The sequence below is a fragment of the Salinisphaera aquimarina genome (assembly GCF_042643355.1).
Classification (GTDB): Bacteria; Pseudomonadota; Gammaproteobacteria; order Nevskiales; family Salinisphaeraceae; genus Salinisphaera; species Salinisphaera aquimarina.
On record NZ_JBHRSS010000006.1, the window covers coordinates 1 to 422983 of the forward strand.

General features: G+C 62.0%; 344 protein-coding genes, 11 tRNA genes, 1 other RNA gene, 5 pseudogenes and 1 riboswitch. Of the genes and pseudogenes, 159 read left to right on the forward strand and 202 right to left on the reverse strand.

Features of this window, described 5'->3' with window-relative positions:
- The 12 genes and pseudogenes from ACFOSU_RS12685 to ACFOSU_RS12740 form a co-directional block, all read right to left on the reverse strand.
- Window positions 1–100 (reverse strand): annotated as a pseudogene (locus tag ACFOSU_RS12685) (EtfB protein); the annotation flags it as partial.
- 57 nt (window positions 101–157) lie between these two features.
- The gene (locus tag ACFOSU_RS12690; RefSeq protein WP_380690183.1) at window positions 158–952 is read right to left on the reverse strand and encodes an HpcH/HpaI aldolase/citrate lyase family protein; all 795 of its coding nucleotides are present in this window, start codon (window positions 950–952) and stop codon (window positions 158–160) included.
- 7 nt (window positions 953–959) lie between these two features.
- The gene (locus ACFOSU_RS12695) at window positions 960–2168 is read right to left on the reverse strand and encodes an MFS transporter (protein ID WP_380690185.1); all 1209 of its coding nucleotides are present in this window, start codon (window positions 2166–2168) and stop codon (window positions 960–962) included.
- Window positions 2165–2938: a GntR family transcriptional regulator gene (locus tag ACFOSU_RS12700; protein ID WP_380690187.1), complete on the reverse strand. Its 774-nt coding sequence runs from the start codon at window positions 2936–2938 to the stop codon at window positions 2165–2167. Before ACFOSU_RS12700 ends, ACFOSU_RS12695 begins: the two co-directional genes overlap by 4 nt.
- On the reverse strand, window positions 2935–4125 hold the full coding sequence (locus tag ACFOSU_RS12705) for a CaiB/BaiF CoA transferase family protein (protein ID WP_380690189.1): 1191 nt from the start codon (window positions 4123–4125) through the stop codon (window positions 2935–2937). The genes ACFOSU_RS12700 and ACFOSU_RS12705 overlap by 4 nt, the downstream gene beginning before the upstream one ends.
- Entirely contained in the window at window positions 4122–5270 is a 1149-nt protein-coding gene (locus ACFOSU_RS12710; RefSeq protein ID WP_380690191.1) for an acyl-CoA dehydrogenase family protein, read from the reverse strand. The genes ACFOSU_RS12705 and ACFOSU_RS12710 overlap by 4 nt, the downstream gene beginning before the upstream one ends.
- A gap of 28 nt (window positions 5271–5298) precedes the next feature.
- Complete coding sequence (locus tag ACFOSU_RS12715; protein ID WP_380690193.1) at window positions 5299–6690, reverse strand: MmgE/PrpD family protein; 1392 nt, start codon at window positions 6688–6690, stop codon at window positions 5299–5301.
- 25 nt (window positions 6691–6715) lie between these two features.
- On the reverse strand, window positions 6716–7984 hold the full coding sequence (locus ACFOSU_RS12720) for a TRAP transporter large permease (protein ID WP_380690195.1): 1269 nt from the start codon (window positions 7982–7984) through the stop codon (window positions 6716–6718).
- A 13-nt stretch (window positions 7985–7997) separates the two neighbouring features.
- A complete protein-coding gene (locus tag ACFOSU_RS12725; protein ID WP_380690197.1) occupies window positions 7998–8576 on the reverse strand; it encodes a TRAP transporter small permease in 579 nt (192 codons plus the stop codon).
- A gap of 48 nt (window positions 8577–8624) precedes the next feature.
- Window positions 8625–9611 carry a TRAP transporter substrate-binding protein DctP gene (gene dctP / locus ACFOSU_RS12730; protein WP_380690199.1) on the reverse strand — a complete coding sequence of 329 codons (987 nt, stop codon included), beginning with the start codon at window positions 9609–9611 and terminating at the stop codon, window positions 8625–8627.
- 32 nt (window positions 9612–9643) lie between these two features.
- Window positions 9644–10132 carry a MaoC family dehydratase gene (locus tag ACFOSU_RS12735; RefSeq protein WP_380690201.1) on the reverse strand — a complete coding sequence of 163 codons (489 nt, stop codon included), beginning with the start codon at window positions 10130–10132 and terminating at the stop codon, window positions 9644–9646.
- A gap of 917 nt (window positions 10133–11049) precedes the next feature.
- Window positions 11050–11125 (reverse strand) — tRNA-Ala (locus tag ACFOSU_RS12740).
- A 91-nt stretch (window positions 11126–11216) separates the two neighbouring features.
- Between ACFOSU_RS12740 and ACFOSU_RS12745 the strand changes: the two genes are divergently transcribed.
- Window positions 11217–11909, forward strand: coding sequence for a TIGR04282 family arsenosugar biosynthesis glycosyltransferase (locus ACFOSU_RS12745; RefSeq protein WP_380690203.1), 693 nt, complete (start codon window positions 11217–11219; stop codon window positions 11907–11909).
- On the opposite strand, the gene ACFOSU_RS12750 is transcribed toward ACFOSU_RS12745, so the two are convergent.
- Entirely contained in the window at window positions 11893–13167 is a 1275-nt protein-coding gene (locus ACFOSU_RS12750; RefSeq protein ID WP_380690205.1) for a M14 family zinc carboxypeptidase, read from the reverse strand. The genes ACFOSU_RS12745 and ACFOSU_RS12750 overlap by 17 nt on opposite strands.
- Window positions 13168–13174: 7 nt before the next feature.
- Window positions 13175–13915, reverse strand: a complete 741-nt coding sequence (locus ACFOSU_RS12755) for an LOG family protein (protein ID WP_380690207.1) — start codon at window positions 13913–13915, stop codon at window positions 13175–13177.
- A gap of 219 nt (window positions 13916–14134) precedes the next feature.
- Between ACFOSU_RS12755 and clpB the strand changes: the two genes are divergently transcribed.
- Window positions 14135–16717 (forward strand): ATP-dependent chaperone ClpB, encoded by a 2583-nt coding sequence (gene clpB, locus ACFOSU_RS12760; RefSeq protein ID WP_380690643.1) that lies wholly within the window; start codon window positions 14135–14137, stop codon window positions 16715–16717.
- A gap of 129 nt (window positions 16718–16846) precedes the next feature.
- Here clpB and ACFOSU_RS12765 read toward each other — a convergent pair whose 3' ends face one another.
- From ACFOSU_RS12765 to ACFOSU_RS12775, 3 genes are all read right to left on the reverse strand, one after another.
- Window positions 16847–17917, reverse strand: coding sequence for an alpha/beta hydrolase (locus ACFOSU_RS12765; protein ID WP_380690209.1), 1071 nt, complete (start codon window positions 17915–17917; stop codon window positions 16847–16849).
- 1 nt (window position 17918) lies between these two features.
- Complete coding sequence (locus ACFOSU_RS12770) at window positions 17919–19442, reverse strand: peroxidase family protein (protein ID WP_380690211.1); 1524 nt, start codon at window positions 19440–19442, stop codon at window positions 17919–17921.
- Between the two features lie 223 nt (window positions 19443–19665).
- The gene (locus ACFOSU_RS12775) at window positions 19666–20025 is read right to left on the reverse strand and encodes a hypothetical protein (protein ID WP_380690213.1); all 360 of its coding nucleotides are present in this window, start codon (window positions 20023–20025) and stop codon (window positions 19666–19668) included.
- A gap of 256 nt (window positions 20026–20281) precedes the next feature.
- On the opposite strand from ACFOSU_RS12775, the gene ACFOSU_RS12780 reads away from it, so the two are divergent.
- The gene (locus ACFOSU_RS12780; RefSeq protein ID WP_380690215.1) at window positions 20282–20935 is read left to right on the forward strand and encodes a response regulator transcription factor; all 654 of its coding nucleotides are present in this window, start codon (window positions 20282–20284) and stop codon (window positions 20933–20935) included.
- A 110-nt stretch (window positions 20936–21045) separates the two neighbouring features.
- On the opposite strand, the gene ACFOSU_RS12785 is transcribed toward ACFOSU_RS12780, so the two are convergent.
- Together ACFOSU_RS12785 and ACFOSU_RS12790 are read right to left on the reverse strand one after the other, a co-directional pair.
- Entirely contained in the window at window positions 21046–22005 is a 960-nt protein-coding gene (locus ACFOSU_RS12785; RefSeq protein WP_380690217.1) for an aldo/keto reductase, read from the reverse strand.
- Window positions 22006–22043: 38 nt separating this feature from the next.
- Entirely contained in the window at window positions 22044–23318 is a 1275-nt protein-coding gene (locus ACFOSU_RS12790) for an NTP/NDP exchange transporter (RefSeq protein WP_380690219.1), read from the reverse strand.
- Between the two features lie 102 nt (window positions 23319–23420).
- On the opposite strand from ACFOSU_RS12790, the gene ACFOSU_RS12795 reads away from it, so the two are divergent.
- Together ACFOSU_RS12795 and ACFOSU_RS12800 are read left to right on the forward strand one after the other, a co-directional pair.
- Window positions 23421–24251, forward strand: coding sequence for an aldo/keto reductase (locus ACFOSU_RS12795; RefSeq protein WP_380690221.1), 831 nt, complete (start codon window positions 23421–23423; stop codon window positions 24249–24251).
- Between the two features lie 637 nt (window positions 24252–24888).
- Window positions 24889–25245 carry a hypothetical protein gene (locus ACFOSU_RS12800; RefSeq protein ID WP_380690223.1) on the forward strand — a complete coding sequence of 119 codons (357 nt, stop codon included), beginning with the start codon at window positions 24889–24891 and terminating at the stop codon, window positions 25243–25245.
- A gap of 74 nt (window positions 25246–25319) precedes the next feature.
- Here ACFOSU_RS12800 and ACFOSU_RS12805 read toward each other — a convergent pair whose 3' ends face one another.
- A complete protein-coding gene (locus tag ACFOSU_RS12805) occupies window positions 25320–26360 on the reverse strand; it encodes a Glu/Leu/Phe/Val dehydrogenase family protein (protein ID WP_380690225.1) in 1041 nt (346 codons plus the stop codon).
- Between the two features lie 270 nt (window positions 26361–26630).
- Between ACFOSU_RS12805 and ACFOSU_RS12810 the strand changes: the two genes are divergently transcribed.
- Genes ACFOSU_RS12810 through ACFOSU_RS12830 form a run of 5 tightly spaced genes read left to right on the forward strand, consistent with a single transcriptional unit; the run spans window position 26631 to window position 29501 of the window.
- Window positions 26631–27062 carry a Tat pathway signal sequence domain protein gene (locus ACFOSU_RS12810; RefSeq protein ID WP_380690227.1) on the forward strand — a complete coding sequence of 144 codons (432 nt, stop codon included), beginning with the start codon at window positions 26631–26633 and terminating at the stop codon, window positions 27060–27062.
- Window positions 27063–27112: 50 nt separating this feature from the next.
- Entirely contained in the window at window positions 27113–27829 is a 717-nt protein-coding gene (locus ACFOSU_RS12815) for a MotA/TolQ/ExbB proton channel family protein (protein WP_380690229.1), read from the forward strand.
- Complete coding sequence (locus ACFOSU_RS12820; protein WP_380690231.1) at window positions 27798–28229, forward strand: ExbD/TolR family protein; 432 nt, start codon at window positions 27798–27800, stop codon at window positions 28227–28229. Before ACFOSU_RS12815 ends, ACFOSU_RS12820 begins: the two co-directional genes overlap by 32 nt.
- A 7-nt stretch (window positions 28230–28236) precedes the next feature.
- Window positions 28237–28650 (forward strand): ExbD/TolR family protein, encoded by a 414-nt coding sequence (locus ACFOSU_RS12825; RefSeq protein WP_380690232.1) that lies wholly within the window; start codon window positions 28237–28239, stop codon window positions 28648–28650.
- On the forward strand, window positions 28647–29501 hold the full coding sequence (locus tag ACFOSU_RS12830; protein ID WP_380690234.1) for an energy transducer TonB: 855 nt from the start codon (window positions 28647–28649) through the stop codon (window positions 29499–29501). Before ACFOSU_RS12825 ends, ACFOSU_RS12830 begins: the two co-directional genes overlap by 4 nt.
- Before the next feature lie 67 nt (window positions 29502–29568).
- Here the strand turns inward: ACFOSU_RS12830 and ACFOSU_RS12835 are convergent, their stop codons facing one another.
- The 4 genes from ACFOSU_RS12835 to fadB all read right to left on the reverse strand — a co-directional run bounded on the left by ACFOSU_RS12835 (window position 29569) and on the right by fadB (window position 34731).
- Complete coding sequence (locus ACFOSU_RS12835) at window positions 29569–30543, reverse strand: OmpA family protein (RefSeq protein ID WP_380690236.1); 975 nt, start codon at window positions 30541–30543, stop codon at window positions 29569–29571.
- A 288-nt stretch (window positions 30544–30831) separates the two neighbouring features.
- Window positions 30832–31107 carry a hypothetical protein gene (locus tag ACFOSU_RS12840; protein WP_380690238.1) on the reverse strand — a complete coding sequence of 92 codons (276 nt, stop codon included), beginning with the start codon at window positions 31105–31107 and terminating at the stop codon, window positions 30832–30834.
- A 231-nt stretch (window positions 31108–31338) separates the two neighbouring features.
- Window positions 31339–32502, reverse strand: coding sequence for an acetyl-CoA C-acyltransferase FadA (fadA, locus tag ACFOSU_RS12845; RefSeq protein ID WP_380690240.1), 1164 nt, complete (start codon window positions 32500–32502; stop codon window positions 31339–31341).
- 81 nt (window positions 32503–32583) lie between these two features.
- Window positions 32584–34731 carry a fatty acid oxidation complex subunit alpha FadB gene (fadB, locus tag ACFOSU_RS12850; protein ID WP_380690242.1) on the reverse strand — a complete coding sequence of 716 codons (2148 nt, stop codon included), beginning with the start codon at window positions 34729–34731 and terminating at the stop codon, window positions 32584–32586.
- A gap of 257 nt (window positions 34732–34988) precedes the next feature.
- On the opposite strand from fadB, the gene phaP reads away from it, so the two are divergent.
- The 13 genes and pseudogenes from phaP (at window position 34989) to ACFOSU_RS12915 (ending at window position 45510) form a co-directional block, all read left to right on the forward strand.
- Window positions 34989–35948, forward strand: coding sequence for a TIGR01841 family phasin (gene phaP / locus ACFOSU_RS12855; RefSeq protein ID WP_380690244.1), 960 nt, complete (start codon window positions 34989–34991; stop codon window positions 35946–35948).
- 105 nt (window positions 35949–36053) lie between these two features.
- Window positions 36054–36986 carry an ArsR/SmtB family transcription factor gene (locus ACFOSU_RS12860; protein WP_380690246.1) on the forward strand — a complete coding sequence of 311 codons (933 nt, stop codon included), beginning with the start codon at window positions 36054–36056 and terminating at the stop codon, window positions 36984–36986.
- Window positions 36987–37095: 109 nt separating this feature from the next.
- Entirely contained in the window at window positions 37096–37800 is a 705-nt protein-coding gene (locus tag ACFOSU_RS12865; protein WP_380690248.1) for a TVP38/TMEM64 family protein, read from the forward strand.
- Between the two features lie 54 nt (window positions 37801–37854).
- The gene (locus ACFOSU_RS12870) at window positions 37855–38358 is read left to right on the forward strand and encodes a Na+/H+ antiporter subunit E (protein WP_380690250.1); all 504 of its coding nucleotides are present in this window, start codon (window positions 37855–37857) and stop codon (window positions 38356–38358) included.
- A 3-nt stretch (window positions 38359–38361) separates the two neighbouring features.
- On the forward strand, window positions 38362–38649 hold the full coding sequence (locus ACFOSU_RS12875) for a monovalent cation/H+ antiporter complex subunit F (protein WP_380690252.1): 288 nt from the start codon (window positions 38362–38364) through the stop codon (window positions 38647–38649).
- Between the two features lie 30 nt (window positions 38650–38679).
- Window positions 38680–39009: a monovalent cation/H(+) antiporter subunit G gene (mnhG, locus tag ACFOSU_RS12880; RefSeq protein WP_380690254.1), complete on the forward strand. Its 330-nt coding sequence runs from the start codon at window positions 38680–38682 to the stop codon at window positions 39007–39009.
- Entirely contained in the window at window positions 39006–39593 is a 588-nt protein-coding gene (locus tag ACFOSU_RS12885) for a DUF4040 domain-containing protein (protein ID WP_380690256.1), read from the forward strand. Before mnhG ends, ACFOSU_RS12885 begins: the two co-directional genes overlap by 4 nt.
- Entirely contained in the window at window positions 39593–40024 is a 432-nt protein-coding gene (locus tag ACFOSU_RS12890; protein WP_380690258.1) for a Na(+)/H(+) antiporter subunit B, read from the forward strand. The genes ACFOSU_RS12885 and ACFOSU_RS12890 overlap by 1 nt, the downstream gene beginning before the upstream one ends.
- Window positions 40021–40410, forward strand: a pseudogene (locus ACFOSU_RS12895) (cation:proton antiporter subunit C); the annotation flags it as partial. The gene ACFOSU_RS12890 and the pseudogene ACFOSU_RS12895, both read left to right, overlap by 4 nt.
- Window positions 40411–40577: 167 nt before the next feature.
- Window positions 40578–42068, forward strand: a complete 1491-nt coding sequence (locus tag ACFOSU_RS12900) for a monovalent cation/H+ antiporter subunit D family protein (protein WP_380690260.1) — start codon at window positions 40578–40580, stop codon at window positions 42066–42068.
- Window positions 42065–43525: a monovalent cation/H+ antiporter subunit D family protein gene (locus tag ACFOSU_RS12905; RefSeq protein ID WP_380690262.1), complete on the forward strand. Its 1461-nt coding sequence runs from the start codon at window positions 42065–42067 to the stop codon at window positions 43523–43525. Before ACFOSU_RS12900 ends, ACFOSU_RS12905 begins: the two co-directional genes overlap by 4 nt.
- A gap of 25 nt (window positions 43526–43550) precedes the next feature.
- Window positions 43551–43817: a hypothetical protein gene (locus ACFOSU_RS12910; RefSeq protein ID WP_380690264.1), complete on the forward strand. Its 267-nt coding sequence runs from the start codon at window positions 43551–43553 to the stop codon at window positions 43815–43817.
- A 1-nt stretch (window position 43818) separates the two neighbouring features.
- Window positions 43819–45510, forward strand: coding sequence for a Na(+)/H(+) antiporter subunit D (locus ACFOSU_RS12915; RefSeq protein WP_380690266.1), 1692 nt, complete (start codon window positions 43819–43821; stop codon window positions 45508–45510).
- Between the two features lie 87 nt (window positions 45511–45597).
- On the opposite strand, the gene dnaQ is transcribed toward ACFOSU_RS12915, so the two are convergent.
- The 3 genes from dnaQ to ACFOSU_RS12930 form a co-directional block, all read right to left on the reverse strand.
- A complete protein-coding gene (dnaQ, locus tag ACFOSU_RS12920; RefSeq protein WP_380690268.1) occupies window positions 45598–46338 on the reverse strand; it encodes a DNA polymerase III subunit epsilon in 741 nt (246 codons plus the stop codon).
- A 340-nt stretch (window positions 46339–46678) separates the two neighbouring features.
- On the reverse strand, window positions 46679–47134 hold the full coding sequence (rnhA, locus tag ACFOSU_RS12925; protein ID WP_380690269.1) for a ribonuclease HI: 456 nt from the start codon (window positions 47132–47134) through the stop codon (window positions 46679–46681).
- Complete coding sequence (locus ACFOSU_RS12930) at window positions 47131–47790, reverse strand: class I SAM-dependent methyltransferase (protein WP_380690271.1); 660 nt, start codon at window positions 47788–47790, stop codon at window positions 47131–47133. The genes rnhA and ACFOSU_RS12930 overlap by 4 nt, the downstream gene beginning before the upstream one ends.
- Before the next feature lie 125 nt (window positions 47791–47915).
- On the opposite strand from ACFOSU_RS12930, the gene gloB reads away from it, so the two are divergent.
- From gloB to ACFOSU_RS12945, 3 genes are read left to right on the forward strand one after another with little or no spacing between them, the layout of a single operon-like run.
- Entirely contained in the window at window positions 47916–48692 is a 777-nt protein-coding gene (gene gloB / locus ACFOSU_RS12935) for a hydroxyacylglutathione hydrolase (RefSeq protein ID WP_380690273.1), read from the forward strand.
- Window positions 48682–50394 (forward strand): lytic transglycosylase, encoded by a 1713-nt coding sequence (locus ACFOSU_RS12940; protein ID WP_380690275.1) that lies wholly within the window; start codon window positions 48682–48684, stop codon window positions 50392–50394. Before gloB ends, ACFOSU_RS12940 begins: the two co-directional genes overlap by 11 nt.
- A gap of 39 nt (window positions 50395–50433) precedes the next feature.
- Window positions 50434–51222, forward strand: coding sequence for an enoyl-ACP reductase FabI (locus ACFOSU_RS12945; RefSeq protein WP_380690277.1), 789 nt, complete (start codon window positions 50434–50436; stop codon window positions 51220–51222).
- A 224-nt stretch (window positions 51223–51446) separates the two neighbouring features.
- Here the strand turns inward: ACFOSU_RS12945 and ACFOSU_RS12950 are convergent, their stop codons facing one another.
- The 14 genes from ACFOSU_RS12950 to ACFOSU_RS13015 all read right to left on the reverse strand — a co-directional run bounded on the left by ACFOSU_RS12950 (window position 51447) and on the right by ACFOSU_RS13015 (window position 63498).
- The gene (locus tag ACFOSU_RS12950) at window positions 51447–53336 is read right to left on the reverse strand and encodes a SurA N-terminal domain-containing protein (protein ID WP_380690279.1); all 1890 of its coding nucleotides are present in this window, start codon (window positions 53334–53336) and stop codon (window positions 51447–51449) included.
- 243 nt (window positions 53337–53579) lie between these two features.
- A tRNA-Asp gene (locus ACFOSU_RS12955) sits at window positions 53580–53656 on the reverse strand.
- Between the two features lie 7 nt (window positions 53657–53663).
- Window positions 53664–53739, reverse strand: a tRNA-Val gene (locus ACFOSU_RS12960).
- A 43-nt stretch (window positions 53740–53782) separates the two neighbouring features.
- Window positions 53783–54055, reverse strand: coding sequence for an HU family DNA-binding protein (locus ACFOSU_RS12965; RefSeq protein ID WP_380690281.1), 273 nt, complete (start codon window positions 54053–54055; stop codon window positions 53783–53785).
- A gap of 221 nt (window positions 54056–54276) precedes the next feature.
- Window positions 54277–56664, reverse strand: coding sequence for an endopeptidase La (gene lon, locus ACFOSU_RS12970; RefSeq protein WP_380690283.1), 2388 nt, complete (start codon window positions 56662–56664; stop codon window positions 54277–54279).
- A 135-nt stretch (window positions 56665–56799) separates the two neighbouring features.
- A complete protein-coding gene (clpX, locus tag ACFOSU_RS12975) occupies window positions 56800–58077 on the reverse strand; it encodes an ATP-dependent Clp protease ATP-binding subunit ClpX (protein ID WP_380690285.1) in 1278 nt (425 codons plus the stop codon).
- Window positions 58078–58226: 149 nt separating this feature from the next.
- A complete protein-coding gene (clpP, locus tag ACFOSU_RS12980; protein WP_380690287.1) occupies window positions 58227–58880 on the reverse strand; it encodes an ATP-dependent Clp endopeptidase proteolytic subunit ClpP in 654 nt (217 codons plus the stop codon).
- A 45-nt stretch (window positions 58881–58925) separates the two neighbouring features.
- Window positions 58926–60251, reverse strand: a complete 1326-nt coding sequence (gene tig, locus ACFOSU_RS12985; protein ID WP_380690289.1) for a trigger factor — start codon at window positions 60249–60251, stop codon at window positions 58926–58928.
- Between the two features lie 136 nt (window positions 60252–60387).
- Window positions 60388–61380, reverse strand: coding sequence for an aldo/keto reductase (locus ACFOSU_RS12990; protein ID WP_380690291.1), 993 nt, complete (start codon window positions 61378–61380; stop codon window positions 60388–60390).
- Between the two features lie 123 nt (window positions 61381–61503).
- The gene (locus tag ACFOSU_RS12995; RefSeq protein WP_380690292.1) at window positions 61504–62133 is read right to left on the reverse strand and encodes a manganese efflux pump MntP; all 630 of its coding nucleotides are present in this window, start codon (window positions 62131–62133) and stop codon (window positions 61504–61506) included.
- A gap of 566 nt (window positions 62134–62699) precedes the next feature.
- A tRNA-Lys gene (locus tag ACFOSU_RS13000) sits at window positions 62700–62774 on the reverse strand.
- A gap of 100 nt (window positions 62775–62874) precedes the next feature.
- Window positions 62875–62950, reverse strand: a tRNA-His gene (locus ACFOSU_RS13005).
- A 357-nt stretch (window positions 62951–63307) separates the two neighbouring features.
- Window positions 63308–63383 (reverse strand) — tRNA-Arg (locus ACFOSU_RS13010).
- 38 nt (window positions 63384–63421) lie between these two features.
- Window positions 63422–63498, reverse strand: a tRNA-Pro gene (locus ACFOSU_RS13015).
- Window positions 63499–63914: 416 nt separating this feature from the next.
- Between ACFOSU_RS13015 and folD the strand changes: the two genes are divergently transcribed.
- On the forward strand, window positions 63915–64781 hold the full coding sequence (gene folD, locus ACFOSU_RS13020; RefSeq protein WP_380690294.1) for a bifunctional methylenetetrahydrofolate dehydrogenase/methenyltetrahydrofolate cyclohydrolase FolD: 867 nt from the start codon (window positions 63915–63917) through the stop codon (window positions 64779–64781).
- A gap of 50 nt (window positions 64782–64831) precedes the next feature.
- Here the strand turns inward: folD and cysS are convergent, their stop codons facing one another.
- Window positions 64832–66232: a cysteine--tRNA ligase gene (cysS, locus tag ACFOSU_RS13025; RefSeq protein WP_380690296.1), complete on the reverse strand. Its 1401-nt coding sequence runs from the start codon at window positions 66230–66232 to the stop codon at window positions 64832–64834.
- Between the two features lie 117 nt (window positions 66233–66349).
- On the opposite strand from cysS, the gene ACFOSU_RS13030 reads away from it, so the two are divergent.
- The gene (locus ACFOSU_RS13030; RefSeq protein WP_380690298.1) at window positions 66350–67600 is read left to right on the forward strand and encodes an ankyrin repeat domain-containing protein; all 1251 of its coding nucleotides are present in this window, start codon (window positions 66350–66352) and stop codon (window positions 67598–67600) included.
- A gap of 12 nt (window positions 67601–67612) precedes the next feature.
- Here ACFOSU_RS13030 and thiL read toward each other — a convergent pair whose 3' ends face one another.
- The 9 genes from thiL to nadA all read right to left on the reverse strand — a co-directional run bounded on the left by thiL (window position 67613) and on the right by nadA (window position 75781).
- The gene (gene thiL / locus ACFOSU_RS13035; RefSeq protein WP_380690300.1) at window positions 67613–68575 is read right to left on the reverse strand and encodes a thiamine-phosphate kinase; all 963 of its coding nucleotides are present in this window, start codon (window positions 68573–68575) and stop codon (window positions 67613–67615) included.
- A gap of 25 nt (window positions 68576–68600) precedes the next feature.
- On the reverse strand, window positions 68601–69116 hold the full coding sequence (gene nusB, locus ACFOSU_RS13040; protein WP_380690302.1) for a transcription antitermination factor NusB: 516 nt from the start codon (window positions 69114–69116) through the stop codon (window positions 68601–68603).
- Window positions 69117–69162: 46 nt separating this feature from the next.
- Window positions 69163–69633: a 6,7-dimethyl-8-ribityllumazine synthase gene (ribH, locus tag ACFOSU_RS13045; RefSeq protein WP_380690304.1), complete on the reverse strand. Its 471-nt coding sequence runs from the start codon at window positions 69631–69633 to the stop codon at window positions 69163–69165.
- Between the two features lie 79 nt (window positions 69634–69712).
- Window positions 69713–70840 (reverse strand): bifunctional 3,4-dihydroxy-2-butanone-4-phosphate synthase/GTP cyclohydrolase II, encoded by a 1128-nt coding sequence (gene ribBA, locus ACFOSU_RS13050; RefSeq protein ID WP_380690306.1) that lies wholly within the window; start codon window positions 70838–70840, stop codon window positions 69713–69715.
- A gap of 124 nt (window positions 70841–70964) precedes the next feature.
- A complete protein-coding gene (locus tag ACFOSU_RS13055; RefSeq protein ID WP_380690308.1) occupies window positions 70965–71558 on the reverse strand; it encodes a riboflavin synthase in 594 nt (197 codons plus the stop codon).
- 1 nt (window position 71559) lies between these two features.
- Window positions 71560–72693 (reverse strand): bifunctional diaminohydroxyphosphoribosylaminopyrimidine deaminase/5-amino-6-(5-phosphoribosylamino)uracil reductase RibD, encoded by a 1134-nt coding sequence (ribD, locus tag ACFOSU_RS13060; RefSeq protein ID WP_380690310.1) that lies wholly within the window; start codon window positions 72691–72693, stop codon window positions 71560–71562.
- Window positions 72693–73223, reverse strand: coding sequence for a transcriptional regulator NrdR (gene nrdR / locus ACFOSU_RS13065; protein WP_380690312.1), 531 nt, complete (start codon window positions 73221–73223; stop codon window positions 72693–72695). Before nrdR ends, ribD begins: the two co-directional genes overlap by 1 nt.
- A 24-nt stretch (window positions 73224–73247) precedes the next feature.
- Entirely contained in the window at window positions 73248–74537 is a 1290-nt protein-coding gene (gene glyA, locus ACFOSU_RS13070) for a serine hydroxymethyltransferase (protein WP_380690314.1), read from the reverse strand.
- Window positions 74538–74680: 143 nt separating this feature from the next.
- On the reverse strand, window positions 74681–75781 hold the full coding sequence (gene nadA, locus ACFOSU_RS13075; RefSeq protein ID WP_380690316.1) for a quinolinate synthase NadA: 1101 nt from the start codon (window positions 75779–75781) through the stop codon (window positions 74681–74683).
- A gap of 99 nt (window positions 75782–75880) precedes the next feature.
- Here nadA and ACFOSU_RS13080 point away from each other — a divergent pair, with 99 nt between their 5' ends.
- Both ACFOSU_RS13080 and ACFOSU_RS13085 read left to right on the forward strand, forming a co-directional pair.
- Entirely contained in the window at window positions 75881–76723 is an 843-nt protein-coding gene (locus ACFOSU_RS13080; RefSeq protein ID WP_380690318.1) for a DUF6502 family protein, read from the forward strand.
- The gene (locus ACFOSU_RS13085; protein WP_380690320.1) at window positions 76713–78170 is read left to right on the forward strand and encodes a DUF5666 domain-containing protein; all 1458 of its coding nucleotides are present in this window, start codon (window positions 76713–76715) and stop codon (window positions 78168–78170) included. Before ACFOSU_RS13080 ends, ACFOSU_RS13085 begins: the two co-directional genes overlap by 11 nt.
- A 555-nt stretch (window positions 78171–78725) precedes the next feature.
- Here ACFOSU_RS13085 and ACFOSU_RS13090 read toward each other — a convergent pair.
- The 7 genes from ACFOSU_RS13090 to ACFOSU_RS13120 all read right to left on the reverse strand — a co-directional run bounded on the left by ACFOSU_RS13090 (window position 78726) and on the right by ACFOSU_RS13120 (window position 87024).
- Entirely contained in the window at window positions 78726–81626 is a 2901-nt protein-coding gene (locus ACFOSU_RS13090; RefSeq protein ID WP_380690322.1) for a beta strand repeat-containing protein, read from the reverse strand.
- 221 nt (window positions 81627–81847) lie between these two features.
- Window positions 81848–83641 carry an aspartate--tRNA ligase gene (gene aspS / locus ACFOSU_RS13095; RefSeq protein ID WP_380690644.1) on the reverse strand — a complete coding sequence of 598 codons (1794 nt, stop codon included), beginning with the start codon at window positions 83639–83641 and terminating at the stop codon, window positions 81848–81850.
- A gap of 162 nt (window positions 83642–83803) precedes the next feature.
- A complete protein-coding gene (locus tag ACFOSU_RS13100; protein WP_380690324.1) occupies window positions 83804–84199 on the reverse strand; it encodes an FmdB family zinc ribbon protein in 396 nt (131 codons plus the stop codon).
- A 41-nt stretch (window positions 84200–84240) separates the two neighbouring features.
- The gene (locus tag ACFOSU_RS13105; RefSeq protein ID WP_380690326.1) at window positions 84241–85590 is read right to left on the reverse strand and encodes a UDP-glucose dehydrogenase family protein; all 1350 of its coding nucleotides are present in this window, start codon (window positions 85588–85590) and stop codon (window positions 84241–84243) included.
- A gap of 134 nt (window positions 85591–85724) precedes the next feature.
- Window positions 85725–85800: transfer RNA gene (locus ACFOSU_RS13110), tRNA-Glu, on the reverse strand.
- A 5-nt stretch (window positions 85801–85805) separates the two neighbouring features.
- Window positions 85806–85881, reverse strand: a tRNA-Ala gene (locus ACFOSU_RS13115).
- 60 nt (window positions 85882–85941) lie between these two features.
- Window positions 85942–87024, reverse strand: a complete 1083-nt coding sequence (locus ACFOSU_RS13120) for a DegT/DnrJ/EryC1/StrS family aminotransferase (protein WP_380690328.1) — start codon at window positions 87022–87024, stop codon at window positions 85942–85944.
- Between the two features lie 139 nt (window positions 87025–87163).
- Between ACFOSU_RS13120 and ACFOSU_RS13125 the strand changes: the two genes are divergently transcribed.
- The 4 genes from ACFOSU_RS13125 (at window position 87164) to ACFOSU_RS13140 (ending at window position 90742) form a co-directional block, all read left to right on the forward strand.
- Window positions 87164–87238 (forward strand) — tRNA-Val (locus ACFOSU_RS13125).
- A 459-nt stretch (window positions 87239–87697) separates the two neighbouring features.
- On the forward strand, window positions 87698–88597 hold the full coding sequence (locus ACFOSU_RS13130) for a sulfotransferase (RefSeq protein ID WP_380690330.1): 900 nt from the start codon (window positions 87698–87700) through the stop codon (window positions 88595–88597).
- The gene (locus ACFOSU_RS13135; RefSeq protein ID WP_380690332.1) at window positions 88587–89567 is read left to right on the forward strand and encodes a hypothetical protein; all 981 of its coding nucleotides are present in this window, start codon (window positions 88587–88589) and stop codon (window positions 89565–89567) included. The genes ACFOSU_RS13130 and ACFOSU_RS13135 overlap by 11 nt, the downstream gene beginning before the upstream one ends.
- A complete protein-coding gene (locus ACFOSU_RS13140) occupies window positions 89564–90742 on the forward strand; it encodes a hypothetical protein (RefSeq protein WP_380690333.1) in 1179 nt (392 codons plus the stop codon). The genes ACFOSU_RS13135 and ACFOSU_RS13140 overlap by 4 nt, the downstream gene beginning before the upstream one ends.
- A 5-nt stretch (window positions 90743–90747) precedes the next feature.
- Here the strand turns inward: ACFOSU_RS13140 and ACFOSU_RS13145 are convergent, their stop codons facing one another.
- From ACFOSU_RS13145 to ACFOSU_RS13180, 8 genes are all read right to left on the reverse strand, one after another.
- Window positions 90748–91956, reverse strand: a complete 1209-nt coding sequence (locus tag ACFOSU_RS13145) for a glycosyltransferase family 2 protein (protein WP_380690335.1) — start codon at window positions 91954–91956, stop codon at window positions 90748–90750.
- Between the two features lie 253 nt (window positions 91957–92209).
- Window positions 92210–93691 (reverse strand): lipopolysaccharide biosynthesis protein, encoded by a 1482-nt coding sequence (locus ACFOSU_RS13150; RefSeq protein WP_380690337.1) that lies wholly within the window; start codon window positions 93689–93691, stop codon window positions 92210–92212.
- Window positions 93692–94021: 330 nt separating this feature from the next.
- Window positions 94022–95239 carry a hypothetical protein gene (locus ACFOSU_RS13155; RefSeq protein ID WP_380690339.1) on the reverse strand — a complete coding sequence of 406 codons (1218 nt, stop codon included), beginning with the start codon at window positions 95237–95239 and terminating at the stop codon, window positions 94022–94024.
- Between the two features lie 68 nt (window positions 95240–95307).
- The gene (gene galE, locus ACFOSU_RS13160; RefSeq protein ID WP_380690341.1) at window positions 95308–96327 is read right to left on the reverse strand and encodes a UDP-glucose 4-epimerase GalE; all 1020 of its coding nucleotides are present in this window, start codon (window positions 96325–96327) and stop codon (window positions 95308–95310) included.
- A 248-nt stretch (window positions 96328–96575) separates the two neighbouring features.
- Complete coding sequence (locus ACFOSU_RS13165) at window positions 96576–97421, reverse strand: hypothetical protein (protein WP_380690343.1); 846 nt, start codon at window positions 97419–97421, stop codon at window positions 96576–96578.
- A 95-nt stretch (window positions 97422–97516) separates the two neighbouring features.
- Entirely contained in the window at window positions 97517–97717 is a 201-nt protein-coding gene (locus ACFOSU_RS13170; RefSeq protein WP_380690345.1) for a hypothetical protein, read from the reverse strand.
- Window positions 97710–98399 carry a phosphatidylserine decarboxylase gene (locus ACFOSU_RS13175; protein WP_380690347.1) on the reverse strand — a complete coding sequence of 230 codons (690 nt, stop codon included), beginning with the start codon at window positions 98397–98399 and terminating at the stop codon, window positions 97710–97712. Before ACFOSU_RS13175 ends, ACFOSU_RS13170 begins: the two co-directional genes overlap by 8 nt.
- Window positions 98396–99127: a sulfotransferase family protein gene (locus ACFOSU_RS13180; RefSeq protein ID WP_380690349.1), complete on the reverse strand. Its 732-nt coding sequence runs from the start codon at window positions 99125–99127 to the stop codon at window positions 98396–98398. The genes ACFOSU_RS13175 and ACFOSU_RS13180 overlap by 4 nt, the downstream gene beginning before the upstream one ends.
- A 709-nt stretch (window positions 99128–99836) precedes the next feature.
- Between ACFOSU_RS13180 and ACFOSU_RS13185 the strand changes: the two genes are divergently transcribed.
- From ACFOSU_RS13185 to ACFOSU_RS13195, 3 genes are read left to right on the forward strand one after another with little or no spacing between them, the layout of a single operon-like run.
- Window positions 99837–101198 carry a glycosyltransferase family 4 protein gene (locus ACFOSU_RS13185; protein WP_380690351.1) on the forward strand — a complete coding sequence of 454 codons (1362 nt, stop codon included), beginning with the start codon at window positions 99837–99839 and terminating at the stop codon, window positions 101196–101198.
- Window positions 101195–101980: a class I SAM-dependent methyltransferase gene (locus ACFOSU_RS13190; protein WP_380690353.1), complete on the forward strand. Its 786-nt coding sequence runs from the start codon at window positions 101195–101197 to the stop codon at window positions 101978–101980. The genes ACFOSU_RS13185 and ACFOSU_RS13190 overlap by 4 nt, the downstream gene beginning before the upstream one ends.
- Window positions 101981–102013: 33 nt before the next feature.
- Window positions 102014–103702, forward strand: coding sequence for a glycerol-3-phosphate dehydrogenase/oxidase (locus ACFOSU_RS13195; RefSeq protein ID WP_380690355.1), 1689 nt, complete (start codon window positions 102014–102016; stop codon window positions 103700–103702).
- 451 nt (window positions 103703–104153) lie between these two features.
- Here the strand turns inward: ACFOSU_RS13195 and ACFOSU_RS13200 are convergent, their stop codons facing one another.
- Together ACFOSU_RS13200 and ACFOSU_RS13205 are read right to left on the reverse strand one after the other, a co-directional pair.
- Window positions 104154–105158: an NAD-dependent epimerase/dehydratase family protein gene (locus tag ACFOSU_RS13200; RefSeq protein WP_380690357.1), complete on the reverse strand. Its 1005-nt coding sequence runs from the start codon at window positions 105156–105158 to the stop codon at window positions 104154–104156.
- A gap of 790 nt (window positions 105159–105948) precedes the next feature.
- Window positions 105949–107400: a DUF1593 domain-containing protein gene (locus ACFOSU_RS13205; protein WP_380690359.1), complete on the reverse strand. Its 1452-nt coding sequence runs from the start codon at window positions 107398–107400 to the stop codon at window positions 105949–105951.
- 416 nt (window positions 107401–107816) lie between these two features.
- Here ACFOSU_RS13205 and ACFOSU_RS13210 point away from each other — a divergent pair, with 416 nt between their 5' ends.
- The 6 genes from ACFOSU_RS13210 to ACFOSU_RS13235 all read left to right on the forward strand — a co-directional run bounded on the left by ACFOSU_RS13210 (window position 107817) and on the right by ACFOSU_RS13235 (window position 113767).
- Entirely contained in the window at window positions 107817–108818 is a 1002-nt protein-coding gene (locus ACFOSU_RS13210; protein WP_380690361.1) for a hypothetical protein, read from the forward strand.
- 316 nt (window positions 108819–109134) lie between these two features.
- Window positions 109135–109752: a MaoC/PaaZ C-terminal domain-containing protein gene (locus ACFOSU_RS13215; RefSeq protein WP_380690645.1), complete on the forward strand. Its 618-nt coding sequence runs from the start codon at window positions 109135–109137 to the stop codon at window positions 109750–109752.
- 142 nt (window positions 109753–109894) lie between these two features.
- Complete coding sequence (locus ACFOSU_RS13220; protein ID WP_380690363.1) at window positions 109895–110686, forward strand: SDR family NAD(P)-dependent oxidoreductase; 792 nt, start codon at window positions 109895–109897, stop codon at window positions 110684–110686.
- A gap of 462 nt (window positions 110687–111148) precedes the next feature.
- The gene (locus ACFOSU_RS13225) at window positions 111149–113005 is read left to right on the forward strand and encodes an HAD-IIIC family phosphatase (RefSeq protein ID WP_380690365.1); all 1857 of its coding nucleotides are present in this window, start codon (window positions 111149–111151) and stop codon (window positions 113003–113005) included.
- A gap of 1 nt (window position 113006) precedes the next feature.
- Entirely contained in the window at window positions 113007–113243 is a 237-nt protein-coding gene (locus ACFOSU_RS13230; RefSeq protein ID WP_380690367.1) for an acyl carrier protein, read from the forward strand.
- A complete protein-coding gene (locus ACFOSU_RS13235; protein WP_380690369.1) occupies window positions 113240–113767 on the forward strand; it encodes an acyltransferase in 528 nt (175 codons plus the stop codon). Before ACFOSU_RS13230 ends, ACFOSU_RS13235 begins: the two co-directional genes overlap by 4 nt.
- 150 nt (window positions 113768–113917) lie before the next feature.
- On the opposite strand, the pseudogene ACFOSU_RS13240 reads toward ACFOSU_RS13235, so the two are convergent.
- From ACFOSU_RS13240 to ACFOSU_RS13260, 5 genes and pseudogenes are all read right to left on the reverse strand, one after another.
- A pseudogene (locus tag ACFOSU_RS13240) lies at window positions 113918–115003 on the reverse strand (IS3 family transposase); the annotation flags it as partial.
- Window positions 115004–115086: 83 nt separating this feature from the next.
- The gene (locus ACFOSU_RS13245) at window positions 115087–116073 is read right to left on the reverse strand and encodes a lysylphosphatidylglycerol synthase transmembrane domain-containing protein (RefSeq protein ID WP_380690371.1); all 987 of its coding nucleotides are present in this window, start codon (window positions 116071–116073) and stop codon (window positions 115087–115089) included.
- A 50-nt stretch (window positions 116074–116123) separates the two neighbouring features.
- Window positions 116124–118049: an ArnT family glycosyltransferase gene (locus ACFOSU_RS13250; protein ID WP_380690373.1), complete on the reverse strand. Its 1926-nt coding sequence runs from the start codon at window positions 118047–118049 to the stop codon at window positions 116124–116126.
- 79 nt (window positions 118050–118128) lie between these two features.
- The gene (locus ACFOSU_RS13255; RefSeq protein WP_380690375.1) at window positions 118129–119172 is read right to left on the reverse strand and encodes a glycosyltransferase; all 1044 of its coding nucleotides are present in this window, start codon (window positions 119170–119172) and stop codon (window positions 118129–118131) included.
- Window positions 119173–119178: 6 nt separating this feature from the next.
- Window positions 119179–120168 carry a glycosyltransferase family 2 protein gene (locus ACFOSU_RS13260; RefSeq protein WP_380690377.1) on the reverse strand — a complete coding sequence of 330 codons (990 nt, stop codon included), beginning with the start codon at window positions 120166–120168 and terminating at the stop codon, window positions 119179–119181.
- A 799-nt stretch (window positions 120169–120967) separates the two neighbouring features.
- Between ACFOSU_RS13260 and ACFOSU_RS13265 the strand changes: the two genes are divergently transcribed.
- Window positions 120968–122440, forward strand: a complete 1473-nt coding sequence (locus tag ACFOSU_RS13265) for a DUF1593 domain-containing protein (RefSeq protein ID WP_380690379.1) — start codon at window positions 120968–120970, stop codon at window positions 122438–122440.
- A 423-nt stretch (window positions 122441–122863) separates the two neighbouring features.
- Here ACFOSU_RS13265 and ACFOSU_RS13270 read toward each other — a convergent pair whose 3' ends face one another.
- The 31 genes from ACFOSU_RS13270 to ACFOSU_RS13420 form a co-directional block, all read right to left on the reverse strand.
- A complete protein-coding gene (locus tag ACFOSU_RS13270) occupies window positions 122864–123742 on the reverse strand; it encodes a glycosyltransferase family 2 protein (protein WP_380690381.1) in 879 nt (292 codons plus the stop codon).
- 702 nt (window positions 123743–124444) lie between these two features.
- A complete protein-coding gene (locus tag ACFOSU_RS13275; RefSeq protein ID WP_380690382.1) occupies window positions 124445–125611 on the reverse strand; it encodes a glycosyltransferase in 1167 nt (388 codons plus the stop codon).
- A 118-nt stretch (window positions 125612–125729) separates the two neighbouring features.
- On the reverse strand, window positions 125730–126842 hold the full coding sequence (locus tag ACFOSU_RS13280; RefSeq protein ID WP_380690384.1) for a hypothetical protein: 1113 nt from the start codon (window positions 126840–126842) through the stop codon (window positions 125730–125732).
- Window positions 126839–127756, reverse strand: coding sequence for a glycosyltransferase family 2 protein (locus tag ACFOSU_RS13285; protein WP_380690386.1), 918 nt, complete (start codon window positions 127754–127756; stop codon window positions 126839–126841). Before ACFOSU_RS13285 ends, ACFOSU_RS13280 begins: the two co-directional genes overlap by 4 nt.
- Window positions 127757–127933: 177 nt before the next feature.
- A complete protein-coding gene (locus tag ACFOSU_RS13290) occupies window positions 127934–129406 on the reverse strand; it encodes an oligosaccharide flippase family protein (protein ID WP_380690388.1) in 1473 nt (490 codons plus the stop codon).
- A 79-nt stretch (window positions 129407–129485) separates the two neighbouring features.
- Window positions 129486–131675 carry a hypothetical protein gene (locus ACFOSU_RS13295; protein WP_380690390.1) on the reverse strand — a complete coding sequence of 730 codons (2190 nt, stop codon included), beginning with the start codon at window positions 131673–131675 and terminating at the stop codon, window positions 129486–129488.
- Window positions 131672–132955 carry a glycosyltransferase gene (locus ACFOSU_RS13300; RefSeq protein WP_380690392.1) on the reverse strand — a complete coding sequence of 428 codons (1284 nt, stop codon included), beginning with the start codon at window positions 132953–132955 and terminating at the stop codon, window positions 131672–131674. The genes ACFOSU_RS13295 and ACFOSU_RS13300 overlap by 4 nt, the downstream gene beginning before the upstream one ends.
- Before the next feature lie 2 nt (window positions 132956–132957).
- A complete protein-coding gene (locus tag ACFOSU_RS13305; RefSeq protein ID WP_380690394.1) occupies window positions 132958–134379 on the reverse strand; it encodes a putative O-glycosylation ligase, exosortase A system-associated in 1422 nt (473 codons plus the stop codon).
- A gap of 330 nt (window positions 134380–134709) precedes the next feature.
- Window positions 134710–135882: a carboxylate--amine ligase gene (locus ACFOSU_RS13310; protein WP_380690396.1), complete on the reverse strand. Its 1173-nt coding sequence runs from the start codon at window positions 135880–135882 to the stop codon at window positions 134710–134712.
- Complete coding sequence (locus tag ACFOSU_RS13315) at window positions 135879–137087, reverse strand: TIGR04063 family PEP-CTERM/XrtA system glycosyltransferase (protein ID WP_380690398.1); 1209 nt, start codon at window positions 137085–137087, stop codon at window positions 135879–135881. Before ACFOSU_RS13315 ends, ACFOSU_RS13310 begins: the two co-directional genes overlap by 4 nt.
- Before the next feature lie 3 nt (window positions 137088–137090).
- Complete coding sequence (locus ACFOSU_RS13320) at window positions 137091–138203, reverse strand: glycosyltransferase (protein ID WP_380690399.1); 1113 nt, start codon at window positions 138201–138203, stop codon at window positions 137091–137093.
- Between the two features lie 104 nt (window positions 138204–138307).
- Window positions 138308–139336 carry a sulfotransferase family protein gene (locus ACFOSU_RS13325; RefSeq protein WP_380690401.1) on the reverse strand — a complete coding sequence of 343 codons (1029 nt, stop codon included), beginning with the start codon at window positions 139334–139336 and terminating at the stop codon, window positions 138308–138310.
- On the reverse strand, window positions 139333–141270 hold the full coding sequence (locus tag ACFOSU_RS13330; protein ID WP_380690403.1) for an XrtA/PEP-CTERM system amidotransferase: 1938 nt from the start codon (window positions 141268–141270) through the stop codon (window positions 139333–139335). Before ACFOSU_RS13330 ends, ACFOSU_RS13325 begins: the two co-directional genes overlap by 4 nt.
- A gap of 12 nt (window positions 141271–141282) precedes the next feature.
- Window positions 141283–142443: a TIGR03088 family PEP-CTERM/XrtA system glycosyltransferase gene (locus ACFOSU_RS13335; RefSeq protein ID WP_380690405.1), complete on the reverse strand. Its 1161-nt coding sequence runs from the start codon at window positions 142441–142443 to the stop codon at window positions 141283–141285.
- The gene (gene xrtA / locus ACFOSU_RS13340; RefSeq protein WP_380690407.1) at window positions 142440–144011 is read right to left on the reverse strand and encodes an exosortase A; all 1572 of its coding nucleotides are present in this window, start codon (window positions 144009–144011) and stop codon (window positions 142440–142442) included. Before xrtA ends, ACFOSU_RS13335 begins: the two co-directional genes overlap by 4 nt.
- A complete protein-coding gene (locus ACFOSU_RS13345; protein WP_380690409.1) occupies window positions 144008–145255 on the reverse strand; it encodes a TIGR03087 family PEP-CTERM/XrtA system glycosyltransferase in 1248 nt (415 codons plus the stop codon). Before ACFOSU_RS13345 ends, xrtA begins: the two co-directional genes overlap by 4 nt.
- A 10-nt stretch (window positions 145256–145265) precedes the next feature.
- Window positions 145266–146294: a FemAB family XrtA/PEP-CTERM system-associated protein gene (locus ACFOSU_RS13350; RefSeq protein WP_380690411.1), complete on the reverse strand. Its 1029-nt coding sequence runs from the start codon at window positions 146292–146294 to the stop codon at window positions 145266–145268.
- A gap of 4 nt (window positions 146295–146298) precedes the next feature.
- Window positions 146299–147201, reverse strand: a complete 903-nt coding sequence (locus ACFOSU_RS13355; RefSeq protein WP_380690646.1) for an XrtA system polysaccharide deacetylase — start codon at window positions 147199–147201, stop codon at window positions 146299–146301.
- A gap of 19 nt (window positions 147202–147220) precedes the next feature.
- Window positions 147221–148546, reverse strand: a complete 1326-nt coding sequence (locus tag ACFOSU_RS13360) for an ExeA family protein (RefSeq protein ID WP_380690413.1) — start codon at window positions 148544–148546, stop codon at window positions 147221–147223.
- A 5-nt stretch (window positions 148547–148551) separates the two neighbouring features.
- Window positions 148552–150282, reverse strand: a complete 1731-nt coding sequence (locus ACFOSU_RS13365) for a TIGR03016 family PEP-CTERM system-associated outer membrane protein (RefSeq protein ID WP_380690415.1) — start codon at window positions 150280–150282, stop codon at window positions 148552–148554.
- 82 nt (window positions 150283–150364) lie between these two features.
- Complete coding sequence (locus ACFOSU_RS13370; RefSeq protein WP_380690417.1) at window positions 150365–151261, reverse strand: AAA family ATPase; 897 nt, start codon at window positions 151259–151261, stop codon at window positions 150365–150367.
- Window positions 151258–152832 (reverse strand): XrtA system polysaccharide chain length determinant, encoded by a 1575-nt coding sequence (locus ACFOSU_RS13375; protein ID WP_380690419.1) that lies wholly within the window; start codon window positions 152830–152832, stop codon window positions 151258–151260. The genes ACFOSU_RS13370 and ACFOSU_RS13375 overlap by 4 nt, the downstream gene beginning before the upstream one ends.
- Before the next feature lie 69 nt (window positions 152833–152901).
- Window positions 152902–153411, reverse strand: coding sequence for an XrtA/PEP-CTERM system exopolysaccharide export protein (locus ACFOSU_RS13380; protein WP_380690421.1), 510 nt, complete (start codon window positions 153409–153411; stop codon window positions 152902–152904).
- A 417-nt stretch (window positions 153412–153828) separates the two neighbouring features.
- Window positions 153829–156651, reverse strand: a complete 2823-nt coding sequence (gene prsT / locus ACFOSU_RS13385) for an XrtA/PEP-CTERM system TPR-repeat protein PrsT (protein WP_380690423.1) — start codon at window positions 156649–156651, stop codon at window positions 153829–153831.
- 33 nt (window positions 156652–156684) lie between these two features.
- Window positions 156685–158037: a PEP-CTERM-box response regulator transcription factor gene (prsR, locus tag ACFOSU_RS13390; protein WP_380690425.1), complete on the reverse strand. Its 1353-nt coding sequence runs from the start codon at window positions 158035–158037 to the stop codon at window positions 156685–156687.
- Complete coding sequence (gene prsK, locus ACFOSU_RS13395) at window positions 158034–160136, reverse strand: XrtA/PEP-CTERM system histidine kinase PrsK (RefSeq protein WP_380690427.1); 2103 nt, start codon at window positions 160134–160136, stop codon at window positions 158034–158036. Before prsK ends, prsR begins: the two co-directional genes overlap by 4 nt.
- A 37-nt stretch (window positions 160137–160173) precedes the next feature.
- Window positions 160174–161580, reverse strand: coding sequence for a TIGR03013 family XrtA/PEP-CTERM system glycosyltransferase (locus ACFOSU_RS13400; protein ID WP_380690429.1), 1407 nt, complete (start codon window positions 161578–161580; stop codon window positions 160174–160176).
- Window positions 161581–161955: 375 nt separating this feature from the next.
- Entirely contained in the window at window positions 161956–162666 is a 711-nt protein-coding gene (locus ACFOSU_RS13405; protein WP_380690431.1) for a PEP-CTERM sorting domain-containing protein, read from the reverse strand.
- Window positions 162667–163110: 444 nt separating this feature from the next.
- On the reverse strand, window positions 163111–163431 hold the full coding sequence (locus ACFOSU_RS13410) for a PEP-CTERM sorting domain-containing protein (RefSeq protein WP_380690433.1): 321 nt from the start codon (window positions 163429–163431) through the stop codon (window positions 163111–163113).
- 340 nt (window positions 163432–163771) lie between these two features.
- Window positions 163772–164896 (reverse strand): non-hydrolyzing UDP-N-acetylglucosamine 2-epimerase, encoded by a 1125-nt coding sequence (gene wecB / locus ACFOSU_RS13415; RefSeq protein ID WP_380690435.1) that lies wholly within the window; start codon window positions 164894–164896, stop codon window positions 163772–163774.
- Window positions 164897–165085: 189 nt separating this feature from the next.
- On the reverse strand, window positions 165086–167647 hold the full coding sequence (locus ACFOSU_RS13420; protein ID WP_380690437.1) for an RIFT barrel domain-containing protein: 2562 nt from the start codon (window positions 167645–167647) through the stop codon (window positions 165086–165088).
- Between the two features lie 99 nt (window positions 167648–167746).
- Window positions 167747–167838, reverse strand: a riboswitch (cyclic di-GMP riboswitch).
- A gap of 1238 nt (window positions 167839–169076) precedes the next feature.
- Here ACFOSU_RS13420 and putA point away from each other — a divergent pair.
- Window positions 169077–172322 carry a bifunctional proline dehydrogenase/L-glutamate gamma-semialdehyde dehydrogenase PutA gene (putA, locus tag ACFOSU_RS13425; RefSeq protein WP_380690439.1) on the forward strand — a complete coding sequence of 1082 codons (3246 nt, stop codon included), beginning with the start codon at window positions 169077–169079 and terminating at the stop codon, window positions 172320–172322.
- Window positions 172323–172868: 546 nt separating this feature from the next.
- Here putA and putP read toward each other — a convergent pair.
- The 4 genes from putP to hldE all read right to left on the reverse strand — a co-directional run bounded on the left by putP (window position 172869) and on the right by hldE (window position 179815).
- Window positions 172869–174362: a sodium/proline symporter PutP gene (putP, locus tag ACFOSU_RS13430; protein ID WP_380690440.1), complete on the reverse strand. Its 1494-nt coding sequence runs from the start codon at window positions 174360–174362 to the stop codon at window positions 172869–172871.
- Between the two features lie 578 nt (window positions 174363–174940).
- A complete protein-coding gene (locus tag ACFOSU_RS13435; protein WP_380690441.1) occupies window positions 174941–176842 on the reverse strand; it encodes a CotH kinase family protein in 1902 nt (633 codons plus the stop codon).
- 254 nt (window positions 176843–177096) lie between these two features.
- The gene (waaA, locus tag ACFOSU_RS13440; protein WP_380690442.1) at window positions 177097–178380 is read right to left on the reverse strand and encodes a lipid IV(A) 3-deoxy-D-manno-octulosonic acid transferase; all 1284 of its coding nucleotides are present in this window, start codon (window positions 178378–178380) and stop codon (window positions 177097–177099) included.
- Window position 178381: 1 nt separating this feature from the next.
- Complete coding sequence (hldE, locus tag ACFOSU_RS13445; protein ID WP_380690443.1) at window positions 178382–179815, reverse strand: bifunctional D-glycero-beta-D-manno-heptose-7-phosphate kinase/D-glycero-beta-D-manno-heptose 1-phosphate adenylyltransferase HldE; 1434 nt, start codon at window positions 179813–179815, stop codon at window positions 178382–178384.
- Window positions 179816–179945: 130 nt separating this feature from the next.
- Here hldE and ACFOSU_RS13450 point away from each other — a divergent pair, with 130 nt between their 5' ends.
- A complete protein-coding gene (locus ACFOSU_RS13450; RefSeq protein WP_380690444.1) occupies window positions 179946–180902 on the forward strand; it encodes an LpxL/LpxP family acyltransferase in 957 nt (318 codons plus the stop codon).
- A 43-nt stretch (window positions 180903–180945) separates the two neighbouring features.
- Here ACFOSU_RS13450 and ACFOSU_RS13455 read toward each other — a convergent pair whose 3' ends face one another.
- The 7 genes from ACFOSU_RS13455 to ACFOSU_RS13485 form a co-directional block, all read right to left on the reverse strand.
- Window positions 180946–181644, reverse strand: a complete 699-nt coding sequence (locus ACFOSU_RS13455) for a 3-deoxy-D-manno-octulosonic acid kinase (protein WP_380690445.1) — start codon at window positions 181642–181644, stop codon at window positions 180946–180948.
- A 64-nt stretch (window positions 181645–181708) separates the two neighbouring features.
- Window positions 181709–182632 (reverse strand): branched-chain amino acid transaminase, encoded by a 924-nt coding sequence (locus tag ACFOSU_RS13460; protein ID WP_380690446.1) that lies wholly within the window; start codon window positions 182630–182632, stop codon window positions 181709–181711.
- Between the two features lie 133 nt (window positions 182633–182765).
- Entirely contained in the window at window positions 182766–183722 is a 957-nt protein-coding gene (rfaD, locus tag ACFOSU_RS13465; protein ID WP_380690447.1) for an ADP-glyceromanno-heptose 6-epimerase, read from the reverse strand.
- A gap of 16 nt (window positions 183723–183738) precedes the next feature.
- A complete protein-coding gene (locus ACFOSU_RS13470) occupies window positions 183739–184806 on the reverse strand; it encodes a glycosyltransferase family 4 protein (protein WP_380690448.1) in 1068 nt (355 codons plus the stop codon).
- 93 nt (window positions 184807–184899) lie between these two features.
- The gene (glnE, locus tag ACFOSU_RS13475) at window positions 184900–187674 is read right to left on the reverse strand and encodes a bifunctional [glutamate--ammonia ligase]-adenylyl-L-tyrosine phosphorylase/[glutamate--ammonia-ligase] adenylyltransferase (protein ID WP_380690449.1); all 2775 of its coding nucleotides are present in this window, start codon (window positions 187672–187674) and stop codon (window positions 184900–184902) included.
- A 47-nt stretch (window positions 187675–187721) separates the two neighbouring features.
- The gene (locus ACFOSU_RS13480) at window positions 187722–188978 is read right to left on the reverse strand and encodes a glycosyltransferase (RefSeq protein ID WP_380690450.1); all 1257 of its coding nucleotides are present in this window, start codon (window positions 188976–188978) and stop codon (window positions 187722–187724) included.
- Between the two features lie 82 nt (window positions 188979–189060).
- Entirely contained in the window at window positions 189061–189801 is a 741-nt protein-coding gene (locus tag ACFOSU_RS13485) for a sulfotransferase family 2 domain-containing protein (RefSeq protein ID WP_380690451.1), read from the reverse strand.
- 239 nt (window positions 189802–190040) lie between these two features.
- Here ACFOSU_RS13485 and ACFOSU_RS13490 point away from each other — a divergent pair, with 239 nt between their 5' ends.
- The gene (locus ACFOSU_RS13490; RefSeq protein WP_380690452.1) at window positions 190041–191288 is read left to right on the forward strand and encodes a glycosyltransferase; all 1248 of its coding nucleotides are present in this window, start codon (window positions 190041–190043) and stop codon (window positions 191286–191288) included.
- Window positions 191289–191335: 47 nt separating this feature from the next.
- Window positions 191336–192208 carry a polysaccharide deacetylase family protein gene (locus ACFOSU_RS13495; RefSeq protein WP_380690453.1) on the forward strand — a complete coding sequence of 291 codons (873 nt, stop codon included), beginning with the start codon at window positions 191336–191338 and terminating at the stop codon, window positions 192206–192208.
- Here the strand turns inward: ACFOSU_RS13495 and ACFOSU_RS13500 are convergent.
- Window positions 192205–193254 (reverse strand): glycosyltransferase family 2 protein, encoded by a 1050-nt coding sequence (locus ACFOSU_RS13500; protein ID WP_380690454.1) that lies wholly within the window; start codon window positions 193252–193254, stop codon window positions 192205–192207. The genes ACFOSU_RS13495 and ACFOSU_RS13500 overlap by 4 nt on opposite strands.
- Window positions 193251–194483 carry a glycosyltransferase gene (locus ACFOSU_RS13505; protein ID WP_380690455.1) on the reverse strand — a complete coding sequence of 411 codons (1233 nt, stop codon included), beginning with the start codon at window positions 194481–194483 and terminating at the stop codon, window positions 193251–193253. The genes ACFOSU_RS13500 and ACFOSU_RS13505 overlap by 4 nt, the downstream gene beginning before the upstream one ends.
- Before the next feature lie 145 nt (window positions 194484–194628).
- Between ACFOSU_RS13505 and ACFOSU_RS13510 the strand changes: the two genes are divergently transcribed.
- Window positions 194629–195501, forward strand: a complete 873-nt coding sequence (locus ACFOSU_RS13510; protein ID WP_380690456.1) for a glycosyltransferase family 2 protein — start codon at window positions 194629–194631, stop codon at window positions 195499–195501.
- A gap of 399 nt (window positions 195502–195900) precedes the next feature.
- Window positions 195901–196752: an FkbM family methyltransferase gene (locus ACFOSU_RS13515; RefSeq protein WP_380690457.1), complete on the forward strand. Its 852-nt coding sequence runs from the start codon at window positions 195901–195903 to the stop codon at window positions 196750–196752.
- A gap of 27 nt (window positions 196753–196779) precedes the next feature.
- Here the strand turns inward: ACFOSU_RS13515 and fcl are convergent, their stop codons facing one another.
- The 5 genes and pseudogenes from fcl to groES form a co-directional block, all read right to left on the reverse strand.
- A complete protein-coding gene (fcl, locus tag ACFOSU_RS13520; RefSeq protein ID WP_380690458.1) occupies window positions 196780–197733 on the reverse strand; it encodes a GDP-L-fucose synthase in 954 nt (317 codons plus the stop codon).
- A pseudogene (gene gmd, locus ACFOSU_RS13525) lies at window positions 197726–198808 on the reverse strand (GDP-mannose 4,6-dehydratase). Before gmd ends, fcl begins: the two are co-directional and overlap by 8 nt.
- Before the next feature lie 44 nt (window positions 198809–198852).
- Window positions 198853–199776: an alpha-1,2-fucosyltransferase gene (locus tag ACFOSU_RS13530; RefSeq protein ID WP_380690459.1), complete on the reverse strand. Its 924-nt coding sequence runs from the start codon at window positions 199774–199776 to the stop codon at window positions 198853–198855.
- Between the two features lie 109 nt (window positions 199777–199885).
- Entirely contained in the window at window positions 199886–201535 is a 1650-nt protein-coding gene (gene groL, locus ACFOSU_RS13535; RefSeq protein WP_380690460.1) for a chaperonin GroEL, read from the reverse strand.
- A gap of 54 nt (window positions 201536–201589) precedes the next feature.
- On the reverse strand, window positions 201590–201877 hold the full coding sequence (groES, locus tag ACFOSU_RS13540) for a co-chaperone GroES (RefSeq protein ID WP_380690647.1): 288 nt from the start codon (window positions 201875–201877) through the stop codon (window positions 201590–201592).
- Window positions 201878–202181: 304 nt separating this feature from the next.
- Between groES and ACFOSU_RS13545 the strand changes: the two genes are divergently transcribed.
- From ACFOSU_RS13545 to ACFOSU_RS13600, 12 genes are all read left to right on the forward strand, one after another.
- Window positions 202182–203468 (forward strand): acetyl-CoA C-acetyltransferase, encoded by a 1287-nt coding sequence (locus ACFOSU_RS13545; protein WP_380690461.1) that lies wholly within the window; start codon window positions 202182–202184, stop codon window positions 203466–203468.
- 318 nt (window positions 203469–203786) lie between these two features.
- Window positions 203787–205127: a sodium-dependent transporter gene (locus ACFOSU_RS13550; protein ID WP_380690462.1), complete on the forward strand. Its 1341-nt coding sequence runs from the start codon at window positions 203787–203789 to the stop codon at window positions 205125–205127.
- A 49-nt stretch (window positions 205128–205176) separates the two neighbouring features.
- The gene (locus ACFOSU_RS13555; protein WP_380690463.1) at window positions 205177–206520 is read left to right on the forward strand and encodes an alanine/glycine:cation symporter family protein; all 1344 of its coding nucleotides are present in this window, start codon (window positions 205177–205179) and stop codon (window positions 206518–206520) included.
- An 88-nt stretch (window positions 206521–206608) separates the two neighbouring features.
- Window positions 206609–207610 (forward strand): ferrochelatase, encoded by a 1002-nt coding sequence (hemH, locus tag ACFOSU_RS13560; RefSeq protein WP_380690464.1) that lies wholly within the window; start codon window positions 206609–206611, stop codon window positions 207608–207610.
- Between the two features lie 111 nt (window positions 207611–207721).
- Window positions 207722–208783, forward strand: coding sequence for a protease SohB (gene sohB, locus ACFOSU_RS13565; RefSeq protein WP_380690465.1), 1062 nt, complete (start codon window positions 207722–207724; stop codon window positions 208781–208783).
- Window positions 208784–208985: 202 nt separating this feature from the next.
- Window positions 208986–210401 carry a DegQ family serine endoprotease gene (locus tag ACFOSU_RS13570; protein WP_380690466.1) on the forward strand — a complete coding sequence of 472 codons (1416 nt, stop codon included), beginning with the start codon at window positions 208986–208988 and terminating at the stop codon, window positions 210399–210401.
- A 146-nt stretch (window positions 210402–210547) separates the two neighbouring features.
- Window positions 210548–210745, forward strand: coding sequence for a hypothetical protein (locus ACFOSU_RS13575; protein ID WP_380690467.1), 198 nt, complete (start codon window positions 210548–210550; stop codon window positions 210743–210745).
- Window positions 210746–210774: 29 nt separating this feature from the next.
- Window positions 210775–211104, forward strand: a complete 330-nt coding sequence (locus ACFOSU_RS13580) for a cell division protein ZapA (RefSeq protein WP_380690468.1) — start codon at window positions 210775–210777, stop codon at window positions 211102–211104.
- Between the two features lie 46 nt (window positions 211105–211150).
- Window positions 211151–211333: non-coding RNA, 6S RNA (gene ssrS, locus ACFOSU_RS13585), on the forward strand.
- Window positions 211334–211651: 318 nt separating this feature from the next.
- Window positions 211652–212260: a 5-formyltetrahydrofolate cyclo-ligase gene (locus tag ACFOSU_RS13590; protein ID WP_380690469.1), complete on the forward strand. Its 609-nt coding sequence runs from the start codon at window positions 211652–211654 to the stop codon at window positions 212258–212260.
- 40 nt (window positions 212261–212300) lie between these two features.
- Window positions 212301–212777, forward strand: a complete 477-nt coding sequence (locus ACFOSU_RS13595; protein ID WP_380690470.1) for an EVE domain-containing protein — start codon at window positions 212301–212303, stop codon at window positions 212775–212777.
- A 51-nt stretch (window positions 212778–212828) separates the two neighbouring features.
- Window positions 212829–213218, forward strand: coding sequence for a nuclear transport factor 2 family protein (locus ACFOSU_RS13600; protein WP_380690471.1), 390 nt, complete (start codon window positions 212829–212831; stop codon window positions 213216–213218).
- Window positions 213219–213231: 13 nt separating this feature from the next.
- On the opposite strand, the gene ACFOSU_RS13605 is transcribed toward ACFOSU_RS13600, so the two are convergent.
- The 4 genes from ACFOSU_RS13605 to ilvA all read right to left on the reverse strand — a co-directional run bounded on the left by ACFOSU_RS13605 (window position 213232) and on the right by ilvA (window position 218031).
- The gene (locus ACFOSU_RS13605) at window positions 213232–214305 is read right to left on the reverse strand and encodes a glycosyltransferase family 9 protein (protein ID WP_380690472.1); all 1074 of its coding nucleotides are present in this window, start codon (window positions 214303–214305) and stop codon (window positions 213232–213234) included.
- 37 nt (window positions 214306–214342) lie between these two features.
- The gene (locus tag ACFOSU_RS13610; RefSeq protein ID WP_380690473.1) at window positions 214343–215284 is read right to left on the reverse strand and encodes a cation diffusion facilitator family transporter; all 942 of its coding nucleotides are present in this window, start codon (window positions 215282–215284) and stop codon (window positions 214343–214345) included.
- Between the two features lie 167 nt (window positions 215285–215451).
- Window positions 215452–216429 (reverse strand): cation diffusion facilitator family transporter, encoded by a 978-nt coding sequence (locus ACFOSU_RS13615; RefSeq protein ID WP_380690474.1) that lies wholly within the window; start codon window positions 216427–216429, stop codon window positions 215452–215454.
- A gap of 24 nt (window positions 216430–216453) precedes the next feature.
- Window positions 216454–218031 (reverse strand): threonine ammonia-lyase, biosynthetic, encoded by a 1578-nt coding sequence (gene ilvA, locus ACFOSU_RS13620; RefSeq protein WP_380690475.1) that lies wholly within the window; start codon window positions 218029–218031, stop codon window positions 216454–216456.
- Window positions 218032–218342: 311 nt separating this feature from the next.
- On the opposite strand from ilvA, the gene ACFOSU_RS13625 reads away from it, so the two are divergent.
- Window positions 218343–219260: a carbohydrate kinase family protein gene (locus tag ACFOSU_RS13625; protein ID WP_380690476.1), complete on the forward strand. Its 918-nt coding sequence runs from the start codon at window positions 218343–218345 to the stop codon at window positions 219258–219260.
- A 17-nt stretch (window positions 219261–219277) separates the two neighbouring features.
- Here the strand turns inward: ACFOSU_RS13625 and ACFOSU_RS13630 are convergent, their stop codons facing one another.
- Entirely contained in the window at window positions 219278–220471 is a 1194-nt protein-coding gene (locus ACFOSU_RS13630; protein ID WP_380690477.1) for an AGE family epimerase/isomerase, read from the reverse strand.
- A 333-nt stretch (window positions 220472–220804) separates the two neighbouring features.
- On the opposite strand from ACFOSU_RS13630, the gene ACFOSU_RS13635 reads away from it, so the two are divergent.
- The 10 genes from ACFOSU_RS13635 to ACFOSU_RS13680 all read left to right on the forward strand — a co-directional run bounded on the left by ACFOSU_RS13635 (window position 220805) and on the right by ACFOSU_RS13680 (window position 230065).
- Window positions 220805–221830 (forward strand): glucokinase, encoded by a 1026-nt coding sequence (locus ACFOSU_RS13635; RefSeq protein WP_380690478.1) that lies wholly within the window; start codon window positions 220805–220807, stop codon window positions 221828–221830.
- Between the two features lie 193 nt (window positions 221831–222023).
- On the forward strand, window positions 222024–223322 hold the full coding sequence (locus ACFOSU_RS13640) for an ABC transporter substrate-binding protein (RefSeq protein ID WP_380690479.1): 1299 nt from the start codon (window positions 222024–222026) through the stop codon (window positions 223320–223322).
- Between the two features lie 77 nt (window positions 223323–223399).
- Window positions 223400–224341 (forward strand): carbohydrate ABC transporter permease, encoded by a 942-nt coding sequence (locus tag ACFOSU_RS13645; RefSeq protein WP_380690480.1) that lies wholly within the window; start codon window positions 223400–223402, stop codon window positions 224339–224341.
- Window positions 224325–225206, forward strand: coding sequence for a carbohydrate ABC transporter permease (locus ACFOSU_RS13650; RefSeq protein ID WP_380690481.1), 882 nt, complete (start codon window positions 224325–224327; stop codon window positions 225204–225206). Before ACFOSU_RS13645 ends, ACFOSU_RS13650 begins: the two co-directional genes overlap by 17 nt.
- A gap of 14 nt (window positions 225207–225220) precedes the next feature.
- Complete coding sequence (locus ACFOSU_RS13655; RefSeq protein ID WP_380690482.1) at window positions 225221–226321, forward strand: ABC transporter ATP-binding protein; 1101 nt, start codon at window positions 225221–225223, stop codon at window positions 226319–226321.
- A gap of 118 nt (window positions 226322–226439) precedes the next feature.
- Window positions 226440–227270: a pyrroline-5-carboxylate reductase gene (gene proC / locus ACFOSU_RS13660; RefSeq protein ID WP_380690483.1), complete on the forward strand. Its 831-nt coding sequence runs from the start codon at window positions 226440–226442 to the stop codon at window positions 227268–227270.
- Window positions 227267–227833, forward strand: a complete 567-nt coding sequence (locus tag ACFOSU_RS13665; RefSeq protein ID WP_380690484.1) for a YggT family protein — start codon at window positions 227267–227269, stop codon at window positions 227831–227833. Before proC ends, ACFOSU_RS13665 begins: the two co-directional genes overlap by 4 nt.
- Window positions 227834–227847: 14 nt before the next feature.
- Complete coding sequence (gene metX / locus ACFOSU_RS13670) at window positions 227848–228993, forward strand: homoserine O-succinyltransferase MetX (RefSeq protein WP_380690485.1); 1146 nt, start codon at window positions 227848–227850, stop codon at window positions 228991–228993.
- Entirely contained in the window at window positions 228990–229625 is a 636-nt protein-coding gene (metW, locus tag ACFOSU_RS13675; protein WP_380690486.1) for a methionine biosynthesis protein MetW, read from the forward strand. The genes metX and metW overlap by 4 nt, the downstream gene beginning before the upstream one ends.
- 71 nt (window positions 229626–229696) lie before the next feature.
- A complete protein-coding gene (locus ACFOSU_RS13680; protein ID WP_380690487.1) occupies window positions 229697–230065 on the forward strand; it encodes a DUF4426 domain-containing protein in 369 nt (122 codons plus the stop codon).
- Between the two features lie 4 nt (window positions 230066–230069).
- Here the strand turns inward: ACFOSU_RS13680 and ACFOSU_RS13685 are convergent, their stop codons facing one another.
- The 4 genes from ACFOSU_RS13685 to ACFOSU_RS13700 form a co-directional block, all read right to left on the reverse strand.
- Window positions 230070–230516: a tellurite resistance TerB family protein gene (locus ACFOSU_RS13685; RefSeq protein ID WP_380690488.1), complete on the reverse strand. Its 447-nt coding sequence runs from the start codon at window positions 230514–230516 to the stop codon at window positions 230070–230072.
- Between the two features lie 5 nt (window positions 230517–230521).
- Window positions 230522–231160: an alpha/beta hydrolase gene (locus ACFOSU_RS13690; protein ID WP_380690489.1), complete on the reverse strand. Its 639-nt coding sequence runs from the start codon at window positions 231158–231160 to the stop codon at window positions 230522–230524.
- Between the two features lie 4 nt (window positions 231161–231164).
- Window positions 231165–233066 (reverse strand): cation:proton antiporter, encoded by a 1902-nt coding sequence (locus tag ACFOSU_RS13695; RefSeq protein WP_380690490.1) that lies wholly within the window; start codon window positions 233064–233066, stop codon window positions 231165–231167.
- Window positions 233067–233218: 152 nt separating this feature from the next.
- The gene (locus ACFOSU_RS13700; protein WP_380690491.1) at window positions 233219–233884 is read right to left on the reverse strand and encodes a TIGR04211 family SH3 domain-containing protein; all 666 of its coding nucleotides are present in this window, start codon (window positions 233882–233884) and stop codon (window positions 233219–233221) included.
- Window positions 233885–234106: 222 nt separating this feature from the next.
- Here ACFOSU_RS13700 and ACFOSU_RS13705 point away from each other — a divergent pair, with 222 nt between their 5' ends.
- The 9 genes from ACFOSU_RS13705 (at window position 234107) to ACFOSU_RS13745 (ending at window position 243791) form a co-directional block, all read left to right on the forward strand.
- Window positions 234107–234901 carry a TatD family hydrolase gene (locus ACFOSU_RS13705; RefSeq protein WP_380690492.1) on the forward strand — a complete coding sequence of 265 codons (795 nt, stop codon included), beginning with the start codon at window positions 234107–234109 and terminating at the stop codon, window positions 234899–234901.
- A gap of 82 nt (window positions 234902–234983) precedes the next feature.
- Window positions 234984–235253 (forward strand): DUF883 family protein, encoded by a 270-nt coding sequence (locus ACFOSU_RS13710; protein ID WP_380690493.1) that lies wholly within the window; start codon window positions 234984–234986, stop codon window positions 235251–235253.
- Between the two features lie 3 nt (window positions 235254–235256).
- Window positions 235257–235730, forward strand: coding sequence for a hypothetical protein (locus ACFOSU_RS13715; protein ID WP_380690494.1), 474 nt, complete (start codon window positions 235257–235259; stop codon window positions 235728–235730).
- A gap of 191 nt (window positions 235731–235921) precedes the next feature.
- On the forward strand, window positions 235922–236263 hold the full coding sequence (locus ACFOSU_RS13720; RefSeq protein ID WP_380690495.1) for a cupredoxin domain-containing protein: 342 nt from the start codon (window positions 235922–235924) through the stop codon (window positions 236261–236263).
- A gap of 42 nt (window positions 236264–236305) precedes the next feature.
- Window positions 236306–237142 (forward strand): FTR1 family iron permease, encoded by an 837-nt coding sequence (locus tag ACFOSU_RS13725; RefSeq protein WP_380690496.1) that lies wholly within the window; start codon window positions 236306–236308, stop codon window positions 237140–237142.
- A 28-nt stretch (window positions 237143–237170) separates the two neighbouring features.
- Window positions 237171–238634: a 4Fe-4S binding protein gene (locus tag ACFOSU_RS13730; protein ID WP_380690497.1), complete on the forward strand. Its 1464-nt coding sequence runs from the start codon at window positions 237171–237173 to the stop codon at window positions 238632–238634.
- Window positions 238635–238821: 187 nt separating this feature from the next.
- On the forward strand, window positions 238822–239352 hold the full coding sequence (locus ACFOSU_RS13735) for an iron transporter (RefSeq protein ID WP_380690498.1): 531 nt from the start codon (window positions 238822–238824) through the stop codon (window positions 239350–239352).
- Window positions 239353–239549: 197 nt separating this feature from the next.
- Window positions 239550–240683: a carbohydrate porin gene (locus ACFOSU_RS13740; protein ID WP_380690499.1), complete on the forward strand. Its 1134-nt coding sequence runs from the start codon at window positions 239550–239552 to the stop codon at window positions 240681–240683.
- A gap of 597 nt (window positions 240684–241280) precedes the next feature.
- A complete protein-coding gene (locus ACFOSU_RS13745) occupies window positions 241281–243791 on the forward strand; it encodes a PepSY domain-containing protein (RefSeq protein ID WP_380690500.1) in 2511 nt (836 codons plus the stop codon).
- A 381-nt stretch (window positions 243792–244172) separates the two neighbouring features.
- Here ACFOSU_RS13745 and ACFOSU_RS13750 read toward each other — a convergent pair whose 3' ends face one another.
- From ACFOSU_RS13750 to ACFOSU_RS13765, 4 genes are all read right to left on the reverse strand, one after another.
- Window positions 244173–244853 carry a Fe2+-dependent dioxygenase gene (locus tag ACFOSU_RS13750; protein ID WP_380690501.1) on the reverse strand — a complete coding sequence of 227 codons (681 nt, stop codon included), beginning with the start codon at window positions 244851–244853 and terminating at the stop codon, window positions 244173–244175.
- A 10-nt stretch (window positions 244854–244863) separates the two neighbouring features.
- Window positions 244864–247155: a TonB-dependent receptor gene (locus tag ACFOSU_RS13755; RefSeq protein WP_380690502.1), complete on the reverse strand. Its 2292-nt coding sequence runs from the start codon at window positions 247153–247155 to the stop codon at window positions 244864–244866.
- A gap of 442 nt (window positions 247156–247597) precedes the next feature.
- Window positions 247598–249292 carry a dihydroxy-acid dehydratase gene (gene ilvD, locus ACFOSU_RS13760; protein WP_380690503.1) on the reverse strand — a complete coding sequence of 565 codons (1695 nt, stop codon included), beginning with the start codon at window positions 249290–249292 and terminating at the stop codon, window positions 247598–247600.
- Between the two features lie 112 nt (window positions 249293–249404).
- The gene (locus ACFOSU_RS13765; RefSeq protein WP_380690504.1) at window positions 249405–250040 is read right to left on the reverse strand and encodes a peroxiredoxin; all 636 of its coding nucleotides are present in this window, start codon (window positions 250038–250040) and stop codon (window positions 249405–249407) included.
- Window positions 250041–250529: 489 nt separating this feature from the next.
- Here ACFOSU_RS13765 and dsbD point away from each other — a divergent pair, with 489 nt between their 5' ends.
- The 10 genes from dsbD (at window position 250530) to ACFOSU_RS13815 (ending at window position 262097) form a co-directional block, all read left to right on the forward strand.
- Window positions 250530–252374 carry a protein-disulfide reductase DsbD gene (gene dsbD / locus ACFOSU_RS13770; protein ID WP_380690505.1) on the forward strand — a complete coding sequence of 615 codons (1845 nt, stop codon included), beginning with the start codon at window positions 250530–250532 and terminating at the stop codon, window positions 252372–252374.
- A complete protein-coding gene (locus ACFOSU_RS13775) occupies window positions 252371–252910 on the forward strand; it encodes a TlpA family protein disulfide reductase (RefSeq protein WP_380690506.1) in 540 nt (179 codons plus the stop codon). The genes dsbD and ACFOSU_RS13775 overlap by 4 nt, the downstream gene beginning before the upstream one ends.
- A 169-nt stretch (window positions 252911–253079) precedes the next feature.
- Window positions 253080–253535 (forward strand): type II 3-dehydroquinate dehydratase, encoded by a 456-nt coding sequence (gene aroQ, locus ACFOSU_RS13780; RefSeq protein ID WP_380690507.1) that lies wholly within the window; start codon window positions 253080–253082, stop codon window positions 253533–253535.
- 8 nt (window positions 253536–253543) lie between these two features.
- Window positions 253544–253999, forward strand: coding sequence for an acetyl-CoA carboxylase biotin carboxyl carrier protein (gene accB / locus ACFOSU_RS13785; RefSeq protein WP_380690508.1), 456 nt, complete (start codon window positions 253544–253546; stop codon window positions 253997–253999).
- Window positions 253999–255354 (forward strand): acetyl-CoA carboxylase biotin carboxylase subunit, encoded by a 1356-nt coding sequence (accC, locus tag ACFOSU_RS13790; protein WP_380690509.1) that lies wholly within the window; start codon window positions 253999–254001, stop codon window positions 255352–255354. Before accB ends, accC begins: the two co-directional genes overlap by 1 nt.
- Window positions 255341–256243: a 50S ribosomal protein L11 methyltransferase gene (gene prmA, locus ACFOSU_RS13795; RefSeq protein WP_380690510.1), complete on the forward strand. Its 903-nt coding sequence runs from the start codon at window positions 255341–255343 to the stop codon at window positions 256241–256243. The genes accC and prmA overlap by 14 nt, the downstream gene beginning before the upstream one ends.
- A gap of 89 nt (window positions 256244–256332) precedes the next feature.
- Window positions 256333–256593 carry a DNA-binding transcriptional regulator Fis gene (gene fis / locus ACFOSU_RS13800; RefSeq protein ID WP_380690511.1) on the forward strand — a complete coding sequence of 87 codons (261 nt, stop codon included), beginning with the start codon at window positions 256333–256335 and terminating at the stop codon, window positions 256591–256593.
- Window positions 256594–256665: 72 nt separating this feature from the next.
- On the forward strand, window positions 256666–258249 hold the full coding sequence (gene purH / locus ACFOSU_RS13805) for a bifunctional phosphoribosylaminoimidazolecarboxamide formyltransferase/IMP cyclohydrolase (protein WP_380690512.1): 1584 nt from the start codon (window positions 256666–256668) through the stop codon (window positions 258247–258249).
- 174 nt (window positions 258250–258423) lie between these two features.
- Entirely contained in the window at window positions 258424–261072 is a 2649-nt protein-coding gene (locus ACFOSU_RS13810) for a galactose oxidase-like domain-containing protein (protein ID WP_380690513.1), read from the forward strand.
- 59 nt (window positions 261073–261131) lie between these two features.
- Window positions 261132–262097 carry a hypothetical protein gene (locus ACFOSU_RS13815; protein WP_380690514.1) on the forward strand — a complete coding sequence of 322 codons (966 nt, stop codon included), beginning with the start codon at window positions 261132–261134 and terminating at the stop codon, window positions 262095–262097.
- A 51-nt stretch (window positions 262098–262148) separates the two neighbouring features.
- Here ACFOSU_RS13815 and ACFOSU_RS13820 read toward each other — a convergent pair whose 3' ends face one another.
- Genes ACFOSU_RS13820 through gatC form a run of 4 tightly spaced genes read right to left on the reverse strand, consistent with a single transcriptional unit; the run spans window position 262149 to window position 265826 of the window.
- The gene (locus tag ACFOSU_RS13820) at window positions 262149–262562 is read right to left on the reverse strand and encodes a secondary thiamine-phosphate synthase enzyme YjbQ (protein ID WP_380690515.1); all 414 of its coding nucleotides are present in this window, start codon (window positions 262560–262562) and stop codon (window positions 262149–262151) included.
- 59 nt (window positions 262563–262621) lie between these two features.
- Window positions 262622–264082: an Asp-tRNA(Asn)/Glu-tRNA(Gln) amidotransferase subunit GatB gene (gene gatB / locus ACFOSU_RS13825; protein WP_380690516.1), complete on the reverse strand. Its 1461-nt coding sequence runs from the start codon at window positions 264080–264082 to the stop codon at window positions 262622–262624.
- Window positions 264082–265542, reverse strand: a complete 1461-nt coding sequence (gene gatA / locus ACFOSU_RS13830; protein WP_380690517.1) for an Asp-tRNA(Asn)/Glu-tRNA(Gln) amidotransferase subunit GatA — start codon at window positions 265540–265542, stop codon at window positions 264082–264084. Before gatA ends, gatB begins: the two co-directional genes overlap by 1 nt.
- Window positions 265539–265826, reverse strand: a complete 288-nt coding sequence (gene gatC / locus ACFOSU_RS13835; RefSeq protein WP_380690518.1) for an Asp-tRNA(Asn)/Glu-tRNA(Gln) amidotransferase subunit GatC — start codon at window positions 265824–265826, stop codon at window positions 265539–265541. Before gatC ends, gatA begins: the two co-directional genes overlap by 4 nt.
- A gap of 214 nt (window positions 265827–266040) precedes the next feature.
- On the opposite strand from gatC, the gene ACFOSU_RS13840 reads away from it, so the two are divergent.
- The 16 genes from ACFOSU_RS13840 (at window position 266041) to ACFOSU_RS13915 (ending at window position 280314) form a co-directional block, all read left to right on the forward strand.
- Window positions 266041–267081 (forward strand): rod shape-determining protein, encoded by a 1041-nt coding sequence (locus ACFOSU_RS13840; RefSeq protein WP_380690519.1) that lies wholly within the window; start codon window positions 266041–266043, stop codon window positions 267079–267081.
- A 278-nt stretch (window positions 267082–267359) separates the two neighbouring features.
- Complete coding sequence (mreC, locus tag ACFOSU_RS13845; RefSeq protein WP_380690520.1) at window positions 267360–268295, forward strand: rod shape-determining protein MreC; 936 nt, start codon at window positions 267360–267362, stop codon at window positions 268293–268295.
- Window positions 268292–268777 carry a rod shape-determining protein MreD gene (mreD, locus tag ACFOSU_RS13850; protein WP_380690521.1) on the forward strand — a complete coding sequence of 162 codons (486 nt, stop codon included), beginning with the start codon at window positions 268292–268294 and terminating at the stop codon, window positions 268775–268777. The genes mreC and mreD overlap by 4 nt, the downstream gene beginning before the upstream one ends.
- A gap of 261 nt (window positions 268778–269038) precedes the next feature.
- A complete protein-coding gene (gene mrdA, locus ACFOSU_RS13855; RefSeq protein WP_380690522.1) occupies window positions 269039–270922 on the forward strand; it encodes a penicillin-binding protein 2 in 1884 nt (627 codons plus the stop codon).
- A complete protein-coding gene (gene rodA / locus ACFOSU_RS13860; RefSeq protein WP_380690523.1) occupies window positions 270919–272037 on the forward strand; it encodes a rod shape-determining protein RodA in 1119 nt (372 codons plus the stop codon). The genes mrdA and rodA overlap by 4 nt, the downstream gene beginning before the upstream one ends.
- Entirely contained in the window at window positions 272034–273047 is a 1014-nt protein-coding gene (mltB, locus tag ACFOSU_RS13865) for a lytic murein transglycosylase B (protein ID WP_380690524.1), read from the forward strand. Before rodA ends, mltB begins: the two co-directional genes overlap by 4 nt.
- Window positions 273047–274036: a septal ring lytic transglycosylase RlpA family protein gene (locus tag ACFOSU_RS13870; RefSeq protein ID WP_380690648.1), complete on the forward strand. Its 990-nt coding sequence runs from the start codon at window positions 273047–273049 to the stop codon at window positions 274034–274036. Before mltB ends, ACFOSU_RS13870 begins: the two co-directional genes overlap by 1 nt.
- Before the next feature lie 76 nt (window positions 274037–274112).
- Entirely contained in the window at window positions 274113–275258 is a 1146-nt protein-coding gene (locus tag ACFOSU_RS13875) for a D-alanyl-D-alanine carboxypeptidase family protein (protein ID WP_380690525.1), read from the forward strand.
- Between the two features lie 77 nt (window positions 275259–275335).
- Window positions 275336–276181 carry an aminotransferase class IV gene (locus tag ACFOSU_RS13880; protein ID WP_380690526.1) on the forward strand — a complete coding sequence of 282 codons (846 nt, stop codon included), beginning with the start codon at window positions 275336–275338 and terminating at the stop codon, window positions 276179–276181.
- On the forward strand, window positions 276174–276461 hold the full coding sequence (locus ACFOSU_RS13885; RefSeq protein WP_380690527.1) for a YbeD family protein: 288 nt from the start codon (window positions 276174–276176) through the stop codon (window positions 276459–276461). Before ACFOSU_RS13880 ends, ACFOSU_RS13885 begins: the two co-directional genes overlap by 8 nt.
- Window positions 276458–277117 carry a lipoyl(octanoyl) transferase LipB gene (gene lipB, locus ACFOSU_RS13890; protein WP_380690528.1) on the forward strand — a complete coding sequence of 220 codons (660 nt, stop codon included), beginning with the start codon at window positions 276458–276460 and terminating at the stop codon, window positions 277115–277117. The genes ACFOSU_RS13885 and lipB overlap by 4 nt, the downstream gene beginning before the upstream one ends.
- A 31-nt stretch (window positions 277118–277148) precedes the next feature.
- Window positions 277149–277994 carry an ABC transporter ATP-binding protein gene (locus tag ACFOSU_RS13895; protein WP_380690529.1) on the forward strand — a complete coding sequence of 282 codons (846 nt, stop codon included), beginning with the start codon at window positions 277149–277151 and terminating at the stop codon, window positions 277992–277994.
- Window positions 277991–278776: a lipid asymmetry maintenance ABC transporter permease subunit MlaE gene (mlaE, locus tag ACFOSU_RS13900; protein WP_380690530.1), complete on the forward strand. Its 786-nt coding sequence runs from the start codon at window positions 277991–277993 to the stop codon at window positions 278774–278776. The genes ACFOSU_RS13895 and mlaE overlap by 4 nt, the downstream gene beginning before the upstream one ends.
- A gap of 10 nt (window positions 278777–278786) precedes the next feature.
- Window positions 278787–279287 carry an outer membrane lipid asymmetry maintenance protein MlaD gene (gene mlaD / locus ACFOSU_RS13905; RefSeq protein ID WP_380690531.1) on the forward strand — a complete coding sequence of 167 codons (501 nt, stop codon included), beginning with the start codon at window positions 278787–278789 and terminating at the stop codon, window positions 279285–279287.
- Window positions 279288–279391: 104 nt separating this feature from the next.
- Window positions 279392–280009: an MlaC/ttg2D family ABC transporter substrate-binding protein gene (locus ACFOSU_RS13910; RefSeq protein ID WP_380690532.1), complete on the forward strand. Its 618-nt coding sequence runs from the start codon at window positions 279392–279394 to the stop codon at window positions 280007–280009.
- Between the two features lie 2 nt (window positions 280010–280011).
- Window positions 280012–280314 carry an STAS domain-containing protein gene (locus ACFOSU_RS13915; protein WP_380690533.1) on the forward strand — a complete coding sequence of 101 codons (303 nt, stop codon included), beginning with the start codon at window positions 280012–280014 and terminating at the stop codon, window positions 280312–280314.
- Between the two features lie 97 nt (window positions 280315–280411).
- Here ACFOSU_RS13915 and ACFOSU_RS13920 read toward each other — a convergent pair whose 3' ends face one another.
- From ACFOSU_RS13920 to ACFOSU_RS13945, 6 genes are all read right to left on the reverse strand, one after another.
- Complete coding sequence (locus tag ACFOSU_RS13920) at window positions 280412–282394, reverse strand: acetoacetate--CoA ligase (RefSeq protein WP_380690534.1); 1983 nt, start codon at window positions 282392–282394, stop codon at window positions 280412–280414.
- A 35-nt stretch (window positions 282395–282429) separates the two neighbouring features.
- Window positions 282430–283632 carry an acyl-CoA dehydrogenase family protein gene (locus tag ACFOSU_RS13925; protein ID WP_380690535.1) on the reverse strand — a complete coding sequence of 401 codons (1203 nt, stop codon included), beginning with the start codon at window positions 283630–283632 and terminating at the stop codon, window positions 282430–282432.
- A gap of 10 nt (window positions 283633–283642) precedes the next feature.
- Window positions 283643–284932 (reverse strand): TRAP transporter large permease, encoded by a 1290-nt coding sequence (locus ACFOSU_RS13930; protein WP_380690536.1) that lies wholly within the window; start codon window positions 284930–284932, stop codon window positions 283643–283645.
- On the reverse strand, window positions 284929–285471 hold the full coding sequence (locus tag ACFOSU_RS13935) for a TRAP transporter small permease (RefSeq protein ID WP_380690537.1): 543 nt from the start codon (window positions 285469–285471) through the stop codon (window positions 284929–284931). Before ACFOSU_RS13935 ends, ACFOSU_RS13930 begins: the two co-directional genes overlap by 4 nt.
- Before the next feature lie 49 nt (window positions 285472–285520).
- Entirely contained in the window at window positions 285521–286465 is a 945-nt protein-coding gene (locus ACFOSU_RS13940) for a TRAP transporter substrate-binding protein (protein WP_380690538.1), read from the reverse strand.
- A 160-nt stretch (window positions 286466–286625) separates the two neighbouring features.
- Window positions 286626–287393 carry an IclR family transcriptional regulator domain-containing protein gene (locus ACFOSU_RS13945; RefSeq protein WP_380690539.1) on the reverse strand — a complete coding sequence of 256 codons (768 nt, stop codon included), beginning with the start codon at window positions 287391–287393 and terminating at the stop codon, window positions 286626–286628.
- A 197-nt stretch (window positions 287394–287590) separates the two neighbouring features.
- Between ACFOSU_RS13945 and ACFOSU_RS13950 the strand changes: the two genes are divergently transcribed.
- Genes ACFOSU_RS13950 through ACFOSU_RS13960 form a run of 3 tightly spaced genes read left to right on the forward strand, consistent with a single transcriptional unit; the run spans window position 287591 to window position 290233 of the window.
- Window positions 287591–288817 (forward strand): CaiB/BaiF CoA transferase family protein, encoded by a 1227-nt coding sequence (locus ACFOSU_RS13950; RefSeq protein ID WP_380690540.1) that lies wholly within the window; start codon window positions 287591–287593, stop codon window positions 288815–288817.
- A 55-nt stretch (window positions 288818–288872) separates the two neighbouring features.
- Window positions 288873–289334, forward strand: a complete 462-nt coding sequence (locus ACFOSU_RS13955; protein WP_380690541.1) for a MaoC family dehydratase — start codon at window positions 288873–288875, stop codon at window positions 289332–289334.
- Window positions 289331–290233 carry an HpcH/HpaI aldolase/citrate lyase family protein gene (locus ACFOSU_RS13960; protein ID WP_380690542.1) on the forward strand — a complete coding sequence of 301 codons (903 nt, stop codon included), beginning with the start codon at window positions 289331–289333 and terminating at the stop codon, window positions 290231–290233. The genes ACFOSU_RS13955 and ACFOSU_RS13960 overlap by 4 nt, the downstream gene beginning before the upstream one ends.
- On the opposite strand, the gene ACFOSU_RS13965 is transcribed toward ACFOSU_RS13960, so the two are convergent.
- From ACFOSU_RS13965 to ACFOSU_RS13980, 4 genes are all read right to left on the reverse strand, one after another.
- Window positions 290230–290649: a GNAT family acetyltransferase gene (locus ACFOSU_RS13965; RefSeq protein ID WP_380690649.1), complete on the reverse strand. Its 420-nt coding sequence runs from the start codon at window positions 290647–290649 to the stop codon at window positions 290230–290232. The two genes, ACFOSU_RS13960 and ACFOSU_RS13965, sit on opposite strands and share 4 nt — an antisense overlap.
- Before the next feature lie 286 nt (window positions 290650–290935).
- Window positions 290936–294844 carry a phosphoribosylformylglycinamidine synthase gene (gene purL, locus ACFOSU_RS13970; RefSeq protein WP_380690543.1) on the reverse strand — a complete coding sequence of 1303 codons (3909 nt, stop codon included), beginning with the start codon at window positions 294842–294844 and terminating at the stop codon, window positions 290936–290938.
- On the reverse strand, window positions 294820–295608 hold the full coding sequence (locus ACFOSU_RS13975; protein WP_380690544.1) for an MBL fold metallo-hydrolase: 789 nt from the start codon (window positions 295606–295608) through the stop codon (window positions 294820–294822). The genes purL and ACFOSU_RS13975 overlap by 25 nt, the downstream gene beginning before the upstream one ends.
- 7 nt (window positions 295609–295615) lie before the next feature.
- A complete protein-coding gene (locus tag ACFOSU_RS13980; protein WP_380690545.1) occupies window positions 295616–295990 on the reverse strand; it encodes a DUF1820 family protein in 375 nt (124 codons plus the stop codon).
- Window positions 295991–296177: 187 nt separating this feature from the next.
- On the opposite strand from ACFOSU_RS13980, the gene ACFOSU_RS13985 reads away from it, so the two are divergent.
- Complete coding sequence (locus ACFOSU_RS13985; RefSeq protein ID WP_380690546.1) at window positions 296178–297368, forward strand: tyrosine-type recombinase/integrase; 1191 nt, start codon at window positions 296178–296180, stop codon at window positions 297366–297368.
- A 145-nt stretch (window positions 297369–297513) separates the two neighbouring features.
- A complete protein-coding gene (locus tag ACFOSU_RS13990) occupies window positions 297514–298548 on the forward strand; it encodes a hypothetical protein (protein WP_380690547.1) in 1035 nt (344 codons plus the stop codon).
- A 369-nt stretch (window positions 298549–298917) separates the two neighbouring features.
- Here ACFOSU_RS13990 and ACFOSU_RS13995 read toward each other — a convergent pair whose 3' ends face one another.
- From ACFOSU_RS13995 to ACFOSU_RS14020, 6 genes are all read right to left on the reverse strand, one after another.
- The gene (locus ACFOSU_RS13995; RefSeq protein WP_380690548.1) at window positions 298918–299061 is read right to left on the reverse strand and encodes a transposase; all 144 of its coding nucleotides are present in this window, start codon (window positions 299059–299061) and stop codon (window positions 298918–298920) included.
- 204 nt (window positions 299062–299265) lie between these two features.
- Complete coding sequence (locus ACFOSU_RS14000; RefSeq protein WP_380690549.1) at window positions 299266–299877, reverse strand: hypothetical protein; 612 nt, start codon at window positions 299875–299877, stop codon at window positions 299266–299268.
- Window positions 299878–300615: 738 nt separating this feature from the next.
- Window positions 300616–301065: a hypothetical protein gene (locus ACFOSU_RS14005; RefSeq protein WP_380690550.1), complete on the reverse strand. Its 450-nt coding sequence runs from the start codon at window positions 301063–301065 to the stop codon at window positions 300616–300618.
- A 97-nt stretch (window positions 301066–301162) separates the two neighbouring features.
- Window positions 301163–301444, reverse strand: a complete 282-nt coding sequence (locus ACFOSU_RS14010; protein ID WP_380690551.1) for a cytoplasmic protein — start codon at window positions 301442–301444, stop codon at window positions 301163–301165.
- A gap of 20 nt (window positions 301445–301464) precedes the next feature.
- Window positions 301465–301974, reverse strand: coding sequence for a hypothetical protein (locus ACFOSU_RS14015; RefSeq protein WP_380690552.1), 510 nt, complete (start codon window positions 301972–301974; stop codon window positions 301465–301467).
- 139 nt (window positions 301975–302113) lie between these two features.
- Window positions 302114–303037, reverse strand: a complete 924-nt coding sequence (locus tag ACFOSU_RS14020) for a metallophosphoesterase (protein ID WP_380690553.1) — start codon at window positions 303035–303037, stop codon at window positions 302114–302116.
- Between the two features lie 110 nt (window positions 303038–303147).
- Here ACFOSU_RS14020 and ACFOSU_RS14025 point away from each other — a divergent pair, with 110 nt between their 5' ends.
- From ACFOSU_RS14025 to ACFOSU_RS14080, 12 genes are all read left to right on the forward strand, one after another.
- The gene (locus ACFOSU_RS14025) at window positions 303148–304161 is read left to right on the forward strand and encodes a helix-turn-helix transcriptional regulator (protein WP_380690554.1); all 1014 of its coding nucleotides are present in this window, start codon (window positions 303148–303150) and stop codon (window positions 304159–304161) included.
- Between the two features lie 46 nt (window positions 304162–304207).
- On the forward strand, window positions 304208–304912 hold the full coding sequence (locus tag ACFOSU_RS14030) for a hypothetical protein (protein WP_380690555.1): 705 nt from the start codon (window positions 304208–304210) through the stop codon (window positions 304910–304912).
- The gene (locus ACFOSU_RS14035) at window positions 304912–305601 is read left to right on the forward strand and encodes a hypothetical protein (RefSeq protein ID WP_380690556.1); all 690 of its coding nucleotides are present in this window, start codon (window positions 304912–304914) and stop codon (window positions 305599–305601) included. Before ACFOSU_RS14030 ends, ACFOSU_RS14035 begins: the two co-directional genes overlap by 1 nt.
- 49 nt (window positions 305602–305650) lie before the next feature.
- On the forward strand, window positions 305651–308719 hold the full coding sequence (locus tag ACFOSU_RS14040) for a BPTD_3080 family restriction endonuclease (protein WP_380690557.1): 3069 nt from the start codon (window positions 305651–305653) through the stop codon (window positions 308717–308719).
- 89 nt (window positions 308720–308808) lie between these two features.
- The gene (locus ACFOSU_RS14045; protein ID WP_380690558.1) at window positions 308809–310686 is read left to right on the forward strand and encodes a GmrSD restriction endonuclease domain-containing protein; all 1878 of its coding nucleotides are present in this window, start codon (window positions 308809–308811) and stop codon (window positions 310684–310686) included.
- The gene (locus ACFOSU_RS14050) at window positions 310687–310830 is read left to right on the forward strand and encodes a hypothetical protein (protein ID WP_380690559.1); all 144 of its coding nucleotides are present in this window, start codon (window positions 310687–310689) and stop codon (window positions 310828–310830) included.
- Complete coding sequence (locus ACFOSU_RS14055) at window positions 310827–311129, forward strand: nucleotidyltransferase family protein (protein WP_380690560.1); 303 nt, start codon at window positions 310827–310829, stop codon at window positions 311127–311129. Before ACFOSU_RS14050 ends, ACFOSU_RS14055 begins: the two co-directional genes overlap by 4 nt.
- Window positions 311122–311481: a HepT-like ribonuclease domain-containing protein gene (locus ACFOSU_RS14060; RefSeq protein WP_380690561.1), complete on the forward strand. Its 360-nt coding sequence runs from the start codon at window positions 311122–311124 to the stop codon at window positions 311479–311481. Before ACFOSU_RS14055 ends, ACFOSU_RS14060 begins: the two co-directional genes overlap by 8 nt.
- An 18-nt stretch (window positions 311482–311499) precedes the next feature.
- A complete protein-coding gene (locus ACFOSU_RS14065) occupies window positions 311500–314487 on the forward strand; it encodes a site-specific DNA-methyltransferase (protein WP_380690562.1) in 2988 nt (995 codons plus the stop codon).
- 147 nt (window positions 314488–314634) lie between these two features.
- Window positions 314635–316317, forward strand: a complete 1683-nt coding sequence (locus tag ACFOSU_RS14070; RefSeq protein WP_380690563.1) for a hypothetical protein — start codon at window positions 314635–314637, stop codon at window positions 316315–316317.
- Window positions 316314–319178, forward strand: a complete 2865-nt coding sequence (locus ACFOSU_RS14075; protein WP_380690564.1) for a helicase-related protein — start codon at window positions 316314–316316, stop codon at window positions 319176–319178. The genes ACFOSU_RS14070 and ACFOSU_RS14075 overlap by 4 nt, the downstream gene beginning before the upstream one ends.
- Window positions 319179–319317: 139 nt before the next feature.
- Window positions 319318–321390 carry a 3'-5' exonuclease gene (locus tag ACFOSU_RS14080; protein ID WP_380690650.1) on the forward strand — a complete coding sequence of 691 codons (2073 nt, stop codon included), beginning with the start codon at window positions 319318–319320 and terminating at the stop codon, window positions 321388–321390.
- A gap of 156 nt (window positions 321391–321546) precedes the next feature.
- Here the strand turns inward: ACFOSU_RS14080 and ACFOSU_RS14085 are convergent, their stop codons facing one another.
- Together ACFOSU_RS14085 and ACFOSU_RS14090 are read right to left on the reverse strand one after the other, a co-directional pair.
- Complete coding sequence (locus ACFOSU_RS14085; RefSeq protein ID WP_380690565.1) at window positions 321547–323499, reverse strand: DUF262 domain-containing protein; 1953 nt, start codon at window positions 323497–323499, stop codon at window positions 321547–321549.
- Window positions 323500–323646: 147 nt separating this feature from the next.
- Window positions 323647–323811, reverse strand: a pseudogene (locus ACFOSU_RS14090) (IS3 family transposase); the annotation flags it as partial.
- Between the two features lie 574 nt (window positions 323812–324385).
- Between ACFOSU_RS14090 and ACFOSU_RS14095 the strand changes: the two are divergent.
- The 3 genes from ACFOSU_RS14095 (at window position 324386) to ACFOSU_RS14105 (ending at window position 327837) form a co-directional block, all read left to right on the forward strand.
- Window positions 324386–324841, forward strand: coding sequence for an antitoxin Xre/MbcA/ParS toxin-binding domain-containing protein (locus ACFOSU_RS14095; protein ID WP_380690567.1), 456 nt, complete (start codon window positions 324386–324388; stop codon window positions 324839–324841).
- A gap of 1698 nt (window positions 324842–326539) precedes the next feature.
- Complete coding sequence (locus ACFOSU_RS14100; RefSeq protein ID WP_380690568.1) at window positions 326540–327457, forward strand: integrase domain-containing protein; 918 nt, start codon at window positions 326540–326542, stop codon at window positions 327455–327457.
- Entirely contained in the window at window positions 327454–327837 is a 384-nt protein-coding gene (locus tag ACFOSU_RS14105) for a hypothetical protein (protein ID WP_380690569.1), read from the forward strand. Before ACFOSU_RS14100 ends, ACFOSU_RS14105 begins: the two co-directional genes overlap by 4 nt.
- Here the strand turns inward: ACFOSU_RS14105 and ACFOSU_RS14110 are convergent.
- The gene (locus tag ACFOSU_RS14110; RefSeq protein WP_380690570.1) at window positions 327834–328013 is read right to left on the reverse strand and encodes a helix-turn-helix transcriptional regulator; all 180 of its coding nucleotides are present in this window, start codon (window positions 328011–328013) and stop codon (window positions 327834–327836) included. The genes ACFOSU_RS14105 and ACFOSU_RS14110 overlap by 4 nt on opposite strands.
- A gap of 214 nt (window positions 328014–328227) precedes the next feature.
- Window positions 328228–328318, reverse strand: a tRNA-Ser gene (locus tag ACFOSU_RS14115).
- Between the two features lie 194 nt (window positions 328319–328512).
- Here ACFOSU_RS14115 and mltF point away from each other — a divergent pair.
- Window positions 328513–329982 carry a membrane-bound lytic murein transglycosylase MltF gene (gene mltF / locus ACFOSU_RS14120; protein ID WP_380690571.1) on the forward strand — a complete coding sequence of 490 codons (1470 nt, stop codon included), beginning with the start codon at window positions 328513–328515 and terminating at the stop codon, window positions 329980–329982.
- 148 nt (window positions 329983–330130) lie between these two features.
- Here the strand turns inward: mltF and ACFOSU_RS14125 are convergent, their stop codons facing one another.
- Window positions 330131–330760 carry a phosphoadenosine phosphosulfate reductase domain-containing protein gene (locus tag ACFOSU_RS14125; protein ID WP_380690572.1) on the reverse strand — a complete coding sequence of 210 codons (630 nt, stop codon included), beginning with the start codon at window positions 330758–330760 and terminating at the stop codon, window positions 330131–330133.
- 270 nt (window positions 330761–331030) lie between these two features.
- Here ACFOSU_RS14125 and ettA point away from each other — a divergent pair, with 270 nt between their 5' ends.
- The gene (gene ettA, locus ACFOSU_RS14130; RefSeq protein ID WP_380690573.1) at window positions 331031–332692 is read left to right on the forward strand and encodes an energy-dependent translational throttle protein EttA; all 1662 of its coding nucleotides are present in this window, start codon (window positions 331031–331033) and stop codon (window positions 332690–332692) included.
- A 79-nt stretch (window positions 332693–332771) separates the two neighbouring features.
- On the opposite strand, the gene ACFOSU_RS14135 is transcribed toward ettA, so the two are convergent.
- Window positions 332772–333257 carry a MarR family winged helix-turn-helix transcriptional regulator gene (locus ACFOSU_RS14135; RefSeq protein WP_380690574.1) on the reverse strand — a complete coding sequence of 162 codons (486 nt, stop codon included), beginning with the start codon at window positions 333255–333257 and terminating at the stop codon, window positions 332772–332774.
- Window positions 333258–333364: 107 nt separating this feature from the next.
- On the opposite strand from ACFOSU_RS14135, the gene ACFOSU_RS14140 reads away from it, so the two are divergent.
- Window positions 333365–334366, forward strand: coding sequence for a 4,5-dihydroxyphthalate decarboxylase (locus ACFOSU_RS14140; protein ID WP_380690575.1), 1002 nt, complete (start codon window positions 333365–333367; stop codon window positions 334364–334366).
- A gap of 615 nt (window positions 334367–334981) precedes the next feature.
- Here the strand turns inward: ACFOSU_RS14140 and ACFOSU_RS14145 are convergent.
- From ACFOSU_RS14145 to ACFOSU_RS14170, 6 genes are all read right to left on the reverse strand, one after another.
- Window positions 334982–335626 carry a tyrosine-type recombinase/integrase gene (locus ACFOSU_RS14145; RefSeq protein WP_380690576.1) on the reverse strand — a complete coding sequence of 215 codons (645 nt, stop codon included), beginning with the start codon at window positions 335624–335626 and terminating at the stop codon, window positions 334982–334984.
- 31 nt (window positions 335627–335657) lie between these two features.
- Window positions 335658–336578 (reverse strand): DMT family transporter, encoded by a 921-nt coding sequence (locus ACFOSU_RS14150; RefSeq protein ID WP_380690577.1) that lies wholly within the window; start codon window positions 336576–336578, stop codon window positions 335658–335660.
- A gap of 93 nt (window positions 336579–336671) precedes the next feature.
- Window positions 336672–337757: a bifunctional DNA-binding transcriptional regulator/O6-methylguanine-DNA methyltransferase Ada gene (gene ada / locus ACFOSU_RS14155; protein WP_380690578.1), complete on the reverse strand. Its 1086-nt coding sequence runs from the start codon at window positions 337755–337757 to the stop codon at window positions 336672–336674.
- Window positions 337758–338004: 247 nt separating this feature from the next.
- A complete protein-coding gene (locus ACFOSU_RS14160) occupies window positions 338005–339027 on the reverse strand; it encodes a hypothetical protein (RefSeq protein ID WP_380690579.1) in 1023 nt (340 codons plus the stop codon).
- Between the two features lie 371 nt (window positions 339028–339398).
- Entirely contained in the window at window positions 339399–341900 is a 2502-nt protein-coding gene (locus ACFOSU_RS14165; protein WP_380690580.1) for a S8 family peptidase, read from the reverse strand.
- 23 nt (window positions 341901–341923) lie between these two features.
- Window positions 341924–342919, reverse strand: a complete 996-nt coding sequence (locus ACFOSU_RS14170) for an AAA family ATPase (RefSeq protein WP_380690581.1) — start codon at window positions 342917–342919, stop codon at window positions 341924–341926.
- Window positions 342920–343222: 303 nt separating this feature from the next.
- Between ACFOSU_RS14170 and ACFOSU_RS14175 the strand changes: the two genes are divergently transcribed.
- Entirely contained in the window at window positions 343223–344104 is an 882-nt protein-coding gene (locus tag ACFOSU_RS14175; RefSeq protein WP_380690582.1) for an ATP-binding protein, read from the forward strand.
- A gap of 118 nt (window positions 344105–344222) precedes the next feature.
- Here the strand turns inward: ACFOSU_RS14175 and ACFOSU_RS14180 are convergent, their stop codons facing one another.
- The 4 genes from ACFOSU_RS14180 to ACFOSU_RS14195 all read right to left on the reverse strand — a co-directional run bounded on the left by ACFOSU_RS14180 (window position 344223) and on the right by ACFOSU_RS14195 (window position 348829).
- Window positions 344223–344795, reverse strand: coding sequence for a SprT family zinc-dependent metalloprotease (locus ACFOSU_RS14180; RefSeq protein ID WP_380690583.1), 573 nt, complete (start codon window positions 344793–344795; stop codon window positions 344223–344225).
- A 32-nt stretch (window positions 344796–344827) separates the two neighbouring features.
- Window positions 344828–345499: a hypothetical protein gene (locus ACFOSU_RS14185; RefSeq protein ID WP_380690584.1), complete on the reverse strand. Its 672-nt coding sequence runs from the start codon at window positions 345497–345499 to the stop codon at window positions 344828–344830.
- A 111-nt stretch (window positions 345500–345610) separates the two neighbouring features.
- Entirely contained in the window at window positions 345611–346594 is a 984-nt protein-coding gene (locus tag ACFOSU_RS14190; RefSeq protein ID WP_380690585.1) for a helix-turn-helix transcriptional regulator, read from the reverse strand.
- Window positions 346595–346675: 81 nt separating this feature from the next.
- The gene (locus tag ACFOSU_RS14195) at window positions 346676–348829 is read right to left on the reverse strand and encodes a bifunctional metallophosphatase/5'-nucleotidase (protein ID WP_380690586.1); all 2154 of its coding nucleotides are present in this window, start codon (window positions 348827–348829) and stop codon (window positions 346676–346678) included.
- Window positions 348830–348980: 151 nt separating this feature from the next.
- Here ACFOSU_RS14195 and ACFOSU_RS14200 point away from each other — a divergent pair, with 151 nt between their 5' ends.
- The 8 genes from ACFOSU_RS14200 (at window position 348981) to ACFOSU_RS14235 (ending at window position 357156) form a co-directional block, all read left to right on the forward strand.
- Window positions 348981–350396: an SDR family NAD(P)-dependent oxidoreductase gene (locus tag ACFOSU_RS14200; RefSeq protein ID WP_380690587.1), complete on the forward strand. Its 1416-nt coding sequence runs from the start codon at window positions 348981–348983 to the stop codon at window positions 350394–350396.
- Complete coding sequence (locus ACFOSU_RS14205) at window positions 350383–351663, forward strand: ABC1 kinase family protein (protein WP_380690588.1); 1281 nt, start codon at window positions 350383–350385, stop codon at window positions 351661–351663. The genes ACFOSU_RS14200 and ACFOSU_RS14205 overlap by 14 nt, the downstream gene beginning before the upstream one ends.
- A gap of 126 nt (window positions 351664–351789) precedes the next feature.
- Window positions 351790–352467 carry a 7-cyano-7-deazaguanine/7-aminomethyl-7-deazaguanine transporter gene (locus ACFOSU_RS14210; RefSeq protein WP_380690589.1) on the forward strand — a complete coding sequence of 226 codons (678 nt, stop codon included), beginning with the start codon at window positions 351790–351792 and terminating at the stop codon, window positions 352465–352467.
- Between the two features lie 314 nt (window positions 352468–352781).
- Window positions 352782–353264, forward strand: a complete 483-nt coding sequence (locus ACFOSU_RS14215) for a hypothetical protein (protein WP_380690590.1) — start codon at window positions 352782–352784, stop codon at window positions 353262–353264.
- Between the two features lie 266 nt (window positions 353265–353530).
- Window positions 353531–354862: an arylsulfotransferase family protein gene (locus ACFOSU_RS14220; protein WP_380690591.1), complete on the forward strand. Its 1332-nt coding sequence runs from the start codon at window positions 353531–353533 to the stop codon at window positions 354860–354862.
- 13 nt (window positions 354863–354875) lie between these two features.
- Complete coding sequence (locus tag ACFOSU_RS14225) at window positions 354876–355199, forward strand: hypothetical protein (RefSeq protein WP_380690592.1); 324 nt, start codon at window positions 354876–354878, stop codon at window positions 355197–355199.
- Between the two features lie 56 nt (window positions 355200–355255).
- A complete protein-coding gene (locus ACFOSU_RS14230) occupies window positions 355256–355972 on the forward strand; it encodes a hypothetical protein (RefSeq protein ID WP_380690593.1) in 717 nt (238 codons plus the stop codon).
- Window positions 355969–357156 (forward strand): sulfotransferase, encoded by a 1188-nt coding sequence (locus ACFOSU_RS14235; RefSeq protein ID WP_380690594.1) that lies wholly within the window; start codon window positions 355969–355971, stop codon window positions 357154–357156. Before ACFOSU_RS14230 ends, ACFOSU_RS14235 begins: the two co-directional genes overlap by 4 nt.
- 339 nt (window positions 357157–357495) lie before the next feature.
- On the opposite strand, the gene ACFOSU_RS14240 is transcribed toward ACFOSU_RS14235, so the two are convergent.
- Window positions 357496–357900 carry a GlcG/HbpS family heme-binding protein gene (locus tag ACFOSU_RS14240; protein ID WP_380690595.1) on the reverse strand — a complete coding sequence of 135 codons (405 nt, stop codon included), beginning with the start codon at window positions 357898–357900 and terminating at the stop codon, window positions 357496–357498.
- Window positions 357901–358084: 184 nt separating this feature from the next.
- Window positions 358085–359785, reverse strand: coding sequence for an L-lactate permease (locus ACFOSU_RS14245; protein ID WP_380690596.1), 1701 nt, complete (start codon window positions 359783–359785; stop codon window positions 358085–358087).
- Between the two features lie 481 nt (window positions 359786–360266).
- Between ACFOSU_RS14245 and ACFOSU_RS14250 the strand changes: the two genes are divergently transcribed.
- From ACFOSU_RS14250 to ACFOSU_RS14310, 13 genes are all read left to right on the forward strand, one after another.
- Window positions 360267–361433 (forward strand): HD-GYP domain-containing protein, encoded by a 1167-nt coding sequence (locus ACFOSU_RS14250; RefSeq protein WP_380690597.1) that lies wholly within the window; start codon window positions 360267–360269, stop codon window positions 361431–361433.
- Window positions 361434–361813: 380 nt separating this feature from the next.
- The gene (locus tag ACFOSU_RS14255; RefSeq protein ID WP_380690598.1) at window positions 361814–362671 is read left to right on the forward strand and encodes an SLBB domain-containing protein; all 858 of its coding nucleotides are present in this window, start codon (window positions 361814–361816) and stop codon (window positions 362669–362671) included.
- Window positions 362668–364092 (forward strand): Wzz/FepE/Etk N-terminal domain-containing protein, encoded by a 1425-nt coding sequence (locus tag ACFOSU_RS14260; RefSeq protein ID WP_380690599.1) that lies wholly within the window; start codon window positions 362668–362670, stop codon window positions 364090–364092. The genes ACFOSU_RS14255 and ACFOSU_RS14260 overlap by 4 nt, the downstream gene beginning before the upstream one ends.
- Complete coding sequence (locus ACFOSU_RS14265; RefSeq protein ID WP_380690600.1) at window positions 364089–364805, forward strand: CpsD/CapB family tyrosine-protein kinase; 717 nt, start codon at window positions 364089–364091, stop codon at window positions 364803–364805. Before ACFOSU_RS14260 ends, ACFOSU_RS14265 begins: the two co-directional genes overlap by 4 nt.
- Window positions 364806–364814: 9 nt before the next feature.
- Window positions 364815–366146: an O-antigen ligase family protein gene (locus ACFOSU_RS14270; RefSeq protein ID WP_380690601.1), complete on the forward strand. Its 1332-nt coding sequence runs from the start codon at window positions 364815–364817 to the stop codon at window positions 366144–366146.
- Window positions 366143–367582: a BNR-4 repeat-containing protein gene (locus ACFOSU_RS14275; RefSeq protein ID WP_380690602.1), complete on the forward strand. Its 1440-nt coding sequence runs from the start codon at window positions 366143–366145 to the stop codon at window positions 367580–367582. Before ACFOSU_RS14270 ends, ACFOSU_RS14275 begins: the two co-directional genes overlap by 4 nt.
- 5 nt (window positions 367583–367587) lie before the next feature.
- Window positions 367588–369450, forward strand: coding sequence for a hypothetical protein (locus tag ACFOSU_RS14280; RefSeq protein WP_380690603.1), 1863 nt, complete (start codon window positions 367588–367590; stop codon window positions 369448–369450).
- Window positions 369447–370562 (forward strand): glycosyltransferase family 4 protein, encoded by a 1116-nt coding sequence (locus tag ACFOSU_RS14285; RefSeq protein ID WP_380690604.1) that lies wholly within the window; start codon window positions 369447–369449, stop codon window positions 370560–370562. The genes ACFOSU_RS14280 and ACFOSU_RS14285 overlap by 4 nt, the downstream gene beginning before the upstream one ends.
- A 125-nt stretch (window positions 370563–370687) precedes the next feature.
- Complete coding sequence (gene asnB, locus ACFOSU_RS14290) at window positions 370688–372574, forward strand: asparagine synthase (glutamine-hydrolyzing) (protein ID WP_380690605.1); 1887 nt, start codon at window positions 370688–370690, stop codon at window positions 372572–372574.
- Window positions 372571–373758, forward strand: coding sequence for a glycosyltransferase family 4 protein (locus tag ACFOSU_RS14295; RefSeq protein WP_380690606.1), 1188 nt, complete (start codon window positions 372571–372573; stop codon window positions 373756–373758). Before asnB ends, ACFOSU_RS14295 begins: the two co-directional genes overlap by 4 nt.
- Window positions 373755–374714, forward strand: a complete 960-nt coding sequence (locus tag ACFOSU_RS14300) for a glycosyltransferase (RefSeq protein ID WP_380690607.1) — start codon at window positions 373755–373757, stop codon at window positions 374712–374714. Before ACFOSU_RS14295 ends, ACFOSU_RS14300 begins: the two co-directional genes overlap by 4 nt.
- A gap of 1 nt (window position 374715) precedes the next feature.
- Complete coding sequence (locus tag ACFOSU_RS14305; RefSeq protein WP_380690608.1) at window positions 374716–376140, forward strand: undecaprenyl-phosphate glucose phosphotransferase; 1425 nt, start codon at window positions 374716–374718, stop codon at window positions 376138–376140.
- Window positions 376127–377302 (forward strand): hypothetical protein, encoded by a 1176-nt coding sequence (locus ACFOSU_RS14310; protein ID WP_380690609.1) that lies wholly within the window; start codon window positions 376127–376129, stop codon window positions 377300–377302. Before ACFOSU_RS14305 ends, ACFOSU_RS14310 begins: the two co-directional genes overlap by 14 nt.
- Window positions 377303–377371: 69 nt before the next feature.
- Here ACFOSU_RS14310 and ACFOSU_RS14315 read toward each other — a convergent pair whose 3' ends face one another.
- Entirely contained in the window at window positions 377372–378814 is a 1443-nt protein-coding gene (locus ACFOSU_RS14315; protein ID WP_380690610.1) for an oligosaccharide flippase family protein, read from the reverse strand.
- 222 nt (window positions 378815–379036) lie between these two features.
- Between ACFOSU_RS14315 and ACFOSU_RS14320 the strand changes: the two genes are divergently transcribed.
- Window positions 379037–379702 carry a 4'-phosphopantetheinyl transferase family protein gene (locus tag ACFOSU_RS14320; RefSeq protein ID WP_380690611.1) on the forward strand — a complete coding sequence of 222 codons (666 nt, stop codon included), beginning with the start codon at window positions 379037–379039 and terminating at the stop codon, window positions 379700–379702.
- On the opposite strand, the gene ACFOSU_RS14325 is transcribed toward ACFOSU_RS14320, so the two are convergent.
- The 10 genes from ACFOSU_RS14325 to hflK form a co-directional block, all read right to left on the reverse strand.
- Window positions 379677–380546, reverse strand: a complete 870-nt coding sequence (locus ACFOSU_RS14325) for a hypothetical protein (protein WP_380690612.1) — start codon at window positions 380544–380546, stop codon at window positions 379677–379679. The genes ACFOSU_RS14320 and ACFOSU_RS14325 overlap by 26 nt on opposite strands.
- Window positions 380547–380565: 19 nt before the next feature.
- A complete protein-coding gene (locus ACFOSU_RS14330) occupies window positions 380566–381360 on the reverse strand; it encodes a hypothetical protein (RefSeq protein WP_380690613.1) in 795 nt (264 codons plus the stop codon).
- A gap of 8 nt (window positions 381361–381368) precedes the next feature.
- On the reverse strand, window positions 381369–389462 hold the full coding sequence (locus tag ACFOSU_RS14335; protein ID WP_380690614.1) for an amino acid adenylation domain-containing protein: 8094 nt from the start codon (window positions 389460–389462) through the stop codon (window positions 381369–381371).
- A gap of 2 nt (window positions 389463–389464) precedes the next feature.
- On the reverse strand, window positions 389465–392692 hold the full coding sequence (locus ACFOSU_RS14340) for an amino acid adenylation domain-containing protein (protein WP_380690615.1): 3228 nt from the start codon (window positions 392690–392692) through the stop codon (window positions 389465–389467).
- 237 nt (window positions 392693–392929) lie between these two features.
- Window positions 392930–393217, reverse strand: coding sequence for a hypothetical protein (locus tag ACFOSU_RS14345; RefSeq protein WP_380690616.1), 288 nt, complete (start codon window positions 393215–393217; stop codon window positions 392930–392932).
- 251 nt (window positions 393218–393468) lie between these two features.
- Window positions 393469–394770, reverse strand: a complete 1302-nt coding sequence (locus ACFOSU_RS14350; protein ID WP_380690617.1) for an adenylosuccinate synthase — start codon at window positions 394768–394770, stop codon at window positions 393469–393471.
- 60 nt (window positions 394771–394830) lie between these two features.
- Entirely contained in the window at window positions 394831–396009 is a 1179-nt protein-coding gene (locus ACFOSU_RS14355; protein ID WP_380690618.1) for an ATP phosphoribosyltransferase regulatory subunit, read from the reverse strand.
- Window positions 396010–396040: 31 nt separating this feature from the next.
- Window positions 396041–396226: a DUF2065 domain-containing protein gene (locus ACFOSU_RS14360; RefSeq protein WP_380690619.1), complete on the reverse strand. Its 186-nt coding sequence runs from the start codon at window positions 396224–396226 to the stop codon at window positions 396041–396043.
- 8 nt (window positions 396227–396234) lie between these two features.
- Complete coding sequence (hflC, locus tag ACFOSU_RS14365) at window positions 396235–397125, reverse strand: protease modulator HflC (protein ID WP_380690620.1); 891 nt, start codon at window positions 397123–397125, stop codon at window positions 396235–396237.
- A complete protein-coding gene (gene hflK / locus ACFOSU_RS14370; protein ID WP_380690621.1) occupies window positions 397122–398483 on the reverse strand; it encodes a protease modulator HflK in 1362 nt (453 codons plus the stop codon). Before hflK ends, hflC begins: the two co-directional genes overlap by 4 nt.
- Window positions 398484–398836: 353 nt before the next feature.
- On the opposite strand from hflK, the gene ACFOSU_RS14375 reads away from it, so the two are divergent.
- Window positions 398837–399076, forward strand: coding sequence for a hypothetical protein (locus ACFOSU_RS14375; protein WP_380690622.1), 240 nt, complete (start codon window positions 398837–398839; stop codon window positions 399074–399076).
- On the opposite strand, the gene hflX is transcribed toward ACFOSU_RS14375, so the two are convergent.
- Genes hflX through mutL form a run of 4 tightly spaced genes read right to left on the reverse strand, consistent with a single transcriptional unit; the run spans window position 399073 to window position 403550 of the window.
- Window positions 399073–400398, reverse strand: coding sequence for a ribosome rescue GTPase HflX (hflX, locus tag ACFOSU_RS14380; RefSeq protein WP_380690623.1), 1326 nt, complete (start codon window positions 400396–400398; stop codon window positions 399073–399075). The genes ACFOSU_RS14375 and hflX overlap by 4 nt on opposite strands.
- 20 nt (window positions 400399–400418) lie before the next feature.
- Window positions 400419–400694: an RNA chaperone Hfq gene (gene hfq, locus ACFOSU_RS14385; RefSeq protein WP_380690624.1), complete on the reverse strand. Its 276-nt coding sequence runs from the start codon at window positions 400692–400694 to the stop codon at window positions 400419–400421.
- Between the two features lie 58 nt (window positions 400695–400752).
- A complete protein-coding gene (miaA, locus tag ACFOSU_RS14390; protein ID WP_380690625.1) occupies window positions 400753–401721 on the reverse strand; it encodes a tRNA (adenosine(37)-N6)-dimethylallyltransferase MiaA in 969 nt (322 codons plus the stop codon).
- Entirely contained in the window at window positions 401718–403550 is a 1833-nt protein-coding gene (mutL, locus tag ACFOSU_RS14395) for a DNA mismatch repair endonuclease MutL (RefSeq protein ID WP_380690626.1), read from the reverse strand. Before mutL ends, miaA begins: the two co-directional genes overlap by 4 nt.
- Before the next feature lie 319 nt (window positions 403551–403869).
- Here mutL and ACFOSU_RS14400 point away from each other — a divergent pair, with 319 nt between their 5' ends.
- On the forward strand, window positions 403870–404322 hold the full coding sequence (locus tag ACFOSU_RS14400; RefSeq protein WP_380690651.1) for a Fur family transcriptional regulator: 453 nt from the start codon (window positions 403870–403872) through the stop codon (window positions 404320–404322).
- Between the two features lie 64 nt (window positions 404323–404386).
- A complete protein-coding gene (locus tag ACFOSU_RS14405) occupies window positions 404387–405853 on the forward strand; it encodes a catalase (RefSeq protein ID WP_380690627.1) in 1467 nt (488 codons plus the stop codon).
- 276 nt (window positions 405854–406129) lie between these two features.
- Here the strand turns inward: ACFOSU_RS14405 and ACFOSU_RS14410 are convergent, their stop codons facing one another.
- The 12 genes from ACFOSU_RS14410 to pcnB form a co-directional block, all read right to left on the reverse strand.
- The gene (locus ACFOSU_RS14410) at window positions 406130–407245 is read right to left on the reverse strand and encodes an NAD(P)/FAD-dependent oxidoreductase (RefSeq protein ID WP_380690628.1); all 1116 of its coding nucleotides are present in this window, start codon (window positions 407243–407245) and stop codon (window positions 406130–406132) included.
- Complete coding sequence (locus tag ACFOSU_RS14415; protein ID WP_380690629.1) at window positions 407242–408066, reverse strand: TSUP family transporter; 825 nt, start codon at window positions 408064–408066, stop codon at window positions 407242–407244. The genes ACFOSU_RS14410 and ACFOSU_RS14415 overlap by 4 nt, the downstream gene beginning before the upstream one ends.
- 240 nt (window positions 408067–408306) lie before the next feature.
- A complete protein-coding gene (locus ACFOSU_RS14420; protein WP_380690630.1) occupies window positions 408307–409752 on the reverse strand; it encodes an N-acetylmuramoyl-L-alanine amidase in 1446 nt (481 codons plus the stop codon).
- Between the two features lie 142 nt (window positions 409753–409894).
- Window positions 409895–410365: a tRNA (adenosine(37)-N6)-threonylcarbamoyltransferase complex ATPase subunit type 1 TsaE gene (gene tsaE / locus ACFOSU_RS14425; RefSeq protein WP_380690631.1), complete on the reverse strand. Its 471-nt coding sequence runs from the start codon at window positions 410363–410365 to the stop codon at window positions 409895–409897.
- The gene (locus tag ACFOSU_RS14430; RefSeq protein WP_380690632.1) at window positions 410366–411871 is read right to left on the reverse strand and encodes an NAD(P)H-hydrate dehydratase; all 1506 of its coding nucleotides are present in this window, start codon (window positions 411869–411871) and stop codon (window positions 410366–410368) included.
- A gap of 61 nt (window positions 411872–411932) precedes the next feature.
- Window positions 411933–413552 (reverse strand): glucose-6-phosphate isomerase, encoded by a 1620-nt coding sequence (gene pgi / locus ACFOSU_RS14435; protein ID WP_380690633.1) that lies wholly within the window; start codon window positions 413550–413552, stop codon window positions 411933–411935.
- Between the two features lie 30 nt (window positions 413553–413582).
- Window positions 413583–413963: an aspartate 1-decarboxylase gene (panD, locus tag ACFOSU_RS14440; protein WP_380690634.1), complete on the reverse strand. Its 381-nt coding sequence runs from the start codon at window positions 413961–413963 to the stop codon at window positions 413583–413585.
- A 79-nt stretch (window positions 413964–414042) separates the two neighbouring features.
- Window positions 414043–414888, reverse strand: coding sequence for a pantoate--beta-alanine ligase (panC, locus tag ACFOSU_RS14445; protein ID WP_380690635.1), 846 nt, complete (start codon window positions 414886–414888; stop codon window positions 414043–414045).
- Between the two features lie 12 nt (window positions 414889–414900).
- The gene (gene panB, locus ACFOSU_RS14450) at window positions 414901–415737 is read right to left on the reverse strand and encodes a 3-methyl-2-oxobutanoate hydroxymethyltransferase (RefSeq protein ID WP_380690636.1); all 837 of its coding nucleotides are present in this window, start codon (window positions 415735–415737) and stop codon (window positions 414901–414903) included.
- 26 nt (window positions 415738–415763) lie between these two features.
- Complete coding sequence (locus ACFOSU_RS14455) at window positions 415764–416417, reverse strand: deoxynucleoside kinase (RefSeq protein ID WP_380690637.1); 654 nt, start codon at window positions 416415–416417, stop codon at window positions 415764–415766.
- Window positions 416402–416908 carry a 2-amino-4-hydroxy-6-hydroxymethyldihydropteridine diphosphokinase gene (gene folK / locus ACFOSU_RS14460; protein ID WP_380690638.1) on the reverse strand — a complete coding sequence of 169 codons (507 nt, stop codon included), beginning with the start codon at window positions 416906–416908 and terminating at the stop codon, window positions 416402–416404. The genes ACFOSU_RS14455 and folK overlap by 16 nt, the downstream gene beginning before the upstream one ends.
- Before the next feature lie 72 nt (window positions 416909–416980).
- Complete coding sequence (gene pcnB / locus ACFOSU_RS14465) at window positions 416981–418312, reverse strand: polynucleotide adenylyltransferase PcnB (RefSeq protein WP_380690652.1); 1332 nt, start codon at window positions 418310–418312, stop codon at window positions 416981–416983.
- A gap of 229 nt (window positions 418313–418541) precedes the next feature.
- Here pcnB and ACFOSU_RS14470 point away from each other — a divergent pair, with 229 nt between their 5' ends.
- Together ACFOSU_RS14470 and ACFOSU_RS14475 are read left to right on the forward strand one after the other, a co-directional pair.
- Window positions 418542–420041, forward strand: coding sequence for an amidase (locus ACFOSU_RS14470; protein ID WP_380690639.1), 1500 nt, complete (start codon window positions 418542–418544; stop codon window positions 420039–420041).
- 12 nt (window positions 420042–420053) lie between these two features.
- Window positions 420054–420479 carry an RDD family protein gene (locus ACFOSU_RS14475; protein ID WP_380690640.1) on the forward strand — a complete coding sequence of 142 codons (426 nt, stop codon included), beginning with the start codon at window positions 420054–420056 and terminating at the stop codon, window positions 420477–420479.
- 27 nt (window positions 420480–420506) lie between these two features.
- Here ACFOSU_RS14475 and lptG read toward each other — a convergent pair whose 3' ends face one another.
- Window positions 420507–421571, reverse strand: a complete 1065-nt coding sequence (gene lptG / locus ACFOSU_RS14480) for an LPS export ABC transporter permease LptG (RefSeq protein ID WP_380690641.1) — start codon at window positions 421569–421571, stop codon at window positions 420507–420509.
- Window positions 421568–422674, reverse strand: a complete 1107-nt coding sequence (lptF, locus tag ACFOSU_RS14485; protein ID WP_380690642.1) for an LPS export ABC transporter permease LptF — start codon at window positions 422672–422674, stop codon at window positions 421568–421570. Before lptF ends, lptG begins: the two co-directional genes overlap by 4 nt.
- Between the last annotated feature and the right edge of the window lie 309 nt (window positions 422675–422983).

The window sequence follows — 422983 nt, forward strand, 5'->3', positions numbered from 1 at the left end:
TGTGCTTGACCCCGTTCTCGACGACGCCGCTGCCGTCCGGCTTGATCTGAATGCGCACGTTGTAGTCAATCGCGCGCTTGATGCTGACGAGTACTTTCATAGATGACCTTGTCGAATATCAGTTGCCAATTCAGTCAGTGATTTGCCAGGCAAAGTGCTAAACGCTCGCAACGATGCGGCGTGCGCGCTCAATCACTGGCTTGTCGATGATCTTGCCTTTGAACGTCGCGACACCGTTGGGCTGTGCGTCCAGGGCCGCGATCACCTCGTGGGCCCAGGTCACGTCGCTCTCCGACGGCAGGAAGCCGAGATTGACGGGTTCAACCTGGGCCGGATGGATACACAGCTTGCCGCCCATACCGACCCGCTTGGATGACTCGACGTCGCGCGCCACGGCGGCAGTGTCCTTGACCGCCAGGGTGACGCCGTCGATCGGCGATTCGATCCCCGCTGCACGGCTTTCGATCACCAGTTTCGAGCGGGTGTAGAGCAGTTCTTGCGCGTCCCCTTCGATGCCCGTATCGACCTGATAATCGACCGAGCCGAAGGCCAGTCTTTGCACCCCTTCGACGCGGGCGATATCGAGCGCGTTGCACAGGCCCGTTGCGGATTCGATCAGCGCGATCAACGGTATGTTCTGCGGCAAGCGGCTGGCCACCGCCTCGACCTGCGCGCGGCTGTCGGCCTTGGGCAGCATGACGCCTCGAATACCCGCCACCGAAAACAGCTCGCAGTCGTCGTCGAACCATTCGGTGTCGGTGCTATTGATTCGAACATACGCTTGCCCGCCGTCGCGCAGCCAGGTCTCGACGTGGCCGCGCGCCTGCGATTTCATGTCCGGAGAGACCGCATCCTCGAGATCGAGGACTACGACGTGAGCGCCCGAGGCACAGGCTTTGTCGAACCGTTCAGGGCGATTGCCGGGAACGAAAAGATAGGAGCGGTTGATCATGATCAGTTCAATTGTCGATGGATTGAGGATTGGAATGCTTTCCGGGCATACGTGAGAGCAGCAACAGACTGCCAAGCACGACTGTCGCTGAGATCAGCGCGAAACTGACCGTGTAGGTCCCCGTCAACGCGAGTGCAGCGCTGAAAATCGGCGGCCCGATGACTACGCCGAGATAGGTAAAGAACAGGGCGGCGCCGGTGATCCTGCCGACCTCTTCCACGCCGGACACTCGCGCCAGTTCGGACAGATAGACGCCGTTCCAGCCGATCGCGGTGGCGCCCAGCACGAACACGATGGCGGCGATGATCCACCATGGTGTGGACTGCGGCAGCAGACCGAGACTGACCGCGGTCCCGCCCATGGCCAGGGCGATACCGATCAGCACGGCGCGCGCGCTGATCGCAGTATCCACCAGCCAGCCCCAACCGATACGGCCGAGGATGCCGCCGGTCTGGGCGATCGACATGAACAGACCCGCAGCCAGCAGACTCATCTCGAATACACGCGACAGATAGGCCACGAGGAACGTCATCACACAAAGTTGCATGCAGCCGAAGAACAGCGAGCACCAGGCCAACTGCGAGGCCGCGCGATTGGCGCGCAGTGCCGACAGGGAGGTCATCGTACGACGCCAGGTGACCCGACGCTGGCGATCGAGCGACGTGTCGAAATCGCCGCGCCAGCGATTGAGAACGCCCGCGGCAATCAGACACAACGACGCCACGACACACACGGCGAAGCGCCAGCCGCCCAACGCAATGAGCAAGGGCAGCATGAGCCCGCCGGCAAGCGCCCCCAGCGGCACCCCCGTCTGCTTGACGGAAAACACCAGCCCGATGTGTCTGGGCGCACCCCCGATCATGAGCACCTTGGAGCCCGACGGCGTGACCGGGCCGTAGCCAAGGCCGATCAGCAGCGGCGCAAACGGCAGCAGAAATGTCTGGCCGAGCGCGACCAATGCGATCCCCGCCGCACACAGCAACAGGCTGATCTGAGTCACCCGAATCGGGCCGAAGCGTGCGATCAGATCCCCGCTGGACAGCGTCGATACCATGCCCGCCAGATACAGAAGCGCGATATAAACACCCAGCCATGCGTCGCTGCTCAATGACAGATCGGCCAGGGCCACCGGTGCCAGAACCGGCGGTGCGAAGGCGGCCAGGGCTGCGAGCGACTGGGCGACCAGCGTGATCGATAAACGCCCAGCGACCTTCACCGTGTCTTTCCGATCTTCTGAATCTCCAGTTGCTGGGACACCGAATAGGTGAAGCGCTCGCCGTGGTGAAGGCTCACCGCCACCTCGAGCAGCACGTCATCATCGGCATAGTATTTTCGGATCACTTTCAGGCCGGCCGATTTTTCCTCGACCTGCAGCCGCTCCGCGGCCTCCGAATCGATCGTGACCGCGCTGATCTGTTGATCGATACGCACGACCTTGAGCCGGTAACGCTGCTCCAGCACCTTGTAGATCGGCAGGTCATGACTCGACAGATCCGCCTCGAAAACCTGGTATTCGGGCGGCAGATAGACGTTGGTGATGGCGATCGGAACATTCTCGGTATTCAGATACCGCAGACCGGAAATATGCGTCCAGCGCGAGCCGACCGCGGTCTCGAGCAACTCGCTCAACGGCTCATCGACCACGATTTCTTCCTGTCCTCTGATCTCCAGTCGCACATCACGCACGTACTGCATCAGGTCCGTGATGCTGTTGCTCGCGTGGATGTAGCGGGAGCTGATTTCGGAGGAGATGACCTGCGTGCCGACGCCGGCCTTGCGTGAAATCAGCCCCACATCCTGAAGACGCCGGAACGCTTCGCGGATGGTATGACGGCTGACCGAAAACCGCTCACACAGTTCATTCTCCGTAGGCAGCATGGCGCCCTCCGGATAGTGGCCGTTCTGAATTTCACGCACCAGCGTCTGGGCAACCGCGCGATAGCGCGGCTGCCCGGAGAAGAAAAGCTCGTAGTCGTCGTCGCTCATATCACCTGCTTGTCTCGTAGGCTCTGGATCCAGCCCGTATCGTCACGAATCTTGCGCAGTTCGGCTTCCGTGTCTTCGCCCAGTCCGCTTGCCGCTTTCAACGGCGGCGGCGCGCCGTTGTACCGAATCGGGCTAGCCAGTGTCTTGATCGACCCGCGGCCCGCGTGTTCGGTCTCAACCGCCGTTCCGCGTTCGGTGGCGAACGGGCTGTCCAGTGCCTCGCCGACATCGTTCACCGGCGCCGCCGGCACCTGGCCGCCGAACTGCTCCAGCCAGTATGCGGTGTCGTGCTCGAGAAGCACCTCGTCGAGCAATTCCGTCAGCAGCGCGCGGTTGGCCAGCCGCTGGGTGAAATTGCAAAAGCGCTCGTCGTCGGCCCACTCCGGCTTGCCGATTCGCGCGGCCAGAACCTTCCAGAACTTTTCCTTGTTGCACATGATCAGGATCCAGCCATCCCGGGTCTTGTACAACTGGCTGGGCGTAAGCGACGGATGCGCGGAACGCGGATCGCGCCCCGTCACCACGTTCTCGTGCAGATACCAGGTGCCCAGATAGTTGAGATTGTTGATCGCAACATCGAACAGCGATACATCGATATCGCCGCCGATACCGGTCGCTCTGGCGCGCGAGATACCCGCCATCAGCCCGAGTGCGGCTGTGGTGCCCGTCATCATGTCGACGATGGACAATCCAAAACGGGCCGGCGGCTGCCCGGGCTCGCCGGTGAGCGACAGATAGCCGGCCTCGGCCTGCATCAGGTAGTCGTAGCCAGGCCAGGCTTTTCGCGAACCGGTACGGCCGTAGGCCGACAGATGTCCACACACGATCGCCGGATTCAACGCCTTGAGATCATCGTAGGTCAGGCCGAGCTTTTCGGGAATATCGCCGCGCAGATTGTCGAATACCGCATCCGCGCCCTTTACCATCTCGCGGAAGATTTCCTGGCCTTCATCGTCCTTGAGGTTGAGGGTGACGCTTTTCTTGTTGCGGTTGAACGACTGAAAGAACTGGCTATCGTTCTCGCCGAAGAAATACGGCCCGACGTGACGGCCGACATCGCCGCCGGTCGCCGGATTTTCGATCTTGATCACCTCGGCGCCGAGATCGGCGAGATACTGGGTGGCAAACGGGCCGGCGCCATACTGTTCGACCGCGATGATCCGAATATCTTCCAATGGACGTGTCATGTGCGACTCCGCTCGATGAGCTGTTTGGCGATGATGATCCGCTGCATTTCGTTGGTGCCTTCGCCGATGGCCAGCAACGGCGCGTCGCGATAGAGACGTTCGATATTGAATTCACGCGAATAACCGAAACCGCCGTGAATACGCATGGCCTCGAGAGAATTGTCGATCGCCGCCTCGCTGGCGAAATACTTGGCCATCCCCGCTTCCATGTCGCAGCGCTCGCCGCGATCGTAGGCTTTCGCGGCGTTTTCGGTCAGCAGACGCGCCGCGGTGACGCGCGTAGCCATCTCGCCGAGCTTCAACTGAATCGCCTGATGCTCGCAGATCGGTTTGCCGAAAGTCTTGCGGTCCTGCGAATACGACACCGACTCGTTCAACGCGGCCTGCGCCACGCCCACACCGCGAGCGGCGATGTTGATCCGCCCCAGTTCCAGGCCGGACAGGATCTGCTGCAGCCCACGTCCTTCAACGCCGCCGATCAGGCGATCGACCGGTACCCGGTAATCCGTGAACAGCAGTTCACAGGTATCAACGCCGCGGTAGCCCATTTTCTCGAGCTTGCGTGTCACCTCGAAGCCCTCGCCCTTTTCAGCGATCAACAGGCTCATGCCCTTGTGACGCGGTTCCGCGCTCTTGTCGGTCTTGACCAGCAACGCGATGCAGTTGCCGGTACCGCTGTTGGTGATCCACGTCTTGCTGCCGTTGACCACATAATCGTCGCCGTCGCGAACCGCGCCGGTACGAATAGCCTGCAGGTCCGTGCCGCAATCAGGTTCGGTCAAGCCGACCCCACCGCGCACCTCGCCGGTGGCGAATTTCGGCAGATAATGGGATTTCTGTTCCGGCGTGCCGTGGCGCTGCACGGTATTGGCCAGAATCGTGTGCGAGTTGATCACGCCGGAGAGCGACATCCAGACCTCGGACATATGCTCCATGATCTTGGCGTAGGTCGCGGTATCGAGGCCGAGACCGCCGTATTCGGTTGCGATCAGGCAGCCGAACAGGCCCATCTCCTTCATCTGCTCGACGATTTCCGTCGGATAGGTGTCACTGGCCTCGAGATCGTGTGCATAGGGGCGAACCTCGCCCTCGAGAAAACGGTCGACGGCTTCAATGATCGCTTCCTGATCCATCGCGTCAGTCATAGATATCTCCTGTTGTCTGCTAATCGAATCAAGCGGATGCGGTGGCGGCGTTGGCGAGCGCCCTGGCGAAATCGCGGCAGGAGACATCCGAGCGATCCAGCGTCTGGATGAACGCAAGAATTTCCTCGGTCTTTTCCGCCGACACCGGCCCCGCCATGTTCTTCCGGTATTTGGCCTCGACGTCCGCATTGCTCAGCGGCCGTTCCTTGTTGCCCCGGTTGATGTGCTCGCGATGGCTCAGCGTCGAGCCATCCTTGAGATGCACACACACTTCACCGGAATAAAAACGCGGGAAGTCGGCCTCGGGGTCCTGTTCATATTCAACGAGACTTGCGAGATTCAGACGCCGGCTATCACCCAGCGCCTCCGGCTCCAGATCCTTGAGCTGGAAATCCCCGGTAAGCAATCCGGTCGCCACCGCGTAGGGAATGCTGAACTGCGCCTCGTAGCTGTTCTTCGGTTTTTTCTTGCTTGCGACCGGCTCGCAAACGACGTTGACCACACCGGCGGGCACCTTGACCCGGACCTTTTCGATCGCATCGATCGAGGGGTTGTCCCGGCGCTGTATTTCCGCTGCCGCGTCGGCCGCGGCATGGGTGAAGTGGCAGGCAGGCAGCGGCTTGACGGCCACGCCCTCGATCTCCCAGGTCGTCCCCAGTCCACGGGTCGCCAGCGCGTGCTCTGAGTTTTCGTTCTGCGGGCCGAGATAACTGGCGTAGAGACCGTAGCGTCCTTCATAGGCCGCCCGCGGACCGATATACCCGTTTTTTGCCATGATGGCCGCGGTCACGGCCGCGCCGGCGGCCCAGCCTGGATGCATTCTCTTGGTCCAGGCCCCGTCTTCGAGGAATTCGAGGCTGCCCGACGCCATGCTCAGCGCGATGCCCTGGGCCATCTGTGTCTGCTCGACGCTCAGGCCGAGCAGCCGGCAGGCCGCCACGCTGCAACCGAAGATGCCGATCACGCCGGTGGGGTGAAATCCGGCCGCATGAAAACCACCCTTGGCGACAGCGCCCAGCCGGGTCGAGACTTCCATCGCCAGGACGTAGGCTTCAAGCATCTCTCGTGCCGAACTGCCGCATTTTTCTCCCAGGGCGAGTACGCAGGGAAAACTGCTGGCGGTCGCATGGATAACGCCCGCCGTATGGGTGTCGTCGAAATCCAGGCCGTGAACGAGGATGCCATTGAGCAACATCGCATCCCGCATGGTGGCCGTCTGATCGGAGCCGATCAGGCGATGATCGCCCGATCCGAAATCCGCAAGCGTGGCCATCGCCTTGTGCGCGAAGTCGTGCGTGCCGGACGCATGCGCGATGCCGATGGCGTCCAGAATCAGATATTTCGACCGCTCGACAATCGCGTCGGGCACCTGGGCGAGATCGAAGGCATGCGCGAACTCGGCGATATCTTTCGAAATCATTGCACTCTCCTCTTCCATGTTTTTTCTAAAGCAGTGCCAGCGACAGCGCCGGCACGAACGTGATGATCAGTAGCGCGACCAGCCGTATCGCATAGAACGGCAGCACGCCGCGGGCGACCTCGTGCACGGGCGTCTTGGCGATACCGCTCATCACGAAAAGATTCAGGCCGACCGGCGGCGTGATCGTCGCGATCTCCGAGTTCGCCACCATGATCACGGCGAAGTGAATGGGATCGACCCCGACCGTCTTGGCCAGCGGAAACAGCAGCGGCGCGGTCAGAACGACCAGCGCGACGCCGTCCAGGAACATGCCCAGCACCAGCAGCAATACATTGACGATCAGCAGGAACTGCCAGGCCGCCAGATCGAGAGACGTGATCAAGCTGATCAGATTGGCCGACACGCCCATGCGGGCCAGAATGAAGGCGACGAGGCTGCCGCCCATCACGACCGCGAAGATCATGGTGGTCTGCAGCAGCGAGTTGCGTGCTGCGTCCCACAGATCGCCTGCACGAACGCTTCGGTAGACGAAGACACACAGGAACGCGGCGTAGGCCGCGGCGAAGGCTGACACCTCCGTCGGCGTCAGATAGCCGCCGTAGATACTGCCGATAATCAGCACCGGCATCATCAACGCCGCAAACGCGCCTGGCAGTCGTTGTCCGAAGCCCTTGAAGTCCGGGGCGGCCGCGATCTCGCCGTACTGATGCTTCCACGACAGATAGGCCACGGTGCACAACAAACAGGTGGCTTCCAGCAAGGCGGGCAATATTCCGGCCACGAACAACTGGTCCACCGGCAGACCGACAATCGATCCGATCAGAATGAAGCTCAGCGACGGCGGAATCATGATGCCGAGCGTGCCGCCCACGGCCACGATGCCGGCCGCGAAGTGGGTCGGATAGCGTTCTTTCTTGAGCCCATCGATGGTTGCCACGCCGATGGCAGCCGCCGAGCCCACTGAACTGCCGGACACGGCCGCGAAGAACACACTGGAGAGCATCACCGTGATCGCCAGACCGCCCCGCACCGAACGCACGAGACTGCCGATGAGGTCGATCATGAGCTTGGCCAGATCGCCCTTCATCATGAGATTGCCGGCCAGCACGAACATCGGGATCGCCAGCATCGGATAGCTGTTGACCGACTTGAAAGCCGTCTGGGCGATCACCGTGGCCGGCACGCCGGCCACGGTCAGAACGAGTCCGGCCGTTACCAGGCCCAGGACCACGGCGACATGAGTACCGATCGCCAGCAGTACCAGCATCAGGCATAGCGCAATTACTATAGTCATGGCTGCCCCCGCCTCAGGACCGATCCGACGAGGTGACGTCGTCGGTCATGTCCAATGCGGTGTCGTCGTGAGAATTGACGAACGCCTCGTGGCCGCTGAGCACACGCATGAGGCCGTGCAGATAGAACAGCCCCCACAGAAATGCGCCCACCGGCAGTACCAGGAACAGCACCCATAGCGGCAGATTCAGCGATGAATCGGTGAGCATGCCCAACGAGTGGTAGCGCTCGATCTGCGGTATGGCGGCGTAGATCAGCATGCCGCAGAACACCATGCCCAGCAGGCAGGCAACCGCGCTGGCAACCCGCCGCAACGGCGTCCAAAGATGCTCAACCACCAGGTCGGTACGAATATGCTGACCGGCATGACCCGCGCATCCCAGCGTGAGAAAGAATGCCCACAGCACCAGATAGCGCACCGATTCCTCGGCCCAGAAGAAGCTGGTATCGAAAAAGGTCCGACCGATGCCTTCCATGAGCATGATCGCGGTGGCGGCGAGCAGCATTATCGTCGCCACCGACAGGACATATTTCTTCTCGAAACGTGCGTACGATTCGAACAGCTTGAGCACAATATTGCGATCTTTGGACATACCGATCCCATGGATGAAATCTGAAGACGATAGAAACGGGCCCGACGTTTACTGACAGGCCGAATCGAGTGCCTTGAATTTCTCCACGACGCCGGGATGATCCGCGTCGAAACGATCGATGACCGGCTGCATCTTGTCGCGCCAGCGCTGGATCTCAGCGTCATCGGCGACGGTATAGGTGGAGCCCTTGGACTCCATCTCCTCGATGAGCTTCTGGTCCTTCTTGACCGTCGACGTCCACTGGTCGTCGGCGATATCCTCAACGCTGTTACGCACAATGGCGGCGTCCTTGTCACTCAGCGCGTCGAACCAGCCCTTGTCCACGACCACGGCATAGGTCGCCAGTTCGAAACCCGGCACATAGAAGCCGTACTGTGCCGACGTGCCCAGCATGTCGGCCCAGCCCGCTGCGGAACTCAAGACACCATCGATAGTGCCCTGCGCCAGGGCCGTACTCATTTCCGAAGCCGCCATCGAGATCGGGTTGGCGCCGGTAGCCTGCATGGTGGCCAGATAGACCTTGCCGCCGATAACACGGACCTTGACGCCATGCATGTCCTGCAGGCTGTCGATGTTCTTGTCACCGAACAGGAAGATGAGGTCGGCGGCCCTGAGCAGCGTCAGCACCTTGAGATTGCGCTTGTCGACGAACGAGGTCAGCAGGTCCGATACCTGCTGGCGATAGCAGGCCTTCTGCATATCCGCCGTCTTGAGCGTGAACGGCAGACTCAGCACACCCGCACGCTGGTCAATGGTTTCCAGCCGAACGGATACCGGCCAGACCATCTGAACCGCCCCCGTGCCCAGCGCAGCAAGCGCGTCCTGATCGCTATAGATCTGGCCCGAAGGGAAGACGATCGGATTGATCTCACCGTCGGTCTTTTTCTTGATCGCTTCACCGACCTCCTTCATGTACTGCGTCTTCCAGTGCGAGGTGGCGACTTCGTTGGTCATGACCATGTCGGTCGCCGATGCCGTCTGTACGACGGTCAGCAACAGGGCCATGAGAATCATTCTTTTAGCAGTGTTGTACATCCTGTTATCTCCTCAGGGTTTTCTTATCTGAATCAATCGTCGACTGCATGGCCCTTCTTGGGTATCAACGACGACCGTTCGAATGTGAGAAAGACGGTTCCGTCTTCCTTGATGCCCGTGGTCTGGGTGACCACGATGCCCTGAGTCGGACGCGACTTTGATTCGCGCTTGCTCAGAACTTTTGTCTCGGCGTAAATGGTGTCGCCCGGGAATACCGGTGCGGTGAGCTTGATCTCGTTCCAACCGAGATTGGCAATGGCCTTGCCACTGACATCACCGACCGTCATGCCCAGAACCATCGCCAGCGTCAGGCCACTGTTGACCAGATTGTTGCCGAACTCGCTGGCGCGGCCGTAGGAGGCATCGCAGTGCATCGGGTGGTTATTCAACGTGAGCAGCGAAAAGTGGATGTTGTCGGTCTCGGTGATCGTGCGGCCGGGCCGGTGCTCGTAGATATCGCCGACGTTCATCTCGTCGTAGTAACGACCGATCTGCTGACGCTGTCTGTTTTCCTCACTCATGCGATGACTGCTCCTTTGTTTGTATGCGACTTCGTCCGGTGCCGCCGTGCACCCGGCTTGGGCGACCCGCGGACACATCGGCGCATGGCTATTTGTACGTTTGTCCGGACAAATTAAATTGCGATACGGCTGCTGTCAACAAAAATGACCGACAGAGCCTCCACGGCACATGCCTGGAATGGATCTAGTCGCTTGAACAATGGAGGGTTCAACAGTGGAAGGACGCAGCACTCGCCCCTAGCCACAAGCACGAGCCGCACGCGTCTCGACGCAGTTCGGCGCCAATCGGCTCTACTAATACAGTGGCCAACCGTGCTCACGCAGCCGGGTGGTCGAACGCCCACGATGCATGGCTTGGCGCAGGTAGTACCGCAGCGCCTGCCACGCGCTGAATACAGCATCGCCACTTCGGAGAGTGGCGTCGGCCACGCGGCGGTGATTGCCTGTAGCCACGTGGTGGTCACGATTCCAGCCTCAACCACCGAACATCCGGCTGTCGGCGCTGTTTCGTCTGCCTCAATTGGGTTTGATACGCCGTATCGGCTGCCCGTCCCGGGTTCCTTCAACTGGGCGGAGTCCCTGTATGCTGCTGCCCCACGACACCGGGCCACCACACAATCGGCCGGCAATGTTCTGCCAGGCGCCGGGCGCGGCTAGCGAGCTGTGCCTCGTCGGGCAAACTCCCGCTCGATCGCTTCGGGAGATCATCGGCCGGACACCAGTGTGGGTGCTGAACGGGCTGCGAGTCGTCCAGACCCGGGAGTGGAGTATCGGTTGCCGACCATCACGCCCGTCACCCCAACCCCGTGCCCCGGATACCGGCGGATCGCAATCGACGCCATGGAAAGTCACAGGCATAAAAAAGCCCGACAGCGCCAGGCTGATCGGGCTTCTTGGGATCACTTAAGACCCTGTCGTGGTGGAGCCGGGCGGAATCGAACCGCCGACCTTCGCATTGCGAACGCGACGCTCTCCCAACTGAGCTACGGCCCCGTGTTTTTGCCCGTCTGGTGACGCGCGAGCGGCGTATGATAGCAGGCTTATGTCTGTTGCCAACCCCCCGCCGACCGTAGCGCGCAAATCCATGCCTGGAGAAGGTATCGGGCTGTTGATTTTCGCCAAGGCCCCCGAGCCGGGCCGTTGCAAGACACGTCTGGCGCGCCGTTGCGGTAACCGCCGCGCGGCCCGTCTGTATCGGGCCATGCTCGAAAACGCCGTGGCGAGCGCCAGGCAGCAGTTCTCCGGGTATATCGCGCTGCTGTGCGCACCGGATATCCGTCATCCCTTCTTCAAGCGGCTGGCGCGTCGTTACGACCTCCACCTCGTTCGCCAGGCACGCGGTGACCTCGGCGAACGCATGCAACGCGGCGCCCACCAGGGCCTGCGCGATCACAGCCGTATCGTGCTGATGGGCAGCGATCAGCCGGCGCTGGACGACGATTGGCTGGCGCAGGCGCACGACGCGCTGGGCGACGAGCACAGCGCCTGGCTCGCGCCGACACACGACGGCGGCTACTGGGCGATCGGACTGCGGCGCAGCGAGCCGCGCTTGTTTCGCGGGCCGCACTGGAGCACGCCGCGGGTGGCAGGCAAGACGATGCAACGCATGCGGGCGCTGAATCTGGATCACACGACGTTCGCCACCCGTCGCGACGTCGACGAGTGGCGCGACTGGAAGACGCTCAGCCCATGCCTGCGTGCCAGGCTGGCACGCGCTGCGGTGATGCCCGGCGTTGCCGGCCCAGGCGGCGCCGGATCTTTCAGCCGGCGTCGTTAGACGTGTTCACCTTGGCCTGACGCACGTTACGGAAATACCGGTCGAGCCAGTTGTTCAGATCCGCCCACATCTGCTGGACTTCCGCCTCGGCCGGCGGCTCATTGGCGTCGTTGAGCTCGACCGTGATGACCGGAATGCCACGCATATGCGAGGCGAAATTACCGAGCGAACCCGGATAGACGCCGAGCCGATGCAGATTCAGGCGGCCCAGCTTCTGGGGCGGCGGGAACTCGCCGTCATAGTCGAGCACGCCGTAGGGGGCATGCAGGGAAATGATGACATTGGGTTTGAACTTGCCGATTTCGTCGGCCAGCCAGCGGTTCTCGGGTTCGCTGCCCGCGCTCTCGCCCGGGAAACGGCGTTTCTCGAAGCCGACCCGGCGCCAGTAATCGCGCGATTCCTTGGCCCAGCCCGTCGTCGGCAGATTCCGGTTGAGATCCACGCCGTTGGCATTCACGCGCGTCGCCGGACTGTGCAAGGCGCCATCCGGGTTCAACGTCGGCACGACGTTCCACTCGTAGTTCGTGCCGTTGCTGGCCATCAGCTTGATCCAGCTGAACGCGGTCGCGATGGAACTGGGTTCGTCGCCGTGGGTCGCGCTGATCAGCAGCACCCGGCCTTGCGCGGGTCGGGACGTAGCCGGGATATCGCCCACGATCATGGGGCGGCCGTCGACCGAGCGGTGACCGGTGTCCTTGAACGCGCCTGTCATGCAATCGTCGGTGGAGACAGCGTCAACGTGCGCGACGAGTTCCTTGCACCAACCGGCTACCGACTCGCTCGGCGCCGAGCGGGCAAACGCGCTCGGCATGGGCACCAGGCCCTGTGCTCCGGCCAGTTTCACGCCGGGCATGAACGGCGTCTTGCCGGAGGTATCTTCGGGCTTGCGAGCAACGCCTGACTCATCAGGCGCCGATGCGCTTTCGGACGCGGCGACACTCTTGTCGCCGGCGGCGCCGGTTTCAATTCGGGTATCCGGCGACGATTTGACGACCGTCTCGCTGTCGGCCGTCTCTTGCCGGGTCATGCCGGCGTCGGGCCGGGGCTGGCTGGAGTCGCTCGACTGCTCGGCGACCGTCGACGGCGCCTGGCCATCGGCTACCGGCGACCGGCTGTCACCGCCACCGGAAAAATAAGCAGTGACAAGAACCGCCACCATCGCCACCAGCGCCATGCTGGCGATCCAGCCGGCGATCAGTACGCGCGTATCCGATCCGCCGAACGCGTGCCCCTGGGGTTTGAAAGATCCGTTTGCCATGGTTTGTTCAGCCGTGCAGGCTTTGCGCGGTCGCGGTGTCTTCCGCAAGCGCGTCGGTGAGGAAATGGTAGGCGTCATCGACGGAATTAGCGGTGTAGAACAGATCCACGTCGGTTTCGGAGATGAGACCCAGTTCCACGAACACGTCGAAGTTGATCAGTCGGCTCCAGAAATCCTTGCCATAGAGTACCACCGGTATGCGCGGTTGCTTGCCGGTCTGGATAAGCGTGAGCATTTCGAACAGCTCGTCCATGGTGCCAAAGCCACCCGGAAAAATGATCAACGCCTTGGCGACGTTCATGAACCAGAACTTGCGCATGAAGAAGTAGTGGAAATCGAAGTTCAGGGCATCGCTGATATAGGCGTTGCTGCCCTGCTCGTGCGGCAACTCGATGTTGTAGCCCATCGACAACTCGCGGTTGACGTCCGCCGCACCGCGATTGGCCGCTTCCATGATGCCCGGGCCACCGCCGGTACAGACATAGTAGTGCTCGTCGTCGGCATGACTGTCCATAGTCCAGCGCGTCATGCGGGCAGCCAGCTCGCGTGCCTGGGCATAAAAATCGACCGAATCGTCGACCGGATCCGGGCCGTGCGGTTTCAGGCGGGCCGAGCCCCAGAAGATCAACGCCCGGTGGACATTCAATCGGGACAGGCGCTCGCGCGGCTCGATGTATTCGGATAGCAGGCGCAGCGGCCGCGCCTCTTCGCCGAGCATGAACTCGGCGTCGTTGTAGGCCTTGGTCATTAGAATCCCGTTGAAAACGAATCGATGCGTGCCATGTCCGGCGCCCGCGCAAGTATATCAGCGCCTGTGTCATGAAAAAGTCGGCCGCTGCGGGCGTTTATTTATCTTTCAAACGATGGTTGAATTGTTGGTCGTCGATACCTATTAACTATCGCATGATGATGCAGCCATGGTCGGCTGCCACGAAAGAATGGAATCAGAGGGATTGCCAACATGCGAATGGACAAACTGACCAGCAAGTTTCAACAGGCGCTCGCCGACGCCCAGAGCCTGGCGGTCGGCCGGGACCACAACGAAATCCAGCCGTTGCACGTACTGCTGGCGCTGCTGGACGCAGACGGGGGCACGGTGCGCCCGCTGCTCGATGGCGCCGGTTTGAACGTCAAGGAAATCCGCAATCAGCTGCTCAAGGCGCTGGATCGGTTGCCGACCGTCGGCCAGGCCACCGGTGACGTGAACCCGAGCCAGGCGCTGGTGCGCACGCTCAACCTCACCGACAAGCTCGCCCAGAAACGCGGCGATGCGTTCGTCTCCAGCGAACTGTTCGTTCTCGCCGTGCTCGAGGACAAATCCGAAGCCGGCACGATACTCAAGAACGCGGGTGCGACCCGCGACAATCTCGGCAAACAGGTCGACACGATGCGCGGCGGCGAGAACGTCAATGACGCCAACGCCGAGGAACAGCGCGGCGCGCTCGACAAATACACCACCGATCTCACCGAGCGCGCCGAACAGGGCAAGCTCGATCCGGTGATCGGCCGCGACGAGGAAATCCGCCGCGTGATCCAGGTGCTCTCGCGCCGCACGAAGAACAACCCGACGCTGGTCGGCGAGCCCGGCGTGGGCAAGACCGCAATCGTAGAAGGGCTGGCGCAGCGTATCGTCAACGGCGAAGTGCCGGAATCGCTGCGCGACAAGCGCGTGCTGGTGCTCGACCTGGCCGCGATGATCGCCGGCGCCAAGTATCGCGGCGAGTTCGAGGATCGCCTCAAGGGCGTGCTATCCGACCTGTCCAAGCAGGAAGGCCGCATCATCCTGTTCATCGACGAGATTCATACCCTGGTCGGCGCCGGCAAGGCCGAGGGCTCGATGGACGCGGGCAACATGCTCAAGCCGGCGCTCGCCCGCGGCGAGCTGCACTGCATCGGGGCGACCACGCTCAACGAGTATCGCGAGAACATCGAAAAGGATGCCGCGCTGGAACGCCGTTTCCAGAAAGTGATGGTCGACGAGCCCGATCTGGAAGACACCATCGCCATCCTGCGCGGGCTCAAGGAACGCTACGAGGTCCACCACGGTGTAGACATCACCGACGGCGCGATCATCGCCGCGGCCAAGCTGTCGCAGCGCTATATCACCGACCGCAAGCTGCCCGACAAGGCCATCGACCTGATCGACGAAGCCGCCTCCAAGATTCGTATCGAGATCGACTCCAAGCCGGAAGAACTCGACCGCCTCGACCGGCGCCTGATTCAGCTCAAGATCGAAAAACAGGCGTTATCCAAGGAGTCGGATGCCGGCTCGAAAGCACGGCTGGAAAAACTCGACGGCGAAATCGACGAACTGGAACGCGAATACTCGGACCTGGAAGAGATATGGAAAGCCGAGAAAGCGACCGTCGCCGGTGCCGCCAACAAGCGCGAGGAACTCGACCTCGCCAAGCGTGAAATGGAAGCTGCACGCCGCGCCAACGACTTCGACCGCATGGCGGAGTTGCAGTACGGCCGGATTCCGCAGCTTGAGCGCGAATTGGCCGAGGCCCAGGCCGCCGAGGAGAAACCGGTGGCCAATCGGCTGCTGCGCAACAACGTCACCGACGAGGAAGTCGCCGAGATCGTGTCGCGCTGGACCGGTATTCCGGTCACCCGCATGCTCGAAGCCGAGCGCGACAAGCTGCTGCGCATGGAGGATTCACTGCACGAACGCGTGATCGGCCAGAACGAGGCCGTGTCCGCCGTTTCCGATGCGATTCGTCGCTCCAGATCGGGCCTGTCGGACCCGAACCGGCCGATCGGCTCGTTCCTGTTCCTCGGCCCGACCGGCGTGGGCAAGACCGAGCTGTGCAAGGCCATCGCCACCTTCCTGTTCGACACCGAGGACGCCATGGTGCGTATCGACATGTCGGAGTTCATGGAACGCCATTCGGTGGCACGACTGATCGGCGCCCCGCCCGGCTATGTCGGCTATGAACAGGGCGGCTATCTCACTGAAGCCGTGCGGCGCAAACCTTATTCCGTGATCCTGCTCGACGAGGTCGAGAAAGCGCATACGGATGTGTTCAACATTCTGCTGCAGGTGCTCGACGACGGCCGCCTCACCGACGGTCACGGCCGCACGGTGGATTTCCGCAACACCGTGATCGTGATGACCTCGAACCTGGGCAGCCAGCTGATCCAGGAACTCGCCGGCGAGGAGAACTACGAGACCATGAAGGAATCGGTGATGGAAGTGGTGGCCAGCCAATTCCGGCCCGAGTTCATCAACCGCATCGACGAATCTGTGGTCTTCCATCCGTTGGCGCGAACCGAGATCCGCTCGATCGCACGTATCCAGATGCGCGAATTGCACGAGCGTCTGGCCGAACGCGAGCTCACCCTCGAGATCAGCGATACCGCTCTCGACAAGCTCGCCGAAGCCGGCTTCGACCCGGTCTATGGGGCGCGGCCGCTCAAGCGCTCGATCCAGACGCTTGTCGAGAATCCACTGGCCAAGCGGATTCTGGCAGGTGAATTCATCGCCGGCGACACGGTGCGGGTCGACCTGGGCGATGACGCAGCCCTGCATTTCGACAAGGCGGCGTAACCTGTCGTCCCCGCGGCCTTCGAACTCGCGGCATGAGCCGCGGGTTCGAGGGGCCGTGTAAATAGCGCGTCCATCGCGCCGACATATCTCGCCAGTCGATCATCCGAATGACCCGACACACCCATACGGCTATCGAAATTCGTAGAAATTTCGGTCCGGAATATAGCGCAGGCTCTGTTCCGCGGTCTTGCCGTTGAACGCGGCCTGGAAGAACTTGCGTACGTCGTCGTTCTTTTCCACCGGCTTGTCTTCGAAATAGGCGTGCGCGTTGCCGACCCAGGCAGCGCTGGTGAAATTCACATAGGTGGCCTTGCGGCTATCGAGGGCAAACAGGCTGTGACCGAGGCGTGCCAGCTGCTCGTCGCCGGCCTTGATCCGCGACGCCGCCAGGGCGCGATCGTCCTCGTTGATCGCCACGTACAGCCGGCGCCGGAACTTTAGCCGGTCCACCCACTCGGCGTGGCCGGCGTTGTTGGTATCGGCCGCGGCCAGCACGATGTTGTCGAACAACAGCTGGTTGCCTTCGATGTTCGACGACTTGAGCATCTGCTTGAGCACGTAGTTGCCCATGCTGTGAAACATGGCGTTGATCGTGAACGGGCAGGCCTTGTCCATGAGCTCGGTGAACAGCGCATCCCGGGCTTCGGCGTTATCCGGATGCTTCTCGCGTGCCCTGTTCGCCAGTTCCAGGCGGGTCTCTTCCGTGAAACGAGCGAGATAGCCAGCAGCGATCGCCATCGTTCGATCGAGCGCGCCGGCGGATACTCGGGCGTCGCGCTTGTCGCTCTTGTAGCTTGCCGTACCGCTGACGATGCCGCCGCCGTTGGCCGGCCAGCTGAACGGCAACACGATCACGCCGTAGTTCTTCTCCAGTTCCTGCGAGCGGCGCAGCACGTCGTGGATATCATTATTGAAGCCGTGCACGAAGAACAGCACGTTGCGTTTTTCGTCGCGCGCCTGGCACAGCACCTTCCGGGCCACGTAGTAGCTGCCGAACGCGGTGCGATTGGCCGGCGCGTCCACTTCCGCCTTCATGGCCGCGGTGAGCCGGTCGGCGATTATCTCGAGATCCCAGCCTGAGCCTGCCACGAGCGCTTCGAACAGACGCAATTCGTTGGGCCCCTGGGCATTCGGTTTGGGCCCGAGCTTGTCCACGCCCTGGCTGTTCGGGCGGACCTGGCGGTTGGTGACGCCGTACATGTCAGCTGCAAACGTTCGAGACGCCGGCAAAATCGAGCAGTCCCGCCAGACCGCCCACGGCTGCACTCGATTCATCGAGCGTCACCCCCAGCTCGATATCGATGGCGTCGTCGTGCAGGTTGTTCAGATAACTGTTGTGGTCCTGTTTGACCAGACCGACCATGGTTTCCGCCACCAGCCGGCTACCGACTTCGCCGAGCCGGTTGCCATCCTGCTGCACCGCCGCTTCGCGCAGGATGTAATACCACAGCGGCGTGCGGTGATCGAAATACGTATCCTCCAGCATCTCGACCATCTCGGGGCTCTCGCCGTCCTTGATGTCGGCGGTGCTCAGCGGCAGGATGCCGAACGCGTCGCAGATCGCCTGCCCGGTCGGCAGACTCAGGCTATAGCCTCGCAGCAGGTTGCTGCGGGCGAGATGTCGGAGTACCGGGTCGGTCGCGCGTCCACCCACGGGCAACGTGAACAGGCCCCGGGAGATCTTCGAGTCGATCTTGCGCGCCATCTGCACCCCGGACCCGCTGCCGACCAGCAGGGACCAATCGACAACCCGCGCGGGGATCAGCTGGCCATCGCTGGCATCGAAATTCGTCGCCCTGCCGGCCGGCCCCAGCAGGTCGCCGATACCGACTTCGCCGGAGGTGGCGTTGAGCCGGTAGAACGGCCGGATCATGGAATGGGCGAAACGATAGGCGGCCGCCGAGAACTCCAGTGGCATGAACGCTGCACCCTTGCCCGACGTCGCGCCGATGAAGCGCGGCCCGTTGGCGAGCGTGTCGTCGACCACTGCCGGGTCGCACACCTGTTTCAGATAGTCGTTGACCACCACATACTGATAGGCCCAGCGCACGAGTTGGCGCGCGCGGATGTATTTCTGCTTGTTGTCGGAGCCCGGCTGGGCATCGTGCGCCGCGTTATAGAAGCGCAGAAACGCGGTCTGAAGCTGACCGATGATGACGTTCTCGTCGTTGCGCGCGTCCGCGATGATGGCGTTATGCGTGCCCGCTTCACGCGGCAGATCGACGCGATCGCCATCTGCGAACGCCACCAGCTTGAGATCGCTGTCGTAGAGCAGCTGCGACTGGGTGGTCGCCGCCGCCGATGCGCCGGCCAGGCCGGGCCCGTCGCCGAAGACACTGTCGAGATCGAACTGTGGCCGGCGCCCGTTGCGCATATTGGCGACCACGAAATCCGGGTCGGCAGGCCGGACCGGTTCGGCACGGCCGATTTCGCTGACCGCGCCTTCGCGGTCGGTGCGCGCGGTGATGTCGTGGTCGGTGAACTGGCCGAAATAGGTGAACGCGGCCGGAATAGTTGAATCGAACGATTCCTGCGGGTCGCCGATCTCGCCCGGGTCCGCCATCAGGTCTCCGAGCCGCTTGAGCCCGGCCACCGTCGCCTCGGTTTCCGGCAGCCGGCAAAGTCGCGAACGCGCTGCTTCGGGAAAAAAATAATCGAATGGCGTCGAGAAAAGAATCTCATCGTCGCCGGTTACACCGTCGATATGATTGATCTTCGTGAACATGGTCTACCCCGTTAGCCCCTGACAAGGCCGATTGAAGAAGCCGTAGCGCCGAACGAGTCGCGCCGGGCCTCTGAAAGTGGTTTTTCTTGATTGTCCAAGCGCAGTTCTTCTTCAAGCGATCTGGCACAACATCCGTCTAGAGCCTTGTTTCTTCGCCGTATTCAGAAATTTTTCGACGCCCCCCGTTTCGGCAGATACGGCACAACAATTCGGTAACGAACTTTCAACGTCGCGTTGGCGAACCGCCGTCTCGACTCTTGGCCGGGTGCGATACGGTCCCGTGGGTACGCCGATCCGGAATCACGGCATGAAAAACGACCCCACCGTCACCGGCTGTACGCCGCTCGAACGAGCGATCCGACGCACGGGTTGCCACTTCGATCGTCGATTCGAACGGCTGGGTCGCAACGCGGCGGCGAAAAACCGCCCTGCCGTTGGCACCGCATGCTTCGATCCTGAGTCCGGGCTGGCCGACAAGCCGCTTGTCCGGCGTGGGCGCGGGATAGCGCATGGCCACCCGCGTCGCCTGCCGGGATTTCATCGCCTCCGGGCCGATGCCGAGTGTGAGTCCAATACAAAACATGACGGGCTCCGGTCACCGCACACGCAGTGTGCTCATAGCCGAAATAATCCTATCGCCGTGTTTTCTCGGAGCGCATGGGCAGAAACAGCCTATTTTTTCGATTGCGCAAGGTCAGTCTTTGCGGCGCCGCCCGTCGAGTAATAGGATCTGTACGGGGGCCGTCCGCCTGCTTGACACACTTCTGGAGATCGCAATGCGTGCGACCCGATCCGGTGTTTGCTCTGCCAGGCCCATATCGACTCGATACGCCGCGTGGATGACGGCGCTGGACCAGCTTGGCTTGCCGTTGATCCTGTTCGATGCAAACGGGCAGGAGATCCATCGCACCGCGGCACTGGCCGCGATCCTGATTCAGGAAGTCGCGCCGCTGCAGATGCAGGTTTTCACGGCCGCCAGACAAATCGCGCATGAACAGTCGATCTGTTCAGACACACAAGCAGCGCACAACGGGTTCAAACTGATGGCGGACGGCCAGCCCGCCACAACGATACACTTGGCGGCCACACACTGTTACAGCGTCCGGGCGGTTTTCATACCGGCCCCCGAAAGCCTCGCGACGGCGCCCCACCAGCGGCTTCTGCTGGTGGCACTGGATCGCCGCAGACCTGTTCTGCCATCAACGGATCAGCTGCGCACTCGATTCGCGTTGACGCGTCGAGAAGCCGATGTCGCGCTTCTGCTCGCCCAGCGCATGCAGAATGCAGAAATCGCCCGGACGCTGTGCGTGAGCGCACACACGGCACGCCACCACACCGAGCAGGTGCTAGGAAAGCTGAATGTCCACCGACGGGCCGAGGTCGCTCGGGTGGTCCAGAGCATCCATGTGGCAATAGCCGGTGCGATCCCCGGAATCGCGCTGACCGCATCGAACATTGCACGAAGTGTGCTCGATATCGGCTTCTGGGCGTGAGCCTATGCAACCGGGCGAGCTGCGCTGCACGTCACATCCATCAGCCGGGCGGCTACAGCAATGCCGGCGTGATCCGTTTCGCGCTCAAGACGTGTTGACGGCCGCCCTTCTCACATCGCCGCAATCGTCTCCCGCATGCGTTTTTGCATTGCCCGGTCCGGAAGCGCGCCGTAGCCCGCGTGCATGTTGTCCTCGAGATGCTTGGGGTCGCTGGTGGCCGGGATCACCGCGTTGACGGCGTCGTTGGCCAGCACGTACTTGAGCGCGAACTGGCCCCAGGAGAAGCAATCGAATTCCTGCGCATAGTCGGGCAGTTCCCGGCCCTTGACCTGACTGAAGAAACGACCGTCGTTATAAGCACGATTCACCAGCACCGCGATACCGCGATCGGCAGCCAGCGGCAGCAGACGCTGTTCCGCGTCCGGCGTCATGATCGAGTAGTTGAACTGCACGAAATCCATATCCTTGGTCGACATCTGATGTTCGAGCTCCTCGAACGCGCTGGTCAGATAATGAGTGATGCCGATATAACGCACCTGGCCGTCGGCCTTCATCCGCTCGAGCGTCTTCCACTGCGTTTCGAGATCGATGAAGTTATGGATCTGCATCAGATCGATCGGCTTGCCGAGCGCCTCGGTGGACTGCGCCATCTGGTCGATACCTGCCTGTCGGCCATTGATATGCACCTTGGTCGCCATGAACAACGCATCGCGCACGCCGGTATCGCGGGCGATCGCGCCGATATTCGTCTCGGCGTTGCCATAGGTGGGCGAGGTATCCACCAAAGTGCCGCCCATGGCGACGAATCGCTTCATCACCGTGCGCAGATCGGCGAGCGTGTCTTCGCTGCGGGTGGAAAACGAACCGGACGAGCCCATGCCGATCACCGGCAGCATCTCGCCCGTGGACGGTATCTTGCGTGTTCGCATTGCCTTGGTCGCGTCGTCGGAGGTCATCTGCGCCAGACTCATCTGCCACGGCATCAGTGCCAATCCGGCGCCCACTGCGCCGTATTGTAGAACCCGTCGGCGGCCGAAATCCTGGACAATCGATTTTTTTGATCCGGTCATGACATGGACTCCTTTATATTTCTTATTTATATTTTATTTCATCTACTTACTGTAGATTCTTCATGTTGTATCCGTGCACGGCCGAGGGCGATGCCGACGCCTGCCCAGAGCACGGCAAGCGGCACCGCGGCAAAGGCCAGGGCCGCCAGACCCAGGCCCAGCGCCGACAGGCCGGTGAATAGCCAGCCGGACGCCGCATCGCCGCCGCGATACACCACGGTGTCGATGAAATTCTTGGCCTTGTATTTGTCCTCTGCGCTGACCACCGAGAACAGCATTTCGCGGGCCGGTTTGGTGATTGCATAGTTGCCGGCCCGCCGTATGACCTGGAACACCACCAGCACCGTCAGCGTCGGCGCCAGCCCCAGCAGACCGAAACCCGCGGCGACGGCGAGCGGGATCAGGGCCAGCGCAAACGGCAAGCCCAGCCAGGCCACGAGCCGTGCGGTCGCAAAGAACTGCAGCGACAGAGTCAGCGTGTTGGTCGCCAGATCCATCACCGCGAACACCTGCGTGCGTTGCGCGCTGCTGGAAAACGCATCCTGCACAATGCGGGCCTGCTCGAAATACAGGAAGGTCGATAGCGCGGAATAGAAGACGACGAAAAAACAGATACCGAGCAGATACGGCGAGCGCGCCACATGCGTCGCGCCCGCCCAGACGCTTTCACCGCGCACCCGCTCGCTGGCACGGCCACGCGCGGCGCGGGCCCCGGGCGAGGCCATGACCGCCAGTGCGCAGCCCACGGCCGCGGCCAGAAACAAGGCCGACAGCGGCAACAGGTTTATCGGCCCGATGCGCTCCGCCAGAATCGTCGTCAATCCGGGCCCGGCTATCGCGCCGACACTGCCGCCGGCGGCGATCAGCCCGAACAGGCGTAGTGCCTGTGTCTGCGAAAAGACATCGTTCATCACGCTCCAGAACAAGGAGATGACGAACAGATTGAACACACTCACCCATACGAAAAAGGCACGCGCTACCCATGCCGGCGCCACATCCAGCCGCATCAACACAAAGAACAACAGCAGATTGGCAATGAAGAACCCGTAGCTCGCGGTCACCAGCCCGCGTCGCGAGAAACGCGCCACGGCCCAGCCGAACAGCGGCACCACCGCCAGCATGAGCAGGAATGTCCCCGAGAACACCCAGGCGAGCGCATCCACGCCGCCCTGGATACCCATTTCGTCACGCACCGGCCGCAGGATGTAGTAACCGCACAGCAGGCAGAAGAAATAGGCAAACGACCACCCTACCGGGGCAAATTCGCCCGGCTCGAGCTTCAACACCGTCGCCAGGCGTCCTCGCTCAGCCACGTTTGCTACATCCGTACAATTGCTTGCGCATCGAGGGCCTCGTGTTGAAACCAGCGGTAATAGTCCTTACCTACCCATGGTTGGTCAATACAGGAGCATTCAATGCAACACGTCAACGCCAATGGCGCCGACATTCCTGCCATCGGGTTCGGTACGTTCGAACTGGAACCCGACGATGCACAGGAAATGGTCGCGCACGCCCTTCATGTCGGCTATCGGCATATTGATACCGCCCAGGCCTACAAGAACGAGCAGGCGGTGGGCAAAGGCATCAAACAGTCCGGTGTCGCACGGGAGGATATCTTTCTGACCACCAAGGTATGGACCGACCAGTTCGCCGATGGCGACCTGCAGGCCTCGGTTCGGCAAAGTCTCAGCAAGCTGGATACCGATTATCTGGACCTGTTGTTGCTGCACTGGCCGAATCCCGAAATCTCGCTTAAGGAAACCCTGGCTGCGCTCAACGAGGTCCGCGAACAGGGGCTGGTTCGGCATATCGGCATCAGCAATTTCACCAGCGCGCTGATCAACGAAGCGGTCTCGCAGGCGGGCGCTCCGCTGGCCACGGATCAGGTGGAATATCACCCCTACCTGAGCCAGAAGCCGGTGCTGGACACCCTGGCCGAGCATCAGATGGCGCTGACCGCCTATTGCCCGCTGGCCCAGGGCCGCGTGTTCAAGGATCCAACCCTGGAGCGCATCGGCAAGGCCCATGGCAAGAACGGTGGACAGGTTGCCCTGCGCTGGCTGGTTCAGCACGGCAACGTCATCGCCATTCCGCGCTCATCGAGCAAGGCACATGTGGCCAGCAATTTCGATATCTTCGATTTTGAACTGACCGACGAGCAAATGCGGGAAGTCGCCGGCCTGCATTCACCGGACGGGCGGATCATCGACCCATCCTTCGCACCGGTGTGGGATAACGCTGCCTGATTGAATGCGTACTGCTCGGCACCGGCCGACCGCCCGTTCGAAGAGCCGCGCCGGCTAGCATCCGGCGCGGCTTTTTTCATGGGTGCCTGCGCCGGTTTCCCGCGATCAGACACCCGGCGTGGTACCAAGAATTTCGGTGCTGTTCGTATGCTTGTACCAGCCAGTAAAATTAAGTTTTGCGCCTTCCACCCGGCCTCGCTGCGCCGCGGCTCAAGCCGTGTTTACCGAAGGATTCATAGGTAGAAACACGGATGCGATATATTCATATCTGCAAGAGGTGTTCGGGGCCGAAGCTTGCGGTTTGCATTACGTACCAAGGCATACACGGCACGAACCGGCATTCGAGGCCACGTCTAAGTCAGCAGAACCGGCTCACCCGTCGCTGAACCGGTATTTCCGTATTTTTTCCCATGGTGTAAACAGGAATCGGGATCGGCGAACTTTCAGACACAATAAACAAGACAAACAGTCCGCGGGTTCGGTGAACGAGGGCCCCGTCATGCAGACAAGCGATTTACGTGTCCCATTCCAACCGTGTAGACGGCGGGGCGCAGGCGCGCGGCTGTTTCTGCCGCTGAAATCACAACGGTACGATTTTCTTCTGCGCTTCATCGATGGCGGCCAGGAGCGCTATCAGGTGAACTACACCGCGAGCATCGAGGCCAGGCAAGTCCGGCAGCACTGGCGCTACCGAGGGCATGCGTCGTGTCAGATCTCAATCTACAACAGAGCCGGGCAACGCTTCGAACAGGCCGACACCGATCGCCGTGTGGAACTGTCGCAGCATGTGCGTGCCGCTGCGGCAGCCAGCATTCGTGGTCGGCGCGAGTACGCTTTCGAACGTGAATCATCGTTGTCGGACGACGAATTCGACGAGATTGTCCAGTGGCTTACCGAGTCCTTTAACCTGGCCATCGTCGCCGACAAGCGCCGGGTCGAGAATCACTTCCGGCAGATGTACGACGGCCTGGAAGCCATATCCGAGATCGGTTAAACCGCCATTTTGCAAATGCCCTGCAGCGTAGTCCGTCGTAGCCCCGGGACACGATAGCGGCGCGTCGGGCCTGTTCAGCCCGCGGCGACACGCGCCCGCGCCTGCGCCAGTGCGACCATGGCCGAGGTATTGCCGGTTTGCGCCGCCTCGGCGAAGATCGTGTCCAGCGTGGTTTCGATCGCAGCCACGCGTTCATGGACACGTTGCGCGTCGTAGCCGCTGGGCTCGATCTCGTCGCTGACGTTGATCAAACCACCCGCATTGATGACAAAATCGGGCGCATAGACGATACCGCGTTCCGCCAGACGCGTGCCGTCGGCATCGGTTGCAAGCTGGTTGTTGGCCGCGCCCGCCACAACGCGGCACTTGAGCTTTCCGATCGTTCGCTCATCGAGAATAGCGCCTACGCCACAGGGCGCGAGCACATCGACGGCCTGGTCGAGAATCGTGTCGTTGCCGACAATGGTCGCGCCGGCGCGGGCCGCGCGATCGCAGGCCTGTTGGCTGATATCCGACGCCAGCACCTCGGCGCCCGCCGCAATCAATCGCTCGATCACGGCGAACCCGACGCTGCCACAGCCCTGTACGGCAACACGCAGCCCGGCGAAATTCGAGTCGTCGCCGGCCGCGCGCAAGGCCGCCCGCATGCCCGCGATCACGCCATCGGCGGTATAAGGCGATGGGTCGCCCGAACCGCCATCCGCGATGCTGCGCCCCACGGCATGACGGGTGACTTCATTGAGCATGGCGATATCCGCCTCGCCCATGCCCATGTCCTCGGTGGCGACATAACGCCCACCGAGACTATCCACGGCACGCGCCAATGCATGCATGCCGGCGCGCCGATCGGCCGGAAACGGCGCCATGACCACGGCTTTCGCGCCGCCGCAGGGCAAGCCGGCACAGGCCGCCTTGTAGCTCATTGCCTCGGATAGACGTAGTACGTCGGTCAGGGCGTCGGCCTCGTAGGCATAATCGCGGATACGCACCCCGCCCACGCCGGGACCCAGGGCATTGGAATGCACGGCGATGATGGCCCGCAGGCCCGTAGCCGCGTCCCAGACATGACACACCTGCTGGTGCCCCTGCTCCACCATCCGCGAAATCACTGCCACGTCAACGCTCCCGATGTCGTCATAAGCCGGTCATTGTGGCCGGTCCGACAAAAGCTGTCGATGTGGCCACCGCGTCGGCGCGGCGGGTGCCAATGGTTGCGTCTGCCGATGCAGCCAGCAATACTGAGAAGATCAAATAAAACAAGGACGCTCGCGATCTGATCGCGTTCGCGACCGGGGCGGCGACTGATCGATGACGATGAGTATGTCCAGCCGAGTTCTGGGGAAAGAAAAACGCCGCATAAAAGGCGTTCTATCGGGAAAGAATCTATGCTGATACGCATGCTGGTTGCGGCTGTTCTCGTCATCACGACCGGGAGCGCGATCGCGCAGGCCGCCTCCGAGAGCGCCGGTGGTGGCGTCGAGGTCGAACTCAACAAGCTCGAACCGGTCGACGGGGCCTGTCGAGCCTATCTCGTGACCCAGAATCTGACCGACACCCGCTTCGATGCGTTTCAACTCGACGTCGTGATGTTCGACAACGACGGCATCGTCGCCCGGCGCCTCGCCGTGCAGATCGCCCCCATGGCGCCGCAGAAGACCAGCCTGAAAGTATTCGACATCAAGAATCTCGCCTGCGGTGACATCGGGCAACTGCTGCTCAACGATGTACTCGAATGCCGTGACAGCGACGGCGCTCGCGATGACTGTCTGTCGCTGATCTCGGTTTCTCAGCGCGGCAATACACCTTTCATCAAGTAGATCGGTATGCCTGGCCGGATATCGCCCATGGTTCTCGGGAGCATCCATTCGTGAACGTTTTCATCGACAAAGTCGCCCAGATCGGCGACGCGCTGAACAATATCGTGTTCCTGGGCGGTCCGGTCGTGGTGCTGCTGGTGCTGATGTCGATCGGCGCCGCCACCATCGTGATCGCCAAGATGATCCAGTTCCGGCGCGTGCGCCTGAGCGATCGGCGCACCGCGCGCAGCGCGCTCGGCATCTACCGAACCGGCAACGCCGCGGCGGCCATGGCAATGGCACGGCGCTCACCCAACCCCGCCTCCCGTGTACTCGCACGCGCGATTCAGTTGCAGGCGCGGCATGGCGTACCCGAACCGGTGCTACGCGAAGAGATTCTGCAGTTCGGTGGCGATATGCTCGAATCGCTGCGCAGCCACATGCGGCCGTTGGAAGTGATCGCGTCGCTGGCCCCCCTGCTCGGACTGTTCGGCACCGTGCTAGGCATGATCGAAGCGTTTCGCGACCTCGAGCAGGCCGGCAGCCAGGTCAACCCGGCATTGCTGTCGGGCGGTATCTGGCAGGCACTGCTGACCACCGCAATCGGCCTGGCCGTTGCCATGCCGACCATCGTGGCCCTGAACTGGCTCGAGCGCGCCGTCGACCGCGCCGCCCACGAAATGGACAGCGTCGTAACGCGCATATTCACGGTCGATGTGACCCGCGCGCCCAATCAGTCGCTGGCAGACGAAGACGATGAGCACGACCACCACACCCCGTTCATTTAAAGACAGCCTCGGCGGCCGACGCCCGCGCGCGCTGGTCAGCCTGACGCCGCTGATCGACGTTGTCTTCATTCTGTTGTTGTTCTTCATGCTCGCCTCGAGTTTCTCGGATCTGCACTCGATCGTGCTCGATGCGCCGACCCAGGGTGAGGCCAAGCCCGCTCTGCAGGGCGCGTTACTGGTAGACGTCCGTCTGGACGGCGTGCGTTTTGCCGGCCAGTACGTGGGCCTGGAAGAGCTGACCCAGCGGGTCAAGATTGCGCTGGCCGACAATCCCCAGCGGCGGGTGTTGGTGCGACCGGCCACGCGGGTGAGCCTGCAGGACACCGTCCGGATTCTCGATGCGTTATCGATCGCCGGTGCCGTCAATCTATCGCTGATGGACAGCGGCGGGCGCAGGTAGGCCGTCGATGCGTTTCTCCCGCCGACATCGCGCGCGCAACAACGGTGACGAATCGATTCTGCCGCTGACCAACGTCGTATTTCTGCTGCTGATCTTTTTCATGCTCGCCGGCCGGATCACCGGACCCCAGCCGTTCGAGGTCGACCCGCCGCGATCGGCGAGCGAGGCCGCTGCCGATGCCAGCGCGATCGAAGTCCAGCTGTCCTCGACCGGCGCCCTGGCTCTCGACGGCAAGCCCGTGGAACTGGATGCCCTGACCGACGTCGTGCGCGGCGAACTCGACGCCCATCCGGATTGGCCGTTGCGGCTGAAAGCCGATGGCGGCGGCGACGCCACGCGTGTGGTCGCGGTCATGCACGCCTTGCGCGATGCCGGCGCGACCAAGTTGCGCCTGATCACGTTGACGACCGACAGCGAATGAATATCTCGCGCGGCCAATGGCTGCTCGCCATCGCCGTCGCGGGCGTCGCCCATCTGTGTCTACTCGGCCTGTTCCTGATCGGCGATCTATCGCCCCGCCAGCCCGACGAGGCCCCCCGCGGCGTCATGGTGTCGCTGGATACGCTGGAGCCGGGCCTGCCACCGCAGAGCCCGGCCGAAAGCGCGCCCATCGAGGCGGCCCAGACCGAGACACGGGCTCCGAGCGCGCCCGAACCGGCACCGGCCGCGAGCCCGCAGGCCAGCGCCGACGCCGTGCAACAGGCGCCCGAAGCGGCCACCGATATCGGCCCCCAGCCGGCGCCGGGCGATCAGAGCGACGTGGCCGACGCGCCGTCGCCCGATGCGTCCGAGACTTCAAGTCCCGAGGATGGCTCGGTCGCGGCCCCGCGCGTGGCCGACGCGGTGACCATCCGCCCCCAGAACGTCACCGAAGCGATCCGGCCCGAGGAACAGGTCACCGCACGCGCCGCCGACGTGTCGGAATTGACCAGCACCACTACAGCTCCAGAGCAGAGCAACGGCGCATCGGGCTCCAGCGAACAGGCCACCGACGACTATATCGTGCGGCTGCGGGCCTGGCTGTCGCGGCACAAGCAATATCCGATGGCTGCGCGCAACGACGAGGTCGAGGGCACCGTTCGGCTTTATCTGGTGATCGATGCCAACGGCAATATCATCAATACGCGCATTCTCGACGGCTCCGGCTCGGACATGCTCGACGAAGCCGCGCGCCAGATGGTGGCGCGCTCGCAGCCGTTACCGCGTATGCCCGCGTCGATGCGCCGCAATCGGCTGGAACTGGTTGTGCCGGTGGTCTTCTCGCTACGCTGATCCGCTGTCGACGTACCGCTGCCGCCGGCAGTGCATCAGCAAGAGGCACGCCCGGTCGCCGAGGGCGCTACCACACGACCAGTTCCACGCGCCGGTTCTTGGCCTGGCCGATATCGCTGTCATTGCTTGCCCGTGGCACGGTATAGCCGACGCCCCAGGGTTTGAGACGACTGCGATCCACGTCGTGCTCATCCACCAGCGCGTCGACGACCGCTTTCGCACGCCGGGTCGACAGGTCGATGTTGTAGTCGAACGAACCTCGGCTGTCGGTATGGCCGACCACGAGCAGGCGCAGATCGGGACGATCTGTCAGCAGTTTCGCGATCTCGTTGAGCGTCGGCTTGGATTCCGGCTTGATTTCGGCACTGTCGGTATTGAAGAAGATGCCGTAGAGCGCCACCCGTCCCTTGGTATTGAGTTCCTGACTCATCTGTTCGGCGTTGACCGAAATCGCGCTGATCTCGCGCGGCTTGACGCGCAGGGTATCGACCTGGATCACGACGCCGTCGTCGGTATCGGCGGTCTGGATGCTTGTATAGACATCACCGCCGCTGTCGGTGCGCTGGGCGGCGATATAGTGCTGTGCCGACAGCGGTCGGTCGAACAGACTGCCCGCGGCGCGATAGCCGGGGGATGCGCGCAGGAACGTCGGACCGCAGGCATCGCCTTCGCATTGATAGAGCACATCGAAACCGGCCGTCCCCAGACGCTGCTCGTAGTTGCGCCAGATATCCGTGCCCGGGGTGTCCGTGGAGAGCTGATAGGTGGACTGGGTCAGCGCGCCCTCGACCGTACGAGTGGCCGATATATTGCCGTTGATGCCGCCGCGCTGGGCGATCCGATCGGTGATCAGCGGATAGGTGGCGAAATCCTGGTGGCTGTTGTCGGTTTCCCTTGCGTTGGCGGGCGGGGCGACCGCTGGCCGGAGGGATTGCGGCGCGGTAGCGCCCGCGGCGTCAGTCTGGGCCCAGGCACCGGCCGCGCCCAGCATCAACAACAGACAGACGAACGGCAAAAGCCCCGGAGCAATGCATGATTTCATGAGACCATGCTACCCGAAAATCCTTGTAAACAGGATCGATTCCTGTCTAATTCGTCGAGATGGCAGAAATGTAATGTATATACCGTCCTCGCGAAGGCCCTCGCGGCCCGAAACCGCGAGGACAATCAAAAGACAGGGCAAGCTCCCGTCCCAAGGACACACCATTGCTCACGTAACCGCGGCAAGTTGACGCGTATTCGTGTATCTCCCGACAACGCTTCAGCATTCGGCGTCATCGCAAAAGCCCTGTCACCACCGCCATGATCGGCGTTATCCAGACGTAGCCGCTCAGCCGTCGGGGCGAATGGTTTTTGGTCTTTCGTCGGCCATGATCCTGCCATCCTTGTTCTTGTCCATCATGCCGAATATCTCGTTATAGAACTGTCTGAATTCTTCAGCAGTGATGACGCCGTCAGCGTTCATATCCAGCATATCCATGGTGGACTTATCCATCGTCCGGTCCAGATACTTCTGATAATCCTTGGTCGCCTCTTGCTGTGCCGATGCCGAGAACGCGGCCCCGACCAGAGCACAGGCAATCAGGCTGCTGTGTAACTTGTTCATCTCTAAACCTCGTAGTGAAGACACCCCACCGACCCCAGCGTCACGCCGGGGCGGTCAGATCGTGCGGATTCGGGTTCGAATGAGTTGGTGAACACACCGGCTCGAATCGAATCCCGACCGACAAACACGCTTTATCGTATTTGCCGATCCGAGAGTGTCATGTCGCTGTCTTTCGATCTTCACGAAAGAATCACGACCGCGGCGCCTGCCGCGCACCTATTACGAGCGTGATCAGTTGACGCGTTCGATCACGGTTGCGATGCCCTGCCCCATGCCGATACACATGGTCGCCAGGCCCATCGTGGCATCCTTGTCTTCGAGAATATGTGCCAGCGCACCGGTGATCCGGGCACCCGACGTGCCCAGCGGGTGGCCCAGCGCAATCGCGCCGCCACGCACGTTGATCTGATCCTGGCGATCCTCGATGCCCAGTTCCTTGAGCACGGCCAGGCTCTGAGCGGCAAAGGCTTCGTTGAGTTCGATATATTCAATATCGGCCAACGACACCCCGGCGCGTTCCAGCGCCTTCTTGCTCGCCGGCACCGGCCCGCGGCCCATGATCGACGGATCGCAGCCGGCCACGGCCATGCCGCGGATCCTGGCCATCGGCTTGAGGCCCAGTTTCTTCGCCTTGGCCGCCGACATCACCAGCACCGCCGCCGCACCGTCGGAAATGGCCGACGAGTTGCCGGCCGTAACCGTGCCGCCGCGCGGGTTGAAGGCCGGACGCAGGGCGCCGAGGCTTTCCAGCGTTGCGTCGCCACGCACTACTTCGTCGCGGTTGCACATCATGGCGTGGCCCTTGGCATCGAAACCGCGCACCGGCACGATCTCGTCGTCGAATTCACCGTCGACGTTAGCCTTGTGCGCGCGCTGATGCGAGGCCACGGCAAAGGCATCCTGTGCCTTGCGGTCGATGCCGTGCATGTTGGACAGCATCTCCGCGGTCAGCCCCATCATCGCCGCCGGCTTGGCAACGTACTTGGACAGCGCCGGGGCGATATCGACGTTGTAGTCCATGGGCACATGGCCCATGTGCTCGACCCCGCCGCAGATGAAGATGCCGTCGATGCCGGCCGCGATCTGACCGACCGCGGTATGGATCGACTGCATCGAGGAACCGCACAGGCGGTTCACGGTCTGGCCGGCCACCGCATGCGGCAGACCGGCCAGCAGCGCAGCGTTGCGGCCGATGTTCAGGCCCTGTTCCTTGGTCTGCTGGACACAGCCCCAGATCACGTCCTCGATCGTTTCCGGATCGATGGCGTCGTTGCGCTTGAGCAGCGCCTTCATCAGTTCGGCCGACAGTTCCTCGGCGCGAGTGCTGCGGAACATGCCGCCCTTGGAGCGGCCCATGGCGGTACGGACCGCATCTACAATTACGATGTCTTGCATTGTGTTCTCCGAAGATCGAAAGGCAGGTAGGGATTCACGGGCCGCCGTCGGCGCACCCGCGTGCATTCACGCGCCCTACGACTATCCGTAATAGCGGTCCCCGTTGCGGGCCATCTCACGCATCCGCTCGGTCGGCTCGTAGAGGGTGCCGAAGCGGCTGTATCGATCGGCCTTGTCGCAGACCGCTTTCAAGCCCTGGGCGTCGGCATACTTGAGCGCGCCGCCGCGAAACGGCGGAAAACCCAGCCCCATGATCAGACCCATGTCGACTTCGTTGGGGGTATCGGCGATGCCTTCTTCCAGCGCACGCGAAGCCTCGATGATCATCGGGATCATCATGCGATCGACGATTTCCTCGGCCTCGAAATCCTTCTGGCCCTCGCGCTGAACGGTGGCCACCAGCTCATAGGCCTTGTCGTCGCGCGTCTTGCTCGGCCGGCCCTTCTTGTCTTTTTCATACTTGTAGTAGCCCGAGCCACTCTTCTGGCCCAGACGGTCGTTCTCGACCATCACATGCAGCGACGATTTCGCGTCCTGAGCCATGCGGTCCGGATAGCCTTCCGCCAGCACGTCCTCGACGTGGGCGGATGTATCCATGCCCACCACGTCCGACAGATAGGCGGGGCCCATCGGCCAGCCGAACTTCTCCATGACCTTGTCGACCTTAGCGAAATCGGCACCGTCGGTAATCAGCTGCTGGAAGCCGAAGAAATACGGGAACAGGATGCGGTTGACCAGAAAACCGGGGCAATCGTTGACCACGATCGGGGTCTTGCCCAGCTTGTGGGCAAAATCGACGATGGTGGCGATCGCCTCTTCCGACGACTTCGCGCCCTTGATGACTTCGACCAGCGGCATCTTGTGCACCGGATTGAAGAAGTGCATGCCGAGAAAGTTCTCGGGACGCTTGAGATCAGCCGCCAGAGAATCGATGGAAATACTTGAGGTGTTGGACGCAAGTATCGTTTTTTCCGATACTTTATCTTCCGTTTCGGCGAGAACCGACTTCTTGACCTTCGGGTTCTCGACCACTGCCTCGATCACGGCGTCGACATCGCCGAAATCGCCATAGGTCAGCGTCGGACGGATCCGCGACATGCCTTCGGCCATCTTGCGGCTGTCCATCTTGCCGCGCTCTACACCCTTGGCGAAGTGCTTGGAGGCTTCCTCCAGGCCCTGCTCGATGGCGTCTTCGTTGATGTCCTTCATCAGGATCGGCACGCCCTTGTAGGCCGACTGGTAGGCAATACCGCCGCCCATGATGCCGGCGCCGAGCACCGCCGCCTGTTCGATGTCGTGGGCGATCTTGCCGTATTTCTTGCCCTTCTTCTTGATCAGCTGGTCGTTGAGGAACAGCTGGATCAGCGCGGCGGCTTCAGAGGATTTGGCAAGCTTGATGAAGCCCTCGGTCTCCTGCTTGATGGCCTCGTCGCGTTCCATGCCGGCGGCCACCTGCATGCGCTCGATCGCCTCGATCGGCGCCGGATACATGCCCTTGGTCTTGCCGAGGATGAAGCCCTTCGAGGTTTCGAAGGTCATCGTCGCCTCGATCTTGTTGAGTTTGAGCGGGGCTTTCTTCTCGGCCTTGCGCGCCCGCCAGTCGAATTCGCCCTCGATCGCCTTGGCGAGCAGATCGCGGGCCGCTGCCTCGAGCTCATCGTCTGCGACCACCGCGTCGACCATGCCGGCCTTGAAGGCCGCATCGGCGCCACGCGGGTTACCGTCGGCAATCCACTCGATCGCGTTATCCGCGCCAATCAGACGCGGCGTGCGCACGGTGCCGCCGAAACCCGGATAGATGCCCAGCTTGGTTTCCGGAAAGCCGATCTTCGCGGACTGCGCCATCACCCGGTAATCGGTGGCCAGACACATTTCCAGACCTCCACCCAGGGCGATGCCGTTGATGGCGGTGACACTCGGGAAACCAAGATCCTCGATCGCCGTGAACATGCGGTTGGCATCGGCCATCCACTGCTTCATCTCGTCATCGGAGGCCTTGAAGCGCTCGCCGAATTCCATGATATCGGCCCCCACGATGAACGCCGGCTTGCCGGATTTCACCAGCAGGCCTTTGACATCGGCGGCGTGGCTGAGCGCCTTGGCGGCCTGATTGAGATCGTCGATGGTCGCCTGATCGAACTTGTTGACCGATGCCTCGCGCGCATCAAATGTAAGCACGGCAATGCCATCGGCCACTTCGACCGACAGTTTGGATCCTTCATAAAGCATGGATGGTGACTCCAGGTAATGAACGACTGAGCGCCTGCCGGTGCAGGCGCCTGATGGAAATAACGCGCAGTACGGTAGCGTACTGTCCCGGCTGCCACAATCGGCGCCGACCGCGTAGCCATTGCCTGTACAGACAACGACCGCTTTCGCGGGTTCGCACCGATCGATACCAGCGCGGGTATCGATCGGCATTTTGACAGGCCTCGCACGCCATGCTTATCTACTTCAAGCCTGCAAACAAGCGAGTAGCAAAGCTCATGGCGAAATCAGCCAACCGTATTACCCGATTGCGCAAGGATATCGATCAACTGCGCAAGAACTATACCGGTGCCTTCGCCTCGGCCAACCGTGCCGTCTACGACGGCATCGAGAATCTCGCCGAGCACGAGCTTCACGCGATCAAGACCCATTACGAAGAAGCATTCAAGAATCTCAAGACCCTCAAGAAAGGCGGCGCGCCCCGCGAGCTCGCGGCGCAGCAGCTGGCGATGCTCCAGGAAACCATCGACCGCATCCTCAACAACGCTCGCGAAAGCCTGTCGATTCTGGACGCCACCCGGCGCCAGATCAGCGCTGAAATTCGCGACAACCTTGAAGGCAGTAGCGCGCGCGCCGAAAGCGCGGTCGAGCAGACCCGCAAGACCGGCCGGAAAGTCGGCCAGGAGGTCGGCCAGAAAGCCACGACCCGGGCCAGGCAAGCCGGCAACGACACGGTCGCCGAAGCACAGGACGCTGTCGCCGCAGCGCAGCAGACCGGCGCAGCCGCCGTGGCCAAGACGCGCTCGTCCAGGAGCACGGCAAAGAAACGTGCCCCGAAGAAACCGGCGACCGGGACGGCGAAGAAGACGGCCGCTAGAACAACCGCCAGCCGGTCGGCCACAAAGACGACCGCAAGCACGCGCCGCAAGAGCACGGCCTCCTCGGCAACGCCCGCCAAGAAGGCGACCGCTGCAAAGAAGAAGACCGGCACCACAGCCGGCAAGGCCTCAGCGAACAAGACGGCGAACAAGACGGCGAACAAGACGGCGAACAAGACGGCGAACAAGACGGCGAACAAGACGGCGAACAAGACGGCGAACAAGACCGCGACTAGCAAGGCCGCCGCGACGACCCCGCGCAAGCGCAAGAGCTCGCCAAAAACACCCGCCGCCGGCAGTGCTGCCGGCTCCGCATCGACCGACAGCAGCCAGGCTGGCGACAACAGCGCGGGTAGCTGAGCGCGTATTCCTGTATCTTGAGGCCGCCCCGGAACCGGGCGGCCAGTTCGTATGGGCCGTGTCGGACACACGCTCTTTCCGTAATCGCCCACCGTTTTCATCCGCATGCTCGATCTCGCCGACAGCACTCATCTACTGCGCCTGCTCGCGGAGCCGACTCGCCTGCGGCTGCTGCTGCTGCTGATCGACGAACCGATGACCGTGGCCGAGTTGACCGCGGTCACGCAACTGACGCAGAGCCGCGTATCCAGCCATCTCGCGCGCCTGCGCGAAGCCCAGCTGGTCCAGGACCGCGCGGTGGCGAACGCCAATTTCTATTCGGTGGACGTGAGCAGCTGGCATCACGACCTGCGCCCGATGTGGGGCGCACTCGTCGATCAGCTCGACGACACCCAGGTCCATCGCGATCGCGAACAGGCCGCGGAGATCGTGCGTCGGCGCACCGCGCGCAGCAGCTGGGTCGAGTCGGTCGCCGGCCGGATGGAACGCCAGTATTCGCCAGGCCGGACCTGGGAAGCCATGAGCCGCTCGCTGATCGAGCTGCTGGATCTGGGCGAAGTACTGGATATTGCCTCCGGCGACGGCGTGCTCGCCGAGCTGCTGTGTCGTCGCGCGGCGTCCGTGACCTGCCTCGACCGCAGCCCGGCGGTGATCGAGGCGGCCCGTTCACGCCTGGCCTGTCAAGGCAACGTCGCCTTTGAAATCGGGGACATGCACGCGTTGCCTTTCGCCGATGCCAGTTTTGACCAGGTGTTCTTGCTGCACGCGCTCAGTTATAGTTCCACCCCTGAAAAGGCGCTCTCGGAAGCCGCGCGCGTGCTCCGACCCGGTGGACGGCTCACGCTGGCGACGATCGCACGCCATGATCACGAAGCCACGGTGGCGGCCTATGACCACGTCAATCTGGGATTCGACGTCGCCGACCTGAACCGCTGGCTCACGGCGTCCGGCTTGCACGTACGCGACTGTGCTGAGAGAGCGCGTGAGCCGCAGCCGCCCTATTTCCACCTGATAACCGCCAGTGCGAGCAAACCATGACCACGCCAGACGCACGCGCTATCGCCCCCGTTCGATGCTGCAACACACGTGCGGGAACGCGTCGCGGGTGAGTCAAACTCGCGCGACCCCGAGCCGGCCGACCCGCCGGATGTCAAGACTGATCGCCGGCGCCATATGGTTTGCGCTGATGATCGCGGCGCTGATCTGGATCTATGTTCAGGGGCTGTCGATCCGCGAGATCATGCGGTTCGTCTACGACTACGTGGTCGACAACCCGATTGCGCCGGTGATCTATATCGTCATCTACGGGCTGCGCTCGTTCACGTTCTTCCCCGCCATGTGGCTCACGGTTGCTGCGGGCAGTCTGTTCGGCTTCGTGCCCGGGCTGATCTTTGCGCTGATCGGAGAAAATCTGTCGGCGAACACCGCTTATGCACTGGCGCGCTTCTTTCGTCGCGACGGCGACGCCAAGGAAGCCAGCAACCCCAGGATCGCGGCGTTCCGGCGGCTGCTCGTGGAGCAGGCATTTCCGACCACCGTGGTGTTGCGGGCCTCGTTCCTGCCCTTCGATCTGGTCAACTATGCCTGTGGCCTGCTGCGCGTGCCCTGGGTGCCCTATAGCCTGGCCAGTCTGGTCGGCATGCTGCCGCCGATGATCACGTTCGTGAGCTTCGGCGCGACGGTGAATCTGCCGGATCTGCTCAGTCAGGACAATTTCTCGCCCGAGCAACTGATCGACAGCAAACAGCTGATGATCTCCGGCGGATTGCTCGTCGCCAGCGCGGTAATTGCCTTTTTTGCCCATCGTCGGCGCAAGAAACTCGCAGACACCGCTTCACAGCGCATGAATTGACGCGCTCTTGCGGGCTTTGTAGCCTGCTTAAGTATCTATAATTCGGGGGAACGAATGCGCTATCTGCTGGGGCTGATCGTCGGTCTGGCCGCGCTGTGGCTGTTGCTGTCGGGCCACTATTCCCCGCTGCTGCTGGGTCTGGGCGGCCTGTCCTGCCTGTTCACCGCGTATATCTGTCATCGCATGCGCTTGATCGACGCCGAGACCGTGCCCCTGCACATGCTCCATCGCCTGCCCGGCTACCTGTTTTGGCTTGGCCTCGAGATTGCCAAATCCAACTGGGACGTGGCCCAGCGTATTCTGCGTCCGGGTCGGCATATCTCGCCGACCATGATCACGCTTCGCGCCCGCCAGCAGAGCCAGCTCGGGCAGGTGATCTTCGCCAATTCCATCACCCTGACCCCCGGCACGGTGACCGTCGGGCTGCGCGGCGGCGTCGCCGAAGTACACGCCCTGACCGAAGACAACGCCCGCGACATGGAAGGCGGGGAAATGGACAAGCGCGTCCGCGCGCTGGAATCGGGCGGCGCCTCGTCCGCCACCGCCGAAAGGACATAGCGCATGTTTTTTGCCGCGATCATCGGTGTGGCCGTCACCATGCTGCTCCTGCTCATCCGTGCGCTGCTGGGCCCTTCGGCCTATGACCGCATCCTGGCCATCAATCTGTTCGGCACCAAGACCGTGCTGTTCGTGGCGGTGCTCGGCTTTCTCAACGGGCGACCGGAGTTCCTCGATCTTGGCCTGATCTATGCGTTGATCAACTTCATTGGCACCATCGCGGTACTCAAATTCATGCAGTACGGCGATCTCGGCTGGGATGAAGCCAGCAAGGACGAGCCGGATGTCTGATCGAGTGCACCAAGACACGACGGAACAGGCATGACCCTTGTCATCGACATACTCAGTTGGGCGTTGCTGCTCGGCGGCGCGGTGTTCGGCATCATCGGCGGCATCGGTATTCTGCGGATGCCCGATTTCTATACCCGCATGCACGCCGCGTCGATCACCGATACCGCCGGCATGACGCTGATGATGGCGGGTCTCATCCTGCAGTCCGGCTTCACGCTGGTCACCGCCAAGCTGGTCTTCATCATGGTTTTCCTGATGATCACCAGCCCGACCGCCACGCATGCGCTGGCACGCGCGGCGCTGCACGACGGCGTCGAGCCGCTGCTCGATCACGACAAGCGCGAAGGCGGCGGCTCATGACAACCGATATCGTGCTCAACGTCCTGCTGCTGGTGTTTCTGGTGATCACCGGCCTGGCGATCGCGCGCCTGCGCAATCTGTTCCCGGTGGCCATGCTCACCGGCCTGTACAGCCTGCTGTCGGCGAGCCTGTTCACGCTGCTCGACGCCGTCGACGTAGCCCTGACCGAGGCCGCCGTCGGTGCGGGCGTGACCACCGTTCTGTTTCTGGCCACTTTCGGCCTCACCCGCGCCCGCGAAAAAGAGGTGCCCACCTCGCGCGCCGTCATCGGCCTGGTCGTGACCAGCCTGACCGGCGCGGTGCTGATCTATGCCAGTCTCGACATGCCGCACTTCGGCGCCGCCGATACGCCGGTCCAGAATCATCCCCTGCGCGAACGCTATCTGGAGACCGTCAAGACCGAAATCGACGTGCCCAACACCGTCACCGCAGTACTCGGCAGCTATCGTGGCTACGACACGCTCGGCGAAGTCACCGTCATTCTTACCGCCGGCATCGGCGTGCTGATGCTGCTCGGCGTGAGCCGCCGCCGCAAGGACCATAGCCGTCACGACGGCCAAAGCGACAAGAAGGATCGCTCCTGATGCGCGAGCACACCATTCTGCGCGTGATCACTAAGATCCTGATCGCGCCGATCATCATCTTTGCCCTGTACGTGCAGTTTCACGGCGATTACAGCCCGGGCGGCGGCTTCCAGGCCGGGGTGATCTTCGCCGCGGCGATCATTCTCTATGCCCTGATCTTCGGCCTGGCCGAGGCGCGCCGCGCGGTGCCGCCCGGCCTGCTGCGCGTGACCGGGGCGCTGGGCGTGCTCACCTATGCCGGCACCGGCGTGGCCTGTCTGCTCAACGGCGGCAATTTCCTCGACTACGACTATCTCGCCCATAACGCCATTCACGGCCAGCACTACGGCCTGTTGCTGGTCGAATTCGGTGTGGGCATGACCGTGGTGTCGGTGATCACGTCGATCTTCTATGTGTTCGCCGGACGCGGGCGCCGCGGAGACGGCGCATGAGCCCTGCCACACTCGTCGACAGCTTTTTCGGGCTGTTCAACTACTGGATCGTGATCGCGCTGATGATGATCGGTTTCTATACCGTCATCGCCCACGACAATCTGGTGAAGAAACTCATCGGTTTGAACCTGTTCCAGACCTCGGTGTTCATCTTCTATATCAGCATGGGCAAGATCACTGGCTCCACCGCGCCGATTCTCATCCACGGCGCCGCCGGCGATCAGGCGCTCTACGCGCATCCGCTGCCGCATGTGCTGATTCTGACCGCGATCGTGGTGGGCGTGTCGACCACGGCGCTGGGGCTGGCGCTGGTGGTACGTATCCACGAGGCCTACGGCAGCATCGAGGAAGACGACGTACTGGCCGCCGATTTCGAAACCCGGGACGCGGAAGCGCAGACCGAGGAGCAGCGCAGCGAACGCGCGAAAGCGCGTCTGCAGGCCCGGGCGCGCGACGACTACGACGACGGCCATGAAGAGCACGAGCCGGATTCGAACAAGGCCGATAGGAACGACGACGCCGACGACGCGCGAGCGTCGAAGGGACCGCCGCGATGATCACACACTTCTTCACCCAGATGCCGGCGCTGGTGATCGTCCTGCCGTTGCTGGCCGCGCCGCTGTGCGTGCTGTTTCATCGTGGCGCGCTGGCCTGGTTCATCTACCTGATCACCAGTTGGGCCTGCTTCGGGATCGCCTTCCTGCTGTATGTGCAGGTCAAGGTCGGCGGGCCGATCAGTTATGCCATGGGTGGCTGGGCGCCGCCGTTCGGCATCGAACTGCGTCTGGACGGGCTCAGCTCGATCGTGCTGCTGCTGGTCACCGGCATGGCCTCGATCAGCGCCATTTATGCCCGCGCCAGCGTGATCGCCGAGATCGCGCGCGAGCGCGCCTATCTGTTCTATGCCGGCATGCTGCTGTGTTTCTGTGGCCTGCTCGGCATCACGATCACCGGCGATGCCTTCAATCTGTTCGTGTTTCTGGAGATCTCGTCGCTGTCGTCCTACGGACTGATCGCCATGGGCCCCAAGCGTCGCGCCCTGCTGTCGGCGTTCCAGTATCTGATCATGGGCACCATCGGCGGCACCTTTCTGCTGATCGGCATCGGTTTTCTCTACATGATGACCGGCAGCCTCAATATGGCGGATATCGCCAGCCGCCTGCCCGACGTGGCGCATACGCGTACCGTCGAGGCCGGGCTGGCATTTATCGTGGTCGGCGCCAGCCTCAAGCTGGCCCTGTTTCCGCTGCATGTGTGGCTACCCAACGCCTATACCTATGCGCCCTCCAGCGTGAGCGTGTTCATCTCCGCGACCGCGACCAAGGTGGCGGTCTATGCGCTGATGCGTTTCCTGTTCACGGTATTCGGCGCCGCCTATGTGTTCGGCGAATTGCCGGTGGGCAGGATTCTGATCCTGCTGTCGGTCGTTGCCATGCTGTCGGGCTCGATGGCCGCCATCTTCCAGACCGACGTCAAGCGCATGCTGGCCTGGTCGAGCATCGCCCAGATCGGCTATATCGTGATGGGTTTCGCGCTGGCCAGCGTGGCCGGCATTACCGCCTCGATCGTGCATATCGTCAATCACGGCGTCATCAAGGGCGCGCTGTTCATGGCCGCGGGCGCGCTGTTCTGGCGCATGCGCGCGATCTCGATCAATGATATCGCCGGCCTGGGTCGTTGCATGCCCTGGACCTCGGCGGCGTTCGTGGCCGCCGGCCTGAGCCTGATCGGCGTGCCAGCCACCGCCGGCTTCATCAGCAAATGGGTGCTGCTGCAGGCCGTACTCGAGAACGATCACTACTGGCTCGCCGCGGCAATCCTCGTGAGCTCGCTCATGGCGCTGGTCTATATCGGACGCGTAGTCGAGTCGCTGTATTTTCGCGAAGCGCCGGAGCATCGGCCGACGCCGGGCGAGGCGCCGCTGTCCATGATCGCCGCGACCTGGACGCTGGTGCTGGTCAATGTCGCCCTCGGCCTCTACGCCGCGCCGCTCATCGACGCGGCCCACCGGGCCGCGACCGCGCTGCTGGGAGCGCAATCATGAGTGCGCTCTGGCTGGGCCTGCTGGTCGCGCTGCCTACGGTGATGAGTCTCGCCGTCGCCGCCACCGGTCGCTGGCCGAATCTGCGCGAGGGCATCAGCGTCGCCACCGCCATCGCGCTGTTTCTCGGCGTGGCATCGTTCATCGGCCCGGTCACCGACGGCCTGCGACCGACCCTGACCCTGTTCGAGATTCTGCCGGGCCTGGGGCTGACCTTCACCCTCGAGCCGATCGGCCTGCTGTTCGCACTGGTGGCCTCCAGTCTGTGGTCACTGACCACGGTCTATGCCGCCGGCTACATGCGCGGCAACAACGAGCATGCACAGACCCGATTCTTCGTCTGCTTCGCGATATCGATCTCGGCGGCCATCGGTATCGCCTTCTCCGGCAATCTGCTGACCCTGTTCCTCTTCTACGAGATGCTCACGCTGTCGACCTATCCGCTGGTCACCCACCACGGCGATGTCGAATCGCGCAACAGCGGGCGCGTCTATCTGGGTATCCTGCTGACCACGTCAATCGGCTTCTTTCTGCCGGCCATCGTGGTCACCTATCTGCTCACCGGGAGCATCACCTTCACCGACGGTGGCCTGATGAGCGGCGCCGGTCTGGGCGTGGTCGGCGCAGCGGTGCTGTATGCGCTGTTTCTCTACGGCACCGGCAAGGCCGCGCTGATGCCGTTTCATCGCTGGCTGCCCGCGGCGATGGTGGCGCCGACGCCGGTTTCGGCACTGCTGCACGCGGTCGCGGTGGTCAAGGCGGGCGTGTTCATCGTGCTCAAGCTCACGGTGTACGTATTCGGGGTGGATTTTCTCGCCCACAGCGGTGCCGCCGAGCCGATGATGTGGATCGCCGCGATCACGATTCTCGCCGCCTCCCTGATCGCGATGACGCGCGACAATCTCAAGGCGCGGCTGGCCTATTCCACGGTCAGCCAGTTGTCTTACATCGTGCTCGGCGCGACCATGGCGTCGAGTCTGGGCATCCTGGGCGGTTCGATGCATATCGCCATGCACGCCTTTGCCAAGATCACGCTGTTCTTCTGTGCCGGCGCAATCTACACGGCCAGTCATCGCAAGAACGTCAGCGACCTGGACGGCCTGGGCTATGCCATGCCGGTCACGTTCTCGGCCTTCTTCATCGCCTCGCTGTCGCTGATCGGTATTCCGCCGATGGGCGGCACCTGGAGCAAGTGGTATCTCATGGAAGGCGCGGCCAGCAGCGGACATACCGTGCTGATCTGCGTACTGGCGATCAGCTCCCTGCTCAATATCGTGTATCTGCTGGAGATTCCCACGCGCGCGTTCTTCCACAACCCGCGCCCGGATACCCCGCGACACTGGGCCGAGGCGCCGTGGGCCTGCGTGATACCGCTTTCGATTACCGCGGCCGCCTGCATCCTGTGGTTCATCTATCCGTTGCCGTTCCTGGAATTGCTCGCGCCCTGGGCACCGCGATGAAACAGGCCAACGAGGACTCTTCGTCATGCTGATCGAGCGTAATCCCAAGCAATACCGCCGCCCCAGCGGGCGTCGCCTGTTCTGGGCGCGGGTGCTGTACGTGGTCTGCGCGGCCACGCTGGTGCCGAGCCTGTTCATGCATCCGCACGGCGAGTTCTCGTTTTCCGAGTTGCCGGCATTTCATGCACTGCTCGCCTTCGTCACCGGCTGCGTACTGGTGCTCGTGGCCCAGTTCATGCGGCGGCTGCTGATCCGGCCCGAAGACTACTACTCAGACCACGAGGACAGCTGACATGCCCGCCTGGCTGAACAGCCCCGCAATCCTGCTGATGGCCGCCGGCTGCCTGCAGCCGCTGCTGCCCTATCGTGCGCGCATGGCCGTGCTGCTCGGCACGCCGATCGCGTGTCTGGTGTGGCTGTGGAATATTCCGATGGGCACGCAGACCCATATGGCGCTGCTGGAATACACGCTGGTACCGATGCGCGTGGACGGCCTGGCCTTTACGTTTGCAACCATCTTTCTGGTCGCCGCGTTCCTGTCCGGCCTGTACATGGTCCATACCCGCAGCCGGCTGGAGCCGGCCGCGGCGCTGCTGTATGCCGGCTCGGCGATCGGCGCCGTGCTGGCCGGTGATCTGATCACGCTGTTTCTGTTCTGGGAAGTCACCGCCATTTCATCGGCCATGCTGCTGGTGATCCGCGGCCTGCGCGATGCCATGATCGTGGCGCGCCGCTATCTGCTCGTCCAGGTGGGCTCGGGGCTGCTGCTGATGGCCGGCGCCGCCATCCATATCGAGGCCACCGGCGACGTCGGCTTCAACCATATCGGCCTGGACGTGCCCGGCGGCTGGCTGATCTTTCTCGCCTTCGGCGTGAAAGCCGCCTTTCCCCTGCTGCACAACTGGCTGCAGGACGCCTATCCGGCGGCCAGTGCCACCGGCACTGTGGTGCTATCGGCCTTCACCACCAAGATGGCGATCTACGCGCTCGCACGTGGCTTCGCGGGTACCGATCTGCTGATTCCGATCGGCGCCACGATGACCCTGTTCCCGATCCTCTACGCGATGCTGGAAAACGACCTGCGCCGGGTGCTGTCGTACAGCCTGAACGTGCAGCTGGGCTTCATGGTGGTTGGCGTGGGTATCGGCACCCAGCTGGCAATCAACGGCGCCGCAGCACATGCGGTGACCCATATTCTCTACAAGGCGCTGCTGTTCATGAGCATTGGCGCGGTGTTGCGCCAGACCGGGCATGTGCGCGCCACGGAACTGGGCGGTCTCGCCCGGCAGATGCCGTGGACGACGGCGTTCTGCGTGATCGGCGCCGCGTCCATCAGCGCATTTCCGTTCATGGCCGGTTTCGTGAGCAAATCGCTGATTCTGTCAGCGGTCGCGCATGAGCACTGGCCGGTGACCTGGGTGGTGCTGACCGCGGCCTCGGCCGGCGCGTTGCTCTATGTCGGCATCAAGATTCCCTACTTCGCGTTCTTCGCCCCCAACGACCAGATCAAGTGCGAGGAACCGCCGCGCAACATGCAGATCGCGATGGGGATCACGGCCGCAGGCTGCCTGGTACTGGGGTTCTTTCCCTCGCTGCTGTATTCGATCCTGCCGTATCCGGTGGATTACCAGCCCTATACCTTCAGCCATATCGTCACCCAGATGCAGCTGCTGGCGTTCTCGGCGCTCGTATTCTGGCTGGCGTGGCGGGCGGGCCTGTATCCGCGCCCGCTACGGGCCGTGCATCTGGATTCCGACTGGATCTACCGACGCGTGCTGCCGCGCTTCGGCCACGTCGTCGAACGCCTCTACAGCGCCGCGGTGGCCAAGTTCGGCAGCGGTGCGGGGCAACTGACCGGTCTGGGCATGGCGCGCCTGCGGCTGCGCTACGACAGCGCGGGCGTGCTTTCGCGCACCTGGAGTACAGGCTGGATGGTGCTGTGGGTGGCGATTCTGCTGGCGCTATATCTGGTGTTCTATTACTGAACACCTGCCCGGATTGCCGGGATCACGCGAGATCAGCGATGTCTGTCGAACGCACCAGCAAGCGCATCGCGCGCCTGCAGTGACTCGTCAGGCAGACGGGCTCGCTTCGTCTTCCTGGTCGCGCCAGAGACAGCGGTCGCCGCTGGCCTTGGCCAGCATTTCCAGATAACGCGCGTGGCTGACGCGCTCGTCATCGGTAGCCCGATTGACGCGCGGCCGGTGCTGGGCAGACGACAGATGCGCCGCCAACCCGGCACTGGCCAGCGCATTGCCTGCCGCGGTGTCGTCCGCCGCCAGACCGATATCGATCTGGCCGCCGGTCATCATCAGATAGACATCCGCCAGCAGTTGGGCGTCGAGCAGGGCCCCGTGCAGTTCGCGATTGGAGTTGTCGATCTCGAAGCGCTTGCACAAGGCGTCGAGACTGTTGCGCTGGCCCGGATACAGCTGGCGCGCCTCGGCCAGCGTATCGATTACCGGCTGCGCACTCTCGAGTGCGGCATGGCCGGCATCGAGCTTGCGAAATTCGTGATTGAGAAAGGCCAGATCGAACGGTGCGTTGTGGATGACCAGTTCCGCGCCGGCCAGATAATTGGCCAGGGTTTCGGCGATCTCGGCGAAACGCGGCTTGTCGTCGAGAAACTCGAGGGTGATGCCATGGACGTCGATGGCACCCTGGTCGATCTCGCGATCGGGATGGATATACAGATGCAGATCGTTGCCGGTCAGGCGCCGGTTGGCCAGCTCCACGCAGCCGACCTCGATGATGCGATGGCCCTGCTGCGGCTCCAGGCCCGTGGTTTCAGTATCGAGAACAATCTGTCGCATGGTCATTCCTTGCTGTGCTTGGCGGTCTGCCTCTTGAACGCGGCCGCTGATCGAGGCTGGCAGAGAAAGACTTGTCGATTCGCAGGCGGGAAGCCGGATTCACACCGATATATAAGATTTTGAAAAAGCTCCGATTTACCACAGCGCGCCATGAGATCACTGCCTGGATTCCAACGGATACCCGAGCCGTCCCAGCACCCACGGGAATCAAATAAACGGGCTCTTGGTCTGTCTCCTTCGGAGTAAATCTGTCTTCATATCTGCGGACGAGCCGCCTTCGCCTTGTGCCCGAGTAGCGACTCACTAAGTTCACAATCAGCTGCGAGTACTTCCCGCTCGATCAGCCTTTCTTCATCTCGTCGATGCCGCGATTGGCCAGTACATCGGCGGCTTCATTACCAGGGTCGCCGCTATGGCCCTTGACCCAGTGCCAGCGGATCTCGTGGCGCTCGCAGGCGCTATCCAGTGCCCGCCACAGATCGGCGTTCTTGACCGGCTTCTTCGCGGCTGTCTTCCAGCCGTTTTTCTTCCAGTTGCTCAGCCACTGGGTGATACCCTGACGCACATAGGTGGAGTCGGTATGCAGATCGATGGTGCAGGCGCGCTTGAGGGCCTGCAAGGCCTCGATAGCCGCCGTCAGCTCCATGCGATTGTTGGTGGTCGTGGCTTCGCCGCCAAACAGTTCGCGCCGCTTGCCGTTGTAGGTCAAGTGCGCACCCCAGCCGCCCGGCCCGGGATTGCCACGGCAGGCGCCGTCGGTATAAATGGTCACGGCATCGGATTGGGTATCAGTCATCGCGGGCATGTTACGCCACGGCTGGCCCCTCGTGCCAAGACCGGCGCGGCCGCGGTCCGACGCTTGCCCACCCGCTCGCGGATCCGGGTGCGCGGCAGGACCTGGCGCCGGGCCACCACCGCGTAGGCCTGCGCGCTCCAGGCGATCGAGCGTGACCAGCGCGCGCCCTCGCCGACATGATAGGCACGACCGAAGAACGGAAAGCCCAGGCCGTAGCGCCACAGCTGCTGCGGCTGGAATTCGAGCAGCTGCAGCCAGTCGCACAGACGCGATGCGCTCGGCGGTGCGGAGCAGGGATGAAAACGCGCGATCCGGCGCGACGGCAGGCCTTGGCGCAGCGCCCAGATCGACAGCGGATTGAACGCCATCACGATCATCTGGCCCCGCTCGCTGAGCACGCGTGCGCATTCACGCAACAGCCGGTGCGGCTCAGCCACCTGTTCCAGGCCGTGTGCGATGACGACCGCATCCACGCTCGCGCTGGCCAGCGGCAGATGCACGCCGTCGAAACCGATGTCGCCGGCATGCTCGCCGCCGAAGCCGATCTGCCACTGACACAGGGTGCCGGCGCGCGCGAGTTCGCAGCGCTCGATGCCCCAGGTGCCGATCTGGACGCAGCGATAGCCCGTCAGCGCCGGCAGCAGTGTCCGCAGCATTCTTTGTTCGTACTGAACAAACAGCCGCCCGCGGGCGCTTTCGAGCCAGTCCTGCGATTGCGTGTACTTGCCAGTAAGAATTCGAAACAATTGATTTTGTCTCAGGTGGTTGGCAACATCTTGCGATGCTCGACATTAAAGCGATATCGGCGCTCTCCGACAACTATATCTGGGTGCTCGCCGTCGATGGCAGCGACACCGTGGCCGTGGTCGACCCGGGCGAGGCGCCACCAGTGGCGCAATACCTTTCCGATCAGAGGCTTCGCGTCGGCGCCTATCTGATCACCCATCATCACGGCGATCATGTCGGGGGGCTCGACGCTCTCCTCGCGAAGCACCCCGCGCCGGTCTACGGGCCAAAGGCGGAGGCCGACCGCATCCCGCAGATCGACCATCCGCTCGCCGGCGGCGATCGGTTCACGCTGGATTTTCTCGATGCCGACTTCGATGTGATCGATGTGCCCGGCCATACCCTGGGCCATATCGCGCTGACGACCCCCGGCACGCTGCTCGCCGGCGACGCCCTGTTCCGGGGTGGCTGCGGGCGCGTATTCGAAGGCAGCTATGCGCAGATGCAGGACTCGCTGGCCAAGCTGCGGCAGTTGCCGGATGACACCCGAGTCTACGGCGGCCACGAATACACGCAGAAGAACCTCGCATTTGCGCGCACCGTGGAGCCCGACAACGACGCGATCAAGGCCGTGATCGAACAGGTCGACGCCCTGCGCGCCGAGCACCGACCCAGCCTGCCGGCCACCTTGGCCGAAGAACGCGAGATCAACCCGTTCCTGCGCTGGGACCACCCGGATGTCATCGCCGCCGCACAGCAACGTGCCGGTCGCGCGGTCGAATCGCCGGCCGAGGTCTTCGCCACGATCCGAGAATGGAAAGATGCCTCGTAAGCCGCGGCGCGCCTCGCTCGCGCTGACGGTTTCGTTCGGACTGCTGGTCACCGGCTGCGCGAGCCAGAACACGCGCACCGCCGCCCCTGTCGACACGCACCAGACCAATACGCCCGTCACCCAGGCCGCACAACCGGCGGCCACGAGCGCGGCACGCGCACCGATCGAGCCCGACGAAAACGTCGTTCAACTCGATTACACGCCCCACCAATGGCCCGACCCCGACCAGGATCTGTGGGCGGCAATTCGGGCCGGCTTTGCGCTCGATTCGAATGCCGAACGGCGTCCGGTACGCGAATGGACCCAGTTCTACGCCACCCATCAGGGTCATCTGGACGCGTCGCTGGATCGCGCCCAGCCGTTCCTGTGGCATGTCGTGCAACAGGTCGAAGAACGCGGCATGCCCACCGAACTGGCGCTGCTGCCGATCGTGGAAAGCGGATTCAACCCGTCCGCGCGCTCTTATATGGGCGCCAGCGGGCTGTGGCAGTTCATGCCGGGCACCGCCGATCATATGGGCCTGCCGCGCGACTGGTGGTACGACGGACGCAACGACGTGATTGCCTCCACCAACGCCGCGCTCAACTATCTGACCCTGCTCAAGGATCGCTACGACGGCGACTGGCTGCTCGCTCTGGCTGCCTACAACGCCGGCCCCGGCCGCGTGGACGCCGCCCTCGCCCGTGCCCAGGCCGAGGGCCTGGATGACAGCTACTGGAATCTGGAGCTACCGCGCGAAACCACCGAGTACGTGCCCAAGCTGCTCGCCGTTCGTCGCATCATGATGACGCCGGCGCGCTTCGGCGTGGACTGGCCAGCGCTCGACAATACGCCGCGCACGCGCTCGGTAAAGCTGCCCGGCCAGACCGAGCTCGCGCTGGCGGCGCGCATGCTCGACATGCCCGAGGACGACCTGCGTCGGCTCAACCCCGGCATGCGGCGCTGGGCCAGCGCACCGGACGACGACATGAGCCTGCTGGTGCCGGCACGCAAGGCGGCCGCGTTCCGGCAGAAGCTGGCCGCGACCCGGACCAGCCGGCTGGTCTCGCGAAGCACGCATACCGTGCGCCGCGGCGAGATTCTCGGTCGTATCGCCCATCACTACGGAGTCAGCCTCGCCTCGCTGCGCCAGGCCAATCATTTGTCCGGCGATCGGATTCGCGTCGGCCAGACCCTGCAGATTCCACGCTCTGGCGTGCCCGGACAGGCCGCGCCGCCGGCGGAGCCGACGCAGACCTATGTGGTGCAGTCCGGCGATTCGCTGTGGGATATCGCACATCGCTACCATATCGATGTTGCCACGCTGCGTGCGCGCAACCGGCGCGTATCGACGACGCTGCATCCCGGCCAGAGCCTGATTATCCCGGGCTCGGCCACGCCGCCCGAACCGAGCACCTACCTGGTCAAGCGTGGCGACTCGCTGTGGTCGATCGCACACGCCAACGACGTGGCGATCGCGGACCTGCGACGCTGGAACCGTCTGGGCCGCGACACCGCCCTGCAGCCCGGCCGTTCGCTGGCCATCGACGGGCCCGCGCCGCTGCCGGACTATTACGAGGTCGAGTCGGGCGACTCACTCTGGTCGATTGCGCACCGCTTCTCGATGCAGGTCGCTACACTACGCAGCTTGAACGATATGTCCGCAGGCAGCACTATTCGTCCTGGACAGCGTCTGCGCTTGCAGCCCGCCGTTTCAGGCTAGGCGGGCAATCGCCCCGACAACATTTTTTCAGGAGCAGACATGGGGTTTCTCGAGGGCAAGAAGGCTCTTATCACTGGACTCGCCAGTGAACGATCTATCGCCTACGGTATTGCGCAGGCCATGCGCAGCCAGGGCGCCGAACTCGCGCTCACCTATCAGGGCGAAAAGCTCAAGGGTCGCGTCGACAAGATGGCCGAATCACTCGGCTGCAAGATCGTGCTGCCGCTGGACGTGGCCGAAGACGATCAGATCGAAGGCCTGTTCGAGTCGCTGGGCGAACACTGGAAGGAACTCGATATTCTGGTTCACGCCATCGGCTTCGCGCCGCGCGAATCGCTCAAGGGCGGCTATCTCGACGCCCTGACCCGTGAAGCAGCCAGCGTGTCCCACGACATCAGCGCATATAGCTTCGCCGCCCTCGGCAAGGCTTCGCGCACGATGCTTTCCGAGCGCGCCTGCCTGATCACGCTGACCTATCTGGGCGCCGAGAAAGTGATGCCGGGCTACAACATCATGGGCCCGGCCAAGGCCAGCCTCGAGTCGAGCATGCGCTTCATGGCGGCCGACCTGGGCCCGCGCGGCGTACGCGTGAATGCGATTTCCGCCGGCCCGATCAAGACCCTGGCGGCCGCGGGAATCAGCGGTTTCCGCGACATGCTCGCGCACGCGAAGGCCGGTGCACCGCTACGCCGTAATGTCACCCAGGAGGAAGTCGGCAACGCCGCCGCGTTCCTAGGCTCCGACCTGGCCTCCGGCATTACCGGGGAAGTGCTGTACGTTGACGCCGGCTATCACATCATGGGCGCCACGCCGGTCGAGGACGACTGACCTCGAGGAATCGGTGTGATAGAAAAAAGCGCGGTCTGCCTACCGCGCTTTTTTATTGCCCGGCGTTCATTGCCGGAGCGGCGAGCGCCCTGCTCAGTCAGATCACACCCGGCCAGCGCCAACATCGGCGCGAGGCAGCTGAGGCCAAATCGACCGGATCGTCAAACGAGACCCAAAAAAACGCCGTGCGCGAACGCACGGCGTTGAACAGCCTCGAAAGCTTATCAGGGGTTGACGCGGTTCTGATTCACTTCAACATCGGCCTGTGAACGCAGGTACTGGCTCAGGGCCGCATATTCCTGCTGCGCGACATAGTTGCGCTGCTGATCGGCGAACTGCGAGCGCGGCGTCTTGCTCTTGTCGCCCTGGGCATCGCGTACCTGATCGACGGCCACCAGAGCCACCATGCCGTTACTGGTCGCGGTGATGTCGTAGCCGGGCTGGTCGGCGCTCGGCTGCGCCATGCCGAACGCAGCTTCGCGAACACGGGCGTCGGTATCGTCGCTGGAACGCCGAATGAAACCGGCATTCTCCAGTGACGGCGCTGCATCGCCCTGGGCGACCGACTCGAGCTTCGCCCCGTCCTTGATCTTCGCCAGCGCCGCCTCGGCCGCCGTACGGGCCTGCTCCGCGGTCTTTTGGGCGACCAGGCGATCGCGGATACGCGCACTGACTGTGTCAAGCGGCAGCGCCTGCGCCGGCTCCTGCGCGTCCACGCGTACAACCACGCGTCGATCCGATCCCAGCTGGATCGGCGTGCTGTTGAGCTTGTCCTTGAGCACGGCATCCGAGAACGCGGCCTTGCGGATTGCGTCGTACTGGCCGAGACCACCACCGCCGTCCCTTGTGAGCCAATCGCTATGCTGGATTTTCAGGCCGAGCTGATCGGAAAGGGTCTTGAGGTCATTGGGGGCTTCATAGGCCAGTGACTCGAGCCGGTCGATCTTGTCGTCATAGGCCTGGTTGGCCTGCTGAGCGCTGGCAATGGCGTTGAGCTGGGCCTGCACCTCGGGATCGTCGAACGCCGGCGTCTTGGCCGCGTTGACGTCCTTGAGCTGCAACAGATACCAGGCATCGTCGCCACGCACGGGCGACGACGTATCGCCGGCCTTCATAGCGAACAGTGCATCGGCGACGGCCGGGGGCAGGTCCGCCCGCTTGACCGAGTCGAGCGGGGTATAGCTGGCGCCATCGGTTTTCTCCGCCAGCGTCTGCGGGTCGCCGTCGGCCATGGCGCCGGCCAGTTTCTGCACGGTGTCGCGCGCAGCCGAGCCATCGCCTTCTATCGGCACCCGAATTTCACCGCCGCTGCGGGTCTCCGGCTCGCCCAACTGCGCCTTGTTCTGCTCATAGAGCGCACGCAGGGTTTGTTCGTCCGGCGTCTGATCGTCGCCGGCGTTGCTGCGATCGAGCGATACATAGGCGAGCTTCACCCGCTCCGGGCGCTGGAACTGGTCGCCGTGCGCATCGTAGTAGGACTTGATCTGTGCGTCCGTTACCTCGACCTGATCGCGATAGTTTGCGGGGTCGAAGCGCAGATACCGTACCCGCCGCTCCTGGTTGACCAGCCGATAGGCCTGATCCACCTCGGCCGGCGAGGCGAATGCGCTGTTGACGATCTCGCCGCGCAGCTGACGGCTCTTGAGGTCGCGACGCAGGCTCGCCTCGTACTGGGCCGGGGCAATGCCGGCCTGCGACAACAGCGCGCGATAGCGCTGCGGCGAAAACTGCCCGCCCTGCTGGAATTGCTGATCGCTGCGCAGCGCCGCCAGCACCGCCGCATCGGTCACGCGGTAGCCGTTGTCCTGCGCGTACTGATTCAGGACCGCATCATTGATGAGCCCCTGGAGCACGGTCTGGCGCAGCTGTTCCGGCGGAAACATGCTCGGATCGAAACCGTCACCCATGAGCTGGCGCAGACGCTGGTAGCGCTGATCGTAGCCCCGCTGCAGCTGACTGCGCGTGATATCCGTGCTGCCGACACTGGCGACCACCGGATCCGACGACGGCGTGAAATAGGAGCCAATGCCCCATACGCCGAATACCAGCGCGATAACGGCGACGACGACATAGGCCAGCGGGCCGCTCGCATTGTCGCGAATTCTTTGCAGCATCTGTTGTGCTCCCGGACTTGTTGTTGGTTTCGAGGTGACGGCACGCTTCGCGGGCGCCCGAAAATCGGGTACGCCATTGTGCCGCAACCGCGCCTGCGTGACAGCTGTTTGCTGCAAGACACAGCTCTTGCGGGCGGCACTTCGATCGCGGCTGTCATCGAAAACGACGGGCAATAAAAAAGGGCGCTCCGAAGAGCGCCCTTTGGAAGCCTGAGCGGGTTGTACTACAACCCGTAAACAGACTGGCGGAGCGGACGGGACTCGAACCCGCGACCTCCGGCGTGACAGGCCGGCATTCTAACCAGCTGAACTACCGCTCCTGAACTTTGGTGGGTGCTGACGGATTCGAACCGCCGACATTCGCCGTGTAAAGGCGACGCTCTACCAACTGAGCTAAGCACCCTACCGACGTATCGGTGATTCGCCGTTTACCCAGCGAAGGCGCGCTAGTTTACAGCGTCTTTCAACGCTTTACCAGCCTTAAAGCCAGGAGTTTTTCCTGCGGGGATGGTGATCGACTGACCGGTCTTCGGATTACGGCCCTGACGAGCGGCGCGCTCGCGTACGGAGAACACGCCAAAGCCTACCAGCGAGACCTTGTCGCCTTTCTTGAGAGCGTCGGTCACGGAATCGACCATGGCGTCTACGGCACGCGAGGCATCGGCCTTGGACAGGTCTGCGTCGGCAGCGACCGCATCGACAAGTTCGGTTTTGTTCATAGTGAAAATCCCCTGAGGAATGAAACAAATGTTCGTATTAACCCGGCACGGGCCCGGGCGGGTGACATACGCTCGATCGCGAACGCATCGCCGACCATGCGCGTTCACGCCACTGCAATCAAGCGCCTTGGCGTGAACATAAGCGGCTGTTATACCAAGCGTCTCTTTCGACCGTCAACAAAGGGTTTGCCGGCCGACGCCGCGGGATACGCCGCCATCGCTCAATGGGCCCGGATTCCTGCCGGGTCGTTCTTGCCTGCATTGTCGGGCCCTGCCGCGTCTTCCGGCAGCGCCTGAGGCTTCCTGGTGAGTGCGATTTCGAGCACTTCATCAATCTTTTTGACCGGCCGAATATCCAGCCGATTCTTGATGTTAGCCGGAATCTCCGCAAGATCCTTGGTGTTGTCGTGCGGGATGATCACGATCTTGATCCCACCGCGATGCGCGGCCAGCAGCTTCTCCTTGAGCCCGCCAATGGGAAGCACGTCGCCACGCAGGGTGATCTCCCCGGTCATGGCCACGTCGGCGCGTACGGGGATTTGTGTGAGGGCTGACACCATCGAAGTGCACATGCCCACGCCCGCACTCGGGCCATCCTTGGGCGTCGCACCCTCGGGCACGTGCACATGCAGATCGGATTTCTGCATGAAGTCACGATCGATACCCAGCGAGGCAGCGCGCGAACGGATTACCGTGAGCGCCGCCTGGATCGACTCCTGCATGACATCACCGAGCGAGCCGGTATGCAGCGGCTTGCCCTTGCCCGGCACCGCCGCCGACTCGATCGACAGCAGTTCGCCGCCGACTTCGGTCCATGCCAGGCCGGTGACCTGGCCCACGCTGTCCTTCTCCTCGGCGCGGCCGTAGCGATACTTGGGCACGCCCAGGTACTTGTCCAGATTGCGCTTGGATACCTGCACCGTGCCGCGCTCGGACTCGCTGATCAGCTCCTTGACCACTTTCCGGCAGATCTTGCTGATATCGCGCTCGAGATTACGCACCCCCGCCTCGCGGGTATAACGCTGAATCACGTCGGTGATGGCGTTGTCGGAGATCGAAAGCTCTTCTTCCTTGAGCCCGTTTTCACTCATCGCCTTGGGCACGAGATAACGTTCGGCGATGTTGAGCTTCTCGTCCTCGGTGTAGCCCGACAGGCGAATGACTTCCATGCGATCGAGCAGCGCCGGCGGAATATTGAGCGTGTTGGCGGTACACACGAACATCACCTGCGACAGATCGTAGTCGACCTCGAGGTAGTGATCGCCGAAGCTGTTGTTCTGCTCGGGATCCAGCACTTCCAGTAGTGCGGAAGCCGGATCGCCGCGAAAATCGTTGGCCATCTTGTCGACTTCGTCGAGCAGAAACAGCGGATTGCGCACACCGACCTTGGCCATGTTCTGGATGATCTTGCCCGGCAGCGAGCCGATATAGGTCCGACGATGGCCACGAATCTCGGCCTCGTCACGCACCCCGCCCAGACTCATGCGCACGAACTTGCGGTTGGTGGCGCGCGCGATCGAACGCCCCAGCGAGGTCTTGCCCACGCCCGGCGGGCCGACCAGACACAGGATCGGGCCCTTGATCTTCTTCACGCGGCTCTGCACCGCGAGATTCTCGATGATCCGCTCCTTGACCCGCTCCAGACCGTAGTGATCGGAATCGAGCGTCTCCTGCGCCTGCTTGAGATCGATCTTGGTCTTGCTGCGCTTCTTCCACGGCACGTCCACCAGCCAGTCGAGGTAGTTGCGCACGACGGTGGCTTCGGCCGACATCGGCGACATCGACTTGAGCTTGTTGAACTCTGCGGTGGCCTTCTTCTTGACCTCCTTGGGCATGCCGGCCTTCCCGATCTTGTCTTCGAGATCCTCCAGGTCGTTGGGCGCATCCTCGATGTCGCCCAACTCTTTCTGAATGGCCTTCATCTGTTCGTTGAGGTAATACTCGCGCTGCGACTTCTCCATCTGCTGCTTGACGCGACCACGGATCTTCTTCTCGATCTGCAGCACTTCGATCTCGGCATCGGTCTTGGCAACCACATGCTCGAGCCGCGCCTGCGCGTCGGCGATATGCAGCACGTCCTGACGCTCGTCGAGCTTGAGGTTCAGATGCGCCGCGATCGTATCCGCCAGACGGCCGGCGGAATCCATGCTCGACAGCGAGGGCAGCAGCTCGGCCGGTATCTTCTTGTTGAGCTTCACATAGGCTTCGAAGGTGGATACCGCCGAGCGCATCAGGGCATCCGCTTCGGCGCTCTCGTCTTCGGCGTCGTCGATGACGTCGTAGCGCGCCACAAGGCTGCCGTCGGCCTCGTGCAGGTCCGACAGGCGTGCGCGGTCGGCGCCCTCGACCAGCACCTTCACGGTGCCGTCAGGCAGCTTGAGCAGTTGCAGGATGGAAGCCAGCGTGCCGACCTCGTAGATATCGTCGGCGCCGGGGTCGTCGATATCGGCGGCCTTCTGCGCCACCAGCAGAATCTTCTTGTCTTCGGCCATTGCCGCTTCGAGCGCGGTGATGGATTTCTCGCGTCCCACGAACAGTGGGATCGCCATGTGCGGGAAGACCACGACGTCTCGCAGCGGCAGTACTGGCACCAGAGCGTTGTCAGCCATTTGAACCCTCGCGTAAAAAGCGGCCGGCAATTAAAGCCGGCCACTGTGAATTTAGTAGTAAATTGCGGGCAACGCGGCGCTTTTCAATCAGCGCCGCGCCCGCACCGGCCGTCGAGGACGGCCGGCGCAGGCACCTCAGGCCCCGGCGCGGGTCGCGTCGGCGTTTTCATAAACGATATACGGCTGAGCATCGCCGTTGACCACCGCCTCGTCGACGACCACCTTGGAGACGTTCTCCATGGCCGGCAACTCGTACATCACGTCCAGCAGAATCGATTCCAGAATCGTACGCAGGCCGCGCGCCCCGGTCTTGCGATCCATCGCCCGCTTGGCGATGGCACGCAGTGCATCCTCGCGGATTTCGAGTTCGCAGTTTTCCATCTCGAAGAGCTTGGCGTACTGCTTGGTGAGCGCGTTCTTGGGCTCGCGCAGAATCGAGATCAGCGCGGTCTCGTCGAGTTCCTCGAGCGTGGCCACCACCGGTAGCCGGCCGACGAATTCGGGGATCAGGCCATACTTGACCAGATCCTCGGGCTCGACGCTGGCCAGCAGTTCCCCCAGCGCGCGCTGTTCATTCTCACCCTTGACCTCGGCCGAAAAGCCGATGCCGGAGCGGCCGGAGCGGCTGGAAATGGTCTTGTCCAGACCGGCAAACGCACCGCCGACAATGAACAGGATGCCGCCGGTATCCACCTGCAGGAACTCCTGCTGGGGATGCTTGCGCCCGCCCTGGGGCGGCACGCTCGCGGTAGTGCCTTCGATCAACTTGAGCAGCGCCTGCTGCACGCCCTCGCCCGAAACGTCGCGGGTGATCGAGGGATTTTCCGACTTGCGCGAAATCTTGTCGATCTCGTCGATATAGACAATGCCGCGCTGGGCCTTGTCAACATCGTAGTCGCATTTCTGCAGCAGCTTCTGGATGATGTTTTCCACATCCTCGCCGACATAGCCCGCTTCGGTGAGCGTGGTGGCATCGGCGATCGCGAACGGCACGTCGAGCAGACGTGCGAGGGTTTCCGCCAGCAGCGTCTTGCCGCAGCCGGTCGGCCCGATCATCAGAATGTTGGATTTCTGCAGTTCCACGTCGCCTTCGCCGGTTTCGGCGTTGAGACGCTTGTAGTGGTTGTAGACCGCGACCGCCAGGATCTTCTTGGCCGACTCCTGACCGATGACGTAGTCATCGAGCACGCGCTTGATTTCCTGCGGGCTGGGCAGGCCTTTCTTGGCCGGCTTGCTCGCCAGCTCCTCGCGCATGATGTCGTTGCACAGATCCACGCATTCGTCGCAGATGAATACCGACGGACCGGCGATCAGTTTGCGTACTTCATGCTCGCTCTTGCCACAGAACGAGCAGTACAGGGTGCGGCCGGACTTGTCGCTCGAGCCGCTGTTGCCGTTGGAATCTTCCGCCATTGTCTTGGGACCTCTTGATACTGGGCCTGCCGATATGTCTTGTATGGCATATCGGTCAAACGCTTGTCACGGATTTTTCACAAACCCGCCGTCTTGAACACGCCCAATTGCAGGCCCCGCAATGCGCGAGGCCTGCAATGGCAAGTCGTTTACTTGCCCTTGTCCGTGGTCTTGTCCGCCATTGCCGCTCGCGAGGTCAGCACCTCGTCGATCACGCCGTATTCCACCGCCGAATCAGCGCTCATGAAGAAATCACGCTCGGTGTCGCGCTGGATATTCTCCAGCGGCTGTCCGGTGTGGTGCGCCAGAATCTGGTTCAGACGTTCACGCGCATGCAATATTTCACGCGCGTGGATTTCGATATCCGTCTGCTGACCCTGGAACCCGCCCAACGGCTGATGAATCATGATGCGCGAATTGGGCAGGCAGAAACGCTTCTTGGGCGCGCCGCCGGCCATCAGAATCGCACCCATGCTCGCGGCCTGGCCGAGGCACATGGTGGCCACGTCCGGCTTGACGAACTGCATGGTGTCGTAGATGGACATGCCGGCGGTGATCACGCCGCCCGGCGAATTGATATACAGCTGGATGTCCTTGTCCGGGTTGTCGGACTCCAGGAACAGCAGCTGGGCCACGATCAGATTGGCCATATGGTCGTCGATCGGACCGACGACAAAAATCACGCGCTCTTTCAACAGGCGTGAATAGATATCGAACGAGCGCTCCCCGCGAGCGGTCTGCTCGATGACCATGGGAATCAGGCCCAGGTTCTGGGGCTGCATGTTCGTGTTCTGGTCTGACATAAGCGTTGGTTTCCTTGCCGCGCCGAAAATCGGAAAGTCTGTCGACTAGCCGTTGTCGCGGTTGGCGTTGAGTAGCTCGTCGAGCTCGGTGTCCTTCTCGGTGATGGTCGCGCCCTCGAGCAGGGTGTCGACCACCTGCTCTTCCATGACCATCGCCTGCAGACCCTGCATGAGCTGCGGGTTCTGCTGGTAGTACTGCTTGACCTGCTCGGCCTGGTCGCCGTAGCCGGAGGCGATGTCTTCCATCTTCTTGCTGACGCGCTCCTGATCGAGCTCGAGCTCCTTGTTGGCGATTACTTCCGCGATCAGCAGGCCCATCGCCACGCGACGCTCGGCCTGTTCCTGCAAGGCTTCGTCGGGCATCAGCGCTTTCATCTGTTCTTCGTTGCCCTGCATTTCCTTGGGCATGCGCTGCATGGCTTCCTTGCGCATGCGATCGATTTCCTGAGCCACCATCGACTGCGGCACCTCGATCGGATTCGACGCATGCAGCGACTCCATCACCTCGGTCTTCACCTTGGTATCGACCGCGTGCTTGGCTTCCTGTTCCAGCGATTCGCGTACTTTCACCTTCAACTCGTCGATGTCACCGTCCTCGATGCCCATCTGCTGCAGGAACGCCTGGTCGATTTCGGCGAGCTTGGGCTCGCTGACGGTCTTGACCGTCACATCGAAGGTGGCCGTCTTGCCGGCCAGATCCTTGGCGCCGTAGTCGTCGGGAAAGCTGACGTCGACGTCGAACTGCTCATCGGCCTTGCGACCGACCAGCGCGCGCTCCAGATCCGGCAGGAACTGCTGCTCGCCGAGATTGACCTCGATATCGTTGCCGGTGCCGCCCTCGAAGGCCTCACCGTCGATACGACCGACATAGTCGACCACGACCTGATCGCCGTCCTGGCTTTCGCGGTCCGTTGCCTCGAACGTCTTGTTCTGCTCGCGGATGCGCTCGATGGTCTTGTCGATATCGGCATCGGTGACCTCGGTCACCGGCTTCTCGACCTCGATGCTGTCCAGACCCTTGAGCTCGATCTCGGGATAGACATCGAAGCTGGCGGTGAACTCCAGCGGCTGACCGGCATGGAATTCACCCAGCTCGATCTGCGGCTGACCCGCCGGATTGAGCTCGGCCTTTTCCAGCGCTTCCGGATACACGCTCTGGATCAGTTCGCCGGCGGCTTCCTGACGCGCCTGATCGCCGTAGCGCTGATAGAGCACCTTGATCGGCGCCTTGCCCGGACGAAATCCCGGAATCTTCGCATGCTGGCCGACGCGCTTGACCTTGGCATCGACGGCTGCGCTCACACGCTCGGCAGGAATCTGAACCTTGAGCTTGCGGGCCAATCCACCGGGATTTTCTACGGAAACGTCCATTAACTACCTCTGTACGATCTTGATTTATTACGTGATTCGATTGGGCCAGGCCCGGATGCACACGGCATACGAAAACGTTGACCCCCTAGTATATCAAGCCTGCCCAGCCCCACCGTGCCGAACCGACCTGTCGCTGCTATTTTTGCGCCGGCGGGGCCATGAATTCCGGTCCCACCGGGTCGGTGACGTGCCTGTCCACGATCTGCTCGATCTGTGCGCGGGCAGAAGCGTCCAGCTGCCAGCCCCATACGTCGTCGACCGCGTCCAGCTGCTCGGGTTTGCGCGCGCCCCATAATGCTATCGACCGCGGATACTGATCGAGTACCCAGCGGATGGCCAAATCCAGCACGTGCTTGCCGTAATTGTCATGGGCAAACGTCTCGAGCTCGTCCACCGCCGCAAGATACTGACCGAAACGCGGCTGCTGGAACTTGGGGTCGTTATTGCGCAAATCGTCCCCGGGAAACTCGCGGTTCGCATGCATGCGCCCCGACAGCAGGCCGCGGCAAAGCGCGCCGTAGGCCAGCAGCCGCGTGTCGTTCTCGCGCACCCAGGGAAACACGTCGTCGTCGATACCGCGCTCGAAGAGATTGTAGGGATTCTGGGCGATATCGATCGCCGCGACTTCGCTGAACGATGTCATCTGCTCGGGCGTGAAATTGGACACCCCGATCGCGCGGATCTTGCCTGCGTCGCGCAGCTCGGCCATCGCCTCGGCGGTTTCGCGCACGTCCACGTTCGGGTCGGGCCAATGGACCTGCAGCACGTCGATCACGTCGGTGCGCAGACGCCGGAGCGAATCATCGGCCTCCTTGAGCACGCGCTGCTTGCTGGCATTGCGGACCACGCGTTCCTTGCTGTCCCACTCGAGCGCGCACTTGGTCGCCAGCACCACCTTGTCGCGCATGGCGCCCTGCTTCACCGCCTTGCCCACGATTTCCTCGGACGCGCCAAAGCCGTACACCGGCGCCGTATCAATGAGCGTCACACCATGATCGGGCGCGCTCTGAATCGTGCGAATCGACTGCGCTTCGTCGGTGCCGCCCCACATCCAGCCGCCGATCGCCCAGGTGCCCAGACCGATGCGCGACGCGTTCAATTGTTTATCGTTGAGATCCAGTGTTTCCACTGTCCGACTCCTTTGCTTTCACGCGAAGGAGATGGGTTCGCAACGCCTGTATTCAAGCCGAACGCGCCACGGCGGATCCCGGACTCCACCGCTGCCCTGTCTGTATTGGTCGGCGTGCGCCCGTCAGGCGAGAAGCGTGTGTTCGAGCAGCGTTCTGGTGCCGATGCCGATCAGCATCAGCCCCCCACCGATCTCGGCATAGCGCGGCATGCGATCGCCCGCCACACCGCCGAGCATGAAACCTGCATAAGACATCGCAAAAGTAGTCATGCCGATGATCAGCGCGGCCAGCAGGATCGGCACCTGGAGCACCACCAACGTCACCCCCACCGCGGCGGCATCAAGGCTCGTGCCGATCGCCAGCAGTAGAAGACGTCCCGGCGACGGTGCCGGATCGCTCGACCCGCGGCGCTCATGACGCACCGCATCGTGGATCATCTTGCCGCCAATCCCGGCCAGCAAGACAAAGGCGATCCAGTGATCGACCTGTGCCATGAACGAACCGAGCAGCGTACCCAGCACCCAGCCGACGACCGGCAGCAGCATCTCGAAAGCACCCAGATAGGAGGCCGTACGCAACGCGTTGCGCGAGCGCGCCCCATCGACACGCGCCCCCTGGGCAACCGACGCCGCGAACGCGTCCATGGAAAGACTGACGCCGAGCGAAAAAGAAGTAACGAGTGACACGATGCCTGCCTGTTGGATACGCCGCGAACCCGGCGCCGTGGAAACCGGCACATTAAGAGAATCCATCGCAAAATCAAGTTTCTACAGCAGGCATCCTTATTCAGACGAAGCTTATATTAGGAGCCGCTCCAAACATGCTGTGCCGACGCCACGCTTTGATATGCCGTCTTCGAGCAGACGCGGAGCGCGTTTGCAAACAAGGCGTTGGAAAGCAGAACCGATTAACCGTCTGTTCGACAGTCGCCACCGCGGCCGCAATAACCACATCCTAGCGACGGAATCACACGTCGCCGGTAGCTACGAAGCAGTCGCCTTGGCCCAAGAAATACACCCATCCGGCGCGCTCTCCTGCGCAACGTCGCGCCTGATTGTCTTCCGGTTACGAGGCAAACGGCGGCAATCGATGCGGCCGCGATCGGCCCAAGCGCGCCGTCGGCTACCCCGATCACCCACGGGTAACGATCACACCATGCCCGCCGTGGGGTCGGGTGGATCACGCTGACGACACGAATGGACTGCCTGCTGCTTTTTCGACTCGAATACGCACAGGGACGGCGCGGGGCGAATTGCCGAATGGCGCCCAATAAAAACGCCGGATCGGCAGAGCCAATCCGGCGTTTTTATTACTAAAATGGTGGGCCGTGTAAGAATCGAACTTACAACCAATTGATTAAGAGTCAACTGCTCTACCGTTGAGCTAACGGCCCAGCGACTGCGGCAAAACCTGCCTCGTCGATGGCGATGAAAATCGCCGGGCGCCATGATAGGCGCTACTGCTCCCGATCGCCAGCAAAACCGACATTCGGATGGGGTGGACGATGGGACTCGAACCCACGACGACTGGAATCACAATCCAGGGCTCTACCAACTGAGCTACGCCCACCACCGAAAACAGCACGCATCGGCCGAACCGCAATCGCAATTGAGGGCAGCCAATGCAAGCCGCGTATTCTAATCGGGTTAAGGCGCCGATGCCACCCCCACCGGGCGATTGTTTCGTGCTCCGGCAACTTCGCTACCGCGGGACACGTCTGCAGCCGGGTTCAATAGGGAATGGGGCCGCGCCCGGCTGGATTACTCGCAGGCTGTACCTGCTCACCCTTCGTGCCGGTGTGACTGACGCCGCCCCGTTCGGATGCGCTGCGCGCATCCGTCGAACCAAGCTTGTCTGTTGTCGCTGGTTCGAATGACTAATCGGATAAACCATTCATATGGGTCGCGCTGCGGCGACCCATATGAATGGTGCGCCCGGCTGGATTCGAACCAGCGACCGATGGCTTAGAAGGCCATTGCTCTATCCCCTGAGCTACGGGCGCGAGGAAATGAGTTGGGTGCGTGTCTGGCGCGTCGAAGATGGTCGGGGCAACAGGATTCGAACCTGTGACCTTCTGCTCCCAAAGCAGACGCGCTACCAAGCTGCGCCATGCCCCGAATACCTTGTCCAAACTTACTTGCCGGTCAACCCTCGTGTACAGACCCACGTCTGCTTTACGAGCAGTCTGTTTCTAGGCTCGGCTACGCCTTACCAACAAACCCGGCCTCGAAACCCGTGTTTCTCGGCGTTCTCCGCGGTGCGGATCACCCCAAAGCAGACGCGCTACCAAACTGCGCCATGCCCCGAATACCTTGTCCAAACTACCCGCGGATCGACCGCCATACGCGGATGTGCGTCTGCTTTGCTGTCGCAGCTCTGCGTGACAAGAGCAAACCCGCAATCATTTCGATTGCATCCAGCAACGGGGCGGATTCTATCCGTTCACGGGCCGGCGTGCGAGTGTGCCGGCTCAATTGTCCGCATATCCGCGGCGTGCGAGAATCCACGCCCTCATTCCTCAGACCTATTGCGCATGGCAGCCCGCCTCATCGACGGCAAACAGATTGCTCTGGATTATCGACACGCCGTTCGCGAGGCCGTCGACAAACGGCTGGATTCGGGTCAGCGCGCGCCGGGACTGGCGGTGATTCTTGTCGGCAACGACCCGGCCTCGCAGGTCTACGTCGGCAAAAAGATCGAGGCCTGTCAGGAGGCGGGGCTGGTTTCACAGGCGGCCTACCCTGATGCACATATTACCCAGGACGAGCTGATCGCGCTCATCGACCGCTACAATGCCGACGACAGCGTCGACGGTATTCTCGTCCAACTGCCCCTGCCGGCGCACATCGACGCAAGCACCATCATCGAACGCGTGCGACCGGACAAGGATGTCGATGGATTTCACCCGTACAACGTCGGTCGCCTCGCCCAGCGGGTGCCCTGCCTGCGCGCCTGCACGCCATTGGGTATCGTGCGGCTGCTCGAGGCCATCGGCGAAACGTTCCATGGTCGCCAGGCCGTGGTCGTGGGCGCTTCGAACATCGTCGGGCGCCCAATGGCACTGGAATTTCTGCTCAAGGGCGCGACCACCACGGTGTGCCATCGCTTTACCCGCGATCTGGAATACGAAGTCGGGCAGGCGGAAATACTGGTCGTCGGCGTGGGCAAGCCGGGGCTGATCAAGGGCGAGTGGATTCGCGAAGGCGCCACCGTGATCGATGTCGGCATGAACCGCCTCGACTCGGGCAAGCTGGTCGGCGACGTAGCGTACGAAGCGGCCGCCGAGCGCGCGGCATGGATCACCCCCGTGCCCGGCGGCGTCGGCCCGATGACGGTGGCCATGCTGATGAGCAACACGCTGCGTGCCGCCCAACTACGGGACGCGAAAAACGCCGGCTAGCAGTTCGCCGCGCCCGCTCCGGACGCGGCGCTGTTCCCGTCTTCGTCGCGCTAGCCGCGCCGCCAGAGCGTACCGTCGGCGCCGTCCTCGAGCACGATGCCGGCAGCGGTGAGTTCGTCCCGAATCCGATCGGCGGTGGCAAAATCCCGGTCCTTGCGTGCCGCGATACGCTGGGCGATCAACGATTCGATCGTGGCCGCGTCCAGAGTGCCGGCGTCGTGCTGGCGCGCGTCACCCTGCAAAAAGGCAGCCGGGTCCTGTTGCAACAGACCGATCTCGCGGCCGAGCTCGCGCATCGCGGCGGCGATGGCGCCCGCCTCGGCCGGCGCGCTGTCCTTGCTTCGATTGGCTTCGCGTGCCATTTCAAAGAGCACGGCTATCGCCGCCGGGGTGTTGAGATCGTCGTCCATCGCCTCCGCAAAGCGAGCGCGAAAGTCTCCGACCATCTCTTCGCTGGCCGAGCCTTCCCCGTTCGCGTCCCGCAACGCGGTATACAGCCGGGTCAACGAACTGGTAGCAGCGTCCATGGCGTCGGCGTTATAGGCCAGCGGACTGCGGTAATGGGTCGAGAGCACGAAATAACGCACCGTCTCGGCGTCGTAGCGATCCAGCACATCGCGGATGGTAAGAAAGTTGCCCAGCGACTTCGACATCTTCTCATCGTCGACGGTCACGAAGCCGTTATGCATCCAGGTGTTGACATAGTGGGCGCCGGTCGCCGCCTCGCTTTGCGCGATCTCGTTTTCGTGGTGCGGGAACTGCAGATCCAGCCCGCCGCCGTGAATATCGAAGCTGTCGCCCAGGCAGTGCGTGGACATGGCCGAGCATTCGATATGCCAGCCGGGCCGTCCCGGGCCCCAGGGTGAATCCCAACTCGGCTCGTCCGGCTTGGCGGCCTTCCACAGCACGAAGTCCAGCGGGTCGGTCTTGGATTCGTTGACCGCGATACGCGCGCCCGAGCGCAGATCCGCAGTGCGCTTGCCGGACAGTGCGCCGTAGTTTCCGAAACTGCTGACGTCGTAATAGACATCGCCATTGTCGCCCACATAAGCCGCGCCGTTTTCGATCAGGCGCTCGATCATCGCCAGAATCTGCTCCACGTGGGCGGTTGCCGCGGGCTCCTGATCGGGTGCGATGAGACCGAGTGCCGCTTCGTCCTCACGCATGGCGGCGGCGAACCGCGTGGCAATGGATTCCGGGGTTTCGCCTACTTCGGCGGCGCGATTGATGATCTTGTCGTCGATATCGGTGACGTTGCGCACATAAGTCACCCGCCAGCCGCGCGCGCGCAGATAACGCACGAACATGTCGAACACGATCATCACGCGGGCGTGGCCGAGATGGCAGTAGTCATAGACGGTCACGCCGCATACGTACAACTGCACGTGATCCGGCTCGAGCGTTTTCAAGGGCTGGCGCTGACCGCTGAGGCTATCGTGCAACTGGAGCATGGGCTGGCTGGGACCGACGTTGAAGCGAGAAACAGCGCCATAGTCTACCGGCTTGCGCAAGCGAGAGCCTTGCCGCCCCGGCCGGCCGCGATCGTCCGCTTGTCTTATGATGAGCACATGAAGTTTCTGCTTGCCGCCATTCTGATCGCCGGCGCCGCCGCCCTCGGCGTGCTCGCGCTCGACCCCACCATGGACGCCGCCTGCGCCGCGTCGCGTATTCGCGACCGGGTCGGCGACCGTCATCACGACTGGCAGTGTATTCATTACGCGGCCGCGCGCGGCTCTGTATCCGCGGTGGAGGCCGCGCTCGCCAACGGCGTGTCGAAGAATCTGCGCACCCGACGCGGACAGACGCCGCTGATTCTGGCCGCCGAGAACGGTCGGCTCGACATCGTGCGCAGGCTAATTCAGGCCGATGCGCAGCTGGAGGCGCGCGACGGGCGCAACGGGTTCACGGCGCTGCACTGGGCCGCGGAGCGCTATCGCCCCGCCATCGCGCGCGCGCTGATCGCAGCGGGCGCGGCCGTGAACGCCGAGAACAAGTGGAATCAGACGCCGCTGTGGCAGGCGTCCTGGCAGGCCGATCAGGGCAATACCGAAATCGCGCATATCCTGGTCTCCGGCGGTGCCGATATCCATCGGGCCGACGAACACGGCAACACCCCGCTGCTGATGGCCGCCCGCGCCGGTCATCGACCGATGGTGGATTATCTGCTCACCCTCGGTGCCGATATCGAGGCCCGTAACGATCACGGCCGCACGCCGCTCTATCAGGCGGTCGCCGGCGGCCACGCCGATTGCGTGCGCTTGCTGCTCGCCCGCGGCGCGGATCCGAATCGCTCCGCCGCCGGGATCGCGCCGCTGCAGCTGGCGCTGGACAAATCCGAACGCGAAATCGCCGATCTGCTGCAGGCCAATGGTGCGACCGACTACAGCCGCTATGCCGCCATGGCCGCGATGAAGCACGGCCGTATGGCCTATACCGACGGTGACTATCCCGGCGCGATTCGCGCTTTCGGCGCCGCAATCACGATGCAGCCACAGCTGGCCGATGCCTATTACCGGCGCGGCCTGGCGTTCAAGGCCAGCGGCGCGCTCAGCGATGCCCGGGCCGACCTGAGCGAAGCGCTGGCCCTCGACGCCGGTAATAACGATGCCCGCGAGGCATTGGCGCGGCTGTATGTGGATACGGGCGACTACCAGCGCGCGCTCGCGCCGCTCGGCCGCCTGCTCGACGACCAGCCCGACAACGCGCGCGCGCTCTATCTGCTGGGCGAGAGCCGTCATGGGCTGGGCGATGTGTCCTCGGCCAGCGACTATTTCAGCCAGGCCTGCGGGCTCGGGTTCAAGCCCGCCTGCAGCCGCTGAGGCCGGGACGATCTATCCGCTGAAATGATCCCAGCCGTGCGCGCGATCCTGCAACGGGTCGACTGCCGCACCGCTCGCGTCGACGCAGCGCAGGCCCGGGGCGGCCTCGATCACGCCGATCACCGTCAACGGCGCATCGACGGCCGCGCGAGCTGCATCGACCTGCGCTGCGGGCAAGATCAGGCACAGTTCATAGTCGTCACCGCCGCTGAGCTGCATGCGCCGGCGTGCCGCCGCATCCGGCACGGTGTGCATGAGGGCCGTCGATGCCGGCAACGTGTCGATATCGATACGCGCGCCGACCTGGCTCGCACTCAGGATATGACCCAGATCGGCGGCGAGCCCGTCGGAGACATCGACCGCGGCATGCACCAGCCCGCGTAGCACGCTGCCATTACGCCATTGCGGTCGGCACAGGCGCTCGATGAGAAACCGGGCATGCGCGTCCTGCTGTTGTTCGCGCTCGGCCCATAGCGCCAGCCCCTGGGCGGCATCACCGAGCGTGCCGGTGACCGCGACGAGATCGCCGACACGAGCGCCGGCGCGGGTGATGGCCGCTGCCGCCGGCAGCGTACCGATGGCGGTCACGGTAATCGACAGATCGCCGCGCGTCGTATCGCCGCCGACGATATCGACCGATGCCGCACCGATCGCCGCCAGCGCGCCGTCGATGAATGCATCACACCAAGACGCATCCAGCGCGGGCGCGGTCAACGCGAGGGTCAGCCAGGCCGGCTCTGCGCCCATGGCCGCCAGGTCGCTCAGATTGACGGCGATCGCCTTGAAGCCGATGTCGAACGGCGCGGTATCGTCGGGAAAATGCCGGCCCGCGATCAGGGTGTCGCTGGTAACGGCCAGTTCCTGCCCGGCCGCCGGGGCGATCACGGCGGCATCGTCGCCGATACCGATACGCGTATCCCCACGGCGCGCCCGCAGACGCTGGGCCAGACGGGCGATGAGCGCGAATTCCTGCATGCCGGAGCCGAGGGCGCGAGGTTTGTTAGCGGCGCGCGCCGATTTCGTCGGTGCGCAGGTCGCGCGCGGTCGCATCAAGTACGCCGTTAATGAAGCGGTGGCCATCGGTGGCGCCGAATATCTTGGCGAGATTGGTCGCCTCGTTGATGATCGCCGCAAACGGGATTTCCACGCGATCGCGCAACTCGAACGTCGCCAGCAGCAGAATTGCGTGCTCGACGGGGTCGAGCTGCGCGGCTGGCCGGCTCAGGTGCTTGTCGAAGGCAGCCTCCAGCGCGACCGCGTCATACACCACGCCGCGCAGCAGCGTCTCGAAATACTCGCGGTCGAGTTCGCGCAGCCGTCGTGCCTGGGCGAACTGCAGGATCAACTCCGCGATTTCGGTGCCGCTCATGCGCCACTGATAGATCGCCTGAACCGCGGCCATGCGCGCGCGTACGCGCCCGCCGCCGGCCTTGCGCGACGGCTCCGGAAGCGCGTCGTCTTCCTCGCTGTCCGGTTCCTGCGATTCGTATTGAACCTGGTCGTCGTTGATGATCACGCTAGGTGTGTCGCTCTACTGTGTTCGCGTGGCTGGGTCATGCGGCTCAAACGCCCAGGGCGCGCAGCAGCGTGGCCATCTCGATCACCGCGCTGGCGGCCTCGGCGCCCTTGTTGTGGTCTTCGTCCGGCTGTGCGCGGGCGTCGGCCTGCTCGGCGGTGTCGGCGGTAATCACGCCGAAACCGACCGGCACGCCATATTCGAGCGCGGCGGCGGACAGACCCTTGGCGCATTCACCTGCGACGAAATCGAAATGCGGGGTTTCCCCGCGGATCACCGCGCCCAGCGCCACGATACCGTCGTAATCATCGCTGTCGGCCAGGCGATCGGCGGCCAGCGGCAACTCGAACGCGCCGGGCACGCGTACCAGCGTGATGTCGTCATCGTCGACGCCGCAGTCCGTGAGCACGTCGCAAGCCCCTTCCACGAGCCGGTCGACGATATCGTCGTTCCAGCGAGTCGACACGACGGCTATCTTGAGCCCTCGGCCGTCGAATTCTCCTTGAATACTGCGCATGTCGATGCCTCGATAATTTCAGGCCGGCATTATCGCACGGGCAGGCCCGAACGCGCGGCGTAACGCGGTGGCGTGATCGCTATTTTGCGTCGTCGCGGCCCTGCACATACTCGACCACTTCCAGACCGAAGCCGGAAATCGCCTGCATGCGCATCGGCGCGGACAGCACGCGCATCCGACGCACGCCCAGATCGGTGAGAATCTGCGCGCCGACACCGTAGGTACGCAGGATCCGGCTATCGTCGCCGCTCTCGTCGTGGGAGGCCTCCGGGGCATGGCCTTCGACGATGCGGATGCGCTCAATCAGCTCACGCGCGGTTTCCGGCTTGCGCAATATCACCACCACGCCGCGACCTTCTTCCGCCACGCGCGCCAGCGTATCGCGCAGCGGCCAGCCGAACTCACCATGGCGCACGCCGAGCATGTCGGCCAGCGTATTGCGTACGTGCACGCGCACCAGCGTGGGATCTTCCGGATCGATATCGCCGCGCACCATGGCGAAATGCAGCACCTTGTCGACTTCGTCCTCGAAGGAATACAGCGTGAACGGGCCGAATTCGGTTTCCACCCGCGATTCGGTCACGCGCACCACGGTGCGCTCATTCTCGATCCGATAGCGGATCAGGTCGGCGATGGTGCCCAGCTTGATATCGTGTTCGGCGGCGAAGGTCTCGAGATCCGGCAACCGTGCCATCGTGCCGTCCTCGTTGAGGATTTCGACAATCACCGACGCCGGCTCCAGGCCCGCCAGGCGCGCGAGGTCACAGCCCGCCTCGGTATGGCCGGCACGCGCCAGGGTGCCGCCCGGCTGCGACATGAGCGGAAAGATATGGCCCGGCTGGACCAGATCCGAGGGCGCCGCATCACGCTTGACCGCGGCGCGCACGGTCTGGGCGCGATCGTGGGCGGAGATGCCGGTGGTCACGCCTTCCGCGGCTTCGATGGAGAGGGTGAAATTGGTCGACTGCTCGGCGTCGCTGGCGGCCACCATCAATGGCAGATGCAGCTGGCGGCAGCGTTCACGGGTGAGCGTCAGACAGATCAGGCCGCGCCCGTAGCGCGCCATGAAGTTGATGTCTTCCGGGCGCACGCATTCGGCGGCCATGATCAGATCACCCTCGTTCTCGCGGTTGGCGTCGTCGAGCATGATCACCATGCGCCCGTTGCGCATGTCGTCGACGACCGCCTCGATCGGGCTGATAGCCATGTGACATTCCTTGCTTGCTGGGGCGCCACACTCGGCGGCGCATTAGCCGTAAAGGCTTTGGCTGCGCAGTGTAGCACCGCGCCGGCGCTAATCCGCGCGCCGCGGCGCGGCCCGATTCAGCCGTTCAACCGACCTCGTTGAGGCGTGCCAGATAACGCGCGATCACGTCGATCTCCAGATTCACGCGATCGCCGACGGCGCGGTCGCCGAGCGTGGTATGCGCCATGGTATGCGGCACGATATTGACGCCGAAACGATCGTTGTCGACTTCATTCACGGTGAGACTGATGCCGTCCACACAGACCGAGCCCTTGGGTGCGAAAAACCGCTTGAGATGATCGGGCACCGAGAACGTCAGCCGCCAGGAACGCGCGTCCTGGGTGCGCGCTTCAAGCACGCCGAAGCCATCGACATGGCCGGACACGAGATGACCGCCCAGCGGTTCGCCCGCATGCAGCGCGCCTTCGAGATTCACGCGCGAGCCGGGTTCGAGACTGCCCAGCGTGGTCAGCGACAGCGTTTCCTGCGACACATCGGCGGCAAACTGTTGCGCACCCAGTTCCACCGCAGTCAGGCACACGCCGGACACGGCGATGCTGTCACCGAGCGCGACAGCACCCAGTTCGGTAGCCCCGGTATCGATGACGATGCGCGTATCGCCGCCCTTTTCGCGCTGCTGCACGACCGTGCCTATACCCTTGATGATGCCGGTAAACACGTCAGTCTCCTTCGTCTTCGCTGCGTTTCGGCCGGGCGCGGATACGCCAGTCGGCGCCGACGGGCTCGATCGCGTCGACGACCAGTTGCCGTGCGTCGGCCAATGTCTGTACACCCGGCAGCTTCAACAGACTCCGGCCGCCGTCACCGAGCAGTGTCGGCGCCATGTAGATCATGTATTCATCCACCAGCCCGGCCTGCGCGAGCGCGCCGGCCAGCGTAGGCCCGGCTTCCACCAGCACGTCGTTGATTTCGCGCTCGCCAAGCAAGGCCATAACAGCGGCCAGATCTAGGCCGGCGCCACGTGTGCCGACTTGTTCGATGCGGGCGCCGGCAGCTTGCAGCGCCTGGATACGCGTGCGATCGCCGCTGGCGGTAAATACGAGCGTGTCGCCGGGCAAGCCGAGCAGCTTTGCCGACGGCGAAATCTCGAGATGACTGTCGAGCACCACGCGCAGCGGCTGCGGCCATTCGCCCGCCAGCCGCACGCTCAGGGACGGATCGTCCGCGACCAGCGTGCCGCGACCGATCATCACCGCGCCCGATTCGGCGCGCAGCCGATGCACATCGTCGCGCGCCGTATCGCCCGTGATCCACTGGCTTTCACCATTGGCCGCCGCGGTGCGCCCGTCCAGACTCATGGCCAGCTTCACGCGCACACGCGGCCGGCCCTGGCGCATGCGCTGGTTGAAACCGGCGTTGATCTGCGCGCAGCGCTCGGCGAGCACGCCGGTGACCACATCGATGCCGGCCGCGCGCAGGCGGGCCACGCCCTGCCCGTCGACACGCGGGTTCGGATCCTGGGTGCCCACTACCACCCGCGCGATATCGGCCTCGATCAGCGCGTCGACACAGGGCGGCGTGCGCCCGGTATGGCTGCATGGCTCGAGCGTTACATAGGCGGTCGCGCCGCGCGCCGAGCCGCCACGGCGTTCGAGGTCGGCCAGCGCCGCGCGCTCGGCGTGCGGCTCGCCGGCACGCTCGTGCCAGCCCTCGCCGATGATCGCCTCGTCCTTGACCAGAACACAGCCCACGCGCGGATTAGGCCGCGTCGTGTACCAGCCGCGCCCGGCCAGTTCGAGCGCGCGCTGCATGAAATAGGCATGCACCGAACGCCGGATGGGGGTGTCGTTCATCAGCCCGTCCCGCCGGTCTTCGGGTCGATCGGATTGGTGCCGTTGTCGATCAGCGACAGCTGGCCACTGCGGCGGCCCGGCGTCGCCTCCAGCCGTTCGATTTCCTCGCGGAACGCGTTGACGTCCTCGAAGCGGCGATAGACCGAGGCAAAGCGCACGAAAGCGACCTGGTCGAGCTCGCGCAGTTCTTCCATCACCCATTCGCCGAGCTGGCGCGAGGCCACTTCACGCTCCGCGTCGGTGCGCAGGCGCTGCAGGATATGACTGATGGCGGTATCGATGGCTTCCGCGGCGACCGGCCGCTTGTAGAGCGCCCGGGTCACGCCCTGGCGCAGTTTCGACTCGTCGAAAGGTTCCGGCGTGCCGTCATTCTTGACGATACGCGGCAAGACCAGCTCCGCGGTTTCGAACGTCGTGAAACGCGCACCGCATTCCGGGCATTCGCGGCGTCGACGCACCTGGCTCCCTTCGGCCGCCAGACGCGAATCGACCACGCGGGTGGCGCGCTCGTCACAGAACGGACATTGCACGACAGTGTCTCGAAATCGTGCGGATCAGGCAGCGCCGCGCGCGGCGTGACGATATACCGGGTGGGCAGCGCACAGCTGGGTCACGCCCTCGCGCACCCGGGCCACGACTGCATCGACATCGGCGTCTTTTGCCAACGCGTCCAGCACATCGCAGACCCAGGACGCGATCTGGCGTACGTCGTCCTCGTCGAAGCCGCGTGTGGTCGCCGCCGGCGTGCCGATACGCAGACCCGAGGTCACGAACGGCGAGCGCGGGTCGTTGGGCACCGCGTTCTTGTTGGCGGTGATATGCGCGCTGCCCAGGCACGCTTCGGCGTCCTTGCCGGTAATGTCCTGCTTGACCAGGCTGACCAGCATCAGATGATTGTCGGTGCCGCCGGAAACCACGTCATAGCCACGATCCACGAACACCTGGGCCATCGCCTGGGCGTTGAGCACGACCTTGCGCGAGTAGGTATGGAAATCCACCTCGAGCGCTTCCTTGAAGGCCACGGCCTTGGCCGCGATCACGTGCATCAGCGGGCCGCCCTGGGTGCCCGGAAACACCGCCGAGTTGAGTTTCTTGTAGAGCTTTTCGTCGCCGGTGGCGGACAGGATCAGGCCACCGCGCGGACCGCGCAGCGTCTTGTGCGTGGTCGTGGTGACCACATGCGCATGCGGCAACGGGCTCGGGTAGTTGTCGGTGGCAACCAGGCCGGCCACATGAGCCATGTCCACCATCAGCCAGGCGCCGACAGAATCGGCGATCTTGCGCATCCGCGCCCAGTCGATCCGGCGCGAATAGGCAGAAAAACCGGCCACGACCATCTTGGGTTCGTGCTCGGTGGCCAGGCGCTGGACCTCGTCGTAATCGATCAGCCCGGTATCGTCGTCGAGCCCGTACTGGATAGCGTTGTAGTTCCGGCCCGAAAAATTCGGCGCCGCGCCGTGGGTGAGATGGCCGCCGGCATCCAGGCTCATGCCCAGAATCGTGTCGCCGGGCTTGACCAGGGCCAGATAGACTGCGGCATTGGCCTGCGCGCCCGAATGCGGCTGCACGTTCGCGAAGTCGCAGTTGAACAGCTTGCAGGCGCGCTTGATCGCCAGCTCCTCGGCTACGTCCACATACTCGCAGCCGCCATAGAAACGCTTGCCGGGATAGCCTTCCGCGTACTTGTTGGTCAGCAGCGAGCCCTGGGCTTCCATGACCCGCGGACTGGTGTAGTTCTCGGAAGCGATCAGCTCGATATGGTCTTCCTGGCGCTGATCCTCGTTGCCGATCGCTGCGGCCAGTTCCGGATCGAATTCGGCGATACGCTGGGCGGAGTCAAACATGATCGAATGCTCGGGTTGAAGAACGTAGAAAGCGGCGCGCCGGCGTCGCGCACGGCGACCATCGACACGTTTCCGGATTTTATAAGGGCGCATAGTGTAGCGCAGACCACGCGCGCACCCCATATGTAGGGGTGCGCGACGCGTCAGGCCGTGATTTCCAGCATCAGGTCCAGCGCCGCCCTGGCTTCGCGCGCTTCATCGGCGTCGACCCTGATCTGATTCACCACATGTCCCTCGACCAGATTGTCCATCACCCACGCCAGATGCTGTGGGTCGGTACGGAACATGGTCGAGCACATGCACACCACCGGCGACATGAACTGGACCTTCACGCCCTTGTCGGCCATCTCGTGATGCAGTCGATTGACGAGATTGAGCTCGGTGCCGACCAGCCAGTGGCTGCCCGGCGCGCTGGCACGGACCGTTTTCAGGATCGTCTCGGTGGAACCGACGACATCCGAGGCCTGGCAGACCTCGAAGCTGTTCTCCGGGTGCGAGATGACCTTGCCCTGCGGATGTTCTTCGCGAAACTTCTTGACGTGGTTCGGATGAAACATCTGGTGGACCGAGCAGAAGCCCTTCCACAGGATCATCCTGGCGTTCTTGATCTCGTCGGCGGTCAATCCGCCCATGGGCTTGCCGTAGTCCCAGACCACCATCTCGTCGAGCGCGATGCCCATGTCATAGGCCGTATTGCGGCCCAGATGCTGGTCGGGAAAGAACAGCACCTTTTCGCGCCGCGAGAACGACCAGTCGAGCACGCCGCGCGCGTTGGACGACGTGCAGACGATGCCGCCGTGGCGGCCACAGAACGCCTTCAGGTCGGCCGCCGAGTTGATATAGGTGACCGGCGTGATCGTCTCGTCCGGATCGAGCACCTCGGACAGTTCGCGCCAGGCGCGTTCGACGTTGCGCAGATTGGCCATGTCGGCCATCGAACACCCGGCGGCGATATCCGGCAGGATGACGGTCTGATCGTCGCGGGTAAGAATATCCGCGACTTCGGCCATGAAGTGCACGCCGCAGAACACGATGTATTCGGCATCGGAGGCGGCGGCCTGGGCCGAGAGCTTGAGCGAGTCACCGGAAAAATCCGCGTGCGCGAAGACTTCATCACGCTGATAATGGTGGCCAAGGATTGCGCAGCGCGAGCCGAGCACGTCCTTGGCGGCGCGGATTCGCGCATCGCAGGTCGCGTCGTCGTAGCGGGCGAAATCCTGCAGGGCCAGTGCGGTTGCGGTCATGTCTATGGCGGGCAAGAATCGTCCGAGAAATGTAACACAGGCCGCATCGAAAACGGGCCAAAATCACGGTCGCATCGGTTAAGGGATATAATTCCCAGCATGAACGATTCCGCACGACAATGGCTGGCTCGTGCCTGCCACAGGCTACTGCGTCCACTGGTGCGGATTCTGCTGCGTCACGGCATCGCCTACCGTGATTTTTCCGAGATCGTGCGCTCTGTCTACGCGGAAGTCGCGCGCGAATCATTCACCCCGCAGGGCCGCCGCCCGACAGATGCCCATGTGGCGGTGATCACCGGCCTCACCCGCAAGGACGTGAAACGACTGCGCGAGCAGGCCGATCACGACTACAGCGACGACGTCTGGGGCGGCGCGAACCGCGCGACGCGCGTGCTGTCGGGCTGGCATCGCGACCCCGATTTTACCGACGCCCACGGCGCGCCGAAAGCGCTGGCGCTGGACGACGAAACCACCGGTTTCACGGCCCTGGTCCGTCGCTACAGCGGCGATATCCCGGCCAACGCGATCCTCGAGGAACTCGAACGGGTGATGGCAGTGTCGCGCAGCGCCGAGGATAATATCGAAGTCATCCAGCGCGCCTACGTGCCCGACGCCGGTGACGCCGAAAGTCTGCGCATGCTGGGCTCGGCCAGCCACGACCTGCTGGCCACGCTTGAGCACAATCTGTCGCGGCCGGACGGCGCGCACCCCTATTTTCAGCGCACGGTGTTCAATACGCGGGTCGATGTGCGCGCCCTGCCGATTTTTCATCGGCTGGTATCCCAGCATGGCCAGCAACTTCTGGAGACACTGGACGACTGGTTGGAACATCACGAAGTTGCAGCGCAGGATAAAGACAAGCCGGTCAAGAGAACCGGCGTGGGAATCTACTATTTTGAAGATGCGACGCATCCCGAGGAGAGCGACGACAATGATGGGTAGCAGTGCAGGCAAACCGAGGGTCCGGTCTCTGCTCGCAGCGCTCATCGCAGGTGCGCTGATTGTCGCCTGCGGCGGCGGAGCCGACGGCGGTAGCGGCCAGCTGGCCGGCATCGAGGGCACCGGCATCGTGTCCGGTTTCGGCAGCGTCTATGTCAACGGCATCGAATTCGCCACGACAGACGCCTCGATCACGGTCGACGGCGAACCCGCCTCCGAGTCGCGTCTGCGGGTGGGCAACGTGGTCCGCGTCGCCGGACGTATCGACAAGGACGGCAACGCCCGCGCGGATCGCATCGTGTTCGACCGCAGTCTCGACGGCCCGATCGCGCGGATCGAAGTCGCCCCCGACGGCACCGGCGAACTGGCCGCCCTCGGGCAGACCGTGCGCTTCGACGGTAATACGGTGTTCGTGAACACGCCAGCCGGCGACCTCGAGAAAGGCGATCTCATTGCGGTCAGCGGCCTGGGCGACGACGGCTCGCTGCGCGCCACCACGATCCAGCAAGGCCCCACCTATGTGCCGGGCACGACGCGTATTGATGTGGAAGGCATCGTGCGCGACCTGGATGGCAGCAGTTTCCAGCTCGGCACGCTGCGCGTGAACTACAGCGGCGCCACTATCGAGCCAGGCGCCGACGCCCTGCGCAACGGCACGTATGTCCAGGTGTTCGGCGCGCAGAACGGCGACGACGACGCCCTGAACGCAGACTCGGTGGCCACGCGCGCTCGTGCACAGGGTGACGACGGCGAACAGCTGTTTCTCGAAGGCTTGATTGGCGACTTCGCCGGATTGTCCGATTTCTCCGTCAACGGCCAGCGCGTGGACGCAAGCGATGCCGAACGCACGGACACCGCCCCGCTCGCCCCGGGCGCCGGCGTGAGCATATCCATCCGTGGCAGCCTGCGGGGCGATGTGCTGGTTGCGGACTCCTTTGCCGTGCAGCCGTCGCCCGAGGTCATGCTGCAGGCGCGCCTGGACGATGTGAACGCACCGAGCGACGGGCTGGAACTGCTCAGTACCCGCTGGACGGTTCGCGCTGACACCCTCTACAACGACGAACGCAGCGACAACGCCGCGGGCAACGACCGTCAATTGCGTATCGACCGTCTCGCTTCGGGCGACACCGTTACCGTCCACGGCTATATGGGCCGAACCGGTCTGGTGATGACCCGTCTCGAGCGCGTTGCCGACGACGCCCAGGGCAATGCCCAGGTGCGCGGGCCGATCGACAGCATCGCCCGCAATGGCGATGGCGGGCGTATCGTCGTGGCCGGCGCCGAGATCCAGGTCAGCGATGCAACAACCGTGTTTCTCAATGCCGCGGGACAGGCCATCGATGCCGACAACTTCTTCGCCGAAGCAGCGCCCGGCACGGTGATCAAGGCGATCGGCCCGGACAACGGCAGTCGAATCGACATCGCGCGCAGCGTTCAGCTCAATCGATAAGCCGGCTAAGCGGCGTCGGTGCGCGGGCGCCGGCCACGGCCGGTGTGCCGGAACCGGCGTTGGCGCACGATCGAGGCGCCATATTGCAACCCGTATCGCAGCCGGCTCTGCGCGCTCGACCAGTCTTTGGGGTAATGCCGCCCCAGCCGCGCGAATTCCCTGTCCAGTTCGGCAACCGGCAGGCCCGAATTTGCGATCGGCGATCAAGCGCCCTGCGATTGGGGGTCGCCAACGCCTGAGCGCTGCATGCCAGGCGCCCGCGCTAGTGATGGCATGTGGCCTGCGGGCGCGGCGATGGTCACCCGCCCTGCCATGCTCCACGCACGCATCCCCCAAGACGACGCCAATCTTGCGCTACACGCTGGCACAGCGCGGATTCGGCGCATGCGCCCCGGCTCGAGATGACAGCAGTACCGCGCTGTGCCCAGCAGTGCCTGCACCGACCGCAATGGCGCCGACCCCGATACGTGCACAAGCGACACATACAAAAAAACCGGACCGGGTCACCCCGGTCCGGCCGCTTTCCGGCACGTTATGTACGTGCCGTCTCCCAGGCTATTGCGGCGTGGTCGCCGAGCCGTCCAGCGTCAGCGCCGGACCGCGAATCGGCAGGCCATCGCCAATAATCACGTCCGCATCGTCGGCGGCCCCCGCATCGGCCGTGTCGATGGTGGTCACGACGAAGCGCGCGTCACCGAGCGCCGGAACCGCGGCGGTACCGCTGTTGCCGGCCATGCCGCCGTTACCCATGCCGCCGTCGTCCATACCGTCCCTCACGTTCACGCTGTCGTTATCGCTACAGGCGGTTAACGTAAGCGCCAGTGCGGCCGTCACCAGCAGCAACTGGGTACGACGACGCATGCCGCCGAACGAGCACAGCGCAAGCAGACCGATCAGCGCACCGCCGGCAAATACCGGCGTCATCAGCAGCGCCGCCATGGCATCGTCATCCCCCAGCGAGGCGACCAGTACATAGCTGGCGCTATCGCCGTCGGCAATCGATACGCCCGCGGCATCGCTGAAATCGACGGTAAAGGCCGACCCCTGGATCGTGCCCGTACCCGCAGCCGTCTCGCCGCTGTCGAATACGCCGTTGGCGTTGGCATCGGCGTAGACGGTCAGGTCGGCGTTGGCCAGATCCACACCCGGCGGCAAGGCGACGTTGAGTTCAACGCTGCCGCTGAAGCCACCGACGGTGACGCTGTTGCCACTGTTGTTGGCGAGAGTGAAGCCGACCACATCGGCCGAGCTGTCGTCAGCGGTGATCGTACGCGTCGACGGACCGTTGGCGGTCACGGTCAGCACCGGATCGTCGCTGAGCTCGTAGGCGCCGCTGTCACAGGCGTCGCCGAACGGCCGCTCGGCGCCGCGCTGGTCGCTGCTGTCGTCGTCATCACCACAGTTGTCGTTGCTGTCGAGCGCGGTGCTGCCCGCCATGAGCGGCTGGGTGGCGGTCGGACCGCCGAACAGACGATAGACCCCAAGTGCGGCCTCGGCCGCGCTCGCCACCACGTTGCCGTCGTCGACAGATGCCGTGACGCCCTCACCCAGATTGGTGTCGTTGGCCGCAATCAGGCTGTCGCTGATCGTGATCGAATCGCCCACGCCGGCCGCGCCGTCGTCGGTATTCGCTTCGACACCGGTGCCGTTGTTGCTCGTCACCGAGGCGAAATCGAGGGTGATCGTACCGCCGGCCCCGTCCAGATAAACGCCGGCGCCCGTGCCCGCGCTGTTGTTGGCCACGGTCGAACTATCGACCACCAGCGTACCGGCGCCCGAATTCCACAGGCCGCCGCCTTCCATCGCCATGTTGTAGCCGACGCTTGAACGCGTCACCGTCACGACGCCCGCGCCGCCGGTGTGCAACCCGCCGCCGTTGCCGGGATTGGCGCCGGCATTGTTGGCGAAGTCGCTGTTGCTGCCGCCGAGGGTGACCCGGGTCAGCGCCACGGTACCGTCCGCGTTCTCGATGCCGCCGCCGGCGCGATTGGCCGTGTTGGCCGCGATCACGCTATCGGTGACGTTGAGCGTGGCACCCGGGCTGACGAGCACGCCACCGCCGGAGCCGGACGTGCCGGTCGCCTGATTGTTGACGATACGACTGTTGCCGATGACCACTGTGCCGCTGTCGCCGCCTTCGGTAGCCGCGGTTTCGGCAAAGATGCCGCCGCCGCCCTGCGTCGCATCGTCGCCGCTGGCCTGATTGCCCACGACCGCAACGCCGTCCAGGGTCATCGTGCCCTGGTTGTTCCACAGACCGCCGCCCTCGACCGCGGTGTTGCCGCTGATCACGCCACCCGTGATGTCCACGGTGGCGTTGCCGGTCACATGTAATCCTCCACCGTTGCCGCCGGCGCCGCCGCCGGTGGTGTTCGCGGTGTTGCCGATCAGGCTTACGTTGGTGAGCGTGCTGGTGCTGCCGTCCTGGACCTCGATCGCGCCACCCGCCCGATTGGCGGTGTTGCTGTCCAGCGTGGAATCGCTGAGTGTCAGCGTTGCGGTCGCGCCCAGCAGAATGGCGCCACCGGAGCTGACACTATTGCTGTCCGCGTCGTCGGCTTCGCCGGCATTGTTGCCCGTCAGCGTCGAGTTGCTGACCACAAGCGTGCCGCCGGATATCTCGGCATAGATCGCGCCACCGCCCTGATCCGCCGCGCCGCCGATGGCCCGATTACCGGACAACGTGACGCCGGTGATGGTCATCATGCCCGCGTTATTCCAGAGCGCGCCGCCTTCAAACGCGATGTTGCTGTCGAAGGTACCGCCGCTGATCGCGATATCCGTGGTCCCCGTGACGTGCAGTACGCCGCCGTTACCCGGCGTCGCACCGGCATTGTTGCCGGAAAAGTCGACGTCGTTGAGGGTGACCGCCACGACGCCGGCGGCCGCGCCGGAGGCCTCTTCGATCGCGCCACCGGCACGATCCGAGGTGTTGTTGTTCATGGCGCCGCCGGTGACCGTGAGCACACCGCCGTCGTCATTGAGAATAGCCCCGCCGGAGCGGTCGTCCGCGCTGTCGTCGGCGCCGCTCAGGGTCATGCCGTTGATCAACGTGAGATCGTTGAGCGTCAGCGTCGACTGGTTGGTGAATATGCGGCTCTGCTGAGCAGCGTCAATGGTTACCGGGCCGGTAACGGTCAGAGCCGACGTCACGATCGGCAACGCGCCCTGCGTCAGTGTAATGGTGGTATCCGCTACGCCGGAGCCGAAGACGATGGTGTCGTTGTCGTCGTCGCCGGCAACGCAGCCGTTGCTGCCGGCATCGTTTGCGTTGGCGCTGAGCACGGCCTCGCGCAGCGTGCAGTTGTTGTCCCCGTCGGCCGATGCATCACCGGCCGTGTTGACGGTTATCGTCGCGGCGAACGCCCCGGGCGCTGCCAATGCAAGCGCGGTGCCCGCAATGGCCCAGCGCACCTGCCGTCTCAGCCGGTCACCTGGATTGATCAGACTGGTCATGACTTGCCTTCCCTTTTGATTGACGCGTTAGGCGCGCCGCCGCCGGGATTTTCATCCCGTTTTTCGCAATTGGGATAAATTTCCCTAAATGCGGAAAGCAAGTCAAAGGAGAATGGCGGGTACATGAATACAGCGCGCTCGCGGAATTTCCCGCGAGGCGAGCAAAGGCTGTAAGCGTATGGAGATGGCGCCGCCGCGACCGCGACGGCGCCGGGACGGATCTAGCCGGCGTCGGGAGCCGGCTTGTCGGTCTTGCGCAGACGGATACCCAACTCACGCAGCTGCGCGTTGTCGGCCAGACCCGGCGCACCGGTGAGCAGGTCGGTTGCGGTCTGTGTCTTGGGGAAGGCGATGACCTCGCGGATGGAGTCGGCGCCGGCCATCAGCATGACCAGTCGATCCAGGCCGAACGCGATGCCGGCGTGCGGTGGCGCACCGTATTTCAGCGCCTCGAGCAGGAAGCCGAATTTCTCGGTCGCCTCTTCCGGCGAGATCCCCAATACGTCGAACGCAGCCTGCTGCATCTCGGGCGTATGGATACGCACCGAGCCGCCGCCGATCTCGGAGCCGTTGAGCACCATGTCATAGGCCTTGGCCATGGCATCGTGCGGCGCGTCGCGCAGCGCGTCGGCGTCATCGACCGCGGGCGCTGTGAACGGATGATGCGCGGCGTACCAGCGTTTGGTCTCGGTGTCGTATTCGAACATCGGCCAGTCGACGACCCACAGCGGCTGCCAGCCATCGGCCACGCGCTCCAGGTCGTGACCCAGACGCACGCGCAGCGCGCCCAGCGCGTCGTTGACGACCTTGGCCGAATCGGCGCCGAAGAACAGCAAGTCGCCATCGGCCGCGCCGCAACGTTCCATGATGCCGGCAATCGCCGCGTCGGACATGAACTTGAGAATCGGCGACGCCAGCCCCTCGCGCCCGGCGGCCACGTCGTTGACCTTCACATAGGCCAGACCCTTGGCGCCGTAGCGACTCACGAACTCGGTATAGCCGTCGATCTGCTTGCGGGTGAGGCTGGAGCCACCCGGCACGCGCAGCACCGCGACCCGCCCGCTGTCGCTGTTGGCCGGACCGGAGAAGACCTTGAAGTCCGTATCGGCTACGAGATCGGCCACATCGACCAGTTCGAGGTCGATGCGCAGATCAGGCTTGTCCGAGCCGAAGCGACGCATCGCCTCGGCGTAGCTCATGCGCGGGAACGGGTCCGGCAGATCGGCATCGAGCACGTCCTTGAACAACGCGCGGATCATGCGCTCGTTGATCGCCATGATGTCGTCGGCATCGACGAACGAGGCCTCGATATCGATCTGGGTGAACTCGGGCTGACGGTCGGCGCGCAGGTCCTCGTCGCGAAAACAGCGCGCGATCTGATAGTAGCGATCCATGCCGGCGACCATGAGCAGTTGCTTGAACAACTGCGGCGACTGCGGCAAAGCAAAGAAATGCCCCGGCTGGGTGCGGCTCGGCACCAGGTAATCGCGCGCGCCTTCCGGCGTTGCGCGGGTGAGGATCGGCGTTTCGATATCCATGAAGCCGAGTTCGTCCAGCGCATTGCGCACCGCGCGCGTCACCCGGGCGCGCAGCATCATGTGGCGCTGCATGCGCGGCTTGCGCAGTTCGATATAGCGATAGCGCAGACGCGCGGTGTCACCCACCGTCTCGCTCTCGTCGAGCTGCAACGGCGGCGTCTCGGAGGCGTTGAGCACGGTCAGCGCGGTGGTATAGACCTCGATTTCGCCAGAAGGCAGGTTCTTGTTGACCGTGCCGTCGGGGCGCGCGCGTACGCGGCCGGTGACCTGAATCACGAATTCGTTGCGCAGGCGCTCGGCCTGGGCGAACTGCTCGGCCTCGTCCGGATCGAACACGACCTGGATCAGCCCGCTGCGATCGCGCAGGTCAACGAAGATCACGCCGCCGTGGTCGCGGCGACGATGCACCCACCCACAAACGGTGATTTCGCTATCGATGGCCGCGGCGTTTACATCGCCGCTGTAGTGGGATCGCATCATGGCGTGCGCCTTCAAACAGTGCAAAAGAGCGCGAGTCTAACAAGAGCGGTGCCATGGCCGGTAGCCTTGGGCACCGTACTAGCCATCGTGAGCATGGTCGACGGCGTCTGCCAGCTGCCCCGGACGCCGTCGACCAGCCGCAGTACGCGGGCTTATTCGCTAGCCTGCCGAACTGGTGCTGGGCTTGCTCTTGTCTTTCGTCGGCTTTGACTTGGATTTCGCCGTGGACGAAGACGGGCCGCTGTCCTTGGCCGCCGGCTTGCTGCTGGCTTCGGACGTTGACTTGCGCTCGCCATTCTTGCTGCTGGATCCACTGGCGGTGGATGTGCTCGACGATGAACTGTCGTTGTTGCCCGCCAGATTGCGCTTGCCGTCGGATTTGAAATCGGTCTCGTACCAACCGCCACCGGACAGACGAAATCCCGCGGCCGAAATCTTGCGTTTGAGGGCCGACTTGCCGCAGGCGGGACAGTCGGTCAGCGCATCGTCGGACATACGCTGCAACTGCTCGAGTTCCTCCCCGCATTCGCGGCATACATATTCATAGATAGGCATGGACACAGTCTCCGAATAACAGTGTTATTTCGAGGTGAACCTCAGGCGAATGCGGACGTCGCGCCACTGGCTGCGGACCGCCCGATTCCGTAATAGGTGAAGCCGGCCTGGGCGACATACGACGGCTTGTAGATATTGCGGCCGTCCACCAGCACTGCCTGCTTCATCCGCGTTGCCAGATCAACGAAATCCGGCGTACGGAATATATGCCATTCGGTGACCAGTACAAGGGCATCGGCGCCGTCAGCGGCGTCTTCACCATTCTTGCAGAACACGAGGTCATCGCGCTCACCGTAGATACGACGTGCTTCCTTCATCGCCTCCGGATCGAACGCGCGCACTGTCGCGCCTGCGTCCCAGAGTGCTTCCATGAGGGTACAGCTGGGCGCCTCACGCATATCGTCGGTATTGGGCTTGAACGCCAGCCCCCAGACCGCGATGGTCTTGCCGGCCAGATCGCCGAAATGCGCCTTGAGCTTGTCGAACAGCACGCGCTTCTGACGATCGTTGACCCGTTCGACCGCGTTGATGATTTCGGTGTCGTAACCCAGTTTTCCCGCAGTCTGCGCGAGCGCACGCACGTCCTTGGGGAAACAGGAGCCGCCGAACCCGCAGCCGGGATAGATGAAGTGGTAGCCAATACGATGGTCGGCGCCGATGGCACGACGTACCTGTTCGATATCCGCGTCGACGCGATCGGCCACCTGCGACAGTTCGTTCATGAGGCTGATCTTGGTCGCCAGCACGATGTTGGCCGCGTACTTGGTCAACTCCGCCGAACGGATATCCATGACGATCGTGCGATCGTGCTGGCGATTGAACGGCGCGTAGAGTGCGCGCAGATGTTCGGCCGCCCGATCACTGTCGACGCCGACCACCACGCGATCCGGCTTCATGAAATCCTCGACCGCGGCGCCCTCTTTCAGGAATTCCGGGTTCGACGCCACATCGAATTCGACGCTCCCGCCGCGATCCGCGAGCGCCTTGCCCAGGGCTTCGCGCACCTTGTCGGCGGTACCGACCGGCACCGTGGACTTGGTGATCACCAGCCGGTAGTCGGCCATGTGCTCACCGATGGTCTCGGCCACCTTCAGCACATACTGAAGATCGGCGCTGCCGTCCTCGTCGGGTGGCGTGCCCACCGCGATGAACTGCAGCGTACCGTGGGCCACGGCCTCGGCGGCGTCGGTAGTGAACCGCAGACGTCCGGAGGCCACGTTGTCGTGCACGATCTGCTCGAGACCGGGCTCGAAGATCGGAATCTCGCCCTGGGTCAAACGCGCTATCTTGTCGGCGTCGATATCCACGCACACGACATGATTGCCACTCTGCGCAAGACAGGCGCCCGTGACCAGACCGACATAGCCGGTTCCAAAAATCGTAATGCGCACCGCGCCTCCTTGACTGCTATGGACTGAGCGAAGAGGCGCAATTATGCGCAAGGCGTGGCGCAGACGCGAACGTGTACGACAAGCGCGCATAAAAAAAGCCGCTGCTCGAAAGCTAGCGGCTTTTTACGCCGTAATGGCGTCCCCAAGGGGATTCGAACCCCTGTTGCCGCCGTGAAAGGGCAGTGTCCTAGGCCTCTAGACGATGGGGACAATCTTGGTGGAGCCAGGCGGGATCGAACCGCCGACCTCAACACTGCCAGTGTTGCGCTCTCCCAGCTGAGCTATGGCCCCGTAACTAAGCGAGGGCGAATTATAGGGATTGAGTCTCCGCTTGCCAACCTCCCCGGCCGATTATTTTTCAACCGCCGCCTGCAACGCGCTCACGACGCGCTTCTGATCTTCGATTTCGAGATACGGATGCATCGGCAGGCTGAGCACGCGCTCGGCCGCCGCCTCGGATTTGGGAATCGCCACGTCCGAATACAGCGCCGGCTGCCGATTCAGCGGCACCGGATAATAGACAGCGTTGGGAATACTGTGCTCGTTGAGCACGTCCCGGACCTTGTCGCGATCATCCACTTCGATGGTGTACTGGGCATACACGCTCGTGCAGCCGTCGGCCAGCGCAGGCGTTTGCGCGATGCCGGCAAGCATCTCGTTGTACCGCCCCGCCACCTCGGCGCGACGCGCCACCTCGTCGTCGAAGATGTCCATCTTCGCCAGCAACACCGCCGCCTGGATCGTATCCAGCCGGCCGTTGATGCCGAGCCGCGGGTGATAATACTGCGCGCTCTGGCCATGGTTGCGCAGTTGGCGCATGCGTTCGGCGAGCTCCGCATCGGTGGTGAATGCCGCCCCGCCGTCGCCGTAGCAGCCCAGCGGCTTGGCCGGAAAGAACGACGTCGCCGCGATCGAAGACACGCCGCAGGAGCGGCGGCCATTGTAGGTCGCGCCAAAACTCTGGGCCGCGTCCTCGATCACCGGGATGCCGTGCTTTTCGCCAATCGCATTGATCGCGTCCATCTCCGAGATCTGACCGAAAAGGCTCACCGGCATGATCGCTTTGGTGCGGTCGCTGATCCTGGCTTCGATCAGGGCCGGATCGATGTTATAGGTACGGGGGTCGATATCCACGAACACCGGCGTCGCGCCCAGCAGCCCGATCATCTCGCCGGTCGCAATGAAGGTGAACGGCGTGGTGATCACTTCATCGCCCGGACCGATCTCCAGCGCCATCATCGCCACCAGCAAGGCATCGGTGCCGCTGGACAGCGCCACGCAATGCGGCACGCCGACATATTCGGCCAGGCGCGTTTCGAGCGTCTCGACTTCCGGCCCCATCACATAGCGCCCGTGATCGAGAACTGCCTGAATACGCGCATCCACGTCCGGCTTAATGCGTTGATACTGCGCTTGCAGATCGATGAGTTGCATGCACGCTCCTGTCGCGGCGTTGAATGAGATTCGCTTAGCGACGTGATTCTAGCATCGGCCAAACACCGGCCGCCTCGAATGTCCGTTGACCCATGCGTCGCCGCCGACTAGAATCTCCCGCTCGCAGACGCGGCGAACCGGGCGGTTAGCTCAGCGGTAGAGCACTGCCTTCACACGGCAGGGGTCGCAAGTTCGAACCTTGCACCGCCCACCATATTCAGCTTTTGCGGGCGCTCGCTGCGCTTTCCAATTGACACTACACAGGCCGGACACGCCCAGATTGTGGGACGGAGCGTAGTGACTCTATGGTGTAACCGGTTGTCGACCCGGCGAGTTGCATGCCGTCTCCTATCCTGCACCTGCGATTTTTACCGTATTAGTTCATGGTTTGCGCACGCCACAGGCATGGCCTCATTGTTGTAGCTTGCTTGTGCTCTGAGGCGAAAGGATTCTCAGCACGACTCGCACAAGCCAGCTAATCCACGACTACAGCGAGCGCAAGACGCCGCTGTTCGGTCGATATCGTTCATGTCGATTAAACGACGTTTCCATTCACGGGAGCTCCGGTATGCGCGCTACTGAAGGCCTTCGGTCACTGCGTCGTTGGGCCAAAATCCGACACAGTATTCCGTTACTAGAAGGCCGCGAATCGCGTGGCCATCAAGACCGCTTGATGTGGGAGTTGACTGGCCAGGCAATACGCCATGGCCTGCCCCGCCAGCGCAACCTGCGCCGGATCGAGACGTTCGTGCAGTTCGCCGGGTTTCCCCGTTCCGGTCACTCGTTGATCGGGTCGATCATCGATGCCCACCCGCAGGCTCGCGTCTCGCATGAATTGGATGCCATGGGGTTGCTGGCCAAGGGCATGCCGCAGCTGGCCATATTTGCACTCATCGATCGGATGGCCAGTGAGTTCACCCGGCACGGCCGCTACTGGAATGGCTACTGCTATCTCGTACCCGACGCCCACCACCACACGACAGCGCCGTTGCGCGTCATTGGCGACAAGAAGGGCGATGCGGCAGTGCGCTGGATCGCGAAGAATCCGGGCTTGCTGGATCGTCTTCAAACGGCTCGCGGACCCGCTCGGAAATGGATACTGGTGCTGCGCAATCCGTTCGACAATATCGCCACCATGTCGCTACGCCACGGCCGCGCCTACGACGCGCTCAAGACCGATACCGAAAATCCTGCCGACTTTCCCCAGGCACTCAAAGACAAACAGCGTGAAGGCGTCATCGCCAGCGAGGCGCTGGACAGTCAGATCGACGAGTACATCAGCCTTTGTCGTACCGTAGATGAAATGCGCCACAAGACGGCGGCCGACGATTGGCTGGATTTGAGCCTCGAGGAGCTGACCGCTGACCCGTCGCCGCAGATTACGCGGCTGATCGAATTTCTCGATCTGCCGCCGGTTCCCGGCTATGTCGCGCAATGCGCGTCCATGGTCAATCCGCGCGCCAACCAGACACGCGATCTGATCGAATGGCCCCAGGCCAAGAAAGATCGAGTACGGGCTCTATGCGGCGAGTTTTCGTTCCTGCAACGTTATGGGGCCGATCATGTCGGATAGCCTGCTTACCCATGTTCACGTGGTGAGCTGTGTCGGCGTCGACACCGAGTACAGCCATCTGCCGCATTTTCTGGCCCATTATCGGTCGCTCGGCGTGCCTGTGAGGAATATGCACATCACTCTGAATACCGACGATGCCAACTCGCCGAATCTGCAACGGGCCGAGGCCTTACTGGACGAGCACGGCGTCGCCGCGCCGACGATATGGATTGCGCCCTACACCAGTGAGAGCATGTGGGCCCGGCGACGCGCGGTCCAGCAGGGGCAGGTACCCGCAGATCACTGGGTTATCAGCGCCGATGTAGACGAACTGCACGAATATCCCGCGCCGCTCGCCGACTTTCTCGAGCACTGCGACGCACGGCGCGTGAACTGTGTACAGGGCGTCTTCATCGATCGGCTGGCACCCGATGGGCATCTGGTGCCAGTGCGGGAGGATGAGCCGATTCAAGCGACCTTCCCTATTCAGGCTGACGTACAGTGCCGTATCGCCCAGCAGGGAGAAAATCATAACTGGCACGGTACGGTGAAGCTGATGGCGATGAAAGGCAGCATCCTGCCCACCCGGGGCGGCCATCATCCAGAAGACGGCCCGGAACCGATTCGCTATCTGTACGGTCGTCAGCTGGCGGCGTTTCCATATATCGGGCAGGCCTGGTTTCGCTTTCTGATACCGCTGCGCGTTCATCATTTCAAATGGACCGGCTCGATGGCCGATACGCTGCGGCGCCGACTCGCTACGCCCGGTGTCAGCGTGGCCGGCGCTGAATACGGCCAGAAACTGCTTGATTACATCGAGACACACGGCCGGATTCGGCCCAAGGATGTTGCGATCCGGTCGCCCTCGTGGCTCACCGATCGGTTCTGGCGCCAGCGCACGGCCGGTCTGTCTGCCCTGAATGCCCTGCACTGGTACGCCGGCCGTTCGCGTGGCGTTGCAGGCCGCCTGAAGAAAAGGTTCTCCCGATGAGCAACTGGCAGCTGACACAACTTACCCACGGGAGCGCCGAGCGCGCGTATCACGCCCACAGCTATTACGATATCCGCGTATTCGATACGACCAGCCGCTACATCGCAGCCCACCGGACACACTTTGCCGAGCGCCCGCCCACAGCCGATGACCGCATCGAAATCGGCATCATCGATCTGGACAAGGACGGCGAATGGAAAACCATTGGCAGCAGTACCGCCTGGAGCTGGCAACAAGGACCGATGGCGCAATGGGTCCCCGGCCGCGCGCAACTGGTATGGAATGACCGCGAGGGCAGGCGGTTCGTGACCCGCCTGCACGACATGGATACAGGGCAGACGCGCACATTGCCCCAGCCGACCTACGCTATCGATCCGAGCGGCGGCTTTGGCATGTCGCTGAACATGGCGCGGCTGGATGCGGTACGCCCGGGCTATGGCTACGTCGGCGGGCGTGGCGCGCAGTTGCGCAGTCGTCACTCGCGGCGCGACGGGGTATGGCGACAGAATCTCGATGACGGCAAGACAGAACTGGTGCTGTCGCTGCACCGCGCAGTACGGTTTCTATACGCCCAGCTCGGCGTTCGTACCAGCCTGCGTTATCGACTGAATCACTACCGTTACTGGTTCAACCACGTGAAACTGTCGCCAGACGGCACGCGTTTCACCGTGAAACTACGCTTCCGGGGCACCGGCAAAAACAGCGGCTGGAACGACACGATGGGCGTCAGCCTGACCTGCGGCGCGGATGGCAAGGATCTGCGCCTGCTGAGCAACGCCACATCGCATGTGATCTGGCTGGATAACCAGAGCCTTTACCTGTGGCGCGTGGACGGCTTCTATCTCTATGAAGACGCGGCACCCAAGGGCCGCGTCCTGCGTCAGATCGCCCCGGAATCGCTCGGCAAGAATGCGCACGTGCGTTACTTCCCCGGCTCGGAAGACCGGTTTGTCTACGATACGCCGTATCAGGAGACGATCGATCTGCTGATCTACGACGAGACAGAACACACTGCCCTGCCTATTGCGCAATTCGGCAACCACGACCCCAAGAACGGACCTTATCGCTGCGACCTGCACCCCTGCCCGAGCCCGGACGGGCAGAAAATAGTGGTCACATCACTTGCCGACGGCGGGCGCCAGCTCTACCTGCTCAAGCGCGAGCCGACGGACTGATTCATCTAGCGTAGAGCCGCGGCGCCACGGCGGGCCAACAGCGTGCCGGTAGCGGCCAGCAGCCGGAGCGCGGCGCGGCTATCGCCGGCGCGCTGGAAACGGCGAGCGCCCCAGTAGAAACCACGCGCCGCGGCCGTCATCAACGCCACGCGCCGCGAGCGGTTGTATGCGCCGCCACCAATACCACGCGCCAGCGCTCTGGCCGCGCCAATGTAGTGTCGCTTTTCGATATTCGCGGCATGTTGAACCAGCGCTACAGCAGCCATCCACTGATCATCGGGCAAGACAGGCCGGCATGCGATCGATTCGATATCCGCCACGGCCTCTTCGAAAAGACCGTGTGAAAACATGACACGGCTGCGCCCGAGGATTGCATCCACCTGCTCGCGCGCGCTCAGCGTTTTGCTATCTCCGACGCCCTTCCAGTCGCGCAGATAGGCGCTCAGGGGCAAGCTCGTCCAGTAAGGACGGACTATCTTGCGGTCATACTTGGACCACATCTTCTGGCGCTCGTGTTCCCGATGGCGCTCCGCGGCCGGACCGCGCCCGCCCGAATGCTCTCGCATGACAAACGTTGGCGCCTGCGTGCTCACACCCGTATAACGCCGGGCCAGCTTGAGCATGACGTCATAATCCTGGCCGCGAAGCAACGAGGTCTGGAACCGGCCGACCTGCTCCATGATGCGCCGCGGAATCATCATGCCCTGAAGATAGATAAGAAAATATTCCCCCCATTCGAGGGTGCTCAGAAACAGATCGTCGGGCGTGGCGGTCTGGCGATGTCTGCGCGCCGTGTGGCGCGATTGTTGCCAGATCGAATCACCGGGAAAGCGCTCGTCGAACACAAGATTCGGGCCATAGGAGTACTCGGCGCCCGGGGTCGTCGTGAGTACGCCTAGATGCAGGGCCAATGCGTCGGGCAACAAGACGTCATCGTCGTCGAAGAACACCAGGTGGGAGCCACGGGCGTTCTCGATACCCAGATTCAGTGCCGTGGGACGGCCCTGATTCGGTTGCTGGAAATAACGGACATTCGCTGCATACTCCATCGCCACCGCGTGCGTACCGTCGTCGGAGCCGTCGTCAATAACCAGAATCTCGTCTGGCGGGCGCGACTGAGAAAGTAGGCTATCAAGACATTCCGGAAGATAATGAGCGCGGTTGTACGTGGCAACGATGACGCTCACCGTTGGTTCGGCGTGAGTATGGGTCATGCCCTATGTCTCTTGTAGGTCGGTCTGGGTCGCACTGGGCGATAGTCCCGAAAACGGACGTTTCGCCAATTTAAGCAAGAGTATCGAACGGCGCGGATCGAGCTCGGTGCGTGTATCAACACCGAATATTCGCGCGACGGAGGAGCGGACATCGCCGCCCTCGCACTCCACGATAGATCGACTATCAACGCGCGCGTGTTCATCTTCGCCAAGAGAATCGGCGATTCGATGACGCGCGGGCAATCCGTGGTCGTCACGTACGAATCATGCCAATTCGGCGCATCGCCATGCTACGCCAATCGGCCATCTCGTCCCACAATGGGTGGCTGGTGAGCCATAAGCCCATTAGCCACGACAGGCCGGTAGCGATTCCGCCCAACAGCAAGGGCAGAAACAGATTGTCTGCGGATGGAGGGGCCATGACAACGAGGACACAGGGCATCACCATCGTGATGGCGGTCGATATCAGGCTGGGTACGACGGCTCTGGCACAGTCGCCTACCGTCATTGACGTATGGCGACACAGCACCAGGATCCAGGCGCTGCTGTTGACGGCGGACACCAGAATCTGCCCGGCCGCAATCGCGGTCAAGCCATAAAAAGCGGTAATAATGAGCACCATGAGCCGAAACAGTTGTGTAATCAGGGTCATCCGCGTCACCAAACCAGCGCGCCCGATCGCGACAAGCAGTTGCGGGGTATCCATGTTGACCACCGACACAACGGCCGCGATGGCAAGCAATTGCAGAATGGGCACGGCGCCGTCCCACTGGTCGCCAAACATGATTCGCATGATCGGAAACGCCATAAGCGCGGCGAAGAGCAGGAAAGGCCAGCTGAAACCGGTCACATAGGTCGTGGATTTCAGATACAGCAGATGCGCGTTCTGGGCGCGCTGGTTGTCGCGAGCGTACGCCGGGAATGTAACCTGTCCGATGGCCGCCAGAATGTTCTGGCGAAACATGTTGATCAGGCCCTTGCCGCGACTGAAAAGACCCACGGCGGCAAAATCGAGCGCTCTGGCAATCACGAAATCGGGCGCGGCATTACCGACCTGAGAGATGATATCGGCCGTCGTCCGGTGAATACCGAAATGCGTCACATCCCGCCAATGATGCAGCCCCAGACCGCGGATACGATAGTGCCGCCCCCAGGTCATACAGCCGATGATCGTAGCCACCATACCGAACACCGACCCCCAGGCCATGCTGTAATAACTGAAGCCAAGATAAGCCAGTCCGATCGTCACCGCACTCTGGGTCGCCTGCTGTGCAAGATTGATTCGGTAGATGATGCCGAACTGCATCGTGCGCTTGAGCAACGCATTGACGGTAGAACCGAACGGCAACAGGATGAAATTGAGCGCCAGAATCTGGAGCACTGTCTGCAGACCGGCTTCGCCATACAGATGGGCGACAAGACCGCTACCTGCAAACACGAGCAAGGCCAGCAGCCACGCGATGCTCAGATTGATGGTAAAAGCAGACCGCGCCATCGAGTCGTCAAGGTCGCGCGCTTGCACGAGATAATCAGACACCCCGAAATCGCGCAACGCATGAACCAGGGTTACAAATGTAAAGGCCAGCGAATAGACGCCGACCTGTGCCGGGGTGAGCAGGCGACTGACGATCATCACGGTCGGCAGCGTCATCAGGAGATTGGTATAGCGACGTCCGAACGACCATACGAGCGATCGCCGGACCGACATCGGCGCCGCTGGAGAGGATTTCGCCATGAGTTCTACGCCTGCTGTAACGAGCACTGGGTTGCTTGATCGAGTGCGCCGATCACATAGTGCGATTGGATTGGCGCCGCGGGTATCCTCGCCCCTCGGTTGAAGGGCGGGATTGTCTCACGCTTGCTAACGAACTTTAGCGGGCCTGCCGAAAACGGACATTGAGAAGACGTCGTCCAACGCAGGTCATCTGGGGCACCGACATCGCGGTAGATACGTCATCCAAACAGACACGCTGCGCAACAACCGCGTTTTCGAGTCGCTATACGACCGGTGCGCGCCCGGCTCACGCCGAAACATCCGTAACCGTGGCGCTTCAGTCAGGCATCCTTAAACACCACCCTCTGCCAACATCAGTTCCATGCGCTGCGCATCCAGCGTGAACTTGGCTGCCCAGTTCAGATATTGATACTGTCCGTAGACGCCGCTCACCGGAAACGAGCCTTTCACGCCGCCACGATGATCGGGCCCGCCTTCGAGGTTGATTGTCCGACGCACATACGCGTTGGCCCGCAGCGCCGCGTCCACATAATCAGCACGCCCCAGTTCGAGGCCCAGCAGGAACCAGCACAACGAAATCTGGGATGTTCCGGTAAGACATGTATAAGGCGCGGCGGCGAACCATCCCGAGTCCAGATGACCGGGAATATGCCCATCGTGTTCTGTGACCCGGATCAATGCGTCAGCCGTGCGGCAGGCCGAATCCAGAAAGATCGGGTCGCGCGACAGCCGATACGCTTCGATCACACCGCGCATGGCATAGCCGATCGTATGCGTCAGCGGGCGCCTTGAATCCTCGAGGTCGTTGTCGGCAAACCAGCCGTTAGCAGACTGACGGCTCAGTGCCCACCGCACTTGAGCCAGGCCCGCTTGCGCATAGCCCTGCCCAGGTGCGACGCGTTCGGCTTCGAAAAGCCCCCAGGACACGTGGGTTTCGTAGGTCTTGTCACCCTCTTTCGCAAACGGCGTCGCATGCTGACGCCACGCGCCATCGCTGTCCTGGCTGTCACGCAGAAAGCGCGCGGCCGCGTGCATCGCGTTCATGTAGCGCTCGTCGCTCCAATAGTGCGCGCCCGCGGCGAGGCCAATCAGAATCTGGCCTGTATTGAAGGTGACCGCAATCCGCGGCTTTTGCGATACGGTTCCACCTTGAAAGCCCCCATTGTCCATCTGGATTGCGACGAGCCAATCGAGGCAATGCCGTGCGCGCTCCGCAAGCCGCCTGTCCTGCTGGAAACCGGCTTCGGACAACAATGTCGGAACGATATAGCCGGAGGTTTCCGGATAGCTCTCGTTCCATCCTGTCAATAGACTGTAATCACGAGCAAAGCCGCCGTCACTGCTGCGACTTTCGTCCTGGGCACGGCCCAGCCACTCGGTGATTGCCGGAATGACCGCCTGCGCTCCGGGATCGTGATCAGGCAATCCCTGACGGTCGCGCCGGCATTCTTCACGTGCTTCCTCAGGCAGTCGGACGTAATCGACCCAGTCTCTGAGGTTGGCGTACGTGCCGTCCGACAGCGTAGTCCTGGCGATTTTTCGTAGCACGGCTCCTCCAGCGGTACGTCCTCCATTCGTTTCGATAATTCGGGCGTCATCGTTTGTGCGTCTGCGCATCACGCTTGGCCGAAACCTGTCGGATTCTCGGTCTGCCAGCGCCAGGAGTCGCACATGATCTCGTCCAGTCCGCGTTCAGCACGCCAGCCCAGTTCGCGATCTGCCTTCTGAGCATCGGCCCAGCATTCGGCAATATCGCCAGCCCGGCGGCCTACCAGCTTGTAAGGTATCGGCTTGCCGGATATTTTCTCGAACGCGCTGATCATCTCCAGCACTGAATAGCCGCGCCCGGTACCTAGATTCCAGGTATGCAGACCACCCTTTTCGGCTACCTGGCGCAACGCGTTCAGATGGCCGGCGGCCAGATCCATTACATGGATATAATCGCGAACGCCGGTACCGTCAGCGGTCGGGTAGTCGCTCCCATAAACCGACAATTCGTCCAGTCGGCCCACGCCAACCTGGGTGATGAACGGCAAAAGATTGTTGGGCTGACCAGTAGGATCCTCGCCAATCCGGCCGCTGGGATGCGCGCCCACCGGGTTGAAATATCGCAGCAAAGCCACTGACCATCTTGAATCAGCGGCGTGCAGATCCTTCAGGATCCACTCAATCATCAATTTGGAACTGCCGTATGGATTGGTCGGGCGCCCCGTCGGTGCTTGTTCGGACAGCGGCATCTGCTTCGACTCGGCATACACCGTGGCCGACGAACTGAAGACCAGCGTCCGGATACCGGCACGCTCCAGCGCTTCGCAAAGGCACAGCGTGCCGTTGACGTTGTTGTCGTAATACGCGATCGGCTGCTGCGTGCTTTCGCCGACGGCCTTCAAGCCAGCGAAATGAATGACTGACTCGATGGGCTGACTGGCGAGCACCTCGTCCAGACGTACCCCATCGCGGATATCGCCTTCGTAAAAGATGATCGAGCGCCCAGTCAATTGCTCGACGCGTGTGAGCGACTCACGCGAGGCGTTCGACAGGTTGTCGTAGACCACGACATCCAGCCCGGCCTCCAAAAGCACGAGTGCGGTGTGGGACCCGATGAATCCGGCGCCGCCGGTCAGAAGAATTGCCATGACAAAAGCTCCGAAAAATATTCAAACCGCCGCTCGAGCATGCACACAAGCCGCCCCGATCCGCGAGGTTATCAGCGGGGCGCTGGTTCGTAGCAACATCCCCGACTAGCGGACCATCCAAGGCGTCATATGGTGCTCAATCGCGGGCTGACGCGCCACGAAATCGTGCACCACACCAGCGACAAGCGCCCTGATTGGCATCTGAGCCGGACATCGCGGCCAATCAATACGGGTGGCCGATCGTGCCTCTACTTTGAACATAGCGGCTGACTGCTCGCCAGGTGAAGGGGCGTACGCCAGCCGCCGGTGCATAGCCGCACAGTGCATTGTATGAACTCATGAGCGGCTGTCGAAATTTGTCGACACAGACAGCACGTCAAGCCGCTGCGAAAGATAGCGCACCAGCGCCCCCGCAAATAATGCAACGCCGACCATTTCGAGGAACTCCTCAACTTCCGTCCCCCAAAGATACAGCGCGCTGCGTGGGCCAGCCGTATATTCAGTGTGTCCGTTGAAAGACTCGATGACCACCGCGCCGCAGACATAGACCCCCCGGCCAGAATAAAGCCCAGCGCCACTCTGCGGGGCAATCGATAGAGAAACGGAATATATGCAAGCGCTATTGCGCTGGTGAAAATCACCCCGCATACCAGCCACTGGTAAGACAGCAGGCCACCGCTGCGATCGCTCACGTCTGGCACAAGCTCCTGACCGACAGACGTGCCGAGCACCTCATGGATTCTCGCGACCTCGTCGACAGACAGCAATAGGAAAATCAGCGCAAGAAACAGCCACTGCCAGCACATGACGCGTTGCGCCGGATCCTCGACCAGCGAATGCGTCCAGAGCAAGAGGCTACAAGCAAGGAGGCCCAGCGAAGAAAACCACGTGGGTATGCTCGAGTCGCTGCCGAGATCAAACAGCGCATAGAATCCATAAACCTGATCAAACCGGTACATCAGTTTGGCCAGAACAATGCAGGCTCCCGTCAAGGCAAAGAACACTGCCCCAGCCATTAACCACTTGCCCAGATTCTCCAGAGACAATACTAAGTTCAACGACGCATCCCCACGCGTCGGGTCGACAACTGCCATACGCCCCCTTTCCGCCCCCGTATATCGACGGCGAAGATCCTCAATCGTGTGTTGACAGTGCCATTATCCGCGGGCGCGGGCGCAAGCGATACGACCTATTGCACACTATTGGCGCTCAAGACGATCGCCAGAATGCCGCAAAGCCACAGCGCCGCAGCGTACAGACCCAGGTAGGCCGAGCGCATACGCAGCCCGCGCCAGCTGTAGTCCATGATCAATCCCAGCATGGCAGTGAAAACAAGCGCGCAGAACATTGGCCACGCGATATGTCCTTGCGACCAGAAAAGCTCACCCATGATCGCCAGCCTTTGCAATGAGCGGGGTCAGCCCAGCCTTCACATGGGTACCGATGGGCACCGCGCACCTCAGTGCTTCCGGCACTTCCAATACAACGGTGCTGCCCAGCAGGATACGCCCGAGGCGTTGTCCGCGTTCAAGATCCTCGCCTGGTTGTACCCACGTCTCGATGCGACGTGCGGCGACGCTGGTGATCAGGCGAACGGCAACTTGACCGAGCGTGGTCTGGAGACAGACGCGCTTGTGTACCGGGCATAACTTTTCGCGTAAGAACGCAAAATCACGCCCTTCTCCGTCCGTGTATACATCCCCCCCCTGCTCTACAGCAGTGACGCGTCCAGCCATTGGACTACGTTGAACGTGCATATCCCAGAACGACAACGCAATCACCACATATCGAACACCGTTTCGACACTCGGCACTGGTAACCAATCCATCGGCCGGCGCGAGAATGGCGTCCCCGTCCGGCGCGATGCGCTCAGGATCACGGTTGAAGAAGCGCAGATAGCCTGGGTGGAAACCCCCGTTGTCGAGCCATCCACGAATCTGTGTCTCCGGCCAGCGATTCCTCGCTCCTAGTAGCGGCCGGATCAGCGGAGAAGGATACGGCCAGTGCCGGAGCATCAAGCCCACCGCAACGGCGAGCAGAGCCAGCAAGATCACCTGACCTGCAAGGATCACGATGCAGCTTTCGGGGCTGCCGCGGACACGCACTTGATCGCCCCCAGCTGAGTTTCGGATCGAAGGCGAGCAAACATCTCATCACAGAGCTTACGAACAGACGTATCGATTATCGAGTCGGAGTAGGCCCGCCGGGTCGACTCCGGTGCCTTGTTGGACTGCCCGGCACGGGATAGATAATCCAGTCCTGCGAAGTCGTACAGCGCCTCGGTATTGTCATGCGGATGCTCGAGCAACGTCTCGTAGCCGAGCAATCGCACCCGCGGATCTTCGCTCAGGCATTGCCCGAAGTAGTGTTGGTTTCTGAAATACCAGAACGGAGCACAAGCGGGTTCATTGTTGAGATCCTCGTGCCAGTGCGCTCTGAGCACAGCGCGAGTGGCGTCCGGCATGCCACGTCCACTCCGACCTTCGATGTCTCCCTGTTTATCACACAGGCGACGTATGGTGTCCGGCATCTGGGCCCATTTCCGGGCATGCGGGCGAGCGACATCCTCGTAATGCCGATACACCCACAAACAACGCGAACCCGAAAATTGATCGAGCAGGTACCGGACGTCCTGACCTTCGCACAGCGCCTTGGGAACGCTGAGCGGCGCCGGCGTACGCAGCTCATAGTTGTCGAACGCTCGATGGTCGGTTTCGTGGAACACCTCGGTCGCAAGATCGGCTTCCAGCAGGTCCATAACCATATTGGTGCCAGAGCGCTGCACGCCCGCCACAAACATAACGTGTTTCTGGCGAGCACCCAGAATCCTTGCCGCGGCGTGTTGACGCCAGCGTTTGGCCTCTAGACATCCGAACCGATGGGCTCGCCCCAGGTTGTGTCTTATCTCCGCCATTTGATCCCCTGTTACCAAACGCATGTTACAAATACTGTAACCAAGTTTGCGGGGTTATCAGTCTGGCATCAACGCGGTTGGCCGTATCAACTGTATCCAGCGCCTTGCCCAATCAAGGCGGTACCTGCCCGTTGCTGATTCGCTGCGGCTTCGCAGCCTGTTGCCGCGGCAAATGCGCGATCTACACACTCTCCTTATCACGCCTTCCGTTATTTGCCGCCGCCGCGTGGGCCACCGCAAGGCACCTGATACGCCATCGTTTGAGTGATCTCCAAAAGAAGACCCGCGACCAGCTCGGCGTCGTATCACAACTCATACCGGACATAGTTCACACTCTCGACAACCTGAAACCGGAGGGCCAGCGAGTTTCGTACTTCTCCTACATGATATTGACCTGCCAATATGTGAGATCGCCTTTTCGTGATGTACGCCTTAAACGGATAGCCATCGCAAGTGACTACCACAATCGCCGGTGGTAGAACTCGACAAACCTCAGACCTGCCCGCTACGGCATGTCGAGCGACTAACCGGGGCGAGCCGCCTAGCCGGATCATAAAATGTTCTGGTGAACAGGTCATCCGAGGCCGGATGGTTAATGAAAAACTCGCCGGTCATATCCGAGCTTGAAAATAGCTTTAAAGAATGTGATAACTTTTACCCAGTAGCGGCATCACAAAGAAGTAAAATGAAAACTAATGCCAAGGGTTTGCGAATCCTCATGGTAGCGCCGCAGCCTTTTTTTCGGGCTCGTGGCACACCATTCAGCGTATTGCATCGTATACGCGCACTGATCGCCGAAGGACACGAGGTCGACCTCGTAACCTATCCGTTCGGCGAGGACATTGCGATGCCCGGCTTGCGCATCGTGCGTTGCTGGCGGCCACCTTGGGTAGGCGATGTCCGGATTGGTCCGTCGATCGGCAAGCTTGTACTGGACGCCCCACTCTACTTGGCCACGACCCGCATGCTGCGTCGCAATACTTACGATGTGCTGCACAGCCATGAAGAGGCGGCTTTTTTCTGCGTGCGGCTGGCACGCCGATACAAACTGCTTCACGTATACGACATGCACAGCAGCTTGCCGCAGCAGTTAACGAATTTCAGCTCATACAACCTGAAACCGATCCAAGCTGTATTCGGCTGGCTTGAACGACGCGTGCTCGAAACTTGTCACGGGGTCATCACGATTTGTCCAGACCTGGCCACCGTGGCTGTGCCCTATTGCGATGACAAGCCGCACGCAATGATCGAGAACACGGCAGACGACGCGCAGGTGTTCGGCGATGATGACGGCAAGCCCCGCGTGTCATACAAGCTCGAAGACAAGACGATCATCCTGTATACGGGCACACTCGAAACGTATCAGGGCATCGATCTGCTCCTGCACGCTTATGCGCCGCTGTGCGATGACTACCCGCAAGTGCATCTGCTTCTGGCGGGCGGCACACCGGCACAGGTCGAGAAATACCGGGACATGGCCGACGCGTTGGGGACTGCGCAGCGCGTTACGTTTGTCGGGTCAGTGCACCCGGCAAGTATTCAGCAACTTCTTGAAGCGGCGAATATGCTGATCTCGCCGCGCTGTCGAGGCACCAATACGCCGCTCAAAATCTATGGCTATCTGCGCTCGGCCAAGCCGATTATCGCGACGGATCTGGCAACCCATACCCAGGTTCTGGATCACACCATAGCCGAGCTGGTTGCACCGACCGAGCAAGGCCTCGGCGAAGGCATGCGGCGCCTGCTGGACGATCCCAGCCACGCCGCCCGTCTGGCGGCATCGGCAGGTGCGCGCGCCGCCGCCGACTATTCAGACGACGGCTATCTGGCACGCGTAGCAGCATTCTACCGCCAGGTGATTGATAAAAACGCAGGCAGCGGCGCAACAGCCCTACACGAGTCAACCGACGGCGCGGCCGACGAGTTGGCACAATCGACTATTCGAGGTGAACAATGACGGCGCCCGGAAATGCGGATTCCAACGACAGGCTTGATGCAGTCCGGGAGTACTGGAACAACCACGTCCATGACTGGAAAGTCGCCAGAAGCCCCGCCGGAACTCCGGAATTCTTTGAGGAAATCGAGGCGTATCGTTTCGAGAAATTGCACTACCTGCCGCTGCGCGTTGATTTCAACGGCTATGCTGATGAACGGATACTGGACGTCGGCTGTGGTGTGGGCAACGACCTGGCCCGCTTCGCCAAGGGCGGCGCGAATGTAGTCGGCATTGATCTGGCGGAGCATTCGATTGATCTGGCGCGGGCAAATTTTGAACAACGCGGACTAGCCGGCCATTTCGAGGTCATGAACGGAGAATCGATGAGCTTCGAGGATGACGCCTTCGATCTGGTCTACTGCCACACCGTGCTTCACTTCACAGCGAATCCGTCCGCGATGGTCAAAGAGATTCGTCGCGTGCTCAAGCCGGGCGGCACTGCGATCCTCATGACGGTCAATCGACACTCGTGGCTGAACGTCACACAGCGTTTGATGAAGATCGAGATCGATCATCTGGACGCGCCCATCTTCGATCAGTACACGTATGCGCAGTTTCAGTCGCTCCTGGAGCCTTTCGCCAAGGTGAAAATAGTATGCGAACGGTTTCCAGTACCTACGAAAGTCCACAAGGGCTGGAAGGCCCGGCTATATAACGATCTCTTCGTAGGCCCCTTCAACCGGCTGCCTCACAGCTGGGTAGAGCGATCAGGCCACCATTTTCTGGCGTTTGCTGAAAAGTGATTCCGAATGCCTTGATCGTGGTGAAGAAATAGCATGAACAGAGCGATAGACGGGCTGGGCCTTCGATCCTACGACATCGCGATCATAGGCGGAGGCATCTACGGTACCTGTATTGCAAGGGATGCTGCGCTTCGCGGGATGAGCGTCGCACTTATCGAGCGTGGCGATTTCGGCCAGGCCACGTCGCACAACTCGCTCAAGCTGATACACGGCGGTCTGCGCTACTTGCAACATCTTGACGTGCGACGGGTTCGAGAATGCATCCGCGAGCGCAACCATTGGTTGAAGAACGCGCCTCACCTGATACGACCACTGGACGTGCTCATTCCGACCTACGGCCACGGAACACGGGGCCGCGCAGCGCTATGGTCGGCGACACAGCTTTATAACGCACTTTCCGTTGACCGCAACCGAGGCCTCGCCGAGGAACAGTTGGTGCCTGCCGCTCGGATCGTCTCTCGCGCTGAGTGCGAACGGCGTATTCCAGGGATCGATTCGAAGCGTGTCACCGGCGGCTGCTGCTGGACCGATGGGCAGATGCAGAATGCGGCCCGCGTGGTTCTGGAATGCGTGCAGGACGCCGTACAAGCAGGAGCCGACGCCGCCAATTATGTCGAGGCCACCCGGCTTTTGACCGAAGACTCCAACGTGCAAGGCGTCAGCGCGCGCGACCTGTTGAGCGGCGAGCAGCTGACCATCCGCGCAACGCTGGTCATCAACGCAAGCGGCCCGTGGCTGGCCAATGTCCTGGGTGCGGATATTGGGCCGCGATACCATACGGTGATACCGCTGGCTCGGGCGCTCAATGTGATTACCAGAGCGCTTCCCACGCAGGGTGCGGTGGGCGTCGAAAGCCGTCGTTCCTCGGATGCGGTCGTTGGCCAGAGTAAACGCCTTTACTTCATTACGCCATGGCGAGGGTTGAGCATCATCGGGACGACGCATCTGCCGTTCGACGGCCAGCCCGACACCTACCAGGTCATGCCGGCCGAAGTCAAAGCGTTTCTTGACGAGGTCAACCAGGCCTACCCGCCTGCCAAGCTCACCTTGGCCGACGTGGTTTATTGCTACGGCGGATTAACGCCGGCGGCAGGGCTAACAGGGCCGGAGATTCGACGCGCACGGGAGAGCCGGATCATCGACCATGAAGTCGAAGACGGCGTTGGTGGCTTGCTCAGCGTGTCGGGAGTCAAGTTCACCAGTGCACGTGAGGTAGCGGAAAAAGCGATTGATGCCGCCGTGCGCAAGCTTGGTAAATCCGGCCTGCGGTGCGTTACGCATAAAACACCGCTTTCCGGCGCTCAAAATTATCCGGGCCGTAGGGAATTGCGCAAGAGTATCGAACTTCGACTTGGGCCTGGTGTAGACAGCGCCGCGGTGGATTGCCTGGAGGAGTACGGGACGCGCTATGAGCGCGTGCTCGGTATGTGGAACGGCCAGCCAGACGAAAAATCCATCCTTGAGGCGCGCTGTCGCTATGCAGTGCGCGAAGAAATGGCAAGATCGGTGTCGGACGTCGTGCTGCGGCGCACGGCCATGGCAGAACGTGGAACGTTGACGGAGTCGGCCCTGCAGGCGTGCACTACCACGATGGCGCATGAGCTGGGCTGGAATGACCTTGAAGCATCAAGACAGAAGCAGGCCGTACACTCGCGCCTGGCGGAGCTGGTGCCGGACTACGCAAACGCGCATGCGCAACCCGTAGGGCAAGTAGCCCAGTAACGACGCTGCCTGAAGCGGCTATGGCGGCCGGCACATTCCAAACAATAAAAGGGTTCTAACAGGAACGAAACGCGACTGGGTCAAATAGTCTACGGTTCTGGGTCGGCGTCTCGAATCGGTTGATCCCAGTGCTGCATCGACTGCGCGCTCCACTGTTGATCGAACGGAAAAGTACTGGACTGACTTTTGCGGGAGTGCTGTAAAACATCATCAAATATCCCCAATTCGACATTGCAGCTGATGATCGGGGTATGGCGCGCGTGAGCCGCGTCATCACCGTGGATTACCATTGGCAAGCCTCCTATATCGTCCGCCTGTTCGCTCTAGTTGCCTTGCCAAAGGGTTTTGGGCCACTGGCGACGGCCCGATAGCGCCCCGTTCTTGTTTGTTGCTGCCATCGATGGGCACTTTGTAACGTGTGATTTGTCGAATTTCGATTCGATTCGCCCACTCATTTCCGTTTCAAATGCCCCTCACGAAAGTACCATTCGGCGGTACGGCGCAACCCATCGTCCAACGCTACCGAAGGCGTGAAACCAAGCAGCCGACGCGCTTTCGATATGTCGAAGGCGCGATCTTTGAGAAAGAAGTCGCATTGGCGCACTTGCAAGGGCGCATTCAGGCCCAGCGGCCGGCAGACAGCCTCGGAAACTCGTGCCGCCACCAGCAGCGGCGCAATCGGCAGCCGCCCACGCGGCGGTGCCACACCCACGGCATCGGCGACCAGGCGCACCAGTTCATTAAGTGTGATGTATTGTGCTCCGCCGATAATGACGGTCTCACCGAGGGCTTTGGGTTCGGTGCCCGCAAGCAGGATCCCCTCGACCAGATCTGCTACGTACGTGAAGTGATAGAGCACCTCACCCGTGCCGAACATTCGGAACTGACGCTTGTGGATCGTCCGAAAAAGCTTGAGAAAACGCATATCGCCAGGCCCATATATACCGGCCGGTCGGACAATGGCACCGGGCAGCCGACCAGCGAAGGCTTGCGCTGCCAGCATCTCGCCTTCTAGTTTTGTTTCCTGATAGATATCACCGGGCGCGAATGGAGCGGTCTCGTCCGCGGGCACATTCGTAACGTCGCCGTGCACACCAACTGTAGAGCAATGCACCACTCGTTCGACGCCGGCAGCCTCGGCGGCTTCGAGAATATGTCTTGTGCCTTCGACGTTGACCGCATGGTATATCTCCGGATCGAGGCTGGACCCGCGGTAATAGGCGGCGATATGAAAGACATGGCTGCAGCCGGCCACCGCAGCGGCGACTGCCGTCCGATCGGTAATATCGCCCACTACAATCTCGGCACCCAGTGCAGCCAATGCTCTGCCCGCTTCGTGCTGTCGCGCTAACGCACGCACCTTCCAGCCTCGCTCGAGCAGCACGCGCGCAAGATGCCCCCCCGTGAAGCCTGTCGCCCCCGTGACCAAGGCCAGTTTCTGTCCTGTCTCTGCCATGTTTCGTTTTCCTTACAAGCTGTCAGACCAACCAGCGGAGGCACTCGCCTTGAAGATCATCGGCGTCCAAGGCCACAGTGCAGGGCTGTGTTTCTTGTGATTGGCCCGATGTTCAAACATGGCCCGTTCAATGAATTCAATGAAGTCCGTCTCGGAACATTCGGCCGAGCGCTATCCAAGGCGCCAACTATTCGCCACCCGTGACTCTCGTCCATTTTTGGCCCATGTCTTCATTTATATACTGAAATCCTGCTTGTGCAGGTTCGCGCTGCCGCCAGTAATGAGTTTTCCTCGAGCCGCTCCCAGCAGTTGGTGAAGGCCGCCGTTGCCGCTCATGTATGGCCCCGAACGTGACATAGAACGGTGCCAAAGTCTTTCCAAAGCGCGGCTATCGCCGTCTACATCACTATAACAAACAGGTGCCGGCCCGCGTGGACCATAACCGCCGGGCAAATTTACAGAACGAATGGTGCACTCTCCTGCGCCGCGCGCTCTAAAGTCGACAACAACGCCTGCGGCATGCTCGCCTGGAAAGCTTTCGTGGCGGCTATTGCCGCTATATAAAACACTTAATATGAACGTGACTCCAGGCCCCCATCAATGAAGCCGCAGACATAAAAAAGTGGAATGCAACTGCTGTCGCATCCCACCTGAAACCCACTCGAAAATCGATGACCGTAGCAAGCCGAGCTGCGGTATCTATGCTGCAGACTCGTCAGGTCATGATTCGACCGTATCCATTATCGGATCTGTCGACGAATTCGTGGTCTGACCGAGCCATCCAGCAGACTTACCGCGGCGACACCGTAATGTTGACTCGCTTGTAGGAGACAAGCGACGGCTCGCCGTCATCTTCTACTGTCAACAGCATGTGAATCGATTGCGTGCGGCTCACATTCGGAGCCGTAATGGAAGGGGATGCGGTATTTCCATTTTGCATGCTTACACCGCCACCGTAGCTGCTTTCTTCATTCATCTTTTGCCAATGGAACGCCAGATTGTTCCCATCCGGATCGCTCCAGTCGCCGCTGTTCAGCCTGATGGTCTTGCCCGAGGCAACGCGCTCATTGATCACTGCGTTGCCGGTGCTGTTCATCGGATTGTGATTGGCCTGGCTATAGGGTTTGGCACACCAGTCGAAACGCGCCGCGTAGTCGGGCTGGAAGTCCGGGCGCCAGCGATAGACGGCGGCGATATACGGCGATATGTCGTGTTGGTAATTGCCCACTCGGTCGATGGCGTCCCAATACCGGTCGTGATTACGTCCGTCTACTTGCAGACGCCCGCCCCAGTTTTCCGCTGTAAGCGTATTAGGTACGTTGAGGCCGTTGCGAATCAGGCCCATGTAGCTGGACGAATCACCGCCCTTGATGCCGTTTACCTTACCCAGCTTCCATGACCAGATATCACCGCCATGGTAGTCCGGATACATTTGGCCCAAAGCGCCATGGCCTCGGATATTGTGCTGAACCCACGAGGAACTGACCAAAGACTGATCGCCACCACGATACATTCCTCGACCACCTTCCTTGCGTGTCGCATAGAACATATGCGGGAAGTTTGTCTTGATCCAACCTGCGGTCGGATCCTGGTTGCCCGAAGCGACAACACGTATTTTCGAAACGAATTTAGCGACCTGCGCACTGCTCCTAGTCTGTTTTACCTTCCAGAGTGCCTGGGCCAGATCGGCAGGGCCACCCCAGATCGTGACCCATACGGGCCGATTGTCTGGCTTGTCCACCGCGCTCACGATCCAGTTTGATGCCTGCGTGTCTTTTCCGGCACCTATAGTTTGCGACACAGAGATCCCGTTGTCCGCGTTAGGTTGACCGGATTTGATGACCTGTCGCAATTGATCGGCAGTCGGATAACTCTTGTTGTAGAAATCAGGATAGCTTTTGTTATGCGTCACCAGATTCGGCCGACACTGCCCATAGGCATCTACGATACTGCGTATATACGCGGGTCTAACGACATGCCCGTGCTGCAGGCTCGATGAGGCGATTAGCCCTTCGATATCAAATTCGTTTGCATATAACATCAATCGGATAAGCGACTGGGCGTCGTCGGGTTCGCGTACGCCAGATTGGATGCTGCTGATATCCGTTAGAACAATAAGCCGCGGTTTGAGACTGACCGTGACCGGATTCGTATCCAGCGCTTTAGCTGGATAGCTAGTGGTCAGTAATAAACCCGCTAAAAGAACGGGCAGACAAGAAGTAAGACATTTTCGATGGACCATTTTACCGTTCCTAAGTCGACTAGCGTTATGGATTTCGACACTCTGTCTCAGGCCTCTGATTGGCCTGCTCCCCACGCCTGCGGCTTCTTAAACGGCCCTATTGCTCCCGTTTGCCCGGTATCGGCCGCTCGTCACATGACCTGAAGGCTTCTTTTTTGCGTTCGCTGCCCGAGCAACCGGGCTTTCCGCCCCCCTCGTGGAGAGCGGCCAGGACGATTTCTGTTCGCCCGCGAGTTCAATGACGGCGTGGAGCGCTGTACGGGATTGCGGCATTCGACGCATCCAGGCCCGAATATCGTGGTGCACCCGACAGGAATAGGCGCGCGCCTCTTCGGGCAGCTGATCAGCGCAGACCAACGAGTGTGGCGCCGTTCACTCGCTGCCCCTATTTGCCGAACGGAGAAGCGCGATAGGCGATGGGCGATCGTTACGAGACAAGCTGGTCATGGAGCCACGCGGCGCTTGGCAACAGACGCTCTGCAATGCTTAAGAATTCGATGGGCCCGGGGACGGCGTGCGATGCGGTCTGGCAAGCGTATATTATCGCGCTATGTCGCGGGCAATACGCGCTGGCGCGAGCAATGGGAGCTCGCGCTCTGGTACGCTCGCAAAGCGGACCGCGTCAAGGTTCGAGCATTAAAAAGGGAGGCGTCGTGAACGAAAACAGGGAAGTTACAAATCGCCACGCGTCCATCTCGAATTGGTTTTTCGTTCTTGCGCTACCACTCTTCCCGATCGCGTTTATCGGCTTTTGTCTCTGGCTAAAGACAACCCGGCCTTGGCTTTATCGGGAACACTTCATCACCGAAGACGGAGCGATCGCCTTTGGAACAAGCGGTGTTTATATTCTGGCATGCCTGATCACTAGCGTATTCAGCATGAGGCTATACGAGAACCACCAAAGGTTATTTTTCGTGCTATATGCTTTGCTCGCCGTATTTCTATTCTGGAGAAGCGGCGAAGCGGTCAACTGGGGCCACCTGCCTGGAGAAGATCAGGCAAGAACTTCAGCTATTGCGAATGCAGCAGAAGGTCATATCAGTTTTCATCGATTTTTATGCCAGCTTTCGCTGAATAGCCTGTTTATCGCAGTGGGCTTTTACGGAGCTTTCTCGAGGCTATTTACCGTTGCGTGGACGGGAGTGCATAACCGGCAGACGGTCGATCTCCTGACGCCGGACTACGGCGTGGCCTTCTGTTTTTTTCCCGCTTTTGCGCTGTACTTCTACTACGACTATCTGAGCGCGCCACTCGCAGGCTGGTTCGGACCACAGTTTGATTTCAGCACCGCGGCCGATACGCACAAGCATTTCCTACTAGCCGGAGATCAAGAACCCATACAGCTTCTGCTTAGCGTTGGGTTTTTATTGTTTGTGGCACTGAACAGCTATCGATATCGGCCCAACCACTTCAGGTAGATGTCATCGCCACCGCCTATTGAAGGATTCTATCTGGAGATCTTGGGGCATTTCTTATACCTCGCTGGCCTTGTTCGGATACGACGCGCTCGCGCCGATTTACCCTGGCGCAGTAGTCGCAGCCGGCGCGGCGTCGCGTAAGCGCTATTATTCGATCGCTAGACGCCTTTATTTTCACAGCAAGCTAAAGAATCTCTTCTGCGGACCATATGGTCGTTCTGCTGCGAATATCCAAAAAAGGAAGCGTCTGGATGGAAAGCCGTACGATACAACGTGAGCTTCAGCTCTCAGAGGCGCTTGTCGATCGTTTCGCGAGCTGACCGGTGATCGCAGCTCACTACATACCGACGGCGCCTTCGCCCGACGCAGCCGATTCCGAGAAAGGGTGGCGCACGGCAAACTTACCGTGGCCTCGCTCGCCGCATTGATGTCGTTGAGTCGGGAGCACCGCCAAGTTCGCTTCGAGTCGCTCAAAGGACACTTTCGAGAGCCGATTCGGCCACGCGATCGTCTTTTGCTTCGTTTAGCTGTGAGATCCCATGGCTACGTCGGCGAGTTCAACGCCACGTGGACGCACGACGGGCACGCAAAAGAGCTGGCCGTTGCCACAGGGCGCTATCGGCTGACGGCACCGGCAGATCAGTCACTGACCGGTTTAGGCTTACTATCTACGCCGCGCTTTGAAGAGCTCGATCTTGATCTCGATGCGCTCGGAGGGCGAACTGAAACAATAGGCTTCGCCACCGATCCCCGACTGCTCAAGCAGATCGAGTCGAAGCTGCTCATACCCATGGGTCTTACGCCAGGCTGCTCTGTTTCGCCTGAGTTGCTGGCAGCGTTGATGTTATCCCCTCTGGTCGGCATGCGTCTGCCCGGACATAGAACCGTATTTCTGAGCTTTGCTTCTCGAGTTCAACAAACGCGTCGACTCTAGACAGATTTGTGCGCTTGCTGGCACGACACAACGTGCACAGCGCGGTGCCGAGCTGCTATCGACGAGTGTGACGTTTACCGTCGGTGATACACCTGTAGCCACAGGCTCGGTTGAGACCTTGGTCACTAGCCCGCCGGCATATATGCCGAACCCCGAAGAACTGGCCCGCAAGTATCTCGACCTGGGACTGAATGGTGGCGTAGTACTCGTCGCAGGAGGCAGCCGCGGAATTGGCGAAGTGACTGCAAAGTTTCCCGCGCTGCTGGGCGCCTCGGTGGCGCTAACCTGTTATCGCGGCGAAACCGACGCCGAAAAAGTGGTCGAGTCGATCCGCGCGACGGATGGCACCGCAGCTTGTTTCGGCTGCGATGTACGCAGCGCGGATCAAGTTGCAGCAACTGTAGCAGCCGTGGCCGAGACATTCGGCGCCATTGATATTCTGGTCAACTGCTTCGTGGGCCGCTTCGATCAATCACCCACGATAACCAACCACTGGGACGACTATCTGGAAGAATTGGAGATCTCGGTCACAGCTGTGCACATGGTCTGCTCGGCTGTCGAGCCACTCATGCGAGAGCAAGGGGCCGGCAAAATAGTCAACTTTTCGACGGTAGCTGTACACAATCCGGTTAGCGGTCAAAGCCGCTACGCAACGGCCAAGGGCGCCGTCAAGGCTTATACGCGTAACCTGGCAAAGGAGTTGAACCGTTCCAATATCCAGGAGAACCTCGTGATCCCCAATATGACCGAAACCGATCTGCTTGCCTCGGTGCCGCGAACCTTTCGCGACCGGATGGGAGCCGCACGCGAGTACGGGCGTCACGTGTATCCGGCCGAGGTCGGCCAAGCCGTCGCATTCTTGGCTTCGCAGTGGTCGAATGCGATGGCCGGGCAATCCATCGTAATCAACCTTGGCGAACCACCGTTCGGTTAGGCCGCGCGAAATGGATCAAGACTTGCATACTCGCCCCGCAACGCCCCCTCGACCGCGCACTTCCCAAGTTATCTGCGTAGCTGATGATACTCGACGCATTCGGCGAGCGCTCGCCCTACTGTCGCGCCTGCGTTCTCGATCATGCCGCCCCGGTATGTGATACGCACCCCGTGATGCGTACGGTCTTTGGCTTACGTCGCGGTATCGTAGCGGTCGGTCTCCGCTGGATGTATTCTATTGAATATACTTTAGACTGGAACAGATGTTTTTTCGAAGCCCACTTTTTGAATTTGTTCTCTGTTACGCAAATTTTTCTGAAATGCACACCTATTACGCGCTGAGCATGGGCGATCACGGCTCGAAAACCGGACCTGGAGCGACTGTGCCTCGCAGGAGTGGCGGCAGACAATTCGTAAGTTCGCCCATCGTGGCGCGCAACGAGAAAGTTACAGGGGGAGGTTAATGCGCGCTACCGACAAGAAAATGGACGCACGAGCCGATCTGAAAGCGTTGCAGGGAGAGCTTGCCGACGGCGAACTGACGACGGCACGAGTCGAACGCAGCTACAAGCGGATTACCAAGACTGGGTTGCCGATTGATCTCAAAGTTGCTTGGCTTGGAAACCACACGTTGGAGCCAGCGCTTCGTCACGCAACGGTTTCTGCATTGATGCATGATGTTGTGCTCCAGAATCACATCGGTGATTACAATCAGCATGTCCAGGCGGTGCTCGATTCACAGTCGGCACTGCGTGCTTATCGCCCGGATGCGATTGTGCTGTCCTTATCGCTGCGTGGCCTGGCACCGCTGCTGATTAGTGGCGGCGCGGGGCTGTCGGCCGCAACACGACAGGCCGAGGCGCAGCGCGTCCTGGATCACGTCAATCACTGGATCGAAGCGGCCAAGGCAAATACGCAGGCAACCTTGATGGTCTGTGATTTTTTGCATCCGCCGTATCCGGCGCTCGGGCTGGCCGACCGGCGTAGCCCAGCTGGCTCGGCATCGCTCGTTGGCTGGCTCAACGACAATCTGGCACTCGCTTATCGCGATGATCCGCGTGTACATGTACTCGATATAGATCTCGCGATCGCGAATGCCGGCCGTGAGGCAAGCTGGAACGCGCGGATGTATCACCTCGCCAAGATTGAATGGAATGGCCCGGGCCTTGGGCTTGCCTCTGAAACCATTGCACGAGCGCTCTGTGCTCTGGCTCGGCCTGCGAAAAAATGCGTGATGCTCGACTTGGACAACACGCTCTGGGGCGGCATCCTTGGCGAAGACGGTATCGGTGGGCTGCAGATCGAAGAAGGCGATCCGTCCGGGGAAGCGTTCCGTGAGTTCCAGCGAGCGCTGCTGGACATCAAGGCGCGTGGCGTAATTCTAGCGCTGGTGAGCAAGAACAACCCAGCAGATGTTGACGAGGCCTTTGCCGCAATTGATATGCCTTTGAGGCGATCCGATTTCGCCGCCTGGCGCGTTAATTGGGAACACAAGCCGCTGAACATCGAGAGTATCGCCGCCGAACTCAATATCGGCGTCGACAGCGTCGTTTTCGTGGACGACAACCCTGCCGAGTGCGAGCTCGTGCGTCAGACGTTGCCGGAGGTCGAAGTCATCCAGCTGCCGCGTGATCCTAGCGATTACCCCGGTCTTTTACTTAAGAGCTGGTATTTCGACAAGCTCACGCTCACCGACGAAGACACACGCAAGACAGAACAGTATCTCGAGAACGCGGCCCGCACAGAGCAACTGCGGAGTGCAACTGATCTATCCACGTATCTCGAAAACCTTGGAACAGCTGTAGAAATCGGGCCAGCCTCGGAGCGCGACCTGGCGCGTTTGCATCAACTGTTTTCCAAGACAAACCAATTCAACTTGACAACCAAGCGTTATACGTCAGGCGAGTTGAAACAGTTCACCGAGTCAGAAGACTGGCTGTTCGAGTGGATTCGCGTGAAGGATAATTTTGGCGATCTCGGGCTGATCGGCACCTATCTGGTCGATCTGACTGGCGAGGTGCCGGAGATTGATAGTTTCGTAATGAGTTGCCGCGCACTCGGGCGCGAAATCGAGACCGCTGCCTGCAATCGAATCAGGCAGTACGTGTCCGAGCATGGCGGTACGCGACTGCTCGCACGGTTTGCGCCTACAGCCAAGAACCGCCCTGCCCACTCGTTCTACGAGTCGCAGGGATTCAATTTGCTAGCCGAGGACGAGATCGGCAACAAACAATACGACATGCGACAGCCCGGCACTCGACTGCGCGAATGTACGGCGTTGAAGATCTCCATTAGAACCATCGACAACGGAACTCCTTGAAATGGACGAGCAACTTCGATCGATAATCGCCGATACGCTGGGCATTGAGCTTACCGACGTTACGCCAGAACTTCGCCGCGGATCGGACGCCGCCGACTGGGACTCTATGGGCCATCTACGCCTGGTGACGGCGGTCGAGGAGGCGTACGACATACGCTTTACAATGACAGAGATCGAACGCATAACGACCGTCGCAGAACTTGACGAAGCTGTGGCGCACCATACTGCGAACCCATGAAGCTCAAGGCCGTAGCACAGCGTTTCTTCGTTCCAGGCGTGGTCGTGACGCTTATCTATTTCGTCCGTTATCGCTGTTTGGTCAGTCCGCGTGCGGAAGTCGAGCTGACGCCAAATCTCGTTATAGGACGTCGCAGCCAGATCAGCTCGTTCGTCAAGATCAAGGCCACAGCCGGCAAACTGGTCATCGGGCACGATGTCGATATTGGCAGTGGCTGCTTCATTGCTGCCGACGCCGGTGGCGTTACCATCGGCAACCACACGATGATCGGTCCAAACGTCATAATCGCCGGAGTGAACTATCGCTACGATCGGCTTGACGTACCAATCGCGCAACAAGGAAAGAGTTCAAAAGGAATTTGTATCGGCGATGACGTCTGGATCGGCGCCGGCGCGGCCATCCTCGACGGCGCGAACATCGGCGATCACTGCATCATTTCGCCAAATTCGGTAGTCAGTGGAACGCTCGAACCCCGCGCTATCGCCCAAGGCGCACCCGCGCGACCTGTTTTCGTTCGGCGCTAGCCTGCTCTGTTGTTATTAGACGGGTCTCACGCAATACCTAAATATTACGAATATGGCCAGGGCTTGACCACGCTGCGCCAACCATCATGCTCGAAGAACTCTGTCAGCCCGCGGTAATCCCCCCATTTTTAACGCGAGTCAAAAGTGGAGCTAAGCGGCCATTGCGAGCTTCTGCTTGGGTGTGATGCCGCCGAGCGCCATGTTCGGGCGTTCGTTGTTGTAAGTCCAGAGCCATTCGGTCGCGGCGTCCTGGACGTTAGCGATCGATTCAAATAGGGTTTGGCTCCAACCAGTCGGTTCGTACGGTTCGGTTGTAGCGCTCGACGTATGCGTTTTGCTGCGGCTTGCCGGGCTGGATGTATTGCAGCGTAATGCCGTGTTTCTCGGCCCAGACCGTCAGCGGACCGCTGACGTACTCCGGCCCATTGTCACAGCGGATCGCCTTCGGTTTCCCGCGCCATTCCATGATCTGCTCCAGGCTGCGGATGACCCGTGCCGAGGGCAGGGATAGATCGACTTCGATCCCCAGGCCTTCCCGGTTGTAATCGTCGATGACGTTGAACCACCGGAAGCCTCGGCCATCACTGAGCTGATCGTGCATGAAATCCATGGACCCGGCGTGGTTGATCGCCTCGGGCTCCGCCAGTTTCTCCGGCACCTCGCGCCGCAAGCGCTTGCGCGGCTTGATCCGTAGATTCAATTCGAGCTCACGATAGATTCGATACACGCGCTTGTGATTCCAGCGAAAGCCCTTGACGTTGCGCAGGTACCAAAAGCACAAGCCAAAGCCCCAACGACAGTGGGTATCGGCCAGACGCATTCACCAATCCGCGATCTCGGCATTTTCATCGGATAATCGGGGCTGGTACCGGTAGCATGTCGCACTGATCGAAAACGCGGCGCAGGCCAGCCGGATACTCAAGCCGTGCTCAGCCACGCTGCGCTGGGCCATCTCGCGGCGGCGAGATGGCCTTACCACTTTTTTGTGAGCGCCTCCTGGACGATCTCGGCCTTGAGGCGTTCTTCGGCATACATATTCTTGAGGCGCCGGTTTTCGTCCTCGAGCTCTTTCATGCGGGCCATGAGCTAGGCGTCCATGCCGCCGTACTTGCTGCGCCACTTGTAGAACGTGGCCGAGCTCATGCCGTGTTCACGACAGAGCTCCGGTACCGGGGTGCCAACTTCGGCTTGTTTCAGGATCGCCAGGATCTGGCTGTCGGTGTAACGGGATTTCTTCGCGGAAACCTCCTCGGTTCAGGGTACGAGAAAATTCCACTTCTGACCCGCGCTCTTTTCTGGGGGCATTACCGAGCCGACGATCAATGCGGCGATCGCTTGATTGTCTCTGTAGCAAGGTCGAGGTCGGCGGAGCGCCCTTTGTCGAACAAAAAGACAAGTCCACCGCCGATCAGGCTTGTCAGTAAAGCGATGAGTCTCAGGGCCAGCGCGACGATCACCGCATGACTGAAGCTGATGCCCAGTTGTTGCGCCGTAAATGCGAATGACCCCTCCTGGACGCCCAGGCCATTTATCGAAATGGGGAGCAAAGCGACCGTGGCGTACGTCGTATCCGCAACGGCGCTTTCTGCCCACAAACCAGGGGCGTGAGCCGCGGCAAACAACAATGCGATTGCCGTGACAGCCAGAATATGGAACAGCAGCGAGACCGCGGCCAGCCTTGCAACACCTTGCTTGTCGCCAAATATCAAGCGTGTGTTGGCCACCAGCGGATCCAATTTTTTCACGCGGCCCAATTTTTTGAACAACGGCCTGAACAACGACAGCCTGAACACAAACGGAAAGATAGCAGCCGCCAGCGGCGGAGCCGCCAACACAAGGGTCAGCAGTCCAAAGCGCGGATCCCGATTCGCCAGATACAGCATCAAGGCGCCGAGCGCTCCGACGACGAACAGTGAAAGCAGGCCCATCACTCGATCGAGCAGCACGGCAGACACAGCACGTGATTTCTGACCGCCTTGAGGCATGGTCCGATACACGCGATAGATATCGCCGCCGATGGCAGAGGGTAGAAAATTGTTCAGGAAAAGTCCGATGAGAAGTATCTTGCTCAACCCAGGGAAACGCCAAGGCAGGCCATGGATCCGCAGCGATATCTGCCATTTCCAAGCAGAGGTGACGACCGTATTGAACATGAAGATGAGCGCGGCCAGAAAAACGAGGTACCGATTGACGCCACGAAGCTCGGTGATCGCACGCGCCCAGTCAACGGTGTAGATCAGGTAGGCGATCAAGCCGACACTCACAAGCAGCTTGATGGCACGTATTATATTTTTAGACATAGCCATTCGGTATCCGATCCGGACTACTACTTGCACTGTAGCCCACGGCTTTCAACTCACTGCGCTCTTTCAATCTTGTAGACACCGATAGCGCCTGCCAGACCGCGATAAACCAGAGTCACAGAGTATCGCTCACTCAATTCGTCTATCGGCGGGCGGACCTCGCCCACAAGCGTTATCAGCCATATATTGCCGTTTGACTTGTCGACTGCATCGAACAGATCGTCGCGACGATAAAGCAAATCGCTGCCACTCCAGCGCTCTCGTCTACCAGCGTCGCACGAGATACCGGCGAACTCTCCCCAACTGTAATTCCAGTACACGTAATCTGTGCGGTCGAGATAGTAAGTGGCTACCGGCTTCGTTGTGACGACCAAATCCTGTGGGCCGGCGTGCCGATTGACGTACTGTGCCGGCGTACGGAAATCCTCGCGGGGATAATAATGGGCAGTAAGCGCCTCGCCGTAAGGCAGCCGATAGTTCCATTTCGTGCTGTCAACGTGAATCAAGTGCGCCCAGCCAAAATCCTCTGTCAGCCCCATCGTCGCTATAACTGTCAATCCAACCACAGCGCTTCGTTTAGGATAGCTTCGGATGGGCCGGACAAGGAGCGTATGAATGACCGTCATCGCGACCAGATACAACAGCGGGAGTAGAAAAAACGTATATCGCGTTCGGATGTACTTCGTATCCACCAGCGACGCCAGCACGACCATGACCACACACACGGCGAGCGTCAGGCGCAGACTGTGTACTCGTTCTTCGTCGCGTCCCAGAACACTCCAGATGACTGCCGCAGCCGCGAGTCCACCTAGCAGCACGGCCAACGTCGGCACGGCAGCAAGCCACGGGGCGAGAGTCGAATCGACCACGTTGGGGTACTTGAATAATACGACAGCAAGCTTGCTCAATTCGCCGCCCGGCTTGAACCCAGGAAACAACGCATACCAACCATGCGTCAACAGTGCATACGCAAACCAGAACACGAAGTTTGAAGCGATTGCCAGTGCCACGATGTACGCACAGCGACGAGATGCACGCCGTATATCAATCCAACCTAGCAACAGCAGCAGGACGAGGCCGAGTACGACACAGCCGAACAGGTTGAAAAGCGACAGAATGACCAGCGCCGTCCAGCCGATACGCTCACGCGCCGCGATGCCGTACGCACGTACCAACGTAACAATTACCGCCAGGGAGAGTCCAAGTAGCAGAAGCGCGCCAACCAACCAGGCTGGATGGGACGACAAGGTCGATAAGAGCAGCGGCGGCATCACGACATGCTCGCCAACAAGATTTATAGGCACATCGCTCGGGAGTGGCGGTACCGCCCCCATGACCCTGAAATTCCACCCGCTATATATATATCCCACAAGCAGAAGCGCGCCGCTGACCGCCATATGACGAAAGCGGCCCGGCGAATCCTTGATTGCGTGCGGCAGAAAATTGACGACCAGTAGGAACAGGCCGCCGGCCCAAGTAAATACGCCGGCCAGCGACAGCAGCCACAACCAACCGAAGGCTGCTGTGTGGCGATCCACGACTACTCGGTGCAAGGCCAAGAGGTAGCAAAGAAAGATCGCCTGAAAAGGCATGTACATTCGCGCAAAACGCGCAAACTCGATCTCCCAGAGCGACAGGCTGAGCAAGCTGACGCATACACAGGCCACTGTAGTGCCTGACAGCCGCTTGCCCAGGAAATACACGGCCGCAAGCGCAACAAAGCTGAAAGCGACCGGCACCAGACGTGCCGCCAACTCGGGGTGTATCCCTCCCCACTCAAGTGGCGCGATCAAGTACTGCAGGAAAATTCCCCGCAGGTAATAGCCGCCGCAATCAAACGCAGGAACGCCATACCGGATGATATTCGCGACCGACTGATTGGTAAGATATTCATCAGTCGCCCACGGCCAGGTCCCCAAGCCACGAAGCCTTGCATACGCACCTAGAGCGATCGCCAGACACATGAATGCCTTGAGCACGCGATGATAATTCACGGCCTGCAATATCTTCCCCCGATGCCAAAGAGCCTTCACTGCCCGCGCATGTATGGCGATGCTCTTAGTTTATGATTTCCTCTATTGTGTATTCTTTAAGTTCTTTGGCGTGCGTAAAGATAATTAACTCTCCGATCAAACCCAGTCCGAAAATCTGAATACCTAGAACAATCAGTAAGGAGCCCGCCAGAATTGCCGGCCTGTCTCCTAGCGGCTCACTGAGAAACAATCGGTCGATCAATAACCAGGTTAAGGTAATCGCTCCGATGAATGCGAGCCCGCTGCCGATAAGACCGAAGAATCGAAGCGGCTTTTTCGTAAACTTGCCGAGAAAGAAAACCGTGAGCAAGTCCAGTAGGCGCCGCAGATATACGCCGGGTCGATAGACCCGCCGATAGCGATCTTTCGACGACTGGGGCAGATCCACTTCTACCACCTTGAAACCCCAGCGCTGAGCCATGATTGGCAGGAAGCGGTGCTGGTCACCGTAGATGAACACCTCTTCGACGACCTGACGTTTGAAACCGCGCACGCCGCAACCCAGATCGTGCAGTTCGAAGCCCGTGATGAACTTCTGCACTCGATAGAATACGCGGGTCTGTAATTGGTTGAAGCCGGAATCTTTTCGCGCGCTTCTCCGCCCTACGACCATATCGTGCTGTTCCAGCGCATCGACTACTCGGGTCATTGCCCCGGGTTCGACCTGATAATAGGCAGGTAACGTCAGCAGCAACGGGCCGTCGGAATTGGCAAATCCCGCACTGAGTGCGGTCGCCTCGCCGAACGAGCGCGCGAAACGGATGATCTTAATGGGTTCGCCTTCGTCCAGTAATGCCTTGAGCGTCGAAAGCACTTCGGCATACTGACCGTCGAGAACATAGATGATCTCGTAAGAGCAATTCGTTCCATCCAGATCAGCCTTGTAGGCTTCGTATAGTTCTTTGACGTCGTCGTATCGTTCGCTTATCGGTATCACGACCGACAAATCGACAACTGGCGCCACTCTTCTTTCGTCGATCGAGTCATCGGTACTCTCTGACGCCCGTCGATATAACGAGTGGGGATAGAGTTGTTCCGGGCGCCGATTATTCTGGGAGGCAAGTGACATTGCTTATCAACTCCTTAGTTTACGACGGTCGTTCCCGTGGGCTCGCGGTTGGGTGGCGGTAATCATGGCCAGCTCGTGCAGCCTCAGATTGCCGGTCCTGTAGATCATTTCGCACATGACCCCGCCGAGGATGGCGAAGATCGCTGCAGATCCGAATAAGAACGCGACTCCAGCCGCGACCAGGGAATAGCCGGACTCGAAGAACGCGTCGCGGATGCAGATGACAGTTGCGAAGAAACTGATTGCAATCGACGGCCAGGCCAGTGCGCTGAACCACACCAACGGTCTTTCTGCGAAAGAGGCCACGGTCTTTACAACAAAGAGATCGATCAAGACCTTGTATATTCTCAAAAGCCCGTATTTGGACACACCAAAACGCCTTGCGTGATGACGCACCTTCATCTGGGTGACCCGTGCACCAGTGACCGATGCCATGGCCGGAATAAAGCGATGCATGTCGGAATACAACGGCACACTCTGGATCACATCGCGCCGATAGGCTTTCAGCGAACAACCATTATCCTTGATCGGTATTCCAGTCACCTTTCCGATCAGCCAATTGGCGATTAGTGAGGGTACTTTCCTTGTCAGCCAGCGGTCATCTCGCTTATGGCGCCATCCCACCACGATGTCGTAACCTTCATCGAGTCTGTCAATCAGGGACTTGATATCATCTGGATCGTTCTGTAGATCCCCGTCCATCGTGACCAGATAGTTTCCACGAGCCTGGTCTATGCCGGCGACCATTGCTGGAGTCTGGCCGTAGTTTCTTCGCAGCTTGACAATACGCAAGCGGTCATCGCTAGCAGCCAAGTCTGCAGCCACCTCGAATGTTTTGTCACGGCTACCGTCGTCGACAAAAATCAGTTCGTATTCGGCCCCTATAGCTCCAACAGCGCTAGTGAGTGCGGTATACAACAAACCGACATTTTCTTCTTCGTTGTGCAACGGCACGATTACCGAAAGCACGACGATGACTTTTTGCTCTGCTGACACGGCCGCTATCCCCCAAGCTGATACAGGAGTTGTGCAGCTGCTACACCGGCGGAAGTGCGATCGACAGATTTCGCCCCTTCACTCACCTGGCATGCAGACCCTCGACTGCTAATCCGAGAAGCAAAATTCGAGCCTACTATGTATAAACAAGCGGTTACATATTTTTTCGTGCGCGCAGTCTTAGTTTTGTAAGATTATCCGATACTTCTTCACGCTTTGTGTGAGAAGAACGCGTTGTGGTCGGCCAGCGGTTCGCGAATTGCCTTACCGCTATGGATTGAAATCACCAACCGTAGCTGAAAGTTCGTAGATAAACGGTCACTACTCAGAGGGAGTCCTAGCGCCGACCAGCCTTCATGATTTCACGCCGTCCCGCACAAGTCGATACTTGATTAGTTACCAATCCTAGCTGGCGCGGCCTTGGCGATCGACCCGAAGTCGATTAGCTATTAGAGGGACGCGCAAATCAGCGTGGTGCTATCGAACGCGCAACCTGTTGACGCGCGATGTGCATTTAAGTCGTTTGCACGCCTGATTAAAGAGGCCGTATGTGAGCCCAATCTAGGCGCGCGCGCATTACTGTTTTTCGATCGATGAAAGCATAGTTACTCCTCAGTCGCGTGTTGTATTTATCACACGTCTTATAGCCTGGACAGCTTCCGTCGGGTTATAACAGCGGAAAGAAGCAGCCGCATTCTTGTGGCGGTTGAGTAGACAACCGTTTATGCGATAGACAATTCAGTCTCTCTCTCGAGCAGTTCTCCCGATGTACTACAACTGTCTATCGCTGAGGCACCTAATGTTTCGATTCAAACCATCAAGTCGGCCGATTTTGATCGCGATCGTTGCCCTGCTGGCCTGCGGAGGTTGCGCGCGTGAGGGCTGGGCGACCGAACGCTCGCCTAGTCAGCACTACGCTGAAGAGCTTGTCAATGATGCGAGTAGCCAGCCCGCATCTAAGCCGCGAATCATCGTCTTGACGGATATGACCAGCATCACCCCCGGCGTGCGCGAACCCGACGACTCCCAGTCGATGATTCGGCTGATGCTTTATGCAAATGAGTTTGATATCGAGGGGCTAATTGCCTCATCCGGGCTGCAACACGGACATGTCGTGAGGCCCGAGATCATCCGCAAAATCGTGAACGCCTATGGAGAAGTCCAGCCCAACCTCCTACTACACGACGAGGATTATCCGAGCGCTGACAGCTTGCGCAACGTCATCAAAAGCGGGCAACCCAATGCCGGTGAAGACGTGCCGGTGTATGAGAGCATCGGCGAGCGAAAAGATACCGAGGGATCGGATTGGATTATTCAAATGGTCGACAAGCCGGACGATCGACCGGTATGGATCGTCATATGGGGCGGTCCTGCCGACCTGGCTCAGGCGTTGTGGAAGGTCCGAAAGCTACGTAGCCAGCAAGATTTTAGAACTTTCGTGAACAAGATACGAGTCATAGCAGGCGGCGACCAGGACTCGACCGCCGCCTGGATCAAATCAAGGTTCCCCGAATTATTCTACGTGACTCGCAGCGAGGGCGGCCGCGGCATGTACCGAGGCGGGGACACTTCATTAGTGAGCTCACAATGGATTCAAGATAACATCAGAGGACACGGCGCTTTAGGCGATATCTATCCGGATTACCGCGGCGGAGACACCTACAGCCATAAGATTGGAAAAGTACGCGGGATCAAGGGCGGCGACTCGTGTACCTACATGGGACTTATTTCAAACGGGCTGAACATACCCGCCCATCTAACTTGGACGAATTGGGGCGGGCGCCTCATACCTGAGCCCAAAAACGCCACCCGATATAGCGACGCCGTCGACCATGTCGGCACCTATACAAGCGACATGTCGCCGCACTGGGCTACAGTTTATCGATGGAGACCGCATTTTCAGGCCGACTACGCAGCCCGCTTTGACTGGGCCGTAAACTCCTACGACAAGGCCAACCATGCTCCGACCAAAGAGAGCGGCACACAACGAATAGTCAGGCGCGTGAGCGCTGGCGAAAAAATCAATCTGCGTAGCGGCACGTGGCGCGATCCAGACGGCAACAATCTCTCCTACCACTGGCAGGTTCTCAGAGAGGAAACAGCGACGCCAACGGACCGTGCCGTCGAAAACAGCCATTCCGATATGGCGCAACTCACCCTGCCCGAGGTGAGGGGTTCGGAATCAATTCACGTGCTTCTAACGGTTACAGACGATGGCCGCCCCGCGTTAAATTCATATCAACGCTTCAACCTCATCGTTCTTCCACAATAGTGAATTACGTCGGTCGATGATTAAACAGCGATCCAGATGAGCGTCGCGTGGACGGATCTCGGCCAGCGTCGCCATTGGTGCGGCGTCAATCAGACCCTTCGTCGATATGCTGCAGCATCACCACACTGGCATTTTCGACGACGCTGACCGCCCCATGACGACTGCACGACTTTACGGGAGCCATGTCGCCAGTGAGCTTGTTCTCAACACCTCGCGCGTAGACTACTAGATACGACCTATTTTAAAGCGATCGCGGTACCTGAGCCGCCTTTCGGGCGCTACTACCTAAGCCGATAATGGCTCAAACCATGTCGCAGCAGCTTTACAATTATTTTAGCGATAAGCCCGACGATACACTTATTTAAGACAATTCTCACTTCGCCTATATGCAAGCCGATTTATATTTTTATAAAATACATTGCTCTACTCATCCGGAGCGTTCGAGCGGGCACTCAATCTAATTCCATTTACAAATCCTTTCCAATTGTAAAACTCAGACAGACGCTTGAGTTTCAAGGCGTGATTTGTCGAGACTTTAGCCCCTTGAGCACGGATCCATAGAGAAGCCAATTTTCTCCACATCCAGCGCGGTGGCTTACCTGGCTGACGATCGCCGTGAAGAATACCTTGAGTCAACGCGTTTCGATACTCTCGATGCAAAACCCATATCTGCGTATAGCACTCAGGCGCAACATTATGGGTCACGATCGCCTCTGGCGCGTAGATTGGAGTGCAGCCAACAGCGGTGAGACGCTGTTGCATGACCAATTCATGGCCCGTCGGATTCGAGGCTGTACCAGGAACAGACGAACCAGGACCGAAGCGAAAATCGAATCCACCGGCCCGTATTATATCTTCCGAATATGCACAAAAATTTGCACCAAGAAATAAAGGATTGGATATTTCGTTAAATTCTTTTGTCGACGGTTCCCAGCCTCTCGCGCTTGCAGGCAGATACGGTTCTATCCAACTTGGCGGAGTTTTACTCGTTCGGACGCGCAGCGCGCCACCAAAGAAATGACCTAGTCCAAATTCTTTTGTTATTTTTGAATAACTCGCCAAAAGATATTTATCTACTATCACGTCGTCGTCAAGAAAGACTATGACGCCAGTTTGCAAATGGTCGACCAACCACTGTCGGCTTCTTGCTACACCAGCGTCGAGCAGTGCCACCCGTTTTAGCGGAAGTGATTGCAAGATCGATTCTGATAAGTCGAGATTTAACGTGCTGGTGCCGTTTTCAATAAGCCATATGGCGGCTAACTCCTCGGGAAAATCGGTATTCGCAAGACTATCCAGCATCGCAATAGTGGCGGCACCTGGTCTATAGGTTGTTATGCAAACGTGCATTTCTTTTGATTACTCATAGCGAATGATAGTTTAATTCGATTTCCGATCATAAAAAACAGTCTTATGAGCTGTGAGATGAGCGCCTAAAAGCATCTCCGCTACTAAGAATACGGCCTGAAGGATGATTTAACGTATCGCAATTCTTTATTAGAACGTATTCTCGTTTAGCGTAGGCAGCCATGGCAGCAGGTAAGTCATCACGACAACGGCTTCGTAACGTGTTGTCACTCTGTCAAAGCGACAAGCCAGAGCACTTTACTGTTTCAATCAAGCAAACACGCTTTCCGCCAAATGTCGATCACTATAGGCGCATCGGTCTAAATTATGATTGCCGTGAATCGAGTTGCGTTTTCGTGGAACTATGTACTGGCTGCCTCGTGTTTCGATCTGGGCTCGGATGCGCAAGCTTGTCGTATCCCTTATCATCCACGATCACATGCACCTCTGAGGCGGACCCAATTACTTGGACAGCCCTGCAACGATTGTTAGCGAACTGGCCACAACACGATGGCACTTGGCGACCCTTACATACAGCGACATCCTTAGCGATTACTCGCCTCAGTCGCGTCGTTACAAAAAAATTCGGCCATTGACCACTAAGCGTCCTCCCCCTGCATTCAGCGTAAGAGCATCAACAGCGTCCTCCCCCTTCATTCAGCGTAAGAGCATCAACAAGGAAGCACTCAGACGGATCGAACTGGAGATATCCTGCCGCTTAATGCTGCGGACTAGCGACCAATACATGCCCTTCGAAGCGTGTTTACACAGCGGCATCGCCGTCCCGCTGTTCCGCTCGATTTGGCGAAGCCCACGAGCTATTGGGCGCGCTTTTTTTACGAGGTACTGATGTTGGAAATTTGTTGCACTGACCAATGATGCCAATATTCTCGCTTGCTGATCTGACTGCAATTGCGGCTCCTTACAAATACGCTGCAGGTCCTCCAGACCTTCTGTAAAGAGCCCGTGCGCGAACATAATCCGAAATCGTGTGACTAAGGCTTTGCAGCGCTCCTCCGCTGATAGATCGGATTTGTTCAAACATTCTGCGGAAGGCAAATATTCCGAGAGCGTCAGTTCGTTGCGATAGCCACGGATTATCCTTTGATCGTAACGATGCCAAACCTCAAAGCGCCGCTCTACGCTGTGCCGGTCTCGAGCGGGCCCGCGGGCTCCGGCATGATTACGCATGACAAAGGTTGGGCTGCCAACGTCTAATGCAGGAACGCAGTACGCCAGCCGCAGCATCATGTCGTAGTCTTGACCGCGAAGCAGTTCCTTATCAAAACCGCCCAACGTTCTCACAACGTCGGCGCGTATCAACATCCCCTGCAGATAAGTCAGGAACTGGTCGCCCCATTCCAGCGTCCTGATGAAGATTTCTCCGTCGCTAGCACTCTGCGGCCGCGTCACGGGCTGCCACTTCGCTGGATCGTCGATGCGCTGGCCGGCCTTTTCTGCAAAGACGAGATGCGGACTGTAGCTGTAAGCGTTGTTCGGCCCGTCGCTAAGAACCTCGATGTGCATGGCCAATGCGTCGGGCAGCATGAAGTCGTCATCGTCGAAGAAACAGACATGTGAGCTTGTCACATGATCCATGCCGTGGTTCAGGGCTACCGACTTGCCGCTATTGACCTGACGAACATAGAGCACGCTCTCGTAGCGACCAACCACCGCTTCTGTGTCGTCTTCCGAACCGTCGTCTATGACAATGATCTGGTCAGCCGGCCTGCTTTGCGCCAGCAGGCTGTCCAGACACTCCTGCAGATAGGTACAGCGATTGAATGTTGAAATCAACACACTGATCGAATGCACTTTACTCACAACGTCGTATCCGGCAACGAGAACTGAGTAGCACAGCTACAAATATCGTCGACCGAGCTCAGCCAAACTTTAACCGCACCGCTGGATAGAAAAAAATTGGCCGACGTCGTTGATCTGTTCATCGTATTGTCCGACCATGAAGTGCGAACTTTTCAGCAAGCGCGGACTCGGCGCGATCGGCGGCGATCGCGGCCCGGGCCTGCGTTTGCTCCTCGCTCAGGTCGATGCTCAAGTGGCCTGAACGCACCGATTGAATGATGGCCGCGAAATCGCCGGCGTTCCCGGCAACCAGACCAAAGACCCCGTACCGGCTCTCCCAGTCATCGGTGACCGCGGTCCGCGTTGTCAGTACCGGAATATCGAAAGCAATCGCGTCCAGCAATGTGCCGCTAGCGGCCCAGCTGTAGCGCAGCCCATCGAGCGGAAGACATATAAGATCGGTCTTCTCCAACGCGTGGTCAAAGGCGGCGCGCTTGAGCTTGCCGTCGCTGGGTGGCACTGAAAACAGCCAGTCGTCGGCCGACGAATAATGATCAGCTCTTTCGCCGATCACCTGAAAGTCGAATACGTCCCCGTGTGCCCTGGCAATATCGGCAAATATATTGAAACCTTTGATGGCAAACGTGCCACCAATGAAGCTGATCGATTGTCGCTCCGGCCTACCGGAGCCACGTTCTGCAGGCCGCGGCGCGTGACTAGGTAGCGGATGAGGAAACACGGCCGTTGCCTGCCGCCGTCCGGCGATGGTTCGCAGACGCTGCTCTATGGCGTATTCCAGAACAACCAAACGCATGTTGGAAGGAAAGCCTCTGGCAATAGTGCCAAACATATCCTTACGGCGCACGAGCGGATTGCGCGAACGCCAATGTGCCGGCTCAGCGAGCTCACTGTGCATGAACGCATCAAAGGACACATCCGAGCGTCGAATCGCAATGGCACGCAGCGCCCGGAGCTGCTCCGCGCTGCAGCCAGACACCACTACGCTGTCCGGCTTCTCGCGACGGATTAGCTCGGCGATCAGATGGCCGTAGTGCATCCCGACATCCTCATCCAGACTGTCTACGCGCACGGCCTCCATTCCATCTTCCTCCATTAGAGCCGCGATATGCGACCCGGCGGCGGACATGACTATCTCATCGCCGGGATAGGCAAGCCGGAGGACGCGCAGAAGCGCCGAGTTGAACGGCACGTGCGACCCTCCACGCACAATGGTGTCGACGACCAGGATCACGCTCTGATGCCCTTCCTGTGGCGCCGGGGCAACGCCACAGCAACGGATGCGAGCACCTTGACGAATTCACCGAAGCCAAGACTTCGGCGCAGACGCCGGCTGTTACTTACGAGCCTGCGCGGCGATAGCCGATCGACGAGAAATACCTGTTGCGAAAGCCGATAACGAAATCTTCGCAGCGTGCGGACCGTATTTTTAGCAGCGACCGTCGACGTTGGCTCACTGTCAATTATGGCGGCTAGTACGCCGATGTTGTCGAGAATAAGCGCGCTTTCGTTGTCTGATCTAGTCAGGCTGCCCTGTCGCTCATGGACAACGGTCAGTGCACGGTCGATGTATCCGATCCTTTTCGCCCTGATGATGGCACGCCAGAACAGGGAGTAGTCTTCAGAAGTGCGCTCGGTGCCGAATAGTAGCCCGGTCCTGTTCAGAAAGCTGTGAGCGATCGACACGGTCGACGTCTTCATTGTAAAGCCCGAGCAGAGATAATCTCTCTGCACCATGCTGCCGGCCCGAAAGGCGCTGTCCAGGATTTCGCCGGACGGCATGACATAGACCCGGTCCGTATGCACGAATTCGACCGATGCGTCATCCGCGATAATAAGGTCAAGCTCCGTAAGTTTATCCGGTGCCCACTCGTCATCGGCATCGAGAAAAGAGACCCAATCGGCTGTGACCAACTCCAAGGCTCGATTGCGGGCAGTACCCGCGCCCGAATTAGTGATGGACTCCAGGACGACAGATACATCGTGCTCGGCAGACCAATCGTTGACTACTTGGACAGTATTGTCATTCGAACCATCGTCGATGACGATGATCTGGTCCGCGGAGAGCGTTTGCAGGCGCACTGACTCAAGCGCCCGGACGATGAATGCCCCGGCGTTATAGGTCGGAATGACAACAGCGTGCTTCATCTCGGTAACAGGCTATCCAGTGTTGATTTGTCAAAAAATATGGGCAACTGTCAGCAGTGTCCGAACAAGATCCGATCAATCCGGCTCGCGAGAGCTGCTTCGGCCAGACAGAGCGACCGATCCAGCGTCACTTAGCTAGTGTGGGACGACAGGCACAAGATCCGAAGTCTAGCGGGCTCAACCTGACTCGCTGCTGGACGAAGGGCGGAACACCCGATTCTTCGCGACTGTCCAGGCGTTGACTAGTTCCCCTCGCATTGGATGACCGCTGAAGACGATACCGACGATCCAGCCGACAGCGGCGAGTACGAGCGAAAGCAGAAGCGGCAGCCAGAGCGAATCGTCGGACGGCGGCACTAATGCCACTATGGATAAGGGGCCAATCAACGCGACGATTGTTGTAATTGCACTTCTAGCCAGCGACCGACCAAGGCCCGACCACGTGACGCTAGAATACTTGATTATCGGCCAATGAAACCCGAAGAAAACAATCGTCACGGTAAGAATATTTACGGCAGCTACAGCGAGCAGGCTGTAATAGGCAGCTGCAACCGTGAGGCCTATACGGAGGAGCTGCACACTTATCATAATTTTTGTCACAACCGAGACACGACCGGCCGCGACCAAAAACTCTGGGGCATCAGAGTTGAGCGAACCGATTATGCTGGCGAGCGCGAACACTTGCAGGATCGGTATGGCAGCGTCCCATTGATCTCCAAACATGATGCGCATGATGGGAAACGCCAGCAGCGCAGCGAAACCCATGAACGGCCAGCTGATCGCACTGGTGAATTCCTTGGACGTTAAATAGCGTTTTCCTGGATCACCCGCCTCCCGGAAATCCTTGGCGTAACTAGGGAAGGTCACCGTCTTGATCGCCGCCATAATATTCTGATCGAACATGTTCACCAGGCCCTTGCCCCGACTGAACAGACCCACGGCGGCGAAGTCGAGGACACGACCGATCACGAAATCAGGCGTGCTGGCCGCAACACGCTTCACGATGTCGGTGGTGGTGCGTTGAACGCCGAAATTTGCGACGTCGCGCCAATGGCTGAGACTCAGGCCACGAATACGATAAGCATGACCGATGGTGATCGATGCCAGTACAAGCACGATCATACTGGCGACAGATGCTAGGCCCAGACCGAGATAGCCAAAGCCGAGATAGGCCAAGCCTACCGTAAAGGCGCTCTGGGTAAACTGCTGCAGTACGTTGATGCGATAGATGAGATGAAACTGCATCGAACGTTTCATCATCGAATAGACCGTCGTGCCGAACGGCATAAGGAAGAAGTTGATACAGAATATCTGGAGCAACAGCGCCAACCCAGGTTCTCTGTAGAACTCAGCGATATAACTCGACGAGAGATAGACGACGATACCAAGCGACCAAGAGATGATTACGTTGATCGCAAACGCAGTCTGCGCGAGTCCATCCTTGAGTTCATATGCTTGAACGATATAGTCGGACACGCCAAAATCGCGCAGCGAGTGGATCAGGCCGACAAATGCCATGCCGAGCGAGAACACGCCAACCTGAGCCGGTGTGAGCAACCTGCTCACAATCATGATCGTGGGCACGCTCAGCAAAAGATTCGTGTACCGCTGCGCAAACGAGAACGCGAGCGACCTGCGGACCGAAAGCATCGGCCCGGGTTTCTTTGCACGAGACTTCACAGCAACACAAAAATATACTGAAACGAAGCCAATTCTTCGCGTTCGTTGGTCATTGACTCGGCACCACGGCGAACTGCGGCGAGTCCGAATAGTCTGTCCTAGTATTGCGGCTCGTGAAGACGGACCACGCCTTGGCAGCGTTCGGGTTATCGGACGTCGCGGCTGCGGCAAGCCCTATCTGGAAATTGGCGACGAAGCCCGTCGCCGACTTCGGATAGCCCACCATTGTGCCCGGAGGGTAGTTGAATTTGCTCCGACTGCCCCTGCTGCGGATAGCGGCGTTGACCTCACCCGCATCGCAACCCACAGTCGCCATCTTCGGAAACGATTTCTCGTAGACCTCGCGGAAACTGCCATAGAACGGCGCTTTCTGATTGTCGCGGATTCCGATCTTGTAGGCAGATGCCTGCTCCCAGCAGTATCCCGGGGCGGTCATCTGGCCAATCTGAAAACGGCTCACCCAGTCGCGAAACCTGTCAGCCTCGGCAAAGCCCTGATCGGCCAGGTTACCGACCGCCCAGGTGAAGAACGACTGTTGCCATGTTGCGATGCCCGCGCGGTCGTGCCCATGCATTGAGTAGATGACCGCGTGATAATTGGATATCGCGCCGAGCGTGTTGGCTTTAGGGTTATCGGTGTAGTGCTTGTTGTACCAGGTGATGTTGTTGGCAACGGCCTGATTGAAGTATTTCTTGTGAGAATCGTCGTCGGGTAGCAGATATGCAGCGTCCCCGAGCGTGCGCAGAATCCATGCCTGGCCACGAACCTGCGTACGGTTTATCGTACCGTCGGCGTATCCGCGATAGTCCGGATTCTGCTGCAGAATCGTCCAATTGGCCCAGAACGCCATTTCAGTCGCGTAGTACCAATCGCCGGTCGCCATATAGGCGGCGTAGGCAGGCGCGGGATGGTGCGCGGCTTCTGCCTTGAGCGGTGTCTTGCAGTTGGCTTTTCCGCGACAGTACGGGAGTCGGTCATCCTTGTGTGGCGGCGCCTTGCAGTTTTTTTGACGTGCGGGCCAGAGCGTAGTGGCACAAGGGTGATCCTCCAACGATAGCGGGAGGCCGGTGTTCTTGTCGCGGTAGTGCACGTTGTAGGCACCCAGCGCGTCGCTATTGGCCAGCATCCAACGATACAGTCGATAATCGGTGTCGATGACGTAGGCGCTACTCCAGCGCGGCAACGGCCCGATCTGAGCCTGCGCGCCCGTGATCTCCATATGCTTGGATATGTCACACGACTTCATCGGCGCACACTCCTGACGGACCTTGTTCGCCAGACCACGTGAAATGTTGATTTTCTCGTAGCTGGGCACCGCCGGCGTCGACTGCAAATAGGCCGGATCCAATGCGGCATACAAGGGGGTCGATGTGCTGTCTCCCCACCACAGCACGTGATGCCAGCGCCCCTGCAGGTAGTGTGTCAATTTGCCCGTATCGAACACCGGAGCCCCAGGCACCGACAGTGTTGCCTCGTAGGTGAGGTTCGTCGGGTTATTGGCATACGCCCAGTCGTTTTCTGTAACCACATCAACGCGGACCCGCGATACAGGCGACGGGCCGTAGGCTCGCACAGCAAAGTAGGTATTCAAGTGAGGCTCCGATGAGCCATTGCCACCCTGTGGCGGCGCACCGACGATCCATTCGGATACCAGCGGGCCCGAAAGCCATTGCTGACAAAACACTTCGGCATCCGCACAGCCGCCTGACCCCGCCACGCGTTTCAGTAACGACCGCGCATCCTGCGTGAGGTTATCTCCGTCCATCCGTGCAGCAAATGTCGCGTTGAATGCGGTTTTGAGCACGTCGTCAATCGAGATTCCCGCGGCCGCCGGCGACGGCGCTGTATCGCGCACCAGCGCCAGCCGCTGGTTATTGGCCGTGCACGGAGCTTCCACGGTAATCACCGCATGCCGAGCGGAACCATCCGCGTTACGCGCCTTGATATCCACCTGTGTCGGCAAACGCCGTCCATCATATTCGGCGCGCAGAGATTTTCCGCGCGCAAGATCACCCACGCGAAAAGGCTGCCCGAATGTAACAGGAGCAGTCTGGCATTTGGCCCCATCCAAGCGCTGGAGGCGCACCGTGGTAACAGTATTGGCCGGCAGCGGCGCCGCGGCGGCCAACGCTCGGTGAGGCGCTAATGCAGTATTGCAGCCGGCCACCGTAAAGCCCACCAGAAGCGTCGCGACAACGCGACTCATGACGCAATTCGGAAGTCTGATGATTGATTTCATGTTGAATGCTCCACTACCGAATCCAGCAATCCGGCGAGTCTCTCGGTACAAGCGCGGCGGGTATAACGCGCTAAAGCAGCATCATCGATTGGCGGTGCCTGCGCCGCTCGAATACGGTCGATAAAGACTCCGAGCTTATCGGCAATTTCACCTGCATCGTCAATCGTCGCGCGCTCGGATCCACCAATCTCAGCGAGCAAACCTGCCGTGTCACCGTTTTCGTCGGTCAACGCAAAGACAGGCCGGCCGATACGCAGATACTCGAAGACCTTAGCCGGAATCTGGGCGTTGAATTCAGGCCCTTGAAACAGCAACAGACCATGCGCCGCGCCCTGCTCTGCGAGCGCCTCCTGATACGCGATCGGCGGCGCCAAATCCACCAGATCGGCCACGCCGAGTGAATCAAGCCGCGATTGATACTCGGCCTCGGAGCCACTCGCACGCAACGTCACGTGCAGACGATCTGAATCGATGTGCCCAGCGGCTTTCAACGTGGCCAACGCACGAAAGAAAGGCTCGGGATTGCGGCCTTGCGGATACAGCAGACCGCTATGCACCAGCCTTAGGCATTCCGTCATCGTTGGTGTATCGGGGCACGGCATGCGCCCCAGCGCCTGTTCCTCAAATCCGTTGGGAATGACATGCAGCTTGCCGGCTGTCGCAAGCTCGGGATAGCGCCTGGCGTAGAGCGCCCGCGCACCAGGCGTCGTGAACACCGCCGCCGTCGCCCGGGACAAAGTGCGCTTCTCCATCAACGACATGGCCGACCGCTGCACCGTCGCGCCCGCCGGCACCACCGGATCACGAAAATCGGCAACCCATGGCAGCCCCGTGATCCGCGCCAGTGTCAACGCAATCAGATGCGTCGTCCCGATGGGATATGTCGACCAGATCACACGGATACCATACTGACGGATCAGTTTGAGCCCGCGCGCTACCGCCGTCAGCCACCATGAAACCCAGCGATCGGGTGTCGCCGAGAGCCCGAGATATCTGCCTCGCCAAGCCAAATGGCGGCTTGCATCTATTGCAGGCGTTCGATATACCGGCAGATCATCCGGTACATCGTCTATGCCCTGCGGATCGACGCGCGCATAGGCTCGGGGGGAAGGCGCGAGCACCACCGGCCGCCAACCCAGACCAGGGAGATGACGTGCAAAACCCAGCGTCCGAAGTCGCCCCGTAGACGAGGCATCGGGGGGGAAGTGAAACGCGACGAGCAACACGCCCGGGCCTTCTTCAACGCCGAATCGTGCCGCCGGCTTTGGCTCACTCGTCACTGTTACCACCACGGCAGATTCTGCGTCGCATTACGCGACGCTGGCGCAGCCTTGTCCTTGCCGCCAGTCGCCTGCCTGTCGGAGACAAAGGAACGTCGCCGACGACGCGCGGGCTGCGGCGAAGTCGCGGTAGTCATCTCTGTCTCTGGGCGCGACAGCACCATCGATTCGTCTACGACGCCGCGTGCCGCTCGCTCCACCATCACGTTCAGTACCGCCGTGATGGCCAAGAGCTGATAGAAAAGATCAAAGTATGGCATGGGCAGAAGCGAGCCCGCGCCCATATAAGCAACCAGACTGACCTGCATCATGCTCGCCAGATCTCCCATCCAAGCCAGTTCGGGGCTGCCGCGGGTACGCTTTCTGATTCGCGCCAAGCTGAGCCAAGCGGTCACCAGCATACCGATAAAGAGGATCAGGCCGATAAAGCTGTGTTCACCCAGAACTTCAAAGAAAATACTATGGATCGCGCGGTGTTTTGCACCCGGCGGCCCATACATATTCCACATCCCCTGGTTCGCCCACACGCGCATCCCGCCACCAAGGATCGGGTTGCTCAATGCAAGGCTGGTTGCGAACTTGTAGGAGTCGATACGCCCCTGCGCCGACTGATCTTCCTGATACTGGTTTATTGTGTTCATGCGGTCATACCACTCTTGTGGCATGAACGCCGCCAGCGCGATCGCCAGAACCGGCACGACCAGAATCAGGGATTTTCGATGTCTGCTTTTATAGATGAGCATGATGCCGGTCACGCCCAGCGCGAGAAAGCCACCCCGCGACTGGGTGCCAAGCACGGATAACGCCGTCAACGCCATCAATGCCCAGAGTCCGAGGCGCACCAACCGCTTTGGCTCCTGCAACTGGAGATAACGAATCAGTGGCAGCGTCATGCACATGACCAACGCAAAGTCGTTGTTGTCCCTGAAGAAGCTCTTTATAGGTCCGAGGACGTGATAACCGCCACCGGTTAGCAGCGTGAACAGGCCGCCCTTGAATCCCCAGAATCCGAAGGAAATAACCACGGCCCAAAGAACCCAATGAAGCTTCTGCCGATCGATAACCAGAATCAGGGTGAAATAAGCCATCAGCAGAATCTTGAAGAAACGCACCCATTCAGCGCGCGCCAGGTCGGATTCCACCGCAAAAATTGTCGTGACTCCAGTCCATATCAGGAACAGCGTCATGGCCACCATGACCGGCGTCATTCGTAGTGGCTGTCTCTGATCGCGATGGACCAGCGTAACCAAAATAGTCACTAACGCCGTGATCATTACCCAGTTGAAGCTGGTGGCAAAACCATAAGCGATTCGATGCGGGTTCATGTAGCTGAACATGATCCACAGCATCAGCCCCACTATGGGGCGCATGAATGCCATCGGAAGCGTTGCCGCAAGGAACATCAGCAGTGCTAGTGCGCGCATGGCTAGTGTCCGGTCACGCAAACTCGCGGCATGGAGTCGTGCTTAGTAGGAAACGATACTTTCGTTCTAGACAAGACCCAGCAACGAGGCAAAGCGCCGGGTATTCGAGTCGCGGGGTTCCGCGCCCCCTGCTGCCCTTTGCTTGCTCCGGATCCAACCGTCTGTGCTCGGGTGACACGCAGCGATACGGTCGTCAGATCAGGCGCCTCCGAAAAATCAAACGCCGCCCGTCTACCACGGCGGTCTGTAGCGCGAATAGCGCGCACGCTAACTCGCATACGGCGCTGGCCTGACCAGCCTTGACGGGGTCTCTTGAAACGGCAGATTACCCTAACCACCACGTGAACGACCTGTCCAATTATGAACGCGGTCGATGAAAGTGAAAATCCCAGGCGCCGGATCGTGCCAGCGATACAGCGCATCTGTCGCACTGATGCCCGGCGGCTGATCAACCGATTCGGCCAGCGGATCGGCCGCCGAGCGACTGTCGCTTATCCGCTCACGCCAAATCCGGGGCGACGGCGTTGTCGATTTCGGCAGTTCTAAGCCCAGACTGTCGCAATAGGCGGCTAGAGGAATATTGACCCCGTTGAGGGTAGCGATCTCCTCCTGGAAATCGGTGCGGCCAACAGTGGGTTCAACCACCATATACCGGCCGTCTGATGAATCTCGTTTGTATTCCATGCTGACAAGCCCGGAGATGCCCGCCTTTGCGAAAAAATCGTTGGTCGAATCGATCACGGTCTCCGCTTCCGGCGCGGCCATGCAACTGGCTGTGCCGCCCGTACGTGGCGGCCACGAGCGCAGTTTGCGGCCAACGAATGAGACCGGCTGGCCCGAACCACGTGGGCGGTACTGCAAACAGAAATAGATATCCGAATCGGCGCCCGGAATCCATTCCTGCACGATGATATCCGCAAGCGTCGGCAGCATGCGTTCGACCAGTGTGATCGTCGACTCCCGATCCGGGACACAGTATGCCTTCCGAAAAATTTTCGAGTAACCCGAGTCGTGATAGGCAGGCTTGACGATCAGAGGCGGTCGCAGCGACTTTATCGCTTCGATGTCGGCAGTTTGCCTGACCGCTACGGTGCGAGGATGCGCCAAACCGGCCGCCTGGGCGATTTCCATTACCGTCGACTTGTGGGTGCAGGCCTGCACCGCGGCGGGCGGCGACAAGGTCATATGAAACATCTTTTCCAGCTGATAATACTCACGCGTGACGAAGGCGACCGCTTTTTCAGTCGTCAGGATCAGAACCGGCCGATCCTGGTTTTTGTCGCGAGCAACGGAGTTCAGTGCCGTCGATAGACCATCGGCTGTGTCTGCGTCGTAACGCAGCGCACGCGCATAACGGCTCCGCATTCCGGGGGCTTTCGCATCGCTGTCGGCGACGATCACCGGCACCCCTGCACGCCCAAGGCTGCGCACCACACCAAGACCATTCAAGCCACCACCGACTACGATCGCGGGCGTACCAAAGCGACGCTGCATATCGGTCACCTACCCCGAACCGCGTTGTAGACGGCAACGTAGTTGGCCGCACTGGCCGCCCAGGTCCGTCGACTTTCGACGAAGGATCGCCCGGCGATCCTTACCGCCTCGAGAGTCGAGGCATTGGTATCGGCAAGTTCGACGATCGTTGCCGCGAGCGCCTCCGGCGATTCGGGCGTAAAGAGAAATCCGGTCTTGCGGTCCTCGATCAGCTCGCGATGGCCGCCAACGTCAGATGCGGCCACCAACTTGCCCTGTGCCATAGCTTCCAGAGGCTTGAGCGGCGTGACCAGTTCAGTCAATCGGTGACGCACTCTCGGAAATACCAGCAGGTCCATCAGGCCGTAGTAGCGATCGATCTCTTCGTGCGGCACACGGCCAGTGAACACGACCCGGTCGTCCACGCCCAGTTTGGTAGCAAGTACTTTGAGCCGCTCAGCTTCGGGGCCGCCGCCGACCAGCAAGAGTTTGATGGAACGGTCGGCTAGCTCGGTGCGGGCTATCGCACGAACCGCGACCTCCAGCCCTTCGTAGCCATAGAAAGAACCGGCGAAACCCACCACATATTGGGCCTTAAGATCGAGCGATTCGGCCAGCGCCGCGTCGTAGGTCGGCGCGTAGGTGAACCGGTCGACGTCGACTGCATTCGGAATTACCGTGACTTTGTCGCCGGATACGCCGCGACCGACGATATCCTTGCGCAGCCCCTCACAGATGGTGGTCACGCCGTCGGCACGCTTGAGAACATACGTCTCGAGCGCGCGGGTCGCGCGATACCGAGCGCTGCCCTCGGCGTGCGTCCCATGCTCGACTGCCGCATCTTCCCAGAACGCGCGTACTTCGTAGACAAGCGGCAAGCCGCTGGCACGCGCGGCGCGAAGAGCGGCCAGTGAGTTCAATACAGGCGAATGGGCGTGGATCACGTCAGGCGTGATTGTCTCGATCAGCGACAGCAGACGTTTTTCGATCGCTCGGACGATCGCCAGTTCACCGGCCACCGGCAGTTGCGCCAGACGCCCGGTTGGTGACGGTGTGCGATAGAACGACCAGCCTTGTGCCTGATCCTCGAGCCGGTCGCCACTGTTCTGCTTGGGGCCGGTCATCAGAACAGGCTCCCAGCCTAGCTTGCGCTGTTCATTGACCAGCGCAAGCGTGCGGAAGGTATAACCGCTGTGCAACGGTGCGGAATGATCCAGTACGTGGAGAATACGCATACGTCAGTTCGTCTGGTCCAAGGCCGCGGAAGACAGCATGTCGTTAAAGAGTGCGATCTGGCCGTTGGTCGTTGCCTGCCAGCTGAACTGTTCGGCATAGGCACGCCGTTCGGCTCGGCCTTCCGCGCCGAGTTCGTCAGAGCCCAACGAGCGCCAGGCCGCCGTAACCGACGCGGCGTCCCGAGTTTTCATCAGGCGCCCGGCCGGCCGGCCGATAATCACTTCTGGAATACCGTCCACTGCGTTGCCGATTACGGCAGTTCCACAAGCCAGCGCCTCAAGCATGACGTTGGGCATGCCTTCGCGGCTGGAGGCCAGAATCAGCGCGTCCGCGGCATTGTAGTAACGCGTGAGCTCCTCATGGCTTTTCGGGCCGACGAAATGCACGCGATCGGCCACGCCCATCTCCGTAGCGAGTCTCGACAGTGCTCCGCCCTCGGGGCCATCACCCACGACCATCAACTCGGCGTTGTCGACGCTGGCCAGGGCCTCGACCGCAATATGAACCCCTTTCAATTCGACGAGATGTCCTACGGTCAGCCAGAGGAAGCTTTTAACGCCAAGATCTTTTCGGATCGCTGTACGGTCAAGCGGCTTGAAACGGGTCAGATCGACGCCGTTGCGCAACGGTACCAGGCGGCTTGGATTCAACCCCAGGCTGGTGATTTTCGAGACCAGCGAACGCGACACGGTGATCATGGCCTCGCCGTGCTCGAGCGCCCGGTGAATCTGTCGTTGCGGACCCTTCATGGCAGCGATCAGCGTGATGTCCGAGCCGCGTGCGGTCATGACGACCGGCCGGTCGAAACGCCGGCCCAGCGCCGAGGCGGCCACCCCGTCAGGATAGGCATAGTGCGCGTCGATCAGATCAAAATCGAAGCCTTCCTCTCGCAATTGCACAAGTGCGGGCGTCGCCGCTCGGGCCATGCTGTGCGGCGACAGCATCATCCCTACCTTTGGGATAACCAGGAAACGTGGATGATCGATGGTGATGCCGTAGCGAATCTCGCGGGCCGGCACGCGCGCCATCTCCGCGTAGCGTCCAAACCGTTTGTGGGTCGAGAAAAACCATGGCACAGGAGCGATCACACGCGCCTCGACTTCGCCCGATTCCAACAGATGACGCAGCCGCTCTTCAACGAAAATACCGTGCCGCGACTGCTGGCTGTTGGGATACAGACTGGTAACCACTGCCAGGCGAATTGGTCGGGATGCCGTGCTCAAGACGGTCTGCCCTCTGGCGGCGTCATATTCGCATACTCGGCACCGAGTGTACTGCGTGTTGCAATGGCCATCACCCGCGCCACGGTCTGGTCGTCGAGTTCTTCACGCCAGCGCCATGCCGCTTGCGAGGGATTCTTGTAAACGCTGTAATAATCGTTCTGGCTGCTGCCAGTGCTGGCGGCGATGAAAGCCTGGGTCTGATCGCTCATCTCCAGGCCGGCAAATTCGAACATCTTCTGCACGCCGGCCTGCGGATCGCGACAGATATCCTCGTAGCGAACCCGGAGATAACGGGTATTGTCGCCCACTTCCATCCGCGCTTTTTCATTGGTCAGCACCCAGTGCCAGGCAAGTCGCTCCTCGGGCGTGAGATCGCGAACCATCTGCTCGTGGTCGTCTCCAAAACCAAAGCGATCGCCAAGCGGTGTGCCAGCGGCATTGCGCGCGGACTTGTAAGCCATCCAGCCGATAGAGGAGTTGTCACTGAACGTCTTCAAATCCACGCCGCGCAGCGTGGAAGCGATATACCCACAGGGATGGCGAAGAATATGGATACCGCGCGCTTTTTCGAGTGCAGTCAGCGTCGGGGCAAGGCTGCTCAACGACTGGATGGACTTCCAAACTACTCGTCGCTCCGGATCTCCGCTCCCATCATGATGCACCACTATGGGGAACGCCGGGTAAACTCGACTCCCTGCTCGTGCGACTTCGGTACTGAGGCGGGCCACCTGGAAGCCGAACTCGGACATGAATTTTTTTCGAAACAACGGCCGCTTGCCGGCCACGCGCAGCGATTGGAGCGCCGGAAGGCCAGCCACAAACGTCTGTAACTCCAGGCGATAGCGATCGGCTGCGTCAGCCGCCCCTGAATCGGCGAATACACGGCGATGATCGGGTTCATGGCAATAAAGTACGTGCGGATGACTATCGAACAGCTTGCCAAGCCAGGTGGTGCCCGATCGCGGCATCCCGAACAACAGGATGAGCTGTTGTCCATCGGCCGGTGACGGCGCGCGTATATTCATCGCCTGCTACCAATTGCGGCGTTCTGGGCGCCACCGGAGAGCACGCCGCCCGATTCCCGTTCGAGAAACCGCGACAGCATCAGCAGTGACCAAAGCGCCGCACTATGCTCGCCACGCCCCGACTTGTGTTGTTGCCACAGACACTCCAGCGCACCGGCCTTGAATAATCCGCTCTCGATAAGCGCACCTTCTGTCATTGCTCGTTCCACGGTTTCCTTGAGTGGCCCAGCGAACCAAGCGCTCAGCGGCACGGAAAATCCTTTCTTCTTTCGGTATAGAATATCGTGCGGCAACGTTGGCTCGAAGGCCTTCTTGAGCATGTACTTGCCCTCGCCGGCACGCAGCTTGTACTCAGGCGGCATCCCGGCGGCCCAGCCGACGACTTCATGATCGAGCAGGGGCACCCGAACCTCCAGCCCATGCGCCATGCTGGCCCGATCGACCTTGGTCAGGATGTCGCCCGGAAGATAGGTCTTGAAATCGATGTATTGGGCGATCGACAAGGGATTGTCGCTGCCTGCACGTTCACCATGCGCCCTGAACAGATCTCGAGCACGATAGCCCTGCAATTCGCCAAGAAATTCACTGCTGTACAAACTTTCCCTGAGCGGTTGCGATATGACTGAAACGCTGTGGCAATAAGCCTCGGCTGTGTCCATCGCCAAAGCCTGGAATGTGGTCTTGCCGCGAACGAACTGCGGCGCCCAGTCGAGCTTCGGATAGAAGCGACCTAGGGCACCAAACACCGGCTTTCTGATGAAGTCGGGGATGCGCTGGCGGGCACGCGACTCGTTCTGGTGCAGCCGATAGCGGCGATAGCCCGCAAAATTCTCATCGCCGCCGTCGCCCGATAAGGCGACCTTCACCTGCTGACGAGCCAATTGACAGACTCGGTAGGTAGGCAACGCAGAGCTGTCGGCAAACGGCTCGTCATAGATATCGATCAGTTGGTCGATCAGGTCAAAATCACTGCCATCGACCTGATGCTCCCGGTGACTCGTCGCGAACAGCTGCGCGATCTTGCGCGCATGATCAGACTCGTCGAATGCGGCCTCTTCGAAACCGATGGCGCAGGTGTTGACGGGTTCATCGGAGGCGGCGGCCATGAGCGAAACGATGGCGCTCGAGTCCACGCCCCCGGACAGAAACGCACCGAGCGGCACATCGGCGATCAGTCGCATGCGTACCGCGTCGTCCAGCCGTGAATACAACTCGTCCGCAGCATCCTCGACCGATGGCGCCGCCTGTGGCTGGAAACCGATGTCCCAATATGCTCTCGGACTCGGCGCAGCTTGTCCGGGCGTCCAGTCAAACATGTGCCCCGCGGATAGTTTGTACGAATTGCGAAAGATGGCGTAAGGCTCAGGCACGTAGCCGAGTGCTAGATAGCCCTCTATCGCCAAAGGCTCAAGTGCACGGTCGAGGCCCGGATGGGCCATGAGTGTCTTCAGTTCCGAACCGAACACCAGATCGCCGTCCGGCGTGAGGCCGTAGTACAGGGGCTTAATACCAAGTCGATCCCGGACGAGATGAATACGTTTTTCCCATGCATCCCATACCGCGAATGCAAACATGCCCCGAAAGCGCTGAACACAATCGGGCCCCCAGTGCTGCCACGCTGCCAAGAGCGTATCGGTATCGCAATGTCCTGGGAACGTATAGCCGGCGGCTTCCAATTCCGGGTTTAGCGCACGGTAATTATAGATTTCACCGTTGTAGACCAAGGTATAGCGCCCATCGGCACTCATCATCGGCTGCTCACCGCTCGACGGATCCAGAATGGTCAGGCGTCGGTGCGCCAGACCCGCCCCCTCCATGACCACGCTGTCGTGCTGATCCGGGCCGCGGTGGGCTTGAACCGTATTCATCGCATTCAATGCCGCGCGATCGGGCACGCCACCGCTCGCGGTGATTATTCCTGTTATTCCACACATAATCGCGTCGGCCTAATGATCGAGCAGTTCGTCGTAGAGCTGACAATACTGAAGCCTCATGGTCTCGAGGCTGAACTGAGCGCGTGCACGCACGCGGCCCGCCACCCCGTATGCCCGGGCTTGTTCGGGCGACTCCACCAGCGTGCGTATCGCTGCCGCCATCTCGCCCGGCGCGCCCGAGGCTACGAGGATACCGGTTTCACCAGCGATGACGAGTTCCGGATTGCCGCCGACATTCGTGGCCACGATCGGCAGGCTACTGGCCATCGCTTCGAGGATGGTCAGCGCCACGCCCTCGGCGATCGAGGAGCAGACGTAGATATCCAGCGTATGCAGCAATTGCTCGACATCGTCACGCGGCCCGGTCAACGTCACCCGATCGCCCAGACCCAGCTCCGTAACCTGCTGCTCGAGTGTCGCTCGCTCGCCCCCCTCTCCCACGATCATCAGCTCGAGCCGGTTATTCGGCAGGTCGTCGCAGAGCACGGCAAAGGCGTTGATCAGGGTCCCAAAGTCCTTGACCCGATCGAGACGACCGACCGTGCCGATTCGAACCATCTTGTCGCCTTCAACGAGCGAGTCAACCGGATCAAACGGAGATGGCGCAGGCCGGAATCGCTCGACATCGATACCGTTGCGGATAAGCCGTGTCTTGGCGGCATCGATGCCGACATCATGCGTCAACCACTCGGCGAGATCGGAAGAGACTGCGACAAATCGATTGATCAAAGGCGCCAACAGACGCCGCATCCAGCGGTATTTGACGTTATTACCGTTCGGGTCGGCGGCATCACGGCCATGCTCCGCATGGACGACACGGCGTACGCCGGCCAGGCGTGACCACAAGGCCACATCGATCGCGCCTATGTTGTAGGTATGCACGATATCCGGGCTCAGCCGGCGCAAGCGGCGCAAAAGCCGCATATACGCGGAGATATCCTTGCCGGGCCGCTTGCCAATGGTTTCAAAGTCGACGCCGAGCGCATCTAGGCGCGCACCCAGCACGCCCACATCACGCAGACAAAGTACTCGATGTGTGTAGCGATCCCGGGTCTGGCCGATCAGGTTGAGTGCAACGATTTCCATTCCGCCGATATCGAAACGGTCAAGCACGTGCAGTACCAGCGGTCGTTGTTGCCCAACATCGTTTTGCTCATCGGCCGGCCCGGTCACCCACGCCCTCCGCCGCCCTGGGTCACGAACTGGATCGCGGCTCCGCCCAGTTCATCCACCACCGCGTCGCCCGAGGTAGCCGAAACCGGCGCCGCGATCACCACGATCTCTGTGGATGCCGGCATCGCCGCCAGACCGTAGAGCGCTTGCCAGACTTTGACCCTCAGTGACGACGATTCCCAACGCGAACGCACACGGAACCCGTACAGTACTTGCATATGCGAACCGCTCTCGCGAGACGACAGCACTAGCTGACGAAGTTCCGGCGCGCCCGTTTTCACTGCACTTGTCGTCGCACGGTCGATCGTCCACTGCTTTGGATTGAAGATTCGGTTACCGACCGTGAGCAGCTCGCGGCCCTCACCGGGTCCGTCCTGATACACGACCCGATCCACTCTGGCGCGCCCGTGGCCAGTGCGATAGTAGGCGGTCTCGTGCTGGCTGGCTCCCACGAACCTAAGCCCCAATTCCGGGACGCCGACCGGCGCGTCGCTCTTCTGGTGACCCGCCAGCGTTTGCGGCCAGGCCGGCACGGGACTGGCCGACTGTCCGGACGCGATCGCACGGGCAGTGCCGAACCAAGTCGGCGCGAGCGCGAACACGACAATCGCCACAAGCGTCACGCCGATCACCCGCGATCGGGTGGGGGCCAGCCGCTTCCGACCGGCGCGCCCCTCATCGATGGTCGGATCCTTCGGGGGCTGATGAAATGGCCAGCCCGCGAAGAAGAGAAGCACCAGTACAGTACCGAAAAACTGCCAGCCGAAGATCACATGGTCGGTGCCGGATGCATACTGAACGCCAAAATGCTCGCCTATGAGAATCGTGAAGAACACGCGCAAACCATTGGCTATTATCGGTACGACCATGGCGCAGACGATGAAGATCAATCGGCGCGACAGGCTCGTAAAGAAGATATTGGCGTAGAGCACGCCGAATGCGGTCGTGGCGATAAAGAACTTCACGCCGCTGCAGGCTTCGGCCACGTGCCATGCCGCCGCCGGAGTCAGAATGATGCGGCCTGTCTTGAACACGGGGATGTCAGTGAGGTGTAGCGCCCACACGCTCAGTTGCGCGGTGACGTCCTGAAGCGGCCCAACCATGAAATTGCCGAACGGTACGGCAAAAAACACATAGCCCATAGGAAAAACCAGAACCCGCGCAACCGCCGGCCCGTAAAAGACATAGATCAGCACCGGGCAAAGCGCAACGACCGCGAGGTGTTGCGCAAGGTTTATCTCGGCCAGCGCGCCCAGCAACCACATGAAACCCAGAGCAAGGGCCAGAACAAAGGCCAACGGGCGTGGCGAGCCAGTGACCTGGGCAAGCGCATGCCGGCGCGTCCAAACCAGCACGGCACAGAGCGGAAAGATCAGAAAGCAGTATTCGAACGTCCCGGTATTCGCCCAGGTTTGGGCAAGCGAGATGAATGTGCCGGCGTAGACGGCGAGAAAAACGCAGGTGACGACGAGAAAGCCGACGTGCAGTGCCCAATTCAAACCGCGCGTCCGCGCGGTGTCGTCAGCCACATCGCCGCGCGCGGCCACGGATCGTTCAACGACGCTCATGCAGATGCACCCACAGCCGCCGACTGCACGTTCCGGGCGTTGCCCTGGCCCGGCTCGATGTATTCGTACAACCGTTCGAATTGACGTTGCCAGCCATAATAGCGGGTCACATACGATCGGGCCGCAGGCAGCGGCCGCCCGTGATCCTGTTGGTCGACATACGCGAGGACTGCGCGCGCGAATGCCTCTGCGCTCTCGGCAATGGCCGCAATGGCTTCATCAGCGGGCTCAAGCCCGGCCGCGGCCTGCTCACTCATCACCACGGCGCGCCCCATCGCCAGTGCTTCCAATACCTTGTTCTGGATGCCGCGTGCGATACGCATGGGCGCCACCGCAACGCTCGCGTGAGCAAGATACGGGCGCACATCGGCCACGGCGCCGGTTACATGCACGCCGGCATGCTCGGCAAGTGCCAGCACCTGGCGCGTTGGCCGGGTTCCGACGATCCAGAACTGCGCGTCGGGTTGTGCCGTGCGAACTGCCGGCCAGACGTTCTGCACAAACCACTCGACGGCGTCGACGTTCGCGCCGTAATCCATCACCCCGGTGAATACGACCCGTGCCGCACCGGGCTGCCGATAGGGGTCGTCGTGTTCGAGATCCGGATCGAAGAACACGCTATCGACGCCGTTGCCGATTGCGCCGACCCGCTCGCTGCTTTCCGGGGCGGCATCGCGGAAAAAATCGGCCTCCGCGTCGGACACGAACAGACTCGCGTCGAAAACACCTGCGAGCCGTCGCTCCTCCGCCAGTAGGCGATTCGCCTCGCGGGTATAAATCCAGCGCGCGACGCCGGTGCACTTGGCCGCGTACTGCCGCCACTTATCCGAATCGACATCTACGAAGTCGAGAACCCGGCGACAGCCCTCATGAGTATCGACATACGTCGCCATGGTCGACGAGAACACGAATACGTGTTCGATCGGTCGTGTCGCCAGTATCTCGTCCACCCAGCCCGCGAGTCGGGCATCACGGTAGTAGCCCACGCTCAATGCCCTATTGTTCAGGAATCCCGTGGTGCTGCGGATACGAGCCGCCAAAGGCTTGAGGGTCCGATAGCACTGCTGGTCGGTCAGCGCGTCGAGCACCGACCGGTGGGCCCAGTCGTCCGGATCGTCGACAAACGTCCCCAGATGCACGCGATAGCGCTCGGAAAGCGCCTTCAACCAGTGGTACGCCCGTATCTTGTCGCCCTTGTTGGGCGGATACGGCATGCGATGGCAGAGAAACAAAAGCTCTTTCATGAACGCCGCATCAACCGAGATTGCGGGCCAGCACGGGGCCGATCACACGGGTGACCGCAACCGGCAGTTTCTGCCAGAGACGGATCTTGCGCTGATAGCGCGGGTTCGCAGGGCTCAGATCCGGCATCTGTTCGTCGCCGATGAGCACGTATTCGTAATTGAGGGGTTCCGGCTCGAACCCCCAATGGCGCTTGAACTGAAACGGGCCGGTCCCTTTCTTGCTGCGTCCGAAATCAAATATCCGCATGCCCTTTTCTACCGCATGCGACATCAGCGCCCAATACATGAAATCGTTGGCCTTGAGATCGCGGGCCGACTCGCCGGCGCCAGCGTAATAAGGCAATACTTCGTCACGAAAATAAAAACTCAGCACGCTGGCCACGGGTTGGTTGTCATGCACGATGGTCATGATCTCGCAGTCGTCACCGAACTCTTCCTTGAGCAGCGTCAGAAAACGTTTGGCGAAGATCGGCGTACCCAGGTTCCGGAGCGTGAGCGCATATAACGGATAGAACCGATCCACGTCGGCATCGAACTCCACTGTCATACCGTTCTTGAGTGCCTTGCGCACCACCGCACGCTGCTTGCGTGGAATAGCCTGCAGATTTTCGTCGTCGTTGTCGGCCAAGGTCTTGCGAAACGTATAGTAGAGATCCTTGCGCGGCCAGTCCGGATGACGCGCGTCACGCTCGCGAAACTCCGCGTAATCCACGCCCAGGTTCTCGCCCCTTTCGCGGGCCGCCGCGTACAAGGTCTCGGAAACGTCCGCCGAACACGCGAGCGCGCCGCCATAGACACAGAACGGCGTCGATATCAGCGCGTTGGCAAACAGCCGGCTGTTGACATGCACGAGCGGCAACACGCCCACGATCTCGCCATCGGCCTCGACATACAGGTAAGGGCAGCGATGTCCGAACGCCTTTTCGATCACCCGCTTCCAGCCTATACGGTGGAAAAAAGTGGCCGTCTCTTGTTCGGCCACGAACGCATCCCAACGCGCGTAGTCCGACGACTCCAGTTCACGGACGGTCAGCGACATGTTCTCAGGCATCCTGACTGATCTCCGTCACGGCCTGGGGACGGATTGTTTCGGCGGTTAAGTTCATCGGAAATACACGGTCCATGCGATCCCAGGCAAAGTCGGCCAGCAGTTGACGCAGACGTGGCTCGACCCGATGCAGATTCAGGTAGTGGCGTATCTGAGTCTTCCAGCCCACGTTCGGCACACGCGGCTGATTCGGGTCGACTTCCCATGGGTGAAAATAAAAAACCACCGGCTGGCGATCGACGCGGTTGACGCGCCGCAGGGCCCAGCGGCTGAGCTGATAAGGGTAGAGTCGAAAAAAACCGCCGCCGGCACAGGGATACCGGCGCCCGCCCAGTTCGGCGGTCGTAATCGGAATCTCCAGCAGACCCGACTGCTGAGCACGAAAAGCGAACCGCGGCGCCTCTGGCATCCCGTATGCCGGGTGCGCACCTGGATAAATGCTGGAGCTGTAAGTAAATCCGGCTTCGGCAAGCGCGTCCAGCGCCCAGAAATTGCCCTTGCCAATGGAGAAAGTCGCCGCGCGATAGCCACGTACGGCTTGACCGGACACGTCTTCAAGTATTTCGCGGGAACGCCGCACGTCGGCAAGAAACGTGACTCGGTCCTGCTCCGTCGCGCGGACATGGTTCATGCCGTGGCTGGCTATTTCATGACCGGAATCAGCAAGCTTTCGCACCAAGGCCGGATAACGCTGCGCGATCCAGCCGAGAGTGAAAAAGGTCGCCCGGACACCCGCCAACTCAAACAATGCCAGGATGCGATCGACGCTGGCCTCGACCCGGCTGGGCAGAAAACTCCAGCGCTGGGGGTCTACATGCGGCTCGAATGCCGAGACCTGAAAATATTCCTCTACATCCACAGTCATCGCATTGACCGCCGGATCCGCATTCTCCGGCAGTGATTCGATTCCATAGTGCCTAATCACGATCGCGCGATCTCCAGAAGAAAAGCCGACTGGCCGGCCGTTCGGATTCATCAAGCCATTCTTCGTCAGGGTCGAACGCGCGGATGTCCGAATCGTGACGTGGCGCCTGCTCTTCCTCTACCTCGACCCGACTTGCCGCGGGCCGTATCTGGTCTACAACATCGCTGCTCGGCTGCGGTTGCGGCGGGCTCTGCACCGGACGCACTGGCACAGCAGGCGTCTTCTCTTCGGCCGCTCGCGCTGGCGCGTTCAGATCGGTCTTGACGTCTGCGAACACGCCCTCGAGACATTTCAGCCGCAGTTCGGCATCGATCACGGCGCGACTCTCGATATCGATGCGATGCGCGGCCAGCAGCTCTTCCATACGCTTGCCCCCAACCGCATTACGCAGCGCCTGCTCCATCGTGCGCAGCCGTTCACCGAGCGCATCCAGACGCCCCGCCGCGACGGGCGAGCTATCCTCGGCACTGCCGGCTCGGGACGTATCGTTTGTCCAGACCAGCGGGTGAGCGCCCAGCTCCTGTTCGAATTCAGTAATAACAGTATTGAGTTCGGCAATCGTCAGTACATGCTGTTCTTCGAGGAACCCATACAGCAGGAAGCGATCCATGAGCATATTGATACGCCTGGGCACGCCACCCGACCACTCGTGAACCCTAGGGTATACGGCACCATCGATCGCCGGATCGCCGTCCCACTCCACGCGCCGCAAACGATGCTCTACGTACCCGCGCACCTCGTCGTCGGCGAGCGGCTGCAAGTGATGCGCTGCCACGACACGCTGGCGCAGATGCGACATTGTGGCGGAGGACAGCAGATCCCTGAGTTCGGTCTGGCCGATCAACGCAATCTGCATCAAGGCCTGGCCACCGGATTGCAGATTGGCCAGCGCTCGGAGTTCTTCCAGCGCCTCCACGCTGCATGCCTGCGCTTCGTCGACGATAAGCAATGCGCCCTTGCCCTTGCGCGCCTGCAACCGCGCCACCAAGGCATCAAGCAATTCAAGTTTGCCGCGGTCTTTATACGGAAGTCCGAAGGCCGCCGCGACGCTGGGCACCACCGAGTCAGCGCCCAGATTTGCCATGGCAACACGAGCGACCGCCAGGTTACGGCCACTCAGTTCCACGAGCAGCGATTGCAGCAGGAGCGTCTTACCCGTGCCGACATCGCCGGTAATGACTACGAACCCTTCGTTACGTTCCAGGCCATAGAGAAGATAGGAAAGCGCGCGCACATGATCGCGGCTCTCGAACAACAACCGCGGGTCCGGCATCAACTGGAACGGGCGAGACCTCAGGCCATAGAACTTCTCGTACATAGGCCTCAGAAATTCTTGAAGAACTGGAGCGTGACGCGGTTTTCCTTGTAATCGGAATTCCGTCTTTCGCCGTTCCGCCAGGCATGCGCATATCCGACCGCAGCCTGAGATGACCGGGAAACCGCGCGGGCCAGTGTGACCCCTGTTTCGTAATCATTATACCCGCCGCCGAAGTCCGTATTATCGCCGTTGGACTCACGGTTTTGCCAGCGCACCGCCGGAATCAATGACGTCCTAGGCGTAACCTGATATCGCGTTTCCACGGACGCACCATTGTAAGTCTCATCGCTAGCATCGCCGCTCTGATAGTTGCGCACCCGACGATATACAGTCAGGCCGGTTGAGGTACGTGCCATATCGATGCCGACACGTCCGGTCACCCGTTTTTCGACGAATACGCCGCGGTCAAATCGCGATTCGACAGGGCCAGATAGTGAAGCACCGGGAATGCTTCCTGTACCGAACCCATTTCCGTTGAGTGCATTCAAGCCGGCAGAGGTCGCTTGCTCGTCGTAGCTGATGCTGGCATCGGCCACTGGTCCATCATGCGACACGCTAGCGGAATAACTCTGACCGTAGAACCGATGCCCGACATGTGCCTCAAGCGTATTATAACCGCTGGCCCAGCGAAAACCTCCACTGTAGAACGGCTGCGACAAACGATCGTTAGTGCCGTCATCCTTATAGTCGTCCTCGACACCACCTTGAGCAAGGATCGTCAGCGTCCGGGACAACTGATATCCGAGTTCCAGACTGGCCCGGTCGAAGTAGCTGGTGTCGCTATTATCGTTATCGACATCGTCGAACAGCGGCTGATCCGGATCTACATTGTCGAAACCGCGAAAAAACTGGCGAGCATCACCACCGGAACGCTCTACCTTTTGCGTCTGAACGTCGGCCGTCCAACTGAGCCTGCCGCGGTCCGGCGGACTAGTTATATTGAGGTACGCTGCGTTGATGGTTGAATCCGGAACGTCATTATCATTGTAGAGCACCTTGCCATAACGATAGCGCAACAACGCAGTGCCGACGGGTCCTAGTGACTGAATCGCATAGGGGCTGATATTGCTCGACCAAGTAGCTGTCTGGTTCCGTGGAGACAACGAGTTGGACTGCGAGAAACTGATCGACGGATCGACAACGGTCTGGCCGTAGCGGGTATCAGCGTCCAAGTACAGATGGCCAGCCCAGAGGTCGACTGTTGTCTCCCCTTCGACCGTATTGTAGATGTCGTTGAATTCGCTGTTATGCGCGTATAGCACGAACTGAGGCGAGTAACTCAGCCTCCCGTGTACACGGCCAGTGCTTGCGCACGCATCCAGGCGCGGCGAAATCTCGGTAATGAAATCCGAAACCGCTTGATCGGATGGATCGCGATTAAGATTATCGGTATACGTTTCCGAGGCAGTCAGTGACAGCTGAGTATACCGGCCAGCGCTGCGTCGCGGTCCGCTTAACACCGGCAGTGGTGCAGCTGGCCCACCCGTCAAGTCACTTGAAAAGTAAGACTGGCAGTCTCCGCGAAAGCCAGAAATGAAGTCAAACGTCCGACTCGACTCCGTCTGCAAAGGGTTAGCCCCGCCTTCGTCAACGCCCACTGTCGACTGTCCGGAGTCAGATGAAGTAGACGTCGGGACAACCCCTTCTGGCGCAGCCGCCGCAGCGCTATCAGTTTCTTGTCCTACGGCACGGTCGAACGGCCAGATCATTGCCGAAAGCGCGACCACCATAAGCATGGAACTCGACCCAACCCCCGCGCGTCGTAGCCGAGTAACGATTACCCCACAATCCCTGTTCGAATTAGACCACGATACTGATTCACAATTGCGACGTTCCATTTACCCCACCCCCATAAGCCCCATAGTAACCGTCGTAGTCGTCGCCGTAGGCGGCACGACTCTGGTTGAGCAAGAGACTGACGCGTGCCGACGACTGGTCGAGCAAGGATAACGCGGAATCAAGCGCACGTCTCTCCGTGTGGCCGGCTTTGACGACAAATATAATCTGCCCCATAGTCATCGCAAGCGCTTGGGACTCGGCGGTGGCAAGCAAAGGCGCGGAATCGAACAGCACGATGCGGCGGGAATCGGCGGCCAGTTCGTCGACGAGCCGACGCATACGCCGACTGGCCATCAATTCTGTCGCCTGATCGTAGCGTCGACCTGCGGGCATGACGGACAACCGGGGGATATCAGTCGTCCGAATTACCTGCTCCGCCGATATGTCGTCGCTTAATAGTGTATCTATAAGCCCCGGATCCTTCCCCAAGCCCAAGGCCCGACTCAGCCGGGGGCTGGCGACATCACCATCCACGAGCAACACTGTGTGATCCAGTTCTTGAGCCAAGCTCAATGCCAGATTCAACGATGTAAACGATTTGCCCTCGCCGGGCTTGGCACTGGTGACCATGATCCGATTCACACCCATCGGCGAGTCTCTGTCTTCGGCAATGACCTGCAGAATCGGTCTTTTAACACGCTGATATTCACGCCCGATCTTGTCTCTCACCACCTCCGGCGGCACCAGACCAATTCTCTGAAGCGCGGCGACGTTAACCACAACTGGATTGTGATTGACAGGCGACACCGTCTCGCTCGCCGCCAACAAGTCCGTCGGAGGCAACGTTTCGCTGGAGGAAGAGGGCTGGGGTGGTATCGGCCCGTTCGAATCACTACGCTCACGCAACCGCTGGGCGGCTTTCTCGACCAGACTCATAGCCATTGACCCGAAATGAATGACGGCACCAGGGAAACCCCCAAGGGTATGAGCACCAGGGCTCCGAAGTAGCACACAACAAGCACACCGACACCGGCCATGAAAACCACCAGTGTGGTCCGCCGTCGGATGCTTTGTGCTCTCGTCCAGGCCACGCTGACCGCGCCCAGCACCGGGAGCCCGGTCACATCGGTGAGCGTGCGCCGATTAATGAAAACGGGACGCATCTGGCTCATGAAGAACGCGAATGCGCCGCCAGCGGCCAGACTACCCAGCAAAGCCGCCGTTATAAGCGCGAACCGATTGGGCCCGCTCGGTTCGGCAGGCACCTCGGGCGGATCGACCACACGGAACTGCAGCGGATTATTACTGCGCTCGACGTCCTCCGACAAGCGTGCTGAATAAAGCCGTGTCAGCAATTTTTCGTACTGGTCCCTAGTCACTTGATAATTGCGCGTAAGCTCCGCCAACTGAGCCTGAGCGTCGGTCATGTCATCTGCGCCGCTCTTGAGATCATCGAGCTGCCCTTCTTTGCGCTTAATAGACGCCTGCAGCGTGCTGACCCTACCCCTAGCCTCGTCGAGCTGCGCGCGCAGTGCGCTGTAACCGCCATCGGCCGACACAGCGATCTCTTCCGGATTGGCTCGTAATTGGGCAATCAGCTGACTGCGGTTGCTCTCAAGACGGGCGACCTCTCTCTGGGCCGCCAACACGTCGGGATGCTTGGGCGTGTATTTCGACAACATGCGGCCAATCTGATTTCGGCGGTCGGAAATTTGCTTGTCGAGCGCCAAAACTTGCGGACTGCGCTCGGCGGCAATGGTCGTTGTACCACCGCCTCGCCTAGCTCCACCGACCTGCCCCTGAAGCGATTGACTCCGATCCTTGGCCGCTGACAGCTCATCACGCAGATTGTCGATCTGACTCACAAGCGACTGGAGACGCGACACATAGTCCTGACTACCGGGCATGAGCTGGGCGTTGTTTTTCTTGAAGGTCGCAAGCTCGCGTTCCGTGGCATCGAGCCGCCCTTTGTATTCATCGACCTCGCGACTGAGGAAATCAATGGCCTGTGTGGTCTTCGCGCCCCCGTCCGATACCGCCATGCCGGTCATGATGTTGATGACCTGCTGAACAACATTTTGCGCCACGGTCGGGTCACTGCCCGTAAACGAGATCCGGTAAATATCGAGCTTGCCACCCGTGCTCCGGAGCTTGATTCTACTACCCAACTCGGCCAACAGACTCTCTGTTTCCTGCGGCGTACTCGCCTTCAAATCGAGGCCAGTGCGGCGGGCGATCGTCTCCAGATTCGGACGACTCAAAACTGTCTGGATGAGCAGATCAACCTGTTGATTGACGTTGGGCCGAACTGCCATCCCGTTCAGCAGCGGGTGGATCGCCGATTGCGTATCGATATGCACCCGCGCGTTGGAATCATACTGATTCGGAAGACTATAAGAGAACAGCCAGCCACAGACTGCTACAGCCCAAGCAACTGCCAAGCCATACCAGCGAAAACGCCAAGCGTTTCGTATCTGTTCAAAGACGAGATTGAAAATGTCGAGCATTTGACGGTTGATCCACCTGTTAGCGCGGGCCGGTCAGACCGCGTTCTCCCCAAAACTGTGACTGCAGAGCTAAAAATACGTCTGCGGAATAATAATCACATCACCCGGCTGCAGCGGACGATTTCGACTTATCTGGCCATCCAGAAGATCCTGGAGTCGAAGGCCGTAGGTCTTCTGGGTGCCATCATCTGCCGTGCGAACCAGCTTGGCTCGGTTACCGGCCGCGAATCGGGTCAGGCCGCCTACCTTTATCATCACATCAAGCACACTCATGCCTTTGCTATACGGGATGGATTGCGGCCGCGCGGCCTCTCCGAGAATCCGCACCTGATCGCTATAGGTGCCAACGAAACTGGTGACAATGACCGTAACCAGTGGATCGCGCACATACTGAGAAAGTGAGCTCTCGAGATCTCGGGCAAGCTCGACCGGCGTCTTTCCCGCAGCAGGCATTCTCTCGACCAAGGGGATTGAAATATCACCATCCGGCCGCACCGGTACGCTGAGCGAGAGATCCGGATTGTCGCGCACATATATACGCAGGCCATCACCAGGGCCGATTCGGTAGCTGCTATCCACCGGTGTCGCGTCGCCGGTTCGAGGCGGTGCCGTGGCGCATCCGCTCGACAGCACCATGACAGCTGCAATAAAAAATACTGCAAGGTATCTCTTCCGTGATCCAACCACTGCGTCCCCTCCCATGAAAATTCAAAGTGCCCGATAGTTGCGCGCAATACGCCCCGAAGTAATGGACAATGGCGGCATCTAGACTTATAAGCCTAGCGCAAATAGCATACTGAAAACGCTTCTAAAGCAGATCGGCAAGCACCAAAATCGCCGCTTTTCACGCGTGATCCCCTAAAACTCGCCAATCCCACCCCATCTGTATCAACACCAAAATTGATTCGATGAGTCATAATGGTGCCACAACTAAGATATCAATTCGCTTAACACAGCTTGTATCGGCGGCCAGCCCATTACCCTGAGCCTTTGCGCTCATGTATCAGGCTGCGAGTTTTGCAAGCGCTTAAGCAACGCCTGTGCCGACGCACGCTCATCAAAAGGCGCATCATCCTTCAAAATCTCGCCCAGGATCTTCCGCGCCTGCGCCTGATTGGCGGGATCTTTCGACACTGCGAGACCGAACGCGAGATGGTACTGGATGTTCGGGTCATCTGATAGGTCGGCAGCCGCCATTCTGAGCAGATCGACACCCTTCTTTACCTCGCCGCCACCGTTGACCAGTATCCAGCCTAATGTGTCCGCGATTGCGGGATTATCTGGTGCCGCATCGTGCGCACGTCGAGCATATTCCTCGGCGTCACCTTCCTTGCGCTGACTGCTGATGAGTGCCAAGTTATTGAGCGCGACCGCGTTACTACCGTCAATTGAAAGCAGATTCCGGTAGGCTTGCTCCGCCTTACCGACCTGATCGCTGGATTGGTACCACTGCGCAAGCCGGAGGGCCACGACAGTGTCCTGCGGGCGGCGCTTGAGCCAGTCGATCAACGACCCTTGCGGATGCTCTGCACCCGCTCGACGGCGCGTGTCGAAGAGCGCCAACGCCAGCGACTGATTCGGCTCGGCCCCGTAGGCAGTTGAATAGACTGCTGCCGCCTGATCGTACTTACCCAGAGTCGCCAATACCTGTGCCTTGAGTGTGTTAACGGACACACGATTTTGCTTATCAATCGGAATGTCCTGCACTGTCTTCAGCGCAGCATCGGCATCACCCATCTGAGCCTGCAATCGCGCAAGCACGCTGGCTGCAGGCAGAAAATCGGGGCGTTCCCGGCGTAAACGTTCCAATTGCTGCAAGGCACTGTCGCGATGCTGTTGCGCGATCTGCGCCTGGGCCAGATCAAGCCGATACGCGGGCTCATCTGGGGCCAATGCGGCCGCTTTGCTAAGGCTCGCTATCCCAGCATCGCCCTGACCGTCAGCCAGCAGAGCAACACCTTTAATGCGCGCAAAAGCGGCGTTAGCTGGTTGATCGGTCGCGAGTCTACTCGCGAGTTCCAACCCATCCGCGGTTCTTTGCGCAGCCAGATAGGATTGCACCAGCCTGAGTGCCAGCTCGCTGTTTTCGGGATGGGCAGCGTATGCTTTTTCTTGCCAAGAAATCGACTCGGCCTGCTTACCCTGCGCTGCCGCAAGTTGCGCTAATGCCAATTGAGCTTTCAAGTCGGACGGCGCCAGTTCAAGGACATGCGTCAGTGTGCGAGTTGCATCGGCGTATTGACCGAGGCGGGCGAAGATACCAGCCCGCGACAACAACAGGTCAGTGTTCTTCGGCTCGACCTCCAATGCACGATCCAGAGTTTTCCCTGCTGCGTCAGCATTCCCGATCGCGGTGTAGGTTCTTGCCAGCAAGCGCAGCCGAGCCACATCGTCTGCCGCTTCGCTTACCAGCTTCCTGGCCGTTTCAACAGCCTGCTCGGGACGCTGGTCGCGCAAATCGATGCCGATCCGTATGGTCGCGGCGCTGAGACTTTCGTCTGCATTTTCTGGAGTAAAACCATCCAGCAGGGCAAGAGCAGCCGACGTATTGCCAGTGCGGGCCATTGCAGCGGCCACATCGATTCGCAAGGCCGCGTCGCTGGACACCAATGGGGCACCACCGATCCGGCGCCGCGTCTTCGTTTCGCCGGGCTCATCCTTTCGGGACGCCATGGCTTGGGCAAGGAGCGCGCGAATCCCATCCGACCCGGGGTTGGAAGCATAGGCATCCTCAAGCATTCGGACGGCGCGATCATCCTCGTTGCGTTGCAGGTAAAGCGAGGCCAATAGCCTGAGCGCCGACACATCGTTTGGCGCAATCGTAATCGCCTGCTTGAGATAAAGCTCCGCCGCGTTCTTGTCGCCTTGCTCAAGTTTTATAGAGGCCAGCAACGTAAGGCTTCGCACACTGTTGGGTGCTGAGGAGAGCACACGCTGAAGATGCTGGCTGGCCTGATCGTAATTGCGCTCACGGATATCAATCAGCGACTGCAGATAATTCGCGTAGGCGCTCTGAGGGGCCTGTTTTACAAGAATTCCGATATTACGTTTGGCGTCGGCGACTTTTCCCGTCCGCAGCTGACAATCGGCAAGATAAGAACGGGATTCGAACAACTGGACCGGGGGTCCTGCGTCTTTCAGAGCCAGCAGCTTCTTGAACGCGGGCTCGGCCCGGCTACAATTATTTTCGGCATAGGCCATTCGGGCTGTCGCCTGCCATGCCGGCGCATATTGCGGAGCGCCACTCGTTGCCCTGCCAAGCAACGCTCGAGCGCGTTCCATGTCTTGCGCGCGGCTTGCGATATCAGCCTCGCCAACCAGCGCTGGGGCGTAATCCGGCTGCAACTCAAGTGATTTGTCAAATGCATCTTTCGCCGCGTCGACCTGATCGAGGGCCAGATGGGCCCTGCCTTGAAGCACCAATACCTCCGCGTCGGAAGCAGCGCCATCACCCAGCGCTTCCAGTGCCTGTTTGTATTCACCCTCGCCCAACAAAGCCTTGGCCATTGGCACGGCAACTGCGGCCGCATCGATCCCGTTGGCCGTTGCACGCCTGAATTGCTCTACGGCATCAGGGTAACGATAGGTCGCCAGCGAGACCCGCCCTAGCATCAACCAAGCCTGTGCGTTATCGCCCTGCTTCTGCAGCAGCGCCTTCAAGCGAATTTCAGCGTTGCGGTAATCGCCCTTTTCAAGGCTGTTTGATGCCTGCCCCAATCGCTCGGCAGTGCTCTGGGACAAGCCACATCCCGACATCAGCAGGGATACAAATATAACAAACAGTATCAGCAGTTTATTTGCTGTTATTTGATCGCGCATGAAAATCTTCACCTGGTGGCAACGCTAGGGCGATTACAAGTCGTGCTTGCGCATGAGGTCGTATAGCGCAGGCCGGGAAATACCCAATAATCGCGACGCCTTTGAAATATTCCCTTCCGCCGCGCGGATTCCCTTCTCGAGAGCAGCGCGCTCGGCTTCGTCGCGGACTTGTCGGAGATTGAGTTGCAGGTCTTCCGACTCCGTGCTGGGCGCATCGAGCCCTAGATCCTCCGGCGTGACGAAGCGACCGTCGGCCATAATGACACCGCGGTTGATCCGGTGTTCGAGTTCACGCACGTTCCCGGGCCAATCGTGACTATCTATCGCGCGAACAGCTTCGGGTGTGAGGCCCCGCAAGGCCTTTCCGTTATCTGTCACGGCCTTGTCAAAGAAGAACTTGGCCAGTAGGACCGCATCTCCTTCTCTGTCGCGCAACGCCGGAATATGAATCGTGATCTCCGAAATCCGGTAGTAGAGATCCTCCCGGAATGTACTCTGGCCGATCAATTCCGACAGATCCTGGTGAGTCGCGCAGATGACGCGCACATCCACCGGAATCTCTTCGCGCCCGCCTACCCGCTCCAGGACACGCTCCTGCAAGAAACGCAGCATCTTGGCCTGGAGCGCACTGTTCATGTCCCCGATCTCGTCGAGGAACAAGGTGCCGCCGTCGGCAAGCTCGACCTTGCCCCGGCTCTGTCGCGTAGCGCCGGTATACGCGCCTTTTTCGTAACCGAACAATTCACTTTCAAGCAGATTTTCGGGAATCGCGGCACAGTTGATTGCCACAAATCGAGAATCGGCCCGTGGACTGAGCCGGTGCAGTGCGCGCGCTAGCACTTCCTTGCCGACGCCCGTCCCCCCAAGCAACAATGTGGTGGCGTTGGTCGGCGCGACTTTTTCCACCTGCCGCACAATCTTCAACATGACCGGACTGGCGGCGATCAGGCCTTCCAGCGGGCTCGATGCTTGGCTTCGGAGATTGCGGTTCTGCTCTTCGATATGCCAGATATGGAACGCGCGTTCGATGATCATTCCGAGCACACCGGTGTCGACCGGCTTCTGGTAGAAATCATAGGCGCCGGTGGCCACGGCCCGCATGGCGTTCGATTCGTCGCCGTTGCCGGTGACCACGATCACCTTCGTCGCCGGGGCCAGCCGCAGGATATCGGCGAGGGTTTCCATCCCTTCTCGTACGCCGTCCGCTTCCGGCGGCAGCCCCAGATCGAGCAAGACGACCTGAGGCTCGTTCCGACGCAGGACCGTGATCGCACTTGCGCGATCCTCAGCAAAAATCAGTTCGTAGCTGTCGAAACTCCAGCGCAACTGCCGCTGCATGGCAAGATCGTCTTCCACGATCAAAAGGCGATCCGGTACGTTACTCATGCAGAACTCGCTTCGACGTCAGGCGCATTAATGCCCCGATTCGCCGCTGGGGTAAGGGGCAACACGATGGTGAATACAGTGCCGCGACCGGGTTCGCTTTCAACGATGACATCGCCACCGGCTGCACGCGCAAAATCCCGGGCCTGATAGGCGCCGATACCCATACCGCGGGCCGACTTCGTAGTGAAAAAAGGCCGAAACAGAGATTCGCGCACGAACTCCCGGGTCATGCCCGAACCGTTATCGCTGATACGAACACGCACCGTCTCGGCGTCCCCCTCCACGTTCACGTCGACCTTACCATCAGATGCCGTGGCTTCCTGTGCGTTACGTACGATGTGTTTGAGAACCATACTGAATTTTTCAGGGTCGACGTGCACGATCGCGCCGCAGGCCGAGCCGGAAAGAGTCGGCTCAGGATTGGTACCGACCAGTGACTCGACGACCGTGGCTACGGCCTGATCGATCACCACACGTCGCGTGTTGTCCTGATTAGAAGACGCCCTCTGCAGTTGATCAAGCAAACCTTTGAGGCGCTCGACCGAACTCTCGACCGTGAGGATCATATCGTCAATGAAGGCGGGATTATGCTTGTGCCGCGGCGCGTTCTGAATAACCAGCGATTGTTGTGCCGCAATATTCTTCAGATCATGCATGAGGAACGCCGTCAGTCGATTAACCGCCTCGAACTGGCGCGATTGCGCCAGCGCCTGATTGCTTTCCTGCTGGTCGAGAAAAACCCCGATCTGACGGCCCAGCGTTTTCAACAGGTCCAGGTCTTCCCAGGTCAGCGCGATAGCGGTCCGAGATGACGCGATCAACATGAAACCCAGCAGGGTCCGCTCCGAATACAGCGGCATTATGAGGCCGGCGCGCCGTATATCTTTAATCCATTCAGGTAATTGCAACCCCCCGTAGTGGGCGGGATGACCTTCGTATTCAGACAGGTCGATAATCCATTGTCGGTCGCGCAGAAACTCCGCAAAGGACGTGTCGCCGGGTTCACCAACTTCCGTGGCTTCAGGCATGTTCCAGTGCGACACGCAAGCAAATTCGCCCGATCGTTCCAACCACAGCGCGCCCGCAGGGCTTTCCAGCAATTGTGCGACCGCTCGAATGGCGCGTTCGTAGGGATCGGCCACCTCCGTGCTCTGACTCAGACGCCGCGTCAACGCCAGCCACTCTTCGCGATAATCGTATTTGTAATGGAAGAAATGCTTGTTGATCTGGACACGCGAATACGCCCGTGCTCGCCCCGACAGAAGCACGATCAAGAACAGCAATGACATCGCGGCCAGAAAGAGGACGGCGATCACCTTGCCCCAGTCGCCACCGAAGTTGCGAATGTAGTAGCTGCCGATGGCCATGATCAGCAGATAGCCTCCGCCCAATGTCAGGACACCTGTCCGGAAAGCCGCACGGTGGGAGAGGCGCAGGCGTGGCGACCATGTGGCAGCGCGCATGATCGCCAGGCCGATCAACGGCGCGACCAGCGCATTGACCGCGCCTCGAGCATTCCAGACCCCTATGTTTATATGCTCCGACAGCAGTGCGTAGGAATACATCAGGAAGTCGTAGAGAAATAGGGTGCCGACGGCGAGACAGAGATATTTCAACCCCCACCGGGCCGATTCCGAAGCCGAGCGATACACCTGTTCGAGCATGACCATGCCCCACAGAGACATGGCCGTGGCACCGCAGGCAAAGACATAGCTATGGTGCAACGTCACCGGCCCGAAGGTGCGGGTAGTCAACAGACGCCAAATAACGAACGCGGTCAGCAGTGCAGGCAATACGAGGGTGAAGGCGCGCCGGATACCCGCCGCCCACGACGCCCGGCGTCGTGGCAAAAGGGACGCAACCAGCACGAGCCATGCGCCATCGCGCAGCGTCTCACCTGCGTCGAGCACCGGCCCACCCAAGCCGAGGGAGGGTGCGGTAACGAGCAGAAAACACCACAACGCATTCGCCGCACAAGCCACCATGAGCAGCTGGAGCCAGCCATTGGAAGCGGCCATCGCCACCAATAGCAGCGTCAGACACAAAAACCCGACTCCGCCCAGCCCATGGGACAGCGCCCATATCTGACCAGCCGTCATTTTCGCTGCTCCCCACTCAAGCAACGATGGGCCATTGCTACCGACTGCCTTTTCTAAACATGATGACTTCGCAAGTGCCAATCAGAATGATCAGATCCAGAAACAGGCTGCGATTCTTGACATAATAAAGATCAAGCTGCAGCTTGCCCTTCGCATCGTCTTCCGATGCCCCGTATGGGTAGCCTAACTGTGCCCAGCCGGTAATTCCCGGCTTGACGCATTCACGAACCTCGTAATACGGGAGGCTCTTGGATAGCTGCGCCACAAACTCCGGCCGCTCCGGTCTAGGCCCAACCAGACTCATATCCCCACGCAGCACATTGATGATTTGAGGTAGCTCGTCCAGGCGATACTTTCGGATGTAGTGCCCTACGCGGGTAACCCTCGGATCCTCCTCAGTCGCCCATTGCGGCACGCCGGACGCCTCGGCGTCTGTACGCATGCTGCGGAACTTGTAGATCATGAAGTCCCGCCCCTGCCGTCCAACTCGGCGTTGAGAGAAAAAAACCGGTTGACGGAAACCATCCTCCATCATGATCGCGAGCGCCGTTGCAATCATGAAAGGAGAAAAAACAAGCAGCATTAGTGCTGAGACGACCACGTCAAGCGTGCGTTTCGCGCTTTCCTGCATGAAGTTGCGACGAAAACCGTACGAGAAGATAATCCAGCTAGGACTCAGGAGATCGGTTTTTACCTTACCGGTCTGGCGCTCGTAGAACGTGAGGGTGTCGATGACATTAACACCCGCGATCCGGCAATCGATAAGCTGATCCGCCGGAAAATTATGGCGACGATCATCCATCGCCACCACGATTTCATCAATCCGGTGTTTCCGCACATAACTCAGCAGCGAACCATCCAGCTTGCGGATCAGGTCCGAATCGACCTCCGACGTCTCACCCTCCGCCTCCACACATCCGACGAGGCTAAACAAGGTCTGATCGCTGCGACGCCGCATATAAGCAAGTATCGACGCGGCATTCGCACCCGCCCCATAAAAAAGCACACGCCAAGGCGTCTGTCGCTGATCCACAGCGAGATAAAAAGCCAGCTGCAGAACCAGAACTACAATGAGCGCGAGCAGGGTAGCAAGCGCAAGAACACCGCGCCCTAGATATAGTCCTGGAATCACGTAGAACGCAATACTCAGCGTCAACCACGCGAGGACGAAGCCTGCAACCACGCGGACGAGCAGCGGCACCTCTCGGTTCTGACGCTGGGGGCGATAAAGCCCCATTGCACTTAGACACAAGATGATGGTCGCCGCAAAGATGACAGCCTTCGGCAACAAGAACAGGAAGTCGTCCGTCAACGGAACGGTCTGCCCGATAAATCGAAGCAGAGCAGCCCAATACACGGAAAACACCAGGAACACGAACTGCACCGCACCCAGCATCAGGAATTTGACGTGTATGTAGTGATTGAAAACGCGCAGCGTATTCATCACCACGAGCACCTTAACCCAGCCGTTGTCGCTCGACTCTCCCCATTAAAATCCATTGAGAACGCACCCATCGCATGTAGCAAATCAACCGGCCGAACCCAGTTCCGCAAACAGTCTGAACCATTCAATCTACAAAACAAGTCGACCAGGCAGCTAGCCGTGACTCACGTTTTATGCTGGTTATCAACTGATCGCCCCGCCCCCATCAAGCACGCCGCACCATATATTCGAGTTGCGGGGTTCCTCGGACTCAACAGCTGTAAATATTTTCGACAAGTATACCCGATCAATACGCAAAAAAAAGCGGCCCTCCTTTGGGAGAGCCGCCGTAAGGGGCTAAAAGCCCCGCAATTAAAGGTTCTTTAACAAGGACGTTTAGCCGAGGTTGGAACCATTCTTGCGGCGATACGCCAAACCCACCATCATTAGGGCCAAGCCCAAGCCGAACACACCCATCTCACCCGGCTCCGGCACCGCCTGCTGGCTTGTCGTCTGAAGGTCTGCGGCTGTCAAGTCGCCGTTGAAGCCACCGTTCTCGAACGTGAGCATTTCGCTGCTGAAGTCAGTGCTAATGAACATGTACTCAGAACCGGGAGCGATACCGAAGTAGCTAGCCAGGCTATCATCAACCGAGTTCGAGCCATTGCCATTGAACGTGCCGCTACTATCGCCCTGGCGGGTAAACGACTGCGTACCGACAAACTGCCCGCTCAGGATGGTGCCATTGTCGACGAGCGTAGTGCCGCTGCCATCAACCACCGTTCCCTTCAACTCGAACGTACCGCCCGAGTTGAAAAGGTAGATCGCGTTACCGCCACCAGTATCAATCCTGTCACTGAAACCACCAGTGGTAAAATTCAGCAGGCAACCCTGACAATTCAGGCGCGAAACGCCATCGCCAGATACGTAGCTGAAAGTGATGTCATTGCCCGTCAGAGCGGTATTCCCGCCACTATAGCTCAGATCACCCGATGCTCTTGACTGCTCTTGGTCGAAGTTGATCGTAGCCGCATAGGCCGACGACATGCCAACGCCAATAAGGCCGATGGTAGCCACTGCGCCCAAGAAAGTCTGCATAATTTTCATTCTGTAACTCCGTGCCTCTCGGCGTGATATTTGCGGGATTCAAGCCCTGCCGGTCGCAGATCCATGAATCTTCAAAAAGGTTAAAGCAACAATGGTGCCATCTTTTATACAAGTTGAAAAAAATTTTATATCACTGTTTTTTATATGTTTTTTTCAATCCAACGGAAAACCTTTGTCACCCTTCCGACAGTACTTGAAAGAAATCCCGACATGCCTGGTAATGCTGAATTAACTCCTGAAAGCTGCCGCTCATGCCTGCCGCAGGTCAAAATCTCGATCATGCATTAACTATGGGCTAGACCTAACGCCCCGCCCATGAATCAAATCGCGCCGCACGCATATTGAATGTGGAAGCACAAAAAAATCAGGCGACCGTAGTCGCCTGATTAAGGATTATCGCTTATACCACCCGACGCCGTTGCGCTAGGCGATAGATCCCACTTGCTAGCGGAAATCAGCCCGTTTGCTACGTCGACGCCAAAGGCTTGCGCCCATCAGCATCAGCAACGCGCCACCGAATAAGGTGATAGACGAAGGTTCCGGCACGCCCAGCTGCGGGCGCTGTCCCGCAACACCATTCCCAGAGTACGAGTTCGACGCGACGCGCTCGCCGCTAGCCGACATGGTGCTGCCCGAAGTCAGGTAATCCGCACCTTGGAGATAGCTTGATCCGTCTCCTGTGTTCGCGGCTGCGGCGCCCGATACGCAGGCGATCGACATCACCACGACAGTCAGCAAACTCAGTTTAGTGACTTGGTTACGCATATCATCAATCCTCACATCAAAATTCGATCAGCCGCCACAGCGTGGCGAACTTTTGGCTGGACAGCATTCAAAGCGTCTGGTTCCTGATCAAGCAATTATTGCGCCACAATGGAGGCATCAACTAAATCAGCAAGTTATCCGAAACACGTGGGGCAGACGAGTTTTAACTCGAACTGTTCGTAATTTATCCCGACACCCACAGCCAACAGTGTTATTACTTACCGTCCGCGTAGCCCTTGTCCTTTCACTCAGCGCTACTTTGTCTGTGCCAATGCCATATAGACAAGTGGCAATGCAGGACTAGGCCTGCCACATGCGCGCATTGATGTTAACGATACCTTCACACTTCGGCAATCACACGTTGATCCATCCTGGCATGCTTTCTCAGACTCTCAACAATACGTGGCGCGGCGCGACCATCCCATAACTCGGGCGATGGCTTGGCCGCATCAGCGGTTGCCAAGGCTTCTACCAACGCGTCCAGCAGCTTTTCAGGCTTCACCAACTGGTTGGTGCCTTCGGTCAGAGTGATTGGCCGTTCGGTGTTGTTACGTAGCGTCAAGCACGGAATGCCCAGATAGGTCGTTTCCTCCTGAATACCGCCAGAATCAGTTATTGCGACACGTGCCCGGGTAACCAGGCTCATGAATTCGATATACCCGAGCGGATCAATCAGGTAAATATCATCGGCGGCCGCCAGTCGCGCGATCAGGCCCGTACTTTCAAGCCGACCGCGGGTGCGCGGATGCACGGCAAAGATCAGAGGCAGATGCCTGCTCGCTGCCACGAGTTGATTCACAAGTATCGCAAGGATATCCGGGTCGTCGACGTTCGAGGGTCGATGCAGGGTTACGACGCCGAATTCCTCCACCAACAATCCGAGACGCGCGGCGGCGTTCGCCGTTTTGATCTTGTCGCGAACCAGTTCGAAGGCATCCAGCATGATATTGCCGACGAAATCGATCTTATCGACGGGCACACCCTCGGCGATCAGATTCTCGTCTCCATCTTTGGATGGCGTCCAGAGGAGGTCGACGATTGCATCTGTCACCAGGCGGTTGATTTCTTCGGGCATGCTGCGATCGCGACTGCGCAGACCTGCTTCGAGATGGGCGACACGTATCCCCAGTTTGACGGCAGCCAGCGCGCAGGCGACGGTCGAATTCACGTCTCCGACGACGATAACCCAATCCGGAGGTGTCGATAGACAAACCCGCTCGTAGGCAGCCATCACTTTGCCGGTTTGTTCGGCGTGTGAGCCACTGCCGACTTCGAGATGAATATCCGGCGCCGGAAGAGAGAAATCCTCGAAAAAAGAATCTGACATGTTGGCGTCGTAGTGCTGACCGGTGTGGATCAATCGCACGTCGCACCACTTGGCTGCCTTCAAAGCGTGGTAGAGCGGCGCGACCTTCATGAAATTGGGGCGCGCCGCCGCTATCAGATCAACACGTATGTTATTCAAACAACTCTCCGGGAATTCGTAGGGCCAGGAAGTCTACAGCGCATCAATGAACGCGCAATGACTCTTGGTCGATAGGCCCACGGAGCTTAGCGCCATCGGAAGCACTGTTCCACCATACCGACACCACCGAGCTGCCGTACCTTTTCCCGCGCTACGGCCGTGTCCAGCGTCAACCCCTACCAGAACATCCTAATAGCGTGGTACGACAGCAAAGTTCGGATTCTTCGCATAATCAGGCTTGATCGTCCGTCCATCGAATAACTTCCATGCTTCGCGACCGTTTTCAACGCCACTTTGCGCGGCCATTGCAAGACCAATCTGAAAATTGGACGGAAAGCCGGTCGGCGAAAACGCGTAACCAACCATCTGGCCGATCCTGTAAGTCGTCTTCGAATCGCTTAGCTCATTTACCATCGGCTGAGAGTTGCATTTCAGTCCGTCGAGTTGCGGGAAATTGACCTTGTAGACGGTCTGGATATCAGGGTACAGCTGAGAGCTTTCGGCATCCCTGATGCGCAAATTGTAAGCAGAGGCCAGCAGCCAGCAAAAGCCGCTATCGGGATTGACTTTCCAGTCCGTCATACGCGCCACTTGGAATTCGCCAAACCACTTCACCAACTCGAGCGCATTGGGCATTTCCTGATCCGCGGCATGGCCGAGCGACCACGTCCAGAAGTCCGCTTGCCAAGGGGCCACCCCCACTTTCTTTTGCCCACCCGCGGAGTAAATAACGGCACCAGAGTTGGCTGTAACGTGGAGGGGGTTTTTGGTGTCATCTTCGAGATAGCTATCACTGTAGTCGGACAGAATATTCGACATGAGCCCTTCGAAGTACGCCTTCATCGGATCGTCATCCGGTGTAGCGAACGCCGCATCCGAAATACTGCGCAACGACCAAGCCTGCCCACGCACCTGACTCTGTGCCTTAAGCAACACACCCTTGTCAAAATCACGGTATCCAGGGTTAGCCCAGAGTTCGATATACGATGCCGTGAATTGCATCTCCTCAAGATAGTAGTAATCACCAGTCGTAAGATAAGGCACATAGCCAATTGACGGATGGTGAGCAATATCAAAGCTTAGCGGCGTGCTGCAACTACCGGTGCAATCGGTGAGAAAATCGCGACGGTATTGTGGATTGCCTGCGCGGCTAGCGAAGCTCTTGGCCGCAATAGTGACGTAGGGATGACGGGAAATTTCAAGCGGCCGCCCGGTTTCGCCGTCACGGTAATGAAACGAGTAGCTACCCACGGCATCGTCATTGGCGAGCATCCACCGAAATGCCCGCCGATCGCCGGATACGGCATACGAGGACGTCCACCGGGGCAGCGGTCCAATTGCAGCTTGGGCGCCGGTGCTTCCCATTTTGGGCGTCTGGTCGCCATGAGACATTGGCGGATAGCTCTTGGCGACGCCATTGAGAAACGACTCAGGTGGGGAGAGCTTGGCGTAGCGCGAAATAGCGCCGGAGTTCTGCAGATAATCCGTATCGATACGAGCATACAAGCCCGGATCGCCCTGCCACCACAACACCTTATGCCAGCGCGCGTGATGATAATGCTTCAGGTCATCAACATCGTAATTCTGCGAACCCACCTGGATGCTCGCGCTGTAGTCGATGTTCTCGGATGTTTTCGCATAGGCCCAGTTATTTTCGAACACGGTATCCACGCGCACACGCTCGATCGCACCATCCTCACCGGCATAAGCGCGAACATTGAAATAGACGTTGAGTCCCGCCAAGGCCTCGTTCCCAGATATGACCTGCCCACTCACAATCCATTCGGACGCCAACGGCCCGTCGAGCCATTGTTTGCAATTCTTGCTCCATGCCGAGCAATTGCCGGACTGGGACACGGTCTGCAAGAGATCGTGTGCGCTGATTTTGTAGTTGCCCGCGCCCGAGGCTTTTACATCGACCTGCGCGTCGAAGCCGCTGCCCAGAACGTCAGACAAAGTGATCGCGTTTTCCGGCCGTGTCTGCGCATCCCGCGCCTGAGGGATTACATTAATGGATAACCGCTTCGGCGACCCATCACCCACGTCGGACATACGGGCCGTGATTACCGCATGACGCAAGGATCCATCGGCCCAGGTCGCTTTCTTATCAACCTGCATCGGGACCTGACCGCCATCGACAGTGCCGACCAAAGCACTGCCAGCAGGAACGTCTCCTTTGGCAAACACCTGACCAAAAGTGATCGAATCGGATGAGGAGCGACGATCGGTTTCGCCGATAATCGCTACATTGACCACGGAAGCGGCGCCAGCAATATCGGCGGTGTCGGCCGTATCTTCCTCCTCCTCTTCTTCCTCTTCACCTGCAGATGAATTCGGAGAGTCTCTGGACACTTGGTCATCATCCAAGTCAGCATTCTGGTTGGACTCTCCGTCTTGGTCAGACTGATCCGAGCGGCCATCGTCGCTGTTTCCGGCCTCCGGCGTTGAGCCCACCCCTTGGCCTGCCCCGGAGCCCGGGCTCGGTTTCGCGCTTCCATCCGGATCGGAATCTAGATCCGACCCGGCGTCATCTTCGGATCCGGCCCCGTCGGCATCGCTGCCGCTTTGACCTTGATCCACTTGATCACCATCTTCGGCAGGCGCGCTGTCGCTATCCACGGGGGGCAGGAACGCACTTTGCGACGATGAAGAGGAGGATTCGTTGTCTGAGCCGTCTCCGGACCCCGATCCGCCGCAAGCAGCGAGCGAGCCGCACAGAAGAATGACAATCAGAAAATAGCGAGAATGCATATGTCGGTCCATGCTGAATTGGCATGTTCCGACGCGCGGATAAGCGAGATCGCCACGGCGGAACCTTGATTACTCAAAATTGCCGTAGCACTGGATGCTCACGGCAGCCCGGCGATCATGGCGTGCACTCCGCACGCTTTAGACCCGTGGCTTTGCGTCGCAACCTTTCGGAAGCTTTGCCTTTGTCGTTAACTTCATGAACTAGCTGCCCTGAAGCTCGTTAGCCTCGTGACAAACTGTCCCTATTCAATTTCCGAAGGATTCCCCGGAGCTCGGTCGAGTCGAGCCCCGGTTGTGTACAACCCTTCACATCACCCAAAGTGAATTGATCGCCCCCTCGGTCAGTCTATCGACCATCGGTCGCGCTACTTAAGGCGAGGCCCCTTGGTCATAGACAAGTACGCCTGGAGTCTGAGCTTGCCGACTGCCGGTCTCTATTGAGGCGAATCATTAGCAATCAAAGGCCTCCGCGAGGAGCTCCGCGCGATAACTCACTTTAGTGGCGACGTAAAAAAGATTCCTTTTCACCCGATTTCTGCACTCCGTCGCTACCATTTATCAAATACTCGACCACATCGCTGCAAGCACACCGGTACGGCGTGCTCAAAAGCGATCGCAACTCGCACACGGCCATCACAACGACGGCGGCAACTGCATAAGGCTGGCGAGGTGACGGACGAAGTCGCTTGTCGGTGACTTAGATCAATGGCCGAACAAGTGGCTTGATAACCCTATCGGTGACATGGGCCGAAAAGAACCTGTCTGCCCCCCTGCCAGTGGGCATTCCAATCAGCCGACGACCACGCCGGGAGCATCGCATGCCTCAACCGGCGAGCCGTCGGCGCGATTCGCTACCGCCCGCCCATCAATGCACGCGTCAGCAACACCGTAATTGTTACTTGCCGATTTCCGGAGCGGCCGTTATCGGCACGCTTGCCGAATGTCCGCCCCGCCGCGCATCGCTGTGATAACGGAGCTTGCCGGGGCCCATAGCACCCAGTTCCGGGACGCACTCGAGACCGCTTGTCAGGAGGCCTATATCGCCGGGACGCCGGACCGACGATCCACTCAAGCAGCCCCCGTCTTCCAGCCAGCATGGGTCGCCGCCTCGTCATGCCTTATCTAAAGCCAGGATTACGACGCTCAGATAGCGCAGGTACCCATCTCGCTTGCTCGCAAAGATAAATGTCCGACTACTCTTCCGACATACACATCTGTAATCGGGCTGCCTCTGCTCGATACCTGAGCGCCTACGCCAATTAACTGACGTGCCGACGGTTTTAGCTTGGGCTTTGCTGTGCGAGGCAGCCCTGATTGACTGAATCAATCGACCGGGCTTTCGCATAACCAGCGCATTCCACGCGCGCAGCGTTCGACAGTCCACGGGGCACACGTTAGATTGAAATCCAATTCGATATCTCGCGCTTTTATGGATTATTCCCGACCCAGCCAGATCGACGACGCCGCCTATCGCGGGGTGATCGAAAATTATCGCTGCGACGAGGCTGAGCAGCTCCGTCGGCTCATCGACATAGCCCGGCTCGATACGAAAGCCAGCCGTGAAATCGAGACCCGCGCCGGCAAGCTCGTGCAGGCCGTACGCGACAAGAACGCGCATGGCAGCGGTATCGACGCCTTCATGCATGAGTATGAGTTGTCGAGTCAGGAAGGCGTGGTGCTGATGTGCCTGGCCGAAGCGCTGTTGCGTATCCCGGACGACGCGACCGTCGACAAACTTATCGACGACAAGATCGGCGGCTCGAACTGGGAATCCCATCTGGGCGAGTCCAAATCGTGGTTCGTGAATGCCTCCACCTGGGGCCTGATGCTGACCGGGCGCATCCTGCGCCACGAGGACGCGCCACAGCGTAATTTCCGCAACGTTCTGCAGCGGCTGGTCAAGCGTAGCGGCGAGCCGTTCATTCGTCAGGCCGTCAGCCAGGCGATGCGGATCATGGGCAAACAGTTCGTGATGGGGCGTACGATCGAAGAAGCGATCAGCAACGCCCGGTCGCTGGAAAAGCGCGGCTATACCTATTCTTACGACATGCTGGGCGAGGCCGCCCGCACCGACAAGGATGCACAGCGCTACTACGACGACTACTACCACGCGATCGAGGCCTGCGGCAGCGCCAGCAAGAATCTAGGGCCCGAGAAATCGCCCGGCGTGTCGGTCAAGCTGTCGGCGCTGCACGCCCGCTATGAGCTCGCCCACCGCGAGCGCGTGCACAAGGAACTGCTGCCGCGCCTGCTCAAGCTCGCCCGCCTGGCGGCCAGCAAGAACATCAATCTAACCATCGATGCCGAAGAGGCTGCGCGCCTGGATCTGTCGCTGGAACTGTTCGCCTGTGTCTCGCAGGAAGACGATCTGTCCGACTGGCAAGGCCTTGGCCTCGCCGTGCAGGCTTACCAGAAGCGTGCCCTCGACGCGATCGACTGGCTCGCGGACCTGGGCAAGCGCCACAACCGACGCATCATGATCCGGCTGGTGAAAGGCGCGTACTGGGACACCGAAATCAAGCACGCCCAGGAAGCCGGCCTCGACGGCTATCCGGTATTTACCCGCAAGGTCAATACCGACGTGTCGTTTCTGGCCTGCGCCCGTCGCATTCTCGACAACCCGGATGTGTTCTACGGCCAGTTCGCGACCCACAACGCCCACACCATGTCTTATATCCGTGAGCTGGTCGGCGACCGCGAGGACTACGAATTCCAGCGTCTGCACGGCATGGGCGAAGCGCTCTACGAACAGATCGTCGAAAAGACACAGCCGAACGGCACGCCGCGCGCGGCCTGTCGGATCTATGCACCAGTCGGCGCGCATGAAGATCTGCTGGCCTATCTGGTCCGCCGCCTGCTCGAGAACGGCGCCAACAGCTCGTTCGTGAATCGACTGGTGGACGAGGACGAACCGGTCGAAGAGATCGTGGCCGACCCGGTGGCCACGGCCACCAACCAGAAATCCGCCACCCATCCGAAGATCGCCCTTCCACACGATCTCTACGGCACGCGCCGACCCAACGCCCGCGGCGTGGATCTGTCCGATATCCGCGAACTCGATGCGCTTGCCAAGGGCATGCGCGAAGCCGATGCCCGTGTGTGGCGCGCCGCGCCGCTGATCAACGGCCTGGTCAACGGCAAGAAAGCCGGCGCCGGACAGGCAGACGACCAGCGCAAGAATGCGATCGCCGTGAAGTCACCCGCCGACAACGAACGCACCGTGGGTGACGTGGTCTGGGCAACGGCTGACGATATCGACGCGGCACTCGCTTCCGCAGCCGAGGCTGCCGACGGCTGGAGCGCCACGCCGGGCCGCGAACGTGCGGCCTGTCTGCGTCGCTATGCCGATCTGCTTGAAGAACATACCGCCGAACTCGTGGCGCTGTGCGCACGTGAGGCCGGCAAGCATATCCCCGACGGCATCGCCGAAGTACGCGAAGCGGTCGATTTCTGCCGCTATTACGCCTGTCAGGTCGAAGACGAGTTCGACGGCGAACATGTGCTCCCCGGCCCTACCGGCGAGCGCAATACCTACCGCTTGCACGGGCGCGGCGTTTTCGTGTGCATCTGTCCCTGGAATTTCCCGCTGGCTATCTTTACCGGCCAGGTGACCGCCGCACTCGCGGCCGGCAACGCGGTAATCGCCAAGCCGGCGGAGCAATCCAGCCTGATCGGCGCCCGCGCCGTGGCCCTCATGCACAAGGCCGGTATTCCGACCGACGTGCTGCATCTGCTACCGGGCGATGGCCCGAGCGTGGGCGCCAAGCTGGTCGCGGATCGCCGCGTGGATGGCGTCGCATTTACCGGGTCACTGGCAACGGCCAAGGCCATCAACAAGACACTCGCCGAGCGTGACGGCCCGCTCATTCCGCTGATCGCCGAGACCGGTGGCCAGAACGCGATGATCGTGGACTCCTCCGCGCTGATCGAACAGGTCGTCGCCGACGTGATCAAGTCGGGCTTTCAGAGCGCCGGCCAGCGCTGCTCTGCTCTGCGCGTGCTCTATGTCCAGAACGATATCGCCGATACGCTGCTGGACATGCTCTCCGGCGCCATGGCGGAACTGTCGATCGGCGATCCCTGGAAACTGTCGACCGACGTGACGCCGGTGATCGACGCCGAGGCACGCGACGGACTGACCCAGTACGCCGAGCAGGTCGACGGCACGCTAGATACGGTCTACTGCTGCCGGCTCGGGGATACCACCCGACGCGGTACCTTCTTCGCGCCGCGCACATTGGCACTCAAGAACAGCAGCCAACTCGGCGACGAACAGTTCGGCCCGATCGTGCACGTCGTACGCTTCGAGGCCGACGAACTCGACGCCGTGGTCGACGCCATCAACGGGCTGGGCTATGGCCTGACCTTCGGCATTCACAGTCGTATCGACACCACGGTCGAGCGGGTGATTCGCCGTATCAAAGTCGGCAACGCCTACGTCAACCGCAACATGATCGGCGCGGTGGTCGGCGTGCACCCGTTCGGGGGCGAAGGCCTGTCCGGCACCGGCCCGAAGGCTGGCGGTCCGCATTATCTGCATCGTTTCGCAACCGAGCGTGCGGTCAGCCGCGACACCACCGCCGCCGGCGGCAACGCCTCGCTGATGTCGCTGGAAGAAGACGAACCGACACGCCATTCGCTCTTGACGCCGGAGCCACAGCGCTACGCCGGGTAACCGGCAACGCACAAGAGAACTTGCGGCGCCCCTTGGGCAGAGCGGCCAGTTTCTGACGCCCGCCCCAGGGGCTCCAGCCGTTGCCGGCATTCAGCACAACCGATAGACGTTGCGCCCGCCCTGCATCGGCGCGCTTCAATGCACGCGCAACGCATTAAGCAGGTAGAACCAAGATGGTGGCCCACGGTATCGACCAGGCCGGACCCAACACCGTCCGGCTCAATCGGCAACATACGGCAAGCCAACGGCCACGGTTCGGATTCGACCGGAAGATACACGCGCTCAAACCGATATTGGAATAGACCTCTTTCGCGGTTCGATCACGCGGGTCGCCTGAGCGGGTCGGCGACGATGGAAGTCTTGTGTCATGCCAGCGGCGGGCTTACGTCGCCTCTGGCCTGCGCAAGCACAAAAACAGCCGACGGCGTCAACTATCTTGCCGTCGGCCCCGCATTACGCGGCTACTTCCCGGATGCCGTCGTACCGGCTTGTTCCCAACGCGACCCCCACGGCCTCAGCGGCCATGGGGGACATATCCGCCCAGGCTTAACTGGCCTCAACGGCTCGGAACTCTCCGGTCGACTCGGTCGCCAGGCTGACGAAATAGATCGCAGCCCAGGCCGCGATGAAGCCCGGAATGATTTCGTAGATGCCGGGCAACCCGAAGAAGCTGCTGTTCCAGCCTAGGGCAATCCAGACGATCACGGTGACCGCACCGGCTACCAGACCGGCGACAGCCCCGGCGCCCGACATGCGTGGCCACATCAGTGACAGGATGATCAGCGGCCCGAACGCCGCGCCGAAGCCGGCCCAGGCGTTGCTGACGAGCCCCAGAACTTCCGAATTGGGATCGCTCGCAATGAACGCTGCCACGACACCGACCAGCAATACGCTGATGCGTCCAATCATCACCGCTTCGCCCTCGCTGGCTTCCTTGCGCAGAAACAGGCGATAGAAATCTTCGGTCAGCGACGACGACGCAACCAGCAGCTGGCTGGAGATCGTGCTCATGACCGCCGCCAGCAGCGCTGCATACAGGAAGCCGGTAACGAACGGATTGAACAGCAGATCCGCCAACACGATGAATATCGTTTCCGAGTCCTCGACGTTCAGCCCGTTACGAACTGCATAGGCGCGGCCGAATATACCGAGAGATACCGCGCCGATCAGCGAAATGCCCATCCACGTCATGCCGATATTACGTGCCGTCGGCACTTCCGAAACAGAGCGGATCGCCATAAAACGCACGATGATATGCGGCTGTCCGAAATAGCCCAGCCCCCAGGTCACGGCCGAGAAGAACCCGATAACAGTCAACCCGCTTGTCCAGGACAGAAAATTCGGGTCGACCTGGGCCAGCGTTTCCGACGCCTGCCCATAGCCGCCGCCGCCGCTACCGAACAACACCACGGCGGGCATGATGATAAGCGCCAGCATCATGATGACGCCCTGGCAGAAATCGGTGAGGCTGACTGCCAAAAAGCCGCCCACCACGGTATAGGCCAACACAACGGCAAGCGTGCCCCACACGCCGACCGAGTAGTCGCTGAACGAGCCGATGTTGACGACTTCCCCAAAAGCGCTCTGGACGAGTTTGCCGCCCGCCACCAGCCCGGACGCGGTATAGACCGAAAAGAAGACGACGATAATAATCGCCGATACGGTCCGCAGCGCCATCGCTTTACTGGGAAAGCGATTGGACAGAAATTGCGGAATCGTCAGGCTATTGTCGTAGCGCTCGGTCTGTTCGCGCAGGCGCGGCGCCACGACGATCCAGTTGACGAAGGCACCAACGAACAGGCCGATACCAATCCACGCTTCCACCAGACCGGAGGCATAAAGCGCCCCGGGCAACCCCAGAAGAAGCCAGCCGCTCATGTCCGAAGCACCCGCGGAAAGCGCCGCCACCGCTGGGCTGAGTTGCCGCCCGCCCAGCATGTATTCTTCCGACGACGACGTTGACTTACGCCAGGCATAAAACCCGATGCCGATCATCAGGCCAAAATAAAGAAGCAGACTGATCCAAACCCCGATTGCCATGAAATCCCCCTGTAGCTCGATTGAAACTTGAACCACAATTCCACATTCGACTCGTCATGTGAAGCGTAACGCTTGGCATCCACTGCCTTTCGCTGCATGTCCGGCTACTACAGATCCGGCGAACCTACTCCTCGAACACATCCGCAAACTCTGCCTGAGTTCCAACGATCGCCGGAACGAGACGAACTGGCGTGATCGCGCGGCGTTGCCGGGGCCCTGCTGTAAATCACCCGATCAGGCCAGAGATCGGTGTGTCCGGAAGATTCGCGTACTGGGACTAATGTCTTAGGCGTGCGACGTCGCCCGCGCCGCGTGCGCGCGAATATTTCTGTTCTTACGCTAGGCTTTCGGCCCCGTCGGTTCAATGACCAGCGGCGCCGTCGTCGTCCGACGCGTAGCTCTGATTCACCGCATCGCCCCGGCGATTTCGGCTACGGAGAAGCCGCTGTCGGAGGCCGTACGTCGGCCCGACCTCGGTTAAGGCGAGAACCGGTCGCGATACCAGAAGACCGAGAAGCCAGACTCGGCTTCCGGTGAAAAGCTCCCGTCCGAACGGCTCCTTTTTCAGCGCGCGGCCGTTACTCCTGCCCCGGGGCGAGGCTGACCGTGCTGCCGTCCCAATCGAAGGCCAGAATCCCGTCGGCAACCGAGCCGTCCGGCGCTCGATAGCGGTCGAATGCGATCTGGCAGTAGCCTTTGTTGTCGCGCGCGACGACCTGCATGTAGTAGCGCCCCGGGTCGAGTTGGCGGTCGACCGTCAATGTGGTGCCAGTCAGATCGTTTTCCGACTGCACCACGCCGGCGCCCGAAAGAATATTGACCGGATCCGCCGCGAGGGTGACACCGTCGCGGGTCACGCTCGCAGTCTGCTGGGTGCAGCGACTGCTTTCTTCACTCGTGGCCGTTGCTGTGGACACACGCACGTCGTAAACCAGCGCGTCGCCCTGGATATCGTAGGAGGCGTCCCATCCGAGCCGGACGTTGCCGTCCACCACCTCCACTTCGAGGTACATCGGCATGGGGCGCTCGAGATTGGCCTTGTATTGGGCCCTCGCCTCGGCAATGGTGCCGCCGAGCCGATCGATTTCGCGCGCACGCTGTTGCTCGGCGCTCAGCGTACTGTCTGGTGCCAGCGGAAGGTTATCGAAATCCGGCGCCGACGCTTCGATCGTGGCGATATCCTGCATCGGATAGCGGTTGATCAGACGCTCGACCGCGTCGGCGTTGACGGTACTGGCATGGAGCTGGTCTAGCCTGGCGGTGAGCGCGGGCACTCCGCCACTCTGAATATAACGCCGGATCAGACGCACGCCCCACCAGTTGCTCAGACCATGCTGCCAGCGCGGCACGCTAGCGCCTGCTTCGCTGGGCTGGCCGACGAAATCGAGTGCGCCATCATAGTCCCACGGCGTGAAGTAGAAGTTGTCGATCTGCGCGGGACGATACAGATAGAAATTCTGGCTGTTGGTGTCGCTGTTCGACAGCAGGATATTCACGGCCAGCCAGGTCCGGAAATTATCCGGGTGGAAATAGCGCTCGAACGCGGGCACGAAGGCACTGTTTTCGTCGGTGATCGCGGCCAGCATGTCGAGCAGGACAGTCGTGTCCTCGTTATCGCCCTTGGATTCCAGAACTGTTTCGAATTCGTCGGAATCGACATCCGCCATAAGCTCGGGCGTAAATTGCGGCGGCAGGAACTCGAACTGCTCGGCCTTGAAGATATTGGCGTCTTCTTCCATGCCATGGTTCTCGGCCCAGTCGTCGTTCATGTACTCGACGTTGGTGAAAAGGCCGAAGTCCTGCGGGCCGGCGTTGTCCGGATCCGCCGGGTTGGTCACATACAGATGCACGAACTGGGTACGCAGGCTGGTGAAATCGCCCACCGAACGGAACAGATCGAAGGCGACCTTGTTACGGACACGGCTCAGATCGTAGGGATGCTTGTTGAGTTGCAGGCGCTCCATGCCGAACCAGCGCGGCGCATCGTTATCGAATTCGATCTTGTACGACTTCTGCCGGGACTGGCGGGTCGAGGCACCGCGCACCTCCATCTCGGCGGCTCGGGCCTCGTCATCGCCGATGGTGACCTGTACCTGCAGTTCGGGATCGAAGGCATCGCTGCCGTCTTCGTCGGTATCGAGATCGCTCAGCGTGCAACCACTGTAATCGTCGTCACCGGAGCCATCGTCGGCGGTACAGGCGTCGCCTTCCGGCGGCAGGATATTCACATAGACATTGATGATGCTGTCGTCAGGCGGTGTGTCGTATACCGACTCGCTTTCGACGATATCGCCATTTGCATCCAGGCCCGCCACCTCGACCGGCTCGCCGGGTGTGTCGCGGCCTCCGACCGTGCCAACGCCGGCCGACCCGCCGCCGTCGTCGGATCCGCCGCCGCCGCCACCACAACCGGCCAACCCCAGCAGGGCTACGAGAAAGACACATACGGCCAGGCGCGGCGAACGGACAAATAGCGGCATGGATCCCCCAAGGATGCACTGGATTATTTTCGTTATTCTCCCCGGCTATCACAATTACCATAGATGACCCGCGCGTGAAACAGACCACGCTGACATGAGCTTGCCTGACAGCGGTCTCGCGCCGGCGGGTCGGCCCCACCTCATCGATGGCCTGGATACGGGATATCCCGCAGCGGGACTGAGTCCCAAACAATCGGCTGCCCGATACGCCTTTTCGATCGGGCCGGCGGGGGCGGCGCGAACGGAGGCAAGGACTAGTCTTCGATCAGCGGCGCGATCAGGTCCAGCGATCGCTGGAGCGCGCCGCGATGGGTGGCAGCGACCTCGGCCGCCGCCTCACCCGCACGCGCCAGCAAGTCGGGCTCGTCGAGCCAGTTCGAGACCCGGCGCGCCAGCGCGGGCGCGTTGTCGCAGACCGCCGCGCCGCCGGCTGCCTCGAGCGCATCGATTACGTCGCGCCATTCCTCGACGTGCGGCCCGACGCACAGGGGCCGCCCCAGCGCTGCGGCTTCGATCACGTTGTGGCCGCCGATACCCGGCAGCAGACTGCCGCCGACGAACACGACATCCGCGGCGGCATAGAACATCGGCACCTCGCCGAGCGTATCGGCGAGCACGATATCCGTGGTTTCGTCCACTGTTTCCGAACGACTGCGGCGCGCGACCCGATAGCCGCTCCCCGCAAGCACATTGGCCACGGCATCGAATCGCTGCGGATGACGCGGAGCGATGACCATCAGTGCATGGCCGTGCGTCTGCAGCAGGGTGTCGAAGGCCTCGATCAGCAGGCGTTCCTCGCCGGCATGCGTGCTCGCAGCCACCCATACCGGCCGCGAGCGCGCCTGCCAGTGCGCTCGCAGTTCGGCGCCGCGGCTGCGCGTGATATCCATATCCGGTACGTCGTACTTGAGGTTGCCGGTGACATGCACGCTCCCCGCAGCCGCACCGAGGCGGGAAAAACGTTGCGCATGGCTGTCGGTGGCGGCGGCGATCACGGCAATCCGCGACAGCATGAAACGCATCGCGGGCGCGAGCATGACCCCGCTGTAGCGTGCCGCCGAGCGGGTCGACAGGCTGGCGTTGACCAGCGCCAGCGGCACCTTAGAGCGGCGCGCTGCCGCGATGAGATTGGGCCAGAGCTCGGTCTCGGCGATCACGCCGACCCGCGGGCGTACGCGCTCGAAGAACCGCCGGGTCGCACCAAGCGTGTCCAGCGGCACATAGCACACCGACATGCCCGCGGCGTCGAAGCGCTCGCTCGCCTGCACGCGGCCGGTCGGCGTCATCGTGGTGATCAGCAGCGGGCAGTTCGGATAGCGCGCATGCAGCGCGTTGACCAGCGGGGCGATCAGAACCACCTCGCCGACCGAGGCCGCATGCACCCAGATCGGCGCGCCATCCTGGCGCCGAATCAGCCCCAGCCGTTCGTGCCACAGGCGCGCGTAACCGGGCTCGCGGCGGGCGCGCCAGCCGAAGAAGATGAATACAACGGGTAGCAGCAGCCAGGTTGCCACACAATATGCGCCGCGCCAGATCATGTCATTCGCGGCCGCTGTTCATGCGCTTGATTATCGCACTGGTGGAAAAACCATCGACGAAATCCAGCACCCGCACCTCGCCCCCGGCCGCGCGTACACAGTCGCCGCCGGCAATCTCGTCGGGCCTGTAGTCGCCGCCCTTCACCAGAATATCGGGACACAGCCGGCAGATCAGTCGCTCCGGCGTGTCTTCGGAGAACGGCACCACCCAGTCGACGGCGCCCAGCCCGCGCAGCACCTGCATGCGATGGTCAAGATCATTGAGCGGTCGCGATGCGCCCTTGAGACGACGCACCGAGTCGTCGTCGTTGACCGCCACGATCAGCCAGTCGCCCAGTGCCCGCGCGGCTTCGAGATAGGCGATATGGCCCGGGTGCAGCAGATCGAAGCAGCCGTTGGTCATCACCACGCGCTCGCCGTGGGCGCGCACGTCATTCATCAGCGTAATCAGCGTGTCTTCGTCGACCACGCCATGGCGCTCGCTGTGACCGGTGCGCGCGGCGCGTTCCAACTCCGCCGGGGACACCGTGGCGGTGCCCAGCTTGGCGACCACGATGCTGGCGGCCAGATTGGCAATGGCCGCAGCGTCGCCCATGCCGCGCCCGGCCGCCAGCGCCGCGGCCAGCAACGCGATCACGGTGTCGCCGGCGCCGGTCACGTCGAAGACTTCCTGTGCCTGCGCCGGCAGGTGCAGATGCCCCGCCGGCGAGAACAGGCTCATGCCTTTTTCGCTGCGCGTGACCAGCAGATGCTCGACGTCGAGCCGTGCGCGCAGTTCATCGGCATGCGTCTGAAGCGCGCCCTCCTCGACCACGCCGCCGGCCACGCTCTCGAACTCGTGCAGATTCGGCGTGATCAGCGTGGCGTGCGCGTAACGCTGCCAGTCCTGACCCTTGGGGTCGACCAGCACCGGCACGCCCGCGTCGCGCGCCGCGGCGATGATGCGCTCGACCTGAATCAGCGTGCCCTTGCCGTAGTCCGAGCAGATCACGACATCGGTGTGGGCCAGTGCCTGCACATAGCGGCTGTACAGCGCCTCGCGATCGAAGGCACCGTCCGCGGCGAAGGACTGTTCGAAATCCAGCCGGATGAGCTGCTGGTTGCGGCTCATCACGCGCAGCTTGGCGATCGTCGGGTGGCTCGCACTTTCGATGAGGTCGGCCTCGACGCCGGCTGCGGCGAGCATCGCGCGCGCGGCCTGCGCCGGTTCATCGCGGCCGACCACACCCAGCAATCGTGCCTGCACGCCGACGCGCGCCAGGTTAAGTGCCACATTGGCCGCGCCGCCCAGGCGCCGCTCTTCGTCGGCAATACGAACCACCGGCACCGGTGCCTCCGGTGATATGCGCGCGGTATCGCCATACCAGTAGCGATCCAGCATCACGTCGCCCACGACCAGCACGCGGGCAGCATCAAAAGAGGGAATAGAGAGCATTCGCGGCTTTCGCAAGGCGTGCAATTGCCGCATCATACAAACCCTGTTGCGTGCTGTGTAGCACCGGCGGCTCCTGGTTTGAAAAATCGCTTGCCTATGTACTCGACCCGGTCGACGCCCGAGCCTCTGCGTGCCTGATCCCGCTTCAACTCGAGAGTCCACCAGATCGCTGTATGCGCCGCGATTCTGGCCGAGCTGGCTGTTGATGGGGCTGGCATGGCTGTTGAGCCAATTGCCCTACCGCCTGCAGATGGCGCTCGGCCGCGGACTCGGCAATATCGCCTATTACGCTATCCCGGAACGCCGCCGCGTCGCGCGCATCAATCTTCGGATGGCGTATCCCGATCTCGATGACGCGGCGCGCGAGCGACTGCTGCGCGCGCATTTTCGCTCGGTGGGCATGGGCGCGCTCGAAACCGGCATTTGCTGGTGGGGCACGACCGCCAAGATCGAGCGCCTGGCGCATATCGAGGGGTACGAGCATCTCGAACAGGCCGCCATGCGCGGCCGCGGCATCATCCTGTTGTCGGCGCATTTCACGTCGCTGGAACTGGGCGTACGCATGGCCAAGCGTCCGCTGCTGGAACTCGGCTACGAGACCACAGCGATGTACAAGCCCCCGCACGATCCGGTCGTGGATCACGTCATGCGCAGTCGCCGCGAGGCGCATATCGGCGGCGCCAGCATTGCCGACGACGACGTCAAGGGCCTGCTGGCCGCGCTCAAGCGTCGCGACGCGGTCTGGTATGCGGGTGATCAGAAAGGCGGCAGACGCATGAGCGCGGTGGTCGATTTCTTCGGCCACCCGGCGCGCACGCACACCGCCATCAGTCGGATGACGAAGATCAGCCAGGCCAGCGTGGTGCCGTTTTTCACCCTGCGCCGCGCCGACGGTCGTGGCTATCGGCTGGTGATCAAGCCGCCGTTGACGGATTTCCCCAGCGGCGACGATGCCGCCGACGCCGCGCGCATCAACAGCCTGATCGAATCCGTGGTCGCCGAGGACCCGGCCCAGTATTTCTGGCTGCACCAGCGCTTCAAGCGCAAGGGCCACAATCCCTACAAGCGAACTCGAACCGCCGGTTGACGCCTCACTGCGGCGTCAGTGAGCGCGCGCTCCGAAACGGAGTTCAGTGGCCCGAGGCGAACACTTCGGCATAGCCGCCTCGCAGCGCGGCCCAGTCGGCCTCAGCGAAATTGAAGGTCGGCGTGAGCGCATCGAACTTGTCGAGCGAACGCCGCAGACGCGCCAGATTGGGCTCGCGCCAGGCCCCCGGCGCAACGCGCTTTGCCTTGTCGAAATCGATGAGATGGAAATTCAGGTCCGAATCCACCAGCACATTGCGCGCGTTCAGATCGGCATGACGTATGCCCGCGCGGTGAAAACGCGCCACGGCGCCACCGAGCGCCTGCCAGGCCGTGGCCGGCAGCGCCTTCTCCATGAGCACATCGGCCAGCGGCCGGGCCCCTGCGATACGTTCGGTGACCACATCCGAGCGATAGACGGGGCCGCGCCGTGCCGCGAGTGCCGCGATCGGCACCGGCACCGGCAGCCCGTCGGCATGCATTCGTGCGAGCAAGCGCAGTTCGGCCAGGGCGCGGGCACGACTCGCGCCGGTCCAGATGAACCGATCGTGGTTGAGATGCGCCAGCACCCCGCCGCGACGGTTGTGGCGCAGCACCCAGGGCGTGCCGTCCAGCCCGTCGAGAAAATAAGCAGCGCCACGGCCTTCGGCTTCGCCGACCAGCCGCTTCTGATCGCGCCACCAGCGCGGATCGAACAGTTGCACGCCCGGCGCCTCGGCGATCCGCGCCGGGTTCCAGGCCACGTGAACACCGGCGCGCGCATCTTCGTGCAGGCCCGCCCGGCCTTGCCCTCCGCTGCCGGCCGGATCAGACGTAGGTCAGCCACTCCGCGTGATCATCACGCTTGCCGGAAACCTGATCGAAATAGCGTGCCTGCAGTGCTTCGGTAATCGGCCCGCGGGTGCCTTCGCCAATGATGCGATCGTCGAGCTCGCGCATCGGCGTGACCTCGGCGGCGGTGCCGGTCAGAAACGCTTCATCGGCGATATAGACTTCATCGCGCGTGATCGTCTTCTCGTGGCATTCGATGCCCATTTCCCGCGCGTAGGTCATGATCGTGCGGCGGGTGATGCCATCCAGCGCGCTGGTCAGGTCGGGCGTGTAGAGCACGCCGTCGCGCACGATGAACAGGTTCTCGCCGCTGCCTTCGGATACGAAACCGTTGGCATCGAGCATGAGCGCTTCGTCATAGCCGGCCTTGTTGGCTTCGGTGACCGCCATCATCGAATTGAAGTACGGGCCGTTCGCCTTGGCCTTGGTCATCGCCGAGTTCACGTGATGACGCGTATAGGAAGACGTCTTGACGCGAATACCGCGGGTCATGTTCTCCTCGCCGAGATACGCACCCCAGGTCCAGGCCGCCACCATCAGATGCGCGGTGAGATTTTCCGCGTGCAGGCCCATGCCTTCCGAGCCGTAGAACAGCATCGGGCGGATATACGCCGAAGCCAGGTTGTTCTTTGCCACGGTCTGCGCCTGCGCGGCGTTGATCTCGTCTTCGGAGAACGGCATCGGCATGCCCATGATCTTGGCCGAGCGACACAGGCGCTTGGTATGATCGGCCAGCCGGAAAATAGCCGTCCCCTGGGCGGTCTCGTAGGCGCGTACACCCTCGAACACGCCCATGCCGTAATGCAGGGTATGCGTGAGCAAGTGCACCTTGGCATCTCTCCAGTCGACGAATTCTCCGTCGATCCAGATAAGGCCATCGCGATCCGCCATCGAAGTCATGGACTGTCTCCTGTCCGCTTGGGTCATCCGTCAGGCCGTCGTCGGCCCCGGCAAAGGCCGCTATTTGACCATACGCCGGAGTGTGCGTGCCAGCGTTTATTTGTATTTTGCAACTTATTCCAGCGGCCGCGGATCAGCCGGCCGCGGGCGTGGCGTGCATCCAGTCCAGATAACGCGTCACGCCTTCGGCTACCGAACAGAAGGCACGATCGTAGCCGGCCGCGCGCAAAGCCCCCATATCGGCCTCGGTATAGCTCTGATAACGGCCGACCAATGACTCGGGAAACGCGATATAGTGCTTGTCGCCGCGCCCGTGCCAGTCGATGACGGCATCAGCGACGTCGTTGAAGGTCTGGCTGCGCCCGGTGCCACAGTTGAATATGCCCGACACGCGCGGATTGTCGAGCAGCCACAGATTGACTGCCGCGCAATCGCCGACATAGATGAAATCGCGCCGCTGCTCGCCAGCGCCGTAGCCATCGCTGCCTTCGAACAGACGACATTCGCCGTCGCGTTCGATCTGGCCCGAGAAATGCCAGGCCACGCTGGCCATCTTGCCCTTGTGCTGCTCACGCGGGCCATAGACGTTGAAATAGCGCAGACCGGCGACCTGCGAGTTCACTGTCGGCGCCTGCGCTCTTACATACTGATCGAAGGCGAACTTGGAAAACGCATACATGTTGAGCGGGCGTTCGGCGGCGCGCGTCTCGACGAAATCCGGGCCCATGCCGTAGACCGAGGCCGACGAGGCATAGATGAACGGCACACCGCGCGCGACGCACCAGTCGTGCAGGCTCTTTGAATACCGGTAGTTGCGATCCATGACATAGCGCCCATCCCATTCGGTGGTGTCCGAACAGGCGCCCTGATGAAACACGGCGTCGATGGCGCCCAGATCGTCGCCCTTTTCCACCCGCGCCAGCAGGTCGTCGTATTCCAGATAGTCGGCGAAATCCAGGTCGGCAAGATTCAGGCATTTGCGCCCGTCCGACATATCGTCCACGAGGAGAATATCGGTTCGCCCGCGTGCGTTGAGTGCCGCGACGATGTTGCTGCCGATGAAGCCGGCCGCGCCGGTGACGATGATCACAGTGCTGTTCCCCGCTTTACAAGTCTTGGCCGAGCCGTAGGCCGAGCGTGGCATACAGACGCCGATACCGCTCGGCCATGGCCGCCGCAGTATACGCGAGCGATTTCTCGTAGGCGGCTGCAGCCAACCGCTGGGCGTAGGAATCGTTGGCCCGCAGCCGGCGCAGGGCATCGGCCAGCGAATCCGGCGAGCGCGCCGGCACCAGCAGGCCGTTGACCTCGTGCGCGACGAGCTCGGGAATACCATCGACGGCGCTGGCGACGATCGGCAGCCCCGCATGCATGGCATCCAGCAGCGCCGAGCCCAGCCCCTCGTGTACGGACGGAAACGCGAACATGTCGAAGGCGGCCAGATAATCGCCGACGTTGTCGACATGACCGGCGAAATGAATTGCGGGGCAGTTGCCCGCCGCCTCGCGCAGCATGGCCTCGTCGCGGCCGCCGCCCACCAGCACGAAACGCCAGCCGGCATCTTCGCCGTAGAGCATCTTCGCCGCGGCGATCAGATCCATCTGCCCTTTCTGGCCGTCGTCCAGAGCGCCGACATGGCCGACCACGCAGGCGCCACCGAACTCCGCCCGAAGCACGGCGGCCACCGGCGCGTCGACGGTGAAACCGCCAGAGGCGCTGGGGATACGGGTCATGTCCAGCCCCGGTAGATATATCTCCATCACCCGCTCGATGGCGCGCGAAAGCACGGCTATGGCGCGTGCGCGGCGATACATACGGCGCGTCAGCCAGCTGTTGCCAGGCCGGTTGTCGACGCGGCGGGTGATCAGATAATCGCAGCCGGCCAGCACATGCGCGGCATGGGCGAAATGCGCGCCCTTGCCGTCGTGGGCGTGCAGAAAATCACCGCGCACGGCGCGTGCGTGTAGCGCGAAGGGCTTGCCGATCGCAATACGCGTCAGCCCGCGCACGTCGGCGAGCCGGTCCATCAGCGGCTCGTTGCGTCGCACCACCACGCGCTGGCGGATCCCGTCGTTCGCCAACTCGCGAATGAGCAGTTCGGTCTGGCGCTCGCCGCCGCGAAAGCCGCGGGCCAGATTGATATGCGTCAGGCGTGTGGCGTGGTTCGACTTCATTGTCACCGCGGTGATGGCTCGGAGCGGCTATCCAGCCTTACCGATTGTGCAGGCATTGTGCCCGCCCGCTTGCGTGCATGGTAGCGGCCGAAATCAGCCGGCCCGCGCGGCCGCGACCCAGTCCGTCCACAGCGCTGCGACATCACGCCGCATATCCGGCCACCGGTCCGCATCGATCATGGCGCGTTGACGCTGCAATGAATCCGCATGAATCTGCTGACGATAGCTGCGATAGGCGTGGGTGAGTGTCTTCACCGCCTCGTAATCGGCGATGCCGGCGGACTCCAGCGTCTCCAGGATCCGGATCGCGTCCGAGAAGATCAGGATTTCCGGGCAATCGTGGCCGTAGCGCAGAGCCGAAAACTGGGCCATGAACTCGATGTCGATCAAGCCGCCGCTCATCTGTTTCACATCGAGACGCTCGGCCGTACTCTCGTCCTTCACGCCGCGCATCCGATCGCGCATGGTGCCCACTTCTTCGGCGAGCGTGGCCAGATCGCGTGGCTGAGCCAGCGTCTCGCGGCGGATTTCAGCGAAGCGTTCACCCAGCCCGGGATGCCCGGCCACATAGCGCGACCGTACCAGGGCCTGATGCTCCCAGGTCCAGGCTTTGTCCTGCTGATAGCGCGCGAACGCGTCGATATGGCTGACCATGAGGCCCGACTTGCCGCTGGGCCGCAGGCGCATGTCGATCTCGTAGGCCCGCCCGGCGGCGGTCTGGGTGGACAGGATATGGATCAGGCGCTGGGCGAGGCGGGTGAAGAACGCCTGATGGGTGAGTTCGCGCTTGCCGTCGGTCATCTTCTCGGTGGGGCCGTCGTAGACGAACACCAGGTCCAGATCCGAGGTGTAGCCCAGCTCCAGCCCCCCGAGCTTGCCGTAGCCGATGATCGCGAAGGCGATACGTTCGCCGTCGTCGTCGCGCGGCGTGCCGTAGCGACGGATCATCTGTTGCCAAGCCATCTCCAGCGCGGCATCGAGCACGACCTCGGCCAGCTCGGTGAGATTATCGGAGACGATCATGAGTGGCATGGAACGGCTCACGTCGGCCGCCGCTATGCGCAGCGTCGCGCTCTGGGCAAAACGCCGCAGCGCGTCCATCTGGTGTTCGAGGTCGTCGGCATCGATCGCGGCCAGATCCTCATCCAGACTCGCCGCCAGCTCCGCGCGCCGCGGCGGCTTGTAGAGCTGGCGCGGGTCGAGCAGGCTATCCAGCAACGCCGGCTGCTCACGGATACGGCTGGTGATCCATTCACTGGCCGCGCACAGGCGCATGAGCGTCGACAGGGCCGCCGGATGCTCGACCAGCAACGCCATGTAGGTGCTGCGACCGACGATGGCGGACAGCACCGACAAGGTGCGCGTTATCGCGCGGTCCGGATTGCGATTGCGCGCCGCGGCCCCGAACAACAGCGGAACCAGGCGCGCAATCCAGCGCCGGCCCCGGTCTTCGAGCGCCCGATACAGCCCCTGCTCCTGCAGACCACCCAGCGCCTCGCGCACCTCTTCGACCGCTCCGATGCCATAGTCGGCCAACAATGCTGCCGCCGTGTCGTCATCAAGACTGCCTTCCCACAGCGCCAGCAGGCGCTCGGTTTCGGGGTCGGTCTGCGCATCATCCGCCTGTGGCGAGACAAACACCTGCTCGAAGGCGTCATGCACCCCGTAGCGCGTCGCACGCATGGCTTCGGCGAACGCATCCCAGCTATCGTAATCCATGGCCCGTGCCAGCGCGGCACGGGCGGCCTCGGCTTCGGGCAGGTCGTGGGTCTGCCGATCATCGGCCATCTGCAGGCGATTCTCTGCCCGCCGCAGGAACCGATAAGAGGCTTCCAGCTCGCGCGCCGTATATTCCGGCAGGTGGCCGGCCTCGGCCAGGCGCGCCAGCGTGGGCAGCAGGCGGCTGTCCTGCAAGGCCGGCTCCTGCCCGCCACGGATCAGCTGAAACGCCTGCACCACGAATTCGATCTCGCGAATACCTCCCAGGCCCAGCTTGATGTTGTCGTGCAGTTCCGCCTGCGCCACCTGACGATCGATCAGCGCCTTCATCTCGCGGATCGACTCGAAGGTGCCGTAGTCCAGATAGCGGCGGTAGACGAAGGGTCGCAGCGCGTCGATGAGCGTCTCGCCGCCCTCGATATCTCCGGCCACCGGACGCGCCTTCACCCAGGCGTAGCGCTCCCATTCGCGCCCATGCGACTGGTAGTAGCTTTCCATCGCCGCGATGCTCGCCACCAGCGCGCCGGCGTCGCCAAAGGGGCGCAGGCGCGTGTCCACGCGATAGACGAAGCCGTCGCGCGTGGTCTCGCTCAGGCACTGAACCAGTTTCTGCGCCACCCGGCGCAGGTAGCCGTCGGCATCCAGCGAGCGCTCGCCATCGGATTCGCCGGCCACGCCGTAGGCAAAGATCAGGTCGATATCGGAGGAGAAATTGAGTTCACCGCCGCCCAACTTGCCCATGCCGATCACCACCAGCCGAATCGGGTTTCCATGGGCGTCGTGGAGACGACCGTAGCGTTCGCCAACTGCCCGCTCGGCGTGAACGAGAGCTACTTCGATGCACTCATCGGCGAGCCTGGAAAGCGCTGCCAGCGTATCTTCGAGCGCATCCACCCCGGCCAGATCGCGCCAGGCGATCACCGCCATGCTCTCGTCGCGGTAACGACGCAGCGCAGCATCGAAGGTGCGGCTGTCGGTTTCCGGGTCGGGCGGCGCCGCGACCGCGTCGCCACCCTCTTCCAGACGCCCCTGCCCGGCCAGCGTGGCAAGCTGTTGCGGATGCGCGTTGATCCAGTCGTCGAGAAATCCGCTCAGCCCGATGACGGCATCCCGGGTCTGGGCGATGTGGGCGGGCAGATCAGTGGACATGAATTCTCCTCTTGCGGCCAAGCGCCAGGCTCGCAATGTGCGCTGAATTACAGGGTACGGCCTGCGGCGACCCGATCAATGAGCGCACTATAGCTATCGGCACTGCGATCGATGGAAAAATCCTGGGCGCGATGACGCAGTCCGGCCGGCTCCGGCGGCGCATCCAGCGTTGTCGTAATCGCCCGCGCCAGCGATGCCGGATCGCCCATGGCCACCAGCGGGCCGTGGCGTCCGTCGGCCAGAATCTCGCGCGGGCCGCTCGGACAATCGGTCGCCACCACCGGGCAACCGCAGGCCATGGCTTCGATGAGGACATTGCCCAGCCCTTCCCAGACCGACGACAACACGAACACCGACGCCCGGCTCATATAGGCATAGGGATTATCGACCCAGCCGCAGAGTTCGACGTCGGCGGCCACGCCCAGCGCCTCGGCCTGATGCTGCAAAGCCTCGCGCAGACTGCCTTCGCCAAGAATCATCAGCCGTACCGCCCGGCATTCACGAACCTGTGCGAACGCCGCGATGAGCGTGGCGAAATCCTTCTGCGCCTCGAGGCGGCCGGTAGCGACCACGACGGGCGGGCTGTCTGCGACAAACCAGGGATGACCCAACGGCGCACCGGCCAGCGACGACAGTTCGGGAAAGACCACCGGGTTGTAGATCGTCGTGATACCCCCACGGGCAAGGCCGACGGTTTCAGCCAGATCGTCGCCAACGCCGTCGGACACCGTCACCACAGCATCTGCGCGCGAATATATCCGACCAATCAGCGGCGCCAGATGCCGCCAGCGTGTCGCCTCGCCGCGGCGCGCGCACCCCTCCGCGATCCGAAGCGACAACGTGTTGTGCTCAGTGACCACCAGGCGCGTGTCACTGCCGGCCAGATTGCGCGCCCACAGGGCCAGGAGGTTGCTATAGAACATTGCCGAGATGAGCACGGTCGGGCGCCGGATTCGCAGATAATCGGCCAGCCCGCCCAGATAGCGCAGTGACATGATGGGTACCCGCGCGGTCAGTACCGGCCGCAGCACCACGTCGAGATCCGCCGGTCGCGCGCGCAGCACGTCCAGACGCGCACGCCATTTGCTATAGCGGGCGAGCTCGATAACGTTCACAGTTGCGGGGATACGCTCGGCATAGGCACCGCGACGACGGTTGAGCAACAGATCGACGCTGTAGCCGCGCTCGGCCAGTGCCGCGGCCAGACGCAGCATCGACAGCTCCGCGCCGCCGCCGGCGAGCGTGGGCACGTAGATCGCCACATGTCTTGCCGCCGCGTCCAGCCGATCGGGTGTACCCGTCATCACGGAATTCAAACTGATCGCACTCCACACACCCGAAGTGGCAGCTCGCTGCCGACCACCCGGCCGCACTGCGTTGTCGGGGTCAAAACGCGTAGCCGAAGCGACGAATATCCTCGGCGTAAACCGCGGCGACGATATCTCGCGTCGTCGGCGAGTAATAGTCGGCGTAGTGCCGGTGGCCGCTCTGGTTATGCTTTGCGAGCGTGACATCAATGTCGATACGTTCGGCGATATGGGCGAAGTCCCGATCGAGGGTCTCGAATCGACCGACGAAATCGAGCTCGACCGGGTAGCGACCGCTGTCGACGAAGTAGCTCTGCGGATAGAAGTGTTCGCCCTGCCATATGTTGTGCGGATTGACCCAGCGCCGAACGAAGTCCTCGAAATCCGCGAAATCGGCCAGGTGTCTCGACGCCCAGTCGCGATCCGCAGCGTCCATGCCGCCCTTCTTCAAGAAAAAGTATGCCGAGACCAGCCGATCCCAGGGGTTGCGCACGATCGTGAACTTGAAGTATGCCAGCAGCAGACGCGGCTCGAACACCCGACAATAGTGGGTCAGCGGCTTGTGCCCGCCGGCCAGATTGCCGAACAGGGCTCGACTCAGCGACACACCCGCACACTTGGGAATATGAATGAACAGCGCGCGTCTTTCATCGAACGGATGATAGGAATAATCACTGTTCACAGCGGGCCGGCGTCGTTTCTGCAACCGTTTGTGGGTCTTGGGCTGGGACAGGCGAAACTGCCACCAGAGCACTTCGAGGTGAATACGCTTGCCGATCGAGTAACGGCTAGGATTCGGCGTGGCCGGGCGGTTGTCCATGGAATGTGTCTGATTAGCTGACATGGGTCTGTGGACGACGATACAACCATGGGTCATGGGCGGCGCGTTCCATGCGTGATCCCGGCGGCTATAATACTGCGTAGCAATAGGCTGACCGTGAAAACCATCCCGCGATCCAGCGCATGTACGCACGGCGTCGGCGTAAAGCATACGCGCAGGGCCGAGGGCCCGAAACGATAATCACACGCACACCCTGCACCCAACCGCACGGAAATCGCTTGCTGAAGACTACTCATCCGCCCGTCGTCGCCCTCTATCACGAGCATTTGCGCGGCGGCGGCGCAACCCAGGTCGTACTGCATCTCATCGACGGCCTTCGAGCGGCCGGCTATGCAGTCGAGCTGATTGTCAACGACGGCGCCGGCGATTATGCGACACGTGTACCGGCAGATGTACGCGTGGTGATCTTGTCTCGCTCCAGTCAGACGCTGACAAGAGCGTACATGCTGCGCGCGGCGGGCACTGATACCGATCTGTTGCGGCGCTCGGTATTCGTATCGCGCCGGCAACTCGACAAACTATGCTACCTACCCGGTCTCACACGCTATCTGAAAAAGCGCCGCCCGAGCCTGCTGATCTCCAACCTCTGGCAGCTTGCGATCACCGCCTTGTCGGCACGCGCCATCGCCGCCCCCGACACGCGCGTGGTCTGCGTCTTCCATAGCGCCTATTTCCAAAAGTGCGCCCAAAGCCATGCGAACGCCAAACGGCCGCGCAAATGGCAGCGCTTCTTCGCCTACTGCCAGCGCGTGTATGCACGCGCCGATGCGCTGGTCACCGTTTCCCGCGGGATTGCAAACGATCTGACCACCACCCTCGACCTGCCGGCAGCGCTGGTACGCACCATCTACAACCCCGTGGTCGCCACTGACACGCTGGAGGCAGCGCCCGCCCGGCCGGCACATCGATGGTTCGAACACCATGAGTGCCCAGTCGTGATCGCAGTGGGCCGGCTCAGCCCCGAGAAGAACTACGACGCACTGCTGCAGGCTTTCGCCGCGAGTCGCGAGCGACGCAAAACACGGCTGTTGATTCTCGGAGAAGGCCACGGGCGCGCCGAACTCGAGCGACGTGTCGCCGCACTCAATCTGAACGGCGCGGTTGATCTGCTGGGCTGGGTCGAAGAGCCAGCCGCCTTTATCTGGCATGCCGACCTGTTCGTCCTGACGTCTCGCTGGGAAGGTCTGTCCAACGGTCTGATTGAAGCCCTTGCCGGGGGCTGTCCGATTGTCGCCTACGATTGTCCGCACGGCCCACGCGAGATTCTCGACGGTGGTCGCTACGGCACGCTGGTGCCGCTCGACAATATCGCAGCGCTGGCCTCGGCGATCGACCAGGCCCTGGATCAACCGCGGGACGCCGACCGCCTGCGTCGACGCGCGCGCGACTTTTCGATCGAGGCCGGCGTGTCGTCCTATGTAGCACTGGTCGATACACTACTCGGCACTGCGGCACCACGCCACTGATTCCCCGACGGCGTCGCGAACCGATTTTCCCGGCCTGGACTCCGAACATGGCTTTCACCAAGAAACTAGCCAAGAAAATCACGCCGTCCGGTGGCTTTTTCGGCCACGGCGTCGCCGACCCGATGTCGGCGCCGGCCGTCAGTCCCGACCGCATCACCCATGTTCATCCCCGCGATCTGGACGACTTCCTCGCCCGTGATGACAGCAATGCGCCGATAACCTTCGACGACGGCTATGCCGACAACCTCACCACAGCCCTGCCGATCCTGGAGAAACACGATCGCAGCGCCACGGTCTTCGTGACCACCGGATTCGTCTGTCGCAGTCACCCGCTGCTGGCCCGACTGGCCGCCCATGTCGCCCGGCACGACGACTGGACCCGGCCTTCGGTCGCAGCCTGGACCCGGGGCATCACAGACGCGGCGCAGACCTACGAACGATTACGCGAGGCCCTCAAGCGCCTGGGCGCGGAAGCCCTGCACGAGCGCCAGCAGGCCATTATGGCCGACTACGATCTCCAGCCGGCCGATCTGACCTCCGACTATCTCAGCCTCGAACAACTGCAAACGCTCGACGCCCATCCGCTGATCCATATCGGCGCCCATACCCATAGTCATCCGGATCTGCGTTTCTGTTCGGCAGCCGAGTTGACAGTGGAACTGGTCGACGCCCGGCGCCAGCTCGAAGCCTGGCTGGGCCACCCGGTCACGACCCTGGCCTACCCGTTCGGCGATACCGACACGCGCGTGCGGCAGGCGGCGGCCAAGGCAGGATACCAGCAGGCCTTTGTGACCGAAGCCCCCAACTGGCGGACCTATGTACCGGCCTACGGACGACTGGATCTACCGCGCATCGATCTGAGCGGCGAAGTCCGTCGCATGCGTCGGCGCGAGCGCAAACGTGTTGCTGCCGGGAATTAGGGCACGTTGCCGTGGCGACGCTCGGCCCACCACGCACCCGGCAACGCACGCGCCAGCGGCAGCCCGACACAGCGCAGCCATACCGACGGCCCCACCCGTTTGGCCGCCTTGCGGCAGACGTTGATCCACATCTGTGCGGCCAGTCGCGTGAAGGCGGGCTCCGGATAGCAACGTCGTTCAGCGTTGGCGGCGACCAGGCGCGTGAGCCAGTCGGCCGCCCAGTCGACATAGGCACAATCGAGATAGGCGCCGGTCTGTGCCTCGAACATGCGACGGCCGGTATAGAGCAGATGATGAAAGAGCACGTCCCGCGCATCAAAGCACATCCCCAGCGCGTCAAGCTGGCGCGCCTGGATCTGCTGGCGCCGGGCATGACTTTCGGCCACCCGGGCGGTCGAGGCCTGTGCGTCGTGACTGCGATATTCGATCAGGCGCGCCGGTAGTACGGCCATGCCGTGTGCCGGGCGCATGCGATCCCAGAGATCATAGTCCTCGGCGACCGAATACTCTGGGTCGTAGGCGTAGCCCGCCATCGCCGCGCGCCTCGCCATCACCGTCGGGTTATGAATGACGCCGCGGTAGAGTAGATAACAGGCCACCATGTCCGGCGATAGGCGGCGATGATTCTTCTTGGCTGGCAAGCGATTGCCGTGGGCGTCGATGGTGTGCCACCAGCTGCCCAGCACATCCACTTGAGGATGCGCATCAAGGAAAGCCACTTGTTGGGCCAATCGATCCGGCAGGCAGCGGTCGTCGGCATCCAGCAGCGCGAGAAATTCACCGCGCGCCTCGGCCAGCCCCTGGTTGCGTACCGCAGGGCGCCCGCCGTTGGTATCACGTTCGATCAGGCGCAGACGCTCATCGCCGATTTGTCGGCAGATTGCGACCGTGTCGTCCACCGAGCAGTCGTCGATCACCAGCAGCTCGAAATCCCGGTACGCCTGCGCCAGGACACTCTCGATCGCTTCGCCGATATAGGCTGACGCGTTGTAGGCCGGGATACAGACCGTCACCCGCGGAACAGATGTCGCGCCGTCGACGGTCATCGGCACACCCGACGGATCAGTTGCTGATAGGCATCGGCCGCCCGATCGACGCTGAACCACGCGCCACGCTCGATGAGCTGCTCGGTGGCCGGCTGATGCGCAAGCGTTGCACCGATCGCCGCGGCCAACCCGTCGGTATCGCCCACCGGAACCAGCGTACCGAAACGGCCATCGGCCAGAATTTCGCGTGGGCCGCTCGGACAATCGAAAGCCACCACCGGGCAGCCGCATGCCAGCGCCTCGATCGGCGCGACCGGCAGACCCTCGAACATCGAAGAGAGCACGAACACCCCGGCGCGCGCCATGCAGGCATAGGGGTTGTCGACCCAGCCCGGCATGGCCACATCCGCGCAAACGCCCAGGGCCGCGGCTCGGTCGGCCAGTTCGTCGCGCTGTGGGCCCTCCCCCAGGATCAGCAGGCGAGCCGCAACCCCGTCGGCACGCAATGTCGCAAAGGCCTCGATCAACCAGATGAACCCCTTCTCCTCGACCAGCCGGCCAACCGCGAGTATCACCGGCGGCCCATCGTCGCGCAGCCAGTCGTGCCCGGGCGACTCAGCGGCTCGATGCGCAAGCTCGGCCCCGACCACGGGGTTGTAGATCGTCGTGATCAGCCGCCGATCTATTCCGGCGACCGCAGCCAGATCATCGGCGACACCGTCGGATACCCCGACCACGGCATCCGCCTGCGGATACAGTCGGTGCATGAGCACGCGTCGATACGACAACACCGCATGGGTCCGCGGATCGTCACGGAACACATCGAGCCAGCGCGAAAACGTGCTGTGTTCGATGACGACGACCTTCGTATTCACAGCAGCGATCCGCGCCGCCCACAGGGCCAGAAACGGAATCCGGCCATGGGCAGCAAACACAACGCAGGGACGCTGGCGCTCGATATAGTCCGCGAGACACAGAAGCCGGCGCAGTGGGATATAGCAATCCTTGCGACCGAACAGACGCATGAGCTGGGCGAAGCCTTCTCGCGGCCAACGGCCGATCAGGCGCGCATAGGGCGGTACCTTCGGCCCTTTTTCGAGCACAACCAGCGTGACGCCATCCGGTACGCGATCCAGGTATCCCCCGCGGCGATGCTCAAGCACGATATCCACCGCGTAACCGCGATCCGCGAGCGCTTGTGCGAGCAGCAGCGTCACGCGCTCCATGCCACCCGAGGCCAGCGCCGGCAAATAGAACGCCAGCCGAGACTTTGAATCGGGAATCGCCACGCTATCGGGCCTGCGGATGGTCGTCGTCTCCGTCTGAAGCACAATCGCCGAACGGCGCGGACCCTCATCATACCGACCAATCGCCGCACCCAAAAGTGTCGCCGGTCTCGGCGAAGACTTCATACGCCGTTATACTCGGGCACTTATGGAATCAAATCGCACCATCTCTGCAGCACAGCGCTCGCCGGTCAATATCTGTGTGCTTTGCGCCGTATGGAACGCCGAAGAGTGGATAGGCCGCTCACTGGATTCGATTGCGGCACAGCGCTACCCGCATTTTCGATGTGCGGTGATTGATGACGCGTCGACCGACGCGACATGGGCTATCGCTCAGGAGCGCATAGCGCGCAACGATCGATTCATAGGTTGGCAGAACGACACGCGTCTGGACAGCACGACCGAGAATCACATCGCCGCCGTCGAAGCAATTTCGAAAGACCCCTGGGACGTGATGGTGGTCGTCGACGGCGACGACTGGCTCGCCCACCCGGGGGTATTCGACGAGATCGCGGCCGTATATGCCGACCCCGATGTCTGGCTAACCTATGGAAGCTTCCAATTGTGGCGAAACAAACTGCTGGAGCGATGGGGCGTGCGCGCCGAGCGTGGCTGGATCCGAGCCTATCCCGACTTCGTCGCCGAACACAACCTGTTTCGTTACTACCATTTCGAGGCGTCCCATCTGCGAACCTGGCGACGCTTTCTTTGGGATCGGATCGACTCCGCACATCTGAAAGGCCCCGATGACCGGTACGTCAACACCGCAGGGGATGTAGCGACCATGATCCCGATGCTCGAGATGGCGGGGCCAGCGCATATTCGTTATATCGACTCACTGCTCTATATTTACAACCACAAGAATCCGCTCAGCATGGGACGCACACGCCGCAGCGAACAGGATCTTGTTGATCTACAGGTGCGCGCACTGCCCCGGTATAGGCCACTGCAGCAAGGTGAGATCGAGGCACAGACCGACGCCACAGCGGCCACCCCGGCGCGGCTATATCGCGGTCTCTGAACCATATACCTATTCTCGGATTTCGCAGCCTATTCGGCGCAGTCTTAGGCGCGGCGCACATGTTTTCAAAGCCGACGCTGCCCGCGCTTGCCGGCTGCGCGTAGCGAGACTCATGAGCCAAACGGCACTCCGCTTACGCAATGCATCTACTATCGGCATCCGCGGCGAGATCGCGGACGGCTAAGACGTATGCGATCGATGTCACGTCCACCGATTCGCTCAATAACGCCAAACACCACGTTTCGTGAAAGAATTAGACTTCACAGGCCTCGTTTTCAGAAGAATCCCGCTAAAACACGTTTTTATGAGCCAAAGCAGCCTGGTCGGCAATATACAGATATCGCAAAGCGATTGTCGCTACATCTAGCCGCTGGATTAGCGAATATAGAGAAATCCTGCATGAGGAAAATTAAAAGAATCTGGCGAAAAATGACCGGCCGTACCAGCCGAAAACAAGCCAAGACAGATGCCGCCCGAGCCACAGCAGCGGTTCCCGAAATGACGCCGATGGGATTCAAGCTAGCCGGCCACGACGCCATGGGCAGTGGCGACTTCGAACCAACGGAGACCCGGCTGGTCAAGCAAATACTGCCCAAGGTCGACGTATTCGTGAATGTCGGCGCCAATATTGGCTATTATTGCTGCCTCGCGCTCCAGGCGGAACGGCAGGTGATCGCCTTCGAGCCGATTGCAGAGAACGTCCAGCATCTGCTATCCAACGTGCGCGCTAACAACTGGGAAGCGTTAATCGAAGTGTACCCATTGGCGCTATCCGACCGAATCGGTGTCATCGATATCTACGGATGGGGCACTTGGGCTTCTGTGATTAAAGGCTGGGCGGGCACCGCCGAAAGACATGTAACGCAAGTGCCGACGAATCGCCTTGATAACGTATTGGCCGCACGCCTGGAAAACCGCCGCAGCCTTATTCTTGTAGACATTGAAGGCGCGGAATTTCTGATGCTGGCCGGTGCCCACCGAATTCTGGAGCAGACCTGCGCGCCGATTTGGTTGATCGAAATATCCATCGACGAACATCAGCCCAATGGTCTCCCAATCAATCCCAGGCTGCGTGAAACTTTTGATTTATTCTGGCGCAGCGGCTACCAGGCCTGGACCGCCACGGACGATCCAAGACCGGTCGAGCCAGCCGACGTAGATCACGTCGTCGCCAGTGGGACCAATCTACTCGGAACCCACAATTTTCTGTTCATTAAATCTCAACTGATGTCTGAACTGCTTGCGCACTAATCGAAATTATATCGATCGCAGGTCTGATCAAGAGCGTGAATATCTATCCAGGAACGCCGTGTAGGTTTGTAATATGCCGTCCTTGAGCGGCGTTCTGGCCTTCCATCCCAGTTGCTGCAAGCGCGAAACATCAAGCAGTTTTCGCGGCGTTCCATCCGGTTTGTCGGTATCCCGCCTTATATCACCCTGAAACCCGACCACTGCCGCGACCAGATGCGCCAGCTCAAGAATGGAAATATCCTCGCCCACACCGACGTTGAGCGCCATGTCGTCCGAGTACTCCTGCATCAGGAACACGCAGGCATCCGCCAGATCGTCCACATAGAGAAACTCTCGACGCGGCGTGCCGCTGCCCCAGATCGTTATATGATCCGCACCCGACTCTTTAGCCTCATGGCATTTTCGGATCAAGGCCGGCAGGACGTGTGAGCTCTGCAAGTCGAAATTGTCGCCCGGCCCATAAAGGTTGGTGGGCATGACGGAAATGGCGTCGAAGCCGTGCTGACGACGATACGCCTGGCAGAGTTTCAGGCCGGCGATCTTTGCGATCGCATACCACTGGTTGGTGGGTTCCAGCGCACCGGTCAACAGCGCCTCCTCGGTGATTGGCTGCTCCGCGTATTTTGGATAGATACAGGAGGAGCCGAGAAACAGGAGCTTCTTGGCACCGTGCCGATAGGCGGCCTCGATGACGTTGGTCTGGATGCGGAGGTTGTCCTGCAGGAAATCGACAGGCTGCCGGTCGTTGGCCATGATGCCGCCGACCCAGGCGGCCGCCAGGAACACATGGTCGATCGTTTCACTCCGGAAGAATGCGTCGACCGCTCGCGGATCGCGCAGGTCCAGCTGGTCCGAGCTGCGGGTGACGATATCCGCATGCCCAGCCTGGCGCAGGCGGCGTTCAATCGCACTGCCCACCAGCCCGCGATGACCGGCGACATACACAGGCCCAACCCGCCTATTCGCCTGGTCTTCATCCATGATGGAACCCGTCGGTCGCTTCGCTTCGCTTGGCATGCCGGGCGATCTCCAGATCGTGCTGCATCATCTCACTGACCAACGCCTCGAAGGAGACGGTGGGCTCCCAACCGAGCGCCGCGCGGGCTTTGCTTGCGTCGCCAAGCAGGGACTCCACTTCGGTCGGCCGGTAGTAGACCGGGTCAACGCGTACGATCACCTGGTCGCCGCCGTCGATCCGGCCCACTTCGTCGACGCCCTCGTCGGACCAGGCCAGCCGGATATCCAAAGTCGCGGCGGCCGCTTCGATGAAGTCACGCACGCTGTGCTGTTCGCCGGTCGCAATCACGTAGTCGTCGGGCTGATCCTGCTGCAGCATCCGCCACATGGCTTCGACGTAATCACGCGCATGGCCCCAGTCGCGGCGCGCTTCCAGGTTGCCGACATGCAGGCAGGACTGCAGCCCGACGTGGATATGTGCCAACGCACGCGTAATCTTGCGCGTCACGAACGTCTCGCCCCGCCGCGGTGATTCGTGATTGAACAGGATGCCGTTGCTGGCGTGCATGCCGTATGCCTCGCGATAATTCACGACCGCCCAGAAGCCATAAAGCTTGGCGGCCGCATAGGGCGAGCGCGGATAGAACGGCGTGGCCTCAGTCTGCGGCGTTTCCTGGACCTTGCCTTAGAGTTCCGAGGTCGAGGCCTGGTAGAAGCGTGTGTGCTGTTCCATGCGCAGGATTCTGAGCGCCTCGAGCAGGCGCAATGTGCCCAGCGCATCGGCGTTGGCCGTGTATTCCGGCGTTTCGAAAGACACCTGCACATGGCTCTGAGCGGCGAGATTGTAGAGCTCATCCGGCTGCACATCCTGAATGATACGAATCAGGTTGGTGGCATCGGTCATGTCACCGTAATGCAGGACGAACCTTGGATTGGACGCGTGCGGATCCTGATAGAGGTGATCGATCCGTGCAGTGTTGAACGACGACGCCCGGCGCTTTATGCCGTGAACGGTATAGCCCTTGGCCAACAGCAGTTCGCTGAGATAGGCGCCGTCCTGGCCGGTCACCCCGGTTATCAGTGCAATTTTGTTTGTCATTATCTCTACAGTGGGTCGACGGAGCGGTGCGGCACAAGCCGCGCTTATATCTCCGACCAGGATGCCGGCAGGATCGCCAGCTCGCGAGTCGCCACGCCGCCGAACCATTCCGTCGGGGCATAGACGATCTTGTCCGGATCCGGATTGAGCCAGGCGCCCCACCAGGAGAAAGACGAGTTGGCGATGACATGCGCCTCACAGCGACTCATGAGCGCCATGTCCTCGTAATTGCGATGTGTGCCCGCCTCATCCACGAGCACGCGATCATAATCGAGTTGGAGGTTGCGATCAGCCCAGTCGAGGTCGTCCGAGAAGATGAAGAACACCGGCCGACGCGATACGCGCCGGGCAATCTCACCGGCTGCGCGCCGATAATATTCGGGCGGACAGCAGGGAAATCTCGCTTGGCCCACGTAATCCCCCCGTCGCACATGCATCGATACGGCGACAGTGGACGGGTCGTCGATACGCTGAATCAGGCTCGGCGACGCGGGTAGCGGCAGCTGCAACCGTGCGCGCAGCGCATCGGCATGGCTGTCGAAATACCGCTCGCTCTGCCAATAGCCTTTCAGGTACAGCGGCGGTGCCGTAGTCAGCGCGCTCGGGGTGAATATCGATCCTGCATCCTCGACCCGTTTCGGCGATGTGCCGAGCTTATGCCGCAACCAGTCCTTGGCTGCGCGTTTTCTTTTCTTGAAAGACGAGCCGGCGGTCTTGGGCGGCAACGCATAATGTCGGGCATCGGCCGTTTCGCAGTGGATGCCCAGTTCATCCAGACAGAAACGCATGGGCCCGTCGCCGACCACCTGGCGCAGATCCAGACGTAGCGGTACCCGGTGTCGCGCGGCGATCGCGAATCCGGTCGCATACTGAAAAAGCTGGTTGCCCAGCCCACCACGAATCTCGACCGTAACGTAACCGATGGCAGTGCCCCTTTTGCGAATAATGCCATCGACGCCAGCCAGCATCGGATACGGCAACCCGTGATGTTACAAAACCGGGCGCCCCAAGTCTGCACAAAAAAAGCCCCGCACGAGGCGGGGCTTCTTCGTTCACGCGTAATGAGCGTGGGGGCTACTACATCATGCCGCCCATGCCGCCCATTCCACCCATGCCGCCCATATCCGGGGCGCCGCCCTTGTCGTCGTCCTCGGGGACGTCGGCAACAGCTGCCTCGGTGGTGAGCATCAGGCTGGCGATGGACGCCGCGTTCTGCAGCGCGGTACGGCTGACCTTGGTCGGGTCCAGGATGCCCATGGCAACCATGTCGCCGTATTCGCCGGACGCTGCGTTGTAGCCGTAGTTGCCCTTTTTGGAGAGCACTTCGTTGACAACGACAGACGGCTCGGCACCGCTGTTGAACACGATCTGACGCAACGGCTCTTCGACGGCACGACGCAGGATCCGGATACCGGCGTCCTGATCGGCGTTGTCGCCCTTGATCTTGGCGATCGCGTTGAGCGTACGCAGCAGGGCCACGCCGCCGCCAGGCACGATGCCTTCTTCGACGGCCGCACGGGTTGCGTGCAGGGCGTCTTCGACACGGGCCTTCTTCTCTTTCATCTCGACTTCGGTAGCGGCACCGACCTTGATCAGCGCCACGCCGCCGGCGAGCTTCGCCACACGTTCCTGCAGCTTCTCCTTGTCGTAGTCCGAGGAGCTTTCCTCGATCTGCGCGCGGATCTGCTTGATACGGCCTTCGATGTCCTTGTTGGAACCGGCGCCGTCGATGATGGTGGTGTTCTCCTTGGAGATCTGCACCTTCTTGGCTTCGCCAAGATCATCCAGCGTGGCCTTCTCGAGGCTCATGCCGAGATCTTCGGAGATCACGGTGCCGCCGGTGAGCACGGCCATGTCTTCCAGCATCGCCTTGCGACGATCACCGAAGCCCGGAGCCTTGGCCGCGGCGACCTTGACGATGCCACGCATGTTGTTGACCACCAGAGTCGCCAGGGCTTCGCCCTCGACGTCTTCGGAGATGATCATCAACGGACGGTTGGCCTTGGCGACATTCTCCAGCAGCGGCAGCATGTCGCGGATGTTGGAGATCTTCTTGTCGTGCAGAAGGATGTACGGGTTGTCCAGCTCGGCCTGCATCGTCTGCTGATCGGTGACGAAGTACGGCGAGAGGTAGCCGCGATCGAACTGCATGCCTTCGACGACGTCCAGTTCGTTGGAAAGCGTGGAGCCTTCCTCGACCGTGATCACGCCTTCCTTGCCGACCTTGTTCATGGCGTCGGCAATGATCTTGCCGATATCGGTGTCGGAGTTGGCGGAGATCGAGCCGACCTGGGCGATGGCTTTTTCGTCATCGCAGGGCTTGGACAGGTTCGCCAGCTCTTTGACGGCGGCGTCCACGGCCTTGTCGATACCGCGCTTGAGATCCATCGGGTTCATGCCCGCGGACACGGCCTTCACGCCTTCACGAACGATGGCCTGGGCCAGAACCGTGGCGGTGGTGGTGCCGTCGCCGGCGATGTCGGAGGTCTTGGAAGCGACTTCCTTGACCATCTGGACGCCCATGTTCTCGAACTTGTCGTCCAGTTCGATTTCCTTGGCAACCGAGACACCGTCCTTGGTGATCGTCGGCGCGCCGAAGCTCTTGTCGATGACCACGTTGCGGCCCTTCGGACCCAGCGTGACCTTTACAGCATTCGCGAGCGTGTTGACGCCGCGGACCAGACGCGAGCGCGCGTCTTCGCCAAAACGTACTTCTTTAGCAGCCATTTCTAGCTTCCCCTAATAATCGTATTCGATAAAGGTTGATGTGGACGGGTGGGACTAGCCCAGCACCGCCAGGATGTCGTCTTCGCGCATCACGACAACTTCGTCGCCATCGACCTTGATTTCGGTGCCCGAGAACTTGCCGAACATGACCTTGTCGCCAACCTTGACTTCAGGCTTGCGGGTTTCGCCATTGTCCAGCGGCTTGCCGTTGCCTACGGCCACGACTTCGCCACGCTGGGGCTTCTCTGCGGCCGTGTCGGGAATAACGATACCCCCGGCCGTCTTTTGCTCTTCTTCGAGCCGTTTGATAACGACGCGGTCATGTAGAGGACGGATCTTCATACCACCCTTCTCCTCGAAACTGAATTGTTGAAGAAAAAACGTCTTGCCGGATACCCGATCGGGAGGCCGGCGTGAGAACGTCTCCATAGACGATCTCAATCATCGCCATTGATGCGGGCATGCCTGACCCTTTCAAGGGCGGAGGCAATTTTTTTACGACTTTTTTGCAACCACGATCGATCCCGGCAACCGCCACCCACCCCATATTTTGAAATGATTTCTTGTCAGTTTGCAGTGCAGCATTTATTGTGAATGACATTCTTTCCACACACGCCGATACTGAAATCGGCGACCCGGAGGACTCATGGCCGACACCACGCCACGTCGCGTTGCCATCATCGGCGGCGCCCGCATTCCTTTCTGCCGTTCCAACACCAAGTATTCACACCAGTCCAATCAGGACCTGCTGACTGCATCGCTCAAGGCCCTGTCGGAGAAATACAAGCTCGCCGGCGAGAAGATCGGCGAAGTCGCCGGCGGCGCGGTACTCAAGCATGCACGCGATTTCAACCTCACCCGTGAAGCGGTACTGGGCACCGATCTCGATCCGCACACCCCGGCTTTCGATGTCCAGCAGGCCTGCGGCACCAGCCTCGAGGCCACCCTGCTGCTGGCCAACAAGATCGCCATGGGTCAGATCGAGTCCGGCATCGCCGGCGGCGTCGACACCACCTCTGACGCGCCGATCGCGATCAACGAGGAACTGCGCAAGATCCTGCTCGACGTGAACCGCGCCAAGACCGGCGGGGAGCGCGCCAAGCTGTTCACCAAGTTGCGCCCGCGCCACCTCGTGCCCAGCTTCCCGGGCGTGAGCGAGCCGCGCACCGGTATGTCCATGGGCGAGCACTGCGAGTTGATGGCCAAGGAATGGAAAATCTCCCGCAAGGCTCAGGACGAACTCGCCGTCGCCAGCCACAAGAATGCGGCCCAGGCCTATGTCGACGGCTTCTACGACGATCTGGTCTTTCCCTATCTGGGCGTGGAGCGCGACAACAATCTGCGTGCCGACACCAGCATCGAGAAGATGGCCAAACTCAAGCCGGCCTTCGACAAGGGAAACGGCACCCTGACCGCCGCCAACTCCACCCCGCTCACCGACGGTGCCTCCAGCGTGCTGCTGGCCAGCGAGGAATGGGCCAAGGCGCATGATCTACCCGTAATGGCCTACTTCACACCGTTTTCGCGTACCGCGGCGGTCGATTTCGTCGACGGCGGCGAGGGCCTGCTGATGTCGCCCACCTACGCGGTGGCCGACATGCTCGACGCCGCCGGGCTGACCCTGCAGGACTTCGACTTCTACGAAATCCATGAAGCCTTTGCCGCACAGGTGCTGTGCACGCTCAAGGCCTGGGAGTCGAAGAAGTACTGCAAGGAAAAACTGGGCCGCGACGCCCCGCTGGGCTCCATCGATACCAGCAAGCTCAATGTCAAGGGCTCATCGGTAGCACTCGGGCATCCGTTCGCCGCGACCGGTACGCGCATCGTGGCCACGCTGGCCAAGATTCTCGATGAAAACGGCGGCGGCCGCGGCCTGATCTCGATCTGCGCCGCCGGCGGTCAGGGCGTGACCGCGATTCTGGAAAAACCCTAGCATCGTGCGATTCGCATGAACTGAGACGACGAGAAAAGCGGGCTTCGGGCCCGCTTTTTTGTGGCGACTACGAACGTCTCTTAGACGTATGCTTTCGCAACGGTTACGCTTCGATTACACCGATTGCGATGCTGCCGCCAGTCGCTGCCGGGGACCGATTTTCAGCGATATCGGCACGATTGGTGCTATGACAATCATGGAACGCCGGTGACCACCGCGGGTACCGGCTGATTCAGGCGCTGCAATGCAGCCTCAGCCAGGGAGAGCCCACATGCGCAAACGCCGTATCCGTCGTTTGTACATGCCGGCCGAACAGATATGAATACAGCACGCGAACACTGGGGCAGCCGCCTGGGCTTCATCATGGCGGCCGCCGGCTCGGCCGTCGGTCTCGGCAATATCTGGAAGTTCCCGTACATGACCGGCGAAAACGGCGGCGGCGCCTTTCTGGTCATCTATCTGGCCTGCATCGTCGTGTTCGGCTTCTCGCTGGTCATGGCCGAACTGCTGATCGGCCGCGCGGCACAGCGCAACCCGGTCGCGGCGTTTCGCCACGTCGCCGGGCGCGGCTGGCCGGCGGTCGGCGCCATGGGCATCGTCACCGCCTTCATCATCCTGTCGTTCTATGTCGTGGTCGCCGGCTGGACGATCGCCTATATGCTATTCACCCTGAACGGCTCGCTGGCCAACCCCGACGCGGCCGCGCTCGGACAGGTGTTCAGCGATCTCGTCGCCAACGCCTGGCAGCCCGTGGTCTATGCGGCCATTTTCACCGTGCTGACCGCGCTGGTGGTGATCGGCGGCGTCGGCAGCGGCATCGAGCGTGCCTCGAAAATCCTGATGCCACTTCTGTTTCTCATTCTGGTCGCGCTGGTGATCCGCGCGGTCACCCTGCCCGGCGCGGGCGAAGGGCTCGAGTTCTTCCTGATACCCGACTTCAGCAAGGTCACCGGCGCCACCTTCACCGCCGCCATCGGCCAGGCCTTCTTCTCGCTCTCGCTGGGCATGGGCGCCATGCTCACCTACGGCTCCTACCTGCCCAAGGAGCGCAATCTGCCAGCCGACGCCTTCGCGGTGGTCGTGCTCGATACGGTGATCGCCGTGCTCGCCGGCGTCATGGTGCTGCCAGCGATGTTCGCCGCCGGGATTGCGCCCGGCGAAGGCGGCGCCGGCACCACATTCAAGGTATTGCCCGCGGTATTCGATGCCATGCCGGGCGGCGTGATCTTCGGCTTCGGCTTCTTCCTGCTGCTGGCCGTGGCCGCACTCACATCGTCGGTGTCGCTGCTCGAGACCGTGGTCTGCTACTTCGTCGACGAGCGCGCGGTCAGTCGCCGTCGGGCCACCATCCTGAGTGCAACCTGCGTGTTCGCCATCTCCATACCAGCGTCGCTCTCGTCCGGCCTCTGGTCCGAGGTCACCTTCTTCGGCAAGAACTTCTTCGACCTGATGGATTTCCTGTCGAGCTCCATTCTGTTGCCGCTGGGCGGCATGCTGACCGCGCTATGCGTGGGCTGGGTCATGGGGCCGCGCGCCATCGCCGCACTCACCAACGACGGCAAACTGAGCATGCCCTGGGCCGGCGTATGGCTGTTCGGGCTGCGTTTCGTGGCACCGCTGGGGATCGGCTGGATCCTGCTGCAGGGGCTGTTCGGCTAACGTGATGAACGGGCCGACAGACGGCCCATAAGACAAGGGGAAGACGACTATGGAAATGCTCAATAACGTGCTCAGCACGCTCAGCGGCTGGGTATGGGGCCCGGTCATGCTGATTCTGCTGCTCGGCACCGGCATCTATCTCACCATCGGCCTGGGCGGGCTGCCGCAACGCAAGCTGTTCTACGGCTTCTCGATGCTGTTCGCCGGGCGCAAGAAAAGTACCGAGCCGGGCGATATCACGCCTTTTCAGGCCCTGGCCACCGCGCTTGCCGCCACAGTGGGCACCGGCAATATCGCCGGTGTCGCGACCGCCATCCATCTGGGCGGCCCCGGGGCCATCTTCTGGATGTGGGTGACCGCTATCGTGGGCATGGCCACCAAGTACGGTGAAGCCGTGCTGGCGGTCAACTACCGCGAAACCAATGCCGAAGGCGCCTACGTGGGCGGCCCGATGTATTACATCCGCAACGGCCTCGGGGAACACTGGAAATGGCTCGCGTTCGCCTTCGCACTGTTCGCTACCGTCGCCGCTTTCGGCATCGGCAACACCGTGCAGTCCAACTCCGTGGCCCAGGTCTTCCATCAGTCCATGTCGATTCCGACCTGGATCACCGGCATCGTACTGGCCGTAGGCGTGGCCGCGGTAATACTCGGCGGCCTGCAGCGCCTGGCCAGCGTGACCGAGAAACTCGTGCCGTTCATGGCCATCGTCTATGTTGCCGGCGCGCTGCTCGTGCTCCTACTCAATGCCAGCGCGGTTCCGGGCGCCTTCGGCCTGATCTTCTCGGATGCCTTCACCGGCACCGCGGCCACCGGCGGCTTTGCCGGCGCGGGCGTGATCATGGCGATTCGTTTCGGCGTGGCACGGGGCATTTTCTCGAACGAGGCCGGCCTGGGCAGCGCGCCAATCGCGCATGCCGCGGCACGTACCGACAGCCCGGTGCGTCAGGGCGTGGTGGCGATGCTCGGCACCTTCATCGACACCATCATCGTATGCACCATGACCGCGCTGGTCATCATCGCCAGCGGCACCTGGGCTTCCGGCACCACCGGTGCCCAGCTCTCCGCCGAGGCCTTCACGGCCGGTATGCCGGGGCCCGGCGGCTGGATCGTCAGCTTTGGCCTGGTGATCTTCGCGTTCTCTACGATCCTGGCCTGGAGCTATTACGGTGAACGCGCGGCCGAGTACATCTTCGGCTCCGGCATCATCAAGCCGTACCGCGTGCTGTGGGTGATTGCAGTATTCATCGGCGCGATAGCGCAGCTGGATCTGGTATGGCTGATCGCGGATGTGATGAACGCGCTGATGGCGATCCCCAACCTGATCGCCCTGCTTGCACTCAGCCCGGTAATCTTCAAGCTCAGTCGCGAGTATTTCGCCCGCCAGAAATAGGCGCATCGTCAGCACGATGCCTGCGGCTTGCATCCGTATGGGTTGGCCGCAGGTATCGTAGCTGCATTGAAGATAGCAAGGGTTAATAATGACGAGTCGTAGCGCGCCGCGCCCGATCGGGGTTCTGTTCACCAATCTGGGCACGCCCGACGACACGTCGGTGCCGGCGGTTCGTCGTTATCTGGCGGAATTCCTGAGCGATCGACGGGTGGTGGATCTCAACCGCCTGCTGTGGTTGCCGATTCTCTACGGCGTCATCCTCGCGCTGCGGCCCAAGAATTCGGCTGCTAGCTATCGGTCGGTATGGATGGACGAAGGCTCTCCGCTACTGGTTTACGCCCGTCGCCAGGTCGAACGACTGCAAAAGCGCGTGGATGCCGAGATCGAGCAACCGGTGCACATCGCCCTGGCGATGCGTTACGGCAATCCGTCGATCGAGGCCGGCCTGCGTGAACTCGACGCCGCGGGCTGCAAGCAGGTACTGATTCTGCCCGCCTACCCGCAGTATTCGGCCACCACGGTGGCCACCACCTTCGACAAGATCGGCGAGGTGCTTGCCGACTGGCCCGAGCCACCGCAGCTGCGCCAGATCAATCGCTATCACGACGAGCCCGCCTATATCACGGCGCTGGCCAATTCCGTACGCGAGCACTGGGAGACAAACGGGCGCGCGGAAAAACTGGTGATGTCGTTTCACGGTATTCCCAAGCGCTACGTGAAACAGGGTGATCCCTACCCACGCGACTGTGGCATCACCGCCCAGCTGCTGGCCGCCGAACTCGGCCTGGGCCGCAACGAATACAAGGTCTGTTTTCAGAGCCGATTTGGCCGCGAGCCCTGGCTGCAGCCCTACCTCGACCAGACCATGAAGGCCTGGGGCAAGGCCGGCATGAAGACGGTGGACGTGATGTGCCCCGGCTTTTCCTCCGACTGCCTGGAAACCCTGGAAGAGATCCGCGAGGAGAACCGTGGCTACTTCGAAGAGGCCGGCGGCGACTCGCTGCGGTATATTCCCGCTCTCAATGAACGCGACGATCATATCGACATGTTCACGCAGCTGATCAAGCGGGAACTGTCCGGCTGGATATAGGGTCGACCGTATCCAGCATCTCTTTACGGGCTATCCAAGCCAAGGCCACGCTCGTCGAGCGAATCACGTCGCGGCCGATTTCACCTGTTTTTCGATCAGAGGGTTCCGCGCATGGAACTGATAGCCGACTTCGCCGTCAACTACGGCCTGTTTCTCGCCAAGGCCGCGACTGTGGTCATTGCCATCGGCCTGAGCGTGGCGTGGATCGTAAGCGCAATTGCCCAGGCGCGCGCCGCCCGCGACGGCGATACGCTCGAGATTCATCACGTCAACGAGCGCCTGGATCGCATGGCGGATACGCTCAACGGACAGCTGCTCAACGCGGCGGAATACAAAGCACGAAGCAAGCGCAAGAAGGCCGAAGCCAAGCAGAAAGCCAAGGCCGAAAAGCTGGGCAAGCGCCACGAACCCAGACGCCTGTTCGTACTCGACTTCGACGGCGATATCCGTGCGTCCGCGGTCGAGCAGATGCGTGACGCGATCACCGCCGTACTGCAGGTGGTCGAAGCCGACGATGAGGTGCTGGTGCGGCTCGAGTCCGCCGGCGGCATGGTGCACAGCTACGGGCTGGCCGCGTCGCAGCTGGCCCGGCTGCGTGATGCCGGCGTGCGCCTGACTGTCAGCGTCGACCGTCTCGCCGCCAGCGGCGGCTACATGATGGCCTGCGTAGGCGAACGGATCGTCGCCGCACCCTTCGCGATCATCGGTTCGATCGGCGTCGTCGCCCAGATCCCGAACTTCAATCGGCTGCTCAAGGACAAGCAGATCGACTTCGAACTGCACACCGCCGGCGACTACAAGCGCACGCTCACCATGTTCGGCGAGAACACCGACGAAGGGCGCGAAAAATTCCGTGCCGAACTCGAAGATACCCACCATCTGTTCAAGGATTTCGTGCGCCGCTATCGCCCGAGCCTGGATATCGACAAGGTCGCCACCGGCGAACACTGGTACGGCACCCAGGCGCTCGACCTGAAGCTGGTGGATGCGGTGGCCACCAGCGACGACCTGATGCTGACCGCGGCGCGCGACGGGCGCGACGTGTTCACCGTAGGCATTCAACACAAGAGCGGGCTGATTTCACGGCTGACCGAGCAGGGCCGGCTGGCGATCAGCCGCAATCTCGCCGAAAGCGGGCTGGCGCGCGTCGTGCACCGCCCGACCCAGCCGTGAGTTTTCCTTCTCGTATGTGACATCGGAACGCCCGATCCGCCTACCCGGCGCCTCGCCGCAATCGGCCGAGACCGAGAGCATCGTCTGCGGGCATGGATTGCTGGCCATACCAATGAACTCGTCCGGCGCTTGACGGTCAGAAGCTACGGGACGATCCGGGGTACGCCGGTCGTATGGTGAACACACCAACGAGTAAGGACCTATGACGACACACGCTTTTCGGCGCTTCTACGCGCTTGTTCTCTCTTCTCTCCTGTTGCTGGCCGCGGCCAGCGCCCAGGCGGCAGTGCCCAGCGGCATGCTGGCCGGCGACAGTCCGTCGCTCGCGCCCATGCTCGACAAGACGCTGCCCGCCGTGGTCAACGTGGTGGTGACCGGCAAGGCACAGCAGATGCCGGATAATCCACTATTCAACGACCCCTTCTTTCGCCGCTTCTTCGACATGCCTGATCAGCAGAAGCGTCAGCAGCAGACACCGCAGCAACCGACCGCAACCGGCTCGGGCGTGATCGTCAACGCCGACAAGGGCGTCGTGATCACCAACCATCATGTGGTCAAGGACGCTGAAAAGATCGTCGTACGCCTCAACGACAACCGCGAATACGACGCCACCGTGATCGGCGACGATCCGGAAACGGATATCGCCGTGCTCAAGATCAAGGCCGACAATCTCACCCAGCTGCCGATCGCCGACTCCGACGATCTACGCGTCGGTGATTTCGTGGTGGCCATCGGCAACCCGTTCGGCCTGCGCCAGACGGTGACCTCCGGCATCGTCAGCGGCCTCGGCCGCCACGGTCTGGGCAACCGCTACGAGGACTACATCCAGACCGACGCATCCATCAACCCCGGCAATTCCGGCGGCGCCCTGGTCAACCTCAAGGGCGAACTGGTCGGTATCAACAGTGCGATCCTGTCACGTAGCGGCGGCAATATCGGCATCGGCTTCGCGATCCCGAGCAATCTGGTCAACAGTGTCTACAAGCAGATATCCAAGTACGGCGAGGTCAAGCGCGCCCGCCTCGGCGTGGTCGGCCAGGACCTGACCAGCGATCTGGCCAAGGCCTTCGACCTGGATATCACCCAGGGCGTGGTGGTCGCTCAGGTCATGCCCGACTCACCGGCCGAAAAGGCCGGCATCAAGGAGCGCGACCTGATCACCCAGGTCAACGGCAAGGAGATCGACGACTTCTCCGAACTGGCCAACGCCATCGGTCTCAAATCGCCGGGCCAGAAGGTGAAGATCACGCTCATACGCAACGGCAAGGAGCGCGAGGTCAATGCCGAACTGGCCAAAGCCGAGGACGTGGCCAGCAACGATGACGGCGGCGGCGCCAGCGGCGACCAACTCGCCCCCGGCCTCGAAGGCGCGAGCTTCGGGCCGATCACCGAAGACAACCCGCTGGCCGGTGAAGTCGAGGGCATTACGGTCACCGACCTGCAGCCGGGCAGCCCGGCCGCGCGCGCCGGCCTGCGTCCCGGCGATGTGATCACCTCGATCAATCGCCAGGCGATCACCGACGTTTCGCAGCTACCCAAGCTCGCCGGACCCGATACCAAGCAGCTGTTGCTGCATGTCCGGCGTGGCCGCGGCGCCCTGTTCCTGCTGATTCGCTAGGCCCACGGCGAAGACAAGGGCCCGGCCTCGTGCCGGGCCTTTTTTATGTCCAGATCCTCTCTGTTCGTCCAGCGCACGGGCGCGCTCGTGTTTCATCCACTCGCGCCATGCGGCTATACTCGATCCACACGGCTTCCGGAGCGACCATGAGCCAGTTCGACATCGCACACTTCGAAGATCGGCTGGAGGCACTGCTTGCAGCCCACAAGGCACTGCTGCTCGACTATCGCGCCCTGCGACAGAACTACGACGACGAGCAGCAGCGCAATCGCGAGACGCGCGAGCGCCTCAACGGCGTCATCGAGCGTATCCGCGCGCTCGAGGCCGAAGCCGACCACGCCTGATCCCCAGAACGCGCGACACCGGACCGCCAATGCCGCCAGAAAAACAACAGACCGCGCTGACCATCCGCATCCTCGGACGCGATTATTCGGTCGCCTGTCCCGAGGGCGAGCGCGAGAGCCTGCTCTCGTCGGCCGAATATCTTTCACGGCGGATGCACGCGATCCAGCGCAAGGGCAAGACGCTGGGCATCGAGCGTATCGCCGTCATGGCCGCGCTCAACATCGCCCGCGACCTGATGGCCGCCGAACGACGCCTCGAGCGCGAACAGGCCGGCTTGCCGGCCACCGACGATGAAATCAGCGAGCGTCTGTCGCAGATGCAGCTGCGCATCGAATCGGCGCTCGACGATCAGGCCTGATGTCATTGTCAGCAGGCCCCGTGTACGCGTAGACTTTGATTAGCCGGCACTCCTGCGGTGTTCGACGACCTCCCGGTTCCCCTTGAGCCTAATTACGTAAACCGGGGTGGGAAGCGACGCAGGTGAGTACGCCCGCCTTGGCTGCGGGAAACCTAATGCGTCGTGAAACGCCCCACTTGAGCATCTGTCTCAAGGATAGTGGACGGTTGACGGCACAGGCGGGAGTGACGGTCTTACGGAATCTCTGATCTAGTCATACACGACCGCGCTGGAGCGGTTGCGCATGGCTGGCAAGAAGTGAAGAGTGTTGCGTGCTTATTGCACGCGAACGATGAAGGACGCCGCCCATATGCGCGCAAAGGCCCGGCCCCAACGGGGTTTGGCCCAAGAGGCGCTGCTACCGCGTTACAGGGTTCGGCCCGGTAATAAGCCGGACGCTTCACCCTGCGCCTTGTAGCCACGCCTTTTGGGACGCAAACGCGGTCTGTATATGACTAGATCAGAGATTCCTACACACGCTCCGGCGTGTTTTTTTATGGGATGCGCCATGACGGATATCCCCACACAGCGTCGCCGCGCCCTGGCCGCACGCCGGGCACTGTCGCCGTCGGCACGCCGTCAGGCGAGCCACCGAGCCTGTATCCGTGTTGCCCGGCTGCCCGTCTTTCGTCGGGCCCGCCAGATTGGCCTCTATTGGCCGTTGGCCAGCGAAACCGACCCACGCCCCCTGCTTGCCCAATTACGCCCCGGACAGCGCGTCTATCTGCCCCGTGTGAACGATCAGCACCTGGACTTCATCGCCATAACCGACACGCATTTCAGCGCGCGCCTGAGCCCACTGGGCATATACGAACCGCGCGGCGCGCCCGCGCGCCGGGTCGAGGCACTCGATCTGCTGATTCTGCCACTGGCCGGCTTCGACGATCACGCGCACCGGATCGGCCTTGGCGGCGGCTACTACGACCGCACCCTGGCCGCCTATGCCGCCGGTACCGGTTTTCGACGGCCGCGTCTGGTCGGCCTCGCGTTCGAGGCCCAGCGAGTGGGACGCATCCAGAATCGGCCCTGGGATATTGCCCTCGACGCCGTGGTCAGCGACGCGCGTGTCTATCGGGGCCGCACAGGCGGCCCTGTCGAGGGCGACCGAGTCGGCTAAACTGACGCGCCTAGACGCACCACAAACCAAAGGATCACGCATGCGCTACTGGCTGATGAAATCCGAACCCGACGAGTTCAGCATCCAGGACCTGCAGGAACGCAAGAACCAGACCGAAGGCTGGGACGGCGTGCGCAACTATCAGGCGCGCAATTTCATGCGCGACGACATGTCCGAAGGCGATCTGGCCTTCTTCTATCACTCCAATACCAAGGTGCCGGGCGTGGCCGGCATCATGCGTATCTCACGCGCGGGCTATCCGGACGACACCGCCTTCGATCCCAAGGACGCTCATTACGACCCGAAATCGGACCCGGCCAAACCACGCTGGTACCGGGTCGACGTCACCTTCGAGCGCGAACTCGAGCGCCTGGTCTCGCTTGCCGAGATCAAGGATCACGCCGACGAACTCGAGGATTTCCCGCTGGTACGCAAGGGCAACCGGCTCTCGGTGATGCCGGTCGACAAGAAGCACTGGGATTTCATCCTGGGCATGGAGAACAACCCGCCCGAGTAGACGCATCGGTCACGTCTTTGCAGGCGACCAATCACAACCGCGAGAACGATCATGTCCAACGACCCAATCGCCGCCTGGCATCAGCTCGTCGAGAGCGATAGCGCAGACGGGCTGGATGCGCTGCTCGACGACACCGCGGTGTTTCACTCACCCGTGGTGCACACGCCCCAGGTCGGAAAGCAGGTCACCAGGGCCTATCTCGCGGCCGCATTGCAGGTGTTCGGTAATGATACGTTTCGCTATGTCCGCGAGCTCAGGGGCGAGCGCGACGCGGTCCTCGAGTTCGAACTGGAGCTGGATGGCATTCACATCAACGGTGTCGATATGCTCCAGTGGAACGACGCGGGCAAGATTACCGAATTCAAGGTAATGCTCCGTCCCCTGAAGGCCGTGAACCTGATCCACCAGAAAATGGCGGCCATGCTTCAGGCCGGCAGATAGCGCTGTTACGGGCCTATTCTCGCGGGCCCTGCGCCACTGCCTGGTCGATGCGCTCGGTCACGGCTTCCACTGGAATCAGCGCCATCACCTGGTCGTCATCCTCGATACGCGCCCCCCACTTCACCGTATCGGGCGTGGCATTTCGATAAGCGGCCGCCGCCTCGGCGAAATAATCCACGCACAGCGCGCGTGAGCGATAGGCACCGCTGCGGCGCGGGTCGGTCGCCGCATGCAGCGAGATCGTGGCGATATCGGTGGCATTGGCCATATGCGCCGGTCCCGAATCCGGGGTCAACAGAATTCGCCCGAACTCGAACAAGGCCAGCAACTGTTTGAGATTCGTCGCGCCAATGAGATTGAGTACCGGCGCCTGCATGGCCTGCTCGATTGCCTGCCCCATGTTCTTCTCGACCTCGCTCGGCCCGCCAACCAGCACACAGCGCAGATCGTGTCGTCGCGCGGCGTAATCGGCCGCCGCCGCGTAACGCTCGGCCTGCCAGTTGCGCATCGTGTGGCTCGAACACGGGCTGATGAACAGCACATCGCGGGCATCGTCGCCCAGCAACGCGGCTGCCTTCTCGCGATCGCTGGCGGCGACGGGCACACGCCAGTCGAACACGGGCGTTGTCGCACCCAGGCAGGCAGCAAACGCCAGAAACCCATCCACCACATGCCGGCTTTCGATGGCCGGAATTCGCTCGTTCACGAACAGCCGCTGGCCGTCACGGGCACGCCGGGCATCGAAACCGATGCGCCGATCCGCCTTGACCAGCAGACTGATGCGGTTGGCGCGCCAGCTTGCATGCATGTTCAGCAAGGCATCGAAGCGCCGGCCGGCGAGCTGTCGCCTGAGCGCGCCGATGGCCGTGCGCCCGCCGCGCTTGTCGTAGATGAGGCATTCCACGCCGGGCAGGTCCGCCACCAGCGCGGCTTCGGCTCGATTGACGATCCAGCTGATCCGGATATCCGGGCGCGCGGCCTGTAGTGTACGAATCGCCGGCACCACGTTGGCGCAGTCGCCCAGCGCCGACAGACGCAGGATACAGACCCGCGCAGGCGGCCCGGCGGGTGTCGCCTGCGGACTCATGCCGACCGCTGGACTGATTGAGCGCAGCGCGCGGGCATCAGTGCCCGGCGCTGGCCGATGCGTCTATATCGGAGTCCGCCTGACGCTCGGCCTCGATGAACACACGCTCCACGTTCTCGCATTCGGCCTTGATTTCGCGATCCATGCGGGCGATCGCGTTCTGCACCTGCTCGCCCGACAGATCGCGCTTGAAGCGCACGCTGATGTTGGCAAGGATGAATTCCGGGCCCACGTGCATGGTCAGCACCTCGTTGACACGAAACACATCGCGGTCGCGATTGAGCACGGTCTTGATCTCCCGGACGATATGCTGATTGGCCGCCTCGCCGATGAGCAGACCCTTGGTCTCGATCGCCAGCCAGATTGCGGTGGCCGCGAGAATCAGGCCGATACAGATCGAGGCGAGCCCGTCGAACAGCTCGATTCCGGTCAGCTGACCGGCCAGCAGGGCCGCGAACGCCACGGCCAGACCGAGCATGGCGGCGCTGTCCTCGAACAAGACCAGAAAAGCGACCGGATCCTTGCCTCGGCGCACCGCCTCGAACACGCCCCATTTGCCTTTCGAACGATTGAACTCCTTGGCCGCCATGTACCAGGCCACGCCTTCGAACAGCATCGCCAGCCCGAGCACGATATAGTTGATCATCGGGCTTTCGATCGGATGCGGGTGCAGCAGCCGATTGACGCCTTCGTAGATGGATATGCCCGAGCCCACCGCGAAGATGAGCACCGCAACCATGAAGCTCCAGAAATAGATTTCCTTGCCATAGCCAAAGGGAAACCGTTCATCGGGCGGGCGCTTGGCGCGCTTCATGCCGTAGAGCAGCAACCCCTGATTGCCAGTGTCGACCGTGCTGTGAATGCCCTCGGCCATCATGGCCGCACTGCCGGTAAAGGCCGCGGCGATGAATTTGGTTACCGCAATGAGCAGATTGCCCGTCAAGGCGGCAATGATGACTTTCTTCGAGCCCGAGGCCATGAACGCTCCCTGGACACGCCAGGCCGGCGCGCCTCAATTGTTGCCGAAGCCGAATAGTCAGCCCGGGAAAAACCTGTAAACGGCCATGAATCCCGGCGACCAGGCCCGGGCGGTACCCGCGCGCCAATCATAGCGGCCGGGGGCCACTATGCCCATACTCGCTCTGGTCAGGACACCGCCGGCGACGCATCGCCACCGTCGATCTTGTCTGCGCGCTGGTCGTGGGACGGCGCCCGGTCGGCTTCGTATTCAGCTTCGATGAACACCCGCTTGACCGTCGGACACTCTGTCTTGATCTGCCGGTCCATGCGGGCAATCGCATCCTGGAGCTGGCGGCCGCTCAGATCGTCGGTGAAACGCAGGCTGATATTGGCGAGCACGTACTCCGGGCCAATATGCATGGTCGGCACTTCGTTGACGCGCTCCACCGCCGGATCGGCCTCGAGAATATTCCAGATGTCGCGGACGACGTATTGATTCGCGGCTTCGCCGATCAGCAGCCCCTTGGTCTCGATGGCCAGCCAGACCGAACAGAAGGCAAGGATGAGCCCGATGCCGATCGAGGCAATGCCGTCGAACATGTTGATGCCGGTCATCTGTGCGAGCACCAGGCCGACAATGGCCAGCAACAGCCCCGCGATCGCGGCCGTATCCTCGAACAACACCAGGAACTTGTTCGGATCCTTGCCCCGGCGCACGGCTTCGAGCACACCCCAACTGCCCTTGATGCGGCGAAATTCCTTGGCCGCGATGAACCAGCTGGTGCCTTCGAACAGAATTGCCAGCCCGAGCACGATGTAGTTGATATAGGGATGCGAGATCGGCTCGGGGTGGAGAATTTTCTCAACGCCTTCGAAGATGGAAAGCCCCGCACCGAGCGTGAACAGCAGCACGGCGACCATGAAGCTCCAGAAGTAGATCTCCTTGCCATAGCCAAACGGAAACTTGGCGTCCGGTGGCTTGCTGGCCCGCTTCATGCCATAGAGCAGAAGGCCCTGGTTGCCGGTATCGATCACCGAATGAATACCCTCGGCGAACATCGCGGTACTGCCGGTGAACACCGAGGCCACGAACTTGCTCACCGCAATCAGGAAATTGCCGGTGAGCGCCGCCAGAATCACCGTCTTCGAGCCGGAATCGGACATTGAGTGCTCTGAGTGTGCGCGACGCTAGGCGTCGTGCAGGAATAACTGGTAGGCCGGATTGCCGGTCTCTTCCGCATAATCGTAGCCGAGCGCGTCTAGCGCATGGCGGCAGTCCTGCTGCTCGGCCGGCTCGACCTGCAGCCCGACCAGCACCAGCCCATGGGCATGGCCGTGGTTGCGATAATGAAACAGGGAAATGTTCCAGCGGCCACCGATGCTGTTGAGAAATTTCAACAGCGCGCCCGGACGCTCGGGAAATTCCACCCGGAACAATATTTCCTCGCCGGCACCGCGTGCCCGACCGCCCACCATATGGCGCACGTGCAGCTTGGCCATTTCGTTGCGGCTCATGTCGAGCACCGGATGGCCTGCCGCCTCCAGATCGCCCACGATAGTGTCGCGCTCGGCCACGCCGTTGGTGAGTTTCACGCCCACGAAGATCTGCGCCGACGCGGCGTCGGCATAGCGGTAGTTGAACTCACTGATCGAGCGATCGCCGATGATGGTGCAGAATTCACGGAAGGCGCCCGGCCGCTCGGGGATGGTCACGGCCAGCAGCGCCTCGCGCTGTTCGCCGAGCTCGGCGCGTTCGGCGATATAGCTCAGGCGATCGAAATTGACGTTGGCGCCGGACTGGATCGCGACCAGATCCTGATCGACGATGCCGGTCTCGGCGGCGTATTTCTTCGCCCCGGCCACGGCCAGCGCCCCGGCCGGTTCGGCCAGCGAGCGCGTATCCTCGTAGATATCACGCACCGCGGCACAGATCTCGTCCACGCTGACCGTCATCATCGCGTCGACGTGCTTGCTGCACAGGCGAAACGGTTCCACGCCGGCCTGCTTGACGGCCACGCCGTCGGCAAAAAGACCGACCTCCTTGAGTACGACTCGCTCGCCGGTCGCCAGCGCCGCGCCCATGCTCGCCGCGTCCTCGGGTTCGACCCCGATCACGCGGATATCCGGACGCACACTCTTTATATAAGCCGCAACGCCGGCCAGCAGTCCGCCGCCGCCCACGCAGACGAACACGGCATGAATATCCGCGGGATGCTGGCGCACGATCTCCATGCCGATGGTGCCCTGCCCTGCGATCACGTCGGGATCGTCGTAGGGATGGATATAGACCAGGTTGTCGCACGCCTGCAGCTCTGCGGCGTGCGCGGCCGCTTCGTCGTAGCTGTCGCCGTGCAGCACGACTTCGCCGCCAAAACCGGCCACCGCGCGCACCTTGATTTCGGGCGTGGTCCGCGGCATCACGATCACGGCGCGGATACCCAGATTGCGCCCCGACAGCGCGACGCCCTGGGCATGGTTGCCGGCCGAGGCACAGATCACGCCGCGTTCGCGCTCGGCGGCCGTGAGTTGGGCAATCTTGTTGTAGGCGCCGCGCAGCTTGAACGAGTGCACGGGCTGGAGGTCTTCACGCTTGAGAAACAGGCGGTTGCCAATGCGCTGACTCAGCTGCTGCGCCACCATCAACGGCGTCTCGATCGCCACGTCGTAGACGCGGGCGGCGTTGATACGCTTGAGATAATCGGCATCGCCGACATCGACGGCCGGCGCCGAGCCGGCTTCGGCGGTCTGTTTCAGACTGGTGTTCATGGCGTTGTCAGGTTGAAAAACCCTCTCATGCTAACCCCTTGCGGAGCGCATCGCACGGCCTGCAAGGGCGCCGGAACGAATTCTTTCGCGCAACAGCGTAGGTTCAGAACGAATCGACAAAGCGGCCGAGCACCGACAGAACGATGCGGCCAGCCCGCCCCTTGCCTCCGGCAGCGGACGTCTCCCCGGGGCGCCTCAAAGACGCTGCTGTCCGCCACGCCGTGGCGTGCGTCCCGTTCAACGGTCGCGCCGAACCCCGCGCAGAGACCCCCATGCTAGGCTTTGATCGTTGTTTCTCCAAAATGCCCGCAGTGTCCGAAATCAGTTCTACCCTGCCGCGTTTCGTGGTTTTCGGCGAGGCCCTGACCGATTTCGTGCGCACCGCCGACAACGACTGGCACAGCGCGGCCGGCGGCTCCTGCTGGAACGTCGCGCGGGTCGCTTCCACCCTGGGGGTGGCAACCGCCTGGGCCGGCTCGGTGAGCCGCGACCTGTTCGGCGCCGACATCGTGGAAAAATCCCGTGCCGCCGCGCTCGACATGCGTTTCCTGCAACAGGTCGACAAGCCGCCGCTGATCGCCATGGTCCACGAGACCGCCCCGCCCCGGTATTTCTTTCTCGGCACCGACACGGCCGATCTCGCCTTCGACGAGAGCGCCCTGCCCGCGCAATGGCAACAGGCCTGCGAGGTCGCGCATTTCGGCTGCATCAGCCTCGTACGCGAGCCGCTGGGCGCGCGCCTGGTTGCGATCGCACAGCGCCTCAAGGCCCGGGGCACGCGCATCACCTTCGATCCCAACTATCGCAACCTCATGGACGCGCGCTACCCGGCCCTGTTCGAACGCATGGCGGCGCTGGCCGATATCGTCAAACTCTCGGACGAGGACCTGAGCGGTATCTATCCCGACCGCTCGCTGAGCGAGTCGCTCGCCGCGCTGCGCAATCTGGCACCGCAGACCCTGATCCTCTACACCCGCGGTGCCCAGGGCATGACGCTACTGACACCGGACGGCATGCTCGAGCAGGCCGCGATTCCGGCTCGCGGCGGCGACAGCGTCGGCGCTGGCGACGGCTGCATGGGTGGCTTCGTGGCGAGCCTGCTGGAACGGCCCGAGGCGGCGCTGGCGGAGCATCTGGAGTTCACCGCCGCGACCGCGGCCGCCATCTGCAGCCGCACCGGCGCCCACGCGCCGTCGCGCGCCGAAGTCGAGGCCTTGCTGCCCGACTGATTTGCGCCCCTGGCGGCTTATTCGATCAGGCCGAGCACCTCGTAGCACGCGCCCATGGTGTGGTAGTCGACCTTGCCGGCGGGGCTTTTCTCGTCGCTGTATTTGCGGTTGTCGCGGCCGAGAATCCGATACCAGGCGCCGTGTCGATGATCGACGAAATGGCGCCAGCTGTAATCCCAGATACGGTCGTACCACTGCCAGTAATGATCGTCGCCGGTAACCGTGCCAAGCACGGCAGCCGTGGCCAGCGACTCGGCCTGGACCCAGAAATACTTGTCCGCATCGTAGAAGCGGTTGTCGGTGTCCAGACCGTAGACGATGCCGCCATGGACGTCGTCCCATGCGTGTTCGAGGGTGGTATCGAACAACGCGCAGGCGCGCGGCAGACGCCATGCCGCCGGCGCGTGCCGATCGAGAATCAGCAGCAGCTTGGCCCACTCGGTCTGATGCCCGGGCTGAAAACCCCAGGGCTTGAAGATATTGCTGAAATCGTTCTTGTTGTACTCCCAGTCCACGCGCCAGTGCGCGTCGTAGTGTTCCCAGATCCAGCCGCCGGCCAGGCGAGCCTGACGATTGACCATGTTGTCGGCTACCCGACAGGCGCGCTGCAGGTACTTGTCTTCGCCGCTGGCTTCATAGGCAGCGATGAGCGCCTCGCAGGCATGCATATTCGCGTTCTGGCCGCGATAAGCCGAGACCTGCCAGTCGGCACTCGCCTCGTCCCGGTACAGGCCGTGCTCGGCATCCCAGAAATGGCGTTCGAGCAACTGCCAGGTTTCCTCGAGATGGTCGCGCGCGCTCTGCATGCCGGCATCAAGCGCCTTTGCATAGGCCAGCAGCACGAACGCCAGCCCGTAGCAGTGGTTGGTCGCGTCGTCGACTTCGCCGTCGCGCAGCACCCAGGCATAACCGCCCGACTCGGGATTGCGATGGGCACGGCGCAGATAGTCGACGCCGTGCACGACCGCGTCGTAATAGGCCGGTTCCGCAAAGCGACGGAATGCCATCGCATAGTTGAAGACGAAGCGCGTGCTGCTGACAAGATGGCGGGTCGAGGCGTCGTAGACCACGCCGTCGTCGCGAAGGAAATGAAAGAATCCGCCGGTCGGATCGATACAGGCCGGGTGATAAAACGCCATCGTCCGGCGTATGTGGTTCACCAGAAAATCAGGCGAGCGGAAATCGGGGATGGCTATGTCGATGTCATTCATGGTGCGCGAGTGCCCGGCCAGATCATCGTCCGATGGTTCAACGAGGCAGCGCCCGCCGTCAACACGGCCGCGACCGAAGGCGACCGAATGGCGCCGTTAGCGACGGGTGTCGTCTATTTTATTTATCTGTAGTATGAACTTCATCGGCAGGCGGCCCGCCCGCTGTCCGTTCCGCGGCTCTCTCTCTTTACAGGGCGCCCGGACGACTGCGGTGCCGTGTTTCAAGTGCCTGGCGAAAGCGCAGACTCGCCCCGGATCCGTCTCCATTCGGGGGTAAAAGACATTGCAACGAGGTCTGACACCCGCTGACGACATGAATGCATTTTTACAGCGATGATCGATGACGAGAACGGACCGGCCCTCTCGCACGGCGTCCAGACTGCGTCCGTAACGGCTGCGCCCACAGCCTTCGATCATCGACTGGTTGCCGATATCGGCGGCACGAACGCGCGCTTCGGGCTGCTCGACCCACAGGGCAATCTGCGCGATGTCACGACATTGGCCTGCGCCGACTTCGCCGGCCCGGCGGCCGCGATTCGATATTACCTGGAGACCACTGACGTCGACCGCATAAAGGAAGCCGCCATCGCCGTGGCGACGCCCGTTATCGGCGACCGCGTGTCGTTGACCAATCGCACCGACTGGTCGTTCTCCATCCGCAGGCTGCAACGGCAGCTCCGGCTCGACCGGCTCAAGGTGATCAACGATTTCACGGCGCTCGCGTTATCGCTACCGCGGCTGCCTCCACAGTCGCTCCGACAGGTCGGCAGCGGCACCCCGGATCACGAGGCCGCGCATGCGGTGCTCGGCCCCGGAACCGGTTTCGGGATGTCGGGGTTGATTCCCGCGCCGACCGGCTGGGTGCCACTGGCAAGCGAAGGCGGCCATGTGACGTTCAGCGCCGCGAACGACGAGGAGACGGCCATCCTGAGCCTGCTGCTGCGCCGCTTCGGCCATGTCTCGGCGGAGCGTCTGCTGTCCGGCCCGGGCCTGGTCAATCTGCACTGGGCGCAGGCTCGATTATCGGGCGAGCACATTACCGAATTGACCCCCGAGCAGATTACCGCCCACGCCCTTGCCGACACGGATCCGCTGTGCCGACATGCGTTGGAGATATTCTGCGCCATGCTGGGCACCGCGGCCGCCAATCTGGTGCTGACACTGGGCGCACGTGGCGGCGTATACATCGGCGGCGGCATCGTGCCGCGGCTGGGAACCTTTTTCGAGCACAGCGATTTCCGGACGCGCTTTGAAGCCCGCGGTCGCCTGTCGACCTATCTCTCCAGTATTCCGAGCTATGTCGTACACGCGGACAACCCGGGCCTGGATGGCGCCGCCGCAACGCTGCAAGCACCGTGAATCGGCGCCCGGCAACGCGTCGCATGGTTACGCTCGCCCGTCTACAAGGCGATATGACCGAAAAGCATCATTCAGACGGCAGCAATAATCATTGTAGGGTACACATCAGGTTTTGACCGAGTTGCCTTGATCGGCTGCTTTGCGGGGCCGTCCGCTGGAGCCGATGCCCCGACGATAGTGAGGAGAATCCATAATGAAAAACGTATCGAAACCACTGCAGTACGGCGCCGCCGCCGGCCTGATCGCCGTGTCGGTGTTGATGGGCGGCACCGCCGTGGCGGCCGCTGACAAGGGCGAGATCGATGTCCTCAACTGGTGGACCTCGGGCTCGGAGGCCAAGTCCATGGGCGTGCTGCAGAAGATGCTCGCCGACGACGGCTACAAGATGGTCAACGATGCGGCCTCGGGCGGCGGCGGTGCCAATGCCCGCACCGTGCTCAAATCGCGCATCCAGTCGAACAACGTGCCCGGTGCCGCCCAGATCAAGGGACCACAGATCCAGCAATGGTGCGACACCGGTCTGGTCGGCAACATAGACCAGGTCGCGCAGAGCCAGAACTGGGACAAGCTGCTGGCCCCGACCATCGCCAAGGGCATGCAGTGCGACGGCCATTGGGTCGCCGTGCCGTTCAACATCCACCGCATCAACTGGCTCTGGATCAATCGCTCGGTACTGGAAAAAGTCGATGCCGACATCCCCGCTTCGTGGGATGACCTCGTCGCCACGCTAGCCAAGCTCGACAAGGCCGGCATCACCCCGATCGCCGGTGGCGGCAACACCTGGCAGGTAGCCACCGAATTCGATGCCATCGTGGCGGCGACCGGCGGCGCCGACTTCTATCGCAAGGCCTTCATCGAACTCGATCAGGATGCCCTCGCGAGCGACACCATGGCGAAGTCGTTCGCGCGCCTGCGCACGATCAAGCAGTACACCGATCCGAACGGCACCGGTCTGAGCTGGAACCACGATACCGGCATGGTCGTGAAGGGCGAGGCCGCCATGCAGATCATGGGCGACTGGGCCAAGGGCGAGATCAGCAACAACGGCGCCACGCCCGGTAAGGAAATCGCCTGTGTGGCCATGCCCGGCTCCGAGGACACCTTCGTCTACAACATCGACAGCTTCGAGATGTTCCAGGTCGACTCCGAGGCCAAGCAGGCCGGACAGCGTGCCTTCGCTCGTACCGCGATGTCGCCGGAATTCCAGCGCCGCTTCAACAAGGCCAAGGGTTCGATCCCGGTGCGTGAAGGTGTGTCCCTGGACGGTTTCGATGCCTGCGCGCAAAAGGCGCAGAAGGCCTACGACAAGGCGAAGTCGGGCAAGGCGCTGGTCGCGACCATGTCCCAGGACAACGCCGAAGTCGGCGCCGTGAAAGGCGCGATCTTCGATGTCATCGCCCGCTTTTACAACAGCGACAGCATCAAGCCCGCGGAGGCCGCCAAGCAGCTCGCCCAGCGCGTCAAGCAGGCCGAGCAGATGGCGCAGCTGTAGCTCTCGTGTATGAGGCAACGGCGGCCGGCGACACACGGCCGCCGTTGTCGATGATGTTCTCCCTGGAATAATCGCCCATGGCTGCCAACAATCCGGCCGACGCGAACGACTCGCGCACCACGGCGCCCTCGGCGTGGCGCGCGATGCTCGATGTGGCCCTGCCCAAGCTGAGCCTGATCCCGACCGGTGTGGCGTCGCTGCTGTTCGTCTACGGCTTCGTCGCCTGGACCATCTGGCTGTCGATGACCAAATCGACCCTGCTGCCCACCAACAGCTTTGCCGGACTCGCCCAGTACCGTGTGCTGTTCAGCCTGGACACCTGGTGGGTATCGGTGATCAATCTGGCGATCTTCGGCCTGCTTTATGTGCTGATCTGCCTGGCCATCGGGCTGTTTCTGGCAATCCTGCTGGATCAGAAGATCCGTGCCGAGGGTTGGCTGCGCACCATCTATCTCTATCCGCTGGCGCTGTCGCTGGTGGTCACCGGCGTGGTCTGGAAGTGGCTGCTCAATCCCGGCCTCGGGCTGCAGCATTTCATCCGTTCGCTCGGCTTTTCCGGGTTCACCTTCGACTGGCTGATCACACCGGACATGGCCATCTACGCGGTGGTGATCGCCGCGGTATGGCAGGCCTCCGGCTTCGTCATGGCGCTGTTTCTGGCCGGGCTGCGCAGCATCGACGACTCGATCATCAAGGCCGCCCAGCTCGACGGCGCGAGCCTGCCACGCGTCTATTGGAGCATCATCATCCCCAGTCTGCGGCCGGTGTTCTTCAGCGCCGTGATCCTGCTGGTGAGCCTGGCCATCAAGAGTTTCGATCTGGTCATCGCACTCACCGACGGCGGCCCCGGCTACTCGACGTGGCTGCCCGCCATCTTCATGTACAACATCGGCTTCGACCGCGGCCAGATCGGCCTCGGCGCGGCGTCGGCGACGCTGATGATGGCCGCGGTCGCCCTCGCGATGCTGCCGATGCTGATCGCCGAACTCAGGGAGCGCCGTCATGACAAGCAGGGTTGATCCCGGCCGCCGACGTTTTTCGCCGGCGCGCCTGCTGATCTATGCGGTCCTGATCCTGGCGGCCGCGTACTATCTGCTGCCGCTATACGTGATGCTGGTCACTTCGTTCAAGACACTGGAGCAGATCAGCAACGGCAGCCTGCTGTCGCTGCCGTCGCCGTTCACCACCCAGGGCTGGCTGGATGCCTGGGGCACGGCCTGCACCGGCGTGGATTGCAGCGGTCTGCACCGCTATTTCTGGAACTCGGTGGCCTTTACCCTGCCGGCGGTGCTGATCTCCACCGGCGTTGGCGCGCTCAACGGCTATATCCTGACCAAATGGCGGTTCCGCGGCTCGGAGCTGTTCTTCGGTCTGCTCCTCGTGGGCACGTTCGTGCCCTTCCAGATGTTTCTGCTGCCCATGGCCTGGACGTTGGGCCGGATCGGGCTGGCCAACTCGATCGCCGGTCTGATTCTGGTGCATTCGGTCTACGGCATCGCCTTCACCACGCTGTTCTGCCGCAACTACTACGTCAACGTGCCCGACGAACTGGTCAAGGCCGCACGCGTGGACGGCGCCGGCTTCTTCACCATCTTCTGGCGCATCATCCTGCCGCTGTCGGTACCCATCCTCATGGTGTCGCTGATCTGGCAGTTCACCCAGATCTGGAACGACTTCCTGTTCGGCATCGTGTTCACGTCGGGCTCGCAGCACCCGATCACGGTGGCGCTGAACAATCTCGTGAACACCTCGTCCACCGGCATCAAGCGCTACAACGTGGACATGGCCGCGGCGATGATCACCGCCCTGCCCACATTCATCGTCTACATCATCGCCGGGCGCTATTTCGTGCGCGGCCTGACCGCCGGCGCGGTCAAGGGATAAAAGGAACTCACGGCATGTCAGCACTGGCGATCCGCAACGTCCACAAGCGCTTCGGCGACACCACGGTGCTCGAGGACATCAATCTCGAGGTCGATGAAGGCGATTTCCTGATCCTGGTGGGGCCGTCCGGTTGTGGCAAATCCACGCTGCTGAACATGCTGGCAGGGCTGGAGCCGCTCACCGAGGGCGAGATCCTGCTCAACGGCCAGCGTATCAACGACCGCTCGCCGCGCGACCGGAATATCGCGATGGTGTTCCAGTTCTATGCGCTGTATCCGAACATGAGCGTGCGCCGCAACATCCGCTTCGGCCTGCAAATGCGCAAGGTGCCGCGCGCCCAGCAGGCCGAGATCGTGCGGAACGTTGCCCGTATCCTCCAGATCGAGCCGCTGCTGGATCGCAAGCCCGCGCAGCTGTCCGGCGGCCAGCGCCAGCGCGTGGCCATCGGGCGTGCCCTGGCCCGCGATCCGGCCCTGTTCCTGTTCGACGAACCGCTTTCCAATCTCGACGCCAAGCTGCGCGTGGAGATGCGCACCGAGATCAAGCTGCTCCATCAGCGGCTCGGCACCGCCATGGTGTATGTCACCCACGATCAGATCGAGGCGATGACGCTGGGCAATCGCATCGCGGTGATGAACGAAGGCCGGATCCAGCAGCTCGGCTCGCCTCAGGATATCTACGACAATCCCGTGAACCGATATGTGGCCGGCTTCATCGGCTCCCCGGCGATGAATTTCATCCCCTGCGACCTGGTCGGCGAAAACGGCGCGCTGAGTCTGAGCCTGTCGGGCGCCGGCGGCCCCGCGCACCTGCCCTTGCCCGAGGCGCTGCGCGCCCGACTCGGCGCGCAGAACAAAACACGGGTGGTGCTCGGCGTGCGCCCCGAACACGTGACGCCGGCCGGGCCGAGTCACGACAGCGCCGTCGACTGCACGGTTCGCGTGGTGGAGCCGACCGGGCCCGACACCTATGTGTTCACCCAGGTCAACGAGGTGGAAGTGATCGCCCGCTGCACACCGGGCCAGGCACCCGCGCCGGAAGAGACGCTGGCCCTGAATTTCGATCTGTCCCGGGCGGTATTCTTCGACCCCGACTCGGACGCGCGGCTGGCTTAGTGCCGCCACTTGTGCCAGCGCGACGGGTCAAGCAGCAGTTCACCAGCCCGCCACGCTCCTCGCGCCGGGCGCGCGCCATCGCGTATCATGCGCCGAGTTTTCAGGCTAGGGATTACGCGTGGATCACAGCATAGTATTCGTCGGCGGCGGCAACATGGCCACCAGTCTGATCAGTGGCTTGCGCAGCGCTGGTCACGACGGCGGCGCCATCACCGTGGTCGAGCCGGATGACGACAAGCGCGACTCGCTGAGCCGTGACTACGGCGTCAACTGCGTGGCGAACGCCGACGGCGATACGCTCGCAGCCGATGTGCTCGTGCTCGCGGTCAAACCGCAGATGATGCGCAACGTGACTCAGGACCTGGCCACCCGCATGGCCCACGCCCGGCCGCTTGTCATCTCGATCGCCGCGGGCGTGCCACTGGCCGGGCTGCGCGCCTGGCTGGGCGAGGAGCTGGCCTATGTGCGATGCATGCCCAACACGCCGTCGCTGATCGGCGCCGGTGCCACCGGCCTGTATGCCGACGACAGCGTCAACGCCGAACAACGCGAGATCGCCGAGGCGGTGCTGGCCACCGCCGGCATGACCGCCTGGGTGGCCCGCGAGGAACTGCTCGATGCGGTAACCGCCACCTCCGGTAGCGGCCCGGCCTATTTCTTCGCCTTCATGGAAGCGATGCAGGCCGGTGCCCGCGAACTGGGCCTGGACGAGCACACCGCGCGCGAGCTGGTGCTGCATACCGCCCTCGGCGCCGCCCGCATGGCGATCGAATCCGGCGACGATCCCGGTACTTTGCGCAAGAAAGTCACCTCACCCGGCGGCACCACCGAGCGTGCACTCGATACATTTGCGGACGGCGAGCTGTCGCAGCTGGTGCGCAAGGCGATGCAGGCCGCCGCCGATCGCGCCGACAGCCTGGGCCAGGAACTGCTTGCTGAAAAATCATGATTGCCAATAACGCCAACGACGCCCTGCTTTTTCTCGTCGATACCGTCCTCGCGCTGTATATCGTGGTGGTATTGCTACGGGCCCTGTTACAGCTGGTGCATGCGGACTTTCGAAATCCGATATCACAGTTCGTATGGCGCGCCACCGCCATGCCGGTGGGTTTTCTCGCCCGCGTCATTCCGCGTTGGCGCAACGTCGATGTACCGGCGCTGGTGTTCGCGGTCGCGCTCTGCTTTCTGAACATCGAAATCGATCTGGCCCTGGCCGCGCCCGGTTTCGGCGCCCAGCCGCTGATGGCGCTGTGGTGGGCGGTGCTCAAGGCCGGGGTTCTGGTCTGCAACTTCTATTTCTTCACCATCCTGATCCAGGCGATCATGTCGTGGGTTTCACCGGGACAATATTCGCCGGCGACGGCGCTGCTGGTGACCATCAACGAGCCCCTGCTGCGGCCGGTACGTAACACCCTTCCGGCGATGGGCGGTCTCGATCTGTCACCGCTGGTGGTGATCATCGGCCTGCAGGTGGTCAGCCGCCTGCTGCCGCTGCCCGGGCTGTTCCGATAGCCCGCCCCCGGACCATGGCCGCGCGCAACAGCCAATCCGTTGGGCTGATCGAGCCGCAGTCACTGCATGTGGCCGGGCCCATGGCGCTCGACTGCGGCAAGACCCTTGCGCAGTTCGATCTCGTCTACGAGACTTACGGCACCCTCAACGCGGCGCGCTCCAACGCGGTGCTGATCTGTCATGCGCTGTCCGGCAACCACCACGCGGCCGGCTACCACAGCGAAGAAGACAGCAAGCCCGGCTGGTGGGACAAGTGCATCGGCCCCGGCAAGATGATCGATACCGATCGTTTCTTCGTCGTCAGCCTGGCCAACCTGGGCGGCTACAACGGCTCCACCGGCCCACACAGCCTGCATCCCGAGACCGGCCGCCATTACGGGCCCGATTTCCCCGTAGTGACGGTCGGCGACTGGGTACGTTCGCAGGACCTGCTGCGCGCATCGCTCGACATCGAGCAGTGGGCCGCGGTGATCGGCGGCAGCCTGGGCGGCATGCAGGTGATGCAGTGGGCCATCGATTATCCGGACCGGCTCGCGCACGCCATCGTGATTGCCGCCGCGCCCAAGCTGTCGGCCCAGAACATCGCCTTCAACGAGATCGCCCGCCAGGCGATCGTCACCGATCCCGAGTTCCACGGCGGACGCTATTACGAGCACGGCGTGGTGCCGCGGCGCGGGCTGATGCTGGCGCGCATGCTCGGCCACATCACCTATCTTTCGGACGAGGCCATGCGCGCCAAGTTCGGGCGCGACCTGCGCGAGGGCCGGCTCAACTACGGCTTTGACGTCGAGTTCCAGGTCGAATCGTATCTGCGCCATCAGGGCGCGTCGTTCGTCGACCGCTTCGACGCCAATACCTACCTGCTGATGACCAAGGCGCTGGACTATTTCGACCCGGCCTATGCCACCGGCGGCGATCTCGCCCAGGCTTTTGCGCCGGTCACCGCGCGCTTCATGGTGGTGTCGTTCACCTCGGACTGGCGGTTTGCGCCGGAGCGCTCACGCGAGATCGTGGATGCGCTGGTCGACGCCGGCAAGCAGGTGTCCTACGCCGAGGTCACCTCCGATCTGGGCCACGACGATTTTCTGCTGACCATGCCGCACTACGTCAATTCGCTGCGCGCCTATCTCGGCCGGGTCGCCGACGAGGCCGGCACATGAACACCCTGCTCACCGAAAGCCACGACGGCCTGCGCGACGATCTCGCGCTGATCTCCAACTGGATCACGCCGGGGGCGCGCGTGCTCGACCTGGGCTGCGGCGACGGCGCCCTGCTGGCGCATCTGCAGCGCACCAAGAACGTGTCCGGCTACGGTCTGGAAATCGATCCGGACAACCTGATCGCCTGTCTCGAGGCGGGCGTGAATGCCCTGCAGCTGGATCTCGACGCCGGCCTGGGCCAGTTCGAAGACAACAGCTTCGATTTCGTGGTGATGAGTTCGGCACTACAGGAAGTCCAGCGCCCGGACGAGCTGATCGACGAAATGCTGCGCATTGGCCGCGATTCGCTGGTGACGTTTCCCAATTTCGGCCACTGGCGTCCGCGCATGTCGCTGGGTCTGCGCGGGCTGATGCCGGTCTCCAGAGCGCTGCCGAACCGGTGGTACGATACCCCCAACATCCATTTGTGCACGGTTCGGGACTTCGAAGCCTTATGCAAGGACAAACAGATGGAAATCGTGCGCCGGCACGTCGTCAACCACGCGCATCGCAGCAATATCGGCATGCGCACCTTTCCCAATCTGCTCGGCGAGATCGCGCTCTACCAGCTGCGGCGCGGCCAATACCCCTAGCACTCGCCCGCCTAGGCGTCATTCTGGCCGCCGGTCTGCTGCTTGCAGCCACGGCGCAGGCCGCCGGTTCGGTGAAAAGCGGCGCCTACGAAGTGCAATACAGTGCCCTCAACAGCACGAATATTCCCGCGAGCGTGGCCAAGGACAACGGCATCGAACGCAGCGGCGACACCGCAGTGGTCATGGTCACACTGCAGAAACCGACCCGTGACGCGCCGTTGCAGGCGGTCCCCGCCAACGTAACCGGCGCGGCCCGCACGCTCATGGGCGACAAGAGCCCGCTGACGTTCCGGCGCGTGAACAGCGTCGGCAGCGTGTATTCGCTGGCGACCGTCAAAATCGCCGACGATCAGACGCTCACCTTCGACCTGGAGGTCAAGGCCGCCGACGGCTCCGCGACCATTCCGGTGACCTTCAACCAGACCTTTTATACGCGCTGAGTCGCTACTCGCCGGTCACCGCCAGCTTGGCGCGGATGAATTCGCTGTGCGGCAAATACAGCAGCTCGGCGATCTCCCGCAACAGGTGCTCTTCGTGGGCATCCAGATGCCGGTCGGCATAGGCCACGCGCCAGAGCATTTCCAGCACCTGCCGTTTTTCTTCCGGGCTCAGGCCGTCGTTCAGCGTCTTGAGAAACTTGTAGAGCGACACGGCCTGTTCGGCGCGCGGGGTGGCCGCGTTGATCAGCTCTTCGGTTTCGGCGTCGTCGAGGCGGAAATGGGTCTTTAGCTGACGCCGGATTTCCTCGTATTCCTCGTCGTCGTGGCGATTGTCCGCATGCGCCATCTCCAGCAGCAGCACAGCCGCCGCGATGCGCTTGGCCTGTTCCGGATCGCGCTGCGCCTCGGTTTCGGGGTTGAGCGCGTGCTTGAATCGTTCCAGAAGTCCCATCGGCGTCACTCCTCGCCCAGAAAACTCACCGCGCGCTTGCGCAGATCGGTCAGACGACCGTGCAGAAAATGTCCGGCGCCTTCGAGTATCTGAACATCGACCGCGGGCTCGAGTGCACGAAGCGCGTCGATCGATGCGCTGACGTCGATCACGTCGTCGGCGTCGCCAAAAATAGCCAACCAGCGACCGTCCGGTCGCGGCACATCATTGTCGAAATAAGCGGACGGGAAACCCACGGTCAGCAGTTTCGGTGCCGACTGGGTAGCCGCCACACGCAACGCGGCCGCCGAACCGAAGGAGAATCCCGCCAGCGCGGCCAGATCCAGCCGCGAGGCCCCGACAGCCCAGTCGCGCACGGCGCGCACGTCGTCGACTTCGCCCACGCCGTCGTCATATTCGCCTTCGCTGTCGCCGACCCCGCGAAAATTGAAGCGCACCGCAGCCAGTCCGGCCTCGTTGGCGGCCCGGCCGAGCATGAACACGACCTTGTTGTCCTTGGTGCCACCCTGCTGCGGGTGCGGATGGGCGATGACCACCAGGCCGCGCGGCGGGTCCTTTGGCAGATCCACATCGACCTGCAGGGCGCCGGCGGGACCCTCTATCAACCCCTGGACGGATTTCTTGTCATCGGGCCATTTCAGCATGAGCTCAGCTTTCCTGTTGCGCACCGGACCCGGATTCGGGCACCACTGCCGCGGAGCGCTCGCTCGCGGCCTCGGCGCGCTCGGCGCGGGCCTTGCGGCGTTCGCTCGAATCCTTTTTCGGCGCATAGTAGATCACGGTGTCGCCATCGTCGGGACGAGTCGATCCGCTGGCGGCGTTGAACAGCAGTGTGCTGTCGGCATAAAGCGTAGCGATGATGACCGCGTCGGTCGGGCAATCGCGACGAAAATCCTCGCGCGTGTAACTGTCGGTGATACGGGTCTTGTAGAACTGCCAGTTCTGGAAATGTCGTCGCCAGAGCTCTTCGTACTGGGCGTCTTCGTGAAAGGCCGGCAGGCCGCGCAGCGGGCGCGCGACGACCTTGGAGTCGTTGCTTTCATCGGCGGCATACATGGGCAGTTGAAACACCCGGTTATGCTCCAGACTGTTGACGAAATGCGAACACACCAGCGCGTTGTAGGCATCGTTGCTGGTTGCGGCCAGCAGGCAGGATATCTCGTTGAGCTCCAGCGACTGCTGGATCTGATCGGACAACACCTCGCCGTAGAGCACGCGTACCCCGGCCAGGCGCGCGGTACGCAGCCGGTGCCAGCTCGAATCCACCAGCAGCACCTGCACATTGAGCTCGTTGGTGAGTGCCCGCGCCAGTTCCGTCGACCACGGTGACGCGCCCACGATGAGCACCCCGTTGGGCTCGGCCGACAGACGCAGCCAGCGCGACACCCGGCCGATGGAAAAGCCGTGCAGGATGACGGTGGAGAACACGATCGCGAAGATCAGTGGCAGCAGCTGTTCGGCGCCGCCATAGCCGGCCTCGACCATCCGCGGGCCGAACACGCCGGCCACCGCCGCTGCCACGATACCGCGCGGGGCGATCCATGCCACCAGCGTACGGTCGCGCCAGTTCATGTCGGTGAACAGCGTCGACAACAGCACCGCCGCCGGCCGCACAATGAACAGCACCGCGAACACGAGTGCGGCGGCGTGCCAGTCCAGATGCAGGAGCACGTTGGGGTCGAGGTCGGAGGTAAGCACGATGAACACAGTCGAGACCATGAGAATCGTGATGTATTCCTTGAATCGGCGCAGCTCGGCCATGCCGGCGATGGTCATGTTGCCCATCACCATGCCCATCACGGTGACCGCGAGCAGGCCGGCCTCGGCGAAGATCTCGCTGGCCAGGCCATAGATCACGAGCACGAAGGCAAAGGTCAGCGGCGCCTTGAGATACTCGGGCACCCAGATGTGATTGAACGCCGTCGCCAGCATCCAGGCGACGCCGCCGCCGAGGGCGAACGAGATCAGAATGGCCCAGCCGAGATCGACGAATACCTGCATGCCGTCGCCGGCATCCGCGCCGGCAAACACGAAATACTGGAATACCAGCACCGCCAGCAGCGCCCCGATCGGGTCGTTGATGATGCCTTCCCACTTCAGATAAGAGGCCGTGCGTCGGTTGAGCCCGGCCTGTCGGAGCATCGGGATGATCACGGTGGGCCCGGTAACGATCAGAATCGCCCCGAACAGCAGCGACACCGGCAGGCTGAGATGGCCGATGTAATAAGCCGCCAGCGTATACAGCATCCATGACAGCGCAGCGCCGACGGATACCAGCCGCTTCACCCCGGAAGCGGCTTCCTTGAATTCGTGCAGCCGCAGCGACAGCCCACCCTCGAACAGGATCACCGCGACCGACAGGCCCACCAGCGGCGACAGCACCGGCCCGATATCGTCGGACGGATTGAGAATCCCCAGCACCGGGCCGGCGACGACGCCGCTGACCAGGAACATGACGATGGCGGGAATCTTCAGTGACCAAGCGATCCACTGGGAGAACACGCCCAGGGCCACGATGGTGATCAGGATCAGGGAAAGATGATGTTCCATGCAGTTTCCGAGCCGGCGTCACACAAGCGCGCCACGGCTCGTCGGGTTCCCGCGTTAGAAATCAGGCAACGATAGACAGGTTGCGTTACCACGACAACAGGCAGCGTCCGGCCGTGTAGAGAATTGCGCCGAAACAGACGCTGGAACAGGCCCTAGAGCGAATCCCAGCTGCCTTTGCGACGCTTGCGGAACAACGGCAACAACAGCCCGACCACGATACCGCCGATCATGATCAGCGCGCCGATCTTCATGCCTTCGCGGCGGCTTTGCAGCGCTTCGTTCTCGTGGCGCAGCCGCTCGTTTTCGCTGCGAACGGACAGCAGTTGCTCGCGAAACTTCTCGTTCTCGTCGCTGATACGCATGGCATCAGCCGATGTTTCCCGAATCTGCTGCAGCTGCGTGGACAGGGACTTGTTTTCGGCGACCAGCTCACGCTTGGTATTGCCCAGTTCCTTGGAGCCATTGAGCGCTTCAGAGAGCTCGCTCTTGAGATCCGCGTTCTCGCTCTTGAACTTCTCGGTCTGCTCCTGCATCGCGTCGATACGCGTGCGCGCCGCCGCCTGGTCCGACAGAAACCGCGTCAGCACGTAGCCGGTGGAACCGTCGCTGGCACGAATCTGCGTCCACCCGCTCTTTTCGGAAAGCGTCTGCACCTGATCGCCCGCGTCCAGCAGCTGGGTGATGCGATAGCCGGTGCCGGGACCGCGCCGCATGTTGATGGAGAGCTCGTCGCTGACATAGCGCGTCGCGGCCGTGGCGACGGTGCTGATGACGAGCAGACCGGCAAAACCGGCGATCAGTCCGAATCTGTAACGCATGCGTGGGCCTTTGGCTGATGGCGGCACAACGGGTCGTGGCTTGTCGCCACGGTTGATATAAGCCGGGGAGTGTAGCAAACCACTGGCGCGGCGAAATCATGGCACGCCCCGCACTCATAGGCCGCGCCCGCACAATATCACCAGCTGACGTGTCACTTGCGTGAAAAGCAGGATTCGACGCTAGACTGCGCGGCTTATCCAACCATTACCCGTCCAGAGCTCATGCAACTGACCGATATCGGCGCCAACCTCGCCCACGACAGCTTCGACGACGACCGCAGCCAGGTACTCGAGCGCGCCCGCGCCGTGGGTGTGGAGCGGCTGATGATCACCGGCAGCGACCTTGAAAGCAGCCGCGCGGCCATTGCAATGGCGCATGAGAACCCCGGCCACTGTTTCGCCACCGCCGGACTGCATCCGCATCAGGCCAGTGCCTGGGACACCACGCTGGCCACACTCATGAACCAGGCCGGTGCTACCGGCGATATCGTGGCCGTGGGTGAAACCGGGCTGGATTTCTTTCGCGATATCTCGCCCCGGGATGTTCAGGAGCGCGTATTCGAGGCGCAACTCGATATCGCGCGAACCCATGCACTGCCGGTATTTCTGCATCAGCGCGACGCACACGCGCGGTTTCTGCCGATTCTCGAGGACGCCCTGCCCGATCTCACGCGCGCCGTGGTGCACTGTTTCACCGACACCGCCGCCGCGCTCGACGCGTATCTATCGCTCGACCTCTATATCGGCATCACCGGCTGGATTTGCGACGAGAGACGGGGCAAGGAACTCTACGAGATCGTCGACCGCATTCCCGACGATCGACTCATGATCGAAACCGACAGCCCCTACCTGATGCCGCGCACGATCCGGCCGAAACCGAAAACACGGCGCAACGAACCCGCCAATCTCACCTGGGTACTGGAATCTGTCGCCTCGGCACGCGGCCAATCGATCGAGCATGTGGCGGCGATCACCCACGCCAACGCGGCACGTTTTTTCGGGCTGGAAGGCGCGTAACCCGGCGGCTAATACGGATAGCCGTAGGACGCGCAAGCGGCTATGCTGCGATAGAGAACATTAATCAAGCAGGGAGATACGAATGAGTCAGTCCGCAGAAACCGAAGCGCTCAAGCAGGATATCGAGCGCCTCAAGAACGATCTGTCCGAGCTCGCCAAGAGCTACAAGGCAGAAGGCGAAAAACGCGCTCAGGCCGGCGTGGACTCGGCCCGCGACAAATACGGCGAGCTGCGCGAAGAAGCATTGCGTCGCAAACAGGATCTGGGCAGCGAAATCGAGGCCCGTCCGTTCGTGAGCGTGGTCGCCGCTTTCGGCGTCGGCCTTTTGCTGGGCAAGCTGTTCGGCCGCTAGTTCATGAGTATCAAGGCTAAAATCGTCAGTGCACTCGGGCTGAACGTCCTGATGTGGCTGGCGATGTGGATGGTGTTCGCGGGGCTCATGTTCTGCGCAGCCGGCGCTTATATGGCACTTGCCGATCGCCTCACACCGGTGCAGGCGGCGCTCATCACCGGCGGTGGCCTGATCGCCGTGGTCGCGATCCTCGGATTGTGTGCCCTAGTCGCGTCACGATCCAATAAAGGCAGCAGTGACAGCGTATTAAGCGATAGTCCTGACAATGCGCTTGAACATCAGCTGCGGCCGATGATCGGCGACAGAGCCACCGACTGGGCGAAGCACAACACCGGCATGGCGATTGTCGGCGCCCTCTCTGCCGGCGTGATACTGACCGCCAGCCCGCGCCTGCGATCGACGCTGGTGCGCGCGGTGGGCCCGATCTTCACCCGCAAGGCGATCCGGGCGTTCCAGCAGTTTTCCGACCGCGACTGAAGCCGTTCGGGGAACCGCCTCTATCGGGTCCGCCAGGAACATTGAAGCCGTCTTCCGAGACGGCTTTTTTACGCTCCGAGTCGGAGCGCGACGCCGTGGTTGGCCGACAGTAGTGCAAATGCTTCGCGGCAGCTCGCAAATGATAATGATTAGCGTTAAGATCTGTTCGTCATCTTTTCCAAGCTGCCACAATGATCCATTCCCGTACGGCCCGACGCGGCCTGTTCATGCTTGCCGCGCTCGTTGCTGGTCTGGTTTCCGGCGTGGCCGGCGCCGAGGACATGCGTATTCAGATCAAGGGGCACGCGTTCGTTCCCACGAAGATCACGATTCCGGCCTCGACACGGGTGAAGCTTCTTGTCAGCAACGAGAACGCGCTGCCTGCAGAGTTCGAAGGCCAGGATTTTCCCTCGGAAAAAGTGATCCCTGGACACACCGAACTACCGGTGTATATCGGGCCGCTGGATGCCGGCACCTATCATTTCTTCAATGAGTTCGACCCGGGCGTAACCGGCGAACTGATCGTCGAGTAGCGGTCGGGCACACCCGACCGCGCCATAAACGAGGATCCCGCCATGCTGGCCACCGCCATCATCGTTTTTCGTGAAGTACTCGAAGCCGCGCTGGTGGTATCGATCGTCATGGCCGCGGCCAAGGGCGCTCGGGGCCGAGGCTTCTGGGTATCGGCCGGCGTGCTCGCGGGTATTGTCGGTGCCTGTGTCGTTGCCGCCTTCGCCGGCGTGATCACCACGGCCGCCGAAGGCCGCGGGCAGGAACTGCTCAACGCCGGCATCCTGCTCACTGCCGTGGCCATGCTCGCCTGGCACAACATCTGGATGAGTCAGCACGGCAAGCAACTCGCCGCCGAAATGTCGGCGGCCGGGCGTGACGTGGCCAGCGGCAAGAAACCGCTCGCCGTGCTGATGATCGTGGTCATGATGGCGGTGCTGCGCGAAGGCTCCGAAGTCGCCTTGTTCACCTACGGCATTCTCGCCAGCGGCGGCCAGGGGACTTGGATGCTGGTGGGCGGCGCCGGTGGGCTGGCGGCCGGCGCATTGACTGGCGTGCTGCTCTACAGGGGGCTGCTTCGGATTCCCATGGGCCAGTTGTTCCGCGTGACCGGCTGGATGATCCTGCTCCTGGCCGCCGGATTGTCGGCGCAGGCCGCGGCGGTACTGACCCAGGCCGGCCTGTTGCCGACGCTCGGCAGTGCGGTATGGAACACCTCCTGGCTGCTCAGCGACCAGTCGCTGATCGGCAACGTACTGCACGTGCTGATCGGCTATACGTCGCGTCCGTCGGGCATCCAGATCGTGTTCTATCTGTGTACGCTGATTACGATCGGCGGCGCAATGCTGGTGGTCAACCGTCCGCCCGCCCGCCGTTCGGCCACGTCCAGCCCGAGCGCCTGAACACTTCAACGCCGGTGCATTGGCAGCCATGAGCATCAGCAGCGCACAGGACCGTCTTCAGCGGATCCCGATCCAGATCAATCAGGGCGGCACGCAGAAAACATACAAGCCACAGGGCCCGTGGGCCCGCCGTATAGAGTCCTGGATCGCGCCGCACCAGTGGTTGCTCAGCTGGGTGCATGTGGTCATGTTCTTCGGCTTTCTCATTCTCATGAGCGTACCGCTGCTGCTCCCCCTGCCCGCGGACAATGCCCGTTTCTGGAACAACTTCACGCTGTTCGCCAATTTCATGATCTGGGGGCTGTGGTTCCCGCTGGTGTTCGTGTCGGTCGTGTTCTCGGGCCGCAGCTGGTGCGGCGTGCTCTGCCCACTCGGGGCCTGCTCGGAATGGGCCAACCGGGTCGGGTTCAAGCGTCCGGTACCGCGCTGGGTACGCTGGGAAGGCACGCCGATCGTCAGTTTCATCGTGATCACGGTGCTCGCACAGACCGTGGGCGCGCGCGATCATGCGCTGGGCATCGCGGAGATCTTCGGCGCGACCTTCGTGTTCGCGATCCTGCTCGGATTCGTCTACGGCCCCGGCCGCAGCAAGCGTGCCTGGTGTCGCCACATGTGCCCGATCGGGTTGATGCTCGGCGTGTTCTCGCGCATCGGCGCCGTGCAGTTCCGGCCCAAGCTACCGCGCTCCGGTGGCGAGCGCTATACCGAAAAGGGCATCTGCCCGACCATGATCGACATCAACCGCAAGGCCGAGTCGCGGCACTGCATCGAGTGTTTCCGCTGCGTGAATCCGAAGGCGCGCGGCGGCCTACAGCTGATATTCCGGCGCCCCGGCGTGGAAGTCGAGCAAATTCGCCAGCACAATCCGAACACCGCTGAAATCTGGTTCCTGTTCCTGGCCACCGGCCTGTCGCTGGGCGGCTTCCTGTGGCTGGTGCTGCCGCAATATCAGCTGCTCAGGCAGACGCTGGGCACCTGGGCGATCAATCAGGGCTGGTACTGGATCGGCAGCCCCGGTCCGGCGTGGCTCATGTCGGTGCACCCCGAGGCACGCGAAGTCTTTACCTGGCTCGACTTCTTCATGATCGTGGGCTTCATGATGGGCTGTGCCGTGGCCCTTACCGCGATCCTCGGACTGTTCTCCTGGATCGGCGGCGCCCTGTCGGCCTGGTTCGCCGGCACGACGAACCGACGCGCGCGCATGCTGGAGCAGGCCTATGCCTACATGCCGGTGGCCATGGTTTCGCTGGTCATAGGCTTGGGCGGCAAACTGTTCGACGCCATGGCAACCGCCGGTATTCCACCGTCGGCGGTGGCTGGCATCAAGATCGTCGGCTTTGCCGTGAGTCTGTTGTGGAGTCTGCAGCTGAGCCATCGCCTGGTCGGCGTCCAGGGCCTCGCCGGCCCGCGCCGATGGCTGGTCATGCTGCCGACCGCAGCGGGCGTGATGGTGATCGGGCTGGCCTGGTGGCCGGCGATTTTCGGCCTCTAGCACGATGCCCGCTCGACCAGCCCGCGCAACGGCCTGCAGCCGATCATCGACGCGTCCAGTCGGGCAGAACTCAAGCCATCACGCCGGGCAGAACACATCCATCGAACGAGGCCGGCCGCTGATTCGAGCATCGGTTATTTTTCAGACAATCAATGCGAATAAGTCGTATTTCAAAAGGGAGACCACGATGAACAAGACCACGTTGAGTTGTATTGCAGGCATGATCGCGCTGGCCAGCATGCCCGCGCTGGCCGCCGAGCACTCGATCGGCAAACCGATCCAGAAAAACGACCTGATCATCGCCGCCGTTTATCTGCAGCCGGTGCACATGACGCCGATGATGCCCGGCATGGACGACCAGTACGACGCCCATATCGAAGCCGACATCCACGCCGACAAGGACGAGCCGCACGGCTTCTACCCCGGCGACTGGATCCCCTATCTGACCGTGAGCTATCACATCACCAAGGTCGACAGCGACTGGGAAACCTTTGGCGAATTCATGCCGATGGTCGCCAATGACGGCGCCCACTACGGCGCCAACGTCAAATTCGACGGGCCCGGCAAGTATCGCGTGTCGTACAAGATCCTGCCGCCGCCCTACGCCGGTTTCGCCCGCCACACGGACAAGGAGACCGGTGTCCCGGCCTGGTGGAAACCGATGACCGTGTCCTGGGAATTCGCCTACGTCGGCGTCGGCAAGAAAGGCGGCTACTGAGCGATTGCCCTTCCCGCCCGCTGTGTGCAATCCGCACGCAGCGAGGCCATGTACTGTGCGCGGCAGACCCGCTACAGTCACGATGTATCGACATGAAACGCGTTAGGGAAATGCGCCAGCAAGACGCGTCAGGGAAACGCGGCCGGCGACCTCGACAGGCGCCGGACAGTCGGGCTCATCGTGATTTGGGGAATCTCATGCACAGAAAATACGTGTCCGTACTCGGACTGCTGCTTGCGGCGGGCGCAGCCCATGCCCAGCAAGGGGTGGAGGCCCAGACCGGCGGCCAAGAGGTGGTCGAGGATTCGAAGGCGGCGATCTCGGGTGCGCTCATCGGCACCTATCAGGACACCAGCCAGGATCGCGTCGCCGGCCAGACCGTCGACAACGAAGCCAACGCGCAGCTGTATCTGTTCGGCTCGCATGCAATCGGGCCGGGGACGTTCAATATCGAGGTCCGCGCCGGCACCACGCCGCGCAACAACGGGGTGACCAGCGTCTACGGGGAAGTGAACGACACCGTCGGGGAGACACTGGACACCCACGGCGACGGGCGCATCGCCGCGACCCAGATCTACTACAATCTGGCCGTCGGCCCCGGCGAGCTGACGGTCGGCCTGATCGATTCCAGCGGCCTGCTCGACGCCAACGAAATCGCCGACGACGAATACAGCCAGTTCCTGGGCACGTCGTTCGTCAACAATCCTGCCATCGACTATCCGACGTTCGTGCTCGGCGCGGACTATCGCGCCGCACTCTCCGAACACCTGGGCTATCAGGTATTCGTCGGCAGCAGCGGCGGCCTGGAAGACGAGGACGATCCCACCTACGGCAACGTGTTCGACGTGGGTGAGAGCGGCAAGGGCGATTTCTCCGCGGCCGAACTCGACTGGCATGTAGCCGATCTGTATGGCGATGTCGGCGTCTGGCACAACGGTCGCGATCATGCGTCGTTGACCCATCCCAACGACGACGATCGCGACAGCTACGGTGCCTACACGACCGTCGGCGGCGACGTCGGCGCGGGACAGTGGGTCGCCTGGGCCGGCATCGCCAACGACCGTATCTCCGAAGCCGCGAATTTCCTGGCGCTGGCCTATTCACGCGAGTTCGACGACGTCACCCTCGGGGCCGGCATATCGCGTATCGGCGTATCCGATGAACGCCCGGAGCCCTCGGACTCGATCGAGCAGGCCGAGATCTATGCGCGTTTCAAGGTCGCCGAAGAACTCTATCTCTCGCCCGACATCCAGTACGTGAACAACAGCGGCTTCGACCCGGCCCTGGATGACGTACTGGTCGCCGGCCTGCGTGCCGGCGTCGAGTTCTAGAAGCGAAAAATCATCACAGGTCCACGCGCCCGGGGCCCTCGCCCGGACGCGACCCGGCATTTCCACGCCGGCCGGACCTCGATCTACTCACCTGAATCGTCCTCGATAAGCCCCCGGTTGGCAGAACGCTGTCCATGGGATGGCGGCCACCGCGCCTCGCCGGTCACGGCGCCGACCCTGCCTTGACGGTTTTTCGTGACACGCTGACTGGATTATCGGGCACTCGCGAAATGCCGGAGAAGCTGCGCGTGATCCGATGGGCTGCCGCGTCCTGGATCATTGCCGGGAGACCTCCTGTGGCACAACCAGCACATGTGTTTCCCTCCATGAACATCATTGAAATGCGAATCATTATCAGTTAGATTTACCTCTTCTGGCAGGGGGAGCCGCTGAATTGAATTGTCCGATTCTTCTTTCGCATGCGATCGACGTCGCCAATCCATGTCGATGTCGCGCGCCCCTCGACCCGCGGAATCGAACACCGGATGACTGCCACGCCCGACGCGCTGGCCGCCGGCACGCGGCGTTCTGCCAGAACAGTCAACACGGCGCACGCCAACCCGGCTGCACCACCTCGACGCTCGTCGTGGTAGCCCCATGAGACTCGCGGCGCGCCTGCGCGAGTTCAACGTGATGTTCCAGTTGCACTGGATTCTGGGCATCACGGCCGGTGCGATCCTCGTCGTCGTGGCCGTGACCGGCGCGCTGATGTCGTTCCAGCAGGAAATACTGGATTGGATTAATGCCGACATCACGGCCCAGATCCAGCAGGCAGGCGAACCGCTGCCACCGCCTGCAATAATCCAGCACTACGCGGCCGCCCACCCTGAGCAGACCATATCCAGCATGTTCTGGCGTAACGATCGCCCCTATCCGGTGGTTGTTGGCTATCGCACCCCGCAGACGACCGGTCGCCACGGAGAACGGATCGCGCTCAATCCCGCGACCGCCCAGCCGATCGGCGATATTCGCGGGGAAACGACATTCTCTTTCATCCGCCAGCTTCACCAGCGCCTGGCCGCCGGCGCGACCGGCAAGTGGCTCGTCGGTGTATCCACGCTCACGCTTGTCGTGCTCTGTCTGACCGGCTTGTATGTGCGATGGCAAAGACGTCCGCGCCGCCGCTGGCGATGGCTGTGGCCGCGAGCACTGGGCGGCAAGCTCGCTGGCGAGTGGCATGCCGTGCTCGGTGTGTGGGCACTGCTTGCCTATCTGCTTGCGTCACTCACCGGGCTCTGGTGGTCGTTCGACTGGTACCGCGACGGTGCGCGTGCCCTGTTCGCCTCCGGCAGTCGCGGCGACGCAGTGGCGCTGGATTCGGCCCACGCGCCGCTCGATCTGGATCGCGTCTGGAGCACCATCGCACCCCGGGTCACCGATGCCCAAACGGTGTCCGTGCGGCTGCCGCGCGGACCCGGCCAACCGGTTGCGGTCCATTTCGTCGCTGCCGACGCCCCGCATAGATATGCCAACGACGAGCTCAGCGTGAACCCGGCTACCGGGGCCCTGCTCGCGGCAGCGCCCTATCGCGACCGATCGGCCGGCGACAAGCTGCTGGAAAGCGTTTATGCCCTGCATATGGGCGCCTTCTTCGGCCTGCCGGGGATCGTGTTCATGATGCTGGCCTCGCTGTGCATGCCGGTGTTCTTCGTGACCGGCTGGCTGCTCTATCTGCGCCGTCGACGCATGAAACGCCGAGTGCCGGCATCGCACGCCGCGCCCACTCGATCCGGCCCGCAGGACGGCGCCATCCTGGTGGCCTATGCAAGCCAGAGCGGCCTGTCTCATCGGATCGCGGTGCGCACGGCCGACGCGCTGCAAAAAGGTGGCCGAGCCGTGCGTCTGGCCGGGCTGGCCGAGTTGGGCGTGGCGTGTCTGGCCGCTCACGACAAGGCACTGTTCATCGTCAGCACCTACGGCGAAGGCGACGCGCCGGTCGCTGCACGCCGATTCGACCATCAACTCGGCAAACCGGGCGCCCCGCAGCTGGCGCATCTGGAATACGTGCTGCTCGCACTCGGCGATAGCGACTATGGGCCGACGTACTGTGCGTTCGGCCAGCGGCTCGACCGCGGCCTGCGTGAACGCGGGGCACGTACCTTGCTGGCCCCGATAGAAGTCGACAAGGGCGACGCGGCCGCCCTGGATCGCTGGCACGCCGTGCTGTCGCAGTCGTTCGGGGCGGCGCTCACCGACGCTGACCCCGGATTCTCGCGCTGGACGCTGGTCGAGCGACAGATACTCAATCCGGACGGCGTCGGCGCGCCCATGGCCTGGCTGCGTCTCGAATGCGCCGGCGCGCCATCCCGGGCTTGGCAGGCCGGCGATATCGCCGAGATCCGTCCACGTCACGGCGATCCGGCACTGGCTGCCTGGCTGAGCACCCACAAAATCGACAGCGATGTCCATGAACTGCGCGCAGCGCTCGCCCACAAGCAGCTGCCCACACGGGTCGATCTTTGCGGTCAAACGATCCGGAGCTGGGCCGTAGGCCTTCCCGACCTTGCCGCGCGCGACTATTCGATAGCCAATATCGACCGCGGACAGGGCGTGGAGCTGCTGGTCCGCCTGGCCCGCGACGGCGACCGAACCGGCATTGCCTCGGGCTGGCTGATCGAACAGGCGCGCGCAGGCGAGCAGATCGATATGCGTCTTCGCGCGAATCCGGCGTTCCACACCGATGCACAACGCGTCGCCGCGCCGGCGCTGTTCATCGGCAACGGTTCGGGCATGGCGGGGCTGCGCGCGCATCTGCAGGCGCGGATCGCCGACGGTCATCATGACAACTGGCTGATCTTCGGCGAACGCCAGCGCGCGCACGACTTCTATTTCCAGGATGAAATCCGGGCATGGCACGAAGCCGGCCAGATCTGCCATCTGGACCTCGCCTTCTCTCGCGACGTCGACGACGGCCGTTATGTCCAGCACGCGCTCGCCGAGCACGGCGAGCGCGTGCGCGACTGGATGGCGCGCGACGCGGGTGTCTTCATTTGCGGCAGTCATGATTCCATGGCGCCCGCGGTGATCGCGACATTGCGCGAGATCCTCGGTGCCGAGGTCTTCGAGACGCTCAACATCGGTCAGCGTATTCGACTCGATGTTTACTAGCATTCTGCTAGTTGCAGAACCGCGTCACCAATTCGGCTTTTGCACCAGACGGCACTGCAACGCCTCGCCCTGTCCGAGGCCACGTCGAGGCGCCGCGTCTCGCCCGGCGTAATAACCACTCGAAACTGATGTCGCGAACTGAGGTGACCGACCGCTAGGAGCCTGCGTCGTGGAAACCCACACGCCTGCCAGCTCTGGTCTGTCGATCGAGCTCGCCGTATCAGCGCAAACGAAGGCTCGCGACTGGGCGACCACATCACGGACGCCAGCCACGACCTGTGGTAGTCGCCGACCCGCAAAGGGCCTGGCTTCGCCGATCGCCGGACACGAGACCACCCGGGTGCGAAGCCGCACCCGGGTGGTCATCGCCCGCGCGGCGGGCTAGACGTCGGCCCAGCGGCGCAGCAGATTGTGGTAGGAGCCGGTCAGGCTGATCAACGCGGGATGATCCGGCACCGCCTGTGTCAGCGCCTGGATCGACTGGTCCATACCCCAGAGAATACGCCGCTGGCCATCGTCGCGAATCATGCTCTGGATCCAGAAGAACGCGCCCATGCGGCGGCCCCGCGTGACCTCGGTCACATGGTGCAGACTGCTGGCCGGATACAACACGAGATGCCCGGCGGGCAGTTTCACCCGCTGGGTGCCGAAATTGTCCTCGATCACCAGCTCGCCGCCGTCGTATTCGTCCGGCCCGGCAAAGAACAGGGTTGCGGACAGATCGGTCCGGATACGCGCACCGCTCTGCCGATGCTGCCGGATCGAGTTGTCGACATGCGCGCCGAAGCGATGGCCGGCCCCGTAGCGGTTGAACAGCGGTGGAAACACGTGCTGCGGCAGGGCCGCTGACATGAACACCGGATGCCGGGACAAGGCCTCCATGATCGCGCCGCCGACCTCTCGGGCGACGGCGCTTTCCTCGGGAATCTGCTGGTTGTTCTTGGCCCGGGCCGACTGGTGCCCGGAGGTGACATTGCCATCCACCCAGTCGGCGGCTTCCAGCCGGGCACGGCAATCCGCCAGCTGCTGCGGGCCAAGGACGTCGGGAATGGTGATCAGCATTGCAATGGCCCTAATCGAAGAACAGATCGGCCGACAACAGCACCTGTCGACCCGGGCCGAGCGCCGCGTAATGCGCGGCGTAAGCGCGCGTGTAATAGGTTTCGTCGGTCAGATTGAGCACGTTCAGACGCAATCGAGTGGACTCCGACACCTGCCAGGCGGCATTGGCATCGAAACGCCAGTAATCGGGCACCCGCTTGGCGGGCTCGGCGGTGACACTGCCGAACACTTCGTCGACATAGATCGCCCCGCCGCCGATCTTCACGGTCGGCGTGAGCGCGTAGTCCGTGAACAAGGTAGCGCTGTGCTCGGGTACGTTGGGTAGCTGCCTGCCTTCCGCCACACTTTCATAACCGCCTTCGACCAGCTCCGAATCCAGATACGAGTACCCTCCGAACACCTGCCAGCGATCGGTGATTCGCCCCGACAGGCCCAGTTCGAAACCACGCACACGCGTCTCGCCGGCATAGCCGAAATCCTGATCACCCGCGCCGACCTGGATATAGGCATTGTCGCGTTTGAGATGGAACACGGCGGCGGTCAGCAACAGACGCTCGTCGAACAACGCCCACTTCGTGCCGATTTCGTAGCTCGTGGTCTCCTCGGGCTTGAGCTTGGTGTTGTCGGGCGAAAATCCGCCGCGACCGGTGCTCGCGCCGGCCGGTGCATCGGTGTCGTTGCCTGCCAGCGGCGCCGGCGTGGTACTGGTGCCGTGCGAAATATAGATGGACCCGTTAGACCGCGGCTTGTACACCAGACCCAGCTGATAGTTGACGAAGCTGTCACTGGCGTCGACATTCGAATCCGGATCGGACGGTGTATCGGCCTCGGTTTCATAATGATCCAGGCGCAGTCCGGCACTGGCCAGCCAGTGCTCGCTGAGCTCGACCGTATCGAACCCGTAAAGCGCGGCCACGTCGGTCTGGTAGTAGGTCGGGTCGTTGCTGCGCGATTTCGTGCCCTGCCAGTCGTCATAGGGTTCGGGATCGTAGAGGCTCGTGCAGTCGCCGTTGTTGCGCAGGAGCTGGCCGAAAGTCAGACCGGTGGCCGGATCGACTTCGCCACTGCTGCAGTCCGAGCCGAAGGCGGCCGCTGCGCTGGTGACGTCATAGCTGTCCGAGCGGCGTTTTTCCCGGCTGAGTTCCAGGCCGACATCGAAGCGGTGTCCGAAGCGGCCGGTATCGAAATCACCGGACAGATCGAGCTGATTGGCAAACGTGTCGGTCTGGCTCGAGCGCTGCTTGGTCGAGCGATAGACAAAGCCATTGGCGACATTACCGCGCGAATCGTCGGGATTGGTCACCACATAATCGTTGCTGGAGCGCCCCACCCGCGACACATTGCGCAGGCGCAGACTGTCGTTGAACTCGTGATCGATAATCACGGTGCCGATATCGGTCTTGGTTTCGCGAAAATCGCGGTTGATCAGACCGTAGAAGTTGTCGCGGTCGACCCCCAGCGTCTCGGTCGCGGGCAGCCCGGTGGCCTGATCGTAGGGAATGCTGTAATCCGGCGTGCCCTTGTCGGTGAGGTGGTAGTAATCCAGCGTGACGCGGCTTGCCGCGCCCACGCCGAAGGTCAGCGACGGCGAGATGCCGAACTTGTCGTATTCGACCGCGTCGTTGCGCCCGGCCACGCCGCTGTTCTCGCCGAGCACGCCGATACGAAAGCCCGCATCATCGCCAAGTTGCCAGTTCTGATCCACCGTGCCACGAAACTTGTCTGCCGTACCGACGGTGAACGTGGCCTGGGAGAAATCATCGACCCGGGCGGTCTTGGTCACCAGGTTGATACTGCCGCCACCCGAGCCACGGCCGGCGTAGACCGAGTCCGCCCCCTTGATGACCTCGACCGACTCCACGTCGAAGACGTCACGGGTCTGATCGCCGAGATCGCGAACACCATCGACGAACAGGTTGGACGTGGAGTTGAAACCGCGAATCACGGGCCGATCGGCAATCGGCTGGCCGCCTTCACCGGCAAGAAAAGTAATGCCCGGCACGCGGCTCACCGCATCTTCCAGCGAAGTCGCGGCGGTATCGCGCAGCACTTGTTCGGAAATAACGGTCACCGATTGCGGCGTATCGCGCAACGGCGCGGTGAATTTCGGCGACTGCAGCGCCTCATCCTTGTAACCGGCGATACCGGCGCCTTCCACGTCGATCGGCAACAGCTGCATGAGCGCAGAGTCGGGCGCGGGCGCCGCCGGCTGGTCGCTCTCGGCGGGCTGCGCGCGACCCACGCCCGGCAACGAGTAGGCCGAAAGAATGGCAGCGGTTAACGCCGTACGTTTGAATTTCATGATGTCCCCCAGTTGAAGCAGCCCGGCAGCGAACGTCCCATTCGGCGCCCCCGACCTGCCCGGTTTTAAAAAGCGTCCCCTTCCATCTGCGTGCCGACCTCTGGCTCCCGGTCGACTGGAGTGGACCCAATGCTTCGATATCTAATTACGAATCATTCTTATTCTTATTCATGAATCAGAAAAAAGCAAACCTCGTCGCACACCGCTTCGTCGCGCCGCCCTTTTCCCAAGCGCCTGCCCCGATAATGGCTGGCTATCACGGCCGAAATGGGCGACACATCCGATCCCTGATCGCTGTACCGCACGCGTAGCCGGTAAGCGTCCGATCACATTTCTGGCTGACGCGTTGATGTGCACGTGGCCATCCCATACCCCGGTGTCGCCCACAAAAAAGGCCACGCATGAGCGTGGCCTTCTTGTTTCCCGGCGAAGTCCGCGGCGACTAGTCCGGTTGGTCGGTCACCGCGCCCTTGGAGGCCGTACCGACCAGGCGTGCATATTTGGCGAGCACTCCGCGGGTGGCATTGGGTGGCTTCGGCTTCCAGGCGGCACGCCGCTTGGCCAGCACGGCATCGTCCACTTCCAGCTGCAGCAGCCGCTTGTGCGCGTCGATGGTGATCGTGTCACCTTCCTCGATCAGGCCGATCGCGCCGCCGACCGCGGCCTCCGGCGCGACGTGACCGACGACCATGCCGTAGGTGCCGCCGGAAAAACGGCCGTCCGTGATCAGGCCGACCTTTTCACTCAGGCCACGGCCCACGATCGCCGAGGTGGGCGACAGCATCTCGCGCATGCCGGGCCCGCCCTTGGGGCCTTCATAGCGAATGACCACTACATCGCCGGCACCGACACGTTCGTCGACAATCGCGGCCATGGCTTCTTCCTCCGAGTCGAACACGCGGGCGGGGCCGGTGATCGCCGGATTCTTGAGACCGGTGATCTTGGCGACCGCGCCCTCTTCGGCCAGATTGCCCTTGAGAATGGCCAGATGGCCGGTCTCGTAGAGCGGCTGGTCGAACGGCCAGATCACGCCCTGGCCGGCCGGGGGCGCATCGGGCACATCGGCCAGCACTTCGGCGATGGTCTCGCCGGTGATGGTCAGGCAGTCGCCGTGCAGCAGGCCGGCCTTGAGCAGCATCTTCATGACCAGCGGAATGCCGCCGGCCTTGTGCAGCTCCGTTACAACAAATCGGCCGGAGGGCTTGAGATCGCAGAACACCGGCACCTTGGCACGGATGCGCTCGAAGTCGTCGATGGTCAGATCGACTTCGGCCGCATGCGCGATCGCCAGCAGATGCAGCACCGCGTTGGTGGAACCGCCCACAGCCATGATCAGTGCGATCGCGTTCTCGAAGGCCTTGAAGGTGAGCAGATCACGGGGCTTGATGCCCTTCTCGATCGCGGTAATCAGCACCTCGGCGGATTTCGCGGCGCTGTCGGCTTTCTCGGCATCCTCGGCGGCCATGGTCGAGGAATACGGCAGCGACAGGCCCATGGCCTCGATCGCACTGGACATGGTGTTGGCGGTGTACATGCCGCCGCAGGAGCCCGCGCCCGGACAGGCATTGCACTCGACGCTGTGCACGCGCGCATCGTCGATGGTGCCGGCGATACGCTGACCCACGGCCTCGAAGGCGGACACGATGGTCAGATCTTCGCCGTCGAGATGACCGGGCTTGATGGTGCCGCCGTAGACGAAGATGGCGGGCACGTTCATGCGCGCGATGCCGATCATGGCACCGGGCATGTTCTTGTCGCAGCCGCCGATGGCGACCACGCCATCCATGGACTCGCCCTGCACGGCGGTCTCGATGGTGTCGGCGATGACCTCGCGCGAGACCAGCGAATACTTCATCCCGGGCGTGCCCATGGAGATGCCGTCGGAGACGGTCACGGTGCCGAACATCTGCGATTTGGCGCCGCCGGATTCAAGCGCCGCGATGGTGCGCTCGGCGAGGCCGTTCAGGCCGATGTTGCAGGGGGTAATGGTCGAGTAGCCGTTGGCCACGCCTACGATGGGCTTGTCGAAATCGGCGTCGGTATAGCCCATCGCGCGCAGCATGGCGCGATTGGGGGCACGGGCCGTGCCCTGGGTGACGATTTGACTGCGGCGCTTGAGCGGCTGTTCCTCGGCCATGGTCGGATACTCGCTGATGAAAGGGCCGATAGTATGCCGTTTTGTGTGCATGGCGCACAAAAAAGGCGCGGTCCCGCGGGACCGCGCCTTTGCGTCGAAGCAAGCGCCCGAACTACTTGTTCGGCTGCTTGGTCATGCGAAGATAGGGCTTGAGCTCGTTCCAGCCGGCCGGGAACAGCTTCTCGGCCTCTTCATTGGACAGCGCCGGCGACACGATCACGTCGTCGCCGTCTTCCCAGTTGGCCGGGGTGGTGACCTTGTAGTTGTCGGTCAACTGCATGGAGTCGATCACCCGCAGGATTTCGCGGAAGTTGCGGCCCGCGCTCTTCGGGTAGGTCAGCGTCATGCGCACCTTCTTGTTCGGGTCGATCACGAACACGCTGCGCACCGTCGACGTATCACCCGCATTGGGGTGAATCATGTCGTAGAGTTCGGCGACCTTGCGATCCGTGTCGCCGATGATCGGGAAGTTCACCGCGCAGCCCTGGGTTTCCTCGATATCCGCCGACCAGCGCTTGTGGTCCTCCACCGAGTCCACCGACACCACGATCACTTTCGTGTTGCGCTTGGCGAACTCGTCCTTGAGACGGCCGGTTTCGCCCAGTTCGGTGGTGCACACCGGGGTGAAATCCGCCGGGTGCGAAAACAGCACGCCCCAGCTGTCGCCCAGCCAATCATGAAAATCGATCTTGCCTTCCGTGGTATCGGCGCTGAAATCCGGCGCGTCGTCGCCTAGTCTTAGACCCATGTTGTGCTCCTGTTCGGTTCGTTGCGCGACTATAACAGCCGCCTTTGAACGTTCTAAATACCCATGCATTATCAACTTATGCATGGGGCGCCGCGCCTGTATACACAAGAGGCGCCGTGGCGCGAGAGGGCCCGAGAGCCTTGGCCGCCTATGGTCCGGGATAGTCGTCGGCCGGCATCGAGCCAGACCCGGCGCCCGCAATCCGGCCGCTGCGCGCGTGATCAACTCGTGATGACGCGGCGCAAGCTCCGGCGCATCGTATTGATCGGACAACCACAATCCCCAGAGCGCCCCCGCTTTCGCATTGCTGAGCGGTCTGGTTCAATAGCGCGCAGTCACGGCATGTAGACACGAGTATCAATGACAGCCGCCCGGGAAGCGAACGGGCGTAATCAGCCCGAGCATCGAGATGATGGCTACCTGCGTGTGCCTACCTGCCAGGCGCGGTGAACGTGGCGCCGGCTGGCCCCAGAATCCGAGACTTCGATCATGAGCAAACGCACGCCTAATCTCACGCGCCTGACCGCCGGCCTGCTTGTTCTCATGGCAGCGATCGCGGCGAGCACGTCGGCATGGGCGCAGGACACCGATTTTCTGCCGGTGGACCAGGCCTTTCAGCCGTCGCTGCAGCGCAGCGGCGATACTCTGTCGGTCACCTGGAAGATCGCGGACAGCTACTATCTCTACCGCCACGCGCTGCGCTTCGAACCGGACAACAATGCGGGGCTCGGCAGTGCCCGGATTCCGGCGGGCGACAAGCACAGCGACGAGTTCTTCGGTGAAGTCGAGACCTATCGCGACGAATTGACGGTCGATATACCGATTGCGGACGTGTCCCAACTTCCGCCGGCCCTCACCGTGACCTATCAAGGCTGTGCCGATGCCGGCCTATGTTATCCGCCGCAGACCAAGACGCTCGAAATCCCTGCCGCGGCGGCACCGACGGCGAATGAGGAAAACCGCGTGCAGCCCGCTCCGGCCGGAGAAGCTGACAGCGCCGCATCCGGTTTCATCTCCGAGCAGGATCGTATCGCCGGCGTGCTCGATAACGCCAGCCTGTTCTGGGTCGTGCTGTCGTTTCTGGGCCTGGGCATACTGCTGGCCTTCACGCCCTGTGTACTGCCGATGATCCCGATTCTTTCCGGGATCGTGGTCGGCAGCGGCGAGCGCACGAGCGCGGCGCGCGGCTTCATGCTCTCCAGCGCCTACGTGCTGGCCATGGCCCTGGCGTATACCGTCTTTGGCGTACTGGCGGGCCTGTTCGGCGCCAACCTCCAGGCACTGGTGCAGTCGCCCTGGACCCTGGTGCCGTTCGCCCTGGTGTTCGTAGCCTTGGCCTTTTCCATGTTCGGGTTCTACGAACTCCAGCTGCCATCGTCCTGGCAAACGCGCCTCAACGATATCGGCAGTAGCCGCCGGGGCGACGTCGCCGGCGCCGCGATCATGGGTTTTGTTTCCGCGCTGGTGGTCGGGCCCTGTCTGGCGCCGCCGCTGGCGGGTGCGCTGTTGTATATCGGCGCCAGCGGCAATGCTCTGCTCGGCGGCGTGGCCCTGTTCGCGCTCGGGCTCGGCATGGGCCTGCCGCTGATCGCACTGGGTACGGTCGGCGCGAGCGTGCTGCCGCGTGCCGGCGCCTGGATGAACCGGATCAAGCATCTGTTCGGCGTGATCCTGCTCGGGGTGGCGATCTGGCTGCTGGCGCGCATCCTGCCGGGCCCGGTGGCGCTAGCGATGTGGGCGGCGCTGTTGACGGCGTATGGCGTCCAGCTTGGCGCTATTGACGGCATGTCGCGCGCCACCGGTCCACGCGCGTGGCTGACGCGGGCCGCCGCCCTGCTTGTTCTGGCCTGGGGTGTGCTCATGCTCATCGGTGCGGCCGCCGGGGCCGGCAACCCGCTGCAACCACTGCGCCCGTTCATCCAGACAGGCGCCGGCAACGCCACGACGCCGGCCGGCGACAACATCGCCAGCCCTTTCAGGCGTATTCAGAACAAGGACGCATTGACGGCCGCGCTGGCGGCCGCTGCCCGTGCCGGCCAGCCGGCGGTGGTGGATTTCTATGCCGACTGGTGCGTCGAATGCGTGCAGCTGGAGCACACCGTATTCGCCGATCCACAGGTACGGGCCGCGCTCGGCAAGGTCACCGCGCTACAGGTCGATGTCACCGATTACGACGCGGCAGATCGCGCGCTGCTGCGCGAACTGAACGTGTTCGGTCCGCCCACGATGCTGTTCTACCGTCCGGATGGTCGCGAAGCCGCCGATCAGCGCCTGGTCGGCACCATGAGCACCGCCGAACTCATGCGCCATATCCAGCGGGCCTCCTCACCATGAAGCGATCGACGCGCGTAATCGCCGGCATCACCCTGCTGGCAATTGTTGCCGCCGGCGCGGTCGGCGCCTACCGGTTTGCGGCGCCGGCCACGCCTGTGCGTCCGGCCTTCACCCTGCCGGATCTGGCCGGCACACCCCGCGCGATCGGCGATTTCGATGGTCGGGTGATCGTACTCAATTTCTGGGCCAGCTGGTGCGGGCCCTGCCGCGAGGAAATCCCGATGCTGGTCGCCGCACAGGACAAATGGGGCCCGCGAGGTCTGCAGATCATTGGCGTGGCCATCGACACGCGCGGCGCGGCGACTGCTTTCGCCGACCGTTATCACATCAATTACCCGGTGCTAGCCGATGCCACCGAGGGCGCCCGGGTCCAGGACCAGTACACCCGCAAAGGCACGCCGGCCGGCGTTCTACCCTATACCGCGATCATCGATCGCAGCGGCCGAATCCGGGCCCGCATCGCCGGCGCGCTGACCGATACCCAGCTCGCCAATCGGATCAAGCCGTTGCTCGAGTCGACCGAGCCGAGCAACTGACCGCTGCCCATAGGCCTGCCAGAGCGCTTCGCGCGGCTATTTTCTGGCCTGAACGTCGGCGAATTATCCACAATACGGCAGCGAACGGACGCGAAAGTCGATATTTTCCGGTTGTAACCCGCCCCGGCATGGGGCAGACTTTGCGCCATCACAACGCAAGGACTGCGACGTGGCGCATTTTCTGCTTCTCAACGGACCCAACCTGAATCTTCTCGGCCACCGGGAACCCCAGGTGTATGGCCGTGACACGCTGGCCGACATCGAGGCCCGCCTGCAGCAGATCGCCGAGCAGGCCGGCCATCGGCTGAGCTGCTTCCAGTCCAACAGCGAAGCCGAACTGATTGATCGCATTCATGCCGCGCGCGATGAAGACGTCGCCTGCGCGCTGATCAATCCCGCTGCCTTCACCCACACCAGCGTCGCGCTGCGTGATGCGCTGCTCGGCGTGGAACTTTCTTTCATCGAAGTTCATCTGTCCAACATCGCGAAGCGCGAAGCGTTTCGCCAGCACTCGTATTTCGCCGATATCGCCATCGGCACCATCACCGGTTTCGGCGCGCAGGGCTATGTCATGGCCCTGAATGCAGCCATGCAGCGCGCCACCGACGCCACGCGGGAGAACTAGAACACATCATGGATATTCGCAAACTCAAGAAGCTGATCGAGCTGGTCGAAGACTCGGGTATCGCCGAGCTCGAAATCACCGAAGGCGAGGAGTCGGTACGCATCGGCCGCTATCCCGCGCCGGGCAGCGTCGCCGCCATGCCGCAGCAGCCCCAGCAGGCCGCGCCCCCGGCACCCGCCCCTGCCGAGAGCGCGCCCGCGCCGGCCGAAGCCAAGGACGACACGCCGGACGGCCAGATCGTGCGCTCGCCGATGGTGGGCACGTTCTACCGCGCGCCGTCGCCGGATGCCAAGGCATTCGTGGAAGTCGGTGACAAGGTCGGACCCAGCGATACGCTGTGCATCATCGAAGCCATGAAGATGCTCAACCAGATCGAGGCCGAAGTCTCCGGCGAAGTGACCGCCGTGCTGGTCGAGAATGGCCAGCCGGTCGAATTCGATCAGCCACTTTTCGTGGTGAAGTGATGTTGGGCAAGGTACTGATCGCCAATCGCGGCGAAATCGCACTGCGTATCCTGCGCGCCTGTCGGGAACTCGATATCCCGGTCGTGGCCGCCTACTCGACCGCAGACCGTGAACAAAAGCACGTGCTGCTCGCCGAGGAGGCCGTGTGCATCGGCCCGGCGGACAGCAGCAAGAGCTATCTCAACATGGCGGCGCTGATGAGCACCGCCGAAGTGGCCGGGGCCACCGCCATCCATCCCGGCTACGGATTTCTGTCCGAGAACGCCGATTTCGCCGAGAGCGTGGAACAGTCCGGCTTCGTGTTCATCGGCCCGAAGGCGGAGACGATTCGCCTCATGGGCGACAAGACCTCGGCGATCCAGGAAATGCTCGAGGCCGGTGTGCCCTGCGTACCCGGCTCGGGCGCGCCGCTGACCGCCGACGATACCGCCAACCGCAAGCTGGCTCAGAAAATCGGTTTCCCGGTCATCATCAAGGCGTCCGGCGGCGGCGGCGGGCGCGGCATGCACGTGGTCTATGAAGCCAAGGCGCTGGCCGGCGCCATCGACATGGCCCGGCGCGAGGCCGCGAGCTTTTTCGGCAACCCGGCCGTCTACATGGAGAAGTATCTCGAACTGCCGCGGCATATCGAGGTCCAGGTGCTGGCCGACACTCACGGCAATGCGATTCACCTGGGCGAGCGCGACTGCTCGCCGCAGCGTCGCCATCAGAAGGTGATCGAGGAGGCCCCGGCCCCCGGCATCACCGAGGAGCAGCGCGCCCACATCGGCAAGCTGTGCACCGATGCCTGCAAGCGCATCGGCTATCGCGGCGCCGGCACCTTCGAGTTCCTGTACGAGAACGGCGAATTCCATTTCATCGAAATGAATACGCGTATCCAGGTCGAGCACCCGGTCACCGAAATGATCACCGGTGTCGATCTGGTCGCCGAACAGCTGCGCATCGCCGCGGGCCACGAACTGCGCTACAAGCAGGAAGATATCGTGATACGCGGACATGCGATCGAATGCCGCGTCAACGCCGAACACCCCGAGACCTTCGTGCCGTCGCCGGGCAAGATCACGGCCTACCACGCCCCGGGCGGGCCCGGGATCCGCATGGATTCGCATATCTATGCCGGCTATAGCGTGCCGCCCTACTACGATTCCCTGGTCGGCAAACTCATCGCCCACGGCGACACCCGCGATGCGGCCCGCGCGCGGCTGGACATGGCGCTATCGGAAATGGTGATCGAGGGCATCAACACCAATATCGAACTGCACAAGCGCATCATCCACGACCCGGCCCATATCGAAGGCGGGGTGTCGATCCATTTCCTTGAGAAGAAGCTGCGCGAAGAAAATGCCCGCGGCTGACGCTCAATCGCCGATCAGCTGGCTGCAGATCACGGTCACCAGTGCGCGCGCCGCGCTCGCCGAGGCGGTGTTCGAGCAGTTCGATGCCGAAGCGGTCACCGTGCTCGACGTCGGCAGTGAAATGGCGGTCGAGAATGCGCCCCACGAGCATCCGGACTTCGAAGCCTCGCGCATCGTGGGCCTGTTCCGCCAGGGCACGTCCGCGGCGCCGATCGAATCGGCACTGCGCGACGCGCTCGGCGACGCCGCCGAGATTGCGGTCGCCACCCTGGAGAACGAGGACTGGGCCAGCGCCTGGCTGGCCCAGCACCCGCCGCTACGCTTCGGACAGCGCCTGTGGATTGCGCCGCACAACGCGCCGGTCGATGCCGATGACGACGCCATCGTGGTTCGACTCGACCCGGGGCTGGCCTTTGGCACCGGCACCCATCCGACCACCGCGCTGTGCCTCGAATGGCTGGCGGCGGCCGATCTGACCGGCCGCCATGTGCTCGACTACGGCTGCGGGTCGGGTATTCTGTCGATCGCCGCGGCGCGTCTGGGCGCGGCTTCGGTCACCGCCGTGGATATCGACGATCAGGCCCTGCGCGCGACCCGCGAGAACGCCCAGCGCAATGGCGTCGACACGATTGTTTTCACGCCGGCGATGGACGCCATCACGGCGCAGACATTCGATATCGTGATCGCCAACATCCTCGCCAAACCCCTGATCGCACTCGCGCCCACCCTGAGCGCACACGCCGCGGCGGATGCGCCGCTGGTGCTGTCGGGCCTGCTGAGTCGCCAGATCGATGCCGTGAAAAACGCCTATGTGCGCACTTTCGACTTCGGTCCGGGGGCCAGCCAGGATGACTGGATCCGCCTGGACGCCCGACGGCAGTCCGTCTGAGGACAGGCTGACCAAAAGTCGTCTTTCTCTCGGCGGCGAATATCGTTATAGTTTCCGGCTCCTCGTTCCCACGCGCGCCTCCGGTACGAATGACGCAGATCGATCCCGACGCCGACGCCCAGCCGCTCAGTCATTATGTCGGGGCCAGTCTCGATCGCTATTTCGACTCACTCAACGGCTGCGCGCCGCCCTGCGATCTTTACCGCATGGTGCTCGAACAGGTCGAGAAACCGCTGCTCGAACGGGTGCTCGACTACAGCCGCGGCAACCAGTCCAAGGCCGCGGCCATGCTCGGCATCAACCGCGGCACGCTGCGCAAGAAACTGCGCTGCTATGACCTGGACGGCTGACCGCCGCCCCAACAGACGATTCCTACCACCCGCGCCGCGGGTGTTTTTATTTCAACCGGAAGCATCGACGCCGTGAACACTCCTGCCCCGATCCGCCGCGCCCTGATCAGCGTCTCAGACAAGACCGGCGTAGCCGACTTCGCCCGCACGCTGGCACAGGATCATGAGGTAGAGATCCTGTCCACCGGAGGCACGGCACGGGCGCTGCGCGACGCCGGCGTGGCGGTCATCGATGTGGCCGAACATACCGGCGCGCCGGAGATCATGGACGGGCGCGTCAAGACCCTGCATCCGAAGATCCACGGCGGCATTCTCGGCCGGCGCGGCACCGACGACGCGGTGATGGCCGAACAGGGCATCGCACCGATCGATCTCGTGGTGGTCAATCTCTACCCCTTCGAGCAGACCGTCGCGCAACCCGATTGCAGCCGTGAGCAGGCGATCGAGACCATCGATATCGGGGGCCCGGCCATGCTGCGCGCGGCCGCCAAGAACCACGCCCATGTGACCCTGGTCGTGGACAGCGCGGACTACGCGGCGGTGCTCGCGGACCTGGCCGCCCACGACAATGCGACCACCGAGGCCACGCGCCGACGTCTTGCCGCCAAGGGTTTTGCCCATACCGCGGCCTACGACCGCGCGATCGCCGACTACCTGAGCGCCGAGACTGTCGAACCCGCGCCATCCGACGAACTGCCGGCTCGGTTGGTGCCGGCCTTTCACAAGCGCCAGTCGCTGCGCTACGGCGAGAATCCGCATCAGCGCGCGGCCCTGTATGCCAGCGCACAGCCGGTCGCCGGCAGCCTCGTCGATGCCCGGGTCTGTCAGGGCAAGGAGCTGTCCTACAACAACCTCGCCGATGCCGACGCGGCGCTGGCCTGCGTGCGCGCATTTGACCAGGCACCGGCCTGTGTGATCGTCAAGCACGCCAATCCCTGCGGCGTCGCGGTCGCGCCCGATCTCAAAAGCGCGTATCAACGGGCGTTCGCCACTGACACGACATCGGCGTTTGGCGGCATCCTCGCGTTCAATCAGACCCTGGACGCCGCCACTGCCGAGCAGATCGTGGCCAACCAGTTCGCGGAAGTGATCCTGGCCCCGTATATCGACGACGCGGCACTCGCCGTGTTCGCCAAAAAGAAGAATCTGCGCGTGATCACCACCGGTGACACGGCCCGTCAGAGCGCTCCTGTCCTGACCATGAAACAGATCGCCGGCGGCCTGCTGGTGCAGGAAGACGACGACCTACTCATCGACAACGACAAGCTGCAGGTCGTCACCCAGGCTACCCCGGACGGCACCCAGCTGCAGGATCTGATGTTTGCCTGGCGGGTGGCCAAGTTCGTGAAGTCGAATGCCATCGTCTATGCCCGCGCCGGTGCCACCATCGGCATCGGCGCCGGTCAGATGAGCCGGGTCGACTCCGCCCGTATCGCCGGACTCAAGGCCAACGATGCCGGTCTGGAAGTGGCCGGCTCGGTGATGGCATCCGACGCATTCTTCCCGTTCCGGGACGGTCTCGATGCGGCGGCGAAAGCCGGCATACGGGCAGTGATTCAGCCCGGCGGCTCGATTCGTGACGACGAGGTGATCGCCGCCGCGGATGAAGCGGGCATTGCCATGCTATTCACCGGCCTGCGGCATTTTCGGCACTGACAGGAGTGGCCGGCCCGAGCGTTGTCAGCGCCGGGAAGCTGATTATCGGGGCAGCGCGTTTTTTGAATCCCGCCTGAATTCGTGGTACAAATTTCCCAATCGATTATTAAACGATCGGTTAGTCACGATATAAAGAGCGGCTTTCATAAGGTCGCCTGCTCAGGAGATAACACGATGCGCCACCCCATCACCGCCGCGTCCGCGGCGGCCCTGCTGCTTGTCGGCAGCATGCCCGTATACGCAGGCCTGCTGGGCGACTTGCTCGACAAGGCCACCCCGCAGGAACAAGACAGCGCCGAAGCCGCGCCGACCACCGACAGCAGCGCCGATACGGGCGTGCTGGGCGGTCTGGTCGATGGTCTGACCCAGAAGCCGCAAAGCGATTCGGAGGCCGCCGCCACCCGTGACGGCGAGGATCCGACTCGGGTCGGCACGTTCAGCACGCCCTTCGCCGAACCCACCATCGTGGTCGACGGCAAGGCCGTGGCCACCGATGAACGCTGTCTGCCGAACGCCGAAGGCTCGTTGAACTGCAAGCCCGCGGCCGGCACGCTCGCGGTGCTCGGTGGCGGTCGTTTCCTGTATCTGAACGCGCTGGAAGGCACCGAGAACGTGGAGCTGTCGATTGTCGCCGAGTTCGGTGAGGTATCGGTCAACGATCAGTCGCGCGTGCTCACCCTGGGTGACGGCGACACACCCTCCTGGGCGAAACCCACCCCGAATGACGCCGGCGCGAACCCGGACGGCAACGACAGCACCACGCTGGCCGGCGCCCTGCCCGGCATTCCCGACGGCGCGCTCGATACCGCCGACAACACCGCCAAGAACGATGGCGCGCTGTTCTGCGCCGACGTCGTATTCCTGGCCGACGGCAGCGTCATGGCCGTGGGCGGCACCGACTACTACACCGAGCCGGGTGTCGATGGCCTGCCGGTCGGCGTGGTCGAACTCGAGGGCCTGAAGAACTCGCGCATCTTCAACCCCGACGACAACACCTGGACCCAGAGCGGCGACATGAACTATGGCCGCTGGTATCCCTCGCTGGTCACGCTCGCCGACGGCGATGTATTCGTGGCCAGTGGCGTGACCAAGCTGCTCAAGCCGGTTTATCCCGAGAATCCGCTGAATTCGGGGCGTAACGTCACCCAGACCGAAACCTACGATCTGGATACCGGCACCTGGACCGACAACGGCACCGCCGCCGAACGTTCGCTGCCGCTGTTCCCGCGTATGCACCTGCTGCCCAACGGTCAGGTCTACTACAACGCCGGCGGTCAGGCCTTCAACCCCTTCGGTCAGGCCTATGATCAGGCGCTGTGGAACATCATCGGCGCCTATGACCCGCAGACCCAGACATGGACCGATCTCGGCTACGCCGGCCTGCCGCTGGAGTTCAACCAGCTCGGTCTGAGTGCGTTGAGCACCACCCTCAACCCCACCAACGTCAATCCGGAACAGACCCAGCGCCTGCTCGGCGATCTGGTCGGCCAGACGCTGACCAACCCCACCGGCGCAATCGAAGGTCTGCTGGATACGCCGGTCGATGGCCGCGCACTGGAGCGCACGATCGGTTCCGGCATGCGTGGTTCGACGTTCTCGGCCATGCTGCCGCTGCGTCCGGACGCCAACGGCGGCTACCACGACGCCCAGTTCCTGACCGCGGGCGGCGTACCGACCTACGTGACGGTGGGCAGCCCCGGTGGCTATCTGCCGATCTCGTCCTCGCGTATCGACACGGTCACGGTCAACGGCGATGACATGGAATATTCATCGCGCCTGACCGCGCCGCTCAACGAGCCGCGCTGGTACAGCTATTCCGTGGTCATGCCGGATGACGGCGTCATGATCTTCTCCGGCGGCAATCGCGACGGCGTAGTCGTGCCCGGCCTGGAAGGCGCCTATCGCCAGTCCGAGCGCTTCGACCCGAAGACCGAGACCTGGCAGCTGATGGCCACGGCGCACCGCAAGCGCACGTACCACAACATGGCCGCCCTGATGCCGGACGGCCGCATCATCATCGGCGGTCATTCGCCGATCAACACGGCCTATGCCTCGAACATCAACTTCGACAGCCTGGGCCTGGCGGACTACCAGAGCCGCGACCCATCCTTCGAAATCTACACGCCGCCCTACGCCATGCGTGACGATCGCCCGGCGATCCAGAGCGCGCCGACCGAGCTGTCGACCGACGGTGGCACCTTCACGGTCAGCGTGAACCGTGGCGACGTCGACGAAGCCATGCTCATCCGTCGCACCGCGACCACCCATCTCGTCGACGGCGACCAGCGTGCGGTCGTACTGCCGATCACGTCGCGCAGCGGCAACACGTTGACGCTGCAGATGACCGACAATCCGGCGGTTCTGCCCCCGGGCCAGTACATGCTGTTCGTCAGCTACGAGGCCCAGGACGGCATGCGTCTGCCGTCGGTTTCCGCTCCGGTCACCATTCTGCGTAACAGCGCCAATGAGGAAGCCATCGAGCAGCCCGAGCCGGCCGTGGTCGAGAACACGCCTCAGGCCACGACGGTGGGCGGTCTGCTCAGGGGCGACCTGAGTGCCGATCAACTCCAACAGTTGAACTCGGGCGTATCGCCACTGCTGCCGGTCACCGACCTGCTCTCCGGCGTGACCAGCGTCATCCCCGGCCCCAGCACCCTTATCGAGGGCGCACCGGAAACAGCCGCCGAGCTCGGCGGTGCCGGCCAGCGTGGCGGCTCGATCCTCGGCGACACGGTGACCAGCCTGCCGGGTGCGGCAACTGGCCTGCTGCAGGACCTGGGTAGCGCCGCGCAGCAGGGCGACACGACGACATCTGACGAATGATGTCGTGGGTTAGCCCTACAAGCCGGCTCGCGTTTGCGAGCCGGCTTTTTCTCGCCTGCATGCTTGTCGCAAGCCCAGGCCTTGTTCATGCCCACGGCGGCGATGAGGACGGCGAAGCCGAGGTCCGCGCGGTGCTCGACCCGTTGCCGGCCGCGCTGGCCGGCATTCACGTTCAGTTGCGTCGAACACTGGCGCCGCAGTTGCTGGTGGCCAACACCGGCGACCGACTGCTGGTGATCGAGGACGAAAACGGCCGCGATTTTCTGCGTATCGGCAAAGGCCGGGTCGACGGCGATCTGGGCAACGCCGCTTTTCATCGCACCAATACACTCATGGCGCCCGGCGCGTTTTCGGCCGACGCCTCACAGGCGCCAAACTGGCAGACCGTCGAGGACAGCCCGAACTGGGGCTGGTTCGATCTGCGCCTGCGCACGGACGCTGTCGCGGTACCCCATGCGGTCGTCGACAAGGGCGAGAAAGCCCGCGTCAGCCAGTGGTCGATCCCGGTGCGCTATGGCGACACCGAAAGCGCGATCAGCGGCCACTTCGAGTTCGTACCGCCGGCGCGCGGCATTATCGAAGCACGGGTCACCGACGCCGGGGCACTATCGGCCAGCGCCGTTGTCCGCGCCATGAGCGGCAGCGCCCGCCCCGGCATGTTCGTGTCCTATCGCGGCAAGGAGCCACTGGTGGTGATGGGGACCGAGGGCGAAGCGTTTCTGCGCTTTTCCGACGCCGGTGTCGATGCCAACCGGGCCAGCCCGACCTGGGCCAGCGTACGCCCCTCGGGCACGCCCGAGGCGGTCGCACCGAGCGATGCACCGCAATGGGCGAACCTGTCGGCCAGCGCGACCTACGGCTGGATCGAGCCCCGGGCCGCCTATGCCGGCACCCCGCCGGACGCGGACGAGCAAAGCGTGGTCAAGCGCTGGCAGATCCCGATCCAGGTCGGCGATCGGAAGGGTGCCATCCAGGGCGTTACCGAGTGGCAGCCGGTCACGCCCCTCGCCAAGTCAGGCCATTGAGATACGGGCACGGGTGACCCCGTGCCCTTTCTTCCAGAGCGTCAATACGCCCTACCCGGCGCTCAGCAGCGTGACCACGACCTCGCGCCTGTGTGTGGCGCTGCGATGCTCATAGAGATAGATCCCTTGCCAGGTGCCCAGATTGAGCGCGCCGTCGGTTATGGGCACGCTCAGATCCATACCGGTGAGAATGCTGCGGATATGACCGGGCATGTCATCGGGGCCTTCCATATCGTGCTCGAACATCGGATCGCCGTCGACGACGGTCTTGGCCATCCAGCGTTCGACGTCCGCGCGCACGCTCGGATCGGCGTTTTCGCAGATCATCAGCGAAGCGGAGGTATGACGGATGAACACATGGCACACGCCGGTGTTCACCCCCTTGTCGCGCACCACACGCTGCACATCGGCGGTGATATCGCGCGTCGAGCGCCCCGGCGTGTCGAAAGTCAGCGTTTCCTGCATCGATAACTCGAAAGCGGTTCGTGGATGATGGCCCCGAGTCTAACGCGGGTGGCGATCCACTACAGCGCGTCGAGCTTGGCGACCAGCCGCTGATTGACGTCCTTGGGGTTGGCCTTGCCCTTCGATGCCTTCATGACCTGGCCCACGAGGAAACCCACGATCTTGGTCTTGCCTTCCTTGTACTGGGCCACCTGGTCCGGATTGCTGGCAATGACGTCATCCACGAACGCCTCGATCGCGCCGGTATCGGTGATCTGTTTCAAGCCCCGCGCCTCGATCACGGCATCCGCACTATCGCCTTCGCCGGCGAACAGGGCCTCGAACACGTCCTTGCCGATCTTGCCGGAGATGGTGTTGTCGTTGATGCGCGCGATCAGTCCACCGAGCTGGGCCGCACTCACCGGCGACTGCGCGATCGACAGACCCTCGCGATTGAGCGCACCGGACAGCTCGCCGGTGATCCAGTTCACCGCCGGCTTGCCGACACTTCTGGCGTCACCGGGGCAGGCCGCGACCGTGGCTTCGAAATAATCAGCCGTTGCGCGCGAGACCGTCAGGCTTGCCGCGTCCTGTGCGGAAAGCGCGTATTCGTCCTCGAAGCGAGCCCGCTTGGCATCGGGCAGTTCGGGCAGATCGGCACGGGCGGCGTCGATGAAGGCCTGATCGATCGCTACCGGCAGCAGATCCGGATCGGGGAAATAACGGTAGTCGTGCGCCTCTTCCTTGCTGCGCATGCTGCGCGTCTCGTCGGCATCCGGATCGTAGAGGCGGGTTTCCTGCACGATCGTGCCACCGGATTCGAGCACATCGATCTGGCGTTCGACTTCGAATTCGATCGCTTTTTCCAGAAACCGGAACGAGTTGACGTTCTTGGTCTCGGTACGGGTGCCGAACTCGGCCTGCCCGCGCGGGCGCACGGATACATTGGCGTCGACGCGAAACGAGCCTTCCTGCATGTTGCCGTCGCAGATCCCCAGATACTGCACCAGTGCGTGCAGCTTGCGGGCGTAGGCCACCGCTTCCGCGGCGCTGGTCATCTCGGGTTCGGACACGCATTCCACCAGCGGCGTGCCGGCGCGATTGAGATCGATACCGGTTTCGCGATCGAACGCCTCGTGCAACGACTTGCCGGCATCTTCCTCGAGATGCGCGCGGGTGATGCCGACCCGTTTTTCCACGCCGTCAGCAGTGACGATATCCAGATGTCCACCGGCCACGATCGGCAGCTCGAACTGACTGATCTGATAGCCCTTGGGCAGATCCGGATAGAAATAATGCTTGCGCGCGAACACCGACTTCGGCGCGATATCGGCGTCGATGGCGAGCCCGAACATCGTCGCCATGCGAATGACGTTGGCATTGATCACCGGCAATACGCCCGGCAAGGCCACGTCGACCGCGCTGGCCTGGGTATTGGGCTCGGCGCCGTAGGCGGTCGGGGCCGACGAGAATATCTTGCTGCGCGTGGCGAGCTGGATATGCACTTCCAGCCCGATCACGGTTTCCCACTGTGTGGCCATTATTCGAACCCCGCCGGACGCTGCGTGTGCCAGTCGGTCGCCTGCTGGAAGGCATGCGCCGCATTGAGCAGCCGCCCCTCCTCGAACCAGGGGGCAAGCAGCTGCAGCCCGACCGGCAGGCCGTCGACGAAGCCCGCGGGCACCGACATGCCGGGAATACCGGCCAGGCTCGCCGGCAGCGTGTAGACATCGTTGAGATACATCGAGACCGGGTCGTCGACCATTTCGCCGAGGCGGAACGCCGGTGCCTGGGTCACGGGGGCCGCGATCAGATCCACGTCCGTGAATGCGGCGTGAAAATCATTGGCGATCAGTCGGCGTGTCTTCTGCGCCTTCAGGTAATAGGCGTCGTAATAGCCGGCCGAGAGCACATAGGCGCCGATCATGATCCGGCGCTGAACCTCGCGGCCGAAGCCCTCGCCGCGCGAGCGCGTGTACAGATCCTCGAGATCGACCGGATTGGCGCAGCGATAGCCATAGCGCACGCCGTCGAAGCGGGCCAGATTCGAGGACGCCTCGGCGGGCGCGAGCACATAATACGTGGACAGCGCCAGTTCCGTATGCGGCAGCTCGATATCGACGACGACGGCGCCACGCTGCTCGAGTTGCGCAATCGCGGTCTCGAGCACCCGGCGGCTTTCGTCCTGGAGACCTTCGGCAAAATATTCCTTCGGCAGGCCGATCCGCAGGCCGGCGATATCGCCGGTCAGCGCCGCGGCATAGTCCGGCACGTCGCGCTCCACGCTGGTGGAGTCGCGCGCGTCGAAGCCCGCCATGGCCTGCAGCACCTGGGCACAATCCTCGGCCGATCGGGCAATACAGCCGCCCTGGTCGAGGCTGGAGGCGAAGGCGATCATGCCGTAGCGCGACACGCGGCCGTAGGTCGGCTTGATGCCGGTCACGCCGCACAGCGCCGCCGGCTGGCGAATCGAGCCGCCGGTATCGGTACCGGTCGCGGCCGGCGCCAGGCCGGCCGCGACCGCCGCCGCCGAGCCGCCGGAAGAACCACCCGGCACACAGGCATTGTTCCACGGGTTCTTCACCGGGCCGTAGAAGCTGTTTTCGTTCGACGAGCCCATGGCGAACTCGTCCATATTGGCTTTGCCGAGGGTGACCGTGCCGGCGCGGTCCAGACGCTCGACCGCATCGGCATCATAGGGCGCGACGAAGTTGTCCAACATGCGCGACCCACAGCTCGTGCGAACGCCCTGGGTACAGAAGATATCCTTGTGGAGGATCGGCAGGCCCGCCAGCGTGCCGGATCCTTGCTTGTCGACGGCCGCCGCCTGTTCGCGTGCGCGCTCTTCGCAGACGCTGATCAGGCTGTTGAGCGCGCCGTCGTGGTCGCCGATACGGCCCAGAAAATGCTCGGTCAGCTCGGCGGCGCTCACGCTGGCGTCCGCGCGTCGAGCCAGCAACTCTCGCACGCTCAGGCGATGGAAATCGTGGCGCGGGCTCATTCGATCACCTTCGGCACGAGATAGACGCCATCGCGCGTGGCCGGCGCAATCGCCTGAAACGCGGCGCGCGAATCCTCGGTCACCGGTTCGTCGGCGCGCAGGCGGGCGCTCAGATCCAGCGGATGCGCCATCGGCTCGACGGCGTCGGTGTCGACGCGTTCGAGTGCGGCGAACACATCGACAATATTGGACAGCTCGCCGACATATTCGGCGATCTGGTCTTCATCAAGGCCCAGACGCGCCAGCCGGGCGACGTTGCGGACCTGTTCGGTGGTCAGACTCACGGGCTTGGCCTTCTACTCGACTGCATATGAAAACTGCGCGCATCCGGCGCACTAAACCGGCAAAACTAGCACAAGTCGCGCATAGTTGAAGCCTGGCGTTGCCGTAGCCAATCCGCGTTGCTAGCATTGCGCCACTTTATTGCGACGCGGCATCGTCCGTGCCGCTCACTTGCGCGTCGTCGACGCGTCTATTTCTGCGCTACGGTGTGGCTAAATGCTGGACAACTTTCGCGGCCTGTTCGTCAACGATCTGTCGATCGACCTGGGTACGGCCAACACTCTAATCTACGCCCGCGACCACGGTATTGTCCTCAACGAGCCGTCCGTGGTCGCCGTTCGCACCGATGCGCGGGGTGGCAAGCGCATCGAGGCCGTGGGTCAGGACGCCAAGCGCATGCTCGGGCGCACGCCCAGCCATATCACCACCATTCGTCCGCTCAAGGACGGCGTGATTGCAGACTTCACGGTCACCGAGAAGATGCTGCAGCATTTCATCCGCAAGGTGCACAAGAAGCGTTTCCTGCGCCCGATGACGCGGGTACTGGTCTGCGTGCCCTACGGCTCGACCCAGGTCGAGCGGCGCGCGATTCGCGAGTCGGCGTCCAATGCCGGCGCGCGCCGTGTCTATCTGGTCGAGGAGCCGGTGGCCGCGGCCATCGGTGCCGGTATTCCGATCGGCGAGGCGCGCGGTTCCATGGTGCTCGATATCGGCGGCGGCACCTCGGAAGTGGCGGTGATCTCGCTCAACGGCATCGTCTATGCCGAATCCGTGCGCACCGGCGGCGACAAGTTCGACGAGGCGATCGTCAATTACGTGCGGCGCCAGTACAACATGCTCATCGGCGAAGCCACGGCCGAGTCGATCAAGCACAAGATCGGCACCGCCTTCCCGGGCCACGAGGTCAAGGAAATCGAGGTCGTCGGCCGGCATCTGTCGGCGGGCGTGCCGCGTGCGTTCACGCTCAACTCCAACGAAGTGCTGGATGCCCTGCAGGAACCGTTGTCGAACATCACCAGCGCGGTCAAGCTCGCCCTCGAGTCCACCCCGCCGGAACTGGGTTCGGACGTGGCCGAGCGCGGCATCGTGCTCACCGGCGGCGGCGCGCTACTGGCCGATCTGGACAAGCTGATCAGCGAGGAGACCGGCCTGCCGGTGATCGTCGCCGACGATCCGTTGACCTGCGTGGCGCGTGGCGGCGGCATCCTGCTGGAGATGATCGACCGCAAGACGGGACAGCTGTTCGCGCTCGAGTAGCGCGCCGGCACGGTTGCGCAACGGTCAATGCGCAGCCTACTCTTTGATTCTTGAACCCTTGCTGCCGCGGTCCCGCCGACCGGGCCACGAGTTGTGAGTATGCACGCGTGCAACGCCAACGACCTGAGCGCGAACGCGAGAAACGAGATGCGGTGCATCACTTGATCGACAAACAAGCCAACGGCCGAATCGAGGAGTCGCACGCGAACGGGCGAGTCAGCCGTTTCGCGCCCGCCGGGCATCGCACGCGGCACGCTTTCCTCGACCGCAGGATTTAAGTGCGCGGACTTGCCGACGACGACAAGCCGACGCTGCTGACCCGCCGCGTCTCACCGGGCATCAAGATCGTGATCATCATCATCGTCTCTATCGTGCTGATGATGGTCGATCATGCCCACGACAGCCTGGCGCCGGTGCGCAGTACCCTCGCGGTCGCCATGCAGCCGGTGCAGATGGCCGCCGAGATGCCCCGCGAGATCGCGCAATACCTGGGCCGTTATTTCAACCGCGGCCAACTGATCTCCGAGAACGACACGCTGTCACAGAAAGTGCTGCTGTTGCAGGCACGATTGCAGCGGCTGGCGTCCCTGGAAGCCGAGAACGAGCGCATCCGGGCGTTGCTTGCCTCCGCGAGCCAACTGGATCAGAACGTGCTGATCGCACGCATTCTCTCGGTCACGCCCGATCCCTATCGCCACTACGTCAAGCTCAACAAGGGCTCGGCGGACGGTGTATTCGTCGGCCAGGCCCTGGTCGACGCCAACGGCATCATGGGCCAGGTGACCGATATCACTCCGCTGGACGCCCGCGCCATCCTGATCACCGACGCCAACCACGGTATTCCGGTGGAGATCAATCGCACCGGTTTGCAGACCATTGCCCAGGGGACCGGCAAATCGGATGAACTGCGGCTGCCGTTCCTGGCCAACAATTCGGATATAAAAGTCGGCGATCTTCTGGTTTCGTCGGGGCTGGGCGGGCGTTATCCCACCGGCTATCCGGTGGCCAAGATCACCCGCGTCAACCACCAGCCAGGCGATGAATTCCTTGATGTGGTGGCCAACCCGACGGCCCATCTCAACCGCGGCCGCGAAGTGCTGCTGGTGTGGACCCGCGATACCTCGACCGCACCGACCGATACGTCGCAGGATCCGACCGAAATATCGGACGCGCGGGACACGGGCACTTCCGGGGCCGGTACGCCGCCGCAATGATCATCAACCACCATGTGAGTGGTCTGTTGATCGTGTTCACGCTCGGCGTCGGCCTGATTCTCACCCTGCTGCCGGCGCCGGACGTCATCTCGGCGGCCCGCCCGGCCTTCTTCCCGGCCACGGTATTGTTCTGGGTGCTGATGCAGCCGTTGCGCTTCGGGCTTGTGGCGGCCTGGGGCTGCGGCATCCTGATCGACGTCATCTACGGCACGCCGTTCGCGGAGCACGGCCTGGCTTTGGCCGTGGCCGCCTACCCCCTGATCAAGATGCGCGAACTGCTCTGGACTTTTCCGCTGTGGCAGCAGGCACTGCTGCTCGCGCCGATCTTTGCGGTCTACGAATTCGTGCTGTTCTGGGTGGACGGCGTGGCCGGCGCCGAGGTGGATCAATGGTGGCGCTGGCTGCCGGTGCTCAGCACGGTGGTCATCTGGCCGTTCTGGGCCTTTCTTCTGGAACGGATTGCCGAATTCGAGGTCGGATAAGCAGGTCCTTGATTTTCAAGGACGCGGGGGCGTATTGCGTCAACCGGCACCCGCAGCCGCGTGGCCGGGTACGAATCGGTGACTCGGCCTCGCACGGCGGGCAGCTGCCGTTCTCGACATCAATCAATCGTGCGCTTACTCTGACTCTGATAACAGCACACAGCGCTTGAACTTATTTTTATAAGTTACTGAGCACACACGGTCTAAACAACAGCGCCGGCATTGTTTTGTCACGGCAGGCACGGGAGAACATACGCGGGCATGGCGGCAGACGACGCGATCAAGAACCACGCGGCCGAGAAACAGCTTTTCATGCTGCGCACGGTGGTCGCGGGGGCAGTGCTGTGCGTGCTGGTCGGCGTGCTCATCTCGCGGGTGACCTTCCTGCAGATTGTGCGCCACAGCTATTACGAGACGCGTTCCCAGGACAATCGCATGCGCGTGCAGGTGATGCCGCCGGTACGCGGACTCATCTACGATCGCAACGGCGTGGTACTGGCGGACAATCTGCCCGCCTACCGGCTGGAGATCGTGCCCGAGCAGGTCGATGATATCGACGCCACGCTCGATCGCCTGTCGAAAATCGTGGAAATTCGCGACGCCGATCGCGATCGCTTTCGTGACCGCGTCGCCAAGACGCCGCGCTTTCGCGGCGTGCCGATCCGGCTTAATCTCAGCCAGCGCGAGGTCGCGCGCTTTGAAGTCAATCGTGGCGATTTCCCGGGCGTCGATATTCGTGCCGGTCTGACCCGGCATTACCCGCTCGGCCGGGTCGCGGCGCATCTGGTCGGGTATGTGGGCGGCATCACGGCCCGCGATCTGAGCCAGGTCGACGACAAGCGCTATCGCGGCTCCAACCATATCGGCAAGTCCGGGGTGGAATACAGCTACGAGTCACGCCTGCACGGCGACCCGGGCTCGCGCGTCGTCGAAACCAACGCCAGCGGGCGCTCGCTGCGGGAACTGGAGATGAACCGTCCCACCGCGGGCGAAAGTCTGTACCTGACCATCGATGCGCGCCTGCAAAGCGCGGCCTTCGAGGCACTGGGCGACAACGATGGCGCGGTCGTGGCGATCGATCCGGAGACCGGCGGGCTGCTGGCGATCGTGTCCAAACCCAGCTATGACCCGGACCTGTTCGTGGATGGCATCAGTCATGTCAACTACAACAAGCTGATATCGGATCCACACAAGCCGTTGTTCAACCGTGCATTGCAGGGCCAGTATCCGCCCGGCTCGACGGTCAAGCCGGTGATGGCCCTGGCCGGCCTGGAGACCGACTCCATCGTCGCCGACAAGAAAGTCTGGTGCCCCGGCTATATCACCCTGCCCGGCAGCAACCATCGCTATCGCGACTGGAAACGCTCCGGCCACGGCTGGGTGGACATGCGCAAGGCGATCTATCGCTCTTCGGACGTCTATTTCTACAAGCTGTCGCTCAAGCTCGGTATCGACAACATCCATCGCTATGGCGCCATGTTCGGACTGGGACAGGACACCGGCGTGGATCTGCCGCGTGAGAACAGCGGCATCATGCCCTCGCGTGCCTGGAAGCACGGCAGCCGCAATCTGCCCTGGTACCCGGGCGAGACATTGAACACCGTGATCGGCCAGGGCTTCATGACCACAACGCCGATCCAGCTTGCCCAGATGGCCAGCCTGATCGCCGAGCGTGGCGAAGGTTTCAAACCGCACGTACTGCGCGCCTGGAAGAATCCGAGCAACGGCCAGATCAGCCCGACCCAGCCACAGCCGTTGCAGCCGATCAAGCTCAAGGATCGGCGCCACTGGCAGGTGATCATCGACGGCATGCGCGACGTGGTATCGGCGCCACGCGGCACGGCCTATCATTATGTCGGCCAGAATCTGGACTACACGCTGGCTGGCAAGTCGGGCTCGGCCCAGGTCGCCGGGCTGGCCCAGAACCAGGCCGCGCCCGATATGGAAGACGTGAAACGTCAATTGCGCGATCATGCGCTTTTCATTGCCTTTGCACCGATTGACGCGCCCAAGATCGCGGTCGCTGTTCTGGTCGAACACGGCGGCGGCGGCAGCAGCGTGGCCGGGCCGATCGCGCGCAAGGTCATCGACGCTTTCCGTTCGGAACAACCCGTATTGCAAGCCTCCAACACGAGCGCCCGATGAGCGCCAGCGCTACCAATCAACCGTCGTCGCTATCGGAGTGGCTGGTTTACTGGCGTATCGATCTGCAACTGCTGATCGCGCTGCTGTGCTGTGCCGCACTCGGCCTGTTCGTGCTCTACAGCGCGTCGGGCCAGTCCGAGTCGGTGGTCATCAATCAGGCCATTCGTCTGGGCATCGGCTTGCTGGGCATGATCATGGTCGCGCAGATACCGCCGGAATGGTTCCGGGTCGCCGCGCCCTGGCTGTTCGGCTTCGGGGTGTTCCTGCTGCTGCTGGTGGTGCTGCTCGGGCATTCGGCGATGGGCGCGCAGCGCTGGCTGGACCTGGGCGTGGTGCGCTTCCAGCCGTCGGAGCTGATGAAACTGGCCGCGCCGTTGACCGTGGCCGCTTATTTTCGCGACCGCAGCCTGCCACCGACGATGCGCGATGTGGCGATTGCCGCCGCGCTTATCGCCGTGCCCGTGGTGCTGGTCGCCGACCAGCCGGATCTGGGCACCGCGCTGCTGATCGCGGCCGCTGGCGGCTTCGCGCTGTATTTCGCCGGCCTGCGCTGGCGCGTGATCCTGATACTGGTACTGATGGCCGCCGCCGCCGCACCGCTGCTGTGGTTCAACATGCACGACTACCAGCAGGAGCGAGTACTCACTTTCCTCAATCCGGCGCGCGATCCCACGGGCGCCGGTTATCACATCTCGCAGAGCAAGATCGCGATCGGCTCGGGCGGGCTGTTCGGCAAGGGCTGGCTCAATGGCAGCCAGGCTCACCTGAACTTCCTGCCAGAATCGGATACTGATTTCGTGTTCGCCGTCTATGCCGAGGAAACCGGTCTGTTCGGCGTGATCGCACTACTGGCGATCTACTGCTTCATCGTCGCGCGCGGACTGTATATCGCCATGAAGAGCCAGGACACCTTCCAGCGCCTGGCCGCCGGCAGTCTCAGCCTGACCTTCTTCATCTATGTATTCGTCAACATCGGCATGGTGGCCGGGCTGATGCCCGTCGTGGGGGTGCCGTTGCCGCTGGTCAGCTACGGCGGCACGTCGATGGTGATTCTGCTCGCCTCGTTCGGCATTCTCATGTCCATTCATACCCACAGAAAGCTGCTCGCCACATGAATCGATTCTTTTCTTTCGTCGCGTCGGCAGCCCTGCTGACGCTGATCTGCTCGCCCCTGCCGGCACCGGCCGAAACCGGCAACTATGCCCAGCGTCCCGAGGGCAAGGCGCTGCTCAAACGCCTGCAAAAGGCCGACGGCGTCGATATCGATGAAGCGCGGGCGCTGCTCGAGGACGCGACATACCAGCCCAAGATCGTCGCGGCGATGCGCAAACCGGCCGAGCGCACGCTCACCTGGGCCGACTATCGTCCGATCTTTCTGCAGCCCGAGCGTGCCGAGAAAGGCGCGGCCTATATCGCCGAGCATCAGGCCATGTTCGACGCGGCCGAGGAGAAATACGGCGTACCGGCGAATATCGTGGCCGCCATCATCGGCGTGGAGACAAAATACGGCGCCTTCGTGGGGCGCAACCGGGTACTCGACGCGCTGTCGACGCTGGCCTTCGACTATCCCGAACGCGGCGCCTACTTCACCCGCGAGCTCGAAGGCTTCATCCAGCTGTGCGTGGAAGAGGATCTGGCCTGCGATTCCGAGATCGGCTCCTACGCCGGTGCGATGGGCCTGCCCCAGTTCATGCCGTCGAGCTATCGCGCCTACGCGGTCGACGGCAACGACAACGGCAAGCGCGATCTCTGGCAGGAGCCGGCCGACGTCATCGCCTCGGTCGCCAACTATCTGGCCGAACATCATTGGCAGCGCGGCGCCCCGGTCAGCCTGCCGGCCTGGATCGGCGATACCGGCCAGCTCGACGCCATCGAGCGCAGCAAGCGCGAACCCGCCTATCGCTGGGACGCGCTGCATCGCCTGGGTGTGCGCGTGGACACGCCACCTGCGGACGATGCCCAGGTCGGGCTGCTCGAATTCCAGGGCGCGCACGGCACCGAGTACTGGCTGGGTCTGAACAATTTCTTCGTGATCACGACCTATAACCACAGCCCGCTGTATGCGATGGCGGTCTATCAGCTGGGCCAGGAGATCGCCGCCCGGCAGGATCACGATACGCCGTGATGCGGGCGCTGCGTATATACATCGGTGTGGGCGCGGCCGCCCTGCTGTTGGCCGGTTGCGCCAGCGGCCCCTCGGGCGGCGGCGCGGCGCGGTCCGGTTCGGGCGGCGGTTATTACCAGAACGACGGCCCGCCGGACGACGAGAACATCGATCTCGATGCGATTCCGGACGCGGTGCCGCGCAACGAGCCGTTATCGCGCTACGGCAACCCCAGCAGCTACGAAGCGCTGGGCAAGACCTATTATGTATTGCCCAGCGCCGCCGGCTTCACCCAGTCCGGGCGGGCGAGCTGGTACGGGCGCCAGTTCCATGGCCGCCGCACCTCCAGCGGCGAGCCCTACAACATGTTCAAGATGACGGCCGCGCACAAGCGCCTGCCGATTCCCAGCTATGTCCGGGTCACGAACCTGGATAACGGCAAGCATGTGATCGTGCGCGTCAACGACCGCGGCCCGTTCCACGACGGCCGTATCATCGACCTGTCCTATGCGGCGGCCCGGCGCCTGGATGTGGTCGCCACCGGCAGCGCGCCGGTGCGCATCGAGACCGTCACCCCCGCCACGCTGCGCGCGGAAGACAACCAGCGCAATGCGCAGACCGTGCGCGCCAGCCGCAGCTCCACCGCTCCGACGTCGACCGGCATGGCGAACGTGGCCGCAACCGAGGATCGAGACACGGTGCCTGCCGCGCGCCCGGCGTCACGACCCGCGCCCGCACGGCCGGTACCGGTGGCCAATCGCGGCAACGCGGGCTCGCCCGACGGGGATCTGTACCTGCAAAGCGGTGCCTTCGGCAGCGCGAGCAACGCCCAGAATATGCGCGCACGCCTGGGTGATGCGGGCTTTACCCGGGTGGTCATCGTCGACCCCGACACCACGACCCCCTTGTACCGCGTAAGGCTGGGCCCGTTCGACAGCCAGCGCAGCCGTGCCCTGACCCAGCAAATACTCAGCGCACGCGGCTTCGCCGCGCGCGAAGTCGATCGTTAGCCTCCAAGGTTTCGAGGCGCTAAACTGCGTCGCCTCGGCCACCGCCGTTTCATGTCAAGTCCAAGAGCTCAAGTCGATGAACTACGCTTCCCGCATGTTCTTTCTAGTTTTTCTTTTTCTGGCCAGTGCCAGTGCGGTGGCCAAGCCGTTGCCGATCCCGGAGCCGCCGAGCCTGGATGCGCGCAGCTATGTGCTCATCGACTTCGATTCGGGCCAGGTGCTGGCCGCAAAGGACGCGGACAAGCGTATCGAGCCGGCCAGCATCACCAAGCTGATGACGACCTATATAGTCTTCGACGAGATCAAGAAGGGCAATCTGTCGCTGGATGACCAGGTCACCATCAGCGAGAAGGCCTGGCGCATGGGCGGCTCCAAGATGTTCATCGAAGTGGGCAGCAAGGTCAGCGTCGACCAGCTGCTGCACGGCATGATCACCGCTTCGGGCAATGACGCGACGGTGGCGCTGGCCGAATACGTCGCCGGCACGGAATCGACGTTCGCGGACTACATGAACCAGTACGCCAAGGAGATCGGGCTCACCGGCAGCCATTTCGTGGACGCCAGCGGCTGGCCGCACGAAGACCATTACATGACCGCGCACGATATCGCGCGTCTGCTGTCGGCCATCATTCGCAACTACCCGAATCTGTACGACAAGTATTTCCACGAAAAGAAATTCACCTACAACAATATCGAGCAGTACAACCGCAACTCGCTGCTGTGGTCCGACGACAGCGTGGACGGCGGCAAGACCGGGCATACCGAGTCCGCCGGCTATTGCCTGTCGGCCTCGGCCAAACGCGAAGGCATGCGGGTGGTCGCCGTGGTCACCGGCACCCATTCGAACAACGCGCGTAAATCACAGACCGCTGCCCTGCTCAACTACGGCTTTCGCTTCTACGAGAACGGTCATCTGTTCGACGCCGGCAAGCAGATTGCCGAGATCCGGGTCTGGAAAGGCGACAAGACCATGCTGCCGGTGGTCGCCGACGGTGCCGTCAACGTCGCCTTCCCGCGGGGTCAACGCGACGCGCTGACCACCAGTGCCGAGCTGCCCTCGCAGCTGTCGGCGCCGGTCAAGAAAGGCGAACGGCTGGGTACGCTCAACGTGAAATACGACGACAAGGTATTGGCGGAAGTGCCGCTGTACGCCGGCGAGGATATCGTCGAAGGCGGCATCATCCGTCAGCTCACCGACGAAGTCATGATGATGTTCGAATAACGGCCAGGCCCCCTGTCGCGCGGCAAGCGCGACAGGGACCGGCCACTATTTTTCAGCTCTTTCCACCGGAATTTTCCATGGCGATCGCTTATGTGAACGGCGACTTCCTGCCGCTGGACGAGGCACGCATCTCCGTGCTCGACCGGGGTTTTCTGTTTTCGGACAGTGTCTATGAGGTCATACCCGTCTACGCCGGGCACTGCTTTCGGCTGGCCGAACATCTCCAACGCCTGGACGATAGTCTTGCCGGCCTGCGCATCAGCAATCCGCATGCACTGTCGGCCTGGACCGAACTGGTCGCGGCGCTGATCGACGCCAATGATGGCGGCGACCTGTCCGTTTATATACAGGTCACCCGCGGCGCACCGCCGCGACGCGACCATCGCCTGCCCAGCGATGTCGCCCCGACGGTGGTCGCCTTCTGTCAGAGCCGCGGCGAACCGGATGCCGCCGTGATGCGCGACGGCATCGGCGCGATCACCCACGTCGACACGCGCTGGCATTATTGTTCGATCAAGTCGACATCGCTGCTGGCCAATGTGATGGCCGCCGACGCGGCGCGGGCCGAGGGCGCCACCGAAGCCCTGCTGGTCCGCGACGGCGCGGTGCTGGAAGGCACGTCCTCGAACGTGTTCGCGGTGATCGACGATCGCCTGATCACCCCGGCGCTGCGCGAGACCATTCTGCCGGGCATCACCCGCGCCGCGGTACTCGAGATCGCTACGCGCGAGGGTATCGGTCATCAGGAGATCGATACCCTCACACCGGCCGCGCTGGCCGGCGCCAGCGAGATATGGATCACGTCATCGACACGCGAGGTCTTCGCGGTCACGCGCCTGGACGGCAAGCCCGTGGGCGCCGGTCGGCCCGGCCCGCTCTGGACGCGGATGCGCTCCTGCTTGCAAGCTATGGCCCATGAGTGAATCCAACGATAATCCGCAAGAACGCGAAACCCTGCTCGAGTTTCCCTGCAGCTTTCCGATCAAGGCGTTCGGCAAGAAGGACAGCGGCTTCGAGGATCGCGTATACAAGCTGGTCAAGGCGCATGCCCCCGAGTTGGAACGCGCGGACATGTCCCAGCGCGAGAGCAGCGGCGGCAAATATGTTGCCGTGACCGCGCAGATCATGGCCCAGAGCCAGGCGCAGCTCGACGCCATCTATACCGATCTGACCGACAGCGGCGCGGTATTGATGTCGCTGTGACCCAGCCGGTACTCGCCGTTCGCCGTTTCGGCTGGCAACCGCAGCCCTATCGCCCGCTCTGGCAGGCGATGCAGGACTACACCGATCAGCGCACCGCCGACACGCCGGATGCACTGTGGCTGCTCAATCACGAGCCGGTGTTCACCCAGGGCAAGAACGGACGCGCGGAACATGTCCTCGCACCGGGCGACATCGAGGTCGTTCCCATCGACCGCGGCGGCCAGGTGACCTACCACGGGCCGGGCCAGATCATGGCCTACGTGATGGTTGATCTCAGACGCCGCGGCATCGGTATCCGCAGCCTGGTGAGCGCGCTCGAGAACGCCATGATCGCGACTCTGGCCGGCTACCGGATCGACGCGTTCGCCAAGCCCGACGCGCCCGGCGTATATGTCGATGGCGACAAGATCGGCTCGATTGGCCTGCGCGTGCGCAAGGGGGCGAGCTATCACGGCCTGGCGCTCAACGTGGACATGGACCTGGAGCCCTTTTCGCGTATCGACCCCTGCGGCTACCACGGCCTGAAAATGACGCAGATCGCCGATCTCGGCGGCCCGCGATCGCTGGATGTCGTGGCCGACGATCTCGCCACGCAACTCGCACGCGAACTCGGTCTGAGACTCCATTGTGACGGTCGCGACGCCCTGATCTGTTAGTCTTGCGCGCAAGTTGAATGGCACACAATCAATGAATCCAGACGACAGCTACGCCGACGAGCAGCCCACGCCCGCCACCAATCTGGTGGAAGTCCGCGATGTGCATTTCTCGCTGGGCAATCGCGTGATCTACAAGGCCGTGGACCTCGACATCGCGCGCGGTCGCATCACCGCGATCATGGGCCCGAGCGGCACCGGCAAGACCACGTTGCTGCGTCTGATCAGCGGCCAGTGGCGGCCGACTGCCGGCACCGTTCACTTCGATGGCCGGCATGTCGCCAAGCTATCGCAGGGCGATCTGTTCGAACAACGCAAGCGCATGGGCATGCTGTTCCAGTCCGGGGCCCTGCTCACCGATCTGTCGGTGTTCGACAACGTCGCTTTCCCCCTGCGCGAGCACACCCGGCTGCCGGAACGCCTGATTCGCGACATCGTGCTCATGAAGCTGGAAGCCGTGGGTCTGCGCGGCGCCCGCGCGCTCTATCCGGCCCAGCTGTCGGGTGGCATGGCCCGGCGCGTGGCACTGGCGCGTGCGATCGCACTGGATCCGGAAATGATCATGTACGACGAGCCCTTCGCCGGACAGGACCCGATTTCCATGGGCGTGCTGCTGCGCCTGATCCGTCGGCTCAACGACGTGCTCGGCCTGACCGCGATCGTGGTCTCCCACGATGTTAAGGAAACACTCGGTATTGCCGATTACGTGTACGTGATATCCGACGGCGAGGTCATCGACCACGGAACCCCGCAGCAGATTCGTGACTCCAAGTCCAAGTGGGTACAGCAGTTCATCCATGCCGAAGCCGATGGCCCGGTACCGTTTCATTACAGTGGCCAGCCGTACGCAGAAGATCTGCTCCACGAAGGACGCCAATGAACGCAGTACAACGCACGTTCGTCACGTCGACCAACTGGATCGCAGAACTCGGCCGCAGCTTCCTCTTTCTTCTACGCATTTTGCGCAGCTTGCCGGGCCTGGTGCTGAAGCCGCGCCTGCTGGTGGAACAGATCTACTCGGTCGGCGTGCTGTCGCTGGTCATCGTGGTAGTCGCCGGGCTGTTCGTCGGCATGGTGCTCGCGTTATCGGGCTATCGCCTGCTGGTGGGCTTTGGCGCCGAAGAGGCGCTGGGCACGTCGGTCGCACTCGTGGTGGTGCGCGAACTCGGGCCGGTGGTCACCGGGCTGCTGTTCGCCGGCCGTGCCGGCAGCGCGCTGGCGGCCGAAATCGGCCTGATGAAAGCCACCGACCAGCTCTCCGGCATGGAAATGATGGCAGTGGACCCGGTCAAGCGCATCGTCGCACCGCGTTTTCTTGCCGGCGTGATCGCCCTGCCGCTGCTGACCTCTATCTTCTGCGTCATGGCGATCGGCGCCGGCGGCGGCTACTTCATCGGCGTCGATCTGCTCGGCGTGGATGCCGGCTCCTACTGGTCGGGCATTCAGGCCAACGTCGATTTCAGCCACGACATCATCAACATCTTTCTGAAAAGCGGCGTATTCGGGGCGATCATCACCTGGGTCGCTGTTTATCAGGGCTATCATGCGCCACCGACGTCGGAAGGCGTGTCGCGGGCGACCACCAACACCGTCGTGATCGCCTCGCTCGCTATCCTCGGCGCCAACCTCATGCTGACCGCCGTGCTGTTCGGCGGCAACTAGGTAACTGTCTATGCAATCAAGAGCGATCGAACTGCTGGTCGGATTATTCGTCTGCCTGGGCATCGCGGCCATATTCATTCTGACCATGCGGGTGAGCAATCTGGCCGATACCAGCGGTATCCAGGGTTATACGGTGACCGCGGCGTTCAACGATATCGGCGGCCTGAAAGTGGGCTCGCCCGTGAACATGGCCGGGGTACGCATCGGCCGTGTCACCGACATCAAGCTGGACCAGCAGACCTATCAGGCCGACGCCACGCTGAGCATCAGCAATACCTACAAGATCCCCAAGGATTCCGACGCCTCGATCCTGACCTCCGGCCTGCTCGGCGAGCAGTATGTGGGCATCGGTCCGGGCGGCTCACTCAAGAATATGAGTCAGGGCGACTCGTTCATCATTACCCAGAGCGCGGTGGTGCTGGAGAATCTCATCGGCCAGTTCATGACCACCATGGGCAGCGGCGACAGCTCCGGCAATGCCCCGCCACCGCCCGCCTCCGGCAACCCCTAGGTCCGGTAACGCAAAACGCCGAACCGGCGGATAGTTAAGGCCGGATTCATCGGAACGTGCCGATACTTGCCGGCGTCGCATCTATTCCATAAACGAGGACTCCCATGTCGCGTTGGACTACTACACTCACCCGCCTTCTTGCCGTGGCCCTGCTGATTCCGGGCCTGGCACTGGCGGCGCCGACCCCGCCCGACCAGTTGGCCCGGGAAACCGTTCAGACCGTGCTCGGCCGCATGGACGGCCATCGCGAGGAACTGCGTAAGGACCCGAACCAGCTCTACAAGCTCATCGACGACGAACTGATCCCGCTGGTCGATCTGCCGTATATGTCGCAGCTGGTGCTCGGCCGCGCCTGGCGTACCGCCACGCCGGATCAGCGCAAGCGCTTTCAGGTCGCGTTCAAGAACATGCTCATCCGGACCTACGGCAACGGCCTGCTCGCCTTCGACGACAATACCGATATCGAATACCAGCCGGTACGCGCGGCCGAAGGCGCCGACGACGTGACCTTCCGCGCCATCGTGACACCCGACAGCGGCCAGAAAACGCCGGTGACGTTCCAGATGCATATCGTCGACGGCGACTGGAAGATCTACGACGGCAGCGTCGGCAATCTGTCCTTCGTGACCAACTACCGCGGCCAGTTCAATTCCCAGATTCGCAACGGTGGCCTCGAGAAGCTGATCGAGCGCATGGAGTCGCGCTACAACGGCGGCAGCTGATCGTGACCGAAATCGATGACAACCGCGAACTCGTCCACCTCTCGGGCGAGCTGGATGCGGAAACCGTGCCGCGGCGACTGCGGGAATCCGAAAACTGGTTCGAGCGCGGCGAAGAGACCGTGATCGACCTGTCGGGCGTGACCCGCGCGGACAGTGCGGGCGTTGCCCTGCTGCTCGAGTGGGTACGCGACGCACAGACCAACCAGGCCTCGCTGAGTTTCGTCAATGCGCCCGCCCAGATGCGCGCCATCATCGATTTCTGTGCCCTGAACGACGTCATCCGGCTTCGCGAGCGTGCGGCCTAACGCAGCAGAGCAGACTGAGAAGCAGGAACAAAAAGGGCGATCCGATCGGATCGCCCTTTTTTATAGCCGCTCGGCTCGTCGGCCGGCTGTCAGCAAATCAGTTCGACGCAGGGATCTCGAGCGCATCGATCTGTGCGATCGCCTCCAGTGATTCCGGATTGGCGATCGCCTGCGTGTTGTTCACGCTCATCCCGCGCAGCAGACGGGCCACGGCCACCTCGACCTTCTTGCCGCTGCGGGTATACGGCAATGCGGATACCGGCACGATCAGCCCCGGCACATGGCGGGGACTGGCGTGCTCGCGCAGACGCTTGCGGATGCGGTCCACAAGCCCATCGTCGAACGTATGGCCCTCGTTCATGACCACCAGCATCACGATTCGGCTGTCGTCGCCGTAGGGCTGAGCCACCACCAAGGTATCGGCCACCGCGTCCAGCGGCTCGACCTGACGATAGATTTCGGCGGTGCCGATACGAATACCGCCGACGTTGAGCGTGGCGTCGCTGCGCCCGTAGATGATCGCCCCGCCCTCGGGCGTGAACAACACATAGTCGCCGTGCGACCAGATGCCGTCGAAGGTGTCGAAATAGGCTTCACGGTAGCGTGTGCCGTCGGGGTCGTTCCAGAACATCACCGGCATCGACGGTAGCGGCTGGGTGCAGACGAGTTCACCGCATTCATCGATCACGACGTCGCCCTGGTCGTTGAACGCCTCCGCCGCCACGCCGAGCAGACGGCACTGGATCTCGCCCCGGCGCACCGGCAACAACGGACAGCCGCCGACGAACGACGACACGATATCGGTGCCGCCGGAGATCGAGCTGAGCAGCACGTCAGCCTTGACCTGCTCATAAACCCAGTCGAAATCCGCGGGCAGCAGCGGCGAACCGGTAGAGAATACGGTCTTGAGCGCGGACAGATCGTAAGCCGCGTCCGGCGCGATGCCGGCGTTGCGGCAACCCGCGATCCACTTGGCGCTGGTGCCGAAATGGGTGATGCGCTCACGCTCGGCGATGTCCCAGAGCACGTTCATATCCGGGAAACCCGGATTGCCGTCGTAGAGCACCAGCGTCGCACCGGTGAGCAGACCCGAGGCCAGCCAGTTCCACATCATCCACCCGCAGGTGGTGAAATAGAAGAACACGTCGTCGCGACGAATATCACCGTGCAGCATCAGCTCCTTGCTGTGCTGCAACAGCGCCCCGCCCGCGCCGTGGACGATGCATTTGGGCACGCCCGTGGTGCCCGACGAGAACAGGATATAGACCGGCTGGGCGAATGCCATCTGGGCGAACGACGGTGTCGCCCCGGCGTGCGCGGCCAGCGCGTCTTCCCAGCCAATCGAGCCGTCATCGTCGGCGGGCGTGCTGCCCTGCCCGAGATTCGCCGTGACGATGACCTGCTCGATAGAGGGAATACGCTCGCGCAGTTCCGCGATCTGTTGGATTCGGTCGAAGTCCTTGCCGCCGTAGCGGTAGCCATCGACGGTCACCAGAACCCGAGGCTTGATCTGGGCGAAGCGATCCACCAGCCCGGCCACGCCGAAGTCCGGCGATGCCGACGACCAGATCGCGCCCAGGCTCGCGCAGGCCAGCATCGCCACAATCGGTTCATGGGTATTGGCGACGATGCCCGCGACCCGATCCCCGGCCTGCACCCCCACCGATACCAGATACGCCTCTAATGCCCCGACCTGGGCCAGCAGATCGGCATAGCTCAGCCGGATCTCGTCGCGCGATTCCGACAGCCCCACGATCGCCGACTTGTGCGCGTCGCCGTGCAGCGCTTCGCGCAGCAGGTTTTCGGCAAAATTCAGCCGCGCATCGGCAAACCAGCGCGCGCCGGGCATGGCGCGCGTGTCGAGCACTTGGTCGCCGCGCGCCGACGCGATGACGCCGGTGTAGTCCCAGATGCTGGTCCAGAAAGGCTCCAGGGCGTCCACCGACCACCGATACAGCGCGTCGTAGTCGGTAAATCGCGGATAACCGTTGGTCGCGAGCCAGTCCATATAGTCGCGCATCCGGGTGCGCGCCATCGCCGCTTCATCCGGCTGATAGAGAATCGCGTTGCTCTCGCTCATCGCGGGCGTTCCTGTTGTCGTGTGGGCAAAGGCTGTCAGGTTACACCGACAAAGCGATTGCGCATCGTATGCCGGGTCGCGTCCTTGATTCCGAGCGCGTCCTCGCCGATCAGCACGCGCTGCACGTTCTCGGAGCCTTCGCCCACCGTGAGCATGTCGACATAGGCGCTCAGACGCTGCACCGGATATTCCGCAGTCAAGGCATTGCCGCCGAACACTTCGCGGGCCACGTCCACTGCCAGGCGCGCCGCCTGGGTGGCGAAGTACTTGCCGCGCGACGCGATTCGCGTGGATGTGCGGCCCTGATCCATGGTCCAGCCGATACGACGCGCCATCAAACGGGCCGCCTCGACCGCGACGGTGGCATCGGCGATACGTTGCTGGACCAGCTGGTGGCGCGCGATCGGCCCACCGCCGACCACCCGTTCATTGGCATAGGCGATGCTGGCATCCAGCGCGGCCTGCGCGAGACCGGTCAGGCGTGCGGACACGGTCAGGCGGCCGAACTCGAGCGCGTTCATCGCAATACCGAATCCCTTGCCCTCTTCGCCGAGCCGATTCTTGACCGGCACCTTGAAGTCATCCAGAAAAACAGCACAGGAGCGCAGGCTCTTGGACAGTCCCGGCAGATCGATCGGCTGCGCGCTGTAACCCTCGAACTGCTTGGGCTCGACGATGAACGCGGTCACGCCCCGATGCGCCGGCTCGGCTTTCGGATCGGTCTTGGCGAACAGCACGCCGACATCCGCCACGTTCGAGAACGTGATCCACATCTTGGAGCCGTTGAGTACGTAGTAGTCGCCCTCGCGGCGCGCGGTGGTACGCATCGCACCGGCGGGGTCGGAGCCGCCGCCGGCTTCCGAGAGCGCGAACATGCCGATCTTTTCGCCCGCGATCAGCCCCGGCACGAAGCGTTCGATCTGCTCGGGCGTGCCCCAGTTGTAGATCGTGTAGGGACAGGTCGCGCATTGCATGTTCATCGCATAGCCATAGGCCGGCGCGATCCGGGAAATTTCCTCGGCGATGATCGAGACCGCCATGAAGCCGGCCTCGCTGCCCCCCAGTTCCGCCGGGAACGGCGCGCCAAAGAAGCCGGCCTCGCCCATGTCGCGGATCAGGTCGAAGCCGAATTCACCGCTTTTCTCGTAGGCCTCGGCGTCGTCGGTCAGCCGTCGCGTGGCGAAATCGGCGACCGCATCCTGCAGCGCGACCATTTCCTCCGGTAGATCGAAATTCATGAATTCTTCCTTAGTGCGTCATGAGATTGGGCAGAAAAAGCGAGATCTGCGGGAACGCCAGCAACAGCCCGAGGACCACCGCCTCGACCATCAGAAACGGCGCGACCCCGCGGAAACAGGTCGCCAGCGGTACCCTGGTGATACCGGAGGTGACGAACACGTTGAGCCCCAGCGGCGGCGTGACCAGGCCGATCTCGACTGTCTTGGTGATGACGATCCCGTACCAGATGCCGTCATAGCCCAGCCCTGTCACTAGCGCATGGGTGACCGGCACGGTCAGCACCAGAATCGCGATCTGGTCCATGAACATGCCCAGCACCAGATAGATCAGCACGAGCAGGCCCATCACCATCCACGGCGACATGCCGGAGCCCTGGATCGCGGCAAATAGCGACTGGGTCGCCTGGGTCAGGGTCAGGAAATAACCGAACATCATGGCGCCGATGATGATGGTCACGATCATCACCGTGGTGCCGAGCGTGTCCTGGATGGCAGTCAGAAAACGGGCACGGTCCATACGGCGCATGAGCAGCGTGATCACCAGCGCCGCGGCCGCGCCCACCGCGCCGATCTCGGTCGGCGTGGCAGCACCACCGTAGAGGCCGCCGACGATCAGCAGCATGAGCAGCAATACCGGCCACACCGTGCCCAGAGAGGCCACCGCCGCCTTCATGTCGAAACTCGGCTGGGCCGGCATCTTCTCCGGCGTACGCCAGCCGATGAACATGATCGTGACGATATAGCCGAGCGCGGTGAGCACACCCGGCAGCAGCCCCGCGATCAGCAGCTTGCCGACCGACAGTTCGGTGAGAATACCGTAGATGATGAGCACGATGCTCGGCGGAATCATGATCGCGAGCGTGCCCGAGATCGCGATGATGCCCACCGACACCTGCTTGTCGTAGCCGACCTCGCGCATGGTCGGAAAAGCTGCCGCCGACATGGTCGCGGAGCTGGCCGTGCTGGAGCCGATGATCGCCGCCATGAACGCGCTCGCCATCACGCAGGCCACGCCCAGACCGCCGCGCAGACGCCCCAGCCACAGATCGCTGGCGCGGATGATGTCGCGCGCCATGCCCGACTGCGCCATGTACTGGGCCAGCAGCACGTACATGGGAATGGTCAGGAACACATAGGAGGCTGACACGCTGTGATAGACATCACTCAGATAGCTGGCCACGAACGACTCGCCGCCGACCATATAGAGCCCGACCGTCGCCGCGATCATCATCGCAAAGGCGATCGGCATCTCCAGGATCAGCAACAGCGCCAGCACGCCGATGCCCGTGGCGACAATCATGGATTGGCCCCGACGTCGCGTGCGTCGCTCTCGCGCTCGTCGGGCAATTCATGGACTGCGTCGACGTGCGCGACATGAACCGCCGCATCGACCAGCAGACGCAGCGCGAGCATGGCACAGCCGATCGGCACCCATATCAACGACAGCCATACGGGCCAGTCGATCACCCCGAAAGTGGCATCGCCGCCCAGATACTTGTCGAGCGTGCGCCCGCCCGAGAACCAGGCAATGGCAAGCAATACCAGGGCGGCCGCCAGCGCGTTGAAGGCGAACAGCAGGTTACGCCCGCGCACGCCCAGAAAGCGCCCGATCACCGACAGGCGAATGAACGCCCCCCGCCGCTGACACCAGGGCAGCGCGAGGGTGGCCACGATCACCATCAGGTAGTTGGTGGTCAGTTCGAACTGGAAGACCAGCGGCGCATTGAACACGTAGCGCGCGAGCACATCGGCACTCACGAGCAGCATCATCGCGACAAGCGCCGTGCCCGCCAGCCAGAACAGCGCCAGTTCGACGCCGGCATGGATCCGTTTAAGCATTGCAATCCCGGAAAAGCGTGAAAGAAGGAACGGCTATCCGCGCCCCGACTCAGCTGCTGCTGCCGACCTGTTCCAGCGTGCTCTCGAACGACTCGATCACGGCTTCGCCATCCAGACCGCGCCCCTGCATCCGCTTGATCCAGTCGCGCTGCGCGGTCTCGTATTTCGGCTCCAGCGCTTTCTGCATCGCCGGCGGCAGTTCATACACCTTGATACCTTTTTCGCGGAAATCGGCGAGATCCTGGGCGACCTCGTTCTCGACGATTTTCGCGAGATGCTCGACGGTCTCGTCGCCTGCCTGATCCACCGCTTTCTTCTCGCTGGCACTCAGTTCGTCATACGTCGACTTGGCCATTACCACGGTGATGCCGAAACTGCCGAACCGGCCGTTCGTGCTCAGGCTCTTGGTGACCTCGTCGATCTTGTACGGGGCAATACTGGTAACCGGGAGCACGGTGCCGTCGAGGGTGCCGCGCTGTATCGCCAGATAGGCATCCGGCGCGGCCATCGCCACCGGGCTCGCGCCCACGGCGTTGACCACCAGATTCAGACTACCGGTGGAACGCAGTTTCAGGCCCTTGAGATCGGCGAGCGACGATACCGGCCCGCGCTTGAGTACGAGCTGGTACGGCGGCAACAGCACCGCATAGATCGGCACCACGTCATTGTCGAGAAATTCCTGGCGCAGCGGGCCGTCACTTTTGAGCAGTTTCCAGTAGGCGCGGCTGGCCTGGACCGTATCCGTGACTTCGCCGGGCAGCATGACGGCACCGTTGAGCGGCAGCTCGTCGCTCACGTAGCCCGTGCCGACATAACCGGCCTGAACCACGCCGTCCTGGATCTTTTGCAGGATCTCGCTCGCCTTGGCCAGCTGTTCGGCCGGAAAATGCTGGAACTGAATATCGCCGTCGGTAAGTGTCTTCACCCGGCTCATCCACCAAACCGTGCCGTCCTTGGACAGCGTATGCGATAGCGGAAATGAGTCCGCGAACATGAGCGAGCGCGCAAATACGTTCGGGCTGGCACAAAAGGCGGCACCGCACAGCAGGGCTGTCGCTACACGTGTCAATAATCTCGTCTGGGTCACAGAGTTCTCCTCCGGTTGGAAAAAAGGACGGCCGAGCGTTCTGTGCGCCGGTTCGTCCACGTCATGTCTATTCGCTCCGACTCGACAGTGCGGCCTCGATACGCTGGCGCGCGGCCTGGATCATCGGGATATAGGTCTTCTCGAAATCCGCCATCGGTACGGCCTGGGCCAGGCCGATGACGTTGAATGAACACAACACCTGGCCGTCGTGAAGCACCGGCACGGCCACCGCGCGAATGGTATGCACGGATTCGCGTTCATTGATGGCATAGCCGCGCGTACGGATCTGTTCGACCATCGTCGCCACGGCCTTGTGGTCGGCGGCACCGACTTCGTCGCGATCGTCGCTGGCAACCAGGGTGTCGATGATGTCCGCACGTTCTGCGTCGCTGCAGAACGAAAGATAGACCCGCCCGATCGCGGTGAGCATCACCGAGACCCGCGTGCCCACTTTTCGATTGACCGAGAAACTGCCCGGGCGCCGGTTGGTATCGGCGATCACCATCTTGCCGGCCTGATAGAACGCCAGATCGGACGGCCAGCCGGTGGCCTCGCGCAGTTCTTGCAGGATCGGCGCCGCGACCGCGAGCAGGGCCTCGTCGGCGCGGTAATTGTTCGACAGCGACAGCGTCCTCGCGGCCACCAGATACTCGCGGCTGTCTGGCGTGACCGTGACGTAACCCCCGTGGCGCAGGGTATCCAGCACTCGCAGCGTCGATGCCTTGGGCAGTCCGGTGGCGGCCTGAATATCCGTCAGGCGTGCCGGCCCCAGCCGATTGACGGCTTCGAGAACCTTCAATCCGCGCATCAGGGCCGTGACGGGAGCGTAACTCATAAATGTTTCATTGAATGAACCATCGTTCCAAAAATTATTGCAGCTCTTTTGCGTACATGCAAGACTCTGTTCTCCTGCTGCCGATCGATACTGTTCACCCGGGGTGCGGCGGCTCGTGACTGTCGCCACCCGGTGCGAAAGTTACACGCCATCGCTGCGGTGCAGTGTTGCAACACGGCCCGGACAAGGAGCCATGGATGTTTGAGTTGTTGAAAGGGGTGACCGTGCTCGACCTGAGCACGGTGGTCTTCGGGCCATTCGCCTCGCAGATGCTGGCGGATTTCGGCGCCGACGTGATCAAGGTGGAATCACCCGATGGCGATATCTTTCGCGCGGCCGCCCCGGCCCGCAGCCGCGGCATGGGCGCAGGTTATCTCAACCTCAATCGCAACAAGCGCTCGATATCGCTGGATCTGAAGACCGAGGCCGGACGCGCCACGCTCGATCGCATGATCGCGGATGCCGACGTGTTCCTGCACAACATGCGCCCGGCCGCAATCGCACGCCTGGATCTGGGCCACGAACGCCTGGCCACGCTCAACCCGCGCCTGGTCTACTGCGCCGCGGTGGGTTTTGGCAGCGACGGCCCCTATGCCGACGACCCGGCCTACGACGACGTGATCCAGTCGATGACCGGATTCGCCTCCATGAGCATCGACCCCACGGCCGAACCACGGCTGATTCCGACCGTGCTCACCGACAAGATCGCCGGGCTGTATGCGGTTGCCGGCATCCTCGGCGCGCTCATGTCGCGCGAACGCACCGGCCAGGGCCTGGCCGTGGAAGCGGCGATGTTCGAAAGCCTGGCCTCGTTCATGCTCGCCGAGCATCTGTCGGGCTACGTGTTCGAGCCGCCGATCGGCACGCTGCGCTACGACCGCGTGGTCTCGCCGCACCGCAAGCCGTATCCCACCGCCGACGGCCATATCGCTGCATTGCCCTATTCGACCAAGCACTGGGAGAAATTCCTGCGCCTGATCGGGCGTGACGATCTCGCCAACGCCGACTGGGTGCGCGATGCGTCGCGGCGCAGCGAACGCATCGGCGAACTCTATGCCGTGCTCGGCCAGGCCACGCCAGAGCGCACCACGGCCGAATGGCTGACCGAATTCAAGCGCCTGGATATTCCCTGCGGGCCAGTGAACCGACTGGAGGACCTGATCGACGACCCGCATCTGCGTGCGGTCGGGTTCTTCCAATCCACCGCACATCCGACCGAAGGCGCGGTCACGACCGTGCGCCAACCGCTGCGCTTTGCCGGCGCCGCCACCCGCGCGGACCGCGCCGCGCCGCGGCTGGGTATCGATGGCCGCGCGGTGCTGCATGAATACGGCATGGACGATGCCGCCATCGACGCGCTGGTCGCCAGCGGCGCGATGATCCTGCCGGCGGAGACGCCCGGCACCGACGACCAATCCGAATAACCCCAACCCGCAACGAAAAGTCCAGAACAACAAGTCCAGACAAGAGGAGCCCGCCATGGCCGGCCTGTATTTCGAACAATTCAGCGAGGGTCAGCGCTTCGAGCACGAACTCACGCGCACTGTCACCGAAGCCGACAACATGTGGTTCTGCGGCATGACCATGAACCCGCAGCCGCTGCATATCGACCGCGAATTCTCATCCCACACCCAGTTCGGCCAGCCGCTGGTCAACAGCCTGTTCACCCTGGGCCTGATGATCGGTATCTCGGTGCAGGACACCACGCTGGGCACCACGGTCGGTAATCTCGGCATGAGCGACACCCGTTTCCCGGCGCCGCTGTTCCACGGCGATACCGTGCATGTGACCACCGAGGTCGCCAGTCTTCGCGCCAGCCGCTCGAAGCCCGATGTCGGCATCGTCGAATTCATCCACCGCGCCTTCAAGCAGGACGGCACCGAAGTCGCCAACTGCCGACGTCAGGCGATGATGCACCGCAAGCCGGCCGATTCCGCATGAGTAATCAGCACACAACACCACGCTCCTATCTGTTCGTGCCCGGGGACTCGGCGCGCAAGATGGACAAGGCCGCGACCTCGAGCGCCGACGCGATCATCCTCGACCTCGAGGATTCGGTGGCCCCCACGCGCAAGGCCGAAGCGTTGCGGGTCACGGCCGATTTCCTGAACGCCTGCGACAGCGCCCGCCCCCATCCCGAGTTCTGGGTGCGGGTGAACGCCAGCCAACCCGCCGATGCACTCGCGGAACTGGCCGCGCTGCCGCTGGCCCACGTGTCCGGCATCATCCATCCCAAACTCGGGTCCCATGCCCAACTCGAGCGCATGGGCCACTGGCTGGACGCGCTGGAAGCTCGCGACAGCATCCAGGGCGCGCCGACCGGCATCGTCGGCATCATCACCGAAACGGCTGCATCCGTGGTCGGCGAGCAGGCGCGCACGCTCACGCGCGGCCATCCACGCCTGCGCGGCTACAGCTGGGGCACCGAGGATCTGTCGGCGGTGCTCGGCCGCCCGCCGATCGCCGGGCGCACGAACGCCAATACGGCGCTCGCCCAGAGCATGCAAATGCATTGCCTGATGATGGCCGCCGCCGCCGGCGTCGACGCCATCGACAGCATCAGCGCGAACTTCCGCGATCTCGAGGCGCTCGCCGCCGAATGCGACTACGCCCGCGAACTCGGCTACACCAGCAAGATGGCGATCCACCCGGCCCAGCTCGACACGCTGCACGCAGGCCTCGCGCCCGGCGCCGAAGCGATCGCCTGGGCCCGCCAGGTGCGCGCCCTGGTCGACGCCAATCCGGACGCGGCCTCGTTCCAGCTCGACGGCCGCATGGTCGACCAGCCGCATTTCAATGTCGCCGCGCGGATCCTCGAACGCGCCGGCGAAACAGGCTAGTCGTCTGCTTCGAGCCGCTTGCCGAGCGGAATCGCCGCGTCTTCGCCGAACCCCAGCTGCTGATAGAACGCCAGCGCCGCGGTGTTGTCGCGACGAATCAACAGACTGATCTTCGGACAGCCACGGGCAATCAGAAGCTGTTCGGCGTGGTCCATGAGCCGCCGACCGATACCCAGCCTCTGGCGCGACGGAGTCACCGCGAGATAGTTGATCCAGCCGCGGTGGCCTTCGTAGCCGGCCATTACGCTGGCCACGAGCGTGCCCTGCATCTCGGCCACGATGAACAGATCGGCATCGACGCTCAGCTTACGCGCGATGTCCTTGTACGGATCGTTCCAGGGCCGGGTCAGGCCACAGTCGGACCACAGTGCGACCACTGCCTCGGTGTCAGCCGGTCGAAACGCCCGCAGCGTGATCTCGTCCACGGTGCTGACTAGGGCGTGTTGCCGTTTGGCCCGGCGCCGCGCCAGCGGCCATTTTTCTGCAAGACAAGGCGCAGTGCGCGTTGTGTAGCCGAGCTACATGAGCGTGCTGCAACGCCGTATTGCAGGAAAATGGACGCTGTCCCGAAGGGTTGCGGCCCAAAATCGGTCCATACGGCGTTGCGCGGTTTGACCCTAGAATGACTAGGGCCGGCACCACGCGCCTTGTCTGGCTCGATTTTGGGATGCAACGCGGGGCCGCGCCAAACGGCAATACGCCCTAGCCCACGAATCGCCGCGCGTTGCCGAACAGCCGTGCCCAGGGGCTGTCCTCGCCCCAGGACGAGGGTGCCCAGGACAGGTTTACGCTGCGGATTACCCGTTCCGGATGCGGCATGGTGATCAGCACCCGGCCGTCGTCGTTACACAAACCGGTCACGCCCTGGGGCGAGCCGTTGGGGTTGGCCGGATAGTCAGTGGTGGCCGCGCCGTGGTTATCGACGAAACGCATGCCGAGCTGGCGGTTGGCGGCAAGCGTATCGAGATCGCGATCAGTGGCGAATACGGCCCGGCCCTCGCCGTGGGCGACGGCAATCGGCACGCGCGTGCCGGCCATGCCGGCGAGCAGCACGGCCTTGGAATCCACGATCTCGACACCGCTGGTGCGCCCTTCGAACTGGCGCGAAGCGTTGGCCACGAAAGTCGGCCAGTGCTCGGTCCCGGGAATGATCTCTGCGAGCGCGGCCAACATCTGGCAGCCGTTGCAGACGCCCAGTGTGAAGGTCTCGTCGCGCTCGAAGAATGCGCTGAACGCGGCACGCGCGCCGGCGTTGAACAGGATCGACTTGGCCCAGCCCTGGCCGGCGCCGAGCACGTCACCGTAGGAGAAGCCGCCACAGGCAGCGAGGCCCTGCATGTCGCTCAGGTCGCGACCGCCGGCCACGATCTCACTCATGTGCACGTCTATTGCATCGAAACCGGCGCGTGTGAACGCCCAGGCCATCTCGTTGTGGCCATTCACGCCCTGCTCGCGCAGGATCGCCACCCGCGGGCGGGTGGTATTCACGAACGGCGCGGCCACATCCTCGGCGATATCGAAGGACGGCGCGGCCGGCAGGCCGGGATCGGCTGCGTCGAGCAGCGTGTCGTATTCGCTGTCCGCGCAATGCGGCTCGTCACGCAGCGCCTGCATGGCATGGCTGGTCGCGGCCCATTGCCGGTGCAGCTCGACCCTCGAGGCAGAATACACGGGCCGATCGGCATAGCTGAACACAAGCTGTTGCTCATCGGTGACCGTGCCGATGTCATGCGCGGCCACGCCGGCCGCGCGCAGTTCGCCGACCACCACCGAGGCATCGTCGGCGCCGACCTGTAGCACCGCACCCAGTTCTTCGGCGAACAACGCGGCAAGCGCGTCTTCGCCGAGCGCATCCAGAGTGATATCGACGCCGGCATGGCCGGCAAAAGCCATTTCGGCCAAACAGACCAGCAGGCCGCCGTCACTGCGGTCGTGATAGGCCTTGATGCGGCTCTCGCCGGCCAGCCGCTGGATCACGTTGAAGAACTGGCGCAGCTGTTTGGGGCTGTCCAGATCCGGCGGCGTGGCATCCAGTTCGCCGTAGGCCTGGGCCAGCGCCGACGCGCCGAGGCGGTTGCGACCGTTGCCCAGATCGGCAAGCACCAGCCGCGTCGGCGCACCGCCGCGTACGAGCTGCGGGGTGAGCGTGGCGCGGGCGTGGGTCGCCGGCGCGAACGCGGACACGATCAACGACAGCGGCGCGCTCATGCGTCGTTCGCTCCCGTCTTCGTTCCATACGCTGCGCATGGACAGTGAATCCTTGCCGACCGGAATCGCGAGACCCAGCTCGCTGCACAGTTGCTCGCCCACCGCCTGTACGGTGTCGTAAAGGCGCACGTCTTCGCCCGGCTCACCACAGGCTGCCATCCAGTTGGCGGATAGACGGATATCGGTGAGTTTGTCGATACGCGCGGCGGCGATGTTGGTCACCGCTTCCGCCACCGCCATGCGACCGGAGGCCGGGGCGTTCAGCAGCGCCACTGGCGTGCGCTCGCCCATGGCCATGGCTTCGCCAGTGTCGCCGGTATAACCCGAGGTGGTCACGGCCACGTCGGCGACCGGCACCTGCCAGGGGCCGACCATCTGGTCGCGGGCGGTCATGCCGCCGATGCTGCGATCGCCAATGGTGATCAGGAATGACTTGCTACCCACACTGGGTACCCGCAGCACTCGGCCCACCGCCTCGGCGATATCGATGCCCGCATGATTCCAGGCCGGCGATTCGATCGCGACGCGCGCCACGTCGCGCTGCATCTGCGGAGTGCGCCCGAGCAGCACGCCCATGGGCATGTCGACCGGATTGCGGCTGTCGTCGGTTTCGGCTTCGTCGTCTTCGAGCAGCAGGCGCGGCTCGGCGGTGGCGCGACCGACCACGGCATAGGGACAACGCTCGCGCGCGCACAGCGCTTCGAAGGCCGCGAGCTGGTCGGCCGGAATCGCGAGCACGTAGCGCTCCTGCGATTCGTTGCACCAGATCTCCATCGGCGACAGACTGACGTCGGCCGCATCTACGTTGCGCAGACGGATATGGCCGCCGCGATCGTCGGCGTCGATGATCTCCGGCAACGCATTGGACAGTCCGCCCGCGCCGACGTCGTGGATCGAGGCGATCGGGTTGTCCGCACCGAGCGCGATGCAGCCCTCGACCACTTCCTGGCAGCGGCGCTCCATTTCCGGATTGGCGCGCTGCACGGAGGCGAAATCCAGCTCGGCCGAAGAGGTACCGCTGGCCATGGACGAGGCCGCGCCGCCGCCCAGACCGATCAGCATGGCCGGGCCGCCGAGCACGATCAGGCAGGCCTCGACCGGTACCGCGTGTTTTTCCACGTCGCCGGGGCGGACATTGCCCATGCCGCCGGCGATCATGATCGGCTTGTGATAGCCACGCAGGCCGTGGACTGCGGATTCGTGCTGAAAGCTGCGGAAATAGCCGGCCAGCGCGGGCCGGCCGAATTCGTTGTTGTAGCGGGCCGCGCCGATTGGGCCTTCGAGCATGATCTGCAGGGCGCTGGCCAGTTGCGGTGGCTGGCTGGCGTCTGTCTCCCAGGGCTGCAGATCGTGCGGGATACGCAGATCGGAGACCGAGAAACCGCTCAACCCTGCCTTGGGCTTGCCCCCGCGGCCGGTTGCGGCCTCATCGCGAATCTCGCCGCCGGCGCCGGTGGCCGCGCCCGGATTGGGCGCGATCGCGGTCGGGTGGTTGTGGGTCTCCACCTTCATCAGGATATGCACCGGCTCTTCGGCCAGGCGATAAATCCGATCCGTATCGACCATCAGACGGGTCGCATCCGCACCCGCGATCACGGCCGCGTTGTCGCGGTACGCCGAGAGCACGCCATCGGGCTGCGCCCGGTGCGAGTCGCGAATCATGTCGAACAGCGACTTGGCGCGGGTCTCGCCGTCGATCACGAACTCGGCATTGAATATCTTGTGGCGACAATGTTCGGAGTTGATCTGGCCGAACATCATCAGTTCGACGTCGGTGGGATCGCGCTCGAGAATCGCGTACTGCTCGGCCAGATAGCCGATTTCCTCGTCGGCCAGCGCCAGGCCCCAGTCACGATTGGCGGCCCGCAACGCGGCCGGCCCCTCGGCGGCCAGCGGCACCCGGCGCAGGCCGCGCCGCGCGAGCACGTCGAACAGCTGCGGCAGGCGCTCGGCATTGGGGAGGATCGACTGGGTCATCGGGTCGTGCAGCACGCAGCTTTGCACCAGGGACGCGAACTCGGGCGCGCTGCCGAAGCCGAAAACCACGCCCCGCTCCAGACGCAGCAGGTTGTTCAGGCCGCTGTTGTGGGCGATGTCCTCGGCCTTGGTCGACCAGGGCGAGACCGTGCCCAGGCGTGGCACCACGATCGGGCCCGGCGGCACGTCGTCATCGCCGTTCACGCCAAGCAGACCCAGCAATCGGGCGCGCTCGTCGGCGCCAGGTTCGACCGCAAACGCGGCGACGAACACTTCGCGTGCGACCAGGCTGGCGATATCGATGCCGGCGGCGGCGAGACCACCGCGCAAACGTTCTAGCTCGAACTCCGCCAGCGCGGCGTTGCCGGCGATGACCTGAACTGCGGCGATCGACTGATCGCCTACCGGTTGACTAGGCTGCGCCACGACAGACCCTCGCGTTGATGGGCGACATGCACCCAGTCCGGGCTGCAGGACAGCGCTTCGGCGAGCGCGGCCTGGGCCAGTTCCGGGCGGTTGTTGCTTTCACTGATATGGGCCACCACGAGCTGCTGCAGCTGGGTGGCGTCGATGTTCTTGATAAGCGCCGCGGCCTGGCCGTTGCTCAGATGGCCGAGCCGGCCGGCGACCCGCGCCTTCAGATAGGCTGGATACGGGCCCGATGCCAGCAGCGCCGGATCGTGATTGCATTCGAGCACCAGCGCATCGCAGGCGTCCACCATGCTGAGCACGTGAGGCGTAGCATGGCCGATATCCGAGAGCACGCCCAAACGCTTGTCGCCGTTACCCACGATCAGCTGCGCGGGTTCGCGCGCGTCATGGGGCACCGGATAGGGGAAGAATTCGAGATCGCCGATCGCGAACGGTTCGTGCGGCGAATACAGCTCGATCGACGACAGTGCATCGGCTTGCTTGGCCGCATGGGTACCCGGCGTGAGCCAGACCGGCACCGTGTGCCGACGTGAAAACCGCGACACCCCTTTCCAGTGATCGTCATGCTCATGGGTGATCACCAGCGCATCGATAGCGTCGGCGTCGAGCCCCAGACGGGCCAGCCGGCGCTCGGTTTCCTTCACCGAAAAACCGCAATCGATGAGGATACGGGTATTGGCGTATTCGACCACCAGGGCGTTGCCCTTGCTGCCGCTGCCGAGCACCGCGAAACGCATGGCCGACGTGCCGCCGCTCAAGACAGGCTCACGAATCGCGGCCGGCGCCACCGCCGCCCTGGCTGCCTGGGCCACCTTGGCGCGTATAGACCGGGAACGGCCGAACCTTGGAATCGCTGTCCGCCGGCGTGATCTTGGCGCTGCCGCGGCGGGTGACTTCGTCGATACGGATGATCGAGTGCATGGGCACGTAGGAGCGCTCGACATCGGCGAATTCGCTGGCGAGCTTTTCCTCGGCCGGGTCGATCAACAGACCGCTGCGTTCACCGAACACGAGTTTCTCTATCTCGATGAAGCCGAACAGCGCGCCCTGGGATACCGAGCGCGCATACACCTCGTACGCCTGGCCCTGGTTGAAGAACGCCACGCGATAGAGACGCTGCTTGGAGTCCACTGTGGCCATGGGCAGGTTGCGCCTGGAGGGAGCGTGAATAATGGCGGAGAGGGTGCCCGCCATCAAGGCGTTTCATACCGCAACAGCGCGTATCAGGCACAATCCAATCCCGTTTCTTAACAGGCACTTAGTTGTCTCACCACGTCTCAAGGCATACCATCCAACACAACGGCTTTTGTTGGGTAGGTTGTCAGGTATGCCGAAGCGAGCAAGAGAACTCAGCGCCGTTGAGGTGCGTAGGATAACAGAGCGCGGCCTGCACGCGGTAGGTGGCGTAGCGGGTCTTCTGCTGCAGGTCTCAAAGACCGGATCACGATCCTGGATCCTGCGCGCGACCATTGGCAGCAAACGCCGCGATATGGGCCTCGGGCCCTTTCCGGACGTCACGCTCGCGCAGGCCCGCCAGAAGGCGCGCGAGACCCGTGAACTCATCAGCAACGGTGTGGATCCGATCGCAGAGCGCGACGCCGCGCGACAAGCGCTCATTGCATCACAGCGCAAGCGCCTGACGTTCGCCCAGGCTGGCAAGCGCAAGCATTCCGCCATCGCAGGCGAGTTCCGCAACGTCAAGCATGCCAAGCAGTGGCTATCGACACTGGAACGGTACGCGGTCCCAGTGCTCGGCGACATGGACGTGGCGACGATCGAACTGCCTCATGTGCTGGCGGTACTGGAGCCCATCTGGAGGACGAAGACCGAAACCGCGAGCCGAGTCCGGCAGCGCATGGAGGCGGTGTTCTCGTGGGCCATCGTGTCCGGACATCGCACGGCAGCGAACCCGGCCGAGTGGAAGGGCAATTTGTCCGAAGTGTTACCGGCACCGGCCAAGATCACCAAGGTCAGGCATCACCCCGCCCTGCCGTGGCAGGAGATGCCCGCGTTCATGGTGGAGCTGCGCAAGCGCGGTGGCACAGCGGCGCCTGCCTTGGCGTTCGCGATCCTGACCGCCGCACGGTCGGGCGAAGTCCGCTGGGCGACGTGGGATGAGTTTGATATCGAGGCCGCGCTTTGGACCGTGCCGGCCGAGCGGACCAAGCCGCGCAAACAGCACCGCGTCCCGCTATCCGCGGATGCGCTCGCCATTATCGCGGCGCTGCCGCGTTTTGAGGGGGTCGACTACGTGTTTGCGTCCGCCCGCGGCGGCGCGATGTCGGACATGGCGCTCTCAAAGGTGACCGAGCGGATGGGCGTGGATGCCGTGCCGCATGGTTTCCGAAGCAGTTTCAAGGACTGGGCACGCAATCGTACGCGGGCAGCCGACGAGGTCAGTGAACTGGCGTTGGCACACGTCAACTCCGATGCCACGCGCGCGGCCTACGCCCGCGATGAGCTACTACCTCAGCGACGACGCATGATGAATCAGTGGGCGAAGTTTCTGCGGCCTTAGGCTTCTTCGAGTGGCGCGTAGGCGCGCTCATCAAAAGCGCCTCACGCGTTCTTCCGAACCCAGCTTGCGTGTTCCGGGACCCGGTTTAGCTTGGATGACGTACCCCAAACAGGGGAATCCATTCAACTCAAAACCAGGAACCGACATGAATAACAATCGATCTGCCGCCCTCACCACCCCGACCTGCATCGCGCGTGCGCCCTCGCCTCGTCGTAGCAGCCGCATTGCGCTATCGGGCCCCATTCGCGGCTCGCAGCCGCTGGCAGAATATCGGCATCGTCCCGGCACGCCGGTCAAGGGCGTGTATCGCGTGATTGGCAAGGACCTAAGTCGATCGCCCGTCGATGGCCGAGACACGTTTCGCATGACGATCGCGGACGCGACCGATATGCGCCTATGCTGTGGCTATCTCAGCAAGGACGATACCGTTTGGGCGACGCTCTGCGACGGTGCGCTGGTCTCAATCAGAGGCCGGGTCGAGATGGCGCCGACCAAGCGCGCGTATGTACAGCTGACCGAGTATCAACCGGTAGAGGCTGCGATTCGCCCGAACTGGGACCTGCTGCCGATTACTTATGTGCCGCATGAGGCGCGAGGCGCGTTTACCCGCCTGCGTGGCGTGCTGAATCGGCTCGAGGGTCATGTTCCCTTACTCGAGTTCATGAATCGTGTGATGGGTGATGTGGCGCTTGCGGAGCGCTTTGTGCAGTCGTCCTATCGATTCGATGGTTCAGCCGGGGCACCGGGCCGCCTGCTGATCGACAGCGTTACGCGAGCTGAAAACGCCGAACGGGTAGCACCACGGCTGGTGGGACAGGAGGATGCACTGGTTGTCGTCGTCGGCGCGCTCTTGCGCGATATCGGCGCGATCGCGTTCAAGCCGTCGCAGGCACCCTTGTTGAAGGGCAGCGAGCTGATGGAACAGCTGACTTTCAAAGTGCTTGACGACCATATCGGAGGCTTGGAGGCCAAGTCGCGGCGAGCATGGCTCGCGCTGGCCGAGATGCTGGCACCCGTGATGGCTCAGGAAGCCACGGGCTTCGAGGGTCGCACACTGTGCACCGATCTGGTCGAGGTGCTGGATACGCTCACTACAGGGGACAGGTGGGCTCGTTCGAAACACACGATTCGCACTTCATCTGGTGGTGAACTGGTTGAGGTTACGCTGCCGGACCAATAACTGCTCTTCCGCCCGCTACGCACGTCGGGCGGGCGGACCGCTTAGCTGCGGAAGACAACATTAGAGGCACCTTATTAAACGCTGCACAGCCAGCTTGAATATCAACGGACGTGGCTAGACGGTCACGTCAAGCTGGTGGATCAGCTTACGACTCAGGCTGTGTGAAAATCCGCCGCCTGCTCAGGTACAGAAAACACAGACCAAAGCTCGAGTCCGTTGGTTATCAGTCAAGCGGAACAGCCAGTCGACGATCTCAGCGTTCGCCTCCGACAATGTGGGCTGGCAGCGGTAGCAGGACCGGCTGATCAAAAGGCAAAACAGGCCAGCCCAACACTGATCCCGCGTTCAATGACGTCGCGAAGAGTTATCTCACGTCCATATTCGTGGCCCTTGGGTCTTGTCCTCCAGCTCTTTCACGAAGGCCATGAGCGACGCATCCATGCCGCCGTACTTACTGCGCCACTTGTAGAACGTCGCTGAGTCCGCACCATATTCACGGCACAGCTGTGGCAATGGCGTGCTGACCTCATCCTACCCTAGGATCGCCAGGATCTGGCTGTTGGTATACAGCGACGTCTTCGACGAAACCTCCTCGGGGTTGGATTACGAGAAAATTCCGCTTTGGAGCTGCGTCCGTTCTCGGATTACCGAGGCGTCCAAATCAAGGTAGCATCGCACTAGCAGTACCGTCTGCGCGCAGACGACTGTGGTCCAGTGTTATCTGGATTCCTTTTCGAAAGCCAGGAATCCATCGCTGTTCATGGGTAGCTCATAGATACCGCAGTAGCAGTAAAAAGGCTCGTCGCAATTCTCAAACATCCGGCTGCATAGTTCACCACGCGAGACGAGGAATATTTGCGTCGTTATGTGGTACGCCGTTTGGAGTGCCGAGCGCAGTGCTGCGACGGCGGTCGACCCCATTTTCTGGATGTGTTCCGCATCGTCGAAGATAACTGCAAGCTGTTGATCCCGAGGCATCTCCGAGACGGCATTCAGCCAGAATAGGACACGAGTCCTTTCGTCGCCCGGATATTCGGGCGCGCTATTAGGCCACGCAAGACGCAGCCAGGTTTCTTCAGGCAAATGAGCAACGGCGTGTTCTCGGAAAGCAGAGGCGATGCTTTCCGCGACCTCGTCGCTATCTGCCGCGACAGGCACGTACAGTGTCTCGAAACCACGCTGTTGCAGGCGCGGCAGAAGCTGGCGCAATGCGTACGTCGTCTTGCCCGCACCGTGAGGAGATGCCAATGCCGTATGGGGCGTTATGTCGAGCATCAGAAGCAAGCGCTCGGTAAAGTCGACGCCCGGTCCAGAGTCATCGTTCGCCATATTTTGTTTCTCGTTCGCGACCCAGCGCTCACTGGTCAGTTGACTGTCTTCGCTTTCATTATCAAGGGTAGCTGGGTCATTTCCTGAGCCGGTAGTCTGGACTTACCGGATCTGCTAGGTGCTCGTAACTCTCACAACGAGGCCTGTTCGGAGGTCTGGGACTGACCTCGCCGATGAGAAGACGTCTAAGGTTTACGCGCGACGTTTAAGTGCGGCCAGTTAACCGTTCATCGAAGCTTGACTGGCGAACAAGCCACAGGGGAGATTAATCAAAATCCCCACGTAGATTGTTCGCGAGCAGTATTCTCGGGTTATCCCCCGTCTTCACAGACGGTTAAGAAGTGCCCGTTAGATCGGGGTAAAACGCGCGATATGAAAGTCGACGACCCGAAGCCTTGAGGTTTCTTGTTGCGGCAACAATCGCCGCGCGGACGAGCACTTTGGCTGACCGGCGTGCTTATCAGTCCGATCGGGCCACGTTGCCGAGCACAGTCACTTACTCAGATGACCCCGAAGCGCCCTCCGCAGCCGAGCCGTACTGAGGACGATACACTCTACTCCGCCTACCTGTGACGCCTTGACCCGCGGAAGCGCGGGCAACAAGCAAGCCCGCCACGAACCACTGACTTGTGATCTCAGGCAAGCCGATCAACAGGTCCGGGCACTGGCCGCATCAGTCGGCTGATCCAGCCCGGCACCGTATGCCACCATGGCTCGGTCGCGAATCAGGGGTGGGCATTACCGTGCTGCCGCTCGCTTTGCGCCGTGGTACAGCGACGCACCGATATTATTAGCTTGGCGCGCGGCCGCAGCAGAGAAGCTGGACCGTGCCTTGAACTTGTCGAACGTCGCCGCCGATTCGGCAAACAGCTCAATCAGATCATCGGTCACGGCTTGTGCCGAACCCACGTTTTGTATGCGGCAGGCAATCAGATGGTCGATGACGGCATCGCTCGGATATCCCCCGATGTAGCGGCTCAGTAGCCTGGACTGGCTCGGGCACCGATTATCGATGATGTAGGCCAGCGCGGACTGAGGGCCGGTCACCGGAGAGCGTCTCGACAAGAGCGTTTTGATCTCTTCCCGTTTGCGCTGCCAGTCGGCGTCGTCTTCCTCGATCCATCGCAGCAGGAACCGCGCCTGGCGGTTATTGAGGCTGTCCACGAACCAATCCGTTTCCTTATCCATGATGATTCGGTTCCAAGTGATATGTGCGGGCGATGGGGTCAACAGGCACACGCGAGCCATCATGTGCTGCCAGGGAGTGATACCAGTTCATCAATGCTCAGCTGCAGATGCGCCAGAAGAAGTGGTCGCGAAGCGCGGCGAGCAGCTGCTCGGTGATGCGATGGCCTGCAGCGTCACCCACGACCGTATCGATGCCGCAGTACGGGCAGACCGCGGTTTGACCAATCCCATTCGCGTCTTCGTCCCACCATTCATCAAGCGCTTCGGGGCTGAACTGCTTGCAGCAATGGAAGCAGCCGAGTTGGATGCTGTTGAGGATCAACTCGCGATGATTTGAACTGGTTTCGTGGAGACGGTGCAGTGTTGAAAGTGAGTACATCTTTCTCTCCATTTATTGTTTTATTGGCAAAATTCCGGCGATTGTTCGTTATCGCGCGCAATCACAAGCCTGTTGGCGACGACGTTTGAATGGGGCCCAGACAAGCGTGTTCGGCTCGCGCTCTGATCAATCGGATGATCCGGCGCCCCCGCCGCGCGCAGGAAAAAATGGAAGGTGCCCTCCATCTCGTAGTACCAGTAAGTCGAAAGCCGGCGCGCAGCGCGGCGTGCCAGCCAGCGGTAGATCGTGGCGCGGCGCACGTCGCCCGTAGAGAAGAAGAACTGATAGGGCTTCTCCTGCCAGATCCAGTCCTCGACATGCTGGGCGACAATTCGGAACAGGGTCATCGGATGGACACTAAGCAGATCGACGTCGTTCAGTACCGGTATGTCGTCGAACAGCTCATCCTTGTGGACGACACCACGAGGCGTAGAGCCCCCGTCCAGCAAGAACGCAACTTGGCCGTTGTCCGACACAACAACCCTGTAACGCAGGCCCTCGATATCAAACCGCTTCTCGAATCCCCTCATGCCGCGCTCCGTTTTCAGGCCACGAAGTCATTGGAGCACGGCTATCCGACAGATCGTGTCGCAAAGATTGAGTGAGCCTTTACGTCCAGCCTCGGCACTCGAACGGCGAAGGAGATGATGGCTTCAGATGGTCCGACACTTACCAGACGAACTTGGAGTCGTCCAGAGCCTGCTCACCATCCCAGCGATATGCCACGAGGCGTCCACCGCGCGCGACGCTGTAGTCCAGACAGGCGACGTTCGCCTGCTGTAACGCTGGCTCCCCGGTCAGCCAATAGTGACCAAAAAACACCGGTGACGACTGGGCGGCATAGCCAATCAGCTGGCTGCGATCGGCTGCATAGCCGGCCGTCGATGCATGCAAAGCCGGCGGACCGATCACCATTTCATCCAGCGCGGCTGCGTCGTCGAGCCACCAGCGAAGCCGTGCTTCGCTTCTCGGCTGTCCGTACTTGTCCTCGAATGTGATCCCGTCCGGCAATTCAAATTCCAGCCCCTTGAGTACGGCTTCGACCGCTGCGTGCGCCTCGTTAGGCTTGTCGCAAGACTCGACGAGAAACGACTCTGTCATCACGGCACGGTCGCCGAGACGCGTTCGGAGCCATTCGATCGATACTTCGTCCCAGCAGGCGTGCACCGCGCGCAGGCCATCGAGTTCGACGAACAACGGCAGTGTACTGAACCAGGCAATCATGTCCTGAAGAGCGACGTCATCGTCCTTGAACTCGGCGAGCGTCTTGTCGTGCTGACCGAGATTCTTGGGGGAATGAGCCCGCAGGTATTCGTTCGGATTTCCAGGATCTTGCGTGTGGTAACAGATCGCGTTGTATTCATGATTGCCCATGATCGCCAGCGCGTCACCGGACTCGACCATCGGTCGCACGATATCTAGTACGCGGCGATTCTGCTCGCCGCCGTCGATGAAATCGCCCAGGAAGAACACCCGACGATTCGGATGCCGATACATCCCGTCGTGCAGCTCATAACCCATTTTCTCGAGCAGCTGTACCAAGTCATCCGCGAATCCGTGAATGTCGCCGATCAGATCCCATGCCTGTGCCATATATCTCCTTCTTATAAGAATTAAGTGACGCATAGACGCGCCGTCTGGCCATTTTATTTTATCTCGCTATGCGACACTCGATGTCGCCATCCTGTCTTCTAATGTGCTGCATGCCAGACAACCGCGACACCCTGTTCCGTCAGTGGGCCATGCTCAGACATATCCCGCGTTATCCGCAGACCGTCTCCACTCGCCAGATCGTGGATTACCTGGCGCAGGAAGACTTCAGCGTCACCAATCGGACGGTGGAACGCGACCTCGACAAGCTATCCGCCATATTCGGCTATTCGTCGGAAGAACACGGGCGGAGCAACCACTGGTTCTGGCCCGGCAATTTCGGCGGTATCGACATACCCGGCCTTGAGCCCAATACCGCCCTTGCGTTCAATCTCGCCGAGCTACACCTCAAGGACCTGCTCCCGCCATCGACGCTGGATCTGCTGGCGCCCTACTTCGAACGTGCCCGCAATGTCCTGGACGTCACCCCTGGCCGCTCGCTCATCAACTGGCGCGACAAGATCAAGGTCATCGGCACCGGGCCTCAACTCGCAGCTCCCGTCATCGACAGCGATATCCAACGCGTGATGTACAACGCGCTGTTGCATGAGCGGCGGGTCGATATCCAATACCAACCCCGGACCGACTCATCCACCAAGGAATATCAATTCAGTCCGCTCGGACTGGTCAGCCGCCAAGGCGTCCTCTACCTGGTCGGCCCCCTATGGGAGTACGAGAACGTCGTACAACTCGCTTTGCATAGGATAAAAATCGCAGATCCGATCGATGCCTCGTCCCACCGTCCTACGGGATTCGATTTGGCATCCTATGTAAGCCATGCCCGGGAGTTCAGCTATCCAACCGGCGAAGGCTACATCGACATGGTCATCGCGATGGATGAACGGGCCGCCTTGCACCTGCTTGAAAGACCGCTCAGCCCCGGCCAACACGCCGAGACGCAGACGGATGGCCGCATCAGACTGGCAGCAACTGTACTAGACACCGATGAACTGACATGGTGGCTGCTGGGGTTTGGAGCGGCAGCAGAAGTGCTGGCGCCGAGATCCCTTAGAGACCGCGTACAAGCAGCTCTTGAAACGGCCATCTCAGCGTATCGACCGGGCTAGTTTCGACAACTAGAAGTCGCGTCCTGCCAACAAATGAAGAACCAGTATGTTCAAAGCAATAACGCACGGAAAGATGGCGCGCTGGATTGGCGACGATGGCCAACCCCATAGTGCACAATCGGTCTATCGAGATCTCGAAGACCATCTGACGGCCGCCGTATTTGCGAGACTGTCATACCTGCCCAGAGATGTTTTCTGGTTATTGCTTTCGAGTGCGCTGGATCAGGTGCCACCGCAATTACGTCATCGGCCGAGCTTGCAAAGTATCGATTTCTGGCCGACTTACAACCACGAGGACGGCACCCGCTGTGAGCCGGACATCCTTTTACGCTTTGACGATGTCGATGTTCTCGTTGAAGCCAAACGGTACGACGACTCTGAGTGGCAAACGAGAGATCAGCTGCAAGCAGAAATCGAAAGCTATAACAACGAATATCCAGACAGACCGGACCCATTCTGCCTTTTGGTCAGTGGCCGACAACCTAGCGATCTGAGTCTGTTGGAAAACCACGCAGGGACGCTGCGCACGACTTGGTTGGCGCTGCGGTACGCCGCGAGAACCGCACGTGATGAAATGTCACGCGAGCTCGATCACGGCCACTGGCGTCGCGTCTTGCAGGATATTGAGGAAGCCTTGGGGCTGCATGGAGTCGCACCACGAGCTCTGTTTTCTGACTTGAGCGACACCCTCGGCGAGAGAATACGACGGCTCGGATCGACCGGCCAACTATGGGTAACGGGAACCAATTGATGGATAATTCCAACGAGACGATTGCGGCAGTTCGCGACGCCTACCGGCTGATTCACGGCTACCAAAGCGCGCTTCTGCAGATTCTGGAAGAAGCTAAAAGCCAATTCGATGCGACGAGCTACTGGGAATGGAATCCAACTGGTGGCCGTCAGCCGACCCAGCGCAAGTGCCCTTTGATCAATACCGACGCCGCGAATTTTTTGCCGTTGCTCAACCCGACCTTTTACTACACCACTCGCAACCATGACGAGGCGGTCGAACCAGGAGACGTAGTCCTGTGCCTTTTTCACAGTGGAGATACGGAGTTCGCCGGTCAAGAAGATGGGTCGCTTTATCAACTTGAACCCAATGATGCAATCGAGCCGGCTTCCGGCACCGCTACTAGCGAGCTCGTAGCATCGGTCGTCGTCAATATGTCAGGCAGCACCTGGACTTGGCGCGAGATTGAGCAAGAGTGGTCAACTGCAGACCAGTGGTCTCCGGGATTCAAAGTCGGGGAAACACCTGCTGGTTTTAAGACTGGCGACCGTGCCAATGAGTGGCTGCTTGAGAAACCAGAAAAGTTGGACAAACGGCACGAGCTGCAGATCGTAGGCGCCGCCGCCCGGATGGAAGACCTGTGCACCACGCTACAGATTAAAGATTTCCTGAGTCGACTTCACGACCGCGTTGACGCAGTCAAGAAGTGAACGCGGACTCCGACGCGCTAATGCCACACTAAAATCTCTCGGTTGCTTCATGTCAAAACCTTTCTTCGAACGCCCCATCCTGAACTCGCCCTACGAATACCCCGAGCAACACTGGGAGATCGACAGGAACGGCCAGCCGACGCAGCAAATCATCCAGAGACGTCGCAGGGCGGAATTCCTGACGCCGATCCCGAAGCCTCGTCGGCAGAGCGGTGCGGGCGTGCAGGCGTCGATGAACTATGGCGACGACAAGGGATTGTCCACCGAAAAGCAGCGCTACGAGCACGCAGCGATCATCAACGGCGTTCGCGAACAGGTGGATCGCTGGCGCCAGCTCCCAGAAGCACAGTGGCGGGTGACGCCAGAAACAGCACGTCTGCTCAAGCACTGGCGTCACCACGAATTCAGCCAGCTACGACCGTTCTTCTGCCAGGTCGAGGCAGCCGAAACCGCTATCTGGCTCACAGAAGTGGCGCCGAAGATCGGCGGCATCGGGCGCAATTATATTGCCCACATCAATCAGTCGAACGACGATGCCAACCCAGACCTGTCTCGCGTGGCCCTCAAACTCGCCACCGGGGCCGGAAAAACCACAGTCATGGCGTTGCTGATTGCTTGGCAGACAGTCAACGCCGTGCGGCGCCCTAACAGCAAGCTGTTCACGAAGGGCTTTCTGATCGTGGCGCCCGGTTTGACGATTCGCGATCGGCTGCAGGTACTCCAGCCCAACGACCCAAACAGCTATTACGAAAGCCGTGAATTGGTACCCGGCGACATGCTGGGCGATCTGCAACGAGCCCGCATCGTCATTACCAATTACCACGCCTTCAAGCGACGCGAAAAACTCGGCCTCTCCAAGGGTACCCGCGCCCTGGTCGATGGCCGTTATGGCGATACGATCGACACGGTCGAATCCGAAGGCGAAATGCTCCAGCGCGCAATCAAGCCACTGATGGGTATGAAAAACATTATGGCCATCAACGATGAGGCGCATCACTGTTATCGAGAAAAGCCGGGCGACCCAGACAACGACAACACGCCCGACAAGCTTAAGGGCGACGCCAAGCAGGAGGCCAAGAAAAACGCGGAGGCCGCTCGCCTTTGGATCAGCGGCCTCGAGGCAGTGCAGCGGCACATTGGCCTTGGCACCGTCTTCGATCTGTCGGCAACACCCTTTTTTCTTTCCGGCTCCGGTTATGCCGAAGGCACGCTGTTTCCCTGGACCATGAGCGACTTCTCGCTGATGGATGCGATCGAATGCGGAATCGTCAAGCTGCCCCGCGTACCAATCGACGACAACATCCCGGGCGAGGAGATGCCCATCTACCGCAATCTCTGGGAGCACATCCGCAAGGATATGCCAAAGAAGGGTCGCGGCAAGGCCAAGCATCTCGACCCGCACGATCTACCCACGAAACTCCAGACCGCGATCGAAGCCCTTTACGGCCACTACAGTAAGACGTTCGACCTTTGGGCAGACAAGCAGATGCCCATCCCGCCCTGCTTCATCATCGTGTGCAACAACACGTCGACATCCAAACTAGTCTACGACTACGTGAGCGGGTTCGAGCGCCAGCAAGACGACGGCAATACGGTGCATGTGCCCGGCCGCTGCAAGTTGTTCCAGAATCACGACGAACACGGCAACCCGTTGGGACGCCCGAAAACCCTGCTCATCGACAGCGAGCAGCTGGAGTCGGGCGACGCGTTGGATCGCAGCTTTCGCGATGCCGCCAGCGACGAGATCGACCGATTCAAGCGCGAGCGCGTAGCACGCACCGGTAATCAGGCGGACGCTGACAACATTACCGATCAGGACTTGCTCCGCGAAGTGATGAACACAGTCGGCAAGGCCGGCCAACTCGGCGAATCCATCCGCTGCGTCGTATCGGTGTCCATGCTTACCGAGGGCTGGGACGCCAATAACGTCACTCATGTATTGGGCGTGCGTGCCTTTGGCACGCAGCTGCTCTGCGAACAGGTCGTCGGCCGCGCGCTACGGCGCGAGTCCTACGAGCTGAATGAACAAGGGCTGTTCAATCCCAGCTACGCCGACGTGCTCGGTATACCCTTCGACTTTGCCGCCGAACCCGTCATTGCCGAACCCCAGCCGCCTCGTGAAACCATCTGGGTACACGCAGTGCGCCCCGAGCGGGATGCGCTGGAGATTCGGTTTCCTCGTGTGGAAGGCTACCGCGTGGACATGCCGTCCGAGCGGCTCACCGCAGACTTCACCGCAGACTCCAGACTCGAACTCACGCCTGACCTCATTGGCCCAGCCAAGGTGAAGAACGCCGGCATCGTTGGCGAAGAGACGGACCTCAGCCTCGTGCATACCGGCGATATGCGCCAGTCGACGGTGCTGTTCAACCTCACCCAGGCACTACTCGACCACTGGCGCGAATCCGGCCAGGAACCACCGCTGCATATGTTCAACCAGCTCAAGCGTGTGGCCCGGCAATGGATCGACGAGTGCCTGACCTGCAAGGGCGGTACCTATCCGGCTCAGCTCATGTACCGGGACATTGGCAAGCGCGCCTGCGAGAAGATCACGGCCGCCATCACACGATCGATGGCGAGCGAAGAACGGCCCATCAAGGCCATTCTCTCGCCCTACAACCCGGTCAGCACCACCGCCCACGTCGGCTTCAATACGTCGAAGACCGAACGCTATCAGACACGAGCCGACAAATCGCATATTGACTGGGTCATCCTCGACAGCGGCTGGGAGGCCGAATTCTGCCGCGTTGCCGAAAACCACCCGCGTGTTCGCCACTACGTGAAGAACCACAACCTCGGCTTCGATGTGCCCTATCGGCTGGGCGGAGAGAATCGCACCTACTGCCCGGACTTCATCATCATCATCGATGACGGCCACGGTGACGACGACCCGCTACAACTGATAGTCGAGATCAAGGGTTATCGTGGAGAAGACGCCCAGGCCAAGAAAGACACCATGGACACCTACTGGGTGCCCGGGGTGAATCACTTGAAGGCGCACGGTCGCTGGGCGTTCGCCGAGTTCGGGGACGTGTACGAAATGGAAGATGACTTCGCCGAGAAGATTGAAGAACTGTTCGATACGATGATCGAAGACATCGCGACGGTTCCCGCATGATTTCTGATAGCGGTCTACTGGACGCCTAACTAACTGACAATTCAAGTCGAAGAACGATATTTTGGAATTTGACCAACATCGGGGGACGCATGTTCGATACGACAAAGGAAGACCTAAAAGACCTGCTACGGAGCATCAACGAGGGGAAGCTGCAGTTGCCCGACTTCCAGCGCGACTGGGTATGGTCCGATGCCGATATTCGTAGTCTCTTGGCTAGTATTGGACGCGGCTTTCCGGTCGGAGCACTTTTGACGCTGCAGACCGGCGGTGAAGTCAGCTTTAAACCACGCGTACTAGAAGGCGCGCCTGACCAAGGCGTTTTGCCGGAGGAGTACCTGCTCGACGGACAGCAGCGGCTAACGTCTCTCTATCAGGCGACGTTCGGCAAAGCCGCTGTGCTGACGAAAAACGCCAAGGGCGAAGGCGTCAGACGATTTTATTATCTCGACATTAAAAAGGCACTGGACGATTATCAGACGTTTGAAGATGCAATCGTTGGCGTGCCCGAGGATCGTATTTTCAGAACGAACTTCGGCAAGAAAGTGGCTCTGGATCTATCGAGTCCAGACCAAGAATACGAGAAGCATATGTTCCCCATGAATTCTCTATTTCATGGACCGGAATGGATCTACAACTGGCGTCGGCATTGGGAGGGCCGGGGCGATGACGTCGCAACACTCGCGATGAAATTCCAGGAGCTGGTGTTCGATCGATTCACGCGTTACAAGATGCCAGTGATTAAGCTGGACAAATCCAACGGCCGCGAAGCTGTCTGTGTAATCTTTGAAAAAGTAAACGTTGGCGGCAAAAAGCTTGATGCATTTGAGTTGCTAACTGCCATATTCGCGGCCAGCAAGTTTGACCTCAGACACGACTGGCTGGGCGATCCTAAAAATGGACAGCCCGGTCGCCTCGAGCGCATTCGCGGTATCAGCAACCCTCGACATGTCTTTAAGGAGTTAGCCAGCCTAGACTTCCTCCAGGCGTGTACCGTTCTCCACACTCGAGACCGACGCATTGAAGCCCAGCAGACGACAGGAAAACAGGGTCGTGATTTGCCGGCAATAAGCTGCAGCCGCGCTTCCCTACTTCAACTACCAGTCGAGGCCTATAAAAGATACGCCGACGCTATCGAAGCGGGATTCATCGAGGCTGGACGGTTCCTAAACAATCAAAAAATATTCTGGCAGACCGACGTCCCCTATCCGCCGCAGCTCGTCGTGCTTGCTGCGGTTTTTGCGGTAATGGGTCGCAAGGCCGAAACGGCCGCTGCGGTAGACAAACTCGAGCAATGGTTCTGGTGCGGTGTACTGGGCGAGGTGTTCGGATCGTCTAGCGAGACGAAGATCGCACGTGACGTACCTGAGCTAGTGGATTGGATCGCCGGAACTGGTCCGCAACCAGAAACAATTCAGAGCGCCTATCTCCAGATCGAACGACTCGACAAGTTACGGACACGCCAATCCGCTGCCTATAAAGGCATGCACGCATTGCTTATGAAGTCGGGTAGTCGCGATTTCGTTACCGGCAAGACCGCCGAGCTGATGACCGTCTATCAGGACAATATCGATATCCACCATATCTTCCCGAAGAAATGGTGCATCGACAACGGTATCGAACCAGCGGTGTACAACTCCATTATTAATAAGACAGCGCTGTCGGCTCGCTCTAATCGCATGATCGGCGGTGTAGCCCCCTCCGCCTATCTCGGACGCATCGAGAAGGATGAATCTGCGGAGCCTGAGCAGCTTGACAACATCATTGAGACCCACGACATCTCTGCCGAAACACTACGCGCAGACGACTTCGAGAAGTTCTGGTCTGAGAGGCGCAAAAAGCTCGCCGGTCTTGCCGCGAAGGCGATGGGTAAAGACGTTATTTTGGATAGCGAACCAGAAGAGCCGACCATTGAAATGGCAGACGAGCTCGAAGACGTCATGGAATCAGAGCTACACGAGGCTGGCTGAATGTCGTATTTCGAAAATATCGATCGTCTGTTCTCCACTATGCATCGCAGCGTTGGCTTCGAGCCGGTCATCGAGCCCGTCGGCGAAAAGTATTACGACGGAGACAAGCCCGCACCCGCCGACGTAGCGAGGGGGCGGGGATGAACGTGGTGCTTTCGCGGCAGGATTTCATCAATGAACTGAAAGGCTGCAAGTCAGAACTGCGTACCCGCTTCGGCGTAACCGACCTCGCTCTGTTCGGCTCCAGCGCCCGCAACACTGCTGCACCGGACAGCGACATCGACGTGCTCGTTACCTTCGACGGCCCGGCGACATCCAAACGCTATTTCGGCGTGCTGTTCTACCTGGAAGACCACTTCGGCCGCCGGGTCGATCTCGTCACCGACACGGCACTCCGCGACGAGCTGCGCCCGTTCGTCGAGCGCGAGGCGATTCATGTCTGAACACGACAACGCGCCGCGCGAATGGCGCTTCTACGTCGACGACATGCTCACGTTTGCTCGGAAAGCGCAGACCTATACCCAAGGCATCACCCAGGCCGATTTCGTCGCCGACGAACGTACCTTCGACGCCACGCTGCGCAATCTTGCACTCATCGGCGAAGCCGCCGGCCGTATTCCGGAATCGGTTCGCGCAGCCCACCCCGATGTGCCGTGGCGGCTGATCATCGCCACCCGCAATCGCCTGATCCACGCCTATCTCGGCATCGACAACGACACCGTCTGGAGCATCATCCAGGACGATTTGCCCGACTTGCTGGACGCGCTACGCGCCATGCAGCAAGCCCACTCTTAAACACAAGCCCGCGTTCTCATGGCAAAAAGCAAGAACACCGCCCCAAAATCTGTCGAAACCCTCACCCACGAGGAAGCACGACGCAAGAACATCCCCACCGCCGAGCACCAGTCGATTGTGGACGCCGCGACCGAAGCACCGCTGCGCGTCGCCTACGAACGCCGCAATCGTGACCTGGACCCGCAGCTCGTCTGGCGCGGCAAGGATCGGCAAGACGCGGCCGACCTCACGGTCAACGCGCCGCCGCTGTATATCCAGGAAAAAGTGCACCCCAAAGCACTCATCGACGACTTGCAACGCGAATCCCGCGAGCGTGAGCACGATGACGGCCAGGCCACGCCGGACTTGTTCTCCGACTTCAACGGCCTACCCAAGGGCGCCGATCGCACGGAGTTCTACAAGTTCGACGCCAACTGGCAGAACCGCATGATCCTGGGCGACTCGCTCCAGGTCATGGCCAGCCTCGCCGAGCGCGAAGGCCTGCGCGGTCAAGTCCAGTGTATTTATCTCGACCCGCCCTACGGCATCAAGTTCAATTCCAACTTCCAGTGGTCCACCACCAGCCGCGACGTCAAGGACGGCAAGGCCGACCACATCACCCGCGAGCCCGAGCAGGTCAAGGCGTTTCGGGACACTTGGCGCGACGGGATTCATTCTTATCTCACCTATCTGCGGGATCGGCTGACCGTGGCGCGGGATTTATTGCACGAGTCCGGGTCGATATTCGTGCAGATTGGGGATGAGAACATTCATAGAGTACGAACAATACTCGATGAAGTTTTTGGGCCCGAGAGTTTTATATCGAGTATCTGCCTACAGAAAACGGGGGGACAAGAGACTAATTTTTTACCTAATGTTTCGGATTATATTCTATGGTATGGGAAAAATTCTGAAAAAACTAAATATCGCCAAGTTTACCTAAACAAAGAGCTTGGTAAAGGCAAAGGTAGCGGTAGTAGGTACGATCGAATACAGATATCGGCTGGAAATCGTCGAGCACTTTCCAAACTCGAAAAATCTGGCCATGAAAATTTACCTGATGGCAGTAGTGCATTCCAGCTTACTAGCCTGATATCCAGCGGGATACGAACAAATACGACAGCTTCTTGGGTCTTTCGAAAGCGGAAATACCACTCTGGCGCCTCATCCAATTGGAAAACTTCACTTGAAGGTTTGGCGCGCTTGGCGAAAGCTGACCGAATTGAAAACCGACGTACAACTGTTGCATATGTTCGCTACATCGATGACTTTCCGGCGTATCCGACCTCGAATATCTGGACTGACGTTGCGGGTGCAAGTGGCATTATCTATGTCGTCCAAACAAGTGCAACTATTGTTCGTCGTTGCCTACAGATGGCTACGGACCCCGGCGATCTAGTTCTGGATCCAACGTGCGGCTCCGGCACCACAGCCACGGTCGCCGAACAATGGGGCCGCCGCTGGATCACCATCGACACCTCCCGCGTCGCGCTCGCCCTGGCCCGCGCTCGCGTCATGGGCGCCCGCTATCCCTACTATCTGCTCGCCGACTCACCAGAAGGCCAGAAGAAAGAAGCCGAGATCACCCGCAACGCGCCGTCGACCACGCCGACGCGCGGCAATATCCGCCAAGGCTTTGTCTACGAGCGCGTGCCGCATATCACGCTCAAGTCCATCGCCAACAACGCCGAGATCGACGTGGTCTGGGAGCGCTTTCAGGAAACGCTGGAGCCGCTGCGTCAGCAGCTCAATGCCGCGCTGGATGAAACCTGGGAAGAATGGGAAATCCCTCGCGAGGCCGACAACGGCTGGTCGGAGGATGCAAGGAAAGCCCACGCCGAATGGTGGCAACAGCGCATCGCCCGCCAACAGGAAATCGACGCCTCCATCGCGGCCAAGGCGGATTCAGAATATCTCTACGACAAGCCCTACGAGGACAAAAAGAAAGTCCGCGTCGCTGGTCCGTTCACCGTCGAATCCATCTCGCCGCATCGCACGCTGGGCGTGGATGAAAACGACGAACTGATCGACCCGCTGGCACGCAAGGACATCCGCGACGGCGACGACGCGCCGCAGGATTTTGTGTCGATGATTCTCGACAACCTCAAAACCGCGGGCGTACAGCAGGCCCACAAGGACGGCGCGATCCACTTCACCGCGCTCACGCCCTGGCCCGGCGATCTGGTCTGTGCGGACGGCCGCTATATCGAGGGCGAAGACGACGCCGCTAATGAAAAGCGGGCCGCGATTTTCATCGGCCCGGAGTTTGGCACCGTCTCCCGCCCCGATCTGGTGGAAGCCGCCAAGGAAGCCGCCGAGGCCGACTTCGACGTGCTCATCTGCTGTGCCTTCAACTACGCCGCACACGCCACCGAGTTCGAGAAACTCGGCCGTATTCCCGTGCTCAAGGCTCGCATGAATGCAGACCTGCACATGGCCGAAGATCTCAAGAACACCGGCAAGGGCAACCTGTTCGTCATCTTCGGCGAACCGGATATCGAGATCCACGAAGGCGCGAGCGCCGCGCTCGAACAGGCCATCGCGCGCCGCACGGCACATCTCACCCGGCTCGATCAGGAACTCGCCGATCGCAAGGCCAAGAAGACTCAGGACGACAACACCCGCCCCGTCTCCGAGATCCGCTCGGAAAAAGAACGCGCCGAAAACTTCATTGCCTTCGCCCCGTCTATTCCGGCCGGCAAGATCGTGGTGGAGGTCAAGGGCGTGGATGTTTTCCATCCCAACAGCGGCGAAGTCCGTTCCGACGGCCCCGACGGCATCGCCTGTTGGTTTATCGACACTGACTACAACAGCGAATCCTTTTTCGTCCGCCACGCCTACTTCCTGGGTGCCGCCGACCCGTACAAATCGCTACGCACAACGCTCAAGGCCGAAATCAACGAAGAAGCCTGGGATACGCTCCACAGCGATACATCGCGCGCGTTCGACAAGCCCAAGAGCGGCCGGATTGCGGTTAAAGTCATCAACCACCTAGGCGATGAAGTGATGAAGGTGTTTCGCGCATAGCGTGTCAGAGGGTCGACAGAAGGTTTACAGCGCCCCAGCATGGATTTTGAGATATTTACCGATCGGAGGATCGGATCGCTACATACCGAGCACTCGACATACGCGAGATAGCTTGGTCACGCATAGCGGTTTACGGGGGATCGAGGGATGGAGGGAAACACTGCCGGCGCGATGATCGTGTGCGGAGTTCTGTTAGCGTTGTGGTTCGCTATACGCGGCTGGCGACGACACCAGGCTATATCGAGCGCCGCAGGCGTCGAAAGCTGCAACGACGATGCGCTGTCCATACCGACACGGAAAGCCGACGGTTTATCTTTCGTATCCGGCTCGGAACCTGCATTTGCTGTGGTTCCGGATAATGCTGCCACAGCCGAGGAACGAGTACCGGCGCCCGGAAAACAGCCACCACCTGCCGCGAAGCCAGCCCATCATATTCGCTCATCTGTGACGAGGCGATCGAACCCCGTCCCCAGCGCACCGGCTTACGTCGATCACCAAGAATCGTCGATACCTGCTTTCGAGTGGGATGAAAACGACCTGGACTTCATCGAGACGAGTGCAGCCGAGCAGCATGAGCTGCGTACCGCGATCGCGCCTTTAAGCGCGCTCGATGCCCCCTCTTTCGACGACGAACCGGGCAGGTACTCGCACGTGATAGCGGACGTGGCCTCACCGCCGGCCGTCGAACAGGATTTCGCGCCCTCCGATAGTTTGAAAGAGGTTCGATCGCCCACAACAACGAAGCCGAGCCAGACGGTACCGGCCGCTACTACCGAGGATGAGATACCGCTCTACGAGCCGGAGGACGATAGAACGCGTCACGCCACTAACGGCTGGGCGACCGGCTCCCATGTACCGTCAAACAAGCCGGCCAACACCGCAGAAGCTGATAGTGAGCGACCGGCGAACGCCTCGCCCGATCCATTCGAGCCGACAGCACTCGAGCAGTCTGACTTCGAACCCGATGTGACGCTTTTTGAACCGCTTCCGGAAGATGACCTGTCCGGCGAGTTCGAGAATATCGATACAGAAATCGAAGAAGAGCTCGAGATTCTGGACGACCTGCCGGACATGTGGGGCGTCGAATCCGACGACGAAGAAGCCGATGCCCCGCTCTACGACGTAGATGTCGGCGGCTCTTGGCTCAGTGAATACGACAAAGCGAAACGGCTGGCCGGTCAGACCGCAAGACGTTTCCACGAGCATGCAGACGAGCTGTGGCCCGTGCTGCTCGATATCTTTCAGGAAAGCCCGTGGCCGATTACACAACGTTCGATCGAGCGGCTTCTGGTCGCCGGAGTTAGCTGCGAAGCATTAGCGCTGGCCACGGAAATCCGGCGTATCTGGCGCGACCACCCGGAGTTCGGCCAGGCCTTGCCAACGACAAACGCGCGCGGCGAGAGTTGGATGTATTCCGCAGAGGCTATGTCGCAATTGAGTTGGCCACGTGCTGCGCGGCTCGCTGACTGCTGGCCCTCTTACCCTGACGCTGCCGAGATCGAGTGCTTCCTGGAAGATCTTTTCGATCGCTGGCACAGCAACAGCGCCACTCAACGCAGCTTTACGAGCTTTCAGCTCTATCTCGGCTACTCGACTGGCTATCTCCATGGCACGCTTCAGGACTGGCCGGAATTCTGCTTCGCAAGCGACGACGCGGTGGAGGACGCATTCGATGAGCTCGAATCGCGTGCGTCGTGGTCTGCGACTTGCGAAGCACTCCGACGCTACGGGGTTGAGCGACCGATGACGGCGCGCCCAGTTTATGTCTATCCGAAATCGATCGACGAAAAGAAAAAAGACAGCAAAACGCGAAAGCGCAAAAAAAAATGAAGAAGCTGCTCGAAGGACTGTTGCCTTGTGTCGGCGCGCTGGTGACTGATGGAAGCCAGCACGACGGCAAGAAGGCCCTCGGCTGTATCACGAATCGAAAGATCATCGATGACGGCTCCGCGCGCATCCAGGTTCAATGGCTACGCCCCGGTCAGCGCGAGACGAGTTGGTACGAGCCGGCTCAACTGTCCAACGGCTTGTCTATTCGACAGACTGTCCAGCACCGTCCCGATTCGGTCGTCGCCAGTACGCTCGGCGTAGGCGAAGTGCGGGATCTTCGCGTCCTTGGTGGCCGCGAGCAGGCACTCGTCGATTTCCCGGAAGGGGGGCGGCTGGTCTGGCTACCGACGCCGCACCTCAAAGCAATCCATGGCGTGGAGCATCTCGTCAGCCGCGCCCGTCCGGACCGCGGCGGCGCCGAAGCGCTGCGCCTGCGTTGCCTCGCTTACGCGATCGAGTTATGGAATGAGAACACCGGGGCACTATCGCACCTGAGTATCGACCCTCTGCCGCATCAGATCCATCTGGTGCACCGTATTTTGAGATCCGGCAATCTCAACTGGCTGATTGCAGATGATGTCGGACTCGGCAAGACCATCGAGGTCGGTATGTTGCTCTCCGCCCTCGTTCAACGGGCAACGTTCCGACGCATACTGATCATTTGCCCGCCCGGCATCACGCAACAGTGGCAAGACGAACTACGTTACAAGTTCGATTTCGACGATTTCGTCGTGCACGGCCGGGATTTCGAGGTGAACGAGCCGCATCAGTGGAAGCTTTACGACCGTGTCATCGGCTCGATGGATCGGTTCAAGCAGGAAGCACACCTCGACTCGCTACTATCCGCGGAGCCCTGGGATCTGGTGGTATTCGACGAAGCGCACCGCCTAAGCCGACGACAGTACGGCAATAAGTTCGATTCCTCGCAGCGATTCGACCTCGCGGCAAAGCTGCGACATCGCAGCGATAACTTCCTATTGCTTAGCGCGACGCCTCACCAAGGCATGCAAGACAAGTTTCAGGCGCTGTTGGAATTGCTAAGACCAGACCGCAAACACGATATCCGCCATCTGGATCTCAACCCTGAAATACTGGCGGACATGGTGATTCGCAACAACAAGGCGGATGTTACCGACGCCGACGGCGAATTCATTTTCAAGGGGAAGACGACGCACGCCGTTTCAGTTCCTGTGAGCGACGCTGCCCGCGCCTTCGATACAGCGATGCAATCTTATTTGCGCCGCGGTTATGCGGCCGGACAGGCACTCGGCCGCAAAGGCAACGCCATCGGATTCGTGATGACCGTCTATCGAAAACTGGCAGCGTCGAGTGTGTCGGCCATACATACCGCGTTGCAACGGCGGTTAGTGAGAATTTCCGCCGAGATGGAGGCAAGCGGTCCGCCTACACTGCTCGACTACGGCGACGACGCACTGTTCGACGACTCGGCGGACGAACGTTATGTCGGCGAACTCGAAGAGGCCTTCGCCGGTCAGTCTGGCCAAACCTTCTTCGCCGGCGAACGCGACGCGCTGAAAACGCTCATCGAGCAGGCCGAGTCACTGCTCGTTGGCGACCAGAAACTTCGCGTGTTCATAGAGCAACTGGTGGCGATCATCGACGAACACCAGAGTGGCACGAAGATCCTGATCTTTACTGAATACCGTGCCACCCAGGCGTACTTGCAAGCAGCACTAGAGCGGCGTTTCGGTGACAACTGTGTAGAGTTAATCCACGGCGGCCAGGCCCACGACGAGCGGCGCGCCGCTATCGAGCGTTTCGAGGATAGCGCACAGTTCCTGGTGTCCACCGAGGCCGGTGGCGAAGGCATCAACCTCCAGCGCCGCTGCCACGTGATGGTCAACTACGATCTGCCCTGGAACCCTATGCGGCTGGTCCAGCGTATCGGCCGTCTGTATCGCTACGGCCAGAAGGAACGTGTCATCGTATTCAATATGCATGCGCCGGAAACGATCGATGCCGAGGTCGTGGGCATCATGTACGAACGTCTGGCGCAGGTCGCCAGAGATATGGCCACACTGGGCGGTGAATTCCGGGACGGGCTGGAAGATGACATCCTGGGTCAGATGGCCGACCTTCTGGAACTGGACATCGAACAGGTGATCGAGCAGGCACGTGGCGCCGATATTACTCGTAGCCAAGCGCGGATCGACGATGCATTGCGCAAGGCCCGAGAGGCCACAGAGCGGCAAGCCGAGATGTTCTCCCACGTCGCCGGTTACGACCCATCCGAGATTCGTGACAGCCTTACGATCGACAAACGCCACTTACTCACGTTTGTGGAAAGCATGCTAAAGCACTCCAGGGTGGAAATCGTACAACGTTTCCATCAAGGGCGTGAATGGGAGTTACAGCTCTCCGCTACGGTGCAACAAGCATTGCCGGCTCTTAGATCGCGACTACGTGTCACTCTTGACCGCGATTGGGCAGCCCAGCGTCCGCGAGTTCACATGCTCGACCTCACCTCGCCATTGATGCAGCACTTGGTTCAGCGAGCGAAAGGCCTCGCGTTCGGCGGTCGCGCTGCGGGGCTATCTGGCCTTCAAGGATTGGGTTTCTTCGCTGGCGTGCTGCGATGGCAGAACACGCAGGCCCAGCGCATGCGGCAGGAGTTTTTAGCGGTGCAGATCGGCGAGGACGGCCGCTGTCGAGCCAACACGCGTGAAGTCTCGGATTGGTTGGCGCGGCCTTGTGAACCGGCTGAAGTGACAGCGAATGCGGACCAGCTGAAACGGATGGTCCACTGGGCCGCAGAGCACGCCGACCACCGGCTCTCGGACGGCAGCAATACCGATCTACACCCCGAGAATCGGCAGTGGCTTGCCGCCGGCTGGCTCTAATGCACCCTTCCTAGAATTGACAGATGCACAACGATCAACCCACGGGCTACGTACTAAAATCGATCTAATGCATAGTGCCTTGCGACGTGCCGGATCCATCCGATACCGCTGACCGCTAACCCTGATGACAAAGAGCGAAATGCAATTCCGAATCGCCGACACCTTCACCGCCAGCCTGCAAAAGCTAGACGGCCAATCGCAGAAAGCGACCAAGACGACCGCGTTCGATCTCCAGATCAATCAATCCCACCCGGGGCTAAAATTCCATCGCATCGAGCGCGCTAAAGACGAAAATTTCTGGTCCGTACGCGTGAGTCGGGATGTTAGATTGATCGTTCACAAAACGGCATCTAGCCTGTTGCTATGCTATGTCGACCATCACGATAAGGCCTACGCGTGGGCCGAACGCCGGAAAATCGAGACGCATCCGCGTACCGGCGCAGCGCAAATCGTTGAAGTCCGGGAGACGGTCGAAGAGGTCACGATTCCGACGTATGTCGAGGCGAATGAATCGCTGGCGGCACATGTGCCCTTGTTTGCAGCCGTGGCCGACGAGGCATTGCTCGATTACGGGATTCCGGCTGACTGGCTATCCGGCGTACGCGAGGTCCGAGACGAGGACGACCTATTCGACCTGGCTGATCATCTGCCGGGAGAGGCGGCCGAAGCACTACTGGAACTTGCCGTCGGCGGCACCCCTGCCCCGCGCGCAAAGGTAAATCTCGACGATCCGTTCGATCATCCGGATGCTCAACGGCGCTTTCGCGCAATCGAGGGCCGCGACGAGTTGCAGACGGCTCTCGATTATCCGTGGGACAAGTGGACGATTTTTCTGCATCCGACGCAACGTGGCCTGGTCTCCCGGAACTTCAACGGTCCTGCACGCGTGGCCGGGTCAGCAGGCACCGGAAAGACGATCGTTGCATTGCATCGTGCCGTGCATCTGGCACGTGAGAACGAATCTGCGCGATTGCTACTCACAACCTTCAGCGAAACGCTCGCGAACGCTCTGCGCCAGAAGCTGACGCGACTGATCGCACATCAACCGGAGTTAGCTGAGCGTGTCGACGTTCGCGCAATAGATCAACTTGCCCTCGAGCTGCAGACCAGACATGGTCATCAGTCAAGCCTCGCTGACACAAAGACTGTAAATCGGATACTTCAGCAATCGGCATCCGAGCTCGGCATCGAGGAATTCTCGAGCGCTTTTCTAGCCTCTGAGTGGCGCGATGTTGTCGACGCTTGGCAACTAGATACGTGGGATTCATATCGCAGCATCCATCGTCTGGGGCGAAAAACCCGTCTTCCCGAAGCCAGACGCGAAAAGCTATGGCAGATATTCGAGCGAACTAGAAAGAAGCTGGTGTCGGATCAACTGGCGACAATGCCGATGATCTACCACCAGCTCTGCAACACGCTGCAACAGCGAAACCATCCGGTTTACGATTACGTCGTAGTCGACGAAGCGCAAGACCTCTCGGTACCGCAGTTGCAATTCTTAGCCGCGGCGGTGGATGAGAACAACTCGAATGCGCTGTTTTTTTCCGGCGATTTGGGCCAGAGAATCTTTCAAACACCTTTCTCCTGGAAGAAGCTCGGCGTCGACATCCGCGGCCGCTCAAACACGCTGCACATCAATTACCGTACTTCGCATCAAATTCGACATTCAGCCGACCAGCTGCTCGATCCGTCGATTACGGATGTCGACGGCAACGCCGAGCATCGATCAGCGACTGTTTCCTTGTTCGAAGGTCCTCCACCAACCGTTCAAATTTGCGAGAACGAATCGGAAGAAATAGATCTGGTGGCCAGGTGGCTCACTCAGCAAAAAAAAACTACCGGCGAAGCCCACGAGCTGGCAGTCATCGTGAGATCAAGCAAGGAACTGCCACGTGCACGGCGCGCGATTGAATCCGCTGGCCTTGAATCCCAAGAGCTGAACGCAAGTACGAAGACCAAACCTGATGCGGTGGCTTTGGCAACCATGCATTTCGCCAAAGGGCTAGAATTTCGGGCCGTGGTCGTCATGGCATGTGACGAAGACGCTATACCCTCTCAGACTCGGCTAGCTGCAGTCGCTGAAGCCGCAGACCTGGCGGAGATCTACAACACGGAAAGACATCTTCTTTATGTGGCCTGCACGCGAGCACGCGACCATCTTTTAATAACAGCCGTGGACCCCGCGTCCGAGTTCTTGGATGATCTTGGTTAAGAATTCGATGAGAATCAGATAACGACCAGATATTTCGCGCTAAAAACGTTTATAGATGGCCCAAAACTCGATTGATTCCTTGCTGACTGCGCTCCAACTGCGGCGAATTGAGGACGCCAATTTATCTCATTATGCTTTGGATGCAGCCCGCGGTTATCAACTAGCCTTTGAATACCGGAGATGCGCGCCGTACTCGTCTTTTCTGTGAGTCGACTGAACCAGTACATTCATCGGCGTCTCTCCGTCCACCTCTGCGACGTGCCAGCGTTCCAGAGCGAAGCGAACAAGTCGCTCCTCACGCAAATCGCCGAAGCGTTGAAGCACCTGTGTTCTGGACCCTCTACACGTGTTTTTCCATCCCAGATCGCTAAACGTGTAGCGAAGCGCTTCCTCCCAGATCGATTCCAACTCACGGACTTGATACAACATGGTGTGATCGGAAAGCTGATATTTCCCTGAGACTTTTTCTTCAACACGCGACGCCGATACCGATTTGTTCGTGCCTTCTCGAAGCAGAATGAAATTACCTAGCCGACGCTGAAGATAATCCACCCATTCTTCATCAATATCCTCTCGCTGCTGCCGCGCGACGAGATGTTCGCGATTATAAAAATCGTTATAGGATTTACGATCACGGTGACTTAACAGAGCTGCAAGCGAGCATCCTTCATGCCTTTGCTCTCGAAGGCCTTGTTCATAACTGGCAAGAAAGAATTTCAAGCCCTGCCATTCGTAGAAATCCCAATTCTCGTCGGATTCCAGAATAAGATGCTTGATGACGCTGCCGATCTTTGCCTGGCGGCCAATGAAATCAGTCAATAGCCTCTGAAGTTCGTCGTTATCGCTGCCACCATCAGCATCACACTCAAGCCGGCCCTGAAAATATCGATGCGCCATGTCGAAAAGTTCCGCATGGCTCGAGTCCGCTCGTGGCGCAATGCCAACCACAAAGTACCGAAAGTTGAGCTTTTCGATCAACTCAAGGGTTTCGGCTCGAGCACTCGACCCGCGCTCCTTTTGGTACAGAGCTACTACTAGCGGGAGTACACCGGCGAGACGCGGATGAAACGCTAACGATTTTAGCCAGCGGTCTTCTTCCCCATTACCACATAGCCCGTCAACTTTGGAATGTAAGCGAACGTAAGTCGTTGCCGCATATTCAAGCAGACTGACAAACTCTTGAAGTAGTCGACAACCTGCCTCTTTACCACGGCTGGATACATCCAGCCGCAGCGCTTCGTACACAGGCTTTCGCGGCCGTGGGCTAGGATCTCCAAAAACCACCCAGCACGCACGTAAGAATCCCTGTTCATCAGCGTTAGTGGTCATATCAATTCTGTTCAAAGAATCGAGAATCGTTATCCACGCATCGTTCACCTGCCGATGCAAATCCTTGAAGCCATGCCGATTTGCATAGAAGATCAGAAAATTCTTGACCTTCTCCAGCTCACTGAGCGGCTTCCCACGGCTGTTGATGACCTCAAACATCAGACCGACTTCGAGCGTATTTTTCGGCGAGTAGAACAAGAACCCAAGCCGGGTCGTCACGAGCTCGAAAACGTTTCTAAGCTGCTCCTCATCGCGCAGCGCCAACCACTGATCAAACTGTTGCGCGCCTTCAACCAGGTTGTCGTCTGCCTTATTTTTCGAGGGCAAATGCGCGGCATCAAAATGCCGGTGTGAGACCAACCCTTCGAAGCGCCTTTCCGTTCCGCCGTTGAGTTTAAGCCGGAATTCAGAATTGCCCGTATTGCGACGCCACCGTAGATAGTGGGATCTCACCGTATCCACATCATCCGATACGTTGACGAGATACAGATTGCGCGATTCAAGTTCCAGCAACAGCCGATCTATCAGAAGCAGCAGGCTAGTCAACCGCTGCTGACCGTCAACAATCTCGTATATACCCGGAGCCTCTTGCAACTCTGCGGCAACGATCGTCCCCGTAAAATGCATGGCGTCATGTGCACGAAGGTCATCGATATCACTGAGCAAATCGTCGCGGTGCGAGTTCTGCCAAGAGTATCCGCGCTGATAATCCGGGATCGAGAAAAAACGTCCCTGCGGGACGTCGCGCATAATGTTTGACAACGTATAAAGATCGGACATGGAATCCCCAAGACTCTCCCAAATTTATGCATCGCGTATCGGCTGAGCACACAGATGCTTATCGGATGCCCTTTGGGCTATCACGGTTCGTTGATCGGCGATTTGGCAAGGCTATCAAAGTTCTTCCGGGCGGGTTATCCCCCGTCATCACGGACCGCTAGGAACAGGCTCCTGATGGTTGCGGTCTTCTGCCTCGATTCGTCGATCGACCCGACGATTGGAGAATCGCTCAATGTAGTCGAACACGTGGGTTCGGGCCTGGGCTACGGTCTGATATCGGTGGCGATGAACCCGCTCTCGCTTGAGCATGCTGGAGCCCCGTTGGCAGCCGCTTTCTCCGCGCAGTGGCTGTGGTGCTAAGGCCCGACATCCACGGCTGTTAAATTGGGCGCCACGAGCCGAGTGCAGGATGGTGGTATTTATGTCGCGCTATATACCGGTCACCCCTAGGAACGACATCATTGAGCGAATCCGGCTTTGGCTGGTGGACGAACGCTCGCGCGCGCTCCAGCGCCAGCTCGCGGCCATGACGCGCGCCGATAGCTACGCCGGAACTCGATCCGGGGCGCGCGCGGCGCGCCCAGCGGTGGGCAAACGCCTGGGGGCAACTACGAGAGCACTATCGACCCGGGTGGCGGCCGGAATAGTCACTGGCGGCGAACTGGCATCACTGTACGAACGAATACGACCGAAAGACGCGGGAGTTTGTCGCAATGACTTGCGTCACCTCCAGTGCACGTATCCTCGAGTCTTGGCGGACGACGCAACGTACCCGACAAAGCCGACTTCTTCCGGGATACACTTTGCATCTGCGGCTGCATCGACGCCGGGAGGTACGAACCGTGATTTGGCAGGGGTGGGATTCGATACAACCGGGTCGAAAGCAGTGAGCCGACCACGGGACCAATACAACTACGCGTTGCAAGCGTTGGGCGGCCCCGCCCTCTCCGGCCTGAGCAGATCCGATCTGCAGAATCCACCGGCTCGTGCAGCCAAGGCACGGGCCGGCCTGCCCGTTACGTCGGCGCGCTGGTTGCGCGATACCGGTGGCGTGCAACGAGACGATTTCTACCGATTGATCTCGCGCGATGAAATGGCCCGCGCGGGCAAACGCGTCGAACGCCGGTTGTCACCGAATGCGTCAGAGCGCGTGATCCGTATCGCCCTGGTGTTTGGTCTGGCTACTGAAGCACTGGGCGCACAAGACCGAGGCGCGATGTTCATGAGGCGGCCACATATGCTGCTGCACGACCGCCGGCCCGTAGATCAGCTCGACACGGAAACAGGCGCCCGGACGGTCGCGACAATCCTGATGCGGCTGATGCACGGTATTCCACCCTGACTACATACGCCTCATGTGCGAACTGACCGATTCTGGCCACACGCCTTGCCACGCCGATGGACGCCGGTTGCATCCAGCTTTTCCGCGGCCTGAGCCTTGTAGCCATGAATCAGCTATGAGGATCTGAATCACCGTAATCACCGGCACCTTGCATTATTCTGTAGTCGGACAATGATCAAACGACGGAGGAGCGACCTATGGCCAATTTTATCTTCACGCCGTTCATCGTGATCGGCATCGTTGTTGTCTGGCAAATGGCCCGTCACGGCGTTGGTCCAACGAACAAACACGATAGTCACAACTCGAAGCGCTGAAGCAGCGCATGGCACGAGGCACATCCCTTTTGTGCCCTGCCAACCAACCGACCCGCTCCAGCACGCGACCCACTGGCGCACGGTTTCGCGCGATCCTATTCGAGCAAATGTCGGGTAGCCCGAGCGCGCACTGGCGCTTGCTCGCCGCCATCGCGCCCCGTGCCGTACTCGGGCTATCGGCCTCGGCGCCAACAATTCGCTGCTGGCGTAAATACCTCGACAGAGGTGCGCCAGCGCCCGTGATAACGTCTGAGACTCGACAGGCGTGAGCTGATCCCGCGGCCTGTCAAACAGCGGGATCGCCGGGCACTGCCCGAGCACCGACGCCCGATTGGGCGCATACACGAGCTACCGAGACGGCTCCAAGAGGATCTCGGCACGCCGAATGGCGTGGCCATCGCGCTGCGATGGCGAACACCCGAGGTGCGTCTGGCGCCCGGGCACCATGCGCCGCAGTCGTCAGACGAGCGGCAATAGTCGCCGAGTCCACATGCCGGCCTATTCATAGCCGCATCGCGGCTACCACGACACATGACCTCGCGATTGCGAGTCATGACCATCCCACCGCCGAACGGCGCTATGACGACCGTTGAGGAGCCGCCTCCTCACGGGCGACACGCGGTCGCGTCAGCGACCCGAGCGATCGTATCCACGATCGCATGCCCGGCTCCGCCACAACGTGCGGCGCCCCTACGCAGCCGTCGAGGCGTCGCGGCGATAGCTCGCGGCGCGGCGAGACGGCGTGCTACGACGCTTGGATACATTCCAGCCGCGTCCGTTTCTGTCGTGCACCCGCACACAGAAACGGACGCCAGTCCGTGCGTCTAACCCCCTGTCGATCAGGGGGTTAGACGCTCCCGCGCCGCCAGGTCGGCGCGTCACAACCCGAGTCAAAACCCACTGTCGGCCGCATCCGCGGCCCCCGGAGCGGCATCTCCGGCACGACATGGGGTGCGACTCACCAAACCCGGTGCGCCCACGGCGCACCCACCTGCCACGCGACCGGTATGCCCACCGATCGCATCGCGACGCCCGCCCGCGCACCCGCGCAGCAGATCGCGTCGGCAACCCGACACATTCACTCACTGGCCGCCGGAGGACGGCCACACCACCCAGGCGCGCAGGAGGCCTCAAAACAGCCTGTACACACTGACCGCTGTCGCGGCGGGCTGGGGTGGCGTTCGTGCAGGAGTTGGAAACCGGTAAGCCGATATCGACGGCGCCCGGATCCCTGGTCCGCTGCGATGGCGGACTCCAATGACCGCGAACTCGATACCACGATCCGGCGACCGCCGGGTCAGAAACTCCTTCCGGATCCTGCCGCGTGCCCGGCGCCCCAGGACCGTATAGCCGCCCGGCCGCTACGCGGCCGGGCGNCAATGCTATGAGTAGACGAAATTTTGGCTACGGCCGGCGGCTGGATTATGCCGGCAGACAGGCCCTGCGGCAGCATTTCGGCGGCGGCCATCACGGGTCACAGGCGACCCAGGGCGAACGCTGGAATCGGATCAGCCGTTGGCTGCGGGACCACGACATACGCGATATGCGCTACGTCGAACCGCAACACATCCAGCGATTCGCCGACGAACGTCTGGACGACGGCCTCGACCCCAATACAGTGCGCGGCGAAATCTCGGCCGCCAACGTGGTGATGAGCCACGCCACCCGCGGCGTCTGGAAGCCGTTGTCGCCGACGGCCATCGTGGGTCCGCGTGATGGCGTGCGCCGCGTGGCGCCGATGAGCGTCGATCGCGAGCGGGATCGCGCGGCGCGTGCGGGTCTGGGGCATACCCCCAGGGCCGCTGCGGTGTGGGCCCTCGCGCGTGAGACGGGCATGCGTTCGGAGGAGGCCACCAAGGCCGATCTGGACCGGCTGACGCGAGAAGCTGGCCGGTATAACGCCATCAATATCCAGGAGGGGACCAAAGGCAATCGGCGCGCGCCTCGCTGGGTGCCGCTAACCGATCGCGCACGCGAAGCACTGGAAATCGCGCGCGCAACGCGGCCCGAGGGAAGCCCCAATTTGTTGCGCGCGGATGAAACCTACAAGAGCTGGCGTAACGGAGAGCTCCGCACTGGGCGGGAAAGCCTCCACCCCGCCGGCATCCGTGGCTACCATGACGGGCGCACTGCCTACGCGTGCGATCGCTATCGCACACTGACCGGGCATGATGCGCCGGCGCTCGCCGGTACGCGCACTGCGGACCGGGCCGCAGACCGGGAGGCCCGCCGTGTCATCGCCTACGAACTCGGCCACAACCGGATGGAGGTGGCCGCGGCCTATGTGGGGAGTGCGAAATGAATGAGCACGCGATGATGTGGCGCCTGCTCGGTGCAGCGCAGCCCGGCCAGAAAAAGGGTGGCGTGAAATCACACGTGCAGCGCGGTGCGCAGCAGTTGCAACTGATAAATGCGCGTTACCCGGACATCAAGCGGCCCGAGCAATTGCGATTGAAGCATGCTGTGTGGCTACGCGACTATGGCCTGGCGAATCTGGGCCCGGCGACGCGTTACCACCACTACCGGACCCTGCGCGTTGTGGCCTCGGCACTCAGTCGCTGGAGTGATTGGGAATCACGTCTGGTTGGCACGTGGTGCAATCCGCAGGGTGAGTCGCCGGACACGAACGCGAGCGGCACGAATCGCGGTGGTCGCCCGCCGAAACTGCCCGGCCGCCGCTAGGCGCGCTGGGCTTCAGCTCGCGCCTCGTAGGCCTCGATTTCCTCGAGTCGCCAACGTGTCACATTTGCAGCCAGGCGTATCGGCGATGGGATTCTGCCCAGACGCGCCCAGCGCCAGATGGTATTGCGCGACACCTGCCAACGCGTTGCAAGCTGAATATCGGTTACGTAAATCACTGTGGCTCACCTGGTTCAACATTGGGGAGCGCGACTTGCGCGCTTCGCATTGTTGTAACCGATCCGCGCACCCCGCTTTGCAGAGTTAAATGCGCGCACGGCGACCCAGTTCTTCGCCCGTGATCGCAGCGCTATCGCGCCGCTATTTCAATGTGAGGCGGGATGTTGGGTAATCCCTATAAAACAGACTAACATACTGTTTTATTAAATATAATGGCGGAGAGGGTGGGATTCGAACCCACGTGGAGCGTTAGCCCCCAACCGATTTCGAATCGGTGCCGTTGTGACCGCTTCGGTACCTCTCCTTGAATCGTTCAGCTACCGGTTGCGCGTGCTGCCCCATGCTGTGGCTACGTCGCTGGCCGGCGGCCGATCACGAAGTCGCGTATCTTAAAGTATTACGCCGGCTTTCCCAACATCCGCGTATCAAAGATGTCGAAGTCATGACCACGCCTGTACTCAAAAACCGCGTTCACCGCGTTTGCAGACCTTGTCTTCGATGACAAGTCTGCGTCTGATCATCCGCTGTCTGCGCATACTGACGCTCACCGCGCTGGCTTTTACGCTTGCGACCTGCACGACCCGACCTGGACTGCTCGATCAGATCGATACCCTCGGCACGCTGCGTGTGGCGACCGTCAATTCGGCCATGACTTATTATCTCGACGCCGGCGGCCCGACCGGCTTCGAGTACGATCTGGCCCGCGACTTTGCCGATCAACTCGGCCTGCGACTCAAGGTCATGGTGCTGCCTGATCGCCAGGCGGTACTCGACGCCGTGGCCAGTGGTCGTGCCCATATCGGCGCCGGTCTGGCGGTCAGCGACGAACGCCGGGAACGCGTGCGCTTCACGCCGGCCTACAACGAGAGCAAGCTCGAAGCGGTCTACCGCGTACATCAGAAAAAGCCGAAATCGCTGTCCGACCTATCCGGTCAGCTGATCCTGCCGCCGGATACCGCACTGGCCGACTGGCTCAAACGTAACCACCCCGAACTCGATTTCAAGATCGATGACCAGGCCAATACCGAAGAACTGATGGACCGAGTGGCCTCGGGTGATCTCGACGTCACCATCGCCAACGCCGATATCGTGGCCATGAACCAGCGTTACTACCCCAACCTGCGCGTCGCCTTCGACCTGCCGACGGTACGTCAGCGCCTGGCCTGGGCCTTTACCCCGGGTCGGCCCGATGGCCGCGACGATGCGCTCTACAACGAGGCCATCGCCTTCCTGGAAAAAACCAAGGCCGACGGGCGCATGCGTATTCTGCGCGACCGCTATTTCGGCCATATCGAGCGCCTGGGCTTCGTCGGCGGCCAGGAGTTCGCCCGCCAGGTCGACGCCCGCCTCGACAAGTGGCGCGCCTATTTCAAGCGCGCGGCAAAAGAATACAGTCTCGACTGGCGCCTGCTCGCGGCCATCGGCTATCAGGAATCGCACTGGGACAAGGATGCGGTCAGCCCGACAACGGTGCGCGGCATCATGATGCTTACCCAGGCGGCGGCCTCGGAGGTCGACGTGACCAACCGTCGCGACCCGCAACAGAGCATCGACGGCGGCGCGCGCTATTTCATCCAGATGCTCGAGCGCCTGCCCAACGAGATCAAGCCGCCGGACCGCGCCTGGTTTGCCCTGGCCGCCTACAATATCGGCTACGGCCACGTCATGGACGCGCGCCGCCTGCTCAAGGCACGCAAACGCGACCCGAATCTCTGGGTCAATCTGCGCGATGCCCTGCCCTGGCTGACCCAGGAACGCTATCTGTCCGGCACCAAGTACGGCTATGCCCGCGGCCTGGAAGCCGCCGCCTATGTCGGCAATATCCGCGCCTATTACGACATCCTACTGTGGATGACCGACGACAAGACTAAAGCGACCAAGCCAGCCGCGCTCGACGAGGAAGAGTCCGAGGCCGGCGCACAGACCCCAACGCCCCCGGACATCTCGATCGATTCGCCTGCGTTCTAGCTAGTATGGGAAGCGAGCAAACCTGCCCGGTCGCGCGGCCAACGGCGTCTACCGATCTCTCACGGGCGCAAGTAAAGAAGCCGCGCGGGTAATCCAGCGCGGCTTCTCCATTCGATTCGAGAGCAGCCCCAGGCTCCCCTGAATATGCTTAGGCGGTAAAGCGATTATGCAGCCCGCACTCGCGGTTGCCCAGCACTTTGGTCGGGTCGTAGTAGCTGGTCTCGTTGGGTAGGTCGTGCTTTTCCAGATACGCTCGCATATCGAACTCGGTCCATTCCAGCACAGGCGCGACCTTGACGACGGCGTCCGGCGTGTCCTGGGTAACGATATCCATATTCTTGCGGAATTCGGTCTGATCGCGACGTACGGCGGTTAGCCATACATCCGGGGCCGTCTCGCGCATGGCGCGGCCAAATGGCTCGAGCTTGACCTGATTGGTAAATTCCTCGTGCTGCGGATCATCCACATCCGGAATGCCCATGAGCGCGTCACGACGAGCCGCCGACATGAGCGGGTTGTAGACCGTAATGTTCAGCCCCAGGTCGCTGATCAGCTTTTCCGCGAACAGATAGGTCTTGCGCGTGGCGTAGCCCGAGTCGATCCAAACCACCTGCATGTCCGGTTTGACCTGGGTGGCCAGATGCAGGATCACCGCCTCGTAGGGGCCGAAATTGGTCGTGACGATGGTCTTGCCGCCCAAAGCGGCGGCCCATTCGACAATCTCTTTCGGGTGTTTTCCTGCCAGTTCTGCGTTGGCTTTTACAGCATCGACTTGCATGATCATCCATCCTCAAAATTGGTTGAGTCGGTCGCTTAATACACCTGTTGGGCAAATAGCTCAGCTACCGCTATGCATAGTCTAAGTGCAAAAATATTATTTTAAACGCGCACGATTAGATCGTTTTGTTATTTAATTATCACCAACTTCGGTAGCCAGTCGTGAGGGAAATCTACCGATAGCAGCCAAGCGCCGACTCTCTCGCGGTATATCGGTCACGCTCCGTATTGGCTTACACTGGCGTTTTCTTCAAGCAATTCGCTCGAAATCATGGCTCAGTACATCTACACGATGAACGGCGTCGGCAAGGTCGTGCCGCCGAAAAAACATATCCTCAAGGATATCTATTTGTCGTTCTACCCGGGCGCGAAGATCGGCGTGCTCGGCTACAACGGTTCCGGCAAGTCCACGCTGCTGCGCATCATGGCCGGCCTCGACACCGAAATCGAAGGCGAAGCGCGTCCGATGCCCGGTATCAACATCGGCTATCTGCCACAGGAGCCGCAGCTGGACGATTCCAAGGACGTACGCGGCAACGTCATGGAAGGCCTGGGCGATATCGCCGAGAAGGTGGCCCGCTTCAACGCCATCAGCGAAGCCTTTGCCGAACCCGACGCCGACTTCGAAGCCCTGCTCGCCGAACAGGCCGAACTGCAGGAAGCGATCGACGCCGCGGACGGCTGGGAGATCAACAACACGCTGGATCGCGCCGGCGAAGCGCTGAATCTTCCGCCCTGGGACGCCGATGTCTCCAAACTCTCGGGCGGCGAGCGCCGTCGCGTGGCGCTGTGTCGCCTGCTGCTGTCCAAGCCCGACATGCTGTTGCTCGACGAGCCGACCAACCATCTGGACGCCGAATCCGTCGCCTGGCTGGAACGCTTCCTCAAGGACTTCTCCGGTACGGTCGTCGCGGTCACCCATGATCGCTACTTCCTCGACAATGTCGCCGGCTGGATTCTGGAATTGGATCGTGGCCAAGGCATTCCCTATGAGGGCAACTATTCCTCTTGGCTGGAACAAAAGGAAAAGCGCCTCGCACAAGAGCAGAAAGCCGAGGACTCGCACCAGAAATCCATCAAGGCCGAGCTGGAGTGGGTGCGTAGCAACGCCAAGGGCCGCCAGTCCAAATCCAAGGCGCGCCTGAAGCAGTTCGAGGAGCTCCAGTCCAAGGAATATCAGAAGCGCACCGAGACCAACGAGATCTATATCCCGCCGGGCCCGCGCCTGGGCGATCTCGTGTTCGAGATGAACGACGTTACCAAGTCATACGGCGATCGCACGCTGTACGAGAACGTCTCGCTCAAGGTCCCCCAAGGCGCGATCGTGGGCATCATCGGCCCCAACGGCGCCGGCAAGACCACGCTGTTTCGCATGCTAAACGGCGAGGAACAGCCCGACTCCGGCGAGATCCGCGTCGGCGAGACGGTCGATCTGGCCTATGTGACGCAATCGCGTGAAGAGTTGAACTCCGAGAAAACCGTTTGGGAGGAAGTCTCGGACGGTCAGGATATCCTGCAGATCGGCGCCTACGAGATTCCCTCGCGCGCCTATATCGGTCGCTTCAACTTCAAGGGCGGCGATCAGCAGAAGCGTGTCTCGGAGCTGTCCGGCGGCGAGCGCAATCGCCTGCAGCTCGCCAAACTACTGCAGAAAGGCGGCAACACGCTGTTGCTCGACGAACCCACCAACGATCTGGACGTGGAAACCCTGCGTGCACTCGAGGACGCCCTGCTGGAATTCCCCGGTGCCGTGCTGGTGATCTCGCATGATCGCTGGTTTCTCGACCGTATCGCCACGCATATCCTGGCGTTCGAGGACGATGAAGTCGTGTTCATCGAGGGCAACTATCAAGACTTCGAGGCCGACCGCAAACGTCGCCTCGGCAGTGCCGCCGAAGGCTCGGCCAAGTCCAAGCACCGCAAGCTGGCCTGATCTGCCATTGGTGATTGTAGAAAGCCCCCGGCCTCTCGGTCGGGGGCTTTTTTTTATTTGTCGGAAACCACTTGCCTAACTACGCCTGATCGGCCGAATCGATCGCTCTGAGACTATCGAGCAGTGGACCGCCCGGTTGGCCGTCTGCCCCGAACATCTGTTTCTGAACTTCGATAGCGATGGGTAAAGCGCTGCGCAGCGCTTGCAAGCCGGCGTCTGTGACGTGGAGACACTTCGCACGAGAATCCGCCGGGTTCGGGGTGCGGGCAACGAAACGCTTGGTTTCGAGCGCCTTGATGACGTTGGAAACCTGCATCGCATGAATATTCCCCGCCAGCGCCACTTGCGTCTGGGTCGGTGCCCCACCGTCTCGTGCTAACCAGGCCACCATGGCCAGCGTTGTGAACTGCAGGTGCGTGAGATCCACCGGCGCGAGCTGGCGATCGATGGCTCGAACATAGCGGTGCATGACGCGCCAGAGCACAAATCCCACGGCATTTTCAGGCGCACCGAGCGATTCGTCTTCGAACAATGCCCGCAGATTCATTGTGTTGTCGTCTGTCATGCGTTCCCCGGAATGACGTTGCTGAATGGTAGCCCAAACTTGGACTTGCTTATTATTATAAATGCATTTATTAATAAAGACACATGCTGACCATCCGGAGGGATGCCATGAACACGAAAGCCCTGGACGTTGCCTGCTGGAAATACGATCGAGTCGCCGCCTTGATGAACGGCGAGGTAACAATCGAAGGTGCCGATGCGAGTTTCCATACAGCGCGAATCGTGACGGAGATATTCGAGTCCATGATTCGCGGCCAGGCCTACGATGTATCCGAACTGGGTATGACGTATTTCCTGCGTACGTTCAGCGAGGGCCTGTCGCCGTTCCTCGCCCTGCCGATATTCCCGAACCGCGCGTTCCGGCATTCGGCGATTTACGTGAACAAGCACAGCGGTATCCAGTCACCCGCTGACCTGGCCAGCAAGACCATCGGCGAACTGGCGCTCTACAGCCACGACGCCGGCATCGTCGCCAAAGGCATACTGGCCGACGAATACGGCTTCGATCCCGCGCAGTCCCAATGGCTGATCGGTGGCATCGATTTCCCGATGAAGCCGATCGATTTCGTGGCACGCCCCCACCCGTCGGATGTCGACGTATCGATCGCCGCACCGGATACCGACCTCGGCAAGATGCTGGATACCGGGGAGATTGATGCGCTGGTTTCAGCCGATGTGCCGGAGTGCGTGCTGCAGGGCTCGCCCAACGTGGGGCGCCTGTTCGCAGACTATCCGGCCGTCGAGCGTGATTACTTCGATCGCACCGGCATTTTTCCCATCATGCACACGGTCGTGGTGACCCGTGAGCTTGCGGAGCAAGAACCCGACGTGGTCCGCGCCGTGTACAGTGCCTTCTGCCGCGCCAAAGATATGGCCGCCGAGGCACTGCACCACGGCATGACCTTCAACAACATGGCGACCATGGTGCCGTGGCTGACCGATCTGCTGGAAAAGAACCGAGCCCTCATGGGCGACGACGGGTGGCCCTACGGAATAGCCGCCAACCGCCCGGCGGTTGAGGCGATGCTGCGCTATCACCACGAGCAGGGCATCACCGATCGGACGTACGCCGTGGAGGACATATTCGTGCCCTATCTTCTGGATACGTAGGCGCGTGCGATATCCGACGCCCTGGATGCGGCCGATCAGGCCGGCAATGACCGATCGGGCGCAGTGAATTCGACTGGCGGCAAAAAAGCTTTAACCGATAGGTCAGCATCAGAGCCTAGCCCGACGATCGGCGGCCGAACAACACCGCCCCACACCTTCGACATGGACGAGGGCATGCGCGCCGTGCTGGCGACCTACCACCGGAGCATCGAGGACGGACACGAGGGCCGTGGCGGGCCGCATCGTCACATGGCCGTGGGCCCAGATACCGGCCGCCTGCCCAGCCTGTTGGCGCGCAGCCTCGAATCACCGCACATTCTCGAGCTGGACGCCTCCATGGGCGATTCGAGCATCTTGCTAGCCGATGCAGTATGTGCCACTCGACACTTGACCACGGCCTGTATCTTTACTCGATAAAATTTTGAAACCAGCCAGCGCGCGGTCCGCTAGCGACCCAAAGCGGACTTTCTTCGTATCAATGGCTTTCCGGTCAGGAACGCTACGCAAACTGCAATATCGCCATCCGATTTAAACTGTCCTGAATACCAAAATTCGCGGTACGCTCCTAAAGATGATCGAAGCTCTTAATATCATTCAGTTACCCGAAGCGGAAATTCACACTTCGGTCTGCTCCGCCATCTCGAGAGCGTCATCGACCTCGATCCCAAGATACCGCACAGTGCTCTCGAGCTTCGAATGGCCGAGAAGGAGTTGAATCGCTCGCAGGTTTCGGGTGCGTCGGTAAATCAATGTCGCCTTCGTGCGACGAAGCGAATGCGTCCCATACTCGAGCGGATCAAGTCCAATGCTTTCAACCCAGGATTTCACGATCCGGGCGTACTGTCGTGTAGACAAATGTGACTCTGGGTTCGATCGACTTGGGAAGAGATACATATGCGTTCGCAGTTGAGCTGCAGCGACCCAGGCAGCAATGGCAACACGGGTTTGTTCGGTCAACTCAAATTGAACAGGCCGTTTCGTTTTCTGTTGAACAATTGCAGCGCGGGGTAATACCTGACCACCATGCGAGATGTCAATCGTTCTCAGCGTAACGAGATCGCAGCCTCTAAGCTTGCTGTCTATTGCAAGATTAAAGAGAGCCAAGTCTCGCGTATGCTGCGCAAGCTGCAATCGAATTCGAATACCCCATATCTCGCGAAGCTTAAGCGGCGGCTTGGGGCCGACGAGCCGCCCTTTATTCCATGGCAAACGTACTGTGGCCGAAATCGAGTCGATCGCGTCTATTTCTTGGTCAACCATCAGCGATACCTCCCCTCATAGATAATCGTCGCTAAGGTTTCGGCATTGCCGATACCAGCAAGCGCCCATCGATGGTTAAAAGACCAACCCCAATCACTGCTACGCCGGCGTAATCCGCGGCATCAAGAGACTCCCCGAGCACTGCCACCCCCAGGCCTGTGGCGACAGCTGGGATCAACAACGTCACGAGTAGCAGATTGGTGGCACCAGCACTTTCCAGCAGTCGGAAATACAGGATGTAGGCGAGCGCCGTAGAAAAGAGCCCCAGACCCACGAGTGCTAGCCAGACCGTCAAACCGGTATTCGGCGATGGCAATGCGGAACCGGAAACCAGCATCAATACCAGAAGCACGAGGCTCGACATCGTGACCTGACCGGTCGCAACCGCGATCGGATCGACCTGCATTCGTTTGAATCGTCGGCCATACACGCCAGCGCAGGCATAAGAAAAGGCGGCGCCGATGATCGCCAGTTGCGCTATCAGGTTTTGGCCGATATGAATCACGCCATTGCCGCCGACAACCAGCGCTACCCCGAAGAAACCGATGATCACACCGACCACCTTGTTCGGCGTCATCCGCTCGTCCGGCAGGCACGCACCGGCGACTAACACGGTCAGGAATGGCGTGGTCGCGTTCAGGATCGAAGCCAATGCGGCTCCGACATCTCGCTGTCCCCAGACGATCAGCGAAAACGGGATCACGTTATTCAGTACGGCCATCACCGCGAACGCCGCCCAGATGCGGCGATCACGCGGAATAGGCCGGCCGATAAATGCCGCGAAAGTCCACAGTGCTATGGCCGCTAGCGCAACCCGTAGAAATACGATCGCCAGCGGTGACACCGCGTCGATCGCGATCTCAACAAAGAAGAATGACCCGCCCCAGAGAAGCGCGAGCGCCAGGAGCATGGCCCACTCTCGGGCGCCCATTTGTTGATTGATCGAACCCATAGCCGACAAACCTCGTGTGATACAAGACACGCGATAGTTCTAACGACTGATAGGCCGCGGCACAGTCTAATTCTTGCGCTTCCTTTCAGCCGATCAGTCGGCAGCCGTCATTTGCGAACGGTTGCTGACCGACGATTTCGCTTCGCGGCGAAGCAAATCGCGCTTTCGCGTGACACCCCAGCGGTATCCCGATATTTTTCCGTCGGTTCGCACGACACGATGACAGGGGATCGCTATTGCCAGCGGATTGGACGCACAAGACCGGGCGACCGCGCGTGCTGCCTTCGGCGAACCGATCCGCCGCGCGATCTCGGTATAACTCGCTGTCTCACCGCAGGGAATTTGTTGAAGCGCTCGCCAGACACGCTGCTGAAAAATGGTGCCTTGGATATCCAGCGGCAGCTCGAGGTCGTGCATCGGCGTTTCGACAAAGCCCACGACGGCCGCGACATGGGCTTCGAACGCTGGGTCACCGCCGATCAGTTCGGCGCAGGCAAACCGATCCTGTAACTCTCTTATCAGTACATCGGGGTCATCGCCCATCGTAATCGCGCAGATTCCGCGTTCTGTCCCGGCGACCAGAATCGCGCCGAGCCGCGTTTCACCGATAGCGAATCGAATGACGTGATCGGCTCCCTGATTGCGATATGACTTGGGCGCCATACCGAGCGACCGACTGCCCGCCGCATAGAAATGCCCGCTTGATTCGTAACCGGCGCCGAATACTGCGTCGGTTACTCGTTGACCGTCGGAAAGCGCGGATCGGACACGCCCGTCACGACACGCGATCGCATACTGACGCGGCGTCATTCCGACCGCATTTTTGAATAGACGATGAAAATGGAATCGACTCATGCCAGCCTGCTCGGCAAGCACGGAAAGTTGCGGCGCTTTTTCGCTTTCCTGGATGAACCGGCACGCGCGTGCAATGCGATCGGCTTTGTCTGCTGAACGAGACAGCCCATCCGGCGTGCATCGCTTACAGGGCCGGAAACCCGCCTGTTCAGCTTCCGTTAGGCTCTCAAAAAAGACGACGTTTTCACGCCGCGGTGGCCGCGATCGACAACTAGGCCGACAATAGATACCCGTAGTCTTGACCGCGTAGAAGAATTCACCGTCAGCCTGGGCGTCGTTGGCAAGTACTGATGCCCACCGGCCTACATCTTGCTGCTCGCTCATATCAGGCTGGCTCGATATTCGAAACTCCGAACCAATCTACATCGACAGCCGCTCTAACACGTCCTGAAAGTTGCTTTGTAATTCGTTAGGGAACGCTGATTCTGCGGCGAGGGCGATTGCTCCCGACCCAAAGCCGACGGTCGCAGTGTCCCGCAACAGCTCGTACAAATGCTCGGACCCACAGAGGCTCGCGGGAATAAATCAGTGTCTCCTTTGCGCGGCCGATTCGGAATTTCAGGACGCAGCTTCAAATCCGCATCGACCAAGCCGCCGCCAGTTCGAATGGCTGGTCGAGCAGGAGCGTCCACAGGTCGCGCACCGTCGTCTGCATCTCTCCAGACTGTCTGACTGTGACGGCGGCGGCGCGGTGCATCAAGCCGTTCCTGAGCTTTCGTGCATCTTCGAGTCTTTGATTGAGAGACGTTGCGATCAGCTTGCCATTCGCGAGCGCTTCGATCTTGTTTTGCAGCTTCCACCTCGCAAACTGAGTATTCGAGACCGGTGCGACCGTGTGGCCGCGGGTAGCGAACGGTTTGGGGGTTGCTATGCCCAACAGGCCGTAGACCCGGAAGATTTCGTCAATCAGAGCTTCGGCGACCGAGAAGTTAAGCGCGAGGCTAGCCGCTGCATGCTGCTCATTGTGGAGAATAGCGGCCTGATAGTTCATCACCATGCAGGCTTGGAGATCCACCGATTCGAACGCGCTGTGCCGGTCCGCAATATGGTCCAAAAACGAAAGCGCCGCCGCGCGCTGTTCGTCTGTAACGATGCGCATCCGCGCAGGCTCTTCGCGGACCAGGCGTATCTTCGGGTTCAGCACGGCCGCCGCGTATTTGGAATGTTCGATGTGCAGCTGTGCACCTGATACTGTGAAGGCGAGAATCTCGTCCATGCCTGCGTATTGTGCGCCGGACATTGCACTGTGACGCAGTGCCGCCAGGTGGCCGAATATGGCTCCGGCAATGAAATTGGCGAAGATGATTCGCCGTCCTTGGAGCTCGACGACGTCGTCATGATTCTGCATGACGTATTCCGGTACGGCGCCGGAGCCGGTCGTCTCCAGGCGGTCGATTGAAGCGAGCGGGCCAGAATCCATGAACGTGAAGCCGATCGTACCCAGGCGGCTTAGGTAGATGTCGGCCACGTCTGCATAGCGATGGGTATCAATCAGGTCGAGACCGTTCTCTCGATTGCGGACTTCCCCGAAAAACTCTTCCAGGTTCGGCACGATCAGAAATCTGTCCGGCAGTTTGCGGGCCGTGATCTGCATATCGATTCGCCATCCCAATGCACTAACCCCAAAAGGAAAGCGAGCACCGGAAACCGTTACCGTTACCGTTTAGGAAATCCACGGATTCCTTCGCGGGTCGTTATTGACTGAGCACTATCCTTAGGGAAGTCCCGCTCACCGAAAGGCGGCCTGAGCTAACTCAACCAGGATTGGCCTGTAATATGGCGGCGCATCCGGCCCACGACGTCTTCGGCCGGCGCTTCGAGGGCTTCCATGGAATTGTGCGGATCCGTAGGCATTCCTGACCCTCAAGATGAACTTGCCCGCTCTTGGTCGATCACAACCCATAGCAGACGCTGGGGGCGCCCGATACTCGTAATCGTCCTATTTATCCGGGTCGATTGATCAGGTTACGTTTCAACCACCACGGGCGTGCCGATTTGATTGGCCACCGCCGTATAGAGTTTCGCTTCGACATCCGGGGCTGTAATCGAAATGAGCAGCGAGTAACGTACCTGTAGGTCATATCGCTCCAGCGACTTGCGCGTTTTCCACCAGCCTGTTGCCGGATAGACCGCGACCATGCCGCGGCTTGCCAGCTCCGCAGCGCTGCCTGTCCAGATGTCCGAATGCAAAGAACCTTTGTGGCGGTTGTCTGTGCCGATGGCCCACTTGTTGTCGCTTCCGCGCGCTCGGGTATGACCGTCCTCGTCGCGGGCAGCTGCGTTGATGCGTGCGCGAAAGAACTCCTCCGACTCCAAAGGCCGCTTGACGTCGAATCTGAGGCAATGAGATTCGTATCGATACCGGGATTTCACGCCACGCGCGGACGGATTGGGCTCGATGAAGTAAGACAACGTCACGCGCATTTCGACGTCGGTTTCACCCAATGCTTCCAGTTCCGGCAGCGGCCAGGGTAGCCGATGCAAGTTCATATCCCGAAACTTCGGTTCGGAATTCTGCTCGCGCACGTATGGCCGCAGTCGGCTTTCGCAAACCATCGTCAGCGAGTTTTCGAGGCTCCACATGGCTCGGTCCAGAGTCGGCTCGCCAAAACCGCAATGGCGAACCAGCGCCGCCATCTGTGTCTTTGTGGGCTGCCCGTTGCCGGGTAAAAACATTTGCTTCATCGCAGGCGTCCAGCGAGCAGAGTGCACCATCAAGGCACGAATAGTCTCGGGCCACAGGTTCGGGTATTCCGCCATAAGTTGTGCGGCCATGCGCGCCGCGAGCGCCGAGGCGGCACTGGTTGCGTTGGTTGTGGTGAAAAGCCGAGTGTCCGGTTGATGGCCAGTTGTCAGCAAACAAAGGCTCGGTATACCGATCGCGCCCAATTCATTCTTTGCCACATTGCCGCCTTCAAAAACGACGTCCGGTTTCAGCGCCCAATGAGCTTGCCAATTCTGCGAGGTTGTGCTGAAAGGGCTCAATCCACCTTCAGGCGCCACGGGCTGATAACCTTGCGTATCAGGTTCCGTGATGTTGACCAAGTGAGAGCAGGCGCCGATCGTGAGTGCGTTCCAAGCTTGCGCCGGGTCGTGAATACTGTCTGTTGTATTGCTATCTGGATACTGATCCCATGCGTGGTTATCCTCGATATTTCCCGCAGCAAGAATGAACAGACGCGGCCTTTCGGCCTCATTCTCGGCATCAGCAGCGAGACGATCAATGGTTGCGGACCACGCCGATGGCCTACCTCGATCGCGGTTGCCCTTGGCGGTAATGGAGCTGCTGAACACACGCTGCCGCTGTGGCGCCGTAATCTCCGGACTGGCGACGGCCTGTATCGTCAAGTAACCATGATGTTCCGGGTCATGGTCGTTCGCATTGTTTTGCGGCAGTAGCTTCACCGATTCCAGTCGATGTGCGATTCTGATTTGTTGATTGTTATCAAGCAAAGGCGTCAAATTGCCAAGCAATGCAACTCCGGCCAGGCCGGTTCCGTGGCCGTCTGTGTCGTTCTTACCCCAGGCTGGGTTGACTGTGTGCTTATCTTCATCAGCCAGCGCCGGGGCGAGGAGCTCATGGCCGTTATTGACGCCCATATCGAACAGGCATACATGTGGTGTATTTGCGCCGTTGAAATTAAAGAATAAGCGGTTTTTCAGTTCTTCGAGCCACTCGGCCTGTTCTTCATTGGGCTGAGAATCGAAGAAGTCAGCGGTTTCCTTTACGCGACGCAATTCGGCGATGCTGTTCAAAACCTGGACAGAGCGTTTCATCTGGCCTACCGATCCAAACATCATCAGTACGGTGCGTTCGGGAAACTCGAGCTTGCTTTCAGCGAGTTTAAATCCCAGGCCGATGGCTGCGTCGCTGAAGCGCTGAATTGTAATTTGTCGATCGTCTCCTGCCGGCAGCCAAACTTCCCACCAGAGTGTGTCGTTATCGCTGGTCGGCAGGAGGGCAGGATCGTCGGTCCACAAATCGTTTAGCGTAGCAGCGCGTATTGCTGCAATTGTGTTCAGCAGGCTGGCATTCCTGGGCTGACGACCATCTCTGGTCTCGTCCAGATAGCTTGCAATGAGGTTTTCAAATGCATCCAGTTGGCCTTCCGGCACGAAAACCATCGCATATGTGAAATCGCCTTCATGCCGCACGTTCCTAAGTTCGATGCCCGAGCCTCTGCGGTCTAGACGCTCGAATGCCAGCTCTATTTCCGGGAAACTTTGAAATTCGATTTGCAGGCCGAACCCGTCTACCAGACCAGATTCCTGCTGCACACGCTTCGCGTTTGCCTGCGTTTGTGCTAGAGCCTGTAATTGCCCGAGCAGCAAATTGCCGTGCGCATGTCGATCCCTAACGGTCGGCGCATTAGTCGCAATGGTTCGAGGCGGGCGAGAAAATGGCTCGGATTGCGCGTTATTTTGTAGAAAGAAATGTGGCTTGTTGGGCTCGTCTTGACCTGCCATGCAACTCCCCCGTTACTTTTTTATTACCGATTGCTCAGCCTCTCGGAAACACCTTGTTGTTCTTCCAGCGCGGTAATAATGGCGGTTTTTGATACGACGGTTTTTCGGCTCATTAGCGCCGTTTTCAACGCCTCATCGGCAGCCCGTGTGACCTCGGCGTGACTCAGACCGGCGGCTATACTCGCCAGATATTCCCAAGGCATGCTCTTTGTCGTCTTACTTGCCAATCTGGCCCGTAGAAGTGCGGCTAGGTGGCTTTCATCCGGCAAACTGTAATGCAAAAGATCGTCGAAACGCCTGTACAACGCATTATCGAGAATATCGGGATGGTTCGTAGCGCCAATAATCAGACTGTGAGAGCTATCCTGCTCAATCATTTGCAAAAAGCTATTTAGAATGCGGCGTACTTCGCCCACATCATTAGTCAGACCACGCTGTGAACCGATAGCGTCGAATTCGTCGAAGAAATACACGCCCCTAGCCTGCTGTGTCGACTCAAAAATCTGGCGTAGTTTAGCCGCTGTTTCGCCCATGAACTTCGTGATCAGACCATCCAGTCGCACCTGAAATAACGGCAACCCCAACTCTCCGGCCAATACCGACGCGGTCATCGTCTTGCCTGTACCAGGTGGCCCCATTAACAACAGTTTGCGGCGCGGTTCTAGACCATGGGAAAGAATGTCTGCTGCGTGCCGTTGCTCGCGGACGATTCGATCAAGCTGGCACGAAAGAGAGTCGCCCAATACCATGTCCGCTAAGCGGCCCTTGGGATGGCTGACGGTCAGCAAATTGGCCAGTTCACCCCGGGGTTGACCAATAGAAACCGTCTTACGGGCCGCCTGGTTAGTAGCCTGCTGTGCCTTGGCTCTGTCAACCAGATCACGCAGATCTCCAGCCAACTTACCATGACCCGCTTTCGCTTCACGCGCAGCTACTTGCATCGCAACCGAGTAAAAACGGTCGGGATCATCGTCCAGATGCGACTGGATAAGCGCTTTGATCTGGTCAGCGCGGGCCATGATTATCTCCGGTAAGCTCAACGCCATTGTAGATGGTTGTCTATGGCAACACTATAATCGTCGGCTAGAGCTTCAAAACCTCTTGTGAAGCGATCATTCATTTGTACTTGAATTGAATTCGCAGGCTGGACTAGCCAAGTGGGATCCAACAGTCCGCGGATGATGTAGAAACGGGTTACGGTTGCGGGTTCGCCATGCCCGCTTCTGGCCGATAGCAGCCATGTCCCAACAAAGCTCGACCTCAACCGTCTTGTTTAACCCGTCCCATTCATCACAGCCGATATTTTTAGCTAAGATGGCTGAATGCAAAATACAGATACCCTCGAACAGATTCTGGCCCAGCTGACGCGACTGGCCGATACCGCGGATGCCCGCCTGGCCGAAGAGCGGCGCACGGTGGGTGGCGATATTGATTGGTCGGCGCTGGCTTTTCGCTGGCGCGACGATGGGCGGCTTCAAGCGATTTCATCGCCCAGCGCCATGCCGATCGACCGCCTGCATGGCATCGATCGCCAGAAGGACAGGCTGCTCGCCAATACCCGCCAGTTCGTAGCCGGAGCACCGGCCAACAACGCCCTGCTCTGGGGCTCGCGCGGCGCCGGCAAGTCGTCGCTGGTCAAGGCACTGCTGCCGGAATTCGTCGATCAGGGGTTGCGCATCGTCGAGGTGCCGGCGCACCGGCTCGTGGATCTGCCCGATCTGGTGGCCATGCTGACTGATCGGCCCGAACGTTTCATCGTGTTCTCGGACGATCTGTCGTTCGAGGCAGGCGACGGCAGCTACAAGGCGCTCAAGGCCGTACTCGACGGCTCGCTCGCCGCCGCACCGGACAACGTGCTGATCTATGCCACCTCCAACCGACGCCACCTGCTACCCGAGTATCAATCGGAAAACCAGGCCGCCCAGCAGGTCGACGGCGAGATCCATCACAGCGAAGCCGTCGAAGAGAAGATCTCGCTGTCCGAACGCTTCGGGCTGTGGCTGTCGTTCTATCCTTTCGACCAGGCCAACTATCTGGCGATCGCCGCCAAGCATCTGACAGCACTCGGACACGACGCCTGCATCGGCGAGGACGCACCCTGGGAACGCGCGGCCCTGCGCTGGGCCCTGGCCCGCGGCACCCGCAGCGGCCGTACCGCGGAACAGTTCGCACGCGACTGGGCCGGTCAGCAGCAGGTTCGTTGAGAGCGACGCATACCGGCATCGCCGCAACCTCGAATCCCGTTGACTGGAAACTCGACAAGGTCCGCTAACCCGGCCTGCCTCGTGGGCTATTCAGCCTGGGTGCGCACTCGATAACGCGCTACCCGCGCTCTTCCGCCGAGTCGGCATGCGCCGACGGTCGTAACTTCTCGCCGCAACGGCGGCACAGATAATCGGTGCCCTGCTGGGCGCGCTTGTGACGGATGCTGGTCAGCCAGGCCGGTTCGTCGCAGGCGCAGGCATAGCGATAACGCTTGAGCTGGCGCGTAGGCTCGGCCGGCAGGGTATGACAGGGCGCCGGCTCGATGCCGAAGGCGCGCATCAGCGCTTTCCATTCCTTGCCGTGTGGCTTCGCGCGACGCCCGTACAAGCGATAGATGACCACGTGGGCGACTTCGTGCGGCACCGTCTCGGCCAACATTTCCTGCGGATGCGATGCCAGCAGCTGGGCGTTGATCCGAATCCGGCAATCGCGACTGCGGCGCGCGAAGATCGCCTGGCCAGCGGCGCGCCCGCGCAGGTCGAAAGCCACGGTCGGCACCGGCAGACGCCGGGCGCTGACTTCGAGCAGCGCCCGCGCCTGTTCGATCCAGTAGGCGGTACGCTCGATAGCCTGCGCCTGCAGGTCGTCGGCGCTATCGAGCGGCAAACTGTGCTGGCCGGCCTGCCCCATGCGGCTACCTGATTCGAAAGACGATTGATGCGTCAGGATACCTGCTTGCGGTGATCCTCGCGCAGTGCGGGCAGCGGCCTGGGCGTCGCCGTCATCACCCGGATCTGGCGCAGCGCCAGCCGCTGGCGGCGGATCCACTCGGCGTCCGCGAGCTTGTCGCGCATGCAGAACGGAAACGTCTGACTGAGCTCGGCCAGGCGCCGATCGGCCGCCTCGCGAGCTCTCACCAGTCGATCGTGTTCGCCACGCAGTGCTGCCAACGCTGGTGGCAGTTCAGCCATGACTTCGAGTGCGCGCGTCCTGGCCAGCAGACCACGCAAGGCCTGCGAATCACCGCCTCGATAGGCGCGCAACACCTCTGGCCACAGCAGTGCGCGTGCGTCCGCTGCCGCGCGCGGGCGGAGTTCAGGGTGCAGTGCGTTCAACAACGCCCGAAAGATATGACGCAGCTGTGCGGATTCGTCTGCGTCCAGCAGCGGCCATTGCGCGCGCGCCGCCACGCGGGCCGCGACCACCGCGTCGTTACCGGCGCCAACACCGGACTGCAGATCGCCGAACGCGGCCCAGTAACGCGCGGCCCATTCGGGACCGTCATGATGGCGCCAGTCGTACTCGATCGCCAGCGCCCGGGCCAGTTGCCGTCGCTGCGCGAGTGTGGCGTCGTACAGGCGTTGTGCCGCCGGATGAACAAGATGTGTTGCCATGTTTACAGCCATGATGACTCCCCTGTTGATCGCTTTGTGATGCGCTGTTGTGGGCGTTACCACAGCATCGCGCAGGGGGTGGGTCAGATCGCGACCCTCAGCTGTACGAAATCACAGTTCTGAATAGAGGGCCGCGGCGGCGGCCAGGCGTTCGGCGATTCGGGCGCGCAGTGCGTCCGGGCCCAGTACCTCCACTTCCGGCCCGTAGGCCAGCACGTCCTTGAGCAATTCCTCGGAGGCGGCATAAGGCACATGCAGCTCGTAACAGCCATCTTCACACCAGCGACCCTGCTGCTCCGGATGCCACTGCTCGTCAGCGACCCAGCGCGCCGCACTCGCCGAGAATCGCAGGATCGCGATATGCGCCGGCGCGCCGGAGAAAATGCCATAACCGCCGCCCAGCTCTGCGTCTAGCACCCCGATGTCCATGTCGAGCGACGCCTGCTCGACCATGTCGGCATCGCGAATACGGTCGAGCGAGAAGCTGCGCAAGCCCTCGGCGTCGTGACACCAGGCATCCAGATACCAGTTGTCGCGATAATAGATCAGCCGCTGCGGCGATATACGGCGGGTGGTTTCCCGATCACGCGCCCGCCCGTGATAACGAATAACAAGCTGGCGCCGCATCGCCAATGCCCCGGCCACATTCGGGAACGACGCGCCTGGCCGGCGCGCGGTTGCCCGCAGAATCCGGGTCCGCCGCGAAAGCTCGCCCGTGCCCATGGCCCGGCTTTCCAGGATACGCTCGAGGCGTTTGCGCACCGGGGCCAGATCGGCGGCGAGCAGCCCCGGCTGAACAGTCTCCAGCAGCTGGTCCATGGCCAGCAATGACACCAGCTCGGAGGCGTTGAACCACAGCCCCGGCAGTTCGAAATGCGCGTCTTCGGTGGCCTGCTCATCTCGCGCGTAGTAATAACCGTTGTATTCGCGGTCGTATTCGATCGGCGCATCCAGATACAGACGCATGTCGCGGATGATCCGCTTGACCGTCGCCGGCGAACACTCGAGACGCGCTTCCAGGGTGGCCTTGGCAATCGGCCGGCGTGCGCCCGCCAACTGCTTGTGCAGGGCATAGATACGATCGAAAACGTTCATGCCGACGAGTGTAGCGTTACCCTGTCGCGCAAAGAAAAGCGGCGCCGTGGAACGACGCCGCTTTCATCGACCCCGACGGCGTCAGTCGGCGTCGCGACGAGCCTTGAGATTCACGATACGCGCATCATCTGTCACGGGCGTTTCCGCGGTGGCATAGGCGTTATCGGCGTCCGGATAGACCGCCCGCAGGTACTCGGCCAGGGCATCCTGCTCAGTGCCGCTGGCAGCGAAATCGGCGTTGCCGGGGTCGTAGGCGGTATCGACCTGACTCGGGTCGGTGACCGTTGCCGGGTCCAGATCGACGCGTTGAGGATTGCTTAGTCCCATGAGCGGATAGGCGTCGCCACATTCGCTGGTGCTGCCGTCGTAGTTCGCGCTCGACACACATTGCGCCGTGAACGCGAGCAGCACCATGCGGATCGGGCGCTGGGGGTCGCCTCTCAGCGCACCGTCCTCAACCAGCGTATCGGTTACATTGCCGGCGTCGTCGATCAGCTCCAGCGTGCGCACCCGGTTGCCGTCGCCGTTCACGCCGCGGTTCATCTGCGCGCCGCTGCCGCCGCTGCGTGCGGTCATATCGCTGTCGAACGCCATTCGCATGCCGCCGATCTGCGGAAACTGGCCGGGCGTGGCCCCGTCGGCAGTCGCAGCCACGGCATGCTCGAGGACGTCCCGCAATTCGGCTGCAGTAATCGTAATCAGCGTCAGACTGTTGTTGAAGCGCAGCGCCCCGCCGATGTCGAACTGCGAAATGCCGCCCTCCGGCTTGCCAATCGAGGCGTTGGCCTGAGGCGGCCGAAACTGTGGCGCATCGTCCGTGGCACCCGGCGGCACCACGATTCGGCCGATCGAGTCGCGAATGCCGCCGCCGTTCTTGAGCGAGACCTGCACGCCGGGCTCGACCTGACGCGCGTAGTAGAGATTCGCATCCGCGCTCAGATCGCCAAGATTGGTCTCCTCGGTGCGTACCTGGGTGCGCCGGCCATCCAGAAACACCTCGGTATTGCCCTGGACGTTGCCATCCTGATCCACGAGGACCGCCTGCAACGCGGACTGGATCTCGGTCACGCGATCACTGGCGGTCGCGTCCAGACCGCGATTGGCGAGCATTTCGACGACAGCGTCGCTCGAGGCCCAAGCCCCGTCCTGCGTGCTGTCGAGCTTGTTTGGGAGCAAGATGCCGTTGGCATCGAAATCCACGACCAGGCGGCCCAGATATTTGTAGTCGCCGTCGGTGTTGACCACCAGCGTCGGCGAGCCGTCCGGGCCGTTGAACGACAACGGATACGTATCGGCGGCCACATCGCCCGAACGCAGCACGTCGTCATTGTCGGCCAGTAGCGTATTGGAGCCGCCGGCGATGATGATATCGGCATCGCGCAGACGCGTGGCCAGCGCTTTTTCGATGGCGATCTGCTGCATGTGGGTCATCAGGATGATCTTGTCGATGCCTTTGGCGACCAGCGCATCGATGGCGGGCTGAATCGCCGCGGCGAGCGCGTCGTAGCCCGCATCGTCCATGGTGAAATCGGACGGCGCGAGCGTGATGCCGCCGGTCGCCGTAATGCTCGCCAGAATCGGCGTGCTCGCCCCGACCAGGCCGATCTTCTCCCCGTCGACGCTGACTACCGCCGAACCGGCCAGTCGCGCTGAATCGTCGGCAGCGGCGTCGCCATCGTCGATCACCAAGTCGGCCAGATTGGGGTCACCGCTGAAATCGGCGTTGGTGGACAGATACGGGAAAGCCGCGCCCGGGTAGTCGGCGTCCGGCTGAATCAGTGCCGCGAACGCTTCGGTACCAGGGTCAAGATCGTGATTGCCGAGCGCGGACGCGGCCACGCCCAGCGCGTTGAGAAACAGTATGTCTCCACGGCCGTTGCCGGGCACGCCGAGCGCGGCGGTGGTTTCATCGGTGGTCACGCCGGCGGCGAAAAAACGCGGCCCGGGGATATAGTTGTCGCCCGAGCTGAGCACGAGCGTATGCGCGCCGAGTTCGGGGTCGCTTTCGAACGCGTTCAGCAGCGCGGAGAAGTTGGACACGTTATCCAGCGCTGCAGTGGAACCGTCCATGTCGGAGAAATGCAGCAGCTGCAGACGATAGCTCGCGTCGGTCGTCTTGCCGTCGCCTGAACTGGCCTGATTATTATCGTCGTTATCGCTTGAACAGGCCGCCAACGCGACCACGATTCCCACTACGACAGCCTTGTACAGGCCGCGCTTGCACAGTCCCTTCATGCCGATCCCCGCTTGTACTTGTGCGCACAAGCATGCCGCGTGCCTGCGGCAAACGTGTGAACGAGGGATGACAACACAGTGACGCTTGCAGTCTGACATTGCACTGCACAAACTGATCCATTGATCGAACCAGGTCGTAAAGCTCCGTTACATGATTCGTCTACACGAAACCGTCCGCGTGGCCCGCAGCGCCGCCGATTGCTACCGCTATATCGCCGATTTCTCCACCTGCGAGCAGTGGGATCCGGGCGTCTACCGCGCGCTCAAGACCACCCCGGGCGCGCCGATCATCGGCAGCGCTTTTGCGGTGACGGTACACATGTTCGGCCGGCGCGTGACCCTGGCCTACACCATCACGCACCTCACGCCCGGGCGCCGCATCGAACTGCGCGGCGAAGGCGCCGGCGTGACCACGCACGAGATCATCACTTTTGCCGCAGACGACCACGGCGTCACCATCATCGACTACCGCGCCGATTTCGAGCTGGGCGCCACACTGCGCGCCACGCGTCCGCTGGTCGCGCCGTTGTTGCGGCGAATGGGCAGACGGGCAGTCGCCGGCCTCAAGGACGCGCTCGAGATAAAAAGCGTGGCCCCGGCCCAGGGCTGGTTCAGCTACGCCGCAGATCACAGCCTGATCGCGGCGACGCCGGGCTTTACCGAACGCGGCTATATGGCGATGGACGACAAATCGCACAGTGAATACATCGACGACCAAGTGGTCGTCATCAGCGGCGCAACGCGCGGCATCGGCCTGGCCATCGCTTGTGAATACGCGCGTCTGGGCGCCCATCTGGTCCTGATCGGACGCGACGGCGATCGGCTCGACCAGGCGATGCAACGCATTCGCGACTTCGCCGGCAGCGCAAGCACATCAATCGAGGGCCACGTCGCCGATCTGCTCGACGTGGGTCAGACCGAGACGGTCGCGCGGCGTATCGCTGCCGCGCACCCGCGCATCGCGGTGCTGGTCAATAACGCGGGCGCGCTGTTCGACGCCCACGCACTCACAGACGATGGTTTCGAACGCAGCGTCGCAATCCACCTGGTGGCGCCGTTCGTGCTCACCGAAAGCCTGATGGCGCCGCTGAGCGCCGCGCGCGGGCGGGTGATCAATATGTCCAGCGGCGGCATGTATCTCCAGGCGCTACACCTCGACGACATGAACTTCGAGCAGGAGACCTACAGCGGCACCAAGGCCTATGCGCGCGCCAAACGCGGACTCGTGGCGCTCACCCGCCACTGGGCACGGCGCTACGACGAGACCGGAGTGCGCTTCAACGCCATGCACCCCGGCTGGGTCGCCACGGCCGGGGTCAGCGACGCCATGCCGGGCTTCGAAAAAGTGATGAAACATCTGCTGCGGGATCCGCGTATGGGCGCGGACACCGCGGTCTGGCTCGGCGCGTCCACTACCGCGGCACGCTGCAACGGCGAATTCTTTCTCGACCGCCGACCGCATCCGACCGCGGTCCTGCCCAATACGGCGGTCAAACCCAGCGCCGCGCAAGCGCTCTATGCCTGGCTGCGCAACGAGACAGGAGTCGCGGTTCATGGCGTCGGGTAAGGACGAACAGCGCCAACGCCGCCGTCGTATCTTTGGCGTGGGCGTTCGCAGCCTCGGGCGCAGCGTGCTGCATACCGTGCCGGGCTACGATCGCGCGAAGGGCTGGCAGAAGACCGGCCAGGACCTGTTCGACACGCTCGGCGGCCTCAAGGGTGCGGCCATGAAACTCGGCCAGATCGCCTCCCAGTACCGCGATTTTCTGCCCGAACAACTCGCCGATCAGCTGGCACGATTGCAGCGCGACGCCGAACCCTGGGACTTCTCGCGGCTCGAGCCGGTACTCGATGCCAGCTGGAGCGCCGCTCAGCGCGCCCGGGTGGTCGAAATCGAGCGCGACGCCATGGCCGCAGCCTCGATCGGCCAGGTCCACGCGGCCCGCCTGGACGATGGTCGCGATGTCGTGGTCAAGATCCGCTACCCCGGCGTCGCCGACGCCGTGGATGCCGATATCGCCAATCTCGGCAGGCTGCTCAAGCTGTCGCGTTTCCTGCCGGTACGCGGCCGCGATATCGACACCGTGCTCGAGGAACTGCGTGAACGCTTCATCGAGGAAACCGACTATCGCAACGAGCTGATCAACCTGCATTTCATGCGGGGCATGCTGCTGTCCGATCACGTGCTACCCGAGCCCGTGGACGATCTGTGCACCGACTGCGTGCTGGTCACGACCCTGGTCGAATCCACGCCTATCGACGGCGCGCCGTCCTCGCTGGGGCGTACTATTCTGCGGTCGGTCATCGAGCAGGTGTTCACCCACGGCGCGCTGCATGCCGACCCGCATCCCGGCAACTTCGGCGTTACTGAAGACCAGCGGGTCGCTCTGTACGACTTCGGCTGTGTGAAATATCTGGATCTGGAGACGCGCACCGCGCTGCGTGATGTGATCGGCGCGGCGCTGGCCGAGCGCTGGGCGGATGTTCACGCGGCCCTCGAACGCCTGGGCGTGGTGTCACCGGGCAGCTGGAAAGACAATGCCGAACTCTATGCCGATATCTATGCCCGCCACGCACGGGCCAGCATCGGGCCCCTGCGTACCAGCCCCACTTACGTGTTCGCCGACGATGGACTGATCGAGTCGATACGCGGCGAGATCCGCGCCTCGCTCAAGTACTGGCGCTATTTCAATGCCGCGCCCGAACTCGTGTTCCTCATGCGCACGCTCAGCGGCCTGTACTGGATATTGCGCAGCATCCACGCCGAGGCTGAACTGCATGCGGAGCTGGAAGCCATTGCCGCGGGCCACTACGATCCGCCGGCGCCGCATTGACGACGCTCGGCTAGCGCGGGCAGGCGACGCGGGGTATGCATTTGCAATAAACTGAGCGGTTAGCGTGCCGCCATGGCCATTTTTGTCGGGTTCCCTCACCCCGATCGATAATCAAAAAGGTATGTCATGAACCCCCACCTGTGTACAGCGAACCGGCGTTTGCTGCCGTTACTCGCGATGTTCCATGTCGTGATCATCGCGGCCAGCAACTATCTGGTCCAGATTCCGTTCGGGCTGTTCGGTTTCCACACCACCTGGGGCGCGTTCACGTTCCCGTTCATTTTTCTGGCCACCGATCTGACCGTGCGGTTGTACGGTGCGCGGCTGGCGCGCCGGATCGTGTTCCGGGTCATGTTTCCGGCGCTGGTCGCCTCCTATCTGCTGTCTGTCTTGTTCGTCGACGGACAGTTTGCGGGCCTGCACGCCCTGCTGGTATTCAACCTGATCGTTGCCCGCATCGCACTGGCGAGCTTCAGTGCCTATCTGGTCGGTCAGCTGCTGGACGTGCATGTCTTCAGCCGCCTACGGCGGTTGCGCCGCTGGTGGATCGCACCGACCGTGTCCACGGTGTTCGGCAACATGGCCGACACGCTGCTGTTTTTCTCGATTGCCTTCGCCGGCAGCAGCAACGCGTTCATGGCAACCCACTGGTTCGAGATCGCCTGCGTGGACTATGCCTTCAAGATGCTGATCAGCCTCTTGATCTTCCTACCTCTCTACGGCGCCTTGCTGGGCTGGATATCGCGTTATCTGCAGGCTCTGGCTGCCGACCGGGAGGCGCGCGTCGCCGCTTTTTTACGCTAGGACGTATCGTCAATCCGGCATGAAAGACATTGGGGAGGACGGCTTTATCGTGTCCTGATACTGTCGATCCTAGTCTGTAAGCACGCTCGAGCCGAAAACCGGTTCACGCAAAGGCGCAAGGACGCGAGGAGCAGGAAAAACCACGCGCCGTCCACAGCCCGTTGCCTGTCATTTACGCCTTGGTGTCTTTGCGTGAAGCATGCCTTGTACCTGGCGTTTCACAGCCCGTTTCGGCACATCAGGGCCGCGTTCCAGGCACGGGCTGAGCACGCGTGGCTGCTGGTGCACGCCGATTCAGGGACAGGAGTCGATTGATGAAGCGCCTTCGCTACGCATTGATTTGGCTGGTACTACTCACGAGCACACCAAGTGCTCTCGCCGCTGATTCGCAACCGGTAGATCCGCGGCGACCGTTGCCAGACGGCTATACGCTCGAGATCCGCTATGGTCGCGCCCCAGCACAATCGGCCGTCGGATCCGGCGCTGTACCCGACGCCCGCTTTCTGAACACAGCCAAGCGCCTGGACATCGCAGTAGCGCCGCGCGACCACGGACGCGTGGCAACCCACGACGCCACGCTCGTCTATCGAATCGATGCGTCCAGCCAGGCGCCTGCCATCCAGCTCGCCATCGAATTGACCTATTCGCTGGCAGACGGCGAACGCGCGCTGCAGACACAGGTCGTGCTGACTCCCGGCCGCTGGCTCGCGCTGGCATGGACAACCGATACTGGGACAGACAGCGGCGATCGCCGGAGCGACGCCTCGGCGGTATTCGTGCGCCTCGACCCGAAGTAAGACATCGCCTGTTACCGCCTGAATTGACGCGCAGACACCGCGGGCGGCCTTTTACTGGCGTTGCGAATGAATAACAACCCCGAAACCGCGCCACGACACGCAGTGACGGCGCGATCCGGGCAGATCGAAACCACGCAATCGGCCGCTAGGGAATTGCTTGCATCACACAACCGAAACTTTTTCCCGTATGCTTTTGTCACAGCAGAGCCGAGGACGTCGTGTTCGAATATCGAATACGGTGGGCGGGGGCCCCAAAGGGTCGAAGAATGGAAAAGACTGATCGTTTCAGTTTCGCCGCTTTTTTTGTGGCGTGCCTGTTTCTTGCTTTTATCGGCGGCACATTCGTCGTGCTTGCCAAGGTTTTCCCGTACGAATATCTGAGCGATGCCTACAAGGCCGGCACCGCGCTGATCGCACAGGACTCGGTCACGGATCGCTATACCCAGACCGACCAGTGGCGAGACGCGCGCACGAACGACCGTGGCGTCACCATCAACGACACGGACCGCGCCTATAACGGCTATACGCTGTATACCGGCGGTGGCAGTGCCTACGCATCACTGATCGATATGCAGGGCAACGAGGTCCATCGCTGGTCCCTGCCCTACAGCAAGCTCTGGGACAAGACTCCGGACGGTCGCGGCGCACGCCCGGATGATCTGATGTACTGGCGCAAAGCCGTCATGTATCCGAACGGCGACCTGCTGGCGATCTATATCGCCGCCGGCGATACCCCCTGGGGCTACGGCATGGTCAAGCTCGATGCCGACTCCAACGTGATCTGGAAGTACCACGGCGCGACCCATCACGACCTCGATATCGCGCCCGATGGCCGCGTACTGGCACTCACGCACGCCTTCTCCGACAAGACGTTCTCGGAATTCCCCAATCTGGCGAAACCGTTCCTGGAGGATTATCTGGTCGTGCTCAACGGCAAGACCGGCGAGGAAGAGCGCAAGATCCCGTTGTTTGACGCCTTCTATAATTCGCGCTACCAGCCGTGGCTGACCGCGATCCCCGGCTTTGCGACGGAAGACCCCTTGCACACCAACAGCGTGCAATTCATCGACCCGCAACTCGCCAGTGCCTTCGCGCCAGCCGGCGGTCGGCCTAATCAGGCGCTGCTGTCGTTCCGTCATCCCGGCACCGCGGTGCTCGTCGATATCAATAGTGGTCAGATCACCTGGGCCTTGAAAGGCTCCTGGCTCGGCCAGCACTCGGCGCGTGCGCTCCCGAACGGGCATTTCACGATCTTCGACAACTACGGCCATTTCCAGGACCACAACATGACGCGTGTGCTGGAAGTCGACCCGTCCGACGACCAGATCGTCTGGCGCTATCAGGGCGACGAGCAGCACCCGTTCTCCAGCCGCCTGCGCGGCGCGGCTGCAACGCTGCCCAACGGCGATCGTCTGATCACCGAGTCGGACGGCGGCCGCCTGTTCGAGGTCGCACCCGATGGCACGATCGTCTGGGAATTCATCAACCCGGTGCGCGGCGGCGACAAGGATCAGTACATACCGGTGGTTTCATCAGGACAGCGCATCAAGCCCGCGGAACTGGACCCGGATTTCCGGGCCCAACTCGATTCCAAATAGGAAGAGGTCATCAATGGATCAACGTCATTCCTCCGTCAAAGTCTCACATCCCCTGCTTCGCACGGGCCTGATCATGGCCCTCGCGCTGGCACCGCTGGCCGCGGCGCAGGCCTACGTCGGGCCAGGCGCCGGCCTGAGCCTGCTGGGCGCGCTCTGGGGCGTAATCGCTGCGATCGGGGCAGCGCTGCTGTTCGTGATCACCTGGCCGTTGCGGCGCATGCGCCGACGCAAACGTGACGCCGCAAAAGAGGCCGAACAGACCAACGCGGCCAATAGCACGCCCGGCGATACAGCGTCGTCGTCCGACCCCGCCGACAAGAGCGCGCCGCGTTCCTGATCGCGATCCCATATAGCCGGCCCCTGCGGGCCGGCTTCTTCTGAAGGAAATCGCTGATGGGGCTTTTTGATCTGCCGGCGCCGTTGTTCACGTTCATCGACAACGTGATGGCGAGCGTCCTGCCGGCGACCCTGCGCCTGGTCGTATGGGCCGTCGTCGGTGCCGTGGGCACCATGCTCCTGTATAAGGTCCTGTCGCCGCAGGCACGGATCGGGCGGGCCAAGAAGGACGCCAAGGCCGCGCGCCGGCGTCTCAACGAATTCGACGGTGACTTCGCCGACGCGGGCCCCTTGATTCGCGACCAGTTCGTGAGCGCCTTCCGCCAGCTCGGCCTGGTCGTGCCCGGCACGATCATCGCGATCCTGCCCCTGCTCTGTCTGCTGGTGTGGGCAGAAACCTGGTACGGCGCGAATCTGCCCGAACCCGGCCAGGCGCCGACGATCACCACTCAGCCGACCGGTTTCGATACCAGCTGGGACGATGCTCAACAGCCCACGCATCTGCGCGTCGGCCGCGACGGCAACAACATTGCCGATATCGTCATGCGTGCCCCCGTGGGCATCGTCACCAAGAAACCCTGGTGGCACTGGCTGGCCGCCAACCCGATCGGCTATCTGCCGGACAACGCGCCGTTGCAACAGGTGCGCATCGAACTGCCGGAGCCGCATTACCTGCCCTTCGGGCCCGGCTGGATGCGCTCATGGCTGGCGATCTTCATTCCCATCATGTTCGTGATCTCGCTGATTCTGTACAAATGGCTGCGTATCGAATGACCGACGAAGACCAGAACGAAGAACAGAGCGAAAACGAGAACCCGAGGACCGCGCGCTCGGCGCCCAGCGATGCCGCGATCGCCAGCTTCGCCGTGCCGACCTGGATGCATCGGGTCGGCGGCTGGCAGCAACGCCATCCGCGTGCCGCCATCAAGCTCGGCAACTTCGATACCCGCATGGCCGGCGATGCCATCGCCGACATCGCCATCGATGCACCGATCTACGTGGCCGGCCTGGCGCGTTCCGGCACTACGATTCTGCTCGAGCTGCTGGCGGCGCATCCGGAGGTGGGCACGCATCAATACCGTGATTTCCCGCCGATCTTCACGCCCTGGCTGTGGGATCGCTGGCTGGCGCGGGTGCCGCAACCCGACGAGACCGCCACCGAACGTGCCCACGGCGACGGCATCGCGGTCACCTCGCGCAGCCCGGAAGCGTTCGAGGAAGTGCTGTGGATGGCCTTTTTTCCGGATATTCACGATCCCGGCCACAGCAGCCTGCTGGATCGCGATACCGACCGACCCGACTTTGCCCGCTTCTACGCCGAACATATGCGCAAGGTACTGGCGGTACGCGGGGCCAGACGCTATCTCGCCAAGGGCAACTACAACCTGATGCGTCTGAGCTATCTGCAGACGCTGTTCAAGGATGCGAGTTTTCTGCTGCCGATCCGCGACCCGGTCTGGCATATCGCGTCGCTGATGAAACAGCAGCGGCTGTTCGAAGCCGGCGAAAAGGCCCATCCGCGTGCGCTCGAACACATGCGGCGGGTGGGTCATTTCGAGTTCGGACTGGATCGACGCGCGATCAATCCCGGCGACAACGCCGCCGTGGAACATATCGAAAAACTCTGGGCCGATGGCCAGGAAGTCGAAGGCTGGGCCCGCTACTGGGCACTGGTCTATGCAGACCTCAAGGACCGCCTGGAAAGCGACGCCCGCTTGAACGATGCCTGCCTGGTGGTGCGCTTCGAGGACATGTGCCGCGACTCGCTCGAGATTCTTCGACAGGTCTATAGCCATTGCGGCTTGTCGATCAGTGACGACGATCTGGCCACCGCGGCAGATCGTCTGCACGAGCCGGGCTACTACAAACCCGCATTCAGCGACGCCGAACTTGAACAGATCCGGGAAATAACCGGACCGGTCGCGGCCCGTTACGGCTACGCGAACGACAACGTCTGAAACAGTCGCCGGCTGCGCAATACCGCCTATCGCCAGGGCACGGCATAAGTGCCTGCACACGCGGGCAGACAACCAGAATCTTCTTGCGCGCCTGATCCTATCGGTCGCGTTCGGGCAACCCGGATTCAACGCCGGTCTGTGCCGATAACGAACACGCCCGGCGCGAGCACGGGACGTGAGGATCCGCTACCGGCCGTCAACCATGCCCTGAACGCACGCCATGTGGCATTCATGGTTCTGGTTATTCGCGAGCGGCGTTTCCGAAAAACAGAAAGCGGCCGCAGAGCGGCCGCTTTTTTACGCGACTGCGCACGCTATGGCGCGCAGCGAGCGCGTCGTTCAGGCAACCGCAGCGATACCGGCCTTGGCCGTCTGCGCATCCTGATCCGGCTTGACGCCGGATACACCGACGGCACCGGCCAGCTGGCCGTCGACCATCACGGGCACGCCGCCGGTCATGGTGCCCTTGAGCTCCGGCACCGACAGAAAAGCAGTACGGCCGCCGTTGATCATCTCCTCGAACGCCTGGGTTTCCTTGCCGCCCAGGGCCGCGCTGCGCGCTTTTTCCGTGGCGACGTAGCTGCCCATGGGCGCACAGCCATCGAGACGGCGCAGCGCGAGCAGGTGGCCACCGTCATCGACGACCGCGATCGTCACGTTCCAGCCCTGCGTCTCGGCCTCTTTCTGGGCCGCGTCGAGAATCTGGTTGGCTTCGGTCAGTGTGAGCACGGATTTCTTTTGCATGTGATGGCAAGTCCTGAATACGAAAATGAAAGTGACGTGTGGCCACTATAAAGCCTAAGGCGCGTTGACGTCTGGCGCGGGCCCGCGAGCCGAACGCAGCAGGCGCGACGGCTTGAGTGCAAAAAAAAGGGCCGCCGATCGGCAGCCCTTTTAATACGACCCGCTGGTGTCGCGCGGCAAGCGGTCAGCCGCCGGTCATCAGCCCGTCGACAACGCCGATGCCGTAGAACGCGATCAGACCGATCACACCACTGAGCAGGCAGTAGTAGAGCGTCGGCAGAATCGTCTTGCGCAACGTTGTGCCTTCGCGCCCCAGCAGACCCACGGTTGCCGACGCCGCCACCACGTTGTGAATGGCGATCATGTTGCCCGCCGCCGCGCCGACGGCCTGCAGGGCCACCATCATCGCGGTAGACAGCCCAAGCGTGGCAGCCACGTTGAACTGGAAGTCGGACAGCATCAGATTCGATACCGTGTTCGAGCCGGCAATAAAGGCACCCAGCGCGCCCACCGCCGGCGCGAACAGCGGATAGATGTTACCCACGCCATCCGCCACGAGCTGCGCCATCGCCACCGGCATCGATACGAGATCGGAACCGTTGACGCCCGAGTTGATCAGGATACGCACCATCGGAATGGTGAAGATCAGCACGAAGCCGGCACCGAATATGGTTTTGGTGGACTCGGAGAACGCCGCGCCCAGCGCCCGCGGCTTCATGCGATGCAGGAAGAACGTCACCAGCACGACCATGCAGATGATGCCACCCGGCAGGTACAACGGCTGAATCGAGCCCGATACACCTTCCTGACCGAGAATATTGCTCCAGCTGAACGCCACCGATTTGAGTGCGTCGGTAATCGGCGGCACGGTGCGCGAGATCACCAGAAACACTGCCAGCAGTACATAGGGCACCCAGCCCATGAACGTGGTGAGCGGCGTGCGGCCGGCGATCTGCTCGAACTTGAGCTCCATGCTGCCGATCCATTCACTCGGCCACTGGCTCTCTTCCGGGAAGTCCCACGATTCCGCGGGAATCAAAAAGCCCTTGCGCGCGGCCGGGACGACGATGGCAAGCCCCACCAGCGCACCGATCATGGAGGGGAATTCCGGGCCGAGGAACACGCCGGCCAGCGCGTAGGGCACCACGAACGCCAAACCCGCGAACAACGCGAACGGCGCAACCGCCAGCCCGTCGCCCCAGGACTTGCGCGCACCGAAGAAACGCGCCATCACCGTGACCATGATCAACGGCATCAATACGCCGCAGATGGCATGCGTGATCGCCACTTCCGAGGTGATCAGGCGGAAGAAGACTTCCCAGCTCGAGCCATTGGCGGTCAGTTGCCCGGCGATCTCCGACTGATGCAGACCGCCGGTGACGCCGACGATGATGGGCGTACCCACCGCGCCGAAGGACACCGGCGTGGACTGGATCATCATGCCGACCACGACTGCGGCCAGCGCCGGGAAACCAAGCGCGACCATCAGCGGCGCGGCCACCGCGGCCGGGGTACCGAAACCGGACGCACCCTCGATGAAACAGCCGAACAGCCAGGCCACGATGATCGCCTGGATACGTCGATCCGGGCTGATGCCCGAAAAGCCGTTGCGGATGGCCGCGATGCCGCCCGAATGCTTGAGCGTGTTCAGCAGCAAAATTGCGCCGAAGATGATCCACAGAATGGCGATCGTCAGCAGCAGTCCCTGCAACGTGGAAGCCAGTACCCGCGTGAACGTCATATCCCATGCCAGCAACGCGATCAGCGCGGTCACCACAAACACGACGGGCATGGCCGTGCGCGCCTGCATGCGAAAGCCGATGAGCATGACGCCCGCCAGCACAAGCGGCACGAATGCCAATATCGACATCATGATTGAAACCATCAATCTCTCCCTGAAAATATACGAGCCGCGATACAACGGCTACCGGACGAACGGCGCGCAGCGGCATCTGTCCCGGATCCCCACGACCCCGGAAGCCGGAAGCTAATCACGAAAACCGCGCAGCGACAATGCGCAGGTGTACGGCACGTGCATCGCCACCGCAGCTTCGCTGGTCCCGCACCGCGACGCAGCACCCATACGGTAAAAGGCGAACACATCGATCATGCCGTGCATCGGCGACGGCGCGGCTCAAGCGTTGCGGCCGGACGGCCGATACCGGGTACGACTAATAGATGAGCGGCCCGCACGTGTCCCAGCCAGACCAGAGCATCAGCCCGCGCTTGAACGATGAGTTCGCAGAGCGCACAAGCGCGGCGATCGCACTTCGCCTGTATACAAAACCGTGGCAGCATCACCCCCTGACACAACTCGGATCGAGGATTCGATAAAGGCGATGCGGCGGTACACGCGAAAAATTCCGGTGAGTGAACTGCGAACGGGCATGTTCGTCGAGGCGCTCGACAAACCGTGGCTGGAAACCGACTATCTGCTCGAAGGCGTTCAGGTCGAGACCGAGGACGATATCGAGCGACTCAGGCGCACCGCAAAGTACGTGTTCGTGACCGCGGGCGGGGATATCGGGCCCGAGGAATCGGATGCCGGCGGCCAACATCCGGTCTCGGAGTCCAAAGCGCTCGCCAGCGACCGCGAGCCGCGCAGCTTCAAGGATGAACTACGCCAGGCACGCATCATCCACGGCGAGACCAAGGTGGTCGTCGACGAGGTGCACGACAATATTCGTGCCGGCAAAAAAGTCGATACCGATGGCGCGCGCGAGGTCGTCGCGCAGATGATGGCCAGCGTGGCCCGTCACCCGGATGCGCTCGTCTGGTTCACCAATCTCAAGAACCGGGACCAATACACCGCGGAGCACAGCATGAATGTGTGCACGCTCGCGATTGCGCTGGCCACCTATGTGGGCGAAAGCGAGCAGAGCGTGCATGAGATGGGCGTGGGCGCCCTGCTTCACGATGTCGGCAAGATCAAGGTTCCGATCAGCATCCTCAACAAACCGGGCAAACTCACCGATCAGGAACTGGCCGAGATGCGCCGGCACCCTGAATATGGATACGAAATTCTGAAAAACGGGTCGAATCTCAGTCCCGAAAGCCTGGAGATCGTGATTGCGCATCACGAACGCATGGATGGCGGCGGCTATCCGCGCAAGCTGGTCGGTGATCAGATCTCCTATTACAGCCAACTCGTAGCCATTGCAGATGTATATGACGCGATCACCAGCGATCGGGTCTATCAGGACGGCCGCTCCCCCGCCGATGCCATGAAGATAATGCGTGATGCGACGGGGCATCTTAACCCGGAACTACTCGGACGGTTCATCGAGTCGCTGGGCGCCTATCCAATCGGCAGCCTGGTCGAACTCAACACCGGCGAAGTCGGTTTCGTTGTCCCGACCGCCGAGCGCCAGGAGCGCCCGACCGTTCTCATCGTGCTCGATCACCGCAAGCGGCGTTATTTTCCGCAACGCGTGCGCGATCTCAATCGTTTCCCAAAGTTCAAGATCATCAAACTGCTGGCGGGTGGCGCCTATGGCGTCAGTGTCGATGACTACGCCGAAGGATGGGAATGAGTATGGACCAGCACGTCCCATCGCTGGGTGTGGCGACAGCAACGCACCCGAATCGATATTCCGACAACGCACGACTGCCTCTATCGCACGCCAGTCCCGCGTTTTTTCAGCGGCGAGAACAAGGACATATCCGCTGCGTTTGCAGCGGCTTGCGCAGCAACGCGTGACCCGATCGCGTTCTTGTTCCATAATCGGAACAGGGGGCGGTGAGTGGCATTGAACGCTGCATTTCACCAGAAATTCTTGTGACAGGTTGCACAGGAATAAAAACCGGCACGACCATGCATAAAGTGGCATCTATCTTTTGCATCTTCGCGATGACGTTGATCGCCGGATGCGCATCGCTTGGTGACAACACCGCAATGCCGGAGGCCGCGCCCGTGCCTGCCGCCCAAGGCATGGCCGGCGCGCGCGACGATCTGCGCCTGTTGCGGCTGAGTCAGGCGCCGCCCGGCAATCGGGCCACAGCGCGTTCCGCCGCGCCCACGACAACCGCGCCCCGCGATACCGACGTTTTTTCGGGCATCGTCCTGGGCGAGGGAGACGTGATCGAATTTCGCATGTTCGGACAACCCGACATGACGACGACCGGCTATATTTCAGCGAATGGCGACGTTTCGTTGCCGCTGCTGCAGCAGTTTTCGGTCGGCGGTCTGACACCGAATGAGGCGCAGACGAAGATCGAGGCCGCCTATCGCGAGGCCGGCTATTTCAACGATCCTCAGGTGAGCATCACCATCCCGCAATATCGCAGCCAGCAGATATCGGTGCTCGGTGAAGTCCGCCAGCCGGGGCGCTATCCGCTGCAGACCCGGACCAGTGTGCTCGACGCGCTGGCCGAAGCCGAGGGCATCACGCCCCAGGGTGCCGAGCGTATCGTCGTGATCCGGCGCACCGCCAGCGGCAGCCGCCGCTACCGCTTGCAGCTGGATCAGCTGGTCGCCGGCACCGAAGCGGCCAACGGTTTTGATCTGGCGGGCGGGGATACGGTCTTCGTACCGCAGGCGCCCCTGTTCTATATCTACGGCGAGGTGCGCCGACCCGACGCCTATGCGATTCGGCCGGGTATGACGGTCATGCAGGCGATCTCGACCGGCGGCGGCCTTACCGATCGCGGGTCCAATTCGCGCATCGTGATCCAGCGGAAAGCTAATGGCAGCAGCCGCTCACTCAACCCCGCGCTCACCGACACGATCCAGCCGGACGACGTAATCTTCGTGAAGGAACGTTTCTTTTGAACAGCGACGACAGCATGCTGGACCGGCCACTCATACCCGGCATGCGTGCTCCGCTCACGCTCGGCCAGTTGCAGCGCATTCTGCGCGCGCGCTGGCGACTGATCGCCGCCGTGGTGGCAACATTCCTGTTACTGGCCGTGCTGTCCATCCTGCTGCTGTCCGACAGCTATGCGGCCAAGGTATCGCTGCTGATCGAATTTCCCGGCGACGATCCGGTCACCGGTCAGCAGTATCCGTCCAACCTCGCCGACAGTTATCAGGCGACGCAGGTCGATCTGCTGAGCAGCTACAAGGTCCGCCTGGCTGTCGTCGACGAGCTGAAACTGGCCGACGATACGGCGGCTCGCCAGAAGTTCGAGGACAGCGCGCCCGCCGGCGCGTCATTCGAGGAGTGGCTCGCCCAGCGTATCGCCAAGAAGCTGACAGTCGCGGCCGATCAGTCGAGCCGGCTGCTCGTCGTGCAATACGAAGACAAGGACCCGCAGAAGAGCGCGAAGATCGCCAACTCGATCGTCGAGCAATATATGGGGGCCAGCGCCCAGATCGCGTCTGACCCCGCCAAGAACCGGCAGTCGCGTTATGCCGAATTCCTCGATGGCCTGCGCGGCAAAGTCGACGCAGCCCAGGATCGGCTCACCGATATCCAGCAACGCCTGCAGGTCATCAACGGCAACAACGCCGGCAATATCGACACCCAGCGTCTGGAGGACCTCGGCCTGAAGCTGAACCAGGCCGAGTCGGATCACCAGGCCGCGCGGGCCAAGGTCGAACAGATCCGCGCCCTGCAGAAAGCCGGCCAGCCGGTTACCGCGCAGGCAGAGATCCTCGGCAGCAGCTATGTGCAGGAACTCAAGGGCCGGCTGTTGCGCCTGCAGTCGGAGCGCGCCGATGTGGGCAAGGTGCTGGGCAGCCGGCATCCAAAGATGCGCTCGCTGAATGCTGAAATCGGCACCGTCAGAGCGCGCCTTAGCGAAGAAATCAACGCCTATCTGCAAGCCAATCGCGGCCAGGCCCAGACCACGGCGGATCAGCAGACAGCCCTGAGAAAGACTTTTGACCAGGAACGCGCCGATGTCATCGATCAGCAGCGAAAACGGGCCGAAGTCGCGAAATACCAGCGCGAGCTGGCCAGCGCAAAGCAGGTCTACGACGCCGCTCTCAATGAATATGACCAGGTCCTGGGGGGCAGCGAAATGCATCGGCAGAACATCTCGGTGATCAGTTGGGCCAGCCCGCCGCGCGCACCGTCCGGGCTGGGCAAGAAGATCAAACTGCTCCTGGCGCTCGTGCTCGGCGCGATCGTCGGCTGTGCCTTGGCGTTGCTGCTGGAATTCACCGACCGCCGGGTGCGCGGGCCGGAGGACATCACCCGCGAAATGGATCTGCCCATACTCGGCGACCTGCCTGGACTGCCGTCATGAGTCGGATCACCGCCGAGTCGGCGGCACGGGCCGCGCCAGACGAACCGCTGGAAGCCGATTCCGGCCATAGCGTGGTTCGCGTGGGTCGGGTCGAGTCCACGGTCGTGGCCGTGCGCGATCCGGCGAGCGCGACGACCCAGCATCTGCGGGCAGTGGCGACGCGTCTGATGGTCGGTCCGCGCGCACAGAAGGCACGCATGTTCGCGGTGACCAGCCCTGATCGGGGCGACGGTCGCAGCTTTGCCGCCGCTAATCTGGCCGCCATCTTCGCCCAGGCCGGCCGCCGCACCGTGCTGATCGATGCCGATTTCCACTCACCACAGCAGCACAATCTGTTCCTGTGTGAGCCGGGCCCGGGCCTGGCTGCCCTGATTCACGGGCGCGCCGACTGGCAGGCCATGCGCAGTGTCGATGACGTGCCTGGCCTGAGTCTGATACCCGCCGGCGAGCAGGCCATCGCCGATCCCATGGCACTCACGCGGGAAAATTTCGGCGTATTGCTGGAGCGACTTCGCGAACGCGTCGATCAGGTCGTGATCGATACCCCGCCGGGCATCGCCTACGCGGACGCCCAGGCCATCGCCGCCCATGCCGGCGCCACCGTCATGGTAGTGCGCCGCAATGCCACCCGCCTGTCCGCGGCGAACAGCCTGACGGCCAGGATGCGGGCCGTCGGCGCCGACGTGCTCGGCACTATTTTCAATCGCCGCTGAATACCGGCGATGCGGCACCGTGATACGGGCTTCTACTGGACCCTGACGGTCCTGTTCTGGATTGCCCTGATCTTCGCCGTGCTGCCCGACGGACTGAGCTGGACCCGCGTGGGAGCCGAAGTCACCGCACAGCAGGGATCGCTCATCCGGCGTCTGCAATGGTTGCCGTTGTTCGGCACCGCCGCCTATGTCATCTGGATTCGCCGTGATGTGTGTATGGGCCTGGCCCGTCATATCAATCCGTTCCTGATCCTGTTCCTGGTCTGGATCGGCCTGAGCGTGCTCTGGTCCGGGTTTCCGAGCGTGACCCTGCGCAAGGTCGTGATCCTGGGCGGATTCAGCGCGATCGCCCTCGCGTTTCAGGCTGCGTCCTGGCAACCCGGTCGCATGCGACGCCTCGTTCGGGCGGGCGTCACCGCACTGCTGGTGGCCTCGCTGCTCACCGCCCTGCTGCTGCCCGACTACGGCCGGGAGGCGAGCCTGAATGCCTGGGTGGGCGTGACCCGAAGCAAGAATCATCTCGGCCTGCTCGCCGGTTTCGGTGTGCTGCTCTGGCTACATGCCTATGCGATTCGCGAAGTCCCCTTCGGTCGCGCCCTGTGCGGCGCGCTGTTCTGCCTGGGCATGCTGCTCATGGCACGCTCGGCGACCAGTCTGGTCGGCGCCGTGGCGATGATGCCGGTGCTGTGGATACTGCTGAGGCCGCCACTGTCCATCCCCAATGTCTGGAGTGTCGGCCTGCTGGCTTTCGTCGCGCTGTTCGCGTCGCTGGCCTTTGGCTATCTGATGATTCTCGGCGTGCCGACCTGGCAGGATCTGGTACGCCCCGTCGCCGGCGCGGTGGGCCGCGACGTGACCCTGACCGGGCGACTGCAGATATGGCAGCTGATGATGCAGGAGGTGAGCAACCATCCCTGGCTGGGCACCGGCTACGGCGCATTCTGGCTCGGCGCGGACGGCCCTGCGCCCTGGGTGACACAGAATCTCTACGGCATTCTCTGGCAGGCACACGACGGCTATATCGACGTGCTCAACGAGACCGGCATCATCGGCCTGTTGCTGGTCGGCGCACTGCTGGCCTTCCATCTCTGGCAGACCGCTGCATTGCTGCGTCACGACCGGGCCAACGCGGTTTTTCACGCGATGTTCATCGGCTATTTCATGCTCAGCAACATCTCCGAATCCAGCCTGTTTCGACCGATCAATTTCCTGTTCTTCATGTCGATCATGACGTCGCTCGACCTGAGTCGTGCCCATGCCAATATTGCGCTCCGACGACGTATCGCTCACAAGACAACAGCGGCGGCCGATACACCGGGCATGCAAGGATTTGCCCGATGACGCGAAAGATTTTTCCGGCTCGCTTGCGACCCGCGGCGGGCGTGCTCGCTCTGCTGGCCGTCTCGACGGCGGGCCCGGCGGCAGCAGCGATACAACTGCAGACCGTGCTCCCACCGATGCCGGTGAGTGAAGCCAACGCCAGTGTTTTCGCTACGCCGCTGGCCTATCGCAACGGCGCGGTCTATACCGTGAACGTGGAGCCGGGGACAAACAAAATCCCGACTTATGGCCTGGGCCTGAATACGGTGGTGCGTCGCGGCCAGCGCGACGCGGACGGGCGCTGGCGCTGGACATCGCATCTGATCGATCCGCAGACACCGAACGATCCCTACCACACGCAGGCATCGATCGGGCTCGACAAGCGCGGCTATGTGCACGTGGTGTACGCCATGCACTACCTGCCCTGGCGCTACTCGGTATCGGCGCGGCCCGACTCCATCGACAAATTCATTTTCCGTGGCCAGCGCTCGAGTGTCACGGCGCGCTACAAGGCACAGCATCGTGACGTCGAATTCCCGGGCCCGGGCACTGCCGCGATTCCGGGTATCCAGGTCACCTACCCCGCTTTCTTCACCGATCGCAACGGCGAGCTCTACGTCACCTATCGCTATGCGGTACGGCCCAAACGGACCTGGGCGGAACGAGTGTTCGCGGGATCGATCGCGCGCTATGACGTCAACACTCGGCGCTGGATCCAGATCGGCGGCGACGTCTCACTCGGCGCCGCCGACGTCGATCTGCCACCCGGCAAGCGGTCGCTGACCACGCGTCCGTTTGCCATGGAACCCGGCTGGTGGACTTATCAGATCCGGCTGGCATTCGATCGGAACAACGGCATGCACGCCTCCTGGCTGTGGCGAATCGGCAATTCCGGCCCCGATAACAGACACCCGAGCTATGCCTACGCGCCGGCCGGCAGCGATATCTTCTATCGCTCGGATGGCAGCGCCTATACGCTGCCGATACGCCTGCACAGCGCGGACTGGATCGCCCCGAAGACACTGCCGCCGCTCGGACCCAAGGGTTTCTACAATCCCGCGCGCATGGCCGTGACCGACGGCGGCAATTCGGTGGTATCGGTACAGGCGGTCGACGGCCGCCGTTATGCCGTGCGTCTGAACGACAAGGGTGTGTGGCAGCAACCCGAGCCCATCCCCTACGACGCCTGGCAGATCCGCTACGATGACCAGGGCCGCGAATGGGCTTTCGCCACCGGCCTGATCGTATTCCAGCGCGACGTCGATGCCGACGGCGAGCCGCGCTCGGACTGGCGCACCGTGTTCGAGGGTACGAAAGCCAACGGCGGCAATCTGTGCAGCCCGCGCATCGTGGCGGGTGACAGCGACGCCACCTTCTTCATCCACGGCAACGTCATCGATCAGGGGCAGTGTCGTGACGACCGTATCGCCATCGTGCGTCTGTCGGAAACCGGCTGACGCCAGTGACAGCCGCCGACGCGAACACGGCTTATGCCGACCTGCTGCTACGCCTGTGCACGGGCCTTGCCGCGCAGGCGTACGAGGTCACCGAAACCGAAACCGCGCTGCGCTGCCCGGCCTGCGGCCAGGATCATATGCGCAGCGCCGAAGCCGTGATCGCGTTCGCGATGGCCCACCGCCTGACCGGCGACGCCGCCTGGGCCGGACACGCCCGCCGGCTGGCGGCCTGGGCAATAAACAGACAACAGCGCAACGGGGCATGGGTCGAATCCGAGCACGATCCCTGGGCCGGCATCGGCATTTTCATTCTGCTGGCCCTGGCCGCCGCCCATGAGCTGCTCGTCGACGAATTGCCCCCCGAAGAGAACAGGCGCTGGCTCGCCGCGATCGAGCGCGGCGCGGCCTGGACGCAAAGCGTGCGCACGAGCTCGCATATCGGCCAGGCCAGTCGGGCTATCGGCCGCCGACTGCGCATCCCGGGATGTCGTCGCCAGGCCCAGTTCTGGAACAGCAATTATCTTGCCTCGCTGCCCTTGGCCCTGAATCTCTGCGGCCACGCACTCGGCCGTGATTTTCATGCGCTGGAAGAAACGTTTCTCGCCCAGGTGCTCAAACGCTTCAACACCGAGGGTCTGCTGACCGGCGAGGTTAACGAGCCCGCGCCACGCTGGGCGAAACTGTTCCGGCGCAACGACACCATCGATCCCGGCTACAACCTGGACATGTCGCTGGGCGTGCTGGGCCTGTACGCAAGGCGCGTAGCCGACCACTCCTTGCTCGAGCGTGTTGCCCGGTCGGCGACCACTCATCTGTGCCTGCTCTACCCGGACGGCTCGATCGACAACGGCATGGGCGCGCGGGGCTACAAGGCTGCCTACTACGGCAGCCAGACCGCCCATGGCCTGCAGATGATGACCGCAGCGCTCGCATCGGTCGATGCCTGCTTCAATCGGGCCGGAATGCGTAACGCTCAATTGCTGACCCGCTCTCTGCGCGGCGACCTGCTGACCCGCGGCCCGTTCGAGGCCCGCACCGAGGCGCCCTGTCTCTATCCCACGTTCGCGCGCGCCGCCAGTCTGGCACTGGCGCTGATGGTCGAACCGGGGCCCCACGGCGCGGCCGACACGCCGCTGCCCTGCGAAACACCGCACGGTGACTGGACACTCGCCAGTCTGAATACACAGATCCTGCGACGGGGGCCGCTCATGCTCGGCGTCAGCGGCCAGGCCGGCGATTCCTCGCATCTGCCCTATCGCTTCATCACACCCGCGACGGGTGGCACCCTGACCCGGCTTCATCACGACGACTTCGGCATCGTCCAGGCCGCCGGACACGTCGTCTACCAGCGCGTCGAGCCCTCGCACATGCCCGCGCGCGCCAACGAGGTCGCGCTCGGTGCACAGATCCTGTCGTCCGATCGCCGGCTCAGTTCGGCGCATGAGCGCCGAGTACGTCTGACGCGATCGCGGGAGGGCCGCATTCACGCCGCCGGTCGTCTTCGCGCCCGCCAGACCTGGCGAACCGGCGCGCGCTATGAACTCGAATACAGACTGCACCACGAAGGGCTGGACAAGAACATTCGTGTGCACGGCGGTCGCGGTGAACAGACCGTCCTCATCCGCGAACCACTGATCATCACGCCCGATACATCCCTTTCCTGGCCGGATTCGCATACATTGCTGTTACAAAGACAAGACACCACGCTGCGGATCGGCGTGCGCCCGCGGGCCGGTGCCTGCAGCGTCATGCTGGACGCGCCGGTCACGCACTATGCGCCGCCGCTGACCTCGCAGGCGCTCGCGATAGAGCTGAGCGGCCGCGGCAGGCTCGAACTGTGGCTGTCTTTCAGCTTCGAGCGGACATGAGCAGGCGCATCCTCGTGCATGCGCCCATGCACTACGAGTACAGCACCGAGTTGGCCAGTGCGCTGCAACACGCCGGTGATGCTGACTCGGTCCGGCTGGTGGTGTGTGCCGATTTCCCCTATGCGGCGCAGTGCGATGCACGCGTGGACAGGCTGTACGCCGACTACAAACGCAAAAGCAACAAGCTGACCCGTCTGCTGTCGCATCTGGCCGCCCTGGGTCGGATCGCCTGGATGCTGCTGCGCTGGCGGCCCGGGGTATTCCATGTGCAGGCGCTGCGCCATGCCGAACTCGACTGGCCTCTGCTGGCATTCGCCCGCCTGCTGCGTATTCCGGTGGTCTGGACCGCCCACAACAGCCTGCCGCATGAACGACGCGCGCACCACCGCCGGCTCTACGGACTGATCTACGCCCTGGCCAACGCGATCATCGTGCACACCCGCCATACCGCAGATGCGCTGGTCGAGCAGAACAACGTACCCAGGAACAAGATGAATATCATCGCGCACGGCAATCTGCTGCGCATGACCGTACCCGCGCCGCCCAGAGCGCGGGCACGCGCCGAACTGGGGCTGTCGCCGTCGGCGTTCGTGCTGTTCTTCTTCGGCCGTATCCGGCCCTACAAGGGCCTCGACCTGCTGCTCGACGCTTTCGCTCAGCTCGACGATCCCAACGTGGCACTGATCGTCGCCGGCGAGGATCTGTTCGGCAGTTGCGACGGCCTGAGTGCGGCCGACAACGTGATCCTGGATCTGCGCCGTATCGACGACGCGAGCACGGCGCGTTATTTCAGCGCTTGCGATCTCGTGGTGCTGCCCTATCGCCGCATCGATCAGAGCGGCGTGCTGATGCTGGCGATGTCCTACGACCGCCCGGTGATGGCCACGCAGGTGGGCGGGCTCGCCGAAGTGATCGATCACGATGTAACCGGCTTTCTGCTGCCACCCGACGACAGCCATCGGCTTGCCCGGGAGATCGCGTCGGTACGCGCACATCCAGAAAGACTCGAATCCGTGCGCAAATCGGCCCATGACGCGGTGCGCACCACCTATGGCTGGGATCAGCTGGCCGCCCGAACCATGGCCATGTATCGCGCGCTGCGTGCGTGCTGAGTCAATAAGATCAAAGTGTTTTCTGGAGATTTGACCATCAGTGCTGTATTAAATGCTGCCGGGGGATCGGCGTTTGTATTGCGGCGTCTTGATCCGGATATTGCCGGCCAGCAAGGACGTCGACGATGTGCGGTTTGACAGGGTGGGTTTCGACGCATGCGACCGGCGCGGGCGCCGCGCATCTGCGCGCGATGATTCATGCCATCCGTCATCGCGGCCCGGATGAATCCGGCGAGCATATTCTGTACGCAGGCGATGCCACCCCCGAAGTCGCGCTCGGCCACTGCCGATTGTCGATCATCGATGTCGGCGGCGGCCAGCAGCCGATGGGCGACGACGACTCGGGCACGTGGCTGATCTACAACGGCGAACTCTATAATTTCGTCGAACTGCGCGAGCAGCTTGTCGCGCTGGGCTATCGTTTCAACGGTGCTTCGGATACCGAAGTGGTACTGCAGGCCTATCGCTGCTGGGGCACGGACTGCGTCACCCGGTTTCGTGGCATGTTCGCCCTGGCGCTATGGGACGGGCCCGGCCAGCGCATGTTCTTTGCGCGCGATCCCTTCGGCAAGAAGCCGCTGTTTTTCCTGCGGCAGGGCGCGACGCTGTTGTTCGGCTCCGAAATCAAGTCGCTGCTGCTGTTTCCCGGTGCGCCCACCGCGGTCAACGAAAACGCGCTCTGTGACTATTTTCTCTATCGCTACGTCCCCGGCCCGCAAACGCTCTACGCCGGCATCGAAAAGCTGCCGCCCGGCAGCTGGGCGACCTGGCAGGACGGCGCGCTACAGATCGAGACCTACTACCGGCCACCCGACCGCCGGCCACGCCCGGCCACGCCCCAGCCTGCGGATCCGGTGGCCGGGTTTCTGAGCCATCTCGAGGACGCCGTGGCCGTTCGCATGGTCAGCGACGTGCCATTCGGCGCGTTCCTTTCCGGCGGGCTGGATTCATCGGCAATCGTCGCGCTGATGGCGCGCCATAGCGCGCGCCCGGTACAAACCTACTCGGTCGGTTTTGCCGAAGCCCGCTACAGCGAACTCGACCATGCCCGACGGGTGGCCAAGCATATCGGCGCCGACCACCACGAACTCGTGCTCAGCGCCGACGACCTGATGCAGCATCTGCCGGCGCTGGTGAAATACCGGGACGCGCCGGTATCGGAGACCGCCGATATCCCGATCTATCTGCTGTCCCTCAAGGCCGGCGAAAGCGTCAAGATGGTCCTGACCGGCGAAGGCAGCGACGAGCTGCTGGGTGGCTATCCCAAGCACGCTTTCGAGCGCTATGCGCGCGCCTACCAATGGCTTCCGCCGTTACTGCGTTCGCATCTGATCGCCCCGTTGGTTCGCGCACTGCCCTTCCGTTTCCGGCGCATCAAGACCGCTCTCGCCAATCTCGATCTGGCCGACGACAGGCAACGACTGCCGCGCTGGTTCGGCGCCTTGAGCCACGACGAACGTGATGCCCTGCTCGACCTGCCCTGTGCGGACGAAAGAAATGATGGCGCGACACAGTTCGCCTGCTCGCCCGGCAACTCCGTGTTGCGCCGTATTCTTTATTTCGACCAGACCAGCTGGTTACCCGACAACCTGCTCGAACGCGGCGACCGCATGACCATGGCCGCCTCGATCGAGGCCCGCATGCCATTTTTAGACGAGCGCCTGGCGGCCTATGTATCGGCACTGCCCGATCGTTATCGCCTGCGCGGCCACACCGGCAAATGGCTGCTCCGCCAGGCCATGCACGAGCTGCTGCCGGCATCGATCATCAAACGCCCGAAAATCGGATTCCGCGTGCCGGTCGATCTCTGGTTTCGTGGGCCCATGCGCGATTATCTGTATGACCATCTCACCTCGGCGGATTCGCGCACACGGCATTACTATCACCGCCCACGCCTTGACGCGGTGCTCTCCGAGCACGTCGACGGGCGCCAGAACCATGAAAAACTGCTCTGGACAATGCTCAACCTCGAACTCTGGCATCGCCACTGTCTGGAGTCGGCCGCCCCATGAAAAGCCGTAAACGTGTCCTGATCATCGTCGAAAATCTACCGCTGCCGTTCGACCGGCGGGTGTGGCAGGAGGCCTGTGCACTGCGCGACGCCGGCTACAGCGTATCCATCATCTGTCCGACCGCACCCGACTACGAGCAGCGCTACGTCGAGATCGAGGGCATCGCCATCCATCGGCATCCGCTGCCGGTCGAAGCCGACTCCGCGCTGACGTATGCGCTCGAATACGGCATGGCCCTGTTCTGGCAGCTCGTGCTGGCCACCCGCATCGCCTTCGGCCGTGGCTTCGACGTCATCCATGCCTGCAACCCGCCGGACACGGTGTTCATCGTCGGCCGTGTATTCCGGCTTTTCGGCAAGCGCTTCATCTTCGATCAGCACGATCTGTGCCCGGAACTCTACCTGGCCAAATTCAATCGCCGTGATCGGTTCTATCGGCTGATGTGCCTGCTTGAGCGGCTCACTTTCAACACCGCGCGGGTATCGATCGCCACCAACGACTCCTTTCGCGAGATCGCGCTCAGCCGTGGCGGCATGGCACCGGAGGACGTGTTTGTCGTGCGCAGCGGGCCCAATCTGGCGCGCCTGCAGCCGGTGCCGCCCAATCCGGCTCTCAGGCACGGGCGCCGTTATCTGGTGGGCTATGTCGGGGTGATGGGCAAACAGGAAGGGCTCGACACCCTGCTGCATATCATCGCCGATATCGTCCATCAGCGGGCGCGCGAGGATATCCAGTTCTGTCTGGTGGGCTTCGGCACTGAACTGACCGCACTGCGCGCGCTGGCCGCGGAGTTGAATCTGGGCGACTACGTCAGCTTTCCGGGGCGCTTGGAGGGCGCGGAGTTGCTGGAAGTGCTGTGCACATCGGATGTGTGCGTGAGCCCGGATCCGCACAACGCCATGAACGACAAATCCACCATGAACAAGATCATGGAATACATGGCGCTGGGCAAGGCGAGCGTCCAGTTCGATCTCGCCGAAGGGCGTTTTTCGGCACAACAGGCCTCGCTATATGCCGAGCCCGGCAACGTGGGTGATTTCGCCGACAAGCTGCTGCGGCTGATCGACGACGCCGAGCTTCGCGACAGCATGGGTGCCTACGGCCAGCAACGTATCGCCGAGGTATTGGACTGGCAGTACGAAGTGCCCAGGCTGCTCGCCGCCTATGAGCGCGCACTGCGATGAGCCATACACCACCGAGCGACGCCGGCTTGCAGGACTTCACCCCGGAATATGCGCCCATCCTCGTGATCTCCCCGGTGCGCGACGAGGCCGACTACATCGAGCTCACCCTCGAATCGATGCGCAATCAGCGCATACGACCGGCCGAGTGGATCATCGTCGACGACGGCTCCGTCGACGCCACCCGCGAACTGGTTAAGGTTCATGCCGACGCGGCCGATTTCATACATTTGGTCAAGAAACCCGACCGCGGCTTTCGCCAGGTCGGCAGCGGCGTGATCGAGGCGTTCAAATACGGACTGGCGCAGGCACGACGTCCGGACTACGAATACATCGTCAAACTCGACGGCGATGTGTCGTTCGGCAGCCACTACATCGCGCGCATGCTGGCGGCGTTTGAACGCAACCCGCAACTGGCCGCGGTGTCCGGCAAGGTATTTCGGCCGGAGGCCGGCGGGCTGGAGGAAGAACGTCTGGGTGATGACATGGTGACCGGCCAGTTCAAGTTCTATCGACGTACGGCGTTCGAAGCCATCGGCGGCTTCGAACAGACCATCCAATGGGATGGCATCGATATTCATCGCTGCCGCATGCTCGGCTGGGCCACCGGCAATATCGATGACCCGGACGCAGTCGTCTACCACCACCGCCTCATGGGCTCGTCGCAGGCCAGCATCTATCAGGGCCGTCTGCGCTGGGGACACGGGATCTACTTCATCGGCTATCACCCGCTCTATGCGTTTGCCTCGGGTGTATTCCGCATGCGCGAGAAACCCTATGTCATCGGCGGGCTGCTGATCATCGCCGGCTATCTGCGCTCGACGCTGCAGTCACGCGCGCAATACCCCGACCCGGCATTCCGGAAAAGCCTGCGCGCATGGCAACGCCAGCGACTCAGGCAACTGCTAGGCAAGGTAGTCGCGCGCTTGATTCCGTTTTCAGCTTCCAGGCGAGCGTGATATGCGTACCCATTTGAACAACGCCTCTGGCAGTCGTCGCCATCAGGCGGGCAGCGCCTCGGCTGCTTTCATGCACGGGCTTGTGTTCGCGGTGACCGGGACGCTCAACCTCTACCTGATGACCCTGCTCACCGGCCAGACCTTCGATGACCGCTACCATCTGCTTGCCATAACCAGCTTCGTCTCCCTGTTCCTGCTGTTCGGACGCTACAGCATGGTCTGGTACTGGAAGATCGGGCGCCCCGGCTCCATCGGCACCGGCGTGATGCAGACCTGGTTTCTGGTCAGCGCCGCACTGGTTCTCGTCGGCTTTTTCACCCGGCAGACCGAACATTTTCCGCGACTGGTGATCTTCGCCTGGCTGGTCACCACCCCGATAATGTTCGCGATCGTGCACCTGATCATCCGACATACCTTTCTACGCTGTTTCCCCAGAGCCCTGCGCGCGCGTTCCACACTGATCGTGTTCATGAATCCGGCCTCGAGACGGCTGGCCCGCATGTTCAGCCGGCTCGACCCACCGCAGTTCGACCTGCTGGGTTTTTTCGAGGACCGTGAACCCGAACGCCTCGAAGCTGAAGACGAGGAGTTGCCGGTGCTCGGCCGCCTCACCGAACTGTCGGATTATGTGAACGCCAACAAGGTCGAGGTGGTTTTCGTGGCACTGCCCGTGCAGGGCGCCGACCGGGCCATGGAAGTGGTCGACCAGCTTGGCGACACCACTGCCTCTGTCTATTACGTGCCCGACTCGGATCTGTTCGCGCTTGATCACCTGCGTTTTTCCGAGGTCGGCGGCATTTCGGTACTCACGCTCACGGAAACACCGTTCTTCGGCGCCGACGGGCTGCTCAAGCGGCTGATGGACATCGCCTCGGCCGGGCTGCTGCTGCTATGCCTGCTGCCGTTGTTCGCGGTCGTGGCCGCGGCCATCCGGCTGACCACGGTGGGGCCGGTATTCTTCACCCAGCGCCGCTACGGTCTGGATGGACAGCTGATCAACGTCCACAAGTTCCGCACCATGTCCGTGACCGAGGACGGCCCCGAGGTTCGCCAGGCCACCCGAAACGACCCGCGCGTGACACGGGTGGGCGCTTTTCTGCGGCGTACTTCGATCGACGAATGGCCGCAGTTCTGGAACGTGCTCAAGGGCGAAATGAGCCTGGTCGGGCCCAGACCCCATGCAATCACCCACAACGAGGAATATCGCAAGCTCGTCAAACGCTATATGGTGCGTCACAAGGTCAAACCCGGCCTCACCGGCCTCGCCCAGGTCAACGGTCTGCGCGGAGAGATTCGCGACCTGGACAACATGACGCGACGCATCAAGTACGATCTTGATTATATCCAGCGCTGGTCGCCGGCTCTCGATATGCGCATCATCATCCAGACCGTCTGGATCATCTTTCGCGACCATGAGGCGTATTAGTCTCTGCTGCGCGCTTCTGCCGGCGATCGCCTGCACAACGCCGGCGTTCGCGGGCGCGCTCAGGCTTTCGCCGTTCGTGGAATACGGCACTGAATACAACAGCAACCAGTTCAGCGAACCCGAGTCGAATAGGCGCTCGGATAGCGTCCAGCGCGCAACCATCGGCACGCTCGCCAGTTGGCCGGTCTCGCGCCAGCGCCTCGTGGTGTCGGCCCAGGCCACACGCTATCGCTACAGCCGCTTCGATATGCTCGATCATAGCGAGTACAGCGGCCGCGGTGCCTGGGAATTCCAGCTCGGTCCGCTCGTGTTCGGCAGCCTCAGCTATCGCCAGGCACGCTATCTCCAGGAATTCGATAACCGCGACGATCGCCAGCCCGATTTCATCCGTGAACAGGAACCCCAGGTCGACGCATATGTGGCGGTCTCGCCCGACTGGCGGGTACATACCACCGCCGGCTATCTGCGTCTGGATCACGGGCTCGACAGCCAGCGGCGTTTCGATCGCCGTGAGACCAGTGCCACGCTCGCGGCGGAGTACACCGGCAAACCGGGTTCCGTGATCGGCGCGGGCGCGGAAGTCATCGACGGTGAGTATCCGGGGCGTGAGTCGGACGATCTGTTTTCGCGCACTTTCGTGCAGAAAACACCGTTTCTGCGCCTGGACTGGAAATACAGCGGTGTATCCCGGGTCCAGGGCCGCATCGGCTACACCGAACGCGACAACAGCGGCGGCAGTGATCGCGATTTCACCGGCACGACCGGACGCATCGCCTACGTACGCACGCTGTCGGCCAAGACGCGGGTAACGGTGGAATTCAGCCGCGAGATATTCTCGGTCGACGACGTCGATGCCAATTTCGTACGCGACACCGGCGGCCAGATCAGCCTGGCATGGAACTACAGCCCCAAGCTCGAACTGGCCGCCAGCGCAGCCCACCGCGAGCAGGATTACCAGACCCTGACCCGCGCGGCCTCTCGTCTGGACAAGGTCAACCGGTTTCAGGGCGAACTCACCTACCGCCCCACACGCAATCTGGCGGTGGTGTTCAACGGCGGTATCGTGGATCGTAATTCCGCTATTCCCGGCGAGAGTTACGATCAATGGGTCGGCGGCATCGCTCTGCGTGTGACGCTGGACCCGCCGCCGGACCAGAACTGAGCGCGAGCCGCTGCTGATGTGTGGACGAGGCGCGCAAGCGCACGCACACCGTCATCCCGGAGCCGCAATCTAGGACAGTTTCTCGGCCACCGGCTTGCCCCGCAGCTTGCCGTAGGCAGAACGCAGCCCCGCACGATGAAAGAGACCGGCGAGCAACGTATAGATCACCACGCCGCAACCAATCTGTACCACCAGGCGCAGCAGCGCGCTCGAGTCCAGCCACGGGGCGCGCCCGACGGCGGCCACGCATAGCCCCATGGCGCATGCACTGAGCATGATGGGGCCGACGACGATGAACGTTCGCTTGACCTCCACATCCAATACCCGGCGCGCCATCACCATGACATAACCGGCCTCACCGATATTCGAAGCCAGCCGCGCGAGCCCTACTGCCAGTATCCCCAGCGGCGACAGCAGCACCAGCGCTGCAATCATCAGCAGGAATTCGACGCACACCGCCCACAGACACAGATCCGCACGCCCCTTGGCCGCAAACGCACTAGCCTGGAAATTGGTCGCCGCCGTGGTCGCCGCGGCAAAGGCCAAGGCCGTTATCACGGGGCCCGACACCGACCACTTGGGGCCCGCCAGCACATTGATGATGGTCGGCCCGACCGCCGCGAGCCCGACGAACAGCGGCAGCAGTATCAACGACGTGCTCGCCATTGCCTGTTCCACGCTGTCGCGCAGCCGGTCGGGCGCATCCTGGACACGCATGAAGAACGACATCGAGATGTTGTGCCCCATCGAGCCGGTCGCACCCCGGACCGGCTCGATCACCCGCAACGCCATGTTCAGGTAGCCGGCGCCGGCCAGGCCGAAATAACGCGCAACCAATCCCTGAAAGACAGCGTCAGAGAGCGTGCCCACGCAGCGTCCGGCGAAAAACCAGCCCGCGAACGTAGACAGCTGGCGTATATGCGTGGCCGATAAGCCCGGACGGATGACCACCGGACACGTCGCCATGAGACCGGCCAGGGTGACGAAGCGGCCCACGATGCGAACCGCCAGCAGGCTCCACACGCCCACACCCGAGACGGCCAGGATCAGGCCCACGGTCGTGCCCACGACCTCGCCCGCCAGATTGCTCCAGGCGATACGCTTGAATCCGCGATGACGCCGCGCGAGTGCCGTGTATATCGAGATCGGGCCCTGCGCGAACAGCATCAGACTGAACCAGCCCACCAGCGCCGCGACCCGTGCCGTATCCGCGGAGGCAAATGTCGCGCCATGGTTGACGCCGATCGCGAGCAGGAACACCAGCGTCGACAGCCCGGTCACCACCGTCAGAGCGCTGGCGAAATGACGGCTGTTCACCACTTTGCGCTGGGTGAGCGATTCCTCGAAAGGTGCGGTAACCAGCACCGCCAATACGCTGACGATCACAATCGTCAGCGAAGCCTGACCGAATATCTCCGGGGTCAGCCAGCGCGCGAACAGAATGGTCGACAGAACCTTCAGGCCGATCCGACCGGCCGCATCCAGTGATGACGAGGATATCCAGCTCAGCATGTACGCCTCCACCGGCACACGACACGCGCGGATTCCGCCGCAACAAGACCAGACCGCATGCGCCAGACGCCGACAATCGCGCAGCTGCGACCGATACCGGACTGCGCCGGTTGGTAGAATAGCCATCTGGAATACACAGACGCGGCGGCGCCCGAATTCGCTCTTCCCCGATCAGCCGAATCGCCTGCTGGACCGGCCGAAAACTCACGAGGCCGTGACCTGATGGCCACATGGGCAACCATCCAAACCCGGCTGCAAGGGCTACTGGCGCCGGCAGTGGTGCTTCGCCTGGGCGCCGCCAGCGGCGAGCTGGACGCGCTACCGGCGCAGGAGCAGCGGCTCGTCGATGGTGCCGTCGCCCAGCGCCAGGCACAGTTCGCGGCCGGGCGTATGCTGGCCCGCGATGCACTCATCGCGCTGGGCGAGGCGTCACAGCCGCTGCTCAAGCATCGTGACGGCAGCCCGATGTGGCCACGTGGCGTCTGCGGCAGCCTCACCCATACCCGCGACGTCGCGGCCGCGGTCGTCGCACGCAGGCACGATTTTCTCTCGATCGGCATCGATATCGAGGCGAGCCGCCGGTTTCCGCTCGAGGCCACCGATACGGTACTCACACCCGCCGAGCAGCTTTGGGCGGATTCCGATACCAGGCGCCTGCGCGTGTTCTGTGCCAAGGAGGCCATATACAAATGTCTTGCCCCGCTGGGTTGGCCGGATCTGGATTTCCGCGACGTCGAGTTGCACTGGCAGCATGACCTGTTCACCGCGACAAGCACCGCCTCGGCGGGATGCCGTCCTCCACAGCTGGTCGCCTTGCGTGGCCGTTGCGCGCGACTGGGCGACCATACGGCAGCTTTCGCGTTTATCGCGGCGCCCGCTTCGGGCTGACAGCGTCGCCGATCCAGCCGAGCAGCTTGTCGATCAGCTCGCGGCGATCGCTCACACGCGAAATCGTATGGTCCGCGGCGGGCATGAAATGCTCCTGCAGACAGTCTCCGAAATCGACGTCGGGAAAAGCGTCGGCGAACTGCGATTGATAGTTGTACTCGTCTCGCGCGCCGCCGGAATAGACGAAGCAGAGTTTGACCTGACGGGCGACGAGCCGGCGCAGATCGGCGGCCAGTTGGTCCCGGCTCGGCAGATCTGAAAACGTGAGATCGTCCACGGCATCCATTACCGGGGCATCGCCCGAACTCCCGGCGCGTCTGCTCAGGCGCGCCGCGATACGTCGAAAGAGATTTCGCCAGCGCCTCGGCGACAGGATGCGTTGCAGGTAGTAGATGCGACGGAACCGGGCCGTCGGATAGGCATAGCCATCAATGAGGATCATACCCACGACACGCTCGTCCTTCATCGCCATGCGATAGGCGTCATGCGCACCGCTGCACAGCCCGCAGACCACAAACCGCTCGCAGCCGGACTGCTGGCCAAGGCGCGTCGCCGCCGCGCTACACTCGGAAACGGCGGCGTCGACGGTATCGTCCTGTCCCGTGCGGGCCGCGCTGCGACTCTCGCCCAGTCCGCCGTAGTCGAAACGTATCGTCGGATAGCCGGCCTCGACAAACCAGCGGCTGAGCGCGACATACAGGCCACGCGGGCCTACCCGATGGTCGATGCCGGCATTGAGGAAAACGATGCCCGGCGCCCCGACGTCGACGCGCCGTTCGAGGTCGGGCCGGCTCACGATACCGACCAGCTGGTTGTCGCTGCCGAAGGTGATGGCTGTATCCATGAGCGGGCTCGATAGTCCTCTAGGCGGTCGCGAGTTCGACGAGCGTCGACAGAGAACGCGGCAGCGCCAGACGCCGGAACTGGTTTCTCACATCCCCCCAACCTGCCGCATCCGGCAGTTCCAACACCCGACCGTCACGAAGGGCAATCTGTTCGGCCAGGCCCTGGGCGTCGTCGGGATCGCTGTCGCTGGCGCGCGCGATATCGCAGCGCGCCGCGCTGCCCTGCAGACGCGCCCCCATATCGACCGCGGCGAGCGGTTCTATCACGTCGGTCGGCAGATGAAAGCCCAGGAATTCGTCGGTATCGGCTTCGGCGTATCGATGCGCGGTCGCTCGATAGCGGTTCTGCTCGCGCGTATAAGCCACATGCTCGCCCAGCAGGCCTGCGAGAAAACGATCGCCGCGTTCGACCGGATCCCACAGTAGAACACGCTGGCGCCGCTGCGCCCGGCAGACGGCCTCGAGTGCCAGCATCGCGCCGACGCGCAGACCGACGATCCGAACCTCGTTGAGACCGGAATACGCCTGCAGCCAATGCATCGCCTGATCGACGCTGTCGACCCAGGCGCGCCAGTTCGCATCCGCGGCGGCGCCCTGCGAGTCCCCGGTGGCCGGATAGTCGAAACGCAGCACATGCGCGTTTCGCGCGGCCGCGGCCTGCGCGAATTGCCAGCAGGCACGGTGCGCGCGCATGTATTCATGGCCAATGCTCTGGCACAGGACGACGGCCGTCTCCGGCCGGGAGCCGTCGAAAGTCGGCGGATGGTAGGCCCCGTAAAGCGCGTCGTCAGGTCCGAAGAAAAAAGGTTGCAAGCCGCGTCCTATGCCTTTTTGCCGAAGCCCAGTCGCGCGGCGAAACCGCGGCGCGACTGCGTCTGCCCGCTCGCATGCGCGACGGCTGGCTCGTGTGGCACGTGGCTATCCTTCGCCGGCGCCGCGTCGCTACCGGCGGGCTGTGTGTTCACGCGTGCCGCCAACTGCGCCAGACTATCCAGCATCATGGCGCGCACCGGTATATCGGCGCCCAGATCGCGTTTGACCGCGGCCGCCGCGCGCACCGCCAGCAGCGAATGTCCGCCAAGATCTAGAAACGTGTCCTGAGGCTGTGGCGTGATCTCATAGCCCAGCACCTCGGCCCATATCCTTGTCACGCCGTCAATCGCCTGCGCCGTGGCAGCGGCATCTGCGGCGCCCTGCGCGCTGTCGTCTCCACGGTGCCGCTCGAAGGGGTTCTGCAGGCGCGAGCGGTCGAGCTTGCCGTTGGCCAGCGACGGCCACTCGCGCATGACGACGAACTGCTGGGGCACCATATGCAAGGGCAGGTGATCACGCAGATAGCGCCGCAACATGGCCGGGTCGGCCGTATCGCCGGTATCGGTTTTCTGCCAGTAGGCCACGAGTTGCATGTCGCCCGGCCCGGCCTCGCGGGGCATGACCACACAGCGCGCCACGCCGTCGTGGTTCTGCAATACCGCCTCGATTTCCCCGAGCTCGATACGAAAACCGCGCACCTTGATCTGATTGTCGGCACGGCCGGCATATTCGATCTGTCCGTCGGCACGCCAGCTGGCCAGATCGCCGCTTCGATACATGCGCGCATCGCCACCGACGAACGGATCGGGCACGAACCGCTGGGCGGTGAGTTCGTCGCGGTCGATATAGCCGGCCGTGACGCCGGCACCGCCGATCGCCAGTTCGCCCCGTGTGCCCACCGGCACCGGCTGATCCTGCGCGTCGAGGATATACACACGCCAGCCGGCGATCGGCCGGCCGATGGTCTGCGGTCCGTCGGCGTCACGCTCGGCCATGGTCGCGAATACCGTGGTCTCGGTCGGCCCGTAGCCGTCGAGCACCCGGCGGACATCCGGCTGTGCCTGTACGCGGGCGACGAGCTGTCGATCCAGCGCTTCGCCGCCCATGCAGATGGTCGCCGCGCCGGCCGGAAGATCGACATGCGCCAGCAGTTCGGCCATGGCCGACGGCACCCCGCTGATCAGTGTCACGGGCGCAGGCGGCGACTGCATCAGCGACAGCAGATTGTCGACCAGCACCACCGTCGCGCCGCGGGTCAGTGGCACGAAGATCTCGAAAACAGAAAAATCGAAGCATACCGACGCCGCCGCGAGCATGCCTTTGATCTCGTCGTCGGTGAACGCAGTCCGGGCCCAGGCCAGCAGCGCGAGCACGTTACGGTGGCGCACGCGTACGCCCTTGGGCTGACCGGTCGATCCCGACGTGTAGATGATATAGGCCAGCCGCGAGGCGTCGACCGGAATATCCGGCGGCGTCTGCTCACAGGCCATGGCCTCGTCGATGTCCACCACCGGTACACCGACATCCGGCCCGTCGCGGTGCGACAACATCATCGGTATGCCGCTGTCGCGGGCGATATAGCGCAGCCGCTCGAGCGGATAGTCGGGATCCATCGGCACATAGGCCGCGCCCGTCTTGAGAATACCGACGATAGCCGCGATCAGCGCAGGCGTGCGCGCCAGGCAAAGCCCCACCAGATCACCGGGTCGCACGCCGCGCGCGGCCAGTGCCGCGGCGATCGCATTCGAGCGGGCGTCGAGTTCGGCGTAGCGCCACGTGCCCTGGGCGTGCGCGATCGCGTCCGCCGACGGCGTCGCCTTGGCCTGCTGCCGGATCAGACCCGCCAGATCGATCGACTCGTCCACCGCCAGCGGCGCGGGGTTGAACTGCGCGTGCGCCGCCGTCTGCGACGGTGCATCCGATACCGGCAAACCACCGACGGTCGCGTCGCGATTCGATGTCACCGCTTCGAGCAGCGTTTCATAGGCCGCGATCCAGCCATCGATCAGAGCGCCGTCGAACACTTTGGCGTTGTAGTCACAGTGCAGTGTCAGCGTCTCGCCGTACTGGGTGAGATTGAAATGCAGGTCGAAATTGACCGCCGTCTTGGCCACTTCGTTCAGCGTACCGGTAAGTCCCGCGAACCGCGGCGGATCGCCGGTCGGCGAGAAATTGAACACCACTTCGGCCAGCGGCAGCCGCAACGGATCGCGTTTGTGCCCCAGCGCGCGCACGATGCTGCCGTAGGTGCAGTCGGCGTTGACACAGGCCTGCGTAATCGACTCACGTACCCGTTTGAGTACGGTGGAGAACAATGCGTCGGGCTCACACTGAATACGCAGCGGCAGCACCTGGACACAATGGCCGACCAGCGCGTGATGACCCTCGAGCGCCTGACCGGCGACCGGCATGGCCACGACCACTTCAGCCTGCCGGGCCAGGCGGCACAGCAGAACCGCATAGGCGGCCATGTAGATCGCATAGGGCGTCACGTTTTCCCGCGCCGCGCTTTCCCGGACCGCGGCCTGCAACTGCGGCGACAGATCATGCAGGCGCCCGCCCGCGGGTGCCCCGTCGTCGCGATCCCGCGCGCCGACGGTCGGCAAGCTCAATGGCGCCGGCGGATCCGCGTACAGGCGCTTCCAGTAGTCGAGCTGGCGTTGTGCCTGGGGTGCGCGCTCGATCTGCTGGCGCGCATAGCTTGAGAACGCCATCGCAGGCGTCATGTCCACAGGTCGATCTTCCGCCAGCGCCGAGTAGATCGCGGCCAGATCCTCGAACAGGACCACCGCCGACCAGCCGTCACAGAGCAGATGATGCACGACGAGTGCCGCGAGGTTGCGCTCGGGCGCGACACGCAAGACACGGACCCTGAGCAGCGCATCGGCCGAGGTCAGATCGAAGTCGGTCCCGCACATCGACTGAATCGCCTTCAGAGCCTCGGCGTGTGGGTCGGGCGCATCCCGCAGATCCAGGAATTCGACCGGCACCGCACCGATGTCCACCCGCGTCTGGCTGTCACCGTCGGCGGCAAAACGCAGCGATAACGCCTCATGCCGGTCGACGGCCTGCTGCACCGCCCGTGCAAACGACGGCTCATCGAGCGGACCGATCAGATCGAAATAACAGACTTCGTTGAAGGCATGGGCGATCTCCGGTCGCACGGCCTGCGCCAGCCAGATCTCACGCTGGGCCTCGGTCAATGGAATTGACTCCCCTATCGCCAGCGCCCGCTCGGCCGGCCGGGTCGATTCATCGGCCACCGGCGGGGTCGGCTCAGCGACAGGCGCTGCGGTCGCATCGGCCGGCAGGAAACCGGCGTCCTGCAATGCCCGTACCGCACTTCGGACCACCTCGGCGACGCGCTGCATGTCAGCCTCGGTATGGGCGATCGAGAAGAAGCAGTTCTGGGCGCCCTCGCGGATATATATGTCGTGGGCGAGCATCCAGTAGAACATCAGCTGGGCGAACGGCTGATCGTGGGGCAGATCGAAGCGGAACAGCGAACTGAAATAACGGATGCGCACGGGCGCGCCGGCCGTCTCGAAGAACGCGTTCAGCTCGTCTGCGAAGGTGGCGGTACGCGCGTTCAGATCCTGCTGCAACGCACCGTCATCGGCGCCGAGAAAGTCGAGCACGGCGTCGGCTGCAGCCATCGCCAGCGGATGCCGTACGAAGGTACCGGCGAAGAACGTCATCGGCGCTTCCGGTACCGAGTCGTCACCGTACTGCCAAGCGCCGCCGTCGATCGCGTCCAGCCATTTGGCCTTGCCGGCCATCGCGCCAATAGGCAGACCGCCGCCCAGGATCTTGCCGTAGGTGCACATGTCGGCATCGATATTCCACAACGCCTTGACGCCGCCCAAGGCACAGCGAAAACCGGTGATCACCTCGTCCAGAATTAGGGCCGTGCCGGCATCCGCGGTGATCTGACGCAACGCGCGCACGAACGCATCCGGCTGCAGATCCGGATAACGGCTCTGCACCGGCTCGACCAGCACGGCCGCGATCTGATCGGCCTGGGCCCGCACAATATCCAGCGACGCCTGACTGCCGTAATCCAGCACCATGACGTTGTCGACGGAATCCTGGGCCAGGCCGGGCGCGACCGGGCGCGTGGTCAGCTGATCCTTGACGATATTGGCTCGCCCGAGCACTTCGTCGAAGGTGCCGTGGTAGTCGCCGGTGAAGTAGACCACCTTGGTGCGCCCGGTGACGGTGCGGGCGCAGCGCAGTGCAGCCATCACGGCCTCGGAGCCGGTGTTGCAGAAGGTGACCCGTTCGTGGCCCACCAGCCGGCAGAATTTTTCCGCCACGGCCGGCGCCAGCGGCGTCTGCGGCCCGACCTCGAATCCCTTGTCGATCTGCGCCTTCAACGCGTCGACCACGGCCGGGTGGCGGTGCCCCATGAAGCCCACACCGAAGCCCATGGTGATATCGACGTAGGCGTTGCCGTCGATATCGACCATGCGTGCGCCATCGGTCCTATCCGCGACAATCTGATAGACGAGTTCTTTCCAACTGCGGCGGAAATTGGCGACACCGCGTGGGTCGGCCAGATGCTTGCGGGCCGCGGCGCTCGCCTGTTTGGACTTCGCCGTCTTCGCGGTCAGCGTGGCAATCAGATCGTCCAGGAAGGTCTGCTGGACGGCGGTCAGGCCACCGTCGCGATCCTGATTGATCGATTTGTAGGGCCCAAAGCGCCCGGGCGCGGTAGCCGCGAGGTTCTGCCCCTGGCTGCCTTGCGCGACCTGCGCCTGAATCGTTGGCCCGTCTGCCGCACCGGCGCCGGCGCCGTGGCCAGACGACGCGATGTTCGTGTGCGGCGCGCTCGCCTCACCGCCCAGCAGGGCGAGCTGCCGGCGCATGATATCCAGCTGCTGCTCCACCAGTTCATGCACCGGCGAGCCGGGGCCATGGGCTGCGCTCGCCGTCGCCGGCACGGGTAACGCCGAGGCCACAGCGTCCGCAAGCGCGGGATCCGCGATCGGCGAATCCTGCGACGGCTGTTCTGGTCGGGGCTGAAAGCGATCCGCGTCGAGAGTGGTATCCAGATGCGTGGCCAGCAGCGTGAGGGAATCGATATCGTCGAGCAGTTGGCGAAACCGCACCCTGGTATCGAACCGGGTCGAGATCTCGGCAGCCGCCTGGGTCAGGAACAACGAGTCCATGCCCAGTGCGGCAAACGCGGTCGCCTCATTGTCGGCGTCGATTTCGATGCCCGACAGTTCGAGAAACAGCGCACGCAGCAACTCAGTGATATGCGCTTGACGCGTGGGCGCGGCGACCGATTTGTCCGACGCCGACACCGCTACCGAGGTTTGCTGCAGGGGCACAGCGTTGGCAACGGTCGACGGTGCGATCGCGGCGGCGTCCGACCTGGGCTGACGGGCCGGTGGGTCGATCCAGTAGCGCTGGCGTTCGAACGGATAGGTCGGCAGGTGCAACATCTGGCGCGGCGTGCGAGCGTGTCCGCAGACGGCGGCCCAGTCCGGCGTGGTCCCGGCCTGCCACAGCTGGCCCAGCGCCGAGAGCAATGCCGTGTCTGCGGCCTCGTCGCTGGCGGCGTGGGCCTGGCTGGGTATGCATACAGGGCTGTGGCCGGCCTTCGAATGCTGGCGTACGGCGGCGGTGAGATTCTGGCTCGGGCCACACTCGATATATATCCGGGCCGGATCTTCCAGCAGCCGACCGAGCGCCGGTGAAAAACGCACCGTCTGTCGCAGCTGACCACTCCAGTACGACGCATCGACGGCCTGTTCCGGCGTGATCCAGTCACCGGTCAGGCAGGAAACGAACGGCCGCGCCGGCGCGCCCAGTTCATGCTCGGCGATGACAGCCTCGAATGGCGCCAGCGCGCCGTCCATCATCGCGGAATGAAACGCGTGCGACGTATGCAAGCGGATGCTCTGTTCGCCGTCGGCCGCCAGACGCTCGGCCAGCGCATCGACGGCGGCATCCGGGCCGGAGACGATACACAGGCTCGGGCCGTTGACCGCGGCGAGCGCGATGTCGTCCGACAGCAACGGCGTCATATCCGCCTCGGCGCGGCGTATCGCCAGCATCGAGCCGCCCGGCATGCGGGCCATGAACCGGGCCCGGCAGGCCAGCACGCGACAGGCCTGCTCTTCGGTAAATACATCGGCGAGACAGGCGGCGACGTACTCGCCGACGCTGTGCCCGAGCATCGCCTGGGGGCGCACGCCCCAGCTCTCCCAGAGCCGCGCCAGGGCCAGCTGGACCACGAACAACGCCGGCTGGGCGACGCCGGTATTCCGTAGCGCGGCCGCCGCGTCGCTATCGGCCTGATCGTCGGCCTGCTCGTCGGCCGGATACAGCAGATCGCGGATATCCAGTTCGAGTTCCGGCTGCAGATAGGCTGCCAGGCGATCGACGGTGTCTCGGAAGACGCCCGGCGTGTCGTAGAGCGCGCGCCCCATGCCCGGATGCTGCGCGCCCTGCCCCGGAAACAGAAATACCAGTGGTGCCTCGTCGGCTTCGGTCGGCCCGCGTTTGAGCGCGGTCTTTGCCGTTGCGCGCAGCGCGTCGACCGCCTGGGCCACGCTATGCGCCACCACGAATGTTCGAAACCCCATCGCCGCGCGGCCTGTCGCCAGCGTCCAGGCGACATCGGCCAATTCGACGTTGTCGTTCGCGTTCAACCAGTCCGCCAGATCGTCGCAGCGGCGCGCCAGCGCGGTGGCACTCTTCGCGGACAGCACGAGCAGCTGGCTGGCGCGTATCGGCGGGCTCGCGGCGGCGCGCTCCGGCGCCTGTTCCACTATCAGATGGGCATTGGTGCCACCGACGCCGAACGACGACACGCCGGCCAGCCGCAACTTGTCGGGCGACGCCTGGGCCGGCCAGTCGGTCAGCTGACTGACCACGCGAAACGGCGACGCGTCGAAATCGATACGAGGATTGGGTCGTTGGTAATGCAGCGTCGCCGGCAGGCGGCCTTCTCGCAGTGCATAGACGGCCTTGACCAGGCCGGCCGCGCCCGCGGCGGCGTCCAGATGACCGACGTTCGACTTGACCGAACCCAGCATGACCGCGCCGGTCGCGGTGCTCTTGCGCCGCCAGGCCCGCGTCAGCCCCTCGATCTCGATCGGGTCGCCCAACGGCGTGGCCGTGCCATGGGCCTCGATATAGCCGATCTCGTCCGGATGCACGTCTGCCATGGCCTGGGCCATGGCGATCACTTCGGCCTGGCCCGCCGGGCTGGGGGCGCCGTAGCTGACCTTGTCCGCGCCGTCGTTGTTGAGCGCGCTGCCGCGCACGACCGCCAGAATCTCGTCGCCGTCGTCGATCGCGTCCTCCATGCGCTTGAGCACGAACGCGCCGAGGCCGCTCGAAAACACGGTGCCACAGGCTTTTTCGTCGAACGCACGGCAATGCCCGTCGAGCGAGCGGATACCGCCTTCCTGCGCCAGATAACCCTGGGCCTGGGGGAAACCGATCGACACACCGCCGGCGATCGCCAGATCACTCTCGAAGGCGAGCAGGCTCTGGCAGGCCATGTGCACAGCGGCCAGCGCGGTGGAACAGGCGGTCTGCACGTTGACCGCCGGCCCGCGCAGGTTGAACTTGTAGGCGGTTCGACTGGGCAGAAAATCCTTGCCGCTGGAAATCATGGCCGAAAACGCTTCCGGCGTACGCAGCTTGACCTGGTTTTCGACGCCGTCGCGGTCCTGCAGCATGTTGTAGAGCAGGTACTGCTCCATGTTGCCGGCGCCGGCGAATACCCCGATCGGCCCCTTGAAACGCTGCGGATCCACACCGGCCTGCTCGAGTGCGCTCCACGCGGTTTCGAGCCACAGCCGCTGCTGCGGATCGAGCACTGCGGCCTCGCGCGGGGAGAAACCAAAGAAACCGGCGTCGAACAGCTCGATATCGTCAAGCATTCCGCGCGCGGGCACGAAATTCGGATCTTCCATCAGCGCATCGATATCGGGCTCGTGTGGACGCATCTGCTCCACGGTGAGTCGCTCGATCGACTCACGGCCCGCAATCAGGTTGGCCCAGAAATCCTCGGCGTTCGCGGCCCCGGGGAATCGCCCCGCCATGCCGACGATCGCAATACGCGCTGCACTATCACCCATCCCTATCCCCTTGTTCGATCCGCGGCCCGGCCCCGGCGGGCCATGGCGGCCCGTTTTTTCTGTGCGCGCTCGTCGAGTACCGCATCGGCCGATGCGTCGATTTCCTGAGCGCCACGATCCAGGCGCTGGGACAGGTCGCGGATCGTGGCGTACTGAAACAGATCGGCGACGCTCAGCGAGCTGCCGAACCGGGTTTCCAGCCGACCGCGAACCGTGACGATACGCAACGAATCGCCGCCGACATCGAAGAAATTATCGTCGATTCCGGGCTCGACCACGCCCAGCACGTCGCTCCATATTGCGGCCACAGCACGTTCGGTGTCGGAACGCGGCGCGATATAACGCTTGCCGGTGTCGATACGTTGCTCCGGCGGCAGCGGCAGCGCATTCCGATCGACCTTGCCGTTTTCGGTCATCGGCAACGTCTCCAGCACCACGAACACCGCCGGCACCATGTGAGCCGGCAGGCGCTCGCCAAGATAATCGCGCAACGTCGCGCTGTTCACCGGCGCACTGACTCGCATGTAGGCGACCAGCCGATCGCCGCCTTCATGGCGCAGCACGACCGCCGCCTGATTGACGCGTTCGTGCTGCGCCAGCGCCGCTTCGATCTCACCGAGTTCGATCCGAAAGCCGCGCAACTTGACCTGGTTGTCCAGACGGCCGACGAACAACAGGCGGCCACGGCCGTCGGCCAGACGCTGCCAGCGCACCCGATCACCGCTGTGATACAGGCGGCGTACCGGCGCCTGCGCGCTAACTGAAGCCTCGATGAAACGGGCTGCAGTCAACTCCGGCTGGTCGAAATACCCCAGGGCCACGCCGTGTCCACCGATCAGCAGTTCGCCGGCCACGCCGGGGGCGACCAGGCGGTTGTCCTCATCGACCACGTAGAACTGAGTGTTGGCGATCGGCGTACCGATATGGATCGGGCCGTCGTCGACCGGGTCGCCGCTGGAATAGACGGTCGTCTCGGTGGGCCCGTACAGGTTCCAGAGCACGAAACCCGGGCCGGCGGTTGACCGCAGATCGTCGGCCAGCGCCGGATCGAGGGTTTCGCCACCGACCATGGCCTTGCAGTGGGCCGGCGGCGTCCAGCCCGCCATGCGCAGCAGTCGATAGGTGGTGGGCGTTGCCTGGATGACGTCGATCCGGTGGCGCGCTATCAGTTGCCCCAGCAGCACCCCATCGAGCACGTCGTCCATGTCGGCGATCACGGCGGCAGCGCCCACGGTAAGCGGCAGAAACAGTTCGGCGAGCGCGATATCGAAGGACAGCGTGGTCACCGCCAGTATTCGCTGGTCCGCGACAAGCCCGGGCGTGCGGGCCATCGAATCCAGAAAATTCATGACGTTGAGGTGACTGACGACCACCCCTTTCGGCCGCCCGGTGGAGCCGGAAGTAAAAATGACATGGGCCGGCATGTCGGGGCCGATCTCGACCGGTCGCAACGGCTCCGGCGGATGCTCGGGCTGCGCGTCGATCAGGAGTCTGGGCAGGTCGCTCGCTGGCAGATCGGCCGCAACCGCGACCTCGGTCACGATCAGACCGGCGCGGGCATCCATCCACATCAATTCGAGGCGCTCGGCCGGATAGCGCGGATCACAGGGCACATAGGCCGCGCCGACGCGCTGTACGGCGAGCGTGGCGATGACCATATGCTCCGAGCGCCCCACTGCCACCGCGACGCGGTCACCGACGGCCACGCCGGCCGATTGGAGCCGCGCGGCGAGGACGTCGATGCGGCCGAGCAGGCTCGCGTAGCTGACGCTGTAGTCGCCGCAGATCAGGGCGGTCCGGTCCGGCCTCGCAGCCGCCTGGGCGGCGAGCGCGTCATAGATGCTCGCGTAGGGCGGCAGTTCCCGGTCGGTATCGTTCCAGCGCAGCAGATGATCGTCGACGTCCCGCTGTGTGAGCCAGGTCAGATCGCGTACCGGCGTCTGCGGTTGCGCGTCCGCGATCGCCGCCAACAACACCACGAGGCGATCCAGCAGATCGTTCGCGGTCGCCGCATCGAATCGCCCGCGGTCGAACTCCAGTTGTATTCGCAACGACTCGCCGCCGTAGACCACCAGCATCAACGGATAACCGGTGAACTGACGCAGCTCGAAGTTCCACGTCCCGGCCGACGTATATGCAGGAATCGTATCATTGGGCGTGCAGTAGTCGTACACCACTGCCGTTTCGAACAGCCCACCCGCCACTACCAGACCCGATTGCCGTTGTATGTCGGCCAGGCCCAGTTGCTGGTGGCCACGGCTGGCGCGAGTGCTGTCGCTGACCGCCTGCATGCAGTCGCCAATCGACATCTGCGGATCGACGCGCACGCGTTTGGGGACGGTATTGATGAACAGGCCGACCCGATGGCCGGCATCCGCCACGGTGGCTTGCCGCCCCGAACGCGTGGTGCCGAACACCAGATCCCGAATGTGTGTATGCCGCCAGAGCAGGATGGCCCACGCGGTCTCGACGAGGCCTGCCCATCCCACCACACGTCGACGTGCGATGTGGCTCAATTGCGCGGTCGTCTGCGCCGGCAGATAGCGCAGAATTCGGTCCGCACCCTGGCGAGCCGGGTCGTCCGCTTCGGGCTCCGGCGCCCATGGCAACGGCGTCGCTCCGGACAGCCCGGCCAGTTGCTCCGACCAGAACCGGCGACTGCTGTCGAGATCCTGTGCTCGATACCATTCGACCAGATCGCGGAAGGGCTTGGCCGCCGGCAGAACCGGCACGGGCGCATCGCCCTTGAGCGCCACATACAGCTGCATGACCTCGTCCAGGATGATCGTGAACGAGCGGCCATCGAGCAGAATGTGATGGAACGTCCACAACATGCGCCATTGCGCGTCGGCGAGTTGCATGACGCACAGGCGCATTGCCGGTGCCTTGGTGAGATCGAAAGGCTGATGGCCGTCGGCCTCGGCCAGCCTCGCCGGAAGATCGGCATCGCCGGTACGGCAGTCATGGCGCTGGACCGGCATGATCGCCTGCGGTTCCACAACCTGTACCGGCGCGTCCAGGCCATGCCAGACGAAACGGGTGCGCAGAATATCGTGGCGCGCGATGATCTGTGCCCAGGCTGCCTCGTATGCATCGACGTCGAGCCGCTCGTCGACGCTGATGGTGACCTGCTCGATATAGACACCTGATTCGGGCTGCGCCAAAGCCTGATACAGCATGCCCTGCTGCATCGGTGTCAGCGGGTAGCCCGCCGTGTCCTCAGCTCTCACCAGTGCCGTCCCCCAGGTCGCTACGGCACTATGCCGTATTCGTGTTTCCCTGCCGTCCCCGAACAAATCATTGCATAACAATTGCCTGTTATGAATCACCGAAACCGCGGACGGCTGGTGAAATACGGGTACATGCGATTCCCACGCGCTTCACGTCTGCTTCATTGATCGATGAGGGCTTGTTGAAGCGACGGCCTGTGCGCTTGCAAGCACCTCAGCGCTATGAGCGGGTGGCGTCTAGCTCAGACCGAGAGAACTCAGCAGGCCCTGGAAGGTCTCGTCCTCGGCCAGACTGGAGCCGTCTTCATCGCTGGCGCGATAGCGGCCATTGCTGGCGCGACGCAGGGTCAGGAACCGCCAGTCGGTGGGATCGACGAATTCGATGAATTCACTGCCGTCGGCGTCGAACTCGCGCTCCCAGCACTGGGAGCGCACGGGCCGGCCGAAGCTGTTGACGACCCCGTGCAGGGCATTGAGGTCAGCCGCGCTGAATGTCGGCTTCTGGAATGGGAGTATCGCTGCCACGGTAGAACCTGAAGATTCGGTAGTGACTTCTAGTATCGGCAGTTGCGAGCCGAATCTTAGAGCCGACAAGGACGAAAACACGTCTGCTCGGTCCGGTTCACCTTTTCTGCAGTCGGGAAATCCCGCGAACCGGACGCGTAACTCGAGTCCGCCGCCAGTATGCGCCGGAATCGAATACCTCATCCTACTCCGCTTTCAGCCGAACGCAGGCTGAATAAAGCCATAGGGCCCAGGCAGTTCTTGTCTGGCGACTAATACGTGGTCGCGAACGGGTCGCGCAGAAAAATGGTGTCGGCGCGATCCGGCCCGGTGGAGACAATATCGATCGGCGTGCCGGTGATCTCGGCCAGACGATCCAGGTAGTTGCGCGCGGCCTGGGGCAGGTCCTCGTAGGTCCGAACGCCCACCGTGGACTCGCTCCAGCCGGGCATCTCCTCGTAGACCGGCTCACAGCGCGACAATGCCTCGGCACCGAGCGGCGGCACGGTGATGGTCTCGTTGTCGCAGCGATAGCCGGTGCACAGCTGAATGGCGTCGAGTCCATCGAGCACATCGAGCTTGGTGATGCACAATCCCGACAGGCTGTTGTTGAACGCCGCACGGCGCAGGCCGACGGCATCGAACCAGCCACAACGGCGCGCCCGGCCCGTGGTGGCGCCGAACTCGGCGCCCTTGGATGCCAGATGACGACCGTAATGGTCATCCAGCTCGGTCGGGAACGGACCGGAGCCGACGCGCGTGGTGTAGGCCTTGACCACGCCCAGCACATAGTCGAAATAGGTGGGGCCGACGCCGGTCCCGGTGGCCGCACCACCGGCCGTGGTATTGGATGACGTCACGAACGGATAGGTACCGTGGTCGACATCCAGCAAGGCACCCTGTGCACCCTCGAACAGGATCGATTCATCCGCGACATAGGCCTGGCGCAGCAGTTCCGCAACATCGGCCACCATCGGCGCGATCTCTTCCGCCTGGGCCAGACAATCGTCCAGCGTGGCCTGGAAATCCACCGGTGCGACGCCGAAATAGTTCTTGAGCACGAAATTATGGTAATCCAGCGCTTCGCCCAGCTTGGCCGCCAGCAGTTCGCGCCGGAACAGATCACCGACGCGCACAGCGCGGCGCGCGACCTTGTCCTCGTAGGCCGGACCGATGCCACGGCCGGTGGTGCCGATCGGGTTATTGCCGCGCGCGGCCTCGCGCGCCTTGTCTAGCGCGATGTGGCTGGGCAGGATCAGCGGACAGGCGGGACTGATACGCAACCGACTGCGCACGGGTACGCCGCGCGCCTCCAGCATGGCCATTTCCTCAAGCAGCGCGCCGGGGGCGAGCACCACCCCATTGCCGATATGGCAGGTCACGCCGTCATGCAGAATGCCGGAGGGAATCAGGTGCAGAACCGTCTTCTCACCGTTGATGACGAGCGTGTGGCCGGCATTGTGCCCCCCCTGAAAACGCACGACGTGGCGGGTCCGGTCGGTGAGCAGATCGACGATCTTGCCCTTGCCTTCGTCGCCCCACTGACTGCCGATGACGATGACGCGTTTGCCCATGACTGTTTTCCTAGAAAGACTTTGGCCTGCCGTGACAGGTTCTTGAAGATGGCGTGACGGCTAAAGCGGCCGTACGTCCCAACGACCGTCGACATATGCCAGCGCACGATCGCAGCCGCTGCCGACCTCCTCGTCGGCACCCGGCGTAGCCACGATGACCCGTTCGCCCTGCGCGCGCAGATGCCGGATGCTGGCGAGCAGTTCGGCGTCCGCGCCGGCCGGTGCATGAATGCCGCCCTGGCGTTCGAGGCTATCGAAACTGCCGAGCGCGGCCAGCAGATTGAGATCCGCGGAGAATCCGGTCGCCGGACGCGGGCGGCCAAAGGCCGCGCCCACGTCATCGTAGCGCCCGCCGCGCGCCAGCTCACGCCCCAGCCCCGGGGCGAACGCCGCATACAGCAGGCCCGTCTTGTAACGATAGCCGCGCAACTCCGCCAGATCGAGAAACACCGGCATGTCGGGATAATGCGCCGCCAGCAGCGCCACCATTTCGTCCAGCCGAGTCAGCGCCGCGTCGATTTCGGCATCGATGCCGGCCAGGCTGGCGCGCGCATCGGCCAGCACGCTCGCCGGCCCGTTGAAATCGATCAGCTGGGAGAACCAGGCATGGGCCCGCTCGTCGATCCGGCCCGCCGCGCGCAGCGAATCGAGGTCGGGGCGCGATTTGCGCTGAACGACATCGAAGAGCACCGGCTCGAAATCGGGCGTGACCCCGGCGCACTGCACCAGCCGCCGGTAGATGGCCACATGCCCCAGATCCAGACAGGCGTTGTCTATGCCCATCAGGGCGAGCGTCTCGAGCATCAGCGACACGATCTCGAGATCGCTCTCGATATGGGCATCGCCGAATTTCTCCGCGCCCAGCTGCAACGGCGAGCGCGACCCGCCCGGCTCTTCCGGACGCGTGCGCAGAATACTGCCGATGTAGCAATAGCGCGCGGGCCCGACTGCCTGCAGGCGGTGCGCATCGATACGCGTGGCCTGGGTGGTCATATCGGAGCGCACGCCCATCATGCGGCCGTTGAGCTGATCGGTCAGCTTGAACGTCTGCAGATCCAGCTCGTGGCCGGCGCCGGTGAGCAACGACTCCAGATACTCGATCAGCGGCGGCCGGATCAGGTCATAGCCCCAGCGCCAGTAGAGATCGAGCAGCTGTCGACGGGCGGACTCGAGCCGCCACGACTCCGGCGGCACCATCTCCTGAACGCCCTCGGGCAAAAGCCAGCGTTTGGATTGCATGTCGATCCGAAAAATCCGTTAAAGATTGAAACTAATGCAGGAACTGCAGCAAGACGACGCCCACGGCGATCAGCGCGCCGCCAAACAGCCGAAGACTGCGCGCATCCGCCACGGATGCGCGCTGCATCATCTCACGCCAGCGCTCGGGGGCGAGAAAAGGCAACAGCCCCTCGATCACCAGCACGAGCGCGAATGCGCGTAACAGATCCGGCCACATCCTCGGGATCAGCGCGTGTTGGCGCTGCCCGAACTACCGGATGGCTTCGGATTGAAATACTTGAACAGTTCGCCGTCGGGACGCAGCATCAATAGATCGTCGCTGCCCAGCGCGTCTCGATAGAGCTGCATGCTGCGGTAGAAACTGTAGAACGTCGGGTTGCGCTTGTACGCGTTGGCATAGAGCTCGGCGGCCTTGGCGTCGCCCTGACCACGCACCGTCTGCGCCTGACTATAAGCTTCGGCCAGAATGATCGTGCGCTCACGCTCGGCGTCGGAACGAATCTCCTGAGCCGCGGCATCACCCTGGGCGCGCAGCGTACGGATGACTTCCTGGCGCTCAGAGCGCATGCGTTCGTAGACCGAGTCGCTCACTTCTTCGGGCAGATCCAGACGCATGATGCGTACGTCGGTGATCTGCAGGCCAAGCTCCTTGGCATCCTGGTTGGCCTGCACCTGTACCGCCGCCACGATTTCGTTGCGCTCGTCGCCCACCGCCTGGCGGATGGTGCGCTTGGAGAATTCGGCCAGCAGGTCGTTCTCCACGCTTTCCGTGAGCAGGCTGCGGGTGCGCTGTTCATCGCCCTGTGTAGACAGGTAGTAGTCGACCGTATTGTTGATCCGCCACTTCACGTAGAAGTCAACGGCCAGATTCTTGTTCTCCGAGGTCAGAACACGTTCGATTTCCTCGGTAAACGTCATCACCCGGCGATCGAAAAAGCGCACTTTCTGGATGAAGGGAATCTTGAAATGCAGCCCGGGATCGTAATCCTGGCCGACGATTTCGCCGAGCTGAACCACGACGACGCGCTGACGCTCGTTGACGGTGAACATCGCGTCATACGCCGTATAGGCGATGACCAACAGCAGGACGATGGCAAAGATCTGCTTGGGACTCATGAATTGCGATCCCGGCTACGGTAGTTGTCGGACGCACTGGACGACGATGAAGAACCGCTGTCGTCGTCACTGCTCGGCATGCTGGGGATATTGACGTCGCCGCTCGAGTTGGCGCCGTTGTTGGCTGCGTTTTCCGCCGCCTTGTTACGGCGTGCGTCATCCAGCATCTTTTCCAGCGGCAGATACATCAATGGCCCGCCGTTACCCTGCTCGGCCAGTATCAGGTTGGAATTCGAGAGCACATCGCTCATGCCTTCCAGATACAGACGTTCGCGAGTGACTTCCGGGGCTTTCTCATACTGGGTGAGCAGTTCGGTGAAGCGCGATGCATCACCGGTGGCACGCTGGATCTTCTGCTGTTTGTAGCCACGCGCATCCAGCGCTATCCGCGCCCTCTCACCCTGGGCTCGAGCGACGATATCGCGGGCATAGGCACGAGCGATATTTTTCTTGCGCTCTTCTTCCTCGCGTGCCTTGATCGCCTCCTCGAACGCACTCTGCACCTGCTCCGGCGGCTGCGAGTACTGCACGTTCACGGCCACGATATCGATACCCGCCTTGTAGCTCGACAGCGCGGTCTGCACGATCTTGCGCACGTTCTCGGGCAGCAGCGCACGCGAGCGGTCGGTGATCTCCGGATAGTTCTGCTGCTGTTTCTTGATCTGGTCGACCAGTTCGTCGTCGACGTCCTGCAGCGCATCCTTTTCCGCCGGCTGGCCCGAGTTTTCCTTCAGATCGACGTTCTGAAGGGCCTTGTCTTCCAGTTGCTCGACCTGCACGCCTTCCTGGATCACCTGGTTCATGCGGCTCGTGCCCACCACTTCACGCACGGCCGAGCGCAACACCTGCTCGACCGTCTGATCGGGCTCGCGCAGTTGGAACAGGTAGTTGTTGGCGTCGGAAATACGGTACTGGACCGCAACCTCGACCTCGACGATGTTCTCGTCCTTGGTCAGCATGACCGCGCGGTTGCCGGCACGCCGAACCTGCTGGGTGTCGACCTTGTACACGCGATCGATCGGGTACGGCAGATGCCAGTGCCAACCGGGGCCCTGGGTGGTGGTGTAGTCGCCGAAACGCAGCACCACGCCCTTTTCGCCCGGTTGCACGACATACATGCCGGTCGCCAGCCACACGACGACTGCAATCGGGATGAGAAACATGAAGACAGCCGGGCTCGGGCCACCGACGCCACCGCCGGAGCCACCGTTCCGGTTACCGGAACCGTTGCCGCTGTTGTTTCCGGAAAAGCGCGCGCGCAGTTTCCGCCAGATTTGATCCAGATCGGGGGGGCCGTTGCCGTTCTTGTTGCCACCACCCCACGGATCCTGACCTTTGCCAGGCTCATTCCAAGCCATGTCAGGAAACCCCCATTCCAGTCATACGCGGATCGCGTTCGTGTCCCAAGCCGTCTGCCTGCAAGGCGCGCGGCGCAGCACCGTGGCTGGCCCCACGGCCAAGCCGTGCAACGCCGCAGATGGATGGCTTGGGCCGAACCTTTTCAAGGCCGTGCCCTTGCGCGCGCCTAGTCCGCACGAGGCGAGGAGCAGGGCTCCCGGCGCAGCCTGGATGCGACCGCCGGCGTGCGGCCAAAGCCCCGGGGCTACGACTCGTACGGTTCGCCCCGCCGAGGGTCGCATCCCACAGCTGTGCTGCGGGAACACCCTGCTCTGCCTCTCGGGGCGACGGCGTCATCGGTCGTTCATTTGCCATGAGCAAATCACTCTTCCTCTTCCTTGCCAGTCGCGCGCAAGGACTCGGCGCGACCGCGTATGACTGGATTGGGGTTTTCCCCATCTTCCCTTTAGGCGAAACCGCGATTCTATCGATCGCCCCAACCTCTGTCGAACCATTCAAGGCCCGTGCATTGACCATGCAAGGCACTGGCGACGGGCCACCGACCGGCGTGGAACGGTTTTCGTCTGCGACCTACGTCGCAATCTGTTTTTAGGATGCCTCGACCGCCGGTGCCATACGCGCGGTACGGCGCTCGATGAGCACCTCGTCGAAACGCAAACCGGCCTGTTCGACGAGCCGCTCGAGATCCGCCTGCGAGGCGGTCACGGTCAGTCGTGTGGCGCCGTCATCATCAAACGTTTCGGAGTCCACCACGCCCAGCTCGAACAGCTGCGAGCGCAGCCGGCCGGCAGCCGCGGGCACCCGCAGCAAGCCTTCCACCATGTCCGGGTTGCAATAATCGGCGAGCACGGCACGCAGCGTGTCCACGCCCTCGCCGCTCATCGCCGACAACCACACCCGCTGCGGCACGCCGTGGGCGTCGTATTCGACCCGTGCGGCTTCGCCGTCGATCAGGTCCACCTTGTTGAAGACTTCGATCTGCGGCACCTCGGCGGCGTCGATCTCGGCAAGCACCGTATTGACCTCGCGCGCATGCGAGCGCCGCTCGACATCGGCGGCATCGATCACGTGCAGGAGCACATCGGCTTCTCGGGTCTCTTCAAGCGTTGCCTTGAACGCGGCCACCAGTTCATGCGGCAGATCGCGGATGAAGCCCACCGTATCCGCGATGATCAGCGGCTCGCCCACGGGCACCTCCATGCGCCGCAGGGTGGGATCCAGGGTAGCGAACAGCTGATCGGCCGCGTAGATCGATTCACCGGTCAGGCGATTGAACAGCGTCGATTTACCGGCGTTGGTATACCCCACCAGCGATACGATCGGCGTGCGCGCCTTGCGCCGGGCCGAACGTCCCTGTTCGCGCCGGGCACTGACTTTCTCGAGTCGTTGCCGCAGGGTCTTGATACGTTCATTTAGCAGACGGCGGTCGGTTTCGAGCTGGGTTTCACCGGGCCCGCGCAGGCCGATGCCGCCCTTCTGGCGCTCCAGATGCGACCAGCCACGCACCAGCCGGGTCGCCAGATGATGCAACTGGGCCAGCTCGACCTGCAGCTTGCCTTCGTGAGAGCGGGCACGGCGAGCGAAGATATCGAGAATCAGCCCCGCGCGATCGAGCACGCGTGCATTCAGGCGTTTTTCGAGATTACGCTCCTGGCTGGGCGACAAATCGTGGTTGAACACGACGAGCTCGGCCTCGTTGGCGACGAGCGATTCGGCGATTTCATCTACCTTGCCGCCACCCACGAAATAGCGCGGGTCCGGAACCCGACGCGACCCGCCGATATGGTCCAGCACGTCGCCACCCGCGGATTCAACCAGTTCGCGAAACTCGCGATCGGCCTCGGCGTATTCGTCGAGGCCGAACGCGAGATGCACGATGACGGCCGCCTGACCGGTCGGCGGCCGCTCAAACATTCATCGTTCCCGTCAGTTGTTCAGATACGATTGCCGTCCACCTCTGCTTCAGCTTCGGCGCCGCCGTGCATCTCTTCGTGCATTTCCGTACGCACGTTGCGCGAAGGCACGATGGTGGAGATGGCATGCTTGTAGACCATCTGATTGACGGCGTTGCGCAGCAGCACGACGAATTGATCAAACGATTCGATCTGCCCCTGCAGCTTGATGCCGTTGACGAGATATATGGACACCGGCACGCGCTCCTTGCGCAAGGCGTTCAGGAATGGTTCTTGTAGTGTTTGGCCTTTTGCCATGGGAACAGACTCCAATAAAGCAGCGAATAAATTCTTGTTAAAACGACTCTAGCATGGTTCAGGACCGGCTCATCCAGCGGCGAACGTGCGTTATCGCTTGTTTTTCCAGCGTTTTATCTCCGCTTTCAAACCAGCGCGCATCATCCTGAGATCGCAGCCACGTCAACTGCCGTTTGGCCAATTGACGGGAGGCAAAAACGGCGCGCTCCACACCCTGTTCAAGCGACCACTCGCCGGCCATGACCTGCCACAGCTGACGGTAACCCACGGCCCTGACCGCTGGTAATTCGAGATTTAGATCGGGACGCGCGTAGAGCTTTTCAACCTCATGGTAAAACCCCTGCGCCATCATCATTTCGAAACGACGCGCAATACGCTCGTGCAGGATCTCCCGGCTCGCCGGAGCAACCACCAGCTTGCAGATTGACCACGGCAGAACGGATTCGTTCTCGGCCGCATGTTTTCTCGCATGCAACGTACTCGGCGCTTCCCCTGTTAGCGCGTGAATTTCAAGCGCGCGCTGGATCCGCTGGGCGTCGTTGGGATGAATACGCCGGGCCGTGCGCGCGTCGATGCTGGCCAGGCGCGCGTGCAGTGCTGCCCAACCCACCACCTGCGCTTCGGCGGTGAGCGTGGCCCTCACGGCATCGTCGCGCCCTGGCATGTCGCTCAGGCCGTGCTCGAGCGCGGTGAAATAGAGCGACGTGCCCCCGGTGAGCAGGGGCAGCCTGCCGGCGGCATGAATACGCGCAATCTCGAGCGCCGCGTCGCGACAGAAATCGGCGGCCGAATACGGCTGCGCCGGATCGTTGATATCGATGAGCGCGTGCGGCGCACGCGCCAGCGTCGCGGCATCGGGTTTGGCCGTGCCGATGTCCATGCCGCGATAGACCATGGCCGAATCCACCGACACGATCTCCGCGTTGAGTGTTTCCACCAGTTCCACGGCCAGGCCGGTCTTGCCCGACGCCGTGGGCCCGAGCAGAAACACGACATCGGGCCGCTGCGCGCGGTTGGCCGCTGTCATTTACCGCGCATGAACAGCCGGTCGAGTCCGGCCATGTCGACCTGGATCCAGCTGGGCCGCCCATGGTTGCAGTGTCCGGCCCGGTCGGTATGCTCCATGTCGCGCAACAGCGCGTTCATTTCGGCCAGTGTCAGGCGCCGGCCGGCCTTGACCGCGGCCTTGCAGCCCATATCCGCGAGCACGTCGTCGATTGCGTCGCGCACCCCGTCGGCCCCGCGCAGACCGCCCTCGCCCAGTTCGCCGATCAGGTCATAGGCCAGCGCGACATAATCGCCACCGGCGAGCAGCGCCGGCACACCGCGCAACAAAGCCGTGGTCGGGCCGCTGCGGGTCAGCTCGAGGCCCACCGCCATGAGCGCCTCCGCGTTTTGTTCGATCGCCGCTGCTTCGGCTTCGGCCAGGGACAGACTTTCCGGCACCAGCAGGCGCTTGCTCTGGATCGTGCCGGACGAGAACTCGGCCTTGAGCTGCTCATAGAGCACCCGCTCATGCGCGGCGTGCATGTCGACCAGAATCAGACCCTCGGCGTTCTGGGCCAGAATATAGATATCGTGCAACTGGGCGAGCGCATAGCCGAGCGCGGGAATATCGCAATCCGGCTGATCGGCCGCAGCGCCCGGAACCACGGCTGCTGCATCCTGATCCCGAACGGGCTCGGCGCCCGGCATCTGGAAGGCATAACTGGCCCGGGCCTGGGCGACGCTGGCACGCGGCGCCAGATCGAGGCCGCGACTCGGCCCCGGGAATATCGGCGCGGGCCTCTGCGTGGACGCGCCGTCCGTCAGACCGGGGGCCGGGCTGACCGGCAGATCGACCTGCCGTGCCGCGTGCGGGGTTGCCTCGACCGCGGCGAGCGCTCGACCGATGCTGCGAAAGACGAAATCGTGCACCAGCCGCGACTCGCGAAAACGCACCTCGGCCTTGGCCGGGTGCGCATTGACGTCGACCTGGCGCGGGTCGACGCTCAGGTAGAGCACATAGGCCGGGTGGCGCTGATTGTGCAGCAGATCGCGATAGGCCAGCCGCACGCCGTGGTTGAACACCTTGTCGCGGATCGGGCGCGCGTTGACATAACTGAACTGGCGATCGGCCTGTCCGCGCGAGAAACCCGGGGTGGCGATCCAGCCGGTCAGGCGCATCCCGGCGGCCTGCTCGTCGACCTCGACCGCGTGCTCGTCGAAGGCGCCGCCAACCAGCGTCGACACGCGCCGGCGCATGGCATCGACCGTGGTCGCCGGCTCCAGACGAACCGTCTCGCTGCCGTCGTGATGCAATACGAAACCGACATCGAAACGCGACAGCACCAGCTGATTGAAGGCCTTGCGGATATGGCCGAACTCCGTCGCCGGCGTGCGCAGAAACTTGCGGCGTGCCGGAATACGGGCGAACAGCTCGCGCACTTCGACACGCGTGCCCACATCGTGGGCGGCCGGGCGTACGACCTCACTGACATGCGGCGAGATGGCCCAGGCATGGGCGTCCTCGGCGCGCCGCGACGTGATCGTCAATTGCCCCACCGACGCGATGCTGGCCAGAGCTTCACCGCGAAACCCGAGGCTGGCGACCGATTCCAGGGCGCCCAGGCTGTCGATCTTGCTGGTGGCATGGCGCGCCACCGCCAGCGGCAATTCCTCCGCACCGATACCGCTGCCGTCGTCGCGGATCATGATCCGGCGCAGCCCGCCATGCTCGATATCCACATGGATCCAGGCCGCGCCGGCATCGAGGCTGTTCTCCATCAGTTCCTTGACGATGGAGGCCGGCCGTTCGACCACCTCGCCGGCCGCGATCTGGCTGATCAGTTGATCGTCGAGAAGACGGATGGGCATGGCAGGGATCGGAACGCCTCGCGCCTGTGGTGGATCGGAAGGCTGCCTAGTGTCCTGTAAGTCGACCCCGTTCGCAAAGCATCCGGACGCAGCATACGCCTAGGATCTGTCGCCCGACGCAGGATCCTGGCGATCGCTTTCATGTCATGGCGTGGCCCGCCGGGCGCGGTGGCGCCTGCCATTCAGTTCATTCGATACGGCGCTCTGCCCGTGCGGCAGGCGTGGTGCGAAGCTGCCGATGCCCGTGCAGCGGCGCCCCCTGAATCGAATGCATCCTTTTCTTGACTCATTCCAGAAAATCACCAATCATGGCCCGGCAATGAGTCGACACAGCACACCAATTGTTCAGGAACTGCGTGACAGCGGGTTGCGGGTGACCGCGCCACGCCACGCAGTGCTCGAATGGCTGATCGAGCATCCGCACGCGACCGTCGAACAGGTACATCAAGGCGTGAGCGAGCGGATCGGCACGATCTCCAAACAGGCGGTCTACGACGTGCTGTCGGCCTGCGTGAATGTGGATCTGGTCCGCCAGATCAAACCAGCCGGCCACCCGGCCCGCTTTGAACGCCGTACCGGCGACAACCATCATCATCTGGTCTGTCGCGGCTGTGGCTCTATCGCAGACACCGACTGCCGCGTCGGCACCACGCCCTGCCTGACACCTGAACACAGTCACGGTTTTGACATCGACGAAGCCGAAGTTGTGTTCTGGGGGTTGTGCACGGACTGTCAGGCCGACACGGAAAACGCCATGGACATTTTAAGCTGATCGACCCGGCAACCGACGGGCATGCCTGCCCCGTCGCGCATGCATCCATCTGGAGGATAGAAACGTGACAGACGATATTCGCAACGTACATACAACGACGGCCGGCGAGCCGTATCCGAGCGACGAGCATTCGCTTTCCGTCGGCACCGACGGCCCGATCGTGCTCCACGACCATTTCCTCATGGAGCAGATGGCGGCGTTCAACCGGGAAATGATTCCGGATCGCCAGCCCCATGCCAAGGGCGGCGGCGCTTTCGGCGTGTTCGAAGTCACCGAGGATGTCAGCAAGTACACCAGGGCCAAGTTCCTGCAGAAAGGCGCCAAGACGGACATGGTCGCGCGTTTTTCGACGGTGGCCGGCGAGTCCGGCAGCCCCGACACCTGGCGTGACCCGCGCGGCTTCGCGCTGAAGTTCTACACCGAGGAAGGCAACTTCGACATGGTGGGCAACAACACGCCCGTCTTCTTCGTGCGTGATCCGATGAAGTTTCAGCACTTCATCCATTCGCAGAAGCGTCGTGCCGACAACGGCCTGCGCGACCACGACATGCAGTGGGATTTCTGGACCGAGTCGCCGGAATCCGCCCACCAGGTCACCTGGCTGATGGGCGACCGCGGCGTGCCCGCCACCTGGCGCCACATGAACGGCTACTCCAGCCACACGTACATGTGGGTCAACGACCAGGGCGAGAAGTTCTGGGTCAAGTACCACTTCAAGACCGACCAGGGCATCAAGTGCATGACCCAGGAACAGGCCGATCAGATGGCCGGCTCCGACGCCGACTATCATCGTCGTGATCTGTTCGACGCCATCGAGCGCGGCGAGCATCCGACATGGACGCTGCACATGCAGATCATGCCGTTCGAGGATGCCAAGACCTATCGCATCAACCCGTTCGACCTGACCAAGGTGTGGCCGCACGAAGACTATCCGCTGATCAAGGTCGGCAAGATGACCCTGAACCAGAACCCGGTCGACTTCCATACCCAGATCGAGCAGGCCGCGTTCGAGCCCAACAACATGGTACCCGGCACCGGTGTATCGCCGGACAAGATGCTGCTGGCCCGTACGATCTCCTATGCGGACGCCCATCGCGCCCGCCTCGGGGTGAACTACAAGCAGATTCCGGTCAACGTGCCGAAATCGCCGGTCAACAGCTACACCAAGGGCGGCGCGATGCGCATACAAAACGTCTCCGATCCGGTGTACGCCCCCAACACCAAGGGCGGCGCGCATTCCGATCCCAACCGCTATCCCCAGGACAACACCTGGATGGCGGATGGCGACATGGTTCGGGCAGCCTACAAGCTGCGCCAGGACGACGGCGACTTCAACCAGCCCAACGACCTGGTCAACAAGGTGATGAACGACGAGGAACGTGATCGTCTGGTCAACAACGTCGTCGGCCATCTGTCGGGTGGCGTAAGCGAGCCGATTCTGGCCAAGGCATTCCAGTACTGGAAGAACGTCGACCAGACCATCGGCGAGCGCATCGAAGAAGGCGTACGCGCCAACCAGAAAGCGGCCTGACCTACCGCTATTGTCAGCGCTGAACCGCGGCGGCACGGATGACGTGCCGCCGCTTTTTTATGCGCGAAACATAGTCACCGGGATGTATATCGCCAATAACGCCAGGCGCGGGCAACCGGCGCGACGACCGGATATCGGAACCGTCAAGGGACGGATTCAAAGCCGCGTCATCATCCGGTCGACGGCCGTGCCCGCGACGCCGCCGCGGGGCAATGCTCTCGCCTCGATACAAAGTGCCTCGGCCATCTGTGCGACGCCGGCCCTCCACAGGGATTCCTAATAAGCGTCAGCGAGCCCCGCCCGCTGCAGGCGTGCCCTGAGTGCCTCGTCCCGGCGCGAACGCCAGCGCCCCGCGGTCGCGTTGTACCACCAGAGCCGGCCATACCAGGCAAACGCGCGGCCTTCCGCGAGATCGACCGCCCGCGCGGTCGCAGGCGGTCGGTATGTCTTCATCGGCCGGCGAGTCGCACAGGCAATCAGATTATCCGCCAGCACACGCGCCTGTCGCTCGACATCCGCGAGTTCCAGGGCGCGCCGCCCCAGCAGCAGCGCGCAACCACCGCTGGCGAATACGCGCTCGTCACGCGGCGACTGCAGTCGCGCCGTGACATGGATGCCGCCGGCCTCGGCGGGCATCTGCCCGGCATGAACAAAACGCGCCGCGCGATATCCGCGCGCCAGAACCACGTGCTCAGCGGGAAAACGCCGTCCGTCCCTGCTCTGCACGCAACTGTCGATCGCGGTGACGATCGCCGTATCCGGCAGCAGGTCGACGTTGCGCATGCCGAGCACGCGCGCGGCGCGGCGCGAGACGGTCACCGGCGCGTCGGGCAGCAGGCGCGGTCCCGGCAGGTAACAGGCCAGACGCAGCCGCTGACCGAATTCACCCATCGACAGACCGGCGGCGATTTCCGTCGCCCGCGCCCCATCGCCGAAAATCGCCACCCTTGGCCGGGCGCCGCGCGCACAGTCGTGGGCAAGCGCATCGTGCAACTGACTCAGCTGTTCGACCGACGCCGCGCTCCAGACGCGTACGCCGGCCGCCGGATCATCGAAGCCGCTGTCATCGATCTCCTGGCCGACATTCAACGAGACCCGGTCGTAATCGAGCTTGCCGCCGCCCGCCAGCCAGACACGCCGATGGCGCGCATCCAGCCCGATAGCGCGATCACGGCAACGGTGCACGTCCCATGTCCGGCAGCTGCGCCCGAGTGACACCCGCAACGCATCGCTACCCAGCTCACCGGTCATCACCCGGGCCGGCTGCGCACCGAACCAGAAACTGCCGGGGTCCACGAGCGTCAATACAAGACCGGCGGCGCGAAGGCGTTCTGCCTGGCCGAGCAATGCCATATGCACATGCCCGGCGCCCACAAGGACCACGCGGCTCATTGCGTCAATTGCCACCCGGTCACGACCCCGACCCACAAGACGATCGCACCGACGATGACCGCGACTCCGACGACCGTGTTGTTCATCCAGTTCGCGGGCCGCGGCACGATCCGACGCGCCAGCCCCATGCCGGCCACCGCGCCCAGCACGAACAGGCCGGCGGTGTAGCCAGGCGCGGCCGGAGCCACTGCAAACTGCAGACCGGCTTCGAGCACGGCCAGCACGGCGACCGCAAACGTGAGCGTTCCCACCACCAGATACGGTTGACCCGGCAATTCACGTTCAAGCTCACGCCAACCGATACGCGAACCGGGCGCGGCACAGAACGCGGCCAATACGCCGCAGCCGGCGCCGGCCAGGGCGACACGCAACCGTGCTCGCGCGCGGTAGTCAGCTCTGGCGGCCGCCTCGGTCAATGTGCGCTTCGGGGCGTGCAACAAGCCGGCGGGCGACGGTGCCACGCGATGACGAAAACGATGCACGATATTGAGTAGCAGGGGCCCGAACACGATCGCGGCGGTCAGAAAGAAGGTAGCCAGAACCTTTGCCGGCAGCTGTTGCGCAAGCCAGCCGGCGATCAGGGCTGTCGGCACCGCCCCCACGAGGAAGATACCGACCAGCGTGACATCGCACTGGCGCGCACGAACCGCGTCACCCGCGGCAACCGCCGCGCAGATCCCCAGCGCAAGCAGCGCGACCGGCAAACTTGCGTGCAAGCCGATACCCGCGCCGGCCACCAGTAGTGGCAGCGCCAGAAACGCGCCGGCGAAGGCAGACAGGCCATACGCCAGACCGGCAATGACACCCAATACAAGACCCAAGGCAAGGCTCCCACGGTGAAACCGGGCCCAGCGGCTCGGACGACAACGATTGCTACTCCTGTGCGCAGTCGATGCTTACAGTCTAGAGCCTGCCATCGCCCGCGCCAACACTGGCGAGCCGAGTCGCATCGCTCGCGCACAAGGGCATTGCGCGCAGGCGGCGCCGACGCCGTCAAGGGCCGGCGTTACTGCGGTCCGATCAAGCGTCGTTCGGCGTCGGCGTACTTCGGGTCCCGAAGACTAGCGCAGGCCGGCGACCTGCTGGTTGCCCGGCGGCGGTATCTGCAGGGTCGCACCGACGCGGATGGTGTTGTCGGTCAGGCCGTTGACACTGCGCAGGCGACTCACGCTCACACCGTACTGCTGCGCAATCTCGGAGAGCGTCTCGCCGCTGCGGACCTTGTGCACCTGGGCCTGGGCGATGATGGTCGAGGGGCGGTAACTGGCGAAATAGCCCTTGATGCCACTCAGCATCGCGCTCGCCAGTTTGCTCTGGTAGCTGGCGCTGGCGAGCTGACGCTCTTCCGACGGCGTCGAGATAAACGCGGTCTCCACCAGGAACGACGGAATATCAGGCGACTTGAGCACCATGAAACCGGCCTGCTGGACCTTCGACTTGTGCAGCGGACCGAGTCCGTCGAGTTCCTGAAGCACGCGGTCGCCGGCATCCAGGCTGGCTTCGATGCTCGCGCTCTGGGACAGGTCGAGCATGAACGACGCCAGACTGTCGTCCTTGTCCTTGAGGCTCACACCGCCGACCAGATCGGCCGCGTTCTCACGGCGCGCGAGCCAGCGCGCATGTTCGCTGGTCGCGCCGTGATGAGACAGCGCATACACCGAAGCACCGGTGGCACGTGCGCCACGCGGGGCCGCATCCGCGTGAATGGAAATGAACAGATCGGCTTTAGCCTTGCGCGCTTCGACCATGCGTTCGCGCAGCCCGACGTAGTAATCGCCGTCACGCGTGAGCACACCCCGCATGTTGGGCTGATCGTCGACCATCGCCTTCAAACGCCGGGCAATCTGCAGCACGACATCCTTCTCGCGGGTGCCGTTGCGGCCATGGGCGCCGGGGTCCTTGCCGCCGTGCCCCGGATCGATGACGATCACGATATCCTTGGATGGCCGTACCGGCGTGCGCGCAACCGGCTCTGCCCGCGCGGCCGCAGGCTGGCGTGACGGCGCGTCCGACACCTGGGCGATTGCATTGGCCGTACTGTTGGCGGTCGATGCACCGCCGTCGCCTTTCGTGTTCGACGTCGAGGCGATGATCGAATTCGCGGCACTGCCCGATGGACGCAGATCCACCACCAGGCGGTAGCCGTGATCGGCGTCGGGATCGAGCATGAAGCTTTTGGGATTCACCTTGCCGGCCAGATCGAGCACGACGCGAAGATCGGTGCCATGGCGGACCCCGGTACGCAGACGCTTGATCAGGCCGCTGCCATCGCGCTCGCCGCCGACCTTGGACACCGCGCGTGCATCGGGCAGATCGATTACCAGCCGCAGCGGGTTGTCGATCATGAACAGGTCGGGTTTGGTCTCGCCCGCGAGATCGAATACCACACGCGTCTTGTCGGACGCCGCCCACAGGCGCACGTCCTGCAGTGTGGCCTGCTGAGCCGCTGCCAAGGTACTCAGACCCGATAACAGGCCGAACACCAGCCATTTCAAGCGCATGCGCATAGTGATTTCGCCCTCGCCCCAGCGAGCCGGAAAATGTCCCAAGCGAAGACTAGCGCCGCCAAATACAAGAAGGCAACTATTTTTTTCCAATCAAAACAGAGTATAGGCGCCCTTTCCTTTCTATCTACTTGAAAGGCGGGCCCTATGTCGTATTTTTCAACCCCTCGAAAAAACGCGCGCCGAGCCCGGTCAGCGGTCGAATCTGCGCGTCACGGCCGGTTTTCGCGTACGTCAGTTCGATGACCATATCCACCGGCGGCAGAAACCCCGCGCCACGTTCGGCCCACTCCACAAACAGCCAGTCATGCGCGGTATCGATATCGCGTACACCGAGGAATTCCAGTTCTTCCGGATCGCCGAGCCGATAGAGATCCAGATGATGGAAAGTCCGGCCGCCGATCGGATAGGGCTCGACCAGGGTATAACTGGGCGACACCACCGCGCCCTGGTGACCGAGCCCGCGCAGCGTGGCGCGCGCTAGCGCGGTTTTGCCGGCCCCCAGTTCGCCAACGAGCGAGACCACGAGACCACCGTCGTGACCGATCAGCGCGCGGGCGACCATGGCCCCGAGCGCATCCGTTGCTGCCGCGTCGACCAGCCGCATCACAGCCATTCAAACCCGACCGGGATTGACGAAATAGCGTATCGAATCAAGCAGATCGGTCGGCAGCAGGCCGCGCTGACCCAACTGGCCCGCGGCCCGATCGCCGGCCCGCGCGTGCACGTAGACACCGAGGCTCGCGGCATCGTTCAGGTCCAGCCCCTGCCCCAGCAGCGCGGCGATGACGCCGGTCAACAGATCACCCATGCCGCCGACCGCCATCCCCGGATTGCCGTCGGTGCAAAGCCACAGTTCCTCGGGCGTGGCGATCAGGCTGCCGGCGCCCTTGAGCACGGTGACGGCGTGATAGCGCCGCGCGATCTCCTGTACCGCCGCCACCCGATCGTTCATCACCTCGGCGGTTTTCCAGCCCAGCAGACGCCCCGCCTCGCCCGGATGCGGGGTGAGAATCCAGTGGTCACGAGTCTGTGGCGCCTGCGCCAGCCTGTTGAGCGCATCGGCATCGACGACGAGCGGCTTGTCGCTGTCGATGGCCTGCTGCCAGAGCGCGTGGGCCCAGTCGTCGCTGCCGAGCCCCGGCCCGAGCGCGATAACATCGACAGCGGCCATCAAGCCGGCGGCATCGTCGGCGCCGTCGATGCCGCGGCACATGAGTTCGGGCCGGGCCTGACTCATCGCTCCGGCGTGATCCGGATGACAGGCAACGCTGACCAGCCCGGCGCCGCTGCGTAGCGCCGCCTCCGCGGTCATGCGAATGGCGCCGCCCATGCCGCGATTGCCGCCCACGCACAGCACGTGGCCGTTGTCGCCCTTGTGGACAGTGCGCGCACGGGGCTTGAGCGCCTCACGCAGCGCGCGGTGGGTCAGTCGCCGCGCGGTATAGGGCTGATCGCTGTAGAGCGCTTCCGGCGCGTCCAGGCCGCTGAAAGACAGGTTTCCGCAATGCGCCGGCCCCTGCCCGGTGAGCGTGCCCAGCTTGAGGCCGATGAACGTCGCGGTGGCGTCGGCGCGCACGGCATGCGCCCAGACATGCCCGGTCCCGGCGTCGATGCCGGAGGCGATATCGACCGAGAACACGCCCGCGCCGTGCTCGGCGGCCGCATTGATCCGCTCGATCGCCTGGGCCAGCGCGCCTTCCACGTCGCGATTCAGACCGGTGCCCAGCAGCGCATCGACCACGAGATCGGCGCTGATCGGTTCGTCCGCGAACGCCTCGATCTCGCCGCCGGCGTCGGTAAAAGACTGCATTGCGAGCACGGCATCGCCCGAATAGCTGTCCGGGTCGACCAGACAGATCAGGCGTACCCGCCAGCCACCTTCGCGCGCCATCCGGGCCACGAGAAAACCGTCGCCGCCGTTGTTGCCCGGGCCACAGAGCACGCACATACGGCCCGGCATGGCCCAGAAGTGGGCGAGTTCCGCATAGGCTTCGCGCGCCGCGCGTTGCATGAGTTCGAAGCCGTCGATGCCGAATGACTGGATGAATCGCGCATCGAGGGCCGCGACCTGTTCGGCGTCATAGACGATTTCGGGCAGATATTCGCTGGATTCGCTCATGGACTCATTCTAACGCCCGCCCGTGGTCGACGGCTTCTGCAAACCGGGGGCCGACAGGCGCCTAGGATTTCCAGCCTTGGCGTATGCGCGCGAGCAGCGCGTCGGTGGAGCCGTCGTGATCCACGGCGCCGACACGTTCTTCGAGCTCGCCGAGCAGCTGGCCCGCCATGGTCTTGCCCAGTTCCACGCCCCACTGGTCGAAACTGTTGATGTTCCAGACCACGCCCTGCACGAACACCTTGTGCTCGTAGGCGGCGAGCAGCGCGCCCAGAGTGCGTGCGTCCAGACGATCCATCAACAACATCGAACTCGGCCGATTACCGTCAAAGCGACGCGCGGCGAGGCGTTTCTCGAGCGCCGTGCCGGACAGGCCTTCGGCCGTCAGTTCGGCCACCAGCGCCTTGGTGTCACGCCCACGCATGAGCGCTTCGGCCTGGGCCAGACAATTGGCCACGCGCTGGCGCTCGCGCTCGTCGTCGGCGCTGCCGGCAGCCGACAGCGGCAGCACGAAATCGACATCCGCCGCGAGCACGCCCTGATGGAGCATCTGAAAGAAGGCGTGCTGGGCATTGGTGCCGACGCTGCCCCAGACGGTGGGCACGGTTTCTACCTGGGTCGGCGCACCGTCACGGGTGACCGACTTGCCGTTGGACTCCATTTCCAGCTGCTGCAGGAAAGCCGGCAGCGCGGCCAGCCGCTGTGCATAGGGCACCACCACATGCGTGGGCAGGCCGAGAAAATTGTTGTTCCAGATACCCACCAGCGCGAGCGTGGCCGGCAGGTTCTGTTCCAGCGGCGCGGTCTCGAAGTGGTTGTCCATGGCATGAGCGCCGGCGAGCATCTCCTCGAACACATCCATGCCGAGGCCGAGCGCAATGGAGATACCCACCGCCGACCAAAGAGAGAACCGCCCGCCGACCCAGTCCCAGAAGCCGAACATGCGCTCGATGCCGAACTCGCGCACCGCGTCCTTGTTGGTGGACACGGCAACGAAATGCTTGGAGATATCGGCCTCGGTTGCGCCGTTGTCGAGCAGCCACTGGCGCGCCACTTCGGCGTTGGCGAGCGTCTCGGCAGTGCCAAAGGATTTGGACGTGACGATGAACAGCGTGCGCTCGGGATCCATGCGGATCAGGATGTCGTCGAGATCGGCCGGGTCGACGTTGGCCACGAAATGACAGTGGATACGCTGGCGCAGCTGCGCCAGCGAGTCGCACACGAGCCGCGGGCCCAGATCCGAACCGCCGATACCGATATTCACCACATCGCTGATCGGCGCGCCGGTATAGCCCAGCCAGCGCCCGCGCCGTACATCGTCGACGAATTCCGCCATCGCCGCGCGTACTTCATGCACGCCGTCGTGCAGCGGCGCGTCGTTGGGCCGGCGCAGCGCGATATGCCAGGCGGCCCGGCCTTCACTGTTGTTGATCGCCTCGCCTGCGAACAGCGACCGGCGCGCATCGTGGAACCGCTGCTGCTCGGCCAGGCGGCCGAGCGCCGCCATCACCGCCGGGTCGACACGCTGCTTGGAGTAGTCGAGGGTGATGCCGGCCGCCGACAGGGTGAAGCGTTCGGCGCGCTGCGGATCGTGCGCGAACATCGAATCCACGCGCGCCCGGCCGATCTCGGCGCCGAGTACACCCAACTCACGCCACGCGGGCGTTTGTCGCAGATCATTCACCCGGATCAGTCCAGCGCCGCCGAGCGCTGCTCAGGCCGCCTGAACCGGTATCGCGTTACGCGTATGCGTGATCTCGTTATTCTCGTCGAGATACACGAGATGCGGCTTGTGGGCCTGGGCCTCGCCTTCGGCCATGCGTGCATAGGCACAGATGATCAGGCGATCACCCGGGCTGGCCTTGTGGGCCGCGGCTCCATTGACCGAGATCATTCGCGAACCCGATTCGGCCCGAATGGCGTAGGTCGAAAAACGCTCGCCGTTGGTGACGTTGTAGATCTCGATCTGCTCATAGGCAATGATGCCCGCGGCATCCAGCAGATCCGCGTCGATTGCGCAGGAGCCTTCATAGTCCACTTCGGCGTGCGTGGTGCAGGCACGGTGCAATTTGGCTTTCAAAAGCGTGATTTGCATGACATTACCGGGTTAAGAAAAAGGCGCGAAAAACGTTTAGAGAATAACCAAAAAAGACAACTCGCACCACCGGTTCAGGCTAAGTCGCCGGGACGGAGACCGCGACGTTGTCGAGCAGGCGCGCGCGGCCGATGAACGCCGCGGAGAGCACCCGGAACTGGCGCATATCCGTCTGCGGAGCCTGAAGCTCGGGACCCCGAATCTCGAAGTAATCGGGTTCGAAGCCGGCCTCGACAAGCCGCGCCCAGCCGTCGGCCTCGAGCGCATGGAAATCGCGCGCCCCGGCCTCAAGGCGTTCCCGACAATGCTCGAGCGCTGCCGCCAGCATTGGCGCGCGTCGGCGCTCGTCGGCGCCCAGATACTGATTGCGTGACGAGCGCGCCAGACCGTCGTCTTCGCGTACCGTTGGCACCCCGACGATCTCGACGCCCATGCACAGGTCTTCGACCATGCGCCGGATCACCATCAGCTGCTGAAAATCCTTCTCGCCGAAGAATGCGCAATCCGGACGCACCAGATTGAACAGCTTGGTCACGATGGTGGCCACGCCCTGAAAATGTCCGGGCCGGCGGGTACCGCAGAGCATGTCGGTCACCCCCGATACATGCACCGTGGTCGCGCTCGCACCGCCGTGCGGATACATCTGCTCGACGCTGGGTGCGAACACGGCGTGTACACCGGCCGCTTCAAGCGCCGCGCGATCGGCGTCGAACGTACGCGGGTAGCTGTCCAAGTCCTCGCCGGGAGCGAACTGGAGCGGGTTGACGAAAATACTTACGACCACGCGATCGCATTGCGCCAGCGCACGTTCGACCAGCGCCATGTGGCCGGCGTGCAGGTTGCCCATGGTCGGCACCAGACCGAGAACGCCCGTGGCGGTGCCTCGCCATACCGCCAGCGCATCGGCCGTCGTCAACAGATGCATAAAAGGAGCGCCCTATTTGAACGCGTGGGAAGGCGACGGGTAACTGCCGTCCTTCACCGCGGCGACATAGTCCGCCACCGCGTTGTCCAGGGACGCGGCGCCGTCCATGAAATTCTTCACGAAACGCGGTTTGCGCCCCGGCGACAGGCCGAGAATATCGTAGATGACCAGAATCTGGCCGTCGGTATCGGGGCCGGCGCCGATGCCGATCACCGGCACCTTCGCATTGGCGGTGATCTCCGCGCCCAGCGAGGACGGCACGCACTCGAGCAGAATCATGTCTGCACCTGCGTCCTCAAGCAGCTTTGCGTCCCGGATCATGGTCTTGGCGACATCGCCGTCGCGACCCTGGACCTTGAAACCGCCCATCTTGTGCACCAGCTGCGGCTGCAGGCCGATATGCGCACACACGGGCACGCCGCGCATGCTCAGATGCTCGATCGTGTTGGCCTGAATCTCGCCGCCCTCGAACTTGACCATCTGGGCCGCGCCCTCGCCCATCAGCCGGCGCGAGGTCTCCAGCGCGTCGTGCTTGGTCGCATAGGACAGAAACGGCAGATCCGTCATCAGAAAGGCACGACCGAGACCGGCCGCGGTGATGCGGCTGTGGTAGACCATGTCATTGACGGTCACCGGCACCGTGGTCGACGCGCCCTGCACAACCATGCCCAGCGAGTCGCCCACCAGCACCACGTCGACGCCGGCGCGGTCCTCGAGCGCGGCGAAGCTGGCGTCATAGGCGGTCAGGCAGGCGATCTTCTCGCCGTCGGCCTTCATGCGGGCCAGATCGGAAATCGTGACCGGCTGTGCGTCACGCTGCTGCAGGTGCGGATAAGGGCTGGTGTTCATGGCGCGCGACTATACCATTGCTGTGTTCAGCCATCACCAGCCGGTACATCCAGATCGATCCGGGGCGCGGTGGAGTGCAGTGCGTCGACCAGCGCCGCATAGTCGCGTTCGCTGGCCACCAGATCGCGCGCGGCCGCGTCCACCCGGATCACGCGAGTGCTGTCGAAAGCCGCGAAAAAATGCTGGTACGCGGCGACCACGCTGGCGAGATAGTCGGCGGTGAGCGCGCGTTCGGCGCGCCGGTCGCGCTGGGCGATACGCCGCATCAGCACATCCACCGGCGCATGCAGATAAATCACGCAGTCGGGCGTGGGCGCCTGCCAGGACAGGCGCGTGTAGATATCGTGATAGAGCGCAAGCTCCGGGCCGGAGAGCGTCAGCCGTGCGAACAGCGGGTCCTTGTCGAACATGAAATCGGCGACGCAACCACCGTCGAACAGGTCGGTCTGGCGCAGTTCGTCGATCTGGCGGGCGCGCTGCAGCAGAAAGAACAGCTGCGCCGGCAGAGCATGCCCTCTGGGGTTGTCATAGAAATCGCCGAGGAAGGGATTTTCCTCGGGCGCTTCCGGCAGTTCGCGCGCCCCCAGGGTCGCCGCCAGACGCGCGCAGAGCGTGCTCTTGCCGACACCGATCGGCCCCTCGATCGCGATATATGCGCCCGGCTTCATACCGCCGGCCACGGCTCGACGCCGTCACGGCCCGTGCCGGCCAGCAGATCGACCACGCGCCGGCCGGCACCCAGTTCCAGTGCCGGCGCGATGTCGGCCAGCGGTGCAAGCACGAACGCGCGCTCGTGGGCGCGCGGATGCGGCACTACCAGTTCCGGCAAGCACAGCGTCATGGCGTCGACGGCCAGGATATCCAGATCCAGCGTGCGCGGGCCCCAGCGCACGTCGCGTACACGCCCGTGAATACGCTCGATGGCCTGGGTGATGGCCAGCAGGTCAAGCGGCTGGCAGGCGGTCGCGAACGCGGCGCAGGCATTGCAGTAATCCGGTTGCCCGGGCGGGCCGCCCACTGGCGTCGTCCGATACTTGGGCGATGCGGCCAGCAGCGCCAGGTCCGCATGCGCCGCCAGACGCGAGAGCGCGGTGTCCACCTGATCGGCAGGCGACTCGAGATTACTGCCCAACCCGATCCACGCCACGCGGACAGTCGCCGGCGGGCTCATCTGCCCGCACGCCCCGGCGCTATCAATGACCGGGCCACGCGCCGGATCGCAGAGGGGCGAACCGGCATCGGCTCAGGCCGTTTCGGGGCTCTTGCGACGACGGCCACCACGGCGCTTGCGCCGATTGGTCGGCGTGCTGCCGGCACCCGAACCGGGCGTCGGCGTCGACGGATCGTCCTGGGCCTGGGTCCACCATTCGGCGAGTTCCGTGTCGACTTCGCCGGTCTGCGCTCTAAGCAGCAGGAAATCGTAGGCCGCACGAAAACGCGGATGCGCAATCAGGCGCGACGCCTGCTTGCCGCGCCGACGATGAAAGCGCGGCTGCAATTGCCATATCTCGCGCATGGGGATGGAGAAGCGTTTCGGGATGGCGACCAGCTGAACCTGGCGCCCGACCACCTGGCTCTGGGCGCTGGCCAGCGCCGGCGCCGGCGGCGTGCCCTCGCGTTCCAGCGTCGCCGCACGTTCGCGCACCGCGGGCCACAACAGGGCCGCGAAGATGAATGCCGGCGTGACCGGCTTGCCCGCATCGATGCGGGCGGCGGTATTGGCAATCGCCTGCTCGATCAACGCTTCGCTGGCCGCGCCGGTGGGCGAATCCAGCACCGCGATGGTCTGATCGAACAACGGCGTGAGCAGATCGTATTCGCGCAGCATGCGAAAGACCTTGGGCCCGGCCGGGTTCATCAGCAGTTTGAGGATCTCCTCGAACATGCGCGCGGCCGGCACGTCGGCGAGCAGCGGTACCAGCGCGTGCGGCGGCCGGGCGGGTTCATCGATTGTCAGATCGAGCTTGGCGGCGATACGTACCGCGCGGATCATGCGCACCGGGTCTTCGCGGTACCGCACGCCGGCGTCGCCGATCAGGCGCAGCCGACCGGCAGCAACGTCGTCCATGCCGCCGACATAGTCGTAGACGCAGTCGTCGGCGATATCGTAATAAAGCGCGTTGATGGCGAAATCCCGGCGCCGGGCATCCTCGGCGATGGAGCCGAACACGTTGTCGCGCAACACCCGGCCGGCATCGTCGAGTTCGCGTGTGTCGGCATCCGGCTCCGATGCGCCCGGGTCGGCGCGGAACGTGGATACTTCCACGATTTCCCGGCCGAAGCGTACGTGGGCGATACGAAACCGCCGCCCGATCAGCCGTGCCTTGCGGCCAAAGACCCCGACCACCGCTTCCGGCTCGGCGTCGGTCGCCACATCGAAATCCTTGGGTACCACGCCCAGCAGCAGGTCGCGTACGGCTCCGCCGACCAGGCAGGCGCGGTAGCCGGCATCATGCAGGCCTTCCAGCGTCTGCAGCGCGGCCGCACTGATCTGATCACGCACGATGCCGTGTTCGTGCGGCTCGATGACGCGTAGTTCGTTAATGGTTTCGCCCCGATTGATTGAAATGTCGATGTATCGCTCTCGTGTTCATGCACCGGCTGCCTACAGACAGAACCGGGCCCGACAGATACGACTGGCGCGTTGCGCCGCAGCGGCGCCGGGTCAGCCTGTTGCGAAAACAGCCAACGCGGGTGGCGCCGGCTGCAGACAATCCGTCTTTACCAGCCAGTTTACAACGGATGGCGGCCGCGCTGCGCTGCGGCTGCTAAGCTCCGGCTTCTGAATTGCCTGCAATCCCCCCATGAAACACAGCGAATACGTTGCCTGCGATGCGCTGGGCCTTGCCGAACTGATCGCCGCGAAAGACATCACCCCGGCCGAGGCACTGGCGGCGGCGCGCGCACGATACCAGGCCGTCGACCCCGCCCTGAACGCGGTGATACGACGCATGGACGCGGTCGCCGATGCCGCCGCCGAGCAGGACGCGCCACCCTCGCCGGACGCGCCCTTCAGCGGGGTACCTTTCCTGATCAAGGATCTGTTTCAGGACTACGCCGGCGAGCCGAGCAGCTACGGCAACAAAGCGCTGCGCGACGCGAAGTTCACGCCGGCACGCCACGCCGAGGTCACCCGGCGCTTCATTGCCAGCGGCGTGACCATCTTCGGCAAGACCAACACGCCGGAGTTCGGCATCAAGGGCGTCACCGAGCCCGAGGCCTTCGGCGCGACCCGCAACCCCTGGAATCGCGAGCATACCCCCGGTGGCTCGTCCGGCGGCTCGGCGGCGGCGGTGGCTGCCGGCATCGTGCCGATGGCCGGGGCCAACGATGGCGGCGGCTCGATACGCATCCCCGCGGCCTGCTGCGGCCTGTTCGGCCTCAAGCCCGGACGGGCCCGGGTGCCCGGCGGCCCCGAACGCAGCGACCTGATGCACGGCGCGTCGGTCGATCACGTGCTGACGCGCTCGGTGCGTGACAGCGCGGCAATGCTCGATTGCATCGCCGGCTATGAACCCGGCGCGATCGCGCGTCTGGCCTCGCCGCCGACCTCTTATCTCGAGGCCATCGCCACCCCGCCCGGCACACTGCGTATCGGCGTGCTCGCCGACTCGCCGCTGGATATTCCTCTGCATCCCGAAGCCAGGGCAGCGGTCGAACGCACCGGGCAACTGCTGGAATCACTCGGTCATCGCGTCGAATACGCCGCGCCCGCGATCGACGGCCTGCAACTGGCCCAGGACTTTCTGTCGATGTGGTTCGTCTATGCCGCCCACGCCATCGATACGGTGCGTGCGGAAACCGGCGCGGGTGTCGATGCCTTCGAACTCGACACGCGCGCGATCGCCCACGTCGGGCGCGCGCTCGGCGCCACCGAGTACCTGAGTGCGTTCAACCGCTGGCAGGACTATCGCCACGCTCTGGCCGTGTTCCATGCCGATTACGATTTCCTGCTCACGCCGACACTGGCCGGGCCGCCGCCGCGCATCGGCGAAACCGCGACGCCGGCCTGGCAGCGCAGGCTGTTGCGCCCGTTGCTGCGCGTACCGGCATCGGGCCGCGCGCTGATCAAATCCGGAATCGTCGAGCAGCTCGCGCGCGAAAACCTCAAGCACGTGCCCTTCACCCAGCTCGCCAACCTCACCGGCACACCGGCAATGTCGGTGCCGCTGCACATGACCGACGCCGGGCTGCCGCTGGGCAGTCAGCTGGTCGGCGCGCCGGGCAGCGAGGCCGACTTGCTGCAACTGGCGGCACAGCTGGAGAATGCGGCGCCCTGGTTCGATCGCTTGCCCGATCTCTAGCTGGAACGCCCGATGCCACTCTCGCCTTATCCCGCCGGCCTGCTTCGTCGACTGGCCGCCTCGGTCTATGACCTGTTCCTGCTGGTCGGGCTCTGGCTCATTTCCGGCATGCTGCTGCTGCCGTTTCACCAGGGTCAGGCGGTCGACGGTCACAGCCCCTGGGTGCGGCTGTACTTCCTGTTCATCCCCTATCTGTTCTTTTCCTGGTTCTGGATGCACGGCGGCCAGACCCTGGGCATGAAGGCGTGGCGGATCCGGCTGCGCGCGACCGACGGCGGTCCGGTGCAGTGGTATCAGGCGGTGCTGCGCTACGCGGCCGCGTGGGTGTCGTGGCTGTCGATCGTGGGCATGCTGTGGTGTCTTTTCGACGGCCAGCGACGCTGCCTGCAGGATATCGTCAGCAACACCGAAGTGGTCGCCGAACCCAAGGACGATTGAGGCGTTCCCGACGCGCCCGCCTGGCCGTCAGCTGAGTCGCCGCATCCAGGCACCGGTGACCACCGCGAGCAACACGGTCGGCAGGCTCGCTGCCAGCCACGGCGGCACGCCGTAGACCGGGCCCGTCGATGCCACGATCTCGTTGACAAGGAAGAACACCAGCCCGATCAGACCGCCGATGAACAGCCGCTGGCCGGCGCTGGCGCTGCGCAGCGAGCCGAACGCGAACGGCAGCGCGAACACCACCAGCACCCACACCGTGAACGGATTGATGACGTTGCGCCAGAACGCCAGCTGATAGTCGTCGGCGTTGATCTCGTTGGCCTGCAGATAGTCGATATAACGCCACAGCCCGAGCGTGGACAGTTCGCTGGGCTCGGTGACCGCCAGATCGAGAACCTTGGGGTCGATATCGACATCCAGCGAGAGCGTGTCCGGCGTGCCGGTCTCGGTGCTGTCGGTCTTGATGGTGGTGAATGCCGGCTTCTCGATCACCAGCTTCCGATCGTGCAGCACGGCGCGATCCGCGACCACGGTACGCTCGAGACGTCCATCGGCGGACATCTGATAGACATCGAGTCCGTCGATGCGCCCGCCCGGCAGGGTGCCGTCGATGCGCACCACGGTGTTGCCCTGGCGCAGCCACAGGCCGTCGTCGATGGAATCGGCAACGTGCCCGTGTACCGCCTTGTCGCGCAGCGCGTCACCCGTGCGCACCCCGGCCGGGCCCAGGTATTCGCCCACCCCGACGGCGAGCAGCGCGAGCACGATACCGGCAATCGATACCGACCCGGCCAGCCGGGCCATGGAAACCCCGGAGGCCCGCACCACCACCAGTTCGCTACCGGCAGCCAGCGCGCCCAGCGCCAGCAGTGCACCCAGCAGGGCAATCACCGGCAGCACCAGATACAGATGACTGGGCATGCGCAGCAGCGTGTAGGCGATGACCTGAACGAAGCCGTAGCTGCCCTCACCGATGCTGTCGACTTCACCGATGAACACCGACAATGCCGCGAGCGCACCCACGACCAGGGCCACCATCGCGGTGGCCGCGAGTATCGTGCGGCTGATATAGCGATCGATCAGATTCATGACGCAGCTCCGGCCGAGGCCCGTCGGCGCACGAATACGCCCTGCTCGCGCATCACCAGAACCACGGCCAGTGCCAGCACCAGCGCATGCACCCACCACACGCCGATGACCCCCGGAATCGTGCCGTTCTCGACCGCTACCCCGGCCAGATGAACCGCGTTGACATAGATGACATAGAACAGAATGCCGACGATCACCCGGCCGTAGCGGCCCGAGCGCGGCGGTACGCGTCCGATCGGCAGTGCCAGCAGTGTCAGAATCAGGATCGAGATCGGCACCGACAGACGGGTCTGCCATTCGGTGATCGCTTCGGGGTCATCGCTGGCGATCAGGGTGGCGAAACTCTGGGCATCGACCTTGAGTGCGGAGGCGTCCCGTGCGGGTGCCAGTTGCACGCCGTGTTCGGCGAACTTCACCACGCGATAGTCGGCGTGCCCCGGAACGCCTTCGTAGCGCCAGCCGTCGTCGAGCACGAGCGTGACCCGGCCACTGTCCGGATCGGTCTGGGTGCGCGCCCGGTCGGCGGTTACCACCGTCTGCGTGGATTGGCCCTCGCGGTCGTTGTGCACCACGCGGATGAACACGTCGCGCAGTTCGTCATCGCTGTCACGTCTGGCGGCGTAGAACGCAGCGTCGCCGTCGAGAAACGTGGTGAAACGGCCGGGGGCGACACTGTCCAGCACCGCGGTCGCGCCCGCCGCGCCGAGTTGCTGCATCTCGCGTTCCGCCTTGGGCGCGAAAAAGATGGATGAGGTGCCGGCAATGACGGCGACCACGATGCCGAGCACGAAAAACGGCCGATAGACGGTACGCAAACTGGCCCCGCTGGCCAGCAGCGCAGCCATTTCATTGTCACGACACAACCGACCCAGCGTGAGCAGGACCGCAAGCAGCACCGACACCGGCATCACGATTTCCAAGTTTCCGATCGCCCCGAAGACCGCGAGCGCGAGCACCGTGTCAACCGGCAACTCGCCGGCGGCCGCGTCCGCTATGAAGCGCGCAAAACCCAGGCCAAGCGTCAGAAATAAAAGCACACCGGCAACCACGAGCCACGTACGCGCCACCTCCGCAAATAGATAACGGAAAATGACTTTAGGCATGGTCACGCGGGTTTCGGGCAGTGTCTGGAGAATTCATTTATACGGCTTCGTGACTCAAAGGGGATGATTTTTTCCGATTTTTGGGTAAACTGCGCGACCTCGACAGAAAACCGGAAAGCGCGATGACGGTATCGATTCCCGTCAAACACGGAAACCACGCGCGCGCTTCACTGTCATAACAGTCAGTCTTGCAGGAGCACCTCATGGAATATCTCGTCAAAAGTGGCAGCCCGGAAAAGCAGCGTGTCGGCTGCGTGGTGGTGGGTATCTTCGATCGCCGCAAGCCTTCAACGCAAGCCGAAGCGCTCG

Coding starts and splice junctions, on each gene's coding strand:
- ACFOSU_RS13720 (WP_380690495.1), top strand. CDS start 235,922: ATGATCCATTCCCGTACGGCCCGACGCGGCCTGTTCATGCTTGCCGCG.
- ACFOSU_RS14150 (WP_380690577.1), bottom strand. CDS start 336,578: ATGGGTTCGATCAATCAACAAATGGGCGCCCGAGAGTGGGCCATGCTC.
- ACFOSU_RS13810 (WP_380690513.1), top strand. CDS start 258,424: ATGCGCCACCCCATCACCGCCGCGTCCGCGGCGGCCCTGCTGCTTGTC.
- rnhA (WP_380690269.1), bottom strand. CDS start 47,134: ATGACTGATACCCAATCCGATGCCGTGACCATTTATACCGACGGCGCC.
- mlaD (WP_380690531.1), top strand. CDS start 278,787: ATGCAATCAAGAGCGATCGAACTGCTGGTCGGATTATTCGTCTGCCTG.
- fis (WP_380690511.1), top strand. CDS start 256,333: ATGACGCAGATCGATCCCGACGCCGACGCCCAGCCGCTCAGTCATTAT.
- nadA (WP_380690316.1), bottom strand. CDS start 75,781: ATGACCGCAACCGCACTGGCCCTGCAGGATTTCGCCCGCTACGACGAC.
- ACFOSU_RS13495 (WP_380690453.1), top strand. CDS start 191,336: ATGGCTTTCACCAAGAAACTAGCCAAGAAAATCACGCCGTCCGGTGGC.
- ACFOSU_RS13270 (WP_380690381.1), bottom strand. CDS start 123,742: ATGCTGGATAGTCTTGCGAATACCGATTTTCCCGAGGAGTTAGCCGCC.
- glyA (WP_380690314.1), bottom strand. CDS start 74,537: ATGTTTGACTCCGCCCAGCGTATCGCCGAATTCGATCCGGAACTGGCC.
- ACFOSU_RS13650 (WP_380690481.1), top strand. CDS start 224,325: ATGACAAGCAGGGTTGATCCCGGCCGCCGACGTTTTTCGCCGGCGCGC.
- panB (WP_380690636.1), bottom strand. CDS start 415,737: ATGAACACCAGCCCTTATCCGCACCTGCAGCAGCGTGACGCACAGCCG.
- ACFOSU_RS13170 (WP_380690345.1), bottom strand. CDS start 97,717: ATGGGTGAGCTTTTCTGGTCGCAAGGACATATCGCGTGGCCAATGTTC.
- putA (WP_380690439.1), top strand. CDS start 169,077: ATGGATTATTCCCGACCCAGCCAGATCGACGACGCCGCCTATCGCGGG.
- sohB (WP_380690465.1), top strand. CDS start 207,722: ATGGAACTGATAGCCGACTTCGCCGTCAACTACGGCCTGTTTCTCGCC.
- ACFOSU_RS14305 (WP_380690608.1), top strand. CDS start 374,716: ATGCGTACCCATTTGAACAACGCCTCTGGCAGTCGTCGCCATCAGGCG.
- ACFOSU_RS13700 (WP_380690491.1), bottom strand. CDS start 233,884: ATGCGTTACAGATTCGGACTGATCGCCGGTTTTGCCGGTCTGCTCGTC.
- ACFOSU_RS14245 (WP_380690596.1), bottom strand. CDS start 359,785: ATGGTTTCAATCATGATGTCGATATTGGCATTCGTGCCGCTTGTGCTG.
- ACFOSU_RS13990 (WP_380690547.1), top strand. CDS start 297,514: ATGAATAACAATCGATCTGCCGCCCTCACCACCCCGACCTGCATCGCG.
- accC (WP_380690509.1), top strand. CDS start 253,999: ATGTTGGGCAAGGTACTGATCGCCAATCGCGGCGAAATCGCACTGCGT.
- ACFOSU_RS12840 (WP_380690238.1), bottom strand. CDS start 31,107: ATGAACAAGTTACACAGCAGCCTGATTGCCTGTGCTCTGGTCGGGGCC.
- ACFOSU_RS14230 (WP_380690593.1), top strand. CDS start 355,256: ATGGGGCTTTTTGATCTGCCGGCGCCGTTGTTCACGTTCATCGACAAC.
- ACFOSU_RS13745 (WP_380690500.1), top strand. CDS start 241,281: ATGAGACTCGCGGCGCGCCTGCGCGAGTTCAACGTGATGTTCCAGTTG.
- ACFOSU_RS13685 (WP_380690488.1), bottom strand. CDS start 230,516: ATGGGACTTCTGGAACGATTCAAGCACGCGCTCAACCCCGAAACCGAG.
- ACFOSU_RS13605 (WP_380690472.1), bottom strand. CDS start 214,305: ATGAGTCCGCAGGCGACACCCGCCGGGCCGCCTGCGCGGGTCTGTATC.
- ACFOSU_RS12825 (WP_380690232.1), top strand. CDS start 28,237: ATGCGTTTCTCCCGCCGACATCGCGCGCGCAACAACGGTGACGAATCG.
- lptF (WP_380690642.1), bottom strand. CDS start 422,674: ATGCCTAAAGTCATTTTCCGTTATCTATTTGCGGAGGTGGCGCGTACG.
- ACFOSU_RS14160 (WP_380690579.1), bottom strand. CDS start 339,027: ATGCAGATCACGGCCCGCAAACTGCCGGACAGATTTCTGATCGTGCCG.
- putP (WP_380690440.1), bottom strand. CDS start 174,362: ATGGCAATCGGGGTTTGGATCAGTCTGCTTCTTTATTTTGGCCTGATG.
- panC (WP_380690635.1), bottom strand. CDS start 414,888: ATGCATCTGTTGACGACGGCCGATGCGCTGGCGGTATGGCGAGGCACC.
- prmA (WP_380690510.1), top strand. CDS start 255,341: ATGCCCGCGGCTGACGCTCAATCGCCGATCAGCTGGCTGCAGATCACG.
- ACFOSU_RS13090 (WP_380690322.1), bottom strand. CDS start 81,626: ATGACCAGTCTGATCAATCCAGGTGACCGGCTGAGACGGCAGGTGCGC.
- mltF (WP_380690571.1), top strand. CDS start 328,513: ATGACAAGTCTGCGTCTGATCATCCGCTGTCTGCGCATACTGACGCTC.
- ACFOSU_RS14045 (WP_380690558.1), top strand. CDS start 308,809: ATGTTCGATACGACAAAGGAAGACCTAAAAGACCTGCTACGGAGCATC.
- rodA (WP_380690523.1), top strand. CDS start 270,919: ATGAGCGCCAGCGCTACCAATCAACCGTCGTCGCTATCGGAGTGGCTG.
- dnaQ (WP_380690268.1), bottom strand. CDS start 46,338: ATGCGACAGATTGTTCTCGATACTGAAACCACGGGCCTGGAGCCGCAG.
- ACFOSU_RS14475 (WP_380690640.1), top strand. CDS start 420,054: ATGCCACTCTCGCCTTATCCCGCCGGCCTGCTTCGTCGACTGGCCGCC.
- ACFOSU_RS12750 (WP_380690205.1), bottom strand. CDS start 13,167: ATGGCAAACGGATCTTTCAAACCCCAGGGGCACGCGTTCGGCGGATCG.
- ACFOSU_RS13960 (WP_380690542.1), top strand. CDS start 289,331: ATGAGTAATCAGCACACAACACCACGCTCCTATCTGTTCGTGCCCGGG.
- groES (WP_380690647.1), bottom strand. CDS start 201,877: ATGAAGATCCGTCCTCTACATGACCGCGTCGTTATCAAACGGCTCGAA.
- ACFOSU_RS13530 (WP_380690459.1), bottom strand. CDS start 199,776: ATGCTGGCTGGCGTCGATGGCATTATTCGCAAAAGGGGCACTGCCATC.
- clpP (WP_380690287.1), bottom strand. CDS start 58,880: ATGTCAGACCAGAACACGAACATGCAGCCCCAGAACCTGGGCCTGATT.
- ACFOSU_RS13345 (WP_380690409.1), bottom strand. CDS start 145,255: ATGAAAGAGCTTTTGTTTCTCTGCCATCGCATGCCGTATCCGCCCAAC.
- ACFOSU_RS14020 (WP_380690553.1), bottom strand. CDS start 303,037: ATGGCACAGGCATGGGATCTGATCGGCGACATTCACGGATTCGCGGAT.
- ACFOSU_RS14140 (WP_380690575.1), top strand. CDS start 333,365: ATGAACACGAAAGCCCTGGACGTTGCCTGCTGGAAATACGATCGAGTC.
- ACFOSU_RS12965 (WP_380690281.1), bottom strand. CDS start 54,055: ATGAACAAAACCGAACTTGTCGATGCGGTCGCTGCCGACGCAGACCTG.
- hldE (WP_380690443.1), bottom strand. CDS start 179,815: ATGCTCTCTATTCCCTCTTTTGATGCTGCCCGCGTGCTGGTCGTGGGC.
- ACFOSU_RS12755 (WP_380690207.1), bottom strand. CDS start 13,915: ATGACCAAGGCCTACAACGACGCCGAGTTCATGCTCGGCGAAGAGGCG.
- waaA (WP_380690442.1), bottom strand. CDS start 178,380: ATGATCTGGCGCGGCGCATATTGTGTGGCAACCTGGCTGCTGCTACCC.
- ada (WP_380690578.1), bottom strand. CDS start 337,757: ATGAGCGAGCAGCAAGATGTAGGCCGGTGGGCATCAGTACTTGCCAAC.
- ACFOSU_RS14105 (WP_380690569.1), top strand. CDS start 327,454: ATGAATGAGCACGCGATGATGTGGCGCCTGCTCGGTGCAGCGCAGCCC.
- ilvD (WP_380690503.1), bottom strand. CDS start 249,292: ATGGCCGAGGAACAGCCGCTCAAGCGCCGCAGTCAAATCGTCACCCAG.
- ACFOSU_RS14335 (WP_380690614.1), bottom strand. CDS start 389,462: ATGGGTGATAGTGCAGCGCGTATTGCGATCGTCGGCATGGCGGGGCGA.
- ACFOSU_RS12710 (WP_380690191.1), bottom strand. CDS start 5,270: ATGACTGACGCGATGGATCAGGAAGCGATCATTGAAGCCGTCGACCGT.
- ACFOSU_RS12745 (WP_380690203.1), top strand. CDS start 11,217: ATGCCTGGAGAAGGTATCGGGCTGTTGATTTTCGCCAAGGCCCCCGAG.
- phaP (WP_380690244.1), top strand. CDS start 34,989: ATGGCGAAATCAGCCAACCGTATTACCCGATTGCGCAAGGATATCGAT.
- ACFOSU_RS14180 (WP_380690583.1), bottom strand. CDS start 344,795: ATGGGGCAGGCCGGCCAGCACAGTTTGCCGCTCGATAGCGCCGACGAC.
- ACFOSU_RS13610 (WP_380690473.1), bottom strand. CDS start 215,284: ATGGCCTCGGGCTCGAAGAAAGTCATCATTGCCGCCTTGACGGGCAAT.
- metX (WP_380690485.1), top strand. CDS start 227,848: ATGGCCGCGCGCAACAGCCAATCCGTTGGGCTGATCGAGCCGCAGTCA.
- ACFOSU_RS13595 (WP_380690470.1), top strand. CDS start 212,301: ATGCGCTACTGGCTGATGAAATCCGAACCCGACGAGTTCAGCATCCAG.
- ACFOSU_RS13730 (WP_380690497.1), top strand. CDS start 237,171: ATGAGCATCAGCAGCGCACAGGACCGTCTTCAGCGGATCCCGATCCAG.
- ACFOSU_RS14285 (WP_380690604.1), top strand. CDS start 369,447: ATGAGCAGGCGCATCCTCGTGCATGCGCCCATGCACTACGAGTACAGC.
- ACFOSU_RS12720 (WP_380690195.1), bottom strand. CDS start 7,984: ATGACTATAGTAATTGCGCTATGCCTGATGCTGGTACTGCTGGCGATC.
- ACFOSU_RS12915 (WP_380690266.1), top strand. CDS start 43,819: ATGCCCGCCTGGCTGAACAGCCCCGCAATCCTGCTGATGGCCGCCGGC.
- ACFOSU_RS13370 (WP_380690417.1), bottom strand. CDS start 151,261: ATGAGTCTGGTCGAGAAAGCCGCCCAGCGGTTGCGTGAGCGTAGTGAT.
- mnhG (WP_380690254.1), top strand. CDS start 38,680: ATGACCCTTGTCATCGACATACTCAGTTGGGCGTTGCTGCTCGGCGGC.
- ACFOSU_RS13710 (WP_380690493.1), top strand. CDS start 234,984: ATGAGTCAGTCCGCAGAAACCGAAGCGCTCAAGCAGGATATCGAGCGC.
- ACFOSU_RS13640 (WP_380690479.1), top strand. CDS start 222,024: ATGAAAAACGTATCGAAACCACTGCAGTACGGCGCCGCCGCCGGCCTG.
- ACFOSU_RS13820 (WP_380690515.1), bottom strand. CDS start 262,562: ATGCAGGAAACGCTGACTTTCGACACGCCGGGGCGCTCGACGCGCGAT.
- ACFOSU_RS14015 (WP_380690552.1), bottom strand. CDS start 301,974: ATGAGGGGATTCGAGAAGCGGTTTGATATCGAGGGCCTGCGTTACAGG.
- ACFOSU_RS13315 (WP_380690398.1), bottom strand. CDS start 137,087: ATGCGTATTCTCCACGTACTGGATCATTCCGCACCGTTGCACAGCGGT.
- ACFOSU_RS14165 (WP_380690580.1), bottom strand. CDS start 341,900: ATGGCAGGTCAAGACGAGCCCAACAAGCCACATTTCTTTCTACAAAAT.
- mltB (WP_380690524.1), top strand. CDS start 272,034: ATGAATCGATTCTTTTCTTTCGTCGCGTCGGCAGCCCTGCTGACGCTG.
- thiL (WP_380690300.1), bottom strand. CDS start 68,575: ATGCAGGAATTCGCGCTCATCGCCCGTCTGGCCCAGCGTCTGCGGGCG.
- ACFOSU_RS14195 (WP_380690586.1), bottom strand. CDS start 348,829: ATGAAGGGACTGTGCAAGCGCGGCCTGTACAAGGCTGTCGTAGTGGGA.
- ACFOSU_RS13940 (WP_380690538.1), bottom strand. CDS start 286,465: ATGTTCGCGGACTCATTTCCGCTATCGCATACGCTGTCCAAGGACGGC.
- ACFOSU_RS14375 (WP_380690622.1), top strand. CDS start 398,837: ATGAGCAAATCACTCTTCCTCTTCCTTGCCAGTCGCGCGCAAGGACTC.
- ACFOSU_RS13750 (WP_380690501.1), bottom strand. CDS start 244,853: ATGCTGATCACCATTCCCGACGTCCTTGGCCCGCAGCAGCTGGCGGAT.
- ACFOSU_RS12690 (WP_380690183.1), bottom strand. CDS start 952: ATGATCAACCGCTCCTATCTTTTCGTTCCCGGCAATCGCCCTGAACGG.
- ACFOSU_RS14350 (WP_380690617.1), bottom strand. CDS start 394,770: ATGGGCAAACGCGTCATCGTCATCGGCAGTCAGTGGGGCGACGAAGGC.
- ACFOSU_RS13165 (WP_380690343.1), bottom strand. CDS start 97,421: ATGGCAGTTGTCGACCCGACGCGTGGGGATGCGTCGTTGAACTTAGTA.
- ACFOSU_RS14430 (WP_380690632.1), bottom strand. CDS start 411,871: ATGAGCGAATCCAGCGAATATCTGCCCGAAATCGTCTATGACGCCGAA.
- asnB (WP_380690605.1), top strand. CDS start 370,688: ATGTGCGGTTTGACAGGGTGGGTTTCGACGCATGCGACCGGCGCGGGC.
- ACFOSU_RS14360 (WP_380690619.1), bottom strand. CDS start 396,226: ATGTGGCCGGATCTGTTACGCGCATTCGCGCTCGTGCTGGTGATCGAG.
- clpB (WP_380690643.1), top strand. CDS start 14,135: ATGGACAAACTGACCAGCAAGTTTCAACAGGCGCTCGCCGACGCCCAG.
- ACFOSU_RS14300 (WP_380690607.1), top strand. CDS start 373,755: ATGAGCCATACACCACCGAGCGACGCCGGCTTGCAGGACTTCACCCCG.
- ACFOSU_RS14135 (WP_380690574.1), bottom strand. CDS start 333,257: ATGACAGACGACAACACAATGAATCTGCGGGCATTGTTCGAAGACGAA.
- groL (WP_380690460.1), bottom strand. CDS start 201,535: ATGGCTGCTAAAGAAGTACGTTTTGGCGAAGACGCGCGCTCGCGTCTG.
- ACFOSU_RS13230 (WP_380690367.1), top strand. CDS start 113,007: ATGGACGAGCAACTTCGATCGATAATCGCCGATACGCTGGGCATTGAG.
- ACFOSU_RS14410 (WP_380690628.1), bottom strand. CDS start 407,245: ATGAGCCGCGTGGTCCTTGTGGGCGCCGGGCATGTGCATATGGCATTG.
- ACFOSU_RS14100 (WP_380690568.1), top strand. CDS start 326,540: ATGAGTAGACGAAATTTTGGCTACGGCCGGCGGCTGGATTATGCCGGC.
- ACFOSU_RS13080 (WP_380690318.1), top strand. CDS start 75,881: ATGAACGATTCCGCACGACAATGGCTGGCTCGTGCCTGCCACAGGCTA.
- ACFOSU_RS13575 (WP_380690467.1), top strand. CDS start 210,548: ATGAGCCAGTTCGACATCGCACACTTCGAAGATCGGCTGGAGGCACTG.
- ACFOSU_RS13360 (WP_380690413.1), bottom strand. CDS start 148,546: ATGTACGAGAAGTTCTATGGCCTGAGGTCTCGCCCGTTCCAGTTGATG.
- ACFOSU_RS13305 (WP_380690394.1), bottom strand. CDS start 134,379: ATGCGCGCACTAGCACTGCTGATGTTCCTTGCGGCAACGCTTCCGATG.
- ACFOSU_RS13635 (WP_380690478.1), top strand. CDS start 220,805: ATGATCGATGACGAGAACGGACCGGCCCTCTCGCACGGCGTCCAGACT.
- ACFOSU_RS13365 (WP_380690415.1), bottom strand. CDS start 150,282: ATGCTTATGGTGGTCGCGCTTTCGGCAATGATCTGGCCGTTCGACCGT.
- ACFOSU_RS13840 (WP_380690519.1), top strand. CDS start 266,041: ATGCTGGACAACTTTCGCGGCCTGTTCGTCAACGATCTGTCGATCGAC.
- ACFOSU_RS14200 (WP_380690587.1), top strand. CDS start 348,981: ATGATTCGTCTACACGAAACCGTCCGCGTGGCCCGCAGCGCCGCCGAT.
- ACFOSU_RS14035 (WP_380690556.1), top strand. CDS start 304,912: ATGGATAATTCCAACGAGACGATTGCGGCAGTTCGCGACGCCTACCGG.
- ACFOSU_RS13590 (WP_380690469.1), top strand. CDS start 211,652: ATGACGGATATCCCCACACAGCGTCGCCGCGCCCTGGCCGCACGCCGG.
- ACFOSU_RS12945 (WP_380690277.1), top strand. CDS start 50,434: ATGGGGTTTCTCGAGGGCAAGAAGGCTCTTATCACTGGACTCGCCAGT.
- ribBA (WP_380690306.1), bottom strand. CDS start 70,840: ATGGCTATCAGCCCGATCGAGGCGGTCGTCGACGACATGCGCAACGGG.
- ACFOSU_RS12890 (WP_380690258.1), top strand. CDS start 39,593: ATGCGCGAGCACACCATTCTGCGCGTGATCACTAAGATCCTGATCGCG.
- ACFOSU_RS13485 (WP_380690451.1), bottom strand. CDS start 189,801: ATGGACAACCGCCCGGCCACGCCGAATCCTAGCCGTTACTCGATCGGC.
- ACFOSU_RS13775 (WP_380690506.1), top strand. CDS start 252,371: ATGAAGCGATCGACGCGCGTAATCGCCGGCATCACCCTGCTGGCAATT.
- ACFOSU_RS12810 (WP_380690227.1), top strand. CDS start 26,631: ATGCTGATACGCATGCTGGTTGCGGCTGTTCTCGTCATCACGACCGGG.
- galE (WP_380690341.1), bottom strand. CDS start 96,327: ATGGCAATTCTTCTGACCGGCGGCGCCGGATTCATCGGGTCCCACACC.
- ACFOSU_RS13200 (WP_380690357.1), bottom strand. CDS start 105,158: ATGGCAGAGACAGGACAGAAACTGGCCTTGGTCACGGGGGCGACAGGC.
- ACFOSU_RS13150 (WP_380690337.1), bottom strand. CDS start 93,691: ATGGCGAAATCCTCTCCAGCGGCGCCGATGTCGGTCCGGCGATCGCTC.
- ACFOSU_RS14295 (WP_380690606.1), top strand. CDS start 372,571: ATGAAAAGCCGTAAACGTGTCCTGATCATCGTCGAAAATCTACCGCTG.
- ACFOSU_RS13735 (WP_380690498.1), top strand. CDS start 238,822: ATGAACAAGACCACGTTGAGTTGTATTGCAGGCATGATCGCGCTGGCC.
- ACFOSU_RS12905 (WP_380690262.1), top strand. CDS start 42,065: ATGAGTGCGCTCTGGCTGGGCCTGCTGGTCGCGCTGCCTACGGTGATG.
- ACFOSU_RS13870 (WP_380690648.1), top strand. CDS start 273,047: ATGCGGGCGCTGCGTATATACATCGGTGTGGGCGCGGCCGCCCTGCTG.
- ACFOSU_RS13135 (WP_380690332.1), top strand. CDS start 88,587: ATGTCGGATAGCCTGCTTACCCATGTTCACGTGGTGAGCTGTGTCGGC.
- ACFOSU_RS13920 (WP_380690534.1), bottom strand. CDS start 282,394: ATGAGCGAGAGCAACGCGATTCTCTATCAGCCGGATGAAGCGGCGATG.
- ACFOSU_RS14235 (WP_380690594.1), top strand. CDS start 355,969: ATGACCGACGAAGACCAGAACGAAGAACAGAGCGAAAACGAGAACCCG.
- gatB (WP_380690516.1), bottom strand. CDS start 264,082: ATGGCCACACAGTGGGAAACCGTGATCGGGCTGGAAGTGCATATCCAG.
- ACFOSU_RS13955 (WP_380690541.1), top strand. CDS start 288,873: ATGGCCGGCCTGTATTTCGAACAATTCAGCGAGGGTCAGCGCTTCGAG.
- mlaE (WP_380690530.1), top strand. CDS start 277,991: ATGAACGCAGTACAACGCACGTTCGTCACGTCGACCAACTGGATCGCA.
- ACFOSU_RS13550 (WP_380690462.1), top strand. CDS start 203,787: ATGAATACAGCACGCGAACACTGGGGCAGCCGCCTGGGCTTCATCATG.
- ACFOSU_RS13140 (WP_380690333.1), top strand. CDS start 89,564: ATGAGCAACTGGCAGCTGACACAACTTACCCACGGGAGCGCCGAGCGC.
- mreD (WP_380690521.1), top strand. CDS start 268,292: ATGATCATCAACCACCATGTGAGTGGTCTGTTGATCGTGTTCACGCTC.
- aspS (WP_380690644.1), bottom strand. CDS start 83,641: ATGCGATCCCACTACAGCGGCGATGTAAACGCCGCGGCCATCGATAGC.
- ACFOSU_RS12885 (WP_380690256.1), top strand. CDS start 39,006: ATGACAACCGATATCGTGCTCAACGTCCTGCTGCTGGTGTTTCTGGTG.
- ACFOSU_RS14220 (WP_380690591.1), top strand. CDS start 353,531: ATGGAAAAGACTGATCGTTTCAGTTTCGCCGCTTTTTTTGTGGCGTGC.
- ACFOSU_RS13875 (WP_380690525.1), top strand. CDS start 274,113: ATGAACTACGCTTCCCGCATGTTCTTTCTAGTTTTTCTTTTTCTGGCC.
- gatA (WP_380690517.1), bottom strand. CDS start 265,542: ATGAGCCCGCGCCACGATTTCCATCGCCTGAGCGTGCGAGAGTTGCTG.
- ACFOSU_RS13225 (WP_380690365.1), top strand. CDS start 111,149: ATGCGCGCTACCGACAAGAAAATGGACGCACGAGCCGATCTGAAAGCG.
- ACFOSU_RS12820 (WP_380690231.1), top strand. CDS start 27,798: ATGAGCACGACCACCACACCCCGTTCATTTAAAGACAGCCTCGGCGGC.
- ACFOSU_RS14145 (WP_380690576.1), bottom strand. CDS start 335,626: ATGGTTGACCAAGAAATAGACGCGATCGACTCGATTTCGGCCACAGTA.
- ACFOSU_RS13705 (WP_380690492.1), top strand. CDS start 234,107: ATGCAACTGACCGATATCGGCGCCAACCTCGCCCACGACAGCTTCGAC.
- ACFOSU_RS14320 (WP_380690611.1), top strand. CDS start 379,037: ATGGCCACATGGGCAACCATCCAAACCCGGCTGCAAGGGCTACTGGCG.
- glnE (WP_380690449.1), bottom strand. CDS start 187,674: ATGTCCACTGATCTGCCCGCCCACATCGCCCAGACCCGGGATGCCGTC.
- ACFOSU_RS13245 (WP_380690371.1), bottom strand. CDS start 116,073: ATGGCTATGTCTAAAAATATAATACGTGCCATCAAGCTGCTTGTGAGT.
- ACFOSU_RS12900 (WP_380690260.1), top strand. CDS start 40,578: ATGATCACACACTTCTTCACCCAGATGCCGGCGCTGGTGATCGTCCTG.
- ACFOSU_RS13815 (WP_380690514.1), top strand. CDS start 261,132: ATGCTTGTCGCAAGCCCAGGCCTTGTTCATGCCCACGGCGGCGATGAG.
- ACFOSU_RS12725 (WP_380690197.1), bottom strand. CDS start 8,576: ATGTCCAAAGATCGCAATATTGTGCTCAAGCTGTTCGAATCGTACGCA.
- ACFOSU_RS13325 (WP_380690401.1), bottom strand. CDS start 139,336: ATGAATATACGCGCGCCGTCACCGGCCGATGGACAACAGCTCATCCTG.
- miaA (WP_380690625.1), bottom strand. CDS start 401,721: ATGACAGCGGCCAACCGCGCGCAGCGGCCCGATGTCGTGTTTCTGCTC.
- ACFOSU_RS14030 (WP_380690555.1), top strand. CDS start 304,208: ATGTTCAAAGCAATAACGCACGGAAAGATGGCGCGCTGGATTGGCGAC.
- prsK (WP_380690427.1), bottom strand. CDS start 160,136: ATGACGGCTGGTCAGATATGGGCGCTGTCCCATGGGCTGGGCGGAGTC.
- ACFOSU_RS13945 (WP_380690539.1), bottom strand. CDS start 287,393: ATGAGTTACGCTCCCGTCACGGCCCTGATGCGCGGATTGAAGGTTCTC.
- hflX (WP_380690623.1), bottom strand. CDS start 400,398: ATGTTTGAGCGGCCGCCGACCGGTCAGGCGGCCGTCATCGTGCATCTC.
- ACFOSU_RS13400 (WP_380690429.1), bottom strand. CDS start 161,580: ATGAATACGCTGCGCGTTTTCAATCACTACATACACGTCAAATTCCTG.
- prsT (WP_380690423.1), bottom strand. CDS start 156,651: ATGCGCGATCAAATAACAGCAAATAAACTGCTGATACTGTTTGTTATA.
- dctP (WP_380690199.1), bottom strand. CDS start 9,611: ATGTACAACACTGCTAAAAGAATGATTCTCATGGCCCTGTTGCTGACC.
- ACFOSU_RS13725 (WP_380690496.1), top strand. CDS start 236,306: ATGCTGGCCACCGCCATCATCGTTTTTCGTGAAGTACTCGAAGCCGCG.
- ACFOSU_RS12910 (WP_380690264.1), top strand. CDS start 43,551: ATGCTGATCGAGCGTAATCCCAAGCAATACCGCCGCCCCAGCGGGCGT.
- gloB (WP_380690273.1), top strand. CDS start 47,916: ATGCTCGACATTAAAGCGATATCGGCGCTCTCCGACAACTATATCTGG.
- metW (WP_380690486.1), top strand. CDS start 228,990: ATGAACACCCTGCTCACCGAAAGCCACGACGGCCTGCGCGACGATCTC.
- ACFOSU_RS13510 (WP_380690456.1), top strand. CDS start 194,629: ATGGAATCAAATCGCACCATCTCTGCAGCACAGCGCTCGCCGGTCAAT.
- ACFOSU_RS13285 (WP_380690386.1), bottom strand. CDS start 127,756: ATGAAGCACGCTGTTGTCATTCCGACCTATAACGCCGGGGCATTCATC.
- ACFOSU_RS14175 (WP_380690582.1), top strand. CDS start 343,223: ATGCAAAATACAGATACCCTCGAACAGATTCTGGCCCAGCTGACGCGA.
- ACFOSU_RS13600 (WP_380690471.1), top strand. CDS start 212,829: ATGTCCAACGACCCAATCGCCGCCTGGCATCAGCTCGTCGAGAGCGAT.
- prsR (WP_380690425.1), bottom strand. CDS start 158,037: ATGAGTAACGTACCGGATCGCCTTTTGATCGTGGAAGACGATCTTGCC.
- mrdA (WP_380690522.1), top strand. CDS start 269,039: ATGGCGGCAGACGACGCGATCAAGAACCACGCGGCCGAGAAACAGCTT.
- ACFOSU_RS13420 (WP_380690437.1), bottom strand. CDS start 167,647: ATGCATTCTCGCTATTTTCTGATTGTCATTCTTCTGTGCGGCTCGCTC.
- dsbD (WP_380690505.1), top strand. CDS start 250,530: ATGAGCAAACGCACGCCTAATCTCACGCGCCTGACCGCCGGCCTGCTT.
- accB (WP_380690508.1), top strand. CDS start 253,544: ATGGATATTCGCAAACTCAAGAAGCTGATCGAGCTGGTCGAAGACTCG.
- ACFOSU_RS13130 (WP_380690330.1), top strand. CDS start 87,698: ATGTGGGAGTTGACTGGCCAGGCAATACGCCATGGCCTGCCCCGCCAG.
- fcl (WP_380690458.1), bottom strand. CDS start 197,733: ATGGATGAAGACCAGGCGAATAGGCGGGTTGGGCCTGTGTATGTCGCC.
- ACFOSU_RS14080 (WP_380690650.1), top strand. CDS start 319,318: ATGCAATTCCGAATCGCCGACACCTTCACCGCCAGCCTGCAAAAGCTA.
- ACFOSU_RS13715 (WP_380690494.1), top strand. CDS start 235,257: ATGAGTATCAAGGCTAAAATCGTCAGTGCACTCGGGCTGAACGTCCTG.
- ACFOSU_RS13895 (WP_380690529.1), top strand. CDS start 277,149: ATGAATCCAGACGACAGCTACGCCGACGAGCAGCCCACGCCCGCCACC.
- ACFOSU_RS14170 (WP_380690581.1), bottom strand. CDS start 342,919: ATGGCCCGCGCTGACCAGATCAAAGCGCTTATCCAGTCGCATCTGGAC.
- ACFOSU_RS14185 (WP_380690584.1), bottom strand. CDS start 345,499: ATGGCAACACATCTTGTTCATCCGGCGGCACAACGCCTGTACGACGCC.
- ilvA (WP_380690475.1), bottom strand. CDS start 218,031: ATGAACACCAGTCTGAAACAGACCGCCGAAGCCGGCTCGGCGCCGGCC.
- ACFOSU_RS13755 (WP_380690502.1), bottom strand. CDS start 247,155: ATGAAATTCAAACGTACGGCGTTAACCGCTGCCATTCTTTCGGCCTAC.
- ACFOSU_RS14040 (WP_380690557.1), top strand. CDS start 305,651: ATGTCAAAACCTTTCTTCGAACGCCCCATCCTGAACTCGCCCTACGAA.
- ACFOSU_RS14000 (WP_380690549.1), bottom strand. CDS start 299,877: ATGGCGAACGATGACTCTGGACCGGGCGTCGACTTTACCGAGCGCTTG.
- ettA (WP_380690573.1), top strand. CDS start 331,031: ATGGCTCAGTACATCTACACGATGAACGGCGTCGGCAAGGTCGTGCCG.
- ACFOSU_RS13655 (WP_380690482.1), top strand. CDS start 225,221: ATGTCAGCACTGGCGATCCGCAACGTCCACAAGCGCTTCGGCGACACC.
- ACFOSU_RS12775 (WP_380690213.1), bottom strand. CDS start 20,025: ATGTTTTGTATTGGACTCACACTCGGCATCGGCCCGGAGGCGATGAAA.
- ACFOSU_RS13460 (WP_380690446.1), bottom strand. CDS start 182,632: ATGACTTCGATGGCGGATCGCGATGGCCTTATCTGGATCGACGGAGAA.
- ribD (WP_380690310.1), bottom strand. CDS start 72,693: ATGAACGACACCCCCATCCGGCGTTCGGTGCATGCCTATTTCATGCAG.
- ACFOSU_RS13740 (WP_380690499.1), top strand. CDS start 239,550: ATGCACAGAAAATACGTGTCCGTACTCGGACTGCTGCTTGCGGCGGGC.
- tig (WP_380690289.1), bottom strand. CDS start 60,251: ATGGACGTTTCCGTAGAAAATCCCGGTGGATTGGCCCGCAAGCTCAAG.
- ACFOSU_RS12995 (WP_380690292.1), bottom strand. CDS start 62,133: ATGGATTCTCTTAATGTGCCGGTTTCCACGGCGCCGGGTTCGCGGCGT.
- hflC (WP_380690620.1), bottom strand. CDS start 397,125: ATGAGTCCCAAGCAGATCTTTGCCATCGTCCTGCTGTTGGTCATCGCC.
- ACFOSU_RS13880 (WP_380690526.1), top strand. CDS start 275,336: ATGGCGATCGCTTATGTGAACGGCGACTTCCTGCCGCTGGACGAGGCA.
- ACFOSU_RS13180 (WP_380690349.1), bottom strand. CDS start 99,127: ATGTTTGTGGCGGGCGTGCAGCGCTCTGGCACCAATATGGTTATGGAC.
- ACFOSU_RS12765 (WP_380690209.1), bottom strand. CDS start 17,917: ATGTACGGCGTCACCAACCGCCAGGTCCGCCCGAACAGCCAGGGCGTG.
- folD (WP_380690294.1), top strand. CDS start 63,915: ATGGCAGCCCGCCTCATCGACGGCAAACAGATTGCTCTGGATTATCGA.
- ACFOSU_RS14025 (WP_380690554.1), top strand. CDS start 303,148: ATGCCAGACAACCGCGACACCCTGTTCCGTCAGTGGGCCATGCTCAGA.
- ACFOSU_RS13100 (WP_380690324.1), bottom strand. CDS start 84,199: ATGCCTATCTATGAATATGTATGCCGCGAATGCGGGGAGGAACTCGAG.
- ACFOSU_RS14215 (WP_380690590.1), top strand. CDS start 352,782: ATGAAGCGCCTTCGCTACGCATTGATTTGGCTGGTACTACTCACGAGC.
- ACFOSU_RS13925 (WP_380690535.1), bottom strand. CDS start 283,632: ATGAATTTCGATCTACCGGAGGAAATGGTCGCGCTGCAGGATGCGGTC.
- ACFOSU_RS14085 (WP_380690565.1), bottom strand. CDS start 323,499: ATGTCCGATCTTTATACGTTGTCAAACATTATGCGCGACGTCCCGCAG.
- ACFOSU_RS13290 (WP_380690388.1), bottom strand. CDS start 129,406: ATGCTTTCGGTCCGCAGGTCGCTCGCGTTCTCGTTTGCGCAGCGGTAC.
- ACFOSU_RS14205 (WP_380690588.1), top strand. CDS start 350,383: ATGGCGTCGGGTAAGGACGAACAGCGCCAACGCCGCCGTCGTATCTTT.
- ACFOSU_RS13515 (WP_380690457.1), top strand. CDS start 195,901: ATGAGGAAAATTAAAAGAATCTGGCGAAAAATGACCGGCCGTACCAGC.
- ACFOSU_RS13500 (WP_380690454.1), bottom strand. CDS start 193,254: ATGACCGTCGACGGCGCGACATCTGTTCCGCGGGTGACGGTCTGTATC.
- ACFOSU_RS14070 (WP_380690563.1), top strand. CDS start 314,635: ATGGAGGGAAACACTGCCGGCGCGATGATCGTGTGCGGAGTTCTGTTA.
- ACFOSU_RS13410 (WP_380690433.1), bottom strand. CDS start 163,431: ATGCGTAACCAAGTCACTAAACTGAGTTTGCTGACTGTCGTGGTGATG.
- ACFOSU_RS14420 (WP_380690630.1), bottom strand. CDS start 409,752: ATGCGCATGCGCTTGAAATGGCTGGTGTTCGGCCTGTTATCGGGTCTG.
- ACFOSU_RS13085 (WP_380690320.1), top strand. CDS start 76,713: ATGATGGGTAGCAGTGCAGGCAAACCGAGGGTCCGGTCTCTGCTCGCA.
- ACFOSU_RS13695 (WP_380690490.1), bottom strand. CDS start 233,066: ATGGAACATCATCTTTCCCTGATCCTGATCACCATCGTGGCCCTGGGC.
- lon (WP_380690283.1), bottom strand. CDS start 56,664: ATGGCTGACAACGCTCTGGTGCCAGTACTGCCGCTGCGAGACGTCGTG.
- ACFOSU_RS12870 (WP_380690250.1), top strand. CDS start 37,855: ATGCGCTATCTGCTGGGGCTGATCGTCGGTCTGGCCGCGCTGTGGCTG.
- ACFOSU_RS13615 (WP_380690474.1), bottom strand. CDS start 216,429: ATGTCCGATTCCGGCTCGAAGACGGTGATTCTGGCGGCGCTCACCGGC.
- ACFOSU_RS13665 (WP_380690484.1), top strand. CDS start 227,267: ATGATTGCCAATAACGCCAACGACGCCCTGCTTTTTCTCGTCGATACC.
- ACFOSU_RS13265 (WP_380690379.1), top strand. CDS start 120,968: ATGTTTCGATTCAAACCATCAAGTCGGCCGATTTTGATCGCGATCGTT.
- ACFOSU_RS13935 (WP_380690537.1), bottom strand. CDS start 285,471: ATGCTTAAACGGATCCATGCCGGCGTCGAACTGGCGCTGTTCTGGCTG.
- ACFOSU_RS14050 (WP_380690559.1), top strand. CDS start 310,687: ATGTCGTATTTCGAAAATATCGATCGTCTGTTCTCCACTATGCATCGC.
- ACFOSU_RS13205 (WP_380690359.1), bottom strand. CDS start 107,400: ATGGTCCATCGAAAATGTCTTACTTCTTGTCTGCCCGTTCTTTTAGCG.
- ACFOSU_RS13470 (WP_380690448.1), bottom strand. CDS start 184,806: ATGAAGTCGAACCACGCCACACGCCTGACGCATATCAATCTGGCCCGC.
- hflK (WP_380690621.1), bottom strand. CDS start 398,483: ATGGCTTGGAATGAGCCTGGCAAAGGTCAGGATCCGTGGGGTGGTGGC.
- ACFOSU_RS13910 (WP_380690532.1), top strand. CDS start 279,392: ATGTCGCGTTGGACTACTACACTCACCCGCCTTCTTGCCGTGGCCCTG.
- panD (WP_380690634.1), bottom strand. CDS start 413,963: ATGCAAATCACGCTTTTGAAAGCCAAATTGCACCGTGCCTGCACCACG.
- ACFOSU_RS13255 (WP_380690375.1), bottom strand. CDS start 119,172: ATGTCACTTGCCTCCCAGAATAATCGGCGCCCGGAACAACTCTATCCC.
- hemH (WP_380690464.1), top strand. CDS start 206,609: ATGACGAGTCGTAGCGCGCCGCGCCCGATCGGGGTTCTGTTCACCAAT.
- ACFOSU_RS13950 (WP_380690540.1), top strand. CDS start 287,591: ATGTTTGAGTTGTTGAAAGGGGTGACCGTGCTCGACCTGAGCACGGTG.
- tsaE (WP_380690631.1), bottom strand. CDS start 410,365: ATGGCTGTGATGCGGCTGGTCGACGCGGCAGCAACGGATGCGCTCGGG.
- xrtA (WP_380690407.1), bottom strand. CDS start 144,011: ATGAGCGTCGTTGAACGATCCGTGGCCGCGCGCGGCGATGTGGCTGAC.
- fadA (WP_380690240.1), bottom strand. CDS start 32,502: ATGCAAGACATCGTAATTGTAGATGCGGTCCGTACCGCCATGGGCCGC.
- ribH (WP_380690304.1), bottom strand. CDS start 69,633: ATGCGCAGTATTCAAGGAGAATTCGACGGCCGAGGGCTCAAGATAGCC.
- ACFOSU_RS14240 (WP_380690595.1), bottom strand. CDS start 357,900: ATGCAAAAGAAATCCGTGCTCACACTGACCGAAGCCAACCAGATTCTC.
- ACFOSU_RS12875 (WP_380690252.1), top strand. CDS start 38,362: ATGTTTTTTGCCGCGATCATCGGTGTGGCCGTCACCATGCTGCTCCTG.
- ACFOSU_RS14055 (WP_380690560.1), top strand. CDS start 310,827: ATGAACGTGGTGCTTTCGCGGCAGGATTTCATCAATGAACTGAAAGGC.
- ACFOSU_RS14005 (WP_380690550.1), bottom strand. CDS start 301,065: ATGGATAAGGAAACGGATTGGTTCGTGGACAGCCTCAATAACCGCCAG.
- ACFOSU_RS12735 (WP_380690201.1), bottom strand. CDS start 10,132: ATGAGTGAGGAAAACAGACAGCGTCAGCAGATCGGTCGTTACTACGAC.
- ACFOSU_RS12770 (WP_380690211.1), bottom strand. CDS start 19,442: ATGTTCACGAAGATCAATCATATCGACGGTGTAACCGGCGACGATGAG.
- cysS (WP_380690296.1), bottom strand. CDS start 66,232: ATGCTCCAGTTGCACGATAGCCTCAGCGGTCAGCGCCAGCCCTTGAAA.
- ACFOSU_RS14325 (WP_380690612.1), bottom strand. CDS start 380,546: ATGGATACAGCCATCACCTTCGGCAGCGACAACCAGCTGGTCGGTATC.
- ACFOSU_RS13630 (WP_380690477.1), bottom strand. CDS start 220,471: ATGAATGACATCGACATAGCCATCCCCGATTTCCGCTCGCCTGATTTT.
- ACFOSU_RS13480 (WP_380690450.1), bottom strand. CDS start 188,978: ATGACGGGTACACCCGATCGGCTGGACGCGGCGGCAAGACATGTGGCG.
- ACFOSU_RS14470 (WP_380690639.1), top strand. CDS start 418,542: ATGAAACACAGCGAATACGTTGCCTGCGATGCGCTGGGCCTTGCCGAA.
- ACFOSU_RS13235 (WP_380690369.1), top strand. CDS start 113,240: ATGAAGCTCAAGGCCGTAGCACAGCGTTTCTTCGTTCCAGGCGTGGTC.
- ACFOSU_RS13030 (WP_380690298.1), top strand. CDS start 66,350: ATGAAGTTTCTGCTTGCCGCCATTCTGATCGCCGGCGCCGCCGCCCTC.
- ACFOSU_RS13145 (WP_380690335.1), bottom strand. CDS start 91,956: ATGACCCATACTCACGCCGAACCAACGGTGAGCGTCATCGTTGCCACG.
- ACFOSU_RS13405 (WP_380690431.1), bottom strand. CDS start 162,666: ATGAAAATTATGCAGACTTTCTTGGGCGCAGTGGCTACCATCGGCCTT.
- ACFOSU_RS13120 (WP_380690328.1), bottom strand. CDS start 87,024: ATGCAACTCATCGATCTGCAAGCGCAGTATCAACGCATTAAGCCGGAC.
- ACFOSU_RS14265 (WP_380690600.1), top strand. CDS start 364,089: ATGAGTCGGATCACCGCCGAGTCGGCGGCACGGGCCGCGCCAGACGAA.
- fadB (WP_380690242.1), bottom strand. CDS start 34,731: ATGCTTTATGAAGGATCCAAACTGTCGGTCGAAGTGGCCGATGGCATT.
- ACFOSU_RS14190 (WP_380690585.1), bottom strand. CDS start 346,594: ATGAACGTTTTCGATCGTATCTATGCCCTGCACAAGCAGTTGGCGGGC.
- ACFOSU_RS13580 (WP_380690468.1), top strand. CDS start 210,775: ATGCCGCCAGAAAAACAACAGACCGCGCTGACCATCCGCATCCTCGGA.
- ACFOSU_RS14400 (WP_380690651.1), top strand. CDS start 403,870: ATGAGTCGACACAGCACACCAATTGTTCAGGAACTGCGTGACAGCGGG.
- ACFOSU_RS13220 (WP_380690363.1), top strand. CDS start 109,895: ATGCCGAACCCCGAAGAACTGGCCCGCAAGTATCTCGACCTGGGACTG.
- ACFOSU_RS13980 (WP_380690545.1), bottom strand. CDS start 295,990: ATGGCCACAGTGGACTCCAAGCAGCGTCTCTATCGCGTGGCGTTCTTC.
- ACFOSU_RS14075 (WP_380690564.1), top strand. CDS start 316,314: ATGAAGAAGCTGCTCGAAGGACTGTTGCCTTGTGTCGGCGCGCTGGTG.
- ACFOSU_RS13570 (WP_380690466.1), top strand. CDS start 208,986: ATGACGACACACGCTTTTCGGCGCTTCTACGCGCTTGTTCTCTCTTCT.
- ACFOSU_RS12705 (WP_380690189.1), bottom strand. CDS start 4,125: ATGACACGTCCATTGGAAGATATTCGGATCATCGCGGTCGAACAGTAT.
- ACFOSU_RS14355 (WP_380690618.1), bottom strand. CDS start 396,009: ATGCAATCCAAACGCTGGCTTTTGCCCGAGGGCGTTCAGGAGATGGTG.
- ACFOSU_RS12715 (WP_380690193.1), bottom strand. CDS start 6,690: ATGATTTCGAAAGATATCGCCGAGTTCGCGCATGCCTTCGATCTCGCC.
- ACFOSU_RS12780 (WP_380690215.1), top strand. CDS start 20,282: ATGACGGCGCTGGACCAGCTTGGCTTGCCGTTGATCCTGTTCGATGCA.
- ACFOSU_RS12865 (WP_380690248.1), top strand. CDS start 37,096: ATGTCAAGACTGATCGCCGGCGCCATATGGTTTGCGCTGATGATCGCG.
- ACFOSU_RS13545 (WP_380690461.1), top strand. CDS start 202,182: ATGGCCGACACCACGCCACGTCGCGTTGCCATCATCGGCGGCGCCCGC.
- ACFOSU_RS14125 (WP_380690572.1), bottom strand. CDS start 330,760: ATGCAAGTCGATGCTGTAAAAGCCAACGCAGAACTGGCAGGAAAACAC.
- ACFOSU_RS14060 (WP_380690561.1), top strand. CDS start 311,122: ATGTCTGAACACGACAACGCGCCGCGCGAATGGCGCTTCTACGTCGAC.
- ACFOSU_RS14225 (WP_380690592.1), top strand. CDS start 354,876: ATGGATCAACGTCATTCCTCCGTCAAAGTCTCACATCCCCTGCTTCGC.
- ACFOSU_RS13295 (WP_380690390.1), bottom strand. CDS start 131,675: ATGAAATCAATCATCAGACTTCCGAATTGCGTCATGAGTCGCGTTGTC.
- mutL (WP_380690626.1), bottom strand. CDS start 403,550: ATGCCCATCCGTCTTCTCGACGATCAACTGATCAGCCAGATCGCGGCC.
- ACFOSU_RS14010 (WP_380690551.1), bottom strand. CDS start 301,444: ATGTACTCACTTTCAACACTGCACCGTCTCCACGAAACCAGTTCAAAT.
- ACFOSU_RS12835 (WP_380690236.1), bottom strand. CDS start 30,543: ATGAAATCATGCATTGCTCCGGGGCTTTTGCCGTTCGTCTGTCTGTTG.
- ACFOSU_RS12785 (WP_380690217.1), bottom strand. CDS start 22,005: ATGACCGGATCAAAAAAATCGATTGTCCAGGATTTCGGCCGCCGACGG.
- ACFOSU_RS13210 (WP_380690361.1), top strand. CDS start 107,817: ATGGGCGATCGTTACGAGACAAGCTGGTCATGGAGCCACGCGGCGCTT.
- ACFOSU_RS13765 (WP_380690504.1), bottom strand. CDS start 250,040: ATGGGTCTAAGACTAGGCGACGACGCGCCGGATTTCAGCGCCGATACC.
- ACFOSU_RS14210 (WP_380690589.1), top strand. CDS start 351,790: ATGAACCCCCACCTGTGTACAGCGAACCGGCGTTTGCTGCCGTTACTC.
- ACFOSU_RS12795 (WP_380690221.1), top strand. CDS start 23,421: ATGCAACACGTCAACGCCAATGGCGCCGACATTCCTGCCATCGGGTTC.
- ACFOSU_RS12830 (WP_380690234.1), top strand. CDS start 28,647: ATGAATATCTCGCGCGGCCAATGGCTGCTCGCCATCGCCGTCGCGGGC.
- lptG (WP_380690641.1), bottom strand. CDS start 421,571: ATGAATCTGATCGATCGCTATATCAGCCGCACGATACTCGCGGCCACC.
- ACFOSU_RS13350 (WP_380690411.1), bottom strand. CDS start 146,294: ATGTCGCTGACCGTCCGTGAACTGGAGTCGTCGGACTACGCGCGTTGG.
- ACFOSU_RS13690 (WP_380690489.1), bottom strand. CDS start 231,160: ATGCTGAAATGGCCCGATGACAAGAAATCCGTCCAGGGGTTGATAGAG.
- ACFOSU_RS13885 (WP_380690527.1), top strand. CDS start 276,174: ATGAGTGAATCCAACGATAATCCGCAAGAACGCGAAACCCTGCTCGAG.
- ACFOSU_RS13435 (WP_380690441.1), bottom strand. CDS start 176,842: ATGCCGCTATTTGTCCGTTCGCCGCGCCTGGCCGTATGTGTCTTTCTC.
- folK (WP_380690638.1), bottom strand. CDS start 416,908: ATGAGCCCGCCGGCGACTGTCCGCGTGGCGTGGATCGGGTTGGGCAGT.
- ACFOSU_RS12950 (WP_380690279.1), bottom strand. CDS start 53,336: ATGCTGCAAAGAATTCGCGACAATGCGAGCGGCCCGCTGGCCTATGTC.
- ACFOSU_RS13375 (WP_380690419.1), bottom strand. CDS start 152,832: ATGCTCGACATTTTCAATCTCGTCTTTGAACAGATACGAAACGCTTGG.
- ACFOSU_RS13330 (WP_380690403.1), bottom strand. CDS start 141,270: ATGTGTGGAATAACAGGAATAATCACCGCGAGCGGTGGCGTGCCCGAT.
- ACFOSU_RS13190 (WP_380690353.1), top strand. CDS start 101,195: ATGACGGCGCCCGGAAATGCGGATTCCAACGACAGGCTTGATGCAGTC.
- ACFOSU_RS13185 (WP_380690351.1), top strand. CDS start 99,837: ATGAAAAACTCGCCGGTCATATCCGAGCTTGAAAATAGCTTTAAAGAA.
- ACFOSU_RS12700 (WP_380690187.1), bottom strand. CDS start 2,938: ATGAGCGACGACGACTACGAGCTTTTCTTCTCCGGGCAGCCGCGCTAT.
- ACFOSU_RS13985 (WP_380690546.1), top strand. CDS start 296,178: ATGCCGAAGCGAGCAAGAGAACTCAGCGCCGTTGAGGTGCGTAGGATA.
- ACFOSU_RS13645 (WP_380690480.1), top strand. CDS start 223,400: ATGGCTGCCAACAATCCGGCCGACGCGAACGACTCGCGCACCACGGCG.
- ACFOSU_RS12860 (WP_380690246.1), top strand. CDS start 36,054: ATGCTCGATCTCGCCGACAGCACTCATCTACTGCGCCTGCTCGCGGAG.
- clpX (WP_380690285.1), bottom strand. CDS start 58,077: ATGGCGGAAGATTCCAACGGCAACAGCGGCTCGAGCGACAAGTCCGGC.
- ACFOSU_RS12930 (WP_380690271.1), bottom strand. CDS start 47,790: ATGCTGCGGACACTGCTGCCGGCGCTGACGGGCTATCGCTGCGTCCAG.
- ACFOSU_RS14270 (WP_380690601.1), top strand. CDS start 364,815: ATGCGGCACCGTGATACGGGCTTCTACTGGACCCTGACGGTCCTGTTC.
- ACFOSU_RS13930 (WP_380690536.1), bottom strand. CDS start 284,932: ATGATTGTCGCCACGGGCATCGGCGTGCTGGCGCTGTTGCTGATCCTG.
- ACFOSU_RS12940 (WP_380690275.1), top strand. CDS start 48,682: ATGCCTCGTAAGCCGCGGCGCGCCTCGCTCGCGCTGACGGTTTCGTTC.
- ACFOSU_RS14315 (WP_380690610.1), bottom strand. CDS start 378,814: ATGCTGAGCTGGATATCCTCGTCATCACTGGATGCGGCCGGTCGGATC.
- ACFOSU_RS14065 (WP_380690562.1), top strand. CDS start 311,500: ATGGCAAAAAGCAAGAACACCGCCCCAAAATCTGTCGAAACCCTCACC.
- ACFOSU_RS14275 (WP_380690602.1), top strand. CDS start 366,143: ATGACGCGAAAGATTTTTCCGGCTCGCTTGCGACCCGCGGCGGGCGTG.
- ACFOSU_RS14310 (WP_380690609.1), top strand. CDS start 376,127: ATGAGGCGTATTAGTCTCTGCTGCGCGCTTCTGCCGGCGATCGCCTGC.
- hfq (WP_380690624.1), bottom strand. CDS start 400,694: ATGGCAAAAGGCCAAACACTACAAGAACCATTCCTGAACGCCTTGCGC.
- ACFOSU_RS13195 (WP_380690355.1), top strand. CDS start 102,014: ATGAACAGAGCGATAGACGGGCTGGGCCTTCGATCCTACGACATCGCG.
- ACFOSU_RS13555 (WP_380690463.1), top strand. CDS start 205,177: ATGGAAATGCTCAATAACGTGCTCAGCACGCTCAGCGGCTGGGTATGG.